The sequence below is a fragment of the Rubripirellula amarantea genome (assembly GCF_007859865.1).
GTDB lineage: Bacteria > Planctomycetota > Planctomycetia > Pirellulales > Pirellulaceae > Rubripirellula > Rubripirellula amarantea.
Genome location: NZ_SJPI01000002.1, coordinates 805,077 through 1,266,449, shown reverse-complemented (window position 1 = coordinate 1,266,449; position 461,373 = coordinate 805,077). Strand labels below are relative to the sequence as shown.

The 461,373-nt window shown below is 54.3% G+C and carries 414 protein-coding genes, 26 tRNA genes, 1 other RNA gene and 3 pseudogenes (1 of these 444 cut by a window edge); 241 read left to right on the top strand and 203 right to left on the bottom strand.

Annotated features, from left to right (window positions below; all coding sequences use genetic code 11):
* The 3 genes from nagB to Pla22_RS18475 all read left to right on the top strand — a co-directional run.
* On the top strand, window positions 1-768 hold the end of the coding sequence (gene nagB, locus Pla22_RS18485; RefSeq protein ID WP_146516229.1) for a glucosamine-6-phosphate deaminase. The gene continues 1,173 nt to the left of window position 1, outside the view; 768 of the gene's 1,941 nt are visible here — the last part of the coding sequence; the start codon falls outside the window, past its left edge; the stop codon is at window positions 766-768.
* Between the two features lie 69 nt (window positions 769-837).
* Complete coding sequence (locus Pla22_RS18480) at window positions 838-2,700, top strand: sodium:solute symporter family protein (protein WP_146516228.1); 1,863 nt, start codon at window positions 838-840, stop codon at window positions 2,698-2,700.
* A gap of 72 nt (window positions 2,701-2,772) precedes the next feature.
* Window positions 2,773-4,362: a sulfatase family protein gene (locus Pla22_RS18475; protein WP_242632151.1), complete on the top strand. Its 1,590-nt coding sequence runs from the start codon at window positions 2,773-2,775 to the stop codon at window positions 4,360-4,362.
* A 2-nt stretch (window positions 4,363-4,364) separates the two neighbouring features.
* Here the strand turns inward: Pla22_RS18475 and Pla22_RS18470 are convergent, their stop codons facing one another.
* Complete coding sequence (locus tag Pla22_RS18470) at window positions 4,365-6,572, bottom strand: sialate O-acetylesterase (RefSeq protein WP_146516227.1); 2,208 nt, start codon at window positions 6,570-6,572, stop codon at window positions 4,365-4,367.
* Window positions 6,573-6,803: 231 nt separating this feature from the next.
* On the opposite strand from Pla22_RS18470, the gene Pla22_RS18465 reads away from it, so the two are divergent.
* From Pla22_RS18465 to Pla22_RS18430, 8 genes are all read left to right on the top strand, one after another.
* The gene (locus Pla22_RS18465) at window positions 6,804-7,430 is read left to right on the top strand and encodes an RNA polymerase sigma factor (RefSeq protein ID WP_146516226.1); all 627 of its coding nucleotides are present in this window, start codon (window positions 6,804-6,806) and stop codon (window positions 7,428-7,430) included.
* Window positions 7,431-8,041: 611 nt separating this feature from the next.
* Window positions 8,042-10,942: a protein kinase domain-containing protein gene (locus tag Pla22_RS18460; RefSeq protein ID WP_165440738.1), complete on the top strand. Its 2,901-nt coding sequence runs from the start codon at window positions 8,042-8,044 to the stop codon at window positions 10,940-10,942.
* A 214-nt stretch (window positions 10,943-11,156) separates the two neighbouring features.
* The gene (locus Pla22_RS18455) at window positions 11,157-13,532 is read left to right on the top strand and encodes a DUF1592 domain-containing protein (protein ID WP_146516224.1); all 2,376 of its coding nucleotides are present in this window, start codon (window positions 11,157-11,159) and stop codon (window positions 13,530-13,532) included.
* 171 nt (window positions 13,533-13,703) lie between these two features.
* Complete coding sequence (locus tag Pla22_RS18450; RefSeq protein ID WP_146516223.1) at window positions 13,704-14,957, top strand: DUF1552 domain-containing protein; 1,254 nt, start codon at window positions 13,704-13,706, stop codon at window positions 14,955-14,957.
* Window positions 14,958-15,067: 110 nt separating this feature from the next.
* A complete protein-coding gene (locus tag Pla22_RS18445) occupies window positions 15,068-16,450 on the top strand; it encodes an efflux RND transporter periplasmic adaptor subunit (RefSeq protein WP_146516222.1) in 1,383 nt (460 codons plus the stop codon).
* A gap of 17 nt (window positions 16,451-16,467) precedes the next feature.
* Window positions 16,468-17,211: an ABC transporter ATP-binding protein gene (locus Pla22_RS18440; RefSeq protein WP_146516221.1), complete on the top strand. Its 744-nt coding sequence runs from the start codon at window positions 16,468-16,470 to the stop codon at window positions 17,209-17,211.
* Window positions 17,208-18,371 (top strand): ABC transporter permease, encoded by a 1,164-nt coding sequence (locus Pla22_RS18435; protein ID WP_146516220.1) that lies wholly within the window; start codon window positions 17,208-17,210, stop codon window positions 18,369-18,371. Before Pla22_RS18440 ends, Pla22_RS18435 begins: the two co-directional genes overlap by 4 nt.
* A complete protein-coding gene (locus Pla22_RS18430; RefSeq protein ID WP_146516219.1) occupies window positions 18,371-19,534 on the top strand; it encodes an ABC transporter permease in 1,164 nt (387 codons plus the stop codon). Before Pla22_RS18435 ends, Pla22_RS18430 begins: the two co-directional genes overlap by 1 nt.
* Before the next feature lie 36 nt (window positions 19,535-19,570).
* On the opposite strand, the gene Pla22_RS18425 is transcribed toward Pla22_RS18430, so the two are convergent.
* The 5 genes from Pla22_RS18425 to Pla22_RS18405 all read right to left on the bottom strand — a co-directional run bounded on the left by Pla22_RS18425 (window position 19,571) and on the right by Pla22_RS18405 (window position 27,220).
* Window positions 19,571-21,592 carry a redoxin family protein gene (locus tag Pla22_RS18425; protein WP_207310412.1) on the bottom strand — a complete coding sequence of 674 codons (2,022 nt, stop codon included), beginning with the start codon at window positions 21,590-21,592 and terminating at the stop codon, window positions 19,571-19,573.
* A gap of 187 nt (window positions 21,593-21,779) precedes the next feature.
* Entirely contained in the window at window positions 21,780-23,831 is a 2,052-nt protein-coding gene (locus tag Pla22_RS18420; protein ID WP_146516218.1) for a TolC family protein, read from the bottom strand.
* 126 nt (window positions 23,832-23,957) lie between these two features.
* On the bottom strand, window positions 23,958-24,704 hold the full coding sequence (locus tag Pla22_RS18415) for an ABC transporter ATP-binding protein (RefSeq protein ID WP_242632150.1): 747 nt from the start codon (window positions 24,702-24,704) through the stop codon (window positions 23,958-23,960).
* A gap of 4 nt (window positions 24,705-24,708) precedes the next feature.
* Window positions 24,709-25,950, bottom strand: a complete 1,242-nt coding sequence (locus Pla22_RS18410; protein ID WP_146516217.1) for an ABC transporter permease — start codon at window positions 25,948-25,950, stop codon at window positions 24,709-24,711.
* 4 nt (window positions 25,951-25,954) lie between these two features.
* Window positions 25,955-27,220: an efflux RND transporter periplasmic adaptor subunit gene (locus Pla22_RS18405; RefSeq protein ID WP_146516216.1), complete on the bottom strand. Its 1,266-nt coding sequence runs from the start codon at window positions 27,218-27,220 to the stop codon at window positions 25,955-25,957.
* Window positions 27,221-27,589: 369 nt separating this feature from the next.
* Between Pla22_RS18405 and Pla22_RS18400 the strand changes: the two genes are divergently transcribed.
* Genes Pla22_RS18400 through Pla22_RS18390 form a run of 3 tightly spaced genes read left to right on the top strand, consistent with a single transcriptional unit; the run spans window position 27,590 to window position 31,993 of the window.
* The gene (locus Pla22_RS18400; RefSeq protein ID WP_146516215.1) at window positions 27,590-29,368 is read left to right on the top strand and encodes a hypothetical protein; all 1,779 of its coding nucleotides are present in this window, start codon (window positions 27,590-27,592) and stop codon (window positions 29,366-29,368) included.
* Window positions 29,369-29,373: 5 nt separating this feature from the next.
* Complete coding sequence (locus Pla22_RS18395; RefSeq protein WP_242632197.1) at window positions 29,374-30,732, top strand: DUF1800 domain-containing protein; 1,359 nt, start codon at window positions 29,374-29,376, stop codon at window positions 30,730-30,732.
* A 19-nt stretch (window positions 30,733-30,751) separates the two neighbouring features.
* Window positions 30,752-31,993, top strand: a complete 1,242-nt coding sequence (locus Pla22_RS18390) for a DUF1501 domain-containing protein (RefSeq protein WP_165440737.1) — start codon at window positions 30,752-30,754, stop codon at window positions 31,991-31,993.
* Window positions 31,994-32,035: 42 nt separating this feature from the next.
* Here Pla22_RS18390 and Pla22_RS18385 read toward each other — a convergent pair whose 3' ends face one another.
* The 3 genes from Pla22_RS18385 to Pla22_RS18375 are packed head-to-tail and all read right to left on the bottom strand — an operon-like array spanning window position 32,036 to window position 36,334.
* The gene (locus Pla22_RS18385; protein WP_146516212.1) at window positions 32,036-33,250 is read right to left on the bottom strand and encodes an efflux RND transporter periplasmic adaptor subunit; all 1,215 of its coding nucleotides are present in this window, start codon (window positions 33,248-33,250) and stop codon (window positions 32,036-32,038) included.
* A complete protein-coding gene (locus tag Pla22_RS18380) occupies window positions 33,247-35,610 on the bottom strand; it encodes an ABC transporter permease (RefSeq protein ID WP_146516211.1) in 2,364 nt (787 codons plus the stop codon). Before Pla22_RS18380 ends, Pla22_RS18385 begins: the two co-directional genes overlap by 4 nt.
* A 4-nt stretch (window positions 35,611-35,614) precedes the next feature.
* Entirely contained in the window at window positions 35,615-36,334 is a 720-nt protein-coding gene (locus Pla22_RS18375; RefSeq protein WP_146516210.1) for an ABC transporter ATP-binding protein, read from the bottom strand.
* Between the two features lie 295 nt (window positions 36,335-36,629).
* On the opposite strand from Pla22_RS18375, the gene thrC reads away from it, so the two are divergent.
* Complete coding sequence (gene thrC / locus Pla22_RS18370) at window positions 36,630-37,991, top strand: threonine synthase (RefSeq protein WP_146516209.1); 1,362 nt, start codon at window positions 36,630-36,632, stop codon at window positions 37,989-37,991.
* Between the two features lie 283 nt (window positions 37,992-38,274).
* Here the strand turns inward: thrC and Pla22_RS18365 are convergent, their stop codons facing one another.
* Complete coding sequence (locus Pla22_RS18365) at window positions 38,275-38,727, bottom strand: ferritin-like domain-containing protein (RefSeq protein ID WP_146516208.1); 453 nt, start codon at window positions 38,725-38,727, stop codon at window positions 38,275-38,277.
* A 268-nt stretch (window positions 38,728-38,995) separates the two neighbouring features.
* Here Pla22_RS18365 and Pla22_RS18360 point away from each other — a divergent pair, with 268 nt between their 5' ends.
* The 4 genes from Pla22_RS18360 (at window position 38,996) to Pla22_RS18345 (ending at window position 44,871) form a co-directional block, all read left to right on the top strand.
* Window positions 38,996-40,495: a TonB-dependent receptor gene (locus Pla22_RS18360; protein WP_390620285.1), complete on the top strand. Its 1,500-nt coding sequence runs from the start codon at window positions 38,996-38,998 to the stop codon at window positions 40,493-40,495.
* Between the two features lie 324 nt (window positions 40,496-40,819).
* Complete coding sequence (locus Pla22_RS18355; RefSeq protein ID WP_390620294.1) at window positions 40,820-41,959, top strand: SGNH/GDSL hydrolase family protein; 1,140 nt, start codon at window positions 40,820-40,822, stop codon at window positions 41,957-41,959.
* Window positions 41,960-42,088: 129 nt separating this feature from the next.
* On the top strand, window positions 42,089-43,183 hold the full coding sequence (locus Pla22_RS18350) for a hypothetical protein (RefSeq protein WP_146516206.1): 1,095 nt from the start codon (window positions 42,089-42,091) through the stop codon (window positions 43,181-43,183).
* A 164-nt stretch (window positions 43,184-43,347) separates the two neighbouring features.
* Window positions 43,348-44,871 carry a sulfatase gene (locus tag Pla22_RS18345; RefSeq protein ID WP_146516205.1) on the top strand — a complete coding sequence of 508 codons (1,524 nt, stop codon included), beginning with the start codon at window positions 43,348-43,350 and terminating at the stop codon, window positions 44,869-44,871.
* A 151-nt stretch (window positions 44,872-45,022) separates the two neighbouring features.
* Here Pla22_RS18345 and Pla22_RS18340 read toward each other — a convergent pair whose 3' ends face one another.
* Entirely contained in the window at window positions 45,023-46,198 is a 1,176-nt protein-coding gene (locus tag Pla22_RS18340) for a hypothetical protein (protein ID WP_207310411.1), read from the bottom strand.
* Window positions 46,199-46,506: 308 nt separating this feature from the next.
* Here Pla22_RS18340 and Pla22_RS18335 point away from each other — a divergent pair, with 308 nt between their 5' ends.
* The gene (locus tag Pla22_RS18335) at window positions 46,507-47,979 is read left to right on the top strand and encodes a tetratricopeptide repeat protein (protein ID WP_146516607.1); all 1,473 of its coding nucleotides are present in this window, start codon (window positions 46,507-46,509) and stop codon (window positions 47,977-47,979) included.
* A gap of 52 nt (window positions 47,980-48,031) precedes the next feature.
* Here the strand turns inward: Pla22_RS18335 and Pla22_RS18330 are convergent, their stop codons facing one another.
* Window positions 48,032-48,613: a nitroreductase family protein gene (locus tag Pla22_RS18330; protein WP_146516204.1), complete on the bottom strand. Its 582-nt coding sequence runs from the start codon at window positions 48,611-48,613 to the stop codon at window positions 48,032-48,034.
* Between the two features lie 307 nt (window positions 48,614-48,920).
* Here Pla22_RS18330 and Pla22_RS18325 point away from each other — a divergent pair, with 307 nt between their 5' ends.
* Complete coding sequence (locus tag Pla22_RS18325; RefSeq protein ID WP_242632148.1) at window positions 48,921-50,363, top strand: alkaline phosphatase D family protein; 1,443 nt, start codon at window positions 48,921-48,923, stop codon at window positions 50,361-50,363.
* A gap of 13 nt (window positions 50,364-50,376) precedes the next feature.
* Here Pla22_RS18325 and Pla22_RS18320 read toward each other — a convergent pair whose 3' ends face one another.
* A complete protein-coding gene (locus Pla22_RS18320) occupies window positions 50,377-51,261 on the bottom strand; it encodes a GAF domain-containing protein (protein ID WP_165440736.1) in 885 nt (294 codons plus the stop codon).
* A gap of 283 nt (window positions 51,262-51,544) precedes the next feature.
* Between Pla22_RS18320 and Pla22_RS18315 the strand changes: the two genes are divergently transcribed.
* The 3 genes from Pla22_RS18315 to Pla22_RS18305 all read left to right on the top strand — a co-directional run bounded on the left by Pla22_RS18315 (window position 51,545) and on the right by Pla22_RS18305 (window position 57,197).
* Window positions 51,545-53,374 (top strand): arylsulfatase, encoded by a 1,830-nt coding sequence (locus Pla22_RS18315; RefSeq protein WP_146516202.1) that lies wholly within the window; start codon window positions 51,545-51,547, stop codon window positions 53,372-53,374.
* Window positions 53,375-53,736: 362 nt separating this feature from the next.
* The gene (locus tag Pla22_RS18310) at window positions 53,737-54,873 is read left to right on the top strand and encodes an MraY family glycosyltransferase (protein ID WP_242632147.1); all 1,137 of its coding nucleotides are present in this window, start codon (window positions 53,737-53,739) and stop codon (window positions 54,871-54,873) included.
* Complete coding sequence (locus tag Pla22_RS18305) at window positions 54,855-57,197, top strand: O-antigen ligase family protein (RefSeq protein WP_146516201.1); 2,343 nt, start codon at window positions 54,855-54,857, stop codon at window positions 57,195-57,197. Before Pla22_RS18310 ends, Pla22_RS18305 begins: the two co-directional genes overlap by 19 nt.
* Window positions 57,198-57,203: 6 nt before the next feature.
* Here the strand turns inward: Pla22_RS18305 and Pla22_RS18300 are convergent, their stop codons facing one another.
* Window positions 57,204-58,175, bottom strand: coding sequence for a GIY-YIG nuclease family protein (locus Pla22_RS18300; RefSeq protein ID WP_146516200.1), 972 nt, complete (start codon window positions 58,173-58,175; stop codon window positions 57,204-57,206).
* A gap of 29 nt (window positions 58,176-58,204) precedes the next feature.
* Between Pla22_RS18300 and Pla22_RS18295 the strand changes: the two genes are divergently transcribed.
* From Pla22_RS18295 to Pla22_RS25990, 6 genes and pseudogenes are all read left to right on the top strand, one after another.
* On the top strand, window positions 58,205-59,188 hold the full coding sequence (locus Pla22_RS18295) for a D-2-hydroxyacid dehydrogenase (RefSeq protein WP_146516199.1): 984 nt from the start codon (window positions 58,205-58,207) through the stop codon (window positions 59,186-59,188).
* Between the two features lie 179 nt (window positions 59,189-59,367).
* Window positions 59,368-59,715, top strand: coding sequence for a 4a-hydroxytetrahydrobiopterin dehydratase (locus Pla22_RS18290; RefSeq protein WP_146516198.1), 348 nt, complete (start codon window positions 59,368-59,370; stop codon window positions 59,713-59,715).
* 157 nt (window positions 59,716-59,872) lie between these two features.
* Complete coding sequence (locus Pla22_RS18285; protein WP_146516197.1) at window positions 59,873-60,766, top strand: alpha/beta fold hydrolase; 894 nt, start codon at window positions 59,873-59,875, stop codon at window positions 60,764-60,766.
* Between the two features lie 14 nt (window positions 60,767-60,780).
* The gene (locus Pla22_RS18280; RefSeq protein ID WP_146516196.1) at window positions 60,781-61,620 is read left to right on the top strand and encodes a triphosphoribosyl-dephospho-CoA synthase; all 840 of its coding nucleotides are present in this window, start codon (window positions 60,781-60,783) and stop codon (window positions 61,618-61,620) included.
* Between the two features lie 13 nt (window positions 61,621-61,633).
* Window positions 61,634-62,137 carry a 6-pyruvoyl trahydropterin synthase family protein gene (locus Pla22_RS18275; protein WP_207310410.1) on the top strand — a complete coding sequence of 168 codons (504 nt, stop codon included), beginning with the start codon at window positions 61,634-61,636 and terminating at the stop codon, window positions 62,135-62,137.
* 36 nt (window positions 62,138-62,173) lie between these two features.
* Window positions 62,174-62,308, top strand: a pseudogene (locus Pla22_RS25990) (dockerin type I domain-containing protein); the annotation flags it as partial.
* Between the two features lie 60 nt (window positions 62,309-62,368).
* On the opposite strand, the gene Pla22_RS25735 reads toward Pla22_RS25990, so the two are convergent.
* Entirely contained in the window at window positions 62,369-63,322 is a 954-nt protein-coding gene (locus Pla22_RS25735; protein WP_242632146.1) for a hypothetical protein, read from the bottom strand.
* Between the two features lie 490 nt (window positions 63,323-63,812).
* On the opposite strand from Pla22_RS25735, the gene ppnP reads away from it, so the two are divergent.
* Complete coding sequence (gene ppnP, locus Pla22_RS18265) at window positions 63,813-64,091, top strand: pyrimidine/purine nucleoside phosphorylase (RefSeq protein ID WP_146516194.1); 279 nt, start codon at window positions 63,813-63,815, stop codon at window positions 64,089-64,091.
* Between the two features lie 110 nt (window positions 64,092-64,201).
* On the opposite strand, the gene Pla22_RS18260 is transcribed toward ppnP, so the two are convergent.
* Window positions 64,202-65,500, bottom strand: coding sequence for a DUF1559 domain-containing protein (locus Pla22_RS18260; RefSeq protein ID WP_146516193.1), 1,299 nt, complete (start codon window positions 65,498-65,500; stop codon window positions 64,202-64,204).
* Window positions 65,501-66,949: 1,449 nt separating this feature from the next.
* On the opposite strand from Pla22_RS18260, the gene Pla22_RS18255 reads away from it, so the two are divergent.
* The 14 genes from Pla22_RS18255 to Pla22_RS18195 all read left to right on the top strand — a co-directional run bounded on the left by Pla22_RS18255 (window position 66,950) and on the right by Pla22_RS18195 (window position 77,669).
* Window positions 66,950-68,422, top strand: a complete 1,473-nt coding sequence (locus tag Pla22_RS18255; RefSeq protein WP_146516192.1) for a sulfatase-like hydrolase/transferase — start codon at window positions 66,950-66,952, stop codon at window positions 68,420-68,422.
* A 79-nt stretch (window positions 68,423-68,501) separates the two neighbouring features.
* A tRNA-Met gene (locus Pla22_RS18250) sits at window positions 68,502-68,575 on the top strand.
* A 432-nt stretch (window positions 68,576-69,007) separates the two neighbouring features.
* Window positions 69,008-69,274, top strand: a complete 267-nt coding sequence (locus Pla22_RS18245) for a hypothetical protein (RefSeq protein ID WP_146516191.1) — start codon at window positions 69,008-69,010, stop codon at window positions 69,272-69,274.
* Window positions 69,271-69,444 (top strand): hypothetical protein, encoded by a 174-nt coding sequence (locus Pla22_RS25345; RefSeq protein WP_165440735.1) that lies wholly within the window; start codon window positions 69,271-69,273, stop codon window positions 69,442-69,444. The genes Pla22_RS18245 and Pla22_RS25345 overlap by 4 nt, the downstream gene beginning before the upstream one ends.
* Window positions 69,441-69,926: a DUF2924 domain-containing protein gene (locus tag Pla22_RS18240; protein WP_146516190.1), complete on the top strand. Its 486-nt coding sequence runs from the start codon at window positions 69,441-69,443 to the stop codon at window positions 69,924-69,926. Before Pla22_RS25345 ends, Pla22_RS18240 begins: the two co-directional genes overlap by 4 nt.
* Window positions 69,923-71,491 (top strand): recombinase family protein, encoded by a 1,569-nt coding sequence (locus tag Pla22_RS18235; RefSeq protein WP_146516189.1) that lies wholly within the window; start codon window positions 69,923-69,925, stop codon window positions 71,489-71,491. The genes Pla22_RS18240 and Pla22_RS18235 overlap by 4 nt, the downstream gene beginning before the upstream one ends.
* A 23-nt stretch (window positions 71,492-71,514) precedes the next feature.
* Window positions 71,515-71,925, top strand: a complete 411-nt coding sequence (locus Pla22_RS18230; RefSeq protein ID WP_242632145.1) for a hypothetical protein — start codon at window positions 71,515-71,517, stop codon at window positions 71,923-71,925.
* Window positions 71,926-72,188: 263 nt separating this feature from the next.
* Complete coding sequence (locus Pla22_RS18225) at window positions 72,189-73,382, top strand: hypothetical protein (protein ID WP_165440734.1); 1,194 nt, start codon at window positions 72,189-72,191, stop codon at window positions 73,380-73,382.
* Complete coding sequence (locus Pla22_RS18220) at window positions 73,357-74,553, top strand: hypothetical protein (RefSeq protein WP_146516187.1); 1,197 nt, start codon at window positions 73,357-73,359, stop codon at window positions 74,551-74,553. The genes Pla22_RS18225 and Pla22_RS18220 overlap by 26 nt, the downstream gene beginning before the upstream one ends.
* 205 nt (window positions 74,554-74,758) lie before the next feature.
* Window positions 74,759-75,358: a sigma factor gene (locus tag Pla22_RS18215; RefSeq protein WP_146516186.1), complete on the top strand. Its 600-nt coding sequence runs from the start codon at window positions 74,759-74,761 to the stop codon at window positions 75,356-75,358.
* 93 nt (window positions 75,359-75,451) lie between these two features.
* Window positions 75,452-75,685 carry a hypothetical protein gene (locus Pla22_RS18210; protein WP_146516185.1) on the top strand — a complete coding sequence of 78 codons (234 nt, stop codon included), beginning with the start codon at window positions 75,452-75,454 and terminating at the stop codon, window positions 75,683-75,685.
* A 44-nt stretch (window positions 75,686-75,729) separates the two neighbouring features.
* Window positions 75,730-76,488 carry an ATP-binding protein gene (locus Pla22_RS18205; protein WP_146516184.1) on the top strand — a complete coding sequence of 253 codons (759 nt, stop codon included), beginning with the start codon at window positions 75,730-75,732 and terminating at the stop codon, window positions 76,486-76,488.
* A 51-nt stretch (window positions 76,489-76,539) separates the two neighbouring features.
* On the top strand, window positions 76,540-77,034 hold the full coding sequence (locus tag Pla22_RS18200) for a DUF669 domain-containing protein (RefSeq protein ID WP_146516183.1): 495 nt from the start codon (window positions 76,540-76,542) through the stop codon (window positions 77,032-77,034).
* 113 nt (window positions 77,035-77,147) lie between these two features.
* Window positions 77,148-77,669: a RusA family crossover junction endodeoxyribonuclease gene (locus Pla22_RS18195; RefSeq protein ID WP_165440733.1), complete on the top strand. Its 522-nt coding sequence runs from the start codon at window positions 77,148-77,150 to the stop codon at window positions 77,667-77,669.
* Between the two features lie 131 nt (window positions 77,670-77,800).
* On the opposite strand, the gene Pla22_RS18190 is transcribed toward Pla22_RS18195, so the two are convergent.
* Window positions 77,801-78,019, bottom strand: coding sequence for an addiction module protein (locus tag Pla22_RS18190; protein WP_165440732.1), 219 nt, complete (start codon window positions 78,017-78,019; stop codon window positions 77,801-77,803).
* Window positions 78,020-78,068: 49 nt separating this feature from the next.
* Here Pla22_RS18190 and Pla22_RS18185 point away from each other — a divergent pair, with 49 nt between their 5' ends.
* From Pla22_RS18185 to Pla22_RS18160, 6 genes are all read left to right on the top strand, one after another.
* Window positions 78,069-79,730 (top strand): DEAD/DEAH box helicase, encoded by a 1,662-nt coding sequence (locus Pla22_RS18185; protein WP_146516181.1) that lies wholly within the window; start codon window positions 78,069-78,071, stop codon window positions 79,728-79,730.
* Window positions 79,727-80,062, top strand: a complete 336-nt coding sequence (locus Pla22_RS18180) for a hypothetical protein (RefSeq protein ID WP_146516180.1) — start codon at window positions 79,727-79,729, stop codon at window positions 80,060-80,062. Before Pla22_RS18185 ends, Pla22_RS18180 begins: the two co-directional genes overlap by 4 nt.
* Before the next feature lie 23 nt (window positions 80,063-80,085).
* Complete coding sequence (locus Pla22_RS18175; protein WP_165440731.1) at window positions 80,086-82,332, top strand: bifunctional DNA primase/polymerase; 2,247 nt, start codon at window positions 80,086-80,088, stop codon at window positions 82,330-82,332.
* 471 nt (window positions 82,333-82,803) lie between these two features.
* Window positions 82,804-83,148 carry a YciI family protein gene (locus Pla22_RS18170; protein WP_146516178.1) on the top strand — a complete coding sequence of 115 codons (345 nt, stop codon included), beginning with the start codon at window positions 82,804-82,806 and terminating at the stop codon, window positions 83,146-83,148.
* The gene (locus Pla22_RS18165) at window positions 83,145-84,392 is read left to right on the top strand and encodes an RNA polymerase sigma factor (RefSeq protein WP_207310409.1); all 1,248 of its coding nucleotides are present in this window, start codon (window positions 83,145-83,147) and stop codon (window positions 84,390-84,392) included. Before Pla22_RS18170 ends, Pla22_RS18165 begins: the two co-directional genes overlap by 4 nt.
* Before the next feature lie 96 nt (window positions 84,393-84,488).
* Window positions 84,489-85,817, top strand: a complete 1,329-nt coding sequence (locus Pla22_RS18160) for a DNA modification methylase (protein WP_207310408.1) — start codon at window positions 84,489-84,491, stop codon at window positions 85,815-85,817.
* A 9-nt stretch (window positions 85,818-85,826) separates the two neighbouring features.
* Here the strand turns inward: Pla22_RS18160 and Pla22_RS18155 are convergent, their stop codons facing one another.
* The 7 genes from Pla22_RS18155 to Pla22_RS18125 form a co-directional block, all read right to left on the bottom strand.
* The gene (locus Pla22_RS18155; RefSeq protein ID WP_146516177.1) at window positions 85,827-86,147 is read right to left on the bottom strand and encodes a response regulator; all 321 of its coding nucleotides are present in this window, start codon (window positions 86,145-86,147) and stop codon (window positions 85,827-85,829) included.
* Window positions 86,148-86,150: 3 nt separating this feature from the next.
* Entirely contained in the window at window positions 86,151-86,381 is a 231-nt protein-coding gene (locus Pla22_RS18150) for a DUF4314 domain-containing protein (RefSeq protein WP_146516176.1), read from the bottom strand.
* Between the two features lie 10 nt (window positions 86,382-86,391).
* The gene (locus Pla22_RS18145; protein WP_146516175.1) at window positions 86,392-86,631 is read right to left on the bottom strand and encodes a hypothetical protein; all 240 of its coding nucleotides are present in this window, start codon (window positions 86,629-86,631) and stop codon (window positions 86,392-86,394) included.
* A 249-nt stretch (window positions 86,632-86,880) separates the two neighbouring features.
* Window positions 86,881-87,111 (bottom strand): hypothetical protein, encoded by a 231-nt coding sequence (locus Pla22_RS18140; protein WP_146516174.1) that lies wholly within the window; start codon window positions 87,109-87,111, stop codon window positions 86,881-86,883.
* Between the two features lie 12 nt (window positions 87,112-87,123).
* Window positions 87,124-87,606, bottom strand: coding sequence for a winged helix-turn-helix domain-containing protein (locus Pla22_RS18135; protein WP_146516173.1), 483 nt, complete (start codon window positions 87,604-87,606; stop codon window positions 87,124-87,126).
* Window positions 87,607-87,634: 28 nt separating this feature from the next.
* An RNA gene (locus Pla22_RS18130) (hammerhead ribozyme type II) lies at window positions 87,635-87,720 on the bottom strand.
* Window positions 87,721-87,722: 2 nt separating this feature from the next.
* Window positions 87,723-87,989, bottom strand: a complete 267-nt coding sequence (locus tag Pla22_RS18125) for a hypothetical protein (RefSeq protein WP_145273575.1) — start codon at window positions 87,987-87,989, stop codon at window positions 87,723-87,725.
* Between the two features lie 63 nt (window positions 87,990-88,052).
* Here Pla22_RS18125 and Pla22_RS25340 point away from each other — a divergent pair, with 63 nt between their 5' ends.
* Entirely contained in the window at window positions 88,053-88,208 is a 156-nt protein-coding gene (locus Pla22_RS25340; RefSeq protein ID WP_165440730.1) for a hypothetical protein, read from the top strand.
* A 31-nt stretch (window positions 88,209-88,239) separates the two neighbouring features.
* On the opposite strand, the gene Pla22_RS18120 is transcribed toward Pla22_RS25340, so the two are convergent.
* From Pla22_RS18120 to Pla22_RS18095, 6 genes are all read right to left on the bottom strand, one after another.
* Window positions 88,240-88,494, bottom strand: coding sequence for a hypothetical protein (locus tag Pla22_RS18120; protein WP_145273578.1), 255 nt, complete (start codon window positions 88,492-88,494; stop codon window positions 88,240-88,242).
* A gap of 162 nt (window positions 88,495-88,656) precedes the next feature.
* Window positions 88,657-88,878: a hypothetical protein gene (locus Pla22_RS18115; RefSeq protein WP_146516172.1), complete on the bottom strand. Its 222-nt coding sequence runs from the start codon at window positions 88,876-88,878 to the stop codon at window positions 88,657-88,659.
* A 155-nt stretch (window positions 88,879-89,033) separates the two neighbouring features.
* The gene (locus tag Pla22_RS18110; protein WP_146516171.1) at window positions 89,034-89,312 is read right to left on the bottom strand and encodes a hypothetical protein; all 279 of its coding nucleotides are present in this window, start codon (window positions 89,310-89,312) and stop codon (window positions 89,034-89,036) included.
* 254 nt (window positions 89,313-89,566) lie between these two features.
* On the bottom strand, window positions 89,567-89,866 hold the full coding sequence (locus Pla22_RS18105) for a hypothetical protein (RefSeq protein WP_146516170.1): 300 nt from the start codon (window positions 89,864-89,866) through the stop codon (window positions 89,567-89,569).
* A gap of 169 nt (window positions 89,867-90,035) precedes the next feature.
* Window positions 90,036-90,257 (bottom strand): hypothetical protein, encoded by a 222-nt coding sequence (locus Pla22_RS18100; protein WP_146516169.1) that lies wholly within the window; start codon window positions 90,255-90,257, stop codon window positions 90,036-90,038.
* Between the two features lie 133 nt (window positions 90,258-90,390).
* The gene (locus Pla22_RS18095; protein WP_146516168.1) at window positions 90,391-90,651 is read right to left on the bottom strand and encodes a hypothetical protein; all 261 of its coding nucleotides are present in this window, start codon (window positions 90,649-90,651) and stop codon (window positions 90,391-90,393) included.
* Window positions 90,652-90,707: 56 nt separating this feature from the next.
* On the opposite strand from Pla22_RS18095, the gene Pla22_RS18090 reads away from it, so the two are divergent.
* On the top strand, window positions 90,708-90,920 hold the full coding sequence (locus Pla22_RS18090) for a hypothetical protein (RefSeq protein ID WP_146516167.1): 213 nt from the start codon (window positions 90,708-90,710) through the stop codon (window positions 90,918-90,920).
* Between the two features lie 19 nt (window positions 90,921-90,939).
* On the opposite strand, the gene Pla22_RS18085 is transcribed toward Pla22_RS18090, so the two are convergent.
* Window positions 90,940-91,800, bottom strand: a complete 861-nt coding sequence (locus Pla22_RS18085; RefSeq protein ID WP_146516166.1) for an amidoligase family protein — start codon at window positions 91,798-91,800, stop codon at window positions 90,940-90,942.
* A gap of 51 nt (window positions 91,801-91,851) precedes the next feature.
* Between Pla22_RS18085 and Pla22_RS18080 the strand changes: the two genes are divergently transcribed.
* Window positions 91,852-92,256: a hypothetical protein gene (locus Pla22_RS18080; protein ID WP_146516165.1), complete on the top strand. Its 405-nt coding sequence runs from the start codon at window positions 91,852-91,854 to the stop codon at window positions 92,254-92,256.
* Window positions 92,246-94,513 carry a terminase gpA endonuclease subunit gene (locus Pla22_RS18075; protein WP_146516164.1) on the top strand — a complete coding sequence of 756 codons (2,268 nt, stop codon included), beginning with the start codon at window positions 92,246-92,248 and terminating at the stop codon, window positions 94,511-94,513. Before Pla22_RS18080 ends, Pla22_RS18075 begins: the two co-directional genes overlap by 11 nt.
* Before the next feature lie 217 nt (window positions 94,514-94,730).
* Here the strand turns inward: Pla22_RS18075 and Pla22_RS18070 are convergent, their stop codons facing one another.
* A complete protein-coding gene (locus Pla22_RS18070; protein WP_146516163.1) occupies window positions 94,731-95,309 on the bottom strand; it encodes a hypothetical protein in 579 nt (192 codons plus the stop codon).
* Between the two features lie 172 nt (window positions 95,310-95,481).
* Here Pla22_RS18070 and Pla22_RS18065 point away from each other — a divergent pair, with 172 nt between their 5' ends.
* The 12 genes from Pla22_RS18065 (at window position 95,482) to Pla22_RS18010 (ending at window position 109,909) form a co-directional block, all read left to right on the top strand.
* Window positions 95,482-101,322 carry a GEVED domain-containing protein gene (locus Pla22_RS18065; RefSeq protein WP_165440729.1) on the top strand — a complete coding sequence of 1,947 codons (5,841 nt, stop codon included), beginning with the start codon at window positions 95,482-95,484 and terminating at the stop codon, window positions 101,320-101,322.
* 201 nt (window positions 101,323-101,523) lie between these two features.
* Window positions 101,524-101,907: a terminase gpA endonuclease subunit gene (locus tag Pla22_RS25985; protein ID WP_146516161.1), complete on the top strand. Its 384-nt coding sequence runs from the start codon at window positions 101,524-101,526 to the stop codon at window positions 101,905-101,907.
* Window positions 101,908-101,994: 87 nt separating this feature from the next.
* On the top strand, window positions 101,995-102,192 hold the full coding sequence (locus Pla22_RS18055) for a hypothetical protein (RefSeq protein WP_146516160.1): 198 nt from the start codon (window positions 101,995-101,997) through the stop codon (window positions 102,190-102,192).
* A 164-nt stretch (window positions 102,193-102,356) separates the two neighbouring features.
* Complete coding sequence (locus tag Pla22_RS18050) at window positions 102,357-103,754, top strand: phage portal protein (protein ID WP_165440728.1); 1,398 nt, start codon at window positions 102,357-102,359, stop codon at window positions 103,752-103,754.
* The gene (locus Pla22_RS18045; RefSeq protein WP_146516158.1) at window positions 103,720-105,756 is read left to right on the top strand and encodes a phage major capsid protein; all 2,037 of its coding nucleotides are present in this window, start codon (window positions 103,720-103,722) and stop codon (window positions 105,754-105,756) included. Before Pla22_RS18050 ends, Pla22_RS18045 begins: the two co-directional genes overlap by 35 nt.
* Window positions 105,757-105,805: 49 nt before the next feature.
* Complete coding sequence (locus tag Pla22_RS18040) at window positions 105,806-106,135, top strand: DUF2190 family protein (protein WP_146516157.1); 330 nt, start codon at window positions 105,806-105,808, stop codon at window positions 106,133-106,135.
* A gap of 9 nt (window positions 106,136-106,144) precedes the next feature.
* On the top strand, window positions 106,145-106,495 hold the full coding sequence (locus Pla22_RS18035) for a DUF2190 family protein (protein ID WP_146516156.1): 351 nt from the start codon (window positions 106,145-106,147) through the stop codon (window positions 106,493-106,495).
* 15 nt (window positions 106,496-106,510) lie between these two features.
* Window positions 106,511-108,085 (top strand): trypsin-like peptidase domain-containing protein, encoded by a 1,575-nt coding sequence (locus Pla22_RS18030; protein ID WP_146516155.1) that lies wholly within the window; start codon window positions 106,511-106,513, stop codon window positions 108,083-108,085.
* Window positions 108,082-108,462 (top strand): hypothetical protein, encoded by a 381-nt coding sequence (locus Pla22_RS18025; RefSeq protein WP_068258863.1) that lies wholly within the window; start codon window positions 108,082-108,084, stop codon window positions 108,460-108,462. Before Pla22_RS18030 ends, Pla22_RS18025 begins: the two co-directional genes overlap by 4 nt.
* Window positions 108,459-108,911, top strand: coding sequence for a hypothetical protein (locus Pla22_RS18020; RefSeq protein ID WP_146516154.1), 453 nt, complete (start codon window positions 108,459-108,461; stop codon window positions 108,909-108,911). The genes Pla22_RS18025 and Pla22_RS18020 overlap by 4 nt, the downstream gene beginning before the upstream one ends.
* Entirely contained in the window at window positions 108,911-109,465 is a 555-nt protein-coding gene (locus Pla22_RS18015) for a hypothetical protein (protein ID WP_146516153.1), read from the top strand. The genes Pla22_RS18020 and Pla22_RS18015 overlap by 1 nt, the downstream gene beginning before the upstream one ends.
* 30 nt (window positions 109,466-109,495) lie before the next feature.
* The gene (locus tag Pla22_RS18010; RefSeq protein WP_146516152.1) at window positions 109,496-109,909 is read left to right on the top strand and encodes a hypothetical protein; all 414 of its coding nucleotides are present in this window, start codon (window positions 109,496-109,498) and stop codon (window positions 109,907-109,909) included.
* A 25-nt stretch (window positions 109,910-109,934) separates the two neighbouring features.
* On the opposite strand, the gene Pla22_RS18005 is transcribed toward Pla22_RS18010, so the two are convergent.
* Both Pla22_RS18005 and Pla22_RS18000 read right to left on the bottom strand, forming a co-directional pair.
* On the bottom strand, window positions 109,935-110,192 hold the full coding sequence (locus tag Pla22_RS18005; RefSeq protein ID WP_146516151.1) for a hypothetical protein: 258 nt from the start codon (window positions 110,190-110,192) through the stop codon (window positions 109,935-109,937).
* The gene (locus Pla22_RS18000) at window positions 110,189-110,386 is read right to left on the bottom strand and encodes a hypothetical protein (RefSeq protein WP_207310407.1); all 198 of its coding nucleotides are present in this window, start codon (window positions 110,384-110,386) and stop codon (window positions 110,189-110,191) included. The genes Pla22_RS18005 and Pla22_RS18000 overlap by 4 nt, the downstream gene beginning before the upstream one ends.
* A gap of 132 nt (window positions 110,387-110,518) precedes the next feature.
* Here Pla22_RS18000 and Pla22_RS17995 point away from each other — a divergent pair, with 132 nt between their 5' ends.
* Together Pla22_RS17995 and Pla22_RS17990 are read left to right on the top strand one after the other, a co-directional pair.
* On the top strand, window positions 110,519-111,019 hold the full coding sequence (locus Pla22_RS17995) for a hypothetical protein (protein WP_146516149.1): 501 nt from the start codon (window positions 110,519-110,521) through the stop codon (window positions 111,017-111,019).
* Between the two features lie 11 nt (window positions 111,020-111,030).
* Entirely contained in the window at window positions 111,031-111,252 is a 222-nt protein-coding gene (locus Pla22_RS17990) for a hypothetical protein (protein WP_146516148.1), read from the top strand.
* 97 nt (window positions 111,253-111,349) lie between these two features.
* On the opposite strand, the gene Pla22_RS17985 is transcribed toward Pla22_RS17990, so the two are convergent.
* Both Pla22_RS17985 and Pla22_RS17980 read right to left on the bottom strand, forming a co-directional pair.
* A complete protein-coding gene (locus Pla22_RS17985; RefSeq protein ID WP_146516147.1) occupies window positions 111,350-111,937 on the bottom strand; it encodes a hypothetical protein in 588 nt (195 codons plus the stop codon).
* A gap of 28 nt (window positions 111,938-111,965) precedes the next feature.
* Window positions 111,966-113,708: a hypothetical protein gene (locus tag Pla22_RS17980; RefSeq protein WP_242632143.1), complete on the bottom strand. Its 1,743-nt coding sequence runs from the start codon at window positions 113,706-113,708 to the stop codon at window positions 111,966-111,968.
* A 218-nt stretch (window positions 113,709-113,926) separates the two neighbouring features.
* Between Pla22_RS17980 and Pla22_RS17975 the strand changes: the two genes are divergently transcribed.
* Both Pla22_RS17975 and Pla22_RS17970 read left to right on the top strand, forming a co-directional pair.
* The gene (locus Pla22_RS17975; protein ID WP_146516145.1) at window positions 113,927-117,853 is read left to right on the top strand and encodes a phage tail tape measure protein; all 3,927 of its coding nucleotides are present in this window, start codon (window positions 113,927-113,929) and stop codon (window positions 117,851-117,853) included.
* On the top strand, window positions 117,853-118,644 hold the full coding sequence (locus Pla22_RS17970; RefSeq protein ID WP_146516144.1) for a hypothetical protein: 792 nt from the start codon (window positions 117,853-117,855) through the stop codon (window positions 118,642-118,644). Before Pla22_RS17975 ends, Pla22_RS17970 begins: the two co-directional genes overlap by 1 nt.
* On the opposite strand, the gene Pla22_RS17965 is transcribed toward Pla22_RS17970, so the two are convergent.
* From Pla22_RS17965 to Pla22_RS17955, 3 genes are read right to left on the bottom strand one after another with little or no spacing between them, the layout of a single operon-like run.
* Window positions 118,630-119,118: a hypothetical protein gene (locus Pla22_RS17965; RefSeq protein WP_146516143.1), complete on the bottom strand. Its 489-nt coding sequence runs from the start codon at window positions 119,116-119,118 to the stop codon at window positions 118,630-118,632. The two genes, Pla22_RS17970 and Pla22_RS17965, sit on opposite strands and share 15 nt — an antisense overlap.
* Window positions 119,119-119,139: 21 nt before the next feature.
* Entirely contained in the window at window positions 119,140-119,625 is a 486-nt protein-coding gene (locus Pla22_RS17960) for a hypothetical protein (RefSeq protein ID WP_146516142.1), read from the bottom strand.
* Between the two features lie 14 nt (window positions 119,626-119,639).
* Window positions 119,640-120,143 (bottom strand): hypothetical protein, encoded by a 504-nt coding sequence (locus Pla22_RS17955; protein ID WP_146516141.1) that lies wholly within the window; start codon window positions 120,141-120,143, stop codon window positions 119,640-119,642.
* Window positions 120,144-120,765: 622 nt separating this feature from the next.
* Between Pla22_RS17955 and Pla22_RS17950 the strand changes: the two genes are divergently transcribed.
* Complete coding sequence (locus tag Pla22_RS17950) at window positions 120,766-121,365, top strand: hypothetical protein (protein ID WP_146516140.1); 600 nt, start codon at window positions 120,766-120,768, stop codon at window positions 121,363-121,365.
* 14 nt (window positions 121,366-121,379) lie between these two features.
* Here the strand turns inward: Pla22_RS17950 and Pla22_RS17945 are convergent, their stop codons facing one another.
* Entirely contained in the window at window positions 121,380-121,916 is a 537-nt protein-coding gene (locus tag Pla22_RS17945) for a DUF1697 domain-containing protein (RefSeq protein WP_146516139.1), read from the bottom strand.
* Between the two features lie 84 nt (window positions 121,917-122,000).
* Between Pla22_RS17945 and Pla22_RS17940 the strand changes: the two genes are divergently transcribed.
* The 7 genes from Pla22_RS17940 to Pla22_RS17910 all read left to right on the top strand — a co-directional run bounded on the left by Pla22_RS17940 (window position 122,001) and on the right by Pla22_RS17910 (window position 127,657).
* Window positions 122,001-122,561, top strand: a complete 561-nt coding sequence (locus tag Pla22_RS17940) for a hypothetical protein (protein ID WP_146516138.1) — start codon at window positions 122,001-122,003, stop codon at window positions 122,559-122,561.
* Complete coding sequence (locus tag Pla22_RS17935; protein ID WP_242632142.1) at window positions 122,554-123,924, top strand: glycosyltransferase family 25 protein; 1,371 nt, start codon at window positions 122,554-122,556, stop codon at window positions 123,922-123,924. The genes Pla22_RS17940 and Pla22_RS17935 overlap by 8 nt, the downstream gene beginning before the upstream one ends.
* Entirely contained in the window at window positions 123,921-124,637 is a 717-nt protein-coding gene (locus Pla22_RS17930; RefSeq protein WP_146516137.1) for a hypothetical protein, read from the top strand. Before Pla22_RS17935 ends, Pla22_RS17930 begins: the two co-directional genes overlap by 4 nt.
* Window positions 124,634-125,080 (top strand): hypothetical protein, encoded by a 447-nt coding sequence (locus tag Pla22_RS17925; protein WP_146516136.1) that lies wholly within the window; start codon window positions 124,634-124,636, stop codon window positions 125,078-125,080. Before Pla22_RS17930 ends, Pla22_RS17925 begins: the two co-directional genes overlap by 4 nt.
* Window positions 125,081-125,084: 4 nt before the next feature.
* Window positions 125,085-125,828, top strand: a complete 744-nt coding sequence (locus Pla22_RS17920) for a glycosyltransferase family 2 protein (protein ID WP_146516135.1) — start codon at window positions 125,085-125,087, stop codon at window positions 125,826-125,828.
* 102 nt (window positions 125,829-125,930) lie between these two features.
* On the top strand, window positions 125,931-126,644 hold the full coding sequence (locus Pla22_RS17915; protein WP_146516134.1) for a glycosyltransferase family 2 protein: 714 nt from the start codon (window positions 125,931-125,933) through the stop codon (window positions 126,642-126,644).
* Complete coding sequence (locus Pla22_RS17910) at window positions 126,641-127,657, top strand: glycosyltransferase family protein (RefSeq protein WP_242632141.1); 1,017 nt, start codon at window positions 126,641-126,643, stop codon at window positions 127,655-127,657. Before Pla22_RS17915 ends, Pla22_RS17910 begins: the two co-directional genes overlap by 4 nt.
* Window position 127,658: 1 nt before the next feature.
* On the opposite strand, the gene Pla22_RS17905 is transcribed toward Pla22_RS17910, so the two are convergent.
* Window positions 127,659-128,267 (bottom strand): YdeI/OmpD-associated family protein, encoded by a 609-nt coding sequence (locus Pla22_RS17905; RefSeq protein WP_146516132.1) that lies wholly within the window; start codon window positions 128,265-128,267, stop codon window positions 127,659-127,661.
* Between the two features lie 92 nt (window positions 128,268-128,359).
* Between Pla22_RS17905 and Pla22_RS17900 the strand changes: the two genes are divergently transcribed.
* From Pla22_RS17900 to Pla22_RS17865, 9 genes are all read left to right on the top strand, one after another.
* A complete protein-coding gene (locus Pla22_RS17900) occupies window positions 128,360-129,172 on the top strand; it encodes a radical SAM protein (RefSeq protein WP_146516131.1) in 813 nt (270 codons plus the stop codon).
* Window positions 129,172-129,642, top strand: a complete 471-nt coding sequence (locus Pla22_RS17895; protein ID WP_146516130.1) for a hypothetical protein — start codon at window positions 129,172-129,174, stop codon at window positions 129,640-129,642. The genes Pla22_RS17900 and Pla22_RS17895 overlap by 1 nt, the downstream gene beginning before the upstream one ends.
* Before the next feature lie 238 nt (window positions 129,643-129,880).
* On the top strand, window positions 129,881-130,102 hold the full coding sequence (locus Pla22_RS17890) for a hypothetical protein (RefSeq protein ID WP_146516129.1): 222 nt from the start codon (window positions 129,881-129,883) through the stop codon (window positions 130,100-130,102).
* Between the two features lies 1 nt (window position 130,103).
* Window positions 130,104-130,829, top strand: coding sequence for a DNA alkylation repair protein (locus Pla22_RS17885; RefSeq protein ID WP_146516128.1), 726 nt, complete (start codon window positions 130,104-130,106; stop codon window positions 130,827-130,829).
* Window positions 130,814-131,428, top strand: a complete 615-nt coding sequence (locus tag Pla22_RS17880; RefSeq protein ID WP_146516127.1) for an HD domain-containing protein — start codon at window positions 130,814-130,816, stop codon at window positions 131,426-131,428. Before Pla22_RS17885 ends, Pla22_RS17880 begins: the two co-directional genes overlap by 16 nt.
* Window positions 131,429-131,592: 164 nt before the next feature.
* Window positions 131,593-131,730 (top strand): hypothetical protein, encoded by a 138-nt coding sequence (locus Pla22_RS25335; RefSeq protein ID WP_165440727.1) that lies wholly within the window; start codon window positions 131,593-131,595, stop codon window positions 131,728-131,730.
* Window positions 131,720-132,196, top strand: a complete 477-nt coding sequence (locus Pla22_RS17875) for a DUF2924 domain-containing protein (RefSeq protein ID WP_146516126.1) — start codon at window positions 131,720-131,722, stop codon at window positions 132,194-132,196. The genes Pla22_RS25335 and Pla22_RS17875 overlap by 11 nt, the downstream gene beginning before the upstream one ends.
* Window positions 132,193-133,758, top strand: a complete 1,566-nt coding sequence (locus Pla22_RS17870) for a recombinase family protein (protein ID WP_146516125.1) — start codon at window positions 132,193-132,195, stop codon at window positions 133,756-133,758. The genes Pla22_RS17875 and Pla22_RS17870 overlap by 4 nt, the downstream gene beginning before the upstream one ends.
* On the top strand, window positions 133,755-134,141 hold the full coding sequence (locus Pla22_RS17865) for a hypothetical protein (protein WP_146516124.1): 387 nt from the start codon (window positions 133,755-133,757) through the stop codon (window positions 134,139-134,141). Before Pla22_RS17870 ends, Pla22_RS17865 begins: the two co-directional genes overlap by 4 nt.
* A gap of 5 nt (window positions 134,142-134,146) precedes the next feature.
* Here Pla22_RS17865 and Pla22_RS17860 read toward each other — a convergent pair whose 3' ends face one another.
* The 5 genes from Pla22_RS17860 to Pla22_RS17840 are packed head-to-tail and all read right to left on the bottom strand — an operon-like array spanning window position 134,147 to window position 135,874.
* Entirely contained in the window at window positions 134,147-134,338 is a 192-nt protein-coding gene (locus tag Pla22_RS17860) for a hypothetical protein (RefSeq protein WP_146516123.1), read from the bottom strand.
* Window positions 134,339-134,342: 4 nt separating this feature from the next.
* The gene (locus Pla22_RS17855) at window positions 134,343-134,621 is read right to left on the bottom strand and encodes a TIGR03643 family protein (protein WP_146516122.1); all 279 of its coding nucleotides are present in this window, start codon (window positions 134,619-134,621) and stop codon (window positions 134,343-134,345) included.
* Window positions 134,618-134,977, bottom strand: coding sequence for a hypothetical protein (locus Pla22_RS17850; RefSeq protein WP_242632140.1), 360 nt, complete (start codon window positions 134,975-134,977; stop codon window positions 134,618-134,620). The genes Pla22_RS17855 and Pla22_RS17850 overlap by 4 nt, the downstream gene beginning before the upstream one ends.
* A gap of 7 nt (window positions 134,978-134,984) precedes the next feature.
* Window positions 134,985-135,479: a DUF6653 family protein gene (locus Pla22_RS17845; RefSeq protein WP_207310406.1), complete on the bottom strand. Its 495-nt coding sequence runs from the start codon at window positions 135,477-135,479 to the stop codon at window positions 134,985-134,987.
* Window positions 135,480-135,484: 5 nt separating this feature from the next.
* Window positions 135,485-135,874, bottom strand: a complete 390-nt coding sequence (locus Pla22_RS17840) for a VOC family protein (RefSeq protein ID WP_146516120.1) — start codon at window positions 135,872-135,874, stop codon at window positions 135,485-135,487.
* 100 nt (window positions 135,875-135,974) lie between these two features.
* Here Pla22_RS17840 and Pla22_RS17835 point away from each other — a divergent pair, with 100 nt between their 5' ends.
* The 6 genes from Pla22_RS17835 to Pla22_RS17815 all read left to right on the top strand — a co-directional run bounded on the left by Pla22_RS17835 (window position 135,975) and on the right by Pla22_RS17815 (window position 138,360).
* Complete coding sequence (locus Pla22_RS17835) at window positions 135,975-136,448, top strand: YdeI/OmpD-associated family protein (RefSeq protein ID WP_146516119.1); 474 nt, start codon at window positions 135,975-135,977, stop codon at window positions 136,446-136,448.
* On the top strand, window positions 136,445-136,792 hold the full coding sequence (locus Pla22_RS17830) for a tRNA-binding protein (RefSeq protein WP_242632139.1): 348 nt from the start codon (window positions 136,445-136,447) through the stop codon (window positions 136,790-136,792). Before Pla22_RS17835 ends, Pla22_RS17830 begins: the two co-directional genes overlap by 4 nt.
* A gap of 11 nt (window positions 136,793-136,803) precedes the next feature.
* Window positions 136,804-137,124: a DUF1801 domain-containing protein gene (locus tag Pla22_RS17825; RefSeq protein ID WP_146516118.1), complete on the top strand. Its 321-nt coding sequence runs from the start codon at window positions 136,804-136,806 to the stop codon at window positions 137,122-137,124.
* Window positions 137,125-137,200: 76 nt separating this feature from the next.
* Complete coding sequence (locus tag Pla22_RS17820) at window positions 137,201-137,797, top strand: CIA30 family protein (protein ID WP_146516117.1); 597 nt, start codon at window positions 137,201-137,203, stop codon at window positions 137,795-137,797.
* Window position 137,798: 1 nt separating this feature from the next.
* Window positions 137,799-138,038, top strand: coding sequence for a maltose acetyltransferase domain-containing protein (locus Pla22_RS25910; protein ID WP_315854201.1), 240 nt, complete (start codon window positions 137,799-137,801; stop codon window positions 138,036-138,038).
* Entirely contained in the window at window positions 137,941-138,360 is a 420-nt protein-coding gene (locus tag Pla22_RS17815; protein ID WP_315854200.1) for a sugar O-acetyltransferase, read from the top strand. Before Pla22_RS25910 ends, Pla22_RS17815 begins: the two co-directional genes overlap by 98 nt.
* A gap of 101 nt (window positions 138,361-138,461) precedes the next feature.
* Here the strand turns inward: Pla22_RS17815 and Pla22_RS17810 are convergent, their stop codons facing one another.
* The 6 genes from Pla22_RS17810 to Pla22_RS17785 form a co-directional block, all read right to left on the bottom strand.
* Complete coding sequence (locus tag Pla22_RS17810) at window positions 138,462-138,869, bottom strand: ACT domain-containing protein (protein WP_146516116.1); 408 nt, start codon at window positions 138,867-138,869, stop codon at window positions 138,462-138,464.
* A 40-nt stretch (window positions 138,870-138,909) separates the two neighbouring features.
* Window positions 138,910-140,253, bottom strand: coding sequence for an alkyl/aryl-sulfatase (locus Pla22_RS17805; protein WP_146516115.1), 1,344 nt, complete (start codon window positions 140,251-140,253; stop codon window positions 138,910-138,912).
* 4 nt (window positions 140,254-140,257) lie between these two features.
* A complete protein-coding gene (locus tag Pla22_RS17800; RefSeq protein ID WP_146516114.1) occupies window positions 140,258-140,710 on the bottom strand; it encodes a MarR family winged helix-turn-helix transcriptional regulator in 453 nt (150 codons plus the stop codon).
* Entirely contained in the window at window positions 140,700-141,161 is a 462-nt protein-coding gene (locus Pla22_RS17795; protein ID WP_146516113.1) for a hypothetical protein, read from the bottom strand. The genes Pla22_RS17800 and Pla22_RS17795 overlap by 11 nt, the downstream gene beginning before the upstream one ends.
* A gap of 94 nt (window positions 141,162-141,255) precedes the next feature.
* Window positions 141,256-141,816, bottom strand: coding sequence for a GNAT family N-acetyltransferase (locus Pla22_RS17790; protein WP_146516112.1), 561 nt, complete (start codon window positions 141,814-141,816; stop codon window positions 141,256-141,258).
* Window positions 141,813-142,205 (bottom strand): CoA-binding protein, encoded by a 393-nt coding sequence (locus Pla22_RS17785; protein ID WP_146516111.1) that lies wholly within the window; start codon window positions 142,203-142,205, stop codon window positions 141,813-141,815. Before Pla22_RS17785 ends, Pla22_RS17790 begins: the two co-directional genes overlap by 4 nt.
* Before the next feature lie 86 nt (window positions 142,206-142,291).
* On the opposite strand from Pla22_RS17785, the gene Pla22_RS17780 reads away from it, so the two are divergent.
* From Pla22_RS17780 to Pla22_RS17650, 30 genes are all read left to right on the top strand, one after another.
* Entirely contained in the window at window positions 142,292-142,750 is a 459-nt protein-coding gene (locus Pla22_RS17780) for a DUF1569 domain-containing protein (RefSeq protein ID WP_146516110.1), read from the top strand.
* 403 nt (window positions 142,751-143,153) lie between these two features.
* Window positions 143,154-143,225: transfer RNA gene (locus tag Pla22_RS17775), tRNA-Phe, on the top strand.
* A gap of 58 nt (window positions 143,226-143,283) precedes the next feature.
* Window positions 143,284-143,356 (top strand) — tRNA-Pro (locus tag Pla22_RS17770).
* A gap of 165 nt (window positions 143,357-143,521) precedes the next feature.
* A tRNA-Lys gene (locus tag Pla22_RS17765) sits at window positions 143,522-143,594 on the top strand.
* Between the two features lie 11 nt (window positions 143,595-143,605).
* Window positions 143,606-143,678: transfer RNA gene (locus Pla22_RS17760), tRNA-Ile, on the top strand.
* Window positions 143,679-143,718: 40 nt separating this feature from the next.
* Window positions 143,719-143,791, top strand: a tRNA-Lys gene (locus Pla22_RS17755).
* Between the two features lie 20 nt (window positions 143,792-143,811).
* Window positions 143,812-143,882: transfer RNA gene (locus Pla22_RS17750), tRNA-Thr, on the top strand.
* A 52-nt stretch (window positions 143,883-143,934) separates the two neighbouring features.
* Window positions 143,935-144,005 (top strand) — tRNA-Gly (locus tag Pla22_RS17745).
* 8 nt (window positions 144,006-144,013) lie between these two features.
* Window positions 144,014-144,085, top strand: a tRNA-Asn gene (locus Pla22_RS17740).
* An 85-nt stretch (window positions 144,086-144,170) separates the two neighbouring features.
* A tRNA-Gly gene (locus Pla22_RS17735) sits at window positions 144,171-144,242 on the top strand.
* Window positions 144,243-144,510: 268 nt separating this feature from the next.
* Window positions 144,511-144,583, top strand: a tRNA-Asp gene (locus Pla22_RS25330).
* Between the two features lie 113 nt (window positions 144,584-144,696).
* A tRNA-Glu gene (locus Pla22_RS17725) sits at window positions 144,697-144,771 on the top strand.
* A gap of 227 nt (window positions 144,772-144,998) precedes the next feature.
* A tRNA-Trp gene (locus Pla22_RS17720) sits at window positions 144,999-145,069 on the top strand.
* A 24-nt stretch (window positions 145,070-145,093) separates the two neighbouring features.
* A tRNA-Val gene (locus Pla22_RS17715) sits at window positions 145,094-145,165 on the top strand.
* A 50-nt stretch (window positions 145,166-145,215) separates the two neighbouring features.
* Complete coding sequence (locus Pla22_RS17710; RefSeq protein WP_040770237.1) at window positions 145,216-145,485, top strand: hypothetical protein; 270 nt, start codon at window positions 145,216-145,218, stop codon at window positions 145,483-145,485.
* A gap of 64 nt (window positions 145,486-145,549) precedes the next feature.
* A tRNA-Leu gene (locus tag Pla22_RS17705) sits at window positions 145,550-145,623 on the top strand.
* Window positions 145,624-145,643: 20 nt separating this feature from the next.
* Window positions 145,644-145,714 (top strand) — tRNA-Ala (locus Pla22_RS17700).
* 13 nt (window positions 145,715-145,727) lie between these two features.
* Window positions 145,728-145,799 (top strand) — tRNA-Leu (locus tag Pla22_RS17695).
* Window positions 145,800-145,811: 12 nt separating this feature from the next.
* Window positions 145,812-145,885: transfer RNA gene (locus Pla22_RS17690), tRNA-Leu, on the top strand.
* 13 nt (window positions 145,886-145,898) lie between these two features.
* A tRNA-Leu gene (locus Pla22_RS17685) sits at window positions 145,899-145,983 on the top strand.
* A gap of 189 nt (window positions 145,984-146,172) precedes the next feature.
* Window positions 146,173-146,248: transfer RNA gene (locus tag Pla22_RS17680), tRNA-Leu, on the top strand.
* A gap of 8 nt (window positions 146,249-146,256) precedes the next feature.
* A tRNA-Val gene (locus Pla22_RS17675) sits at window positions 146,257-146,329 on the top strand.
* 104 nt (window positions 146,330-146,433) lie between these two features.
* Window positions 146,434-146,505 (top strand) — tRNA-Ala (locus Pla22_RS25325).
* Window positions 146,506-146,618: 113 nt separating this feature from the next.
* A tRNA-Arg gene (locus Pla22_RS17670) sits at window positions 146,619-146,690 on the top strand.
* Between the two features lie 17 nt (window positions 146,691-146,707).
* Window positions 146,708-146,781 (top strand) — tRNA-Thr (locus Pla22_RS17665).
* A gap of 32 nt (window positions 146,782-146,813) precedes the next feature.
* Window positions 146,814-146,885 (top strand) — tRNA-Arg (locus Pla22_RS25320).
* Window positions 146,886-147,136: 251 nt separating this feature from the next.
* The gene (locus Pla22_RS25980) at window positions 147,137-147,301 is read left to right on the top strand and encodes an SEC-C metal-binding domain-containing protein (RefSeq protein WP_011123265.1); all 165 of its coding nucleotides are present in this window, start codon (window positions 147,137-147,139) and stop codon (window positions 147,299-147,301) included.
* Window positions 147,302-147,377: 76 nt separating this feature from the next.
* Window positions 147,378-147,448: transfer RNA gene (locus Pla22_RS25315), tRNA-Cys, on the top strand.
* A gap of 506 nt (window positions 147,449-147,954) precedes the next feature.
* A complete protein-coding gene (locus tag Pla22_RS17655) occupies window positions 147,955-148,326 on the top strand; it encodes a hypothetical protein (RefSeq protein ID WP_146516109.1) in 372 nt (123 codons plus the stop codon).
* A 452-nt stretch (window positions 148,327-148,778) separates the two neighbouring features.
* Entirely contained in the window at window positions 148,779-150,437 is a 1,659-nt protein-coding gene (locus Pla22_RS17650; protein WP_146516108.1) for a TROVE domain-containing protein, read from the top strand.
* Between the two features lie 157 nt (window positions 150,438-150,594).
* On the opposite strand, the gene Pla22_RS17645 is transcribed toward Pla22_RS17650, so the two are convergent.
* Both Pla22_RS17645 and Pla22_RS17640 read right to left on the bottom strand, forming a co-directional pair.
* Complete coding sequence (locus tag Pla22_RS17645) at window positions 150,595-152,337, bottom strand: ATP-binding protein (RefSeq protein ID WP_146516107.1); 1,743 nt, start codon at window positions 152,335-152,337, stop codon at window positions 150,595-150,597.
* 102 nt (window positions 152,338-152,439) lie between these two features.
* A complete protein-coding gene (locus tag Pla22_RS17640) occupies window positions 152,440-152,964 on the bottom strand; it encodes a hypothetical protein (RefSeq protein ID WP_146516106.1) in 525 nt (174 codons plus the stop codon).
* Window positions 152,965-153,339: 375 nt separating this feature from the next.
* Between Pla22_RS17640 and Pla22_RS17635 the strand changes: the two genes are divergently transcribed.
* From Pla22_RS17635 to Pla22_RS17605, 7 genes are all read left to right on the top strand, one after another.
* The gene (locus Pla22_RS17635; protein WP_146516105.1) at window positions 153,340-153,573 is read left to right on the top strand and encodes a helix-turn-helix domain-containing protein; all 234 of its coding nucleotides are present in this window, start codon (window positions 153,340-153,342) and stop codon (window positions 153,571-153,573) included.
* A 247-nt stretch (window positions 153,574-153,820) separates the two neighbouring features.
* Entirely contained in the window at window positions 153,821-155,014 is a 1,194-nt protein-coding gene (locus Pla22_RS17630; RefSeq protein ID WP_146516104.1) for a cysteine desulfurase family protein, read from the top strand.
* Window positions 155,004-155,912 carry a DUF4007 family protein gene (locus Pla22_RS17625; RefSeq protein WP_146516103.1) on the top strand — a complete coding sequence of 303 codons (909 nt, stop codon included), beginning with the start codon at window positions 155,004-155,006 and terminating at the stop codon, window positions 155,910-155,912. The genes Pla22_RS17630 and Pla22_RS17625 overlap by 11 nt, the downstream gene beginning before the upstream one ends.
* On the top strand, window positions 155,905-159,228 hold the full coding sequence (locus tag Pla22_RS17620) for a hypothetical protein (protein ID WP_146516102.1): 3,324 nt from the start codon (window positions 155,905-155,907) through the stop codon (window positions 159,226-159,228). The genes Pla22_RS17625 and Pla22_RS17620 overlap by 8 nt, the downstream gene beginning before the upstream one ends.
* Complete coding sequence (locus tag Pla22_RS17615; RefSeq protein ID WP_146516101.1) at window positions 159,212-160,027, top strand: phosphoadenosine phosphosulfate reductase domain-containing protein; 816 nt, start codon at window positions 159,212-159,214, stop codon at window positions 160,025-160,027. Before Pla22_RS17620 ends, Pla22_RS17615 begins: the two co-directional genes overlap by 17 nt.
* A gap of 273 nt (window positions 160,028-160,300) precedes the next feature.
* Window positions 160,301-160,894 (top strand): hypothetical protein, encoded by a 594-nt coding sequence (locus Pla22_RS17610; protein ID WP_146516100.1) that lies wholly within the window; start codon window positions 160,301-160,303, stop codon window positions 160,892-160,894.
* A gap of 10 nt (window positions 160,895-160,904) precedes the next feature.
* A complete protein-coding gene (locus Pla22_RS17605; RefSeq protein WP_146516099.1) occupies window positions 160,905-162,212 on the top strand; it encodes a DNA sulfur modification protein DndB in 1,308 nt (435 codons plus the stop codon).
* Window positions 162,213-162,239: 27 nt separating this feature from the next.
* Here the strand turns inward: Pla22_RS17605 and Pla22_RS17600 are convergent, their stop codons facing one another.
* Window positions 162,240-163,700: a DNA phosphorothioation-associated putative methyltransferase gene (locus Pla22_RS17600; RefSeq protein WP_165440726.1), complete on the bottom strand. Its 1,461-nt coding sequence runs from the start codon at window positions 163,698-163,700 to the stop codon at window positions 162,240-162,242.
* A 123-nt stretch (window positions 163,701-163,823) separates the two neighbouring features.
* On the opposite strand from Pla22_RS17600, the gene Pla22_RS17595 reads away from it, so the two are divergent.
* From Pla22_RS17595 to Pla22_RS17580, 5 genes are read left to right on the top strand one after another with little or no spacing between them, the layout of a single operon-like run.
* Window positions 163,824-164,117 (top strand): hypothetical protein, encoded by a 294-nt coding sequence (locus tag Pla22_RS17595; RefSeq protein WP_146516097.1) that lies wholly within the window; start codon window positions 163,824-163,826, stop codon window positions 164,115-164,117.
* On the top strand, window positions 164,110-164,721 hold the full coding sequence (locus Pla22_RS17590; protein WP_146516096.1) for a hypothetical protein: 612 nt from the start codon (window positions 164,110-164,112) through the stop codon (window positions 164,719-164,721). Before Pla22_RS17595 ends, Pla22_RS17590 begins: the two co-directional genes overlap by 8 nt.
* Window positions 164,718-165,020 carry a hypothetical protein gene (locus Pla22_RS17585; RefSeq protein ID WP_146516095.1) on the top strand — a complete coding sequence of 101 codons (303 nt, stop codon included), beginning with the start codon at window positions 164,718-164,720 and terminating at the stop codon, window positions 165,018-165,020. Before Pla22_RS17590 ends, Pla22_RS17585 begins: the two co-directional genes overlap by 4 nt.
* Window positions 165,013-165,183: an NUDIX hydrolase gene (locus Pla22_RS25310; RefSeq protein WP_165440725.1), complete on the top strand. Its 171-nt coding sequence runs from the start codon at window positions 165,013-165,015 to the stop codon at window positions 165,181-165,183. Before Pla22_RS17585 ends, Pla22_RS25310 begins: the two co-directional genes overlap by 8 nt.
* A 3-nt stretch (window positions 165,184-165,186) precedes the next feature.
* Entirely contained in the window at window positions 165,187-165,489 is a 303-nt protein-coding gene (locus Pla22_RS17580) for a cyclic-phosphate processing receiver domain-containing protein (RefSeq protein ID WP_146516094.1), read from the top strand.
* Between the two features lie 31 nt (window positions 165,490-165,520).
* On the opposite strand, the gene Pla22_RS17575 is transcribed toward Pla22_RS17580, so the two are convergent.
* From Pla22_RS17575 to Pla22_RS17550, 6 genes are all read right to left on the bottom strand, one after another.
* Complete coding sequence (locus Pla22_RS17575) at window positions 165,521-165,910, bottom strand: GIY-YIG nuclease family protein (RefSeq protein ID WP_146516093.1); 390 nt, start codon at window positions 165,908-165,910, stop codon at window positions 165,521-165,523.
* Window positions 165,911-165,972: 62 nt separating this feature from the next.
* Window positions 165,973-166,434 (bottom strand): hypothetical protein, encoded by a 462-nt coding sequence (locus tag Pla22_RS17570; RefSeq protein WP_146516092.1) that lies wholly within the window; start codon window positions 166,432-166,434, stop codon window positions 165,973-165,975.
* Between the two features lie 54 nt (window positions 166,435-166,488).
* Window positions 166,489-167,259: a nucleotidyltransferase domain-containing protein gene (locus tag Pla22_RS17565; protein ID WP_146516091.1), complete on the bottom strand. Its 771-nt coding sequence runs from the start codon at window positions 167,257-167,259 to the stop codon at window positions 166,489-166,491.
* On the bottom strand, window positions 167,256-168,200 hold the full coding sequence (locus Pla22_RS17560) for a nucleotidyltransferase domain-containing protein (RefSeq protein ID WP_146516090.1): 945 nt from the start codon (window positions 168,198-168,200) through the stop codon (window positions 167,256-167,258). Before Pla22_RS17560 ends, Pla22_RS17565 begins: the two co-directional genes overlap by 4 nt.
* Window positions 168,201-168,303: 103 nt before the next feature.
* Window positions 168,304-168,735 carry a thiol-disulfide oxidoreductase DCC family protein gene (locus Pla22_RS17555; RefSeq protein ID WP_146516089.1) on the bottom strand — a complete coding sequence of 144 codons (432 nt, stop codon included), beginning with the start codon at window positions 168,733-168,735 and terminating at the stop codon, window positions 168,304-168,306.
* Window positions 168,732-169,355 (bottom strand): SOUL family heme-binding protein, encoded by a 624-nt coding sequence (locus Pla22_RS17550; RefSeq protein ID WP_146516088.1) that lies wholly within the window; start codon window positions 169,353-169,355, stop codon window positions 168,732-168,734. The genes Pla22_RS17555 and Pla22_RS17550 overlap by 4 nt, the downstream gene beginning before the upstream one ends.
* 319 nt (window positions 169,356-169,674) lie before the next feature.
* Here Pla22_RS17550 and Pla22_RS17545 point away from each other — a divergent pair, with 319 nt between their 5' ends.
* From Pla22_RS17545 to Pla22_RS17525, 5 genes are all read left to right on the top strand, one after another.
* Window positions 169,675-170,172 (top strand): rhodanese-like domain-containing protein, encoded by a 498-nt coding sequence (locus tag Pla22_RS17545; RefSeq protein ID WP_146516087.1) that lies wholly within the window; start codon window positions 169,675-169,677, stop codon window positions 170,170-170,172.
* 561 nt (window positions 170,173-170,733) lie between these two features.
* Window positions 170,734-171,255 (top strand): hypothetical protein, encoded by a 522-nt coding sequence (locus Pla22_RS17540; RefSeq protein WP_146516086.1) that lies wholly within the window; start codon window positions 170,734-170,736, stop codon window positions 171,253-171,255.
* A gap of 3 nt (window positions 171,256-171,258) precedes the next feature.
* The gene (locus tag Pla22_RS25870) at window positions 171,259-171,384 is read left to right on the top strand and encodes a hypothetical protein (RefSeq protein WP_261343149.1); all 126 of its coding nucleotides are present in this window, start codon (window positions 171,259-171,261) and stop codon (window positions 171,382-171,384) included.
* 86 nt (window positions 171,385-171,470) lie between these two features.
* Window positions 171,471-173,213 carry a hypothetical protein gene (locus Pla22_RS17530; RefSeq protein ID WP_242632138.1) on the top strand — a complete coding sequence of 581 codons (1,743 nt, stop codon included), beginning with the start codon at window positions 171,471-171,473 and terminating at the stop codon, window positions 173,211-173,213.
* A gap of 28 nt (window positions 173,214-173,241) precedes the next feature.
* Window positions 173,242-173,829: a hypothetical protein gene (locus Pla22_RS17525; protein ID WP_146516084.1), complete on the top strand. Its 588-nt coding sequence runs from the start codon at window positions 173,242-173,244 to the stop codon at window positions 173,827-173,829.
* Window positions 173,830-173,947: 118 nt separating this feature from the next.
* Here Pla22_RS17525 and Pla22_RS17520 read toward each other — a convergent pair whose 3' ends face one another.
* Entirely contained in the window at window positions 173,948-174,334 is a 387-nt protein-coding gene (locus Pla22_RS17520) for a hypothetical protein (protein WP_242632137.1), read from the bottom strand.
* Window positions 174,335-174,692: 358 nt separating this feature from the next.
* On the opposite strand from Pla22_RS17520, the gene Pla22_RS25305 reads away from it, so the two are divergent.
* From Pla22_RS25305 to Pla22_RS17505, 5 genes and pseudogenes are all read left to right on the top strand, one after another.
* Window positions 174,693-174,866 (top strand): hypothetical protein, encoded by a 174-nt coding sequence (locus Pla22_RS25305; protein WP_165440724.1) that lies wholly within the window; start codon window positions 174,693-174,695, stop codon window positions 174,864-174,866.
* Window positions 174,850-175,059, top strand: a pseudogene (locus Pla22_RS17515) (DUF2924 domain-containing protein); the annotation flags it as partial. The gene Pla22_RS25305 and the pseudogene Pla22_RS17515, both read left to right, overlap by 17 nt.
* A gap of 37 nt (window positions 175,060-175,096) precedes the next feature.
* Window positions 175,097-175,447 (top strand): hypothetical protein, encoded by a 351-nt coding sequence (locus Pla22_RS25300; protein WP_165440659.1) that lies wholly within the window; start codon window positions 175,097-175,099, stop codon window positions 175,445-175,447.
* A gap of 22 nt (window positions 175,448-175,469) precedes the next feature.
* Entirely contained in the window at window positions 175,470-176,261 is a 792-nt protein-coding gene (locus tag Pla22_RS17510) for a DNA methyltransferase (RefSeq protein ID WP_146516083.1), read from the top strand.
* Between the two features lie 21 nt (window positions 176,262-176,282).
* Window positions 176,283-176,432: a hypothetical protein gene (locus Pla22_RS17505; RefSeq protein ID WP_207310405.1), complete on the top strand. Its 150-nt coding sequence runs from the start codon at window positions 176,283-176,285 to the stop codon at window positions 176,430-176,432.
* 14 nt (window positions 176,433-176,446) lie between these two features.
* On the opposite strand, the gene Pla22_RS17500 is transcribed toward Pla22_RS17505, so the two are convergent.
* Together Pla22_RS17500 and Pla22_RS17495 are read right to left on the bottom strand one after the other, a co-directional pair.
* The gene (locus Pla22_RS17500) at window positions 176,447-176,704 is read right to left on the bottom strand and encodes a hypothetical protein (protein WP_146516082.1); all 258 of its coding nucleotides are present in this window, start codon (window positions 176,702-176,704) and stop codon (window positions 176,447-176,449) included.
* Window positions 176,705-176,793: 89 nt separating this feature from the next.
* On the bottom strand, window positions 176,794-177,105 hold the full coding sequence (locus tag Pla22_RS17495) for a thiol-disulfide oxidoreductase DCC family protein (protein ID WP_242632195.1): 312 nt from the start codon (window positions 177,103-177,105) through the stop codon (window positions 176,794-176,796).
* Between the two features lie 146 nt (window positions 177,106-177,251).
* On the opposite strand from Pla22_RS17495, the gene Pla22_RS17490 reads away from it, so the two are divergent.
* The gene (locus tag Pla22_RS17490; RefSeq protein ID WP_146516081.1) at window positions 177,252-177,947 is read left to right on the top strand and encodes a transposase; all 696 of its coding nucleotides are present in this window, start codon (window positions 177,252-177,254) and stop codon (window positions 177,945-177,947) included.
* Between the two features lie 215 nt (window positions 177,948-178,162).
* On the opposite strand, the gene Pla22_RS17485 is transcribed toward Pla22_RS17490, so the two are convergent.
* A complete protein-coding gene (locus tag Pla22_RS17485) occupies window positions 178,163-181,504 on the bottom strand; it encodes an efflux RND transporter permease subunit (protein ID WP_146516080.1) in 3,342 nt (1,113 codons plus the stop codon).
* The gene (locus tag Pla22_RS17480) at window positions 181,501-183,297 is read right to left on the bottom strand and encodes an HlyD family secretion protein (RefSeq protein WP_242632136.1); all 1,797 of its coding nucleotides are present in this window, start codon (window positions 183,295-183,297) and stop codon (window positions 181,501-181,503) included. The genes Pla22_RS17485 and Pla22_RS17480 overlap by 4 nt, the downstream gene beginning before the upstream one ends.
* A 168-nt stretch (window positions 183,298-183,465) precedes the next feature.
* Here Pla22_RS17480 and Pla22_RS17475 point away from each other — a divergent pair, with 168 nt between their 5' ends.
* Entirely contained in the window at window positions 183,466-184,110 is a 645-nt protein-coding gene (locus Pla22_RS17475) for a TetR/AcrR family transcriptional regulator (RefSeq protein WP_146516078.1), read from the top strand.
* Window positions 184,111-184,401: 291 nt separating this feature from the next.
* Here the strand turns inward: Pla22_RS17475 and Pla22_RS17470 are convergent, their stop codons facing one another.
* From Pla22_RS17470 to Pla22_RS17460, 3 genes are all read right to left on the bottom strand, one after another.
* The gene (locus Pla22_RS17470) at window positions 184,402-185,370 is read right to left on the bottom strand and encodes a muconolactone Delta-isomerase family protein (RefSeq protein WP_165440723.1); all 969 of its coding nucleotides are present in this window, start codon (window positions 185,368-185,370) and stop codon (window positions 184,402-184,404) included.
* Window positions 185,371-185,608: 238 nt separating this feature from the next.
* Window positions 185,609-186,595 (bottom strand): zinc-dependent alcohol dehydrogenase family protein, encoded by a 987-nt coding sequence (locus tag Pla22_RS17465; RefSeq protein ID WP_146516077.1) that lies wholly within the window; start codon window positions 186,593-186,595, stop codon window positions 185,609-185,611.
* A gap of 156 nt (window positions 186,596-186,751) precedes the next feature.
* Window positions 186,752-187,312 (bottom strand): hypothetical protein, encoded by a 561-nt coding sequence (locus Pla22_RS17460; protein ID WP_146516076.1) that lies wholly within the window; start codon window positions 187,310-187,312, stop codon window positions 186,752-186,754.
* Window positions 187,313-187,474: 162 nt separating this feature from the next.
* Here Pla22_RS17460 and Pla22_RS17455 point away from each other — a divergent pair, with 162 nt between their 5' ends.
* Window positions 187,475-187,792 (top strand): winged helix-turn-helix transcriptional regulator, encoded by a 318-nt coding sequence (locus Pla22_RS17455; protein ID WP_146516075.1) that lies wholly within the window; start codon window positions 187,475-187,477, stop codon window positions 187,790-187,792.
* Window positions 187,793-187,961: 169 nt separating this feature from the next.
* On the opposite strand, the gene Pla22_RS17450 is transcribed toward Pla22_RS17455, so the two are convergent.
* The 3 genes from Pla22_RS17450 to Pla22_RS17440 all read right to left on the bottom strand — a co-directional run bounded on the left by Pla22_RS17450 (window position 187,962) and on the right by Pla22_RS17440 (window position 190,351).
* Complete coding sequence (locus Pla22_RS17450) at window positions 187,962-188,750, bottom strand: SDR family NAD(P)-dependent oxidoreductase (protein ID WP_146516074.1); 789 nt, start codon at window positions 188,748-188,750, stop codon at window positions 187,962-187,964.
* A 186-nt stretch (window positions 188,751-188,936) separates the two neighbouring features.
* Window positions 188,937-189,764 carry a helix-turn-helix domain-containing protein gene (locus Pla22_RS17445; RefSeq protein WP_242632135.1) on the bottom strand — a complete coding sequence of 276 codons (828 nt, stop codon included), beginning with the start codon at window positions 189,762-189,764 and terminating at the stop codon, window positions 188,937-188,939.
* A gap of 173 nt (window positions 189,765-189,937) precedes the next feature.
* Entirely contained in the window at window positions 189,938-190,351 is a 414-nt protein-coding gene (locus tag Pla22_RS17440; protein ID WP_146516073.1) for an ACT domain-containing protein, read from the bottom strand.
* A 156-nt stretch (window positions 190,352-190,507) separates the two neighbouring features.
* Between Pla22_RS17440 and Pla22_RS17435 the strand changes: the two genes are divergently transcribed.
* Window positions 190,508-190,753 carry a DMT family transporter gene (locus Pla22_RS17435; protein WP_242632134.1) on the top strand — a complete coding sequence of 82 codons (246 nt, stop codon included), beginning with the start codon at window positions 190,508-190,510 and terminating at the stop codon, window positions 190,751-190,753.
* A gap of 162 nt (window positions 190,754-190,915) precedes the next feature.
* On the opposite strand, the gene Pla22_RS17430 is transcribed toward Pla22_RS17435, so the two are convergent.
* From Pla22_RS17430 to Pla22_RS25975, 14 genes and pseudogenes are all read right to left on the bottom strand, one after another.
* Complete coding sequence (locus Pla22_RS17430) at window positions 190,916-191,716, bottom strand: type 1 glutamine amidotransferase domain-containing protein (protein WP_207310404.1); 801 nt, start codon at window positions 191,714-191,716, stop codon at window positions 190,916-190,918.
* Window positions 191,717-191,825: 109 nt separating this feature from the next.
* Entirely contained in the window at window positions 191,826-192,542 is a 717-nt protein-coding gene (locus Pla22_RS17425; RefSeq protein WP_242632133.1) for a siderophore-interacting protein, read from the bottom strand.
* Window positions 192,543-192,736: 194 nt separating this feature from the next.
* Window positions 192,737-194,086, bottom strand: coding sequence for an alkyl/aryl-sulfatase (locus Pla22_RS17420; protein WP_146516071.1), 1,350 nt, complete (start codon window positions 194,084-194,086; stop codon window positions 192,737-192,739).
* Complete coding sequence (locus Pla22_RS17415) at window positions 194,083-194,544, bottom strand: MarR family winged helix-turn-helix transcriptional regulator (protein WP_146516070.1); 462 nt, start codon at window positions 194,542-194,544, stop codon at window positions 194,083-194,085. The genes Pla22_RS17420 and Pla22_RS17415 overlap by 4 nt, the downstream gene beginning before the upstream one ends.
* A complete protein-coding gene (locus Pla22_RS17410) occupies window positions 194,534-195,013 on the bottom strand; it encodes a hypothetical protein (protein ID WP_146516069.1) in 480 nt (159 codons plus the stop codon). Before Pla22_RS17410 ends, Pla22_RS17415 begins: the two co-directional genes overlap by 11 nt.
* Before the next feature lie 155 nt (window positions 195,014-195,168).
* On the bottom strand, window positions 195,169-196,533 hold the full coding sequence (locus Pla22_RS17405; RefSeq protein WP_242632132.1) for a NosD domain-containing protein: 1,365 nt from the start codon (window positions 196,531-196,533) through the stop codon (window positions 195,169-195,171).
* 160 nt (window positions 196,534-196,693) lie between these two features.
* A pseudogene (locus Pla22_RS17400) lies at window positions 196,694-197,110 on the bottom strand (hypothetical protein); the annotation flags it as partial.
* Window positions 197,111-197,203: 93 nt separating this feature from the next.
* Window positions 197,204-197,764: a GNAT family N-acetyltransferase gene (locus Pla22_RS17395; protein WP_146516068.1), complete on the bottom strand. Its 561-nt coding sequence runs from the start codon at window positions 197,762-197,764 to the stop codon at window positions 197,204-197,206.
* Window positions 197,765-197,801: 37 nt separating this feature from the next.
* Window positions 197,802-198,251, bottom strand: coding sequence for a type II toxin-antitoxin system VapC family toxin (locus tag Pla22_RS17390; protein WP_146516067.1), 450 nt, complete (start codon window positions 198,249-198,251; stop codon window positions 197,802-197,804).
* Window positions 198,252-198,253: 2 nt separating this feature from the next.
* Window positions 198,254-198,574, bottom strand: coding sequence for a hypothetical protein (locus Pla22_RS17385; protein WP_146516066.1), 321 nt, complete (start codon window positions 198,572-198,574; stop codon window positions 198,254-198,256).
* A gap of 67 nt (window positions 198,575-198,641) precedes the next feature.
* The gene (locus Pla22_RS17380; protein WP_165440722.1) at window positions 198,642-200,609 is read right to left on the bottom strand and encodes a zinc-ribbon domain-containing protein; all 1,968 of its coding nucleotides are present in this window, start codon (window positions 200,607-200,609) and stop codon (window positions 198,642-198,644) included.
* Between the two features lie 131 nt (window positions 200,610-200,740).
* Window positions 200,741-201,130 (bottom strand): CoA-binding protein, encoded by a 390-nt coding sequence (locus Pla22_RS17375; RefSeq protein WP_146516064.1) that lies wholly within the window; start codon window positions 201,128-201,130, stop codon window positions 200,741-200,743.
* A gap of 219 nt (window positions 201,131-201,349) precedes the next feature.
* Entirely contained in the window at window positions 201,350-202,102 is a 753-nt protein-coding gene (locus Pla22_RS17370; protein WP_146516063.1) for an oxidoreductase, read from the bottom strand.
* Window positions 202,103-202,296: 194 nt separating this feature from the next.
* Window positions 202,297-202,386: a tryptophan-rich sensory protein gene (locus Pla22_RS25975; RefSeq protein ID WP_390620281.1), complete on the bottom strand. Its 90-nt coding sequence runs from the start codon at window positions 202,384-202,386 to the stop codon at window positions 202,297-202,299.
* A gap of 31 nt (window positions 202,387-202,417) precedes the next feature.
* Between Pla22_RS25975 and Pla22_RS25295 the strand changes: the two genes are divergently transcribed.
* The gene (locus Pla22_RS25295) at window positions 202,418-202,594 is read left to right on the top strand and encodes a hypothetical protein (RefSeq protein WP_165440721.1); all 177 of its coding nucleotides are present in this window, start codon (window positions 202,418-202,420) and stop codon (window positions 202,592-202,594) included.
* Here Pla22_RS25295 and Pla22_RS17360 read toward each other — a convergent pair whose 3' ends face one another.
* The 6 genes from Pla22_RS17360 to Pla22_RS17335 all read right to left on the bottom strand — a co-directional run bounded on the left by Pla22_RS17360 (window position 202,595) and on the right by Pla22_RS17335 (window position 209,888).
* Entirely contained in the window at window positions 202,595-204,208 is a 1,614-nt protein-coding gene (locus Pla22_RS17360; RefSeq protein WP_146516062.1) for a permease, read from the bottom strand.
* Window positions 204,205-204,744 carry a hypothetical protein gene (locus Pla22_RS17355; RefSeq protein WP_242632130.1) on the bottom strand — a complete coding sequence of 180 codons (540 nt, stop codon included), beginning with the start codon at window positions 204,742-204,744 and terminating at the stop codon, window positions 204,205-204,207. Before Pla22_RS17355 ends, Pla22_RS17360 begins: the two co-directional genes overlap by 4 nt.
* Entirely contained in the window at window positions 204,741-205,694 is a 954-nt protein-coding gene (locus Pla22_RS17350) for an AAA family ATPase (RefSeq protein WP_146516061.1), read from the bottom strand. Before Pla22_RS17350 ends, Pla22_RS17355 begins: the two co-directional genes overlap by 4 nt.
* Window positions 205,691-207,979 carry a transglutaminase-like domain-containing protein gene (locus Pla22_RS17345; protein ID WP_146516060.1) on the bottom strand — a complete coding sequence of 763 codons (2,289 nt, stop codon included), beginning with the start codon at window positions 207,977-207,979 and terminating at the stop codon, window positions 205,691-205,693. The genes Pla22_RS17350 and Pla22_RS17345 overlap by 4 nt, the downstream gene beginning before the upstream one ends.
* Window positions 207,960-209,189, bottom strand: coding sequence for a DUF58 domain-containing protein (locus Pla22_RS17340; protein ID WP_242632129.1), 1,230 nt, complete (start codon window positions 209,187-209,189; stop codon window positions 207,960-207,962). The genes Pla22_RS17345 and Pla22_RS17340 overlap by 20 nt, the downstream gene beginning before the upstream one ends.
* A 258-nt stretch (window positions 209,190-209,447) precedes the next feature.
* Complete coding sequence (locus Pla22_RS17335) at window positions 209,448-209,888, bottom strand: hypothetical protein (protein WP_146516059.1); 441 nt, start codon at window positions 209,886-209,888, stop codon at window positions 209,448-209,450.
* A gap of 314 nt (window positions 209,889-210,202) precedes the next feature.
* Here Pla22_RS17335 and Pla22_RS17330 point away from each other — a divergent pair, with 314 nt between their 5' ends.
* The 4 genes from Pla22_RS17330 (at window position 210,203) to Pla22_RS17315 (ending at window position 213,797) form a co-directional block, all read left to right on the top strand.
* Complete coding sequence (locus tag Pla22_RS17330; RefSeq protein WP_146516058.1) at window positions 210,203-210,658, top strand: DUF2946 domain-containing protein; 456 nt, start codon at window positions 210,203-210,205, stop codon at window positions 210,656-210,658.
* A 272-nt stretch (window positions 210,659-210,930) separates the two neighbouring features.
* Window positions 210,931-211,977: a DUF1559 family PulG-like putative transporter gene (locus tag Pla22_RS17325; protein WP_146516057.1), complete on the top strand. Its 1,047-nt coding sequence runs from the start codon at window positions 210,931-210,933 to the stop codon at window positions 211,975-211,977.
* Window positions 211,974-212,426 (top strand): hypothetical protein, encoded by a 453-nt coding sequence (locus Pla22_RS17320; protein WP_146516056.1) that lies wholly within the window; start codon window positions 211,974-211,976, stop codon window positions 212,424-212,426. The genes Pla22_RS17325 and Pla22_RS17320 overlap by 4 nt, the downstream gene beginning before the upstream one ends.
* 30 nt (window positions 212,427-212,456) lie before the next feature.
* A complete protein-coding gene (locus Pla22_RS17315) occupies window positions 212,457-213,797 on the top strand; it encodes a hypothetical protein (RefSeq protein WP_146516055.1) in 1,341 nt (446 codons plus the stop codon).
* A gap of 269 nt (window positions 213,798-214,066) precedes the next feature.
* On the opposite strand, the gene Pla22_RS17310 is transcribed toward Pla22_RS17315, so the two are convergent.
* On the bottom strand, window positions 214,067-215,161 hold the full coding sequence (locus tag Pla22_RS17310; protein WP_165440720.1) for an alpha/beta hydrolase: 1,095 nt from the start codon (window positions 215,159-215,161) through the stop codon (window positions 214,067-214,069).
* A gap of 47 nt (window positions 215,162-215,208) precedes the next feature.
* On the opposite strand from Pla22_RS17310, the gene Pla22_RS25290 reads away from it, so the two are divergent.
* Window positions 215,209-215,361, top strand: coding sequence for a hypothetical protein (locus Pla22_RS25290; RefSeq protein WP_165440719.1), 153 nt, complete (start codon window positions 215,209-215,211; stop codon window positions 215,359-215,361).
* Between the two features lie 443 nt (window positions 215,362-215,804).
* Window positions 215,805-216,722 (top strand): hypothetical protein, encoded by a 918-nt coding sequence (locus Pla22_RS17305; RefSeq protein ID WP_146516053.1) that lies wholly within the window; start codon window positions 215,805-215,807, stop codon window positions 216,720-216,722.
* A 150-nt stretch (window positions 216,723-216,872) separates the two neighbouring features.
* Here Pla22_RS17305 and Pla22_RS17300 read toward each other — a convergent pair whose 3' ends face one another.
* Window positions 216,873-217,736: a DUF4437 domain-containing protein gene (locus tag Pla22_RS17300; RefSeq protein ID WP_146516052.1), complete on the bottom strand. Its 864-nt coding sequence runs from the start codon at window positions 217,734-217,736 to the stop codon at window positions 216,873-216,875.
* A gap of 182 nt (window positions 217,737-217,918) precedes the next feature.
* Here Pla22_RS17300 and Pla22_RS17295 point away from each other — a divergent pair, with 182 nt between their 5' ends.
* On the top strand, window positions 217,919-218,650 hold the full coding sequence (locus tag Pla22_RS17295; RefSeq protein ID WP_242632128.1) for a DUF4198 domain-containing protein: 732 nt from the start codon (window positions 217,919-217,921) through the stop codon (window positions 218,648-218,650).
* Between the two features lie 54 nt (window positions 218,651-218,704).
* On the opposite strand, the gene Pla22_RS17290 is transcribed toward Pla22_RS17295, so the two are convergent.
* From Pla22_RS17290 to Pla22_RS17280, 3 genes are all read right to left on the bottom strand, one after another.
* On the bottom strand, window positions 218,705-220,105 hold the full coding sequence (locus Pla22_RS17290) for an alkyl/aryl-sulfatase (RefSeq protein WP_146516051.1): 1,401 nt from the start codon (window positions 220,103-220,105) through the stop codon (window positions 218,705-218,707).
* Window positions 220,106-220,215: 110 nt separating this feature from the next.
* Window positions 220,216-220,662: a MarR family winged helix-turn-helix transcriptional regulator gene (locus tag Pla22_RS17285; protein ID WP_146516050.1), complete on the bottom strand. Its 447-nt coding sequence runs from the start codon at window positions 220,660-220,662 to the stop codon at window positions 220,216-220,218.
* A complete protein-coding gene (locus Pla22_RS17280; RefSeq protein ID WP_146516049.1) occupies window positions 220,652-221,113 on the bottom strand; it encodes a hypothetical protein in 462 nt (153 codons plus the stop codon). The genes Pla22_RS17285 and Pla22_RS17280 overlap by 11 nt, the downstream gene beginning before the upstream one ends.
* Window positions 221,114-221,456: 343 nt before the next feature.
* On the opposite strand from Pla22_RS17280, the gene Pla22_RS17275 reads away from it, so the two are divergent.
* The 4 genes from Pla22_RS17275 (at window position 221,457) to Pla22_RS17260 (ending at window position 225,059) form a co-directional block, all read left to right on the top strand.
* Entirely contained in the window at window positions 221,457-221,774 is a 318-nt protein-coding gene (locus Pla22_RS17275; RefSeq protein ID WP_146516048.1) for a cupin domain-containing protein, read from the top strand.
* A 609-nt stretch (window positions 221,775-222,383) separates the two neighbouring features.
* Window positions 222,384-222,764: a GxxExxY protein gene (locus tag Pla22_RS17270; RefSeq protein ID WP_146516047.1), complete on the top strand. Its 381-nt coding sequence runs from the start codon at window positions 222,384-222,386 to the stop codon at window positions 222,762-222,764.
* A gap of 306 nt (window positions 222,765-223,070) precedes the next feature.
* The gene (gene hmpA, locus Pla22_RS17265; RefSeq protein WP_146516589.1) at window positions 223,071-224,297 is read left to right on the top strand and encodes an NO-inducible flavohemoprotein; all 1,227 of its coding nucleotides are present in this window, start codon (window positions 223,071-223,073) and stop codon (window positions 224,295-224,297) included.
* 264 nt (window positions 224,298-224,561) lie between these two features.
* Complete coding sequence (locus Pla22_RS17260; protein WP_146516046.1) at window positions 224,562-225,059, top strand: hypothetical protein; 498 nt, start codon at window positions 224,562-224,564, stop codon at window positions 225,057-225,059.
* A gap of 220 nt (window positions 225,060-225,279) precedes the next feature.
* On the opposite strand, the gene Pla22_RS17255 is transcribed toward Pla22_RS17260, so the two are convergent.
* Window positions 225,280-225,921, bottom strand: a complete 642-nt coding sequence (locus tag Pla22_RS17255; protein WP_242632127.1) for a hypothetical protein — start codon at window positions 225,919-225,921, stop codon at window positions 225,280-225,282.
* Window positions 225,922-226,184: 263 nt separating this feature from the next.
* Here Pla22_RS17255 and Pla22_RS17250 point away from each other — a divergent pair, with 263 nt between their 5' ends.
* A complete protein-coding gene (locus Pla22_RS17250) occupies window positions 226,185-226,505 on the top strand; it encodes a methyltransferase family protein (RefSeq protein WP_146516045.1) in 321 nt (106 codons plus the stop codon).
* Between the two features lie 252 nt (window positions 226,506-226,757).
* On the opposite strand, the gene Pla22_RS17245 is transcribed toward Pla22_RS17250, so the two are convergent.
* Together Pla22_RS17245 and Pla22_RS17240 are read right to left on the bottom strand one after the other, a co-directional pair.
* The gene (locus tag Pla22_RS17245; protein ID WP_146516587.1) at window positions 226,758-227,123 is read right to left on the bottom strand and encodes a dockerin type I domain-containing protein; all 366 of its coding nucleotides are present in this window, start codon (window positions 227,121-227,123) and stop codon (window positions 226,758-226,760) included.
* Window positions 227,111-227,458, bottom strand: coding sequence for a hypothetical protein (locus tag Pla22_RS17240; RefSeq protein ID WP_146516044.1), 348 nt, complete (start codon window positions 227,456-227,458; stop codon window positions 227,111-227,113). The genes Pla22_RS17245 and Pla22_RS17240 overlap by 13 nt, the downstream gene beginning before the upstream one ends.
* A 707-nt stretch (window positions 227,459-228,165) precedes the next feature.
* Here Pla22_RS17240 and Pla22_RS17235 point away from each other — a divergent pair.
* Window positions 228,166-228,786, top strand: coding sequence for a nitroreductase family protein (locus Pla22_RS17235; RefSeq protein ID WP_242632126.1), 621 nt, complete (start codon window positions 228,166-228,168; stop codon window positions 228,784-228,786).
* 51 nt (window positions 228,787-228,837) lie between these two features.
* The gene (locus Pla22_RS17230) at window positions 228,838-230,052 is read left to right on the top strand and encodes a hypothetical protein (RefSeq protein WP_242632125.1); all 1,215 of its coding nucleotides are present in this window, start codon (window positions 228,838-228,840) and stop codon (window positions 230,050-230,052) included.
* Between the two features lie 146 nt (window positions 230,053-230,198).
* On the opposite strand, the gene Pla22_RS17225 is transcribed toward Pla22_RS17230, so the two are convergent.
* Window positions 230,199-231,326, bottom strand: a complete 1,128-nt coding sequence (locus Pla22_RS17225) for a metallophosphoesterase (RefSeq protein ID WP_146516043.1) — start codon at window positions 231,324-231,326, stop codon at window positions 230,199-230,201.
* 139 nt (window positions 231,327-231,465) lie between these two features.
* The gene (locus tag Pla22_RS17220) at window positions 231,466-231,771 is read right to left on the bottom strand and encodes a hypothetical protein (protein WP_146516042.1); all 306 of its coding nucleotides are present in this window, start codon (window positions 231,769-231,771) and stop codon (window positions 231,466-231,468) included.
* A gap of 322 nt (window positions 231,772-232,093) precedes the next feature.
* Here Pla22_RS17220 and Pla22_RS17215 point away from each other — a divergent pair, with 322 nt between their 5' ends.
* The 3 genes from Pla22_RS17215 (at window position 232,094) to Pla22_RS17205 (ending at window position 235,345) form a co-directional block, all read left to right on the top strand.
* Window positions 232,094-232,603 carry a lactoylglutathione lyase family protein gene (locus tag Pla22_RS17215; RefSeq protein ID WP_146516041.1) on the top strand — a complete coding sequence of 170 codons (510 nt, stop codon included), beginning with the start codon at window positions 232,094-232,096 and terminating at the stop codon, window positions 232,601-232,603.
* Window positions 232,604-232,903: 300 nt separating this feature from the next.
* On the top strand, window positions 232,904-233,254 hold the full coding sequence (gene arsC / locus Pla22_RS17210) for an arsenate reductase (glutaredoxin) (protein ID WP_146516040.1): 351 nt from the start codon (window positions 232,904-232,906) through the stop codon (window positions 233,252-233,254).
* A gap of 429 nt (window positions 233,255-233,683) precedes the next feature.
* A complete protein-coding gene (locus Pla22_RS17205; protein WP_242632124.1) occupies window positions 233,684-235,345 on the top strand; it encodes a Na/Pi cotransporter family protein in 1,662 nt (553 codons plus the stop codon).
* A gap of 163 nt (window positions 235,346-235,508) precedes the next feature.
* Here the strand turns inward: Pla22_RS17205 and Pla22_RS17200 are convergent, their stop codons facing one another.
* Entirely contained in the window at window positions 235,509-237,212 is a 1,704-nt protein-coding gene (locus Pla22_RS17200; protein WP_146516038.1) for an alkaline phosphatase, read from the bottom strand.
* A gap of 234 nt (window positions 237,213-237,446) precedes the next feature.
* Between Pla22_RS17200 and Pla22_RS17195 the strand changes: the two genes are divergently transcribed.
* From Pla22_RS17195 to Pla22_RS17180, 4 genes are all read left to right on the top strand, one after another.
* Entirely contained in the window at window positions 237,447-238,409 is a 963-nt protein-coding gene (locus Pla22_RS17195; RefSeq protein WP_207310403.1) for a hypothetical protein, read from the top strand.
* 51 nt (window positions 238,410-238,460) lie between these two features.
* Entirely contained in the window at window positions 238,461-240,398 is a 1,938-nt protein-coding gene (locus Pla22_RS17190; RefSeq protein ID WP_242632123.1) for a hypothetical protein, read from the top strand.
* A gap of 377 nt (window positions 240,399-240,775) precedes the next feature.
* Window positions 240,776-241,423, top strand: a complete 648-nt coding sequence (locus Pla22_RS17185) for an ECF-type sigma factor (RefSeq protein ID WP_146516037.1) — start codon at window positions 240,776-240,778, stop codon at window positions 241,421-241,423.
* Window positions 241,374-243,143 (top strand): serine/threonine-protein kinase, encoded by a 1,770-nt coding sequence (locus Pla22_RS17180; protein WP_242632122.1) that lies wholly within the window; start codon window positions 241,374-241,376, stop codon window positions 243,141-243,143. Before Pla22_RS17185 ends, Pla22_RS17180 begins: the two co-directional genes overlap by 50 nt.
* Window positions 243,144-243,257: 114 nt before the next feature.
* On the opposite strand, the gene Pla22_RS17175 is transcribed toward Pla22_RS17180, so the two are convergent.
* Window positions 243,258-244,511, bottom strand: a complete 1,254-nt coding sequence (locus Pla22_RS17175) for a glycoside hydrolase family 117 protein (RefSeq protein WP_146516036.1) — start codon at window positions 244,509-244,511, stop codon at window positions 243,258-243,260.
* Window positions 244,512-244,864: 353 nt separating this feature from the next.
* Between Pla22_RS17175 and Pla22_RS17170 the strand changes: the two genes are divergently transcribed.
* Both Pla22_RS17170 and Pla22_RS17165 read left to right on the top strand, forming a co-directional pair.
* Window positions 244,865-246,553: a cation:proton antiporter domain-containing protein gene (locus Pla22_RS17170; protein ID WP_165440718.1), complete on the top strand. Its 1,689-nt coding sequence runs from the start codon at window positions 244,865-244,867 to the stop codon at window positions 246,551-246,553.
* 919 nt (window positions 246,554-247,472) lie between these two features.
* Window positions 247,473-248,324, top strand: a complete 852-nt coding sequence (locus Pla22_RS17165; RefSeq protein ID WP_146516034.1) for an NAD(P)H-binding protein — start codon at window positions 247,473-247,475, stop codon at window positions 248,322-248,324.
* 22 nt (window positions 248,325-248,346) lie between these two features.
* Here the strand turns inward: Pla22_RS17165 and Pla22_RS17160 are convergent, their stop codons facing one another.
* The gene (locus Pla22_RS17160; RefSeq protein ID WP_146516033.1) at window positions 248,347-249,750 is read right to left on the bottom strand and encodes a DUF1552 domain-containing protein; all 1,404 of its coding nucleotides are present in this window, start codon (window positions 249,748-249,750) and stop codon (window positions 248,347-248,349) included.
* A 56-nt stretch (window positions 249,751-249,806) separates the two neighbouring features.
* Complete coding sequence (locus tag Pla22_RS17155) at window positions 249,807-252,530, bottom strand: DUF1592 domain-containing protein (RefSeq protein ID WP_146516032.1); 2,724 nt, start codon at window positions 252,528-252,530, stop codon at window positions 249,807-249,809.
* Window positions 252,531-252,822: 292 nt separating this feature from the next.
* Here Pla22_RS17155 and Pla22_RS17150 point away from each other — a divergent pair, with 292 nt between their 5' ends.
* Window positions 252,823-253,380: a sugar O-acetyltransferase gene (locus tag Pla22_RS17150; protein ID WP_261343148.1), complete on the top strand. Its 558-nt coding sequence runs from the start codon at window positions 252,823-252,825 to the stop codon at window positions 253,378-253,380.
* A 393-nt stretch (window positions 253,381-253,773) separates the two neighbouring features.
* On the opposite strand, the gene Pla22_RS17145 is transcribed toward Pla22_RS17150, so the two are convergent.
* A complete protein-coding gene (locus Pla22_RS17145; protein WP_146516031.1) occupies window positions 253,774-254,763 on the bottom strand; it encodes a zinc-dependent alcohol dehydrogenase family protein in 990 nt (329 codons plus the stop codon).
* A 258-nt stretch (window positions 254,764-255,021) separates the two neighbouring features.
* Between Pla22_RS17145 and Pla22_RS17140 the strand changes: the two genes are divergently transcribed.
* On the top strand, window positions 255,022-255,429 hold the full coding sequence (locus Pla22_RS17140; protein ID WP_146516030.1) for a winged helix-turn-helix transcriptional regulator: 408 nt from the start codon (window positions 255,022-255,024) through the stop codon (window positions 255,427-255,429).
* Window positions 255,430-255,524: 95 nt separating this feature from the next.
* Here the strand turns inward: Pla22_RS17140 and Pla22_RS17135 are convergent, their stop codons facing one another.
* A complete protein-coding gene (locus Pla22_RS17135) occupies window positions 255,525-257,135 on the bottom strand; it encodes a sigma-54-dependent Fis family transcriptional regulator (protein WP_146516029.1) in 1,611 nt (536 codons plus the stop codon).
* A gap of 223 nt (window positions 257,136-257,358) precedes the next feature.
* Between Pla22_RS17135 and Pla22_RS17130 the strand changes: the two genes are divergently transcribed.
* The 3 genes from Pla22_RS17130 (at window position 257,359) to Pla22_RS17120 (ending at window position 259,618) form a co-directional block, all read left to right on the top strand.
* Window positions 257,359-257,952 carry a carboxymuconolactone decarboxylase family protein gene (locus tag Pla22_RS17130; RefSeq protein ID WP_146516028.1) on the top strand — a complete coding sequence of 198 codons (594 nt, stop codon included), beginning with the start codon at window positions 257,359-257,361 and terminating at the stop codon, window positions 257,950-257,952.
* A gap of 51 nt (window positions 257,953-258,003) precedes the next feature.
* Entirely contained in the window at window positions 258,004-258,474 is a 471-nt protein-coding gene (locus Pla22_RS17125; protein WP_146516027.1) for a nuclear transport factor 2 family protein, read from the top strand.
* A 190-nt stretch (window positions 258,475-258,664) separates the two neighbouring features.
* A complete protein-coding gene (locus Pla22_RS17120) occupies window positions 258,665-259,618 on the top strand; it encodes an alpha/beta fold hydrolase (RefSeq protein ID WP_390620293.1) in 954 nt (317 codons plus the stop codon).
* Window positions 259,619-259,627: 9 nt separating this feature from the next.
* On the opposite strand, the gene Pla22_RS25285 is transcribed toward Pla22_RS17120, so the two are convergent.
* Both Pla22_RS25285 and Pla22_RS17115 read right to left on the bottom strand, forming a co-directional pair.
* Window positions 259,628-259,765: a hypothetical protein gene (locus tag Pla22_RS25285; protein ID WP_165440717.1), complete on the bottom strand. Its 138-nt coding sequence runs from the start codon at window positions 259,763-259,765 to the stop codon at window positions 259,628-259,630.
* Window positions 259,766-259,817: 52 nt separating this feature from the next.
* The gene (locus Pla22_RS17115; protein ID WP_146516026.1) at window positions 259,818-260,513 is read right to left on the bottom strand and encodes an NAD(P)-dependent oxidoreductase; all 696 of its coding nucleotides are present in this window, start codon (window positions 260,511-260,513) and stop codon (window positions 259,818-259,820) included.
* Between the two features lie 119 nt (window positions 260,514-260,632).
* Here Pla22_RS17115 and Pla22_RS17110 point away from each other — a divergent pair, with 119 nt between their 5' ends.
* The 6 genes from Pla22_RS17110 to Pla22_RS17085 all read left to right on the top strand — a co-directional run bounded on the left by Pla22_RS17110 (window position 260,633) and on the right by Pla22_RS17085 (window position 267,369).
* Window positions 260,633-260,875 (top strand): hypothetical protein, encoded by a 243-nt coding sequence (locus Pla22_RS17110; protein WP_146516025.1) that lies wholly within the window; start codon window positions 260,633-260,635, stop codon window positions 260,873-260,875.
* Between the two features lie 384 nt (window positions 260,876-261,259).
* Window positions 261,260-262,153 (top strand): L-histidine N(alpha)-methyltransferase, encoded by an 894-nt coding sequence (egtD, locus tag Pla22_RS17105; RefSeq protein WP_242632120.1) that lies wholly within the window; start codon window positions 261,260-261,262, stop codon window positions 262,151-262,153.
* Entirely contained in the window at window positions 262,150-263,427 is a 1,278-nt protein-coding gene (egtB, locus tag Pla22_RS17100; protein WP_146516023.1) for an ergothioneine biosynthesis protein EgtB, read from the top strand. Before egtD ends, egtB begins: the two co-directional genes overlap by 4 nt.
* Before the next feature lie 88 nt (window positions 263,428-263,515).
* Complete coding sequence (locus tag Pla22_RS17095; RefSeq protein WP_146516022.1) at window positions 263,516-264,796, top strand: putative sensor domain DACNV-containing protein; 1,281 nt, start codon at window positions 263,516-263,518, stop codon at window positions 264,794-264,796.
* Window positions 264,797-264,996: 200 nt separating this feature from the next.
* Window positions 264,997-266,637, top strand: coding sequence for an FAD-dependent oxidoreductase (locus Pla22_RS17090; RefSeq protein WP_242632119.1), 1,641 nt, complete (start codon window positions 264,997-264,999; stop codon window positions 266,635-266,637).
* 6 nt (window positions 266,638-266,643) lie between these two features.
* Window positions 266,644-267,369: a DNA alkylation repair protein gene (locus Pla22_RS17085; RefSeq protein WP_146516021.1), complete on the top strand. Its 726-nt coding sequence runs from the start codon at window positions 266,644-266,646 to the stop codon at window positions 267,367-267,369.
* Window positions 267,370-267,462: 93 nt separating this feature from the next.
* On the opposite strand, the gene Pla22_RS17080 is transcribed toward Pla22_RS17085, so the two are convergent.
* The 3 genes from Pla22_RS17080 to Pla22_RS17070 all read right to left on the bottom strand — a co-directional run bounded on the left by Pla22_RS17080 (window position 267,463) and on the right by Pla22_RS17070 (window position 272,727).
* Window positions 267,463-268,323 (bottom strand): polysaccharide biosynthesis/export family protein, encoded by an 861-nt coding sequence (locus Pla22_RS17080; protein ID WP_146516020.1) that lies wholly within the window; start codon window positions 268,321-268,323, stop codon window positions 267,463-267,465.
* Between the two features lie 27 nt (window positions 268,324-268,350).
* Window positions 268,351-272,175 carry a hypothetical protein gene (locus tag Pla22_RS17075; RefSeq protein WP_146516019.1) on the bottom strand — a complete coding sequence of 1,275 codons (3,825 nt, stop codon included), beginning with the start codon at window positions 272,173-272,175 and terminating at the stop codon, window positions 268,351-268,353.
* 321 nt (window positions 272,176-272,496) lie between these two features.
* Complete coding sequence (locus Pla22_RS17070) at window positions 272,497-272,727, bottom strand: hypothetical protein (RefSeq protein WP_146516018.1); 231 nt, start codon at window positions 272,725-272,727, stop codon at window positions 272,497-272,499.
* Between the two features lie 171 nt (window positions 272,728-272,898).
* On the opposite strand from Pla22_RS17070, the gene Pla22_RS17065 reads away from it, so the two are divergent.
* Entirely contained in the window at window positions 272,899-273,678 is a 780-nt protein-coding gene (locus Pla22_RS17065) for a class I SAM-dependent DNA methyltransferase (protein WP_146516017.1), read from the top strand.
* A gap of 37 nt (window positions 273,679-273,715) precedes the next feature.
* Here the strand turns inward: Pla22_RS17065 and Pla22_RS17060 are convergent, their stop codons facing one another.
* Complete coding sequence (locus Pla22_RS17060; RefSeq protein WP_146516016.1) at window positions 273,716-275,002, bottom strand: MFS transporter; 1,287 nt, start codon at window positions 275,000-275,002, stop codon at window positions 273,716-273,718.
* Between the two features lie 219 nt (window positions 275,003-275,221).
* On the opposite strand from Pla22_RS17060, the gene Pla22_RS17055 reads away from it, so the two are divergent.
* Window positions 275,222-275,458 (top strand): hypothetical protein, encoded by a 237-nt coding sequence (locus Pla22_RS17055; protein WP_146516015.1) that lies wholly within the window; start codon window positions 275,222-275,224, stop codon window positions 275,456-275,458.
* A 127-nt stretch (window positions 275,459-275,585) separates the two neighbouring features.
* Here Pla22_RS17055 and Pla22_RS17050 read toward each other — a convergent pair whose 3' ends face one another.
* The 3 genes from Pla22_RS17050 to Pla22_RS17040 form a co-directional block, all read right to left on the bottom strand.
* Window positions 275,586-276,209, bottom strand: a complete 624-nt coding sequence (locus tag Pla22_RS17050; protein ID WP_146516014.1) for an FMN-dependent NADH-azoreductase — start codon at window positions 276,207-276,209, stop codon at window positions 275,586-275,588.
* Between the two features lie 99 nt (window positions 276,210-276,308).
* Entirely contained in the window at window positions 276,309-277,109 is an 801-nt protein-coding gene (locus tag Pla22_RS17045) for a pirin family protein (protein WP_146516013.1), read from the bottom strand.
* A gap of 89 nt (window positions 277,110-277,198) precedes the next feature.
* Entirely contained in the window at window positions 277,199-277,672 is a 474-nt protein-coding gene (locus Pla22_RS17040) for a MarR family winged helix-turn-helix transcriptional regulator (RefSeq protein WP_146516012.1), read from the bottom strand.
* Window positions 277,673-277,958: 286 nt separating this feature from the next.
* Here Pla22_RS17040 and mscL point away from each other — a divergent pair, with 286 nt between their 5' ends.
* On the top strand, window positions 277,959-278,357 hold the full coding sequence (mscL, locus tag Pla22_RS17035) for a large conductance mechanosensitive channel protein MscL (RefSeq protein ID WP_146516011.1): 399 nt from the start codon (window positions 277,959-277,961) through the stop codon (window positions 278,355-278,357).
* Window positions 278,358-278,584: 227 nt separating this feature from the next.
* Here the strand turns inward: mscL and sugE are convergent, their stop codons facing one another.
* From sugE to Pla22_RS17020, 3 genes are all read right to left on the bottom strand, one after another.
* On the bottom strand, window positions 278,585-278,914 hold the full coding sequence (gene sugE, locus Pla22_RS17030; RefSeq protein WP_146516010.1) for a quaternary ammonium compound efflux SMR transporter SugE: 330 nt from the start codon (window positions 278,912-278,914) through the stop codon (window positions 278,585-278,587).
* Window positions 278,915-279,211: 297 nt separating this feature from the next.
* Window positions 279,212-281,731, bottom strand: coding sequence for a DUF1592 domain-containing protein (locus Pla22_RS17025; RefSeq protein ID WP_207310402.1), 2,520 nt, complete (start codon window positions 281,729-281,731; stop codon window positions 279,212-279,214).
* A gap of 11 nt (window positions 281,732-281,742) precedes the next feature.
* Window positions 281,743-283,032, bottom strand: a complete 1,290-nt coding sequence (locus tag Pla22_RS17020) for a DUF1552 domain-containing protein (RefSeq protein WP_146516009.1) — start codon at window positions 283,030-283,032, stop codon at window positions 281,743-281,745.
* A gap of 81 nt (window positions 283,033-283,113) precedes the next feature.
* Between Pla22_RS17020 and Pla22_RS25280 the strand changes: the two genes are divergently transcribed.
* Window positions 283,114-283,251, top strand: coding sequence for a hypothetical protein (locus Pla22_RS25280; protein ID WP_165440716.1), 138 nt, complete (start codon window positions 283,114-283,116; stop codon window positions 283,249-283,251).
* Window positions 283,252-283,378: 127 nt separating this feature from the next.
* Here Pla22_RS25280 and mntR read toward each other — a convergent pair whose 3' ends face one another.
* Window positions 283,379-283,801, bottom strand: coding sequence for a manganese-binding transcriptional regulator MntR (mntR, locus tag Pla22_RS17015; RefSeq protein WP_146516008.1), 423 nt, complete (start codon window positions 283,799-283,801; stop codon window positions 283,379-283,381).
* A 280-nt stretch (window positions 283,802-284,081) separates the two neighbouring features.
* Between mntR and Pla22_RS17010 the strand changes: the two genes are divergently transcribed.
* Together Pla22_RS17010 and Pla22_RS17005 are read left to right on the top strand one after the other, a co-directional pair.
* Window positions 284,082-285,185 (top strand): DUF1559 family PulG-like putative transporter, encoded by a 1,104-nt coding sequence (locus tag Pla22_RS17010; protein WP_146516007.1) that lies wholly within the window; start codon window positions 284,082-284,084, stop codon window positions 285,183-285,185.
* A gap of 56 nt (window positions 285,186-285,241) precedes the next feature.
* Complete coding sequence (locus Pla22_RS17005) at window positions 285,242-285,535, top strand: hypothetical protein (RefSeq protein WP_146516006.1); 294 nt, start codon at window positions 285,242-285,244, stop codon at window positions 285,533-285,535.
* Between the two features lie 70 nt (window positions 285,536-285,605).
* On the opposite strand, the gene Pla22_RS17000 is transcribed toward Pla22_RS17005, so the two are convergent.
* The gene (locus Pla22_RS17000) at window positions 285,606-286,460 is read right to left on the bottom strand and encodes a membrane or secreted protein (protein WP_146516005.1); all 855 of its coding nucleotides are present in this window, start codon (window positions 286,458-286,460) and stop codon (window positions 285,606-285,608) included.
* A gap of 232 nt (window positions 286,461-286,692) precedes the next feature.
* Window positions 286,693-287,484 carry a tRNA-binding protein gene (locus Pla22_RS16995; RefSeq protein WP_146516004.1) on the bottom strand — a complete coding sequence of 264 codons (792 nt, stop codon included), beginning with the start codon at window positions 287,482-287,484 and terminating at the stop codon, window positions 286,693-286,695.
* A 100-nt stretch (window positions 287,485-287,584) separates the two neighbouring features.
* Between Pla22_RS16995 and Pla22_RS16990 the strand changes: the two genes are divergently transcribed.
* Both Pla22_RS16990 and Pla22_RS16985 read left to right on the top strand, forming a co-directional pair.
* Window positions 287,585-288,082 carry a GNAT family N-acetyltransferase gene (locus Pla22_RS16990; protein WP_242632118.1) on the top strand — a complete coding sequence of 166 codons (498 nt, stop codon included), beginning with the start codon at window positions 287,585-287,587 and terminating at the stop codon, window positions 288,080-288,082.
* Between the two features lie 117 nt (window positions 288,083-288,199).
* Complete coding sequence (locus Pla22_RS16985) at window positions 288,200-289,039, top strand: hypothetical protein (protein WP_146516003.1); 840 nt, start codon at window positions 288,200-288,202, stop codon at window positions 289,037-289,039.
* A 1,046-nt stretch (window positions 289,040-290,085) separates the two neighbouring features.
* Here Pla22_RS16985 and Pla22_RS16980 read toward each other — a convergent pair.
* From Pla22_RS16980 to Pla22_RS16960, 5 genes are all read right to left on the bottom strand, one after another.
* A complete protein-coding gene (locus Pla22_RS16980) occupies window positions 290,086-290,505 on the bottom strand; it encodes a hypothetical protein (RefSeq protein WP_146516002.1) in 420 nt (139 codons plus the stop codon).
* Between the two features lie 140 nt (window positions 290,506-290,645).
* Entirely contained in the window at window positions 290,646-291,116 is a 471-nt protein-coding gene (locus tag Pla22_RS16975) for a GNAT family N-acetyltransferase (protein ID WP_146516001.1), read from the bottom strand.
* A 107-nt stretch (window positions 291,117-291,223) separates the two neighbouring features.
* Window positions 291,224-291,670 carry a hypothetical protein gene (locus tag Pla22_RS16970; protein ID WP_146516000.1) on the bottom strand — a complete coding sequence of 149 codons (447 nt, stop codon included), beginning with the start codon at window positions 291,668-291,670 and terminating at the stop codon, window positions 291,224-291,226.
* Between the two features lie 501 nt (window positions 291,671-292,171).
* Window positions 292,172-293,518: a sodium:proton antiporter NhaD gene (gene nhaD / locus Pla22_RS16965; RefSeq protein WP_146515999.1), complete on the bottom strand. Its 1,347-nt coding sequence runs from the start codon at window positions 293,516-293,518 to the stop codon at window positions 292,172-292,174.
* A gap of 97 nt (window positions 293,519-293,615) precedes the next feature.
* Window positions 293,616-295,310, bottom strand: a complete 1,695-nt coding sequence (locus Pla22_RS16960; protein WP_146515998.1) for a SulP family inorganic anion transporter — start codon at window positions 295,308-295,310, stop codon at window positions 293,616-293,618.
* A 410-nt stretch (window positions 295,311-295,720) separates the two neighbouring features.
* Here Pla22_RS16960 and Pla22_RS16955 point away from each other — a divergent pair, with 410 nt between their 5' ends.
* Window positions 295,721-295,915, top strand: coding sequence for a hypothetical protein (locus Pla22_RS16955; RefSeq protein WP_146515997.1), 195 nt, complete (start codon window positions 295,721-295,723; stop codon window positions 295,913-295,915).
* Between the two features lie 147 nt (window positions 295,916-296,062).
* Here Pla22_RS16955 and Pla22_RS16950 read toward each other — a convergent pair whose 3' ends face one another.
* The 3 genes from Pla22_RS16950 to Pla22_RS16940 all read right to left on the bottom strand — a co-directional run bounded on the left by Pla22_RS16950 (window position 296,063) and on the right by Pla22_RS16940 (window position 298,545).
* On the bottom strand, window positions 296,063-297,466 hold the full coding sequence (locus tag Pla22_RS16950; protein ID WP_146515996.1) for an OprO/OprP family phosphate-selective porin: 1,404 nt from the start codon (window positions 297,464-297,466) through the stop codon (window positions 296,063-296,065).
* 282 nt (window positions 297,467-297,748) lie between these two features.
* Window positions 297,749-297,991 (bottom strand): carbon storage regulator CsrA, encoded by a 243-nt coding sequence (csrA, locus tag Pla22_RS16945; protein ID WP_146515995.1) that lies wholly within the window; start codon window positions 297,989-297,991, stop codon window positions 297,749-297,751.
* 164 nt (window positions 297,992-298,155) lie between these two features.
* Window positions 298,156-298,545, bottom strand: a complete 390-nt coding sequence (locus Pla22_RS16940) for a hypothetical protein (protein ID WP_146515994.1) — start codon at window positions 298,543-298,545, stop codon at window positions 298,156-298,158.
* A 189-nt stretch (window positions 298,546-298,734) separates the two neighbouring features.
* On the opposite strand from Pla22_RS16940, the gene Pla22_RS16935 reads away from it, so the two are divergent.
* Window positions 298,735-301,350 (top strand): CHASE3 domain-containing protein, encoded by a 2,616-nt coding sequence (locus tag Pla22_RS16935; protein ID WP_165440715.1) that lies wholly within the window; start codon window positions 298,735-298,737, stop codon window positions 301,348-301,350.
* Complete coding sequence (locus Pla22_RS16930) at window positions 301,347-302,816, top strand: sigma-54-dependent transcriptional regulator (protein WP_146515992.1); 1,470 nt, start codon at window positions 301,347-301,349, stop codon at window positions 302,814-302,816. Before Pla22_RS16935 ends, Pla22_RS16930 begins: the two co-directional genes overlap by 4 nt.
* A 6-nt stretch (window positions 302,817-302,822) precedes the next feature.
* On the opposite strand, the gene Pla22_RS16925 is transcribed toward Pla22_RS16930, so the two are convergent.
* Window positions 302,823-303,473, bottom strand: a complete 651-nt coding sequence (locus Pla22_RS16925; protein ID WP_146515991.1) for a class I SAM-dependent methyltransferase — start codon at window positions 303,471-303,473, stop codon at window positions 302,823-302,825.
* 196 nt (window positions 303,474-303,669) lie between these two features.
* On the opposite strand from Pla22_RS16925, the gene Pla22_RS25970 reads away from it, so the two are divergent.
* Both Pla22_RS25970 and Pla22_RS16915 read left to right on the top strand, forming a co-directional pair.
* Window positions 303,670-303,741, top strand: a complete 72-nt coding sequence (locus tag Pla22_RS25970; RefSeq protein ID WP_146516577.1) for a pentapeptide repeat-containing protein — start codon at window positions 303,670-303,672, stop codon at window positions 303,739-303,741.
* 254 nt (window positions 303,742-303,995) lie between these two features.
* A complete protein-coding gene (locus Pla22_RS16915; protein ID WP_146515990.1) occupies window positions 303,996-304,196 on the top strand; it encodes a hypothetical protein in 201 nt (66 codons plus the stop codon).
* A gap of 118 nt (window positions 304,197-304,314) precedes the next feature.
* Here Pla22_RS16915 and Pla22_RS16910 read toward each other — a convergent pair whose 3' ends face one another.
* From Pla22_RS16910 to Pla22_RS16875, 8 genes are all read right to left on the bottom strand, one after another.
* Entirely contained in the window at window positions 304,315-307,557 is a 3,243-nt protein-coding gene (locus Pla22_RS16910) for an efflux RND transporter permease subunit (protein ID WP_146515989.1), read from the bottom strand.
* A gap of 17 nt (window positions 307,558-307,574) precedes the next feature.
* Window positions 307,575-309,074: an efflux RND transporter periplasmic adaptor subunit gene (locus Pla22_RS16905; RefSeq protein ID WP_242632117.1), complete on the bottom strand. Its 1,500-nt coding sequence runs from the start codon at window positions 309,072-309,074 to the stop codon at window positions 307,575-307,577.
* Between the two features lie 241 nt (window positions 309,075-309,315).
* Complete coding sequence (locus Pla22_RS16900; RefSeq protein ID WP_146515987.1) at window positions 309,316-309,825, bottom strand: hypothetical protein; 510 nt, start codon at window positions 309,823-309,825, stop codon at window positions 309,316-309,318.
* Window positions 309,826-310,041: 216 nt separating this feature from the next.
* Window positions 310,042-311,175: an ABC transporter permease gene (locus tag Pla22_RS16895; protein ID WP_146515986.1), complete on the bottom strand. Its 1,134-nt coding sequence runs from the start codon at window positions 311,173-311,175 to the stop codon at window positions 310,042-310,044.
* Entirely contained in the window at window positions 311,172-311,864 is a 693-nt protein-coding gene (locus Pla22_RS16890; protein ID WP_146515985.1) for an ABC transporter ATP-binding protein, read from the bottom strand. The genes Pla22_RS16895 and Pla22_RS16890 overlap by 4 nt, the downstream gene beginning before the upstream one ends.
* The gene (locus Pla22_RS16885; RefSeq protein ID WP_146515984.1) at window positions 311,864-313,423 is read right to left on the bottom strand and encodes an efflux RND transporter periplasmic adaptor subunit; all 1,560 of its coding nucleotides are present in this window, start codon (window positions 313,421-313,423) and stop codon (window positions 311,864-311,866) included. Before Pla22_RS16885 ends, Pla22_RS16890 begins: the two co-directional genes overlap by 1 nt.
* Window positions 313,424-313,425: 2 nt before the next feature.
* Window positions 313,426-313,983, bottom strand: coding sequence for a hypothetical protein (locus tag Pla22_RS16880; RefSeq protein WP_146515983.1), 558 nt, complete (start codon window positions 313,981-313,983; stop codon window positions 313,426-313,428).
* 22 nt (window positions 313,984-314,005) lie between these two features.
* Window positions 314,006-315,220: an ABC transporter permease gene (locus Pla22_RS16875; protein WP_146515982.1), complete on the bottom strand. Its 1,215-nt coding sequence runs from the start codon at window positions 315,218-315,220 to the stop codon at window positions 314,006-314,008.
* On the opposite strand from Pla22_RS16875, the gene Pla22_RS16870 reads away from it, so the two are divergent.
* Window positions 315,221-315,466, top strand: coding sequence for a hypothetical protein (locus Pla22_RS16870; protein ID WP_146515981.1), 246 nt, complete (start codon window positions 315,221-315,223; stop codon window positions 315,464-315,466).
* Between the two features lie 112 nt (window positions 315,467-315,578).
* Here the strand turns inward: Pla22_RS16870 and Pla22_RS16865 are convergent, their stop codons facing one another.
* From Pla22_RS16865 to Pla22_RS16855, 3 genes are all read right to left on the bottom strand, one after another.
* Window positions 315,579-315,776, bottom strand: a complete 198-nt coding sequence (locus tag Pla22_RS16865; protein ID WP_146515980.1) for a hypothetical protein — start codon at window positions 315,774-315,776, stop codon at window positions 315,579-315,581.
* 159 nt (window positions 315,777-315,935) lie between these two features.
* A complete protein-coding gene (locus Pla22_RS16860; protein ID WP_146515979.1) occupies window positions 315,936-318,437 on the bottom strand; it encodes a heavy metal translocating P-type ATPase in 2,502 nt (833 codons plus the stop codon).
* Window positions 318,434-318,886, bottom strand: a complete 453-nt coding sequence (locus tag Pla22_RS16855) for an ANTAR domain-containing protein (RefSeq protein ID WP_146515978.1) — start codon at window positions 318,884-318,886, stop codon at window positions 318,434-318,436. The genes Pla22_RS16860 and Pla22_RS16855 overlap by 4 nt, the downstream gene beginning before the upstream one ends.
* Before the next feature lie 339 nt (window positions 318,887-319,225).
* On the opposite strand from Pla22_RS16855, the gene Pla22_RS25865 reads away from it, so the two are divergent.
* Together Pla22_RS25865 and Pla22_RS16850 are read left to right on the top strand one after the other, a co-directional pair.
* Window positions 319,226-319,351: a hypothetical protein gene (locus Pla22_RS25865; protein ID WP_261343147.1), complete on the top strand. Its 126-nt coding sequence runs from the start codon at window positions 319,226-319,228 to the stop codon at window positions 319,349-319,351.
* Window positions 319,352-319,785: 434 nt separating this feature from the next.
* Window positions 319,786-320,115, top strand: coding sequence for a zinc ribbon domain-containing protein YjdM (locus Pla22_RS16850; RefSeq protein ID WP_146515977.1), 330 nt, complete (start codon window positions 319,786-319,788; stop codon window positions 320,113-320,115).
* Window positions 320,116-320,339: 224 nt separating this feature from the next.
* On the opposite strand, the gene Pla22_RS16845 is transcribed toward Pla22_RS16850, so the two are convergent.
* The 3 genes from Pla22_RS16845 to katG form a co-directional block, all read right to left on the bottom strand.
* Window positions 320,340-321,791: a DUF1501 domain-containing protein gene (locus tag Pla22_RS16845; RefSeq protein WP_207310401.1), complete on the bottom strand. Its 1,452-nt coding sequence runs from the start codon at window positions 321,789-321,791 to the stop codon at window positions 320,340-320,342.
* 31 nt (window positions 321,792-321,822) lie between these two features.
* The gene (locus tag Pla22_RS16840; RefSeq protein WP_165440714.1) at window positions 321,823-324,912 is read right to left on the bottom strand and encodes a DUF1553 domain-containing protein; all 3,090 of its coding nucleotides are present in this window, start codon (window positions 324,910-324,912) and stop codon (window positions 321,823-321,825) included.
* A gap of 252 nt (window positions 324,913-325,164) precedes the next feature.
* Window positions 325,165-327,390 (bottom strand): catalase/peroxidase HPI, encoded by a 2,226-nt coding sequence (gene katG, locus Pla22_RS16835; RefSeq protein WP_242632193.1) that lies wholly within the window; start codon window positions 327,388-327,390, stop codon window positions 325,165-325,167.
* A 307-nt stretch (window positions 327,391-327,697) separates the two neighbouring features.
* On the opposite strand from katG, the gene Pla22_RS16830 reads away from it, so the two are divergent.
* Both Pla22_RS16830 and Pla22_RS16825 read left to right on the top strand, forming a co-directional pair.
* The gene (locus Pla22_RS16830; protein WP_207310400.1) at window positions 327,698-328,588 is read left to right on the top strand and encodes a LysR family transcriptional regulator; all 891 of its coding nucleotides are present in this window, start codon (window positions 327,698-327,700) and stop codon (window positions 328,586-328,588) included.
* 102 nt (window positions 328,589-328,690) lie between these two features.
* Window positions 328,691-329,566, top strand: coding sequence for a leucine-rich repeat domain-containing protein (locus Pla22_RS16825; protein ID WP_146515974.1), 876 nt, complete (start codon window positions 328,691-328,693; stop codon window positions 329,564-329,566).
* A 73-nt stretch (window positions 329,567-329,639) separates the two neighbouring features.
* Here Pla22_RS16825 and Pla22_RS16820 read toward each other — a convergent pair whose 3' ends face one another.
* On the bottom strand, window positions 329,640-331,292 hold the full coding sequence (locus Pla22_RS16820) for an arylsulfatase (protein ID WP_146515973.1): 1,653 nt from the start codon (window positions 331,290-331,292) through the stop codon (window positions 329,640-329,642).
* A 290-nt stretch (window positions 331,293-331,582) separates the two neighbouring features.
* Between Pla22_RS16820 and Pla22_RS16815 the strand changes: the two genes are divergently transcribed.
* Window positions 331,583-332,284 (top strand): dioxygenase family protein, encoded by a 702-nt coding sequence (locus Pla22_RS16815; RefSeq protein ID WP_146515972.1) that lies wholly within the window; start codon window positions 331,583-331,585, stop codon window positions 332,282-332,284.
* Between the two features lie 25 nt (window positions 332,285-332,309).
* Here the strand turns inward: Pla22_RS16815 and msrA are convergent, their stop codons facing one another.
* The 8 genes from msrA to Pla22_RS16775 form a co-directional block, all read right to left on the bottom strand.
* On the bottom strand, window positions 332,310-332,837 hold the full coding sequence (gene msrA / locus Pla22_RS16810) for a peptide-methionine (S)-S-oxide reductase MsrA (protein ID WP_146515971.1): 528 nt from the start codon (window positions 332,835-332,837) through the stop codon (window positions 332,310-332,312).
* Window positions 332,838-332,987: 150 nt separating this feature from the next.
* Entirely contained in the window at window positions 332,988-333,941 is a 954-nt protein-coding gene (locus tag Pla22_RS16805; protein ID WP_146515970.1) for a hypothetical protein, read from the bottom strand.
* 86 nt (window positions 333,942-334,027) lie between these two features.
* Complete coding sequence (locus Pla22_RS16800) at window positions 334,028-334,735, bottom strand: hypothetical protein (RefSeq protein WP_146515969.1); 708 nt, start codon at window positions 334,733-334,735, stop codon at window positions 334,028-334,030.
* Between the two features lie 133 nt (window positions 334,736-334,868).
* On the bottom strand, window positions 334,869-337,442 hold the full coding sequence (locus tag Pla22_RS16795) for a CHASE domain-containing protein (protein ID WP_146515968.1): 2,574 nt from the start codon (window positions 337,440-337,442) through the stop codon (window positions 334,869-334,871).
* A 285-nt stretch (window positions 337,443-337,727) separates the two neighbouring features.
* Window positions 337,728-338,213, bottom strand: a complete 486-nt coding sequence (locus tag Pla22_RS16790) for a response regulator (protein WP_146515967.1) — start codon at window positions 338,211-338,213, stop codon at window positions 337,728-337,730.
* A 289-nt stretch (window positions 338,214-338,502) separates the two neighbouring features.
* Entirely contained in the window at window positions 338,503-342,177 is a 3,675-nt protein-coding gene (locus Pla22_RS16785; protein WP_146515966.1) for a serine/threonine-protein kinase, read from the bottom strand.
* Window positions 342,178-342,518: 341 nt separating this feature from the next.
* Entirely contained in the window at window positions 342,519-343,877 is a 1,359-nt protein-coding gene (locus tag Pla22_RS16780) for a hypothetical protein (protein ID WP_242632116.1), read from the bottom strand.
* Window positions 343,831-345,117 (bottom strand): hypothetical protein, encoded by a 1,287-nt coding sequence (locus Pla22_RS16775; RefSeq protein WP_146516573.1) that lies wholly within the window; start codon window positions 345,115-345,117, stop codon window positions 343,831-343,833. The genes Pla22_RS16780 and Pla22_RS16775 overlap by 47 nt, the downstream gene beginning before the upstream one ends.
* A gap of 208 nt (window positions 345,118-345,325) precedes the next feature.
* Here Pla22_RS16775 and Pla22_RS16770 point away from each other — a divergent pair, with 208 nt between their 5' ends.
* The gene (locus tag Pla22_RS16770; RefSeq protein WP_146515965.1) at window positions 345,326-345,748 is read left to right on the top strand and encodes an RrF2 family transcriptional regulator; all 423 of its coding nucleotides are present in this window, start codon (window positions 345,326-345,328) and stop codon (window positions 345,746-345,748) included.
* A gap of 13 nt (window positions 345,749-345,761) precedes the next feature.
* The gene (locus tag Pla22_RS16765) at window positions 345,762-346,307 is read left to right on the top strand and encodes a c-type heme family protein (RefSeq protein WP_242632114.1); all 546 of its coding nucleotides are present in this window, start codon (window positions 345,762-345,764) and stop codon (window positions 346,305-346,307) included.
* A gap of 8 nt (window positions 346,308-346,315) precedes the next feature.
* On the opposite strand, the gene Pla22_RS16760 is transcribed toward Pla22_RS16765, so the two are convergent.
* Both Pla22_RS16760 and nrfH read right to left on the bottom strand, forming a co-directional pair.
* Window positions 346,316-347,887 carry an ammonia-forming cytochrome c nitrite reductase subunit c552 gene (locus Pla22_RS16760; protein WP_146515963.1) on the bottom strand — a complete coding sequence of 524 codons (1,572 nt, stop codon included), beginning with the start codon at window positions 347,885-347,887 and terminating at the stop codon, window positions 346,316-346,318.
* Between the two features lie 39 nt (window positions 347,888-347,926).
* The gene (nrfH, locus tag Pla22_RS16755; protein WP_242632113.1) at window positions 347,927-348,451 is read right to left on the bottom strand and encodes a cytochrome c nitrite reductase small subunit; all 525 of its coding nucleotides are present in this window, start codon (window positions 348,449-348,451) and stop codon (window positions 347,927-347,929) included.
* Window positions 348,452-348,782: 331 nt separating this feature from the next.
* Here nrfH and Pla22_RS16750 point away from each other — a divergent pair, with 331 nt between their 5' ends.
* Complete coding sequence (locus Pla22_RS16750) at window positions 348,783-350,033, top strand: Lpg1974 family pore-forming outer membrane protein (RefSeq protein WP_165440713.1); 1,251 nt, start codon at window positions 348,783-348,785, stop codon at window positions 350,031-350,033.
* Between the two features lie 104 nt (window positions 350,034-350,137).
* Here Pla22_RS16750 and Pla22_RS16745 read toward each other — a convergent pair whose 3' ends face one another.
* From Pla22_RS16745 to Pla22_RS16725, 5 genes are read right to left on the bottom strand one after another with little or no spacing between them, the layout of a single operon-like run.
* Window positions 350,138-351,316 (bottom strand): prenyltransferase/squalene oxidase repeat-containing protein, encoded by a 1,179-nt coding sequence (locus Pla22_RS16745; protein ID WP_146515962.1) that lies wholly within the window; start codon window positions 351,314-351,316, stop codon window positions 350,138-350,140.
* Window positions 351,316-357,234 (bottom strand): hypothetical protein, encoded by a 5,919-nt coding sequence (locus Pla22_RS16740; RefSeq protein WP_146515961.1) that lies wholly within the window; start codon window positions 357,232-357,234, stop codon window positions 351,316-351,318. The genes Pla22_RS16745 and Pla22_RS16740 overlap by 1 nt, the downstream gene beginning before the upstream one ends.
* Window positions 357,235-357,241: 7 nt before the next feature.
* A complete protein-coding gene (locus tag Pla22_RS16735; protein WP_146515960.1) occupies window positions 357,242-359,644 on the bottom strand; it encodes a hypothetical protein in 2,403 nt (800 codons plus the stop codon).
* A complete protein-coding gene (locus tag Pla22_RS16730; protein WP_146515959.1) occupies window positions 359,641-362,148 on the bottom strand; it encodes a BatA domain-containing protein in 2,508 nt (835 codons plus the stop codon). The genes Pla22_RS16735 and Pla22_RS16730 overlap by 4 nt, the downstream gene beginning before the upstream one ends.
* Complete coding sequence (locus Pla22_RS16725) at window positions 362,145-363,077, bottom strand: DUF58 domain-containing protein (RefSeq protein WP_146515958.1); 933 nt, start codon at window positions 363,075-363,077, stop codon at window positions 362,145-362,147. Before Pla22_RS16725 ends, Pla22_RS16730 begins: the two co-directional genes overlap by 4 nt.
* A 231-nt stretch (window positions 363,078-363,308) precedes the next feature.
* On the opposite strand from Pla22_RS16725, the gene Pla22_RS16720 reads away from it, so the two are divergent.
* Complete coding sequence (locus Pla22_RS16720; protein WP_146515957.1) at window positions 363,309-366,464, top strand: CRTAC1 family protein; 3,156 nt, start codon at window positions 363,309-363,311, stop codon at window positions 366,462-366,464.
* Between the two features lie 136 nt (window positions 366,465-366,600).
* Entirely contained in the window at window positions 366,601-368,730 is a 2,130-nt protein-coding gene (locus Pla22_RS16715; protein WP_242632112.1) for a spermidine synthase, read from the top strand.
* 133 nt (window positions 368,731-368,863) lie between these two features.
* On the opposite strand, the gene Pla22_RS16710 is transcribed toward Pla22_RS16715, so the two are convergent.
* Window positions 368,864-369,961: a hypothetical protein gene (locus tag Pla22_RS16710; protein ID WP_146515956.1), complete on the bottom strand. Its 1,098-nt coding sequence runs from the start codon at window positions 369,959-369,961 to the stop codon at window positions 368,864-368,866.
* Window positions 369,962-370,442: 481 nt separating this feature from the next.
* Between Pla22_RS16710 and Pla22_RS16705 the strand changes: the two genes are divergently transcribed.
* Together Pla22_RS16705 and Pla22_RS16700 are read left to right on the top strand one after the other, a co-directional pair.
* On the top strand, window positions 370,443-372,800 hold the full coding sequence (locus Pla22_RS16705) for a DEAD/DEAH box helicase (protein ID WP_146515955.1): 2,358 nt from the start codon (window positions 370,443-370,445) through the stop codon (window positions 372,798-372,800).
* Between the two features lie 155 nt (window positions 372,801-372,955).
* Entirely contained in the window at window positions 372,956-373,909 is a 954-nt protein-coding gene (locus tag Pla22_RS16700; RefSeq protein ID WP_146515954.1) for an LURP-one-related/scramblase family protein, read from the top strand.
* On the opposite strand, the gene Pla22_RS16695 is transcribed toward Pla22_RS16700, so the two are convergent.
* The 3 genes from Pla22_RS16695 to Pla22_RS16685 all read right to left on the bottom strand — a co-directional run bounded on the left by Pla22_RS16695 (window position 373,833) and on the right by Pla22_RS16685 (window position 377,883).
* Complete coding sequence (locus Pla22_RS16695; RefSeq protein ID WP_146515953.1) at window positions 373,833-375,269, bottom strand: O-antigen ligase family protein; 1,437 nt, start codon at window positions 375,267-375,269, stop codon at window positions 373,833-373,835. The genes Pla22_RS16700 and Pla22_RS16695 overlap by 77 nt on opposite strands.
* Before the next feature lie 107 nt (window positions 375,270-375,376).
* On the bottom strand, window positions 375,377-377,047 hold the full coding sequence (locus Pla22_RS16690) for a hypothetical protein (protein ID WP_146515952.1): 1,671 nt from the start codon (window positions 377,045-377,047) through the stop codon (window positions 375,377-375,379).
* A 71-nt stretch (window positions 377,048-377,118) separates the two neighbouring features.
* Window positions 377,119-377,883, bottom strand: a complete 765-nt coding sequence (locus tag Pla22_RS16685) for an ABC transporter ATP-binding protein (RefSeq protein WP_146515951.1) — start codon at window positions 377,881-377,883, stop codon at window positions 377,119-377,121.
* Window positions 377,884-378,130: 247 nt separating this feature from the next.
* Here Pla22_RS16685 and Pla22_RS16680 point away from each other — a divergent pair, with 247 nt between their 5' ends.
* Window positions 378,131-379,372, top strand: a complete 1,242-nt coding sequence (locus tag Pla22_RS16680) for an MFS transporter (protein WP_146515950.1) — start codon at window positions 378,131-378,133, stop codon at window positions 379,370-379,372.
* Here the strand turns inward: Pla22_RS16680 and tpx are convergent.
* Complete coding sequence (gene tpx / locus Pla22_RS16675; protein WP_146515949.1) at window positions 379,369-379,884, bottom strand: thiol peroxidase; 516 nt, start codon at window positions 379,882-379,884, stop codon at window positions 379,369-379,371. The genes Pla22_RS16680 and tpx overlap by 4 nt on opposite strands.
* A 325-nt stretch (window positions 379,885-380,209) precedes the next feature.
* Entirely contained in the window at window positions 380,210-380,878 is a 669-nt protein-coding gene (locus tag Pla22_RS16670; protein WP_146515948.1) for a hypothetical protein, read from the bottom strand.
* On the opposite strand from Pla22_RS16670, the gene Pla22_RS16665 reads away from it, so the two are divergent.
* From Pla22_RS16665 to malQ, 3 genes are all read left to right on the top strand, one after another.
* Window positions 380,877-382,013, top strand: a complete 1,137-nt coding sequence (locus tag Pla22_RS16665; RefSeq protein WP_146515947.1) for a retropepsin-like aspartic protease family protein — start codon at window positions 380,877-380,879, stop codon at window positions 382,011-382,013. The two genes, Pla22_RS16670 and Pla22_RS16665, sit on opposite strands and share 2 nt — an antisense overlap.
* A 172-nt stretch (window positions 382,014-382,185) precedes the next feature.
* Entirely contained in the window at window positions 382,186-384,672 is a 2,487-nt protein-coding gene (locus Pla22_RS16660; protein ID WP_242632111.1) for a glycogen/starch/alpha-glucan phosphorylase, read from the top strand.
* Window positions 384,672-386,192: a 4-alpha-glucanotransferase gene (gene malQ / locus Pla22_RS16655; RefSeq protein ID WP_242632110.1), complete on the top strand. Its 1,521-nt coding sequence runs from the start codon at window positions 384,672-384,674 to the stop codon at window positions 386,190-386,192. Before Pla22_RS16660 ends, malQ begins: the two co-directional genes overlap by 1 nt.
* Before the next feature lie 252 nt (window positions 386,193-386,444).
* Here the strand turns inward: malQ and Pla22_RS16650 are convergent, their stop codons facing one another.
* Window positions 386,445-389,918, bottom strand: a complete 3,474-nt coding sequence (locus Pla22_RS16650; protein ID WP_242632109.1) for a PVC-type heme-binding CxxCH protein — start codon at window positions 389,916-389,918, stop codon at window positions 386,445-386,447.
* A 258-nt stretch (window positions 389,919-390,176) separates the two neighbouring features.
* Here Pla22_RS16650 and Pla22_RS16645 point away from each other — a divergent pair, with 258 nt between their 5' ends.
* The gene (locus Pla22_RS16645; protein WP_242632108.1) at window positions 390,177-391,085 is read left to right on the top strand and encodes an alpha/beta hydrolase; all 909 of its coding nucleotides are present in this window, start codon (window positions 390,177-390,179) and stop codon (window positions 391,083-391,085) included.
* 277 nt (window positions 391,086-391,362) lie between these two features.
* On the opposite strand, the gene Pla22_RS16640 is transcribed toward Pla22_RS16645, so the two are convergent.
* Window positions 391,363-391,602, bottom strand: a complete 240-nt coding sequence (locus tag Pla22_RS16640; RefSeq protein WP_146515946.1) for a DUF3565 domain-containing protein — start codon at window positions 391,600-391,602, stop codon at window positions 391,363-391,365.
* Between the two features lie 482 nt (window positions 391,603-392,084).
* Between Pla22_RS16640 and Pla22_RS16635 the strand changes: the two genes are divergently transcribed.
* Entirely contained in the window at window positions 392,085-392,786 is a 702-nt protein-coding gene (locus Pla22_RS16635) for a hypothetical protein (RefSeq protein WP_146515945.1), read from the top strand.
* 107 nt (window positions 392,787-392,893) lie between these two features.
* On the opposite strand, the gene Pla22_RS16630 is transcribed toward Pla22_RS16635, so the two are convergent.
* Complete coding sequence (locus Pla22_RS16630; protein WP_146515944.1) at window positions 392,894-393,853, bottom strand: nitrilase family protein; 960 nt, start codon at window positions 393,851-393,853, stop codon at window positions 392,894-392,896.
* Between the two features lie 244 nt (window positions 393,854-394,097).
* Here Pla22_RS16630 and Pla22_RS16625 point away from each other — a divergent pair, with 244 nt between their 5' ends.
* Complete coding sequence (locus Pla22_RS16625) at window positions 394,098-394,481, top strand: VOC family protein (protein ID WP_146515943.1); 384 nt, start codon at window positions 394,098-394,100, stop codon at window positions 394,479-394,481.
* Window positions 394,482-394,500: 19 nt separating this feature from the next.
* Here the strand turns inward: Pla22_RS16625 and Pla22_RS16620 are convergent, their stop codons facing one another.
* The 5 genes from Pla22_RS16620 to Pla22_RS16600 all read right to left on the bottom strand — a co-directional run bounded on the left by Pla22_RS16620 (window position 394,501) and on the right by Pla22_RS16600 (window position 398,388).
* Window positions 394,501-394,965 (bottom strand): DUF1801 domain-containing protein, encoded by a 465-nt coding sequence (locus Pla22_RS16620; RefSeq protein ID WP_146515942.1) that lies wholly within the window; start codon window positions 394,963-394,965, stop codon window positions 394,501-394,503.
* 113 nt (window positions 394,966-395,078) lie between these two features.
* Entirely contained in the window at window positions 395,079-395,477 is a 399-nt protein-coding gene (locus tag Pla22_RS16615) for a hypothetical protein (protein ID WP_146515941.1), read from the bottom strand.
* A gap of 243 nt (window positions 395,478-395,720) precedes the next feature.
* Window positions 395,721-396,146, bottom strand: coding sequence for a hypothetical protein (locus Pla22_RS16610; protein WP_146515940.1), 426 nt, complete (start codon window positions 396,144-396,146; stop codon window positions 395,721-395,723).
* Window positions 396,147-396,345: 199 nt separating this feature from the next.
* On the bottom strand, window positions 396,346-396,816 hold the full coding sequence (locus tag Pla22_RS16605; protein WP_146515939.1) for a DUF1569 domain-containing protein: 471 nt from the start codon (window positions 396,814-396,816) through the stop codon (window positions 396,346-396,348).
* Window positions 396,817-397,014: 198 nt separating this feature from the next.
* Window positions 397,015-398,388, bottom strand: a complete 1,374-nt coding sequence (locus Pla22_RS16600) for a sulfatase-like hydrolase/transferase (RefSeq protein ID WP_165440712.1) — start codon at window positions 398,386-398,388, stop codon at window positions 397,015-397,017.
* A gap of 467 nt (window positions 398,389-398,855) precedes the next feature.
* Between Pla22_RS16600 and Pla22_RS16595 the strand changes: the two genes are divergently transcribed.
* Window positions 398,856-399,533: a hypothetical protein gene (locus tag Pla22_RS16595; RefSeq protein WP_242632107.1), complete on the top strand. Its 678-nt coding sequence runs from the start codon at window positions 398,856-398,858 to the stop codon at window positions 399,531-399,533.
* A 49-nt stretch (window positions 399,534-399,582) separates the two neighbouring features.
* On the opposite strand, the gene Pla22_RS16590 is transcribed toward Pla22_RS16595, so the two are convergent.
* The 4 genes from Pla22_RS16590 to Pla22_RS16575 all read right to left on the bottom strand — a co-directional run bounded on the left by Pla22_RS16590 (window position 399,583) and on the right by Pla22_RS16575 (window position 402,343).
* Window positions 399,583-399,978, bottom strand: a complete 396-nt coding sequence (locus tag Pla22_RS16590; RefSeq protein WP_146515937.1) for a hypothetical protein — start codon at window positions 399,976-399,978, stop codon at window positions 399,583-399,585.
* 116 nt (window positions 399,979-400,094) lie between these two features.
* The gene (locus tag Pla22_RS16585; RefSeq protein WP_146515936.1) at window positions 400,095-400,478 is read right to left on the bottom strand and encodes a hypothetical protein; all 384 of its coding nucleotides are present in this window, start codon (window positions 400,476-400,478) and stop codon (window positions 400,095-400,097) included.
* 10 nt (window positions 400,479-400,488) lie between these two features.
* On the bottom strand, window positions 400,489-401,319 hold the full coding sequence (locus Pla22_RS16580) for a hypothetical protein (RefSeq protein WP_146515935.1): 831 nt from the start codon (window positions 401,317-401,319) through the stop codon (window positions 400,489-400,491).
* Between the two features lie 175 nt (window positions 401,320-401,494).
* Window positions 401,495-402,343: a hypothetical protein gene (locus Pla22_RS16575; RefSeq protein WP_146515934.1), complete on the bottom strand. Its 849-nt coding sequence runs from the start codon at window positions 402,341-402,343 to the stop codon at window positions 401,495-401,497.
* Between the two features lie 183 nt (window positions 402,344-402,526).
* On the opposite strand from Pla22_RS16575, the gene Pla22_RS16570 reads away from it, so the two are divergent.
* The gene (locus Pla22_RS16570; protein ID WP_242632106.1) at window positions 402,527-403,411 is read left to right on the top strand and encodes a DMT family transporter; all 885 of its coding nucleotides are present in this window, start codon (window positions 402,527-402,529) and stop codon (window positions 403,409-403,411) included.
* Window positions 403,412-403,503: 92 nt separating this feature from the next.
* Here the strand turns inward: Pla22_RS16570 and Pla22_RS16565 are convergent, their stop codons facing one another.
* A complete protein-coding gene (locus Pla22_RS16565; RefSeq protein ID WP_146515933.1) occupies window positions 403,504-404,733 on the bottom strand; it encodes a pyrophosphate--fructose-6-phosphate 1-phosphotransferase in 1,230 nt (409 codons plus the stop codon).
* Here Pla22_RS16565 and Pla22_RS25275 point away from each other — a divergent pair.
* The 4 genes from Pla22_RS25275 to Pla22_RS16550 all read left to right on the top strand — a co-directional run bounded on the left by Pla22_RS25275 (window position 404,732) and on the right by Pla22_RS16550 (window position 411,797).
* Complete coding sequence (locus Pla22_RS25275) at window positions 404,732-404,911, top strand: hypothetical protein (protein WP_165440711.1); 180 nt, start codon at window positions 404,732-404,734, stop codon at window positions 404,909-404,911. The two genes, Pla22_RS16565 and Pla22_RS25275, sit on opposite strands and share 2 nt — an antisense overlap.
* A 504-nt stretch (window positions 404,912-405,415) precedes the next feature.
* Window positions 405,416-406,744: a family 16 glycosylhydrolase gene (locus Pla22_RS16560; protein WP_146515932.1), complete on the top strand. Its 1,329-nt coding sequence runs from the start codon at window positions 405,416-405,418 to the stop codon at window positions 406,742-406,744.
* A 318-nt stretch (window positions 406,745-407,062) separates the two neighbouring features.
* Window positions 407,063-408,565: an efflux RND transporter periplasmic adaptor subunit gene (locus Pla22_RS16555; protein WP_146515931.1), complete on the top strand. Its 1,503-nt coding sequence runs from the start codon at window positions 407,063-407,065 to the stop codon at window positions 408,563-408,565.
* Between the two features lie 121 nt (window positions 408,566-408,686).
* The gene (locus Pla22_RS16550) at window positions 408,687-411,797 is read left to right on the top strand and encodes an efflux RND transporter permease subunit (RefSeq protein WP_146515930.1); all 3,111 of its coding nucleotides are present in this window, start codon (window positions 408,687-408,689) and stop codon (window positions 411,795-411,797) included.
* A gap of 168 nt (window positions 411,798-411,965) precedes the next feature.
* Here Pla22_RS16550 and Pla22_RS16545 read toward each other — a convergent pair whose 3' ends face one another.
* From Pla22_RS16545 to epmB, 5 genes are all read right to left on the bottom strand, one after another.
* Complete coding sequence (locus Pla22_RS16545; RefSeq protein ID WP_146515929.1) at window positions 411,966-413,378, bottom strand: sigma-54-dependent transcriptional regulator; 1,413 nt, start codon at window positions 413,376-413,378, stop codon at window positions 411,966-411,968.
* On the bottom strand, window positions 413,363-414,712 hold the full coding sequence (locus tag Pla22_RS16540) for a sensor histidine kinase (RefSeq protein WP_165440710.1): 1,350 nt from the start codon (window positions 414,710-414,712) through the stop codon (window positions 413,363-413,365). The genes Pla22_RS16545 and Pla22_RS16540 overlap by 16 nt, the downstream gene beginning before the upstream one ends.
* Window positions 414,713-415,203: 491 nt before the next feature.
* The gene (locus Pla22_RS16535) at window positions 415,204-416,820 is read right to left on the bottom strand and encodes a TolC family protein (protein WP_242632105.1); all 1,617 of its coding nucleotides are present in this window, start codon (window positions 416,818-416,820) and stop codon (window positions 415,204-415,206) included.
* A gap of 300 nt (window positions 416,821-417,120) precedes the next feature.
* Window positions 417,121-418,761, bottom strand: a complete 1,641-nt coding sequence (locus Pla22_RS16530; protein ID WP_146515926.1) for an ABC transporter permease — start codon at window positions 418,759-418,761, stop codon at window positions 417,121-417,123.
* 13 nt (window positions 418,762-418,774) lie between these two features.
* Window positions 418,775-419,956 (bottom strand): EF-P beta-lysylation protein EpmB, encoded by a 1,182-nt coding sequence (gene epmB, locus Pla22_RS16525; protein WP_242632104.1) that lies wholly within the window; start codon window positions 419,954-419,956, stop codon window positions 418,775-418,777.
* Between epmB and efp the strand changes: the two genes are divergently transcribed.
* Window positions 419,955-420,524, top strand: a complete 570-nt coding sequence (gene efp, locus Pla22_RS16520; protein WP_146515925.1) for an elongation factor P — start codon at window positions 419,955-419,957, stop codon at window positions 420,522-420,524. The two genes, epmB and efp, sit on opposite strands and share 2 nt — an antisense overlap.
* 341 nt (window positions 420,525-420,865) lie before the next feature.
* Window positions 420,866-422,212 (top strand): magnesium transporter, encoded by a 1,347-nt coding sequence (mgtE, locus tag Pla22_RS16515; RefSeq protein WP_146515924.1) that lies wholly within the window; start codon window positions 420,866-420,868, stop codon window positions 422,210-422,212.
* 42 nt (window positions 422,213-422,254) lie between these two features.
* Here mgtE and Pla22_RS16510 read toward each other — a convergent pair whose 3' ends face one another.
* Window positions 422,255-423,034, bottom strand: coding sequence for an undecaprenyl-diphosphate phosphatase (locus tag Pla22_RS16510; protein WP_242632103.1), 780 nt, complete (start codon window positions 423,032-423,034; stop codon window positions 422,255-422,257).
* 224 nt (window positions 423,035-423,258) lie between these two features.
* Here Pla22_RS16510 and Pla22_RS16505 point away from each other — a divergent pair, with 224 nt between their 5' ends.
* From Pla22_RS16505 to Pla22_RS16495, 3 genes are all read left to right on the top strand, one after another.
* Window positions 423,259-424,263 carry a DUF368 domain-containing protein gene (locus tag Pla22_RS16505; protein ID WP_146515922.1) on the top strand — a complete coding sequence of 335 codons (1,005 nt, stop codon included), beginning with the start codon at window positions 423,259-423,261 and terminating at the stop codon, window positions 424,261-424,263.
* Between the two features lie 9 nt (window positions 424,264-424,272).
* On the top strand, window positions 424,273-425,028 hold the full coding sequence (locus tag Pla22_RS16500; RefSeq protein WP_146515921.1) for an RluA family pseudouridine synthase: 756 nt from the start codon (window positions 424,273-424,275) through the stop codon (window positions 425,026-425,028).
* 62 nt (window positions 425,029-425,090) lie between these two features.
* A complete protein-coding gene (locus Pla22_RS16495) occupies window positions 425,091-425,558 on the top strand; it encodes a putative molybdenum carrier protein (RefSeq protein ID WP_146515920.1) in 468 nt (155 codons plus the stop codon).
* Between the two features lie 72 nt (window positions 425,559-425,630).
* On the opposite strand, the gene Pla22_RS16490 is transcribed toward Pla22_RS16495, so the two are convergent.
* The 10 genes from Pla22_RS16490 to Pla22_RS16445 form a co-directional block, all read right to left on the bottom strand.
* Complete coding sequence (locus tag Pla22_RS16490) at window positions 425,631-426,584, bottom strand: cytochrome c (protein WP_146515919.1); 954 nt, start codon at window positions 426,582-426,584, stop codon at window positions 425,631-425,633.
* Window positions 426,585-426,601: 17 nt separating this feature from the next.
* A complete protein-coding gene (locus tag Pla22_RS16485) occupies window positions 426,602-427,321 on the bottom strand; it encodes a pyridoxine 5'-phosphate synthase (protein WP_207310427.1) in 720 nt (239 codons plus the stop codon).
* A 164-nt stretch (window positions 427,322-427,485) separates the two neighbouring features.
* Window positions 427,486-429,090 carry an Rne/Rng family ribonuclease gene (locus Pla22_RS16480; protein WP_146515918.1) on the bottom strand — a complete coding sequence of 535 codons (1,605 nt, stop codon included), beginning with the start codon at window positions 429,088-429,090 and terminating at the stop codon, window positions 427,486-427,488.
* 150 nt (window positions 429,091-429,240) lie between these two features.
* Window positions 429,241-430,251: a TIGR03936 family radical SAM-associated protein gene (locus Pla22_RS16475; protein WP_146515917.1), complete on the bottom strand. Its 1,011-nt coding sequence runs from the start codon at window positions 430,249-430,251 to the stop codon at window positions 429,241-429,243.
* Window positions 430,248-431,993: a phosphoenolpyruvate--protein phosphotransferase gene (gene ptsP / locus Pla22_RS16470; protein WP_146515916.1), complete on the bottom strand. Its 1,746-nt coding sequence runs from the start codon at window positions 431,991-431,993 to the stop codon at window positions 430,248-430,250. Before ptsP ends, Pla22_RS16475 begins: the two co-directional genes overlap by 4 nt.
* Window positions 431,994-432,250: 257 nt before the next feature.
* Window positions 432,251-432,625: an HPr family phosphocarrier protein gene (locus Pla22_RS16465; protein WP_146515915.1), complete on the bottom strand. Its 375-nt coding sequence runs from the start codon at window positions 432,623-432,625 to the stop codon at window positions 432,251-432,253.
* Window positions 432,625-433,104, bottom strand: a complete 480-nt coding sequence (locus Pla22_RS16460; RefSeq protein ID WP_146515914.1) for a PTS sugar transporter subunit IIA — start codon at window positions 433,102-433,104, stop codon at window positions 432,625-432,627. Before Pla22_RS16460 ends, Pla22_RS16465 begins: the two co-directional genes overlap by 1 nt.
* A gap of 266 nt (window positions 433,105-433,370) precedes the next feature.
* Entirely contained in the window at window positions 433,371-433,709 is a 339-nt protein-coding gene (gene hpf / locus Pla22_RS16455) for a ribosome hibernation-promoting factor, HPF/YfiA family (RefSeq protein WP_146515913.1), read from the bottom strand.
* Between the two features lie 215 nt (window positions 433,710-433,924).
* Window positions 433,925-435,391, bottom strand: coding sequence for a hypothetical protein (locus Pla22_RS16450; RefSeq protein ID WP_146515912.1), 1,467 nt, complete (start codon window positions 435,389-435,391; stop codon window positions 433,925-433,927).
* Window positions 435,392-435,582: 191 nt separating this feature from the next.
* Entirely contained in the window at window positions 435,583-436,911 is a 1,329-nt protein-coding gene (locus tag Pla22_RS16445; RefSeq protein WP_146515911.1) for a PLP-dependent aminotransferase family protein, read from the bottom strand.
* 350 nt (window positions 436,912-437,261) lie between these two features.
* On the opposite strand from Pla22_RS16445, the gene Pla22_RS16440 reads away from it, so the two are divergent.
* The 4 genes from Pla22_RS16440 (at window position 437,262) to Pla22_RS16425 (ending at window position 443,358) form a co-directional block, all read left to right on the top strand.
* Complete coding sequence (locus tag Pla22_RS16440; RefSeq protein ID WP_146515910.1) at window positions 437,262-440,141, top strand: hypothetical protein; 2,880 nt, start codon at window positions 437,262-437,264, stop codon at window positions 440,139-440,141.
* A gap of 40 nt (window positions 440,142-440,181) precedes the next feature.
* Window positions 440,182-440,412 carry a hypothetical protein gene (locus Pla22_RS16435; RefSeq protein WP_146515909.1) on the top strand — a complete coding sequence of 77 codons (231 nt, stop codon included), beginning with the start codon at window positions 440,182-440,184 and terminating at the stop codon, window positions 440,410-440,412.
* A 119-nt stretch (window positions 440,413-440,531) separates the two neighbouring features.
* Entirely contained in the window at window positions 440,532-441,428 is an 897-nt protein-coding gene (locus Pla22_RS16430) for a DoxX family protein (RefSeq protein ID WP_242632102.1), read from the top strand.
* A 70-nt stretch (window positions 441,429-441,498) separates the two neighbouring features.
* A complete protein-coding gene (locus Pla22_RS16425) occupies window positions 441,499-443,358 on the top strand; it encodes a Gfo/Idh/MocA family oxidoreductase (RefSeq protein ID WP_146515907.1) in 1,860 nt (619 codons plus the stop codon).
* A 414-nt stretch (window positions 443,359-443,772) separates the two neighbouring features.
* Here Pla22_RS16425 and Pla22_RS16420 read toward each other — a convergent pair whose 3' ends face one another.
* Entirely contained in the window at window positions 443,773-444,036 is a 264-nt protein-coding gene (locus Pla22_RS16420) for a hypothetical protein (RefSeq protein ID WP_146515906.1), read from the bottom strand.
* 443 nt (window positions 444,037-444,479) lie between these two features.
* On the opposite strand from Pla22_RS16420, the gene Pla22_RS16415 reads away from it, so the two are divergent.
* Window positions 444,480-445,748, top strand: coding sequence for an HD-GYP domain-containing protein (locus Pla22_RS16415; protein ID WP_146515905.1), 1,269 nt, complete (start codon window positions 444,480-444,482; stop codon window positions 445,746-445,748).
* A 100-nt stretch (window positions 445,749-445,848) separates the two neighbouring features.
* On the opposite strand, the gene dcd is transcribed toward Pla22_RS16415, so the two are convergent.
* Both dcd and Pla22_RS25860 read right to left on the bottom strand, forming a co-directional pair.
* The gene (gene dcd, locus Pla22_RS16410; RefSeq protein WP_146515904.1) at window positions 445,849-446,433 is read right to left on the bottom strand and encodes a dCTP deaminase; all 585 of its coding nucleotides are present in this window, start codon (window positions 446,431-446,433) and stop codon (window positions 445,849-445,851) included.
* A gap of 100 nt (window positions 446,434-446,533) precedes the next feature.
* The gene (locus tag Pla22_RS25860) at window positions 446,534-446,668 is read right to left on the bottom strand and encodes a hypothetical protein (protein WP_261343146.1); all 135 of its coding nucleotides are present in this window, start codon (window positions 446,666-446,668) and stop codon (window positions 446,534-446,536) included.
* A 96-nt stretch (window positions 446,669-446,764) separates the two neighbouring features.
* On the opposite strand from Pla22_RS25860, the gene Pla22_RS16405 reads away from it, so the two are divergent.
* The 3 genes from Pla22_RS16405 to Pla22_RS16395 all read left to right on the top strand — a co-directional run bounded on the left by Pla22_RS16405 (window position 446,765) and on the right by Pla22_RS16395 (window position 452,373).
* Window positions 446,765-448,201: a Gfo/Idh/MocA family protein gene (locus tag Pla22_RS16405; protein ID WP_146515903.1), complete on the top strand. Its 1,437-nt coding sequence runs from the start codon at window positions 446,765-446,767 to the stop codon at window positions 448,199-448,201.
* A 120-nt stretch (window positions 448,202-448,321) separates the two neighbouring features.
* On the top strand, window positions 448,322-450,898 hold the full coding sequence (locus tag Pla22_RS16400; RefSeq protein ID WP_146515902.1) for a DUF1592 domain-containing protein: 2,577 nt from the start codon (window positions 448,322-448,324) through the stop codon (window positions 450,896-450,898).
* Between the two features lie 47 nt (window positions 450,899-450,945).
* The gene (locus Pla22_RS16395; protein WP_146515901.1) at window positions 450,946-452,373 is read left to right on the top strand and encodes a DUF1552 domain-containing protein; all 1,428 of its coding nucleotides are present in this window, start codon (window positions 450,946-450,948) and stop codon (window positions 452,371-452,373) included.
* Window positions 452,374-452,614: 241 nt separating this feature from the next.
* On the opposite strand, the gene Pla22_RS16390 is transcribed toward Pla22_RS16395, so the two are convergent.
* Together Pla22_RS16390 and Pla22_RS16385 are read right to left on the bottom strand one after the other, a co-directional pair.
* Complete coding sequence (locus Pla22_RS16390) at window positions 452,615-453,754, bottom strand: M24 family metallopeptidase (RefSeq protein ID WP_146515900.1); 1,140 nt, start codon at window positions 453,752-453,754, stop codon at window positions 452,615-452,617.
* A 38-nt stretch (window positions 453,755-453,792) separates the two neighbouring features.
* The gene (locus Pla22_RS16385) at window positions 453,793-455,253 is read right to left on the bottom strand and encodes a GntP family permease (protein WP_146515899.1); all 1,461 of its coding nucleotides are present in this window, start codon (window positions 455,251-455,253) and stop codon (window positions 453,793-453,795) included.
* A gap of 281 nt (window positions 455,254-455,534) precedes the next feature.
* Here Pla22_RS16385 and Pla22_RS16380 point away from each other — a divergent pair, with 281 nt between their 5' ends.
* The 4 genes from Pla22_RS16380 to Pla22_RS16365 all read left to right on the top strand — a co-directional run bounded on the left by Pla22_RS16380 (window position 455,535) and on the right by Pla22_RS16365 (window position 460,003).
* Window positions 455,535-456,704 (top strand): sensor histidine kinase, encoded by a 1,170-nt coding sequence (locus tag Pla22_RS16380; RefSeq protein ID WP_146515898.1) that lies wholly within the window; start codon window positions 455,535-455,537, stop codon window positions 456,702-456,704.
* Window positions 456,705-456,841: 137 nt separating this feature from the next.
* Window positions 456,842-457,924, top strand: a complete 1,083-nt coding sequence (locus Pla22_RS16375; protein WP_146515897.1) for a response regulator — start codon at window positions 456,842-456,844, stop codon at window positions 457,922-457,924.
* A gap of 119 nt (window positions 457,925-458,043) precedes the next feature.
* A complete protein-coding gene (locus Pla22_RS16370; RefSeq protein ID WP_146515896.1) occupies window positions 458,044-458,427 on the top strand; it encodes a response regulator in 384 nt (127 codons plus the stop codon).
* 37 nt (window positions 458,428-458,464) lie between these two features.
* A complete protein-coding gene (locus tag Pla22_RS16365) occupies window positions 458,465-460,003 on the top strand; it encodes an HD-GYP domain-containing protein (protein WP_165440709.1) in 1,539 nt (512 codons plus the stop codon).
* 97 nt (window positions 460,004-460,100) lie between these two features.
* On the opposite strand, the gene Pla22_RS16360 is transcribed toward Pla22_RS16365, so the two are convergent.
* On the bottom strand, window positions 460,101-461,339 hold the full coding sequence (locus Pla22_RS16360) for a HEAT repeat domain-containing protein (RefSeq protein ID WP_146515894.1): 1,239 nt from the start codon (window positions 461,337-461,339) through the stop codon (window positions 460,101-460,103).
* Window positions 461,340-461,373 lie beyond the last annotated feature (34 nt).

Genomic DNA, 461,373 nt, shown 5'->3' with positions numbered 1-461,373 from the left:
CACGATGTGCACGTTGCTTATCAGACCTCCGGCAATATCGCGGTGTTCGACGACGACGCGCTTCGGTTTGCTGACTTTATCACTCAGTACTGCGAAGAGTTCAGCATCAGTAGCCCGCGGATTGACGAGCTTGATTCGGCAATCACCCAGTCGCTTCGAAACAAAGATCCCAACCAGGTCGACAGTGACGAAGTGCGCCGAATCAAAGGGTTGATCCGCCGCGGCGAAGCCATTGCCGGAGCCCGGGTGTGTGGTATCCCCGAGGAAAAATTGCACTTCATGAATCTTCCGTTTTACGAAACCGGTCGTGTCCAGAAAGGGCATGTCACGGAGAAGGACGTCCAATTGACGGTTGATTTGATGCGAGAGATCCAACCACACCAAATTTATGCCGCCGGCGATCTGTCGGACCCGCATGGAACGCATCGAACGTGTCTCGACATCATCTTCAAAGCCTGTCGTGAATGTCAGAATGACGATTGGATGAAGTCCTGCGATGTGTGGCTGTATCGAGGTGCATGGCAAGAATGGGGACCGCACGAAATCGAGATGGCCGTTCCGTTGAGTCCTCAAGAGGTCGATAAGAAACGCGTCGCCATCTTCAAACACGAATCGCAGAAAGATCGAGCAATGTTTCCTGGATCGGACATGCGAGAATTCTGGCAGCGTGCGGAGGCTCGAAACGCTGACACCGCAAGAGTCTACGATGCCTTGGGGATGGCTCAATATCAAGCGATGGAAGGCTTCGTTCGCTGGAAACGCGACTAAGTCCGTTGAGCAAAGCCGAATGAAACTGGCCGAGGCAATCGTAATCGCAACTCAAGGAAGCTCCACTCGATGATTTTGACAACGATTGACTACGTTGTGATAGCCGCCTACTTCGTGGTCACGATCGGAATTGGTTTGTGGTTTCGATCGCGAGCCAGCAAGGACATTTCAGAATACTTCATCTCGGGACGATCGCTCCCCTGGTGGGTCGCTGGCACGTCGATGGTGGCGACCACGTTCGCCGCCGATACGCCGCTCGCGGTAACCGGGCTAACGATCCAGCACGGCTTAGCGGGTAACTGGGTTTGGTGGTCATTCGCGCTCGGCGGAATGGTAACCGTCTTTATCTACTCGAGGTTGTGGCGTCGTTCCGGAGTGATGACCGACGTCGAGCTTGTTGAGATGCGTTACTCGGGGAAGCCAGCAGCGTTGCTTCGCGGTTCACGCGCGATCTACATCTCGATGATCGTTAATCCAATCATTATCGGATGGGTCACGTCAGCGATGTACACGGTGTTGAACGAGACGATCCTATACCAGGTTCCTGCATCGAGCCTAGAAGTATCGCTTTTTGGTGAAAGCGCTCTCGCATATCGACCGTGGATCATCATCTTTGCGACGCTTGCGTTAGTGGGTGTGTACGGGATGATGTCGGGCATGTGGGGTGTTGCGGTCGCAGATGCGTTGCAGTTCTGCTTGGCCATGTTCGGTTGCGCGGCGCTAGCGTGGTTGGCGATCGGACATTTTGGCGGCGCTCGGGAACTGGAAGCACGAGTGGTCGAGAATTTTGGCGAGGGCGGCACTGCCGCTTTCGATTTGATTCCTGACTTCACGGGCGAAAACGCGTGGATGCCGGTGCACGTGTTCCTGCTCTTGTTGCTGGTGCAGTGGTGGGCCACTTGGTATCCCGGTGCCGAACCCGGCGGTGGCGGATACGTGGTCCAACGGATGGCGTCTTGCAAGGACGAGCGGCATTCGTTGTTGGCGACCCTTTGGTTTCAGATCGCTCACTATTGCGTTCGTCCATGGCCCTGGTTAATCGTGGCGCTGGCAGCCTTGGCGATGTACCCGGATTTACGGCAAGGTGAGTTAGCGGATCCTGCTTTTGACTCGGGAGTCGGCTTTCCCCGAGTGATGCGCGATTTGAGTCCGGCGGGTTTGCGGGGCTTGTTGACGGTCACGTTTTTCGCCGCATTCATGTCAACCTTAAGCACCCAAATGAACTGGGGAGCGTCGTATCTTGTTCGCGACGTCTATCAACGTTTTTTACGCCCCGAGGCCACGGAACGTCAATTAACCAAGGCCTCGCGGTTTGCGTCGCTGATTGTCTTAATCGGAGGCGGTGTCGCGTCGGTGTTGATGTTTGGCAAGTCGGTCGATGCAGCATGGCAATTACTGCTGGCGCTCGGCGCGGGCACTGGCGCTGTCTTCATGCTGCGTTGGTTTTGGTGGCGAATCAATGCTTGGAGTGAAATTGTCTCGATGTTTGGTTCGCTGGTGTTTTTCATCTCAGTAGGACCTGCCTTCAGTGCGATGGGCATGGACGCACCAGGACCGGAGGTCAAAATGTTTTTCGTTGCTTTGCTAACGATCGTGTTGTGGGTATTGGTGACATTCTTGACTCCGCCGGAAAGCGACAGCACGCTGGATGCGTTTTATCGAAAGGTGCGTCCCGGAGGCCCGTTTTGGAAACCAGTCGCCGAACGCAATCCCGGCGTGAATGTGGACCAGGACCTCGTGATGTCCTTGCTTGCGGCGATTTGCGCCACCGGAATTGTCTATTCGGTGCTACCCGGAATTGGAAACCTAATCTTCGGTCACTACGCCGCGGCATTTACCTGCGGTGCGTTTGCGTTAGTGTTCTCGATCATTGTCGCGATCCTAGTGCGTCGGCTCACGCAATCTGACGAAACGGCCGGTAGTCCTAAATAGTGTTCTTGTGGTTCAAGCAGAACGTTCGTTGTATCTGTGGCATTTCTGTATCACCCTTGGAGTTTGATTTCTGTGAGACATGTATTGATTCTCGTTGTGTTGTCGATCGTTGCCTCGCAGTTGCTTGCCGCTGAGAAACCGGACGCTCGGCCAAATATCCTGTTTGTGTTTTCTGACGATCACGCGTTAGAAGCCATCTCGGCCTACGGCGGACGGTTCAAGGACATTGCTCCGACTCCCAATCTCGATCGTATTGCTCGAGAAGGCGCTCTCTTTGAAAACTCTTTTTGTGCCAATTCGATATGTGGGCCATCGAGAGCCTGCATTTTGACGGGGAAGCATTCCCACGTGAATGGCTTTCGACAAAACAGCGACCGCTTTGACGGCGACCAATGGTGTTTCCACAAAGATCTGGGCCAGGTCGGCTATTCCACCTCGATCATCGGGAAGTGGCATTTGGGTGGAACGCCTAAAGGCTTTGACCACTGGGAGATCTTTCCGGGGCAAGGCAGCTATTACAATCCCGACTTTCTTACGATGGACGGAAAACGACATCGAGAAAATGGGTACGCAACCGATTTGGTAACCGACAAAGCGATTGATTGGTTGAACCGTCGTGACAAGTCAAAGCCGTTCTTGTTGATGTGCCAGCACAAGGCACCGCATCGTACGTTCGCACCAGCGCTGCGACACCTGTCGGCGTTAGACGGCGTTAAGTTTCCAGAACCGGCTAGCCTTTTCGACGACTATTCCACACGGTCTTCGGTATTAGGCCAGAATCAAATGTCGATCGCCAACCATCTTCGCTGGACGTACGACTTGAAGGTGCGACCGACGGAACACAAAGGTATTGTTTTGCCAGGTCCCGACAAGGGATTTGCCATTGAGTACCAACGAATGAATGATGATCAAAAACAGGCTTGGGATCAGCACTTTGCCCCACTCAATCAAAAGTTCATCGCTGACTTTCAAGATGGCAAGTACAGTGATCGGACTGATTTGACTAAGTGGCTGTACCAGCGGTACATGCAGAACTACTTATCGACAATCAAGGCGGTCGACGAGTCGGTCGGACGCTTGTTGGCCTATCTCGATGACAATGGACTAACCGAAAACACCATCGTTATCTACTCGTCAGACCAGGGCTTCTATCTTGGCGAGCACGGTTGGTACGACAAACGGTGGATGTTTGAGGAATCGTTCAAAATGCCATTGATGGTCCGTTGGCCGGGCGTAGTCAAACCCGGTATACAACCGCAAGCGCTTGTGCAGAACATTGACTATGCGCCCACGTTTTTAGACGTGGCGGGTGTTGCGATCCCCGACGAGGTGCAAGGGCGTTCGTTGTTGCCGATCTTATCTGACGCGGGACATCGTCCGAGCGACTGGCGTGAATCGCTCTATTATCATTACTACGAGAGTGGCGGTGAACACAACGTGCCCGAACACGACGGCGTGCGAACCGATCGATACAAACTGATTCACTTTATCGAGACCGATGAATGGAACCTGTTTGACCTCGAAGCAGATCCTCATGAGATGAACAATCTATATGATCATCCTGAGAGCAAGGATCTGCGGGAACAGTTGACGCGCGAGCTTCAACGCCTTCGCGACCAATATCAGGTCTCGTCGGAACCGGTGCTAGAACCAGTGCAGTAAGCTCACTTGGTTGGCCGCACGTAAATTCGCATTCGCTTGGTCTTGTAGGACGAAGCGTTCGAGTTGAAGGTCCAGTCTTTCGTCTTTCCTTCGCTGTTGCCGATACCGATGTCGGCTCCTGCGCCCGCTTTCCACTGGTTGACCGCAAAGATGGTTTGGCCTGCTTTGGTGTTGTGGACTTGCATACACCCGTAACCGTCGGTGGGAGGTGACGGTTGATCGCCAAAGTCGTAGTCGGAAGACGACGCCTTTGCGACACCCGCGGAGTTGCCCGGGCCGTAGTTGTTGGGCCAAAATTCTATATTGCCCGTTTCGATCCCCGTCCCAACGGTAACTTTGCCGGAAGTGGAAAACACGTCCATCGAAACAATCGGTTGTTGGAAGTGTGCACCCGAGCTAATCGTAGGTATGCCGATTTTTTGAACGTCGTCGGTGAAGGCATCCATCGTTACAAACAATTCATCGGCCTCGGAATCTGATGTTCCCAGTTGCAAGTAGTATCCAATCCGATCGAACGACTTTACTTCGTCGCTATTATCGATGTTGTACTCGATGTTGGCGGAGAGCTTTGAGAGGTCGAGTTCGTAGACGAGTTGGTAGTCGTCGTTGTGAGGGACTGTCTTGAAGAAGGACGGCAAGTCGCCACCTCTCATGGCGCCCACAGGAAGTCCAGTAGAACCGGTCAAGTTCGGCTCAGCCAACTTGTGCCAAGAATAACGAAAAGCGGTCGGGTTCTGAACCTTTTCGGAGTTGAGCAAAACGCTGTCGCCTTGGATCGTAACGTTTGCCGGTTGAAAACCGCCTGACGACGATCCGATCATCTCGAAATGAGTCGCGGGTTTTCCGTCGCGGGTTTTCAACCCCAACCCCGTGTTGGCAAACCGAATCCGGATGGTGTTGCCTTGTATTTCCATAGATTCCATCGTGGGGTTTTCGGCGATGACACCTTTGCCGTAGTCATTCTTAAGCGCTAGTAGAGCCAGTCGTTTGCCAACGTCTTGCTTATTCGTTGGGTGAATGTCATCAAGCATGGCAATGTCGTTGACGACCACCATCCCCGTGTTGGCAATTGCGGTCGCTTCCTGCTGAGCCTCCCAGAACTCGGGAAGGCGAGAAGGGTCGAGGTCGCCATAGCGGTAAGGAGCAATTTGAACAAAGTAGAAAGGGAAATCGCCTTGGCCCCAAAGTTGACGCCATCCGCCGATCAGTGCTTTCATTTTGTCGGTGTAGATTGCCCCGTCGCTGAGGTTTGATTCACCCTGATACCAGATCGCACCTCGCATCGCGATTCCGAGGATTGGATGAATCATTGCGTTGAAAAGCATCGTTGGGTCTTGATGCTGTTCGAATGGTTTGAGTGACTTCGGAAACTCAGGGCTCGTTTTAACGGGAACGTTTGAGGTGCGTGATTTCGCTTCACGTAGCCAAGCTTCGGTAGCATCCACGTGCTTTTTCAACGTTGATTCGTATTGTGGCGTTCCCGCGGTTCGCCCCAGCACTGAATTGAGAATTCCATGCAACGACTTCTCGGATTCGAATCCTGCTACTGGGGTCCAAGGTTCAATTCGAGTCCCGCCCCATGACGAATTGATCAGACCCACCGGTACATCGAGTTCGTTCAGCAATTCGCGAGCCATGAAGTAGCCTGCGGCCGTGAAGCTACCGACCGTCGTTGGCGAACACACTTGCCAACTTCCTTCGAAGTCGTCGAGCGGAACCATCGATTGGACATGAGGGACTTTGATATGTCGAATTAGCGGGTGCTTTGCGGATGCGATTTCATTCGCTGCATCGTCACTTGAACTTACTGTCCATTCCATGTTGGATTGACCGGAGCACAACCAGACTTCTCCCACAAGAACGTCTTGGAACTCGATGCGATTGTCGCCCTCGATGACCAACGTGGCTGCGTCATGACTAGCTTTCATCGCGGGAAGTTCAGCTTCCCACCTGCCGTTTGCATCGGGCTCGGCCGTGACCGAATTTTGCCCAAGGGAAACTTTCACGGTTTCATTCGCGTCGGCCCAACCCCAGACGTGGATGGGCTTTTGTTGTTGCAGAACCATGTGGTCGCCGAAAACCGAGGGCATTCGCACTTCAGCTTGACACGTTGAATGAAAAAGGACGCTCGACGAAAGTCCAAAGAGGGCGATGGAAAGATGCATCGCCATGCGCGATGCGGCGAGTAGATCAGTGTGAAAACGTAACATAGAGGCACCGAAGATGGTTGAAAGTGGCGAGCCCAGCGGGCTGGCGATCAAAACGGATAGCGATCTAGAATAGCCGAACCAAAGTCATCGTGGTGGCGACAGACAAAAAGCTTGCGTGAGAGCTACAATGAAGAGATGGATCAACCTTCACCAAGGCCGAACTTCTTAACCACGCAGTGGAATCTAGTTGCCCGATCAAACACGGATCATGCAAGTCAGATGACGGCTCGCATGGCTTTGGAAGAATTGTGTAAAGCTTACTGGTATCCGCTGTACGCCTTCGTGCGCAGTCGAGGCCACTCCGCAAATGATGCTCAGGATTTGACTCAGGCATTCTTTGCTAAGATTATCGAATCCAACGGACTTGCTTCGGCTGATGAATCGCGAGGTCGGTTTCGGTCGTATCTTCTCGGAGCGATGAAGCACTTTCTCTCACACCAACGCGAACGTGCTGCGTCGCTGAAACGCGGTGGTGGGACTCAGATCATCCAGTTCGATTCGCTTGATCCTGAAGCGCGATATGCGGTCGAGCCATCGGTGAATGAGGATTTGGATGCGGAGTTCAATCGCCAGTGGGCTCAAGAGATTACGTCACGGGCTCTCGATATTCTGCGGCTTGAAATGACGGAGGCCGGCAAGGCGAATCTCTTTGCGGTGTTAAAGGTGACACTAACTGGCAAGGAGTTTGATCGAAGTTTGGCAGCCGAGCAATTGGCCATCAGTGATGGAGCAGCGAAGGTTGCCATTCATCGAATGCGAGCACGTTATCGAGAAGTCTTGCGGATGATGATTGCTCAAACGGTAGCCGACGAATCGGAAGTGGACGACGAGATGCGTGACTTGGTGAAAGCTCTCTAGTGAGCGAAAAACCGGGTCAGCGTTTCGGAATCATTCGACGTAGGAAGTCCGGCATTCTACCGACGTAACATTGGCAATGTTGGCAAACCGTCGTCGATACGTTGGTCTGTCGTTGGCATCGGGGGCAAGGGCGAGTCGTAGGACGTTGGTTCAGGTTCGGTGGCGGTGGAAGCATGTCACAGCTTCCCAGAACTCGCATGATGCTGGAATCTGATACCGACCTTGGGTTTGTTGTAACGTTCAGTAACGGATGTCGAGCTGCGGCTTCGCTAGGAACCAAAACTTGCTCGCCACATTTCGGACAAGGTAGGGTTTGCCCAAACGACTGCGGGCTAGCCTTGAGCCGATGCCCGTTGGGGCAGTTTATGTACTGGTGCTTGACGCCTATCGATTGCATGTTCTTATCCTTTACTTGAAGTTACAAGCTGCTGTTGCCACTTATCCTTAACTGACGCTTTCGTCAGCATCGGTTACTGGAAATTGCAAAGAATCCGCTTCTTAAAGTCCAAATTATGACTCAACCGTGCCCAACGACTTGTCCGAAGTGCGGTCGTTCGTTGCGGGACGTTCAGTCAGACGGCCTTTGCGCTGCATGTTTGCTGACCTTAGCGATGGCGTCGCCTGATGAGACTCTCGACCAGCCATTGTTGGTGGCGATCGAGAATGACGATGAGGCGGATTCGCCAGTGCTGCCTCAAGAATTCGGTGACTATCGACTGATTCGGCTGCTCGGAAAAGGCGGCATGGGCGTCGTTTACGAAGCTGAGCGAATCTCAACGGGCCGACGCGTAGCGCTCAAAATGCTAGGCGCGAAGTTCGATTCCCCGGACATGCGACAGCGATTCTTGCGCGAGGGACGCATGGCCGCCGGGGTCAGTCACCCCAACAGCGTGTACGTTTTCGGATCAGAGGAGATCGAAGGTCTGCCGGTGATCACGATGGAAGTAGTTGGCGGTGGAACCTTGCAAGACGTGCTCAGCAGTCGCGGGCGATTGCCGGTTGTGGAGTCCGTCGATGCGATGTTGGATATCGTTGACGGATTGGAAGCCGCTTTGGCCGGCGATGTGCTCCACCGTGACATCAAGCCGTCCAACTGCTTTGTCGATCGAGATGGCCGAGTCAAGGTCGGTGACTTCGGGTTATCAGTTTCGGCAATTGCCTCCGTCGATACGTTTGCAACGCAAAGTGGAGTGGCGTTGGGCACACCGGCGTATGCTGCCCCCGAACAACTCCGCGGCGATGAATTGGATTGCCGAAGCGATATCTATTCTGTCGGCGCGACGCTGTTCACGTTGCTTGCCGGTGATCCTCCGTTTCAAGGCAACAATCCGGTGCAGATCGTTGCGGCGGTGCTGGACCAAACACCGCCCAAGTTAGACTCCCTACGCGTCGACGTTTCGCCAGAACTGGTAGCTTGCGTCGCGAAGTGTTTAGCCAAAAAGCCCGACCAACGATACGAAAGCTACGCGGCTCTTCGCGCGGCACTGCTGCCACATAGCTCGCGTTTGCCGGACCCCGAACCAGCCCCCGTGCTTCGTCGGGCGATGGCAGGAATGATTGACCTTTCGATCGCGTGGCTCATACCTCGCGCGATCGTTGCCTCCAATATTGGCGTACTCTCGTTGTTGGAGATCCGTGACCAGTTTGTTTACTGGACGGTGTTCTTGGCCATAGCATTGTGCTATCTCGGCTATTTTGCGTTGAGCGAAGGAGTGTATGGTTGCTCGGTCGGCAAATGGCTCTTAGGGATGAAGGTGACCTGTCGTCGCGGGCGTGCCATTGGCGTTCGCAAAGCGATCCTACGCGCTGCGATTGCCTTCATGTCACTACAAGGAATGTTGTTCCTGCAATTGGCGATAGAGTGGTCGATTGAGTTTGGTTGGAGTCGACCGTATTGGCCGAGGAGCGTCTACGCGGCGTTGTACGTTTTCGCCATGCTGATCGTCTTCGTTCTGCCAATGCTGACGATGCGCCGGACTAACCAGTACGCCACCTTTTGGGACTGGATCACCGATTCACGCGTCGTGCTCAACATCGGTCGTGCGATCCCGATTGAAACACCGACTAAGACGGCGTCTGAAGCCGTTAATTTGGATGTAGAGACGATTGGGCCTTACCAGTTCATTCGATACTTACGGGAACCAAGTTGGATCGAGACGTTGGATCCTGCATTGCAGCGATTGGTGTGGCTACGTCGTCGCGACCATGATGAAGATCGCTCTGATCGACAAAGGGTAGCTCGACACGAAGTGGCCCGGTCGACTCGTACCCGTTGGTTGCAAAGCGTCAGTCGATCCGATGGCGTTTGGGATGCGTTCGCTGTTGCACCAGGTCGACCGCTGCGTGAGCTCTTAGATGTCATGAAGCAGCATGATCGAGGTGGTTTTGATTGGCAGTCAACGCGTCACTGGTTGCTTGACCTAACGCTCGAAATCGCATCGGCCGTTGAGGACGGTACCCTGCCAAAGCGTCTTTCTCTTGATCATGTTTGGATCACAACGCAGGGGAGAGCAGTCTTGCTAGATCAACCGTTTCCGCCAACGAACTCAGCAAAGGTTACGGAATCAAGCTCAATTGACGTGACTGACAATTCCGGGCGACAACAATTTCTTAGTACGGTAGCCAATTGCACGCTGGCATACACGATACCGATCCACGCTCAGGGAATCCTGCGGAATCTATCCACCGGTTCGTTTGATCAGCTCACGTTTCTGGCGGGAAGCTTGAGGTCATTGTTGACCAAGCCGGCGAAGATTGATCGAGGCAGTCGCGTAACTGCTCTGCTAACGTTGCCTTTGTTTTTGATCGCAATGTCGCTCTTGTCGGTCCAAGCCACCGAACGGACCTACCGCGCTGCCGCGCTTCATTGGACAGAGCAGTACCCAGGGCTGCCTCCATTGAGCGATGTATTGCGGTTCCGCGATCAGATCAATACGACAGCGGGCACGGATGTCGTGGGAGTTCATGTCGCTGCTCACTATGCTGCGTTACGTGACCAGCTCAACAGAACCGGTGGCGTGCAGAGCGTGAAGGCGACCATCGGTGACAACGCGGCGGTGATGTATCTGCAACGTATACTTAACGAACCACAAGAAATCTCACCGCGTGAACTCGCTGTGGCAGATAGAAGTGTCGAGAGATTTGTTGGCGAACAATCAGATAGTCTGTGGTTGATTGGACCTACTGCACTCTATCAATGGCTAGTTAGTATGGTCGCTCTGATTGCAATTCTTCAGCTTCCATTCTTGATGATTGCGCGCACCACCCTTGGTCAACACGTGTTTAGCTACGCGGTCGTTGATAGCGAAGGCAGTTCTGCCGGGCGACTGCAACTGCTAGTCCGGTGGATAATCACCTGGACGCCGGTAACGGTTGCAATGCTTGCGAGTACGTATTGGCCTCTTTCTGTCCTAGCGTTGGTGCCATGGTTTGCCGGACTCGTGTTCGCCATTGCTCATCCACAACGAGGGTGGCAGGAACGGTGGAGCCGAACGTGGCTTGTTCCCCGTTAATGACGCGCTGCCAGAAAACCGGACAGATTTTTGGGATTTCACTGTAACTGGCGGCGGTGATTTGGTCAGGTAAGGGTGTGGCTACGCTTCATTCTGGTCGTAGCCAGGTAATTCAAGCGTACTTGTTTCGAGCTGATGCGGTGCCGTCGAACCGGCAACCGCTTTGAAATAGCTCTTACAAACTGGTCTCGTTTCTACTCACTTGACGGCAAATATGATTCTGCGTTCCACCTATGTTGCGCTTCTAGTAGTTACGTTCTGTGGGTTTTGTGCGCCTGCCGATGCGTTTGACGATCAAGTCAGTGCGCTGATCGAAAAGTCCTGTATCGACTGCCACGATGCAAGCACGGACACCGAACTCAATTTCGATTCGCTTGGCCATGATCTTTCTGATGCAGCGACCTTTCACGCTTGGGAGAGAGTGTTTGAACGAGTTTCCAAAGGTGAAATGCCGCCTGCCACCGCGGAAAGACCCGAGGCGAGACTCGTTGGCGTTGCTTTGGCGTCGCTCAAGAAATCACTTTTGCACGCGAGTACGGACCAGCAACGACGCGTCGGTCGAGTTCCCGCGAGGCGATTGACCAAGACCGAACTCAGCTACACTTTGCGCGACCTATTAAAGATCCAAAGCGACGTTACGAGCGACGTTCCCGATGAGGTGGAATCGGGAAGCTTTGATACCGTGGGCGCAAACCAACGGATCTCGGCCGTGCACATGGAAAGTTATCTGAAAGCAGCAAACCAAGCCTTAGATATAGCGATCAACCTCGATCGCAATCCATTCAAAGCTCGAGCAAACGATTTCGGGTACTTGGACGAATGGCACGAGAAGCCGCTTAATCTGGGTGGAAGCGTGACTCGAAAGTTGCCAAACCATGTTGGGTACGCGTTGTTTCGAGACCTCGACTATCTCACCCACTTTCAGTTTCCTGTAGCGGTGCCGGGCACTCACCGCATCTCGGCTGAGGTTGCTGCGTTTCAGACGGCATCGGATGTGACCGCAAAGCTAATCGTGAAAGATCAAAGCGGTAGTGCGAGACTTATCAAGGCGATCGACGTACCGCCGGGTGATCCCAAACCCATCGTAGTCGAGACCTTTCTGCAACCGGGGGACATACCGTATCTGACGCTCGACCTTGGCCCCAATAACTTTGGTGTCTTCGCCGCGGGCGGTGCCAAACACTATCGAGGTCCCGGGTTAGCTGTATTCTCGCAAAAAGTCGAAGGTCCCGTGTTTGCGTCCTGGCCTCCGCCGAGCACGTATGCATTGTTCCGAGATGCAGAAATACAATCCAAGGGGGATCGTTTCGAAGTGCGATCGAACGACGACGCGTTATCGACGCTTAGAAACCAGGTTGCCGATTTTGCACCGCGCGCTTTCCGGCGGCCTGTGACCGACGATGAAATTGACCGATTCGTCGAGCTGGCCAAGCCAGCGATCAATGAAGGACGCGATCTAGTCAGCGCTTCACGCATCGTGCTGTGCTCGATACTAAGTTCACCTCAGTTTCTTTTGTTCGAGGGTGAGCCCGGACGGATCAACGATTACGCATTTGCAAGTCGATTGTCGTACTTCTTGTGGAAGAGCATGCCGGATGACGAACTGTTCTCGCTGGCCGCAGAAGGGAAACTGTCCGGCAATGTTCTGACCGCTCAGATCGATCGCATGCTTGACGATGAAAAGTCTCAACGCTTCGTTCAGGACTTTCTTGGACAATGGATGCGTTTGAACAAAATTAATGCCACCACACCCGACGAGAAACTATACCCCGAGTACGACGAACTGCTCGCCAATGCGATCTCGCAAGAACCGGAACTGTTTTTCGCCCAATTAATTCGATCCAATTTGAGTATTCGCGAATTAATCGATTCTGATTTCACATTCTTGAATTCTCGCCTAGCTAAGCTCTATGGCATTGAGGGTGTCGAAGGATTGGAGTTTCGCAAAGTTCAGCTACCAGCCAACAGTCCACGTGGTGGAATCCTAACCCAAGCGGCAACGCTAAAGACGACGGCCAACGGCACAACAACGTCCCCGGTAACGCGAGGGAACTTTGTGTTAACCAATTTTCTTGGGACTCCGCCGTCACCTCCACCCGCTGGCATCGGATCAATCGAGCCGGATACTCGCGGGAAGACCACGATCCGCGAGATCTTGGCAGCCCATCGGAATATCGAAACGTGCAACCAGTGTCATCGCGAGATCGATCCACCTGGCTTTGCACTGGAAAGTTTCGATCCGATTGGTCAATTTCGAACTCACTATCGGGTCAGCGGTAGTGGCGGGTTTCTGGCCGCGTTTTCGGGTGCGACTTTCCACGATGGACCTCAGGTCGATGCCAGCGGCACAACGGCCGACGGGGAGCACTTCGACGGCATCGAGGAATTCAAGCAGCATCTAGTTCGGGAAGAAGATCAGGTGGCTCGTCATTTCGTTTCGCAATTGATCGCCTACAGCACGGGCAGCGAGATACAGTTCGCGGATCGAATGACAGTCGACGGGATCTTGGAACAAAGCAAGAACAATCAATATCGCGTCCGAGACATCATTCACGCCGTGATTCAGAGTGAAGTATTTCGAATCAAATAGGACCGTAGGTATTGGGCGACAATAGCCGGGCGAGTTTCAAGTTTTGGTCGTAGCGAGCGATTTCGGCGATGAGTTAAGGAACGTGTTGGAGTGATTTTTGAGCGAAACTTATGAACGGTTTGGCTTGGTGTGATTTGGTTTTGGTTTAGGAATTCTTACTAGGGTGTTCTGATGTTTTCTCGAGTCGATCGTCGTACTTTTTTGCGTGCATCGGGGGTGTCGTTAGCGCTGCCGATGTTGGAGTCGATGTCGCCGGCATGGGCGTCGTCGGCAAGTGAGCCTCCGAAGCGAATGGTGTTCGTCTGCACGGCGCTGGGATTGCACCCTCCGCACCTCTGGCCAACGACACCGGGTGAGAACTACGAGTCGACGCCTTACCTCGATCTATTGAGCAAACATCGCCAGGACTTCACTCTGTTTTCAGGCTTGCAGCACGAAGACCAAACCGGAAGGCAACCGCACGATAGCGAGATGACGTTTCTAACTGCGGCACGAAAGCCGGGGATGAGTGGTTTTCGAAACACAATTTCCGTTGATCAGGTGGCAGCGAATGCAATCGGTAACGTGACTCGTTTTTCATCGATCTCGCTCGGCTCGATGAAGTCGCAAAGCCAGTCCTACACCAGCGGCGGCGTGATGATTCCAGCCGAGACGAGTCCTGCGAATATGTTCGCGAAATTGTTCTTGAAAGGAAAACCGGAAGAGGTGATCCGGCAACGACAACGTTTGGTCGATGGACAAAGCATTCTTGACGGCCTTGGCAGTGAGACCAAACGACTAAAAAGCAAAGCCAGCGCGAGTGACAACCACTTGCTTGACGACTACTTCGAGTCCGTCCGCAAAGCAGAGTCGATGATTACGGATCGTCAAGGTTGGATGACTAAGCCCAAGCCCGTTGTCGATACCGAGGGGCCTAGCGATGTTCACGATCCTGCGGATCTAATTGGCCGTGCACAATTGTTGATGGATCTCGTACCGCTGATTGTGCAATCCGATTCAACTCGAGTGATCAGCGTGATGATTCAAGATCACTATGTGGTTCCCAAAGTCGAGGGTGTCACGGGCAACCATCACAACCTGTCGCATCACGGTCAAGATCCAAGCAAGATTGCCCAGCTCGAAAAGATTGAACGTGGCATTGTCGGTTGTTTCGATAGTCTTCTCAGTCAACTGAAGGCGAAGTCAGAGCAGGGATCAAGTTTGCTCGACAACACGTCGGTGCTCTTCGGTAGCAATCTGGGGAACGCAAACGCTCACCACGCCAAGAACGTGCCGGTCTTTCTCGCTGGTGGCGGATTCCAGCACGGTCGCTACGTCGCCAAGAAGGAGGGGACTCCGCTTTGTGACCTGTACGTCCGAATGCTGAACCAGAGCGGTATTGAAACCGAGTCGTTTGGACAAAGCGGTGGCGAGCTAAGTTGGTAAGGAATCGTTCTTTTGAGGGTTCAGTCACCCACGGCCGTGATGCCGCCAGTCTATAATGGTTCTCCTGAATAGTAATTTTCCATTCGCTCGACTCCCTTCATGCGGTATTGATGACCATGTCCACAACCGCCGATGGCTCTTTCCACGTTGTCGGTCACGCGTCGAGCCATCCAGTCGTGACCGACGGGCCGAAGTCCGAGAAGGCGAGGACGTCCGTGGACGCCAGCGGCAGTGGTCGTGATGCACTCGCTTCTCTTCGGATCGATCGCGATCCACCGCGTCGTCGTCGTCGCTGGCCTTGGTTGATGTTACTGCTGTTGGTGATGGCTGTTGGATTGGGTTGGGGCGTTGCCTCGAATCGAATTCCGTCGGGTCAATTGCTTCAGGAGTCGAGTTGGGTTCCTGACATCATGCAAAATCGAGTCGACGTACGTTTGACGGAGCTTGAGATTCAAAAAGGACGGTCAGCGGAGGCCGTTGTTGTTGCGACGGGATATCTGCGATCACATCGGCAAGCGGGGATCGGCGCACGTACTCCCGGACGTATCGACGTCATCAGTTTTGAAGAGGGGGATAAGGTGTCGCGTGGCGACGTTCTCGCCGAACTTGATCACAAAGATCTCGACGCTTCGCTCGCCGCAGCCGCAGCATCAGTCGCGAAGGCAGAGGCCGCGGTTGCCGAGCAAGAGATTCTTATACTGCAAGCGGACACTGACCGAGAACGAGCGCTCAAGCTACGAAAAGGACGCGGGATTTCCGAATCGGAATACGACCAAGCCCGATTTTCGCACCTGTCAGCGGTTGCGCGGCTAAAGTCATTGCGAGCCGACGTGGACTTGATGAAGGCTCAGATGAGACAGAGCGAACAATTGCTTGAGAACATGTTCATTCGAGCGCCGTTTGACGGAACGGTTATTTCAAAGGATGCGGAAGAAGGCGAGTCGATCTTGCCCGGTGGTACCGGCGGAAACTCGGGGCGTGGCAGCGTGGCAACGATTGCTGACCTGGATCATCTTGAAATTGAATGCGACGTGCAGGAAGGTTTCATCTCTCGTGTTAACGAAGGTCAAGAAGTTGACATCTCAGTCGACGCGGTTCCCGATAAGAAGTACCACGGAGTTGTGGATAAGATATTGCCGATGGGCGACCGCGCCCGCGCGACGATCAAGGTGCGCGTGAAAATCAGTGATGCGGACGATTTACTGTTCCCCGAAATGTCAGGAACGGTGTACTTCCTTCCGGATAATCAAATATCGCAGGTCAGCGAAGAGCCGCGAATGTTCTGTGATGAAGACTGTGTCACACGGGATATCGACGGTGACTCTCAAGTATGGACGGTCGATGAAAACAAACGTGCTCAGCCGGTCAGTGTAGAGATTGGCGAGACTAGGGATGGCAGAACAGAAATAATTAGCGGCGTTAGTGGGCGTCCTCGATTGATCGATGATCCATCAGAACTTAGTCCTGGAATGCCGGTACGAATTGTCGAATAGACTTATCTGGAACCTCTATGAAGTCTCCCGCTCTTAGCACCGATCCCGTCGTTCTTGTTCAAGACGTTTGCAAGGAATACCGACGCAACGACAACGTTCTGACTGTTTTGCACAACATGAACTTACAGCTCGCCGCTGGGGACTACTTGGCTTTGATGGGACCATCGGGAAGTGGCAAGTCGACGCTCTTGAATTTGATTGCTGGTCTGGATCAACCGACCTCTGGCCACATCTATGTTTGTGGGGAAGACTTGGCGACCGCATCGCAATCGAAGCTTGCCAAGTGGCGATCTCGGCACGTGGGCTTCATCTTTCAGATGTACAACTTGATCCCCGTGCTGACCGCGTACGAAAACGTGGAACTACCGCTGACGCTCACGCCTCTGAATCGCAAGCAACGGAAAGCTCAGGTGCAGACCGCTCTTGAGATTGTCGGTTTGGCGGACCGAATGGATCACTATCCAACTCAGCTTTCGGGTGGTCAGGAACAACGGGTTTCCATTGCTCGCGCTATCGCAACGGATCCGACGCTGATTGTCGCCGATGAGCCGACCGGCGACTTGGATGCTAAGTCTGGGACTGAGATTTTGGAGTTGATGGGGCGACTGAATGAGGAATTTGGCAAAACCATCGTGATGGTTACCCACGACCCTCGGGCCGCTGGATTTGCGAAACGAACGATGCACTTGGAAGATGGCCGATTGGTGGGTGATACCGATAACCCGGGTGCGGTCAGCGCGGTTCAGGAGCACAACGCATGAAACTGCTGGTCTATATCTGGCGTAACGTGACACGCAACAAGCTGCGATCGAGTTTGACGATTTTGTCGGTCGGATTTTCGTTGGCTCTGATGACGATTTTGTATGGGTACCTGACCATGCAGTCGCTAGTCGAAGCCGAGGCAGATAAGTATGACCGCGTGGTGGTGTTGAACAAACTTGGGTTTGCGTCACCGCTTCCCATCGCTCATGTGACTCGCATCCAATCGCTCGATTCCGTGGTCACGGCAATGCCGTTTGCTTGGTTTGGTGGAAACTACGAGAACAAGCAGGCGACGTTTGCACAGTTCGCGGTCGATCCCGATGTTGCGTTTGACATCTATGAGGAATACGAAATATCCGACGAGCATCTGCAGGCGTTCAAGAGCAATCGCCAAGCCGCAGTCTGCAATGAGCAATTGGCGGAAGACATGGGCTGGAAGTTGGGCGATCGTATTCCGCTGCAAGGAATGATCTTTCAGATCGACTTGGATCTTACGTTAGTCGGTACTTACAAGACGTCAGGAAATTTCAGTGCGATTTGGTTCGACTGGGAATACGCCGACGAAGAAATGAAAAAGAAGTTCTATGGCTATCCCATGGGGGCCGGCTCAATTTACGTCAAATGTGCTGACCGAGATGACGTTGAAGGAGTGTGTCAAGAGATTGACGAGATGTTCGCGAACTCGGAAAACTCAACCAAGACGCGTACAGAAGCTGCTTTCGCCCGTATGTTCGCTGACATGCTTGGCGACGTACAAACTTACATCCGGTACATATCGTTGGCGGTGGTGTTCGCGCTTGCTCTGGTGGCTGCCACCGCAATGGCAATGTCGATGCGGGAACGAACCACCGAAGTCGCGGTTTTGAAGGCCATTGGGTTTTCCAAGCAGCGAGTGCTCGCGTTAGTGCTAGGTGAATCGACGCTTATCGCGGCAATCGGTGGCCTTTTGGGAATTGCCGGGGGTTTGGGCGCACTGCACATGCTGTCTCAGGTGCCCGTTGCTGCTGCTCTTTTTCCTATTGCGGTTTCAGACCTGATAGGCGTTTGGCTTGTCGGACTAGCTGCCGTTGCTGGGGCGATTGGCTTTGTCAGCGGTGTGGTTCCCGCGATATTGGCAGCCAACTTATCTGTGATCGATGGCCTCCGCCGAGTCGTGTAATGATACCGCTAAAATATAATCTTCGATCGTTGCGTGTCCGCTGGGCTACGACGTTGCTGACTTGCGTAGCGATTGGCGTCGTCGTGTTTGCCTCGGTATTGACGTTTGGAATGATCGACGGCATCGAAAACGCCCTCACTTCGTCGGGCGATAGCGAAGATTTGATCATCATGCGTCAGGGCTCTAACGATGAGATGTCTAGCACGGTGGATCCGAACGTTGCACGCGAGCTTGTGAACCTACCGGGTATCGCGGCATCGCAGGATGGTCAACCGCTTGCGTCGCGTGAGTTCGTCACGATCTTAATCAAGCCGCGGCGAGGGGGAGACGGTACCGCAAATGTGATCGTGCGGGGTTTAGATACCATTGGTCGTTCGTTGCGGCCGAAGTTTAAGATCGTCGAAGGCCGTGATATCCAGCCCGGCGTCAATGAAGTCATCACCAGCCGAAACATTGCGGATCGTTTTGAGACTTTGGCCTTAGGTGAGTCATTCGAGATTAACAAGGTCGCGTTCAAAGTCGTGGGACTTTTTGAGGCGGACGGAAGTTCTGCGGAATCCGAAGTGTGGACGGACTTGCGAGATTTGACCTCGGCTCAACGTTACGACGGAGCGATCTCTGTGGTTAACATGCGGGTGCCTGATGCCGAGACACGACGCGAGATTGTCGAACGGGTTCGCAATGACGAGCAGTTCAAATTGAAAGTCGTTTCCGAGCAGGATTACTTCGAGGATCAAAAGTCGTCGTCGGTCGCAATCAAAGTGGTTGCCTACTTGATTGCTGGATTCCTAACGGTGGGAGCGATGTTTGCGGCGGCCAACACGATGTATTCAGCGGTTGCGAGTCGCGGCAGAGAAATCGGCACGTTGCGAGCAGTCGGGTTTCCACGTCGCGCCGTTCTGACATCGTTCCTAATGGAATCGCTCGTCCTATGCTTGATCGGGGGCGCACTTGGATGCTTAGCCACGATTCCCTTTAACGGAATCACCGGAGGCACTCAGAACCTAGCCACGTTTAGCGAGATCACCTTCTCATTCCGCTTCGGCCCTCGCGTTCTAGCACAAGGCATGGGACTCGCGGTCGCGATGGGATTGATCGGCGGAATTCTGCCCGCTGTGAGGGCAATTCGTCTTGAGATCACGGACGCCCTACGGCAACGTTAGTTGCCGTAGAGATGATGATGACATCGCTAACTGAACTTATTGATTCAGTTTTGAAAGTTCTGGTCGGGTCACTTCACCGTTTTGGTCCACGTCGATTCGATCGAAAACCGGGCCGGCGGCATGGGGGTCATCGGGCAGTGCTTGACGAACTTCTTGCTTGGTGATCACACCATCGCGATTCAAATCAAGACGACGAAAGAGAGCTTTGTTCTGCATCGAGCTTGCTGGACGAATCGAGCTTGCTGGTGCCGTAGCCTTGGCGTTCTGTAGCTTGGGCTTTTCACCGGGAACGTAGTATTCAACGTATCCAACTTGCATTTCGTCATAGGTCTGCTGGCCCCAGTAGACGGTCTTACTTGAATCTGGGTTGGCGGGATTGTTGTTGCTGTTGTCGTACCAAGACGTGAAACGAATTTTGTCGCCGAGACTAACGGCAATGGGGTCTCGGTATCGATAAAGCAATTGCCAATTGAAGTCATAGCGAGGGATGTCAAGTATAGTCGTCGAAGATCCATCGCGAATGAGTTCGTAGCGAGCCGCTTTGCCTCGCAAATGCATGTGCGGCAAAAAACCCATCACCCGCGCATCGCCGGGAACGCGAAGGGTGGCGACTTCGGCATGGTTCGATGCGCCCGGGGGAATCGCTATGTGCTCGTTAATGATTCCGGCGACTCGAACTTCATGCCGGGGTGGGGCCTTCGCATAAATCACGCCGATGCTTGTTTGATCCGTGGTAGCCGTACCGTTAAGCGTGTAGTGCATTTGGAAATGAAGCTTTGCATTCTTGGGTAATCGCTTTGCAAATCCCTCGGGGTAGATCAGCGAGCTGTTGCCCGGCACGTAAACGCCCCAAAAGCCATCTCGTTCGTCGGACGAACCGCCGGATCGGTTGGCAAACACAATCACATGGTGCACGACGCTACGATCACCAGGTCGAACTTCGATTGCCTGAACCCATTTGTCCTCATCGAGATGGGTATCAATCACAACATTCTGGTATGGCATTACGCCGGTCGCCTTGATCACCTGGGGTTCCGCAAACTGGAACACGGCGTCCGGTTCACCGATTTCCCATTCGCTCGTAAAAATCAGCGGTTGAGGAGCATCGTTAGGATCGCCCTCTGTTAGCGAGCCATCAAGCCATTCCAGCAAATCACGCTTTTCGCCTTCTTCGAGCGAGCAATCATTTGACCATGGCGACAATTGATCGGTATCCGATGCAGAGTCGGATGCGAACCAAGGCGGCATGATACCGCGACGAACCACTTGTTCGATCATGGCGGAGTGAGCTTCCACCTCGGCAAAAGTCGTCAACGCAAAAGGAGCGACACCGCCGTCGCGATGACAGTTCTGGCAACGTTGTTGCATGATCCGCGAGACGCGATTGTGATAGGTAATCTGCGTAGACGCTCGCGGAGCGTGATTCTGGGTCAAGACGCATCCGGGAGCGTCCGTTGCTTTGACTGAAACCGCTTGCCCAGTTTCGACAGCAGTCAACGCATCAGCCAGATAGCGATGGCGAGGCGAATCAATGGAATAGCCAAAGCCATATTGATCATCGATCGCGCCGTGGTAGACCACAGTACGCGAAGCGTCCAGGACGATGGTGTCGGTGGTCGTTACCGCTCCGACGGCTGACGCGAAACTTCCCTCCGGATCGTGAGCGTAGATGATGGGAGAACGAAAAGAACTTGCCGCAGCCTGCATAGCGGCCCGTTCATCAGTCGCGACCGGATTGACGAGCAACCAAGCCACGTCGTCATTGGATTGTTTGACTAGTTGTCGAAGGGTTGAAAGATACCGTTTGCTTAGCGGACAACTCGTGCTAGTCATCGCAATCACGACTGCCTGGTGGCGACTCGTAAGATCGCTAAGCGAATGCGATTTACCAGCCAGGTCGACTAGCTTTGCATTGGGCATCAGTTTTCCGATGCCACGTGTACTTCCGTTAAGCATCCGCGGCCCCTGACGTACAGGCACCTGTTCGTCTTCCGCAGTCGCGATTGTTAGAGCCGTGCAAAGAGTCAGCATCACGGCAATCGAGAAACGCATCATCATCGAATGGAATCCGTCTATCAGAATATAGGTTTTGAAGCCTCAAGGTTTCGTAACCTAAAGATAGACAAGGACAATACCCAGGAGTAGTCCGAATCCCAAGCGGGTCAGAATCTCACTATGCACCTACGGATTGATATAGCGCAAAACGGGTGACTTGCGACAAGCTACGCGGCGTTGTGGGTGATAGCTATCGACGCACAAACGGGCGTTTTAGAAAGTCGATCAGTCGATTGCTCGTCTGGCGATCTTGTAGCGCCTGGTCGATTTCCTCGTCCGACATTTCTCCGTTCTGATCATCTTCGATCTTCTCGAACTCTACGTTCTCATCAAGATCCACCTCATCGGCGTTTAAGAGTCCTGAGTCAGCTGATGATAGCTTGGTGACCGGATCTTCGAGATCAAAGTAGTCTTCCGACGGTTGATCTCCGCCTTCATACCGCGCCACGTTTGCCGATGGGGGCTGTGCCCGCGGATAACATTCCGGTTGGGCAAGTCTGCCCAACGGTCCGATCGAACGAAATCGCTCTTCGAAAAAGACCACATTGTGAGTCGAAAGAATGGTGCCGGTTTCCAATTCCAGATTGGCGAGTTCAGTGTTGTACTGGGCGAGCGCTTGAGCTTCGGAACTAACGGCGTTTCCCCAGTCGACGATCGCTTGCAAGACAACGATAAATTGCACAATGCCTTGATTGTATTGGGCAAGTTGTTGTTCGAGGTTTGTGCGAGCAGCTTGGCGAACTGCTTGGTACCGTTCGTATTGAGCAAAATACTGTTCAAGGTTGCGTAGGCGCAAAGCGAGCAAGTGCTGCATTTGATGCAATCCTTGTTCTAAGTTGGCTTGATCGCGAGTGATGATGAGCTGCCGTTGACGCAGCGAAGCTCTGCCGGCTCTCAGCCCGATCGGCACCGAGAAGTTAACGCCCAAAGTCCAGTCTTCGAAGTCTCCCGACCCGCTACGGATACGATTGCCCGCTGGAGTGGTGCCTTCCAATCCGTTCCAGCGATACAAGGCAACGCCGTCGAGTTGGGGACGCGCTAGGTTATTGGCAATCTGTAGTCGTTGTTGGTCCGCTTCGAGGATGAGCTTTAGCTCGATGATGTCGGGGCGCTCTTGCTGGGCCAGCGCATTGATGGCTTCCCAATCGACTTCTATGAGTTGGTCGAGCATGGGTGTCACAGGAACCATCCGCTCAGCTTCGAAAGGCGGTAGTCCGAGCATGTTCAGCAAAGCCGCTTGGCGTTGCAGAACGTTTGCCTGCGATTCCAGCAACACCGCTCGGAAGTTTTCGAGCGCTACTTGCGTTTGAGCGAGGTCGCCTCGGTTGGCATCGCCAATTTGTACACGACTCTCGGCTCTGCGGACTGCAAACTCGGCCTGTTCGACCTGTTGTTCACGGGCCCACAAGTCGGTCTTGGCAAACACCAACGACCAATACGCACCGATGACGCCCTGTACCGATTGTTGCACAGCGCTTTTGTATTGAAAGTACGATCGTTCAGTGTCAATTCTTGCCAGTACGATCGGCGCTTGGTTGAATGCCTTCCCGGCTCCCTGCAGCAACGGTTGTGTGTAGCGAAGTTCGGTTGCCGTACGATCAGACGGATTGAGCAAAACGTTGGACGGCGTGAGTTGCGTGGAGTTGCTAAGGATGCTTAGACTTGACGTGCCGCCGATCAGATTACGTTTGGAAAGCCCAAAGTCGAGCCCGTATCCTTCATTGGTAGTGCCGTCGATATAGACGGGCGATAGCGGGTCAAACGGATCGGTAAGCTGCCCGGTCGGAGTCTCGGTTTGATTCCAGGTGTTGTTGATCGCCAGAGTCGGATCAAAGGCGGCTCGTTCGTTGTCGATGGTTGTATTGGTGATAGCAGCGTCGTATACCGTGCGTCCGCTCGTGCTTGCCGTGACGTTGGAAAGGACTCTCACAACCTCTGAATTGGCAAGCGTGATGTTGATCGCGTCGTTCAGAGTCAGGTAGCGGGTCGGAGTTGCAGATCGAAGGTCGTTGACCGTCTCAGGTCGCGGCGTCGCGAGAACAGGGTACTGGCGCAGTGCCGCGGGGCTGCGAATATCAAGACAGCGTTGCTCGGGCAGGATCGGTTGGCAAGGCTCATCGGCGTGAGAGTTGACCTGGAAGTAAGCTGGGACGCATGAACCCATCGCCATGACCAAGCTGACTAAGACCCTTCGCGATGGGATTGCAATTGTCGATCGGAATAGAGGGATAGTAGAGGCCATGCACTTTCAAATCGGGCGGCCATAGCGACTGATCCCAATGATTTGATTCCGCCGTTACGACCGGAACTGTCGAGGGTACCAACTGATCCCGTCGTTCCGGTTGTGCGGGTTAGAACGATGGAAGTGTCAGGGTGTGAGCGGATGGTCCGAAATCGGATCGTACTCGAGGGCAGCCTTCGCCAACGCAAAATCGTCGGTGTCCTCGACGACTTCCCCGTCGCGAAGCACGATGGTTCGCTTCGCATTCTTGGCAACGTTTTGATCATGAGTTACCAGGATGACAGTAATTTGTTGTTCTTCGTTCAACTCGCGAAACAGTTCAATGACCTCGCGACTGGTTTTCGAATCAAGATTCCCCGTCGGCTCATCACCCATCAAAATGGAGGGACGGTTCACCAAAGCTCGCGCAATAGCGACACGTTGCTGTTGTCCACCGGATAGCTGGCTGGGGTGATGGTGATAGCGATCGGCTAGTCCAACCTTCCCCAGCATTTCCATTGCCCTTGCACGTCGTTCTCGCGATGGAACTTTCTTGCCATACATCAGCGGGAGTTCGACGTTTTCGAGAGCCGAAGTGCGGTTGAGTAGGTTAAAGCTTTGGAAGACAAATCCAAGTTGCTTGTTGCGGATCTTGGCTCGCTGATCACGATCCATCGTGACCACTTCTTCACCGTCGAGCAGATAGCTGCCATGCGTTGGACGATCGAGGCAGCCAAGCGTGTTCATCAACGTTGACTTGCCGCTGCCCGATGCTCCGATCAGGGCAATGTATTCGCCAAGCTCGATGTTCCGAGTGACGCTGCGCAGCGCGTGGACCTTCACTTCACCCAGGTCGTACACTCGCCGCACATCGTTCAGTTCGATCAATGCCATCGGTCTACTCATACCTTAGCGCGTCGATCGGGTCCAGCTTGCTTGCCCGCCGAGCAGGATAGTAGCCAAAGAACACGCCCACTGCCGCTGCGAATCCCATGGCCACAAAGGCGGCAGGAATCGAAACCACCATCGGCCAGTCGGTTCCTGGCTTGTAGGCATTGATCAAAACAGTAGCTGCCATGGAGGTCGCTGTGCCAAGTGCCAGGCCAATCGCACCACCGATGCACGAGAGCACTACGGATTCAATTAGGAACTGGCGAAGGATGTCTTTTCCTCTTGCCCCGATCGCCATTCGAATGCCAATTTCTCGCGTTCGCTCGGTGACGCTGACAAGCATGATGTTCATGATACCCACGCCGCCGACGAGCAACGAGATACCCGCGATGGCTGAAAGCATCAGTGTCAACGTGCCTGTGATGATGCCCAGCGTTGCAGCGATCTCGGTCGTGTCTTGGACGCTAAAGTCGGCTTCATCGGTCGGCCCCACCTCGTGACGTTCGTACATCAGAGCCTGAATTTGTTTAGTGGCCTTTCCCATTTGATCGGTGCTTCGCGCCGATACCATGATCGCGTGAACGGTATCGAGCGGCGAGCCATTGATGCGTTTGCGCACGGTAGTGTGAGGCATAAGGACGACGTCGTCTTGATCATCGCCCACCATATTGGCACCCTTCTTCTTTAGAATTCCGATCACGCGAAAAGGAACGTTATTGACGCGAACGGTTTCGTCGAGCGGATTGACAGTGCGAAAGAGCTTCGGAATCAGCGTCTGTCCAATCACACACACCTTGCCGTTCGCTTCAATATCGTCCTTCGAAAAAAAGCCGCCCGCTTCGAGTTCCCAGTTCCGGACCGTCAAAAAATCTTCACCCACACCCTGCATTTCCTTGGGGTTCCAGTTCTCGTTGCCGTAGATGATTTGACCACCAGTTCCAACGATGGGCGACGATGCCAATACCGCAGGACAATCTCGGCTGATCGCATCGGAGTCGGCTGCGGTCAGGGTGGGAGCGCCCGATTGAGTCACACCGCCTCGCCGAGTTTGTCCCGGAAAGACCAGGATGACGTTGGTTCCGAGGGCCTCGAACTCGCCGCTGACAAGTTGGCTGGCGCCTTGGCCGATGGAAACGATTGTCGTTACCGCAGCGATACCAATCACCACTCCAATGATCGTGAGTACTGCCCGCATCTTGTTCTTCAGCAACGCACGCAGCGCAATTCGAATGGTATCTAGAAACGACATGGGGTTAATCTTTCTTGCCCGTGACCACCTTGTCACCCACCTTCAAGTCACCCTTCGCCATCTCGGTAAAACGGTTTTCGGTCAGACCGATCGTGACTGCAACGGCTTTGAGGTGATCGCCGTCAACCACCCAAACGTGTCGCTCGTTCTTCTTCTTTTCGGCGGCTGCTTTCTCGGTCGCGGTTTGGTTGGCATTCTCGTCTTCTTCCGCATCGGTCTTGGGTTTGCTTTTCCATGCCGAGCCATCGATCAGATGTCGATCCGATTCTCGCACCAACATGACATCATCCGGAAAGAACCTTAACGCAGCATTGGGGATCTTGGGAACGTCAGTCGTAGAGTCCACTTCAAATGAAATGCTGGCCGTCATGCCGGGCAATAGCTTCATATCAGGGTTCTTGGTCGCAATCACGACCGGGTAAGTCACCACATTGGAAGTCGCAACGCTGCTGACGCGAATCTGTTCAATTTCACCATCGAACACTTCATCGGGGTGCGCGTCGACCGTGAACGTAACGGGGCGGTCGGCATCCTTCGCATCTTGGATCAAACCAATGTCGGCTTCGTCAACGGACGCAAAGACGTGCATCTTTTTGCGTAAGTCCGGAGCGATAATGAATAGTTCCGGAGTCTGGAATTGAGCGGCCAACGTTTGCCCAGGATTGATCTTTCGGTCAATCACAACTCCGTCGACCGGCGCGGTGACTTCGCAGTAGTTTAAGTTCGCCCGCGATGTTTCCAACGAAGCAGCGGCCTGTTGAATCGAAGCCTTGGCAAGTTTGCGTTGTGCTTGCAGCGATTTGACTTCATACGTCAACGCATCCATTTCTCGATCGGACATGAAGTCTTTATCGTCACCCCGAAGCTTCTTTCCACGCATGTAGTTGTTGAGCGACTGCCTCAGTTGGGCCTCGACGCGTTCGAGTTCAGCCTGACGAGTTGCCAGAGTGGCCTCGTCTCGATCAACGTTCGCTTTGAACAGCCTTGGGTCAACGCGCGCCAACACGTCGCCCTCTTTGACGTAATCGTTGAAGTCAACGTTTAGTTCGACGATCGGCCCCGACACAAATGATCCGATCGAAACGGATAGCACGGGCTCGATTGTACCGGTCGAATTGACGTACCGCGTGATATCACCCTTTTCGATCTCGGCGGTTTCCCACGATACCTTGTTCCGATCGGCCAGATACTGCTTCGCTGGCTTGTAGGCATACGCTGCAGCAACGCCCAGCAGGGAGAGAACAATGACGGTTTTAAGAACGGCTTTCATCCCGAGGGATCATCCACTTCGTTGATGAGTACGGCTGAGTGTATCGTCGCAAAACGCGAAGCTGCCAGATGTATCGCTTCTAATCGTTCGATCGGGCAGGTGAACAACTGTTGCCAACCATGGCGGTCGGTTCAAAGGCATTGCGATGGCAAAACAGGACCCGTCACACAGGCTACGGCTGCATGTCCTTATCGTAAGTAGCCGAGTCTCAAAAAGACACCGTGAAAACGAGGCTTTCCGGAGTCGAGAACCTACAAACGAATTGACCCTAAGATGGTACATGCCGTTACAAAGACTGGTGTCTAATGAGCGAATAGCTACGACGGTTCAGTCCTAGTCCAACTCACCTCTCACGGCATGAGAACACAAGTGGCACGTTTATTCTTCTTCGGTTGCTCGTTTCTAGTCACGTGTTGCATCGGATCGCAATTGCGAGATGCAATTGCCGAGGATCCCGGCTGCGCCGATTGCAAAGCAGCCGAAATGTTGCCTGAATCCGTCGTCGCGTACGCCAATGTGCCAGACTTTGGGGCGTTTGTGCAGACAGTGATGAACCATCCCCTTCGATCAAGAATCGAATCGCTATCTGCCTATGATGCGATTGTGAAATCCGGCCAGATGGGGCAGCTAGACATGGCAATCGACGCGTTTGAATCGAGCATGAAGTTGCCTTGGCAGGAAGCCGTGTCAAAGTTGACGGACCGAGGAGTCACCTTGGTTCTCGATTCATCAGATGGCGGCGCGGCAATCTTGGTTCACTCGTCGGATCCTGAAGCACTAGAACGATTTCGAACGTTCTTAATCGTGATTCGTGATTTGCAAGGAGCAGTGGGGAAACAGGGCGAGTACCGCGGGTTCGTTGCGGATAGCATCGGTGATAAGGTCAAGATGGTTCGCTTGAATGATTGGTTTGTGCTGACCAATAGTTCTGAACTGGGCAAGTCGATAGTGGACCAGTATCTCGATCAAGCCGACGCAAACCTCGCCAATGATGATTGGTTTCAGGAAGCTCAAAGCGATTTGGCGAACACCGATCGTCCCCCTCGTGTCGCTTCGGCAATCGTCGATGTGGAAACGCTGCGTGCTAAGGGAGTTGCACGAGAGGTATTCAACGAGAAGGTTGACAACTTCTTTGGTGAATTGGTGCTGGGCGGAGTGCTGGCAAATGTACGTCACGCTGCGTACGCGACGGCGGCGATCAGTATGACCGACGACGGGCTGGGGTTCGAATTGGCTACGCCTCACCAGCGAGATTGGGAAGCGCCGCGTGAGTATTACTTTGGTGAGCATAGTAGAGGGGCGGCTCCTCCTTTGCTCGACGTTGATCAACGTCTCTTTGCGTTATCTACTTATCGCGATCTGTCACAAATGTGGTTGCGATCCGGCGATCTGCTGTCCGATCGCGCGAATGATAAGCTTGCCGTCGCGGATACGACGCTAACGACGTTCTTTTCAGGTCGTGACTTCGGTGAAGACATACTGGGATCGTTTAGCAGCGAGGTGCAAATCGTTGGTGCGGTTCAAGACTTCACCGACGTGTTGCCACAACCCGCGATAAAGTTACCCGCATTCGCAATTCAGTTTCGCATGAAGAACCCTGAAGAGACACAGCCAGAGTTGCGCCGAGTATTCCAAAGCTTCATTGGTTTTCTAAATGTCACCGGGGCGCAGAACGGGCAACCACAGCTTGATCTTGGAATGGAAACCCTGGGCGCGGCTCAACTCGTGACCGCGACCTATGTGCCGGATCGAGATAAGCGAGAAAGCCTTGATGAGAAGATTCAGTTCAATTTTTCGCCAACCGTCGCGTTTGATGGTGAACGAATGATCGTTTCGAGTTCGACTGCGCTCGCTCGCGAACTCGTGGCCACAGAAGAATCTGAACTGACAAAAGTGCGAACGCAGTCCAATACGTTTGCAGAAGTTGATGCCGAGTCGTCAGCACTTTTACTGAAAGCCAATCGCAAGACATTGGTCGCGAACAACATGCTCGAGAAAGGCCACCCTAAGGAAGCCGCGGAAGCAGAAATTGACCTGCTGACCGATCTGGTAAGCCTGTTCGAAGGCGTGAGCGCAAAGCTAGACTTCAGCGACTCACGAATGTCCCTGGGTCTTAATGTCGATGTTCGGGCGGAGGCTCAGCCGTGAATACGATGACGCCGATTGATCCAGATTGGGCATGGTCGCCGTACGAACCATCGCCTAGTCAACCGTGGAACCATTCGCTGGCGGCACACCTCTACCGCCGAGCCGGGTTTGGGCACGATTGGCGAATGATCGAACTTGCGGTCAGCCAGGATCCCGGTGATTTGGTTGCGGACTTGGTTTCTCGCAATGTCGAGCCAGGTGAGTTTCGGGAGACCGCCGATGCGCTAGCCGAAGCGACGCTAGCGGGTGGGGATCCCGAACAATTGTCGGCGGCCTGGGTTTATCGCTTGCTCTACACACCGAGCCAGTTACTGGAAAAGACAACGCTCTTTTGGCATGGTCATTTCGCCACTGGCGCCGAGAAGGTCAACGACGCTCGCATGATGTGGGCCCAGAACCAATTGCTGCGCGACCACGCGCTTGGTGATTTTGCTGCGTTGGTGCACGAGATTTCAAAGGATCCAGCGATGCTGATCTACCTCGACTCGGCGGTCAATCGCAAGGCGCATCCTAACGAAAACTTTGCCCGCGAGTTGATGGAGCTGTTTTGCCTCGGTGAGGGGAACTACAGCGAAATGGATGTGCAAGAGTTGGCTCGATGTTTTACCGGTTGGGAAATCAAAAACAGGAAGTTTCGCAAGAATCGTTACCAACACGATGCTGCGAGCAAGACCGTCTTGGAACGCTCCGGCGATTTTGACGGCGAGGATGGCGTGCAAGTCGTATTACAGCAGCCCGGTGTGGAGCGATTCATTGTTCGAAAGTTGCTTCGGTTCTTTGTCAGCGATGAGCTGAACTTGACGGATCAGTTAGTTCAACCGCTGGCCAACTTATTTCGCGAACAAGATCTGCAGATTGCACCGCTCGTCAAACAAATTCTTGGTAGCAACCTGTTCTTCTCGAAAGTCGCTCTGGCGCAGAAGATCAAGTCACCAGCCGAGTTGGTCATCGGGATGATGCGTGTGCTCAACGCGACCACTAATACTCAACTGGTGGCTCGTGGACTTCGCGGGATTGGCCAAGGCCTCTTCTATCCGCCCAATGTGAAAGGTTGGGATGGTGGTCGTGCTTGGATCAATTCATCGACGCTACTGGGACGTTCCAATCTGATCGCGGACATCTTGGAAAGCGATGCCACGCGATTTGATGGAAAGAACTTGACGGACTACCTGACTGATCTCGACGTACGCACAACCGATCAAGCGATTAGCTTCTTTGAACGTAGCCTATTCGCCATTCAGCTTGATGATTCAGCAAAGTCCCAGGTCCGTGCAGCGGCCGATTCGTATGCGGGAGATCGCGAGCGGCAAATGCGGTCCTTATTGCACTCGCTATCTTCATTACCCGCCAGTCAACTGTCTTAACCTTGGAAACATAATCGCGATGTTGATTCATTCGGACTCCAATCGGCGTCAGTTCCTCAAGTCTTCCATTGGCGGAGCGGCTGCGATCGGTGTGGGAGCATCATTGCCTCGTTGTTTTTCTGATGCAGCCGCTGCAGGGCTCAACCAAGACGAGAAGATCTTGGTCGTTTTGCAGATGTCGGGAGGGAATGATGGACTCAATACCATTGTCCCGTTTGCGGACGAACAGTACCGGGCGGTTCGTCCGAAGCTGGCGATAGCTGAATCCGAGGTACTGAAGTATGACAACGACACGGGACTGCACCCCGCGATGATTGGGATGCACGAACTGTTGCAGGCAGGCCAGTTTGCCGCGGTTCGGAACGTGGGATATGAGAATCCCAATCGATCGCATTTTGAAGCGATGGACATTTGGCACACCTGTCGCCGCAAAGATGATCCAAGACCGGATGGTTGGTTGGGTCGGTTCCTTGACCAGCAACCGTCTGCGGATGGCGGTGACGTGCCGGCACTGCATCTCGGACGCGACCAACAACCCTTTGCGCTTTCATCGACGTCTGTGCGTGTGCCTACGGTGAAAGAACTTGCCGAGTTTCAACTTCGCGGCAAGGACAAGAAGGCGCTGAGCCTGCTTCTGCAATCAAGCAGTCCGGCCAATGGGAATGAAGAGAACGAGTTGCTCGGCTTTCTTCAGTCCAGCACGATGTCCGCGATCGCGGCAAGTGAGCGGGTGACGCAAGCGGCTCAGGATTACAAGAGTGATGTCGCGTATCCGGACACTGACTTGGGCAAGAAGTTGCGCGTGGTGGCTCAATTGATTGATGCGGGATTGTCGACTCGAATTTACTACCTGCAGCACGACGGATTTGACACACATGCTCAACAGGCCGCGACACACACCGTTTTGCTTCGCCAATGGAGTGATGCGGTCAGTGCCTTCGTTCGTGACTTAAGCGGCCAGGGGCACGGCCAACGCGTATGCGTGATGACGTTTAGCGAGTTCGGACGACGCGTTGCGGAAAATGCAAGTGAGGGAACCGATCATGGAGCCGCCGGGCCAATGTTCTTGTGTGGGGGCGGCATCAACGCCGGGATTATTGGCAAGCAGCCGGACTTGGTGGATCTACAGGACGGTGATCTCAAGCATGAGTACGATTTCCGACAAGTCTATGCGACGGTGTTGCAATCGTGGTTGGGGACGAAAGCTGCGCCGATCCTGGGCCGAAATTATGAGACGCTTCCGTTGTTCAAGCCGACTTAGATTAACGTAGACCGGCATCGCGCAGTCAAGGTGGCGATTAGCTCAGGAACCCGGGGCCGTTGCGACAGGTTTGACTGGCGTCCCGGGGTGCAGCGAATCACTGGGGTAGACAATGACACGATCGCCATCGACAAGACCGTCAATGATTTGAGTATGCGTGTCGTTCTGCATGCCAATGTTAACTTGCTGAAGCTTGGCTTCGCCGTCGACAATTGATAAGACGTGCCATTTGCGATTGTGCCGGAACAACGCGCTGTTAGGGATCAACAACGCATTGTCAATTTCGTCGACGGTGATTCGGGCTTCAACACGATATCCATCTCCGAGCGCTGCAATACGCTCGGGCGATTCGTCGAAATCGGCGATCACGTTGACCCGTTGTTCTTCGACCCCGAGTGACGAAACCTTGGTAAAAGCGGCGGGTTCGACGACTCTCACGTATCCAACCAAGGGAGCACTCCCGCCCCAGTGCTCGATCGTCATCTCACAACCAGTTTTGATCTGGACGGCGTCCGTTGATAGCACGTCAATTTCGATCTCAAGATTGCTTGGGTCGCCCAGCTCGATCAAAGGAGTTCCCACGCCAACGACCGCGGAACTTTCATGGATGACGTTGAGGACTCGTCCAGAAATCGGAGAATAGATTTCAAACGGTTCGGCAGCGGCTTCGGCATCGTCGCCACTGAATTGTCGCACTGCTGCTTTCGCCATTTCAAACTCGTAGGCGGCGATCTCTTGATCAAAACGAGCGGTCTCGATGGCTTGGACGCTGCCTAGCAATTCAGCTTTGGCAATGTCGTACTCGGTTTGCGAGACTGCTCGAGACGGCAGCATCTTCTCGGCTCGCTTGAACTTCTCTTCGTTGAGTTGGAAATTGATCTTTGCCTGCGCTGCATGCGACCTTGCCCGTTCGACGGCGGATTCTGCGGCTTTGACTCTCGCGAGTGCTTCCGCGCGAGCCCGCGCATCGAGGATGGCTGGATCACTAGGTAAAATCACCGCGAGCAGCGTTTCCTCGGTGCAGTAGTCGCCAGCGTCGAGCTCGATCCGTGACACGCGTCCTGAAACGGGAGTGGAAACCGTGTACTTTTCACGGATCCGAGTCTTGCCGTCTTCTTGGACGGTCACTTTCAATCGACCCATCGTTGCCGTCGCGAACTCCACTTCGACCGACGCCGGATGAAGCACCAAGTAGCCGACAATCGACACTGCGACCAACACCACGAATAGCAGGAGCGTTTTGATCGAAAATTTCATTCTCGGGTTTTTAAAACAGAGATGAGGTCCAGGTGATGGATGCGTCGTTGCACTACCAGCCCCGATAATACCGTAGCGACCGCGATCACCACCGCGGCCAAGGCATAGGTATCACGGCTGATGATTAGCGGAATGCGATAGTTATCCGTGTCCAATCCACTGGCCATCAATCCAGCGAGCCCATAGCCAATGATCCAGCCTAGCGGGATCGCAGCCAAGGTGAACAGCGTGATTTCCCCAAGCAACACAAATGAAACCTCACGTTTGGTGAAACCTACCACTCGCATCGTTGCCAAGTCACGACTTCGCTCGGAAAGCGATATGCGTGCGCTATTGTAGACAACACCGATCGCAATCACAGCAGCGAAGAAGATGATGAAAGATCGCATCACCAAAATATTCTCGGCAATCGTTTTGCGGAAACTATCAAGCACCGACTTCTTGATGGTAACGCTGGCAACGCCGGGACGCATTTCCAGCTCGTGAAATACTTCGTCAATGGAGTTGGAGTCGACCTTAAGGAATGCTCCCGATGCGACCGCGGATTCCTTCAGCAGTTTATGCAGTTGTGCTTTGTCCATGTACGCATTGAGACCGGCATACTCTTCCACAAGCGCGGTAACCTCGATGACCACCGTTGGCCGCTTGTCTTCGAGTACTTCGACGGTGACTTCGTCGCCAAGTTCAACACCTAGTAATTGCGCAAGCTTCGTATTGAGCATGAGTCCGAACTCAGGCACGTTAACGACACGTTCCTGCTTATCTAACAACCGGTAAAGCTGAGGCGAAGGTTCGAGACCGGTAATGCCTATTCTTCGCGATCGGTACTCGAAGCTCAGCCGAGTCGCCACACTGCGCATCGTTTCGCTGCTAAGCACTCCTTCGAGCTGTTGCATCTCGTACATCACCGTCGCCGTCGCTGGCTCGACAAAGGTCACGGTAAGATCTTGACGTTGAGCTTTGCTAAACTGAAATTCCATCATGTAGTTCATGGCATCGAGCGAGAAGTTTCCCAGCACCATCACGCTGACAGCCATCGCTATTCCCAGAACCGACAGCAAAGCTTTGACGGGTTTGCGGGCGATATTGCGAATGATCATCCGCATCTCAGGAGGCAAGGAACGGCGAGGTAAGATTCGTTCGAGCAGAGTAGGTTTGAAGCTCGGTGGCGGTTCCGGTCGCATCGCTTCGGCGGGCGGCAATCGAATAGCGTCACGAACGGATAGCCACGTTCCAAAGAATGCGACGCCGGTGGTTAGCAAAAAAGCAGATGCAATCGCGAAGCTATCGATCTGAAATTCGAGCACGGGGAAGCGATAGAAGGTGGCGTACATCGCAGTCATTCCCGATGACATCCAGAATCCAAACAGCGTGCCAACGATCGTTCCCGTCAACGAAATCAGGAGGACCAAGGATAAGTAGTGAATTCCCACTTCGACATTGGAGTAGCCAAACGCCTTGAGTGCTGCGATCTGCTCACGCTGCTGTGAAATGATGCGAGAGACCACAATGTTGAGTAGAAACGCTGCGACGGAAAGGAAGATCGCAGGAGCCATGATTGCCATGCCGCGAAGTTGTCTCAACTCGTCAGAGATGTATTGGTCCGAAAGTTGTTGATCACGTCCGTACGAACCGATTGTTCCGTAAGGTTTTAGCAACCGATCGAGCTCATCGATCACGGCGTCGACGTTGTGTTCATACGTTAGCTTTAGGGTCACGCTGTTGAACGCACTCTCCATATCGAATGCGGCTTCCAGATCTTGTTGACCAATCCAGAACACCCCAAAGCGTTGATTATCGGGGACGATGCTTCCCGGTTGAACTTGCATCACGTATTCAGGTGACAGTGCGGTGCCGACGATGGTCAGCGATTGCGTTTTTCCGTTGATGATCGCTTGGACTTGATCACCACTGACAAAGCCGTGCGCTTCCGCAAAAATCTCTGAGACGACGACTTCACCCGTTCGATTGGGTTCAGGCATCCGGCCGCGTGAAATGTAGAGTCGGTTGAGTTTGCATTCGCCCGATCGTGGTATGGAAATCAATCGAGCGACCGCTGGCTCTTTCATCTCGGGAACGTCAAGCAGCACGTCGTAGACCAATCGCGATTCGGCCGCTGCGACACCCGAAATTTCCTCGATGCGAGGCATCAGCGTATTGGGCGCGCGTCTCGTTTCGGCGAATACTTCCGCAAAGCGAAATTCGCGATAGAAGTAGTTCTTGCTCCACAACAACGATTGGTACGAACACATCGACATCACAAAGGTTGCCACTCCCGCAGCAATGACCAAGATGATCGCGAAGGCTTGGGCTTTGAGATGGATGAGGTCGCGGACGAGTTTTTGGTCGAGCTTGCGCACTGGCTCACCAACTCAATTCGTTCGCTTGGACCTTGCGATGGTTCGTCTCGACTCCTGCAATTTGACCATCGGACAACGAGATCACTCGATCGGCCATCTGCGATATGGCTGCGTTGTGCGTGATGACGGCGGTCGTGGTGCCGAGTTCTCGATTGATCCTTGCGATGGCTTCAAGCACCACGATTCCGGTGTGAACATCGAGCGCACCGGTAGGTTCATCGCACAACAACACCTTGGGTTGCTTGGCGATTGCCCTCGCGATGGCAACACGCTGTTGTTCGCCGCCGGATAGTTGGGCGGGGAAGTGATTCGCTCGCTCTTTCATCTGAACCAAGTCCAGAGCGTCCACGGCATCCATGGGGGACTGAGCGATCTCGGTGATCAACTCGACATTCTCACGCGCCGTTAGGCTGGGAATCAGGTTATAGAACTGAAAGACAAAGCCGACGTTGTCGCGACGATATCGAGTCAAATCGGCGTCGTCGCATGCCGTCAATTCCTGGTCGAGGTAGTGGACCGTGCCGGAGGTTGGCACGTCCAATCCACCCAGAATATTCAGAAGCGTTGATTTGCCGCTTCCCGATGCCCCCAGCAGCACCACGAATTCGTGTTCGTAGAGTTCCAGCGAGACCCCACGCAGTGCCCGAACCGAAACTTCGCCCATTTGATACGTCTTGGCAATTGCGACAGCGCGAAATACAGCAGTTTGCGTGGCAGTTTTCATCAACTGAGTGTAGCAAATTCACGACTGATTCTAAGACTGAGGCACCCGCACGTGATAGCCAAGCCGTCGCGAAGGAAGGTGCCTTGGGGGCACGTTGCGGGTTCAAATCGCGATCGCTTTTCACGCAATTCGCTGAGCGCGTGTCGAACGATTCGGCCCGTCGCTGGCGATCGGACAGAAATTCCGCACGAATCGTCACTCAATCAGCCGATCTTGCCTGTTCTGCCTCGCCCTTTGCCAGAGTGGTGAAGTATGAACATAATAGGTACGAAGCCCTTTCCCCCAGGAACCACTTATGTCGTCCGTCGTCGAGTCCAAGCCGGAAACTGATCAGCAAAACGTCTACTTCCGTTGCATTGCCGGATGCACGGCAAAACACTCGATTTTCGACGTGATTTACACCTGTCCGTCGTGCGGCAGTTTGCTGGAAGTTCATCACGAGCGAGAACCCCTGAAAAGGAAGAACGCCTACCAATGGCAACAGCTCTTCGATTCCCGCGCTAGCACGTCGATTTGGCCCTATGGAAGTGGCGTCTGGGGTTTGCGTGAATGGGTGATTCCTTCGCTGGCCGACGAGAATGTCGTCAGCATGTTCGAAGGAAACACGAACCTGTTCTGGGCAGAACGTCTCGGGAAGCAGCTCGGGATTCCTGATCTTTGGATCAAGTTGTGTGGAAATTCGCATACCGGAAGCTTTAAAGACTTGGGCATGACCGTGTTGGTCAGCGTGGTTAAGCAAATGATGGCTCGGGGCAGTTCCGTGCAAGCAGTCGCCTGTGCCAGCACCGGTGACACTAGCGCAGCATTAGCTGCCTACGCTGCATACGCTGGGATCCCGGCGATCATTTTCCTGCCCGCCGGGAAAGTCAGTACCGCTCAATTGATTCAGCCGGTGGCCAACGGTGCTCATGTTTTGGCCCTCGATACTGACTTCGATGGATGCATGAAGATCGTTCAAGAGGTCACCAAGGACAACTCGATTTACCTAGCGAACTCAATGAACTCGCTTCGGATCGAAGGCCAGAAAACAGTTGGCATCGAGATCGTTCGTCAGTTCGAATGGGAGGTCCCGGATTGGATCGTGATTCCGGTTGGCAACTTGGGCAACATCAGTGCTCTGCACAAAGGTTTTCAATTGATGATCGACCTCGGGTTGATCAACCGAATGCCGCGATTGGTTGCCGCTCAAGCGGCCAAAGCCAACCCGTTCTACGAATCGTTTAAGAACGGTTTCAAAGAAAAGATCACGATGACAGCGCAAGACACGCTCGCCAACGCAATTCGCATTGGCGATCCAGTCAGCTACGACAAAGCGGTCAAAGCAATCGTTGAATCCGACGGCATTGTGGAACAGGCGACCGAGAACGAATTGGCGGCCGCAGCGGCCCACGCGGACTTAACCGGCATGTTCACGTGTCCACACACCGGAGTGGCGTTGGCTGTTCTTTCCAAGCTCGTGAAGAAGGGGGTGATCAAGTCGTCGGATAAGACCGTCGTGATCAGCACCGCTCACGGTCTGAAGTTCACGGACTTCAAGGTCGGGTATCACGAATCGACGTTGGCTGACGTAACGAGCGAATATGCCAATCCTGCCGTTCACCTGCCTGCGAATGCGGACGCAGTAAAAGCGGAAATCGAAAAGCGATTGAAGCGATAACCGTTTCGTGAAGCACTAAGGCAGCTCGATGGTGGCTGCCTGGGAGCCGATGAGTTCGGCTTCGATAGAAGTGCCCCAATAGAAGTGCCCCAATAGAAATGGGGCATAAAAATGGGCCGGTGAAAATTTGCGTTTCAAATAGCCCTATGAAGAGTAGGCCCTTCACAGTGGGCCCTTAGCATCGAGCCTGGACATTCGCCGACGGCGCTAGCCGCGTGCCTCGCTGGCATCGAATCGCCAATTCGAGGACCGAGGCCAGCGCCGTTCGGCTCAGCCAGCCGAATTACGCCGTTTGGCTCACTGGGTTTGCTGCCGAAGCACCAGTGGAATTGCGGAGCAGCTTGGTGTACTCGTCCACGCCTTCTTGTTCTTGGATCAAGATGTCTTCCAAAAAGATCACCAAGGGGCGGTTGCCTTCCGCGAGTTCCAATGCCTTTTCGTACATCTCAACCGCTTTTGCTTCGAAAGCCAAGCTGAATTGAAGTACCTCATTGAGGTCGCGTGATTGCTTGATTTCGTTTCGAGTTGCCACTGGCACTCCACCGAGAGCAGCAATTTTATCACCGACGAGTTGGGCATGGCCGAACGATTCTTTGGCATCGGCGATGAACTTGGCGGCGTACACTTCACGCCACGGGCCCTCGGCGATAAAGCTGGCCTGGGAGTACTGAGCGACGCCGGTCCACTCGTGCTTAAGAATTTCGTTCAACTGTTCGATGATCGCTTGATTGTTCATTTAGTTTGATTCGGGTTGGAGTGGTTGTAGTGACTAACCCCTGCACGATAGCGATCTTGCCTTGCTTGTCAAATAGCTGTCTTTGGCCTCGCTAGGTCACGTTTAGGAAGCGGGACGGGATCATTGTTCCGGCTAGTCCGAAATTTCGGCGTAGCGGCCCGCGAGATAGGAACAATCGGAAACAATTCACCGGCCGTGCAACTTTGCGTAGGCCATATATAGAAGTTGAATTGAAGATTGCACACACTTTTGGGGCTTGAAGATAATCATGGATCGACCAAACACAGAACGAAAAGCGTTGGCGGTAAACCTGGACGCTCGCCGTTACGGTTCGTTCGCCGAAATCGGGGCCGGGCAAGAGGTCGTTCGTTGGTTCTTTCGTGTCGGTGGGGCAGCGGGCACAATCGCGAAAAGCATGTCCGCCTATGATATGTCCGTCAGCGATGCAATCTACGGCGAATGCGATCGCTATGTTTGCCGCCAACGGCTCGAACAAATGCTGCAGTACGAACAAGGTCTGAACCTGGAACGACTCAGCGGCAGCCGAGGTGACACGACGTCATTCTTCACATTCGCAGACACTGTCTCGGCTCGCAATTACCACGGCACCAATGAATGCCATGGTTGGATGGGAATTCGCTTTCAAGCTCACCCGCGAGACCAAGACAGCGAAATCATCATTCACGTTCGCATGCTCGATACCGAAAATTCGCTGCAGCAGGAAGCTCTCGGCATCGTCGGTGTGAACTTGCTTTACGGCGCGTTCTTCCTGAACCATGAGCCCGACATGCTGATCGAGTCACTGCTCGACAACTTGAGCACGCGACGTATCGAGATCGACATGATCGAATTCAAGGGCATCGCGTTCCGCCACGTCGACAATCGCGTCATGAGCTTAAGGTTGGTGCAATTGGGACTTAGCAACGCGGCAATGTTCTCGGCCGATGGTGAAGTGCTTCAGCCATCCGAGGTGTTGTACAAGAAGCCTATTTTGGTTGAACGCGGAAGCTTCCGACCGGTCACCAACGTTAACATCGACATGATCAATTCCGCCAAGGAAACGTTTGCGGAAGAAGAAGGCGTCGATGCGGACCAAGTGGTCACCCTGGCTGAGATTACGATGAAGAATCTGCAAGCCAACGGCGAGATTGATTTGCGAGACTTCTTGGCGCGGGTTGATATGTTGGCCGCTTGTGGAATGACTGTCCTGATCTCGGATTACTTCGAGTACTACCGTTTGGCAGCTTACCTGGCTCGGTATTCCAAGAAGAAAATTGGAATCACGATGGGAGCAGCCAGCTTGGTGGAGCTCTTTGACGAAAAATACTACACGGCTCTCGATGGCGGGATCCTTGAATCGTTCGGGCGTTTGTTCAAGAACGACCTGAAGCTGTTCATCTATCCGCTCCTGGATCGCGAAACGGGCAGCTTGACAACGGTCGAAAACCTGAGGGTGGCTGAAGAGCTTAAGACACTTTATCAGTACCTTGTTGACAAAGGATGCATCGAGCAACTGCAGAATCACGATCCCGATCACCTGTCGACGTTCTCCCGCGAAGTCTTGCGTCAGATTCACGCCAACGATCTGAATTGGAAATCGCATGTTCCTCAACAGGTTGCGGACCTGATCCAGCAGCGCGGCTTCTTCGGCTGTCAACGCGTCGTCTCTGTTCCCGTGGCGGAAGATCGTCGCGCACCAGTTGCCGCACCGATCCTTGCACCGGCGATCCCCAGCAACGCGATCACGCCAACGAACGTAGTTGGCTAACCGCGTCGTTGCCTCGAACGCGAAACCGTCTGCTAAAGATCCGCAAATATGACGCAAAGATGAATGAAAGCGGTCCTTCCCAAGGGACGCTCTGCAGGGTCATTGCGGATGCTGGCTTTGCAGTCGCATCCGCTCCGGGGCATGAGGCAGTCCGAGGCTTGAGGGATAGAACTTGAGTTTTGTCGAGGCTTCTCGAGGTGTTGTTGCCGCATCGAGGCGAGTTGGCTGGTGTACAATGGCTGAACTGTTCACCCTCGGTCATGCCTTCGCCCACCAAGAGACTTTCCTTCGATGCTTCTGTCCTGCCGATCTGATTTTGCTGTTTTGACACTTCGCCGATTCGTTTTTGCGAGTCTGTTTCTTTTTTGTGTCACGGTCGTCACGGCCCAGGATTCACCAGCGACGGCGAAGCTTGACCCCGCGATGGATGTCAATCGCGCAGCAGCCGACGGATTGGACTGGCATGACGTGACGCAGTGGGGAGTCGAAGGCCGAATCCTTGATGACCAAGAACGCGAGCGGTGGTTTGATCGTTTGCCTCAATCTGCTGAAAAGTCAGTGACCAGCAACGTTTGGAACCTTAGTCGTGACAGCGCGGGGATGATGACGCGTTTCAAGACGGACGCGACCGCGATTCATGTGCACTACAAACTTCGCAAGTCGAACCTCGCAATGCCCCACATGCCCGCAACCGGCGTTAGTGGCATCGACTTGTATGCTCGTGATACCGATGGAACGTGGAAATGGGTGCAAGTCACCAAGCCGGCATCTCAAGAGGTCAAGGCCGAGATCATTAGCGGTTTGGCACCGGGCGAACGAGAATATGCAGCCTACCTGCCGCTTTACAACGGCGTCGAATTCATGAGCATTGGTGTCGAGCAAGGCAGTAAGTTTGAAGGCTTGGCCGCACGCGAAAAGCCAATCGTGTTTTACGGAACGAGCATTACCCATGGTGCGTGTGCCAGTCGTCCCGGAATGGTGCACACCGCTATCCTCGGTCGGCGTCTTGATCACCCGGTCGCTAACCTCGGTTTCTCAGGCAACGGCCGCATGGACTTGGAAGTGGGTGACTACCTTGTCCAAGTCGATGCCGCAGCCTACGTGATCGATTGCTTACCCAATATGGGACCCAGTGACGTCGAAAAGAAGTGTGTTCCATTGGTCAAGCAAATCCGAGCTGCCAAACCTAATACTCCAATCATCTTGGTGGAAGATCGACGAAAGACAAACGACTGGATCATTCCCGCGATCGCTAAGTTCCACACCAAGAACCATGCAGCCCTACGAACGGCTTATGAGTCGCTGTTGAATGACGGTGTAACGGGGCTGCACTACATTCCTGGCGACCATCTGTATGGTGATGACACCGAAGGCGCGACCGATTCGTCGCACGCCAATGACTTAGGATTCATGCGACAGGCCGAAATCTTCGAGCCCGTGTTGCGAGAAGCGTTGGACCAATAGTTTTCGACACGCCATTAAATAGACAATGCCCTCGTAGGTCAGGTCTCAAAATGATGGGCGTCGGGAAGTTCAGATAGGTGCAAAACGCTAATTGACCTACGGGATTGACTTTGGCAAATGAAAGTGAGTGTGAATCCATACGAATCGCCGCGTCGACTGCTGCCAGCCGACGATCGTGAATCGCTTTCATTTTCAGGAACGATAGAAGAAGCAGACTACGCGAGCTTATTGTCGCGTCGGGATTCGGAGGCAATCCTATACGGTATCCTGTTCGGTCTGCTCATGGTGATGTCCATTTCATTCACCGGATTACTCATCTACGCATTGGTCAATCGAGGATGGAGCAATCTAGTCCTCCCCGCCATCTTGCTCGATGTGGTGCTGTCACTCGGAGCAGTATTCTCCTGGCGATTTTTCAGGCCTCTGCATCGCGCGCGTCGTAAGCTGAAACGCAATCCAGATCTGATAAGCAAAGCAAAGGGTCGACTATCTCAACAGGGCTTTGAGTTCTATGACGGCAGCACTCACTATTGGTTTGGGCCACAGCAACTTGTCCATTCTTCAGTCACCAAAACAGGTGTCCGCATTCCGGTAGCCGCTGATCCGTATCGTTTCCTGGCAATTACCGCGCGAATGATCGACAGCTACAGTGTGGATGTGGCTATGCGAATCAAGCAACACTGGATTGATCAAGCTAAGGTGAATGGAAAAGATTTCGACGAAGAGACGAGTTCATCAGTGGTGGAAACGATCTTTCCAATGCCCGTCAATGCAATCTCGTTTCGAGGTAGCATCTCGCAGCATCAACCAGCGATTGCCAAGGGGTTGCGTAATTCAGCCATCGTGGAATTGGTCGCCGCTATGGCACTAGTTGGTTTTGGTTATTTTCACAGCGACAGCCACACGTTCATGCGATACGGGTTGATCGCCTATGGCTTGCTTTGCCTCGCGAGCACTGTTCGCGCATGGTCGCGGTATCTAAGTTGCACGAGCATGGTGAGTTGGGACCAGCAAGGGTGGATTGGCGAACACGAGCTTGCATTGCTTGCTGGCAGTCGCAGTGCCAAATACTCTCTTACTAAGCTTCGTGAACAGATCGACCACGGCGAGGTCCTTGAGTTGCAGTTCGATGCCGCCGCGACCTGCCTGATCGCTCGTGATCACTTCAAGTCTGAAGATGAGTGGACGCGGGTTCGGACGTTTTGTTCGACGGGTAATTCGTAGTACTAGATCAACGGGAAGCGTTTCTATCGGACGCGGCGGCTTCATGTGAGAAAAAAACTTGCGATTCGACATGGCTGAATCGTTGCTGGTCGCGCCTTTCTGTTGAGCTGACCCGATACACTGGTGGATCATCTTATCCGCATCCGCTCCATTGGGAATGCTTCATGAGTTCTGCTCAACATTCTAGAATCTATTGCCTGATTATTGTTCTTCTCTGCACTGCATCGCTTAGTAACAGTCAGTGTTTTGCCGAGGAGTCGAGGCAACCGAATGTTCTGTTTTTGATCTCGGACGATCTCAATACACGTATCGGTTGTTACGGCGATCCCAATGTGAAGACGCCGAACATCGATCGGCTGGCGGCGCGAGGAACACGCTTTGAAAATGCGTATTGCCAATTCCCATTGTGTGGCCCCAGTCGGAACTCGATGTTGTGCGGGCTGTATCCTGACGCGACTGGAATATTGCGCAACGCGCAAATCTTTCGCGAAACGATACCCACACGTCAGTCGCTGTCGCACGCGTTTCGCATGCAGGGTTATTTCGCCGCGCGAATCGGTAAGCTTTATCACTACAACGTGCCCCGGAGTGTTGGTACCAATGGGCATGATGATCCAGCTTCCTGGGAGCTGGAAATTAGTCCTGCGGGATGCGACCGCTTGATTGAAGAGCCGGACATTTTCTCGCTGAAGAAGGGCAGCTTTGGTGGAACCTTATCGTGGTACGCGTCACCTCGTCCCGACGAGCTGCATACCGATGCGATACTGGCCGAGGAAGCCGACTGGGTGTTGGATCGTTGTGCCAAGAAGAATGATCGCCCCTTCTTTCTGGCAGTCGGTTTTTTCCGACCTCATACGCCGTACGTCGCTCCCGCAAAGTACTTCGAACCGTACGACTTAAAAGACATGCCGGTCATCGAAGGGGCTGATGTGGATGTTAGAGACGTTCCCCCACCCGCACTTTTGAGCCGAAAGAAAGAGCAGGACTTGCTGACCGATGATTTGAGTCGCCAGGCGATTCAGGCTTACTACGCGAGCACCACGTTCATGGATGCGCAGGTGGGCAAAGTCCTTGACTCGCTAGATCGTCACGGGTTAGCGGACAATACGATCGTGGTGTTCACGAGCGATCACGGCTACCACCTCGGCGAAAAGGGGCTGTGGCAAAAGCAGAGTCTCTTCGAGCAAAGCGCGCGAGTGCCATTGATCATTGCCGCACCCGGTTCCTCTGGTGGAAAGGTTGCGTCGTCACCGGTTGGATTGGTCGACCTCTATCCAACGCTCACCGACTTCTGCAACGTCGAAGTTGATGCTGAAATGCACGGCCAATCGTTGGTTCCGATGCTGGATGACGCTAGCTACCAAGGTCGAGGCTACGCGATTTCTCAAGTTCTGCGAAACGCTCGAAAGAAAGACAAGGAAATCAACGGCTATACCATTCGCACTCCGCGCTATCGGTTAACTCTCTGGGATGAGGGTAAGAAAGGACGCGAGTTATACGACCACGACCACGATCCGCTCGAACAGACAAATCTTCTGTACGGCGACGGTGCGAAAGATGCGAATACGGCGTCGGTGGAACGCGAGCTGACGAATTTGCTGCACGCCGAGATGAAGAAGGCGATGCCGGCAGATGGGCGTCCCGAAGTCAAGAATCAAAACTGGGTGATCGATCTTACGAATCCCTGATGACCTAGAGCATCAGGTCGTAGGCGTGGCGTCGGCTGCGCGTCATTGCCAGAAAGCGATGTAAGCAATGTGAACGAAAAAACCATGTGCTCGTCAACGGATGACGGAACACATGGTTCGCAATTTTTCAAATCGTAAGGCTAGCGATGGCTTAGCGGACCGTTGCGTTATTCTGCAAGTTGCTGGCCGACGACGCTTCGCTTTGCGTTGCCCCGTTGGTTGAAAACTGGCCCGAAGCACTGGCATCCAACTGAGTCCCAGCTTGAATAGCTTGGGCACGCTCGGTTGCGGTTGCGGCGGTGCTGCTAGCTTGATTCTGTCCTTGAACCATGACTTGTTGCTGTGCCGATGCGAAAGCGTCAAGTTGTGCTTCCATCGCGTCAGCTTGCGTCATCAACTGAGTGTTGGCCGAAGCAATCGCTTGGTCGCGAATCTGAGAAATTTCAGCACGACGTTGACGTGCTGCGACTTCAATCATGCTCGACAAGTCAACGTTAGCGGCCAAAACGCCGACAACTCCTACTTGTCCGCTGCTTTGACCAGACGCTTCAGCTCCGACCTGACCGTTCCAACGAGAAGATTGTGCACCTTCAGCAGATGCACTTTCAACCGCGTCGTTCGATTGGTTTTGTGCTGCTTGCGATGACGCAGCTACGGTGGCTGCGAGGTCCGCTTGAGTAGCAGCAGCGAATCCAGTTGCTGCACCAGATGTCGCATCGGCATGGGCCTGAGTCGTCGATTGAACCACGGCTGCCGTGCGGAGCGGATTGAATTGACCGAAGATGGTGTCGTAGGCGGTCACTTCGGTGGCTGTGATTTGAATCGGGCTGCTTGACGCACCAGCGGCTAGGTTAGCCGACGTTCCGAGGCGGTTTTGCCCCATTTGCGCGTTCGCATCGACATTAACATTGGCGGCCGCATTAATGTTGCTGTTCGCGGCTTGTGACGTAGCCGATGCTGCGGCTGCGTTCCCGGTGGCCTGAACACGAGCGGCGAGCCGTGCAGCTTGATTGGCGGTAGCCTGCAATTGGTTACCCAGTCGTGCTTCCAAGCCGCCGTTGATTTGAGCTTGGATGCGTTGTTGAACTTGGCCCTGCACTTGCGCCTGGACCTGGTTTTGAATCTGGGTTTGCACCTGACTCTGGACTTGCGTTTGCACGCGTTGTTGAACTTGAGCCTGGACTTGTTGCTGCACTCGTTGTTGAGTTTGAGCTTGAGCGGCAGGCAGGATCCCGCCGAGACCTTGCGCGTTGACCGAAGCGGTCATGGTGGTTGCGACAGCGACGCTAGCTACCATTCGAGCAACTCGATTAGTTGGGTTCATCATGCAACTTGACTCCATTATCAATTGGTTTGGGTTGTTCAGACGCTTGCCACTAAGCCGAGGCGATCACAGATTTTGTGAAATTCGACTGGTATTGGGGGGCGACGACTTGTTAACCATGGTTTTGAACGCGACATGCGTTCACATGAATCGGACTGTACCGAAAGTGAAATCTCGTTCGCCAGTGCGATTCTTCGCCAATATTGCAAGAGAGACCCTTGGTTTTCATTCGTCCATCGCGCCTTAATCCCCGTCCACGCCATGTTGCTGCTTGCTTCGTTGCCCTGGTGGCCGCTGTTTTATTGCCAGGAATGTTAACAATCGCATCCGAGCCTAATGGGTCTGCTGCTAGCACGGGCGAAGGTGCTTCTTTGCAAATGACGGACGCGCAGATGAAGATGCTTCAACTCCTTCAGCAACGCGTCGAAGCAAATCCTGGGCATTCCGAAGGTTGGCGCTCCTTGGGGCGACTGCAAAATGCTTTGGGGGATCATCAGGCGGCTCTCGCGTCGTCGATGCGAGCCATCGAACTCGACCCTTTCAACGCGGCAGCTCATTTTGACGTCGGTCAATTACTGAAGGCGCTGGGGCTCAGCGACGAGGCATCAGTCCACTTCAACCAAGTTCACAAGATTGCACCGGCCAGTTCTTATGCGGAAGACCTGAGGGCACAGGGTCATCCAAGTTTGGCACCCGCGACAGCTTCGTTAGGCACGCCACTGGTTCTCAAAAATGATTCCGCCACCGGCAACATGGCGGCGGACTCGCCGTATTCGGCAGTCTCCAGTGCTACCCCTATCGCGCGCGTTGAGGGCGAACAAGCAGTTACGCCGGTTGGTTATCAAATCCAATCGTTTGATGGATCAGACGACTTAGAGCAGCGCTTCTTGCAGCTCGAAAGTGAAGCCGAAAAGCCTTTGAACCGTTTGCGCGTCTTTATCGAAACGGGAGTGCTGTACAATTCCAACGTCACGTTGACGCCTGTCAGCCGCGAATTGGCTCAAAGCGATAGTGGCAGTTTCCAAGCGTTCGCAAGTCCTGACCTCGATTGGAAGTGGATTCGAACAGAGAACAGTCGTTTAGGGCCGATGTTCCGAGGCTACTTCACGGCCAACGAAAGTACGTTCCAAGAATTCAATATGGCTAGCTTTCAGCCGGGAGTCTTTGGCGAACGGGATTTCACCTGGGGATCAAGCGAAGCGATTGGACGACTTGAATACATCTTTTCCAATGATTTCTTCGATGGCGAACAGGTCGACGATCGTCATGCCGTGACGGCCTCGCTGACGGTGATTCGGCCCGATCTTGATGCGATCTATAGTTACCTGACCATCGCCCAGGCAAACTTTCGTGACGACGGGGTAATGCCAAGTCAGACGTCGCTTGACGGCACCACCATCACAGCGGGCACCAGTCGCTTTTTTCAGACCGGCGTCGATCGGCTTCCCATGTGGTCGCTCGGCGTGGATCTCGAATCCGCGGATACCGATGGCGACGACTATCGGTACAAGTCGGTGAACTTACATTCGTCGACCGGATGGAACGTCAGCGAACGTTGGAAGTTCATTCCTACCTGCGGCATCGGGTATCGCGACTACGCTGATTTCAGCGGACCGGTTTCTCGCAACGAATTCTTTTGGCGTGCTCACGGGCGACTGCAATATGCCGTGAGTGATTCGTTCGTGGTCGCGTTGGTCGCGGGACACGACCGTTTCGCGTCTGAAAACGATGACTACGACACTGAACGCACCGAGGGCGGTGTCACTTTGTCGTACACACGATAACCCGCAAGTGTTTGAGTGGGTTCGCGTTCTTGTCGTCGATAGTGAGGCCGAATCACTCGGAAATCCACTGTACCTTTTCGTCGATTGATCCGCGTTTGCTCGTCGGCCAATCGCTTTGGGGGTGTCCGACATAAAACAAGCCAAGCGCTTGGTCTTTAGGTCCTAGTCCAACAAAATCCCGCATCGCTTCGCTCGTTGCTGCGATGTTGGTCGACCAAAATCCGCCCAACCCATGCGCGGCTGCCGTTAGGTGCAAGTTCTGGACAGCGCAAGCGACGGCCATGATCTCGTCCAGTTCGGATATCTTCTCGATCTCTTGGCGTTTCATGCCCACCACGATTACAACCGGCGCAAGCGTCGCACTTTGGCGGATGCCCTCGTACTTGCTTTGCTTGAAGTTATCCGGCGTCGTCAATTCTTTGTACGTGCTCGCGAGGAAGTCGGCCAATCGCAGTCTTGCTGGACCAGTAAACACGAAGAACCGCCATGGTTCGGTCATTCCGTGAGTGGGAGCCCAGTTGGCGTTCTCGAGCATTTCGCGAAGGATCGCATCGTCGACAGCTTGGTCGGAAAACATCGCGGGTTTCACTGTGCGTCGGCAACGGATCACGGCGGTTATCGGATCTGCATTCATTGAAGCAAACTTAGCAAGGAAAAGGAAAGGCGATGAACGGAAATTGGGCGGGCGGATGACCAGGTCAGGATCACTTTGAGGCTCCAGAGTGTATGTTATTTGCTTCTTGTTTCTACCCTGCTAACACAAACGGTGCGATGCAAAGCTTGCTCGGGGGCACGATGTTTCGAAGTAGGGGTGCTTTCGAGTGTGGGTGCTTTCGAGTGAGGGTGCTTCCGAGTGAGGGTGCTTCCGAGTGAGGGTGCTTCCGAGTGAGAGGGCTTCCGAGGGAAATCGCGCAGTGCATTACGGTGATACGATGAGAGTGATGTTGGAATCAAAAGCCTGGATTGCGCTGAGTGTATTGTTTGTCTTAACGCTAGGATCGACCTGCGCTGGGAAGCCGCCCATCACTGCGGGAGAAACCTCGGCGGTGATGAAGGACCTCGATCCATATCTCATCGATGCTCTCTATGGCAGTGACCGCGATGGTCAAACCGGACGGTTCGGGGAAGAGGGTGCTATGGTGGATTTGTTGACCGAACCTGCCTTTGTTGCTTTAGTCGAACAGCACAACTTGAAGCTGTTCAATGGCCCAATGATTGGCGACATTCGACCAACGTCCGCCAAGTTCTGGATCCGCACGGCAGGCGAAGCGGATGTGCAGATACAGATTGGAGACATGACGTCCAACCAGGTCACGACTTCACCAAGCGGGGACTATACGGCGGTCATGACGGTCGATGGGCTCGAGCCTTTCACCGCGTACACTTACACCGTCATGATCGATGGAGAGAAAGTCGAACGCGAATCGTTCACGTTCAAAACTGCGCCCGCGGCGGGGCAACGCGTGTCGTTTGATGTGGCATTTGGTTCGGGTGCTCGGTACGTGCCGAGCAACGAGTACGCTTGGCGTAACATGGCCGAGTCGAATCCTCTGGCTTACTTAGGGTTAGGCGACAATGTTTACATCGACGTCATGAACCGCCGTGGAGCGCAGCGATTGTTTTACTACCGTCGCGGTTTGAGTCCGGCGTGGAGCGAACTAACCAGTAGCGTCGCTATCTACGCAGTGTGGGACGATCATGATATGGCGATAGATGACTCCGCCGGCGGTGCGGGTCTCGATGCACCATGGAAAGTCCCAAACTGGACCGTGTTCCGCCAGAATTGGAACAATCCGTACTACGGAGGAGGCGACAAGGTGCCTGGAACATGGCATTCGTTTTCACTGGGCGATGTTGAATTCTTCATGACGGACGGTCGCTTCTATCGCGAAAAGAAAGACCGAACCATGTTGGGTCCCGATCAGAAGAAGTGGCTCTTGAAGGCTCTGGCCGAATCGAAAGCCAAGTTCAAAGTTCTTGCATCGGGCACCATGTGGTCGGATGGGGCCGACAAAGATGGCAAGGACTCATGGGCTGGCCGTTGGGCTCGAGGTGAACGCAACGAGATTTTTGATTGGATCAACCAGAAGAAGATCAACGGTGTCATTCTCATCTCTGGCGACCGTCATCGTTCCGACATTTGGAAGGTGGATCGACCAGCCGGATACCCGTTGTACGAATTTGTTTCCGCGAAGGTGACCAACGAACACACGCACCAAACATTTCCCAATGCGATTTGGTCTTACAACGAAGGAAACTTTTGGGGGCAGTTGAGCTTCAATCTTCAGCTTAGCGATCCGGTGATGACTTTTCGTTGCGTCGATATCAGCGGTAAAGTGGTGAAGGAGTATCCGCTGAAGTTAAGTGAATTATCGCATCGCTAGCGAGCGTTGCTGATCAGGTGCCGGGAACGACTCGCACGGCGGACACCGTCACGATTCCTTGTTGACGAAGGGCTACGAGACGATCGATTGAAAGTTGAGTCAGCTCGGTGTCAGAAGCGAGTAGCAATCCGCGATTGCCAAAACGTACCGGTTCAGCGAGTTTCATTCCTGGCTTGAGCTGTGAGAACAGCAACGCGTCCTGCTTTCGCACGTTCGCTGGCTTCGCCGCAATCGGTTCCGGATCGCCGGCAGTCTGCGAGACCTTCGTTTCCGAGACCGTCGGTTCCGGAGGCGTCGTTTCCGATGGCGTTGTAGAAATTGACGTTGGCAAATCGTCATTGGTACATTCGACTTGCAAGAGATCGATCTGCGGAGCCGTTGGTTGAGAAGCCATCAGCAACATCGCCAAGTGCACCGAGATATCCTTCAAAATTGAAACGTGCGAATCATCGTAAGTGTCACACTCGGTGCTGCTGAAGAACAACAGTCCGATGGCTCGATCGCGAACGAACAAGGGGCATGTCATCGACGACCTTATGCCCTCTTTGACCATCAACTCAGTGGAACGTGAATTAGGCCGATGCTCTAAGTACTCGGGAAGGTTGTTGAGCACTCGCGGTTGTCGGTACTTTAAGACGACTGATAAGGACGAATGCTTGAGCGATGCGGCGTAACCGGTTCGAAGCAGAACACTGTGTCGCGAACGAGCCCATCTTGCCCGTGCCAACGTTTCGGTTTCGTCCACTTCCGCGTAGCCGATTCGATCATACGGTACGATGTGTTCAAACGCTTCGAAAACAAAGTCGAGCGATTCCTCGAGCGTTGCCCCCGCTACGATTTTCAACGACAGTTCATAGATCGGGTCGACGCATTCTTTCGTCGTGAGTGTAACGCTCATCTTTGATGCCCCAGAAGATATCATGTCCTAGATGGGCGACATCAGAATGTTCAAAATCTTAATGAACGAACGAGAACGCCTATTTATATCTACACCACTCTGTGGGGTGTGCGGTGCCTTTCTTTATTAAGTAGACAATCTTGAAGCCGTATTCGAGCGAACGTATCGCGGGGGCGGTGGCCGAGGTGGGGTCGCAACACTTGTACTGAATGGGGCGAAGTACGATGGACGATCGAAGAACGACAAACGAGGCTTCCATGTTGACGGTTGAGGCGACAAACCAATGAGATTGATATCCAACGCTCTCGCAATTCTTGCGATTGTTATTGCCTCACAAGCGGTGATCCTTGCGGATTCATTTAGCAGTGGTCTACCCAACGTGTTGCTGATCGTGACCGACGACCAGGGTTACGGGGATCTTTCGATTCACGGCAATCCTCACTTAAGCACTCCGCACATTGATGAATTGGCAAAGCAGAGCGTGCGTTTTGATCGGTTCTATGTGAACTCGTTCTGCGCGCCGACTCGAGCTGCGCTGCTGACTGGACGATGGCCACTGCGAACTGGTTGCCACGGAGTCACGCATAATCGCGAGGCAATGAAAACGAGCGAGGTGACCGTAGCTGAACTGCTAGGCGAGGCTGGGTACCGGTCCGCTTGCGTTGGGAAATGGCACAACGGTGAACAGTTTCCCTATACACCAAAAGGTCAAGGCTTTGATGAGGCGTTTGGTTTCAATCACGGGCACGTGAACAACTATTTCAATGCCGAACTGTTTAACGGCCAAACGCCTCAGCCGTCGCAGGGTTACATCAGTGATGTTCTGACGGACGAAGCGATGCGGTTCGTTGCGACCCATAGTACCAGTCCGTTCTTTTGTTACCTGAGCTATAACGCGCCGCACTCTCCTTATCAAGTTCCCGATTCGTACTTTGAAAAGTTCAAGTCATTGGGGTTCGATGATACGCTCTCGTCATACTACGGAATGTGTGAGAACATCGACGACAACGTCGGCCGGCTCTTGCATCGGATCGACGAACTCGGGTTATCCAACGACACCATTGTCTTATTCATGACCGACAATGGTGGAACGGCGGGAGTGGCGACGTACAACGCTGGTATGCGTGGCGGCAAGGCTAGCGTGCATGAAGGTGGAAGTCGTGTGCCGCTGTTCATGCGATGGCCGCGTGCGAATTGGCGGCCGCGAGTTGCGACACCGATTGTTTCACATATCGATATCCTTCCCACGTTGCTAGACCTTTGTGGCATCACGCCGGCGGATGAACTTTCTCTTGATGGCGTATCGTTGCGGCATCTACTGGAAGATCGCGGTGATCATAGCTGGCCTGAACGCACGCTCTTTACTCACAACCCGATCGACGAAACCAACAAGTTTCCGGGGGCGGTGCGTACGCAGCAATACCGTCTCGTCCATTCATCTCGAAAGCATGTCGGCCCAAGCGACGCTAAGGCCAACCGTGCAGGTAAGAACGGCTGGTTGCTCTTCGACATGCAACGTGATCCTGGTGAGACGACCAATATCGCTGATGAGAACCCCAAGGTCGTCGAGGAACTCAGTGGACGTTACGACGAGTGGTTTGCCGATATCTCGCGACACGGACTACAACGTTTTCCGTTGCCGATTGGTCATGACGAACACAATCCAGTCGAACTTCATGCCCCTCAAGCGTTCTTTGATCAGCCGATTCGTTTTTCCAATGGGCCGGGCTACGCACACGAATGGCTGACGGGATGGACAGATCCGAAGGCTCGTATTTGGTTCGACGTCGACGTCGCGGCCGCGGGCAAGTACGAGGTTGAGATCGCGTACGCATGTGATCCTGACGATGCCGGTTCATCCGTTCGGATTTCTGTCGACGATAAGGTTCTCGAGTCCAAAATTCCGGTCGGTTTGGCTCCGCAGATTCCTCTTCCACATCGTGATGAGAAGGGGCGTTCAAAGTATCGCGATCGGGATTGGTGCAAGCTGAAGGTGGGTACGCTCGAACTTTCGAAGGGGCCAACCACACTTTGGATCGAGCCTGTTAATCTAGCCGAGACTCAATTGATGGATTTCAAGCACGTGAGATTGTTCCGCTTGGATGAACCGTAGTCTTAGCTCTGTAGCCCCTGCACCCCAGTCTTCCGGACATAGCGAGATTCTGCTGAGAATTATGTGCTATTGGGGCGGGCTGTTCTATTTAGCGTCGGTCAAGCGGTCGTCCCAATGCGTTGCTCAATGAGGTATAGCGGAAGAAGAGGCTACGGATGGTTGGGCTGAAAACAAAACGGTCTTATCGTTCGTAGACGAAGGGAGGCATGAATCGCAATGAGTAGCTCGGATCGTTCGGCCTAACGTTTTGCATGGGCTAGGGCGTGGTGTTGAGCGAAAAGGAATCCGTTCTACAATCCTGATCCGTTTCCAGGTACGATTCCTCTTCGCTCGTTACTTACCCGCAACAAAGGCCTGACCGATTGGGTGATCTCTCTTCCTGGACCGGATGGCTATTGGCGGCGACGATTGTTCCGCCGCTGTTGATCAGCGCGCTATCGTTGTACCCCGTCCGAAAGTACGCCGGACGACTGGGCCTGATGGCGAAATTTGGTGGCCATAGCACTCACACCAACGTTACTCCGCTTGGCGGCGGCATCGGCATATGGCTTGGCGTGATGGTGACGTTTGCGTTGGGCACGTTAGCGGTTTGGTACCTGAAGGGTTCCAGTGAGTGGCAAGAGCGTTTGCCTGAAGCGATCTCGATCCACTTTAACGGAGTTTGGTCTCGCGTCGCGGATCTTTGGAAGTTGCTTGCCGCTGGCAGCGTTCTCGTTGCGTTGGGCTTTACGGACGATCGTCGCGGCGTGAATGAATGGCTTCGATTAGCAGTCGAGTTCGCGGTGGCAGCTTACGTGGTTTATGGACTAGGTTTGGGGTTCACGGCGTTCATCGAGGTGGCTTGGCTCACCAATTTGTTGTCCATGATTTGGATCGTCGGTCTGATCAACTCGTTCAACATGCTCGACAACATGGACGGTCTTTCCGGCGGCGTGGCGGCGATTATCGCTGCGTCAATGGCGATGGTGATGTTAACGACTCCGGACCCCGGTTCAGCGCGGCCGCAATTATTTGTTGCCGGTTTGTTGCTCGTGGTTTTAGGATCGCTGCTTGGGTTTTTGTTTCACAATCGCCCGCCGGCCAAAATTTTTATGGGTGATGCGGGAAGTTACTTCGTCGGATTCCTGATCGCGGTAAGCATGCTGATGGCAACTTACGCAGGCAATGTTGGCGAACGACCGCACGCGGTACTGGCGCCTTTATGTGTAATGGCGGTGCCGTTCTACGATATGACGACCGTGATCTGGATTCGTATTCGCGAACGTCGCAGTATCTTCAAAGGTGATCGCAGTCACTTTTCTCATCGGTTGGTCGACCTCGGGCTTTCACGCACTCAGGCCGTGCTGACGATCTACCTCGTCACCGGCACATGCGGATTGGCTGCGGTTCTGCTAACACTCGTATCAGTCACGCAAGCGATCATGGTTTTCGGAATCGTGCTTTGCATGTTGTTGTTGGTCATCATTTTGGAATCAACGGGATGGCAAAAAGACGAGTAGTCCGATCTGCCGACGTTGATTCGGTCCAAGTTAAGACCAACGTTCATCTAGATCACCGACAAAACCTGCGTGGACTTGCTAGGCATGTTGCCGCGGGTTGGTTGGGCGGGCTACTTGTATACGTGGCCTATCACACCGGCGATTCCATTGCGGTTGAACAAGGATCGGCGTTGTGGTTAAGTGTGTTTGCGTTTGCGTTTCTTGGTCTTGTAGCCATTAGCGGATGGTCGCCAAATTCGCATGTCGAGAAGGCTAACGTTTCCGGATGGCAAAGCGGTAAGCAATGGTGGTTGTTCGACATCGGTGTTGCGGCACTTGCAGCTTGGATGATGATGGCGGCTTTCGCCAGTTCGAGTGGCAACCTTCGCATGGCAACCAATGAAGCTTGGCTTTGGGTAGCCGCCGCGGCGATCATGGCAGCCGCTCGCCGAGTATTGGCGGACGGTTCGGTTCGTCGCGTCATCTTGGTTCTTGCGGTCGTCATCGCGACAGGATTGGCGGTAGAGGCGATCTATCAGGACTGGATCAGTATCCCTGCATCGCAAGCCGAGTATCGAAGTGACCCGGACCGTGTCCTCAAAGCCGCCGGTGTCGATGCACCGCCCCAATCATCACTGCGAATGGTGTTTGAGAATCGGTTGTTCGATGGTGGCCCCTCAGCGACCTTCGCGTTAGCTAATTCACTCGCAGCGGTGCTGCTGGTGGGAGCGATTGTTTCCTTTGCGGTATTGCGATCAAGCTGGAAGGACCTGACAAGGCTGCAACTTCAGGGGTGGAGTATCGCGTTACTGGGTTGTTTATCTGGTTTGTTAGCAACGCGAAGTAGGTCGGCGTTGGTTGCGATGATCCTGGGTGCTACCGTCGTCTGGGTGCTGTTCTACCGCGGCTCGCTGCGCCGCCGGGCAATCGCAAACGCCTTGCTCGTGTCTGGCGCGGTCGGCGTTGCCCTGGTTCTTGCGTTGGCCGCCTTTGGAAACCCAGAGTGGTTTGATAGTGCGCCGCTATCACTTGAGTTTCGATTGCAGTACTGGCGTTCGACTTGGCAGATGGTGCTCGATCATCCGTTGTTTGGTTGTGGGCCAGGCAACTTTCAGGCGATCTATGATCGTTATCGCGAGGCCAGCACGACGGAACAAATTGCGGATCCTCACAACTTCATTTTCGAGACCCTGGCCAGCGGCGGTCTGGTAGGGCTGGGGATTCTGACTGCGATAGCTGCTTCGGTGGTGCGATCGGTTCGGAAACGTCGTCTTGAAGGTGTGGCAAACGGGTTGGATCCGGATGTAAACTCGCTTACGTCTTCAGGGTATTCAGTGGCTTCGCCGGCCGATTTACCGAGTCAAGAAACGGCGATGTCCGCATCGGTTTGGATCGGATCAGCGATTGCGTTGTTCGGCATTTGGGCATGGGGATGGATCACTCGTCAGACTCCCGATTTCTCAGCGGCAAAGTATGCGATTCCGATTGCGGTTTGGGTGGGTTGGTCCGCAAACTCGTCATTGCGGCAAGTCACGGACGATACCGTGGATCGCATCTTCATCACGGTTCTCTTTGTTGTGCTTTTGCACTTATCCGCAGCAGGTGGTTTTACTGTTCCCGGGGTAGCCATGTTTGTCTGGGTGGGTGTGGCCGCTCTCGCTCGACCACAACAAACGAGTGTCATGTCGAACGAGTCCTCGTTGCCTGTAACGTGTGTCTCGTTGGCCTTGTTGGTTGCACTGATGGTGATGTCTCTGTCGCCGGTATCGAGTCAGCACGCTAACCTTGCAATAGCTGAAGCTGCGATACGAGATCGGATCAATCGAACGGCTAGTGATGCTTTGCAGGCAGCGGTTGATGCCGATCGTTGGGGATTCGAATTACCTCTTTATCAGAGTGAGTTTTTGCGGATGGAGTTGATCCGGACGAACGATGATGCGAATTACCGACAACAATGGGAAACAGCGATTGGTCGCGTGTTAGATCGAGCAGGCGAGAATCCGTCGGTTTATCGCCAGCTCGGGGTGCAACGATTGCACGTCTATCAAGTCTTTGGCAGGCAGGAAGACTTAAATGCGGCGTCGGAATTGATCGCAAAGGCGTACCAGTGGGCTCCCGCAAGCGTCTGGTTGGCGGCGCAATCGGCTGAAATCGCAAGAGAGCAAGGTGATTTGGAATTAGCTCTTGAGTTAGCGGATCGAGCTTCGTCGCTCGCGCAACTCGGTGAGAACCTTGAACGGCAATTGTGGCTGCAGCAAATCTACGTTGCATCGCCGCTCGGCAAGTCGGCGTCATCGCAAGCCGTCCGTGATCAAGCGTTAGCTTTGCTCGATCGATTGAAGTGATCGTCGTTAGGGACGAACGTTTAGCTTGGGATGTCGAGAACGAATCAGTTCGCTCTCGTAGGCGCGGCGAACGGTAACTCGTTTCGCGGGCGAATCTTTCGGGAAGACATGCAGCTCGACCGTAACATCGCCCTGCTCTGCGGTACGCAAATGCTCGGCCAGCGATACGCGATCACTTCCTGACGTATGTTGGGTCAACCGGTCTGACAAATCGACCGCTTCGCCAATGTACAAGTAGCCCGCCTCGGTACGAAACATATAGATCCCCGGCAAATGCGGCACTTCATCGGCTTTCAGCTTGGTGGTCAATTCAGCCAGCGACCAGGTCATCACTTCACGCTGCCAATCGGCGACCTGCAGGACCAATTCAGGTCTCAAAGCTCGTTTCTTTCGAAGCGATAAAACTGATTTGCGAATCGCGTAGGCGTCAATGCCTTTGGCGATCAACGTAACCTCATGCTGAAGTTCCTCTCTCATTTCGGCGTCTGCAAGCAAGGTGTCCATACTCACGCGGTGTCGGTCTGTGACCGCGCGAACGGCTATTTCAGCGATTGCGTCGACGTTCTCGTCTATCCGAGGACTTCGTTTTGTCGCCCGGTAGGTCAGCTTGCCTGCTTTTCTTGCGTTCAGCAAAGACAGAAATACTTCAGCTTCCTGCTCGCGAGCGATTGGCTGATTGAGTTGTTGACCAAGCTCCTTTAGAAAGCCGGCTCGTAAGTCGTCTCGTATCATGACCTCGTCGGTGCTAAACCCGTTTGCTTGATCCGCTAAGACGCGATCGAGCAGTGGACCGGTCAGCTTATCTCCAAGGTTCGACCCAAGTGTATCGGTCGCCCGAACCATAGCCATTGGCAAAGTTAGGCCAAGAATCATCGAAGCGATTACGACGAAAACGGTCGCAATGAAATTCTTGACGCTCAAAGTATTGGGTGACTTCGCGATCACAGAGGATACCGCTACATTGGGAACTAATTGCATTCGTTCCTAGTTTAGCCGAAGTTGTCATTGTGCGTATTGTTTTGTGCTATCCCGTTCTCGATCGACACATCGCGCAGATCCAAGCCGCTGCGCCAGACGCAGAGATTGTCGACGCAGGACAGGAACGTATCGATGAACTGCTGCCATCAGCAGACGTTTTCATTGGGCATGCGAAAGTTCCCGTTGACTGGGACCGAGTCTTGGCTGCTGGTAATTTGAAATGGATTCAATCATCGGCAGCGGGCCTCGACCACTGCCTAGTACCTGGCGTGATTGATTCAGACATTGTCGTTAGCAGTGCGTCAGGCTTATTCGCACCTCAGGTAGCCGAACAAACCTTTGCTCTGCTCTTCGGAGTGCTTCGACGATTACCATTATTTTTTCGTGCCGAGGCAACGCGAGATTTCACACGACTTCCAACCGACGACCTTCGAGGCAAGACAGTCGGGATCGTGGGATTAGGCGGTAACGGACGCGTGATCGCGAAGATGCTTGCTCCGTGGGAAACTCGTCTAATCGCGACGGACTATTTCCCAGTGGACAAGCCAAACGAGATCGATCAGCTCTGGTCGTCCGATCAGCTTCCCCGCTTGCTAGCCGAAAGCGACATTGTGATTTTGACCTTGCCGCTCAACTCACAAACGGAAGGTCTCTTCGATGAAGCGTGCATCGCGCAAATGAAACCCGGAAGCTACTTGATTAATGTCGCCCGCGGTGCAGTCGTCGTGGAGTCAGCCCTAACCGCAGCGCTGGCTAGCGGTCACTTGCAAGGCGTCGGTTTAGACGTGACCGAGGTAGAACCGCTATCGCCCGATAGTTTGTTGTGGGATGACGAACGAGTGATTATCACACCGCATGTGGGAGCCCAATCCTATCGCCGTGTCGACGACAGCACGGATTTGGCTTGCATCAATTTGAAACGCTATCTTAAGGGCGAGAGTCCGTATAATTTGGTCGACAAGAAGTTGGGCTTCCCGCATCCCTCGGTGGCCTATCGCGGAGAATCACAGTGAGTGATTTCCGGTTGGGTTCCAACAGCAGTTCTAACCAAACCCCTGGGCGATGCGATGCTGTCGTGTCTCATCGTGATCGCGACCGCGGACCGGTGCGCTTGCCGATGCGAAACGCGGGGTCGTTTGTCGAATCGTTTAACCGAATTTACCGCCGAGTTGGATTGGAGCTTAGATCTATCATGACTACTTCCTGCGATGTTCTTCGTCAAAAAAAATGTGTTCCCTGCGAGGGTGGTGTTCCGACGATCCAGCCCGATCAAGCCGCTGCGATGATGGAGGCGGTTCCGGAATGGACGCTCGATGATTCAGCCAAAATGATCTCGCGAAAGATCAACGCAGGCAACTTTGTTAAAGCTGTCGCCTTGATTGATCGAATTGCAGAGCTGGCTGAATCCGAAGGTCACCATCCCGATTTGCACCTGACTGGGTATCGGAACCTGCGGATCGATCTGACCACCCACGCAATCGGCGGACTTAGTGAGAACGACTTTATCGTCGCTGCTAAGGTCGATGCGCTCATCGGCTAGGCCAACACGAATACGGCTAGCCAGAAACGTTTGCGGTCGGAAGCCAGTTCTGTCGACATTGCTTGATGACTGATGAAACTACGCGAAAATCAGCAAGCCCGTGGTAGATCATTTCAGGGGGTTTTCGGATGTCTGCTGATGAGCCACACTTTGCGGCATGACTGCTACTTACTCCACGATCGCTCAACGGTTGCTGCCGTACCCTTCGAAAGAGTTCCCGGTTGCCGGTTCGGTGATGCGGTACTTGGATGAAGGCAACGCCGACGCCAACGAAACGATTCTTTGCGTTCACGGAAACCCAACGTGGAGCTTCTACTATCGCAAAGTGATTGATCGGTTTTCGCCCGATCGACGCGTGATTGCGGTGGACCACTTGGGATGTGGGCGTAGTGACAAACCCGCTCGTGATGAGTTCGCTTACACGATGGCAGCCCATCGGGACAACCTCGTCAGCTTGATCGACAATCTCGATCTGCGGAATGTGACGTTGTTGGCTCACGATTGGGGAGGAGCGATTGGACTGTCATCGCTCGTCGAACGGCGAGATCGATTCTCGCGAATCATGCTGCTTAATACGGGAGCGTTTCCACCGCCGTACGTTCCCGTTCGGATTTCCGCGTGTCGCTGGCCGCTCGTCGGGACTCCGATGGTGCGAGGTTTGAATGCGTTCGCGAAGTCCGCCGTCACGATGGCGATGTCGCGCAACCGCATGTCGAATGAGGTAGCCGAAGGCTTGTTGGCTCCTTACGACAACTGGAAAAACCGTGTGGCGATCGATGCCTTCGTTCGCGACATCCCCACCCGTGACGATCATCCAACGATGCCAACGCTGAGGAAGCTCAATGACGATCTTCCTTCATTAGCGTCGATGCCTAGTCTGTTGGTCTGGGGCATGAAAGATTGGTGCTTCCGGCCAGAATGTCTGCGTCGGTTCCAAGCCGTGTGGCCAAATGCGACCACCGTGGAGATTGCCGACGCGGGCCACTACGTTATCGAAGACGCGCCTGACGAAACTCTCGACGCGATCGATCAGTTTCTCTCATCGCACTGATCGGCAAGTTGACGATGCCAGATCCTTTGCAAACAATTCGCGACCAAGTGCATTCTGCCCAGGATGCCATTCGTTGGGCATGCGTGCTGGAAGCATCCTCACCGAAAGCGGGCAACGTTCATCCGAGTCAATCGTTTGACGACCTGAGTTTTCAAGATTTCGTTCAAGCGGCCCAAGTCACCGCCGATCGACTGCCTGGCAAAGTGGTCGGACTGAGCGATCGAATGCTCGACTGCGTTCGACAATGCCGATCTAGAACTGGGACCAACGTCAATCTCGGGATCGTTCTCTTGTTGGGGCCTCTCTGTGTCGCGGACGCCACGGACAGCGGTTCGGTGACAAGGATTCTTGCCTCTCTGGACGGCAATGATGGAGCGAACCTGTTTGCGGCCATCAGTGAAGCGGGAGCAGGCGGCCTCGATCGAGTTGATTCGTTGGACGTCAACGACACCAAAGAACCCGTCGACATCGTCGCCGCGATGAAACTGGCGGCGGATCGTGATCGCGTTGCGTTGCAGTACGCGACGAATTACCAAGACTTGCTAGACAATGTTGTGCCGTTGGTAGTTGCCTCGGTTAAAGAATGCGGCGATGTCCTAGCGGGAATCGCTCGGGCTCACGTAAGGCTACTCGCGGAAGCACCGGACTCTTTGATCGCACGAAAGAATGGCGCGGAGGTCGCCCATGCAGTACAACAAAGAGCCAGGTCGGTGAACGTCCACGATGCCACCAGTGTCGCCGAGTTTGACTGTTACCTTCGCACTGATGGCAATCGGCTTAACCCTGGCACGACCGCTGACCTCATTGCTGCAGCCTTGTTCGTGTTGTTAAATCCAGAACCTTCTTTACCTTAATGCTTGAAACCGTATGTCTCTGCAACCCACTTTCCGAGTCGATGTAACCAAAGAGCAATTCATCTTCTCGGCGGCTCACTTCATCACCTTCGCAACCGATATCTGCGAACGTCTGCACGGTCACAACTACGGAGTACGTGCCAGTGTCGAAGGCCCACTTGATGAAAACCGCTACGTCGTCGACTTCATCGCGTTGCGCGATGCCGTTCTGGAAGAGACTCAGGCTCTCGATCACCACGTGGTGTTGCCACGCGACCACGCTGAAATCAAGATCACCAGTGACGAAAAGGAAACGACTGCGACGTTTCGAGATCGTCGGTGGATCTTTCCCAACGAAGATTGTGTGATTCTGCCTGTCATCAACACCACAGCAGAAGAAATGGCTCGCGTGATCGCCGAACGAGTGATCGAGCGTACCAAAGATAAGTTTGGAAACGCGATCACATGGATCGAGATCGCTGTCGACGAAAATCAAGGCCAATGGGGCGTCTGCCGCATGCCATGGCCTCAGGTGTAAAGCCTCGAACGCAACGGAAAGCCCGCCGATGGCGAAGTGGACGCGCGTGACGCATTGTTGGTCATCAACCAACTGCAACGCGGCGAACCGTCGTTGGACAGCGCGAACGCGGAGTTTCGGTTTTACGATGTCAACGGTGATGGTCGGGTTTCTAGCCTTGACGCTTTGGTCGTGATCAATGACATGGCTAAGATTGAGGATCTCGTAGAAGCAGAGCAGGTACTTATCGAACTAGGCGTCAGCCCCCGTTCCGCGTCCGAGCTTCCGCCATACGACAACGCCAGAGAAGAAAACCACGAAAGCGAGTCCGGCGTAGAACAATGGACGCAAGTAGTTATCGCTAACGTGCTTGGCAGTGTCGGCCGCCATGACAGCGGGACGACCGAGCATCCCCGGCTTGGTGACGACCACCGGATTGCCGTCAGCGTCGAAGACAATTTCATCACCACCAAGCATCCGCTCGGACTCTTGCAAGATGATCGTGGTTCCCGCAGCAGTGAATAGAACTTTACCGGGATTGTTTTCAACGAAGCGACCTATGAATCCGAACATACGCTCAGCGTCCTTTCGGATGAGCGATAGAATACCCGATCGCTGAGTCGGCGGAAGTTTGGCGATGTCGTCTGCATGTCGAGCCAAAGCAATCGCTTGGTCGGTCGTTAACTCGGTGGCCAGTTCGCCTCCTTCACTGCCGAGTTTGCGAGCCAAGGAACCGCCAACGCCTGGGTGTTTGAGCTCTGCTTTTAAAACGACGGTGCCATGTTTAGCGACTGTTTCGCCAAGTTCTCGTCCTGTCGTTCCCGCAGCCAGTCGGGACAGAGCCTGCTTTGCTTGAGCCTCGGGCAACTCGTTGATGGCTTTCACCACAGGCGCGATCGATGGGACGTTGTCGATCGCGCTTATTGCATCGGGGCCATGAGTTTGCGTGATGCGAGCAACTTGCTCGAGTAATTCGTCACCGCCTTGGCGTGAAGCCGTCGACGTGACTCGTTCAATCACTTCTTTGCCACCCTGTTTCGTGATGTACTTCGTCGCTTGTTCGGTTCCTTCGCTCCCAAAGTACTTCATCACCGCTTTGACTACCGACGAACCCAGCATAGGAGTCAGTCGGGGTAATTCGTTCGAACGGCAAGGCAAACCAATCATCACAGCCAATCCCAGGCAGCAGAGAACGTGTTTGGTCATGCGTTTGGCTCGCGATTGCAGGTGACAGTTGTGGGGCGGTTTCAGAGCAATTTCAAGGCAACGTCACGGCAATAAGGATAAGCCGCATTGTTCGCACCATGGATCATCGCACCACATTTTATGGCGCTGCCCGTTGTCGAACGGCCCGTTGTCGAACGGCCCGATGTCGAACGGCCCGATGTCGTGACTCTCGTTGTTAAATCGCCCATCGTCGGAAACCCCTATTGTCGCAGGACAACGAGCGTCCCAACAAGAGCTTGCCGCCAAGGGATGGAGCAAACCGATTAGAAACTCGTGAACTCGAAGCTTCTGCTCCCGCGATGGACAACCGGTCCCGCGATCGACAACCGGTCCCACGATGGACAGCCAGTCCCGCGATGGACAACCGGGGAATGTCAGCCGTCAATTTATAGACCCGGGAGTGATTTAACTTTGGCAGACCCTTGATTACACTTCTCGCTTTCACCCTCAATCTTTTGCGAGAAGTTCGATGCAGGTAAACGAGTACTTCGACGGTAAGGTCAAGTCGATCGGTTTTGAGAACAATGAAGGCCGCGCGACCGCGGGCGTGATGGCCGCGGGTGACTATGAGTTCGGCACATCCGAGAACGAGCTAATGAAGATCGTTTCGGGCGAACTGTCAGCCAAGCTCCCGGGCGACGATAAGTTCGCGACATACGTTGCTGGCCAAGAGTTCAGCGTTCCTGCCAATGTGAAATTCCAAGTGAGCGTGAAGCAGCCAACCGCCTACCTTTGCTTTTACTCCTAGTAAGCATTCGCTCGTTGCAACAAAGAAAAAGCCCCGCTCGCTAAATCGCGAGCAGGGCTTCGTTGGACTAGACCGAAAGTCTAAATCGGTACTGAACTTTAGTCCTAGGACTACTGGTTCAGTTGTTCTTCGATGGTTTCACGGCTAGCACGAGTACCCAATGCACCCCAAAGACCATACGGGCTCTTCGATCCAGGCACTGGTTGAGGAGCAACGTTTCCTCTTCGGACAGGAACCGTTCCCGAATCCAGTTCGCCAGTGTCGACCGAATCCGTCATGAAGACAACGGCTCCGTCACCCATCATCACGTGAGCACCACCTTGGTGACGACTTCCGGGAGGGCAGACGCCTTCGCGGTATCCGGCGTGCCAAGACGAAGCATTTGAGCTCCAAAGCGTACAAGCTGAGTTCGGTGGACGAATCGTCTGTATTCCACTGTGGTAACAACCGCCAGCGGCCCACATGTAACCGCGGCCGTAACGATCGGTCCAGTTGCCTTGGCCGCAAAGATCTGGCACAGCCGGGTTCGGTGCAACACCGTCACTCCAGAACCTTGGACGTTCCAGATTGACTTGGTTTTTCCAAGATCCCAGGTCCGGTGTCGCACCATTAAGGTCCGTGAAGAGAGCCGCATTTGTACGGATGTCGCGATCACCGATGTCGGTGACAATCTCACCCGCAGCAATTGTGTTGGACAGACCATCGATGATGTCGCGGAACTTCGACTCGGTTCGAGCGACGAAGAAACCACGGCATGAGGCGCGAGCGTCCTGCATACGTCCGTTGTTGTCGACGTATGTATAGTAGGGGCCGGTCACGGTTCCAGCATTAAGTCGGTGAATTGCATCGCCCATGTTGGCCCCGTAATTGGTACGGCCTTGAGCAGGCAATCCCGAACCGGGATCGCTTGGGCAGCGGAACATTGGAATCTCGGTTAGCCAAGGCACATAGTTTCGCCCGCCACCGCCCGTCGTTCCGCCGGCATTGGGATCCGTGTCATGGGACGGGCCGTAAGCTGGGAATGGGTTTGGAGTTGGCGGAGCACCATTAGCACCTTGGTTGTCGGGATTCGAGATTCGCTCCCAAAGCCCCTGTTGCTCGACGAACGGAAGCAAGCCAACAAGGAAGCTGTTCTTCATGTTGTTGACGTTAACGTCGTTCGCGAACTCCCAAGACCCGATCAAAGCGGGGCCGGATTGCTGAGTCGGAATTTGCTTAAACGCTGCGTGGTAGTTGTGCAGGCCAATTCCGATCTGCTTAAAGTTGTTGCTACAGCTCATTCGGCGAGCGGCTTCGCGTGCCGCCTGAACGGCCGGCAGGAGCAACCCGACTAGGACTCCAATAATTGCGATGACCACCAGCAATTCCACCAAGGTGAAACCGGAGGTCCGTTGACGATTTCGAGACATAAACTGCTCCAAACGGAAATAAGGGAAAAGAAACCACATGTATAGGCGAGCAATGCCTACTATGGCCGCAGTGATTGTTGGGTATCGGCATCCTCCGAACAACCGATCATTTGACCGTACGGAATGACACCATGTGATTGGCACGGCAGTGTGCGGTTAACAATCAACATGCCTGATGTTCACTTGTTTGTGTCAGAAGTATCCCTATCGCCCATGTTTTGGGCATCCTAAACACCCTTGTCTCGCTACGAGATTCGGCGAAAAGGCACCAGTTTTGCGGTGCTAATTGCAATCAAGGGCGTTCCAAACCGACCGGCGACAGGCAGACAACCGCTGTCCGCACTGCTGTGGCGATCAAGCAGCCAACGCGACGTCTATTATTGCCTTCATAATGTTGCCAAAAGTTTCGCAAAAAAAACTTGGTTTTAAAAAGTTTTTTTTGGATCGAGTGGGAACAAAGCCCTTGCCAGTTCGTTCAGCGACGCAATCCAGACATCGCTTACGTCGGATTAAACCCGTAGCTCGACAGAATTGGAATGTTTAGGAGCTTCGATGGCTTGTTTGTGAGTCCGTTGAGATGCCCAGTTCGCTTCGGACTAAAGGGGCTAGCTTCAGCCGCTCAACGCGTTCTTGCTTGCCGAGTCTTCGACAGGGCCAATCAATCGTCGCAGTTCCATCACAGCGGATGTCGCACCGATCTTGCTGCACCCATCTCCCTGCACCCATCTCCCTGCACCCATCTCCCTGCAGCGATCTCGCTGCCCCCATCTCTCTGCAGCGATCTCCCCGCACCTTGTAACACTGCACCTTGTCACGCTGCTTTCGTGCATAGACCGTGCATTGACATCGACATGGGACATAAACATAGACGACGCAATTACCGCATTGCGATTCGCAATTCACGAACCAGTTGATGCTCACCACTCGCACCCTAGTTGGAAAGTGCGGCAAGTTGGATCAACGCCCGCTTATCGGTCAGCCTCTTGTGAAGTCACTGCACAAACCACATGCACGTGACGGCGAGTGCAAGTGGACTACAAACGCTGATCGTTTGCGAAATGCTCTATGCCAACTGTCGATTCACGTCCGCGGATGGCGTTGGGCGACTGACAACTTGAACGTGCTGTCCTAACACTCAATTCGTATCTCGCCACCTGCTTCGTAATATCGAGCGTCGCCAATGGGGCAAGGCAACCACCATCCTTGTTACCGCCAACGGGATCACTATCCATTAGGCCGCCGCTCATCAAGCAACCATCAATGTTGCCACCATCAACGCTGCCGCCCTCAACGTAGCCACCGAATCTCGCAGCGCCTCACCGCTTCAAGTAGAATTCAACCCCGCCACGTCACGGCTTTCGTCTCAATCGATTCGCCAGTCCTACCACACCTAATCGCTTCTCACCCATAGACCCCTCACCCGTAGACCCCCTAACCCATGGACCCCGTATGAATTCAATACTGCCTTCCTGTCGACGTTTACACTCAAAAGTTCTATGGGTGATTGGCTTGGTCACGTTCTTGGGGTTAGCTGAACTGCCAACGGTCCAGGGCCAGACTCGTCCAAACGTGTTATTGATTTTGACGGACGATCACGGTGCTTTGGATGCTGGCTGCTACGGCTCGGACGACCTTAAGACTCCTAATATCGACCGAGTTGCTCGCGAGGGCGTTCGATTTACTAACGCTTTTGCGCATACCGTTTGCTGTCCCGCTCGAGCGATGCTGATGACAGGACGGCATCCGCAACGTGGTGACGTCGGATCGTGGACGCAAGGTGGGAACTCACCGCAACCTACCGGTCGAAACTTATTGCTCAGCGAAACGACGATCGCCGAAGCGTTCCAGCGAGCTGGCTACGCGACTGCCCTGTTTGGAAAGTGGCATCTCGGCGGCGCGCAAACCCACGGTCCTTCTCGGCAAGGCTTTGATGAGTTCTTTGGCATCCGCGGCGGTTTCATTGACAATTACAACCACTACGGTTTGCACGGCAAGGGACACCACGACCTCTTCGAAAAGACGACCGAAGTATGGCGTGAAGGAGAGTACTTCATGGACATGGTCACGGATCGCTCTATCGAATTTGTGAGGTCTCACCAAGCCGAACCGTTCTTTCTCTACTATCCGATGAACCTCCCGCATTACCCCGAACAGTCGATTGAACCGTACGCGAGTGACTTTGCTGATCTGGATCCCGCCAGACAATCTTATGCGAGGATTCTTGCTTCGACTGATCACTACATCGGACGCATGCTTGACGCACTCGATGAGCTGAAGCTTGCCAACAACACGATCGTCGTTATCGCGGGTGACAATGGTTATTCTTCCGAGGACTATCAAATCACAGTCGACGGTCACGCCAGCGGACATCCTAAAGGTTTCAACTATGGACCCAATGCGGGCGGAGGCAACACGGGGAAGTGGCGTGGATCCAAAGGCAGTTTTCTTGAAGGAGGCCTGCGTGTTCCAATGCTCGTTCGCTATCCCGGAACCATTCCCGCGGGCGAAGTTCGAGATCAAACGATCACGCTGATGGATTGGTTCCCAACCGTTGCCGGTTACGCTGGCGTTGACACATCGGAAATCGAGTTTGATGGTCAAGATCTACGGCCAGTGATCGCGAAAGATGCAGCGTCGAATCATTACGAAACGATGCACTGGCACTGGCAAAACAGTTGGACCGTGCGACAAGGTGATTGGAAGTTGATTGTCAACGGAACGACGGGGCTCAATGGCGGTGGAAAGAACCGGATCGACAATACGCTTCCCGCAGTCTTTCTGGGCAACCTGAGCGACGATGCACCTGAGCAAGTCAACCATGCGGACTCGCGTCCCGAAATTGTTGCCAAGTTCACCGCGATGCACGCGCAATGGGCGAGCGACGTCGCACCACCGCCCGCCGAAGCGTGGCAGGAAAAGTAGGGGCAAAGAAATTGCAAAATCTTCACAGAACCGACCCGGCGAACCTTTCGCACGAATCCACGAGTTGCTATCCTACGCCCGCGGGATGGAGCAGCCCGGTAGCTCGCGAGGCTCATAACCTCGAGGTCGTCGGTTCAAATCCGGCTCCCGCAACTTCTCTGTTTGGTTAGGAAACTGACCGCCAGGGGTAAACTCCGAAAGCCGACGTTTTGCAAACCGCAGAACGCCGGCTTTTTTCGTGGTTTCTCGGCGTTTTGATGCTCTCTTGGGCTCTCTGGGGAGAGAGTTTTGGTCGGGTGGATCTTGGGTTTTGCGATGAATCTCGGCCGAGATCGGGTGAGAACTCTCGGTGCTCTCTGGGTGATGGGCGAGACGGGGTTTTGAGGCTGGGGTGATTCGCTGTCCGGCTCTCTCTGGATTCCTTTTGGGCACCTGTTCCGGCTCGGTCGGACGGTGGCGTTTCAGAAATTTGGAAATTCGGGTCATGCGCTGCCGTCGTCACAGATTGCATAGCTAAGAAAGGGGGACCGTCGGTGTGGCGGTCCCGTTTCGAGCTGCAATTCGAGGGGTGACGCTATCACTGATTTGGATGTTCCGGCCGCGACGCGGACCGATGCCGAGAAGGTTCGGTTTCGGGCGATCGCCGCCATCCTGGCCCGCGGTGTTGGGCGTGTGCGTCGTGCGGCGGATTTGTTGCCCAGCGACGAACCTGTTTTCGACAATCTCGCCGACTCTCTACCCGAGCGGCTTGAGATCGCCGGCGAACGACCGCTCTCTGTGTCTCACGACGTCTCCGATCGCGCCGAGCGAGACGAGACTCCGAACGACTCTGAACACGGAGAGACATTTTGAAGAACGAGATTCGATACCAAAAGATCGCCGCATTACTTGCCAATTCGCTGCAACGACGGACGCCGCGAGCGGGCGATGCGGTTTACCCGAAATCCGAGACCGAGCAGTCGGGTGATGAACGCCGAGATGAGACTGCCGAGGCAACCGCAGCGATCGGAGGTGAACGATGACACCGAAGATCGCAGCCGAGGTCGCTCGGCTTCCCGACATGACGGTCAATGATTTGGTCGGCCGATACGAACAGGTCTATCGCGAAGAATGTCGCAGCCGCAACAAGCAATATCTGATCCGGCGGATCGCTTGGAAGTTGCAAGCGAACGACGAAGGCGGCGTGACGTCGGAGATGATCGCAAAAGCGGAAGGCTTGGCCGCCGACGCTCAGACGCGAGTCACCGCGCCGCGGGACAACCGCAATGTTCAAGTCACGGTGACGCCGCCGAATGCTTTCGTTGATTGGGATCCGCGATTGCCACCGCCTGGCCAAATGTTGGAACGGCAATACAAGGGCCAGATGATCCGGGTCGCTGTTTTGCAAGAAGGTTTTGAATACGAAGGTCAGCGGTTTCGTTCGTTGACCGCGGTTGCCAAGGCGGTCACAGGATCGCACTGCAACGGGTTTCTGTTTTTTCGACTCGGGAGGCGTGAATCATGATTGCCAAGAACACAACATCGACGCCGGTGATTCGCTGTGCGATCTACACTCGCAAATCGACCGAAGAAGGACTCGACCAGGAATTCAATTCACTCGACGCCCAACGTGCCGCCGCTGAATCCTTCATTCGCAGCCAGATCGAAGAAGGATGGGTTGCGAATGAGGAACGATACGACGATGGCGGATTCTCCGGCGGCAACATCGAACGGCCCGCCTTCAAACGACTGCTGGCGGACATCGAAGACGGCAAGATCGACTGTGTGGTCGTCTACAAAGTCGATCGACTCAGCCGTTCGTTGATGGATTTTTCACGGGTGATGGAAACGTTCGACAAGTACGGCGTGTCCTTCGTTTCAGTGACGCAGCAATTCAACACCACGCATTCGATGGGGCGACTGACGCTGAATATCCTGCTCTCGTTCGCCCAATTTGAACGAGAAATCATTGGCGAACGCATCCGCGACAAGCTGGCGGCCAATTGCCGGCGTGGGCAATGGACCGGCGGCTATCCCGTCCTTGGCTACGACGTCGACCGAACCGAGCGACCGCCGAAGTTGGTCGTCAACGCGGAGGAAGCGGTTCAGGTGCGGCGGATCTTTACGCTGTATCTGGAATTGAAATCGCTGATGGCCGTCGCCACGGAACTCGAAAAGCTCGGCTGGCGGAACAAAGTCTGGACGACCAAGAAGGGTGATGCGAAAGGCGGACGCGAGTTTGACAACGGCAGCGTTCATGCTTTGTTAACCAACCCGATCTACATCGGTCGCATAAAACACAAGTCAGAAACGTTCGCCGGCCAGCATGACGCGATCGTCGACGACTTGATCTTTGAACGAGTCCAATCGCAACTGCGAGCCAATCACAACAACCGATCGAGCCGACTGCCGACGAAGAGCGGCGGGTTGCTCAAAGGCATCATCCGGTGTCCGCAATGCAACTTGGCGATGGTTCACAACATCAACCGCCGCAAGACCAAGAGTTACCGCTACTACACCTGCGTCGGAGCTATCAAACGGGGGCGCAAGTCATGCGAGCATCCGTCACTGCCGGCGGGTGAGATTGAACGTGCGGTGGTTGAACAGGTTGCCTGCATCGCACGCGACGCGGACCTTCGCGGCGAAGTGGTCCGGCAATCGCACGAAGCGGTCAAGCTGCAGCGGGCGGAGTACGAGACGCAGCGGCAACAACTGACACGGCAACTCTCACGCGACCATGCCGAGGTACGACGACTGTCGGTGGCCAGCACAATCAATTCCGTCACGACATTACGACTGGCTGAACTACACGAGCGCATCGAGCGATCCGAACGACAACTTCGCGTTGCCAACAAACGTCTGGAAGAGATTGACAGCGGGTTGCTCAACGAAGCCGATGTCGACAACGCGTTCGCGGACTTCGATGGGCTTTGGTCAACACTCTCGATCCGCGAGCAAGCGGAACTGTTGCAGTTGCTTGTCGCGAAGGTGGAGTTCGACCAGAGCGATTGCACGATTGAAATTTCGTATCACGCCAGCGGCATCGCGGCGCTGGAATCCTTGAACGCTGAATCGGAGACCGTCATTTGATTAAAGTCAAAACAAAACTGAACGTGGACCTCAAAGCCCGCGGTCGCAAAGTCATCTCGTCTGTAACCGAGGTGGACCTTGGCGACGATCGTCCAGTTCGCCCGAAGCTGCATCGGGTGACGAAGTTGATGGCGCTCGCGATTCGTTTTCAAGAGATGTTGCGAACCGGTGAGGCACACGACCTGACCGATCTGGCTCGGATGGGCAAGGTCAGCCAACCGCGGATGAGCCAAATCATGGGGCTGAATCTTTTGGCTCCCGACATTCAGCGTGAGCTGCTCGATCTGCCGCCCCAAGGTCGCGGCAAACCGTTCCTGCACGAGAAACGCATCCGTCCGATCACGGCGATCCTCGATTGGGCGGAACAGCGTCGGGCGTGGGCGGAGATGTTGACACAGCAGGCGGAGTTTGAGTCGGCAACAGAGGCATCCTGAGCCGAGATCTTGGAAATCCGGCCGCGGCGGACAGCCGTCAATCCACTTTTCAGATTCTGCCGGTAATTTTTTTCGCACCGGAATTTACGAAGGTTTTGGCGATTATTCCAAATATCCGGCCAGGGTGGTGACCAAACGTGTCCAGCTCCCTCTCTATCTATACCTCGATGCAACTGTCGCATTTGCTAGCAAGGAATGGAGCGCTGGCCGAGTCACCTGAACCCAAGGACGCTAAACCCAACGAGCGGAAAGTTAAGCCCGAAATGTCCCGTTTTCTCAAACACCTTACGGATCCCGAAGTCGTTCGCACCATCGACCCACGCCACTTGCTGGAACTGTTGTCGCCGCACCAAACGTATCTGTCATCGCGAGGGTTCAATCTGCCGGCGGTGCCGTCGGCGTCCAAACTCGATTACGAAAAACTGATCTACATCCTCGAAACACCGTTGATCGACGCGCCGCAAGATCTGCTCAACGCCCTCGGCATGATCAACGACATGGCCACGGAGCAGGGAATGGATGCCCTGCTATCCGCGGCCCAGCAAGCGAGCATTGCCTTGCGGTTGTCCGGCCAAACGTCGCCAGCCGACGTCGCCGTTCAAGTGTGGCTTGCCAACCCCGCGATGTTGGAAGCGCAACACACATGGCACACGTTCAAGATGCCACGACGAATGGAATGTTTTTCACCAGCAACCGACAACGACTCGCCGTTGTTGCAATTGACCAGCAACCGGATCGAAGCTTGCCGTGTCAATATCGGCGACTGGATGGACAACCACAATCGAAGTTCGGCCGCTCAGCTACTGTTGCGAGAGACCGGCGAAACGATTGTTGCGACCGTTCGGCGCGGCGATCCGTTTCGACGCGTCGAGACAATTGACAACCATGGCATTCGCGCAGTGCATCTGCGACCGGCTGCGAAAGACACGATGACGTTGTGTCGTCGAGAGAACATTTTTCAGATCAACTCGCAGTTGAAGAGTGCTCGAGAAGTCTATCGTCGGTGCTTCGGCGACCTGATGTACGGGTCACCAGATCACTTTATTGAATTGCCGCGATACAACTTCGACGCCTTCGTCGAACACGGCTTTGAAATGATCTCTCCGGGCGATCTAGATGCGATCGAATACATCGCGCTCACCGAAGTACGCTTCCGAAATGGCGGAAGCCAAAACCCGTACACGATCTACGGTGCCGATGATTTGATTGTCGACATGGAAGAACGCGGCTATGAAATCGCCCTGGATGACAGCATCGACAGCATCAGCTTGCTGTTCAAATTCCGCGACGTGCGATTGCAGCGAGCCATCAAGTTGTACGCTGGAAACGCGGCTTGCTACACCCGCGACGAACATGCTGTTTTGATCGAAGAGTGGATGAAGTTGAAAGGGTTCATGCTCGAGCGATCGCAAGTGCTGGGGGCGGCGAAGGATGACGGCGCTTTGGCAATCGCTTGAAGAAGTTGCCGGCCTGATGGATGTGGCCGACGGTTGGCGTCGGCGGCTTGGAACGGAGTTCGAGCCGCTTCGTCGATTCCTGCGAGTTACCGACAAGGTCACCGGTCGATATGACGTGGTCGGCCAGCGGGATCCATGGCGAGTGATTGAGGATGCGGGCCAGTTCGTCGCCGTGTGCCGTGAAACGACCGAACACCGAATCATGGAACGACGCGATGTGGCGTTGCACCGTTTCGACGTACGGCGTCTGGCAAGCGAAATTGCAGAGGCGATGTCGATCAAAGCGGACGTTGAGGTGCTGGGGACGACGCAGCACATCGTTCGCGTTGGCAAACTGCCGGCGGATTTGCAGTCCCGTCCCGTTTGGTTGTGCATTCGCAAGACGCACCAGGATGTAGCGCGTGCGATGCAAGAGATTCTGTTGCACGAAAGCGAACCATTCTTGGTTCTGCATCCCACGGGCAATCGAATCACGCCGCAAACCCGACGCCTACTTGGACAATTTGACAGCGAGATCGTGGCGCTGAAAAACCTGGTTCGGTTCGACGCTGCTCATAAGCTTATCACGACCAATCGTTGGAAGATCGTGGTGGCCGGAGCGTTGAAGATCGAGCTTGCCGCCGAAGTTCCGCTTTGCCAGTTTCGGCGTGATGACGACTTCTGGTGGGTGGCGTTCAACACCAAGCCGCGGCCGGTCAAGGATTCGACCGGAATGCCGTACATCGCTTGCTTGCTAATGCGTCCGAACGAGGTGCTCACCGCGATGCACCTCGAAGCATTGGAATCTGGACTTCACGAATTAACCCGAACCGGAACCCGCGGTGAGCAAACCGACAAAGAGACGTTGCGGGATTCCCACGAGCGTTTGAAGGCGATTGCGAATGAACTCGATGACGCAATCGAATTCAACGATGTCGCTGCGATCACCGCATTGCAGACCGAGCGCGAAGACATTCTTGGGTACGTCAACAAGGCAACCGGGTTGGCCGGCAATATCAAAGATAACGCCGATGCGAAGCGTTCAGGTGACAGTGTGTCGCGAGCGATACGGCGAGCCTTCACAGAAATCGACAAGAAGTGTCCGGAGGCAGCGGAGCACTTGCGGACGCACATTCAGACGGGAATCGACTTGCTTTATTCGCCACCTGAGGTAACTGACTGGCACCTGTAGCTGGATCAGAAAAACGAATTTGTCTCGCGGACACGCTTTGTCTTCAGCGGACAGAAGTTGTCTGGCCATGTTCTCGGCTGAGAGGACGTGAATGGTTCGCCTCGCCGTCGCCTGTGTTCAAACGTGATTCGGAATCACGACACAGTTCTTTTGCGGCGGTGATTGTGGCGGCGTTCGTGTGATCTTCCAGCCGGAGGAATACGCAATGGCTTCGACCATCGAAGAAATTCATCCGGAACTTTTCGCCTATGCCATGGACATGACCGAGCGAGTTGCCTCGCTGGTGATGTTTCGGCCCGAGTTTAAAGGCAACGTGCAGAAAGAAGATCTGCGGCAGGAGTTCTTGCTGCATGTTTTGGAACATGTTGACCAGTTCGATCCGCAACGTGGCGACCACGACGTTTTCGTGAACATGCTGATCCGCAACTGCATCGCCAAACTGATCCGGGAAACCAATCGGATGAAATCCCGTCCGCCAGCCGGCATGGGAATGGAGTCCACCGACGAGGTCGTGGAGACCGTCGATGGAACGCATGAAGAAATGTTTCGATCGCTGGGGATCGACGACAAAGATCGTCGGACGCTTGGTGAAACGAATGACGTGTTCGAGTTGATGGACATGACCGAGGGCGTCGAGCATTTGATCCGCACGTTGCCGCGGGGCTACCGCACGATCGCTCGCCGGTTGATGACTTGTTCGCGGGCTGAAGCAGGGCGCGAACTCGGCATCTCTCGTCGCCGGATGGCGGCTGCTGTCGAGGTGATTCGCGACCACTTTGGTCAAGCGGACTGGCTCGAAAACTAATTTTCTTGGGTCACCGTCGCTCTAGATCGCATAGCTAAGAAAGGGGCGAGTGGTTGTTTCACTCACCCGATTTCATCAACGATCGGAGAGCGCATGACGGGTTTGGACATCGAACGCCGAGTGGCAATTTCACTGGCGGTGGGGCGGTATCTGCGATCGGCAGATCGTTTCAACGACGCCTCGAAGGATTTCACAGGAGCGTGCAAGTCGCTCAGCAAACAACTCGGAAGCAAACAACGGTTCGTCGTCCAAGTTGATTTCAAACATTACCTCGTGACCAGCGATCGCGACGGCAATTTCGACATCGAGCCGATCACCTCGCTCTGAATCTTCAACGTCTCAATTCAACCATCCACAGAGTCAAACAACCAATGACCAATTTACTCGAAACCATCCAATCTGGCCGGCAATCGAAGCCGCCGCGTGTCTTGCTTTACGGCGTCGAAGGTATCGGCAAGTCCACCTTCGGCAGCGAAGCCCCCAAGCCGATCTTCATTCAAACCGAAGATGGGCTTGATGAGATCAACTGTGACCGCTTTCCGCTGGCGACGACGTTTGATGATGTCGTCGCGGCGTTGAAGACGCTCGCCAATGAGAAACACGATTACGAAACCGTCGTGATCGACTCGCTCGACTGGCTGGAGCGTCTTGTCTGGGACAAACTCTGTCAGCAGTATGCCGTCGAGTCGATCGAAAAGGTCGACGGCGGGTACGCACGCGGTTACATGCACGCCCTCTCTCTGTGGCGTGAAGTGCTGGACGTTCTTGGTGTGCTTCGATCACGTGGAATGGTGATCGTTCTGATCGCTCATTCCAAAGTAGAGCGTTTCGAGGATCCTGAATCCTCGCCATACGACCGCTACTCGCCGCGTCTTCACAAGCATGCCGCGGCCCTGATCAAGGAATGGTGCGACGCCGTTCTGTTCGCGACTCGCAAGATGCGAACGCAATCCGAAGACGGCGGTTTTAACCGCAAGCGCACCATCGCTCATGCGATTGGCAAAGACGGTGGCGAGCGTGTCGTGCGTGCCTATGGATCGCCGACCTGCGTCGCCAAGAACCGCTACGGCATCCGCGAAGAACTGCCGCTTTCGTGGACGGCGTTCATCAACGCCATGTCGGCCAACTGAATCAACGTTTGAACCATTTCCCTTCTTTCTTAACCAACCAAGGAACCAACCATGGCCAACCTCCAGGGCTTTGATGCCAACCAAGTCGAACCAGCCGACGACCTCGAGCCCATCCCGGTCGGCAAGTATGTCGCGGTCATCACGGACAGCGAAATGAAGCCGACGAAATCGGGAACCGGAAATTACTTGCAGTTGACGTTTCAGATCGTGGAGGGAGAGTTCGCAAACCGTCTTCTCTGGGTGCGACTCAACCTCGACAACCCCAATGCGACCGCGGTGGATATCGCTCGGCGGGAGTTGTCTTCGATCTGTCGGTCGGTCGGCGTCTTGGTGCCCACCGACTCCGCGGACCTGCACAACTTGCCGTGCTTGATCCACGTCCGCGTCAAACGCCGCAACGACACCGGCGAACTGCAAAACGAGATCAAAGGGTATTCCGCTCGCGACGCAAAGGCCGCGCTTACCGCGGCGAGCGAAACGCCGCCTGGCGTCGCAACGTCGGTGCAGGACGCACCGGCGGCGGAAACCCCTCCGTGGAAACGTTGAGGCGTGTCCTGTAACGCTGTTTCCACGGAACTGAGTCTTGGTTCGCCAAGGCTCCGCGCTCGGCTGGCAAGGATTGCCGGCCGGGCGTTTTCTTTTTACCGAAGTCCCACACCATGATTCGCCTGAAACTTCCCTTCCCGCCGTCGGTCAATCACTACTGGCGTCACGTCGGTCCGCGGGTGTTGGTCAGCAAGAAGGGTCGGCAGTACCGCGCCGATGTTTCTTCTTTGCTTCACCGCAAGCAAATCCAAACGCTCGAGGGCGACTTGATTGTCGACATTCGATTGACGCCTCCGGATCGTCGACGGCGCGATGTCGACAATTCGCTCAAAGCGTTGCTCGACTCGATGCAGTTCGGTGGCGTCTATCACGACGATAGTCAGATCGTTCGCTTGACCGTCGAAAAGGTGGCGGCTGACCCGGATGCGCCGCGTGCCGACGTGGTTGTTCAGCATGTGCCGGCGTCAATCGGCGAGGCCGGGTTTCGTATTTGTCTACGTTGCGATGTGGCTTTTGATTCCGGCGGCCCCGGCAATCGGATTTGTCCGACTTGCACGTTGGTCAACAACAGCCTGCCCGCAGTGAAGCCTATGGAACGCGGGCGAAAGTTTCGCAACGGGGAGCCACTGGTATGAAACGTCTTCATTCAAAATTGACGCAATTCAAATGCTTCCCAACCAAGACCGCCATGCTTTATCAGCGTAGTAGTCGCGTGCTTCACGAATGTCTTCTTTGGCCGCCGGCTCAACAACGACTCGCGCAGCAATCATCTGCCAAACAACTCGGCTTTGACATCTTCCCAAGGTTCGCCGCGATCTGGATTAGCAAAGAAAGCTTCTTCACGTTGCATGAATACAGCCTTTAACTCTTCGGAGATTGGCGGAGGTCCTTCGCTCGCGAGACGATCAAGCACGGAGTTCGCCAGTGCGAACTGGACGTCTTTGGGAAGCGACTCGATCCTCGTCATGATTTCTTGATGGGTCATCATTTTCTGCTTTTGTGTTGCTTTCACCTTACTCAATCGAACCATCCACGTGAAGCTCCGAAACTACCAGCAATCCGCCGTGGATGCGGTCTACGACCACCTTCGCAATCGCGACGACAATCCGGTCGCCGTACTGCCAACCGGTGCTGGCAAGTCACTTGTGCTTGCGAAGATTGCATCCGATGCCGTTGGTCAATGGAGCGGTCGTGTGCTGATCTTGGCGCATGTGAAAGAACTATTGGAACAAAACGCCGATAAGGTTCGCCGGTTGTGCCCAGACATCAAGGTCGGGTTGTATTCGGCGGGTCTGAAGAAACGAGACACGAACACACCTGTCTTGGTCGCCGGCATCCAGAGCATCTACAAGCGTGCGTGCGACATTGAACCGTTCGATCTGATCGTCGTTGACGAAGCCCATCTGATATCGAAAAAGGGTGATGGCATGTATCGGCAGTTCTTGGCCGATTGCAAAGTCATCAATCCGAACGTTCGAGTGATCGGTCTGACCGCGACGCCGTTCCGTCTCGATTCAGGAATGATCTGTTCGCCGGACCATTTCTTGAACAGCGTCTGTTACGAGATCGGTATCAAGGAACTGATCCGCGACGGCTACCTCAGCCCGCTGGTTTCCAAAGCCGGTGTCAACCGAGCCGACTTCTCTGGTGTTCACCTTCGCGGCGGCGAGTTCGTGTCCGACGAAGTTGAGCGGTTGGTCGGCGACGATGCCCTCGTGTCGGCCGCGTGTGCCGAGATGGTGGAACTGACAGCCGACCGCCGGGCTGTGTTGATATTCGCGTCGTCGGTGGCACACGGGCGGAAAGTTGTCGAGACGTTGCGAGTCAAACACGGCATCGAATGTGGTTTCGTCACCGGCGAAACACCGGCCGACGAACGCGACGAGTTACTGGCTCGCTTCCGTGGCGACGCACCAACATCATTGCTCGAAACCGAACCGCTGCGTTTTCTTTGCAACGTCAACGTTTTGACCACCGGTTTCGATGCACCCCGAGTCGACTGCGTCGTGATGCTGCGTCCAACGATGTCGCCGGGATTGCTCTATCAATGCGTCGGCCGCGGCTTTCGTTTGCACCCCGACAAACAGAACTGTCTCGTCCTGGACTTCGGCGGCAATATCGAACGCCATGGACCGATCGACCAAATCAAACCCAAGGACAAGTCCAAACGTCCCGATCAGGGGCCGCCGGCCAAAGAGTGCGAAAAGTGCCACGCCTTGGTCGCGTGTGGGTACGCCGACTGTCCCCAGTGCGGTCATCCGTTCCCACCACCAGAACGCGAACCCCATGAAGCACAGGCAAGTGAAGCCGGCGTGTTGTCCGGCGAGGTAACCGACACCGACTACGACGTCCAAGACATCATCTATCGAATCCATCGAAAACGCGACGCCGATGAAGACGCACCGCGATGTTTGCGGGTCGACTACATGATCGGGCTGGATCATTGGCAAAGCGAGTTCATCTGCATCGAACATTCAGGCTACGCGCGTCGCAAGGCGGAAGCGTGGTGGAGTGAACGCTGCCTTGATCCATGTCCAACCGAAGTCGAGGAGGCTCTCGATATCGCGGTCGCAGGATTGCTCGCAATGACCAACAGCGTGACCGTTCGCAGCGTTTCGGGCCAACGGTACGACCGCATCATCAAACAGAAATTGGCCGAGATCCCGAACTCATCATTGGAAGAGGCACCGTTTTGATCGCCATGCCGTGGGGGAAACATCGAGGATGCCTGCTCTCGGAGGTGCCGTCGGGCTATCTCGCGTTTGTGGTGGAAGATTCCAACGCAACCGAATCGTTGAAAGATGCGTGCCGGCGAGTTTTGGCAGACCGATTTGGCGACGCGTGTGATCCCGAGCCTCAACCCAAGTCTCCGCCCTGGCAGCAGGAAAGTCACTCTGCGTCAGATACCGATGGTGTCTCCCGCGAAAAGATCAAACGGTGGTATCGCCGCGCCAGCTTGCAGGCTCATCCGGATCGTGGCGGGTCGGCTGCCTTGATGAAACTACTCAACGAATTGATGGAGCTATGAGGCGGCCTGGCTCGTCGATCAATATGCAATCCACCGAATCCTTCCTCGATGCCGGCATGCGATACGTCGCCGCCGGCCTGCGAGTGCTTCCGGCGTGCCCAACAAGCAAGCGGCCGACCTTGTCGCGGTTCAAACCGTACCGCACATCGCCACCCACCGACCATCAACATCAAACATGGTTCAGCCACGCGAGCGCCATCTGCGTATTGACGGGCGAGACGTCTGGCAACCTCGAGGTGATCGACTTCGATCAACGCGGACGTGCGTTTGACGCTTGGTGTTCCTTGGTGAGCAGCCAAGACGCGGCGTTATTGGATCGCTTGGTCGTTCAGCAAACCCAATCAGGCGGCCGGCACGTTGCGTATCGGGTCGAGAAGCCTGGTCCGGGCAGCACCGTGTTGGCTCGCACGACGAATCCCGATGAACCAGGCAAAGACGTACTGATTGAAACCCGTGGTGAAGGCGGGTTGATCATGTGCGATCCGTCACCGGGTTACCGCGTCATCTGTGGCGATCTCGCGACCCTTCCAACAATCAGCGTTGCCGATCGAGAGTTGCTCATCGAAGCCGCTCGCTCATTGAACGAAGCACCCAACCACATCGACGCATCATCGTCCCAAACGAAATTCAGCGACGGCACGCAACCAGGGGATGACTTCAACGACCGCGGTGATGTTGCCGCGATCCTCGTCCGTCACGGATGGCGTTTGCTCCGCGACGGCGACAACCAACAATGGTGCCGGCCGGGCAAGACCGAAGGCTGCAGTGCGACGTTGAAAGACGGCGCATTCTTCATTTTCAGTTCCAACGCCAATCCTTTCGATCCCAATCGAGCCTACGCACCGTTTGCGGTTTATGCATTGCTGGAACACAACGGCGACTTCGCGTCGGCGACCCGAGCGTTAGCCGACGAGGGATATGGGAAACCCGCGTCATCGGACGTGGACCTTTCGCAATTCAAGGTTTCGTCCGCGTCCGGTACGCCGCCTCCATCCGAACCGCCAAACATCGACGACCCAGGCACGTTGCCGGACTCGATGTTGCATGTGCCCGGCTTTGTCGCCGAGTTGATGGAGCATTGTCTCGACACCGCACCGTACCCGAACCCCACGCTCGCGTTCTGCGGAGCGTTGGCTCTGCAAGCGATGCTGGCGGGCCGGCGTGTTCGTGATCCTGGCGATAACCGAACCAATCTCTATTTGCTCGGCTTGGCTCATTCGGCCGCCGGCAAAGATTGGCCTCGCAAACTCAACACACGGATTCTGCACCAAGTCGGTCTGTCCGATTGCATTGGCGAACGGTTTGCATCGGGCGAAGGGATCCAGGACGCGCTGCATCTGACTCCGTCGATGCTGTTTCAAACCGATGAGATCGACGGAATGTTGCAGTCGATGAACAAATCATCCGATGGCCGGCACGAAAACATCCTGTCGACGCTGTTGACGATGTATTCGTCGGCGAACAGCGTTTACCCGATGCGTCGAAAAGCCGGCAAGGAGTCGCCGGGTGCCATCGACCAACCCTCGCTGGTGATCTTTGGCACGGCGATCCCGAACCACTACTACGAGGCTCTCTCGGAGCGGATGCTGACCAACGGATTCTTCGCCCGCATGATGATTTTGGAATGTGGGCAACGTGGCCGAGGGCAAGAGCCGAAAATCGCCGACGTGCCCGATCGCATCATGGTGACGGCGAGATGGTGGGCCAAATACGAACCCGGCGGCGGCAACCTCGGTCCGTGGCATCCGCGGCCGGCGGTCGTGCCACACACCGAAGACGCCAGGCGACTCCTCGTGGATGCTCGCTACGCCGCCGAGGTGGAATACGATAAAGCCGAATCGAAGAGTGATTCAGTGGGGACGACGGTGTGGGGGCGAGTCAACGAACAGACCCGCAAACTGGCGTTGCTCTATGCGATCAGTGCCAATTGCCGTGATCCCGTCATCAACGCCGAAGCTGCTCGTTGGGCGATCGACATCGTGAACCATCTGACGCGCCGGATGTTGTTCATGGCATCGTCACACGTGGCCGAGAACCCATTCCATGCGGACTGTTTGCGTTTGATCACCAAGCTGCGTCAGGCACCCGAACACCGGATCGCCCACAGCGTGTTGCTCAAGCGGATGAAGATGGACGCACGCACGTTTCGTGAGTTGATCATCACGCTCGAACAGAGTGGCGATGTGTCGACGGTAACCTCCGTCACGCCTGGTCGGCCAAGCCGTGAGTACCAATTGCTCAACCCCGAGAGCCACGAACCGAAGGGGTGAAACGATTCACCTTGGGGAAAGAGGTTGGGTGAATTGTGATGGTCGGTGCGTGAAAGAGATTGAACGAAGGGGAAACAAGGGAGAAAGAGGTTGAGGGCTAAACGTAGTAAAAGAGAGAGATATTCTTCTTCTTTCACTCATTCACCCCTTTACCCCCACTCACGTCATTTTTGGTCTCTGAGCGGGTCGGGGCGAGACGGGGGTGAAAGATGAAAGAAGTCCAGCCACAACCGCCTGCACTCGGCCGCCGGCAACGATTAGGTACTCCCGGCGGAACGCATCGCTGGTCAGGGCCGCGGGAACAGCGGCGGTATTAGACACAGTTTGTTTCGCTTGTCCGAACGGTGCCGGGAGGCGTCGACGTAACTTTTCTGCAAAAATGTTGATCGGAGTGTCCAGACTGACGCGAGTTGCGCGTCATGACCGAAATGGGAACTCTTTCCACCCATCCCTTTTCCACGAGGACAAAAAATGACCAAGAAACTTTACCTATGCATTCAGCGGAGTGCCCCAGCCGGCGAATCCCAAACGAGCCCATCACCGTCTGAAATGGAGCAGATGTACGCAGCCTTCAACCAATGGCGAGAAAAGTTTGAAAAAAACATCATCGACATGGGAGGCAAGCTTGGGACGGGAGCCGTGGTCACCGCCGAAGGCAAAACCGATGGCCCGTTCGTCGAAGTCAAAGAAATTGCGGGTGGCTTCATGATCGTTGAAGCAGAGTCGCTCGCCGAAGCAATGCAGGTTGCTCAGGAAAGTCCGGGAACCATGATGCCCGGTTCCAGCGTGGAGGTTCGAGAGATCCATCAGGGATGACATCGACACCGCTCGGCGAAGATTCTTTCCGGCACGAACACGCAAGACTCGTTGCGATTCTCACCTGCGACCTTGGCATCCGGCATCTCGTGGATGTCGAGGACGCGGTTCAAGCTGCGATGCTTACAGCAGTGGAACAATGGCCGCTCCACGGCTCTCCCGACAACCCATCGGCCTGGCTTTATCGAGTCGCCCGAAATCAGTTGCTCGGCGATCTGCGGAAGACGAATCGACGACGACAACTACTGGCAGAAGATTACGCGAAGACAATCGACGCCAATCATTCGGGTGGCAGCACCGACGATGACGAACACAATAGGTGTCTGCTTCGCATGCTGTTTTTATGTTGCGACGACGTCGTGCCTGAGGAGTCTCGTCTGGCCTTCACGCTCAAGACCCTTTGTGGTTTCAGCGTGAAGGAGATTGCGGTCCGATTATTTGCCAATGAAGAAAGCATCTACAAGAGAATCTCGCGAGCGAAAACGAGTCTGCGTCAAACAAGACTCGCAGACGTTGACTTGACGACCGACGAATTCACGATCCGAATGCCCTCGGTCCAGCGAGTAATCTATCTGCTATTCACCGAAGGATACCTATCGGTCGATGCCGAAAGTTCGATTCGGATCGAACTATGCAACGAGGCAATTCGGCTCGCATTGGTTCTCGCGAGCCACCGCGACGGCGACCACCCTGAGACGTCGGCTTTGATTGCTCTGATGCTGTTCAATGCCGCTCGTCTGAATGGCCGTCAGGATCACACCGGCGGTTTGCTTTTGCTTGAGGAACAAGATCGAACCAAGTGGGACCGAAAGTTGATTTCGCAGGGAATGCTTTGGCTCGAGAAGTCATCCGCCGGCGAACATTTCAGTCGTTATCACTGTGAAGCCGGGATTGCTGCCGCCCACTGTTTGTCACCTTCGTTTGCGGAGACTCGTTGGGATCATATCGTCAAAAACTATTCGGTACTTGCGAGCTTCGTTGATGTTCCCGTTCATCGTTTGAATCACGCACTCGCGATCGCGGAGAACGACGGCCCCGCGTTGGGACTCGAGTTTCTAAACCGGTTTCGACCACCGAGTTGGCTAGCCGGATCATACATGTGGTCCGCGGTATCCGCTGACTTGCATTTCAGATGCGGACAGCCGCAGATTGCGATCGGGTTTTATGAAACCGCGATCGCAACCGCTCCAACGGCCGCAATCGGCAAGTTAATTCAGCGGAGGTTCGACCGCATTCGTCCGTAATTACATCCCGTCAAAATCACGACCGATTCAACGAAGCCAACCACCCAAACATCTAACCAACCACCCAGCGACCGACCCTTTTCCGTTTCTTCCCCTTTGGAAAAGGACTCTGCCATGCAGGTCGAAATGTGGACGCTTGATCGGATCAAGCCTTACGAAAACAATCCTCGCATCAACGACGACGCGGTCGCCGACGTCGTGCAAAGCATCAACGAGTTCGGTTTTCGCCAACCGATCGTTGTCGACACGGCCGGCGTCATCATCGTCGGCCACACGCGATTCAAAGCTGCCAAGGTTTTGAACCTAACCGAAGTCCCGGTTCACGTCGCGATTGACATGGAACCCGAGGCGGTTCGTGCGTACCGGATTGCCGACAACCGCACCGGCGAAAACGCGGAGTGGGATTTTGAATTGCTGCCGCTTGAGATCGGTGCGTTGCAAGACAGCGGTTTCGACTGTGAGTTGCTCGGGTTTGATTCCGACGAACTGGCGAAGTTGCTCGACCCCGGCGTCGGTCAGGGATTGACCGATCCCGACGACGTTCCCGAACCGCCCGACGAAGCGATCACGCAGCGCGGCGACATTTGGATCCTCGGTGACCACCGATTGATGTGCGGCGATTCGACCAGCGTCGAAGACCTCGACAAACTTTTGGCCGGCGCAAAGATTCAATTATGCAATACCGACCCGCCGTACAACGTGAAAGTCGAACCGCGAAGCAAAAACGCGATCGCGGCCGGCAATAGTTCGTTCGAGGCCGGCAAGGGCAAGACGAAAGAGGGCCCAAAGAAGATGCGGGCGAAGGATCGGCCACTTGAAAACGACTTTGTGTCCGACGATGAGTTTGACCGGCTGTTGAAAGCCTGGTTCGGCAACATCGCTCGCGTCCTGGAACCCGGCCGGTGCTTTTACATCTGGGGTGGGTTCTCGAACATTGCGAACTACCCGCCGGTGCTTTCATCGAACGGGCTGTATTTTTCGCAAGCGATCATTTGGGACAAGATGCATCCCGTGATGACGCGAAAGGACTTCATGGGGGCTCACGAGTGGGCGTTCTACGGTTGGCGTGAAGGGGCCGGACACAAGTACTTCGGGCCGAACAACGCAACCGATCTGTGGCATGTGAAAAAGATTCCGCCGCAACAGTTGGAACATCTCACCGGCAAGCCCGCCGAACTGGCGGTCAAGGCGATGCTGTATTCGTCACGCAAGGGCGACAACGTGCTCGATTTGTTCGGCGGTAGCGGCTCGACCTTGATCGGAGCCGAACAGATCGGGCGCAAGGCGTTCTTGATGGAACTCGATCCGCCGTACTGCGACGTGATCGTCGATCGCTTCCAACGCTTCACCGGCAAGAAAGCCGTACTCGAACGCACCGGCGAGTCGCCGATCCCGGTCGGCGCTCGCGAGGAGAATATGCGATGAGCGACGGTGTCAAGCTTTCTGATGCGTCCAACCATTTTCGTTCATCAGGTAAACATGCTCGGCGTTCAAATATCGAGCCAACGCCGGCAGTTCCGCTGCGGATTTCAGTTCGTTGGTTTGCCGGCTGGTCTCAAAATACTCCGGCAACGCCGGCCGAGGCAAAAGCGATCGAATCTCGCCGGCCTGGATCAATTCGATGGCTTCGTCGGGATCGACGTAGCCGGTTGTCAGAATCGGCATCACGTGGTCAGGGTAGCCGTCGAAGTGCAGGTAAGTTGCGACGATGGTTTCGTCCGGCAACCGGATGGCGAGGATGGCTCTTGTGGACATGGATCAATCTCCGTGGCGTTGAGTTGTCGGCGTGTCGTCGATCATGGCGACAACATCCGGTGGAATGGAAAGCATCAATGACCGGCCGCTGTCCCAATCGACATCGACTTGCATCCAACCTCGTTGTGGATACACGCCGACGACCGTGCCGGTGGTGCCGGCGGGAACCGGGTCGGGGTCGTCGGTCATCGAAACCAGGCGGACGCGGTCGCCCGCCTTGGGGATGGTTGGCATAGCAGTCGCCTTAGTTGCGAGCGTTGTTGGTTTCGTCGACCAGGGCGGCGACTTCGGAAAGCTGGGCGTTGATCAAGTTCAAAGCACGGACGTGCGTCCATCGCAGCGCTTTGTTGTCGGGTTTCAACATGCGATCGAGTTGCAATTCGATGTGTTGCAAAAGGTCGCGTGAAATTTGGTGAGCGTTGTCATAGGCCGCGGCCGGCTCGATCGGCCGCGGGGCGAGGGTTTGAATGTTGTCGTTCTTCATGTCGTTTCTCCGTTTGGGAAAGGAATCGTTTCGCGGTTTGCGTGTGACACATGGAGCCATGACGTTTCGCCGGCAGCAAGCGAAGTCCGGCAAACATTCCAAAAGTTCTCGAATGTTTTTCGCCGGCGGCAAACGGCCGCGACAAACGCCCCGTGTCGCATCGCTCCGGTGCGGCGGTTGGTTACCGCACCAACGAGAAAACGCCCGACCGTGGTCAAAGTCGGGCGAGTGTGGCGAAGCGTTCGCCGGCTAGAAAGAAAGTGGAACCAGCACGTGGCTGGCCGATCCGGTTACCGCGAACTCTTCGCCGGCGGTCGTTCGCGCGAAGATGGCGTCGCCGCGGCGAACGATCGAGGCAACCGTGCCGGTTTCAAATCGCGAACCGTCGATGGTTCGCAGTTCGTATCCCATGTCGGGTTCCGGCGTGGCCGTTTCCCCTTCGTCGAGGTCGTCAATTTGTCGGACGTCGCAAATGAACATTTTGCTGGCCTCCTACGCTCGCACCGTGAACCGGCCGCGTTCGGTTTTGACAAACCGGCTTTCGTCGCCGCGTTTGAGGTCTCGCAAAATGGCCGAGTACAGCGTCGCGTGGGGCGTCTTTCCGCCGGGGCTTTCCCAAAGGTTTTGTTCAACCATGGCGGTGATCATTTCTTGCGAGTTCATCGGTTCGCCGGCGGTCTCCAAAACCTGCAAAGCCGCTCTAACGCACGAAAGCTTTTTCTCGCCGCCGGTGGGCGTTTCGGTTTTTGCTTTCTTCTTCAACACCCGTTTCGTTTCACCGACCGCCGGCGTCGTCACCGCGCGGGCCGGCCCTTGAAGCCGGGCGGCGGTTTTGATGCGGACCTTTTTGTTGGTCGCCAAATTGGTCGCGTCCCAGCCGCCGGAGGAATTCTCCGCGTCGATCCGTACCGTGACTTTTTTGTTGGTAACCTTCGCGAAGTACTCGCCGCCGATTTTTACGTCTGCCTTTTTCATCTTCGTCTCTCCGTTTGGAATAATTCGTGGTTGGCTGCCATCGTCAGGCGGCGGGCACCAACCCGCCGCGACGCCGGCCCGAGGTTTCTGAAGAAAGGGGCCGGCGTTTCGGCTTTTCAAACCCAACGCATGATCGGGGGCACCCGTCGGCGGACCGGCCGGCGAAACATGTCGTACCAGCGGTCAAACGCTTCGCTGCAATCCGACCGTTTGATACCGATGGAGTCGTACGTGACGTGCCGGTTCGGGTCACCGTGTTCGGCGTATTTCTCTTCGGTGATCAGTTCCCATTCGCGGCCGTGGAAGGTGACGAAGTAGCCCTCGTCGCGTCCGTTGACCCAGACGGTGCCGGCGTAGCTTTCAACTTCAAAAGAAAAGTCCATGGTTTCGTTCTCCGGTGCGTGGGTGGGTTATTTCCCGCGGCGTTGCGGTGACACACATGAGCCATGGTTTTTCAAACAGCTCAAGCGAAGACCGGCAGCTTCTTGGAATGTTTTTCGATGTTTTGTTTCGCCGGCGACGTTGCCGCGTGTGGCCGGCAGTTGTTCGCCGGCATGATTTGCCGAACATGCCGGCAAGCGGGCGACACCGGCGGGCCGTGACCGCCGGTGCCGCGTCCGTGCGGCTGGCGGTTTAAACCACCCCGCCGAGGTTGCTTTGGCGAAGCAGGTCGTACATTTGGGCGAAGATGTAGTGTTCGTCCAAAAGCGGGCCGGCCTTCGCCCCCAGGTCGGCGTCGGCCATTTCAAGGGCGTCGGCGAGCGGTTTGAGGTTGTCCGCGATTCGGTAGAAGTCTTCGCGGATACGTTGGTATGCGTCCGGGTCCAGCTTTTGCATCTCGGTGCGAAGGTTGGCGATCGCGGTCTTTTGGGTTTCGTTCAAAGCCATGGTTTGGTCTCTCAGAAAGGGGTTTGAAAAAGGGTTTTGCCGTTCGGCGTTAACACACATGAGCCATGGTTTTGAAAACATCTCAAGCGAGTTCGGGCAGCTTTTCGCAGCCTTTTTCAATGTTTCTGAAATGCTGCGATAACTCGCGACACACGGGCGAGTTCAGTCTTTGAAATTCTTTTGGAACTTCGCCAGCAACCCGTCGACTTCGTCGTGCAGGTCGTCCAGTTCACCGAATGTTTCGGCCAGCCCGCGTCGCGAAACCGCGTCGGCCAGCGGCATGTTGGCGACCGCGTCGCGTAATTGTTCGATCAAAAGCAATGCCGAGGTTTGGGCGTAAAGAACGTCGGCGGTCGAAGGGCGGCTTTGGGTGGCGGTTGCCATGGGTGTGTCTCCGTTTGGAAGGGTTGGAAAGAACCGTTGCGGTGACACACATGAGCCATGCGTTTGCGAACGCATCAAGCGGAATCTGCCGGCGGTCGGCAATCATTCAAAAAGTTTTTCAAATGACCGCGACCGCCGGCGTTCGCCGCTGCCGGCTATCGCTCAATGTCGTCGCGAAATGCCGCGTTCAATTCCATCAGCCCGTTGTAGAAACGTTGCAGAGCCGGATAGACACGTTGGACATCCTCGGGGGCGTAGATGCCTTCGGGTTCAAAGTCGTTGACGTACTTGGTCAGCTCCGAAAGCATGTCAAGCGTTGCGGCTTTCAAGCAGCAGTTGGCTGTTTGCTGTTGCCGCGCCGCGTAGCGCTTTTGCAAAACTTCGAGGCGGTTGGGGCGAGGGCGGCGGCCGTTGATTTGGGTTGCGGTTCGCATGGGTGTGTCTCCGTGTGGAAAGAAATGAAAAACCGTTTCGGTGACACACATGAGCCATGGGTTTCCAAACAGCTCAAGCGAAGTTCGGCAGCAATTCGCAGGGTTTTTGAATGTTTCTTGATGTCGCCAACGTGGCCGACAAACGCGGCGTGTGGCGTCGTTTCAACTCGCCGGCGAACCATGCCCGAACAAGAAAACGCCGCGGCGTTGGGCGAACGTCGCGGCGTGTGGCGGTGCGGCGAACTCGCCGGCGGTCAGTCGTTTTCGTCGATCAAGTACTGCAGCAATTGGCGGCGTTCAAACAGCGCGGTGAGTTTTGCTTTCGCTTCGTTGGCGTGGCGGGCGTCTTGTTCGGCGAACTCGGTCCAACCCATCGAGCATGGTTCTTCGGCAATCATCGCGTGGCATTCCTTGACCGCCGCGATCCCGCGGGCGGCCAATCGTTCGGCGGCTTTGGCGAGGTCGCGTTTGGCGTCGGGAATCATCCATTCGAGTTTCGCCAACTCGGCGCGGATGGTGGTTTCGGGCGTTTGGGTTTCGTTGGTGGTTGCCATGGTGGCGTCTCCGTTCGAGGTGGTTTTGAAAAGTTGTTTCGACGACGCACATGGAGCCATGTCGTGCGGAACACATCAAGCGAAGTTCGAGAATGATTTCACATGTTTTCAAAAAGACCGACGCCCGCCGCGATTCCGTTCGCGACAGCCGCCGGCGCGGTGGTCTTGGTTAGTTGGCGTCCGCCGGCGAGAAATGATTTTTCAATTCTTGAAGTTGTTCGCAAAGATGCTTCAGCGATCCAACGTCGTCCCATCCGATCGCCGGCCCGTCGTCGGTCGGTGCCGGCGTGTCCTCGATGCGTTGGTGCAAGTCTTCGAGAAGCGTTAGCGCTCGGACGTGGGCGGCGGTGTATTCGGCTTTGATGCGTTGGCGGTTGGTTGCGTTGGCCATGTTCGGGTCTCCGTTACGGAAGGGAAATGAAATGCGTTTCGGTGACACACAGGAGCCATGCGTCGCCGGTGACAGCAAGCGAAGTTCGGAAAACATTCGAGATGTTTTCCGAACTTCTTTTCGCGGGCCGCGGCTAGCAATCGCGGCAAGTTTCCCAAGCCCGTTTGCTGCCGTAGCAGATCTGTCCGCCTTCGACGATGTAGACCATCGCGTCATCGGCAACGTCTTGGTCGTCGAAGTCTTCGTCGCCTTCGTTCATCTCCGCGCCGCTGGTCAAACCGGCGATGCGGTTTTCAAAGGGCCAGTTTTGCTGCGTCATCAACCGCACTTCGCAGTCGTCGCCGTGTTGTTCGCGGTAGTCTTCGAGAAGTTCAATCAATTGCGAAACCGTCATGTTTGTCTCTCCGTTTGGGTGAATGAAAAACCGTCTTGCGATGACACACATGAGCCATGCGTTTCGAGACGCAGCAAGCCGATCCCGGCAGTAATTTGCAGGGTTTTTCCATGTTTTTTGATGTCGCCCACGTGGCCGACAAACGCCGCGTGTCGGGCCGGCCGAAACAGTCGGCCCCTACCTATTACCTATGCCGTTTGGCCGACACGTTGCCCGCCGTCGGCCGACAAAACGAAGAAACGCCGCGTGGCAAACCGCGGCGTTGGTGATGCGGCAAGCCGCCGGCGGTTAAACCGCCCGGTCGTACTTGCGAGCCATTTCGAGAAGCTTCTTTTTGACCGGTTTCCAATCGCAGGTTTGGTCGCCGGCGGTCAGTTCGCCGAACCGTTTGTTACGAAGGTCGCCCTTGTACCAACCCTTCGTCCAACCGAGCCGGTAGAACAGCCGGTTCAATTCCGTTTCGCCTTCGCCGGCACCCGGTCGGTCCCAGCAAGATTTGGTGCCGGGCTTTTTGGCGTAGTCCCAGCCGCTGCACCGTTTGCTATTCAAAGCGAGTTCTACCAAGCCGAGTACGAGTTGCAGGTAGCCGGCGATTTTGTCTTTGTTGAGGCTGCCCGCGAAGGCCCGAATCTCAATGCGTTGTTTTCCGCGGGCAAGGTGGGTCAAGTTGAGCAAGTGGTAGCGGTCCGATTCGCATTGGCGTTTCGCGGCGTCTTTGTTGCCGTAGTCTTTGATCCGTTTGGCCCAGCGGTTTTGTTCGCGGCGTCGTGTGCCGGTCGAAGCGTAGATGGCCCGTTCGTGGTTGCCGATCAGCGAAATGAGTCGCGAAAGGGCCGCGGCGTCGTTGCCAAAGCTGACCGTTACGTGAATGCCGGTCGAATAGTTGACCCGGCCGCCGCGGGCCGCGATGGCGTCGACCGCCGTCATGACGCTTTGCAACCCTTCGTACCCCCGAAGGACCGGAGATACAAATTCGCAACCCTTCCGGCCGCGCCCGAGCGTCATGATGCTCGAATCGCGTTCGGCTTTCCAACCCGCCGGCAGCCAAGAAACCGGCAACCCGTTGTGGTAGCCGCCGATCGGTGTGGGGTCGTTTTCGGGCATGGTGGTTTCGAGTTCGATGCCGAAGGCGATGTCGTTGGCGTGCATGTTTGTGTCTCCGAAGGGGTGAAGAATTCGTTTCGTTGACACACATGAGCCATGCGTTTCGAGACACCTCAAGCGAAGCTAAGCAGCAATGTTTCAGTAATTCGCAGCTTTCTTTTCACGCCCACACGCGGCCACGTTTGGCCCTGTTTTGCCGTGCGAAACATGCGGCGAACCATGCCGGCGACGCCAATTCTTGCGACAGTCGCCGGCGTGTTGCCCGTGTCGCAATTCCTTTCGATGGAGCCCGTCATGGAAGACAAGAAACCGTCCGTCAGCCCCAACGCATTGACGGTCGAACAACTCGCCCAGGTTCTTTCCGGCGCGGCCCAACGGCGTGTTTCGATCGAGCACATCCAGGCCGATATCGAAGCCGGCGCACCGACCAACGCCGACGGAACCCTCAGCGTCCTCGACTACACCGCATGGCAATTGCAGGAGATGCACCGTGGCCAATGACATCCGACGTTTGAAGCCGAGCGAGTGCTGCCGGATGCTCAATAGCACGTCGCTCGGTGAGGTCATCAACGAACGGCAGCTCTACCGCTATCGAACGCGAGCCGGCAATCGCATCGGAGACGGTCAGCACGTCGATCTTCTCCGGTTCAGCCAATGGCTACTCGAAGAACGAAACAAACCGAAACCGCCGGCGAGCGAAGACCCGTATGCCGACGCAAAAGAGCGGGCACGATCACGCAACGCTGCGATCGCGCAGGCTGGCCGTGACATCGGCGACCTGCCCGTGGTCGAGGACGCCGAAAGAAAAACGAAGGCCGCCAGCAGCTTTCAGTTCTTCTGCGAGGCGTATTTCAAGCTGACGTTTCATCTTTCGTGGTCGCCGGACCACATCAAAGTCATTCGCAAGATCGAAGAGGCGGTCGTTCGCGGCGGTTTGTTTTCACTCGCCATGGCACGTGGATCCGGCAAAAGTTCGTTGGCCGAGGTCGCGTGCATTTGGGCGGTGCTCAACGGCTACCGCGACTTCGTTTGTCTGATTGGCAGCGACGAAGGTCACGCTTGCGATATGCTCGACTCGATCAAAACGGAACTCGACGCCAATGATCTACTATTGGCCGACTACCCCGAGGTCTGCTTTCCAATCCAAGCGTTGGATGGAATTGCGAACCGCGCCAACGGCCAGCTCTACCAGGGCAAGCGAACACAAATCGGTTGGACGGCCAAAGAGGTCGTGTTGCCAACGATCGCCGGCAGCAAAGCGAGCGGAGCGATCATCAAGGTGGCCGGCCTCACCGGTCGCATCCGCGGCATGAAGTTCAAACGGCCGGATGGCAAGACGGTGCGGCCGTCCTTGGTGGTTTTGGACGACCCGCAAACCGACGAGTCTGCTCGTTCGCTTTCGCAATGCGCGAACCGCGAAGCCATCCTCGCCGGCGCGGTGCTCGGTCTCGCCGGCCCCGGCAAAAAGATCTCGGGCATCATGCCTTGCACGGTCATTCGCCCCGGTGACATGGCCGACAACATCCTTGACCGCGACAAACACCCCGAGTGGAACGGCGAGCGAACGCGAATGGTCAACTCGTTCCCCACCAACAAAACGCTGTGGGAACGATACGCCGAGATTCGCAGCGAAGGATTAAGAGCCGGCGATGGTGGAGCGGCCGGCACCGAGTTCTATCGTCAAAACCGTGAAGCGATGGACGCCGGCGCGGAGGTCTCGTGGAAAGAACGCTGCAACCACGACGAATTGTCGGCGATCCAACATGCGATGAATCTCAAACTCCAAGACGAAGCTGCGTTCTACGCCGAGTACCAAAACGAACCGCTGCCTGCCGAGACCGTCGACGCCGACCAGCTCACACCGGAACAGGTCGCCGGCAAGATCAACAACATGCCGCGGCTAACCGTCCCCATCGCCGGCAACCATCTCACCGCCTTCATCGACGTGCAAGGCAAACTTTTATTCTACGTCGTTGCCGCGTGGGAAGACGATTTCACCGGCTACGTTGTCGATTACGGAACCTACCCCGACCAACAACGCCCGCACTTCACGCTTCGCGACGCACGACACACGTTGGCAAACGCAACCGATGGAACGGGACTCGAAGGCAGCATCTACGCCGGCCTCGATTCGCTCACCACCGACTTGCTCGGGCGCGAATGGCAACGCGACGACGGCGCGGCCATGAAGATCGGCCGGTGCTTGATCGACGCGAACTGGGGCCACTCCACCAACGTCGTCTACCAATTCTGCCGGCAAAGCCCGCACGCGTCGATCTTGCTACCGTCGCACGGTCGCTTCGTCGGTGCCTCGTCAAACCCATTCAGCGAATACAAACGCCGACCCGGCGATCGCGTGGGACTGAACTGGCGGATTCCATCCATCAACGGCAAGCGAGCGATCCGCCACATCATCTACGACACGAACTGGTGGAAGTCCTTCACGCACGCACGCCTCGCGGTCGCGATGGGCGACCACGGATGTCTTTCCATCTTCGGCGATCGCCCCGAACAACACCGCATGTTCGCTGAACAAATCATCGCCGAATACTTCGTCAAAACCGAAGGCCGCGGCCGAACGGTCGACGAATGGAAAGCCCGCCCCGAACAACCCGACAACCACTGGCTCGATTGTTTGGTTGGTTGTGCCGTCGGTGCTTCGATGCAGGGGGCGTTGTTGTTCGGGACAGATGTTGCCGCTCTTGCGAAACGCGATCGAGTCAGTTTCAGGGATCTTCAACGCAAAAAGCGAAGTTAAGTCTACCACCAGAAAATTGCTGTAAATCAAATTATCGAACATTCCGGTGTTCGCCACCCGAGCGTGTCGTGTTTGTTGGCCGACAACCACATTGAATCGAAATATCAACCCCGTCCCATTTCGACTCTCGAACGTCTCCAGTAAACATTTCACCGGCCTCCTTTTCACGCATTGGCTTTCTTCATGGCTTTTAAGTCGCAAAGGCTCGCCGAATCAGCTAGAGAAGGTTCCGCAGCAGCGGAAGACAAATGCGGCGATGACCGCCATTGGTGCGACGAACCAGTTGCTTGCCCCATTTTGGTTCGAGGGCGGCGAGCTTTCGCCGCACGGTTGCCGAACTCAGGCCCAGATCGTCGGCAACTTCCGAGACGCTATACCAATCAACGAGCAGCTCATATTCGTACTCGACAATTTCGGATGCGATCGTTTCGAGTGACTCGATGGACGCAAACGGATTGCGAAAATCCGTGGGGTCGGTTTCCGCGAAGCTGATTTGAACCCAGCGTCCGATCAAACGCTCGTTCACCCAGGACGAAAGGTTTGCAGGTTTTTGGAGATCCAACGCGTTGGCATATCGCTGGACGCCCGAGTCAAGTTTTGACCCAACGATAAGGTCTCGGCTGGCGATTTTCCCAGTTGATCGAAAGCGGTCACCCGACTCTTCGATCACAAAAATCTCAAACTCGAACCGAAGCAGTTGCAGAGACGAATCGCTGCCGTTTTCAATCGGACGCCGCGTGACGTTGAGCAAACGGCTCGGGTATGGCAGATCGGTTCTGAATTGATAACGAGTCATTGGGGCAGATTTTGGCGGAATCCTGGTTTCGCGACGATGGCCCGCAAAATTGTCACAAACTTGTCATCGGCTAGTGATCCAGTGGTGTCACAAGTAAGCTATTTCCATCTGAATTCCAGGATTCTTCGCAATGTGCGGAGCATTGCAGGTGTGTGGCGGGGACAACAACATGATGAATCGTACCAAACTTCAATTAGGTCTAGAACGATTGGAAGACCGCCGAATGCTCGCGGCCGGTCCGATGTTGTGGATGGAAGACAATAATTTGGGTCTTGCCGGAGGTATGCCTGCAGATTTCATCCAGCGATTTGAAAACACCGAAAGTTGGGCGAGATCCCTGCGAGCCATCGACACACTCATGATCCGCGAAAACTCATGGCGGAACGTAGACGGTGTCACGCGAGCTGAAGTTCAAAACAAGATTTCGCCGGTGCTCGATGCTAGCCAAGTGGACGTCGCCGTGGATACCGGAGCGGCGACATGGCTGCATCGTCGCATGCAAAACAATTCCCTGACAGCATCTCAAACTCTCCAGCCGCACTTTGATTGGCTGCAAACGCTCATAGACGATGGCTTGCGAGTGAAGACGGTCACGCTTCAAAGCGTGCTTTCTAAGACAGCACCCGGTGATGCTCAATGGCAAGATTACTCGATGGAAGCACGACTCGACGATGTGGTGACTTACAGCGAATTACTTCGCCAGCGTTTTCCTCATCTGGATGTCGGGATCATTGATGCACTGCCGACCCACGGTCGCGATTGGCGGACTCATTATCGCGAACTTGATAATCGGCTCGACGCGATCGGTATTCAGCTCGATCACGTTCACTTGGATATGCCCGTTGATTTCGTCGGACCGGCTCCCAAGAGTTATCAATGGTCGGATGTGATCGAAATCCAGCGGTTCGTAAAAGAGGATCTGTCGACAGAATTCGGATTCATGTTGACAAGCTCTGGCGGCGGCAATTCGTCAGCTCGGCAATGGCGAGAAGCATCAATCGCAGGGCTTGCCGACTATGTGACGGCATTGCAGCAATCTGCAACCGTTTCGCAGCCCGATCGAATCATTGTCGCGGCTTGGTTTCCAAACCCGGCGAGCAGTGTTCCCGAAAACCAATACGTTGAAACGAACGTGGGCGGAACGATCGTTCGCGAGCGTGTTGAATCGTTGACCGCTGCGGTGTTTGATGCCACCAGCATTTTGATCGGCCAGCCCACCGTTCCGAATCAAGTCATCGAGGAACTTCGGCAAGTCTTTCCCGACAGCATCACTGCAACGTCAGATGCCGAGGATGCCCAAGCGGTTGGTTTTGCGAGCAAGGTCGTTGATGCTTCTTCGATCCAGCGTGATGCGAGCGGCTGGAATCCTGCTTGGGAAGATTCCGATCGTTTCTTGATGCTTGCAATGCCAAATGCAGTTGAGCTTGATCGAGCTCGGGTGTGGGTCGATGGAGATGGTTTCGTTTCTCAGAATCAGATGACTACGTCGGTTTACGTAAGTCGCACCGGCGAGGGAAATCCTGCAACGAACCCTGATGGTTGGGAGAAAGTCGCTGAGGACACACGCCCGCGGCATCGCAATCAGATGATCGACCTCGAGTTTTCTCCGACATGGGCAAACCACGTCGCTGTCAGCAACAACCAAATTCATGAAGAAGCAGGCGGCACCCCCGTTGATGGAACGATGCAAGCTGTTCGCGTCTACGCAACGTCAATGGACTGGCCGTTTCTTGCCGCTCCTGACTCGAGTCAAACCACGCCAGCCCCGTTGCTATGGATGCAGGACAATTCACTCGGTCGCGAAGGTGGCCTGCCGGCTGATTTCTTGCAACGCTTTGACGAACCGGATGGCTGGGAACATGCACTGCGGGCGATCGACACGCTGTCTTTGAATGAGCACGCGATCACCAACGCGAACGGAATCACCGACGAGGTCTTGCGAGATACGATCGCCCCTGTCCTGAATCGCAATCAGGTGAACGTTTCGATCAATTCGATGGCTGCCAATTTTTTGAATCATCGCATTCGTGCGACGGGACAATCGATGGAGGAGTTGCTGAGCGAGCACTTCGCTTGGATGGATCGCTTGGTTGACTCGGGACTTCGCGTTCGCACTCTATCAATCAACGGTCCGTTAACACGTGTTCCGGCCGACCTAGGTGGCAGAAATGAGTATCCGCTCCACGATCGGATCGACGACATTGTTCAGTATGTGGACTTCCTACGCGCGCGATACCCGAACATTGATGTCGGGATTCAAGACAATCTCATTGACCTGGGTGCAGACTACCGGGCTGCCTACGGGCAACTCAACGCGGCACTGCAAGCGGTCGGTCACGAACTAGATCACGTTCACTACTACCGATTCGTTGACCTCATCGGTCCAGACCTTGCGATCGACTGGCCCGATGTAATTGAAATGCAGAACTTCGTGCAGTCCGAGCTTGGCAGCGAGTTCGGCATGATTGTCAATGGCAGCGGCGGTTCCACCTCGGCGGACCAATGGCGACATGATGTAATTTTCAACGGCATCAAACCCTATCTGGATTGGCTTTCACCTCAAGGCGGTCAAACCCCAAGGCTTCCCGATCGTTTCATCATCGCCGCTTGGAATCGCTATCCGGAACTGAGTTTCCCGGAGGATCAGGTTCTGGTGGACGGCAGTTGGCGCGGCCGCGATACGACCACGGGCGCGGTTCAACAAGCGTCTAATCTCATTCGCGGTTACGGCGACGGCCGATCATCGGCCATGGTCGACGAAATTCAGCAAGTTCAGCCGATCAATGCGTGGGGCAGCATTAATGACGAGACAGCACGACTCGTCGTGCTAGGCGATTCGTTAGTCGATGCAAATACGGTAATCGAAAGCCAACAATGGTTACCTGAAGTAACATCCGCAGACCAGCATTGGGTGAAGGCAGAATTGCCCATAGCCGCGAATCTTGATCGGATTCGAGTTTGGCTTGCCACTGATGGCGATCTACGCCACCGCGAGACTTTCATCCGCGTATTCGCAAGCGATACTGGCATCGGTGACGTTTTCAACAACGAGCATTGGGACATCGTGGGCCAAAAGTGGATTGATGGAAGAGAAGCTGAATCATTCGTTATCCCGGTCGAAATTCATCAAAAGCGATTCGTTGGTGTGCGAGTTTTCTACGGAGCAGATCGTGGACCGCATGAGGTCCGTGGCCTGGGAGCCGTTCGCTTCTATTCCCCCAATAACAACTGGAATGGAGACGACGACGGCCCCAGCGTCGGTGATCCTCCGCATGACCCGACTCGCCCTGTTTTGACTTACCAGCGTCGCGAGGTGACTTGGGGCGATCCGGGAGCGACGATCACGAAGGTGATCGCGGATGGTTTTGATGCGGCAGGTAAATATGATCTGTCGGTTGACAATGATCGTTTTGACTTTTTCCTCAGTTACTTAACGCTTAAACGAGGTTTCGAGATCGACAACGTTGAAGCTCCAGCCTTCACCGTCAACATCACTTTGACGGATCGCGAGGACCCACGCCGCGTCTTCACGTATCCTTTCACGTTCTCGGTGACTTCTCCACTTGATTCAATTGGAAATCGTAAGGACCGTTACGACTACGGCGACACGTCGTTCTACGATCTTGGCGGACCATTGGATTTGGTTGCCAGAAACCTAGTGGGCGATCTCTACCTTGGCGACCGGATTGACTCGGAGCTTAGTCCTCAGAACGATCATTTCAGTCGTGGTGACGACATGGACATGGATGGCGACGACGATGATGGTGTGGTGTTCGTCGGTGAAGTTGTGCGTTGGCATGGCAACCAAGGTGCGGGCACCATTCGTGTTCATGCATCTGGTGCAGGAATGCTGGATGGTTGGATCGACTTCAACGGCAACCGGGTTTTCGATCCCGAAGAGCATTTGTTCGGTGGTCAAAGCGTTGCGGTGGACCAGGCCAAGCGGCTGATTGATTTTGCCGTCCCCAGCACGGCGGTGGTCGATCGCAACACGTTTGCGAGGTTCCGAATCAGCCCCAACGGTGGCCTGCGTCCCTACGACGACGCGCCACGTGGGCCTGATGTGGTCGGCGAAGTCGAAGACTATATGCTTCGCATTGTCGATCGCGGTGTCATTCAAACTCCGCCACCGGTCGTGAGTTTCCAAATGTACCCGGTGCTGTCGGGGTTTGAAGGAGCTACGGTAGCCAAGGTTCTGGCCGACGGCTACGACGCCGACGGGAAGTATCGGCTGAGTGTTAATGATCCGCGATTCGAGCTTGAACGTAGTTTCTTACGGTTGAAGTCCGATCGTTTTCTATTGCGTGAAGAGTCGCCGACGGTCACCGTGCGGATTACGTTGACGGATCGAACGGATGCCTCCCGTGTCTTTCACGAAGACCTGACGATCACCGTCCGCGACAACACGCTTGACTTCTTCGATTACGGCGATGCACCTTACCGATTTGGCACCACGCGGTGGGAAGATGGGCCTCGCCACCGGGTGACAACACTCAGTCTTGGTCGGCGAATTGATGCCGAAGCGGATGGGCAAAATCAATATCAAGCACTGGGCGACGACATTGACGCTCAAGGCGATGACGAAGACGGCGTCGTGTTAGTATCGAACTTAGTTTCTAGTTCACGCAGCCAGATTGCCACGGTCGTTGTCGACTCTTCAGCCGATGCGATGCTTGATGCTTGGATCGACTTCAACGGCAACGGTCGTTTCGACCATCCAGAAGAACACCTTGGACAAAATCGTAGCGGCCAGAGTATTTTGGTCAGCAGCGGCATGAACGTGATTGACTTCGTCATTCCCGCCGGTGCAGAGCCCGGTTGGACCTTCGCCCGTTTTCGGCTCAGTTCCGCGGGCGGTCTGACACCGCTCGGACTCGCAGAAGACGGTGAGGTCGAAGACTATCGCTGGCGTATTGAAAGTGAATCCACCGCAGAATCTTTTTCGTTTGCCTGGCCTAATTTGTCGATTGCCGAACCGCCCGCAATGAACATCAGCATCCAAGCGGAAGCCCAAGAGCAAGTGATCCGAGACGGCGAGCGAGTGCTTGCAACGTTCCCCACCGCTTTAGAGGCACCGGTTCGCATCGTCGGTAGTCACGGTAACGATCGCCTGACCATGTTGTCTCTCCAGTCGATGGTTGACCGCTCGATTGAAGTTGATCTGGATGAAGGCAATGATGAAATCGAGTTGACTGGTCAGACGCAGGTTGATTTCTCTGACTTGCCTTTGGCTGTCCTTGCGGGTGTCGATCGAATCAATTTCCGACAGGCGTTTACCGATACTATCACGATTACACCTGAAGGTATTTCGGATGCCATCGGTCATTTTGAACCCGTCGAGCTAATTGTTGATTCATCCGACAGCATCACGTTTTCGGGACAATGGGAGGGAAGCAATTTGGTCATTCTCGACGGTGTTGTTATGCACAGAGTCAATGGTCTGGGCAGCACTGTCCTGCTGAGGAACGACCGCAATTGGACCAACCTGCTGACACCTACCGACGTGAATCGTGACGGAACCCCGTCTGCGCTTGATGCCCTGCTCATTATCAATCGACTCAACCGATTAGGCGGTACAAGCGAGCTTCCTGAACGGACTCAGCAGAATTTCGATTGGAACGACTTCGACGTCAGCGGAGACGGAAGCGTAACGGCACTGGACGCTCTACGGGTGATCAACCAGCTCAACCGAGTATCAACGAACGAAACAAACAACGCCAGTGGCGAATTCTTTGCCGTCGATTTGATGGATAACCCCGTGTCATTACCCGAGAATCGACGCGATCTTTTCAAAGACGCGATGTTTCCGTGCGATACGCCGGCAGGAACCGCGGCGTTTGATTCAACGAAGGCAGTCACCGCCGATGTTCTGTTCACTCGAATATCGCCGGGTCGGCCAAGCACTGCGGTCGATTCACCGCACGAAAAGTGCACGGACGCGGCCATCAACGAACTTGAATTGGATTTACGAACCGACAGAGTTGTCGGCCTTCTGGCCCCCAATCGCACCTGATGCGCAAGGCCGCCAACGCGTTGAAACCCCTCGCCCGATGCCAACTGGGGCCACTCCACCGACGTCGTTTACTAATTCTGAGGGCAAAGCCCTCACGCCTCGATCTTGCTACCCTCGCACGGCCGCTTCGTCGGAGCGTCTTCAAATCCGTTCAGCGAACACAAACGCCGTTCAGGTGATCGCGTCGGTTTGAATTGGTGAATCCCGTCCATCAACGGCAAACGCGCCATCCGCCACATCATCTACGACACGAACTGGTGGAAGTCGTTCACACACGCAAGGCTCGCCGTCGCGATGGGCGACCACGGATGTCTTTCCATCTTCGGCGATCGCCCCGACCAGCACCGTATGTTCGCCGAACAAATCACCGCCGAATACTTCGTCAAAACCGAAGGCCGCGGCCGAACGGTCGACGAATGGAAAGCCCGCCCCGAACAACCCGACAACCACTGGTTGGATTGTCTCGTTGGATGTGCTGTTGGTGCTTCGATGCAGGGAGCATTGCTGTTCGGAACGGATGCTGAGCGAGCTCCAAAGACGAAGCGAATCAGCTTCAAAGAGATGCAACAACGTCGCCGTGGATGATCTCCCAAGAATTTTTCTTGGGACACCGTCGTGATAGATCGCATAGCTAAGAAAGGGAGGGTGATCGTTTCTACGGAGTGAATTTCAATGCCAGACAACCTCGAAGACGAGATTCGCGAGAACGCGACTGGGCCGGCGAAAGCGTCAGGCGATGCCGGCAGCGTTGAACAACACAAGCTGACCGATCAGATCGCGGCCGACAAACATCTCGCCGGCAAGAAGGCCGTTGCCAAGCCGCATCGCGGACTTCGCTTCAACAAGATCGTGCCGCCGCCGGCTGGCTGATCTTTCTTTCAATTCACAACACGACCACAGGGCTGCCGGGGACGGCAACAGGAACAGCACGGATGCTGAAACGTTTGTCAGGGATAATCGAGCAATTGCGCGGGCGGAGTCACCTTCCTCCGAACGCCTCTGGACGCTCGCCCCGGCAGCCCTTTTTCTCACGATTGCGAGCGAAGTACGACGCGGCGAACACGACGCTCGACAACATGAAGCACTGGTCGCGGGCCGACGGTTTGTCGGCATCGTCCGCGAACAGTCCCGAGGTTCGACGCACGCTCCGCAACCGTTCGCGGTACGAAGTCGCCAACAACAGTTACGCTCGCGGCATAACGCTCACGCTGGCGAACGATGTGGTCGGAACCGGCCCGCGGTTGCAAATGCTGACCGCGGATGACGCAGCGAACCGGTTTGTTGAAGCTGAGTTCTTCGCTTGGTGCGAAGCGATCGGTTTGGCGGAAAAGCTGCGAACGATGCGGTTGGCCCGAGTCGCCGATGGTGAGTCGTTCGGTTTGCTGACTAGCAACGAGCGACTTGATACACCGGTCAATCTCGATCTACGTTTGATTGAAGCCGACCAGGTTGCATCACCGACGCTAGCGAACGATTCAGCACGCTACATCGACGGAATCCGCTTCGACGCCGACGGCAACCCAACCAGCTATGACGTCCTTCGTCGTCATCCCGGCGATGACTTCTTCGCGTACGAAGAAGAATACAACACGGTGCCGGCCGCCGCCGTCTTGCACTACTTCCGCTGCGATCGCCCCGGGCAGATCCGAGGTATCCCGGACATCACGCCGGCGTTGCCGCTGTTCGCACAACTTCGTCGGTTCACGTTGGCAGTCCTTGCCGCCGCTGAAACCGCCGCCGAGTTCGCCGGCATCCTGTACACCGACGCGCCCGCCAACGGCGAAGCCGACTCTGCCGAACCGTTCGAGCCGATCGAACTTGAGAAGCGAATGCTTCTCACCATGCCAGGCGGCTGGAAGATGGCTCAGATGAAGAGCGAGCAACCGGCGACCACCTACGCCGAGTTCAAGAAAGAAATCCTGAACGAGATCGCTCGTTGTTTGAACATGCCGTTCAATGTCGCCGCAGGGAATTCGAGCGGATACAACTACGCGTCAGGCCGGCTCGATCACCAAACCTATTTCAAGTCGATCCGCGTCGAGCAGACCCAACTTGCTCGCGTTGTCCTGGATCGAATCCTGACTGCTTGGCTCCGCGAAGCCATTCTCATCGAGGGCTATCTGCCCAACTCGCTTCGCACGCTCGATTCAACCTTCGAGCATCAATGGTTTTGGGACGGGCATGAACATGTCGACCCGGCCAAAGAAGCCAACGCCCAAAAGATCCGTCTCGCCAGTCATACGACAACTCTGGCCATCGAATTCGCGCGGCAGGGGCGTGACTGGGAGACGGAACTTAAACAACGTGCGAAAGAACTCGCACTGATGCGTGACCTCGGTCTGACGATCGAGTCCGACGAATCTGATTCATCCCCCGAAACCGAGGTCACGGAAGACAATGCCAAAGAGTCTCAAAGCCAACAACCCAATTGAAGCCGAAGCCGAATCGGTCCCCAGTTCGTTGCGTATCGTTTGCGATGACGCCGCGACGATTCAACTCGCCGCGGCCGAAGAAGCCGGTGAAGACAAACCGGCGCTTCGCAAGTTCAGCATGACCGCCTACACCGGCGGCGCGATGCGATTGGGCGGTTGGCCTTACCCTATCGTCGTTGACCTCGCGGGCATGCGAGTCACTCGCAAGTCGCGACCAATCCTAAAAGACCACGATCGCGGCAGCATCGTCGGACACACCGACGACATCACGATCAACGACAAATCACTCGTTGTCGCCGGCGTCATCAGTGGCGTTGGCACAACCGCTCAAGAAGTCATCGCGACCAGCGAGAACGGATTCCCTTGGCAGGCATCGCTCGGTGCCAGCGCCGACAAGGTCGTCTTCATCCCCGAAGGCAAGACCGCTCAAGCCAACGGCCGCGAACAAAAAGGCCCGGTCTACATCGCCCGGAAATCAACGCTCGGCGAAGTCTCGTTCGTTGCTCTCGGTGCCGACGACAACACCGAGGCCCGTGTCGCCGCCGGCAACTACGCCGACGTGGAAGACCCCGGCGATGAGCCCGAAGACACCACACCCGAAACCACCGACGACCTCGAACCTGTCAACGCAAGTCTGAGCATGAGCACGAAGCCAAAGACCGAAACGAAACCCGCCGAGAAGTCGCCGGTCGAGGAAATGCGTGCCCAAGCCGCTGCCGAGTCCCGACGCATCGCCGGCATTCGCAAGCTGTGTGCCGAGAACCATCCCGACATCGAAGCCGATGCGATCGAGCAAGGCTGGTCCATCACTAAAACGGAACTCGCCGTGCTGCGAAGCGAACGCCCCAAGGCTCCCGAGCAAACTCAAAACCAACCTCGTCATTCGCGTGAAGTCCTCGAAGCCGCCGCGTGCTTGTCGGTCGGCATCGAAGAAAAGGTTCTTCTTGCCAGCTACGGCGAGAAGACACTCAACGCCGCCGACCCGTTCCGCCACATCGGTCTGCGAGAACTCGTCGCCGAGTGTGCCCGCAGTGAAGGCATCGACGTCCCGCGAGTCTTCGGCGACGGAACGGCGACCATCCGAGCCGGTTTCAGTTCCATGAGCCTGCCCAGCATCATGGAAAACGTCATGAACAAGACGTTGCTGGCGGCTTACCAAAACACGCCAATCGCCGCATTCGATCTGTGCAGCGTCGGCACCGTCACCGACTTCAAAGAAGTCGCCCGCTATCGATTGCTCGGAACCGGTGGCTTTGAACAAGTCGCACCCGACGGCGAACTGAAACACGGAAAACTGTCGGAACAGAAATACAGCAACAAGGCCGACACGTACGGTCAAATCCTGACGCTGACTCGTCACGACATCATCAACGACGATTTGTCCGCGTTCATGGACATCCCACGTCAAATGGGACGATCCGGAGCGGAGTCCATCGACGACCTGTTCTTTACTCTGCTCTTGAAGAACGCTGGCTTCTTCTCGTCGTCAAATGCAAACTTGCTGCAAGGTGCCGACACCAAGTTTGGTCCCGACGCATTGACCGTCGCCAAGACCACCTTCCGCAAGCAGAAGGCTGGCCCCGGCGGCAAACCCAAGGACCAAAAGCCGATCAATATCCGACCCGAGTACTTGGTCGTGCCGGTGGAACTGGAAACGGAAGCCGAACTGTTGATGGGTTCGTCGCAGTTGATGATCGACGCTCAGGGGTCACCGACAAAGATCCCCGTCGACAACCCGCACCGCAACAAGTACCGCATCATTTCGACGCCGCACCTATCGGACAGCTACTACCCAGGTGCCAGCGCCGCCGCGTGGTACTTGTTTGCCAATCCGAACGTGCTGCCGGCGTTCGAGATCGTGTTCCTCAATGGTCGCCGCACGCCGATAATCGAACGCGTTGAAATGCCACCGAACACGCTCGGCATGGGCTTCCGGTCGTACATCGACTTCGGTGTGAACTCGCAAGACCACCGCGCCGCCGTGAAAGTCGCCGGCGAGTGATCGCCCGCTGACCTTTGACCTTCTTCCTCAACCGTAAACACCGAGACCCATGCAAGCTCAATACATTCACGACGGCAAGCAAGTCGACTTCACGCCCGACGTTGACGTGCCCGTTGGTTCGCTCGTCATCCAAGGCGACCTGGTCGGCGTCACCAAACGCGATCTCAAAGCCGACACGCTCGGTTCCATCGCGGTCGAAGGCGTCTTTGACTTTCCCAAAGACCCCGCCGACGCCGAAACCTACACCGCCGGACAGAAGGTTTACGCGACCAATGACGGCATCGTCACCGATGTTCCCGACGGCTCGGTGTTCCTCGGCAAGGTCGTCGACGATGCCGAGCCAACCGATAACGTCGTCCGCGTTCGCCTGAGCCAGTGATGAACCGCCGTGAACAATCCCATCATCGCACCCATCGGGGCGACGTTCGTCCACGAGGGCGTGGCGATCCCGATTGTTACCGAAGCTGAAATCCCGGCCGGCAACGTCGTCGTGCTGGGCAAACTGGTCGGCGTTGCCAAGTACGGCATCTGCCCCAAGTCACGCGGCAGCATCACGGTCGCCGGCGTGTTCAACCTCGTCAAAGACCCGACGACCAACATCCCGGCCGGCACGATTCTTTACTGGTCCAAGATCAGTCACCACGTCATCAAGAACGCTTACGAGCATTCGATGATCGGCATCGCCGTCGAAGACGCACCGCCGAGCACGCTGCGAGTTCTCGTTCGTCTCAAACAATAAGGAAGTGTCGCCGTCATGGAAGACAAACTCAAAACCCTCTTTGAATCGCGACGCTTCTGGGCGGCAGCCGGCGGTGTTGTTCTTGTTCTCTTGCTGCCGTTCGAGGTCAAGCTCTTGGCAACCATCCTCATCGCCGCCTGGATCATCGGCGATTCGATCCGATCCACCAAAGCGGTCTTGCTCGCGATCGCGCTGAGCATGTTCGGCACCGTCGCGACCGCTGGCGACTTGCACGACACCTGCCGCGAAGCCACCGTGCGTATCCGCAACGGCAACTCGATGGGCAGCGGCACGTTGTTCCGCGAAAGCGAAGAACATCTCTACGTTCTCACCAACGCCCACGTCGCCGGAACCGGCCTAGGCAACCGCGTCCAAGTCGAGTTTTGGAAAGAAGGACACCAGTCCCGGCCGATCGAAGCGGAAACGGTCGCGGTCGCCTACATCCCGCGAGCTTACCGCGACATCGCTGTCGTTCGCGTCGATCGTCGGGCACTTGGCAACTACCGCCCGCCGGTGATCCCGCTCGCCGATTCGCAAGACTCGTTTAACTACCAGAACATCTTTTCGGTGGGTTGCCCCAGCGGGCGATGGCCGACCGCCTTTGAAGGTTTCGCACTCCGCCGACAAGCCAACGGAGGCGACACGATCCACTTTGTGCCCATGCCGGCCGGCGGCCGATCCGGCTCCGCGATCTTCGACGTCAATGGAGGCGAGGCTCAAATCATCGGCTTGATCGCGTGGCGAAGCACCGACTCGGGCGGTCACGGACTCGATGGCCGAGGTGAAACGCACGGTTACGGCATCGCGATGACGCATCAAGAAGTCTGGGCAGGGCTCAGCGGCAAGCAAACGACCTCGTCCGTGCTACTCGTCCCGCCACCAAACGCCGTGCCACTCAGCACCAAAGTCGACGAGGACAAAACGACCAAACCCGAAGTCGCTGACGGTGAAGAGAACCAAGGCGAATCCGACGAAGTCATCTTGAAATACTCAGACCCATTCGCAATCGAACGCGATGTCGAATCCATTCGAGCTCAACGACTACCAAGTGGCATCCCCGCCACCGGTTCCGATCGCGACATCATGTTGCTCTATCAAGACTCCGTCACCGAAGGACCGCAATCCAGTCCGCCGGCACTCGCATACCAAGGAAGCTGTTGCCAAAACTGCGGCTGCTACCTGACCACGTCCGGCAATTGCCCCAACGGCCAATGCCCGCTTCCCGATCGCCGTCAGCAACAACCCCAGCAATACGGACAAGACCGTGGCGGCGGTGGACTGTTCCCGAGCCTGCCACGCAACCGCGAACAAGGTGAACTCGAAAACCATTTGCTCCGTCGTCCCGGCGAACGCTTGCGAGAACTTTGGCCGTTCCCGTCGATGCGAGACATCGTCACGTGGTCGCTCATCGCGTTCTTCGTCCTCTACTTCATCGGCAAGTTCGCCAAGGCCAAGGTCAAACGAATCGTCAACGACCTGGCCGTCAACTTGGCGAACGTCGATGACGAAGTCGAACCGGAACCGCCGGCACCAAAGCCACGAGCAAAGCCGGCGGCGACGCGAACCCGCAAACGCACCGCCGCCAAATGAGCGACATGCTTCACAAAGGTCAGTCTTGGCTCGCCGCCAAGCTGACCCGGTTCGCCTCGCGGATGGTCACGTACCAACGCGACGAAGTCTCCGTCGACTTGCCGGCGACCATCGGCAAGTCCGAATACGAGCAAGACGACGGCGAAGGCGTCATCACCCGCGCCCAAGTTCGCGACTTCCTGATCAACACCAAAGATCTGCTGGCCTCGCCCATCGGCACCTGGCCCCGCCGCGGCGATCGCATCCTCGAAACCGACGGCGACACCACGTTCGTCTACGAGCTGATGTCGATCGGCAGCGAACCGCCGTGGCGATACAGCGATCCCTTCCGAGTCAAACTTCGCATCCACACCAAACTGGTCGACACCATCACATGACTGCAACCGCCGCCACGCCCGCCACCGTCATCCAAATCGCCGACAGCGTCGTGGCCGAAATCAACGCCGCCGACCTGTCCAAGAAAAACATCACCGCGGCTCGCTTGTACGTTCCCGACTTCGACCTCGAAGACATGAAGGAACTTCGAGTCTCCGTCGTACCCCGCGAAGTCGAATACCTACCGCTCGACCGAGCCACCAACAAGTACCACGCCACCATCGACGTCGCGGTTCAAAAGAAGTTCAGCAAGGGCGACGCCAAAGAAATTGACCCGCTGGTGTACTTTGTCGAAGAGATCGCCGACTACTTCCGTCTCAAACGACTCAACTCCTACGTCGCCGCCCGCTGCATCAAGGTCGAGAATTCGGTCCTGTACTCTACCGAGCACTGGACTCAGTTCAATCAGTTCACCAGCCTTCTGACGCTCACGTTTGAACTCGCCAAGTGATGCACATCCGGACGCGAGTTCGCTTCAATGCGAACCGCGTCAAGACGAAAGTCGACAAAGCGTCGTTCAATTCGCTTGGTCACGCCGGCGGAGCGATCCGCAAGACCGCGTATCGCTCGATTCGCAAACGCAAGAACCCGTCGCGGCCCGGCACCGCCCCCAGTTCGCCGACTGGCCGGCTACGTCGTTCGTTCCGCTACGAAGTCGACCGCCGCGCACCGGGTGTCGTCATCGGCCCGGTCAACGAAATCTCCGGCCAACTGTGGCACCTCCACGAGTTCGGCGGCAAGGCAAAGAAACGTCGACGCCTCAAACGCCATCGCTTCCGAGTCGGTCAGCACGGCCCCATCCGAGCGATCCGGCCCGGCAAGTTCGCCCGCATCGAACTACGAACCTCCGCCCAAGCCAACCGCGCCCGCCGGCTGATCGACGAAGAAAACCAACGTCGCGGAGCAACCAAACCTGGCCGCTATCCCAAGCGACCGTTCATGAAACCGGCTCTCGACACCCACCGCAGCCAACTCCCCAAATTCTGGCGGGACTCCGTCAAGTAATTTCCCGACACAGGATGGAACCAAACCTCAATGTCCGCTGAAGTAAAACTCGGTCTCGACGCCGTCCTGACGATCGACGGTGCCGAAATCAAGAACGTAAAAGACTTGACCGTCACACTCGAAAAGGCGGAGGCCGATGCCTCAACCCGCGACAACAACGGTTGGCGAGCCACCGTCGGCACGCTCAAAGATGCGTCGATTGAATTCACCGTACTCAACAAATCCGGCGACACAGCTTTCGGAATGCTGCAAGGACTCTGGTCGAGCGGCTCACCCACCGATGTCGGCATCACCGACGCCGGCGGAGCACTGACATTGACCTGCGAAGTCATGAACTTCAACGTCAACCAAAACCTCGAAGAAGTCGTCTCGGCAGACGTGACACTCAAGCCGACTCAGTCCGCATCCGGCAGCGGCATGAATGTTGGCGGCGGTTCGCCATAGTGAATGCGCGAACGAAAATACGGCGTTACGATCCGATCATGCGTTCGTAGCTCGCATGGTCGCCGATCCAAAACCAAAGCAACCCCTCGTCGATCTCAACCGCCAAAACGCGATAGTTGAGTCCGACTCTTGCGGATCGAAAGCGTCCAACCTTTTTGAAGTGCAAAGATGGGTGTGCTAAGTCCTGCTTCAACAGATCGAAATTCTTGTCAGCGAGATTTCGGATGGCTTCAGGCAACTCACCGTAGAGCTGCCAAAAACCCGATGTCGTTCGATGATTCACAGCGACGAGGTTCGGCCGGCAGCGTGCTCTTTCAACGCTTCAGCGGCAAGTTGGTCCAAGCGACCACTCTTTGCATCTTGCTCAATGCGTTCGTCAAAACGCTTGGCATCGAATTCGAGAAACCACTCGCGAAACTTCGCCATCTGATCAGGCGGAAGATCAACGATCGTCTGTTCAATTTCTTCAAGTGTCATGATGTTCTCCGATGATTACTTGAACATCGTCGCGATCACACTCGACCGCTTCGACGCGAGTTTGACCTAAGTTCGGCTCTAGCAACTCGCTTGCCACCATTCTAGCCCAAACCACCTCAACCCCGAAGTCCCATGCAAAAGTTCGTTGACCGACACGGTCGCGTTTGGATCGTTGACATCGACAACACCACGCTTCGCCGCGTGAAAACGCTCACCGGCGTTCGCTTGCTCGATGCGGTCGACGGTGATTTGATCCCGCAAATGACGCAGGATTTCCTGTTGCTTGGTGAAGTCCTATTCGCGGTCTGCAAACCGCAAGCGGACAAGGACAGTGTCGACCAGGAGGTCTTCGAGTCCGGCTTGTCCGGCGATTGTTTGACCGAAGCACGCAACGCACTCGTCGAAGCGTTGTTGGACTTCCTCCCGGAGGACCAACGCCGTCTGCTGAGCAAAGCGGTGACGCATCAACGCGAGGTGACGGCACGCGGGATGGAGATGCTGCATCGGAAGCTGGACGATCCGACCCTGGCGGACAAGATGGTCGCGGAACTGGAAGCGAACCTGGAGGTGCCCGGCTTGAACGCGAAATCTGCCACCTCGCCGGCATCCTCGGCGTCGACCCCGGACCGCTAACCCTGCGGCAAATGGTCTGGATGATCGACGCCAAGCGTAAACACGATTGGCAGCTCGCCAGCACGCTGGTGTGGATCACCGCCGAAGTCAACCGCGACCGAAAACGACGCCGCAAAGCATTCAAGCCCGACGATTTCAATCCTTGTGTCACCACGCGGCCCGCCGCCGCGAAAGCGTCCGTCGAACAAGTGGCGAACCTGCTCGGTGCAAAATTCACGAAGGCGGCAACCTAGTTGTCGCCTTCCCAGTTCTGCAATCGTACCTTTTGTCGACGCGTGTAAACACCAATGCGGTCCTTCTTGCGACGCCGATGCCTAACGCGGTTCAGCCTCAAGAAGGTTTCCAATGACGACTGATTTCAGAAAAGATGGAATCGGCACTTTGATCGACGCAGTTCAGTTCGACGACAAGCAGCTTCGACCAGTGGTAGCGTCCGCCTGGTCGCGAGTGGCGATTCCATTCTTGGAGCAGACTGGAAGTCGCTCGCTTGTGGATCAAAAGACGATTTCCTGACCGGCGTACGTGCGAAACATCACACCATTTGAACGACCGTCGAAGCCATGCGTGATAGCCTTGAACGCCTTCATCAGTAATCACAATTGCCGTGGGATCGAGAGCTAGCCTGATTGTATTGAGCAACGCCTCTACCAGAGACATGCCGATCAACGCGAGCAAAATGTAGCTCATTACACTTCGTTCCCATGGTCCTGGCGTTGTGGCTCCCTTTCCGAGTGGAAAGTTGTCCCACACAGCATCGGTTTGAATGGCGATTAACGGAATTCCGAATAGCAGCAACAGGGGCGCGTGCGTGCGAAACAACACCCATCCGCTCGATACGACGGAGGCGACGAATGGATGTTCTTTGGCATGGCGATCGAAAGGATCGGTAGTGGGAAGAATCAATGGTTCGAAGAACATGGCGAGTGGTTTGTCAGAGCGATGGCGGTTAGATCTCGGCTTGAATGCGTTGCAGCCGATCGCGGATTTGAGTCTTGGTTCGGGTGATCTGCTGCTGGCTCGAGTGGGGAAAGAACGGTAAGTCATCGAGGGAAACTCCCATCCTTGCCAAAGTCAATCGCCACGCTTGCACATCATTGAAACCCGAAGTGATCGGTGACGGACGCTGCAAAATCAGAGTGCTGATCTTCGCGGCATCCTGTTTTGCGGCTGGTCCGAGTGACGCGTAAGCATCTCGAATCCCTTCCACCATCGCGCGTCGTTCGCTCCAGGTTTTCTTGGCCGAAACGTGATCGAGCGCGTCGCCCAGAATGGGCATTGCACGCCCAGCATCGAGGTCACCAAGCCTTGAAAGAAACAGCCCAGCCTGTTCGTAAATTTCGGGCCTCGTCCAAATGGCGAGGTGAGCTGGATCGGGTTTGGCGAACGTGCCCGGTGGCATCAAAGACAAGGCTTTCGCTAGCTGCGATCGTTCTTTTGCGGTCGCATCATCGGACGCAATCCGTCGTGCGTAGGCGGTGCTGAGTTCGATCGGTGTTTTGCCCTTGGAAAAGACGCTCTCGATCGGGCCGGCGATGTCTTTCACTCGCTGGTCACCGACAACGCGGGCGATCAATTTGTGGTCGTTCTCGGTCGCGTCGAAGAAAAAGAGCGAGAGCCAGCGTCTCGCTAATTCCAGCCTCGCTGGACTCGCGTCGGGATCGTCGATTGCGCGTTGGACTTCCCGGCGCAATCGTTCGCGTGTGTCATCGAGCTCAGCGAGAAGCGGCACCTCGAGGGCTTCCAACAATGTCGGTTCCAAATTGATTGACTGGTCCGACGACTTCCAATCACTTCCGCCGATGCCAAACGATGCGCTAGAGATCGTTCCGATCCCTGACTGAACATCAAAGCCGAAGTAGAAGAGGTTACTTGGAACAAAGTGTCGAACTTCACTCCTGCGAAATTGAACGTCATTGCCGGTGCGGGCAATCTCGACTCGCTCGATTCGTGGACTTTCTTTCGTGTGGGTTGAAACCAAACGCACGATCCAATCTGCTTTGTCGGCGGGTGTTGGCTTCACCTCAACAATTCGCTCCACCCCGGCAAGACGTAACGCCCAATCGGCTTCGAGCGATTTCTCAACCTTCAGCAACTCATTCCCTTTCACTTGTCGCATGAGCCCTGGATGTTTGCGAATCAAGTGACCAGGGTTCGACGGGAACACTCCTGGTTCCGCATCAGCACGAGTGCGGACCAAAGCGAACGCCGCGACGGATGGATCGCGTTTGCGGCCAGTCAGGCCGGTGCTTTCGACTGTGACAGTTTCCACGCCCGCTAAATCTAAAAGCATGGTGCATAGGTAGTCGCATTCGGGAGACCGGTAGAGATCGCCGTTCTCGACGTACACGTTTCCGCTCAAGATGACTGGTTCACCACGAAGAACGTCGGGCAAGACTTCCGCGCGGAACTCCGATATCGCTGACCAGCGAATCGGTCGCATGACCAACCAGCCCAGTCCGAATGCAAGAAAGATCGCGATCGGAAACGCGGCCCAACCGATCTTGGTTGGTAGCATTCGCTGAATACCGAGCGTCGTCGCAAGATAGACAAACACGGTGGGAGCCGAGACAAGCACCAATCCTGGAACGATGAGTGCCAAGAAGCCAAACACGACCAGCATCGGGCAACAGAGCGCCACTGCAGCGGTGACGCCTGTGAGGATTAGAACAATGTTGCGGAGTTTACGCATGCTGGATTCGATACCGTGACGGTCGGCGCATATCTACCGCGGCGACGACCGCAGGTCGATGAAGCTTAGGTCACGATTTGAACCCGCCAGTAACCTTTTCTGACGGCAACTTCACTTAAAGCGAACTTACCTGGTTCCGCTGTAGCAATGGCGACGGCCAGCATCGAATAAGTCGCATCGCTTCTTGGTGCTTCCTTCATCTCAACGGCAAAGCCTGAATGTCCCAAGTCCGTGCCGGAGCCGCTTTCGTCGAGCTGACGCTGAAGAACTCAGCGTTGGTGAAGGGTCTGCGTTCGGCACAGAAACAATTGTCTTCGTTTGCATCGTCGACGTCGATGATGGGTGCAAAGATGACGGGACTCGGACTAGCAATGGCCGCGCCCCTCGGAGCAGGCATTCAGAAGTTTGCGGAATACGACGACGCAATCCGCCAAGTGGGTGCGATCACGGGAGCGACCGGTGCCGCGTTCGATCGACTGAACGCGAAAGCGAAACAACTCGGAGCGACCACCAGCTTCTCCGCCGTTGAGGTGGCGAACCTGATGACCGAACTCGGGCGAGCCGGTTTTGACTCGCGGCAGATCGAGGACATGACCGGCAGCGTCATGAACCTCGCCCGAGCGACCGGCACCGATGCCACGCTCGCGTCAGGAATCTTCGCCGCCGCGATTCGCCAATTCAACATGGAAGCCGGTGACGCCTCGCGAGTTGCCGACGGACTGACCGCCGCCGCCAACAAGAGTTTCAACAGCGTCGAGTCTCTCGGCGAGGCATTGAAATACGCCGGCCCCGTCGCGGCCGACGCCAACATGAGCCTCGAAGAAACGCTCGCGATCCTGGGAACGCTCGGCAACGTCGGCATCCAAGGATCATCCGCCGGTAACGCACTGAAACGGTTGCTGACATTGTCGGCCGCCGAGTCCGAGAAGTTCCAAAAGGTATTCGGTGTCGCGACCAAAGACGCTGCCGGAAACGCTCGACCGCTCGTCGATGTTTTGGGTGAAGTTGCCGAAGCCACGAAAGACCTCGGATCATCCGACCGAGCCGCCAAGTTCAATGAAGTCTTCGGGATGCTCGGCATCACGGCCGCGTCCGCGATCGGCAAAACGGTCACGGACACTCGCGAGTTACTCGGTGAATTGGAAGGTGCCGGCGGCATCGCCAAGAAGACCGCCGACAAGATGGAATCCGGTCTCGGCGGAGCGTTCCGTGTTCTCGCCAGTTCCTTTGAAGCCGTCCGCATCGCGATCGGTGAGGCTCTCGAAAAGCCGATCCAGCGACTGACCGAAAACGTATCACTCGCTGCGTCATCCATCACCGACTGGATCGGCGAGAACAAACGAGTCGTCCAAGTCGCCGCAATGGTCGCGGCCGGAGTGATCGCCGCTGGTGCCGCGTTGCTCACGATCGGTTCGGCCGCCGCGGCAGCGTCGATGGCGGTTGGCGGCTTACTTGGCATCTTCTCCGCGATTGGAAGCGTCGTTGGATTGGCGGGTGCTGCCGTTGCAGCATTGCTTTCGCCCATCGGTTTGGTGGTTGCCGGCGTTGCAGGGCTTGGTCTGTACCTCGCCAAGGCATCGGGACTGCTCTCTCGAGTGTCCGCGTTCTTCAAGACCGCGTTTGCTCAAATCGCGGTTGATTCGCAAGCTGCATTCAAAGCCATCGCTGCTTCGCTTGCATCGGGTGACATCACTGGTGCCGCGAAAGTCATGTGGGCCTACCTGCGTGGCCTATGGAAACAAGGCGTCGCGGCTTTGGCCGACGCGTGGGATCAACTGTCATCAAGCCTCGATGGGTTCGCTGGCGGTTTGTTATCGGCGGTCGGCAGCTTGCTTCGCAGCACATTGGCATGGGCAAGCGAAAACCGAACTGCGATCCTGACCGCCGTCGCTGGTTTCGCCGCGATGAAGGTCGCTGCCGCCGGCGTTGGTGCCGCGATGATCGCTCTTAAAGGTATCACGATTGGTTTGTCCGTCGCCTCGAAAACACTTGCGGCGACTTGGGCGGTGTTGAAAGCCGTTGGCACAGGCATCAAAGCGGTTTTTATCGGTTTGGCCGCGCTCAAAAAGATCAACATCGCACTTGCTGGCGTCTACGCTGCGGTCACCGCCGGACTGTCCGGCGCGTTCGGCTTGCTAACCGGAGCGATCAGTGCCGCGGCCGGTGCCATGGCGTTGTTGTTCTCGCCGCTTGGCCTGGTCGTTGCGGGCGTTGTCGCTCTTGGTGCCTACTTCCTCTACACATCGGGAGCCATCGGCAGTTCGATCGACTTCCTCAAAGGTGCGTTCCAAAATCTGAAGGCCGACACCATGGTAGCGTTTGGTGCGATTGCCAACGCTCTGCGAGCCGGTGACATCAACGCGGCCGTCGATGTGCTGTGGTCCTATATCAAACTGCAATGGACCAAGGGCACGACCTGGCTCTCAGGCATGTGGTCACGGTTCACCGCATACCTTTCCGATGCTTGGGGCGACGCGGTCTACAAATTGGCCGATCAACTCATGCAGGGTTTCGGCGGCTTGCGAGCGATCTGGAATAGCACCGTCGCATACCTCGCCGACGGCTGGACGATCCTAACATCGGCCGTCCAGAAAGGTTGGAACAACACAGTCGGGTTTCTGAAGAAGGGTTTCCTGAAACTTCACGAACTGGTCGACATCGCCGGTGACGTTGCGATCCAGATCGGCGGCGTCCTGGTCAACGCACTGGCCGGTGTCGAAGGAGCGTGGGTCGAAACGATCGACTACCTTGCCGATTCATGGGCGGTGTTCGTCGGCGAAGTCCGCAAGATGTGGAACAGTACCGTCGGCTTCCTCCGCAAGGCTTGGGTGAAGTTGAAATCGCTCTTCGACGACGACATCAACGTCGAAGCCGAAGTGCGAAAGATCGACAACGAAACCAACGCCAACAACGCGGAAGAACAACGCAAACGCCAAACCGCGATCGCCGGCCGCGCCGAACGTCGCAGCAAACGCAAGTCGGAGATTGAAGCGAACCGCAAGGCGATGCAGGAGGATCTGCAACGCCAACTCGACCAGCGGAAGAAGTCCCGCGAGGGCCAAGACCTAGACGCTGACTTCGCTGCGATCGACGCCGAAACCGACCAGCAAAACGCCGCTGTCGACGCCGAACGTGATCGCCAATTCGACGCTAACGCGAAAGCCAACGAACAACGCACTGCAGACACCGAGGAATTCACCACAGGCGTCCGTGACACGCTCGACGAAATGCGCCGCCAAGCGAAAGCCGACGCCGCAGCCAAACGAGCCGAACGATCCCTCGCCGAAGCCGACCGTCAAACCAAAGTTGCCGAGGCCGAAGCGGATTTCCAAGCCGCCGTCGACAAAGCAAACGCTCTGAAACCAGAAGGCGACGAGCAAGCGACTGATAGCGATATGGAGTCGCCAAAAATCTCCGATGATCTGGCCGCAGCGATCGCCGAAGCCAAAGCGTCACTCGAAGCCGCCCAAGCCGACGCGGGCATCACCGGTGAAGATGCCGCCGGCGATGAGCGTCTCGACAAACTCAAGGCTGGCATCGCGGCGATGGAAGCCAAGGCTGCCGCAATCACCGATCGTGCCGGCAACGAAGGCAAACTGAAACTGCCGCCCGCAGAACTCGATAACGATTCAGTGGCCTTGGAACTCGACCGTGACGCTCAAGCCTCGATCGACAATTTTGCAGGCACCGACGTCGACGATCAATCGAACGAGTCGGTCACCGGCAAGTTCGACTCACGCGGCCTGAACATCGGCAGCGGTGCCCGCAAGCTGGAACCGATCGGTTTCGATGTTCCCGCTGAGAAGCTGAAACCTGAACCGCTCGACGAAGAACCTGAAGTCATCGTCGCACCCAAGCTGGCCATCGACGAACAACCCGATGATGCGACTGTTCAACAAGAACCTGATGCTGACGCCATCGCCGACTCTGGCTTGCAACAAATCAACGATCGCCTCATCGCCATCGGTCAACACTTGATGAAGTCCAACGAACTACTCGCCGGCGGAAGTGGAAACCTTAGCGAATCCGGTGAACGTTCCGGCCTCGGTCTGAGCGAAGACGTCCAACGGGCCATCGTCGAAACCGCAAACAACACTCGCAAGCTCGCCGAACGATCTACCGGCGGCGGGTTGGTGTTCAGCTAATGAGTTTTTCATACGGAGGCTACAACTTCGATGTCGCGGCTTTGTCCGAAAAAGCGTCACGCGGCAAAACCAATTCCGACTTCACCGCCTACGTCGCGACCAACGGTGGCAATGTCAGTCCGCCGGCCGCCGCGAGTGCCGCCCGCTCGTACTACGAAGACAACTTCCCCGACCTGATTCCGTTCCTGCAAGTCGATTCGGAATTCATCAACGCCAAGCACGCGTTGGTCAGCGTCACGCTGAACGAAACCAAGCTCGATCCGGTCTCGTTCAACACCACCGGAGCCACAACTCACATCAACCAGAGTTTGCTGACGCGCGGCATCTACGCCGCGCCCGGCAAGATCGCACCCGACTACCGCGGCGCGATCGGCGTCAGTGACTCCGGGGTCTCCGGCGTCGATGTCACGGTGCCGGCGTTCGAGTTCTCGGTCCGCAAAAAGTTTGAGTTCGTTTCGACGTCTTATCTGTTGGCGGTCGTTTCGATGACCGGGCGAACGAATTCGTCGGCATGGTCGATCTTCGGTCCCGGCGAAGCGTTGTTCCTCGGCGGCGAAGGAGGCGAGGACGACAACAACTGGGTCGACATCACCTACCACTTCGCCGCTCGTCCTAACCAACCGTCATTGCAGCTTGGCAACATCGGCAGCGTCAGCAAACGCGGTTGGGATTACCTGTGGGTGAAACATGACGAAGAGGTTGTCGGCGATCGCGTGCTGCAAACCCCGGCGGCGGCCTACGTCGAACAAGTCTATCCCGATGGCAATTTCGCAGCGTTAGGACTTTCGTAGGTGGCAAGACGTGTTCGACCCGGCGACAGTCTCAATATCACCGCGGTCGAATACAACCGACTGTTGGCGGCGGCCGAGGCGTCGCATCGCAACCGTCTGCCCGGCGGCGGCGGTCCGCGAACGCACTTGCGAAACGCATCGACCGTTCGCGTTCACAACACCTCCGGTGTCGTCGTCCCGATCGGCGGCATCGCCGGATTCGATTCGCCGATCACGGATCCCGAAGCCGGCCCGGTTGAACTGGCCCGCTTCGTTCGCGATGCGACGATCAAAACAGTTCGCCCAACCGAAGACGAACACACGGGCCGAGTCGGCGTCGCGATTGAACCAATCCGCGATGGCGAAGTCGGTCGAGTTGTCTTTGACGGTGTCGTCGCGGCCCAAGTCGACATCACCAAAACCTGGCACCGCTTCGCCGACGTGGCCGAGTCTGGCGGCGACTCGTTGCAGTCGAAGCCCGACGGTTCGGCACAAATCCTTTGGCGCAAAGATCCATCAAAGACTGGCCGACAATGGGCGGTCGTCCGAGTCGGCCGGCCCGCCGATCTGGTCTACCTCGTCAAAGTCCCATCCGGCGGAATCGCAGCCCGGCGTGGGATGCGAACCGGCAGCGCCGATTGCGACCTGTTCGAGTTGGACAAAGACGGTGAGATCAAACCGGTCGATGATCCTGCGGGCGGCGTGGTTCGCATCACCGCTCGCAACCATTCGGCTCAGCGCATCCGTGGCCCGATCGAAGGCAGCGGCGAAGATCAATATCTCGTCGTCAACTTTGATGGCCACCGTTCCTGGGTCATCGACCCGCCGAAGCAAACGCTGCTTTGCAAACCAACCAAGCGACTCAAGGCCAAGTCCTGGGGCACCGCCCGCGAACTGCGTTTCGACGGAGCACGCTGGCGACCGCTCGGCGTCCGAGTCTCGGTCTACAACGTCTGCGACTACGCCTTGCTCGCGTCGCAACAGATCATCTGCCACTTCCACGAGGACACCGGCAGCTATGTGACGATCGGATGCCGGTGCTGCGACGGAAGCAGTTCATCGAGCTCATCTTCATCGTCGGGAAGTTCGTCATCCAGCGTCTCGTCCTCGTCAAGCTCGTCGTATTCATCGTCGAGCAGTCCCTCTTCGTCGTCATCGAGCAGCCCGTCATCAAGTAGCAGCAGTTCATCACCAAGCAGCAGTTCGTCAAGTATCTCGTCGATCAGCAATTCCAGTTCGAGCCTCTCATCGTCCAGTTCCAGCAGCTCACCATCAAGTTCATCGACATCACCAAGCTCATCATCGCCCAGTTCTTCTTCACCTTCGAGCAGTTCGTCCCCAAGCTCGTCGTCCATCCCTTCGTCGAGCAGTTCGTCTACTTCGCCCTCGTCGTCTTCTAGCAGCCAGTCATCGTCACCGAGTTCATCCTCGGTCAGCGACTCATCGTCGAGCAAGTCATCAAGCGTATCGGACTCGTCATCTAGTAAGTCATCAAGCGTCTCGGATTCATCCAGCAGCACGCCGTCCGAATCATCCTCGTCCGCAACGCCGAGTTCCAGTTCCTACTCAACGGTCACGGATTCATCGAGCAGCAGTTCATCCAGCAACCCATCCTCGTCCGGAAGCCCAAGTTCATCATCAGTCGAGGATTCATCATCGAGCGACTCGTCCGCCCAATCATCGAGCGTTTCCGATTCATCGGCCAGCGATCCCTCGACATCGTCTGCATCAACTTCCGACGATTCCTATTCGACAGTCACCGATTCAAGCTCCAGCGGATCACCGTCGTCTGGCAGTCCATCTGACAGCAGCGGTAGTTCGGTATCGGATGGATCGCCATCAAGTGACTCTCAATCTGATTCCGGCTCCGAATCAACACCATCTGATTCTGAATCGTCCGAACCACCCAGCGGATCGGGCAGCCCGTCGTATTCAACCGTCGACGATTCATGGTCCTCATCGAGTCACCATTCATCCGATGCCAGTGACAGTTCCGTCTCAGATGGTTCGCCATCCAGCGAATCGACGCCATCCGATTCCGGCTCTGACTCAACGCAATCGGAGAGCGGATCGGATAGTGACACATCCGACCAAAGCACGTCGGATGATGGAAGCGGCTCGGTCGACGATCCGAGCTACTCGGTGTGGGACGGATCACCATCATCGCACGATTCGACTTCGGACGGATCCGATTCGGACGATTCAACGTCAGACGATTCCGTCTCAGATGCATCAACATCAGATGATTCGGGATCCGAAGACGAGTCGCAATCAGATGACGAATCGGACTCCGATGACGATTCCGGCATCGACGGATCATCCAACACGAGCGACGACTCGGGATCAGATGCCAGTGACGATTCCGTCGATTCAGACTCAGACCGCAGCGAAGACTCGGGCGACTCCGGTGGCGGATCCGACGGCGAAGATTCTGGCGGTGGCGGAAGTGGCTCCGGCAGCGGTGAAGGTTCTGAACCCGAAAGCGGTGAAGACTCCGGCGACGGAAGCAATGACACATCGGGCGGCGACAGCGGCGGAGGTTCCGAAGAACCACCATCCACCGACGGCTCCGAAGAGGAGCCGTCCGATGGGGAATCCAGCGAAGGCTCATCCGACGCATGCGAGTCGACCTGGATTTGGTCCTGCGGTTGGGAACTGCAAGGCAGCGACTGCGATGACGCGGGCGACCCGCCATCGAGCAGCGGTTCCTATGACGGCGAGATAGTTACCGTGTCGGCATAGAAAAGTAGTCGACATTAGCTGTCGGCCATCTTGTTCAGTTCGCTGACGGTGTTGAAATTCCTCGCGGTCGCCGGCACACCCAACTTCCTCTCGGCAGCTGCGGCAAGTTTCGATCGACCAATACCCGCGGGAGCGCAAAGGTAGAAGACAGAACCCACCAGAGCGTGTGACTCCGATTCGACCGCCAGCTCAGCAATCGAAGCCAAGTCGGGTGACTTCGGATCTTCATCCATGAAGAAAAAGTGCAGCGTCTTCCCCTCGGTCTCGGCAACTTGGAAAGGGCTGACTCGCATCGCTTCTTTCAGCTCGGCGTTCGTTAGAAGCATCAACGGCGGGCGAAAACCAAACTCGGATTCAACAGGATCAAGGATTCTCGTCGCGAGCGATTTCTTCGACTTCAGCGAAGACTCAAAAACAACATTGCCGCTTTGGATGTAGGTGCGAACATCTTTCAGTCCGGCGGATTCCAGCGTCGCTTTCAACTTCGTCATCGGCATCTTGTTCTTGCCGCCGACATTGATGCCACGAAAGAGAGCGATCCAAGTTGTCATGCGATGGAATTTAGGAAGGGTTGCAGTCGGGGATTGTGCTTCGAGTTTGACACCACAATGTAACAAGCCAGCTGGCGATCGTGCATGATCCATTGCCCACACCTCGGCGGCGACAACCAATGCGAGGTTGCCGCCGGCATGGCCGGTTGCACCGTGCGAACATCGCCGGCGGCCTGCAACGCGTGCCAGAACGAAACCAATCCGCGAGCGATTAACGTCGTCACGATCGGGATGGCGTTGGTCAATCGACGGCGTCGCAAACAGAACGTCGTCGAACTCGAAGCGATGCTGGCGAACTACCTGCCGGATCGCGACGAGATGCCGGCGACTTTGAAAATCGCTGACTTCCGTCCTGGCCCCGGCAATGAACTCAAGAAGATGCTCGCGTGGTTCGCAAAGCCATCCGACTCGTGCAACTGCGAGTCCCGCGTCGAAACGATGAACGACTGGGGCGTCGAAGGATGCCACCGAAACATTGACACCATCACCGATTGGCTTCTCGAAGAAGCCGAAGCCCGAGGCATGCCCCATGGAAGGTTTACCCGCGTTGTCGCCAAGTCACTCGTCCAAACCGCCATCCGAAAGTTCCAACGCAAATTCCCCGACGGGGCACCCGAGCCAGAGGACGACGACGATCGTGCGTGAAAACAAAATCGTGGAACGCTGCTTCCTGATCAATCTCGACCGCCGCGACGATCGCTTGAAAGATTGGCTCGGCCAACTCCCCGAGCCATGGCCGTTCCCGCAACCCGAACGGTTCGCCGCGATCGACGGCCGACGATGCGCGACGCCACCGCAATGGAAAGCCGGCAACGGAGCGTGGGGCTGCTACCGTTCGCATTGCTTGATCTTGGAAAAGTGTTTGCTCGAAGGCATCGACAGCTATGTCGTCTTTGAAGACGACGCGGGCTTCGTCGAAGACTTCCCCGAAGCCGTCCAAGCCTACGTCGACGAACTACCGGCCGATTGGGGACTGGCCTATCTCGGCGGGCAGCATCTCTATGCCGGCAAGCATCCGCCGCAACGAATCAGCGACCGCGTTTACCGACCTTACAACGTGAACCGCACCCATGCTTTCATGGTCCGCGGACGCGAGAACATGAAGGCGCTGTATCGGCACCTGCACTGGAACGATTGGCACACCAAGCACCACATCGACCACCACCTCGGACGCCTGACGCAACGTCGCTATCAGGCTTTGGTCCAAGGCAAAAACGTCGACAAGGAATCCATCGCTGTCTACACGCCGGATCGTTGGCTTGTCGGACAATTGCCAACGAAGTCCAACATCTGCGGACGCAAGTGGGAACAAACCCGCTTCTTCAACGACGCCCGCAACGCCGATCACAGTGACGCCCCATTCTTCGCAGTCCTCGGCCCTCACCGATCGGGCACGTCCTGTGTCGCGATGGTCATGCATCACCTCGGTGTTCACATGGGCAACCAACTTTCCGGCTACGAATCCACCGGTGGCGGGGAAGCGGTCGGCCTAGCCCAACTTTGCGAAAAGGCGATGCGTTTCCCGGCCGTCGATCCCGTCATGTCGGACGAACAGCTGACGCAGAAACTGAAATCCTGGATCGTCACCCGCAAAGCCGAAGCGAACCGCGACAAAACCGTCGCCGGAGCCAAGTACCCGCATCTCTGCCGCTTTGTTGAACACCTGCACCAGGGTCTCAGCAGTTCCCTCCGAATCGTCAGTGTCGATCGAGACATCGAAGCTTCGATTCGATCATTGCAATCGCGCAGCGAAAAACACCGAGGCCAATGGTTCGCCGCGACCGACGAGCAATGTGAACAACTCCAACGCAGCCTGCTCGATCACCGGAACGCTTTCATCGCCGCGCATCCGGACGTGCCAGTCTTCCGGATCGACTTCGCCGAACTGGTGACGTATCCCGAAGAAGTCATCAAGAACCTGATCGACTTCCTCGGCATTGAACCCACCGAAGAAGAGATCGCGTCTGCCATCGACCACGTCAATCCGGACCTACGCAAGCACGGATGAGCAACCACCCGAAGCCAACCGAGAGTCTAGGCGTGATGTACATCGCAATCGGCGGCAAGTCTCTGTGGCAACTTCGCCGGTCCATCGCATCGTTGCGGCATCATTGCCCGGACGTGCCGATTGCGTTGTTCACCAACCAGCCGGCCGATGCGTGCCCAAGGGTCGAGTACCGCTTCGACGTGTCGGCAACGGGCGGCTACCACGTCAAGCCACGGTTCATTCCTTGGTTGCCGTTTGATCGCACGGTCTACCTCGATGCTGACACGGTCGTTTTACATCCATCGGCGATCGACCCCGCTGGCTTGTTGACAGACCGTTTCGGCTACGAGGCCGCCTACGTTCATGGTATTTCGCGGCGGTGCGACAAGACTCGCATCTGCGGCGTGCCTTCGATGAACTCGGGCGTCGTCATGCTTCGCAAGTGCCAACGCGTCCTCGATGCATTGGCATTTTGGCGACGACGCTACCACGGAGGCAACGATGAAATTTTGCTAACGCGGTCGTTGCTTTTGCACGCCGTCCCCTCATTCGTCTTGCCGGCGGAATGGAACTGCCGCGATCGCTCGCAAGTCCGCAATTACTCAACCATTCGCATCACGCACCATCGGCACGTTCTGCGGTTGGTTCAGTCCGATGGATCGGTGCCGGAAGAATTACTTAAGCGTTGGTGGGAAACCGGCGTCGCTGAAAACCATGGAGACGTTGTTCGATGATCAGTTCTGACGTTCGCGGTGTGCTTGGTCGCATTCGAGCACGCTACCTGTTGTTCGGCACGTTCGCGTTGCAGGTTCACGGGTTCAGCTTTGGCAATCCAGACACCGATCTTTGGCTCGATCCGTCCTTGGGTATCGAAGGTTGGAAAGACGCGGTGCGCGAGATTGCCGGGCCGCACGAGATCTTGTTTCGCGATCATCCAGAAGCCGATCCACCGTGCCAGTCCGCTCGGATTTTTTGCACGCCGCACATGGACATCATCAGCCGACCGAGCGGCCACACCGACGCAGACTTCGATCCTCTGTATTGGTTGTCAACGCAGTCTCGCTACGGACGATTGCCGCCGGTGAAAGTGTTGCTGCGAAGCAAACTGCATGCTGGCCGACCAAAGGATTATCGACACGTAATGAGAATCGGTCGGCAAATCCTAAACATCTGGTGAAGCTATGATCAAAATCCCCGACATCACGTTTTGCATCAAGACGATCCATCGTCCCTGGTCCTGTCATCGGCTAGTTGAATCGCTTAGCAAACACATCAGCTATCCAAAGATCATCGTGGTCGACGACGGGCGGCCAGTACGTCGGTTCCTATCGAAGTATCCCGAAACGGCGTCGCAATGTACCGTGATTCATCCCGAGCAAACCGATGTCGGCGTCGGGATTGGGCGGAACATCGCCGTCGATGCGGTTAAGACTGACTACATGTTCCTTCTCGATGATGATCATGTCATTACCGAGAACCTCAACCTCGATCGACTTTGCGATCGGTTTGACAAGAACGACATCGACATCCTCGGCGTTCGCCAAGGCTCCGGCGGCCGGCCGACGATGCTCTCCAAGCTGATGAACGGCCAACGGATTTGGATCCACCGTGGCGAGACTCGCCGCAACGGTTACGTCGCTTGGTGCGATATGTCATCGAACGCTTTCCTCGCTCGCACCAAGACCATCCGTGCGCTGCGATGGGACGAAGCGATCAAGACTTTTGAGCACTGGGAGTTCTTCTATCGAGCCAAGCTCGCGGAATTGAAAGTCGCGGTCGCCGGCGATTGCTTCGTCAAACACGCTCACGTCGAATCCGAAGACTACCGGCGGCTTCGCAAGCGAGCGAAGTACCGTTCGATGGGGCTTCGCAAACACGGTTTCCATTCGATGCGATTCCCCGGCGGAGGTGTTGTTCGTGCGTGAAACAGAAGGTGAGGCGCGGCGAGCGAACCGTCGGGGCAGGACAGTGCATGCTCAAACCACGCCTCACAGCCAGATATTATCAAAAGAAACAGGAATGGCGATATGCGAAATGATGTCACCTTTTGCATCAAGACGATCCATCGCCCGCAATGTTGTGCGGCACTCATTCGCAGCATCCACCAACACTATGGCGATGACCGACCGCGAATCCATGTGATTGATGACGGCCGGCCCGAGTTGCGATTCTCGACGAATTGCCCCGATGAAGCGGCGTTGGTCGATCGGCTGATCGAGACCGACTACGACATTGGCCTGTCGGCTGGCCGAAACCAATTGCTAGACGCCGGCGACACGCCGATCGTAGTGTTTACCGATGACGATCATTTGGTGACGGCGGAGACACGACTGCCGGCATTGGTCAGCAAGCTGAATCGCCATCATGACATCGACTTGCTGGCGGCTCTGAGCAACCAACAAGAACGTCCCAAGATGATGAGCGTCGCGAACAAGACGCTTCGCATCCCGCACGGCAACTACAAGCGTCGCGGTTCGATTCGTTGGTGCCACTACGTCGGAAATTGCTTCGTTGCCTACCGCGACATCCTGCAAGCGATCCGCTGGGACGAATCGCTAAAGGTCGAAGAGCACTGGGACTTCTTTTGGCGTTGCAAACTCGCCGGGGTCAATGTCACGTGTGACATCGAACATTCATTCAAGCATGAACACGTCGACCCACCGGGCTACGTTCGCCGGCGTCCCGAGTTCCTCAAAGCCAGCCTTCGCAAACACGGATTGGAAAGAGTCGTATGGAAATGAATACGCCAACCAAAGTCATCGCAATGTTGGACCTAGCTCCACGCAAAGCGACGAACAACGTCCGGGCGAGCTACGAGTCCGCGGCGGAACGCTGGGGAGCGGAACTGGTGTGGATCGAGCATAACCTGCATCCGGTCCACCCGTTCTGGCAGAAGATGTTTGTCTGCAAACATGTGAGGCGTATGTTTGGCGATGCCCATGTTTTGCAACTCGATAACGACATGCTGATCCGGTCGGATTGCCCGTCACCGTTCGACTTGGTCGGACCCAAGCAATTTGGCTTGGTTGCCGAGCGACAATGTGCTCTCAACCGCATCGACGATGGTGGTTGGCAACGTCGCGCCCACGAGATCTGGGCGACACGTTGTGGTCTGCAGCCCGCGTTCACTTGGCTGCATCCCAACGGCGGTTTGTACCTGTACGAAACCGCGATGTACGAACCAATGTTTGACCGCATCATCCGGCACTTGATTCCAACGTGGGGAGCCAGCGATCAAGCGACCGACGAATCATTAATCATCAACCAGTTATTCAACGATCACGCCGGCTATATCAACTTCCTGCCGGGCGACTTCAACGTCAGCGTCCAGCAGAATCCAGACTGGGCCGCCAATCCGGTGATGCAGTCGTACATCTACCACTTCATCGGCAAGAGCAAGCCGTACATGAAGACGTGCCGATGGCGACGATTCGATCCGCCCGAGTTACCGTTCCCCGGCGATGCCAAAGCCAAAACTCTGATCCGCGAGTGGGTCAAGCAACCACCGGCCCAGTACGACATCGGCCCGGTGTTCACTCCGCGACACGCGGCGAACTTACTGGCGGTCTATTCAGACCTGGTCGTGACCGGCGATTGGTCGCACGAACCGCATCGCATCGAACAACGGATGATCAGTCACGCCGAGACCGCGTCTTCGCATCTCGTTCTCACGCGGTTCCTGCTTCGCCTTGGCGTGAACGCAAGACGATTCAAGCTGCGAGTCGGTCGACAAACTGAAGCTGCTGGCGTCTGACTTAGTCCTTTTTAGTCTTCTTCTTGAATCCGAAGCCGGGTTCTTCCTCTCGCAGAAGCATCTCCATGAACTTTTCAAACCGCCGCTGCCTCGTTTCTGGCTTTTTGGCGGTCGTCAGTCCGTAGGTGATTGCATATCGACTTGACTTATTGAGCGATTCGAAGAATCGTTTTGCTTTCGGCTTTCGGTTGACGGCAGAAACAAAATCCGAGGGCACTTCAGACTCGCTTGCCGGAGCGTAAGCGTTCTCCCAACGGCCGTCCGCCTTTGCCAGCTTAACTTGCTCAAGTCCCGCTTCCCGCATCCGTCCTTCACGGATCAATTGCTCAGCATGTTCACAATTCCGCTTTGACCAACTGCTTCGCTTCTTTCGCGGAGTGATCCGCTGCAAGTAAGTCTTGTCATCGACGGACTTTTTCATTCCGTCGATCCAACCCCAGCACAAAGTTTCAAAAACGATCTCCGCCCATGTCACACTTGGTTCACCTGTTTTCTTCTTGAACACCTGCACCCAAAGTTCGTCTTCGGCTTCATGGTTCTTTTCCAACCATCGCCCGAGTTTCTCTGGACTTGTGAAGCTCTTGGTTTTCTTCGGGTCAGGCGTGGGCATCAGGTTTTTTGGATAAACATGCAATTGATCGAAAACCAGAGTGTACCTGTACCGCAGACAAAACCATAGAACACAATCAAAGGACGTTGTCGATGGATCGACGCTTGCCGCTGCCGGCTCTTGAGTATCACATCGCCCACGGTTGCAACCTGTCGTGCCAACAATGCAGCCACTATTCGAACTTCCACGTCGCCGGCAAGTTGCCGACCGTGGAAGACGCCGAGGCCGATTACGCGAAGTGGTCACATCGCCTGAAGCCACGACGGTTCGCGTTGCTCGGCGGCGAACCGCTGCTGAACCCGCAAATCATCGAGCACATCAAGCTGGCGCGGAAGCACTGGTCCGACAGCAACCTAATGCTGGTCACCAACGGATTCTTTCTTCATCGCTTCCCAAAGTTGCCAGCGGTTCTAGTCGACACCAACTGCCGGCTCGAAGTCAGCCAACACGGAACGCACGACGACTACGTCAAACGATTCCGCGAGGTGAAGCGACTCGTCTGGAAATGGCGAGAAGAGCATCCCGGCATTCAGATCAAGATCCGCCAATCACATCGCGGTTGGATGCGGCAATACAACGTCGAAGACGGCAAACCGATGCCGTTCGATTCCAATCCGGATGCCGCGTTCAAGGTCTGCATGCAGAAGACTTGCACGCAACTTTATCGCGGCATGTTGTGGAAGTGCCCCGCACTGGCGTACTTCGCTCAACTCAAAGCCAAGCTTGACCTGCACGATCTCCCACAGTGGCAACTCTTCCGCGACTACAAAGCGATTGCCGCGACCGACACCGACGATGAACTTCGCACGTTCATCAAAACCAAAGCCATCCCGCAGTGCGGACTCTGCCCGAGCAACCGCACCGCCTTCGTCCACCCCAACCCGCTGCAAAGGACTGCCGAATAATGCCCGGACCCTACGAACCCGACATGCCGCCGTACCCGTTCGTCCCTCCGTTTGATCCGCCGGGCGACGATCCACCGTACGAGCCCGATGGCCCGATTATCCTGACGCCACCGCCCGAACCACCACCGCCGATTTGGCCCGACGACTATCCACCGGGCACACCCGATCCTGGCCCGCGTCCACCCTGGTGGCCGGACGACTACGACTGGCCGCCGCGACCGGAGGAACCAGTCGTGATCGAATCCCCGTTGCCACCACATATCTGGCCGCGACTCCCGCCGGACCATCCTTATCATTTGCCGCCGGGTCACTCTTACCCCGACAACCTGCCGCCCGGTCACCCCGGCAGCGCGTACCCCGGCATGCCAGACTACCCGGTCGTGCATCCCGGCGACTGGGGCGAAGACTGGCCCAGCTACCCCGGCATCCTCGACGACTGGCCACCGACGCACGAAGACGACGAAGATTAATCGTCAACAACAACTGAATTCACGCCACGGCTGCATTGGACAATCCAATGCGGCCGTTTTTCGTGGCGGGCATCGTTGGTGATGGCGAATTGCGTGATGACGGATACAGTTTGCCGATAGTATCCACCGGCGTGAGCTGAACTCCGTTCGATATTCACGCATCATTTCAACTGAGTCCTTTGGAGGTTACAAACACTGGCTCAAGGCAGTGTTCACAACTTTCACAAGGACTTTTGTTATGGCCAAGAAGAAAGCAACGAAGAAGAAAGCGGCTTCTAATCTCAACGACATCTACAACCAGGTGGCAGCCCATGCTGATACCGATGGTGTCAAGATCAACGTCGCCGAAACCAAACGCGTGTTGGCGTGCTTCTTCGACGTGCTCGAAGATCAAAAGCCCGCCGATGCCTTCGACTTTATTTCCAAAGGTCTGAAACGCGCTGCTGGTCGTCGTCGCTAAAATGACGGCAAGGCAGGTGCTTGCGACGCTTCGCGGCGTGGCTCGCGAAGACAAGGCAGCGTTCTTGCCGGGTTTCTTTCAGGCGGTTCCAGGTGGGTACGGCGAGGGCGATCAATTTCTCGGTTGTGTCGTGCCCGACCAGCGGAAGGTGGCTCGGCAGTTTCGTGATTTGTCGCGTGATGAGTTGGTGAAACTGTTCGCTTCGCCTTGGCATGAGTGTCGGCTGACTGGGATGTTTGTTCTGGTCGGTCAGTATGAGGCCGCCGCGAAGCCGAAGAACCCTCATTGCGAATTTGAATGCCGCGAGATTGTGGAGTTCTACCTGGCGAATCTGGATGCGGTGAACAATTGGGACATTGTGGATTCGACGGCTCCAAAGATTCTTGGGGCTTGGTTGGTTGAAAAAGACGATGAGCGTGACGTGCTCGATCGGCTGGCCGCGAGCGATGTGTTGTGGGAGCGACGCGTGGCGGTTTTGGCGACTTTCTCCCTGATCAAGAACGACGAGTTCGAGGAGATCATCGAGCTTTCCGAGCGATTGATGGACGACGGGCACGACCTGATGAACAAGGCGATCGGATGGATGCTTCGTGAAATGGGAAAGCGCGATCAGGCTCGCTTGGAGAAGTTCTTGAAGAAATATGCCAAAACGATGCCGCGAACCATGCTTCGCTATTCGATTGAAAAGTTGTCGAGGGAAGACCGAACGAAATGGATGAATCAGTGACGCAGCAACTTGTCAAACAAACCGAGGCGGTCGTTCGTGAGCGGATGTCGGGCCAAGCCGCGGGGCATGGGATGGACCATGTGCTGCGAGTGTTGGCGTCGGCTCGGGCGATTCAATCCGAAGTCGGCGGCGATTTGCAGATCGTGGAACTCTCGGCTTTGCTGCACGATGTGGGCGACGCAAAATTCCATGACGGTGTGGAACGGAGCGCCGAGTTCGCTCGTGAGATACTGAGCAGCATCGGTGCCGGCGATGATTTGATCGAGCATGTCGCTCACATCGTCGACAATATCTCGTTCCGCAAAGGGGACTCCGCCAAACCGCTGTCGCTGGAGGGCCAAGTCGTGCAAGACGCGGATCGGCTCGATGCACTCGGAGCGATCGGGATCGTGCGGACGATCGAGTACGGTGCAGCTTTTGATCAGCCGTTCTATCGACCTGACGCTGTCGATGCGAAGACAGGTGTTGGGCACTTCCACGAAAAGCTGTTCAAGCTGAAGTCGTTGATGAACACCGACGCGGGACGACGAATGGCGGGAGACCGCGAAGCGTTCATGCGAACGTTTTTGGATCAGTTCATGCGTGAGAACGGCCGTTAAATCGTTAGCGTTGTCTTGTTCGACTTTCTTTTTTCGTCGTTTGAATCCTTTTCTAAACTCGGAACGAAGGCTCGCTTTCAATCTGATTAGGGTACGTCGTTGGCACTTGTCTTGGATACGTTTCAGACAGGCGACGACGACAACTGAACAGATCTGGATACACCTTGGACGAAAATACTTATGAGACCGTAGCGGCAATTCTGGCGAGAGCCATCCGTCGCGACCGAGAGAAAGACCTTGCAGTCGACCTGCCCGCCAGCACCGGCGAAACGGCCCAAAAAGGATCATCGAATGAATCCTGAAGCGCGGCAGAAGTTCGATGCGATTAAAGACACGCGGATCAGCCAAGTTGCGGCTCTCTATGAAGAGCTGTTCGACGAACGCTGTCAAAGTCGGAATCGGCAGTTCCTATTGCGACGGATCGCGTGGAAGTTGCAAGCCCGAACGGAGGGCGGCTTGAGCAAGAAGGCTCGTTTGCGTGCCAAGGCGATCGCGAGCACTGCACCGATCCGAACCACTTCGTCTGACGTCAACTCCGGTGCGGATCTTCATCAACGTTCTGCGAATTCATCCGTCGATCGGTGCGATTCAACACCTGGTAGCTTGATCGAAGGAGCGTTTCAGGGACGACCCTTTCGCGTGATGGTGATGGACGACGGGTTCGAGTTTGAAAGCACTCGGTATGTTCGGCTGTCCGATGTCGCGATGCAAATTTGCGGTGACCGCGAACAGGCCGAATCGTTCTTCGCGAATTGGAAGGCATCATGAATTCCAAAGCTGACCAAGCTACTTCAAAGCCGATTCGATGTGCGATCTACACTCGCAAATCCACCGAGGAAGGACTCGATCAAGAATTCAATTCGCTGGACGCTCAACGCGAAGCCGGGGAGGCGTTCATCGCCAGCCAAGCCGCCGAAGGTTGGGTTTGCGTGAATACCAAATACGACGACGGTGGTTTCACCGGTGGCAATCTTGAGCGACCGGCCTACCGTCGATTGATCACGGACATCGAGGCCGGCAAGATTGATTGTGTCGTTGTTTACAAAGTCGACCGCCTGAGTCGATCGTTGATGGATTTCACAAGAATCATGGAAACGCTCGACAAGCACAGCGTGTCGTTCGTTTCGGTGACGCAGCAATTCAACACCACACATTCGATGGGTCGCTTGACGCTCAACATCCTGTTGTCGTTCGCACAGTTTGAACGAGAGATCATCGGCGAACGCATCCGCGATAAGATCGCCGCGACCCGGAAGAAGGGCCAATGGTGTGGCGGCTTTCCGATTCTGGGGTACGACATCGACCGCAGCGGTCCGACGCTTAAGCTTGTGATCGACGCGGACGAGGCTCGAAAGGTGCGTGAGATTTTCGATCTGTATTTGGAGCTTGGATCACTCAGTCCCGTCGTCCAAGCGATAGCGACCAAGGGCTGGAAAACAAAGTCTTGGCGAACTCGCAAAGGCAAGCTTCGCGGCGGTCGTGATTTCAGCAGGAGTGCCGTTCATGCGTTGCTGACCAACCCACTGTACATCGGCAAAGTCACCCACAAGGAGAACGTTTACGATGGTCAGCACGAAGCGATTGTCGATTCCGAGATCTTTGAACAGGTGAAGGAAAGGCTCAAGGCGAACTGCATGCCGGAGGCTCGTCAATTGGTCAACAAACATGCGGCGCTGTTACGCGGAATGATCGTTTGTCCGCTATGCGATCGTCCCATGCAGCATTCGATGACGCGAAACCGAAGCCAATTCTACCGTTACTACATCTGTCGATCACGACCGAACGAATCAGGGGACGACTGCGAAATGGGCTCCATGTCGGCACCGATGATCGAAGCCGCAGTCGTGGACGAAATCCGAGCCGTCGTTGCCGACGAGACTCTACGACGCACAGTTCATGAACACATCGAGCGGTCGTTGGCGAAGGACAAAGCCACCCTCCAAACGACTGTCACGCAGATCCGCGAGCAGAGGAATCGCGACCTCGCGGAGATGACTCGGATCAATCAACGCGAGACGTTTGAACGGTTCGCAGACGACCGACTGAGCGACTTGAGCGATCGCACCGACTTGGCGACGATTCAGCTTCCCGTGGCGATGCATCAATTGTCAACGTGGAATGACCGTCGGATCTCACGCGACGAACTGAACGCGATTCTGTCCGACTTTGACCGCGTTTGGAAAATGCTCACGCCGAAGGAATGTGTTGAAGTGATCGGTCTACTGGTCGATCGCGTCGTTTACGATCCCGACCAAGGCGAGTTAACAATCACGCATCGTTTGTCGGATGCCGCTGCGAATTCCGAAACGCTGGGCGAGGTCGCCGTATGAAGACGATCAAACGCCGAGTCGCCGTGAAAACAACTCGTCGCCGAAAAAAGGTCGACCAATGCGACCCGTTGCCGGGTAGCGTGCAGCGAGTTTCCGAAGTGATGGCTTTGGCGATCCGCTTCGATCAACTGATTCGATCGGGCGAAGTCAAAGGAATCCGACAACTCGCCGAGATCGGTCGCATTTCGCAACCGAGGGTGTCGCAGATTCTCGCATTGGTGTCGCTTGCACCGGACCTTCAAGAACGGTTGCTGTTCCTACCAAGACCAGAGAACGGTTCGGACACGGTGTTCGAGAAACAAGTGCGTCCACTCGCGATGGAAATGGACTGGAGCAAACAACGTCGGATGTGGAAAGAACTTCAGAGTGGCAAAGATGGCTGACCGTTTCAGTGACGCTTCTTGCTCTTCCAAGTGCCGCCGTATTGGTAGTGCGGGTTGCCCGGTTTGACCTTTTCGAGACAAGCCGGGCAGACGAAGATCCAATCGCCGTCTTCGTCGATGCGGACGCGGTAGAGAACGTCGTTCGTTTCGGTGCATCGCGAGCAGGGTTTGGTGCGGACGCGTTTGATCTTTGGCATCGTGTTAGCCGCGCTGCGACTTGGCTCGGAAGCGACGCGGCTCGTCGCCGGCGTCGGTCTCGGCGAACTTCGCTTCGTGCTTGGTGGTTCGACCGTGCGTTCTCTTTCGCCACATTTTGAACGAGTTCGCGGTCATCTCGGATCGCATCAGCTTGATCACGTCGCCGGGCGTTAGACCGAACTGCGTGCGGATCGCGTCGAAGCTCGTGCGATCCTCCCACGCCATCATGATGATGCGGTCGATCTCGCCTCGAGTCAGTTCGTTGTCTTTCGATTCGGTCATTTGCGTTTCTGTTTGCCTCGCCATGCAAGGCTCTCGTTGTTCCAGCGATTCAGCGTTGTTATGTCGCCGGTGAGCAGTTGCTCGCCCATCGCGATCGCTCGGGTGAGTTGTTCGTCGTTCAATTGTTTGTAGGCGACAAGGCGGCGATCGAGATGGTCGTACCAGCAGCCCTGAAAAAGCTGATCCAGAATGATGCGCATGAAGCAGTGGTCCTCGGTGACAACCCACTTGCCCAGTCTCGCCGCCGCCGGCAGTTCCGTGCGAGTCAGCTCGAGGTAGCGATCCTGAAGCTCGTAGCGGTGCGGTCGGTCGTGCCTTTGTTCATCAAACATAGGCGTCAAACCGAAAATCGGCACGATCCATTCACTCGGTCGAGGAATCTGATTGGTTTTCCCACCAAACCCAAACCATCCGGTCGATGAACCAAAGCTTGCCGAGCATCGTGATTGCCAGTCCGCTGAGTGTCGCTGCGAGGTTCAGCCAGACCAGTCCGGCGATGAAAACGACCGCTCCCAGACTTGCCAGCGTGGTGAGCACTCGGATGATCCGATGATGGTGGTTGGCGACGGTGCCCGGTTCGTCCGCGAGCCAGATGCGTTCGCCGAGGACGCCGCGTGACATCCAATTGTCGAGTGACTTTGGTCTCGGGAAGATTCTCGGGTTGATCCAAATCCACGCAACGATCGTCGCGATCGGGATGAGCGACCACCAACCGATCCAAACACGACTCCAAATCGCCAGTCCAAGCATCGGCGAGATGGCAACGCGAGTCCATCCGCTCCACGGGTTGGCATGACGTTCCCAGACAGCGTCGTCCATCCCCATCACGCGTTCGGTCGCTCGGCCGAGTTTGCTCATCCGGCTCAACCGCCCACCGGCGAGCAGATTTCAACCAGGTACCCGTTGGCGTCTCGAACGTAAGACACCGTTTGCCCCCACGGTTGCTGCGTCGGAGGTTTGGCGGAAGACGCTCCCGCCGCGATGGCTTTGTCGAATGCGGATTGCACGTCGCCCGTGACCAGCGCCAATTCGACGCTCGGGGGATCTTCGGCGGCGGTCGTCTTTCGGTAGGCAAACCCGTGCGAGTCACCGAGTTCTTCGGACGCAAACGCAAGCGCCGTTTCGCCAGTTTCCATCTCGGCATAATCGCCGCCTTCGTGGGTGAAGCGACACCTCAAACCAAACGCAGCTTCGTAAAACGCGACCGCGTCACTGACGTTGGGAACGTACAAAATGATGTATCCAAGTTTCATTCGCTCTTTTCCTCTGTGATTTAGACGCTGGGCTCGGGCAACTTCGTTCGATCATCTAGACTCTCGCCGTACAACTTACGGGCCGACGATTTGAAACACCATGAGTGACTATCCCTACCACTTCGACGCCGAGATCGTCACCTACGAATTTGGCAAGATGAAAAACTCGGTCGTCTACGTCCCCGAAACGATCACGTCGCGATTGACGTTTGGAAAGTCAAAGCGTTTGCGGATCGACGGTGAGATCGCTGGTATTCGCATCGAGGCCGCGCTGCTACCCACGCGTGGCAAGTGGCTGTTGATGGTGTCAAAGAAGCTTCAAAAGTTGATCGGCGTGACAGTGGGCGATACGGTGCCAATCGCTTTCGAGGTAGCTGACCAGGACGCAATCACGGTACCGACAGAACTGCAATACGCATTGGAAGCCAACGATGCCGCTCGTGAAGTTTGGGACAGCTGGACGGCCGGCAAGCGACGCAGTTTCTGCTACCGAGTCTGCAACGCGAAGATGATTGAGACGCGTGAGCGTCGCGTCGAAGAAGTTATCGACACCTTGATGGAGCACGCCGAGTGAACGAATCAGGCATCATCACTTGGCAAGAGTTTGAAAACGTGGACATGCGAGCGGGCACGATCACGTCGGTTGACGATTTCCCGGAGGCTCGCAAGCCGGCATACAAGGTTACCGTCAACTTCGGTTCCGAGATTGGCGTCAAACGCACGAGTGCTCAGATCACGGTGAACTACAGCAAAGCGGATCTCGTTGGCCGGCAAGTTATTGGCGTGGTGAACTTTCCGCCCAAGCAAATGGGCCCGATCATGTCCGAGTTCCTGATCGTGGGATTCTACCGCGACGATGGATCAGTCATCTTGGCGGTGCCCGACAAGACAATTCCCAACGGTGCCAAACTGGCTTAGCGAGACAGATCATGACCGACGCAGAGAAGACCAACCTGATGGATTTGCTCGATTCGCTGGTGATGGCGGCGGTACCGAAAGCGACGAAGGTCCCCAAGTACGGAGGGACGCTTTACACGCTGAAACCAGAGGAGAAGGAAGGGCAGTTTTGCGGCGTGTTTCCCTACAAAGCACACGTTCAATTATCGTTCGCGCAAGGTTCGTCCCTCGACGATCCTGATGGTTTGCTCGAAGGTGGCGGCAAGTTTCGGCGGCACCTGACGTACAAAAGCCTCGATGATGTCGATGCAAAGATCGTGAAGCGATTTTGCAAAGCCGCCATCAAGCTGTGAGATGATCGAAAGGTTTGGTTTGCTTCGTCGGTATAGTTCACTGCCCGCCCCAATCCTCTTGCCGTGATCACCAAGCATGAAACCGCTCTTTCGATTTGCCGCCGTTCTCTTGTTCGCTGTCCTCACGGTACCGGCCGCGGAAGCACAAACGATGACCAGCCTGTTCGACTTTGCCCAATCTGCTGACACACAGTCCAGTGACGCGGCCAAGTGGCAGATCGTCAACGACGGAGTCATGGGCGGGCGATCAAGCAGCCAAGCGTCGATTGTCAAATTGGACACGGGTGAAGACGCGATGCGGTTCGCCGGCAACCTGTCGCTTGAAAACAACGGCGGGTTCGCGTCAGTACGCTCGCGGCCCAGCGGTTCACTCGGTCTCGATCCCGGCGAGACGATCGTGTTGCGAGTCAAAGGCGACGGACGTCGCTACACGTTCAATCTCTACACGCCCGATCGCCGGACGGCATTCTCCTACCAGATGGAATTCGCCACGACCGCCGGCCAGTGGACGGAAGTCAAACTGCCGATCGACCAGTTCGTCGCTCACTCCTTCGGCCGCCGCATACCCGGCATGAAGCTGACGCCCAGCCAAGTGCAATCCATCGGTATTTTGCTCGGCGACAAGAAACCGGGACCGTTCGAGATCTTGATCGACTCGATCATGGTTCAGTGAGATGAGCGAGAAGCAAAAGATGCTCGCCGGCGAACCTTACGACCCGGCTGATCCAGAACTGACGGCCGATCGCCTGCACGCGCGGACGCTAATCCACACGCTGAACCACGCTGAACCACGCCGAACCGGGCGACGCCGAACGCATGAGAGATGTTTGCCGCAAACTGTTCGGCAGTGGCGGAGATACGGTTTGGCTCGAACCACCTTTTCGCTGCGATTACGGGACCAACATCTATCTTGATGAGAAGGTCTACTTCAACTTCGATTGCGTCATCCTGGACGTTTGCGAAGTCCGGATCGGGAACCATGTTTTCATTGCTCCTGGCGTTCACATCTACACGGCAACACATCCGCTCGAAGCCGAACTGCGTCGAACTCAAGAGTTCGGTAAGCCCGTCACGGTCGGCAACGATGTATGGATCGGAGGCAAGGCGGTCATCTGCCCTGGCGTGACGATCGGAGATTGCAGCGTCATCGGTGCCGGCAGCGTGGTTACGAAAGATGTGCCGCCCGAAGTCGTCGTTGCGGGCAATCCGGCCAAGGTGATTCGTAGGCTTGATTGAACAATCCGCTCGCCTGTCGATATACTCTCGCACGCGAATTCAGGCTGGCTTATTCTTTCGGTCGTTCGTTTGCAGACCGAGCGTTCGACGAATCGTTACTACTAGAGATGCGATTGCTCGACCACGTCACTCAACACACGCATCGCGTGTTCAGCTTTCTCCGTCGGAACAAAAAGGTGATCATGGAAGTAGGCTGAGATTGCATTGACGCTGATGCCGTGTTTAGCCAGCTTTTCAGTGACGACGGCAAGGAACCCAATCGCCTCAAGGCTGGAGTGCACTTTGAGAGTGATCTTCCTGCAAGGAAAAGTGAAGTCGAGGCCTTTCGCGTCCGATTCGTCCTTCGCAAGAATCAGCGTCAAACCCTCCTCTTCAAGAAACTGTCCGATGGGGGAAAGGCATAGTTCGGACGCGACTGCCGGTTCCAATGAGCAAAACACAAATTCGCCATCTTGCAGTTCGGGCCGCATGTTTTGCAGCAATGTCAGCAGATTCGCTTCGCCGTTCATCTATTTTCCCATCGTGTTTCTGCAGCGGTTGGAGCTGAATTCATTCTCGTAGCTCGCGGGCGACGGTGAGGTAGTAGTTGCGAGCGGTTGCGTTGACCATGTTGCTGGCAAGTTTTGTTAAGGCGTCAGCTTTGATTTGCTTTGCGTTTGTGTCGTCAGCGTCGATCGAAAGCAAGTGATCAGCGAGCTGCGCGGCCCATTGATTGTCGTCAGCGGCCAGCGCTTCGCGGGCGGATTCCAATAGCTTTTCCGTTCCGCCTGCCAGCTTTGCGACCCGCTCGGCTTCTGCCTGGGGCGGCAGCGGAAACAAGTTGGACGGATTTCCGTCGAACCAGCCGAGGTAGTAGTTGAAGGTCGTTCGGACGCCCCAGTCCGGATGTCCGTAGAACGGTTGCAAGTATTCTTTGCCTGCGAGTTCCTCAGGAAGCCGCACGTACTCAACTAACTCGTCCGGCGTCAGTCCTTTGTTGATCCCTTCAACTGTTTTGTCGTGGATGAATTGTACCGCGTCGCGGTAATCGATCAGAACTTGCTTGACTTGGACTGCTCCGTGAATCGGATTGGTGTGACCGCCAACCAAGGCAACCGCATCTGTGTCGGCCATCTTGCCGAGGCTTTCGGCCCACAGGCGAGTGCTACGATTGGGAGTTCCACGAATTGCGTACAAGTTAGGAAATGATCGGTAGAAGTTATCGCCAGCGAACACGACTTTGCCTGCCGGATACCAGACGAATAATTCATCGTTGGTCTCGCCCGGTGCGGCAACGAGTTCGATTTCCACTCCGCCTACGTTGATTGATTTGCGGTCGCCCTTCAGAAAATGGGTCGGCACCGTTTCTCTGCCAGATGAAAAGACGGCTCCACCGCGTTTGGGGTATCGGGCCGGTGCAACGCCGTTGTTGATCCGCTGCTCGGGCGGCAGCTTGAATCCGGCTTGCCTCGCACCGCGAACGTTTTGAAACGTCAGCCCCCCGGCTTTCCACGGACCGGCTTCGCTACCAAAATTCTCGTGCGCCCAAATCTGCGGTCGCTCGTCACCGAGAAACGCCGCCGCGCCGCCAGTGTGATCGCCGTGGGCGTGGGTGAAAATGATCGCCTTGACCGGCTTGTCACTAAGCTTACGGAATTCTTCCATGATGCGAGTGCCATCATCAATCGACATGCCCGTGTCGATGATGATCAGTCCATCATCGCCTTCGATCATAGAAACATTCGCGGGGCTGAAGCCGACGGCGACGTGGACTTTGTCAGCGACTTTGACGACTTGTTCTTGGAACTGGACGCCCTGGTTTCGCAGCCGCTGGGTTGCGTTTGTCGCTTCCTGAGCAACGCCGACGCTGACCCCGGATAGCACAAGGCAGAGAGAGAAGATGATTTTGTTCATGAGACTATTCCTTTGAAATGTGTTTGATTAAGTTCTTCTGCATCTTTTGCAGAACGTTTTGCGTTGCTTCCAGTTCCGACTTCGAGATGCCTTTAAGCGTGGTTTTTCGCAAGTCGTCTAACAGCGGCAGGACGGTTTGAAGTTTCTGCTCGCCGCGGCGAGTCAATCCGACCATCACGATGCGAGCGTCTTCACTCGATACGCTTCGCTCGACAAACTTCTGTTCGACGAGCCGATCCAACTGGCGTTTCACAGTCGTTGGATCACGAATCATCAGTGACGCCAGCTCGTTCATGCTCAGCGGCTGGTCGGCATCCAGCAAAGTGATCAATGTTTGCGTTTCCTCCGGCGAAAACGGCCAACCCGCGCTCTTCAGCACCGCAGCCATTCCCGAACGGATCAGATAGGCGACACGCCCGATCGCGAATCCAGGCGAGGATTCCGAGTCAAACTGCATGTTCGCCTCCGGAAGAATCTTGAGACGAGACGGGCGTCGGCCCAGCAAAGATCGGGCGATACCAATCGAAGTAGCAGTAAATCAGCAGTGCGCACGCTGCGAAATCGGGAAGGCCGACAACGAGGTATTGATGAGCAAAGAAGATGACATACAGCAAGATATTGAACGCATAAGGCAGCGCCATCAGGATCGCGAGTGGCGTTGTCCGCGGGAAGAACATCAGCCCGCCAGCGACCGTCTTGAGCAAGCCAACCCAAAAGATCAGGTAGCCTGTTTTCTCAAGCGCGAGCATGAATTGATCGAGCTCAGTTGGCGGATCGCCCACCGGGTACCCATTTATGCCGAAACCCATCGTCATGACCCCGGTTCCGACAAGGAACAACGCAAAGAGTATCCGCACCACGAGGGCGAGACGCGGGAGTCGAACGCTGCGTTTTTCTAAAGTGGACATATCACTCGGTTCAGTCGCGGGCAAGGCATGTAGCTGTATATTACAGGTATAGATCGGCGAGTCAATGCTTATGGAGAGAAAAACGGATGCTGGCTCACTCAAGCCAGTATTTCGGATGGTCCAAGGCTTTTGAGCAGCGAACGGTTCCCTTGCAATTCTCGATCGTTCCTGGCTTCAATTCCGTCACCATCCAAGCGTCTGCATTTTGCGGTGGGATTGGGTAGGTTGCCTGAAGACCCTGAACACCTGCGGGCTTGAACCCGAATCGCGAGTAGTAGTCGGGATAGCCCAGAACGAAGACGAGGTCGACGCCGGATTCCTCCAACAGGCGTAACCCCGTTTCGATCAAACGACCGCCAATCCCCCGACGTTGTCGATTTTGCACAATCGCCAGCGGTGCGAGAATCCTTGCACTGACTTGGCCATGGTCCGGTTCGAGTTTCGCGGACGTAAAGAGTAGGTGCCCGACGAGTTCGCCGTCCGTTTCACCGACAAGAGATAGCATTGGCTCGCCGGAAGCGTCATTGAGCATCTCATCGACGAGCTTGGCGATCACCGTACCTTCGGCCTCGCCAAAGGCATTCGTGTGGACCACAAGAATCGAATCGCGATCCTGTTCCGTGGCCTTGCGAATCTCCACTTCGGCTTGCGTCATGATTGGCGGGCCAAAAGCACGAGAATGCAACTGCCGTCGTCGATGACGTTGATGCCGGCTTCGCGTGCCGATTCACTGGCCTGCTCGTGTTCCGCCCCCGGCTGCATCCAAATGTTCTTCACGCCGGCAGCGATCGCGTCAGCGATGACTTTCCGGGTGACTTCTGGTGGCGTGATGATTGACAGTGATTCGGGGACGATGGGAAGGTCCGCCATTTTCGGATAAGCCTTGTGGCCTTCAATTTCTTCCGTGACCGGGTTCAGCGGATACGTCTCGCGGCCGGCGGCGAGGAGGGCGCGGAAGACTTTGTTGCCGTACTTGTGTTGGCGATTGGATGCGCCGGCGACTGCATAAGTTTTTGCGGCGAGAAACTTTTCGATTGAGTTCATAGGGAGTTTCGTATCGAGGGTTGGCTCTGCATCGACAATGCTTGCACTTCGGTTTCAACAATGTCCTATCGCGTTAAACTAACCGCATGGAACAACTGCGGGAACTACACTTCGACGATCTGAACGCGGCGGCCCGAGAGGCACGATCGCTACTGCAGAGCGGATACAACCAGAATGGCAATTGGTCGCTGGGGGAAATCTGCCGTCACCTAACGCTCGTGCAAGATCCGAGCGTCGATGGCTATCCGAAGTGGATGTCATTCTTCGCGTTCTTGCGTCCTGTGATGCGACGGATCCTCTTGCCGAAAGTTCTCGGCGGCGATTCACCTCGTGGAATTCGCACAGCGTCGATGTTCGTTCCGCCGGCGGAGCTGGACGACGCTCGTGAGGTTGAAGCTTTTGCTGCGAGCGTGTCTCGGTTCTACGCTCACGTTGGTGACTATGCTCCGCATCCAGCGTTTGGGCGACTGCCACGTGAGCGAATTGAGCAAATTCATTCTGCCCATGCCGCTCATCACTTGCGTTTCCTTGCACCCCGCGATTGATCTTTTTTCGCGTCCTATGAGTACTTTCGAGTCTGAGCGGTGTTTCATGTTCGTGTGAGGCAGCATCGGCCAAGAATGTTTTTCGCAGAAGCTGACATTTTTGGCGAACCATCTGGCCGCGAGAGAGTCTATCTCTCCGAACACACAAGTCACATTCACAGACGAGCGAGTATCGAGCTTTCTGATGTTAACGAATATTCAATCCAGTCGACTCGAACAGATACACGAAGGCAATCTCTTCGGCGGGACACCGTCGTTTGATAATGCCCCGGCGTATCCGCGTCTGATGTGACACTCGCTTTCATTAGCGAACGACTTCTTCATGAAGGCTCGGTGTCACGCAGACATTGAGCCTTTTTTCGTGTCCGCATCGAACGGGCAACCCCAACAACGAACCCAATTTGGGCTGGTAGCTGAGACGGTCTAGCGGCGGTCTGAAGAACCGCAGACGAGGATTCGAGCGCCTCCCGGCCCACTGACAAGGAAGATATGCGCCGACGGCAACCGCCGCGGCGATGGAAGAAACAGAACATCGGATACAGGTGCAGATGGAAGCACGTCCGCTTTGGGAGCGGAAGGCTCTCGGTTCGACTCCGAGGTGTCCGACTTTTGAAACGACAACGGTAGTCGAGGGCTGGTCGCCCAAATCCGCCTGATACGCGGGTCGCGCTGAGTTCGATCCTCGGGGCTACCACTTACGACAACGACACGAAAGGAAAACCAACATGCTGTCTGCACTGCGATTGAAACGCATAGCCGCGATCGAACATCGGGGCTGTGGTGTAACTGGCAGCATGACGGACTTTTAATCCGTTCGGTGAGGGTTCAACTCCCTTCGGCCCCATCGCTACGCATCGGCGTGTAGCTCAGGGGTGAGAGCGGCGTCCTTATAAGGCGACGGTCGCGGGTTCAATTCCCGCCACGCCGACTGAAACAAAACAACGACGACGCCGAGAACAACAACACATGGGATTGTGGCAGACAAGGTAATGCATCGGACTCTTAATCCGAGCGATGTGAGTTCGATTCTCACCGATCCCACTTGAGACATTTTGAAGCAAGCACTGATGGTCTAACGGCAAGACTCCTCCGTCGTAACGAGGTGATGCGGGTTCGATTCCGGCTCGGTGCTCTTGAACGCTTCGGCGTATTGATCTTTGACAATTTGGTAGTGATGCATTTTTGCGCCCATGATGTAGCGGTAGCCTGCTGCCTTGCCATGGCGGAAGTGTGGGTTCGACTCCCACTGGGCGCTTGCAAAATTCCGGTGTGGCCCAATGGTAAGGCGGCTCCCTGTTAAGGAGACGAGTGATGGTTCGAGTCCATCCGCCGGAGCTTCGCGAAGTTTGAAGGGTGAAGCGAGAAGTGTGGAATAGCTCGCTTCGTTTCACACCTCGCCCTTCAGACTTCCGCATATTCAGTGTCCTTGGCCGAGCGGCAAAGGTTCCGGACTTCCAATCCGGCTAGGTGGGTTCGACTCCCACAGGACACTCTTTCATTGTTGAAAACTCTCTCCGGCGCGTAGTCGCGACGTGAGCCTTTGAAGCTCGCAGGTCGGGTTCAATTCCCGGACGGAGTGCTGATGAAACGAAGACACCGAGGCGGCAACTGCTGGTCGTTGCACCTGACTCTGAATCAGGCACACACAGGTTCGATTCCTGTCCTCGGCGCTGTGGCTAGATCTGGTGCTGGTTTCCAGAGACTCACTGTGAATGAGTTTGTCGCCGGTTCAATTCCGGTTAGTCACCCTGAACCGATACGGTGGTAAGTTCCTCTGGGAAGGAAGCTTGATTGTCTATCAAGTCGCTGCGGGTTCGACTCCCGTTGCCATCGCTTTGCAAACGCCGCATTCGACTACTGGCTAGGTCGGCTGCTTCTCAGGCAGCAGGAAGGAGATCGAAACTCCTATGCGGTACTCGGCTGGCGACAAGGCTGGCCAACAAAACGGCGTGGTAGATTCTGATGGCAGAATCGTCTGGTTTTCATCCAGGAGTCCGCGGGTTCGATTCCCGCTCACGTCACTGCGTTCAATAACGCAACTACGGAAGTCACCCGGCCGGATGAGGACACTGTCTTGAAAACAGCTGCGGGTAAGACCGTTGTGGCTTCGAGTCCCACGGCTTCCGCTTGTTTGACGACAACTTGGGAGCGTTTCCACACGGGAGGTTGTAACCCTTCTGCCTTTAATTGTGTGGTAGTCGGCGAGAGGTGCGATTCCTTGCGTTCCCACTTGTTTTGAAAAGTTTCTACGTCTCTGGTGTAACGGTAGCACTACTGATTCCAAACCAGTTAGTCAGGGTTCAAATCCTTGGGGACGTGCTCTTCGGATCGACATTTTGACAAAGTCCTGTGGTCCAACGGCTACGACACCTGTTTTACACGCAGGAAACGATCGTTCGATTCCATCCGGGACTACTTCGACCTTCGCTACGACAATTTTCATTCCGCCTAACCAGGAGACGACGATGACCAGAAACGTAAAGTACGCGCAATGTGCGATGAGACGCATCGTCGCTGGTGCCAGCGTCGTGACGACTTCGTACATCCCGACGCAGTTCGCCAAAGTCGGCCGAGTGCTAAAGCTGAAAGATAGCGACGACAACTGGGTCGATGGCTGGGTGGTTGAAACGGTCGGCGACGTGATCGTCGAAGGCGAGCGTGTTCCGGACTACCGCAAGGCAATCCGAAACCACCGCAAGTCAACGGGCGATAGTACGCCGCGACTCAGGGCATGACACGTTGGCAGCCAACGGAAGGGCGTGAGCAATCGCGTCCTTCCCACGGCACCAAACACAAGACGCCTAGATACGCCAACTGGCCGAGCGGCTCGACTTAAACCCGAGTGTTTGCAGGTTCGACTCCTGCTCTGGGCACTGAAACGAAACAACAACATGGGGCGCTCGTCCAACGGGAAGACGTCTGTTTTGCACGCAGAAAATCGGGGTTCGATTCCCCGGTGCTCCACTTATTCGCAAACGCTGAGGTAGGCCAACGGCGAGCCGCTTGTCTTAGGAACAAGTGCTTGCGGGTTCGACTCCCGCCCTCAGCACTGACTCAACTTGCTGTGGTACGCAAACCGGCAAAGCGGCGAATTTCAAACGTTCGTGTTTGAGGGTTCAACTCCCTCCCGCAGTACTTCGATTCATACAGCCAACTGGTGGAACCGGTAGACACGCGACACTCAGAATGTCGTGCCCACATGCGGCGTGCGAGTTCAACTCTCGCCTTGGCTACTTTCACTTTCAGTAGTGAAACAACGATGCGGGTGAGCCAGGCTCATCCGGGCCTCATAAGCCTGGACCGTCGGGTGCGACCCCCGAACCCGCTACTTCGATGCGAGAACAATGCGGATGGGCCAGAGCTCAGCCAGGCCTCATAAGCCAGGACCGCCGGGTGCGACCCCCGGATCCGCTACTTCATTCGGCCGGGTACGCAAACTGGCAAAGCGACGAGGTCGAGAGCCTCGTGACTTTGTGGGTTCGACTCCCACCTCGGTCATGACAAACGATCGCGTGGTCCAGCGGCTAAGACGCCTGCGTGACAAGCAGGAGACCGATGGTTCGATTCCATCCGTGATCACTGACACAAACGGTCTGTAAGTGTTGCGGCAGCACGCGTCTGTGGTATGGACGAAGACCGGGTTCAATTCCCGGACGGACCTCTGAGTGACGTTTGAAACAAATGGGCTGGCATGTTCCAAGGAGGCGACTGACTTTTGCAAAGTCGGTGGAAGGGTTCGATTCCCTTCCGGTCCACTCACGATTGTTTACGGAAGGCAGCCGGATACGGTTTGCCGGGCCGCACTGCTAACGCGTGCCACCTTCGGGTGATGAGGGTTCGACTCCCTCGCCTTCCGCTTGTTTGAAACGGCTCGATGGTGAAACGGACATCATCTCTGGCTTCTAACCAGAAGTTCCGGGTTCGATTCCTGGTCGGGCTACTGATGCGACAACCCAGGCCGACGTGGCTCGATGCAGAAAGGCACCGCTCTTGTAAAGCGGCTCATGCTGGTGCGAACCCAGTCGTCGGCTCTTGTGACTATGAATGAAGAAAACAACGAAATGACTCGCGGGTGTGCTGGATAGCATGACAGTCTTCGAAACTGTCGGACCAGGTTCGATTCCTGGGCGGGTTACTCCAAATGTTCTCGGAGTGTGCTGGATTCGCACGCGACTTTGCGAAGGTCGTAGACCAGGTTCGATTCCTGGCGAGAGCACTGACTGATCGACTGCAGACTCGGATTACATCTTGAAAATGTGAACCATCTGAGTTGTACCTTCGCCGATTGGTCTTTGCACAATTAAACGTTTTCACACTCAAACCGGAGCAGAACGATGCGATACGAACACCAATGTGACGACGACAACGCCCAATGCTTTCGAGCCGATGAGCAAACGTCGTAAAGGCTACCCGTCAGAAACGAAAGTCAAACGCGGAGTCCGAATCATCCAAGGCAAGCAACTCGAGGAGAAACTCGGCCGAAACGACCTGTGCCCATGCGGCAGCGGTCAGCGGTTCAAACGTTGTTGCCTACGATCGGGGCGTCTGTGATGGCGTCAATCGCGACGACTACTTTTAGAGACGACGACTGAACAACACACGCTCGCGGCAACCCCGCGAGCAATAAAACGCTGGAGCCAGATGGCCAGGCAGCCGGTTGCAACCCGGCCAAAGTGGGTTCGACTCCCACCAGCGTTTCTGACTGATCGACTGCAGGCTTGGATTACATTGCAAATGTGAAACATCTGAGTTGTCCCTTCGTCGATCCGTCTTCAACCAAACCACGGCGACTGCCGGTTCGGACTACATGGGTAGAGCGCGTCGCAATGCGGCGAGGTCGCGGGTTCAAATCCTGCTCGGCATCCGAAAGGATCGTCGATAGCTCAGTCAACAACGTCTGACCAAAACTTCGTCGCCAACCGCACACGATTGACTGCCAGATTGGACTACATCACCTCGACGGCCGTGGGTTCGAGTCCCACCAAAGCGATCCTCGCGTTCGCTTCGTAGCTCAGTGGGTAGAGCATCGAATTTGTCTGGTCGACCCACTTCGTCAATCGCGTTTTCCCCAATCGTCTCGAGAGATCGAACTATGCGTGTTTTACATTCCTGTTTCGCCATTCCGACCGGCCGCGAGTAATCCCCACTCGCGATTCAGCAGAGAACACACATGCACCATTCAATCTTTCAACGATTACGGAAACATGAAAACCACAACCGAAAGCCGATCCAAAACCGTGACCACCGTCGCGGCCAGGATCGCTGGCGAAGATATCGCCAAAGGTGACTACGTCACCATCCTCAGCGAGATCATCGAACTTCCATCCTACTTGTGGGACTGCTCTGGCATCTCGCAACCCATCGACGAACTCGTTCGACTTCGCTACTTGCCTCGCGCAGCCGGCGAACCGCACAAAGTCGTTGCCGTTTGCTTGCCGTTCGTTTACGCGAAGCGACCCAAGGGAAACCTGATCGCTTTCGACACACGACAGCAACAACTAGTGCGACTCGACCGAGACAACGGCCGTTCCCTTTGGAAACAAATGGGAAAGACCACCAAGAAGAAAACGAAATAGAAAGCGCACACGATCGACTGCCGATTCTGAGTACATGCTTCAGGAGCCGGGTGTCGTGGGTTCGAGTCCCACCGCCCCAACTGCTTGTCAAACTCGCAGGGGCGTAGCTCAGTGGTAGAGCGCCGTAACAACCTCTGGTCACCACTTCGTCGATCGTGTTTTTCTTTTCATCAAGTGCATCACTGCCTGTGGGATAGGCATCCTGCCTGTCATTCAACAACCGACAAGCTGGAAGCTTATCCCACATTCAACCGCACACACTCGACTGCCGGCACGGAGTACATGGCTTTGCAGGTTCGACTCCCGCCCCGCTAGCTCGGAAACGATCCTGCGGGATCTCTGTCCAACAATTCGTCGAGTGCGTTTTTCACTTCGCCGCCTTGGGTCTTTTCCAAAGACTGGCGGCTGCCCGGATGTTCAAACACATCCGTTTTCAATCGAGGAGGTCAAACATGGCCAACAAGTCTCTATTCCAAAGCATCACCAGCGTCCTGCCACGAGCGACTGTCGTCAACGAAGCAGGCGGCCCAGCGTACAAGATGTCAGCGAAGCACGCGCTTGCCCAAATGGCGGCGACCGGCACGTTCGGCAACGTCTACTACGCGTCCGCACAAAACCAACTTGACGCAATGCGAAAGCTGATCGACGAGATCCACGACAACGAGTTCCTGGCAAAGCTGGCCGTCTACTCACGTGAGCGTGCTTACATGAAGGACATGCCTGCGGCGCTGCTGGTCGTACTGTCGACGCGAGACACCAAGCTGATGCACCAAGTCTTCGACCGAGTCGCCGACAACGGCCGCGTTCTGCGCACCGTTTTCCAAATGACTCGTTCAGGACAGTTCGGTCGCAAGGGCCTGTCGTCATCGCTGCAGCGTGCGTTCCAACGATGGCTGAACGACGCGTCTGTTGGCAAGTTGCTCTCAGCTTCGATCGGAAACGATCCAAGCCTGCGAGACATCTTGCGAATGGCACGTCCAACGCCAAAGGATGACGCGCGTCGAGCGTTGTTCGGATGGTTGACCGACAAGCCAGTCGAGAAGTGGGCACCAGCTACGGCTGACCACCTGCCATCGACGGTGCAGTCGTTGGTCGCTTACCGAGCAGCCGACACGGCCGAAGCCCAAACGTTGATCGCCGGCGACCTGCAAGTTCGATGGGACTTGCTGGCCGACGCAGCCAAGGGACCGTTGGTTTGGAAGGCGATTGCCCGACAAATGGGACCGCAAGCACTGCGAATGAACCTCAACACGCTTTTGCGTCACGACGCATTCAAGAAGCCTGGAATCCTCGGATTCGCAGGAACCGACAACGCGATGATCGACTACGTGGCCGGCCAACTGGCTGACCGCGACGCGATCGCTCGCAGCCGTCAGTTCCCGTACCAGTTCCTGGCGGCTTACATGAACGCATCGGACGAGGTTCCAGCCCAAATCAAGACGGCGTTGCATGACGCTGCCGAGATTGCGTGCGGAAACGTGCCAACGCTGCCTGGACCAGTCATCATCGGACTCGATACGTCAGGTTCGATGGGCTGCCCAGTCACGGGAAACCGTGGTCGCGGTGGAATGTCGAAGATGCGATGCGTCGATGTTGCGGCACTGTTCGCAGCAGCGATCCTGCGTCGTAACCCAGACAGCGTCGTGATTCCATTCGATACTCAAGCTTACAAGGTCAAGGTCGATCCAAGTGATTCAATCTTGTCACTGTCAGCACGCTTGTCGAAGTACGGAGGCGGCGGAACGGACTGCTCGTTGCCATTCGTCGAAGCCAACACACGTTACGCGAAGCAAGCCTTCGCCGGCATCGTGCTGGTCAGCGACAACGAAAGCTGGATCACCTCGGGACGACGTTACGGCTACGGCCAAAACGGTTCAACCGGAGTGATGACCCAATGGGAGAAGTTCAAGAAGACGCAGCGCGGACACGGCATTGTCGATCCAAAGCTAGTCTGCATCGACATCCAACCCTACGGAACCAGCCAGGCACCCGAGCGAGACGACATCCTGAACATCGGTGGCTTCGGTGACGCCGTGTTCAACGTCGTCTCATCGTTCCTAGAAAACGACGCATCCCGCTTCGTCCGCGAAGTCGAAGCGGTCGAACTGTAAGTCGAACGACGAACAACAATAAACGCCCGTGGAGGAGCAATCCCCCGCGGGCGTTTTCATTCATTTACCGCTGATTGCGTTGGGCTTTAACAAGTCGTTTACCGCAGCCTCGTGATCCGACAATTTGGCTACCGTTAGTACTTTCTAGCCTCTAGGCCTAAACGATGTCCTTCACCTTGCCCATCAAGGAACTCAAGAACTGCCCCCAGTAGCTTCTCAGTTCACCATATTGCTCCTGCGGATCCTCATGCATTGATTCGGCCTTACCGAATGCAATCATCATCAATGTCAACGCTTCGATTGTGCGACGCGCTGCCTTCACGGCATCGGCACCTGAGACGCTCCCGGCATCAAGAGATGCAATCTCTCGAACTGGTGCCCACATTTCTCGGTAGAAACGATGCCTGGTATTCAGGCGAATCAGAACCTTGCCAGCAACGTGTTGGATATCGACGAACTGCGTGCCAGGAAAATCCACCGACTCAACCACGAAAGGGAGTTCCTTCAAGCGTTCAATGTACTCAAGTCGTTCCTTTTCTTTATCGACGTCGGACCCCACCACATCTCGTGCGAGATCGTCCAATAGTTGGTCTTTTTCTTCTTGGCTTTCCGGGCCTTTCGCTCGCCCACTAGGAAGTGTTCGACCGGCATTCTTCGCGGCATCAAGGATGCTGGCATGTTCACCCTGCGTGCTTAGCGTATCCCTTGCAGCTGCACCCCAGACTTCGTCAATCTCTTTCCGAGCGGTCGTGACATATTTTTTTATGATCGTTCGGATTCTTTCGCGAAGTTCGCCGTGTGGCTCAACACCGCGTTTGACGTTGCGAATTCCAAAGTAGTCATCCAATTCCGGCGTGAACGAAACCTCGATTCCTATAAAGCGATCAGGCTCCTGGACGGCCCGCCCAAAAATCCGGGGAACATTCGTGTATGAAACCTCCCGATCAAGTCGAACAAATGAGATTTTGCCTTCGTTCTCGGGAAGACGAAGCTTTTTTGCGAGCTTATCACCGCCGGTCCCGCGTTTTCGCAGAACTTCGCGAGGGTACAACGTGATGCGAACCAAGGCTTCGTGCCCCTCAATTTTCACTGGCTCTTCCCAAATCAATTTTGAGCCGAAGTGCTCCTCCCGTGGTTTCTTCTTCGCACCTTTGGTCGCTTTTGCGTTGCTGTAATGATCACTCAATACCTGGTCTGCCCAACTCTGATCCATCGACATTAAAGGGTCAAAGAGAACTAGGTCAGTCTCGTTAACCGTGATCCTTCGCCCTCCGTGAAGAAAGTACCGAAAAATTCGCGACAGTTCCTTTTCGACTTCGAGCCGAAGCTCGTTGGCGTCAGGTGCTCGCCGCCCATCCTCCAAGCGGTCCACCTTGGACCAAACGACAATCGTACCGCTTGACGAAGGTAGCTTCAGTTTTAGTTCAGCGGGTACCTCCATCTCTTCCGGCTGGGCGATCCCTGGTACTTCGCCACCTTGTTCACCCTGCCGCACTTCATCGAGGTCAAAGTAGACATGCCGCCATGGACCATCGGCCGTTCGACTCCACACGTCGATTCGTCGTGCGAAGTTCAGCGCAGCAAGTTTTGCACCTACGCCGTACTTACCGATAGTCTTCTTGCTCATGTATCGCGAGGAATATCCCAGTTGCAAATAGTGCCACAGGGTATCTTCGTTCATTCCATCACCGTCATCGGCAATGACAATCTGATGAATGTGCTTCTTGCCTCGATCGTTGGTTGATTGATCGAGTCGAATTTGGACGAGATTTGCATTCGCTTCGAGACTGTTGTCGACCGGTTCGCCTAAAGCTGTCGCAAGGTCATAACCTGAATCGCGAAGTGAATTTAGGGCCTGGCCGGCAAGGACCATTGGAATGGCTTTGATTGTTGTGTTCATTGAAAGACTCCTGTTTTTGAGCCGATCGGCATTCGCTCGACCAGCACCGGGTGACTTAGCCGGCTACCGAGAGTAGCCGGCTTGGAAAAATGGTTTGTGGAACTAACTGTCGGACGTTTCATCGCGACAGGTCATGTCTTGATAGGCTTTCCGGATCAAGCCGCGCACGTGATGAACACGACGCTCGGAAACCACCATCGCGGTCGCCGTGTCTTTGACAGATTCGTTCGTCAGCATCCCATCGAGGCAACGAAGCGCACCCGGAATGTGACCGACGCGTTGACTTAACCGCGAAAGCAGTTCAAGTGCGATTGCTTCGTCTATCGGTCGACACGAAGAACGCTTCGGCGAAGCTACTTCGCAGGCAGCGTCACCGTCATCCTTTTGGGGATCCTTCAGGCTGCTGAAGGTGACCGGTTGATTGGGTTGCCGAACAAAAGTTCGGCGAGCATCACGTCGAAGGTTTCGCGAGAAGAACTCGGCGGGCTCAGTAGAGCGCCGAGGATTCAATGCGAGCCGGCAAGCAATATCCGCCTCTTCGTATTCGGGAGAACCGGGTGAGAAGTGGCCTAGCCGCTCCTGAAACTGCAGAAAGCAATCAAAGCGCAATGTTGGCGCAGAAATCATGTAAACAGCTCCTTTGGTGCCCAACCGCCCTGAAAAGATAGGTGCAGTCACGCCCAACAGTGGAATCATTGGTTTGCTCGGTTTTTGCCAAACCCGCCACGTCGGTCGAATCGGCCAGAGCACATGGATTATGGGACAGCCCAAGCATGCTCACAACAAGGGAAAGCATGAAAAAATGTATGCGCGCGTTAACGAACACGAGCGCTGGTGGTTCCAAGTCGTTTGCGGGCAATGACTTATGGTTTTTTCCGCTTAGCCGAGATTGTTGTCGCAGCCAATGTTTTTTCCGTCCGCACCCTTCGTTGACTCCCTTTCGGAGAAGGCGTAAGCTGTAGTGCAGATGATATAGCATCTGCAAAACTTGACGGAGAGCCGATGACTGCAACACGATCAAGGGATATTGGGCAATTGATCAAATCACTTCGGGGCCAGCTGGAAATCAGCCAAGAGAAGCTGGCGGCGAAACTCGGGGTGACCTTCTCAACCGTGAACCGTTGGGAAAATGGCAAGGTCCAACCGTCTCCTCTTGCCATCAAGCAGATCCAAAAACTCCTCGTCGATTTGGGTCCGGCTGGGCAAAGGCTACACGACGAGTTTTTCGGAAAATGAACGGCGAAGGAAATCGCCTAGTAAGCGACGGAGCTGCCAGAAATGGCCTCGAGCGTGTGCTGGCGCGAAGGCGACAACCTCTCGCCTCATTGCCACTGCCGGACCAAACGTGTCACAGCTTACCTGTATCCTCCAACCGGTCGGCCATAACACCGGCTTGGAGATCAAGCACGCTACGCCCGTCGCAAGTTTCTCACTCATTCCGTAAAATGCTAGCAAATCAAAGCCCGTGAGGGACGGAGTCCGAATGAAACCTGAGATTTACCTCGACAACAACGCCACAACACATCCCTCGGATGAGGTACGTGAAGCGTTGTCGACGGCAATCAATCAGGATTTCGGCAATGCATCCAGCGAACACCGTTCCGGCGAGAAGACTCGACGGGCGATTATGCAGGCTCGGGACTCGGTGGCGTTGTTGTTGGGGGCCAAGTCCGAAAGCATTGTCTTTGGCAGCGGTGTAACGGAGCTGAATTATTGGGTATTGACTAACGCCCTTCGTGGTCATCAATCGCCGCATTTAGTGACCAGCCAGGTCGAACACTCCTGCGTGATCGAAACCGCAAACATTCTAGAGGCGGAAGGGATTCGGGTGACGCGAATGCCTGTTGGTCGTGATGGTCGCCTTGATATTGACTCACTTACTGCCGCGGTTGCCGATGGTGGGACATTCGTCTCGGTTCAATGGGCAAACAACGAAACCGGTGTGATCCAACCGATTCGCGAGATCGCTGCTATCTGTCGGCGGTTTAAAGTGCCCTTTCATTGCGACGCAGCTCAAGCTACGGGCCGACTGCGCGTTAACTTCTCGGGGACCGGTATCGACTACTTGACCGCATCAGCTCACAAAATGCATGGACCGACCGGCATTGGCGCTTTGTGCGTTAAAGAGCCGCGAACGCTTCAACCATTGTTTCGTGGAGGCAATCAAGAGACTGGACTTCGTCCAGGTACCGAAAACACGCTAGGCATTATTGGGTTCGGTCGAGCCGCAAGTGAAAGGGAAGGATCATTTGACGCAGCGGTTGAGGTCATCACTAAATTGCGAGATCAATTTGAGTCTTTAGTTCTTTCCGCGATTCCGCAGATTGAAATCAACGGCAGTACGGAAGATCGGCTCTGCAATTCGACAAACATGATGTTTCCAGGACTCGACGGCGCGGCCATAGTCGCGTTGCTCGATCGCGAGGGGATTCGCTGTTCACAAAGCTCAGCTTGCACAAGCAATCGCCCTGAGCCGTCATATGTTCTTCGCGCGATGGGTTTAAGCGAGGATGAGGCGTTCGCGAGTGTGCGGTTCAGTTTTTCAAATCAAAACACAATGGTGGAAGTCGAAACCGCTGCGGCGAAGTTGGTTTCGATAGTCGCCCGTCTCTCGGGCTTTCAATCGCCGCCGTCGCAGTCGGATTATTTGCAAGGAGCAGCCAAGCATGAAGTTTAGCGGTCACGAAACATTCCCCGTTCGCGAAGGGTGGCTTCACAAAGGCATGAAGCTGGTAGCGGAAACGCCAGAACAATTCCTCGACGAAGAAGTGGCCGACTATCTCGGTGTCGGCCGCAACATGGCCAAGTCGGTTCGTCATTGGTTGATGGTCACCGGACTTGCTGAAGTCGACGGTACAGAATCCCGTGGGCGTGCGACGCTACTTCAACCGACCAAGCTCGGGCAACTCATCTGGGACTACGATCCGTTCTTCTTGAACGAAGGCACTTGGTGGATCCTGCACGCGAATCTCGTTAACAATATCAACGCAACGACAACCTGGTCTTGGTTCTTCAACAACTTCAGTCACGACCGATTTGATCGAGCTGTTTGCCTCGAGTCGCTTCGCCGCTTCATCGAGTCGTCGCAAAAACGTGTCCCCAGCACTTCGACGCTCTCCCGTGATCTTGGCTGCATGCTGCTCAGTTACGCCCGTGCAGTGCCCGCCGGAAACGACGACCCCGAAGACGGCGCTGATTGCCCGTTCCGAGAACTGGGTCTGCTCAGCTACTACCGGACGTCCGGTTACTTTCACGTTCATCAAGCAGCAAAGCGAATTCCCACCAACGTTTTTGGCTACGTCACATCGCTCGCATTCCCCGAAGCCATGCGGGAATCCAAAACCACAGACATCAAACTTCAAGAAGCCGCTCGCAAATTCGGTGGTCCCGGTCGAGTGTTTTGCTTAAGCAGCGAGACGCTCTTTGAAACCGTGTCGCAAATCGAACAACAGTCCGACCACTTTATCCAGATTGCGGGGATGGCTGGCGACCGCACCATTCGGCTGCACTGCATGCCAGCCGAAGATTGGGCGACGTTGTTTTATGAAACCAGCGAGGAGCTCGCTCATGTCTAAAACACGAAACAAGCCGTCAGCTCAAAGCGTCGATGCCGAATTGTTCTTGCGTTCGATCAACATCGCGTTCGACGCCGACTTTCCCGAACGCATCAGCCATTTCCGGCCGACCGCTAAATGCGTCCCGCTGATCCGAGCTTTGCTAGGCAGCGAAGACCAACGTGCCTTTTTCTTGGTCGCTCCGTACGGCTCCGGCAAATCGCTGACTGCTGCATACGCCGGCCACTTGGTCGAAAATAGCAAGTCTTCCGGTCCTGTGCGTCTGGAGATTAACCGGCGTCTCGAAGTCGTCAGTCCCGACTTGGCCGATTTTGCCAAACGACGACGCGCGAGCACGAAGCAGAAAGGTTTGTCACTTTGTCTTCACGGACATGTTGCCAACGTCGGCCAGCAGTTGAGGCTAGCCGCAGCAGACTCGCTTAAGCGGATCGGCGTTCGACGCTGGACTAAACTTCGCAACTCAGACGAGAACGACATTGCCGAAGTCATCAAGCTGATCCGAAGCATTTGCGACGAAATGGAATGCGATCGCGTCACGATCGTTTGGGACGAATTTGGACGCCATCTCGAAGGCCTGGTCGCCGAAGGCCGAGGCGACGAGTTGGCTGAAATCCAATTGCTCGCCGAGATCGCCTCTCGCACCAAAGCGTTCCCAATCACGTTCTGTGCGATCCTTCACCAAGGACTCTCGCACTACGCTTCCGGTCTGCCGCAGGCGATCCGATCCAACTGGAAAAAGATCGAAGGTCGTTTTGAAACGATCCAGTACGTCGACGACAGCAAAGAAATCTACCGATTGATCGGTGAAGTCATTCAGTCGCGAGCGCCGTCGAACATCGAATGCAAAGCAACACAGGCGACTGCAAAAAGTTGCCTCTCGCTCGGCCTGTTCTCCGGTTTCAGCGTCCGAGACTTGTCGGCTCTGCTCAAGACGGCGTATCCGATGGAGCCGACAGCGCTCTACTTGTTGCCGCGAGTCTCCGCCCGCGTCGCCCAAAACGAGCGAACGCTATTTAGTTTCCTTTACAACTGCGACTTGAACACGCCTGTTCGCGTCAGCGACCTGTACGATTTCTTCTCACCAGCCATGCGAGCCGACACCGCCGTCGGTGGAACTTATCGGCAATGGCTCGAAACCGAGAGCGCCATTTCAAAACTCCCCGACGACGAATCCGCCGTCAACGCTTTGAAGACCGCGTGTCTACTTGGCCTGGGTACCAGCGGCGCAAGATCGCGAACTACCGTCGATCTGATGAAGTTCGCCATCAACGGATACGAACCCAAGCAAGCTGACAAGATCCTTCGCGACCTCTTTGGTCGCAAACTCCTGTTGCACCGCGTCCACAACGATGACGTGTCGGTCTGGCACGGAACCGACCTCGATCTCCGTGGCCGACTCGATGAAGAGCGTTCCAAGCTCGGTACTGACTTCGACTTGGTCACCTTCTTGAACCGGGAAGCATCACCGCCCGTTTGGAAGCCCGTCGAATACAACGACACCCATTGCATTCGTCGTTTTCTGCCTGGGTCGTATCTCACAAAGGACCAATTCAATAGCATCGAATCCTGGGTGATCAATCACATCGCAGACGACAGCGACGGGCATATCGCCTACTTGCTGGCCGACAGCGAAGAAGACCTCGCGATGGCCGAAGAAGTCGCGTCCAAAGCCAAGACCGAAGAGCGACTCTTTTTCGCCGTCCCCAGTGACCCGCTACCGCTACGAGACGCCGCCATCGAAGTCAGCGCCCTGCAACGAATGCAACAAGATAGTGAGTTGGTCGAATCCGATCCGATCGCGTTATCCGAATTGCAACAGATGACCGACGACGCACTGGAGCATCTGCAAAAGCTGATTGATCGCCTCGTCACACCATCGGCATCGGGAGCCAAGTGGTTCCACGACGGCAATCGAATCGACGGATCAAACTCACTCGAGTTGCGACGATCGTTCTCCGCCATCATGGCCAACGTCTTTTCCAAGACGCCGATGATCAACAACGAAATGATCAACCGACGAAAGCCATCGCCCGCGTTGGTCAACGCCCGCAAGAAGTTGACGATGGCGATCCTTGAACGCCACGGCCGCGAACGTCTCGGACTCGAAGGCTTCTTCCCCGATCGCTCGATGTTCAACACCGTGCTCTTGCACACCGGCCTGTACCGCAAAGACGAGGCCTCCGATCGTTGGAGCTACGTCCACGAAAATTCACTCAAAGACCCTGGAATGAAAGCCGTCTGGGGAGCTTTCCGAAAGTTTCTGACCGAATCATCGGATCGCCCCACCACATTCCAAGCACTCTTTGCGCGACTTCAATCGCCGCCATTCGGATTGCGACTCGGCGTCATGCCGATCCTGCTCGCCGCAGCACTTCGCGCTTTCCCAAGTGCGATCTCGTTGATGCACAAGGGCAAGTATCTCAACGACGTTTTGCCATCCGATATCGAGAACATTTGCAAGTTCCCCAGCGACTATCAAATCCTCGTTCTCGACATCGACGCATCCAAACAGAAGCTGTTACGCGGCCTCTACAAACATTTCAGCAAGGTCGCCAATTACGAGATCGAAGAAAACGATCTTGTCCGCCACTGCTTCGACGCATTGGAAGCCTGGAAGCACCAACTTCCCCCCGCCGCGTTCACCACCGGCCGGCTCTCCGAAGACACCGACAGCTTTCGTGCAACCATCACACGAGTAAACGACCCAGTGCAGCTTTTCTTCACCGAGTTGCCCAAGGCGTTATCGAAGTCAGTCGATAAACCCACATCGCTAATCAACGTAATTCGTAAATGCGTCGATGAACTCGAGAATGTGGCGTCTTCTTACACCGAACAAGCCAGCGAAATTGTTCGAGCATCTCTGACCGTCGGCAATGACCCCAACTCCGACCAAAGCGTTCGAGCGATCGCCAAGCAATGGGCCAGCTTCTTCCCAGGTCAGTTCATCGAGAAGCTTAGCGATGGCGTCGCGAAGGGAATGCTGTCGCGAATGTCACTCGAGTACGAGTCCGATTCGCTGCTAATTGACTCCTTGGCGAGCTTGCTGGTCAAAAAATCGGTACGGCGATGGGACGACAGCATGGCCGCCGCGTTCGATCGCGAATTCACCGCCTACGTCAGCAAAATCGAGAACTCCGCCCGAACGTTCCCAGCTCCCACGCCGCAGCTGCAGGAAGGGCTATCTCGACTGGTCCTCGGCCGCATACAAGAGCTCTATCATCAGCTTTCCGATCTCGTCGGTGAAGATGAGGCCAAGACCATGCTGAAACAATTCAACTCAATCAAAGGAGCAAACCGCCATGGCGTCAATCACTGATGCACTCGAAAGCGTTCGCGACAAAAGCGATGAGACGCTCCATATCGTAAACATCTCCGGTGGAAAAGATTCTGCCGCGCTCGCCGTTTACGTCCGAACGAAGTATCCGGAAATCCACGCCTGCGCCGAATACGTTTTCTGCGACACCGACTGCGAGCTTGAGGAGACTTACGAATACCTCGAGACCCTCGAGGACTACCTCGGTAAAACAATTCGCCGTTTGAATGCAATCACACTGCTCGACATCCGCAACAAGCCCGATCGAAATCCGTTTGACATCATTCTAAACGAAAAGTTCGGTGGCTACCTGCCAAGCCCCCGAAGTCGATGGTGTACAAGGGCTCTCAAGATCGAACCGTTTGAGGACTTCATTGGCCAGCGGCAAGCATACAGCTACATAGGCATTCGTGCCGACGAGAATCGGGACGGCTACGTTACCAAAAAGCCCCCGTCGCTTTCCAACAAGCAAAACATCATCCCTGTCTACCCGTTTAAAGACGATGGAATGGGCTTGGCCGACATCAAAATGCTGCTTGAAAGCAACGGCGTGGGGCTCCCCAGCTACTACGAATGGCGTTCACGATCCGGCTGCTATTTCTGCTTCTATCAGCAGATCGGAGAATGGCAACGGCTCAAGAAGTATCACCCTGACCTATTCGACAAGGCGAAGGAATACGAACGACTTTCAGACGGATTCACTTGGTGCGAAGGCAGGACGCTTGACGAAATTGCCGACCTCCCCGAGCAACCCCTGCCGATTCTTGATGAATCACAGGGTTGTGCGATCTGTCATCTGTAGAACGCAATCGTGCCTGAAAAACCGACTTGTGCAAAAGCAAACTTTGGGATTTCATGATTGGAGTAGTGCAAGTCGGCGAGGACTATAGTGTGTGGATAGACAAAAGAGAATTGGCATGTCATTACCAAAGAAACACTTCAAGATGCCATCAGTTTTCGTCTCCCCTTGTCAAAGATCGTATTACGTTTGCAGGTTCATCTCGGGCACAGACGACGAACGACGACTGACAGATATCATTTTTTGTTGATCCGAAAAGCATGATCCATTTCAAATATGAACGATGAAGAATTTATCTCAGCTGTCCATCGTCATCGCGATGAGCCTGCGGCTTGCCTTGAGTTTCAGCCAAGAATTGAAAAATTGGTTGACTTTGAACACTGCCGACAAATTTGCGATTTCGTTCACGGGTTTGAAGCAAAGTGGGAGCGCCATGTTGCTACATCTTCACTTCACACCACACTTCCAAGGGAACGTGGTGTTTACATGTTTGTTTGGCGTCCCCCGTTCGAGTTTGCGTTCGATCCGAATGGCAAAGAGTGTGTGAACTATATTCTCTATGTGGGTAAAGCCGGAATTGAGAATGGTACAACGGACACAATTCGAGATCGGTACTATTCAGAGTACCGCAAATTTGTTAACTGCGATCCGAATACCCTTTGGGATCGGACAGCTGATACTACACGAGAGCAACGCCTGCGGAAATTCTTGAACCTACGCCCGTTGGAATTCTGGATGCTTCCTCTACCGTTGATAGACGCGAAAGAGATTGAGCTTGTTGAGCGTCAGCTTATCAGGGTTTTCAATCCGCCGATAAACCGAACACACGGAACGAGACTTCGCCCGAGTAAACCTGAACCTGCTTTTTAACGAGACAAACATGAGCAACAAAACTTTCATTCCCGCTTTCCAATGCTCTGTCGGCGATTGGAAGTACTACATTTGCATGATGAAGTACGGCGAAGTTGCACGGCAAGTTAACTTTGCTTTCGAGCTTGGTGCAAACGAAGAACTCGGACAGCTAATTCAGAGAGGGATTTCAAGCCGCACCAAGGGCATAACTGAGTACTTAGTGAAGTCTGAGCACCGGTTTTTGGGTTCGATGGTTGTCGCGGCTTGGGGAGGCGAGCCTGAGTACACACGGCTCTCAATGGACGATCCCGATGGAATTCTCAACGGCTTAGATCGTGAGTTCGGTGTTCTGACCTTTGATGGAACACAGCAGTACTTCGCTTTGGATGGCCAGCATCGTTTAAAGGCAATCAAAGATGCCATCAAGCAAAAGCCGGAAATTGGCAAGGAGGATATTTGCGTGTTGCTCGTTACTCATTACGACAACGATGAGGGTCGCCTCCGCACCAGAAGGCTTTTCACGAATATTAATCGGAATGCAAAACAAACCGGTGCGGCCGAGAATATCGCTCTTGATGAGGACGATGCGTTTGCTGTTCTGACGCGAAGAGTTGTGGAAGAGCATCCGTTTTTGAAGGAAGATGGCAGGGTTCGCGTTATCCTTTCGCAAGGCGCGGAGGGCGAGCTGAAACTCGCGTCAGGTAGTGTTCCAAAAACGGAGGCGAGAGCACTGACGACTTTTACGGTCCTTTATGACGTTATCAAATCTCTATCGTGGGATCAGCCAACAGTTTTACATGACCGTACACGCCGACCGAGCGACGTAATTTTGGAAGCGGCTTACGAGTTGGTAAGTGCTCGAATTGATGAATTGTTAGTTGCTTGCGGTGATGTAAAGAGCAAACTTGAAGCTTGCTCATCCGCGCGTGAACTACGTGCACCGAAGGATGCAGAGGGCACGGGGCATCCTTTCATGAGGCCCGTGATCCAGAAGGCGATTGCTCGAGTTTCAGCGAATTTGATGGTGCAAAAAGTTCTTAGTTGGGATGAGCTGCTCAAGAGGCTGTCGAAGCTTCCGTGGCAACTTTCCGAGGCTCCATGGCTTGCCGTCTTTAGCCCGGACGCTGGAAAAATGCTTACTGGCAAGGAAAACACCGTGTTGCTTGAACAGCTACTGAAGGTCCACCTTGCTCCACCTAGTATCCAAGAAATCAAAAGAGCCAGAAAGAATTTTAAGGATGTTCGTGGATCGCAGTATGAGGTAGCCGAATCGGATCTCAGTGTTTTGGTCGTTAAAGAGGCGGGTTCCCATGTCACTTCAGGTGAAGACACCTAGGTGTCGCGTGGTTTAATCAGTTCAAGGCTATGTGTTTTTTGTAATTAGCCTATGCCCCCGGAGTTGCAGCCCAGCTTGCTCAAGCTTGGCTTGCCACTTGCTAGCTGAGAGTTGGCTGTCGGCGGTGGGCAATAGACCAACGCGTTCTTCTTGTTTCGCCAATGCTTGAAAGAGTTTCGCTTTCGGGTGTTCATTGTGCAGCAGCTCATCCTTGCGGAACAGGAGCGGAGGATCTTGCCAGTGCGAGTAGTCGAACAGGTCGATCGAGAGGGTTGGCAGACTGACCTTAATTCGTTGACGAAGAGGTGGGTGAGGCAGCTTCTCGAAATCTGGGTAGGCAACGTAGCTCACTTTGCCTGAAAAGCGATGCAACTTGATTACGTTCGCCTCGTCGATTTCGCCGACGAGGGCGCGGGCACATCCTTCGTAGATTCGCAGTAGTGGCTCGAGGTAGTCGAGTGAGCTTCGATGGAGGATGAGTGCGTTGTCGACGAGTTGGCCTACCGTCGCTCGTTGGCAGGCTTGGTCGATGGCGTCAGGATCGCCAGCTCGGAAGAGTAGTGCATCCGCTCGCCCGCACGCGATCTTGTAACCACCCAGGAACGACTTAACATCGTGCTGGATCGTTACCGGTAGCTTGGAAAGCGGTGGCCGCTTCTTGAATCGAGCTAACGCAAGATAGACCAACAAGTCTTCGGTTCGCTTTTGAGCGATCTCTTCCCATGGAGATTCGTCGGTCACCTTCTGAATCAGTTTGAATGCCCGTTTAAGCGATCCAAAGCGGTCGACCAACTCGGCTGTTTGCTCACATTCTTCAGGAGCCGGGAGTCGCCCGTACTGCGTCAAACACCCCATCAGGGGTTCGAGTACGTCTTGGTTCTGCTCAAACAAAACCTCCGATATCCGCCGACGAGGAACCGTGATCCGTCGGTGGAATCGGTTCGCGATAAACTGTTGCTTCGCTTGCTCGTCTTTAAAGACATAAAAGACGCCTGGCGCGGCGGTGATCGCGTCTTCGCCCAACTCGGATTCGATGTACTCCCGAAGCTCATGCTGGTTATAGTATTTCTGAAAGGTCTGACGCGAGGTCAGCACACCATCCCCGAATTGCTCCTGTTCTTTATCGGGGGCAGCAAACTCAATTTGTGCTGCGACGGTAAGCAAACTGTCACAGAGGGACCATGCTTTGTGAAGTGCCTGAGATCGCTCGTTGATATCTTCAATCACGTTGAGGACGTAACTCAGATTGACGATCTCGGCCCGTGTGATGGCCGCATCGGGGCGGAAGCTCGGATCCCAGCCCGTGCATTCGATTTCCATGTTTTCGAGCAAGTCGAGATCACGACCGTGCCCGCATCCGTAATCGAACATGGTCTTTGACTTATCGAGCAGGCCGTCCCTGAGCATGCACTTCACGGGAAGCGAAAAGCTGGCTCGTTTGATTGCCGTCCGATGACGCTTGATTTTTACCGGCGTGTTCTCGATCACGACCGCTTTCCTGTGTTGACCATGTGATGTCGCAAACTGCTTTGCGCGAGCGTAGAATGCTCGAAAGAGGACAATTCTAGCCTGTAACAAGCACCGCGACGACATGACACGCGAGCCGTCTTCATGAATCAAAACCGCAATCAAGCACTCCCTGATGTCATCACGCGATCGCACTTACTCACCTTTGCCGGCGAGTTTGATGAACTCGGCATCCCTTTAGGCTACAGACCTTCGCATTCGCACGACGTCGAAATCGATGGAAAGCTTTACCCACCACCGGCGATCGTCGCACTCGCGGCCAAGGCGATTACGGGATCAGTTCCAGAGCCTGGTTTCTGTGCGGGGAAGGGGACGAAGTGTTTTCAGATCCTGGAAGATGCCGGTTTCTCAATCCGGCGAAAGACGAAACATGTCTAAATTGCCCAAACGCTCGAAAACGTTCAATGTCGGCAAAGACATCGGCGGCGCGGTCTACATGCATCGCTCTTACATGGATCTACTTCCGGGAGTCGTGGCAGAATGCTTCAAACTGATTGAACACAAGATGCAATTCTCTGTTGTGAAGTATGCCGAAAAAACGGAAACCGTTTCGTTTATCGAAAGCTCCGACTTCGATTTGGTAGATGAACCCACAGTCGGTGAATTTGCAACTGTGACGTTTGGTGGCAAGGTCAAACGCCGAAAACGCTTGTCAGACCCGTACATCTATCATCACAAATGGTTGTTCGTCAAAGATGACTACGTTGGTTTCGACGTCGAAGAGAGCAAGCAACGGTCACTCGCATGGCTTGCCCTTGATGGAATCGACAAGAAGCGAATTGGAAGACTCAGCTACTGGCAAGAGCACGTCCTACCGAGATTGACACCCGGCAAGGAAACCTGGCTGAACAGCGAGGAAATGGCGTCTCGCTTAGGCGTATCTTCGTGCGAGCTTTCGCACCTTCGTGAGGCAGGTAAACTCTCGTATAAGAAGAAGGGCAATGCCTTTCTCTACATCGTTGATGATGAGGTGAACGAATGAGCGAACGCGAATCGACCAGCGATCCGATCGTTGATCTTGCGAGGCAGTTGCTGTCGCTGAATAGCCAGGCAGTCTCGATCTATTCACCGATCGTTGAGCAGATTGTCACTCAGCAGTCGACTGATCGCAGTTTGATTGAATCCACGCTCGATGGTTTGCTCGGATTCGCAGGGACGGAAGATGGACTGGCACTATTCAAAAAGCTCTGCCGCTATTACTGGGATCTCGGTCCGCTCGCAACTGCGAGCTACATCAGTGCCTTCCGCGAGATGTGGGACGAGGAATCGCTGGATGCATAAGCGGGGTCGCTTCGACGCCTCGATCATCTGCAATCCGGCGGAGGTGTCGGCGAACGAGTGGCTGACGATCGACGCGGTTCGCGAACGAATGACCGCGAACTCAGATCGCAAGAGAGAACTCTTGAAGGTGTTGTTTGACCGACTCGCTCACACCGAACTTTGAACGATGAAGATCTACCTCGAGGACGAGCGAACCACGCCTGACGGTTGGCACCGTGTGTATTGGCCGGACGAGGCGGTTGAGTTGCTGAAGACTGGATCGGTCACCGAGATCAGCTTGGATCATGATCTGGGCGACGATGATCGCGGGACCGGCTACGACGTCGTGCTTTGGATCGAGGAGCAGGTCGCGTTGCACGGCTTCGTGCCGCCGGCGATGAAGGTTCACTCGGCGAACGTGTCGGCGAGGACGAAGATGGAGAATGGAATTCGGGCGATCGAAGCGATGATGCGTCGGCGAGTCGATTAGTTTGAAATTTGATACGAAGCGATCGTTGCCATCAAAACAACAGTTGTTCTTGGTGGTTTAGCTCCAATTTTTTTCCGTCGAACTCAGTGGCTGCGTCGCTTGTTTTCCGGCGTTCGATGAATGCCTCGATGTCGTTCTCATAGGGGAACCAGTGAAACATGAGTTGGGTGTCAGCCTCGTTCGCGATGGCATTGAACCACTCGCACCGCTTTCGCATGTCTTTGAACATCGCGTGCCACTGCTTCTCTTTCGCGCCGGCTTCCAACTCTGACATCGTTTCGATGTGTTCCACCTTGAGGCGGAACGGGCATCCCGACTGCAGTTGGTTTCGCCGTCGTGCGATGTTCGTGGAACGACCGATCTTCACGAATCGTTTACCAAGGAACTCGCAGGTGATGAAGTAGACGCCAGAATTCGACAAAGTTCATGAGTCCGATTTTGGTGGAGAACGGGTTGTTGGCAACGAGATCGAGCGAGGTGAGTTTAGGACGTTCGCAAGCTGACCAGATGCTGGCCGCCGGTGGTGGCGATTTCCGTACTCACATCGAGCCCCGGCGCAAGACGCGAGAGGCGGTCGACGAGCCACTCGGCAACCGCTTCGGCGTCTTGGCGGGTAGGACAACGAGCCATCGCCTCGCGGCCACCCTTTCGCTCCAATCGTTCCGCCGCAGCAATGATCGGAGCCGGGTCGACGACGATCAGATGATCGGGCCAGGGCACGACCGGGTCATTCGATCCCTTGCCGGTGTTGCAACTCTTGTGAGCCAAACGCTCGGTCGGCAAGTTGCCCTTGTCCTGTTTCTTCTTCTTCGCCCGGCCCTTACTCGTCCGAGTGTCCAAGCTCGCTCCGCGGGGATCGTTCGGCGACATGTCCGGCTCAACCGGTTCGTCACACAACCAACATCGCCAACCGTCCGCCTCGCCCACATCCTGAAGTTGTCCCATTCGTCTTACGCTCTTTGGTGAATACTCGATATCGTTCGATTCCCTTTCAATGTATCACCTGGTCTGAAGTCGCAAACGGACAAGCAAGTCATTCAGAGCTGGCCTTGCCGACGGCAGGTCGGGTAGTTTGCTTTGATCGTAAGCCGCTTCCAATTCAGCAGTCAGTCGTTCGTACTGCTTCGTGTGAAAGTCGAGATCAGCCGCGTCGAGGGTTCCCTTCTCGGGACCAGTTCGCTTTTGGGCAATCAGGTCGTCGAGGAATGGTAGCTTCGCGGTTTCGTTGAGTTTGATGAGGTTGGCTTCGACTTCGCCGGTGCGCACCAGATGGATGCCGGTCAGCAGGACGCGGTAAACGTACAGCAACGGTTTGACCCTTGGCGGCGATTCTTTGCCGAACAGTTTCCATTGGGTTGCGGCGAAGCCGAGGTAGTGATGGGCGTGATGCTTGGTGATGCAGTTGGACGCGATTGATTTCAATTCATCGAACTCGTCGCCCGCGAACACAACCAACGGCGAAAAGATCTGTTCGAGCACGTAGCCGTTGCGACGCAGCATCAGAGCGAAGAATTTGGATGCGTCGTGTGTGACCAGGTCGATTTCTAGCCCGTCGTACATGCCTTCCTTTTCGACCGTTTGGTCGCCATCATCCAGGCTGACGACTGTTTCGATCGGCAGCAGGTGAACGCCGCGAAGATCGAAGTCGGAATCGGGCGACGGGAAGCCGTACAGATGCGCACCGCTAATCGTGGCGAACAGCAGCGGGTGTGGATGCACGCTGACGTGCTGCATCATCTTGTCGTAGTCGATCGTGGTGGCGTCGGTCATGGCAGGTCGGATTGGATGGCTCGCCGGCGGGCGTCGACGAGAAACGCATTGGCGCGTTCGTAGTCGGGACGGTCGGGGAGTGTGGTGGTTTTGAACGCGGATTCAAATTCGGACTGCAGGCGTTTTCGCCATCGGTCGGCTTCGTCGAACGACATCTCGCCGCGTTTGATTGTCAGCAGTCTCTCGCGATGCTCGCCGACATCGACGATCATCGCGCCTTCGCGAAGAACATGGGTGCCGGACAACAACAATCGAATCAAATGCATGACGTGCTTCCACTTCACGCGGCCTTGGTTGCGGATGTCGGTTTGCATCTTCTTGAATTGTGATGCAACGTAGCCCGAGAACGTTTGGAAAACGAGCTTCGACAAGAACGCTTCTCGCATCGCCAGCAGTTCTTCGCCGAGCGGCGTGACGTTTTCGACGATCGGTGAATAGAGGCATTCCAGAACGTTCGGGTTCGCCTTGAGCGCGAGCACGATGAACTTCTGCAACTCCCAGTACACTTCCTGCGTTTCATCGTTTTCGAGTTGCTCGGGAACGCCGTACAACGACCAATGCAGATCGGCGGTCGGTAAATAGATGCCTCGACGATCGGTGTCGGACGCTTCATCATCCAGTCCGTAAGCCCGCGAGCCGATCACGCAGCGATAGATGACTCGTTCGTACAGCCCGGCACTGGCCAGCGATGCATCGGCGTCGCGAATCGTTTGGCTTTTGAACTCCGCAAGCCGAACGAGTTGGTCGTGATGGATCGGAGCCTCGAAGCCGTCGCTGAACTTCACTCGGTAAGCATGCGTGCGATCGACTGGGCTGCGGACGATGACGCCAACGGCACCGGCCGGATGAGCAATGCGATCGTTCGCCGCCATCACGTCTTTCTGAGCAACGACCTGCGTGCCGACGGAGTAGATCAGGTTGGATTCGTTCGACACGGACATGCATTCGCTCTTGGCCAGGATGGACAGACAGTATTCTGTCGACACAAAACCATTCTGGCTAGTTCGCCGGCAATGTCCGAGAAGCCGGAGTGCGATGCGAAAGTTAGCTCACTTTGCAGGTGTCGGTGGTGCAGCGGCCGGTGAGGCGGAGGCGGTTTTTGGCGAAGATGTGGTAGCCGAAGTTCATGGCGTGGGAGACGCCGGGCAGGCGGGTTGGCCAGACGAGTAGGCCGAAGCCGACGGCGGCGTAGAGCCGGCGGAAGACTTCGACTCCGATGATCCATTGGGCGGGCTGGCCATCTTTGGCGGGTAGCCGGCCGTGGATTTCGTCCATGAATTGGTCGGGCGTTTTGCCGTAGTTGGAGGCGTTGAATTCAGCAGCGGCGATGTCGGTGAAGCGAATGTTTTGCTTGCGGTCGAGCCAACGCAGGAGTTTGATCTCGCGGACGCAGAGTGGACATTCGCCGTCGTAGAAGACTTCGACAGAATGGTCCCGAGTAACACTGTGATCGGGATTAGTGATGTCGGTGCTCATTCTGGTTGCAACCGGATGAGGACTTCGTTGCGACGCAGCGGGCCAGGTGTGAAGGGTGGATCGTAGGAGGCGGATTCGACGTTGGTGGATTCGGGATCGTCGGAATTGGTTTGGGCGGCGGTGAGGTTTTTGGTTTTCATCCACTCACGGAGTTTGGTTTCGTTTTCTTTGGCGAGCTTTTCGCTGAGGCGACCGGAGAAGCGGATGACGGCGAAGCGTCCGCCGGCTCGTTTGCGGATCGCGACTCCTTCGCCGGTTGGTTGTGGAGTGCCGGCGACGGCGACTTCTTTGGGCATCACGAATCCCATTTGGGCTTCGGTTTCGTCTTTCTCCATGAACACGGGCGTGGTCATCGAGATCTTTTGCTCGGCTTGGTTCGCGCCGGAGATGTAGCGGAACAGTTTCATAAAGCTACCGTCGCGGCCTTGGGCGTCTATTTGAGTGGTCGTCGACGCGAGCATCAGGTCGGGGTATTCGCGGATCTCGAACTTGCCGTCTTTTTCGATCACCTTGTATTCGGCGGATTCGTAGCCAGCTCGTGCGGTCATGTTCCAGCCTAAAACGCCGATCACAGCAACGGCGGCGATCCCCAGCATGTACGTCATTCGTTTTCGTGTCACTCGTTCGGCCCTGAAATGAATTGGCTTCCGTGAATAGTCGTCCGAGTAAGGATAGCCGAGCGGCTAGGCGGGGCGTCGATACATGTAAATTCCGGTAGGATACAAGTAACGCCGTCTGTCGTCCCTCATTCGTGACTTTCACTCCTCCGAGCCATGTCCGCTGAAACAAAACCATCGCCGCAAGAGCCGTCCGATCCCGCTTGCCCGGTTTGTGGCGGGGTGATGATCGACATTCGGGGCAAGCTTCAATGCACCAAGTGCCATCGGATTTGCGAGACTTGCTGCGAAGGTGGTCGTGGGTAACGACGACGGGATTTGAATGTCACTCGGTGATCTGATCATTCGTCTTTGCGATGCCGGCTTCGGTGCCTTCGAAGCGGCGCGGCGGTTGCTTTGCCAAAGAAGGGTGAAGACGATCACGACCTCGGATCTGCAATCCGCAATGACCTCGCGCGAGACTTCGCCGGTGTTAGTCGATGTCCGCAGCGATTCGGAACATGCGGTGTCTCGAATTCCGGGTGCGATCACGCAGCAGGAATACAAAGCCGGCTCGGAGGAATTGGCGGGCAGAAGGGTGGTGGCTTATTGCACGGTTGGCGGACGCAGTTATTTGTTCGCCCGGAAGCTGGTGGCCGGCGGCGTCGATGCGGTGAACTATCGCGACAGCATCCTGGGTTGGTGCCGTGCCGGCTTGCCGTTGGAATCGCCCGACGGAAAGGCAACCAACGACGTGCATCCCTACTGGCGGATCTTCCATGTCCCGGACGAGTACGAAGTGAGAACGAACGCCTCCCAAGACGCCCAATCCGGGTTATGAAGTCGACGTGGTTCCGCTCGCTCATCACCCAGAGACCATTTCGCACCGTGATTTACCGGGTTATTCGCGCAAACGAAGGCTTTCCCATAACCCACGACGAGAGACACCTGAGAAGGTTTGAAAAGCGCCCGGTTCGCTCAACTCCAATTAGACCCTTCGGTTTACTCCGACCGTCGGGTTATCGAACAAGCCGACGTTGGTCCCATGGACTGACGCCGGCTTTTTTCGTGGTTTACCGCAGTCCTGGCAAGGACTTACGTCAACGACCGATCCGCAGAGATCTCTCTGAGTGTCTCTGGAAAAGTACTATCCGGCCACCGGCGAAACGGTCTCTGGGCCGATCTCGGCCAAAGGTCTCTCTTGTCTCTGTACTATTTGACCTCAAGGTTATGAAGTCCCAGAGTGCTATCGGAAAAAAGTGGTCAACGTTGCTGGTGGCGGTCTGAGCCGAGAAGTGCAACGCAAAACCATTTCCGATACCTTATATCGGTTCAGCGGTGCTCACACAGGGCTTCGATCAAAACCTGGCTTTGCGTCTTGGAAACTACTTGGAGATCACTTATGCGTGCATTACTGCCTATCACTTTGGTGTCGATTTTTGTTTTCGCTAGCCTCGTGAACGCGGACGACCCGTTACCACCATGGGACGTGACTCCCAGTGCTTCGGCATCGGATCAAAAGAATGGCTCAGTGATCATCAAGCGGTACTCTTTTGTCACAGGCTTTACAAGCAACGGACGTCGAGAACAGATTCCAGCTTCTGCCATTTGGTGGTGGGGTGAGCCGCAGCCAAATTCGGATGCTTTAGCCGAAAGTGGTACGATCAGCTTTCGAGACGATGATGTGCTGGACCGACCCATTGGAGAATTCAAAAAATCCGCCAAATCTGTAACTGCGACACTTCCAGCAAGTTATCGCGAGTCAGTTTTACATTGCCTGCAGTCGGGAACCCCGGTCCAAATTCAGTTTCGAACAGCAGACGCAACAGAAAAGTCAAAGCTGATTCTATTATTCATGTCCATTCGGTCACCGTCTCCAAACGACGTGGTCCCAAAACTGAAAGACTTGCCGTACCCATTTTAGCGGATGGATGTTTTCAAAACCGAATCGTCGCAATTGCTGAATGACGCCATCGGCAAAGCCATCAAAGAAGCTTGGCCAAAGCCTGGGCAACTGACGCTCGATGAAGACATCGTCAACAATGGGTTTTAGCGGGTTCAAATCGTGACCTAAGCTTCATCGACCTGCGGTCGTTGCCGCGGAAGGTGTGCGCCGATCGTCACGGTATCGAATCCATTATGCGTAAATTTGGCAACATTGTTTTAATCCTCACAGGCGTCACCGCCGCGATGGCGCTCTGTTGCCCGATGCTGGTCGTGCTTGGCTTCGTGGCACTCATCATTCCAGGATTGGTGCTGATCTCGGCTCCCACCGCGTTTGTTTATCTTGCGACGACACTCGGTATTCAGCGACTATTACCAACCAAGATCGGTTGGGCCGCGTTCCCGATCGCGATCTTACTTACGCTTGGACTGGGCTGGTTGGTCATGCAACCGATTCGCTCGTCAGCGATATCGGAGTTCCGCGCGGAAGTCTCACCCGACATTCTCCCTGGTAAACCGATCATCTTGACAGGAAACGTGTACGTCGAGAACGGCGAACTCTACCGGTCTCCCGAATGTGACTACTTATGCACAGTGCTTCTAGATTTACCGGGCGTCGAAAGTGTCACCGTCGAAAGCACCGGCCCGACTGGCCGAAAACGCGATCCTTCGGTTGCGGCGTTCGCTTTGGTCCGGACGGGTGATGATGCAGAACCAGGCGTATTCCCGTCAAATCCTGGTCAATTGATTCGCAAACATCCGGGACTCATGCGGCGAGTGAGAGGCAACGAGTTGCGACAGGTTGAGAAATCGCTCGAAGCCGATTGGGCGCTACGTCTTGCCGGTGTGGAGCGAATTGTCGAGGTTGAGCCAACACCCGCCGAAGAAGCGGATTGGGTCGTGCGTTTGGTTTCGACCCACAATAAAGAAATTCCACGAGTCGAACGAGTCGAGATTTCCCACACCGGCACGGACGTTCAATTTCGCAGGAGTGAAGTTCGACACTTTGTTCCTGGCAACGTCTTCTACTTCGGCTTTGATGTTCGATGGGGTGCCGGAACGATCTCTAACGCATCGTTTGGTATTGGCGGAAGTGATTGGAAGTCGTCGGACCAACAGATTGATTTGGAGCCGACGTTGTTGGAAGCCATCGAGGTACCGCTTCTCGCCGAGCTTGATGACACCCGCGAACGATTGCGCCGGGAAGTCCAACGCGCGATCGACGATCCCGACGCGAGTCCAGCCAGGCTGGAATTAGCGAGACGCTGGCTTTCGCTCTTTTTCTTCGACGCAGGCCCCGACGACCATCAATTGATCGCCCGCGTTGTCGGTGACCAGCGAGTGAAAGACATTGCCGGTCCGATCGAGAACGTTTTTTCCAAGGGCAAAACGCCGATCGAACTCAGAACCGCCTACGCACGACGGATTGCGTTCGATGATGCGACCGAAAAAGAACGATCGCAGTTAGCGAAAGCCTTATCTTTGATGCCACCGGGCACGTTCGCCAAACCCGATCCAGTTCACCTCGCCATTTGGACAAGACCCGAACTCTACGAACAGGCTGGGCATTTTCTTTCAAGGCTTGCTGACCTCGATGCTGAGCGTGCCATGCCCATTTTGCGCGACGCACTCGATCACGTTTCGACCAAAGACAACTGGCGCCAACGACGTGCGATGGTGGAAGGCATTCGAGACGCTTACGCGTCACTCGGGCCGGCCGCGAAGCAGGATGCCACGAGGATCAGCACTCTGGTTTTGCAGCGTCCGTCACCGATCACGTCTGGTTTCAATGATGTGCAAGCGTGGCGATTGACTCTGGCAAGGATGGGAGTCTCCCTCGATGACTTACCGTTCTTTCCCCACTCAAGCCAGCAGCAGATCAACCGGACCAAGACCCAAATCCGCGATCGGCTGCAACGCATTCAAGCCGAGATCTAAACACGATCGCTCAAAGAAACCACTCGCCATGTCTCAAGAAAAATTCGATCTTTCTGCTACCGATCCTTTCGATCGCCATGCCAAAGAACGTCCATTCGTCGCCTCGGTTGTATCGAGCGGATGGGTGCTGTTTCGCACGCATGCGCCCCTGCTACTGCTATTCGGAGTCCCGTTGATCGCCATTCAAACCGATGCTGTGTGGTTCAACTTTCCACTTGGAAAGGGAGCTACCATTCCAGGACCATGGGAGAGAAGTGTCATGAGCTACATTTTTCTCGCCTTGTTCGGCATGTGTCTGGTTGAGGCGTTGCTCAGTACAGTCAGGCTGGCTCTCGATCCCACGGCAATTGTGATCACTGAGGAAGGCGTTCAAGGCTACCACGCGTGGCTTCGCAGGTCATTCAGGTGGTGTGATGTCTCGCACGTACGCAGGTCAGGAAACCGTCTTTTGATTCATAAGCGAGCGACATCCAAGCTGCTAAGAGAATGGAATCGCCACTCGCGACCGGGCGGACGCTACCACTGGTCGAAGCTGCTTGTCGTCGAACTCAACTGCGTCGACCAAAGTGCAGACTCCATTTTCTACGAGATCAATCGCCATTGGAAACCTTCGTAATACTCAACCTCGTTCAGCCACCGGGACGGCAAGCCTAGCCATCGCACAGTCAGACACTCGAACGAGCGAAGAAGCGACCGTTTGTATGCAGACGCCTTATCCAGTGAACGTTCACACTTCAGTTTGAAACTGAATCGTCAATGACGCGGCGACGTTCCATCAATGCCAGCGGCGACAGTATCGCGGCAACGGGGACACCGAAGGCAGCGCCGTAGAGGCCGCCTTGGAAAAACCACTGCAAGCTTCCTGGCGGGAGGATCTCTACGGTCGAAATCGCGAAGAAGCACGCGACGATCGCTCCGATTCCGCTGGCGACGATCGAAATTGGCTGGCCAAGCTTCTTACGCAACAGCAATGCAAACATGGTCGATGCGATCAAGCCGATCGCGATTCCGCTCACGCCTCTAGCCAGTGGCCATGACATCAGCCCCACCAATTGCATGGCCAACAATCCAATGGTTGTCGCCAACATTGTCCCCGATGCGATTTGAACTGCTGTTTTCATTGTGCTCTTTATCATCCTCCAAAAGAGCCCGCCGGTGGCGGGTTGCTTCGCAGTTTCTGGTTAACCCTATCGAGTTCTCTCCTACATAACCCTGAGGGCGGGACCGTTTCGTTCGGTTCGCTAGGGAATGGTTTTAGGAGGAAGGGTTATATGGCGTTGGACTATATCCAGCCCGCCGTTCAGGTACGGAAAGTGGCAAAATTGCTGGAGTTGGTGACGATTCGGGTCAAACGCGGCGAGATTCCAGAGACGTTGGAAAGTTCTCGCGAGATTGAGGAAACGGGACTTGAGATCTCTCCGCCGTCAGTGATCACTGTGTCTCGCGGTGACTGTTTTGCAACGGGCAAGACGGTCCGCGATGAACTCTCAAACAGTAACGGTGATCCAATTGAGCGAACAACAACGCGAAGAGATCGCGACCATTTTGGCGCGGGCGATTCGACGAACGCAAGAAAAGAAGGCGGCAAAGAGCACGCAAGACGAACCTCAACTTCCGAGCCAACCGGAGGTAGCTGATGAGTCCCAATCCTAAAAACAGTGCAGCATTTGAAATCGCCGAGTTGGCCGACCTGACGATTGACCAATTGGTGGCGAAGTTTGAGGTCGTTCATCAAGAGAAATGTCGTTCCCGAAATCGCAACTTCATCGTCCGACGTATCGCTTGGCGAATTCAAGCGAGTGAAGAAGGCGGACTGAGCGAACGGGCGCTTCGCGACCAGCCAGCGTTCGTTTCGCCACTACATGAATCGGCACGAGAAACCGATGCCGTTTCAGTTGCCGACCACGGTCGTCATCAATGCGATGGAGAAACGCTTGTCGACGTTCAACCGCGATCGGCACCGTGGTGGTGGGACAGCGTTGTGGATGCACGACGTAGGCGACGTCCTGGCATTCGTTGTCCGACGTGGCGAGAACCTAAAACGCGGCGAATACATCGAGGGCGAAAAGAGTCGCTATCAAGTCCAACGACCGGCCGGCTACGACACCATCCTCGTTCAAAAGCAGCTTGGAGAATTGCACGTTCACGCTTCGTTGATCAGCGAGCACCGTGAGTATTGCCGTTTGATCGGAGAGTACCTTTTCGGTGACGAGGACTTCTTTCCGACATCGTAGTTGTTTGACCTGTCTCCGATTCATGAACTCGGTGAAGACATTGAATCGCCGGCTTTCATCGACGGAAGCCGACGACGTCGATCGCTTGCTCGCCGGCGCAAAGATTCACCTGGTGAATACCGATCCGCCGTACAACGTCAACGTCGAACCGCGAAGCAAGAACGCGATCGCCGCCGGCAACAGTTCCTTCCCGGCTGGCGAAGGAAAGACGAAGGCCGGCGAGAAGACGATGCGGGCCAAGGATCGCGTGCTCGCCAACGACAAAGTCAGCGACGATGAGTTCGCGTCACTACTCGCCGCTTGGTTCGGTAACATCGGCCGCGTGTTGGAACCGGGGCGCTGCTTCTACATCTGGGGCGGCTTCTCCAACATCGGGTGCTATCCGCCGGCACTGGCGGCCAGCGGGCTGTATCTTTCGCAGACCATCATTTGGGACAAGATGCACCCGGTCATCAATCGAAAAGATTTTATGTCGGGACACGAATGGGCGTTCTACGGTTGGCGTGAAGGAGCCGGCCACAAGTTCTTCGGGCCGAATATCGCCGCCGTCGATCAAGGTTTCCGCTTCTTCGGTTGTTCGGTAGTTGGCCATCAAAAGTGCTCCGGTGTGTTCTGGGTAACCGTCGTAGTGAAGGTAGACCGCTGCATACGTTCGGTCGGCGCGGCGGACGGCGATCGTCGCTCGTGTGGACATGGTGGTTGCTCCTTAGTTCGTTTTGTCGGCCGGCAGTCGCTCGACGACGTCCGGGGGAATGGAAAGCATCAGCGACCGGCCGTTGTCCCAGTCGACATCGACTTGCGTCCAATCGCTTAGCGGATACCCGGCGTCGCTAGAATGACAGCGAAGCAGGTTCTTTCGGCACTTCGCGAGGTGGCTCGCGAAGATAAGGCTGCGTTTCTGCCTGGGTTCTTTCAGGCGGTGCCCGGTGGATACGGCGAGGGCGATCGGTTTCTCGGTTGCGTGGTGAGTCGGCGTAACGGCTAATGCTCAGCCGGGCTTCAGCAATCGACGTATTCGAGTTGGTTTCCAATACGTCGAACTCGCCTCTTGAGCTTGAGGCCTCCTTCGTCCGCAATCAGGCTGAAATAGAAGTCCCTGCTTAACATCTCCAGACGAAGAGCGGATAGATAGTGTGCTCGAGTGGTAACCCAGGCGTTGACGCCAACTTGGGAGTTGAAAGCGGAAATCAGCTCGTCGTCGGTTGATTCATGGAACCGAGCAATTAACCCGTACCGATCTTCTTCTACACTGCTCATCATTTTCTCCACACCTGCTTCCACTCACAACGAGTTCAGACACGCTGCGTTCAGCTCGGTTCGCGTCATCGTCAATGAGTTGCAAAACCTCACCCGACTTCGCAAGTCTCTTTCGTGCAGCGACCGGTTAAACGGAGACGGTTCTTGGCGAAGACTTGGTAGCCGAAGTCGAGGGCGTGCGAGATGCCGGGGAGGCGGGTTGGCCAAACGAGCGGGCCGAGGCCGACGGCGGAGTAGAGTTGGCGGAAGACTTCGACGCCGATGATCCACTGGCCATCAGGAAGTCGACCGTGGATTTCATCCATGAATTGAGCGGGCGTCTTTTCGTATTCTGCCGCGTTGAAATCGTCCGCTGCGATGTCAGTGAATTGGATGCGGTTTTTGCGATCGAGCCATTTCAGCAGCTTGATTTCTCGCAGGCACAGTGGGCACTCGCCGTCGGGGAAGAAAACGGGACGGGGGAAGAAAACGGGACGGGGGTGGATTCGCCGGTTCTATCGCGATAGGTTGGGTTGGTTGCGTTCAAGATTTACCCCGGGCGGTTCCGATGCCACGTCAAAGCCGAGATGATCGAGCAGGGCAGATCTACCATGCTCTGAATCGTGGGAATCAAAGACAAGAGATCTTTCACAAGCCAGAAGACTACGAGGGCTTCATCCGTGTGCTGGCCGAGGGTTTGCAAAAGTATCCTCTTGAATTGTTCAGTTTTACTTTGATGCCGAATCATTGGCACTTGGTCCTTCGCCCGGCGAAGGACGGACAGATGGGACGATTGCTACGTTGGGTCACCGCGACACACACCCTTCGATACCGGGGTCATTATCACAACCGAGGCGACGGGCATCTTTACCAAGGAAGGTTTAAAAGTTTCCCGATCGACGACGACGAGCACTTCTATGTGGTCTGTCGCTATGTCGAACGCAATCCTCTGCGGGCCAAGCTGGTCAATTCCGCGAAGGACTGGCCTCACGGTTCGCTCTACCGCTGGAACAAGTCATTCGAGCCGGATCCAAAGCTGCTTTCCCCGTGGCCAATCCGTCGACTCCCCCGCTGGAATGAACGGGTCGATCAGGCTTTGACCGCTGGCGAGCTGAAGGAGTTGCGAACGTGTGTTGGTCGCTCTCGTCCCTATGGAAGCGAAGAGTGGGTTGAACAGGTCGCTGAACGCTACGGGCTTTGGCACACTCTGCGTCCCGCCGGTCGTCCACGCAAGCGACAAAAGTCAAAGGCAACCGCCAAGTGATCAATTCAACCCCCGTCCCGTTTTCTTCGCCGCAAGTGATCAATTCAACCCCCGTTTCGTTTTCTTCGCCAGGGAGCCGATTCGTTCTGGCGTCCAGCCCTTGGGGCCGAACTTTGTTTTGGTACTCACTGTTGAGACTCCTTTGTTGTGGTGAGTGATGGTAGTGGACGAGGTGACGAGTCCTTCGCGAGCAAGGGGACTCGTGGCCTCGTCCACTACGTTTGTTGCTCTGGCGACATGAAGGAATACAGGACGGGGATGACGAACAGCGTCAGCAGAGTGGCGAAGGACAGGCCGAAGATCAGCAACCACGCCAGCCCTTGCCAAAGCGGTCCACCGCCAAGTGCAAGAGGAACGAGTCCGCCGACGGTCGTCGCGGTTGTCAGAAAAATCGGCATCAGTCGTTGCCGTGCAGCGTCGACGATCGCAGCGTGATAAGCCTCGCGCGAAAGGGGCTGATCGGTTCCGGATGTTCGTTCCTTCATGACAATGTCAGCGAATTCGACAAACAGAATGGCCGAATTCAAAACGATTCCGAATAGCGCCAGCACGCCAAGTTGCGGCATGAATCCGAACGCGTTACCCGTCACCCACAGTCCGAACAGTGCGCCCACGAGAGCGAGCGGCAGCGTGACCATGATGATTGCGGTGCGGGCGAGGCTGTTGAATTGGAAAATTAACAACAAAATGATTGCGATGAATGACATGCCGAATGACCGGAACATTTTCCACTGAGCCTTCATCGACTCTTCAAGAGCTCCCCCGATCTCGATGCGATATCCGGCAGGCAACTCGGCTTTCAGCTTTTGCATCGGCTCGGAGTTGAAGACGCGCGTCGTGATGTCGTTGCCGGACGCCCCGTAGTTGATCTGTGATCGGACTTCGATCGTTCGATTCCCATCGCGTCGATCAATGGTCTCTAAACGCCATTGCGGTTTCACGCTCGCGATGGCTGCCAGCGAAACCTTGCCGACGCGGCTTTCGATGTGTGAACCGCTCACGGCACCAAGCGACCGGCGGCTTTCGGGATTCAACCGAAAGTAGACCGGGATTTGACGGTCGCTCTCGCGATAGGTCGTCAGCAGTTTGCCGGAATAGTAAGCATCAAGCGTTGAGGCAACTTCCGCGTTGCGAATTCCTGAAAGGCTGGCCCGATCTGAATCCACATCGACGAACAACTGCTGGCCCGACACGCCCCACGAATCATTAACGTCCCACGTGTCAGGCTCGGCGTCCACAATCGACTTGACGCGATTCGCAATGCTCCTGAGTTCGTCCGCGTCGGCGAGCCCGTTACCCATGACGCGCAGGACGACAGGATCCGCGGGCGGGCCAAGCACCAGTTCAACCGGAACGACTCGGGCGCCGGCGATCGGCGACAGCCCCAGCGATTCGTCACCTTGCCTCGCCACGACGCGCAGTTGTTCGGCGAAGTCGTGAGTGAACTCTCCCTTGGTCGTGTGAATCAGGATTTCGGCGTAGTTTGGCTTCAGGGTTTCCGGTTCCCATGCGAGATACCAGCGCGACCCGCCTCCGCCGACGATCGTGCGCATGTTGTACAAACGCTCGTGCGATTCTCCTTCCTCATCAACATGCGGGCTCAGCGCGCGGATCATTTCTTCGACCCTACGAGCCACTTTGTTGGTTTGTTCGATCGAAGCTGATTCGGGTAGATAGATTTCAACGGCAAATTGGTCACGCTCCGTGAGTGGAAAGAACTCGCTTGAAACCGGAAGCTGAGTCGCCAGCAGCAACGTGCCGATGGATGCGAAGATCGTGACAAAGCGATGACGCAGAGCCCATCCGACGGCGATGGCGTAGAGTCGGTAGAAGCCACCTTGTAGCTCAGTTGTCCCAACTGAGTGCTGGGGAACAGCTGGGGACAACTGTTCTACATTCTTTGGCATGTTTTTCTTTCGGCGAAGCCTGCGCCACACGGTTCCCAGTTTGCTCATCAACCAGGGCAGCGGCGCGGTGGGGCGACTTAAATCTTTGGGAGGTCGAATGAACCACGCGGCGAGGATGACGCAGAAAGTCATCGCCAAAACCCAACTGACGGCCAGCATCACGGACAACGTGATTGGCAGGCTATAGATAAATTCTCGATTGGCACCGTCCATCGCGATCAGCATTGGAATGAAAGCGGCAACCGTCGTTGCGGTTCCGCTTAACATCGAAATGCCAAGCATCTTTGCACCCGCAACGGATGCTTCGCGTGGACTCATGCCGGCGATCTGGTTCGTGCGACTCTGGTCGCAGACCTGAACCGCATTGTCGACCAGCAGTCCCAGCGAGATGATCATCGACGCCAGTGACATCTGTTCCAGTTGCACATCAAAGAGTGTGATGATCGCCAGCGACGAAACAACAACGAACGGGATGTTGGCGGCCATGACGGCTGCCGTGCGAAAGCCAACGACCAGATATACCAGAACGACAACGACCAGAATCGCCTGGACGATGTTCACGCCAACTTCGCGAATACGCTGCTTCACACTATCCGACTGATCGGAAATGATGGATACGGCCAGATCGGGCGGCAACACGCCCGTGCTTTGCAACTGCGCGACACTTTCTTTGGAACGGTCGCAAATGTCGATGATGTTTGCACCGGATTTCATCGAGACCGCAAGGGTGATGGCGGGTGTCTCGAACTCGGGCGTTCCGTAACGACAAATCCGCTGAGCAGGGTCGACGTAGCCACGACGAACGTTCAATCCCATGTTCTTGAGTTGCACTTGATTGAAGCCTGCGTCGCCGTTCTCCTCCGCGGTCGCCACGACACCAACGACCAATGAATCAAAAGCCTCCACCGCGCCGACATCACCACTGGGCTTGACGAAAAAACGTCCGTCTTCGGCGTCAATCTTTCCACCCGGGGCGACGATGTTTTGCGATTTTGCAAGCGATTGAATTTGTGCGGTCGTTAGATCCAGCGTTGACCAATTCCCTTCATCGGTCTCGATATAGATGGCTTCTTCTTGAACTCCGAACCGACCAACCTGCGAAACGCCCGGTAGCAGCCTCAGCGAATCACGAATGCGTTCCGAGTACAAATCGAGTTGTCGCGATGAGTAGGCGTACTTTGGATCAACGACCGAGTCCCCATCGAGCGGCCGTTGGTGGACGGCGTACAGCAGGACGCTGGTGTCAGCAAATTCATCGAATAGAAACGGCGAAATGCTTTCGTCGGGCATCGTCACATTGCGAATCCGGGCCCGAACGCGATCCCACGCGTCGTCGACTCGAGCACCCGGCACGTTGTCTTCGAGTTCGACGAAGATGACTGACTGTTCGCTGCTGGACGTCGATCGAATCAAGCGGACTTCTTCCAAACCGTCGATCGCATCTTCCAATGGATCGGTGACCAGTTTTTCCATCTGCTCCGCCGACGCACCTTGCCACCGAGTCGTCACGAGGGCGATTTTGAGTGTGAATTCAGGGTCTTCGCGACGCGGCATGGTGAAGAAACTGACGCTGCCCCAAGCGACCAGTAGCAACACCAGCGTGATCGTGATCGTCGGCCGGCGCACCGCGAAATCGGGAAGGCTTCTCATGGATGGCCTCCCACAAGCGTCGAAACGACAATTCGGTCGCCGTCGTTCAGATAGTGCGTGCCTTCGACAATGACCTGCATTCCCTCACGCAATTCGTCTGGCGAAGTCGACGTGATCCGCAGTAAGACGGTTTCACCGAGCACCGATTCACCTTCAGCAACGTCGACGAAGACTCGCCGTGCGGTGACTCGATCCGCAGTGTCATCAATCACGTGGATGAAGGTCTTACCTTGTTCTTCGCGGACGGCCTTCATCGGAACGAAGAAACCACCGGTCGGTTCGCTGGCGGTCAATGAAATCCGCGCGATGTCGCCCGACCGCAATAGCCACCGCTGATCGTCAAGCATGACTTGGCAGCCGGTCCAAGTCTCCAGATTTTGTAGTGGACGAGGCAACGAGTCCTTCGAGCTGGTTCCAATGCTGGGACTCGTAACCTCGTCCACTACGGGGGAACCGGAATTGGTTGGATTGATGCTGGGACTCGTAACCTCGTCCACTACGGGAGAATCGGAATGGGTCGGCTTGAAGTAAAGTTTGCCGGTGATTAGATCACGGTCGACATTGATCGGGACGTTCGGATCGGTGAACTCGATCGCGACGAACTTCCAACGACCGAGATAGGGAATCACATCACTGGTGATTCGCACGGGGACTTTGGTCACTGAAAGCAACCGATCGCCCGGCGGCGACGGAGTTCCCCAGCGACGATTGGTCACTTTCCAAACAAACGTCTCGCCGCCGATCATATGAACCGCTTCGCGAACGACAAGTTGTCGCCGGTCGCCGGTAATCATCGGGCCAATATTTAGCGGTGTGATCTGATCCGTCCAAGCAATCGGTTCGTCGGTGTCGGGCAACGTGTACGCGGATTCGTCGATCTCGTTTCGCACGTGCATCGTGACCGTGAACGTGCGCGCCGCCGGGTCAGCCACCGTGTCGACTCGGTAAACCATGCCGCTAAGCTGGCGAGAATTTCCGCTGCCATCAGTGACTTGAACCGGCAACATGTCACCGCGACGGTAGCGGCGAGAGTCGCGGGCAGTGACTTCAAATTCGATGGTCATCGGATCCATCATTTGCACCGTCACCACTGGATCGCCTTCTTTGACATAAGTGCCAGGAACCGCGTGGATCTGGGAAACCTGGCCGGGGAACGGGCTGAACAGCACCGCGTTTCGGAGGCTGCGTTGGGCTTCGGAAAGTTGCTGCCGGGCCTGCAGGATCTGAGCCTCAAGGGCAAGCTGGCGGGCCTTCGCCTGAGCCAACTCGGCATTGGAACTTGCCAGACGCGATTTCGTCGTCGCGGCGTTGGTCCGAGCGGCGTCGAGTTCCGAACGTGAAATTGCATTCTGTCTTGAAAGCTCCGACGCTCGAGATAGTTCAATGTCGGCAAGGTCGGCTTCGGCCTTTGCAGATTCGATTTGGGCGGGCAACTGCTGCTCAATCGTCACCAAGTTGGCATCGCGATTCAGCTTCGCAACTTCGACGCTGGCAAGTGCCGATTCGACGGCGATTCTCAATTCTTCGTCATCGAGACGGGCAAGCGGAGTCGCATCAGGTGTCCGTTCATCGGCTTCACTACCGATTTGTGGCGTCACGAGCTCGTTGGGTTCGATCACTTCAGCGACGCGCCCTGCGACCTCAAACCCGATCTGCTCGGATTTCCATGGCACAACCGAACCTGTTGTGAACTGCTGGTTTATCGGAGAAGTTTTCTGCAAGACAGCGATCGAAACCGGTTTGGGAGGTTTGTCGGGTGAAACCGATTCCTTCTCCTGCGAACACCCCGTCATTGCGAGACCGCAAAAGCACAACAGTGCCATTACGAAAAGGTTGAACCTCTGAAAACGCATAAGTTGCCCAACGCATAGATAGAACAGGCAGCCTGCCTGTTGCAAACTGCGAACGACAGGCTGGCAGTTCTACTTGAAAACAGTAAACTGTACGGTATACTTTACATCATGCCAGGAAAAAGTAAACCGCAAAGTGTACCTTCTGAGCCAGCGCTCCATGGACGCCTGACCGATCGCAAGCGAGCGTCGATCGTGCAGGCGGCCGTCGAGGCGTTTCAGCAGTACGGCTATTTTGCTGCCAGCATGAACGGCATCGCTGAGGCCGCCTCGGTCAGCAAACGCACGCTGTACAACCATTTCGACAGCAAGGAAGCTCTGTTTATTGAGATCATTGAGGAACTAAAGTTCCGCGTCGAGCAATTGCCGGAATGCAAGTTCGACGATTCGCGTGATCTCGCCGAACAGTTGACGGAGCTTGCACAGTCCGAGATTGACTTTTTCACGTCGGAAGACGTGCAGGCACTCGCCCGAGCCGGATTGTCACGCGTGCTGGGGGAACCGGATGCGGGACAGCAGGTCGATCAGCGATTCTTCATCCGGCGAGTGACCACATGGATGAAGAAAGCGCAAGCTTCCGGCTGTCTACTTGAAGCCGACGCCGAGTTCGCAGCGATGCAGTTCGTCGGGTTGCTGCGGACGTTTGCTTTCTGGCCAACCATCGTCCACGGCGAGCCTCCACCCTCACGCCGCAAACGCAATCAAATCGTCGCCCAAACGGTCGAGATGTTTCTTTCTAGGTATGCAGTGAACTGAATCCACGATTTCCATAGTGGACGAGGCGACGAAAGGTAAACTGCGAAAAGGGCTTTCCAAAGCAGCGATCAAAGAGGCGGAAGAAACCTTTCCGAATCACGGGTTCCACGAGAGCCTACTGCGTCTGGCCAATGACTACGGTGGGGCCACGATAGTGGGTTGCATCAGAGTCACTCGTGGAATTGTCAAGTTCTGAAAAACGAAGGCCGGATATACTGAGACGTAGCAATCCGCCATCAACCTTACGCGTCTTTCGTGCCAGATGCAATGTATTTCGTTTGCAACCTGTCGCTATACGGGCTTATGAAGCTTGGTGACTTCAGTCTCAAGGTAGTCTGCTAACGGCAGTTGTTCGAACCAGTCCTGGAGCTCCGCAGCGTCAGTCGCACGCAACGTCATGAAGACTCGCGGATTCGGATCGTCCATTTCCGAACGAGCAAACTCGAGCAGCCGACCATCGCGTCGCCATTCGTCGATCATTTTGTGTTCGGCGGGTACCAGTCGATGAAATTCCTCGTCGAATGGTTTGACGAATTGAACGACCACCTGAAATCGGTTTTTCGTATCGACGCTAAAGCTAGGAAAATCCGCAAGGGGCGGGAGCGTCAACAGAGCTACATCGAAAAGCGACTTCATCCTTCGATCGAGTTCCCGCAATTGCTCTCGGCGGCCTTCATCGCCGATGTGAGCGGGTGACCAGGCAACGAAGGGATTCAGCAGACGAAACCCGTTGAACCAAGAAGTGCCGTGCTGAATAGGTGTCATCATTCGATCGAGTGCTGGGTTCACTCCCCAGCCACCATACGTCGCTTCACCCCCGCCGGTCGTCATCAGGACTAGACCGCGCTTGATGCCTCCGCCAATGCCGCCTTCGAACAATTTGGGACCACCGTAAATTCGTCCAGCTGCCAAGACGCGGTCGGCCCAACCTTTCAAAATGGCAGGCATCCCAAACCACCAAAGTGGAAAGCTGAAGATGACTGAGTCGGCAGCTTCGAGCTGTTGCATCTCAGCTTCCACATCAGGAGCGAACCCATCGTTTTCGGTTGCGTGAACTTCTTTGGCCTGTTGCTTGAGATAACCGGAGTCCTTGGTCGTCGTGAAGTTGCGACGGTCCGAGACGGGATCAAACTTCAACGCGTACAGATCGCTGAAGGTGACTTCGTGACCGAGCGAAAGAAGTTTCTCCTTAGCGCGCTTTGCGAGCGACGATGAAAAACTTTTTGGCTCATGGTGAGCGTGAACAATTAGAACTTTCATAGGGAATCTCTATAGATATTGGAAAGACGGCAGCATCAAAATCAGTGAAAGAAAATGAACGGGCCAGCGTGTGGCCGTTCCTTTCCGCGGACAATTGGCTCGGGGCAAATGCTCTGCGGAAACACCCAGCCTCGCTGGTGCATGTCGATGCCGGTCAGGGTTCCCCCTTTTCGGTTACTGACTTGGTTACACGTTTTTTTTAGGACGATAAAGTTTTGGTACGAGAAAAAATTATTGGTTAAACCTCAACAACCACTTTGCCCATTGCTTTTCCGCTCTCCAAGCGGGCGTACGCTTGCCCGACTTGTTCGAGCGAAAACTGTTCTTCATCCAGTACAGGCTTGAGTCCGCCAGACTCGCAAATCTGAGCCAGGGCGCGGAGTATTTCTGCGTGTTGCTCCCGCTTAAAGTTGTGCAGCATCGGAATCAGCATGAACACGACGTGCAAAGACAAGCCTTTGAAGTGAGCCGGAGTCAAATCCAGCTCGCACATCGAGACGGTCGTGGCGACTTGACCGTTCAGTGCAGCCGCTTCAAATGAGTTCGTCAGGTTCGCACCGCCAACCGAGTCGAACACGACTTCAAACCCCGCGCCGCCGGTGTGCTTGGCTACGTACTGCTCCACCGTTTCATTTTTGTAGTTGATGCCAGTTGCACCGAGTTGTTCGATCAGAGCAAGTTGTTTCTCGCCGCCACCAGTCGAGTAGACTTCGGCGCCCCAGTGTTTTGCCAGTTGCAGCGCGACATGGCCAACTCCGCCAGAGCCACCATGCACGAGAACTTTCTGGCGTTTTTGGATGCCGGCGCGTTTCAAGCCTTCGTAGGCCGTAATCGCGACCAGCGGCAATGCGGCGGCTTCTCGCATCGACAGGTTCTTCGCCTTGTGGGCAATCAAGTTGCTGTCGGCGACGATGTATTCGGCCAACGTGCCAGGCAAGTCAGCCAACCCGCCGGCACAGCCATAGACTTCATCGCCGACTGAATAGTCTTTCACACCTTCGCCGACTGCCTCAACCGTTCCGGCGAAGTCCATCCCGAGAATGGCTGGCGTATCGGGCGACAAAGGTAAGTCCTTCCCCATGTTGCGAATCATCGTGTCGACCGTGTTCACGCTCGAAGCGGCGATCTTGACCAACACATGGTCTGATTTCACTTCGGGTTTCGCAACATCTGCAGCGTCAAAAGTCGCGTTTTCGCCATAGGCGTTAATGAGCATCGCTTTCATTTTGTTTCTCCTGTTTGGGTAGTGGATGAGGCAACGAGTCCTTCAAAAATGCCAGAATCGGTGCAAAAGGTTGTACTTGTACGCACGCTTCTTTTCGTCGGAAATTGTCTATTCTGTCGTTGGGACTCGTTGCCTCGTCCACCACGCGAACAACTTCTACGTTCGCAGCAGGCCATCCTTGCGTAGGAAGGATATGACCTTGTCGAAGTGATCCCAATAGTCCGCAGCGAATGGGCGTAGTTCGGGGTATCCAGGCACGAGGCAACCAGTGAAGCTATACGAAGCAAACTGATCGGGCTCCACCAATCCTGCACGCTCAGGATTTCTAGCGATATATTCGCAAACGTTTCTGAATTCGGTATCCCGGCGCTCTTCTTTTGTGAATACGTGGTCGTGAGCTTGGTCTTGAAGTTCAAAGCCAATCCGATTCAAGGATTCGTTGCATCTTGGACGGAAGTGTTTCATTGCATTGAGCTGATCGCTTCCATCACAAAGCCCCATCCATACCATGTGAAAATGATCAGGCATCAGGCAGAACGTCGGACATGCTAGACCGTATCGGAAAAGCGTATGCGTTAGCAATTCGCGAAAGCGATACAGGAAGGTTGGAGACAACCAACCCTGTTTTCGATCGACCGTGGTGAGCGTCCAATGAACAATCGCATCGGCCTGATATTGCTCTCTTGGGAGCCGCCGAAGGTGATCTCGCTTGTTCATATAGTCTCCCTGATATCTTGTAGTGGACGAGGCCACGAGTCCCGTCTTCGTTTAATGATGAGGACTCGTTGCCTCGTCCACTACCTTTGGCCGTCTCTAAGCACATAATACGGGTACGACTTCAACGAACAAGTACGCACATTTCGGACATGTAGGCACCAAATGGATACCGCTAACAAGCCCCGGCACACCAGTTACGTGCTGCCCGCCTGTCCCGTTGAAGCGACGTTGGAGCTGATCGGCGGGAAGTGGAAAGGGATCGTACTCTTCTACTTGCTCGACGGCCGGCTTCGTTTCAGTGAACTCAAGCGGAAGATCGGTTGTGTCACACAGCGGATGCTGACCAAGCAGCTTCGCGAACTCGAAGCCAGCGGTTTGGTGAACCGAATCGTCTACGCTGAAGTGCCGCCGCGAGTTGAATACGAACTCACCGAAGAAGGCAAGTCGCTCAAGCCCATTTTGAAGTCACTCAAGAAGTGAGGTGAAGAGCACGCAATGGATTTGATTGCCGCACGTGAACAAGTAAGCGAATGATTTGGAAGGTCGATGGCAACTCTGCGACTCTTTCAGCCTGATGATTGGCTGTCTGTTTGGCAAATCCTCGAGCCCGTCTTTCGGGCGGGCGAAACGTATCCGTATTCGCCGAACATCACGCAATCGTTGGAATGAGACCACCGTCGACTCGTATGGGCGCTCCGTTGATCGCCGATGCGAGTGGGCTGGCGACAAACGCAACCATGTTGGCAATCTCTTCTGGTTCGATCAATCTCTGAATCAACGAGGTCGGCCGATTGTCTGCCATGAATCGTTTTTCGGCCGATTCATAGGGCTCATCCGGAAACAGATTGCTGACGAATTCCTTGACGCCTGGGGTCAACGTCGAACCCGGCATCACGGTGTTCACGGTAACGGAGCTACCTTTGGTCAATTGAGCCAGACTACGTGAGACGGCCAGTTGTGCTGTCTTCGTCATCGCGTAGTGTGGCATTTCAGGAGCCGGCACGACGCCGGATTCGCTGCTGATGAAAATGATGCGTCCAGTGTTTTGCTCCAGCATTTGCTTGAGGTAGTGCCGGGCAAGACGCACGCCACTCATCACGTTGATGTCGAAAATGTGTTGCCAGGCTTCGTCCGTCAGGTCGAAGAAATCGACCGCCTCAAAAATGCCCAAGTTGTTGACGAGGATATCAAGCTGTGGATGTTCGGCGATGGTTTGAGCGACGCCTTCGATAGTCCCGTTGTCGGACACCAGTCCGATCAGGTCGGCCTTCGGATTGCTTTTGCGAATCGTTGTTATCGCTTTGTCAACGCTCGAATTGCTGCGACCGTTGATGATGGTGGTTGCCCCTTCGGCAGCCAAGCGAGTCCCGATCGCCAGGCCGATGCCACCCGTCGATGCGGTGACCAAAGCAGTTTTGTTGTTGAGTTTCAGGTCCATCGGGTAATTTTCCTATTTGTGATTTTAGATAGTGTTTTTGATGACCAGATTACGGCACCATCTTGAGTCTATGGAAATGACGACATCGCTTCTTGAACGATCTTGCGCGCAACCAAAAACGCGGATCGCTAGCTTCATTCGTTGACGCCACCCTATGCAGAGGCGAGCGACGGCTTGCGACTTGAGTCAAGAGGACCCAGCTGTGCCAATGGCCCTGGAATAGGTTCCGGGCGGAACACCAATGAGCCGTTTGAAATGCCGCGTGAAGTGCGATTGGTCCGTGAAACCGACGGCGTAGGCGACATTCGCCGGAGTCTCACCGGCCATCAGCATCTGCTGCGCGCGACGCACTCGGACTTGAGAGAGATAGACCTGGATAGGCATGCCGACCTCTTTGGAGAAGACGCGGCTTAGATACGGGGCAGAAGTCCCTGCCAATTCAGCGAGTTCGTGAAGCGAGACGTTCTCATTGAATCTCGCTTCCAAGCTGTCCTGGACTCGGCGGATGTTCGCACGCTCTTCCTTCATTGGTATGTCGGGCAATGATGCGTGTCGAACCAGGACTTCACAGATTGCATCATAGAACGCAGATTCCTGATCCAATTGCGAAGCTCCGTCGTCCATCGCCCGGTGAGCCTGCAAAACGAGTTCTGCAAGTTGAGAATCGTCGATGACCGGAGGCAGCAACAAGGGTTCGATATCACCATTGCGGTCAAACGCTTTTACGATGCTTGCGATGACGCTTGGGGCAGCATAGAGATACCGCCATGCCCCTGTCGCTGAGCACGTATGCGCCTCATTGGGGTGGATGACAAGTAGCTTTCCCGGTCCAGTGTGGTATCGCTCGCCCCGATAGAAGAACGTGCCCGTCCCGCCTTCGGAGACGCCCAGTTTGTATTCGGGGTGTGAGTGACGCGGCCAAGTGTGTTTGACCGACTCCCACTGATGGACCGTAATTTTGTCGTCAGCAGAACCGCGAACTTTGAAATGCTTCACCTTGAATTCGGAAGCCATCCTATCCTCGCTGGCGATTAAACAACTTGAAACCTGACAGGCAGTCTACGTCGCACAGTTGGCGCGAACAACCAAACGCTGGCGTAGTGGACGAGGCCACGAGTCCCTCCACTGGTTATCGAAAATCGGACTCGTTCGGCTACCGTCGTCGATGACGTTGTCGTTCATAGACGTTACTGCGAGCGAAGTGATTTTCTGACCACGTCGCCCAATACACGCATCGCGTCTTCAGCTTTCTCCGTTGGAACAAAGAGGTGGTCATGGAAGTAGGCTGAGAATGCATTGACGCTGATGCCCTGCTGAGCGAGTTTTTCAGTAACGACGGCAAGGAAACCGATAGCCTCGAGGCTGGAGTGCACTTTGAGAGTGATCTTCCTGCAAGGAAAAGTGAAGTCGAGACGGTTCGCTTCCGCTTCGTCCTTGGCAAGAATCAGCGTCAAACCCTCCTCTTCAAGAAACTGACCGACGGGGGAAAGGCAAAGTTCGGACGCAACTGCAGGTTCCAATGAGCAAAACACATATTCGCCATCTTGCAGTTCCGGTCGCATGTTTTGCAGCAACTTCAGCAGATTCGCTTCTCCGTTCATTTGTTCTACCATCCTGTTCTTGCAGCGTTTGGAGTCTGTCGCACTGTGCTCGCCTTTTGCATCATCTGCGTTGTCGGTTGGTGTTCTGATAAGGGGAAGCTGCAAAATTCACGTTGCCTTTGTATTTAGCTTACCAAAACAGTCTGACCAACTCTGGTGACTACGACCCGCGGCTTGCCGGAAGTGCCTTTCGTTGTTCGCTTCTCCGTTGCGTATGCCTGCCTGATGAAAGCGATGCGAACAGGTGACGTGTCAGCGGTGACTCCCTTCCGATATTCTCGCCTGCTGTTTGGCGTCGGCTTGGGAGTCTTCTGGTTTCAAGAAACTCTCAGCTCGCAAATGATGGCGGGTTCCGCACTGATTATTGTTTCGGGGCTGATCATTATCAGCCGCCGCTCCTGACTGCTGATTCTTTGCGACCTGAAAGGCGCTCAGATCACAAACGATCCAATTGCTGTCCGTTGACTCAAGCATCATCTGGACCGGCGAGAAGAATTTTCATTGTGTAATCCATTGTTTCAAGTTGAAATCTAATGGGTTGCCTCCGTTTCCAATTTGCAACGATTACTGGGACGCTTCCTTCAACTTTTGCAACTCCTGCAAGGTAGCCATGCCAACCTCTTTCGCCGACTGGGGGTTCTGACCTGTTACCAATCTCTGATCGACAGCAACATGCTCGGTAAAAGGAGCAGATTTTTCAAACTTCCCCCCACGCTCAATGAGTTTGTCCTCCAACATAAACGGAACAACGTCTTCGAGTCCGACCTTGACTTCTTCTTCGTCGGTGAAGCCATTTACTTTTTTCCCGTCTACAAGATACGTTCCATCGCTCAGTTTGATATTCACAAGACCAGCCGGTCCGTGACAAACGGCGCTCACGACACCATTGTTCTCATAGATCGTTTTTGCGATCTCCGCAATTTCAGCGTTGTCAGCGAAGTCCCACATGGCTCCATGTCCGCCTGCATAGTGAATCGCGACATACTCATGCGGATTTACTTCGCTTGGCTTTTTTGTGTTTTCAATTTTGGTGCGGTACACGTCATCGTCCCAAAACTTTTTGTTAATTGGATCATCCATGTCAAAGGCATCCATGGGTGCTTTTCCGCCTTGGGGACTGACGAAATCAATTTCGTATCCAGCCGAATGCAAGACTTCCCACGGGTGAGATACTTCTCCCAGGTAGTAGCCAGTCTTTTCGCCGGTGTCCCCTTTTTTGTCATGGCTAGTCACAACAAAAAGCACTTTCCCTCCTCCTCCGTTCTCGACTTCTGTCTTTTGGGTTGTGGTTGATTCACCTGATTCGTTCGTACAGCCTGAGAAAATCAAGGCGAATGTGGCGAGTAGTAGTGTTGCAGTTTTCAAATTGCTTGACCTGTTTAGTTTGGTTTCAGAATGGGTTAAAAAATTGTTGTCGTACGTGTGTACAGTTTGGTGTGTTTACAGCCTGAGGGAAAAGTTGACCGGAAACTGGTTAGCGTCGCGCGTGTTCTTGGGCATCGGCGCGTTTGGCTTCCTTGTGTTCTTCTTCGGTGATCCCGAGCTTCCAATAGCTTGATAGATAAAGCTGCTCCTTCCCAAGTCCACGCGTGCCCTTGAGGTACGTGCGAAGCCCCTGCATGGTCCCAAACTCGCTTGCGGCCCACACAAAGGGATGCCCCTCCTTCCACTCGAAGTCCTCAACTGCCTGGCGGAGCAGTTCGGGGTGCTTGCCCGGATGCGGATTGATGAGCCAATGAATTTCGATGCCTTGCGGAGCATCCAGAAGTTGTTTGTCCTCCTCGGAGAGGACTTCGATGAACGCGGCACCCCGCGCATCGCGGGGCATCGTCTTCAGGTTGACGCTCAAGGCGGGCAAAGCTGCGAGGTCTCCAGCCAGCAGGAACCAATCCGCCACTGGATCAACCAGCGTGCCGGGACCTGGGCCACCGACAAGGATGGATTCCCCAAGCGGACATTCCTGCGCCCACGTTGCAGCGAGGCCTCCGTCACCGTGGATAACAAAGTCGACGTCGATTTCCTCTTCACGCTGCTTGCGAACCGTGTAGGTCCGGAGCTTCGGGCGCTTTCCATCACTGGGAAACATGAGCTTGATGTACGAGCCTTCCGCTCCAGCAGGAAACGTCGCCATTGATTCGCCACCGAAGGTAAGACGCAAAACATGCGGGCTGATCTTCTTCTTGCAAAGCACCGTCAAAAGGCGGGGGTTGGGTCGCTTCATGTTCGTCCTTTGTGATTGAATGGCTTGATCTTCACGAGGCCCTTATCGCAGCCGAACGACGACGTCACTCCCCGCGAGTACCCGCACATCGTAGGCGGCTACTGGCGAAAGATGCATTGACTGAATTGCCCCGCAGGTCGGACGCCGCAATGGTGCCGAGCGGCTCACTTCCCTTCCCGTAGCTCGCGGGCAACGGTGAGGTAGTAGTTGCGAGCGGTTGCGTTGACCATGTTGCGAGCCAACTTCGTCAAAGCATCGGCTTTGATTTGTTTTGCATCGCGGTCGTTCCTGTCGAGGGCCAATAGATGGTCTGCAAGCTGCGCGGCCCATTGGTTGTCATCGTTAAGGAGCGCGTCTTTGGCCGCAGAGAGCAGTTTCTCTTTTCCACCCGCCAACTTGGCAAGATGCTCTGCTTCTGATTTCAGCGTTAGGCGAAACAGATTGGATGGGTTGCCGTCGAACCAGCCAAAGTATTGGCTGAAGACGGTCCGCACGCCCCATTCGGGATGCCCGTAGAACGGTTGCAAATAGTCTTTGCTGGCGAGGTGTTCAGGAAGCTGCACGTACTCAACCAACTCATCCGGCGTCATTCCCTTGTTCATTCCCTCGACGGTTTTGTCGTGGATGAACTGAACGGCATCACGGTAATCGCCGAGGACTTGTTTGACTTCGCCCGCTCCGATAATCGGCTTGGTGTGGCCACCGACCAAGGCAACCGCATTGTTGGCAGACATTTTATTGAGGCTGTCGGCCCACAGGCGAACGCTGCGGTTGGGAGTTCCTCGGATTGCGTACAAGTTTGGAAACGATCGGTAGAAATTGTCGCCAGCGAAGAGTACTTTGCCAGCCGGATACCAGACGAACAGTTCGTCGTTGGTCTCACCGGGAGCTGACACGAGTTCAAGTTCAACTCCGGCCACTTTGATCGTCTGCCGCTCTCCTTCGAGTAGATGTGACGGTTTCGACTCCGCACCTGACGCGAATGCGTGGCCGCCGCTCTTGGGGTATCGAACCGGGGCGACGCCGTTGTTGATCCGTTGCTCCGGTGGCAACTTGAATCCAGCTTGCCTTGCTGCTCGAACTGATTGAAACGTAACACCGGCATCCGTCAATGGACGGTATTCGCTTCCAAAGTTGTTGTGAGCCCAGATTTGCGGTCGCTCTGTTCCAAGAAACGAAGTCACGCCGCCGGTATGATCACCATGTGAGTGCGTAAAGATGATCGCCTTGACCGGTTTGTCGGTGATCTTGCGAAACTCCGCCACGATACGGTCGGCGTCGTCTCGGGTCATACCCGTATCGACAATGACAACGCCATCCTCACCAACGATCATTGAAACGTTGGCGGGGCTGAAGCCGACAGCGACGTGGACGTTGTCGGCGACTTTGACGACTTGCTCTTGGAATTGGACGCCCTGGTTTCGCAGCCGCTGAGTTGCGTTGGTCCCTTCCTGAGCAACGCCGACGCTGACACCGGACAGGACAAGGCAGAGAGAGAAGATGATCTTGTTCATAAGACTATTCCTTTGGAAATGTGTTTGGTTACGTTTTTCTGCATCTTTCGCAGAACGTTTTGCGTCGCTTCCAGCTCCGACTTCGAGATGCCCTTGAGCGTGGTCTTTCGCAAGTCGTCTAACAGCGGAAGGACGGTTTGAAGTTTTTGCTCGCCGCGGCGAGTCAATCCGACCATCACGATACGAGCGTCTTCATTCGATACGCTCCGCTCAACAAACTTCTGGTCGACGAGTCGATCCAACTGGCGTTTGACCGTCGTTGGATCACGAATCATCAGCGACGCCAACTCATTCATGCGCAGCGACTGGCCGGCATCCGACAAAGTGATCAGCGTCTGCGTTTCCTCGGGTGAAAACGGCCAACCAGCACTCTTCAGCACCGAAGCCATTTCCGAACGGATCAGATAGGCAACACGCCCGATCGCGAATCCGGGCGAGGATTCCGAGTCAAACTGCATGTTCGCCTCCGTGTGAATCCTGAATCGAGACGGACAGTGTTTCCGCAGAGTCTTGGGGCCCAGCAAAGATCGGGCGATACCAATCAAAGTAGCAGTAAATCAGCAGAGCACAGGCTGCGAAATCGGGAATCCCGATGACGAGGTATTGATGTGCAAAGAAGATGACGTACAGCAAGATATTGAACGCATAGGGCAGTGCCATCAGGATCGCGAGTGGCGTTGTCCGAGGGAAGAACATCAGTCCGCCAGCGACCGTCTTGAGAAAGCCAACCCAAAAAATCAGGTAGCCAGTTTTCTCAAGCGCGAGCATGAATTGATCGAGCTCAGTTGGCGGATCGCCCACCGGGTACCCATTCATGCCGAAACCCATCGTCATGATCCCGGTTCCGACAAGGAACAACGCAAAGAGTATCCGCACGACGAAGGCCAGACGCGGGAGTCGAACGCTGCGTTTTTCTAAAGAGGGCATATCACTCGATTCAGTCGCGGACGAGGCCTGTAGCTGTATAGTACAGCTATAAGTCGGTGAGTCAATGCTTACGAAGAAGAAACATTCGCCGAATCACACAATCGCGTATTTCGATTTCGCGTCAAAATTGGCGGGCAACAAACACGAGAGTGCAGCTACTCCTTGAACGAATCAAAAGGTGCTGAGTCAGCGGGGTTCAGCGGGCGATAGAAATTGCCTTCGCTTGTGCCGGTTTGAGCGACCGCGTTTCCGCCGTCTGCGAACGTGATGATGTTGTCCGTGATCACTGAATTTGACACGTTGTGAAGTTTGACAACCGTTTGGGTCTGGATGGTATCGACGGCGTTGTGGGAGAAGACCAGATTGCGAGCATTCTCGATGTTGATGAAGGCGCGGCCGTTGGGTTGCTCGTCGACGGTTCGAGTCTTCGTTCGCGAATCAAGTTCTTGCTTGATGGTGTTTCCCGTCATCACAAGGTTCTGCGACGATCCAACATGGACGAAGCCTCCGAAAGCGGCTGCGCCCGTCGAAAGCTTCCAGTTCAGCAACGTATTGTTGTTGATCGTGGTCTGCTGGGCGTCCTTGATCACGAAACACTTGCTGACATAGGCAAATCCGTTATCGTTCAATCCGGAAGAGGTCACTTCACCTAGCGTGATCCCCGTTTCCAGATCGGCAAAGCAGTTATTCTTGATCATGCAGATCGGGTTGTGCCCCTGCATTCGGATTCCATAGACCATCTGCGCAAACCAGCTATCGGTGATGAAGCACACATCGCAGTACTCGGTTTCGATTCCTGAATAGAGATCGGTGAAGACGCAACTGTTGACCCGCAGCATTTCATTCTTGCCGGGACCCTTGGGGAAGAAGAGAGCTCGCTGGCCTTCCTTCTCCGCATCCTTGTACCTTCCCTTGGAGGGATACCAGTTGAGACCGCGGAAGTTGGGTTCATCGCCCCGAAATCGGCTGTACCCATTGGCAGTGTCAACGTCTGTGTTGTTGTAGCCCACAAAAGTCATGCCCTCCACCTCGACCTTGGAATCGAAGTGATCCCACGGGGACTCGCCGGAAGGAAACGACTTCGAGTGTGAGGCTCGACGGAACGTGATGCAGTTCGGACCGGTATTCTTGCCGAAGCGAAAGATCGTGCCACTCTTCAGGTTCATCCCAAAGATATCGAGCCCGCCGTGAGCGGTTCCTTTGAGCTTCAAGCAAACCATCTTCACCGTGATCGGTGCGTCGATGGAGTAAACACCAGGCAGGAAAACGAACTCCGCCGACACATCACCCAGCGCCGCGGTCCGGTCAAAGACTTCTTGCAACGCGTTCGACACATCTCGCTCGCCAGTGTTGTCGAGGTGGTATTCAAACTCGCCCTGATCGGTCAGCACCTCTACGGTGGCAAAACGGTCTTCGGTGACTTTAAGTTCCTCAAGTGGCTGGATCGGCTTTGCCAATAGTGAGGACGGCAGTGCCGAAAAGAAGGCGACCGTCATCAGGCAGCGTAGTGTTGTGTTCATCGACAATTTTTTCCTCTAGCGAAAACGGCGAACCGGCACTCTTCAGGACCGCAGCCAGTCCCGAACGAATCAACAAGGCAACGCGCCCTATTGCAAATCCAGGCGAGGTTCTGAGTAGAAGTGGATGTTCGTCTCCATGCAAATCGTGAGACGATACGGGCGTCGGCTCCGCAAAGATCGGACGATACCACTCAAAATAGCAGCAAATTAGTAGTGCACACGCTGCGAAGTCGGGAATCCCGACGACATAGTGTTGCTGAGCAAAGAAGATCACGTACAACAAGATATTGAACGCATAGGGCAGCGCCACCAGGATCGCGAGTGGCATTGTCCGCGGGAATAACATCAGCCAGCCAGCGACCGTTTTGAGCAAGCCAACCCAAAAGATTAGGTAGCCAGTTTTCTCAAGCATGAGCATGAATTGATCGAGTTCACTCGGCGGATCGCCCACTGGATACCCAATCACGCCAAAACCCATCGTCATGATCCCGGTGCCGACAAGGAATAATGCGAAGAGTATCCGCACAACGAAGGCGAGTCGCGGGAGTCGAACGCTGCGTTTTTCTAAAGTGGGCATATCACTCGATTCAGCCACGGACGGGGATGTAGCTGTGTTTTGCAGGTATAGATCGGCGAGTCAATGCTGAGGGTGGAAAAAACAGACGCCGGATCACTCAGCCCAATATTTCGGATGGTCTAAAGCTTTGGAGCAGCGGACGGTTCCCTTGCAGTTTTCGATCATTCTGGGCGTCAGCTCCGTCACCATCCACGCGTCTGCGTTTCGAGGTGGGATTGGGTAGGTTGCCTGGAGACCCTGGACGCCTGCGGGCTGGAACCCGAATCGCGAGTAGTAGTCGGGATAGCCAAGAACAAAGACGAGGTCGACGCCACATTCTTCCAATTGGCGTAACCCGGATTCGATCAAGCGACCGCCAATCCCCTGACGTTGTCGATTTTGCACTATCGCCAGCGGTGCGAGAATCCTTGCACTGACTTGGCCAGGGTCCGGTTCGATGCTCGCGGACGTAAAAAGAAGATGCCCGACGAGTTCGCCATCCGATTCAGCGATCAGCGACAGCATTGGCTCGCCGGAAGCGTCATCGAGCATCTCATCGACGAGCTTGGCGATCACTTCCCCATCGCCTTCGCCAAATGCATCCATGTGGACCGCAAGAATCGAATCACGATCCTGCTCGTTGGCGTTGCGAATCTTCACTTCCGCTTGTGTCATGGTTGGCGGGTGCTTTACGAGTTGCGGCGAAGCAGCCCTAAGGTTCAATCGTTGTGAGCGAAACCGTCTGCGCGGCCCGCTTCATTCTCACGTCAGCCGTGACGAGCAGTGTTATTCCTGCCGAGTTCATTGCACCTAGATGCAGACCTTCCAGCGAACGTAATGGAACTGGAGACGTGATCCCCACGCATCGGTCTAGAACTTGGCAAGAAAACGTTGTCGCTTTGGCATCAATCGCAATCGAGATATAGCGTTGCTCGTCGGCATGCCGCATGAAGGACTGGAAAAGAGACTTCGCTGCACCCACCTGAATCTCATTTCGCTTTTCTTTCGCTACGAGCGCGTAATACAGTTCGACAAAATGCAGCGTGCTAACCGCGATTCGTTCTGGTCTGGAGATCAGAAGTCGGCGGTAGTCACCCGAATCCGATTCAGGCGCGTACAGCTTCAGCAGCGCTGACGTATCCCAGTAGATTGCACTGGTCATCGCTAGAACCGGTCGGCACGTGAGTCATCCCAGTACTCCTGGGGTGTTACGGCGGCATCACCGCACGCAGCAGCGTTGGCTTCAGCTTCTAGCTCAGCGGCCCACGTTGTACGATTCTCCAGCATTTCATCAAGCAGGTCACTGTTGGCCTCGTCATGCGAAAGCACCTGCCCAACGTTGGACTCAGGGGCATCAAGAACACTCTGAGACTTCGTCGAAGCACGATGTTCGCCGACACGTTGCGTCAACCAAACCAGCAACTCTCGCTGTTGCTCGGGAGGCAAAGAGGCTGCCGCAGCTTCGATTTGACTTAAGTTTTCCATGACTCTATTTTCATCTGTCGTCTGCCACATTGCAAGTCAGTATTCTTGCGTGTCTGTGCCACAGAACTTAGTTTCGCCAAGGAGCCTGTCGCATCTGCTTGTCGATACCCAAAACAAACTGCCTGACGCATTTGACCGTCGAATTGAGATCAGCGACGTCGAGTGACAGTGTGACACCTTTCTTATTTCGCCCATTTCGATGCACGATATGATGGCGTTTGTCAATTGATTTTTGCAAAACGCGAAGGTCTTCTTCACTTGGGAACTGTACTCGCAGAACGGTCTCAAACATCTTTTGCACCACGAAAAGGTTGTGATAGATTACATCCAAAAGATACTTTTTGACGTTGTTCGTGGCGTTGATGTCCCAGTCGACGATTTCCGCGATGCTGTACTTCTTTTCCTTGAAAGCCGGCGTTGTCAGCATCACCGAGTTCCGCAGTTCTTTCGAGGGAACGACAGTGTTAATGAAAGAATCTGACAGATACGTTTCCATTGAAGCAATCAATCCCGCGTGAATCAGTCGGTAGAGAGCCTGCTGTGAGTCTTCATCGGCGATTTGGACGAACACCAACTTCGACAAGCTGGCGACTGACTCTTCAAATGTTTCAAGGTAAGTCACATTGCCGGCGACTGACTCGCTCAAGGCTTCCTGAATCAGCGTGTCTCTCGCAATTCGGTTGCACTGTGGGCAAGTGCGCCGATTAACGCGATTCTGAACGGACTCTGACCAAACATGATCAGGATTGACGTCGCATTGCCACCAGAACTTCTTAGCGCTCTGTCGTCGGACATCGAAAGGAGTGTCCGGAACGTTCTTGGTCGCGTGCCAGGACTTTGCAATCTCAGGTTCAACAGTTGCAAGGCACGTTTTAGAATCCGCTAAATGTCCACTGCAATAAGGGCAACCCGATCCTTTCGTTCGTTGCCAGACGTAAGCCGACCAGACATGTTCGTGGTCTTCTCTGCATTGCCACCATACTTTCTTTCCGCTGCCAGGCCCCAAGCGCTTTGGGTCCATTGTCTCGTTCTTCGTCGGATGCCACTCCACCATTAGCTCGGGGTATCTTGCGGCAACGGATTTTTCAAACGAAATTTTGCTTGGCCTTCCAGATGTATCAGGAGCACATTCTGGGCGAGGATGTTTTCGGCGAACTTGATTCTTTACAGACGATTGCCACTCGTGCGCTGGTTCATCAGGACATTGCCACCAGACAACCAATTCTGACCCTTGAGAAATTCGATCGGGATCGAAGTCGACGTTTTTCTCTGCATGCCAAAATGCAAGTAAATCAGGATGTGATTTGCTAACCGGTAGTTTGCCTCGGCGCAGTCTAGGAGAACCAGGCTTCGATGAACTGCGTTTTCGATTTTTACTTGACTTTCCTTGGCAAAATGGGCAGTTCTTTCGGCCATCTGTTCGCGTCTTGACCATTGCGGTCCATTCATGAGCGGCATCTTTCTGACACTGCCACCAAACGGACTTCTCGCTACGGTTGGGAACACTCTCGGGTAATAAGTCTCCATTCTTGGTTGGATGCCACTCGGCGGCGACGTCGGGAGATTTAGCTGCCACGGACATTTGCAGTCGTCTGCATTCAGGGCAACCACTAGACCCAATGGCTCGACCTGCAACCGTCGCCTGCCACTCATGATGACTGTTGACTCTGCATTGCCACCATACCTTTTTATTCGATTGAGGCGCAAGTTCACTTGGCTTCAACTCTTCGTTCTTGTCCGGATGAAACTCACTAGCCACTTCAGGATGTAGCGTTTCAATCGAGTCTTCGACAACAACTCGGCGTCCTGAGCAATACGGGCAACCGTGGCCCTCATAGACTCTGGCTCGAACTTGTGCTTGCCATTCGTGACGAGAGTCTTTTTTGCAACGCCACCAAACTCGGTAGCTGCTATTGGACGGAAGCTGATCTAGGCTGAGCGACTCGTTCAGCGTTGGATGCCACTCTTCGGCCAACTCGAGGTCGTGCGAAACCAAGAGTGGTACGTGAATTCCAGCTTGTTGTAGCGTTTTCATAGACTTCCGATTCCGATTTTGTGCCATACAAGACGACAAGGCTGTTTGGCAACGCGTTCGCTTCGATCAGCAATTTTCCTAACACATTCTAAGAGGAGACCGGGGGTTCTAACACCGCAAGCACGCCTTCGCTAACTCCGCGCCAAAAGCACAAGAATGCAACTACCGTCGTCGATGACGTTGATGCCGGCTTCGCGTGCGGATTGGCTGGCCTGCTCGTGTTCCGCTCCGGGCTGCATCCAAATGTGCTTCACGCCGGCTTCGATGGCTTCGGCAATGACTTGCCGGGTGACTTCTGGTGGCGTGATGATTGACAGTGCTTCGGGGATGATGGGAAGGTCCGCGATTTTCGGATAAGCCTTGTGCCCTTCGATCTCTTCGGTGACCGGGTTCAGTGGATATGTCTCACGGCCAGCACCCAGGAGTGCTTTGAAAACCTTGTAACCGTACTTGTGCGTGCGGGCCGAGGCACCGGCGACCGCGTATGTCTGCGCGGAGAGAAAATTTTCGATCGAGTTCATGGTGGTGAGTCTCTTAGTGGTTTCTCGACACGTGCTTACGACGAAACATGGTGCGCGTGCTTGTTTGTCTCGAGAGGCAGATTCTACGCGAACCACCGCGTTACGAAAGCGTCCATCGCTCAGAACACGTAAGCAGCATCCTCTTTAGAAGCTTGTCATGAGCGTTGAACGAGTGGTGAATGGTGTTATATGGTCAGCGAGTTGGTGAAGGCGGTCCAATTAGTCGCGACATTCCATCGTCTCTTTTTTGGAGTCGTTCCCAGCTAGCGTCGGGTAGTCGATGTATCCTTGCGGTCCCGGCGTGTAGTACGTGGCGTCATCGGGATCATTGAGTGGTGCGTCGTCGCGCAGACGTACTGGCAAGTCGGGATTGGCAATGAACTTTTGCCCGAACACGATTGCGTCAGCTTCTCCGTTGCGAATCGCCGCTGCCGCCGTTGGCTTGTCGTAACCACCATTGGTCAATAGCACACCATTGAACGCTTGGCGAATATGAGGTGTTACGCGAGGGGCGTACGCATTGAAGAGACGTCCTGGACGTATGGCTTCGGCTGTATGCAAGTAGGCCAAGTTGAATTCGTTCAGCATCCGTGCAGCTTGCGTGTACAACCCAACCGCGTCGATATCACCCATCCCGTTGCCATTCATGGTCGGACTCAAACGAAGTCCAGTGCGGTCGGGTGACCATGCGCCGGTGACCGCCTGCACGACTTCTTTCAGAAAACGCAAACGATTCTCGATCGAGCCGCCATAATCGTCGTCGCGTTGATTCGATGAATCACGCAAGAACTGGTCGATTAAATATCCGTTGGCTCCGTGAATCTCCACACCATCAAAGCCAGCATCTTTCGCACGCTCGGTTGCGATGGCATAGTATTCCACGATGTGGCGAATTTCTGATGGGCTGAGCGACCTTGGAATGACGTTGAGCTTCTTTCCGTTGGGTGTGTGAGCCTCACCTGTTGCCGCGATTGGGTAGGGCCTACGGGAAGGGCACCGCCCTGGAAATCCGGGTGAGACACTCGGCCCAGATGAGAGCCGCGCTGGCTCGTTGCCGGTAGTACTCTGCCATCATCGCGCGGGGAAGTAGGCGAGTTAGCCATCGGGTTCTTTGCGTCGCCCATGATGCATAAGCTTCCCGACTTGATCCGACGTTATCGTGCCGTCTAGAGGATCTGCCAGATCGTGCCGATCGTCGAGGGCTCAGGCGTCCAAGCCGGTTTATCGAGGGCGTCGTACCAGTCTCGCCAAGTCATGTTGGGAAGTTTGAAGAGTGAGAGGTGAGGTGTGAAATGTTCGAACGTGGAGTCTGTCGCCATCCAGGACGTTTCGCATTGTACCGGATTGTCGACGTTTGGCTTCCGGGCGATTGACGAGCAGGATGCTCCGGCCGAGATGCACCGGCAGTGGACGGGATCGCAGCGGGCTACGCTTGAACGTTCGCTACGACTAGCGGTGACGTGATTAAACGCCAGAACGAAATGAGCGAACCCAGCGTGAATTGGTGCCCAGGACATCGGTCACGATCTCCCTGGTTTCCTCAATCTCAAACGGGTCGTGTTCGAGTTCGTGTTCGAGCAGCTCCAGCTTCTTGCGAATCAGATAACCCTGCATGCGTTGGTAAGGTCGGATTTGTCCGGTGCGGATGAACGTGCCGACTTCTAATCGACGACTCCAATCTTCCCACACCGGCAACCAGAACAACGCGTGATCGACTTGGCCACTGTTGGCAGCCGACAAGCACTCGGCCCGCGCCATGCTGATCTCCTCCAGACACTCGTCAGGCGAAGGGTAATAGGCGTAGCACGCCACCACGCTGAGCGCAATCAACCCGGCCAACATCGTCGCTCCGATCACGCCCGGGGGGACGATGATGTCCAACCCCCGGCGCGGTGCTGCGTCTTCGTTTTGCATCGACGATGCGAACGATCCCGCTTTGGCACCGGCGATCAGCGACGCTTCGTCGATCTTCAACAGCCGAAACAACACCCCGAACACGGCGACAATTCCCAAGACGATCAACGAAGCGATCACGCTGATGTCCATTTCTTTGGCCACCATCTCGCTGATCGTCGCGACGCTGAGATTGTGGTACGCGGATAGCGGGTTGGCGTATACGTCGAACGCGTGAGTATGACCGGCTGGTTCGACGCCCGGCGGGACAAGCGGTTTGTTGATCGCGTACGACAACCCCAGCACGATCAACAGCAACGATGCAAACCACATCGACGCGGTCTTCCAACCGTAATGACGTCCGAACCAAAGCGGCGTGGCGAAGTTCATGCCTGCGCCCAGAATCAACAACGTGAACGAAGCGCCCGGCGAATTGGCATGTTGAAACATCATTCCCATCTGACTCATCGCTAACATCGGCGTCGCGTAAACGGGCACAGCAACAAACAACATCGTTAGCGGCGCCCACCAATCGTCTCGTTCAACAGAGTGCTGCATCGCCCCGTAAGGCAATACGGCAGCCAGCACAGCGAGTCCCGAAAACGCGATAAGCGTGATCAACAGAGGCACGCCAGTGGCACCGCGTGCGAAGTGAACCATGGTGGCAAAGACGCGGCGGAGACCGATGAGGTGGTCGGTTGTGTTTGGGTCGGTTGTATTTGGAGCAGTTGGCTCGGCGGGAGCCTCGCCCTCCCTTTGTTTTGCGAATGTGTCCCAGAATAGGCCTAGGGCTGTGACGACGATCAACGACCCGAGTGCGAACAGGATGATCACCAAGGGGCGACTGAGCGTCAGTCCGTACAGCAGCGACAACGGATTGAACAACGGCGCCGACAAGGCGAACGCGGACATCGCGCCGGGTTTCACTTTCGCACGCCGCATCTCAAACAGAATCGGCAATACGCCAATCGAACAAACCGGCAACAGCATGCCGACCAGCCACGATTGCGGCAGCGAACGCCATCGGTCACCACCAAACAACCGACGTGTCCCTGCGGCACCGAGGTAATAACGCAAAACGGACGCGATTAGTAGCCCGACCAACAGTGTCGGCGCGGCTTGCGAGAATCCTTGCAGGACACGAATCAGTCCGCCCACAAACATGATCGAAACGGATTGGTTCATGAATCTGTCTTTACAAAGAGAGGCAATTGTTCAGGGATCTTCTTCGCCGTTTGGTCAATCAATTCGCAAAGCGATTCCAGCTGCTGTCGATTTCCTTCGCTCCACTCGCCATTGGCTGCACGCAAATTCGCGGACAGCGATTCGGATCGTTGATACAGCGGCAACCAGTCGGCTTCGGCCAGGTTCGTGTCCGCAGCGATCTCGGGGATCCAAGACACCAGCTCAACAATCTCGTCCCAGGGATTGGTCTCGTGCGAGTGATCGTCGCCGTAGTCGTGCTTGTGATCATGCAGTGTTAGAGTGTGTTCATTGTCCAGACGCGCGACCCGATCGCGGATCTTCGTCGCCGCGTCTGCCAAACCATTGGGCCAGTGCGACGCGACAACATGATCGTGTTCAAAATGGGACGCTTTGGGTGCTGTGTCCGTTTCGCAGCCCAACATCAGCAACAGCAGCAAGAGTGGGAAAGATTTCCAGCCACTCGTTCTGTTTTCACCGCAGGCAAGAAGCCTGTTCCACGCATAAATAGACATCATCGGTACTCCGGTGCGGGGACGGTATCGAGCAAGCAGTCGATCACGGCGTCGACATCATCGTTGGTAGTCAGCAACCGGACCGACAACAACGGGCGAGCGACGTGCAGCACATCGCTGGGCGTGACAAAGTCGCGGCCTTGCAACATCGCCCACGCTTGAGCCATTCGTTGCCACAGCAACATGCCTCGAGGACTAACGCCCAATTGAATTGCCGGGTTCTCGCGAGTCGCTTCAACCAAATCGACCAAATACTCACGCACGCGTGGATGCACACTGATCGTTCGCACTTGTTCTTGGATGTTTGCGAGTTCATTCAGCGATAACGCGACCGCCGATCCCTCATGCGAACCTTGCGCGCGAGATGCCGCTTCCAGAATGTCGATCTGTGAAGCGCGATCGGGGTATCCGATTTTCAGTTTGATCGAAAAACGATCCAGTTGAGCTTCGGGTAGCGGGTAAGCCCCGTGCGAGTCGATCGGGTTCTGTGTGGCGATCACAAAAAACGTTTTCGACAGCGTGTACGGTACCGCGTCGATCGTGACTTGCCGTTCCGCCATCGCCTCCAGCAATGCGCTCTGCGTTCGCGGCGTCGTGCGGTTCAGTTCATCAGCCAACAGCACGTCGGAGAAGACCGGACCTGCGTGAAATTCAAACTCGCGAGTCTTTTGATTGAAAAGATTGAAGCCGGTCACATCCGATGGCAACAAATCCGGCGTGCACTGGACCCTGGCAAGCTTGCCACCGACACAGGCGGCGATCGCTTTGGCCAACGTCGTTTTGCCTGTCCCCGGCAAATCGTCCATCAGCAGATGACCTTTGGCCAACAGACAGGCGACCACCAAGTCGACCGCTTCGGCCTTTCCCAGCAGCACACTGTTGAGCCGGCAACGCAGGGTCTCCAGCGTTTCACCGATGTTTTCGATCGCGATGGAATCTTCGAGCGTGTTCATGCGGTGACCTTCATCGTCAATTGTCGGAGGACTCGGATTTTCAGTTTCATCATCAATTCCTTGGAAACGGCGTGTTCGTGAAAGCGTTCTTGGTCGAGTGCGAATGCCGCGCGATCGGCGGCGTCACAGAATCGTCGAGCGGAATGCTGTAGTTGATCGTGCGCGGATGTGATTGCCAGCAACCAATCGCGTTGCGGCCGACCCGCGACGCGAGGGCAACCGGCATACTTGGCTCGTGCTTGCAGTACTCGCATCGCCAGCGACATGCGACCGCGGGGCCAAACGATTGCCCCGGCGAAATACAGAATGCTGAGTCCGATTTCGATCCAGAACAATCGCGTCGCGAAGACCAAACCCGCAGCAGCGAAAAGCCCTACGGCGTGCGGCCACTTTGCTGCTGCAAACTGTTTCGCAACCAACCAAGTCGATGGCGTGTAGATCGGTTCGCGGTATCCTGGCGTCGGTTCGATTTCAAACCAACGACCATCATCAAGTTGGATCTCTACCCAAATATGAACGTCTTCGGGCAACACGTTGGTGTGACCAGCGGCGATGTCGACGGCCGACGGTCGAACGTAGAACCCCGTCACCAATCGTGAACGCAACCCAATCTCGCGAGCCATCAAGGCCGCGGTGGTAGCAAACAAATGATCGCCACCCCGCCGCGTCCGAAGAAAGTCTTCCACCGCCGTAGTGGATCTTGCCAAAGATCCTTCGGCGATTTCTTCAGCAGATCCCCGTGCGTCGGAATCGAGAGGAAGCTCCGCGGCAGCCGAACGATCAAAAGTGAATTCATCGCGAAGGTGCGAGACAATGGACTGAAGTTTTTCGTATGGGTGGTTTGATTGAGCGGTCCACTCAGCGACATGGGCATTCAGCCTGTCGTTTGCGCCGTTGGTAATTGAACCCTTGCCGTCTGGGATTCGCTCCCACAGTTCGTCCTCCATCACTCGCGTGGCAGCGACGTTCACGACCGTTAGGTGCGGCACTTTTTCGCGACCCGGCATGAAGAACGAACCATCGGCGTCGATCGCGAAAAAGTCTTGGCGGTCGACGTCTTTGATGTGCAGAGCCGACGTCATCATCGGCACTGGCAATCGCGTCGAATTAAGTCGCAGAACCTTCAGCAAGTTCACGTCGGTTGTGAATTTGTCGAAGGCCTTCGTCATTCGATCGCAGAACCAAGCCGCACCCGCGATCTCACGCCGCGTCAACTTTTCGTTGCGGTGCTGGGCTTCGTTCGTCCAGTCCACGCCGTCGAAGGTGTCATAGCGATTCATCGCCAATCGAATTCCTGTCGGGCCAGCCCATTGGATCACCGCTCGCTCCGCTGCGTCGTCCAGATGCAAATGCTTCTGTGCCGGCATGCGGTCGGTTGAAAACGAGCTACCGCCTTTCTCGCTCTTGGCCGTCTTCGTGTGAGCTTCCAGAACTTTGTCAGCCGTCATTCCTTGACGTCGTTCCCACTTGTTCTTTTTTTTGGGTTCGCCGATCGAATCGCTGAACATGTCGAACAAAGTCGACTCGGTCGATTCCAGAAACAGGTCAGACTCCACCGCACCGAACGATTCCGCGTGATCCTGCGCAGCGATCGCGGCATCGCCACTTCCAACGCCGCTACGTGCCGCTGGGTTCGACCACTTCCATCCGCCGCTGGTCGGCATGAACCCGCCAGTCAATCGATGAGATTCACCGAAGAGATCGCGAACGACCAAGCCGCTGGCAATGCAAATCGCGATCGCGACAAAAACCGACAGCGGCCGAACGCCAACTCCGCGGCGCACTTGATGAGCTGCACACAGTTCGATTCGTTCCCAATGATTGGCAACCAAATGCCATACGCAAACGGTCATCCAAGCGATCGCGATCCACACGGAGTGGAAATTGTCCGAGATCGCAACGGCAAACAAAGTTAAGAAGCCCGACGCGACGATCGACATCGCTCTTAGTCGTCCATTGCGTGTTGACAAGACTAATGAGGCGGCACCGAAGGTGGTGAGCGCCGTCATCTCAAACGCAATCGGTGAACCAGCAAAGCGGGCGATGATCGCAAAGAGTACCGGAACTGCAATCGTAGTGGATCTTGTCAAAGATCCCTTCAGAGTGCGATTGCCGACAGGATCTTTGACAAGATCCACTACCAATAGCGTTGCCAACGTTAGCATTTCGGCGGTGAACAGGACTTTTGATTCGATTGGGAACCTCAGCACTGCTACGGCTGCGATTGACAGTAACGCCAACCCGATCGCCTCTTTGGTTCTTCGTTCAAGCGGCTGCGGCGACATCACGTACCTCCCGCCATAGATCGGCCATCGCTGCTTGCAAATCTTCACGCGGCCCAATCACGATTTGCCGTCGGTTGCCACCCGCACGACGCCCGCCGCGTGGATTCTCGATCGTGACGACCACACTTTCGCTTGAAGTGTCGTCGTTGAGTGCACCGGTGATCCGCACGCTCGCATGCGCATGGTTCGGTACGTGGTCACGACATTCTTCGCCATCCATTGGCACACTCGCCAAAGCGTCGAGCATCCGACGTCGACCACCGGAATCAGGTCTGTATTTCAAAAGTTGATCGCCCAAGCGTACACGCGTTTCGATTCGCGATTGATGAAGCGACGACAGCACGCTGGCGGCGGCTCGGATTCGCCGCGCCAAAGCGTCGCGACCAGAATCATTTCGCGTGTCAACAAAGACTTCCAAGGTGACGGACTGAGGCCCACCGCGTTCGGTGACGATCAGTGAATCCGATCGAGCCGACGCGACCCAATTGATATGCTTGGCCGAATCGCCACGACGTAGCGACCGAACCCCGACGAAGTCACCGCTTTGCCCGCCACGACTGCCATCGCCTTGGTCCGCATTGGCTAATCCCACCAGTGGTAACATTCCCGCGATGCGATGCGCGATGGGCCAAACGGTCAGCGATTGAACTTCGCGGACCGGTCGTCGGGCGGTCCAAATTCCGAACGGAAACGAACACGCGACTTGCGGAACCGAGACCGGATAATGGCCTCGCATCGTCGGTGTGACTTCAACGGCATAGTCCGCGACACACAGTGGCGGGACACACGCCAGACCGACGGTGGGCGCTGATTCACTCAGGTCGGTTGTTGAATCGCAATCCAAGTACCCTTCGATTGCCAATCCCCACACGGTCATCGGAATGCGATTGTGTACGCTCAACACCATTCGGCACGAAGCATCTTCGTGAACGGCAGCGGTTTCCGGTTGTAGTCCGCAAACGGTTACGCGAACAGCGATCCACGGCCAAGCCATTCCGATTGCCATGATCGCGGTCAGTGACGCCGCGAGCGTCCAACCAATGGGGCTGAAGTACAACCCGATCATAATGCTGATGGCAGTCGCCAATGCGAACCAGCCGATGGGTTCTTTCAACCAATAAACAAAACGATTTGCCCACGGGCAGAAATCAGTCGTCATCAAACGCGACAACCAACCTTGCTCGTCGGGCGCAGCATGGACAATGGCCATGGGAGCGGACCTTCGGTACCAGGATTCTAAGGGGTCGTGGCGTAGACAGCAGATCTATAACGGAAGTCGATTCAGTAGCCGAAGCATTTCAGACTTAGCGAAACGGCGTGGGCCGTCAGGTGCCGCGTCAGCAAAACGGTCAGCACCGTTTCACCAAATATGCCACGAAAACAATCAATGTTCCATCAAGAACCACTGCAGCTCGGATCGCGAGACCACAGGCTGGCAGCCTATGCCACAGAAGAACAACAAGCGTCCTTAAACGCTCGGCGGTCCTCGACCAGAGAGTCCGCTCAGGAAGATCGGCTCGAAAGAAACTTCATCAAGCTCGGGACGCTCACTAGGAATCGCAAGCGGTTCCCAAACCATCGTCGGGCTAGTTGTCAGAATCGCATGCCGAAACGCAAACAGGTTCTGGCAGACATGGCACGAGTCAGAATCATGCGGTACCGAGTCTTGCGGCGTCGTGGATGACTCGCCCGGGGGAGTCGTGTCAGTTGGTTGCCGCGAATGGCAATGGGAATGACAGCAGCAAGAAGCCGTCGTGGCTTCACTCTGTTCACTAGCGACCGAGCTGTCGGGACTCGCGTCACAGCAGCCCACATGCACCCAACCGGCGACGTTGCTGAGCAACAGGGTCACCAGCAAAAGGCAAGTCGTCAGAGGCCGAAGGGAAAGCACGGGTCGGTGATCACGCATAGGAGAGAGTTGCGGCGGCGTTATGCTGAACGCCTGAATCCACTCAACGGTCCGACCAAGGATTGAGCGAATTGTTATGAGGGCTTTACGCACCGTCAAGCGATTGCGTTCGAGTGATTGAAAGTTTTCGACGACTTCACACAACCTAAATGATAAGTCTTCATTGCCTTCACTACACGCCCAAGCCAGAAAGAAAGTTTTCAAACTGACTTGACGAACCCTAAGCCGCTGGTCATCGTAATGAGCAGCAATGATCTTTGGTCGGACCATTTTGCAACGTGACTGTTTCATTCTCTCTTAACGAACGTCCCCTGATGACTTCGCTGGTTCGGCCCATCCTATCGAGCATTCTTTGCTGTGTGATTGTCTTCGGACATGCACCGGCATGGTTGCACGTGGCCACCTGTGACACTTGCTGCGACGATTCAAGTGGATCGTTAAGTAGCTCAGGGATCGTTGGTTCCTACGCGTGCAGTTGCCACTCGCACCATTGCGACACATCGCACCATCACGACTCAAAGAAGACCGAGTCAGCCGAGTGTGGTGACGCATCCCCATGCGATACGCCGCAGGAAGGCGAACCGCACGATTCGGACTCCTGCCCGATCTGTCAATCGCTCGCGTCGCCGTGTGGTTTCGTCGACGCGTATTCAACGTTGCTTATCTCTGCACCTGCTTGCGAGAGTTTCGTCCTGCCCATGTGTTTGGATGAAGTTTCGAGCCTTCTTTTGTTGCCGCCATCTCGCGGACCGCCGGCGATGATGTCCTAGATCGCTGATGCATTTCCTGCAGCAGAACACCAGAGTCGCTGCCTGATGCGCTCGAAGTGAAAGTCTTTATGGCTTTTGCCGAGTCGTCTGGTTACGCGTGCGCTTTGTCGGTTTCGCTGCGTGGTGATTGTCAGTGTCTGCATCCTTTGCCCCGCGCAAGTGTGCGCGGTTGTCCGACACTCGGTCCGACCAAAGCCGTGTTGATCAACTCGTGTTTCGTGCGCGGGGCTCTTCTCTCTTTGCGCAACCACCCTTCCATTTTAAGTCGAAACATGTCTCCCACTACGAAACCTCCCAAGCACTCGTTTGGATTCACACTCATAGAACTGCTGGTCGTGATCGCCATCATTGGCGTTCTTGTCGGACTCTTATTGCCGGCCGTGCAATCCGCTCGCGAGGCCGCACGGCGTATGTCCTGCGGCAACAATCTGAAGCAGGTGGCGTTGGCCACGCATAACTACGAAAGCACGTTTAAGAAGATCCCCGCGATGACGGGCTCAAGCAGCTATTCGGTCCAAGCACGAATCCTGCCGTACATCGAGCAAGCGGGCTTAAGCGATCTTATCGAGTTCGACACTCCACTCTTGCTAGGTCCAGCCTGGATGGCTCGCTTTAACCCAGACCTGCGCGATGCTGTGCAAACCGTCGTGCCCACCTTCCTATGCCCTAGCGATATTGGTGATCCGAATTTCTCGACCTCGTTTTCTGATGGTGAAACCGGCACGTCGGGCGGCCTTAGCTATATGTTTAGCTACGGCAGTGGCACCGATACTAATTACGACGACCGCTATCGGACCGACGGCATGGTTTGGACCGATTCATGGGCCCGCTTTCGCGATTGTTTGGACGGGACTAGCAACACGGTTTTGTTGGCAGAAACCGTGTTGGGTGATCAAACCAGCGGCATGATGGAACCAACACCATCAGGACCCCATCGCCGCATTGCGAACTGGAGCGGCACGTCGGGGAATGTTGCACCCAACCCTGGTTTCTTGGACGGCGGGTCGCTGATCCTTAACCCTGATCTTGACGCAGTCTTTCCCGCACGAATTTCGTCGTACTCTGGTGACCGAGGTGCGTCGTGGATTCGCGGAGTCCCCTACGCCACGGTGATCAATGGCTACATGACACCGAATTCACGCATACCGGACATCGGCATCCACGGCCGCGGGTTCTACTCGTCGCGATCCTATCACACCGGCGGCAGCCATCATGCGATGCTCGATGGCAGCGTCCATTTCTTGACTGATTCGATTGATCGCGATCTTTATCACGCATTGTTTTCACGCGATGGTCGCGAGGTAGTAGCACTACCATGATCGGTCATTCCAGCTACCCGATGATCGGCAGAACGGCAGCGGTCAATACGCGTGCTCGGTCGTTGGCTCTGTCGCCGGCTCTGTTGCTGCTTTGCATCTTCAGCGGTTGCGGTTCGCCTGAAACCGGGACTTCAACCAGTAATGCGTCAGTGTCGGTTCGATATCAAGGGCAACCCATCGCCGACGTTGTGGTTCGTTTGCATAGCGAACTCAACGGTCCCCCGCTAACGCAAGCGATCACCGATGCCAGCGGAAATGCGAGTCAGTTTCAATTGCCATCCCCTGAACCACCTAAGTACTTCGTAACGTTGGAATCGGTCAGCGATGGGGGATGGATCTTAGACCTAAACGCAATTGAGCGTACCGGCATCGTCTTAGAGTTGTCGTCGTTCAACTTGAATCCCATACAAAACATCGAGCTTCCACCTCAGTCGGTGCAGCCTCTCTAAGCCCTCAAACATCAAGCAAAGTTACCAGTCATGAACAAAACTCTATTCACGATCGTCGCCTGTTTGGCAACTCTTTCAATTTCTTCAACCGCACAAGGACAGGGCCGGACGCTGGCTCGACTATTCTGGCAAGATGATGCCGATGCGAGACTTCGTTGGGGAGATCTTAAGAAGAACTCCGATGGCTTTCATCTGATCGCCAACGAAATCGACCAATTTCCCGATTTGGATCCTAGCGAGCAATCGTTGGTTCAAATGCAAGGCCAGGATGGCATGATCGTTCTAGGCATTCACGACCAGGACAGTGGAACGATCGGCAGCGGTTGGGTGGCAATTGAAAGCGGTGTGATCGAAGAACCACATGGCGATCACTCGCACTGGAGATATAAATCGCCTCCGTCCGTGACCCATACCATGATCGATGACGCTCAAGGAAATCCCGCACACGTGTATCGTTACGGCAAGTCCATTGTTCTGGCCAACGATAAGCACAACGGTTTCACCATCGTTTCGTCCGACTCGATTCGCCAAGCCAAGACACCTGAACAGGCAGCAAGCTTCCACGCCGGAGGAAACGGGCACATTACATTAGCAGTCGTTGACGATCGAGTTGCCTACGCCACCTGGATCGCTGGGGCTGATGAGGACGCGGGGCGAATCGACGTTGTCGGACTAGGCAATAATGCTGGAAAGCAGTACGCGATCCATTGCCCGACCGGTACTCTACATGGCGCGACCACCAATAGCGGGAAAGTTTTCTTTGCCCCGTCCGATGGGCTGTGCTGGGTGGATGCCGACCTCGACATGACTGGAAGTTCCGAGACTGTTGAGGTGAAGCATCTATCGCTAGGCGAAGACTCTGATTCAAAGCCCCTTCGCACCGGCGCTTTCGCAAACCTCGATTCCCACGTTCTTTTTACGGCGGGCAAGTCCGAACATTCAAAGCTTTGCGTTGTGAATGCAGCGGACGCGCAACCGTCGTTGACCGAGCTCAAGCTAAGTTTGTCCGAAGGTCAGTCGGCAGCAACACCGATTGCAATGAAAACCGCGACGGCTGATTTGGTGGCATGTTTGTTTGTCGAATCGGTAGAGAATCCCGAGACCGACTCATTGATCATCGTTCGTCTCGACCGCAATCGTGACGGTGACTTCCATGACCTGTTGATTCAAGCGACCGTTCCGGTCGGGCGAAATCAGATCATCGGCCATGCCGGTCACCACGACGCGGTACTGTTGCCCGGTGGTCGACGGATCGCGATCACGAACCCTGGTGACCAGAGTGTGTGGGTGTTGTCATCGTCAGACTTTTCAGTCCAAGCGAAACTGCCACTTACCGGCACGCCAACACGCTTGCTGTCGTTCGGTGGCTAATGGCAAAATCCACTTGGTGCATTCCAAGTTGGTTTGGGCCGCACTGATATCGGGACAACAACGCGATTTTCCGACGTCGTGTTGCTGAATGTGATCGTACACGCGTCTATCACGCGTTGCGATCGAACGAGCCAACCTAATCGACGACATCGCGATTGAAGAATGGGGTGAGTCGCATCACGGAGCCTTGCCAATGGCCGGCACGGTGATGCGATGCGACGCATCACCGTTACGAAACGGAGAGCCTCAGTCGTGTCATCTGGAATGGATTAGTTCGACTTGCGTTTCACGCTGCTTGCGTCGGCGGGTTGAACGTTCAATTCTCGCAGCATGAAATTGTGAGCCTTGTGGACGATTGCCGTTCCATCGTGCTTGGCTCCCCAAGCCGAGTGGCCTAATCCTTCCAGAGTATATAGTTCGACTTTGGCTTGATATCGTTTCTGGATGTCGAGTGCATTGCTGTAGGGCACTCTGACGTCATCGGTCCCGTGAATCATCAGCAAAGGGGCGTCTTCGGCGTCAAAACGACTGCGTCCATCATAGCGGTTCAGTAGATCGAGCAGTAATCCCGATCCCCAGTGGCTAATGACGACTTGAGCTCGCGACGACTGATCGCGATGGCTGTTTTCTAAAAGCGGTCGTTCGCGATCGTTGTTCATGAGTTCGTCTCGGAAATCTTCTTCGTCCGAGGATCCCAGAGCGACCGAGATGTAGGCTCCCGCCGATCCCCCGTAGGCGACGAGGTAGTCAGGATGGATTCGGTATTGTTGAGCGTTTGCTCGAACCCAACGGATTGCAGCCTTCGCATCTCGGGTTGCGGAGTATGTCGGCTTGTTGGCGGGCCATGCATCGGGAGCGATGCCACGATCTCCCTGCAAACGATAATTGATGGAAAAGCAAACCCAGCCTCGTTGAGCAAAGTATTGAGCTCCATTGACCATCGACCCCATCAATGAATCGCCGGTCCAGAAACCACCTCCATGAATCAGCACCACCACGGGCCGCTTCTGATTGTGATTGTCTTGGGGTTCGTAGATATCGAGCGTTAGGTTGCGAGGATATGATCGCGATGGGTCGGTCGGATGGTAAATCATGCCTTGCGCGTACGGCTCACCTTTGGTCACCTTCACTTTGTAGGTCGGACTGCGATAGATAGGGGCTAGTCCGTTTTCGGATAACTCGCTGCCGAAATTCGTTTGGTTGGCATTGGGTAAACCATCGTTGGTGCCTTCAGTTGCGTTTGACTTTCCTAAAGCACGCTGGGGCTCATCGGCAGTCAACGGGTTGAGAATCAAGGCATGGCACGCCGATAACAAGACAACGGATCGGAGGCAAGTCACGGAGCGAAAGCTCAATGTGGACATAAAGGATCTCATGGTAGGGAGCGAAATGACGCTTGCTGACGAAGTCGATGTCGCGACTCTTTCCGCCGATCATAACCAGCGAATGCGTTGGTGTGGGTAAGACAGAAGAAACCATTCCAGCGTGTTTGCGACACGTCTATTGCCTTGCAATTCGACCGATTCGAAAGCTCAATGGTCAGGTTGTCATCAGCACATTGTAGATGAACAAGGTGCTGAGCGTTTTGCATACCACTGAGGAAACGTTGATCATCGTCGTTCGTACCGAAAGGGAATTCAACTGATTGCTTGGCCCGCTTAGTACCGACGTGGTTTAGAAAACGCATGTTCTTGATCAATGGATTGAACCAGTTCGCATCATGATCCAAGCGGCAGTGACCATTCGTCCCCGACCACCGTATCCGTTGGTATGACGCCTGAGGTGTTCACTATGTCGCGAGACGCTCGAAAGTGTAAATACAGGTCGTATTGAGCCTGCTTTTTGACAGGCTTTACCGGGCAGTCGCCGTCCATTGACCGGGCGATCTACGGAACTCGCAGTTACGAAGAAATATTTCTCGAATGCGTGTAACAACGCCATCAGCATCACGCTTGCTAAAGAGTCACACAAGTTTCGCCTAAGGGCCAATCGAAAAAGGAGCTTCCCATGTCCACTCTTAAACTATCCCCTGCTCGACTGCTTACTCTCGGTTTCCTGTTTGCGGTAACCATCCCCCTTCAAGCACAGGACTTCCAATCGCTCTCTGACGTCTTGCCCCCGCAAACAGAGGACGTTGATGACATCGAACTTGTCGACGATTGGGGCAACGGCATGATCGCTCTCGTCGGTACTCCCGACGACGACAAAATTTTGATCGAGATCGACCGCAACTCCATTCGATTTCACGTAAACGACAAGTACGTCGGACGCATTCGCGAGAACGACCTGCCATCGGAACACGACGACGCTCCCGATTCAATGGATTCCAGTCCATCGCTTCTTCTCAAGGTGTTCGTATCCGGTGGCGGGGGCGATGATTTCATTTCGGTGTTCAATGATCCGGACGGTCCCTCGCTCAACCTGTTTGATCGCGTCAATTTTGTACTCTATGGTGCCGATGGTTTTGACGTTCTTGTTAGCGAAGGTGTCGACCAAGTCCGTTTCATTGGAGGTCCCGGCACGGACATCCTGATTGGCGACGGTTTTGGAGCCGAGTACCTAGGCAGCGAATTGCTCGTTACCGACTGGGACAACTTTGAAGCCGTCGCTGCTCCCGATGGTTGTCGCGACCGAATCTTTCCTGGTCACCCCGAAAGCACAGCCTATCGAAACTACTTTCTAGACATTGCACCGGTGTCGTACGTGAGTCCAAGTGTTCAAACACTGGACAAGAACCCTCCCAAGCTTCCTGGATTGGGGAACATCGCAAGTCGCGAAAAGGGAGACGTGGTGACTCCGCAACCCATCGTTTACGATTCGATTCTTCTTGAGCGTGATGAAGTGAACAATGAAATTGGTTGTCTCGTCTTTGACCTGCACTTTCGCGAAGACGGCACCATGTTGCCGCCAACGTTAGCCGAGTAATCGCCGCGGTTCGAGTTATCTGATGGGTGGAATATCTTGGCTCGATGTCGGAATTCAGCAACGATCTGATTGGCAGGTCGGCTCCGTCATCGAAGCCGTCGCAAGAACTGACTCTTGATCCTAATCGTATTGGTAGTTTCGATGGTCAATCTACTGTGTCACGACATCGAACTTGCCGACACTTCGCACGTAGATGATGCACTCAGTTTGGCCGTGCGTCGATATTCGATGCGAGAAGTTATCCTGGGAAGCGAAGTAACTTCCGGGTGCCAGAATCACTTCATCAGTGTCGCGATCTGACAAATATTCAGCTTGTCCCTGGATCACAACGGCTCGCAAGTGTGATCCGTTTCCGCGAATGCTTCCTTTGAATCCATCAGGCAGCTTCACAAGAGTGCCATTGGGCTGGTTGGATTGTGGGTCGCCCCACAAGAAAGCTAACTGGGGCTCGCCGGTAGGTTGAGAGTTTGGGGAGGCTTCGATCCACGTGGTGCTGTTGGCACCGAGCCAAACGATGTTGGATGCATCGACGTTTACTGAACTTTCACCGGTGTCGAAAGCTTCGTCAGTTGGCATGACAAGGTACGGTCCTTGATCAATTTCAATGTACGCCATGGTCGACCCTCGAGCAGTCGTGATGTGAGGTTCACCGGCTGGTTGGGTCCAAAATGATCCAACGGGCATCCACATCGGTTCGGCTTGGGGATCATCGTTGTGGACGCCGCCTCGGATCACCACGCCTCGGTAAGTAATATTGTGAATGTGTGGCGGTGAGGAAAAACCGTCGACGAACTTCACCACAAACCCAGTTGCTTGTTGGCCAGCGCGATCGCCCCAAAGCGTTGCGGCTTGCGGGCTGGCGTCCCCACGAGCCGGATTGAGCGGTGTCCAGTTGACATCTGTTGCTAAGACCACTTCGGAAACGGGTGAGGTAGCCGGCTCTTGCGCTACGATGTCAGTCAAATTTGTGTTGAGAGTAATCGTAATGGTGAGCAGCAAGGTAAGAATTCTCATGTTGGTCCGCTTGAGTAGGTGGCAACAGCGTTTCGCATTTGGCAATCGTATTTCATGTTATTACGAGAGCCATGTTTTATCACGACTTGAGAAGCTTCGTTAGAATGCACCCGATCGCATCCATAACTTTTGGATGCGGTTGTAAGCAACAATAGTCAATTTCGTTTCACTCGGAGGAATCTGTGAACCATTCCATCATTCGCGCTTTGGCCGCGACTGTTTTTCTATGCATCGCCCCGACCGCTAACGCTCATTACCTCTGGATTGCCGTCGATCGAGCAGGTGCCGGTAATGGCGTTGCCAACATTTACTTCGAAGAGGCTCCTGAACCAGGCGATGGCTCGTACTTGGATCACTTTCTTGGCAAGAGCGACGTCTGGGTGCGGACGATCGAGAACCCATCGCCAGACCCCATTGAAGCTGACGAGGTAAAGGATGGAAACAACCGTTGGATGCGAGTCGCTGCGTCCACGGCAGATGAGTACAGCGTCGACGCCTACGGTAAGTTCGGCGTCTATGAGTACGGCCAAACTAAAGTTCTTCTGCATTACTACGCTCGTACCCTGGCCGTCCAGTCTCATGATGCGATGCACGAGCTAGGGCGTGCCGAGCAGATGAACCTTGATCTGGTGCCGCATGACGTTGGAAGCGAGTTTGAATTCACGCTACTCTGGAAAGGCAAGCCGGTCGCCGATCGCACGGTGTTTGTCCGCGGCCCTGATAAGTTTCGCAAGAATGTTCAGACCGACTCACGCGGCAAAGTACGTCTAGAGCGACCCACATCCGGCAGGTTGACGCTGCGTAGTAGTGTCGAATTCGCGACCCCCGGTGAAGACCAGGGTGAAGCTTACGAACTCGTTCGCCACAACATTACGCTGGTGCTGCCAGCTACCACGACAGCCGAAGGGCCGTAGTATAGGGAAGCTGCATGGTGCGTCACTTGGAATCGTTGACGGTCTTCGGGTGGTCTAGAACCACAGTTCACTCAACTCGCCTGATTCAAGTTCGTTGGCGTAGCTGAGGTAGTAGTTGCGGTTGGGGGCGTTGTACTCTTTGGCGGCTAAACCTCGAAGCGCGGTGATCTTCACTTTGCGGGCGAGCTCCGCATCCGCATCGTCTAACCATTTCACGTGGTCCGAAAGTTCCAACGCCCATTGGAAATCTTCCTTCGCGAGTGCATCCTGCATCTTAGCCACAAGCGCTGATGTGCCACCCGCCAACTCAGCCATCTTCTTCGCTTTGACTTTAGGCTCAAACGGGTTTAGTGTCGTGGGGTTTCCGTCGTACCAACCCAGCAAACCCACGTAGATAGCGCGCACCGCGTGGGGAACTGATCCATAGAACTCAATCAAATACGGCTTATCGCTCAAATTCCCAGGAAGTTTGACTTCGTGTGCCAGTTGATCGGGACCTTTGCCAGCGTTGATCCCTCGTACGGTTTGGTCGTAGACACTGCGAATCGCTTCGCTGTAGTCCTTTAGCGCCGTCGTAGCGGCTTCCTGTCCTTGAATAGGCATCGTATGGCCGGGCACGACGACGTGCGGTTCCAACTCGGCCATCTTTCCAACACTTTCGGACCAACTCAACACGTCGCGGTAGGCCGTTCCTCGAATCGCGTACAAGTTGGGAAAGGAACTGTAAAAGTTATCGCCCGCGAGCAACACCTTTTGCTTCGGAAGCCAAATGAACATCGCATCGTCCGTTTCACCTGGCGCGACATGGAATTCGATTTCGACACCCGCGATCGTCGTTTTCAATCCCTCGCCGGGGACCGTGATGGTTGGTGGCAGAAAGCCTTTGCCACGGTCGCCGTCTTCGGTGCCCGCCGGTGCAACACCACGATTGGTTATCTCTGACGCCGAAAGGTTTCGACCGAACTGACGAACGTTACGTTTTGCTTTCACGGGATCAACTGCTTTGTTGACTCCTTCAGCAGAACCAAAACTTTCGGTTGCATAGATGTCCGGATGGTCATCACCCGCAAAAGCACTACCGCCGCCGATGTGATCGCCGTGACTATGACTGTAGATAATCGCCTTCACCGGCTGATCGCTGTATTCCCGAAACGCATCGGCCGCCTTGCCGGCACTGGTCGGACCAAAAAGAGTGTCGACGATGATCACTCCGTCGGTGCCGACAATCATCGTTGTGTTCGCACCATGGAAACCAACCGCGGTGAAAACGTTGTCTGCGACTTTCACGATCCCTTTTGCGAACTGTTGTTGCTGAGCGTTGAGCATTCGAAGCGCAGTTTCGGGTTCGACCTGAGTCTGCCCACTTGCAAACCCTACGGGCAAAGCAACCAGACAAAGTAAACTCAATGCGATGGAGCTGTTATAGCAGCGGCGCGAGAAGATGTTCATGTTCATAAGACAATTCCTATACTTGAGGGGAAGAGGATTGTGTCGATGCGCGAGAGTCGTTCGGTGACGCAATATCTCGAAGGTGACGCGATACCGATTGGCTTCCGCTGGCTTCGCTAAACGTTTCTCGCCAATAGATTCTTTTGCATTTGATCGAGCACCTTTTGAGTTGCGTTTAACTCCGACTTTGAGATTCCTTTCAACGTTGTTTCTCGCAAGTCGTCCAAAAGCGGGAGAACGGTTTGAAGCTTCCGCTCGCCACGGGCGGTCAACTCGACCATCACAATTCGAGCGTCTTCACTCGACACGCTCCGATCGACGAACTTGTGATCTACCAATCGGTCCAATTGGCGTTTCACCGTCGTTGGATCTCGAATCATCAGCGATGCCAACTCGTTCATGCTTAACGATCGCCCTGCATCCGAAAGAGTGATCAGTGTTTGAGTTTCTTCGGGTGAAAACGGCCAGCCTGCATTCTTGAGCACAGCAGCCATTGCCGATCGAATGAGATAGGCGACACGCCCTATTGCGAATCCAGGCGATGATTCTGAATCAAAGTGCATGTTCGCCTCCGGATGACTTTTGAATTGACAACGCGGTTGGTCCCGCAAAGATGGGGCGGTACCAATCAAAGTAGCAGTAAATTAGCAGTGCACAGGCTGCGAAATCGGGAAGTCCGATGACTAGGTACTTGTGCGCGAAGAAGATCACGTAGAGCAGAATGTTGAATGCATAGGGTAGCGCCATCAGAATCGCGAGCGGTGCCGTCCGAGGATGGAACATCAAAGCCCCGGCGATCGTTTTGAGGAAACCCACCCAAAAGATCAGGTATCCCGTGTTTTCGAGCGCAAGCATGAATTGATCGAGTTCATCAGGTGGATCACTAATCGGATATCCATTGATACCGAACCCCATCGTCATGATGCCGGTGCTTAGAAGAAAGAACGCGAAGAGCACTCGCGTGACGAATGCGAGACGTGGGAGCCGAAGGTTACGTTGTTGAGATTGAAGCATGTCACTTAAGTGCAGTGGTGCGCGATGTACTTAAACCAACTCTTAGGCCGTAGCTTTGTGTGCTGACAAATTCATTAGCTGTATTGTACAGCTATGGGTCCGTGAGTCAATAGTTGTTGATGGTTAACTGGTTCGCGATGCCGCCATTGTTGACGAGTCGCGAGCCTTTGATCCCGGGACGACAATGGTGCAATATGCCAGCCCAGGCGGCAGTGTGCCGCGATGTGACACTTCACCACAGAACGAAAGTCCTGCCAAACCTACACACCGGCATGCACATTAGGTTAGGCTGTACTGGTGCGAATGAATCAAGAAGACATTTACTTCGAAAAGGCAACTCACAATGAACAACACGATTTCAGCCGGCCAATTGATTGACCTCCATGATGTTACCGGTGACGGTCAGCCAAAACCGAAATTGTTGGTGCAAACGGGTCCCATGAACGTCATGCGATTGGTGCTACCGGCGGGTAAAGCAATTCCAGAGCACAAGGCCGCGAAGGACATCACCGTTCAGTGTGTGTCTGGCAAGGTCGAATTCACAGCCATGGGCACCACGCACACGATGACACCAGGAACAATGTTGTTCCTGCCCCCGGAAGAATTGCACAGCCTGACTGCGATCGAGGATTCCATCATGCTGGTGACGAAAGCAAACTGAGACGAACGACCAAGAACAAACTCGTCCACGAAGCGTTGACCACGCCAGAGAAAAGAAGCTGACGCAGAGTCGCAAGAGACGGAGAGACGCAAAGGAAGAAACATCAGTGACATCATATCTCTCGCTTTCTTCAAACTCTGCGTCTCTCCGCCTCCCCGTCTCTGCGTCAAACCTCTTCGCCCCTGCTCAACAGAAGCCCTATCGTCAGACAAAAGAAGCTGACGCAGAGACGCAAGAGACGGGGAGACGCAAAGGAAAATATTTGACAACCAATACATCCTTATCCCCTTCAAACTCTGCGTCTCTCCGCCTCCCCGTCTCTGCGTCAAACCTCTTCGCCCGTGCTCAACAAAAGCCCTATCGTCAGACAAAAGAAGCTGACGCAGAGTCGCAAGAGGCGGGGAGACGCAAAGGAAGAAACATCAGTGACATCATATCTCTCGCTTTCTTCAAACTCTGCGTCTCTCTGCCTCCCCGTCTCTGCGTCAAACTCCCTCCACTAACTTTCCGGAACTCCTTGCCGCCGCAAACCTCTTTCGTCTAAGCCCATCTGTGACGAAATGATGTAAGGTAGTGCTACTATTCATTCTCTCTGTCGTAGGTCATTCCATGCATGAAAATGACATCAGCAAGATTGTCCTGAATGCGTCGATTGAAGTTCATCGAACGCTCGGTGGGCCTGGTCTGCTCGAAAGCGTCTACGAGGAAGCGTTGGCGTGGGAACTAGAACGTGCTGGCCTTGATGTGAAACGACAAACGCTCGTGCCGATCATCTACAAAGGGAACCGGCTTTCGACACCATTGAAGTTGGACCTTCTGCTCAACGATCTCGTTGTGATCGAGTGCAAAGCCGCATCGAAGTACAATGACGTCTTCGCCGCGCAAGTACTCACATACTTGAGACTGATGGAGCTGAAACTTGGTTTAGTCATTAACTTCGGCGAAAGAATGTTGAAAGATGGTTTTCATCGTGTCGTGAATCGTTTGTAGGTTTGCACTCGCGGAACAGCATCAACATCGCTCTCTGCTTCCGCCTGCGAAAGCTTCGTCGCGGCGTATGCGTCAGGTGTGATCCCTCTGGATTGCACTTTCACGAAGGGTAAGTCGCGACCGGTACGCTCAACGTCCGCGTTCGCCCATCGCTGAACTGCGTTTCGACAAATGCAATGCCATCGCAAAACATGCACCTTGACATGCACGATGAATTGTATACCTTTTGGTGATTGTATTGAGGCGGCGTTTCTGACGTCCGTCTGACACTTCCCACGTAGCGTTCCCTTGAGAAGATTCATGCCCATGCTGAGCGAAAAGACGATTCGGATTGTCAAAGAGATCACTCCCTTGGTCGCTGCGAATGCAGAAACGATCACCCGTCGGTTCTACGAACGAATGTTCGAGGCTAATCCGGAAGTGAAGGCATTTTTCAACCAAGCTCACCAGCACACCGGTGGTCAGCAAAAGGCTCTTGCGGGTGCGATATGCGCCTACTTCACCCATATCGACAACCCAGCCGTGTTAATGCCGGCAGTGGAATTGATCGCTCAAAAGCATGTTTCATTAGGAATCAAGCCAGAGCACTATCCGATCGTGGGAAGCAATCTGCTCGCCGCGATCGGCGACGTCATGGGTGACGCGGCGACACCGGATATCGTTGAAGCCGTTTCCGAAGCTTACGGCTTCTTGGCCAGTATCTTTATCGGTCGTGAAGGTGCGATCTACGACGAGCAAGCTTCCGTACCAGGCGGATGGAATGGAACTCGCACGTTTGTCGTGACGAAGAAGATTCCTGAAAGCGATATTGTTACATCGTTCTACCTGAAACCTGAAGACGAAGGTCCATTGCCACCGTTCAAGCCTGGTCAGTACATCACGGTCCACATTGATCACCCGCACACGCCGACGTCGCCGCGCAACTACAGCTTGTCAGATTGTGCTAGCCAACCGCACTACCGAATTAGCGTCAAACGTGAAGAACGATTAGCTGCCGACGCGCCCGATGGATTGATTTCCAATCATCTACATGATGGCATCGAAGAAGGGCACCGCATTGAACTTGGTCCTCCGTGTGGTGAGTTCACTGTCGATCCAAATGCTGTTGAAAGATCAATCGTCTTGATTGCGGGAGGGATCGGTGTGACACCACTGTTGTCGATGGCGAAGTCGATTGTCCATGCCAATCCTGACGCTCAGGTTTACTTCCTTCAAGCCGCTCGTAATAGCGCTGTACATGCATTCGCCGACGAACTTCGTTCTCTCGCACGCATCGGAACCAACGTCCACATCAAGGTCCTATACGATTCACCGCTTCCCGGCGATCTTGACGAAGGCAAATGCGACGACACGGGCTTCGTGACGACGGAGATGATTCGAACGTGGACGCCGTATGCCGATGCAGACTTCTATTTTTGCGGCCCCAAGCCATTCATGAAGAACATCCACTCGTTTCTCCAAGAACTCGGAGTCGATGAGCACCGGGTTCGCTATGAGTTCTTTGGCCCCAAAGAAGAGTTGGTTGCGGTCTGACACGCTGAAGTTGGCCGCGTATTTTGATCGCCAGAACATGCTCGGCGTTTCCGTCAAAAAGCGATACGTATGCAGGAAAGCGAAAATGAGTGCGGCTTGAGGCCCAAACGCAATCTAGATTTCTGAATGGTACCGACTCGCGATGGTTACGGGTGTTGGTTCATCGCGATTAAAGCGATTGCGCCGATCGTTTGCAATTAACCGTCTACTGGCAGCCAAATTATCGAGACGATACCAAACGGCTGTTGCGGCAAAGAGTGATGCATGATGGGAAACTTGGTACTTCAATTGTTCAGTTACAGCTTGCCGATCGGCATTCTGTGTGTGATGTGGAAACTAAACGCTCGCCGCTGGACCCGCTTGGCTAGGGCGTATCGCACACGAGACGAATCGAACTGCTTCGCGAAGCGGACGATGCAGACAGTCATCCTGGTGGCAGGAGATATCGGCTGGAATTCCTATAAGGGCATCGCTACGGTCAGCGTGACTCAGGAAGGAATCCGTTTGCAGTTAACGCCGCCCTTCTCGCTTTTTCATCCGCCGCTGCTGTTCCCGTACCAAGATTGTCACGTCGAACCGAAGCGTTGGTACTTGATTGGTAAGACGTGTCAGTACACTCTGCGAGGTGTGAGCGATGTGAGGATGATTGTTCACAACGATCTTCAGGACTGGATCGAGTTGCAGGTAGCGAGTATTTCACAAACTCTCGAAGTGGGTTCGACAGTCGTGGATACTTGCGCCGAATGGCATACGGCTCACTGACCTGCGACCACAACGCCAGTTCGCGCAGGCCGATCCTTTGTGTCTCACGAGTCCTCAATGACGAGGGCAGGAACGGTTGGAACGAAGAGCCACAGTTCCCACATCCTTCCGCTCTGTTCTGAGCAATCCGCAGTTGTTGTTGTTGTTGTTGAGATGGTCGACCCGAATACTTGATCGTCTACCCTTGGCAGTGCCTATTGCGGTCCGCATTTGCAGAATTCTATGCGATGCACATCATGTAGAAAGCGAGTGAACTTAATGCTGATATCTGCATGACAAACAGTAGATAGGCAATTGTTCGTTTGGGACCTAGTCGCATCATCCAAATTCCTACAAAGATCTCTGCCGCTGTCAGTAAGTACGCCACCCACTGTGAATCTTGGAAATGCTGTCCGAAAAGCTGACCTATCAGAGCTGCGGGAACAAATGTCGGCATGCCCGCGAGCAAGATCGCCAGCGTAGGCAAGATGCGGTCCAACTCTTCATAGCTGACTACCCAACCGTACGGAAAAATCATGCAGGCAATCAGTGCGAATCCTGCAGTGCGATGTTGCCGGTTTCGTAGGCAGAACGCGATCAAGTAAACGTATGCAGCGGCGCATGTCAGCCCACTAAACACGATCGGGAACACCGCGATCAACGCGATTGCGATCGCTACGCCGGCGGTAACGGCCAACAGTGACCGTAACGAAAAACGTATCGCTTGCCGTGACGATGCACCTACTGTCGATGCATTGACAGGCAACCACGGCAACGCGGCGCAGAATGCGACCGAAGCAATCGCCACCCACAGTGGCACTTTCCAAAGTAGCGGAGAAGGCCGGCTTTGGTCGGAATCAGTCCAAGCGTAGAAACCGGGCATGAACCAGCCTACCAGAACACTCGCTACGACCAAAACGACCAAGCACAAGAGAACTGTTGAAAATCGCGATCGTGCGTGTAAATCGTCCATACGTCGTCAAGAGCCCGTTGCCACAAACCCACTGCGCACGAGAAAAGAAGATTTCCAATCGCGGCAGCGCGATGAAGGTTTCTGTCCCGCCGACTCTTGGCAGAACGGTACCAACTACGTTTTCACTAAATTTAGATTTGCTTTGACCGCTACTCATCGCGTCATAAGCGTCGATGGCCTTTTTTGGTGATGGGACACCGTTGCCGACTGCGACCGCACCGAAGCTAGTGATTGCTGGACCTTACCGATTTGTTCGTAATCCGATGGCATTGGCTGGCATCATACAAGGGATCGCTGTCGGCTGGTTTTTCGGAAGCTATGTCGTCGTTAGTTATGCTGTCGCCGGAGCGTTTGTCTGGCATTGGTTGGTCCGACCTGTTGAAGAGAATGATCTGCAGCAGAGATTTGGCGACAGCTACGCGGACTATCGACGCCGCGTGCGTCTGTGGATTCCAACTTTGCCTACGATCTGTGAATCAGAAACCAAGACGTGAACTGATCCAACTCACGCGAATGGATCGGGAAGTTAAGGCGCTTTTCGATTTGGTGTGCCCGTCTTGTCACAGTCTAGTTACCGTCTGGTGATACCAAATCCACGCTCCCACATCACGTCTGCCCTACACCGACAACTCACTCGTTGCGAGTTCAACGGCTACTACGCGAAACAGTCAATTCATACTTGATCGCGGCTGTCGCAGTAACCGCTCCAAGAGATAATCAAGTCGAACGCGAGATCCTGCCGCCACTCAGAACAGGTTCACTAAATCATACTCGGATTCATCATCGGCAAAAATGTGGTCGACCGCCTCGATAGGTGGCAAAATGGTTGCAGTATGCTCTGATTCCAAAGGAAGTGGGGCATTGTGTTCTCGGAACACTTGGTTGATGACTCGAAGTGCGTCGAGCGCTGTCAATCTGCCATCGCCAGTCACATCGAAATACTGATGGTCTTCTCCAGCAATTCTAGTGGCGTCAGGAAGCCGATCCGACCTAGTTCGCGCAAGTTGATTGATGATTCGCAAAGCATCGATCGCAGTTGACTTTCCGTCCCGATTCACGTCCGTGACGCGAACCGGGTTTTGCCAAGGTGTGTCTGTCGTTACTTCAAACACGCGATCAAGTCGTCGGCGCTGACGATGACGGTATCGCCTGCAATGGCAGAGAACGTGAAGTTGTCTACGTCGTCGGCACTGGTCATCGTGCCAGCAACTTGCGCGGAAAGGATTCGTGGATCAAACGCGGTTTCTAGTTGCACCGGAGTCGCTTCGGCGAGCTGATCGTTAGGCTCCATTTCGGATACGACAGCCAATAATCGTCGATCTTCGAGCAACTCTGCCCTAAGCGTCACCCGTTTGTCGCGGCGCTTACTTGGCTTGCGGACTTTCCTTTGCGGGCGGGGTAAAAGCGAAGGACTGGGGCCAAAACGACTAGCTAAGCTGTTGGACATAAGAAAGCCAGGAAAGCTAATGCCTCGCCAGCAATCTTCCACATTGAAAATCTTTGGCGCGCAAGCGAACGAACGAAAGAGGGCGGCAATCCTCACCACCCATTGAGAGTATAAAGAACTCGCCCCCGTGACCGTACGGTGGCCCGATGTACACTGCCCGCGTTATTGATACGCTTAATCAGTGTCGTGCTAATTATGGCGACCGAATATGCACCTAGCATCTTGAGTCAGCATGCATCGACGGAAACGTTGCCATGATCTTTAGCGAGAGGGACGTGAGCCAAATCGATCGAGCGATAAGTTCTTGCTCGGACACTCTTGGCTTAATCGTTTGGTCGTGGTCGTGGAGGTGAACGTTGCTTCTAAACATTTGATTTTGGATTGATGTCAGATGAATGTCCGAATCTCGACTCGCTGAGATAGCAGCCCCCAACTAAAACGCAGACGTTTGAAATTGGCGTCACAAATGCAATCAGGTTGATTGCTTTCGCCAAACTCCATGCTGTTCAGGCGGTTCTTATCGTCTATCAAACTTGGTAGCGTACGTTTGCCTAGGTCTGATGGTGCTAGGTGAGTATGCCTGTAGGGTGCTGAAGGAAGGTCTGGTATGGTCGGCAGCACTGGTTACTTTATGAGCGCGCAGTGCTCTATGAGCGCCCGGTTCTTTATGAGCGCGCAGTACTCTATGAACGCCCAATCGCTTCCCAATGAATGAGACTCCAATGCAAGTTATCGACGCTATCTACAACCGCCGAGCAATCAAGCAATTCGATGCCGAACACCGGATGACCGATGCTGAGGAAACGGAACTGCTTGAAGCGACCATTCAAGCTCCCACTAGCTTCAATATTCAACACTGGCGTTTCGTGATCCTTCGTGATCCAGAACTACGTTCGAAAATTCGCAAGGAGTTTGGCAACGACCAAGCTCAGATGACTGACGCTTCCTTGTTGGTGCTATTCACAGCCGACATGAAAGCATGGAACAAGGAGCCTTCTCGCTACTTTTCTAACGCACCGAAAGAGGTCGCCGAGATGTTGGTCAACTGGATGGGCCCCTTTCACGAAGGTCGCGAGTGGCTACAGCGCGATGAAGCTCAACGTTCCATCGGGATGGCCATGCAAACCATGATGTTGGCCGCGCAAGGAATGGGATATCAATCGTGCCCAATGATCGGCTTCGACATCGAGAAGGTTGCTCAGTTGATCAACCTTCCCGCCGACTATGTGATGGGACCAATGGTTGCCATCGGAAAAGGCACCAAGGAGGCCTGGCCTAAGCCCGGACAATTGCCGCTCGGCGACGTCGTTTTTGAGAACGGTTTTTGATCTGCCGAGTTTTGTTACTCACACTGCTTTGTCTATCGCCAGGAATCCAAGATGTCGCGTCGAGATATCGTCATCGTTCTTTGGGCAACTTGCCTTTTGTCATTCGCTCGTGTGCGCGCGGACGAAGCGCAAACACGCCGTGATGTGGTCACCAACACTCCTGGCCTGGTTGCGTTCTGGGACTTTCAGAAACGCGAGTCTGAGGGCGAACGAAGATTTACTGCTCACGTTCCACAGGGTTCCGCCACTGACTATCCGCTAGATGCGTCGAATTACGTACGGGATTATTGGGGTGAGGGACGCGAAGCAACCTATTCCGACTTCCCCCTCTTGAATGACGGGCCGTTTGGACAAGCGATACGAATCCGCGACGAAACGGATCCAAGCTTTCGGCCTTTTCTTCTTGTCCCTCGATCACGCATCCATGACACCCCACTGGATATCAAGGGGCAAGACAAGTCGGTGACAGTTGTCGTATGGGCAATTCGAGAGAGTGGTAACCACGCCCTTGCTGGAATTTGGCATGAGGGCACTGATCTGAAGAGTGCTGCGACCACAGGCAAGCTAAAAGTTGAACGAGGGCAGCGCCAGTACGCTTTGTTCGCTGGATTGAACAAACCGGGTAGCGCGTGCGGTCATGTTTCGGAAAATGGGGCGAGCTCCTTTTTGAACAAGTACGCGTTGCACAAATGCAATTCATTGCCAGTCGCCCCAGCGGTGTCCGCAGAATTACCGGCGAATGAATTGGCTACGTCGTGGCAGTGTTTCGCGATGACGTTGGATCACAACAACGATGAATTGACGGGTTGGCTCAATGGAGTCTCCGGTGACCGATGGCTGGAGCACCTCGAAGCAGATTCTCTGATTTCTTACGCTCGCAACGCATACATGCAGGGCTACTTCCATCGAGTCGATGGTAAGCAAGCGGACGAGGATGAAAGCTTCCCAGCGGACCAGTACTACAACCCGCCCGAGAAGGAACCGGTGTCCGTGGAAGTACTTCGTCAATCAAAAGGCGAGCGCGTTGAAATGCGAGAGTACCGTTACACCAAAGTCAAAGTCACGCTTCGCGAGAATGTCGACGGGGCGTACTCGGAAGTTGGTCGCGACTTGATTGCGTTGCGACTCAATCCGTGGTGGTATCCCCACGGGATCTACTCGCCCAAAGATGCCGAAAGCGGTGGACCGTTCACGATTGGTCGAGTTTATTCACAGTGCACGCAGCGTTGGTTTTACCGGGTGGATTGGCGGAGTAGCGGTGTTTGATCGAGCTCTCAACCCGATCGAAATCCAAGAGTTGGCGAACCTTCGCAATGTTGCGGCGAAGCAGGACTGACCTTGCATCGCTCCATCGGTCCACCCGCAAGTTTGAAGCATTCGATGTTTGACAGTCAACCTTCAACGTTGAACTATCAGCGATCGAAGTGCATCGAATCAATGACGGTTCCATCCAGAGTCTTGATGTTGACGGTCATCCCGCCGTGTCGCTGGACTGACAAGAGAATGTAGTTGTCTTCGCTCGCCAAAAATTCGGAGTCGGGATCAGGATACTGATCGCCTTTTCCACTCAGAGACGTGTTGTAATAAGTGAAGTCGTCAACCACAGCTCGTTCCGCGAAGTAGCCAAATCCGCTGATGCAGCACGTACCACGGCGGAATAGGTCGTGCCATTTGTTGTCGGCTTTTCTGCGTATATTCGAATTCTGCTCGTTGTACAGAGTTACCATGAACTCATCATTGGCAGTGGGTAGCGACTGATACCAACGAAATTGTTCCGAGTCGTCGCCGTAAGCATGGCAGGTTTGCCAGGTTGTTCCCGAGTCCAAAATGTGACTAAGATCCAGACCGACAAGACGCAGTCCAAAGTCGGGAAACGCGAATTGCCATTTCCATTCTTGGTCGGGAAGTTCAAAAAAGCGTCGAAACGCCTTCGCATCGACATCATAAACCGGGACGTCAGGAGCATGCGTGCCACGCGGTCGAATTTCGCGATCGTGGTTTCCCAGCACAGGCATCAAAGGCGTCGAACGAAAGAGATCCGGATAGGCGTCGATCAGTTCAAGGTAGGGAACGATACAATCGTGGTTATCATTGCCGCACTTGCTCCATAAGGACGTGATGTTGTCGCCGGCGGTCGCGATGAGATGCACGTCGTCATCACGGATTGACTTTAGGTCAGGTCGTCCCTGCCAGTCGGCAATCACTGCGATCCGCAGTTCGTTAGTGGGATACGTCTTGAAGACTGCATCGGCAGAACGCTGGTCACCCGTTTTGACACGGTAGTGGATCACCCCGTCTCGACTATCGACAGGTATCTCGACGTGATGGAGCGACGTTTCGTCATCGCTGGTAACACGCTTGCCATAGTCCGCGGTTGGTCCAAACTGAACCTCCGAAGTTCCTGGCAAATCACTTTCCCAATTGACCACGATGCTATCTGGGACATTGGTTCGATGCGTCAACCAGATCCGAGTAATCTCGGCGTAGGTTGGAAGCTGCATGCCTACAGCAAACAGTAGGACCCCAAGAATTCGTTTCATGGATGGCTGCGACCTCGTTGATCGTTGCTCGGTCATCGGCGGCTACAAATGTGTTTGGCTACGACACTACAACTTGCGAACTTTGTTGGCGATGGTCACCGTTAGCGATGGTCACCGTTGTTCTTTAAAGAGCGAAAGCTCAGGCTTTGAATTGCAGTTTAGTCAAAGGTGGATTGCTATGAATGATTTCGCCTTCATCAGAAACCTTCAAGTAGAACGAAGCCCCAATACGAACGAGCGTCGTGTAGGCGGAGTCGCCGGTTGGTTCCAGCTTTTCCCAAAGGTTAACTCGATAATTGCCGTTGTGATGCTGATTCACTTCAACATGATGCAAACGTGGGGGTGTGCCTGTTTTCTCCAAAATCTGGGACTTGATTCGTTCTGTGTGGTCTGAATCCGCCGCGGGCTTCTCTTTTTTCGGGCTTGCTTGATCGACTTTTGCCATGTTTTCCTCGGCGAATGAACTGCGATGGGACTACGAACTGTATCGTAATGCAGTTCTGCGGGATACGAGTCGAGACGCGAGAATGCGTTATCGAGCGACCATCGCTCCTCATGCGGGGCAACTTATTGGTCGCAAACAACCTAGATCCCCAACGTGAACCACTATTTACACGTGAGTTACGATGCGGACGTTTGTCTTGAAGTCGCATTTCTAAACGGTTCGCTGGCCCGTCGATCTAGTGAACCTTCAGGATTTAGTGAACCTTCAGGCGGTTTGACGACAATCGTTCTTGTCCTATTCATAATTTTCGGATGCTCTCATCATGGTTTACCCACGAACATTTTCTCACTTGGGTCTGTCGGTGACTGACCTAGACCAAGCCGTCTCGTTCTATTCTGAAGTACTAGGCTGGTACGTGATCATGCCGCCCACCGAGATCGTTGCCGACGATTCCGCCATCGGGATCATGTGCACGGATGTTTTTGGCGAAGGTTGGGAACGGTTCCGCATCGCTCACATGTCGACTGGCGATAAGATCGGAGTCGAAATCTTTGAGTTCAAGGACGCCGAGCGTCGTGAGAATAACTTCGAGTACTGGAAGACTGGAATCTTCCATTTCTGCGTGCAAGATCCCGATGTCGAAGGATTGGCGGCTAAGATCGTGAAGCATGGCGGAAAACAGCGAATGCCAGTTCGCGAATACTATCCCGGCGAAAAGCCTTATCGAATGGTCTACTGTGAAGACCCCTGTGGTAACTTGATCGAGATCTATTCGCACAGCTACGAACTGACATATTCCTCCGGTGCGTATAGCGGTGATTCCACCAAGTGAAACGTTTCGCAATGCATCTAGTGATCGCGGTTTCAGTCAGGCCAATGCTAGAAACCGCCGTAGATCGGTGAGACGCGAACGTCCAAATTTGAATGTCCAGCAGATTCCCCAAATGCGAAGTCTTCGTTGATGCCGAGTCGACTGGAAGCAGCGTGCTAGCCAACGATGTAGAATCCTGTCCGATTGAGCAATGCCCTCGAAAGTGCGTGTGCTAGTGCTACAATCTGGACTCGTACATTCGCGCGATGCGAGTGCGGTACCAATCGGTGAATCCATCTGCAAATCGTTTTCGATAAATCCATGACCACTGTCTTTCATAATCCACGTTGCTCGAAATCTCGCGCTGCAGTGGAGTTGCTTGATTCTCGAGAGATGCAGTTTGAGATAGTGAAGTATTTAGAAACGCCTCCGAGTGAAAAGGAACTCGCCAAGATCCTCGCAATGCTCGGCATCGCGCCGGAACAATTGGTTCGCAAAGGTGAGAAGGTCTTTAAAGAATTGAATCTTGATGACCAGAAATTGACGGACAAAGATTGGATGGCACTACTCGTTGCTCATCCCAAATTGATGGAGCGACCGATTGTGGTTCATAAGGGCAAAGCTGCAATCGGCCGCCCGCTCGAGAACATTGTCGAACTGCTCAAGAACTAGTTCGTTCGAATCGGAAAACCAGGGCTACTCACCCGGACGTCCAAGTCACAACTGCCGAATCTTGGCGTTTGAATCCGTGAAGCTCACACAGGGCGACTTGGCTTACCAGATTAGCCGCGACGATGGATATTTCGGATTCGCGATCGAATTGTCTGGAAATGTTTGAAATACTCGAGTGCCCGGCAAGGTGAAGTTTTCCAGGCTCTGACGCGGTTTTTACGTGATTACCTGTTCGACAAACGGTCTGCCGGACGCGACGGGAGCCACATTGCGTCTGAATTGAAGATTAAAAGTACGGGGGTTTGGGGGCCGCGGCACTTCGTTGCCAAAACCGTTCTGCGGTTTTACACTGGCTGGCCTTCACCGAATCTTAACCGTTCTTCTCCAGCATTGATTGTCAGTATCGTGGCCTTTTCCTCGTTGATTGAAATGGTTTTTACGCTCGCTGGCGGGTTGGGGATCTTCCTGTTAGGCATGAAAAACATGTCGGACGGTATGCAAGCGGTAGCCGGCGCCAGCTTGCGACGACTGATCGGTGCCGTCACGAATAATCGGATTTTGGCCGCAACTGTCGGCGTGGTGGTGACCTGCATCGTTCAGTCGAGCTCGATCACTACCGTGATGGTGGTGGGATTTGTGAACAGCGGTGTGATGGGGCTGGCTCAAGGGATTGGGGTAATCATGGGTGCCAACATTGGTACCACCATTACCGGCTGGATCTTGGTGCTTAAGGTCGGAAAGTACGGGCTGCCCCTGCTGGGTTTTTCCGCATTCGCGTATCTGTTTTCCAAAGGAGAACGCTGGCGCTATTGGGCAATGTTCCTGATGGGCGTCGGGATGGTTTTCTTTGGGTTGGAAATCATGAAGGACGCGTGCTCAGTGATCAAGGAAGTCCCGGACTTCGAAGCTTGGTTCGCAAAGTTCAATGCTGACAACTACTGGGGCGTGCTTAAGTGTGCTGCCGTTGGCTGTGTGTTGACGACGCTTGTTCAGTCTTCATCGGCGACTTTGGGAATCACAATCTCGTTGGCGACTCAGGGTGTGATTTCTTATCCCACGGCTGCGGCACTGGTGCTCGGCGAGAACATCGGAACCACGATCACGGCTTTCCTCGCGTCACTTGGCACAACGACGCATGCTCGACGCGCCGCTTACTTCCACGTGATCTTTAACCTCTTCGGTGTGCTTTGGATCACGCTCATCTTCCAATGGTACATACGGCTGATCCAATCCATCATCGGTGTTGATGTGGCCGAGGCCGTGATGGTGGACGGCAGTGCAACGTTTCCCAACGTTGTCGCGGCAATCGCAGCGACCCATAGTGTGTTCAACGTGGCCAACACGCTTCTGTTTCTTCCGTTTGCGACGCCAATGGTTCGATTTTTGGAATGGATCGTTCCCGGGCGATCATACAAGGAAAAGCCGAAGTTGACTGACCTTGATGTGTTGATCCTTGAAACACCATTGTTGGCAATCGAGCAGTCGCGGCGAGAAGTCCTGAAGATGGGCGATGGTTGTTTGAAAATGTTGGATTGGTTGCTGCAGTTGATGAATGAGGAGCAACCGGACAAGGCACTCGCCGACCGCTTGAAGCAACGTGAGCGGGTACTCGACAGTGTTCAAGACGAGGTCGCTGAGTTTATCACCGGACTGTTGTCATCGGGCAACGTTTCGCACTCGACTGCCGAAGAGGCGAGACTTCAATTGCGACTTGCCGATGAGTACGAATCGATTAGCGATTACATTGCCAATCTCGACAAGTTCGACCGCAAACTTCGCCGCGATGGGTTCCGCTTTACCGAATCTCAGCGAGAAGACTTGGGGCAACTCAATCGTCACATTGCCGAGTACGTCGCATCGGTGCACGAATGTTTGGCGAAGAACAATCGAAACGTATCCGCATCCACAGGTGCGGCCGCCAAACGCATTCGAGACGAAGTGAAATCGCTTCGACGAAAGCACTTGGAAGAACTTTCCACCGGTCCGATGCCACCGGTGGTCAGCGTTGCGTTCTTGGCTGCGCTAAATGCCTATGTTCGAGTTCGCGATCACGCGCACAATATCGCTGAGACGATCTCTCGCGAAAAATAGCAAGTTGGCAATTTGCAGTCAGCCTTGATTCCCCGTCCAGTCATTTTCCGTCGCGGCATCGCACACCTTCACGGACACAGAATCGTCGCGAACGATTGGTTGACGACGTTGTATATGTAGGCGATAGGATCACAGCAAGAAATCAACGTTGGCTTCCAACGTTTCACTTCTTTTTCACGGCTTCCAAGAACGTCTCGGGCTGATCGAGGTTGAAGTAATGACCATGATCAGCCGTCAAGATTAAGGCTGTGTCGTCCCAACCACCATGCTGTTCGATCCAGGCGACGATTGCCGCAAAGGCATCATCGCCGCTATGCACGGCGCCAATTGAGTTGTCAATGTTGTTGGAGTGGTTCGCCCAGTCGACGTCGCCACTTTCCACCATCAACCACCAACTATCTGAGCGCGAATCGAGCACCTCGACCGCGGCTAGTGCCATGTCTTTGAGCTTAACGTTTTCAACCAAATCAGCTTCGCTGTAAACTTCCGCTTTGGCCGAACTGGGATTACCGATGCTATCGACGGGGTTGTAGTTGCCATCGGCTGTTTGATAGGGCAAGTGTCCGCCTTGAACACCAAAGTAGCCAAACAATCGATTGCGATTTGTCTTGGCGAGTTCAACAGCGTTAGCGAGCACTTCAGTGCCGGCGACGCCAGCGGTTCGCTGAGCGACAACGTACTTTCCGCCATTCTCGACGTCGATCGCAGCGAGATCGTCTGCGGCGATGTACTTGTTTCCGGGGACATAGTTCTTTCCCTGGGCGGCGTCGGTGTCCTTGTCGACACCCCATCCGCCACCAATGAGCACGTCGACGCCAGACAGCCCACCGGGGTGATAGATTGACGGGCGACCGATCAAGTCACGCGTTAAGTCTTGATAGTCGTTGCGATGCACGTTGTTCGCGTAGGCGCACCCTGGTGTTGCGTGGCTGATCGGTACGCTGCTGACCACGCCAATCGCGAATCCTTCGTCCTGTAGAGTTCTTGCAATTGGCAGAGCCTCGCGCCCCATGAAATCTACGTTCATTGCATCGTTGTACGTTTTGATTCCGCATGTCAGTGAAGTCGCGGTCGCAGACGATTCGGCATAGGCATGCTTAGTCACGCTACTCTTGCCGATCGGATAGTTGGGATCCGCGATGGAAAGCCAGGGGGCTTGCCCACCCAAAGCCGGGTCGTAGCCGCCGCGAATGGTTCCCTCGGGATTAATCACGGTCTGCTTATCAACACTCACATTGGTGCCATCGACGCGAGGGCTGGTCACGCAATAGCCATAGTCCGTTTTGGTGCCTCGGTAATCCAGGAAGCTCAAACCTTCGCCGCGACCTTCGTGGTAGATCCTGCCGGTCTTTGTGATCGCAGCGACGCGAGTGGTATCCCAATCCATTCCGTCGAACACGAATAGGATCACGCGTTTCTTGCCCGACTCGATTGCCGATCTTTGCAGTCGATAGACATCGGTCTGGTCAAAGTACTCCGCATCGGGATTAACGGTTTGGTCAGGAAGGAAGCCGTACAGCTTTTCAAGTGCGCTCGAATCGCGGTACAGACTATTGCGGCCGCCCACTGATTCGAGGTCGATCCCGAAGGTGTAGACCGGAATCAATCGATTGCTGTGTGTCGTCCAACTCGAATACGTTTCGCGATCGGGGCCCCAATGACCCCAGTCGGCTTTCCGGCTAGCGACTGCGTCGGCTTGCATCTTTGCGATCGGGTCATTCACAAAAGCGGAATCGGTTGGCTGCCCCGACGCGGCTTGCAGAACACCAGCAGAGTCCTCGGCTAAAGCTGTACGATACCCCCCCAGGAATAGCACAGACGCGAGGGTAAATGAACAGAATGACCCGAATCCAAAATAGAGATGCATTACTTAAGCTTCGATCGAAAGGTGGGAAATCAAGGCGGAGAGGCCACGTTAACTCCTTGTAACGTTTATCATAATCTTCATTGGCCGTTCAGGCCCACGCCACAATGGCGGAATACGTGCGTTTGAACCCGCATTCGATGGCACTTCAATTTGCCTTAACTATTTTTAGATGGCCGGAACGACGTTGATGGCTCTCCCAGCACTTCGATCGACGAATCATCGACTGATAAATTGATGGACAACACACACGATCAATCACTCGCCATCGACGGGGTGCATCTTGGCTGGGGTGAGCCGAAAAAAGGTGGTGAGCCGAAAAACGGTAGCCCTGCGATAGCGATCGTGTGCCTTCGCATCGGAGCATTCCTGTGCTTTGCCGGATGGACTTGGGTTCATTGGTATTGGGAAAGCCCTTTGGGCGTCCTTCTATGGCAGGATTCCACGCTGGAGCTTGCGGAGCGATTTGGTCTGACGTGGGATGACTTTGTCGGAACCGGAGCTGACGACGGAGTCATCCAACAGTGCATGGGAAACCTTTGGTGGGCTTTCTTGGCTTGCTGTGTGATGACGATCACAGTGCGAAAGCGGTCATGGGTCCAAATGATCGGTTTGTTGCTCGGCAGCGGACTGCTTGGCTTGCTCGCTTACGCCGCCTACGTGCGATCACAATATCAATTGCCAATGTTCATCGAGCATGGTGGCCAGATGCTAAGCCCCATTCTTTTAGTAATTGCAATTGCCCTTGGTGCGTCACACCGGGTGACTGTCTTGACCGCAATCGCCGCGACGGTCATGACCTTTGCAGGACACGGTTGCTATGCGTTCGGATTCTGGCCAACGCCGGGGAACTTTTACGCGATGACGACGTTAATCCTTGAAGTGGATTATTCAACATCACAAACGATATTGCGAACGGCGGGGATCCTAGACTTTCTAGTTTGCATTGGAATTTGCGTTCCGAAAGTGCGTCGACCGTTTGCCCTCTATGCCGCAGCGTGGGGTTTTCTGACTGCGATCGCACGTCCGGCCGCAGGCATGTCATGGGAACTGAACTACTGGGGATCCGACCAGTACGTTCATGAGGCCGTGTTGCGGGCGCCTCACTTCTTAATCCCCCTGTTTCTGTTTTTCATTTGGCGGCGTTCACGTCCGTCTGGCGAATTCGATAGACTAGGTGCGACGCCCAACGATCAATAGGCGAACCGAATGAATCTATTCTCCAAACAACCCTCGCTTCGAAGTTTTCCGATGAAACCAGACACTGACGACACTCCTCAACAACTCTCGCAGCGCTCCCCCCAGGGTCTTGGTCAGCGACTTCGTTTGCGAAGGCATGTGCCATGGTTCGCCATCTTGGTGTGCTGCTTTGCTTCGCTATTCGCGAGCCCATTGGTTCACGCTCAACAAAACGGAAAGCGACGACCAGGGCGTATCGATTTGTCGATTCCCAAAGTGGAACGAAGCGAGGTCATCTGTTTTGCGTTGTATACGGTTCACGACAAAACGCTAAAGCTAACCGCTCAGTTGTACCCGCTTGAAGAAGGTGACGACGAGTTTGCTCGACTCGAGATAGAAAAGAATGGCAAGTGGATCGAAGTGGCGCGAACCGACGTGGAGAAAGCCGGTTGGACTGCACCGTTTCGTGTTGAAAAATGGGATGACTCTCAAGCATGGAAATACCGCGTCCTGCATGGGGCCGAAGCCAAGTACGAAGGCACCGTTCGTAAGAACCCGGTGGACAAGGACGAAATTGTGGTCGCTGGATTCACTGGTAATTCAATTGCACCGGCCCACGGCGGCGACATTTCGCGCCAGGATTTGATCGACAACGTGAAGAAGCTTGATGCTGATTTGTTGTTCTTTTCCGGTGACCAAGTTTACGACCACCATCGCCACTACGCGGCTTGGCTCAAGTTTGGAAGAGATTTTGGCGACATCATCAAAGATTGTCCGACGGTGTGTTTGCCAGATGACCACGACGTGGGGCAGCCAAATTTGTGGGGAGAGAGCGGAAAGGTTTCGACGCTAAGTGGCGCCGCTGATGGTGGCTACTCTCAACCGGGAATTTACGTTCAGGAAGTCGAGCGTGCTCAAACGAGTCACCTTCCCGACCCTGTTGATCCTCATGAAATTGGGCAGGGAATCGGCGTCTATTTCACTAACTTGAATTGGGGCAACATTGATTTCGCGGTGCTTGAGGACCGCAAGTTCAAGACAGGGCCGGCTGGCAGAGTGCCGAAGCAAGGCCCTCGACCTGATCACATCCGAAACCCGCAGTACGATCCCGCCAGCGTCGATGTCAAAGGTGCAATTTTGCTCGGTCAGCGTCAGTTAGATTTCATTGATGCTTGGGCTTTGGATTGGCACGACGCAGAGATGAAGGTCGCGCTCTCGGCAACGATTTTTTGTGGCGGCGCTCATATTCACGGGGACGCGAATGGACGCTTGCACGCCGACATGGATTCCAATGGTTGGCCACAGACGGGACGAAACCTCGCGTTGAAAGGACTTCGTAAGGCGTTTGCGTTTCACTACGCCGGCGACCAACACTTGGCCACTATCTTCCATCACGGCGTGGATGAACATCGTGACGCGATCTGGTCATTCTGCGTTCCTTCGATCGCGAATCTCTATCTTCGCTGGTGGGACCCAATCGAGCCAGGAAAGAACCGAGAACCGGGAAGTCCTGAGTACACCGGAGACCTTCTCGACGGCTTCAACAATAAGGTCACCAACTACGCAGCCGCCAACCCAGAGAAACATCCCGCTGGCAATTTGCTGAACACGCGTGCCGCTGGCTTCGGCGTCGTTCGTCTCAACAAAGCGACGCGTGACATCACGATGGAATGCTGGCCCCGAAATGTTGATATCAGCGATCCCGAGGCAGAGCAGTATCCCGGTTGGCCTCGGACGATCTCGCAGTTCGACAACTACAATCCACCTTCTTGGGGCGAATTAGGTGAGATCACCTTTGACGTCGATTCGCCCGTGGTTCAATTGGTGGATGCTAGTAGCGGCGACGTTCTCTACACCGTCCGCGTCAACGGCGCTTCGTTCGTTCCTCATGCTCCTCAAGGAAAGACGTTTCACGTCAAAGCAGGGATCGACGCACCCGATGCAATCGTCGTTAAAGACGCAAGCGTCGGCAGTGAACCGCAGGACGTAAAATTGGCCAATGGCAAATAGCGTCAGTCATCAGTCATCGGAAGTATCCAGTCGTTATTGGCAGGGCTTGCATCGTGCGAGCGTCACGATCTGGCTACTCAATAGTGGCTGATGCAAAGCTGGACATCGCGACGTTTCTTGCAGTGCAAGCCATACCGAGATTTCGACTCCTTAAGCTTGTCGAATTCGAACCGCTTGGTAGCTGCGAACGGTCATTTCAGCTCTGAGCGTGCAGCTTGACCGGCCAAACTTAGTTTCGAATTGCACGAGGAGCTCACCGATGTTTCCAATGGCTAGATGGATGTTTAGGTCGATCGAGTCTTCGCTTGTGCTAGGATTGTCAGTTGATTCTGTTCCTGTTTCCTTTAACAACGCATTGCGTCGGTCGGTATTTGCTTATGTCCAAAAGCACGAATGTCAGCCACTGGATTGACTTGGTGAAGGAAGGAGATTCCGTCGCAGCGAATCGTATTTGGCAGCACTATTTCAATCGCTTGATCCGCAGCGTCCGGGCGCGGTTGTACGGACAGAATCGGGCTGTCTCTGATGAAGAAGACATTGTGTTGAGTGTTTTCGACAGTTTCTATGTCGCAGCCGAAAATGGACGTTTTCCGGATCTGTCCGATCGTGACGATCTATGGCAATTGCTGATGAGAATGGCAGCGCGAAAAGTGATCGACAAACGCAGACGCGATCACCGACAACGACGTGGGGGAGGAGTTACGATTCATCCGTTGGGCCAAGGGCGAGAGGATCAGGACATCATCGAGGCGATTGGCGATGATCCATCCCCGGAGATGGTCCTGATGATGAAGGAGTCGGCGGAGCAGTTTTTTTCTCATTTAGGTGTCGGGCAGCTTCGAGATTTAGCGGGTGCCAAGTTAGAAGGGTACTCGAATGCTGAAATTGCCCAGCGATTTGGGTGCTCTGAGCGAACGATTGAACGTCGTTTGAACCTAATCCGAGAAAAATTTCAGCAAGAATTATTGGAATCCCATGAGCATTCGTCAAAAAAAACTACCGATCGCAGCCCTGGAACGAATTGACGATCTTTGTGCTGATTTCGAACGCCATTGGCAGTCCAACGACCCGCCATCCGTGGAAGCCTTTTTGCCCGAAGGCATGCCGTCGGACGAGCGTGACGTGTTGCTGGCTGAGCTAATCGTTCTCGATGTCGACTATCGACGACGACGTGGGGAGGTTCCAGCGAAACAGGACTACCTCGATCGTTTCCCGGACTATGCGGTCGCAATCGACGAAGCACTCGCCGAAAACGACAAGCGCGCAGGCGCGTTCGTTCCGCCGTCCGTGGGCCGAATGGCTGAACTATTCCCAAGCTTAGAAATCATCGAGTTGATTGGTGCCGGCGGCATGGGCGCCGTTTACAAAGCTCGCCAGTCCGGCCTCGACCGTTTAGTCGCGCTGAAGATCTTGCCAGAGGAATTCGGTCATGACGTCAAGTTTGCGTTACGATTCACTCGAGAAGCGAGAACGTTGGCGAAGTTGACCCACCCCAACATCGTGCCCGTTTTCGAATTCGGACACGTCGAAGACACGTACTACTTTCTGATGGAGTTCGTTGATGGGTCAACACTTCGTGATGTTGTCAAAGCAGGACAGCTAGACCCCGAGCACGCGTTGGCGATCGTTCCGCATCTTTGCGATGCACTTCAGTACGCTCACGACAAAGGAATTGTGCATCGCGATATCAAGCCCGAGAACATTCTGATTGCCGTCGACGGTTCGGTTAAGATCGCCGACTTTGGACTTTCGCGGATTTTGGGGAGCGGCGGGCAGCAAGATACTCTCACCGGCACGCATCAAATCATGGGAACCCCGCGCTACATGGCTCCCGAACAAATGGAAGGCTCACACGGCGTTGATCACCGTGCAGACATCTATTCACTCGGCGTCGTGTTTTACGAAATGTTGACCGGCGAACTTCCCATAGGACGATTCGAAGCACCGTCAAAGAAGGTTCAGATCGACGTGCGGCTTGATGAAGTGGTGCTGCGGACTCTCGAGCGGGAACCCAATCGACGCTACCAACGGGCGAGTCAGATCAAGTCGGATGTTCAGTCGATTACGTCGAGTCATAACGCGGCGTTAGCACCAACGATCTCGGGTGAGGCTAGCTCTTACGACGCAAAGGATCCGCAGGCGGCCGCGAGTTGGGAACAACAAGCGTTGGCGGGACGTCTATTGCTGACTCGTCGTCAATTGATGGATCGAATTGAAGATTCGCTACGCCCGTTGTTTCGATGGCAGCTAATTCAAGTGCTCGTTGGCATCGCGTTGATTGCGCTGGGCGCTCAGTGCTGGGCCAGAAACACTCAGATCCCACATCGAGTGGTCAACGGTGGGATTCTGCACGTGTACGGAATTTTGGTAATTGCTCAGGCGATACTCGTTTGCACACGCATTCGCAAAATCGACTACTCGAAGTCAGTAGTCGAAATTCGAAGCAAGCTTGATAGTTTGCGGTCGGGGTACCTACGAGCGAGCGTGCTCATTGGGTTCATTTGGTGGTTGATGTGGATCCCCGTTGCCGTGGCGTTAGGTTTTGACGAGGTGCTTCTTTCTGGGCCACTCTACATCTCATTGGCGGTAGGAATAATCGGATTCGTCGTCTCGGTATGGTTCTATTGGCGCGCCATTCGTCCCGCTAACGCCGATTCGGAAACCTGGAAGACGAAACTTTCAGGCGGCAGTATCTCGGCCGCCTACCTAGCGCTCGATGAGATCGAGAATGCTCGCATCCGCTGACCTGACACGCATCAGACTGGCCGCGTCGCCACGATTCAGGTTGAGTCGATTTCGTTAACTGGGCGATCGTGTCCGTGACTTCGGGGCTTCAAGTCGTTCGCGACAATTCAGCGTTCAAGGTTGTTGGATTCGCTTCGCGTTCTCGCTGCCAATTCGCTCGCGTTGTCGCTTGCTTAATCCTTGACGAAAATAAACATCGGGTTTGTGGTTCACACGATGATGTTTCATGTCTGGATCGTGAACGTCGAGACTAAGATCGCAATCGAAACGCACGAGCATCGAGTGATATTGGCCCTTGGCACCGAGTCCGATGAAGTGTGCAAGTCCCCACGTGATCCCTCGGCCATCTTGAGTGTTCGTGAATGCATCCGGCACGTAGGGAGCTGCCGCGTAAGGCATTAGTTCCGTGATCGACGCAATCTTGAAGTTGACCCAATCGTCCGCATATTGAATCGTGTTGTGTTCGGGACCGTCTTTGTAGACAAGAGCGGCGACACCTTTGCGGAACGGGAACAACGACGTTTCATGGCCTGACGTGATGACGGGATTCAACGGGCTCTTGGTAAATGGTCCCAACGGATGACTTGCCGTCGCCAAACCTTGCATACGCACTTTGTCGGGTGCCTTTCCAAAGTCGGACTTGTAGTAGATGTAGATCTTTCCGTTGTGCACCAGCGGATAGGGATCATGAATTGAGTATTGGTCCCATTCGCCTTCTGCTCCGTTGGGAATCACGATTTGATTGTGGGGAGTCCAGGGACCATCGGGCGAATCCGCGTAGGAAACCGCAACCGGGCAATCGTCGCCTCGCTTGCCGCTGGCTTCCATGAATCCTTGGTAGTAAAGATAGAACTTTCCGTCCCATTCCAGGATGTCCGTCGTTGTCACAGAACGCCAACCGACCTGTGGCTTTTCAGGTCGCTTGATCGCGATGCCTTGTTCTTCCCAAGTGAAACCATCCGTAGATGTCGCGTACCATATTTCCGATAGGTCCCAGTCGGTCGATGGAATCGTATCGGAACTCTTGTCGGCGCCTTGCGGTGGTGTTTCGGTTTTACGATGCGTGTACCAAACGTAGTACTTTCCGTCGTGCAGTAAGATTTTGGATGGATCGCGACGCGAGACTGTTCCGTCGTGATTGCTGTAGTCAAAGCCTTCCAGCGCCGTGTACTTGAATTGACTGAACAGCTCATTGTTTTGCGGCTCCGGAGCTTCATAGTCGGTATAGATGCGTTCCATCGCCGCACTGAGTTCGCGATCAGGCTTTTCGCTCGGCAAATGAAATGGAAAGGCGGTTTGGCCCAGGGCAGCCTGCTGAACAAACACGACCAGTAGACCAATGGTGGAAAACGAAACGAGATACTTCATCGAAACCAAAGTAGGAAATAGGATTGAATAGGGGCGAAACGACGCAATAGCGAACGATCTCTATCATAGTTGACACGGTTCATCGCTGGTATTCAGGCAGTTAATAACGTCAGCTTGCTGATGAGATAACTGATTCTACGGCGAGTCGTGACGCCTAACGATCGTCACGTTCGGTCCGATGGAGCGGGCACTCTTGGTCCGATGGACCGGGCACTCTTGGTCCGATGGACCGGGCACTCTTGGTCCGATGGACCGGGCACTTTTGGTCCGATGGACCGGGCACTTTTGGTCCGATGGACCGGGCACTTTTGGTCCGATGGACCGGGCGGCTAATTGCTTTACACTGTCTCGCCATGGAAGAAGCAGAGGCACTCATACCGGCGATTTTGTTATTGGCGATTGGCATCTCGTCAATTGTGTTGATGCGTCGCCTAGGGCTCAGTCCGATTGTCGGTTACATGCTCGGCGGCATGGTAATCGGAGGCCACGCGCTTGGTTGGTTCCATGAAAGCAGCACCGTTCACCTGCTGGCGGAATTGGGGGTCGTGTTCCTGCTGTTTGATATCGGGTTGCACTTTTCGGTACAGCATATCTGGGACGCGAGACGCGATATCTTTGGCCTCGGCCCCATCCAGATAACGCTGTGCAGTTTGGCGTTCATCGCAATCGCACTCTCTCTGGGCTATTCGTTTGAAATCTCGATGATCGTAGGAGGCTCCCTTGCGCTATCCTCGACCGCGGTTGTCAGCCCGACGCTGCAACAGAGACAACAGAACAATTGTCCGGTAGGGCGAACGGCTACCGCGGTACTGATTCTGCAGGACATTCTTGCAATCTTTCTCTTGGTGCTCGCGTCATCGTATGGCGGCAACGCTTCCGATTCAGTCGAGCAAAGTCTAACGATGACCATTTTCATGGCGGCGTTCAAAGGTCTGCTGGCCTTCGGATGTTCGCTGTTGTTGGGACGGTACGTTCTACGTCCACTCTTCGCTGTCATCTCGCGCACGAAGAACGAGGAAATCTTCACGGCGATCGCGTTGTTGATCGTGTTAGCGATGGCGGCTGCCAGCGGATGGCTAGGATTGTCGCTCACCCTTGGCGCGTTTTTGGGCGGAATGATGCTGTCGGAAACTCCGTTCAGGCATTTGATTCGCACCGAAGCAAAACCCTTTCGGGACCTATTGTTGGCGTTCTTCTTCATCGCGATCGGGGCTTCGCTTGATTGGCGAATTTTGTTGAGCCATGGCTGGCAAATCATCGCGTTTGCGAGCGTCGTTATCACGATCAAAGCGGTTGCTATTTCATTATCAGCGAGAATCGTGGGTTGGTCGGTTCCAGGTTCGATGCAACTCGGTTTCTTGTTGGCGCAGGGCAGCGAATTTGTGTTCGTCATTGTTTCCATGCCGAGCATCCGATCAGCTTTCGGGGAAGAAACGGTCAGCGTCGTGTTCATTGGTGTCGCGCTTTCCCTTGCACTAACGCCGACGGTAGCCGAGCTCGGTAATCGGTTGGCTCGCGAGATCCGAAAACGGTCATCAGTTTTGATTCCGAAGTCCGAGTCGATTCCGATCGAAACGGTGGCACCAGTGATCGTCTACGGTATGGACGAAGTCGGACGCACGGTGGCGGATGCTCTCGAGGCTCATCAGATCCGGTACGAGGCGGTCGAACGCGACTACGATCGATTCACGGCTGCGAGCGTCGATGGATACCAAGTTGTGTTCGGAGACTTAAGTGACTTGCGGCTGGCTCAGTCGATGGCAATGGATCAACGCAGATCGCTTGTGCTGGCGAATGTCAGACACGATCGCGTAACCGACTTGATGCCGATCGTGAACGAGCGATTTCCCAGTTTGACGAAGTTCATTTCAACGAAGAACCAGGATCAAACCTCTCATTTTGAAAAGCTGGGTATCCGCGCCGTGGCTGAACAGGATGAATCGGTGGGAATATCTTTGGCTCGTCAACTTCTGCGCTCCCACGACATCGATGAGGCTCAAATTGAAAGCTGGATTCAACGTCGTCTGGAACACGAAGAGTAGCTTTACCGACGTTGCGACCGTCGTTGCGACCATCGTTGCGAGTCGTTCAGCCGAACGCTCCGGGCGAGCTCGCCTAGAAACTCTCCCGCTATCGCTTTGCAATACTCGAGCAACAGATTGTGAACCGCGTGCTAGATACTTCGCAAACTAATTATTCGCTTCATACCGGTTTTGAACGTGAGGACGCTTGGTGGAAAGCAGAGGTGTTGTCCAAAGAGTGACAATCTGCTTGATGTGGTGGGCACATATGGGCGACTCTTCGTTTGATGCAGCCTAAGGCGATTGCGTTCACCGAGTTGAACAACACCTTAGAAGTCTCCGTCGAAACGAGGCTCACCGGTTGCGATCTTGATCGCCGCGTGAACTGATGTTGTTGCAAATTTCTAGACAGTGACGCTTAAGCAAGATTGTTGGCACACCAATTGCTTTCGATCTAGCCGCAGATGTCGCTGGACCCTGCAGGTACATCATTCTGTAGTCGTCTGCCTTTTCGCATCCACCGATTAGGCGACGTCACTCTGCGTATGGACAGTAGAGCATTGGGGGCAGTTGCTCTGCTGTCCGTTCGCAAGGGCGTGTAATCGTGCACCTAGAGCGTGAATGCCGAACTTCGTTGTGGCAGTCGGCCCGCTTGCCGATCCGCGTGTCGACCGAGCGTAGCTGTTGGGTATCTCGGCTGACGGGGCCATGACGGTAGAACGTCCAAACCATCCCATCGTCGGTCGTTTGTGGACTAGGTTGCATAACACGCTTCGAGTCTAAACCCGTATCTGAAATAGTCGCATTGTCACGAAGCCGCGTTGTCACGAAGTCCAGACAACAATCGGTGACGTTCGTTTTGACCCGTGCGGTACATTGAGCCATCAGATCCGTTTCCACGAGTCAGTTTCCTGAACTAGTTCCTGAACTAGGAGTAATCATGCCCAAAGTCGCCGTCACCGCTGCAAGTGGCCAACTCGGATCTCAAATCGTCACATCCTTGATCGGCGCGATCGGCAAGGACAATGTCGTCGGTCTGGCTCGAACTCCACGCAAAGCCGAATCGCTAGGAGTAGAGATACGCCCAGGTGACTACACGTCCTTCGATGATCTGGCTAGCTCGTTGCGAGGCATTGACGCGGTTGTCCTTGTATCAGGCATGGACGCTCCTGACCAACGAATCACGCAACACCGCAACGTTATCGAAGCAGCGAAAACGGCTGGCGCGCGGAAGTTGGTTTACACAAGTATCCAGGGTGCCGAAGAAAACACTGCGTTTTCGCCAGTCGTTCAGAGCAACCGACAAACCGAGTCGGATGTACGTGAGAGTGGTTTGGACTGGGTGATTGGGCGAAACGGAATCTACATCGAACCGGATGTGGACTATGTGGACACGTACAAACAGCGTGGCGAAGTTGCAAATTGCGCTGGCGATGGATTGTGTGGCTACACCACGCGACCCGAATTGGCATTTGCGTATTCCCAGATGGTGATCGATGACAAGCACAACGGACAAACTTACAATCTGCACGGCGTGGCGATTACTCAAACGACGTTGGCTGGGTACTTGAACGAGGCGTTCGGAACGAATTTGAAGTATCGCGAAATGACAGTGGCTGAGTTCCGCGAAGATCGCATCCGTGAACTCGGCGAATTCTTGGGCAACGTTATCGCTGGCATCTACGAGGGAATTCGAAACGGCGCGTCAGACAACGAAAGCCACTACCCGCAAGCAGCCGGTCGTCCTCATCAAAGTTGGGACGACTATTTTCGGCAAGTAAGTCAGGCGTAAAGCTCAGCCGCGTTCCCCTGAGTCACACCGCTTCGACAAGACCGGTGTTGTCAGCAAACGAGTCGGTCGGAACTCCAAGTCGCTGAAGCATGGTCGCGTAGAGATTCGACAATGGTACGTCTTCGCCCTTCGCTTCGTCTTGCCATGGCTCACCCTCGCCCATCCACGGACCGCCTTGGAAGTTCATGCCTGCATGGTTGATGTATTGTCCGTGCTTGAATCCCATGTGTTGGCCACCTGCAAGGATGAGCGGATAGTTTCTCGATAGGTGAAACGCGCTCGACGCTGAGCCGAAGAGTAACAGCGTATTGTCGAGAAGGTTCCCGGTTCCACCTGGTTCCGGCGTCGACCTTAGCTTTGCAAGGAACCGACCGTATTCCTCGTTGAGGAATCGGCAATAGATGCCAAAGTTTTTCCAACCATCCGGGTTCTTGGTCTCGTGCGACAATTGATGAGCCGTGTTGAATCCGACGGCTCTTGCCAAATGGTCGCTACGTCCCACTCCGTTTTCACGACCGATCTGATACGTGGCCACTCGCGTTGAATCGGTTCTGAATGCCAAGTAGATCAGATCAAACATTGTCTGCAGGTATTCCCGGGGTTCGTCGGTGGAAAGTTCCAGGTTGAGCTGGTTTCCGTCGACCGAAGGCAACGGTGCGCCCAGCCATCGTTTTGCTTTCTCCACTTTGATCTCAGCCTCGCGGACCGAGTCGAGGTACTCATCGAGGCCACGTTGATCGTCACTCGACAACGTTCTGCGTAACCGCTGGGCATCATCGAGCATTTCGTCGAGCGCACTTCGAGTCAGCGCTAGTCGACGCGTAGAATCGACATCGGTTTTCACAAACAATTGATCGAAGATCTGTTTCGGTCGATGCTCAGCAGGAATCGGGCGGCCTTGTTCATCGAATGAGATCGTGTGGGTTCCCCGTGCAGTTCCCGTTCCTCCGTCCGTCGACATCACTAACGACGCAAACCGCGTTTTGTCGCCCACGTGTTTGGCGTAAACCTGGTCTAACGAAATCGTATTTGTGTACTCGCGATCGCCACCACCAGTAAGCGCAGCGGTCAGAAACTGGTCGGCGTTGTTGTGTCCGTGAACACTACGTGACTTAGGGTGCGAGAATCCGGACAGTACCGTCAGGTCACTTTTGACGGCTTCGAGTGGTTCCATGCACTTCGAGAACGTGAACTCTTTGCCGTTACCATGAGGGAACCATGCCCATTCTTGATAGGCGGGGTCTTCGGGCAACGGCATCGGAACACCATCCGGGAAGTAAAAGCACCCCAGACGCTTCGGGTTCTCTACTGCATCAGCACCCCGCGCAACGTTTTGAGCGAGCGAAGCAAACATAGGTAGGGTCAATGCAACGCCACTGCCGCGAAGGAATCGTCGGCGATCGAGGGTGTTCAAGTTTCTTGCCATGGTAGTGTTCCTGGAACTAAGACTTGTGTTCGACAGTGATTATTGAAATTGGAACTTCATTGGGGCTGATACAAGTCACTGGTGACGATCGCCTCGATAAGCGTACGCAGCCCATCTCCGTTCTGGCGAACTTCGGCAGTGATCGCGTCCATCTCGGCGCGGTCCGAAAAATTGAGCTGGCGTCCCAACGCGTAGGTCGTCAACTTTGATGCCATTGCTTGGACAAACTGATCTTGGCGACTGTCGAGCAGAAAACGCTTTAATCCGTTCATTCCATCAAGAGTCTGGTGATTGAATAACTCACTTGATGCATCGACTGGTTTCCCGCCGATTTCGTCACGCCACTTCCCCAAAGCGTCATAGTTTTCGAAGGCGATGCCCCAGGGATCAATCTTCTCATGACAGGACATACATGCCGCATGGTTGCGGTGGTCTTCAATACGTTCCTTCAACGTCATCTTGGCAATTTCGGGGTCCGCCAAATCGATCTGCGGAACGGCGGGCGGGGGAGGCGGAGGAGGATCCGCTAACACGCTTTCCAGTAACCAGATCGCTCGTTTGAGCGGATGAGAATCTGGCCAATCGGAGTTCATCGCCAAAATGCCCGCCTGCGTTAAAATGCCTCCGCGACGATCGTTGCCATGAAGCGGGACTTTTTGAAAATGGTTTCCACGCACATTTGGGATCCCATAATGCCTTGCCAACCGTTCGTTGACGATTGCATAGTCGCAATGAATGAAGTCCAGAACAGTGGCGTTCGACTTAAGGAGTTCACTGAACAGGGCGACGGGTTCCCACAGCATCGCCTCCTTCAATAGAGGATCAAAGCCACGCACATTCTGGTTGAAGTTTTGGAATTCAAGAAGTTGCAGGTCTAGCCATTGATGCACAAAGTGCTCAACAAAACGCTGACTGCGGGGATCGTCCAGCATCCGCCGTACCTGACCCTTCAAAACGTCCGGATCAGAAAGCTGGCCACTGTCGGCTAGATTCAACAATTCGGTATCCGGAACGCTGCACCACAGAAACAATGCCAAACGAGTGGCCAAAGCATGGCGGCCAAGCTGTTCTTGTTGCTCTTCGGTAACAAGTTCAGGACCAGATTCGTTGGCGACGTACAAGAACTGAGGTGACGATAACACTGTCGCTAGAACTTCGAGCACCGCATCTTCCACTGACTCGCAAAGAGGACGCATTGCGTTGAACAGTTCCAACTTGCGGCTCACTTCTTCGTCACTTACCGGGCGCCGCCATGCTCGTTTCATGAACGCAGCAATCGTATCGCGGGCGTAGTCATCCTCACTTAGGCTACTGTCACGTTCCGGAAAAATGCGACGGTGTGATTCCGGAGGCCACTGGTCGTAAACAGGAGCCGCGACTTGGACGTGCGTGATCTGAATCTCGCTCGCGCGTGCGGAGCTATTCACGAGGCGAATGTACTCCGATGGACTGGGCAACGCTCCCATCGGGGATGTCTTGCGAACGTTGTTACGGGGATAGATCTCACCAAGCGGTACATGCCACTGTACGATCTGCGGATTCTTAGGGTCGGCGGTGATGGGTGTGTCACGCTTACTTACCCGAAGTAACGCTCTGCCTTCATTGCTGGCTTGCCATCCGAACATCAGCTGCAGGTTCGGTACGTAGTCGTCGTTCGAGTCCGCCCTCGCTGCTTGGACCGTCACTCGCATCGTGCCATCATCGGGCAACTGATTTCCAAGCTCGAAAATTAGCTTGGGCGAGCGACCATTGGGGAGGACCGCGACGCAGTCGTGTTGGTCCGAGATCGAAGCAAGTTGATCGGCCTCGCCAAACGCAAACTCGGCCCGTTGATAATTCCACTGTGTTTGAGCAGTACGATCACTGCTCAGATCTCGAAAGTACGCAGCTTGACGGGGCACTTCGAAGCTGACGCGAAGCTTCTCGAGTTCGGCAGTTAGTTTGTCGGGCTCGTCCTTCAAATCATTTTGCAGTTTTTGAATCTGATTGTCCTGTCTTGTCCATTCACGCTCGGCGGCTCTGCTGACCGGGATATCCCAGTAATGCGTTTGCGGCTTGGCTCCTCGGACCGTTGCTTGAGCGAGAGCGTTGCGAGCAATTCGCTGATACATTTCAAATTGCGACACCGACAAATGCAACAAGTCAGAACGATTCTGGAATCCTTCGTCCGAATTTGCCTCAGGTGGCAAGTCCTTCGCAAAGTCAAATTCGAGGCCGAGTAGGTCCTGGAGCGCATAGTTGTATTCGTACCGCGTCATGCGTCGGAATGCGGAACGCTTACCCGTTTTGCTGCGCACCAGGGACGCGGTTTGCAGTTCAATCGACAGCCAATCGACAAGTGTTTGCCGATCTCGGTCATCCAGGTCGCCATCATCAGGTGGCGGCATCTCTCCCTTCGTGACGACGGCGAAAATTTCGGACCACCAATCGGTATCCGCACCCGCGACCAAATTGGGGTCGAGCGTGTCTATCCTTAAGTTGCCCTCGCTGATTTCTGAGCCATGGCAATCGATACAATGCTGATCCAATAGAGGCTTGATCGTTGACTCAAAGGTCGACAAATTCGCTTGCGGCAATGTATATGATTTTGCGTCCTCAGTTTTGGGTACGTCTGGATGGCTAACGTCTTGATGGCCAGCGCTTATAAACCGTGACCGCTGCAGACCAGTGGCTTTAAGCTCTGCAAGTGATGAAGGCTCTTTCGCAATAACGGATGGTGCAATCGCGCTTGCGCACAGCAAGACCAACAGACGTACGGCTGTTTGCGGAATGATAGGCATAAGGTGAGGTGACCAAGAAAGTAGGTCATGGGTTGCAGGCGGGATCCGAAGCGACATCGCGTGTCGTAGCACAAGCCGAAGATTGGCTACGCGAGTATCGTCCTGGACGTTACCATCTTATCACAACCCGCAGGCTGGCAAGTGTGGTTTTCAACGTCTTGATCGAAGATCTGATCCGTAATCGGATGTAAAAAATGTCGATCTACTACCTCCGCCTCACTGAAGTCCGGATAACCAACCGTTGGACCGAGGCCGTTCCCGGCGGCGAAGGGCCCCATCCGCTGATTCAGGCATGACAATGAACGAAAAGCAAAAGATGCTGGCGGGCGAGCCCTACGATCCAAACGATTCCGAACTGGCGGCTGAACGCTTGAAAGCTCGCTTGTTGTTGCAGCAGATCAACCTGAGTGACCCTGGCGACGAATCAGGCCGACGTCGTGACTTCGTGAGACTGTTCGCTAGCGGAGGCGATTCCGTTTGGCTGGAGCCTCCGTTTCGATGCGACTACGGTTCGAATATTTATCTCGGTAGAAACGTGTACTTCAACTTTGATTGTGTCATCCTTGACGTTTGCGAAGTTCGGTTTGGTGATTGTGTGTTTGTGGGGCCAGGAGTTCACATTTACACCGCGAGTCATCCCTTAGATGCGATAGCTCGACGCACCGTTGAATTCGGTAAACCCGTGACGATTGGCAACGATGTTTGGATCGGAGGGCGAGCTGTCCTTTGTCCAGGAATCACTGTCGGCGATCGAGCTGTCATCGGCGCGGGCAGCGTGGTGACAAAGTCTGTGTTGGCCGATCAAGTTGTCGCGGGGAACCCAGCCCGAGTCCTCCGCCAACTACCGTGATTGCATCGAGCCATTCGATTGCCGTCGACATGCGAGCCGTGCATGCCGAATCATGCATGCCGAATTTTCATTCTTGGGTGAAGAGAAAAGTGTCGCTCTCACTCGCTCGTTTGACGAGACTCTAATTGCGCGACGCTGCTGACCCCTGCTGTCCAACATCGTTTGGTCTGCAGAGTTACATCCTCTGGCAAGTGGCATGATGACTCTCGGAGCCACCACGCCCGGGAACATCCCGTGGACGAAATCATCGTTGACGCCGGGCCAGTCGACACTTGGGCAAGAGTTAGGTCGAAGCGTAGTCGGGCGAAGCGTTGTCGGTCGATAGGAACTTGACGTCAAACGCCTTCAACTTCGTGCCTGGCGAAAGCTAATCTCGCACGTTTCTTCGCGTTCCTAGCGGTTCTCGACCACCACTTTACCCATCGCTTTTCCGCTTTCTAACCGAGCGTAGGCTTGGCCGACTTCTTCAAGCGAATAGGACTCTTCATCTAGAACCGGATTCAACTCGCCGGCTTCCGAGATCTTGGTAAGACGGTTCAGGATTTCCGCGTGTGATTCGCGATTGAAGTTGTGAAGCATCGGGATCAGCATAAACACAACGTGTAGCGAAAGGCCCTTGAAGTGAGCCGGTGTCAGGTCAAGTTCGCACATCGAAACCGTCGTAGCGACTTGCCCGTTCAGTGCAGATGCTTCGAACGATTTCGTAAGGTTAGCTCCACCCACTGAGTCGAAAACCACGTCGAATCCTGCGCCGTTAGTATGTTTTGCGACATACTGATCCACCGATTCCGTTTTGTAGTTGATTCCTATTGCTCCGAGCTTTTCAATCAACGCAATTTGCCGCTCTCCACCTCCGGTCGAATAGACGTCTGCTCCCATGTGTTTGGCGAGCTGAATGGCGATATGGCCGACGCCACCGGAGCCTCCATGGACGAGAACCTTCTGGCCAGATGTAACTCCCGCTCGCGTCAGCCCTTCGTAGGCAGTGATTCCCACCAACGGTAACGCCGCGGCTTCCTTCATTGACAGATTCTTGGCCTTGTGAGCAATCAGGCGGGTGTCGGCCACGATGAATTCAGCCAACGTGCCAGGCAAGTCGGCTAAACCTCCGGCACAACCATAGACTTCATCACCGACCGCGTATCCGCTGACGCCATCGCCTACCGCTTCAATCGTTCCGGCGAAGTCCATGCCGAGTATGGCGGGGGAATCCGGGGACAAAGGTAGGTCCTTGCCCATCTTGCGAATCATCGTGTCAACGGTGTTCACACTCGAAGCAGCTATCTTCACCAGCACATGCCCGGATTTGATCTCGGGCTTGGCCACATCCGTAGCCTCAAATTTTGCGTCTTCACCGTATGCGTTTAGTAGCATCGCTTTCATGGTTGATCCCTCTCCAGTTTGGTTCGTTGAGAGTGGATTTGCGTGACAACGAGACCGAAGGCCAGCGTTGAGTATCCAACGAGTTGTCACCATTGCCGCTTCGTCGCCGCGTCAATCTTTGATCGGAAAGTTCGCTTCCTACGGAGGCGAACCTCGCGGATTCAACAAATAGACGCTGGTCAACGCAGCTCGATGCTCACATACTAGGAGTAGCGGCCATTACGACAAGTACGCACATTTAAGGTAGGTAGGCACATAATGGATACTAAGACCAACGCCCGGCACGTCAACTATGAACTTCCAGCGTGTCCTGTCGAAGCAACACTTGAATTGATTGGCGGCAAATGGAAGGGGATCGTGCTGTATTACCTGCTTGAAGACCGTCTTCGTTTTAGTGAACTTAAGCGAAAGGTCGGCTGCGTGACGCAGCGGATGCTGACGAAGCAACTGCGAGAATTAGAAGCAAGCGGATTAGTCAACCGAATTGTTTACGCGGAGGTTCCTCCGCGAGTGGAGTACGAGCTGACCGCCGAAGGCAAATCACTCAAACCCGTCTTGAAGGTGCTAAAGAAATGGGGCGAGGAACACGCCATGGATCTAATCGTAGAACGCCAGCGGGCGGCCAACGAAGCAGCGGCGAATGGAAATAAGGTGCTCACACAATAGGCTATGTTGCTGAGCGACTTGGCTATTCGCATTGCATTGCGTCATCGTCATTGAAACAGCGACTTCAGAAGCATCCGCGCCGATGGCATCCAGCGTTATGAGGACGGTGGTTCAATGCCGAGACTCTTGATCCGCGACGATAACGTCGTTGGCTTTATGCCCAGCAACGTTGCCGCGCCGGATGCCCCGTAGACTTTCCCCGCTGACGCTTTGAGCGCTCTGCGAATGTTAGCCGCTTCCAATTCACGCAACTGCGACGCCGTTAGTATCGGCGTCGCTTCCTCGCTGGTCGGAGCCGATGCTCGATCCTGGGACGGGCGTGTGCGGTGGATATCGAGGCGCAGTTTGCCTGGAGGCGAAGATATGATCGCTCGCTCAAGTACGTGCTGCAGTTCGCGAATGTTTCCCGGCCAATCGTAACGTTCTAGTTCAGCCACGTTCGCTTGAGTCAGTCGTGGTGGCTGCTTTCCGAACCGTCGCGCAAGTGATTGCAGTATGTGATCGGCGAGTAAGACGATGTCTTCGGTGCGTTTACGCAGTGGTGGCAATTCGATGGGAAACACACTGAGCCGATAGTACAGGTCCAACCTGAATGCACCGGCTTCCGATTCGGCCCTCAGATCTCGGTTGGTCGCTGCGATGATCCGGACATCAACCTTTCGAGTCTTCTCTTCGCCGACACGCTCCAGTTCGCCTTCTTGCAGGACTCGCAACAACTTGCTTTGTAAGTCGAGCGGAATCTCACCGATCTCGTCTAGAAAAAGTGTGCCCCCATCGGCGAGTTCAAATCTCCCAATGCGATCTCGCAAGGCGCCCGTGAAGCTTCCTTTGGAATGGCCAAAAAACTCACTCTCATACAGCTCGCGTGGGATCGCGGCGCAGTTGACCTTAATAAGCGGCCGTTGGTGTCGAGTCGAACGGGCGTGAATCTCACGAGCCACAAGCTCTTTTCCCGTTCCACTTTCCCCCATGACCAATACGGTTGAGTCAGTCGGCGCCACCAACGAGATCTGTTGCGAAACGGTCTGCAATGCCGCACTTCGTCCGACCATCTCGCCAAACGATTCTCCACGAACTTCCTGTTGGAGATAATCGTTTTCAAGTTCGAGTCGTTCGCGAAGGGTTTCGATCTGTTCCCATGCTTGAGTGTTCGCGATCGCCAGTGCCACGTGATCGGAAATCATTCGCAACCATTCCAGACATGTATCGCCAATGGTTGTTCGGCTGAAGACGCCAAGAACCCCCAGCGTCTTGCCACGGTGTACTAGCGGTTGGCCACCAAAGCCGCGAATACCTTCTTCCTGCACCCAATCAGGACAAGCAACCCAGTCCGGTTCTCCAGCGATGTTTTGAACCTCCAGAGGAATTCCCGTCGCGGCGATGCGTCCGACCTTGCGAACGCCAAGAGGGAAACGACGGAACGCTCCGTCGATCCGGTGCAACGGCTCGCTCGGCCCAACGATTGACGTTCCCGCACTGGCCGCTAAGTGCAGGCAATTCGTCTGGTCAGGACATTCCGATCGCATAGGACAACTTTCGCATCCGGAGCCAGGTCGAATTAGCCAAATACGCGCCAATCCAACCGCTTGCGAACTGGCTATCTCATCCACCACTAGGCTCAGAACGTCAGCGACCGTGCGCTGCTGGGCCATCGCCAAGAGCAACGATTTGGGGTTGGGAATCAGTGGAGGTTGAAGCTCGATCATACGCATCTACTTACACGAAATATCGTGACACTGCAACGAAATCTCGCGAAACCACGAGTTGTCGTGCTGGACCGTCCTTGCACCTGATTGGACGTAAGGTCTTTCCCGCAAACAGCTTGGGTCAAACTTTGGGACTGTGGCACGGTGAATGCGAAAGGACCTTTATAACGCCAACGGATGTCGTTGGCGTCATTCTTCTTTACCTCCACCATGGAGCCCAACGATGTCCCGACTTGAAACCATTGATCCCGCCCAAGCCACCGGCCGCAGCAAGGAACTTCTCGACAGCGTGAAGGCCAAGCTCGGCATGACACCCAATTTGATGCGAGTGATGGCAAACTCGCCAGCCGTTTTGGACGCCTATTTGAAGTTCAGCGGCGCGTTGAGTGACGGCGAACTGCCCGCTACGACCCGCGAACAGATTGCACTGGCGATTGCTCAAGCAAATTCATGTGACTATTGCCTCAGCGCTCATGCCGCCGTCGGCAAGATGGTGGGGCTTACGGCTGATCAGGTGCGTGATGCACGGCGGGGAACTGCGACGCAAGCGAAAGAGAACGCGATCCTAGGATTCGCGACCGCAGTCATCGAAAAGCGTGGCTTCGTGTCCGACGCCGATATCGTGTCTGCTCGCGAAGCAGGCGCTAGTGACGCCGAGATTGCAGAAGTTGTTGCCAACGCGGCATTGAGCGTCTTCACCAACTATCTCAATCATGTTGCTCAAACGTCGATCGACTTTCCTCAGGTCGAGAAGCTCGATCCGCAATCGTCGCAAGACAATTGCGGATGCCACACTGACGCTTGCAGTGTGGCCTAAGTCGTGCCGACCCCACCCTTGACCATTACGACAACACGCGAGGATTCCACGATGCCAAATCCCACCTCACTACGGCCACCGTTTATCCACGAGACCGCTGTGATGAAAGTGCGCGCGGCGGAAGATGCCTGGAACTCTCGCGATCCCATACGAGTGTCGTTGGCATACTCGACCGATACGCGTTGGAGGAATCGAGATTCCTTCATCAATGGACGCGATCAAGTGGTTGCGTTCTTGGCGGACAAGTGGAATCGCGAGCTCGAGTATCGACTGGCGAAGCAACTTTGGGCGTTCTCCGACAATCGAATCGCAGTGCGATTCCAGTACGAGTACCACGACGCCTCCGGGAATTGGTTCCGTGCGTATGGCAATGAGAACTGGGAATTTGACGAGGATGGTTTGATGCGTCGCCGAGAAGCCAGCATCAATGACTACGCAATCGAACCACACGATCGTAAGTTTCATTGGCCGCTTGGACCACGTCCAGTGGATGACCCGGGATTACTCGAGTCGGTGCGTTGATCGTCCACTCGTCATTTCAAGGAATAGGCCAACACTTCGTTGGCCGTTCCTTTCTTTTGATTTCTATTCTCCAATCAAATTTGAGCATGCCTCGAGCAAACCTATGTTCCATTTCAAAACACTCTTACTCGCCCTGATCATTCCGGCTCTAGCGGCCGTTTCAGAAGTAGCAATCGCCAACCCGCCGTCGATGGTCACGGATCCATCCGGACGTACGACTCCATCCGGACGTACGACGCACCAAAATGTGATGCATCGAACGTTGGACGTCGACGGCATAGATGTGTTCTATCGTGAGGCCGGCCCCAAGGGCGCGCCGGTGGTGCTACTGCTTCACGGCTTTCCGACCTCCTCGCATATGTTTCGCAACCTGATTCCTGCCCTGTCAGACCGGTATCATGTCGTTGCACCGGACTACCCGGGGTTTGGATATAGCTCAGCACCTTCGGTTGATGACTTCGAGTACACGTTTGACAATCTGGCAAATGTGGTCGAACGCTTCACGCAGAAGTTGGGACTGACGAGCTATTCAATCTATGTAATGGATTATGGCGCTCCCGTGGGTTTCCGACTCGCAGCAATGCACCCTGAACGCGTCGACTCATTGATTGTTCAAAACGGCAATGCGTATGACGAGGGGATCGAAAACGAATTCTGGGAACCAATCAAGGAATATTGGAAGTCGCGAACCGAGAAGCAAGGTGACCTTCTGCGTTCACAACTAACGCTCGAGGCAACCAAGTGGCAATACCTCGAAGGCGTTCGCAACTCTAACGCCATCAGTCCCGACACTTGGAATCACGTGCAACCACTGCTGGAGCGTCCCGGCAACCAAGAGATTCAATTGGCGTTGTTCCATAGCTATGGAAGCAATCCACCTCTTTATCCGAAGTGGCAACAGTACTTTCGCGATCACCAGCCCCCCACGCTCATCGTCTGGGGACGCAACGACAAGATCTTCCCTGCCGCCGGAGCGATTCCCTATCTAAAAGACTTGAAGAACGCGCAACTGCACTGGTTGGACACGGGGCACTTTGCTTTGGAAGAAGACGGCGACGTGATCGCAGAGCTGATACGAAGCTTCCTTGCAACGAACGTAGCCTCGGGCAACGATAGCGATGTTGGCGAAGTCTCCAAGCGTTGATCTGAACTATCAAACGAGAAACGGCGATTCGGAAGCGAATGCGGTTCCCAATCGCCGAGTGACTCGGTCGCGTTGAGCGAATGCTAATCGATAGCTGGTTTCAGACTTCAAAAAGTAGTACCGACCATCGACGCCGTGGACACGCATTTAGGTAGTTTTAAGTAGTTTCCTGTTCGATTTGACCCTAGTCGCTCGTAGTTCAAGCGCGAGTGTGATCCGGGGCATGCTTAATGGCCGAATCAGTCCGACAGCCAACGATTGCAGGTGCTTGTTGGACAAGCTCGTCGTTAGTGATCGCTTCGACCATGAAAAGTGCAAAGTCGATCCGACGAGTGCGATTGCTTTCCAACACCGCATCGCCCACGTGCTGACTCCACACTGGCAACCCTTGGCTTTCACCTTCTTCCAGATCGCTGCCACGAACTACCGTCCATCGCGTATCACTTGCGAACACGCGGCGACAAGCTTCCACCTGATCGTCGAGTTCGACCATACGTAGTGCTCTTGCGATAGTTCCGAACACGTTCACCATGAAACGTAACTTCCATGAATAGACGTCTTTGCCATCTCTTGAGATGTGCCAACCACACGAGAAAATCAGACGAGCGTCTTTCTCGGCGTAGTCGAGCACTGCTTGCGCAGTACCACTGGCATACTGTTGCACACCCCAAGGAACCAAAACGGTCAGGACTGCATCGCAACCCTCAACCGCTTTTCTTATGACGGTTCGATCGTTTGTGGCACCCGCGACAATCGTGATTGAATCGCGAAAGCGGTCCAGCTTAGCAACACTCTTTTCACGGCAAACACCAACCACTTCATAACCACGGTCAAGCGCATGCTGCACCGTGTACTGCCCAAGTTTTCCGGACGCGCCGACAATGCAGACCTTCATCTCTCTCCAATCTCACCGTGAATCTCAAGACGAGCTGCAACCGCTCGCGTCGCTGCCTACTCTAACAAAATGCCCTCACACAAATAATGCCCTCACCCAAATAACGACCTGTACAAAACATGAACACGTCGCTGTTTCGGATCGCTCTTGTCGTGTCGGCACTTTGTAAAGATGTCAGTTGGAAATCAGTCGGTGTTTGCGAGTTGCCCATTGCGATATCGATGGCGGACATGCATCAAACCCAGATATTGGCTGCTGTTGAATGGCCGCTCAGGAAACCAATCAAGCAATTGACGCTCGAAGCTTTAGGCAAAAGCTCGTTTGTTGGCGTGGTTTGGATTGGTAGTCGAGATGCCTTATAGAAGTAACTCGAAAGGCTCTCAAACATAGCCTGTTGTCCTGATGCACTTCCATGGTTCGTAAGATAGAGGGTGATCGCCGTGTCGAAAGGAATGTAGTACTCGCCTTGCACCAAAGCGTCATCCCACATCGCTTTGGTGTCGCTTTACGGAAAGACGTCAATTAGGCAAGAAACTGCAGTTTTCCGCGCGGCATGTGATTTGCACGACCGGCATTTTCGAACGTCGCGGTCAAGCGAAGGTTAATCATTAATGACATTTATGATTGATCGCCCCCCATTTCCGCATTCATTCCCTCGCTACTTTTGAACCTGAGACAACGAAGTGATCGAGCAATTAAGAGGAACCGAGGTCTTTCGAGCTGACGTGGTGGAGGGTCTTCGCAAAGTGAATAAGACGCTGCCTTGTAAGTATTTTTACGACGAAGTTGGATCGCAGTTATTCGATCAGATATGCGAACTCGATGAGTACTATCCGACTCGGACGGAGCTCAAGATAATGATCGACCACGCTGATGAAATGGCCTCGCAGATTGATCGAGATGTCATGCTGGTCGAGCTAGGAAGCGGAAGCTCGATTAAGACGAAGATTTTACTGGATGCCTTGATTGACCCCGTCGCCTACGTTCCCGTCGACATTTCTGAAGAGCATCTGTTAAAGACGGCGGAAGGTCTGCGATCTCGTTACACCGATCTGGAAGTTCTGCCGGTGGTGGCAGATTTCACCAAACCATTTGAGCTTCCCATCCCTTCTCAATCGTACTCGCACGTCGCGTTGTACTTTCCAGGCTCAACAATCGGAAACTTCGAACCGGACACCGCCGTTGAGATCTTAGGTTCGATGGCCGAACTGCTGGGACCGCAGGGAGGGTTGTTGATCGGCATTGATCTGCAGAAAGACATTCGCACGCTTGTTTCTGCTTACGACGACGCTTCAGGCGTGACTTCGCAGTTCAATTTGAACCTGCTATCGCGAATCAACCGCGAGCTAGATGGGACATTTGATCTATCAAAGTTTTCGCATAAAGCAATCTACAACGAGGTCGCTCATCGCATCGAAATTTCCATCGTCAGTCTTGAAGATCAAAGTGTTTCGATTGGCGACGATGTATTCCACTTCTTTAAAAATGAAGAAATCTTGACGGAGTATTCCCACAAGTACAGCATCGATGGATTTGCTAAGCTAGCCGGGCAGCATGGGTTTAGCCTGCACCAACAGTGGACGGACGAGGATGGCTTGTTCGCAGTGTTGCATTTGGTTTTGGACGGAGAAAGTTCATGAGTGTGGTGGTGAGATCGAAGCCCAGTCTTCGCGAGCGTTTTGTCGACGTGCGAGATTTCTCGGATCGGATCACTCGGTCCTTGTCGCCCGAGGATTGCATGGTGCAGTCAACGGAAGACGCAAGCCCTATTCGTTGGCACCTGGCGCACACCACTTGGTTCTTTGAAACGTTCGTCTTGAAGCAGGATCCGACGTACCAAGAGTTCCATCCTGAGTTCGCGTACCTGTTCAATTCGTATTACAACGCGGTTGGGAAGCAGTTTCCTCGACCGCAAAGAGGAACGATCTCGCGTCCCGGGTTGGATGGTATTCGTGATTACCGAGCGTACGTCGACCAGCAGATGATGACCCGTATGGAGTCGGCTGAGTTCTTGGGGAACCACAGTCATACCATCGAGGTTGGGCTGAACCACGAGCAGCAGCACCAAGAGTTAATTTTGACGGACATCAAACATGCGCTCTCGGCGAACCCGATGTTGCCAATCTACGAGGATTCTGTGTTCGATGATCGCGACAGTGCATCCGGTAATTGGGATCGTTTTGACAGTGGTCAATACGAGATCGGTCATCGCACGTCGGAATTTTGTTTTGACAACGAGGAGCCGCGTCACACGGTGTACTTGCCTGAATTCTCGATAGCTGCCGACTTGGTCACATGTGGGCAATTCATCAATTTTATCGAGGACGGAGGTTACCGTCGTCCTGAGCTCTGGTTATCGCTTGGTTGGAACGCTGTGAACGACGACGATTGGGCCTCGCCACTTTACTGGGTTTGCCAAGACGGCCAATGGATGCAGTTCACGTTGGCGGGACTAGTCCCCGTGAATCGGGATTGGCCGGTTTGTCACGTCAGCTATTTCGAGGCGGACGCTTACGCTCGTTGGGCTGGATGCCGTCTTCCGACCGAATTTGAATGGGAGTTTGCTGGCAATTCGGCTGCCTCCGTTGAAGCTGACTCTAGTGAATCCATTGAGAACCATGGACAGTTCGCCGACAGGTTGTTCCGCGATGACTTGGCTATCCATCCGACACGCTCGTCTAGTGGAATGGCGGGGGCCGTGTGGCAATGGACATCCAGTAGTTATCAGGCTTACCCTGGCTACCGACCGCCGGACGGAGCGATTGGCGAGTACAACGGCAAGTTCATGTGCAACCAGTACGTACTGCGAGGTGGCAGCGTCGCGACATCGTCGTCTCACTACCGAAATACTTACCGCAATTTTTTCCCTGCGAATGCTCGTTGGCAATTTTCTGGATTGCGTTTAGCGAGATAAATCAGTGGTGCCCTCGCCGAGGTGTTGGCGGCAACGATAGACTCTGACCATAAAGTCTTCGTGAACTTTCGGCATTGAAAAGGGAATAATGCAACCACTGGAAATTTCGGCCTATCCCGTCGATATTGCTGCTGCTTTGCAGAGGCGTTGGATATCTCGTGAACTACCGTCTGACGCAATTCCCAGTCACGACGTTGTCGTCGTGCTTCTTGACACGATGTACCAAGCGAGTTTGCTACGTGAAGAGAGTTCACCAGTGCAATGTCGCGTCGTCTTGGCAAACGAGGACGACTTTGAAAAAGATTTTTCCGACGGTTCTAGTTCGCTGCATGTTCTGAGGTTCAATGAATCGCTGCCCTACACCGCTCACAATTTGCGCAAGCTAGCTGCGGCCGCTGGGTACTACCGGGCCTTGTTAGCGGTAAAGCAAGATTCGCCGGGCGAGCTGAACATTTGGGGCATGGTCGTCACGGGAACTCAATGGGTCAATCAACTCGAAGGCGGCAAACAACACGGGGTGCCGCTGCCAGACCGTCTCGTGATTCAAATTCTGGCTCCAGGGCATATCGTAGCCGCGTCTGGCTACACGCGCATTCTTGAATCCGATGGTGGAAAGCTACTTACCGAAGGCTTTGATCCGTTTCATTCAAATTGGTTGCCGCAAAGGTTCGGGACGATTCGCGCATCGCTGCTTAACGAATTCGACCCGGAAACGACACCACAATCAGGCTGTCAGATTTGTGACGAATTTGTGAAGGACATTGCTCAGCGTGTCGTGCGTCGAGTTCTTCGCTTGGTTCGGATGCGCGGACATGGCGGAATGCTGGTGTACCTTCCCGACAGTGCTATTGAGACTTCGCTACCAGATGACTGGTTTCGGTTTCGCGTTCGTTTCCAACCGGACGATTCAACGCTTCGGTTTCATCGCTTGATGATTCAGGTCATGCAACGCGTTGCGGTTCTTGGCGAAGCTCGAGGTTTGAAGGTTGTGACGCTGAACGATTATCTCCAGATGCACGATGCTGAGCTTGCTGTTCTGGACGAGGCACTGATTGAGTTCAGTCATTTGCTCGCTGACATGATGAGCGTAGACGGGTCGTTGGTTCTTGACCGTGGCTTTCGATTGATCGGGTTCGGTGGCGAAATTCTCGGTGATTCGCATGTCTCGATGATCCATCGAGCACTGGATCTTGAAGCAAAGCATACGAGACCGGAACGAAGTGACGCTTCGGGAACCAGGCACCGTTCGGCCTACCGTTTGGTGAATGGGCTCAACGAGGCAATCGCGGTTGTCGTATCGCAAGACGGAGATGTCCGATTCGTAGCTTGCTTGAACGACAAATTGACTTATTGGCCTTATCTGCCCTAATCGCGAACATTATGGCGACAAGCGAATCAGTGATTTAGGCGTTGCTACGCCAAACGGCTCTACTTCGGTATCATAACGTCTTGCCTTCGTGGGCCTTCCTGGTTGCAGTGCCTCGGCGGATCTTCCTTCATCGGAGATTGAGCACCCATTCGGTCAGCGAACTTTTCCTCGGATTGCTTGACGTTTGGAGAATCAACACCGTGCTTACCGCTAATGATCAGGACATTGCCTTCCCTTTCCTATCCGATCATGAAATGACTTGTCTTGCCGCGTTGGGCAAAGAACGTCGTTTTGCGGATGGCGAGACCATGTTCAGTTCCGGTGATCGAGACTACTCGTTGTTTGCGATCCGATCGGGGGAAGTCGTGATTCTTGATAATTCATCGGGCGGGTCAACCGAGATTGTCACTCACGTCGCAAACACCTTTACCGGCGACGTCGATCTATTGACGGGCCGTCCAGCAATCGTGTCGGCAGTTGCTCGCGGTGATTGCCAGGTGATTGAAATCACAGCCTGCAAGATCCGTCGAATGCTCGGTGAGGTTCCAACGCTTAGCGATAAGCTGCTCGAAGCGTTCCAGGCACGTCGCGCACAGCTTGAACGAAGCGGTTTCTTGGGCATTCGCGTTATTGGCGAAACGGATTCCAAGAAAACTCTAGAACTGCGTGAGTTCTTTTACAAGAACAAGGTACCCCACACGTTCTATGAATGCGATTCCGATGAAGGCCAATCGCTGCTATCGGAGCACGGCGTGCCTCGCGACGAGACTCCGGTGCTTTGGTGTGGCAAGAATCTGGTCGAACAACCCACGCTCGCAAAGGTCGCGGATTGCCTGGGCATTTCTCGATCAATTAGAGATGAACTGTACGACGCGCTAATCATCGGTGCTGGACCGGCGGGACTTGCGGCGGCGGTGTACGGCGCTTCGGAAGGACTCAAGACCTTGGTGGTCGATCGCATGGGGCCGGGTGGGCAGGCCGGTCAGAGTTCAAAGATCGAGAACTACATGGGCTTTCCATCGGGATTGCCGGGTGCTGAATTGTCGAACCGCGGCTATCTTCAAGCCTTGAAGTTTGGCGCGGAGTTCACGGCGCCGGTGTCGGTTGTATCCCTTTCGACCGATCAAAGCGGAGTGCATTGCGTTGAGTTCTGCACCGGACAAAAGGTTCGCACGAGAACAGTACTGATTGCCACCGGAGCATCGTATCGTCGCTTGCCAGTCGATGGATGTGAACGATTTGATGGAGCCGGTATCTATTATTCAGCCACCAGCGTTGAAGCAAGGTTGTGCCAGAACGCTACCGCAATCGTGGTTGGTGGTGGGAACTCGGCAGGTCAAGCGGCGATGTATTTGTCGCAGCACGCCAAGCAAGTCAAGTTAATGCTGCGAGGCAACAACTTGCGAAAAAGCATGTCCGACTATTTGGCGACTCGGATTGAAAAATCGCCTAACATCGAACTGGTATTGAACACCGAGATCGTGGACGTGTACGGCGATCGAAGGCTTGAACGCGTCGAAACGCTTTGTCGGCAACCCGAATCACGGCAAGAGATCGCTTGCGCAGCAGTATTTTCCTTCGTGGGTGCAAAACCGCATACCGAGTGGCTGCCGGAGAGCGTGGCGACGGACGACAACGGGTTTATTCTCGCAGGGTCATCGGTGCGAGATCACACGCTTTGGAAGTTGGATCGAGCACCGTGTGAATTGGAAACCACGATGCCGGGTGTGTTTGCTGCTGGCGACGTTCGACATGGCACCACCAAACGTTGCGCGTTCGCCGTGGGCGACGGGGCACTTGGAATCACCTGCGTTCATCAACACCTGGGGCGAGATAGTTGAAACAGCATGACGGCGAAACAGATTGAGTTATCACTTCGTGAACACGCACGAGAAGACAAAGCAAAGTTCTTACCTGGCTTCTTTCAAGCGGTTCCCGGCGGGTATGGCGAGGGCGACCGCTTCTTAGGTTGCGTCGTTCCGGATCAACGCAAGATTTCACGGCAGTTCCGGGATCTTCCCCGACCTGAACTGAAGAAGCTTTTTGCATCACCGTGGCATGAATGTCGCCTGACGGGAATGATGATCTTGGTCCTTCAATTCGAACTTGCGGCCAAGCCAACCAATCCACACCGCGAGTTCGAGTGCGGCGAGCTTGTTGAGTTCTATTTAGCCAACCTTGATGCGGTCAACAATTGGGACATCGTTGATTCGACGGCTCACAAGATTCTCGGTGCGTGGCTCGTCGAGAATCCTGATCAGCGAAGTGTCCTGGATCGGTTGTCACGCAGCACGGTGTTGTGGGAACGTCGCGTGGCCATTCTGTCTACCTTTGCGTTAATTAAGAACGACGAGTTCACCGAAATCACGACACTTGCTCAATCACTTTTAAACGACCAGCACGACTTGATGCATAAGGCGATCGGATGGATGCTTCGCGAGATGGGAAAACGCGATCAACCTCGCTTGGAAAGTTTCTTGAAGAGGCATGCCAAACGAATGCCGCGCACCATGCTTCGCTATTCGATCGAAAAACTGTCCAGGAAAGAACGTGACCGATGGCTTAGTCACTAGTCGATCGACAACTTTGAAGACTAAGTGCATTGCCAAGAACCACGCGGCACAAGCGGCTGCTCTCCGCTGCATGCGCGAGCTAGTTTCTTCAGCTTACTTCTTCGAGTAGTCTTCGCACTGGGGACAACTCTTTCCGTTCTTCCAGCGAATACTTTGCCTGATGTCTTCCGCTAGTGTCATGCTAGGCACATAGATCCGATCGCCCGGTTTCAATTGGTAGTTTGTCGAAACGTCGCCGAGCTGCAACACTTGTTGGTAGCAGACCGGCAGAATCACTCGCGGTTGACCACCATGTTGAGGACGAGTCAGGATGATCTTGTGATCGTTCGCTCGGTCGGAAAGACCGCCTGCAGCGATCAGCGCATCGAGCACGGTTTCGTATCCCACCAACGGGTATGAGCCCGGCGCGTTCACCTCGCCCATCACGTAGAACATGGCACTGTCTTGGTTGACCACTCGAACGGTGACCCCATAGTCAGCGGATTCGTTGGAAGGGGCACCCGAGTATGATGCCAGCCCAATTTGTGTTTGCCGTTTAGCGATCTCGTAACGCGATACCATTTCGCCCACGCGACCTTGAATGTCCTCGGCGGAAAGTCCCGCGACTTGGATACGTCCGTAACTGCCAAGTTCGATGGTTCCATCTTGCTGAACCGTTTGATCACCTGGCAATCGCACTGGCGAATTAAAGTCGTTGGGTTCGATCACCAGGACGTCGCCAGCTTCCACGCGGTGGGGCGCCAGCGTGACTTTCGAAAGTTCAGTCGCCACTCCCGAAGGATGCCCCATCGTTTGACGAATTTCGTCAGCATCCGAAAGCAGATAATTTGAGCCTGCGGAAACGGGTAGTCCCAGCGAGGCTGCGGTGCGGCACCCTGTTGGAATACCAACAAGGATGGCGAGCGTGATGCACATGCAGGCTGCATCACGAAAATGGCGTGGATTGATAATCATTCGATAGAATTCGGAAAGAGGAATGGGTTATCGTCGAATTTGAGTGTTGGGCCTGGTGGCAATGGCTGCGGGTAAATCACCGAAGCCAGCTTTGAGAAAGAATCGCACGGCGTCTTGGCTTAATTGTTTTCCGGGTTGCAGCCGCAGCGTCGGTCGAGATGCGATGCCACCGACGTGGACGTGAACGACACGATCCTTCATGAGTTCATTTGCTTTGGCGACCAGAGTGATCGGGGCGGGTGCTGCCAGCATCAACGGAGAGTTTGCGAGTTCGAGTATTTGGTCCGCAGGCCCATCGGATTGGGTGCTCGCGGTGACGTCGAAGTTCAAACGACCATCCAGCGTCGCATTGCCCGACATGAGTACCTGGACATTGCTTTGAGAAATCGCGAGCTGATCGACATGCACCAGGCCGCCCGAAATGCGTCCGTAAACTGTGCCTCCGTCTTGACCCTGTCCCGGTCGTGGCGGGGAAAGGCTCACGAGGTTGGGAAGTTGGTCCAGCACTGGCATCTCCATTGACTTCACGTTTTCCAATGTTAGGTCGAACGTGCCAGAGATCTGTTTTGGCGATTGAGCACGCTTGGCTCGCAGGGAGACGTCACCGCTGATCACACCGGCTCCGACTGACTTGCCTTGAATGAGTTTGGATGAATCCACTCGCTCGATGCGCAGCGAGGTCACCATATTGAGATTGTCGCCGAAGCTTCCCTCCGAGCTGATTCGCACGTTGCCTCCGCCCGCTGAAACTGCACCGGAACGGCACTGCCATCTCGCTAGCTTTGAAGGTTGCGAGTAGGACCAATCCACTGGCAATTTAGCTTCCGGAATGCTCACACCAGCGAACACGCCGTGGCGAAGCGAAAGGTCGGCGCGACCCGAAATTACTTTTCCAACTCGACCGCGAATTTGCACGGTGCCACTACCCGCGATGGGTTGCGCTGAAAACGGTGCAGCGATACGACGCAAGCTGACGCGGTTTGCCGCCAACTCAAACGTACCGCTGGGATGTACCCCGAGTCGGATATCGGCCTTTCCGGATAAACGACCGTCGGCGAAGCGTCCATCAATGCGTCGTAGTTCTAAGCGGTCGCGGTAAACAGTGATCTCGCTCGTGATTCGATCCGACAACCCAACACGATTGACCTGCAATTCAGACACCGAACCGCTTGCCTTGCAAAGTGAGATTCCGTCCAGCATCGACGAATCTCGCTCGAGTGTCGCAGCTAATGTTCCTCGCGTGGTCCTTAGCTCTTGAGGCACATCGATGTGTCGTGTGAGCGATTCGATCGGCAAGCGTTCGACCGCGCATTGAAAAACAATCGGAATGCGATTCAGATTTGGATCGTCAGATTGAAAATGATCTCGCAAGTTTGGCAAACTAGCGTTCGCCACTCCCTCGAAACGCCCGTCTGCGATCACGCCGCTGCCTTGCACGATCGCTTGAGCCGATGCGATGGAAATCTTTGCCGCGGACAACTCCATCGGAACTCGGTGAACCGAAAGTCCACGACTCTGAACCCACGCCTCACCCTGAAGCGTTTCCAAACTAGCAATGGAGGTCACCTTGATTCCTCCATCCAATGATCCGCTGACAGGCAGATTGCGATCAACGATAGCAGCCAAGCGTGCCGCTTGAATGTCTCGAAAACGGCCTTCCACGACTGCGGTTGTCCAGTCAAGATCCTGGATCTGGGCAATTAGGTCGTAACCGCCACCGAGAAATTGTTTGGAAGAGCTTTGGATCCGAACACCCTGCGGATCGGCGTTCCAGTCCAGTTGCGCGTGCCCAATTTTTGACCCGGCGTACATCGCATGATTCAGATCCATGCGTCCCGATGCAACGAAGTTAAAGGGACTAGTGACAAGCTCAAACTGACCACTTCCTTGTGCGGTACCAGACGCTGGCATTCTGGTGCTTGAGAACTGACTTGCCAATTCTGCGACGTCGGCAACGTCAAATGATTCGGTAAGTAGGCTTCCGCGTATGCAAAGGCGATCTTGGACCGTTCCTTCCGCCTGTACCAAGCACTCGTTCATCCGCCAACGCATTGCGAATGGCGGTACCGACACTCGGCCTTCGGTCAATTCGCACGTTGCGTCGACATCCGCGAACGATTCGCCCGCAAATGCTAAATCGCGAGAACGTAGAGACGCTTGAGCAACCCACGATTCTGGGCTGGCAACATCCGCGACCCTGCACGACGCGGCTCCCGCAATCATCAGCTCACCTCCACACTGCCGAGCATCAACGGACAACGCTTGCGCCAAGGAAGACGTGGGCAACACTGAAAGTAGCAGATTGCACGTTGCTCTTTCTTCAGACGCAAGCGGTACACGAATCACTGCGTCCGATTGAGCTAGCAGGTTTGAGTGAGAATCTAGCACTACCACGTCTTGGCAACTCGCACTCGCGATACCGTCTTTCACGGTCAAGCGAGCGTTGGTGTCTTGCAATCGCCATTCACCCATGGCTAATCCGGATGCGTTCAGCGAGGCATCAAAAGTTACGGCGGTTGGAGATTCAAGGTCGCTAAGGTCGACGTCGAATCTGGAAGCCAAGCCAATACGTCCGGAAGACGTCGGAAGCTCAAAACGCTGAGCGAGGTCTTTAAGACTCAACCCTTTGGAAACAAGAGAACCTGACAAACTGCCCGCTAACGAATCCTTATCGAAGTTTTGTAGCGATCCGACGCACTTGATTTCACCGGCGAGATCTTCGACAGGAATCGCATCGGCCCGAATGTCTGACACTCGATAGCTGATCACATGAGAGAACGATGATGTATGCGTATCAGCAGTTAGCTTGAATTGCGTTTGGAGTGCGAATTTGCCGCCGAAGTCTAGGTCGGGATCTATGCGAGACGCGATTCGCCCTAGATCCGATTGATCGACTGCGATGGATGCGGTTGCCGACAGCGGTAACGTGTGCCAGTCGCAGTTTGCTGCAATGTCGACGTTCCCGCCTGACATATCTCCGCTGCCTTCAACTGCCAAGACCGCATCTCGGTGCACTGAACGTATCGTGAACTCATTGCAAAGAGTTCCCAAAGATGACGACTCAATGTCTTTGACGGATATTAAGCACTGCAGTTCGTGCTGTCGTAAATCAGATGAGTTTGCTGGATGCTGGGTTGTCGCGTGGACCGTTAACGTTGCCGATACGCCTTCTTGATTGATCTTCGCTGGTGTTAACGGCAATCGTGCAAGTTCCTCGGAATCAAGTCGCACATTTTGGACCGTCAGTTTCGTCCATCCTTGAAGCGTCGTTGCGTCGACCAACGCCTTCACCTCAATCGTACCTCCAAGAAAGTCGGGAACGTCGCCGTGCATTCGAATCTCTTCGTCGAATCGAGCGGCAAGTCTGGCGCCACAAATGGTGAAAGTTTGCTTGCCGGATTGGTGGATGGCCAACGTTGCATTGCGTACGTCGAGTTTGCCAATGGGAATCTTGGCAGTGCCCGACTTCGATTCACCCGCCGATGGAAACTTCGACAGCAGTTTTCCATCGCTGTCAAATCGTAAATGAAGCGTTGGGTCACTTAGGGAGACGTGCTCCACCCAGACCCCGCGAACAATTCCTTGCCACGGTGTCAATGCGAATGCAAGACGACCAACGGTGGCTTGGTCTTGGTCGCTGCCCGGTTCCGCAACGCGGATATCTCGGACGTTGACGGCAAATAGCCCCCACTCGATGGAACCAACCTTCAGCTCAGTCTCTAGTAGGCGCGAACCGATCGTTGCAGTGGCATACCGGGCAATCGAGTTTCGAAATACCACGGCAACAAGCGTGACCGCTAGCACTGTGTAACAGCACCTTCTCGCTATCGCGTATCGCCAAGGATGTTTCATGATCGCGTTCCACCAAGTTTCGTCACAACGTATGACGGCTATTGCTAGGAGGTAGGCAATCACTCGCTCAAGCGTCAACGGATGAACCGAGTTTGGACGACGAATGCAGTCCTTTCCGCCAACATTTTGATGCTAGGCTGACCCCCGTCACCACGAACCGCCGTGAAACACGCATTCTGGGGCGCTATCCAGCGATTCCTTGGGCGGTGACAAGGCTCCCGTTCAATCGAACTTCATCTTGCAAGCCGCTAAGGTTCGGACGGAGCCGACCGATTGAAGCAAGGGCGACAGGGCCAGAGAACGCCGTTGCTGGGAATGATGTCAATTTGCAATCGCGTTGTCGCGATCGCTAAGGAACGCCTGCGTCCGCTCGGTAAACGCCATACATCCGACGCCAAACCCCTCGCGAGGCGATGGATTCGCAAACTTGATGTCTCGATTCTCAGGTGCATCCCCTCGCTTCTTCCCTGCTGCTTGGGGCAAAGCTATCGCAACCCTTAGGATCACAAACGCACCTATCAGCGTTTCACGCAATGTTCTAGGTAAACGCATTTGAATAGGCGTTCAGGGATTGCATTGTTTTCGTTTTGTGTCTCCGCATGTTGATGACTGCAGCCGTTGGTGCACTCGATGGCTGACTCAAACTTATGAGAGTGGATCGACCAGAGTCAGATGGTGCAGGGGCCTTGGTCTCCAATGGATATGCCGTTAGGGTACCTCGCTATGTCTAAACGCTACCGCATCCAGTTTCCGTCATCCAATTCCGAAAGCCTAGGACAAGACGAGGTATTCTTCACGCTCATTGAGGATGGCAGAGAGAAGCGTCTACGCTTCCATGACTACGATGAGATCTACAAGCGTCCCGGTTTGTATGAGCAGCTTTTCTACGAACGCCTGCGTTGCAATTCTCCCGAGAAACTTGCCGATCTCTTGAGACGCGCCCTTGATACAGTACGCGAACCGGTTTCCGAATTGCGTGTGATCGACCTCGGCGCGGGCAATGGGATGATGGGAGAGGTCCTTAAACGTGATGGAGTCGCTCGACTCGTCGGTGCCGACATCATTCCGGAAGCAAGAGACGCAGCCTTCCGTGATCGTTCAACGGTCTACGATGATTACTACATCGAAGATTTCGCCAATCTAAGCGACGATGTGAGTGAAGAGCTGCGCGATTGGCGTTTTGATTGCTTGACTTGCGTCGCAGCTCTAGGATTTGGTGACATTCCACCGCGAGCCTTCTTCAATGCAATGAAGCTGATCAGCACCAATGGGTGGCTGGCGTTCAATATCAAGGAGACATTTCTCGATCACAATGAGCAGTCTGGTTTTTCGCGTTTAGTCCGAGAGTTGATCTTTTCGAAGTACCTTGATATTTATCACCTCGAACTCTATCGACACCGACTTTCGATGGAAGGAACGCAGTTGTTCTACTATGCGTTGGTCGGACGAATGACCGCTTCGATTCCCGCAGACTTCCTTGAGCGGTTCAATATTGACAGCTAGTCGAGCGTAAATACCAGCATGAGGCACGGTTGCTCAATCAAGCCGCTTGGCGTTGCGAACGTTCCACGATTCGAAGAAACATGATCGATGCCACCAAGCCAACTAGTGCAGCTATGGTGAGTACCAGGAAGACGTATTGATGCCCTCGTTCCCCAGGCCATCGATCGAGCAGGACTCCCATGACCGGGCCCATGAAAACGTCGGGCGTGTAGCCGACGACCGATACGATGCCCACGGCAGTACCGGTGTCTCCAAACGGCACGCGTCCCTCTTCCATCATCGCGTAATAGAGACCGCGAAGAGCAAATACCGCAGCACTCGTGGCGATCAGCGTCGCGAAAAAGAATGCGGTCACGCCAGGTTGGAAAGGTCCGATCGCGATCACGCCAGTGCCGATCGCAAACATAGCCAAGCTTGCGATTGTCATTCTGGCAACGCCTACTCGATCCGCCAGCAAACCTGCCGCGATCGCCGCGAATGGACGCACCCACATAGACAAAGTACCCACGGTGGCTGATTCAACTTCGTCAAACTCAAGAACTTCGTACGCATAAAGCGAAATGTCGTCCAAGCCTTTGTAACCGACATAGGCGCAAACCACGACAACAGATTGCAACCAAACGGTCGGCATGCGAAGCACACGTACGATTCCCTGCGACTTCAACTCGCTGGTGGGCGCGATGTGCCGATGGCTATTGTCATTGATCGCAAACCAAACGAGGATTGCGGCGGCGAATGTGATCGTTGAAAACAGCAATACAACTTGTCGAAACGCATTCGCCTGCTGGTCAGGTGTTGCGATTTGAACGTCGTCGGGCATGAAGTACGAAAATAGTGCAACGGCGCTGCTACCAATCGCAGCGGCAACAAACCCGCGTCCGCCATCGAGAAATCCAAACGCACGACCGGGTAACTCTGCACCGCCCCATGCACGCGTTTCTCGAATCAGCGGTGCCCAGAACAGTAAAATCGTGGTTAAACCCCAAAAACCGTATAGCATTTTCAATACGGGAAACGAGGGCAATGAAGTCATGACTATTCCGCCCAACGAGGTTGCCAACAACGCAAATGCCATCAGCTTTCGCGCCGAGAATCGGTCTGCGAGGGGCCCGCCCGGAAAGTACGCCAGCAACGCGACCAGACCATAAATTGAAAACGCAACGCCCAATTCAAGATTGGTCAGTTGAAACACTTCCAACAACGTCGGTCGGAATACTCGTGGTAGAACGAACGGCAAGAAGAACACGGTCTCACCCGCCACAATCAAAACTAAGATCGTGACCAATCGACGTAGCGAAGAAGGTTCCCGGTCGTGATTTTGCATCTGGGACACCTTGCGAGTTTGAATGCCGATTTCATTCAACGATGAGGCATGGACGCTGCGTTGTCAATCAAACGCGGTTGTTCCGAAGATGGGAATTACGACTGCCACGCGAAGAAATGAATTTGTTGAATTGGCTGATCGTTGTTCTCGCGATGTTTGCTTTGCGTTACAAAGAGCCACTCGTCGACACGCCTTCCTACTCGATCAAGAGAAGTCTTCATGGCCAAGAAGAAAGCAGCTCCCAAGAAGTCCACCGCAAAACCGAAGCCGTCTTCCTTAGGCGACATCTACAATCAAGTCGCCTCTCGTGCGGACACGGCAGGCGTGAAGTTGAACGTTGCTGAAACCAAACGCGTTTTGGCCTGTTTCTTCGATGTGCTCGAAGATCATAAACCGGTCGAAGCGTTCGATTTCATCGCCAAAGGCCTCAAACGCGCTGGCACGCGGCGTCGCTAAACTGGCCAAGTGCTAACCGGGCCAAGCGTACGATCACAAACTCACTAGCCGATCGCTGTCGCCTGAAGAGGCTGCCTTGGCGAAGTTGCCTGCCGCGGGCAACTTCGCGATCAACTGATTTGAATCTCTAGAACTTCTTAGCGAGTTCTCGAGCTTTCTCTGCGGCAGCTTTTTCCGTCGAAGCAACGTCATCAGGACCGGCGAGCGTGGGCTCAACGACAACGGATTCAATATCGGTAAATCCGAAGAAACCCAGCATCTGCTCGACGTAAGGTTTCTGGTGATCCATCTTTGCGCTGTCACCGTCGTAGGTACCGCCTCGTGCGTAAACCACGACCGCTGGCTTCCCAGTAACAAGCCCCGTGTAACCCGTCTCAGGATCAAAACTGAACGTCTGGCCCGGTTGGGCGATGACATCGATGTAGTGTTTTAGCTTGTAGGGAACACTGAAATTCCACATCGGCACGCTGATCAGAAACTTGTCACCGCTCTTGAATTCATCACAAACGTCAACGACGGACTGCCAAGCTTTGGCCTGGTCGTCATCAAAACCTTGACCATGTAGCACTTGATACTTGGCATCAATGGTATAGCCATCGAAATCTGGCAGACGCTTGGTCCACAAGTCGATTGTCACGATCTCATCGTCTGGATTGTTCGATTGGTAAGTGTCGAGGAAAGTCTGAGCAGCCGCGATCGACTTAGAACGCGATTTTCGTGGCGACGATTCGATGTACAGGAGTTTGGCCATGTTAAGTTTCCTAAGTAAGAGAGTGATGCGTTCATAGCACCCATGATAAATGAGAACGGGCGATGACCGGCATCGCCCTACCGAGAGAGTCAAAATGCTTTAAGCGAGATCGAACAACAGCACGTCGGCATCTTGAGTTGCCACTACGTGCAAGGCTGTCGATCGGCTCGATGCCACCGCATCACCGGCGGCAAGCGTCGTTCCGTTGACGATTACCTCACCCGTGGCAACTTGAAGCCACGCGTGACGATTGGCTTCAAGCGTGTAATCAAGACTCGATCCACCTTGTAATTTGGTCGCGAAGATTTTGGCGTCTTGATGAATGTCAACCGCCGCGCCAGAGTCTTCTGGGCCTGCGATAAAGTTCCAGACGTTAAGTTTTTGCTCCGTCGTTACTTTGTTGTCGCTGTACCGCGGCTGCACACCACGCATCGCCGGCTCAATCCAAATTTGAAGAAAATGGTTCGGTTCGGTTTGCGATGGGTTGTACTCACTATGTGTGATTCCCGTTCCAGCCGACATCATTTGAATGTCATCGGGACTAATGATGGCACCCTTGCCCGTGCTGTCCTTATGCTGCAAAGCCCCCTGTAGCACATAGGAAATGATTTCCATGTCGCGATGCGGATGAGTTGGAAACCCTCGACCGGCGGAAATCTTGTCATCGTTGATCACACGTAGGCTACGGAAACCCATGTGCCGTTGATCGTAGTAGTCACCAAACGAAAATGAGTGAAAGCTCTTGAGCCACCCCAAATCTGTATGCCCACGTTCGGTCGCTTGACGAATCAACCATTGGTTATCCGCCGTTCCATCAGCAAGCGAATCACTCGGACTAGCGGCAACGTGAATCAGTCCGGCCGCCGTTAAGGAAAGCATATTTCGACGTGAAGCGTTCATGAGGTCCGGTCCTTAAGGTAAGTGAACAATTGCGAGCCACAACGAACGTGCAGCCTACGCTTTACATGTGAACTATTTGGGTAAGAAAACTACTCCGCGATCCCTTCCCTGGTCGCTTGCAAAATTGCGTTGAGCATTTTCAATTCTGACTTGGGCACGTGTCCCAACAGCGTCTGATGCATCGTTTGAATTGGTTCATCAAGTTTGGATAACACACGCAGTCCCGGCTTTGTGATCTCCACAAGGTACACACGGCGATCTTCGAGTGATTGTTCTTTACTGGCGAGCCCCTTGGCGACCAATTGATCGACGACGCGAGTGATCGCGGGAGCAACCTGAATCATCCGTTGCGCTACTTCCAAGCAGGGCATCGGCTTGCCCTCGCCACGCATGATGCGAAGTGCGTTGTACTGCGACGGCGTTAGGTCGTGATCACGCAACAATCTTGCGAGGCGATTTTCGAGCAGGTCACTCGTGCGAAGGATGCTAAGCATTGCCTCTTGTTCGAGCGATTCAAACGGACCGCGTTTCCCGAGTTGCTGGCGTAGCGTGATGGGGGCCATGTTATTGATCTCCGTGTGACAACACATTTACTTTACATGTTAAGTAACGGGTTGTCAAGTGTCCGTCGAGGTCCCGTTGTCGAACGGCGTAGGGCTATCGAAAGGAACGTAATTTGCCACGGTGCGGCAAACTGCGTGGAGTAGGAGGGAGCGACAACGTCAGAAAGCTGCAAATTGCGGAAGTTTGTTGCGGCCAGAGTGCGGTTCTTATGCGTGCAATTCGCTTATCACTTGTAGCAGTGGAAACACGATCTCAACCTATTTGTTCAAGTTCAGGAAATAAAGAATGAGTTTTATCCAAGACTTCAAAGACTTCGCATTCAAGGGAAACCTTATCGACATGGCCGTCGGGATTGTGATGGGCACGGCGACGGCGGCAATCGTGAAATCCTTTCTCGAGAACATTATTAGCCCACTGATCGCAGTGGTTGCTGGTGTTCCCGATATGTCGGCTCTAACCATTCCGCTTGGCAAAGAGATCACCAACGATGCTGGCGAAACTGTGACCGCAGCCATTCATTACGGTTCTTTCATCCAGAATGTGATCGACTTCACCATCCTTGCCTTCGTGATCTTTATCGCATTGAAGGTAGCGAGCAAGTGGATGAAAAAGGCAGAAGCTGATGCACCACCACCAGCCGATATCGTGCTTCTGACCGAGATTCGTGACTCACTGAAGAAGTAGTTTCTTCTCTACGATGTCGACCAGCAACACGACATCGTTCTCGTAATGCTGTTTTGCGTTACGCACCCGTGAGCAGACCTTGCCACTTACAACGCTTTTGTCAGCCTGTGACAAAAGCGTTTTTTCATGGAGTTGTCGCTCAAAACCAGCCGCAACGACGAAACATGTTGGATACCGACCACGCAGACGCGTCAAAAGGTGTTCGAGGACAACTCGCTGTTGATTCGTTAGTTTGGGTCGGCTGCGAGAGTGAACTTGAGGCCAATGATTCCCACGACGATGAGTGCGATGCAAAGCAAGCGGACGAGGTCTCTTGATTCTGAAAACAACACCATCCCCGCAATCGCAGTGCCGACAGCTCCAATCCCCGTCCACACCGCATAGCCGGTGCCAAGAGGAATGGATCGCAGAGCGAATGACAAGAGAGTAAAGCTAGCGATCATCGTGATGATGGTTACGACCGACGCGATCGGTTTGGAGAATCCATCAGAGTACTTCAGTCCCACGGCCCAACCGATTTCCAGTAGTCCGGCGAGAGCGAGATAAATCCAAGGCATATTGTCGATGAGTGAATTGGGTGAAGGTGCGAAGACGAAGGTGGGAGGGCGAAGGTGCGAAAACAAATTGCGAGTACAAAGTGCGAAGCTGCGACGTCAGTCTAGCCAGGAACTTTGGTCTGCATCAGGGCACGCCGCTGTCGCTGGATTCGCACTCGCGTGAGATTCAAAGAAATGCCCCTAGACTTCAACATCACTAGGACTAACGGCCGATCTTGATCGTTGGTTGACTTGCTACTTGTGTCTGTTTTGCGCGGCAACCGCGAAGCTCGGACTAGCGGGGCGATGTTCTTCGTACTAGCGAGAGCGAAAGATTTGGCTAGTCATGACTTCGACGACCAACGTTTGCAAACCATAGTCGTCTGCCTTGACGCGAGCAAGAATATCGTCGATCTCGTACTGGTCGGCGCGTTCCATCAATCGGCCGGATGAATACGTTAGAAGCTTTTCAATCAAATGGCGAGTGAACAAGTCTCGTCGGTGTTCCAGCAACACAAACTTGAAACTGTCAAAATCTTCAAACGTTTCGCCCGACGGTAGTTTGCCTGACGGGTCCACTAACGCGGCAGGCTTATTCTTTTCCCACTTTGGCCGAGCGTATTCGGTTCGCCAACGCCCAATCGGATCAAACGTTTCCAACGCGAATCCGAGCGGGTCCATGTTTCGATGGCACACGTAGCAAGCCTTATCCTCGCTATGAATGGCCAATTTTTCGCGAATCGTAGTTGCTCCGCTAACGTTTGCATCGATCGACGGGACCTCATCGGGTGGCGGCGGCGGTGTCACGCCCAGAACGTTTTCAAGCACCCAGACGCCACGCGTCACCGGAGATGTGTCTACGCCATTCGCGCTCACCGTAAGAACGCTTGCCATGCCCAGCACGCCGCCGCGCTGGTGGTTACCCGCCAAGCTAACTCGTTGGAAACCATCCGCTAACCGAAGCGTATCCTGCTCAGGCAGTCCGTAGAGCTTGGCGAGCTTCTTGTCGACATATGTGTAATCAGCGTCCAAAAAGTCAGTGACCGAGCCATTTTCATCAAGCAAGTTGCGAAAGAATAGACGTGTCTCTTCTTTCATCGCTTCGGGCAGGTTTTCGGCATAGTACTCATTGACGCTATCGCGAGGCGGGGGCAGGTTTCCGATGTCTCGCAAGTTCAACCAACTATCCAAAAAACCAACAACGAACTCACGCGATCTCGTGTCATCTAGCAGCCGCTCAATCTGCAGCTTAAGTTCGTCGGTGTCAGTCAGGCGTCCGGTTTCCGCGGAATTAAACAGCACATCATCGGGCGGGGCAGCCCAAAGCGTGTACGAGAGTCGCGACGCCAAATCAAATGGACGAAGTTCACTTTCATCTTCAGGAGTGATCTCGCTCAGGTACAAGAACGAAGGCGAACAAAGAATCATCTTCACCGTATCCAGCGCTGCTTGCCGTGGCTTGGCGTTTTCAGCTATCCGCCGCGTGTAGATCGCTTCGATACGATCTTGGTCGGTTTGATCAAGCGGGCGTCGGAACGCCTTCCTTGCGAACTCCTGCAACTGTTCGAGTGCAAGGTCGGGTTGAAATCCGTCGTCGCCGAAGACCGCTTTCTCTTCATTGCTGCCGCCGCGCTCTTCGATAGGTCCGTTGATCTTAATCTCGTCGATCTTGATATGAGGCAGTGCGCCTTCAAGAAGAATCTGAGTTCGATCAACGCCCTTATTGCCTTGCGACAATTCATCCTCGTAGCGTTCATTCACTTTTAGAACCGAAGCACGCGATTCATACGGACCGTTGGGAAAGATGAAACGAGGGGTTTGTCCGGCTTCAAGCCAAACTCGAAAGCGAAGCCATTCCTGTTTCTCGTCCGGCACGATCGTGCTGCCCAGAACTGGCTCAATTGCTTGAGGGTAATGGATATGGCCTTTAGTCACGTCACCGGGAACCACGGCCAATTGGAAAGGTTCAGTGAAATCAATTCGGAATATTTCTGGGTCGTAGTGAGTGTCTCGGTGCATCGCTTGAGCAAGGACTTCGATGTCATAGAGACCCGATACTGGTACGCCACGAAGGAAATCTTCGATGTGTCCGTAGCCACCTTGTCGTGTGTCAGTGTTGGGCTGTTCGTACAGACAAAGAAAGCCGTACTTGAATGCCTTTCGGTGAGGTCCGCTGAGTTCTTCGTACTGTCGAAAATTATCCGTAAAGTGCCACGACTGCGGCTTTGTCGCCGGACTGCCAAGCCGCGCTTCGACCAATCGTGAAGCAGCTTGAAAGTACTGATCCAATAGAAACCCGGACGTCACCAAACTCTCGCCGATTGTGTCGACGTGGTGGATGGTTGTTTCTTTGGGAAAGTCTGCGGTCAGGCCCAACGTATCGACACGTCGGCCGAACAGTGTCGCCAGCGTCACTTCATACTCGCGGTTGGAAAGGCGACGCATGACAGTACGCCCACCAGTGCTTGCGAACAGATCTCGCGCTTGCTGAATTTGGTCTCGCAGTTCACCTACGAATGCAAGACGTTCCTCGTCGCTCGGCTGCTCTGAATCCTCAGGCGGCATCACATTCAACGTCACCTGATCGATCATCTCATCAGCCGCGATCACGAGCTGCTCGGACGTCAGGGGTAACTCGAACGAATCAAACTCTCGGTCGCCTTCTTCGGATTCAGCGTTATGGCAGTCCAGGCAGTAGTTTGCCAAAAAATTGGCGACCGGGGTCGGTTGAGAGGGACTCGGTTCGATCGCCTCAACGGAACGCTCCGTTGCAATAGCGAAAGCAAACATCCACGCAACGAGCGTTACTCGCCGGTGGCCCATTCGAGAGAGATGCATAGCGATCGCGTTTATGAGAAAGTGCCGGTACTGGAACCGAACGAGTCCGTTTCGACTCCCATTCGCTGAGCAATATCGACAAACAAGTTGCACAGTGGGACGCTGTTCTTGCCTTTGGTGCCGACCTGCTTGAACTCACCAGCGCCATACCCACCACCGGCCAACACAATGGGAAGGTCCGTGTTCTTATGTGAATTTCCGTCGCCCATGCCGCTTCCGAACAACACTGCTGTGGAGTCGAGAAGCGTTTGTTCGCCATCCTGCATTTCAGCGAGTCGCGACAGGAACTTACCGAATTGCTTAATTTGGTAGGTTTCTAAGGTCACGAGATTTTCAATCGCTTGTTCATCGTTGCCGTGATGCGAAAGACTGTGATAAGACTTGTCGATTCCCAAGTTTTGCGGAAGGAAGCTGCCTCCGATTTCCAGCGTCGCGATTCGGGTTGAGTCCGTTTGAAGTGCCAACGCAATCAGCTCATACATCATGGGCAGATCGTCGACCGTGTTTCGGTCCGATGGCTTTTCGAAAGGAGGTTCCGGCTTAGGTTGGTCCGCCCAACGCTTTCGCACTTCTAATCGCTTCTCGACATCTCGAATCGCAGTAAAGTACTCGTCGAGTTTCGCTTTGTCTTCTTGATTGACTCGTTGGGATAGCGATCCCGCTTCATCCATGATTGAATCAAGAATTGATGACTGTAACGAGTTTGCCTCGATCGACCGAGCCCGTCGATCTTTCGATTCAGTCACAAACAACCTTTCGAACAACTCGGCGGGTCCGGTGATGGGAGGGACTCGGACGCCTGACTTTGTCCAGGACATTTGGCATCCACCGTGGATGCCGCCTTCGGATCCAACCGTTAGCGAAGCGAATCTCGTTTGATTGCCGATCTCATCAGCAAGAAACTGGTCGATCGTGACATTGCCATCGCGACGGTTCTTTGATTCGTGATGCAACACGCCTGATAAAAAGGTATGCACTGCGAAGTGACCACCGCGCAAACCATGATCGAGCCCACGGTAAACCTTGATTTGGTCACGATTGGCGGCTAGCGGTTTAAGCAGAGTCGTTTGCTCATACTCACGACCGGGCGTTTCGGGAAAAAAATGCTTCTGCTGAAAACCCAACAGATTGCCGACCGCGACAAATCGACGAGCACCAGAACCAGCTCCTCGTGCTTTTTGAACGACGGAATTTCCGCCGACTGAATCCGCCATCAAAGATGGCAAGCCGGGTAGGGCCAGGGAACCGGCAACCGATTGAAGGACGAATCGTCTGCGATGAAGATTGGTTTGCATTGACATAGGACCATTCTAGCCAACATCCGAGCGTTCATCCAATTGCGGTTCTCGATAGCGACCATGTGTCCTCCCATCGCTTCACCCATGTCGAAAGCTAACCTCGACCATCGCTTCTTCGAAGCGATCATTCATCGCCAGAGGCTTCCACGGTTGGGTTTCGCTAAGAAAACCAGCCACAAGGGATCATCCAATCGAGTTGCGATGGCACGCTTCTTAACCTGATTAGTGACTAAACTTTGTTGCGGAAGGCGATCACCCGCATCGCATGCCGCCTATTTTCAAGACGAACCAGAATTGCAGAAAGCGAACAGAGTCAACACCTAGCTTCGATTGAGTGCGTGAAGGCGAACTATTGATTCTTGTTGACGTCTGGCAATCCTTCCTCCAAAACTCGCTGCATCGCATCGAGCGTTTCCTTGCTGACGTGATGCTCCATTCCCTCGCTGTCGACCTCAGCAGTACGTTCGCTGATTCCGAGTCGCTGCAGGAATGCTTTGACAATCTCATGTCGTTGCTGTGCTCGATCAGCCAGACGCTTGCCCTTGGGGGTCAACGCGATCGGTTGGTAGGGCGCCGTCTCGACGAACCCATCACGTTGCAACCGTCCGATGGTGTTGTTGACCGTGGCATGCGTGACGTCGAACTGAGCGACCAGATCCATCGCGCGACACTGGCCGTTAAGCCGAATCGCCTCAGCAATCGCCTCGACGTAATCTTCGGCGACCTCGGTAGCGTGATCCTGACGCGTTCGATGAAAACTTTTCGGTGGCAATTCCAGGGTCTCCTACCATTCGTTCACAGCCGATGCTCGGCAATCCAGGTCAGCCAAAACGCTCGACCTTCCCATCCCACAGTGTAGCGAAGCCCCACAGTGTAGCGAAGCGGAAAATGGTTCCGTACCCCCTTGTCGCTAGTCGCCACGGAAGATAAAAACCGAGACTTAGCCTAAGCTAACTTGCGTGTTCGATCGGAATGGTCGAACACGCGTTTCTTGGCACCCTAAGTTAGCCGGTGCTAACTTACTTCCGCAGGTCATTTTCCAAGAGGCGCAGATGCAAAGCTATCCTGTTTCGTATTGTTCATCTCGCAATCCTCGCATTGGCTTTACTCTGGTCGAACTATTGGTCGTGATCTCGATCATCGGCGTTCTTGTGGGACTCTTGCTACCTTCGGTTCAAGCGACTCGCGAGGCGGCGCGGGGTGTGACGTGCAGCAGCCACCTCAGACAAATTGGGATGGCGGCCCACCACTATCACTCAGCGTTCTCTCGCTTGCCGTCCGGCTACGTTTCATACGCCACCAACGACGGTACTGCTCCCGCGAATGTTGAGATGGACGCCGTGACCTGGGACGCGAGCCCAGGATGGGGTTGGGGCTCGGGGCTATTAGCGTTCATTGAGTCCAACGCTTTGGTTGAAAGCCTGCGTGCGAACGAGCCGATTTGGTCTCCGGCGAACGAAGCGTCCGTCGCTTCTACCGTCCCCCTGTTTCTGTGCCCAAGTTCAACGGGTGGCGATGAACCGTTTGAGTTGGTCGACGACGTCGGCGATCCCTTGGTCGTTGCCAATCGCACACCGCGTCTTGGACGCAGCCACTATGTGGCCAGCCACGGACAAGAAAGTTGTTGGGGTGAATGCGGATCGGTTGCTACGGGTGAGATTTTTACGAACATCTATACGTCCGCGACTCGAATTGTGACGATCGAGGGCGATGCGGGTCGTGTCGCGGATGGACCTTTCTTTCGCAACTCAACGACTCGCTTTCGAGATGTGACGGACGGGTTGAGCCATACGATTTTCTTCGGCGAACATAGTTCTGCCCTAAGCGATAAGACGTGGGTCGGTGTTGTTACCGGGGCGTTCACCCATCCGAGGTTCCACTCCCCAGAGAATGGTCCGGATGCTGCCGCGACTCTGACGCTGGTGCATGCCGGGCCGTCTGGTGGCGAGCTCGACATTACGGGGTTTCCGATCGTTCATCCGGTCAACTTCCCGACCTATCACGTTGGCCAAATGTTTTCGCAACACCCCGGCGGTGGTTACATATGCTTGGGAGACGGCTCAGTTCGGTTCGTAAGCAACTCGGTTGATCTTTTCCTATGGGCTGAGCTTTCAAGCATGAATGAAAATGAGGTGATCGAGTGGGATCGACTTTAAGATCGAAGCACGGATCAACATCCCGATGGAATGGAATACGTATCTTTGCGGGTGCAATGTTCGCCTGCGTTACGATTATCGTTGTTTGTGTTTGGTGGATGCAATCACGAGTCGTCTTGGACGACCGCGGGTACGACGTTGCCATCGCGCTCTACCGCGTTTGCAATCAGCACAGCGAGACGGGTCTTGAACAGCTTGAGCGCACTCTGGTCGAGTCCACTGAATCGTTGACTTTGAGCCAAGAATCTAACGATGCGATCAGAGGTGTTTTCGCAACGGCCAAGAGCGGAAACTGGACGGATGCTCAACGGCAGTGCCGAAAGCTGTTAGAAGATCAAGTGACTAGATAACGTTTCGTGGTGTGTCCGAACGCTAACCAATATGCGATTTGATAATGCGATCGCGAACGTAAACGCATCGCTAACGAAGGCGAGCGTGCGAAATCGCAACCTCATCCACCCAGACTTCAGCGGCTTCATCCGTCGCAGTGATTCCAACTTCAAGAGCGTTGAGAAGCGAATCCGATGCGGCCAATGTCGCAACGTTTTCGCTAAGGACTAAGTCATCATCCTGCCAGATTTCAACGAGACCATCGCTTTCATCGAGCAGCAAATGAACGGTCAAGACAAACCAAGTGTCGATCGGTATCTCAAACTCTGTCTGACGTCGCTTTGGCTTCCATCCCGACTTCAGTTCGTACCCGAGGTACTTCTTGTCCCAGATCGTGATCCGTGGACCGGGACTGTTGTAACGTCCCCGTTCCTGGAAGTCCGCAATCGTGAACGGCACACCTTTCTTCAGCAGGTACTTACCCCGGTACCAAAGGTGGTCCCCCTTCACGAACCAGAGTCGATTGTTTTCTAACATTGATTTCGACGTCACCATTTGTGGCGTCGGGGCAACCGCAGTGAATTTGGCAACGCCGTCCCCGGCTTCGATTCGATTGTCGAGGAAGTCGCTTTCGCCGCGAAAGATCTTGTTCCGAAGCGAAACATATTCTTCTAACGATGGTGACGAAGGTGAAAGTGTATCGATGGTGGTCCACCGGTCTTCGCCAAACCAGCTTAAGAACTGAGGTTCTGAAAAATCATCAACGAACGATTTGTACATTCGTCCGGACTGCCCGTCATGACGGACCAAGGTGAACTGCTCGGTTTCTCGTAGCAATTCGATATCGCTCACCGTCGTGGTAGGCCACCTCAAGAACTCGGACGCGGCAAAGAGTAACGCTACGCACAATCCTAATCCGATACTGAACTTGGCAAGTCGGCTCATCGTTGTCGCTTGGTTAATAAATGAATGATGTCACGGCGCGTACGATCGTTTCGCACTGAATCGTCCATTCGTTCCAGACGTGGTAGCCTGTAAACGCAGGCCTTGCATGTTGTGTCTGCCATTATCGTTGTGCTCGCGAGCAATAACAACAGATCATCCCGCCAGAGCAGAGCTGCCAACGATACTTGATAGCGTAGTTTCCGATGCTTGCGTCAGGTGCTTTCACGGCGGTCTACGCGAGTTTCGCACCGTTGGGAACGCGGTCGTCGGGCACAGCTAGAACGACGGTGCCGTCTTCACGATAGAATCCGACGATGAGAAACTCTGACATGAACTTTCCAATCTGCTTCGGTGCAAAACTAAGAACGCCGATGATTTGGCGGCCGATGAGTTCGTCCACGCTATAATGGTCTGTGATCTGGGCGCTCGTGCGCTTAAGTCCGATCTTCCCGCCAAAGTCCACACTCACTTGATAGGCTGGCTTGTGAGCATCTTTGAATGGTTTGGCCGCCGTGATTGTTCCCGCACGCATGTCAAGTTTCTGGAAATCTTGCCATGTGGTCACGCCAGTCTGCATTCCTCTTTCGGCCAACAGGATCGCGATCACTTCGTCCACTCGCTTCTCTCGTGTTTCCGGGCGTTTTGCTGAATCGATACGAAGACAGTAAGCGCGTCGCTTTCCCGCGGTCCATTGTTGCCAGACGCTCATTGCCGAATTGTTGGCGTCAAGTGAATGTTGCAGTTCAACCGGAACAACGACCGATTCGGAATCCGCGATATCGAAACTGATGCTCGCCGTGTCGCCTGGCGAAATACCGCAAAGCTTTTGCAACTTCTTTGAAACTAAGAAGCCCCATTTTCCCTTGTCGGGCATCAAGCCGCATTCGATTCGAATGCCGTTGATCTCCCCGTCGATACGCAACCGCTTCGACTTGCTGAAATCTATCTTTGATACGATGTGTTTAGGCAGATAAACCAGCGTGCTGTCGATCTTCACTTCAAAGTTGTAGGGATACTCACTCATGCGGGTTTCGCACCAAACGTTTGGGATGGGTGGCAGTTCAATGATGCTGATTTAGCATCCGTCGAGTCACGCGTGCTATTGTAGTAGAGAATACCGGGGAATGAGTTTGCGCGAAGCGAAGATGGATACGGACTATCACCTACGTCACTTCGTCCCAGAGGACGGTGAAGCGTGTTGGCAATTGTTTCAGGATACGATTCGACGCATCAACACGCGCGACTATGAGCCTGAACAGATCGCCGCGTGGTTGAATGCGAGTTCCTCATTCGAACTTTGGCTACAACGGTTCGAGGGCAAGTTCGCGTTCGTTGTTGAGCGAGAAGGGAAACTTGGCGGTTTTGCCGACATGGGCCTGGACGGCTATTTGGATCGCCTATTCGTTTCGGCTGATCACCAGCGTCGAGGAATCGCGACGATGCTAACACTGGCGATCGAAACCAAGGCTATGGAAGTCGGTTTGCGGCGCATCTATACGCACGCCAGCCTTACCGCTCGACCATTCTTTCAATCACGAGGCTATCAAGTCACAAAGAAGCAGTCGGTCGACTGTAAAGGTGTCTACCTAACTAACTTCGTTATGGAAAAGCGCATGAATTGATCGTTTCGCAAAAGCGCAATGCGGTAACCGGAAAAATCAAACTAAGTTGCCTTCAGTGATCTAGCCGACGGTTCCGATATTTAACTTGGCCTCAGTTTTTCCCAGGGAGCTATCAAGTTGAAAATCAACGAGCAACAACCCGCCGTGATGACACTTGAGCAGAAGCGACGTGTTCAGGATAGAAACATCCAGAGCGTGTTCAGTGAAGTGCTAATGGAATCAGGACGCGCAGGCTACGCTTCAGCCGAGAGTTCCGATACTGCGGTGCCTCTTGCCGATCTCGTTGAACAGTCTTGGCACCAATGGTATCAGGTGGAACGCCTAGGTCGATACGCAAGTCCCGAAGCGCCTCAAGATCTCGGTCAGACGTTCGGCAACGTTCTCAACAAGGCTTACAACGAAGGCGCCTACGTTGATCCTAAAGCGTTTCTCAGCGGTCTATCAAGCGAAGAACTCGATAGTATCCAAAGTGCTCACTGGCTAGCGAATTCGATCGAGGTCAATTCGTTGAGCGAAGAAGGGGCGTTGAATCTTTTGCTACCCCCTGCGGCCCAGGTCGATGTCAATCGAGATGGACTGACCCAGTCGGGTGCCGCCTACTCCATCCGTTTTCCTAACAGCACGACGCCGCCCGAAGTGGTGGTGGCTTGGGATGCCGCGACCGCTGACCTGACCTTTCAAGAACGCATGACCTACGAACTGGAAATGATGCTCCCGGCGATTCTTTCCAACATCGTCCTTGCACCGGATGGTTCCTATTCGCATACCAGGTCACCGGGTGATCCCGATTTTTCCAATCCAATGGCCGCTGACGACTATTCCTACGTGAAAGTCACTCAGGATTGGATTGGACATCTCGACTACTTCAAAAGTCAGCTCGATCCCGTGCGATACGAGCGAGACCGAGGCTTTTGGAGTTCGTTCCAGGAACAGCTCCACAATGCGGGCGCTAAGTAGTTAGCAAGCTTCTCACACCAGCACCGTGTTGAACTCTTACCAAGCGAAACATCTTTCCGGTGAAGCAACACGAGCGAGCAGCACTTCTTTCGCTGAAACCGACGCATCAATGCCCACCGATGGGAGTACGTTCTCAGCAACACGAATAGGTAAAGGTGAACAATAGGGTGGCTGATAGAGGAACCGTCATACCGCGTTGAATTCGATTCACAGATCTGCTGCGAAGACAAATTCTAAAACGACTTGCTGGTCACCACACGAAAGAGATCGGGATTCCAGGCTTTTGTCTCAACGGACGATTCGCACGGCGAAGCCTAAGTGATGGGCGGCTCAGATGACTCAGACTGACGCAATACAAAACACTGCGAACGACATGCAATCACCCTATAGAGATTGAAGCGGAGCAATCAAAAAGTGTAATCGAGGTAAGCTTCGGCGGCATCTCGATCCGCGAACCCTCACGTTTCACCCGATCCTCCGGCCGGGGTTTCCGTTTGGCTATCTTTGCCTTTACATCCCCGACCTATTGGAAACGGCGTTAGATCCGGCTCGCAGAATCTCGTTTTCGCCTCTGGAGACATAAACCGCTCTTTCGAATAGAAAAAACGGAGTGTCTTCTGTTGCGATAGCTCTGGATGATTCTCGTAAAAGTCATCCGCGTTCGCTGATGGTCCGTACTCTGCAATTGCAAATTGGACTAGGCACAACCACGCGTGGGTCATCGTTTCGTGAAATCCACTTGTCGACGAGTCCGGCAACTGATGGGCAGCGTTATGCGCCTTGATACCGTCACGAATTCTTGAAAGTGCCTCTCCAAACGAATATCGACAGAGATAAAGATAGGCAAGTTTTATATGGTCTCGATGGTGCCATCTACTGAGAGGCCAACGACATCCTTCGAACTCGGCTAGGAATGTTTCATCGTCTGTCATAGGTTGCTTTAATCTGTCAGACAGCAGCGGAATGCGTCGAGTGCGAGCGAACGATGAGTAATGAGCGAGACTCCTCGTCAATCTTGCGGCATCCATCAACATTGCTTGGGTTTGTCATGCGGCAATCCGCGATCCACACGTCCATCGCGTGAAGGTATTCATCGGATGCGGGCGATTCATCGGATGCAGGCGATTCAACGAACGTCCTAAATCTTGTCCAAGCGCCCAGGGCCACCATGGTAACAAACTATTAAACAGGTACCGACTCAACGCAACAGCCATCGGTAGGACAATATACAGTGTCGGTAGGATTAGAATCGACCAACGACTTAAGCGAGGCGAATGATATCCAGTGATCGATGTTGAGTATCGCATCAGCAGGTACAGCGGCACGACGAACACAAATGCGAACCACAGCGAGTGATCACCGTACGCGATCGAGCCTACCAACGCGATTGCGGCTAGGAAGACCGACCAAGTGAGGAATCGCTTGTCCCAGTCGCGTCGAGTTAGAACATGCTTCGAGATTGGCATTCAGTTTAGCCTCAAGTCGCTACCCACCACCTGAAACGCTAGACCAGATCAGTCGCCGACGGTCGGGTTTTTGCGGGCGGCAGCGATTGACTTTCAAGCAGACGAAACTACCTGCCACCAACGCTGCGTAACACCCATGGTCATGCGAGGTTTGGTTGTGTCGGTACCTTCAATACCGGCAAGTTCCGCCCTTTTGGTAATGATTCGCGAAGACCAATGCGAGTGCCGCCAAAACGAAGGTAGAACCCCTCCGCGTTTGGGTCAGACACAACCGTAACAAAATCGAACCCCGCTCGAGACGCTAGCGCGAGGGTGTATTCTAGCAGTTGCCGACCAATCCCCGTGCCAATGGAAGAGGGATGAACCCAGAATTCATCCAGTTGACATTGAGTGTCCGCAATGCAGAGCGAGGAAACGGCAACAGTGTCGCCAGAAATCTGTGCCACGGACACTGTGCGAGTGGCGATATTGTCAGGAGTGAAAGTGAACCCCGGAATCCAGAGTGACATCTGCTCTTCGTCGTAGCCCCATGTGCGTTTCGATGCCGTAGCAATCCTAGTCAATTCGTTAGCCTCATCGGGCCGCGCTGGACGAAAGCGTAACGTTGTCATCACAAGTATTGGCTACAGGTAAGCGTCACCAGGCGGCGGAAGCAAGGCAACCATTTGCAATTAGTCTCCACCGCCGCTCCGTAGGCACGCGATAGTGATCCGCAGGTCTATTTGAGCAGTTCTATTCGCGAATCGCAAAACTCACAATCCGCATCAAGCGCTGGAGGTAACGTCTGGTCACGTTGGTACAGCAAGAGCATTGGAAAAACTTCAGTATGCTGCTTGAACAATGGGTGTGGCTCTATCTCCGCCAACCGTTCGATCCACGACGTCATTGCGACGGGTACGTTCGTGTTGATCGCCTGTGCAAGGCGGTCCCAGCCATCGAAGTACGGAGCGTCAACAAAGTCCTCGTGAGCTGAGTCTCCTTCGTAGACCTCAAGGCAATTCATGATTTTGCCTGAGGGTTCATACAAACGCCGAAACGCGGTAATCGCACAAATTTCGCTCCAAGCATATTCGCCGTAACGGTCTACATCGGGCGGGTCGCTAGGTGCGAAGTATCGCACACGAAAGCCGTCAGCGGTCAGTTCAATTTTCTTCGTGACAAACAAGAGTTCACTTACAAAGTCGGATAACTGTGCTTCGCACCGTTCTGGTAGGGCTGGGCATACAGGTGAGAAGATGTGCGATACAGGTTCTCAATCCTGATGGCACCTTCGGCTGGGAGCGAGCCAGACTTATTCTCACGCGGGCGAGAGGGCCACGTCAAGCGATTAGCTTTGGCTGCAGTGGTCAGCTAACGTACCGTTGAGGCGATTCGAGGTACCGTAGGGATTTATGGTGTCTTTGGTGCATGTCGTGCAACTGTTAAATGGACGTTTTATCGTTTCATAAACCTTGCCTCGATGCTCACCTGGCAAAGGCATTTCGCAAATCGGCGCTTCCGCTAGGCACCTACCGTTCCCGCGACGGCACCACGTGAACTGTTGACGAGCGATTCGTTCTATCGGTGCAGCAACAAGTTCAGCATGCAACCATTCATTCGTCTCACCCAACGCATCATCGCCCACGCCAAATTCACGTGTGCAAATCGTCGTGTGGATTTGCTCGGGTCATAACGTGACTGCTTGTTGAGCCATGACAGCAACGGCCCCGGCGATATATCCCGCCATGGCCCAAGGGGCGATTCGTTTGGCGTACCACAAGAAGTCAACATTTTCTAGGCCCATGGCGGCCACTCCTGCGGCCGAGCCGATGATCAGACAACTTCCGCCGGTCCCTGCACTGTAGGCCAACAACATCCAGAACGGATCATTGATTGGCAGGTCATACATCTCAATGCCAGCGGCGACCAGTGGCACGTTATCGACAACCGAAGAAATCAAGCCAATGGCGACGGCAACGATGTCTCGATTCGGAAGAACCTTATCTAGCCACATGGCCGCCGATTGCAGGACGCCGGTTGCGCCCAGAGCACCGACCGCCAACAGGATCCCCAGAAAGAAAAGGATGCTGGACATATCCACTCTTCGCAGCGCCGCTAGCACTCCCGTGGTCGACCGCGTTTGTTCGTCTAGCGTATGGCCAACAACTTCGGACACCACCCATAGAATCGAAAGACTTAGCATCATGCCCATGTACGGCGGCAGATGGGTGTATGTCTTGAAGAGAGGAACACTGAGCAAGCCCAGGATTCCCAACGTCAAAAAGAGCCATTGGTGCCATGGCCGTATGTCCTTCGCGAGATGATGTTCGGAAACGGTTGGTGGAACGAACTGGCCAGACATCGATCGCGAGAATCCAATCATCGGCACAATCAAGCAAACCAAGCTTCCTAGAAACAGCTCGCCCATTACTTCCATGGTCCCAAGTTTGTGCTTGATCCAGAGCATGGTCGTCGTCACGTCGCCGATCACGGTCCAGGCCCCGCCTGCGTTCGCTGCAATCACCACAAGACCAACGAATCGCAACCGGTCGTCGCGATCGCCAACCAACTTGCGTAGCAAAGACACCATGACGATCGTTGTCGTTAGGTTATCCAGGATGGCCGAAAGGAAGAACGTTAGCAGTCCCACTGTCCACAAAAGCGTTCGCTTGTTTCGAGTGCGGATTCGGTCAGTGACCAGTGCGAACCCTTCGTGCGCATCGACAAGTTCGACGATGGTCATGGCGCCCATCAAGAAGAACAGGATACTTGCGATCTCACCGGTTTGGTGTAAGTGCTGAGCGTCAATCGCGTAGTGCAACGCGACATCGGTCGCATTTTCCGCAATTGACTCTTGTTGAAACCAATATGGAATCGAGTCAGGTGGCAATAGATCCGAAAGATTGACCACATAAAGTGACCAGCAAACGACTCCGATGAACAGAGCGCTGGCAGCCTTATTGATGTGCAGTTTGTGTTCGAACGCGATGGCTAGGTAGCCGAGGACAAAAACGACGAGGATCAGGTTGAGCATGAAGGAATGAACGATGTAAATTCAGCCCGGCATGTTGGCATGGACCAAGGAGATGATCCCTTCCGACGCGTCGAGCTGGAAGCGGTGTGGGAAAGATTTAGTGAACGGGCTGGCGTTTTCGTGCAGCCATTGGATGATCAGAGAGCGGTGTGTGGTTGTCGAGTCCAACGATCGTCAGTTCGACGCCGGCTCGATGGAATTCGTCTTCCAATTCATGTAGTTTTTCCATCACGCTATGGTCCACCAAGTGAGCGTTGGAGAAGTCAATCGTGGCGCCTTTGCCATGCACCAAACTTGCACTGACGAGTTGTCGACGGAATGCAATCCAGTTGCTGAACACAGCTGATTCGGCAGCATGGACTGTGATCTCGCCGTCGACGTTTTCTTCAATGTCGAGGTAAGGAAACAGAAGCGAGCGTGGTGATACGCCATTGAGGTAGTGAATGGCAAATTTGGTGGCGATCCCGATTCCAATCCCGATCAACAAATCGGTGGAAAGCACAGCGATAATCGTTGTGACGAAGATCACGAGCTGCTCTTTGCCAACTCGGTAAACGCTCATGAACTCACTGGGTGAAGCCAGGCGAAACCCGGTAAACACCAGCATGGCTGCCAAAGCGGACAACGGAATTCGGTGAATCAATGCGGGCAGCAGGGCAACAAAGCCCAAAAGGAAAACGCCGTGCCACATGTCCGCGAAACGGGTTTTTGCTTGGTTGTCGATGTTGGCCTTGCTACGCACGATCTCCGAAATCATTGGCAATCCGCCGATGCATGAGACAGCGGTATTGGCGATGCCGACCGCGACCAAATCTCGATTCAAATTCGTTTTGCGACGGTAGGGATCGAGCATGTCCACTGCTTTGGCACTGAGCAAAGATTCAAGTGAGCCGATCAACGAAAACATCACGATCCACTTCAATGCTACTGGCAGGGTCTCGCCATTGGTGAATACACGAAAGTCCGGAAACGCCATCGCACCGACTAGATTGAAAGGAACGTTGACGAGAAACTTTTCGCCAAGTGAGTACTCATGCCCAAACATGGAATAGGTGTGTTCGTGCGCAAGGTCAAACCACACGCCCATCGGCACAGCGACTAGCAGCACGAGCAGCGGTGCTGGGACTGCTTTGACGATCGTATTCTTGGTTCGTGATTTCCAGAACGACATCCCAAACAGAATCACCAAGCTGACGATTCCGATCGCAGCGATTTCAGGATTGGCGGCCATCAACGTGTGGGGCAGTTCGCGGATGATCTCTAGCGGTTCACCGGATGCGGTTTGACCGACGGTGACAGGCAATTGCTTGGCGATAATGATCACGCCGATCGCCGCGAGCATCCCGTGAACAGCGGAGGTAGGAAAGAAGTCTCCCAACACACCAGCTCGCAGAAGCCCAAATGCAACTTGACAGAGACCAGCAACCACACCCACCGCTAATGCCATCTGATAGGCTTGCATGTCGGCCGCAGCATCGACGCCGCCTGTATATCCAAAGCTAGTGACCGCGCCCAAGACAATCACGATCATCCCCGCCGCGGGGCCTTTGATGGTCAGTTCGCTGTTGCTCAGGAACGTCGTCAGGACTGATCCGACGATGGCGGTGAAGACGCCGGCGATTGCGGGGAACCCAGATGCGATCGAGATTCCCAAACACAGCGGTAACGCAATCAGGAACACCAGTCCTCCGGCGACCAAGTCATCCTTCATGTACCTCTTGAATCCAGACAAATTTCCTCGTGGAATCTCTGCATCGTTTGAAGTGGCCGCTTGATCTAGGCTTTTTGTCATTCTGGATGGGCGTAGGCATGGAGGAATCGATGGGCTCGGAGCGAGTCGACTTCCCTATCGCACGAATCGTGCCGTATCGCGTCTGACTCAGAAAACGCCGTTGGAACCGTCAATGCAGTTTGTTTGCGGAAGAATATTGATCGGCGCGACCAGAGAATGGTCGCGTCGACGAGAGAACGTCTTCAATGACAAGCCCAAAATTGGCAGATGTACCGGGCGAGAATGTCGTTAACGGTGCCGGGCATCCAGTGTGGCACGTTCATTGCGTCAGAGATTCGGCACAAGATCATCAACGACCGAACCCAAAGGCGGATTCGGTGAGGTAGCAAGTGATGCACAATCGGGTTCTTTGACTGACGCGTTTGGCGGCTTGATGGTCTTACCGATTGTTTCAATAAAGGTTTCCAATCATGACACGTTTCGTACGCAGCTTGATCGCAGTCGCCACCTTGGTAGCGGTCTTAAGCACCTCCGGCGTCGCCTCGGCCGACCGCATCAACAATCCGATCTTGCGCCGTCAACATCCCAATGTCGGCTTTTGGCAACACGGAACCACTCACCACGTGCAAGCTCAGGCTCGTCCGTTTGTGAGTTGGCTGCGCTAGTGTCGGCTGAGCCAACGTCGAAAGCCTCGCGTCGGAATCATCCTTCGCGGGGCTTTTTCGTTTCCCAACCATATCTGGGCGTCGTCGTCACAACCTGACTGGTAAAAGCGCACGCGGTTTGACGAAGCCGTGCAAGCTAAGGCTTCGTTAGAAGTCAAACTGCACGCGGCTGGCAAACGTATTGGTGTGGCTATCCCCCAAAACCAGATCATTTAGCTGTCCGTGCACATACTCGAACTGGCACTTGCCGTTAGCCCACCAATACCAATTCAATGCCACCGACGAAGACGTCAACTCGCGACCCTTGCCAGGCACACCAGGTTTGCCAAAGAGAGGGTTTAGATCCAGGTAGCTCAGTTGTCCCGCGATTTCCCACGCCCCCCAATCACCCTTACAAATATCAAGGGGGTGATCGGGTTTGATTCGGCCGAATACCGCCGCGGCTCGGTTGTAAGGAATCACTTCACCGGTCAGGACATACCGGGCTCTCACGTAGCCGCCCTCGACGGTCACGTTTTCGCCGGTCGGCAAATCGAGGTTGGACCAACGGTATTCCGATTGGATGAGGCCTCGACCCAATGACGCTGCGGCTTCGACATTGAACAGGTTTGCCGTGTCGACTGCAAACACACCCGAATTGACAAACGGCGGAACCCCATCGATCGGAAGAACGCTGAGGCCGGTTGGACCTAGGTTGGGTTGTTGCCCCACAAAGATCTCGTCTTGGCTAACGTACTGTAGTTGCCCACGACCGGGATTAAGAAAGCTGTGATCAAGTCCGACATGCAGCAGCCCACAATCTCCACGGTCGACCAGCAAGCCCGTAATCCGTTCGGCAGTTCCATAGCCGCCGTTGTCAGCGTAGACGTTTCCAAAGTTGTCCGACAATGTCCGGAATCCAGATACCGCCCATGTGATCTGGTCATCGACGGCAGTATCCGAAAGCATGATTCCGGTTTGTCGGAAGGGAGCAAGAGCAAAGGTGGTAGGACGTTCCATGAACGTCAATTCTCGTACGCTCGTTAGTTCGCTCATGCCGAACGGTTGGCGGAAACGTCCAATACGCAGATTGCCCAGCGGCGTGTCGTTGATCTGAGCCCATACGTCGACGAATCGGGCTTGGGCCTGAGCGAAATCGAACTCCATCAAGTACGAGGCTCGCTCGGTCAAGTTCCCCGCCGCCGCAATGCGTGCACGTCGAAACCCAGTCCCATCTTGGATATCACCGAGAGTGGCAATGCTTTCGTCTGACTGATCGAAGTATGCGGTGTCGAGTTGAAAGAATCCGGTAACCTTGAAGTCCGGGTAACTCTTCTTGTCTTCGCTTTTTGTTACCGGAACACTCGCGACGTTGCTGGCCTTGAGTTCGTCGATCTGCTTTTGCAGCGCTTGAATCTGGTCGCTTGTCGCCAGTTCCACAGCTTCTTCGTCGATCAGCATCTCCGAGAACTCTTGGCTGGATGCAACCGACGCCCCCATGCTGAATGCTAGTCCCAAAGCCAATAACAGTTTCGCCGCCTTCATGATCGCTTGCTCATTCGTTATTGCCATCTGAAAGGGAGTTCAATCGGCGTTAACCCGACGCCCCTTCTTCATGTTCGTCATATCCGGGGACTTGTCCGAGCTGCATTGAAAAGACGTCGCAGTCTCTTCGCAAACTACGCATGGCCCCTATTTTCATGGGCGAAGGGCTGAACCTGCGTATTCCGGTGAGTGTTTCAGCCTCGCCGATCGTGGTGAGAATCACCAAATAGCGGCGGAGAACGTGAAACCAAGCGTTTCGATTCTACGAAGCGGTGCCCGCAACCCGTCAATGCATGCGATTTGCGATGTTTACGTTGCCGTCGCTGAAACAGCCAACAACGCACCGACTAGCGGATCTAGATCTAGCCCACTCTGTTTTACAACCACTTGGGTTTCGGACGCGAGCTTTTCGAGTTCGCCGCGGACGACTCGAATCTCCTTGGGAGCTTCGATTGCAAGTCGCACTCGGTTTCCCTGCACACGAATGACCTTGATGACAATGTCGTTACCGATTTGGATGGACTCGTCTGCTTTTCGACTCAGGACCAACATGAGAATTCCTTTTCGCTGGCGTTTGATAGGGGGGAGCGTGCCTGAAGCCGATCAGCGAAGCACACGTGCAATCATCTGCACGCTACGTGCCAATGGCTATAAATCGTCTATTTATGCCAATCATCTGAGCAAAGCGGCTAAAGATTGGTCGGCCTGATCAATTGTTATCCGCCGACGGCGTCTCGCAACAACGTCCAGACAACGGGATCGCGATACTTGGCTTCAAGCTCAACTGCCCGATCGACCATGGCAATCGCTTCGTCGGTCTTGCCGAGACACATCAAAGCCATCGCGGTTTCGGCAGACTTTCTTGCCGCTAAAGCGTCGTTCTCAATACTGGCGAGAAACTCCATCGCCAGATTCCATGCCGCAGACTCATCACCCGAGGTTGCTTCAGAAATCAGTCTCGCTTGCCTGGCCCGGACATTCTTCAGGTTAAGCCGAAGTGGCCCGACCGCGGTCTTCCAATTGCACCCGGTCCATTGATCGCATAAATGATCAAAGACTCGTTGGAGCGATTCGACGGATCCGTTTCGAGTAGCCAGGAGTTCCATGACGGCGTTTCTTAGACGGGTGTTTTGGTCGGAGGACCGAGAGATTGACTGATGCCTATCCCTTGATGCACATCGCATGCCGACGCGAGTGCGTTTGCAAACAGATTGTTTGGTCCAACGCGGTGATGCGATCGTCCATCGGTGACGCCATGCTTTCAGATCAAGTGGTCGATGATACAATCGATGCACATGAATGTTCCAAGCAATCGTAGCTACTGGTTACCCATCGCCATCGCCGCAGCATTCTTCGCGGTCGCGATCTTCGGTATTGTTACCTACGTCAACACGCTAGCGATTCGGAACAGCGAGAAGGCTGTCGCTCATTCTTACGCCATTCGCGAAGCAGCACAGCAATTGTTGTCGGCGATGAAGGACATGCAGACTGGTCAGCGAGGGTTTCTATTGACCGGCGACGAATCGTTTCTTTCGCCCTATGTGTCCGGAGTCGATAAAGCCGAAACGGAGTTCACCACACTTCACGCGTTAGCGGAATCCGACCCGAAGCTGAGTGACCGCGTGAAACGTTTGCGAGCTTCGTTCGATGAACAGCAGGCGCACTTCATCGAGACGATCGAGCTTCGCCGTGCTCAGGCGACAACAAGTGTCGACGAACAGGTTTTGCGTTTGGTCAAGAGCGGGCGCGGGAAGGCTGCAATGGAATCGGCTCGCCAAGTCGCAAAGCAGATTGTTGAAACCGAGAACGAGCAACTGCAAGAATCCGAGACCCACAATCGTTACCTCTCGGCAATGTCGCAGACGACCATCACGGCCGGTCACCTCATAGCGCTCGCGCTAATTTTAACGACGGGTTTGGCAGCCTGGCTCGATCGACGCAAACGAGATGCTGCTGAACTAGCATTGTTGAAAGAGCAAGACGAACTGGCCGCCGTGATCGATGCGGCTTTTGAGGGGATCGTTGCTTTCAACGATGATTTCTCGATCCGTTTCATGAACCCGGCCGCCGCAGATATCCTGCAAGTCAATCGGGATGACAGCTTTGTTCGCTCGATTCTTGACTTTGTCGTTTGGCCTAACCGTCGCGATGATCCATCGTTGAACCCGGCATCCACCAACGGGTCCGGCGTGCATGCTGCGAAGGGAACCGCGGGACATGAAATCAATAACCCTTTCGCCGTGGCAGCCAGCGAACCGATTCGCGAGTTTGACAACCAGTTGATGGTGCGAAACGATGGGACTGAGTTTCCTAGCAGCGGCACCGCAACTCATACCGTTACCGAAACCGAGCGATTTACTACGGTTCGATTTCGTGACTTGACGGATTTTCACACCAGCTTGATCAAGCAACGCGAGTACTCGGCGATCTTAGAACAGATTAATGACGCTGTTCTGGTTTGTGACCTCGATGGGAAGGTACGATCTTGGAACAGTTCCGCCGAGCAATTGTTTGGCCTGAATGAATCACAAATGGCTGGCTCGCATGCACGCACCCTCATTTCGGCTGAACCTGAACAATGGGATCGCGAACGCCAAGAACTATTAAGGACTGGCCGCGTTAGTTCTCAATTTGCTTGGAAGTCGTCCGGCGGTCGTGACTACGTGCTCGAACAACGCCGTTCATTGATTCGTGACGAAAGTGGCGAACCGTCCGGGAAGTTGCTTTTCTTGATCGACATCACGGATCGAGTTCGTGACGAAGAAAAGAAACGCCGCACGCAACGACTCGAAAGTATCGGCACGCTGGCCGGAGGGATCGCTCACGACCTCAACAACGTACTGACTCCTATTGTTATGAGCGCCAAGTTGCTCAAACGAGGCAGCAAGACCCCTGAACGCTTACTCGACAACATCGTCACCAGTGCTGATCGCGGCGGGCGAATGATCAAAAAGCTGCTTGCGTTCGCTGGCGGTGACGAAGGTCAACGCACACAGGTGGATCTGAGTGAATTGCTGTTGGAATTGGAGGAAATACTGAGTCATACGCTTCAGCAAACGATCGATCTTCAAGTGCGAGTACCCGAACAATTGCGAAAAGTGGACGCGGACTCGACCGAGCTTTCCCAAGTCATTATGAACCTGGCTATCAACGCTCGGGACGCGATGCCCGGCGGTGGGCGACTCGAAATAGACGTTGCGGACTTTGACGTCGATGAATCGCGGGCCGCTAGCAGTGATACCTTGTCCGCAGGTCCGCATGTGTTGCTGACCGTCACAGACAACGGTGAGGGAATTTCGAGCGATATCATCGACCGCATTTACGATCCGTTCTTTACGACCAAGGCTCAAGGCAAAGGCACCGGTCTTGGCTTGGCGACGACGTTAGGCATCATTCGTTCTTACAGCGGCGACATCACGGTTTACAGCGAACCGAGCGTTGGCACCAAGTTTTCGATTTACTTGCCGTCTTCCAAACTAACGCCAAACCCGGTTGGTGCCAGTGAAGCGACGGCGTTGCCCACCGGTAACAACGAAACCATTTTGATCGTCGATGATGAACCGATGATCCTGGATACTGCCCGCGAAACTTTAGAGTCGTTCCAGTACAACGTTGTTACCGCCACCAGTGGCGTTGAGGCCGTTGCCACTTTCAAAAGCCAGAGCGATTCATTGAACGTGATTCTGCTTGATATGATGATGCCGGGCATGGATGGTTTCGAGGTCAAAGATACGATCCGGTCCATCGCCCCCAACGCTCGCATTATCGCCACCAGCGGTCTGCGGCGTCCGGGGCACGAAGGGGGCCGACTGCTTGACGTCGATGGATTCTTAGCCAAACCTTACACCGATGAACAACTCCTGCGAATCGTCCGCAAGGTGATCGATCAACCCAACCGGATGACCCCATGACTCATTTGCTCGTCATCGACGACGAACCACTCATCCTCGAGACGATCGAGATGGCGTTTCCCGATGACAAGGTCACCACTTGTCCCACTGCCCAGGAAGGCGTCCAAGCGTTCTTAGATTCCAGTCCCGATGTGGTGCTGTGCGACATTCGCATGCCGGATATGTCGGGAATGGAAGTGTTTGAGAAATTGCATCGCATCGATGCGAAGGTACCGATCATTCTCATGACTGGTCGAGGAACCGCGCAAACGGCAATTGAGGCGATGCAGCGGGGTGCCTTCGAGTACATCTTGAAACCGCTTGACCCGGACACCTTGATTCCGTTGATCGAAGACGCCGCCGAAACAAGTCGCATGACTCGGGTTCGTGCTGTTGTTCCTGACGCATCGGTCGAGGATTCGCTGGCCGACAGTGACAACGACCTGTTGATCGGAAATTGTCCGGCCATGCAAGAAGTTTATCGCTCGATCGGCCGCGTCGCCCGTCAGAATGTAACTGCTTTGATCTTAGGTGAAAGTGGAACGGGCAAGGAAGTGATCGCTCGAGCTATTTATCAATACAGCGAACGCTCGGCCGGGCGGTTTCTGGCGATCAACTGCGCCGCCATCCCCGAGAATCTTCTTGAAAGCGAACTGTTCGGTCACGAGAAGGGTTCATTTACCGGTGCGGACCGCAAGAAGGTTGGCAAATTTGAATTGTGCAACGATGGTACACTGTTGCTTGACGAAATTGGCGACATGACACCGCTAATGCAAACCAAGATCCTACGCGTCCTACAGGATCAAACGTTCGAACGCGTGGGCGGCACAGAAACGATTCGCACCAACGCTCGTATCATCGCTGCGACCAATCGCAATCTCGAGAAGGCGATCGAAGACAAAGAGTTCCGAAGTGATCTGTACTATCGGCTAAACGTGTACACGATCAAGTTGCCGCCGCTTCGGGAAAGAGGAAACGACATCGCTCTGCTTGCCAACTACTTCCTGAAGCGTTTTGCAAAGGAACTCGGCAAAGAGATGACTGGGATAGCGTCCGAAGCCATCGAAATTCTTCGATCTTATGCCTGGCCGGGCAACGTTCGAGAACTTCAAAGTGCGATTAAGCACTCGCTTTTAGAAGCGACCGGACCGGTAATCGTTCCGGCTTATCTGCCGGAAGGGTTACGGAATCACTCGATTCAAGCGAATGCATCGCCAACGGCTAACAACGCCGCGCCAGCGGGAATCGACTTCGCAGCGATGACAAGAGATCGTCTCGCCGCGGGGAGTGAAGATATTCATCGCGAATTGGTCAGCATAGCTGAGCGAGAGATTTTTGCGGAAGTGCTGCGTGCCACAGACGGCAACCTCACCCAAGCCGCCAAACGGCTCGGCATCACTCGAACCACTCTGCGAGCTCGACTTGAATCGCTAGAAATGAGCTTAGAGCGGTCTGCGGTGATCAACGATCATCACAACGACGATTGAACGTAGTTATTGATTTGTGGCAATCACGATCGCAACCGGCATGGTGAACAATCCCATCCGTTCCTGCGTTGTGATTGTGAATCCCGCGTCCGTAATCATCGCTTCCACCGGAATCGGTTGGCAATCGACAATGTGCGGAAAGTGTGTGTGCATCCAAACGTAGGAGTGTTCCAAGATGCTCGCATGATCGTCGGGCAAGACTTCCGCCATGCTGACCACACTCAGCCGACCATTGTTCTTAAGTACGCGCTTGCACTCAGCGAGAACCGCCGGAATTTCAGCGATGGGAAACAATTCCAGAGTGAAGCTCATCACCACGGCGTCGAATTGAGCATCCTCGAACGGCAATGGCGGCGTCTCTTGGACAACCAATTCGACATTGTGAGCGTGACCGGACTTTTCGAGTCGCTTCTGCGCAACATCGCGCATCCCGCTAGAAATATCAACGCCAACAACTTTCCCCGTATCGCCGACTGCTTTGGCCAGCGACACGAGTGAGTGCCCCGTTCCGAAACCGACTTCCAGAATGGATTCACCAGGTTGCGCAGCTAGCAGTTCCAAACCGCGTTCTCTCGCAACGTGCTCTCCTCCATCCGCGATCATGTCATAGGCGTGGCTGATACGGTCGTAGAATCTTTGAGCTGGATTGCTGGTCATGTCGGCTCCTTAGAATATGCACCGGTCAGTCGTCATTGTCTCAGTTTGACCGATGTTCAAAATCGCTCCCAGTCCGCCCTCGAACTGGTGAAGTAGAATCACCGGGGGCACCCAATCAGTCCCTCCGATGACGTTGTCGGAAGGTTAGCCTATTTCCGTACACTTTCCGCCCCGCCCGTCTCGCTGAGCGACGCTAATCCATGCATCGCTAATCCGTGCATCGCTAATCCATGCATCGCTAATCCATGCATCACTGTCGAACGCATAAGAAATGCATCCAACCGACCAAGGACTGTCCGCGACGAGCAAACTTTAGTCAGCAATGATTACCCTTTGGGGGATGCTGGCATTTCGTTGTTCACGCCATTTCATTTCGTTCGGAATGATGGATGCCCTGGAAAATGGCTTGAGTTTTTGAACGGCGGCATCTCGTCTGCGTTTGCGAGAGCTAGGATTTGGCGCAGTTCGTGCACCACCGATCATGCCGTTTCAATGATCGTTACTCTTGCAAAGGATTCCACGATGCGTCGTTCACTCGCACTTTCCCTTCTCGCTGCACTTACCGGCAGCACCTATGCCGAACTCCGTACCACGTCTTCCCCAACCACCACCAAATCCAACGTCGCTCATTCCCAAACTACTGAGCAAAACGAACTGAGCGAAAAGCAGCAGATCATGCTTGATGTGCGACGCCAAGTCGGAAGTGAACTAAGCGATCAGTAGTCGCGACTTCTTGGTCAGCGTTCTTGAGTTTCGATCGGTGACTTAGGCAACCAACAGGACGTTGCGACACTCGCAGACATGATGAACATTCAACGCTTGAGCAGCGTTGAATGTTCGCTCAAACGTCAATCGCTGGTCGAGCCTCAGCCGTATGACCAACTTCGGTCAACTCAACCTCGTTGTTTGATTCATTCACGACGCGAGCGGCCGACTTCATTCCGAACAACCAGAATAGAGCCGGATGCACGAAGAAGTCCAAAGCCGTTGAACTGATCAAACCGCCTAGGATGACGGTTGCGACGGGGTAGAGGATTTCTTTACCAGCTTCACCAGCGGATAGTACCAAAGGAACCAATCCGATTCCCGATGTGAGTGCTGTCATCAACACGGGAGCGAGTCGTTCCAATCCAGCTCGAATGATCATCGTTGGCGTGAACTGCTCGCCTTCGTGTTCGACCAAGTGAAGATAGTGTTGAAGCAACAGAATGCCGTTTCGCGATGCGATACCTGCGAGAGAGATGAATCCTACCATCGCAGCGATCGTGAGCGTTTGTCCGGTCACGACTAGCGCAACTACTGATCCGATGAACGCCATTGGCAGGGCTGCCATGACCTGAAAGGCGAGGTTCACGCTACGGAAGAGTGTGAACAACACTAAGAAAACGCCCGTCATCGAAACAACAAACAAAACTAAGATCACTCGGCTAGCCGACTTCTGGCTTTGGAATTGCCCACCAAACTCGACGAAGTATCCGGGTGGCAAATCGTCAACGATCGGCTGGATCGCGGTTTGTATATCCGTCACGACATCAACCACTCCTCGATCGGCCACATTGCACTGAATGACGGTGCGTCGTTGGACGTTTTCGCGGTTGACCACATTGGGTCCTCCGGATTCGTAGATCCTTGCTAGCGCCGAAAGAGGTAACGTTCCGCCCTCGGGCAACTGAATCGACAATCGCTTCAGTTCTTCGATGTCTTCGCGATACTCGTCTTTCATCCGCACGACTAAGTCGAACGTTCGCATTCCGTCGAGAACTTCCGAGACAACTTTGCCATTCATCGCCGTTTCGATGTACTCATTCACGCTAGCGGTGGTCATGCCGTACTGCGTTAACATGTTCCGGTCGAGCTCGACTCGTAGTTGCGGAATGATCACCTGAGGTTCAAGCAAGGCGTCGGTCACGCCCGGGATTGTTTCCATCACTGCTTTGACCTGTTCAGCCCTTCGCCGCAACAAGTTCAGATCGTCGCCGTAGATCTTGATACCGACCTGAGCCTTCACACCCGAGAGCATGTGCGAGATGAGGTGAGCGATGGGTTGTTCCACCGCAGTGACCACGCCCGGAATGTGGCTCATCGATTCGCGGATCTCGGCTAACTGTTCTTCGCGTGATCTGGGTGAGTCGGGATCAAGCTCGATGATCAACTCCGACATGTTGACGCCCTCGGCATGCTCGTCAAGTTCAGCACGTCCGGTGCGTCGTGCGAATCGCTGCACATCGTCGATCTCTTGCAAAGACTTCTCAACCGTGCGTGCGATAGCATTCGAAGCACTCAACGAAGTTCCAGGCGGCAATACGACGTTTAGTTGAATGGTGCCTTCGTTAAATGGAGGCAAAAAGTCCTTTTCCAGTCGCGACACAACCACCGCCGCGATGGCAACCATGGCAAGCGTCACGCCAAGATTGAACCTTGGAAAGGCCAAGCTAAACCTTATGACTTTGTCCGCAATCCTTTTCAATCCACGAAGCAAGAATCCATCGCTTTCGTGCCCCGTGGACTTGTTCAGTCCTAACAACCAGTACGACAGCACTGGTGTCACCGTCAACGATACGACTAGCGATGAGAGAATCGAAACGATGTAGGCAACCCCCAGCGGCGCGAATAACTTGCCTTCCATTCCGCCTAACGCAAACAGCGGCAAGAAAACCAGAATCACTATCATCGTTCCGAACACGATCGATCGACGCACTTCGGTACTGGCGCGATAGACCACGACCAATGGATTGAGTGGATTGCCTTGGGAGCGGTTTTCCTTGAGACGCCGAAAGATGTTCTCGACGTCAACGATCGCATCGTCAACCAATTCCCCCATGGCAACCGCGATTCCGCCAAGGGTCATGGTGTTGATCGACAAGCCGAAGATGGCAAAAACGATCGACGTCATCACTAGCGACAGCGGAATCGCCGTGAGCGTTATGAACGTCGTTCGCAAATTCATTAGGAATAGGAACAGCACCACGACAACGAGAATTCCGCCATCCCGTAGTGCTTCGGCCACATTTGCGATCGCCCGATCAATGAATGACTTCTGAGAGTAGACAGTCGAGATCTGCATACCGGGCGGCAGACTGGGTTTGAGGTCTTCAATCGCCTGCATCACTCGATTGGTCACCGCACGAGTGTCAGCCCCGGGTTGCTTATTGATGGTCAGCACAACGGCAGGTCCACCCATCCACATCGAACTTATATTTTGGGACTGCGCATCAGTGCCAAGCGTTTCTCCTTCGTCCACTCTTACGAACGCTGAACTGTCACCGCGTTTCACCTGAGCTCCCTCGACAACGTGTGCTACCTGTGATAGCAACACAGACCGACCTGCGCGGATTTTAACCGGAACACTTTGCAAGTCGTCGATGGACTCGATTCGTCCTAACGACCGGACAAGTAGCTCATTAGGGCCTTGTCGATCGAGATAGCCCCCCGTTCCGTTTTCGTTGCTTTTCGTCACCGCCAATTCAACTTCAGCGAGCGTCACGCCGTAGCGCAGCATGGCATCCGGATCAACCAAGACTTGGAACTGTTTGCGTTCACCCCCCATGGTGAACACTTGTGAAACGCCCGGAATCGTCAACAATCGCTGCCGCACAACCCAATCGGCGGTCGTTCGGAGTTCCATGGGATCCGCGTCGGGACTTTCGTTCCACATTCCCAGCATCAAGACTTGGCCCATGATGGACGAGATCGGCGCGAGCTGAGGCGTGATGCCTTGCGGTAAACGGTCTTGGACCATTTGCATACGTTCGGCAACGATTTGCCGATCCGTGTAGACGTCGGTGCCGTATTCGAATTCGACATAGATCACGGACATCCCCACCCCAGACGAACTGCGGACGGCTTCGACACCACTGGCACCATTCATCGTCGTTTCGATTGGAAACGTGATGAGCGATTCAACCTCTTCAGGCGCCATGCCGGGCGCTTCGGTCATGATGACCACTCGCGGTCGGTTCAAATCGGGAAAGACGTCAATCGGCATCACCAAGGTTTGCCAAGTTCCATAGGCAACGAGGAACAAAGCGATGGCGATAACCAGCAGGCGCTGTTGAAGCGCGAATCGGATGACTGCGTTAAGCATAAGGTTGCGACTTCGTTTTAGTGGTTATGGCCGGCATGTGGATCGACTGCACCACCCGATTGATTCTTGATCGCCATCTGCAATTGATGAGCAGCGCGAAGAGCAATGACATCCCCGGGATGGATGGACCCATCGTTGGCGACGACCACCGAGCTTTGGTCTCGGTAACGAACATGCACGGGAACTCGAATGAACCGATTGCCGCTTTTCTCGAACACAAACCAATCGGCACCATCCTTGACCACAGCGTCGACGGGAAGAACGATTTGGTCCTGCCACTCTTCCACCGGCACCCGCAATTCGAGGCGTTGACCTAGTCGATACTGCCACGACAGAAAACGTTGATTGCTGGCGTTGGTCTCGTCACGGACAATCTCGTTGGGCAGTTCGACGAATAACGACAACGTTCGTGATTCAGGGTCAATCGAATTCGAAACAAAGACGACCTTCAAATCTGACACTATTTCCTGTCCCGACGAGCCTCTTAGGACGGCGTCTACGTTCCATCCGCGTTTGGTCGCTTCAGTGATCGCGGCCGTATCCGTTTCAAATGCTTTACCTTCGATGAAAAGCTGTGAATAGTCTGACAACGAACATAACTCCTCACCCGCCATAATGGCCTGGCCTTTATGCACCTGCAGTTCATCAATGACCAGCGCATGCTGCGAATGGTCATCGGCGTGGCTGTCTTGCGCAGCGATCAACTGCGATGCGGGCGAAAGCGTGTACGAAACAGTTTTCGTTTGCAGTTGGCTCAATTGCAGTTCTTCATGATGGTCGTGAGTATCCACATCCGGTGCGACGATCTTAAGTTCTCGCAGCAGCTTGCCGTCCTTTCCTATCGAATCGACTTGACGGTCAGACAATCCGTGCATTCGCAGTGCTTCTCGTTGTGACCTCGCAAAAGCCTCCAACTTTTCCCTCGCGTATCGACGTTCCAGAAGTACTTTGCCCGAAATAGCACCTGATTGTGTTGCCTGTTCGAGTCGAGAGATTTCACGTTCCTCGACCTGCAACTCGCTGATGGTTTTCAAGTACGCGGTTTGAGTTTCGACTAAGTCTTCGTAGGTCAACCGAACTTCGAAGAGTAAATCTCCCGGTAAGACGGCTTCGCCCGTCACCGCATGGACATGCGTGACGACACCATTGAGCGGCGATGAAACGATGATTGACGACCGTCCTGGTTTCGCGACGACGACGGCGGGAACCGTGATGGAACGTCGATAGGTGGAAAGTCGCACGGGGCGAAGGTACCGCAGCGTTAGCCCCAGGTTATTCATGGCCTGAGGAGTCAATTCCAACGAGCTGCCAACGTCCCGGCCATCGCCGGTTGTGCCATGTGAGTCATGATCGTGACTATCGTGGGCGTGTTCGTCGTGATCTGTATCACCAATGGTGACAGGGGCTTTTTGAGAGGCCAGTGTTCTATCGATGAAGTTGGACAGTTGTGGCCATCCAAAGAATGCAGCAACTATCGCCACCACAATCGCGAGCAAGCCAGCAGCCCATCGAAACATTGATGACTGTGTATGGGAAACGTTCGGTCGCATTGGTCGGACCCTGTGAAAGAGACAATAATGTCCAACGTTGAGCGTTGGTTTTGGTCTGGGGCGCAGCAGAGATCGCTATTGATAAGCCATGGGCCGCACGAAAATTTGCAGAACATCAACGCGCATGAGCCAACAACGACTCAGTTTGCGTTTCTTCGATCAGCTACCCAACTACAACGGGCATAGAAGAAGGGAAATCGAGAGCGTCTCAGATTTGCCAAGTCTGTAAGTCGGCGCAACGCCCCAATGCGGTACGCTTGCAATTACACGAGCCGTTGGATCGGCGGTACACGCCATACACCGAAGAGCGTCCCGAAAACCCCAGCCGATCAGTATCGCATTGCGCCAACGATAGGAAGCAAGGAACCAATTCCAGATCGAGCAACCGCAACTTGACGACGATATAGGTGCAATGACCTTCGTGACACGCATGCGAGTGACCAATTGGCTGTTCCAAACACAACAAATCGCTTGATGCCGTCGTTGGGTTGCGACGATCGTCGCCGGTCGGTTCACCATCATGATGGTGATGACCTTCATGTGATCGACACTCATCGACCTTGGAGTGGTGTGTGCCACTGCAACAATGGACAACGTGTGCATCATGCGTCTGACCACACTCGTCCGCAACCGCATGCGTGTGATGCCAGCAACAACCCAACACCGCGTGCGCGGTGAACGCGAAGAGCGTCAAGCGTTGAATGAAGCGAGCAATCACCGTGAAACTACTTTTAGTGGTGCGGATAACTATGCAAATTGTCCCCAACCCCTACTATCGGGTCAATGAACATAAATATTGAACGAAGTGGAGATTCAACTCCGTTTTTGGGTCTCTGCTGGTTTGCAAGCAGAGACGTCGATTGATTTGTTACTAGCAAAAGGCCTATATCGAGTGATCGCTGCAACTCCTGGACGCTGCGGTTACCTCGTCCAACTACGATTGTCGAAGTGCGTCGACAATCGGGACGGTTGCTGCCTGAATCGCGGGCGCTAAACCTGCTGCCATTCCGACGACTATTGACACACACACTCCGGAAATGGCCAGTTCGACCGACGGTCGGAATGCGATCGTCGCCCCTTCGGCCCCGATCGCAAAACCACTGATCGAAAGTAGCACCATCGCCAGTGCTGTTCCCGCGGTGCCGCCCACGACACATAAGATCGTACTTTCGGCAAGAACCAACTTCATTGCTCTCAACGGTCGCAAACCGATCGTTTGCAGTACCGCGTATTCCTTGATGCGATCCTGGACGCTCATCACCGTTGTCGTGGCCACCAAGGACAACACTAAACCAACACAGGCGTATCCCAACCAGTGAGCGAAACCGATCAAGTCGACGAGGTCAGAAAGAGTGCTCGCTTGAAACGCTCCTTTACGCCGAGTGGTTGTTGCGACTGACGCTGCACTTAAAACAGAATCGATCTCGTTCGCGACTCGGTCGGGATCCGCATCTTTGGTCAGCATAACTTCGTGTTGAGTGACCAAGCCCGCCGCATCGAGGCCCCGGGTGTACTGCAAAAACGCGAGGCTGGTGTAAATCAAATTCTCTTCCGCCGGCACACTGGATTCAAAAATTCCTGCAACCTGCACCGAGATATCACCAATCGTGAACTGCTCGCCCGTGACCAAGCCACGCCGCTGCGCGACGTTGCGGCCAACGATGGCGGCATCACGCTGCGAAGCAAATCGGGCCCAATCACCTTCGACGAGTTTGAGCGGTCGTGCTTGTTGAATTTGCTGGGGGTCCGCTCCATTGAACACGACGATATCTAGACTGGCTCGGCAATTATTGGTCCATACTTGGATCGGCATCACGTCGCGTACGCCTGGAACCTTCCTGATTTTGTCAGAGTAGTCCTCCGGTAGGCGGCTCGTCGTGGGACAGAAGCGATTCTGTTGGAAGACAATCAAGTTGCGATCAGCGTCGCTTCCAGAAGTGAGCCGATGCAGGCCTTCTTGGACCGATCCAACAAAGCAGAACACGAACATGGCAACCGCCGCACCCGTGACAGTTAGGAGCGTTCGGGTCCGGTGTCGCCAAAGCGTTTTGATTACATAGGTCGTCATTGTGCGGATCCAATCGAACGTTCCAAAAACTTTCCGCGATCGAGAACTAACTGACGAGACGCAATGCTCGCAACGTTGGCATCGTGGGTAACCATCAACATCGTGATATCGAGTTCTTCATTGAGTCGCTTCAAAAGCACCTGCACCTGATCACTGGTTTCCGTATCGAGGCTTCCGGTGGGTTCGTCTGCGACCACGACCTTGGGGTGCGCAACGATCGCGCGTGCTATGCCGACTCGTTGTTCCTGACCGCCGGAGAGTTGACGTGGATAGTGGTCGGCGCGATCACTCAAACCCACCGCTTGCAGAGCCAACTCGACACGCTCGCGACGCTGCGATGTCGACAACTTCAAAAGCAACGTGGGCAGTTCGATGTTCTCGTACGCAGTCAGCACGGGAATCAAGTTATGAGTCTGAAAGATGTACCCCAAATTCGCCGCCCGCCAATCGGCAAGCTTGCTACGAGACAGCTTCGTGACGTCAGTCCCATCAACGGTGATGGTTCCCGAGTCGGGCCGATCAATACCGCTAACCAAGTTCAGCAACGTGCTCTTGCCTGTCCCACTGGGTCCCATCAGCGATAGGAACTCTCCCGCTTCGATATCCAGATCAATGTTGTCGAGCGGTGTAATCGTTTCGTCGCCTTTTTGAAAGCTTTTGCTCACACCGCGAAGTTCTACAAGTGCCATCAGTTCATTCCTACAATCGGGTCGTCGCCAGTGATCTTCACAAAACTTCCCTCGCTCAAGCCCTCATACCCACTCGCAATCAGTTTGTCGGTCGGGTTCAAGCCTGACGCAATTTCAACCAAGTCCGCACCGGATTCACGACCGACCACCACCGATTGGCGCCTAGCCGCGTCACCTTCATCCACAATCCAAACATACGCTCCACTGTCATCTGAAAGGACCAGCCGCCGAGGTGCGAGAATGCTTTCGGCGCGGGTATCAGAATCGACTCGGATGTCTACTTCGGGTGCTAAGAAACTTGCCGTCACCAACATTTCAGGACGTATCGTCAGAGGCGGATCGATCAATTCCACTTTCACTTCCAAGGTGTTCTTTTGAATATTCGCCGAGCTGGTGACCTGCAGCACACGACCTTGGATCGCAACAGATGACGAAGCGGTTTCGATTTCCACAAGCTGACCTTGAGTGACCATCGGAACATCCTCGAGTCGGACGTCGGCGCGAATTTGCAATCGGTTTGGATCATACATCTCAATCACGGTGCTTGAACTTTGGCCAGCATTGGATTCGAGCCCCATGACACGGGTTCCCGGCGAAGCGATCAACCGCAGCACACGTCCATCGATCGGCGCACGCACGACGTTTCGATCAAGTGTTAGTTCCGCTTGTCGTAATTGAAGAGCCGCGTCGTTTCGTAAAGCCTCGGCCGATTGAACTTTTGCCTCGGCTTCCTGGACCTGTCGAGTTTCTTCAACAAGCAAAGCAAGTTGGCGATCGAGAGCCTCGACTTTGCCTTCGAGAGCACGAGCCTCGCGTTGCACGTTAGGCATCCGTTGACGCAGTTCTTGTAGCGTCGCAACCGCGACCGCATGCTCGCTTTCGGCGCGAGCTATGATGTTTCCCGAAATAGCACCTTTGGCCGATTGTTTTCCTTCCATGCTGCTGAGCGTGTAGCGGGTATTCGCTTCAGCGCCCTCGATCATGAACGGCAGCTTCGCAAGCTCCGTTTGCACGTTCGCCAGTTTGCTACGTGCATCGGCGAGTTGGACTTGCAAGTGCACGGGGTTATCAAATCGAACTCGCGCGGCACTGAGTTCCGCGTTTGCTCGAGCGAGTTCACCTTCGCGAATTGCAAGTTGGTTCTTGGCCTGCTCGACGTTTAGCTCAGCGTCAATCGAAATCAGCCTCGCGATCGGCTGATCCTTACTGACCGGCTGACCCTCCACGACCATCAATTCCTCGATCACCCCCGGCGCAAGTGCCGCGACACTAATCGCGGTCGGGCGAGGCTCGATCCATCCAGGCGATTGGAACAAAGCAGAGCCCGAGGGTTGCTGTTCCGCTCGTTTCACCACCACGGGAACAACTGTCACTGGTTGCGCAGGCATTAACCGACGTCCCGCCGCGGTTGCCAACAGGGCGATGAAACCCACTAGGATGCCAAACGGTATAAGGTACCGAACGATCCAGCGGTTGCGACGTGGTCGGGTGTGGGTTGCCTGAGAATCGGGAGTCCGATCCAGTGCCAGTTGGCTCAGGTCCAGTGGAGGATTTGTCATCGCTACTTGCCTGGACGAATGAAGACTTCATGAGAAGAGACGGTCAAGTTTCCGTGTTGATCCCGTTTCGCATTGCCCTTCACAACGACGGTCGACAATTCTTTGACGCCTAAGAGGCCACGTGCACTGTGAAGCACCGGACGACCTTCTTCGTCGACAATCTTCACTGTCGCAACGTTGTCTTTGACTTGGCCTTGGGTGCAGCAATAGTCCCAGGGAGTCGGACATCCTTCATCAGCAGCGCAATATGGAACCTTGGGGTCGACGATCGTGAACGCTGCCAAGCCATCGACAAACGGCTTGCTCGATCCACCAATCAATCCCACCAATGTCACCTCTTCGCCATCCTTGGTCGTCTCTCTCGCTTTACCGACTGGAATTGCACCTGCGGGTTCACTCGTAACGAGATACTTTGACTTAGCAGCCGAATAGGGCTGTACGACGTTCTCTTGAGTCTCCGTTGTGACATCGGCTTGAGGGTCACTAGCAACATCAGACGACCCACAGCCAATTGCAACGGCGGATAAACCAACCAATGACAAACCGTAAAGAATCTTCATTTCAAATCTCCAGTAGAGGGAATCAAATCGCTTTCAAACTCGTTGCAACTTCGGCTTGCAACGCTTTCCACGCCGGGGGCAACGCACCCACGACACCTAATAACAAACCCACACCGCAACCGATTAAGATTGCGACGCTATCGATGCGTAATGCGAATGCACCCATTGTGAATCGAACCGCCATCCCGTTCAGTAAAGCCAAGGCGATAATGCCGGATAGTAACGATCCAGCAGCCGCCAAGAGCACACCTTCTTGAATCAGACTGATCAGAATGGCGCGTCTACGGTATCCGATTGCCTGGAGCGTCGCGATCTCGCGAGTTCGCCCGGCCACCGCACCAAACATCATGTTCAAACCGGCGAAGACGCCCGCGCCCGAAACCAACAACACCACGAACCAAGCTAAGATTCGCACCGGTTTGTAGTGCTGTTGCAAGGACGCGTAGTAATCCGTCTCGCGAATCCCTCGCAACTCGAGATCCAACCGTTCTTTGCAGAACAATTGGACTTCGGCGGCAGAACTTTTCGGCGACAACAACAACGCCACAAGACTTAAGTCCTGTCGTTTGGTCGCCGTTTGGAAATCGCCCAATCGGCACCAGATTTCCGATTCATAGGCCGCGCCGCCAGCGGAGAAACGACCGCTGATTGTCCATGTACGTCCTTCGAATTCGAGTTTCTGTCCGACCGCCAACGCGGCGTCCGTGCTGCCCAGTTTTGCAGACACCAACTTGCCGACGATCACTTCGCCGTCGGACGGCCATTCGCCTTCCATTATTCGTACGGATCGGCGAACCAAAGGCGCCGCTGTTGTGACGCCTCGAACAAGTCCCAGTCCACTTCTCTGTAGTCCACTTCTCTCTAATCCACCGGTCTCTAATCCATCAGTCTCAAGTTCATCAGCGCCGGAGACAACTTTCACACGAGTGCCCAAGTACAACTCTGGTGACGAGTGTGAGACTCCAAAACGGTTGACGGTCCCGCTCAAACTTGCTGACAATAACGACGGCGTTCTCGCTGGGATGGATGAATTCTCGATGTTCTCTTCTGAATTGACGGAGTAGACCAGCACAACATTCTCGTCGCCACTGACGGATAACGAACGTTCCAATCCGCGAATGAAGCCGACGACGACGAATACGAGCATTACCACCGTTGCCAGAGCAACCAGCGTTAGCGCAGTCCGGACTGGCCGTCGAGCCAGGTTCCGAACACCGTATTCCCAAGGAAGTAGCATGTGTTTGAACGGATAGGGGGATGGGATCACGAGCGTCAAGGACTACGGCAACTCAGTTCGATGGAAACCAAAGAGCTGCCGAATGTTCACCGCGCGGCACGCAATTCAAATGCGATCAAGCGAAGTGACGAGGATCAAGTTGCAACCGTCAAGCTGCATGGATCGAAGCCAAGAGAGCAACCGAGCAAAGCAACGTTGCGGTTGGCGATCCTAGAAGTCCAAGCGAATCAAATGAGCCAAGATTGATACGCAATCCGCGCATCTCTTCCGCAGACAAGTGAACTCGTTGGACGCTGAAGAGCATGATCCGATGGAGTAGACGCGAAGTTAGCAACGCTAGTCGACTGACACGCATCTGCTAACCATTGAACAACCATCGCAGTCGAACACGATGATAGATCGGCGTCGTTCTCGACGATGGCACCGTCGCAAAGACAATCGGGGCAATCACACTGATCTTGCGGAACGTCACCCGGATTGCCGGTTGGCGTCGTTGTGCCTGACGCTTCACCAGCATGGGGACAGCACTTGCAACCGACGCTCGAAGGCGCAACATCAGAAACATCACTCGCCTGACAGGCTAAGCAGCGAATCGGACACGCCAGTAAACTGGCGATCAACAATACGGCGAGAATGGCTCGGAACATGATTCGAATACTACTCCGATCCAAGCGTCCAGCAAAGTCCAAATCTGTTTCGCGACAGCAAGTTGGGGCTAGTTTGCCGCCGGAGAGTTCGGTTTATAGGCCAGTAAACGCAGGGCATTGAAAACGACAACAAGAGTGCTGCCTTCGTGTAACACCACCGCTGGTCCAATGTTCAAACCCAAAATCGTGGCCGGGACAAGCAGAACAACCATCCCCAAACTCATCCAAAGGTTTTGTTGGATGATTCGCCGTGCCTGACGACTAACCCCGATGGCCAATGGAAGATTTTCGAGCTTATCAGCCATCAGTGCGATATCAGCAGTTTCGAGCGCCACGTCACTGCCGGCGGCTCCCATCGCGATTCCGACCGCCGCGGATGCCATTGCAGGTGCGTCGTTGACTCCGTCACCCACCATCGCGACTCCACCATTCGCTTGCAGTTTGCGAACCTCAGCGACCTTGTCTTCGGGCATCAGGTCACCAAACGCTTCTTCGATTCCTATCGCCTTGGCCACTGCATCAGCGACTTGTTGGTTGTCACCGCTAATCATGACCATCCGACGGATGCCCATCTCACGAAGCCGCAAGATGGTTCGAGTGGACGCTCTTCGTGGGGCGTCCATCAAACCAATGACACCTAGGTAGCGATTCCCACGGCGCACCACCATGGTTGTCCGCCCGCCCCGCTCAAGTGTCTCGACGATGTTCCGGATCGCTTTCGACAGTGGCTCGCCCGCGACTTCACTAAACAGGTCGTCCTTTCCGACATGCACCACTTCACCGTCAACGACCGCTTCGAGACCGCGGCCGGTAATACTTTTCAAGTCGCTTGCATGAGGGATGCCTATCGGGCTTTCTGCGTGGTCAGACGCTGATGTGTCATTCAGTGTCGCGAGCCTATTTCGACCATCGCGAACCACCGCGCGCGCTAGCGGATGTTTGCTTAGTTCTTGGACAGCAACAGCGTTTCGCAGCAACTCGGCTTCGTCGACATTATCAGCAGGATGAACATCGGTAACTTTGGGTTTGCCTTCCGTCAGTGTTCCCGTTTTGTCAAACGCGATAGCGTCGAGACTCCCGAGTGCTTCCAAGGGGCCACCTCCTTTGATAAGCACTCCGTCACGCGCCGCGCGAGCGATTCCGCTAAGGACCGCGCTAGGCGTTGCAATCGCGAGCGCGCACGGACTTGCCGCTACCAAAACGGCCATCGCTCGGTAGAACGATTCGCCAAAAGATTCCTCCAATACGAGCGGCGTGAAGATCAGCAACAGAACCCCCGCCACCACGGTTGGAACAAAGTATCGCTCAAACTTCTTTGTGAACTTCTGAGTCGGCGAAACTCTCGTTTCTGCCTCATTGACCATGGTCACGATTCGTGACAGCGTGCTCTCCGATGCGATCTTCGTCACCTGTATTTCAAGCACGCCGGCTTGATTGATGGTTCCAGCGAAGACTCGATATTCAGAGGAAAGGTCTTCCACATTCAGCGAGGCCAAGTGCACGTCACGAACCGGTTGCTTCTCGACGGGCATGCTTTCGCCAGTGATGGGAGATTGATCGACGCTGCTCTCGCCCGCGACCACAAACCCATCGGCCGCGAGTCGTTCGTCTGGTTTAACAATCACGACGTCACCCACCACAAGGTCCTCGACGGCGATTTCAGATTCCGCACCATCTCGACGAACACGAGCGATACGCGGGGCTAACTGCGACAACGACTCGATGGCGTGCTTTGCACGGCCCATCGCGTATCCCTCCATCGCGTGGCCGATACTAAATAGAAACAGCAGGAACGCCCCCTCGGCCCATGCCCCAAGCGAAGCTGCACCTGCCGCGGCGACGATCATCAAAAAGTCGATCTCAAACTTTCCAGCGCGAATCTTTTCGATTGCTTCCGTGACGGTGAAATATCCACCAAATCCGTAGGCAAGGATGTAGAACATCCAAGCGACCCAAGGGTCGAACGTTTCGAGTGTCGCTATCAGCCATCCGGAAACCAGAAAGACGCCGCACAACACTGCGAAAATCAATTCTGATCGGGGCCCGAAGATTCCACCGTGTGAATGATCGTGGCCAGCGTGGGCGTGACACGTTCCATCGTCTTTCTTGACGCTCGGACTGCCGCCCTTCAACGAAACCTCTTTCGTCCAACTTGCCAGTGTGCTCTCGATCGTCGATGCGTTGGTCAATTGTCGATCGTATTCAGCACGAACCATTCCTTCGGCCGTGACCGACGCTTCGATCACACCTGGGATTCGTCCTAATCGCGATTCGATTGCACTGGCCCGCCTCGCGTGCATGGGCGAAGCCTGACTTAGCCAGTGTCCGTACCGCTGGTGCAGTTCGACGCCGGCGCGGTGCGCGAGTTCACGAACCTCACCGATCGATACGATGCGAGGATCGTAGTGAATGCAAATGCGATCAGGTTGCTCTGCCTCGGACGCGGATATATGTGCCGCATCAACACCAGCCTTCGACTGCAGCAATTCAGATAGACGGGTGATGCAGGCATCATCGGAATGGGTAACGGTTGGCAGCAGTAAACGAAGTTCAATCTTTTCTTTGTTCATACGCGACTGTCTTCGTTATCTGAAACCGATTGCAACAGAGCGATGCGATCGAGAATCTGGCGATGCAAAAGACTTAGAATACCGCGATACGAAAGTACTTCTTCAATGCCGCAAACCGATTTTTGAATAGTAACTTGAGACGGCAATTGGCATGCGTACAACCAAACTTTTGGTGGAATTGTAAACATCTGCAATTTGCTGGCCACTAACCAGCCACTTTGGTCAGCGAAACGTTCGTTCACCAGCACTAAATTGGGGCGCAAATCGTGAACCATCGACGACACCATTCCACCGAAAGTGGCGCGAGATACGTCATATCCCAGCTTCGCAAACAGGCCCTCTAGATCAGCGAATACTTCATCCCGAAATTCGCCAACAAGCACTCGGCGTTTGGCACCGACGGGCGTGGGCGCATCGGTCTCAAACTTCCCTGCATCAATAGCATTCACGTCGACCAATCCTCTTGTACCAGCGCATGTGAAACCGACAGAACCTTGAACCATGACAAAACTCCAGATTGAGACCTTGGGGCGCAAAAACACTCACGCAATCAGGGCACAAACCATCGAACGAGACGGTCCGTGCGAAATCCAATCTCAAAGAGTAAATCGCGATAGCAGGATGCAGCGATTTAGCGCTGTCATCTGGGGCCGCTGATGGGTTCCCCTCCGAGTTAGCTGGCATTGCGACATGCCACTCAAAACGGGACTCGGCAAACCGATGTCGAAGGTTTGCAGTTCGTCGGCTTCTGGTAAACGCTGAACCCGAAATGCGATAGGTAGTCGATCATGCCGGCACTGACACGACTTTCCGTCGCATCGGTTGGCGATGTTGCCATCACTGACCTCCAACGACGCATCCGCTTGAAAACCGGCGATGTCGGCTATGTCGCCGCGATGGCTCTCACTTACTAACGCATTTGCCGCCACGTCGATTTGCAATGCATTGACTTCCAACGCAAGAATCTCTGATGCAACGCTAAAACAACAATGATTTTGACACTCAAAGTTTCCCCAACATTGAGGAAACTTCGAGAGCGAAGACGTGATAGCAATCACCAGCACGAACATCCATGTAAGCGTTCTTAGTCGACTCGGTTTGATCAAGGTTGGTGGCATGTCCCAAGTGTAGCGACGAAATGAAACGAGGCAAACAAGGTCTACGCGGACTCAATTGCTCAGTTAATTTGCTAACAATGCACAAGTGGGGTTAATGTGCGAGGCCGTGAAAATACGTTCGTAAACGACACACTCTCAAATTTCTTTCGGGTTCGTAATGCCCCGGTATACGTAAACGACGATCTAGAGATAATTGGAGCATCATTTCAATTCCTCTAAGCGATCAAACCATGAGCGACCTTCCTCCATGCCCCGAATGCAATTCTGAATACACCTACGAAGACGGTGTGCTGCTGGTCTGCCCCACCTGTGCTCATGAATGGACCGCGTCGGAACCGGAACCAGTCGAAGATGACGCGACTCGTGATTCCAACGGGAACGTGCTTGAAAACGGTGACACGATCGTGGTCATCAAAGACCTGAAGTTTAGGGGCGGCGTCGTGAAGGGTGGCACCAAGGTCAAGAACATTCGCATCGTTGATGGTGATCACGACATCGATTGCAAAATCGACGGAATTGGAGCCATGGCTTTGAAATCAGAGTTCGTGAAGAAGGCGTAACGACCTCGTAAGCTGGGCATCAAACACACGAAGAAGCCAAGCATTCAATGCCTGGGCTAGTTGTTTCATCAACAGCAAGCGTATCTCAGTGCGGCCCGTACGTCTTACAGCGACCGACTGATATCGACCTGCACAACGCCCGCAATGACTTGCACGTACGTCTCAATGCACCCGTGCTTTGCAATCAACCAACGTTCTCGTTGATTTTCGGAATACGTTTCTTGCTACGCCAAGATCTCAGTCACAATTCTTGATGGTTCGACCCCGGTCAACCGAGCGTCGAGCCCTTGAAACTTGACTGACAGCCGGTGATGGTCGATTCCCATCAAGTGCAGCAAGGTTGCGTGAAAGTCACGAACATGGACTCCATCGGATACGACGTTGTAACCAAAGGGGCACGTTTCACCGTGGCTAATTCCAGGTTTGATGCCGCCACCGGCCATCCACATCGAAAAACATCGTGGATGATGATCGCGTCCATAGTTCGTCGCGGTAATCGCACCCTGCGAATAATTCGTGCGTCCGAACTCTCCTCCCCAGATCACCAACGTGTCTTCAAGCATCCCGCGCTGCTCTAAGTCTTGCAGCAAAGCGGCGGAAGGTTGGTCGGTGTCTTTGCATTGCCCCTTCATGCCGCCGGGAATATTTCCGTGATGATCCCATCCTTGATGGTACAACTGAATGAACCGCACGCCCCGCTCGGCCAAACGACGAGCCAACAGGCAATTAGCAGCGAATGATCCCGGCTTCGCGACATCAGGACCGTAAAGGTCCAAAACACTCTGTGGCTCGTCTGCGAGATTGGCCACATCGGGAACGCTCGATTGCATCCGATAAGCCATTTCGTACTGTTCGATGCGAGTGGTCAGACCAGGGTCGCCCAGCCGATCCTGTTCGAGTTGATGCAAGTCGTTAAGTCGATCAAGCATATTCCGTCGGCTCTCTGACGAAATGCCCGGTGGATTAGCGAGGTAGAGCACGGGTTCCTTGCCCGCACGAAACTGAACACCCTGGTAGCGAGCCGGTAAGAAACCAGACCCCCACAATCGCGAGTAAAGCGGTTGGCCGCCTTTACCTTTGGTGACCAGCACGACGAAAGATGGCAAGTTGTCGTTTTCACTTCCCAGCCCATAGTGCAGCCAAGACCCGATGCTCGGCCGACCCGAGATTTGATTTCCGGTCTGCAAGAAGGTGATGGCTGGATCGTGATTGATCGCTTCGGTGTACATGGACTTGATGACGGCGATCTTGTCGACGTTCGCTGCCATATGCGGCATCAATTCGCTGACCCAGGTTCCGTTGTCACCGTGCTGATTGAACTTGAAGGTTGACCCAGCCAATGGCAAAACCGCTTGGTTCCCCGACATTCCAGTCAGACGCTGACCGTTGCGCACGGAATCCGGTAAAGGCTCACCCTGCTTTTCGTTCAGCAATGGCTTGTAATCCCACGATTCAAGCTGCGACGGACCGCCTGCTTGAAAAAGGTAGATCACTCGCTTCGCTTTGGGAGCATGGTGAGTTGGGTTAATCACTCCGCCGCTTGGAACGCCAGGTCCCAACGACCGTTTTGTCGCCGCGCTGGCAAGATCACGGTGCAACAATTGCGACGCTGCAATTCCCCCCAGACCCATGCCAAAGGTTTGCAGCCAGTGTCGACGCGATAGGGATGTATTCATGGTGTTTATTGAAATAAAAGGTAAATCGCTATTAGCGAAGCATGATCGTTTCATCGTAGGCAAAGATGGTCTGCACCACGACTGAAGTTGCCGCTAGGTCACTCGGTGAATAGGAACCCTTGGTTGGCTGAGTTCCGACTTTGGAGTAGTCGTCGGCCTGAGTTTGATTGTCGGCAAAGTAAGCGTGTTGCTCTTGGTACAGTTGGTTGAGAACACTCCGTTCGCGTTCACTCGGCAAGCGACTCACTAAGCGTCGGAACAATTCGTTCCAGCGAGCATCGAGATCGGAACCGTTGGTCTCGATCAATCGTTCGGCCAGCACTCGCGAGGCCTCGACGTACTGCGGATCGTTCAGGAACACCAAAGCTTGAAGCGGAGTGGTCGTCAATTCGCGACGCGGTGTGCAACTTTCGCGACTGGTCGCATCTAAAGTCAGCATGGTTGGTGGCGGTGACGTACGTTTCCAATACGTGTACATGCTACGTCGAAACAGCCCGTCACCGGTTGATTGGTTGTATGTCTTTCCGGTGCCAGCTTCTTTCCATAATCCAGCAGGTTGGTAGGGCATAACGCTCGGTCCGCCAATCTTCTTCACCAACAATTCCGACGCCGACAAAACGGTATCGCGTAACTGTTCCGCTGAAAGTCGATGCTTGGGACCTCGCGACAACCAAACGTTTTCGGGATCAATTTCATATTTCTTTGGATCGCTTACCTTCGAAGATTGCCGGTAGGTCGAGGAAAGCACGATTTCGCGGCACAACCACTGTAAGTCCCAATCGTTGTCCATCAATGAACGAGCCAAGTAGTCCAGCAGTTCCGGATGAGCAGGTGGCGACCCCTGCGAGCCAAAGTCTTCGAGCGAAACAACAATCCCGCGGCCGAAGAACAGGTGCCACATGCGGTTAGCGATCACCCGTGATGTCAACGGGTTCCGCTCATCAACCATCCAACGAGCCAAGTCCATGCGATCATCGCCGGCAACCGGTAGACCACCTGATAACGCCGGCGTACTCGCGGTCACGACTTCGTCCTTTTCGGTGTACTCGCCGCGAATCAGCACGTGTGTTTCAGGAGCGTCGTCGTAGTGACGCATCGTCATGATCTCACGCACCGATGCGATCAGTTCATTCTCGGCATGACGCGCCTCTGCCAACGCATTCCTCGCATCAGCGATCTCGTCGTTTGATGTCAGTGCGTGATGTTCAAACGCTAGGTACGTGCCCAAATCACTTGGCTTTGCATCTTCGCGTACGTTTGCATAGATCGCGAGAACTTCAGCGCGTGAAAGCTCCAAATCATAGACTTTCAAATCGTCCAGTTCCCCGTCGCGGAAACCGATATCACGAAAACGGGCACCTAACGAAAGCGAAATCTTTTCCAGATCCAAGTCGTGCCAATCGTCGCGGTGTCGAATGTCGCGAGTCAACTTGTCACGAATGACATCGACCTTCGCCATTTCGCCGTTGACGAAAATCCGAATGCCCGACGCTTTCCCGCTGCCGTCGTGAGTGACCGCGAGGTGAGTCCAATCGTTCACGGGAATCGACTCTATCGAACGAACCCTTACGGCATTGCCCGGCCAAAAATGGATCATTGAGAATTGAGGGTGTCCATCGTCAAGGGTAAGTTCGAGTCCGCGGAATCCAGAATCTTCAGCGGCTCGCGATTGGTGCAGCACAACCATTCGAGGCGTTTGGACGCTTGGCTTCACCCAAAGGCTATACGAGAACGCAGAGGTCCGGCCGAACTGTGGCGATTCCTTGCATTGGATTGCCTCATCGCCGTCGCAACGTGTGGCATTGCCGACGACGCCATCAACTTCGCCATCGAGCGGTAAAGCGAACGCGGGTTCGCGAGGAGTTGGCAACTCATTCGTCTTGGACTCAACGCTGACTTGCCAAAGTTTTCGTGCTTCCTCAATCACGTCCTGGTGGTTCTGCTCAGCTACCGTAATGGCCCGTTTTGCTAACTGATGCTGTTGTTCCTGGTCGCCTTCGTAAAGCAGCATTGCTGGCGTTGGCGCTGAAAACGTGAAGTGCGAATAGAGCCCGAATTCATCGATGTCAGAAAAGTACGCGGACAACGCGTAGAACTCTTTTTGCTTGATGGGATCAAACTTGTGATCATGGCACCGGCAACATTCCATCGTCAGACCGAGAAACGCGGTTGCCGCGGTGGTGGTTCGGTCCGTGATACCGGTCAATCGAAACTCCTCAGCAACGCTGCCGCCTTCGTTGGTTTGCCGGTGCAATCGGTTAAAGGTTGTGGCGAGCTTTTGGTCGCGGCTCGCACCGTCGATCAAGTCACCGGCAACTTGTTCGATCAGGAATTGGTCATAAGGCATGTTTTGATTGAATGATTTGATCACCCACTCTCGCCACGGCCACACTTCCATTTCAATGTCGTTCTGATAGCCAAACGTGTCAGCGTATCGTGCGACGTCCAACCACATTACCGCCATACGTTCGCCATACGCTGGTGATTTCAGCAACCGTTGAACCACTTTCTCGTAGGCATCCTCGGAATCATCGCTCTCAAACGAATCCAGCTCGTCAATCGTTGGAGGCAGTCCCGTGAGGTCAAACGTTACCCGTCGAAGCCACGTCGCGCGGTCGGCTTCTTCGGCAGGTTCAAACCCTTTCTCGCGATGCGTTTGGGCAACGAAAGCGTCGATGCCCCGTCGCGGCCACGATGTTGTGGTTTCAGGAATGTTGACCTTTGCCGGCAGTGATTCGAAGGACCAATGCTTTTGATATTCCGCTCCCTGGCGAATCCACTCGGCAAGCAACTCCTTCTGCTCGGCGCTCAACACCTTTCCTGAATCCGGTGGTGGCATGATCAAATCAGGATCATCGGACACGATCCGCTCAATCAGTAGACTCTCGTCGGGCTCGCCTTCGACGATTGCGCCGTAGTCAATCGCAGGCTCTCGTTCGTCAAATCGCAGATCAGCCGCCCGGTGTTCTTCGTCAGGTCCGTGGCAGGCATAACAGTATTCCGACAAGATCGGTCGGATGTCGGAGTTAAACGATAGAGGCGCACCACCGCTGGCAATAGTGGCGAACGACGCGCAAACAAAGAGGACCGCTGCACGTAAACAGGTTTTGAACGAAGACATGCGTGAGCTGCAGAAATGAAATTGTCGACAGTGAAGAAGCATTAACTCATTATCGCACAAATCTGACACGACGTCTGGTAGTACCATCTTTCGTTTTGGTACGAATTGACGCCTTCGCCGCACTCCAAACACACTGTCTGTCGGCCAAAACGGTCTTGCCAAACGCAAAACGAGCACCGAGCGAATATCACTCGGCACTCGTCTTTCCTGCGTATTAACGACGCTGTGTCCAGAACAGCTTTCCGAGTCCGCTTACTTCGACGTCAAATGGGTTGCTTCTTCGCCACGTCGCGATGAAGGATCCAAGTCGAAGCGATCGGAATTCATAACCTTGGTCCACGCAGCAACGAAGTCGTCCGCGAACTTCCGCTTCGAATCATTACTTGCGTAGACTTCCGAGATCGCTCGCAATTGCGAATTCGATCCAAACACAAGATCTACCGAAGATGCCTTCCACTTCAGGTCGCCCGTTTCTCGGTCCACTCCTTCGAAGAAGTGCTCACACACATTGGACTTTTGCCAGACCGTTCCCATGTCAAGCAAGTTGACAAAGAAGTCGTTCGTTAGCACTCCCGGCTGGTCTGTCAAAACGCCAAGGTTCAAGTCGTCGGCGTTCGCATTGAGAACTCGCAATCCGCCAACCAGCACCGTCATTTCGGGTGCGGTCAGATTCAATAGACTTGCCCGGTCAACCAGCGACTCGCTGGCGGGGCGATCGAGCTCCGTGTGACCAAAGTAGTTACGGAAGCCATCGGTTCTGGGTTCCAGTGGTTCAAATGAATCCACATCGGTTTGTGCCTGCGAAGCGTCGGTGCGACCTGGTGCAAAAGGAACTTTGATTTCATGCCCAGCGTCCTTGGCCGCCTTTTCAACCGCGGCAACCCCACCGAGCACGATCACATCGGCTAGCGAAACTTTCTTTTCACCGTTGGCAGCATTAAAATCCTTCTGCACCTTGGTCAACTTATCCAACACGTCACCGAGTTGTTCGGGTTGATTGACCGCCCAATCCTTTTGTGGTGCCAAGCGAATTCGTGCACCATTAGCACCGCCTCGTTTGTCACTACCACGGAAAGTGGACGCTGACGCCCATGCGGTACGCACGAGTTGTGAAACCGATAGCCCAGAGTCCAACAACTTGCCCTTCAGTTCCGCGACATCCTGTTCGTTGATCAATGGGTGATCGACCGCAGGCACAGGGTCTTGCCACAACTGAGGCTCGGCAACTTCAGGCCCAAGGCACCGCGAGTAGGGACCCATATCGCGATGAGTGAGCTTGTACCAAGCCTTGGCAAACGCCGCTTCAAACTCTTCGGGGTGATCGTGGAAACGTTTCGAAATCTTTCCGTAAGCTGGATCCATCTTCAACGCTAAGTCAGTCGTGAACATGATCGGAGCATGGGATTTGGAATCGTCGTGCGCATCGGGCACCGTGCCATTGGCTTTGTCGCCCTTGGGAGTCCATTGATGCGCGCCAGCGGGACTCTTGGTGAGCTCCCATTCGTGCGCGAACATGTTGCTAAAGTAATCGTGCGACCATGCCGCTGGAGTGGACGTCCAAGCGCCTTCAAGACCACTGGTGATTGTGTCGCCCGCGTTTCCAGTGCCGAAGGTGTTTTTCCATCCCAAGCCCTGTTCTTCTAGGCTGCCACCTTCCGGTGCCGGTCCCACATACTTGCTTGGGTCCGCTGCCCCGTGGGCTTTCCCAAACGTATGCCCGCCCGCAATCAGCGCGACTGTTTCTTCATCGTTCATCGCCATTCGGCCAAACGTATCCCGGACGTCCTTCGCAGCGGCAAGTGGGTCTGGCTTGCCGTTGGGACCTTCCGGGTTCACATAAATCAAACCCATCTGGACCGCAGCGAGCGGATTGGCGAGTTCTCGATCACCGCTATAACGCATGTCGCCGAGCCATTCGGTCTCAGGCCCCCAATTGATGTCTAGTTGAGGTTCCCACACGTCGGCGCGACCGCCCGCGAAGCCCATGGTTTCGAAGCCCATGTTCTCAAGTGCGCAGTTCCCGGTCAGCACCATCAAGTCTGCCCACGAGATGCTCTTTCCGTACTTTTGTTTGATCGGCCATAACAGACGACGCGCTTTGTCCAGGTTGCCATTGTCCGGCCAACTGTTCAACGGCGCGAATCGCTGGGTTCCATAACCCGCACCACCACGACCATCGGTGACACGATAGGTACCGGCACTGTGCCAAGCCATCCGTATAAAAAACGGACCGTAGTTTCCGTAGTCCGCCGGCCACCAATCTTGCGACGATGTTAGCAACGCGTTGATGTCCGCTTTGACCGCCTTCAGATCAAGCTTGCCAAACTCCGTGGCGTAATCAAAGTCGTCCCCCATCGGATTGCTCTTTCGAGAATTCTGATGAAGGATTTGAAGGTTGAGTTGGTTCGGCCACCAATCGCCATTGGAATAGGCGCCCGCGGCGGTGTTCCGAGTGCCAGGTTCCGCAATGGCTCCCATGACCGGGCATTGGCTAGTCGCTGGACTGCTGTTCTTCGCGACCGTTGATGAGGATGCTTCGTCGGCATGAACCGCACAAAGGCTCCCGATCAACGTGCTGCACGTCATCGTGACACCCGCCACGACGCGGGCAAAGGAATAAGTTTGAGACATCTGAAATCCTTAAAATCTGGACAAGTGGACGGAATCTCGTTCGACTGATGAAGTATCTCGTATTTCCAAGTAGTCTTCCAATGAATTATGGTGATACTTGCTATGCATCTGACGCATAGCCGCCTAAAGCCGCCTTACCAGGAGCTTGATCCCTTTGGACATGAGCCAACTATCGCATTTCCAGGCCCTCGCGGAATTGCGCAACTTCACTCACGCGGCGGAACGATTAAGTATTTCGCAGTCCGCACTGAGTCGCTCGATCCAACGATTGGAAGACGAGCTAGGGCAACCATTGTTTGAACGTAAACCTCGATCAGTCGACCTGACCGACGCGGGACAGTTGTTCCAATCACGGGCCGAGCAGATCTTGTTGATTCTAGAAGACTGCAAAGCGGAGATCAGCGACGACGGGCAAAGTGGACGCATTCGCGTGGCTGCGATCCCAACGATCGCACCGTTCTTCTTGCCCAACTTACTACGGACCTTTTCGGACGCCTATCCGAAGGCGACGCTGATCGTACAAGAAGATACAACCGATCATCTGATGAAGCGATGCAAACAGGGCGAACTTGACGTTGCTATCGTGGCGCTTCCGGTTCCTTCAAAGTATGTCGAAGTGGAAGAACTGTTCGAGGAAGAGTTAAGCCTCGTTGTGCCTAAGCAACATCCCCTTGCGACAAAAAAACAAGTTCGCCTCGCTGATGTCGAGCATTATCCGTTCGTGCTTCTCGACGAAGCGCATTGCTTGTCCGACAACATCACGACGTTTTGCCGACAAAGGGCGATCCAGCCTGTGGCGGTCGAGCGAGCCAGCCAACTGGTCATGGTCCAAGAACTCGTATCGTTGGGGCACGGAGTCTCGATGATCCCAGAAATGGCGAAGAAACTTGACCGAAGCAAACGACGCGTTTACCGTTCGCTTCACGGAACCAAGCCGACTCGTACCGTGGCCGCCGTTTGGAATCCTTACCGATTCCAAAGTCGATTGCTTCGCGAGTTTCGAGAACATCTCCGCGAGTACGCCGAAACCTACTTGGAATCCTAATTTCCCTCTGCTTGTTCGTGTTCATTCGCGACGTTACTTCCCTTCCACCCTGTCCTGCCTCAGCCGACCATCATGCCAACTCGCTGCTTCCTGTGCTTTGTAATGTCCATAGCTCTTGCCGTTTCGACGATGAGTTCCACCCGTGCCGAGACCGACGTGCTGCGACGCTTGGATGAATTGGGAGCCACCGTGACCATGGACCACGGCGACGCGGTAGGCCTAAAGATCGACTGCACTGACTTGACGGACGCTGACTACGGGCTGATTGCGAGTCTGAAGTCCTTAAAATCAATTTCGATCGATGGCAAACCCTTGCTCGATCATCATTTGCAAATCCTTTCCCAGCTTTCGGATCTGCAAGCCTTTCAAATTAACGGAACAATGCTGACTGACGATGGGTACCGTCACTTCGCAGCCCTCAAGAACCTGAGACGGCTTTCGCTGTTCCATCCGTCTCGTGATGTTGAAGAGTTCACCGGATCCGGGCTAGCACATTTGAAGACGTTGCCCAACCTAAAACAACTTACTTTCGCCGGTGCCACCGCGGGCGACGAGGCACTCAAAGCCGTGGGCCAACTCACTCAAATTGAAGAGTTCCGCCAATGGCACAATTGGGATTCTCCCGACGGCATCAAGCACTTAGCTGGACTCGATAACTTGCGAACTCTGAAAGTCGGTCAACGATTGCCGAACTGGAGCACGGTACGACCGGCGAGTTTGGATGATGCTACGATCCCTGTTATCGCGAGCATGAACTCACTCGAAACCGTAGACCTTCAGGAGGCACGCTTGACGTACGCGGGACTTATCAGGCTGAAATCGCTGCCCAAACTTAAGACGATCAAGTTGAAATGGGTGGATATCCCCGAATCCGATATCGTAAAGCTCAAACGCGAATTGCCTGACGTTACGATCGACTGGGTACCGTTGTCAGCCAAGGATGAACAAGACTTGCTCGTCAAAAAACTGAAGCTCTAGACATGCCTTTCGAGCTCTCGGTTGGCTTGTTCATTTCTAAACTTGGAAGCCCAACTCGCAAAACACTGTGCGGTCATTGCGTGGGCGTTGGATTTGCACTGGGTGTGTTCGATTTGCCGCGGTTCTTGCCCGCTTGCTTTCTCTTGGCTTTTGGCCGTGGCAACACCTGAGCTCTTTTTGCCCAGGTCCGCCACCGTTTGACAAGATCCGCCACCTCATCCGGATTTTCCGCCGCCAAATCGTGCTGCTCGGTTCGATCCTTGGCCAAATCGTACAGTTCCCACTTACCCTTGTTCCCCAAACGCACGAGTTTTCGGTCGCCAATACGTATCGCGGCATTCCCTTCGTGTTCCCAGAATATTGGACGATCAGCAAACGCGTCTTTGCCAGTCAAAAGCGGCATCAGACTCTGACCTTCTGCGGGAATCACCGTGTTGCCATTAAAGGTCTGCGGATAAGTCGCGTTACCGATATCCACACAAGTGGCCATGATATCGATGAGATGCGTCGGAGTCGTGATCCAATCGTTCGGGCTCGATCGAGGTTGTACAACAGCAGGCCAGTGAGCGATCAAAGGCGTCGCAATCCCACCTTCGTGATTGTAGTGCTTGTACTTTCGAAACGGTGTGTTGTTCAAGTGAGCCCAACATTGCCCGATGAAGACATTCGAGTGAGGATCGCCAAGATGATCTCCCTCACTACGGCCATTAACGCCCGATTCCGCGTTCCCACCGTTGTCCGACATGAAGAAGATTAACGTGTTCTCGAACTGCTGACGTGACTTCAATGCTGCAATCAGCTTGCCTACGTTTGTATCAATCTCCTCGATCATCGCCGCGTAGACCGCCATCATCTCGTCATACCGAGTTTGCTCTTCAAGACTCAATGAATCCCATGCGGGAATTTCATCTGGACGTTCCGGAAGTTGCCAGGACTCATCGATCAGGCCCAGTTGCAACTGTCTGGCGTATCGTTCTTCTCGCAACTTGTCCCAACCGCTCATGTACTTCCCTCGGTACTTTGCAATTGTCTGGGCGGGAGCCATGCAAGGAAAGTGAGGTGCTGTATGGGCGAGATACCAAAAGAACGGCTTCTCGGCCGCTATGGCTTCGTCAATGAAAGCGATGCCCTGCCGCGTCCACAAGTCACTTCCGTACCAAGGCGGAGCAAATCGTTGATCGTCCTTCGCAACAACTTGTCCGTTAAGGAACAGTTTAAAGTTTCCTTTCGTCCCGGTTTGGTTAGAAAAGTGAACACCGCCCGCTCGAAGATTCAAGCTGCGATCGAAACCGCGTTGCCACGGAGTGGATCCGCCGTCAAACCCAACGTGCCATTTGCCCGTCATCGCCGTGAAGTAGCCAGCTTGCCCCAACACTTCTGCAATTGTTACGCAGTTGCCACTAAGTCGCCCCGCATAACCCGGTTGACCTTGATCCTCGGTCATCCACCCCACGCCGGCTTGATGAGAATACAATCCCGTCAACAGTGATGCTCTGGTAGGGCAACATCGCCCGGTGTTATAAAACTGAGAAAAACTCACTCCGTTCTCGGCCAATTCATCAAGATTCGGTGTCGGAATCTCGCTGCCGTAACGCATGTCCGAAAATCCCATGTCGTCCACCAAGATCACGATGATGTTGGGACGTTCTATGCTATTGGGCTTGTCCGCGATCACTGCGGACACGCACAAACATCCGAAGCAAAAAAGGGCGATGCGAATGTTCATGAAATTGAGCTTTCGTTGAAATAGCGAACGATTCGGTGCGCAGGTTGATTGGGTGCGCAGGTTGATCAGGTCCGCGTCATACGAACTGGTGAGCGACTAGTCTACCGGAACGGATTGCCAGCATCAGCCAATAGGCTCGAAGCTTGCACCAAATATTTGCGGTGCATGACCGGGTGAATCCTTACCGCTTGAAGGTGCGTGAACGCTACAATTAAGGAGCCTAAGAACAAGTGTCCAATCGCGGTGAATGGGCACAACCGTCTCTCTCCGAACCTACCGAAGCACTCTTCATGAACACCGATCCTCGACTTGATTTCAACCGCGGCCGTTTTCCCGATCGTCGTCAGTTCTTGAATCGACTAGGTGGAGTTTCGCTTGCGTTAAGCGTGCCTGCCTTTTTTGAACGACCAGGTTTGTTTGCCGACGAGTTGATGCGAACGCCGCGTCAAACCGAAGGCCCGTTTTATCCTGTTGATCTTCCGCTCGACACGGACAACGATTTGCTTATTGTGAACGACGCAATCACACCGGCCGTCGGCGAGATTGTGCATCTTTCGGGGCGCGTCCTGGACACCTCCGGTGCACCCGTCCGCAACGCATTGGTCGAAATTTGGCAGGTGGACAACCAAGGCGTGTACCTTCACAAGGGCAGCAACGACTTTGAAAAGCTTGATCGCAACTTCCAAAGCTTTGGCCGTTTCCTGACCGGTTCCACGGGTGAGTACTACTTCCGCACGATCAAGCCGGTTCCCTATCCCGGTCGCACTCCACACATTCACTTTGCCGTGAAGAAGAATGGCAAAAAGATCTTGACGACGCAGTGCTACATCAAAGGCTATGAGGGCAACGAGCGCGACGGGATCTGGAACCGTGTCCCGCAAGGTGTTGCTCGCGATTCAGTCACCATTGGGTTCACCCCCATTCCAGATTCGACCATTGGGGAACTCGCCGCGAACTTCCGAATTGTGCTTGGATCAACCCCGGAAGGCTGATTTACAGTTTGCTAGGTGATTCCTATCACTTAGAAGATTGAGGCTGTTCAGACGCCTCGGCCTTTGACGGCAATACCCAATTGGGTCTAGCGAAATGGCACGTGTAGCCACCAGGATTCCTCAACAAATAATCCTGGTGTTCGGGTTCCGCTTCCCAAAAGTCACGTAACGGTTCAACTTCCGTGACAACTTTCCCAGGCCAAATCCCTGACGCATCGACATCATCGATCGTTTCTTTCGCGATTCGCTGCTGATCCGGGTTGGTGAAGTAGATAGCTGAACGGTACGAAGTCCCACGGTCATTGCCTTGGCGATTTGGTGTCGTGGGATCATGAATCTGAAAAAAGAATTCCAGGATCTTACGGAAACTCGTCGCGTCGGGATCGAATATCACTTCAATCGCTTCGGCGTGAGTACCGTGATTGCGATAGGTCGCATTGGGCACATCACCACCGCAGTAACCCACACGAGTGGAAACGACTCCGGGTTGCTTACGGAACAAATCTTCCATGCCCCAAAAACATCCTCCCGCCAAAACGGCTTGCTCAGTCATCTTAATATCCGTGCCTTTCTTTTACTCGTTCATTGAGAAATAGAAATTGTAATCGTCGTCGGTAAGCGGTCGAAGCGTCTTATCTTCACGCGTGGCGGCAACCAAGGTAACACCCACCGATGTCATTCATTCTATCGAAGCTGGAAAGCTTTAGAAAATTTGCCAAGCTTTGGCATCAAGCTGCTGTTGAATTTCCGGATCGTTCGCCCGCTCAAGCAAATCGTAATAGGCATACGGATACTTAAACACATGACCGATTCCGATGGTTTTGTCGCCTCTTTTTTGCCAGTAAGCCAAGTCTGACGGTCTTGTTTTGCTTGGAGAGTGATCCTTGATCTTTCGGTCACCATCACGGGGTCCCCTTCGCGTAACCGTAACGTACTTGCAAAACGCGACGCGGCAGCTTTCCGCCCACTCGACGTCTCCCATCGCAGCAAGCTCGATTAGCGATTGACCAAAGGTAAGCATATGCCCCGCAAACCCCTGACCAAATCCTTGGAACCGATCAATCGCCTCACTGGCTTCCTTCAAAACATAACGCGAAGCTTGCTGCGAATCGGCAAACGCGGGCGGATCCACCTCAGCATTTGGCTTCACGTCTCGCCATGGCTTAATAGCTCGAATCAAATCGCAGACGCCATCCACACGTTCGCGCGTCGCAGTTTCTGGCATCAATCGAAAGCCCTTGATCGCGTGCATTGCAAAGATGGCATCGTGACCGACCTCGCGAAGTACACCGTTCCCTTCCGCAAGGGTCTTTCCAACACGTTCCGTCGCGTCCTCCACGTGGTCGCCCACGGGGAATGGTTTGCAAAGATCCGATGCTGCCCAATTGAGGTCGAACAACTCAATGATTCGATTCGAAGTTTCGTCGCCCAGTTCGTTGTCGACGCACATCAGGTGGGCCGAAATCATGGATGCCCCGCGATGGCCGTCCGCAAAGTAACTGCGTTGTGGCGATCGCGCCAACGCATTAAGACCAAGTTCAATCAATCGCTTATTCTGAAGGCTCTGCACTTCTGCGAGCGCAACTTGGTCTAAGTGCGATAACGCGCATCCAAGCATCGCTGAACTCGCGATTGCAAATTCTCGACGGTCAAGCATTTGTTGGGCACCAGGCTAAAGAGTTCATCCGTGGAGTTGTTTCCTCTAGTATCACCGATCGCTTGGCAAACGCAAACGCTTATCACCTAGAGAGTGGGTGTCGGTTCCTTTGGCCGGAGCGACTCTTTCAATCGTTCTAGCTCGAGAATCCGTTCCTGCAATCGAACGATTTCTTCATCAATGGAGGCCATGTTGCGCTGCTCGATAGGGCTAGCTAAAGTGCCCGATCCAACTTCCATTTTGCTGATTCGATGCAGGATAGGAATCACGAGCGTGATAGCCATCACAATGATGGAAAGCGCCGCGATGAAACGCCAAATATCGGGACCGTCAATTTCACCAATGATCACGCCGCACAGCAACATCGCGTAACCGAAGATAATTTGACTACCAATCACATAGACCCAGCGGAAGCGGTTGGCAAGCCTCGCAATCGAAAGTAAGCAAACGTGCACCGTTGTGACCGCGAGGATCGAAGCGCAGATGGTTGTTTTCCAATACAGTTCCGAGTCGTTCTCGATCCACAGACCACCAAGCAGCAAAATCGCAGCCAAGCCGACCAAACTCAGTCCCGTTTTCGGCATCAAATTCATGCCCTTGGGGGTGCGAGACAAGTCACACGCCAAGCCACACAAGCTCGCCCCCGCGATTACCACGGTGGTCAACACGACTCTTAGTTCAAACCATGTCCACGTATTGCGAATCACGAAAAGGATTCCGACCGCCGCACCTATTAAGACTGAACCTATCAACCCGTAAAGCAATGGTTTCTTGAGCCTACTTGGATTGCTCATCAGAGTCTCTCTTTTCGTACACGGAATTTCATCAAGGTCCATTTGATCTTAGTGCCCGTTGCTGCGCAACTCATACGGCGAAAACATTCTCCGTGAGCTGCTTCCCACGCATTCGCCGAGCATCGCCTTCGCGTCATGCTTGTGTTGAGCTCAGATCGCCAAGCACAAAGCAAAAACGTGTGCCTCCTTCGGGTGAATCTTCGATCCAGATTCTACCTCCACTGCGTTCAACGATGCGTTTGCAGATGGAAAGTCCGATTCCTGTTCCTCGATATGCGTCTTGCCCGTGCAATCGTTTGAAAATGCCAAACACTTGTTCCCGAAATCGTGGCTCTATGCCGATTCCGTTATCGTCCACTTTGAAGAGCCACTGATCCTTTGACATCTCGCAACCAACTCGCACTCTTGGGCTAGCTTCCGTTCGATACTTGATGGCATTGCCGATTAGATTCTGAAAGAGCTGCGTCATCTGGGCTGGATCCGCGTCAATCAATGGCATGTCGTCCACGGAAACGACAGCACCAGATTCCTCGATCGCCGTTGAAAGGTCACTCAATGCAACGTCGATCACTTGATTCAAGTTCACTTGCTCGATTCGATCGCTTCCACTTTCGATCTTTGAATAAGCCAACAGATCCTGAATCAACGTCCGCATCCGATTCGCACCGTCGGTGATGTAACCCAAGTACGTTTTGCCATCGTCACTGATCTGATCCTCGCAGTCTTCTACCAGAAGTTCGCAGAACGAGGTTACCTTGCGAAGCGGCTCCTGCAAATCATGAGACGCAACGTATGCGAACTGCGCAAGTTCTTCATTGCTGCGTGCCAATTGTTCGTTCGACTTGCGAATCGCTAGATCAGCCTTCTTTCGCTCAGAAATGTCCGCTGCAACAGCTAGATATCCAGTGGTCATTCCGCCGGCGTCTCGCAAGGCCGTGACCGTCACCAAGGCAGGGAATTGGGAGCCATCTTTGCGAACGTAGGTCCACTCTCGCTGCTCGACTTCACTATGCGTAGGATTGCCTATGATTGCTTCAAAACCGCTATCAACCGGTCTTCCATGGGCTTCAGACAACTCGGCAGCACGGGATTGAATCTCGGACGTTTCATGCAAGAGTTCCAGTGATTGCACGTTCTCCAGTTCACCCTGCGAATAACCTAGCATGACCTCCACCGTGCGATTGACTGAAAGAATCGTCCCTGAAACGTTGGTCACGATCATCGAAACACCCGCCGCATCCTGAATCGCTTTTTGCATTCTTTGGGTAACGTCGAGTTGCCGATTGGCTTCGATGGTTTGCGTGTTGTCGATGTTAGCACCAAGCACGCGATTCGCAGTACCTTGAGCGTCTCGGAAGACGACCGCGCGAGATAAAAGGTGGCGAACTTCACCGCTGGGCAGTATCACCCGGGGTTCGGAATAGAAAACTTCGTCTTCGCTGATCGCTTTCTTGAAACGCTCGTCGACTGACTGACGATCCTCAGGATGAATGCAACTAAGCACCGCCTGATAGCCTAGCTCAAACGAATTTTGATCTCTGCCAAAGAGTTCATAGGCAGCGTCGTTCCAGGTCATTTGGTCGGACTTGAGGTCATAGTCAAAGATTCCAACGCGATTTACCGTAGCGGCAAGGCTGAAGCTTTCCAGTTCCTCCGTCATCGCGTCCGCGAGACCCAACGATATCCGCGCGCTGCTCGATACCGAGTAGAAAAGGACCAACAGCAACGAATCAATCAGCAATCCAGCCAACAAGATCCAAGTGGACTGACGACGACTGACCGACGCGCGAAACGACTTCGTGGACCAAATGTCAAAATCCCAAGTTCGCCCGTAAAGTTCAACGCTCTTGCGTTTGCGTAGTAACGGGTCGGGATCGAAATCAGGTTCGGTGGGTACGTTCTCGTCAAACAGGCTCTCGTCCTGATCCGAAATGCGGATCCCCACTCGTCTGCGATCCTTTTCCAGCACTCCCTTCATCAACTCACGCACAACAAACGGTGCGTAGACCAAACCATCGAGCACCAAGGATCCTGTGGGGACCTGGTCGATTTCCTGACGATAGTAAGGCACGAAAAACAGGAACCCGGGAGTTTGAGCCGAGTCTTGAACGAGAGTGATAGGACCGGTGACCTGAGCCGTACCAGTATCCCGCGCTTTACGCGCGGCGCGGATGCGGTTTTGTTCATGGGCCATGTCGAGCCCGACCGCCTCCTCATTTCCTTCCACTGGTGCAATCGCGACGATGGGCCAAAGCTCGTCTCCGTCATGTTCTGGGTGAATACGAAAGTCTGGCCGATCCTTCCGTTCCCGATCTATGAACGCGTCTTGATCGTCTCTGTTTAGAACCTCAATCAAACCAATTCCGTTGACTCCCGGATAGCGTTCCTTCAGTTTTAGATTGGTTGCGTACTCGCTCCACTTTTGCGAATCGACGTCGCTATCAGTCGAAGAAACAAATGCCACTCCCGCCCAAAGAGCCTCTTCGTACGTGGACATTCGATCGACAACGAGCGAAACGACTTGTTCAGCTTCACGATCAAATTGAAGTTGAACCTTGTTGTCTTGCTGAGCAACGGCGTAACGCCAAGCGAGGAACGTAAGGCCGAGCGACAGTCCGATGACTAGCCAATGGAACCATTGCAGTGAACCCGCTTTCTCGAGTCGCTGACGGATGGCACTGATTGTCTGGCGTCGCGTGTCAGTCATACGACCACCGCGGAAGAAAAGTATCGCTGCGTCATCAATTCAATAGAGAGTTCGAAAGCAAATGCTTTGCCATCGCTTTCCCACCCGCCACTAGACTCGTTAATCATTCTATGTTTGCTTCAATGGAAAGTTGGTAGCCAAGCCTACCGTTCGCTCTCGATTGATGACGTTCACCAATGCGGCAGGTGAGCGTTGTAGATGACGCCTTGATTGTCAATGTGACTTCGTGGACACCCCCATGCCTGAGATCAAAGCTAAGTCCATTCAGCGAACTTAGCGTGTTGGCTAGACGATTTCATCGGACCGAAAGTACTTCTTCGAGATAGTTTCGATCAACTGCAACCTCAGCGGTTTGGGCTCGGCTGCAACTAGCCGGGGCACTTTCTTCGTCAGCTCAATAGCACTTGGCTCGACGGACGTTGTCAGGATCACGATCAACGGTTTTTTCTGGCTTGGGTCCCAGAAGCCCTCGAATTCGTTTACGAATTCCAGGCCGGTCATGCGTGGCATATTGATGTCAAGGCAAATCAGATCGACCTGTTTGACCGGTGCACGCAGGTAATCGAGCGCTGCTTCGGCGTCCTCGAAAACGAGGATTTCGTCGACGATGCCAGACCGGTTAAGCAACCGGGTGTGAAGAAAGTTGTCCGTGCTGTCGTCGTCAACGAGCATGACACAGCGAATGGGCTTTTCTAAATTCGCTTGCTCGGGATGCATGGCAGCTAGTTGCAGATAGGACTTTGGCTTGAGACAGCACGGAGCGTTTTCCACCACAGAACGCCGTTTTGTAGCGTAGCATGGCGTACAGGCTCAGAAAACTGCACTGTCGAACAAGTCGCAAAAACGAGCCGTTGAGACAACCTATCGGGTTTTCCGGGAGCATAGCAACCTCGGCTTTGCAATTCGCCAAGTGATTGGCAACGACCGATATTGGCCGACTTTGCATCAAAGATGCACTCACTGCTATCCGGAAATAAGCGAAATAGAGTTCCGCTACGACAGACCGAGTACTTGGTCGCCGGCGCCATGGCTACTTGCCAATTGTTGGAATCGAGGCCGCCTAGTTTGATGCTGCAACGTCGGCTCGTTGGACGATCGGCTGCACCTTCGCACTCAACGAAGCGCCAGTTGTGTTGCCCGCCGTTGGGCTACCAGCACTAGGTTTACCCGCAGTAGATGGTGACGTAACTTCCTGAAAGACGATGCGTCCATGCCGAGCGGTGGAGACCAGCCGGTCGCCGTCCGGACTCCAGTTGATTGAATAGGGAGCACGGTTGTGTAAATCAAATTTGGCGCAGTACTTCCAGGTGTTAGCGTTCCAAAGGCTGACTTGGCCGTCTTCGGACAGTGCCGCAATTCGATCGTGAGCACTGTTCCAGGAAATCGCCAGAATCATCGCACTAGGTCCATCGCATTTTGCCACAAGCGTTTCGGATGCAAGGTCCCAAACATTGATGCTGCGGCGATCGTCGACGGCTATCATCGCCCCGTCGCCCGACCAAGCGAGTGAAGTCTTCCAACCCGGCTGTGACAACTTCGTTCGATGATCGCGGTTCTGGGGATCAAACACAAAGACACGGTTGTCGGTTCCAGCATAGGCCAACAACGATTGACTCGATTCTGACTTGGGTGACCAAGCCACGACAAGAATTTTGCCATTGGCATCTAAGTCTTTCGAGACGTCATCGCCGCTGGATAACTCCCAAACTCTTAGCTTCCCTCCGGCCCCAACACCCGCTAGGTAAGTGCCGTCGGGCGACCAAGCGACTCCCTTCTCTGTGATTTCGGGAAACTGATTCGATTGGCTGCCATTATCGTAAACCTTGATAATGTCCCCGGTCTCGACATCCATGGTCCAGATCCGTCCCTTCCCAGAAACGCAAGCGATCTGCGAACCGTTGGGATGGATACTTAACCCGAAGATAGGTTGTGCGTTTTCGTCAGCGTTGCGAATGCGCCTGATTTCGCCTAGTCGGCTTTGCAAAACAATATCGCTATGTTCGGCAACCGCGAGTTGGTCATCATCAGGATGCCAAGCCGTTGCGGGATGGTCTTGCAGTTCACGATCAAAGGCCTCGTTACCTAGGCTCGAAACATCCCACACCCGTAACGAGTCTTCAGGCAGTCCGCCCGAAACCACGCTTCTGCCATCGCGGTTCCAAGCCGCCGAGTACACACTGCCGCTATGCCCCAGCAGTCGCTTGACTTGCTTTTGAGTATCAGGGTTCCAGATTCGCACCGAACCATCGGCACTAGCACTAAGCAAATAGTTTCGTGTTGGATGCCATCGCAGCGACTCGATGAATAGCTGATGACCAAAAAAACGATGAGTCGCATTGGAAGCCACATCCGTCACCACGACCGAGTTTTCTGGCCCAATGTAAGCAAGGTATTTCCCTTCGTGACTCCAACTAGGATCGACAATCCAATCATCCTTCACAACGGTTTTTTCTTCGCTGCTATCGATCGTTAAGCTTCGAATCTCATTACCCGTGGTCCACGACAAAACCTTTCCGTCGTACGACCACGTCAGCAAACGCTTTCCCGGTTGGTTTAAGACCCCGCTGCCCCAACCTTCTTGGTCACGTTTGTACCATTGCCAAACAATCAACTCGCCGTCCGTGTCGCAGGCCGCCAAATAATCGCCCCCCACATTCCATCGCAAGTCGGTGACCGCCGATTCGAGTCCACCGAATTCAACTGGCTTCTCTTTAGAATCATTCGTATTGACCACCACGACACGTCCATCCCGATACCCCATTGCAAGCAGAGATTGGTCGTCGTTGTAGTCGATCATCGTCACGTCGCTGGCAAGTCGTTCCAACCCAACAACACTCTGCCCTTCCATATCAACCGTTATGATTTGAGATTGGCCAGCGTCGAAAATTCTCGCGCTCGGGTGATTGCGAGTGAAAAGAATGCGTCTAACCGTTGCATTAAGATCCAATTTCCACTGCTCGCGGCGTCCCATCGAGTCCAAATAGTTCCATTCCCAACCACGCAGATCATCGCTCGTATCGAGACGCCAATGATCGATCAGTTCACGCATGCGTCCGATTCCGCCTGGTTCCGATGACGCTTCGCTCGCCAGCAACATTTCGGTGTTGTAGAGCTGGCGATTAATCTGCTGCTCGCGGTATTCGCCTTCGAGCTTTAACGCTCGCTCCACCGCCGCAGAGGTTTCCAATTGATCGTTAACAAAATCAAGTTGTCTGTTCTTTACCGCTAGCGCGCCCCGTTGTCGGTTAATCATAAAGGCGACCAACAGCAACGATGCGAAGCCGACCAGGATTGTTCCCAACAATGTTGCTACGGCGGTTTGATGTCGATTGACGAAGCGGATGCTCCGATCCATCAAAGAATCCTTGTACGCCGACACTTTTTCGCCTGCGAGAAACGCATCAATATCGCGTCCTAAGTCACCCGCCGACGCGTAACGATCTTTCGGCTGCAGCGACATGGCACGGTGGCAGATTGCCACTAACGGTTTGGGAACTCGAGAACTGAGTTCATCAACACGGCGGAACTTTCCTTGCTTGACCAGATCAAGCGTCTTTCGAAAATCTGAGTCCTTGGCGAACGCCACATCACCCGTCAACAAATTCAGCAACGTTGCACCCAGGCCATAGATGTCACTGGCCGTGCCAACACGTTCATTGTCACCTGATGCTTGTTCAGGACTCATGAACTCGATCGTTCCCATGACGCTGCCGGCAACCGTAATGTCGGCTGAAGCGGATGTGCCCTTGGGGTCGTCTTCCGAATCGGGACCATCATCAGACTCGATCTCGCTAATGTCTTTGGCGCAGCCCCAATCAAGCACCAGCGTTTGCCCCTGAGAACCAACGATGATGTTGGATGGCTTCAAGTCGCGATGCAGGACGTTCTGACTGTGAGCGTAGTCGATCGCGTTACAGACGGCGATAAAGTGGGTCAACAGCGGACGAATCTTTGACATCCAAAGCGCTCGCGTGGGGCGCGGCCCGAGTTCCTGGTGCGTATGATTGATCAAGCGAGAAAGAGTAGACCCCGACACCAACGGCATGGTGTAGTGAGCCGACACGCCGTCGTTACCCAGGTTGTAAATCGGCACGATTCCTGGATGCTGCAACTTAGCGGTGATCACCGCTTCGCGAAGGAAACGTTTCACCCGTCGAACGCTCGGTGGCAGTTCGCGACGAATTCGCTTGAGAGCAACTTCGCGAGACAATTGCTCGTCGTAGGCGACGTACACTTCGCCGATAGCACCTCGCGCATGACGGCGGACAAGTTGAACGGTCGACTGAGGCGAGTCGCTTGAAGAATCGTTTGGCGAATCCTTCTTGGCGTGATTCTGGGTCGATGACCTATTAGGTTGGTCATGAAAGTCATGGCTTCCATGTGCCGATGAACTTTCGCCTACCTCCACCGTGCCTCGCGGCGGCACATGCCCCGGCGGAACGACCTGAGTAGGCATTTCCTGGATATCGAGATCCGATGCCCGTAACGATTCGTGCGAATCTCGTTGCAACGTGGCATTCGTATCAGACACGGTGGCCGGGGAACTTGACGCGACCTTCGATTGGTTGTCCTCATCAACGAGAGCATCCGCCATCGTCGGAACGCCCAGTCGCTCGATCACGCTTGTGCGCAAACTCACGGGCAACAGTTCTAGAAACCGCTTACGTGCATCCTCAGGAAGCTGTTCAGCGGTTTTGACGATCGCTCCAACGTCGAGTTCGTCATTACGTTCCATGGATTTCGACACCGATCTATCCGGATCTGATTTGACGAGCGGAATCTCTACGCGTGGTACCGACGGTGAATGAAAATAGCATCTTTCAAGCGAGCGTCCTCATTGTGGTGACGTCGCGGTAGAAGATGTCCGTTGCCGTTCTATCGAGCAACCACAGATAAAGTGGAGATCATTGCGACTGCGAGCTTTGTTGCAACCACAAAAGCACCCGAAAGTAAAGCGCATCCAAGCGATGAATCCCGCATTCACGAGCATGTTTTAACTGATTTCGATTGCGGTGTCGTCAAGCTGGTCAGTAGAGGGATGCTGGTTCGAGATCATCGCTAGATGGCATCATTGCCCTACTGACGCTCACGCCATTCCTCAGGAAGATCTGTTTTGGTCGCTCGCAGGATATCCAAGATATCAGTACGAGTGCCGGCATCCAAGTGAACGTATCGTTCAATAGGCTCTTCGCTCGCAAGAATGGCTAAGAGTTGGCGGTAAATCTCGGTCTTCAGGATGGGCTGCAAGCCGCTGAAGGCATCAGAGTAGATCAGATAGCTACATGGATACTTGAACATACGTGTTCGCATGTCGAATTCGCGTAGCGATCGGCCCTGTGAATCAACAGGTCCGCGATCGGTAAAGTTACGCGCAAAAGTGATCGATCCCGTCACCTCACTCGTTAACTTCGCTTCGTTTCGAAATAGCAAGTGATCCACAACTTCGCGGGCGACCAATTGAATTTGTGCTTCCCACTCGGCTACGTCGTGCGAACCTGTTTCATCGCGATCGTAGATCAGTTTTCGGACCGCGAAATCCGCTTTGGTCATCACATTGTGCATCTGTGTTTGATGCTCGAGAACCATCAACGCAACAATGTCGCTGTAGGGTGACAGATATCCAAAGGTGTCGAACTCTTCTCGCAGGTTCTTTCGGTTGCCGTTGTTCCTGGTATCCAGGCGTGAGCCGCGCATGTACGCGTTGCCCATATGCTGCATCTCACCATGAAGTCCAGTGACATACCAGCCACCCCATCGCTCGCCGAATGGGCTCGAGTGACTCGTCACGAAGGATTCTGTTTGAGCCTGGACTCCACCGTCGAAGTCAGGATGCACACTGCGAACAGTATGACCCGGAACGCCTTGCGTCATCGAAGTCGAATGACATCCCAGGCAATCGTAGTTGGATCGCTTCACTTTAGGCCGCCAAGGCGCCATGTCGACGGTGTAGAAGGCAGCCCCCAATTTCGGATCCGTCGTCGACATCTCAATCAACGAACTGCCGCGAATCCATGCTACATAGGTGTCGTCATTGAAGTAGACAGCTCTGGGATTACGACGCGAAATATGCTGGACCTGCATGCTCGTTTTCGAGAACACCAGCGTTTGGGATGACTCGGGAATCTCGAGCGCCTTCAACAAGTCGCGTAAGTATCCGTGGTCGTTCGTGTATTCAAGCTCAATTTCCTTAGCGGCCAACCTATCCATCAATTGAGAGACTCGATTGGAATCCTTCGTCAACACGTAGTTGATGGGAGGCTCGTCAATCTCGATATTCAAGCTCAGTTGAGCGTTTGCCAAGGACGACATACCGACGACGATCGTGAGCGCTGCGACAACGCTGGCGACGAATCGCTTTACCGGCTTAGCTTTTGATTCGGGAATCACGCTAGCGGCTTGCCAATAGAATTTGTTTGAACTCGGGCTTGGTGTCACGCAGAATTTCCAGAATATCACGACGCATCGGGGGCGTCAGATGAGCGTATTCGGGGGACTGATCTTGCCCGTCCAGAATCGCTTTCAGCTTTACCAGAACGCGTGAACGCACTTCATCAGGCATTCCGTCAAACGCGGCGGAATAGATCAGGTAGCTGCAGGGATACTTGAACAAACGAGTCTCCAAATCAAACTCACGTAGCGACCGGCCTTGAGAATCCAACTTGCCTTTGGCCGTGAAGTCATCCGCAAAGGTTGTGGAACCGGACACCGTATCGGTGAGTTGAAACTCGTCGCACATCAGCAAGTACTTAAGCACCCGTTGCGAAGCCGATTCAATACGACGCTGGGCACTCTCGCTGACATGATCTTTGGGACGGTCCAACAGCTCGTTCATCTGAAACGACTGGTGCAATGCCGACCGGGTTTCGTAGTTCGCTGCTGCGATGGCATTGTGCATTTGAGTTTGATGTTCCAGCACCATTAGAGCCACAATGTCGCTGTGCGGCGTCAGGTACGTATCGGTGCGAAATCGTTCCGATAGATCATCTTCATTAGCCCCGGACTCACGATCGAATGTGTGCTCGTCACCAGTGCATAGCGTGTTCCCCATGTGACGCATCTTGCCGTGGCTTCCCGTGACGTACCATCCACCCCAACGATCTTTGAAGTCGCTGGTGTGGTCGGTTGTGAACGTACCACTGCCTAGCTTAGGACGGCCGGCGGCATCCGAGAAAACACTGCGAACGAGGTAACCCGGAATGTTTTGGGTTCGGCTTGAAGCGTGACAAGATAAGCAGCCACCCTTGTCGCGAACGAACTCAGGTGTGCCCTTGGGAGTTTGCTTCAGGGTGTAGAACGTCGCTCCCTGCTTGGCGTCGGTTGCTGCGAATTCCAACACATCACCGCGTTGGCAATACCCAACATAGACATCGTCGTTGAAGTACAGCGACCGAGGCATGCGAGGAGAAATGCGATGCAATTGCAAACTAGTCTTGCTGAAGACAAGCGTCTGCGAACTGACGGGAACGTCGAGCTCCTTCAACACAGACTTCAAATATCCGTACGTTGGGTCGTAATCAAGTTTTACTTCGCCGGACTCCAGTTTCTTAGCCAGCACGGCGCAGGGGTCATGAACTTCGGCGTTGAGATAATCAATCGGCGGCCTTTCGTAATCGCCCTGAGCGTGAACCGCACTTGAAGATGCGGGCAACAGTACCAATAGAGCCAGCGGAATCAGGCGAAGGCAATCGACGAAAGGATGGTTCGTGAGCAGGTTCACGTTGGTTGGTCTCATGTTATTGAGGGCAAACGATCACACAACAAAGTTTGAAGTTGCCGATGTGATTCTCGACTGCTAAACTTGAGTTCTGCACCCAATGGTACAGAATCCATATCTGCACGTCAAGGTGCATGAATATAATTAGTCCTCAAATTCAACGTACACAATGCTTTCCAAGACCGCTGAATACGCTCTTCGCGCCGTCGCCTGCATGGGCAGCCAGCCAGGGATCCCCGCATCGGCGGATTTCTTAGCCGAGCAAACCAAGGTGCCAAGACGTTACCTGACGCGGGTTTTGCAAGACTTGGCTGCCGCTGGACTTGTGCAGTCGCGTCCCGGTCCAGGCGGCGGTTACGAACTAAGCCACCCTACCCACAAGCTGACAATCTTGGACGTGGTCAACACCGTTGCTCCTATTGAACGAATTCGCTCGTGTCCGTTGGGCCTTAGCACGCACACCAAACTCTGTCCTCTGCATGCTGAACTGGACAAAGCATACGCCGCGACGGAAAAGGCGTTCGCGAGTGTGAGCATCAAGGACTTGGTCGAATCGGCTAGTCCCATCATTCCACTTTGCGAAAGCGTTTGATCGCATGCCTTGGATGTTTCGAAACCACCCTCGCTGGGCTGCGATGGCGACTCTTTTGATCGTCGCCGGAACGTTCACTTTCGCTAGCGAGCCTAAGCAAGAACCAACCATTAAACCCGTTATCGCTGCGCCGGCCACCGCCAAAGAAGCTCGCGATCGTTCAAAGTTGTTGCATGAAACGATACGAGGAACGTTGCAAGTCGTTCATCGAGACTATTTCGATGAAGACGACGCGTTCGCAATTCCGTCCCGTTCGCTCGAAGACGTGTTCTATGAACTGTCCCGAAACTACCAAGTTCAGGTGAAGTGGTTGATCATCGACACAGACGTGCTGAACACCGACCATTTGCCTGAGAATGATTTCGAAAAACGCGCGGTCGAATCGTTGGCGAAAGGCGAACCGTGGATCGAGCAGTTCAGTGATACCGAGTTCCGTTACGCAGGTGCAATCATCCTGCGTTCCCAGTGTCTGAAGTGTCACGTCAAGCGGCGCAACAGCAACGAAGACCGGACGGCCGGACTTGTGATTACCATGCCAATCGCTGCTGCTGGTAATTGATCGGCGATCTAGTTCTGAGTCAGCGCCGGTTCATCCTGAACCGGTTTCGGGTTCGCCCCAAGCTTGTAGCACTCGGCGATCGCTTGTCTGGCGTAGTCCACCGATTCGGCCAAGATGCGGGCCGCTTCTTGACTGGCGTGAAACCCTTTACTGTTCTCGCTAGCGATGAAGTCCAATCGCCACATAGCCTTGCGCTGCAGTTCGCGAATGGGAGCAAGCTGTTCTTCGGTTGCCCCGGCTTCTTGCGCGGCAATGATGGCATCGAACATGTCTGTCACTCCAGCGGCAGCGCGGTCGATCAGTGATCGCGTGCGATCTTGGATCAAGTCCACGCGGTCCTTGATTTCTTGCTCGGCGATATGGTGACAGGTTTGGCATGCTTTGTTGATATTGAGCATGGGGCTGCGAACCCAGTGGCTACTGACCTTCGTCGCGCCCACCTTCTCGTAAGGCATGTGACAATCACTGCAACTCACACCACTGCGAGCATGAATGCCCTGGCTCCATAATTCGAACTCAGGGTGCTGCGCCTTGTAAACTTTAGTGCCCGTTTCTTTGTGGACGTAGTCGTAGAATTCGCCACCGGCCGTGCCATCTTCCGCGTCGGGGAACGTCGTTTCATTCCATTCCTTTTCGAGGTCCTCCATTTTCAATCCGTTGCCCCACGGGAACGTCAGCGTCATTTTGTTGGCACAGTAGTATTCAACGTGACATTGACCACACACGAACGACCGCAGTTCCTGACGAGTTGCATGCACGTTCGGGTCATAGTTGCCCTTGGCTCCCTTATCGCGCCAGGCCTGGATGCTAGGCAAGTGGGGAACCGGATCGTCGCTTTTGGCAAGCTTATCGATGCCGAGAATGAAACCGGGACGCGTGACGCGGATTGCCATCGTGTCCGGATCGTGACAATCAATGCAAGAAACCGGGTGCGCGTCACCTAGATGCGGATCGCCCGCTTCACTCTTAACGACTCCATCGGGTGTCTTTTCTAGTTCCGCGTGCACTTCTTCGTAGGTCTTTTGACTGACGGCTTTGAAACCAGCCAAGACGGCTTCCTGGTTGTACGAAGCGGACAGTGATGCTTCATTGACCTCTTGACCGAGTGTTTCCATCCCAATTCGACGGTACGTTGGAATGATTGAAGCATGACAGTGCAAGCAAGCGCCGGCCTGTTGCACCTCGGTCACACGTTTGGTGACTTCCTGGTCGGACAACATGTGAGCGTGACCGCGAGCTTCGCGGTATTCGATGCTAAACGCATAGCCGGCGAACAAACGCTTCAGCCAAGGGTGTTCTTCTAACTTACTCGGTGGCAACGCGTGGTTTCCACCGTAGTCGGTATAGTCGTCGTCGACCGTCTTCAAATAGTCTTCGTATTGCTGAGGAAAGTTGAGGCCCCACGGTTCTGGATCCGTGCTAACCTCACTAACTTCCACCACTTTGACGAACGGCGTTCGAGCTTCTTGCTTTCGTTCAAAGATGTTCACCAACAAGGAAACGACGCCAATGGTCGCCAGAGCCACCAGCGCAGTGAGCAAGGCCAGCCAACCGAATCCGCTTTTGTTTTGTTGAGTCATCGAGACTTTGTCGAAAAAAGTGAGGGTGTGAAAAAGTGATTAGCGCCCGGCGTGTCCGACGTTGGTATGGCAATGCACGCACGACTGCATGTCTTGACCATCGACCGCTGGCAATAACGGGTGAACAAACTCTTTGTGGCAGGAAATGCACGCGTTTTGAGTGACTCGCTTGTTGCGAGGCTTGATTTGAATCGGATCACTAAAGCCTCCCATCGTGAATGCGAGAGAGTGGAAAAATCCGTTGTCGGCTTTCGTAACCCACTTGCCAACAAAGTCGTGCGGGAGGTGGCAATCGTTGCACACGGCAACGTTGTGGTGACTGCTTTGTAGCCACGAATCCATGTGACCCTGCATCACGTGGCAATTCACGCACGTTTGTGGATTGTTGCTTAAGTAGCTTGCACCTTTGCCGTAGCCAAACGTGAAGACGCCAATCCCAGCCAGCATTCCCAGGCACGCTGCAAACAGGATCGCTCCGTACCCCCAACGCATTCGATTGGTCGACGCCGGTTCGATTGGTGAACCGTCATCGTTCATCGTTGGTGGAAGTGTTTTGTCTGGCATCAATGCGTCCTGCAAGGTCAGCTCATTGGCTTGCGAATAGATCGCAGATCATAGCAACTTGTTTGCGCAGCAATATTGCGAACGTACGAACAAGCTCAATTTGTTTCCGAAATCTTTGTTCGCGTCGACGGTAAGCGGGAACGACGATGTGTGCGTCGGGTGACATTGCCCCTATGCGTCACACATGTTGCGCCAGATCGCACACCGCACACGTAAGGGTTTAGCGATTGCGAGAACACAGAGCGCTAAATGCATTCACTCAATCTCCCTTCAACGATCCTGCCGATCAAGACTGCTAAGCAACAGTGCAATTCGTTGGGGGAGTGCGGTGATGAAATCGGAAACAGTAAAGCGGCTATTGTCCATTGGCCTCTTGTTGAGTTGGTCTGCTACAACGGCAACTCGCGTTTGGGCGAACCATGGTAGCAATTGCGGTTGCGAAACCTCGTCAACACAATGGAGCGCGACTCCCCCTTGCGGATCGTCCAGCTACGCTGGACCTTCGCAATGGCAGCACTTCGTCGAGAACGTTGAATCGAATGGCTATCGCAACAGCTATTCAAACGACTATTGCAGCGGCTATCCGAATGGCTATCCGAATGGCTATCCGGGAATCCACTCGGGCACCCAATTCGGCGGCTGCGAAAACGACGTTGGATGGGGAACGTCGACTGCGGATCAACCCATCGTCGTCGCACCAATGCGTCCTTTGGCGGCTGACTTGCGAGGGTTCTACGGCGGATTCGAGTTTCTTTGGATGCGAGCTGGGTTTGATCAGAACGTTGCATTGATCATCGATCCTCCCGTAGGAAACACCCTAGTACCATTTGATTATGAATACGAACTCACGCCACGCGCTTGGATCGGGTGGCAATCGTGTCGTGGCGGCGGCTTTCGAACAACCTATTTTCAGTACGACGAAGCAGCGGCTGACGAATCGGTGATGGCCGTCACCGGCGCGACTCCGGTGTTTGTTTACGTTTATGGTGCGGGTGGAAACCTATCGCGTTTCGCTCAAGCCAACGTTGGCGAAACGCTCACCTCAAGCCATTCGCTCAAACTTCAGGCTCTCGATTTTGAAGCGACTCAACAGTTTCGCTGGGAATCGCTAGTCGGCACGGTGGGCGCCGGAGTCCGGTTGGCGAAGATAGATCAACACTTGCTAGGCGAGGTTCGCGATGGAGGTGGAGCGTTACAAGAAGCGGTCTCGAATGATCTGACACTTAGTGGCGCCGGTCCTACTGTTTCGCTGCAAGCGGCCCGTGGTTTGGGTGATACGCGTTTAGGCGTCTACGCCGGCATGCGAGGATCGCTTTTGAAGTGCGAAACGGAGCAGAAGATTTACGAAATGAAGGGTGCCTTCACCACGGAACTAGAGGATGCCGCTATTCAACGCGAAATTCTAACCGTGGTGGAATTGTCGCTAGGCCTGCAATGGACTCAACCGAAGGGGCAGCGGTGGCAGTGGTTTGCTCGCGGTGGCTATGAGAGCCAGACATGGTTCGACGCAGGCGGCCCCGTCGATTCCCACAGCACCATCGGTCTCGACGCCATTTCGTTTGCGTTAGGTTTAGAAATCTAACCGGCCACGGAAAACTGAGCACCGCTACAAACTGAGCACCGCTACAGCATGCGAACTTCACCGCATGCAACGTTCACCGCGTGTAACGTTCACCGCGAAGTCCGCTAGCGCTGATAGATGGGCAAGTAGTGATAGCGCACACTCAGGCTCAGGATCGATAGCGCGGTCGCGTAGACCAGTCCCACGTTCTTTTCCTCCCCGCCGCGACCCTGCCAACTTCCGTTGTCACGTTGCGCCGCCAACAACGTGGACGGCACAATGTTGTCAGCTTCCTTGGCGTATTTTCCGCCGACTTGGTGCATGCCTTGGGCGTAGTAGTAGATGCCGTAATGAAAGAATCGCTCATTAACCTTAGGTGGATGCTCCATTAACCATTCGGCCGCTCCTTCCACCATCGGAGAATCATAGTTGCCACACACTTGCATCGCCAGCAAACCGGCTGCCGTCATCGTGAACGTGGGATGATGAGACCCCGGCGTGTAGCTAAAACCACTCACCTTGTCTCGGGGAACTCCATCGTGACCGATAGGCGAGGTGTACGAATACTTAAGGTACTCTACCGCAGCATCAATCGCTTCGCCGGGAACATCAAGGCCATCATTCTTTGCGGATCGCAATGCCATGACCTGCCAAACCGAAACCGACAAATCAGCGTCGCGGCTCGAAGGCGTGTAACGCCATCCACCTTGAAGCTTCTCGGGTTTAGATACGTTCTGTGCAGCCAAGATTAGCTTGATGGCGTTCGTGAGCCCCTCATGAATCAGTTGGTTTTGCTGTGGCGTCGCTCCCATCCCTAGCATCTCAGTCAGCATTAAGGTGATGATGCCGTGGCCATACATTCGCGATCCATCACGGTCGCCGAAGTAACCTTTGATATCTTGGTGGTTATGCTGCAGCACAAAATTCAATGCCTTAATCATGGCGTTGCCCTGGCTTGTCGTTGGCGTCGGAGTCACACCGACTGACGCCATCGCCATCACCGCCAACGCAGTCATCGCAATTTCGTGGCTTTTGTCCGCGATCGCACCATCGGGCCTTTGCGTCTGGACAAGAAACTCAATGGCTTTCTGAACCGCGCGATCAATCTCGTCGGGAATGTACAGCGTTTGCGAGAAAGGATCCTGGGCTAGCGACGAACGCGAACTAGTCGTGAACGGAGAACTCGCGACGCCCACGACGGCGGCCCCGACCGCACCACGCAGCCAACTGCGTCGTGAACAAGAAGGGTTCAACCGATGACGGCGAAGCTGCTTTCCTACGCTGGCGTTTCTACGATTAGTCATCACTTCCCCGCTCCTTCTTTCTCGCCAGCCTTGGTAGCGATCGCTTGGAAGTACGCTTGAATTTCGTTGCGATATTCGGGCGGCAGCGTCATCGCGCGGCCTTCCACTGCGTCTTCGGTGTGGCGTTGACGAAGACTTCCCCAATCACGCCCCTCTCGGTCGATCCCAGTGATTTCGACTGATCCACCGCCCGGCGGTGGTCCCGAACCGGAAACGTCCGACGGAGTTCCGGGATCGGCACCCGCCATATCGTTGGGCAAGCCACCATCTTGCGGATCGCCGGGATTTTGCGATGGGTCGTCGGGGTTCAGTGATTTCGCCCGACTGCGTGCTGCCTGCTGCACCTGAGATTCCATGGATTGAGCGAGCGTAGGAGACGCTTGGCCAGCCGTCATCGGTTTGCCGCCTTCACCGGATGCACCGCCTTGCCCCGATTGACCGTCTTGGGCTTGGCCTTCACCACCTTGCGAACCCTCTTCACTGCTTTTGTCACCAGACTCGCCATCGGCTGATTCACCGTCGCCGGATTCGCCGTCCTCCAACTCGGACTGGGCCTGCTGCTTCTCGGATTGCGCAATCGCTCGATCGAGTTCGTCGAGCGTTTGGGCGAGTTGTTTCGCTTTCTGTTGCTCAGCCTCTTCGGAAGCACTTTGACGCTGAGCGCTAGCGTCGTCGCGATTAGCGTCGCGTTCCGATTGATCAAGTAACGATTGTTCGAGCAGATCACTAAGCTCACTCGCCGACTCGATGATTTGCTGCTGAGCCTTGGCAACTTGCTGGTTCGCTTCACCGGAAACGTCAGGGGATTCAGCAGTATCTCGCAAACGCTGGGCCGCGTCTTGAGTGGTGGACTTTGGTTCGCGTTCCAGCTTGTCGGCCATTTGGTCGATCGCTTCCGGATCGGCTTCGAGTCGCCCTTGATGGCGAGCGGTTCGCCGCAATGCCTCGGCGGCATCGGCAACGTCATCGCTAATCCGTTGTTGTTGATCACTCAGTCCTTTGGCTTGATCCTGTCTTGCCCGAAGTTGTTCGTTGATATCCAGACCTTCGCTGATTTCACCGAGCTTGGATCGAACCTCGGCAAGACTTTCCAGCGCTTGCTGAGCAAGTCGATCGCCGAGTTCAGCCGATGGATTCGGCTTTTGAAGTGGTGCGAGTGGCTCTCGTTCGATCTTCTTGCGTTCTACGTCCATCTCCTTCTTGCGATCCGCAGCGAACTCTTTAGTTTCCTTCGCGGCGTCACGTTCTTGTTGCGAATCATCGAGACGCTTTTGCAGCTCAGCCGTTTGAGCTTCGATCGTCGAGCGGTTTTTGTCGTCCCGCTTCAACTGAGCTTCCAGCCGCTCCATTTGCCGTTCGATGTTCTTGGAGTTCTGGTTCGCACGGTTTTCACGATTCTTTGCATCGTTTTCCGTTCGTGACCATTCACTCTGAGCTTGCCGAAGCTGTTCCACTCGTCGACGACGCACGTCGCGATCAAGACTCTCGAATTGGTTTCTCTGGCGCTTTTGCGCATTGTCATCTTCGAGTTCCTTGTCTTGAGATTGGTTGGCTGTTTCAGCCACCTTCTCGATCGACTGCTCGGCTTCCTTAATTGCGGTCGCCATCGCCCGGGCGGTCGCCTGCATGTCGGTTAGCCGAGCATTCTCGCCACCCATCTCGGAAAGCTCTGCAACGGCGTCACGCAACTTGCTTTTGGCACGCTCAAGTTCACCTTTGGACGCTTCGAACTTGCCCGACTGCTGGGCTCGATCGACAGTGCCTAAGATGGCTTGCTCAATGGTCGCGGTCGCTCGCGAAAGGATCGACATCTTGGTAGCCGCGATCCGTTTTTGTTCCATGACCTCGGGGTCCGAACGTTCGAGCTGTTGACTAATGGCTTTTTCGTCTCGCGCCATTTGTTCCAGGTCTCGTTGCACCGACTCCGCCGTTCGTTCGGCAATCTCTTCAAGGCTTTCTTGCATTGGTTGATTGCGGCTGAGTTCCTTTTCGAGTTGCTTGAGTAGTTCGCGAGGGTCCTTTTGAGTGGCATTGGCCATAGCCTCCGCACGGTCGAATCGGTTTTCGAGGCTCTGATCGATTCCCAATTCGGCTTCCGCTTGACGCAATTTCTCTCTCGATTCGCTTACATCGTCGCCCTGTTGCGCACGCTCGAAATGCTCGGCAGTTTGACGTAGCGTGTTGGCCAGTTCTTCCAAAGCCCGATCGAGAGGGTTCTTGGGTTGATCGTCATCCTTTGTCGCCTCGCTCGCATCTTCCATGGCGTTCGGATTCGCCGCCTGTGCTTTGGCTTCGCGTGCCGCTTCTTGGATCAACGCAGCCGCAGTATCGCTATCCCGCGACAACTCACGCTGTTCTTCGTCAGTCATATCTGCGATGTTCGCAAAGTCATGCAGAGCCTCGACGGTCTCGCGAGCAGCTTCCATTGCCTCATCAACGCGTGCGGATTGATCGACGGCATCAGGATCATCGCTGGTGTTCGATTCAGCGGTATCTTGGGATTCGTCTTCATCCGCAGATTCGGGTGAAGATTCGCCGTCTTCGTCTTCCACTTTCTCAGCACCTGCTTCCGCGGCGTCATCTTTTTTCGACTGTGCTTCGTCTGCCTTGTCGGCGGCATCGCGAGCGAGTTCCGGTATGGTCGGGACATACTGCATGATCGTGTCCCGAGCCTCAACCACGATCGGTGAAATCGTTTCTAAGCCTTCATCGAGACTGGCAATGATCGTTCGCAGCGAGTCCTCGGCACTGAGCAACTCATCGTCACTCCAACGACGTTTGGAAATCCGTTCTCGTGCTTTCGCGAAACGACTGTTGTAGCGAGTTTCGTCAAAGCGACGGACGATTTGCCAATCGATACCAGCGCTCTGCATTTCTCGAGCCGCGAACTCCATGGCCGCCGAGAACCGATCAAGTCGCACCTCGTGATCAAGGCGGCCGCGAGCGTTGTCCTTCAACCCAAACTCTGCCGCCGCCAACTCAATCATTTCACGACGTAGGACTCCCGCTTCGTGCGATGATTCGATGATCCGAAACGCTTTGCCGATTTTGTCGTAAACATCTGCGGCTGATTCTTCCCCAACCGGAACGAATCCGTCACCGCCGATTGCCCGCATCGCTTGCTTGACCATATTCATGTCCGCAGCAAACTGCAAATCGACGTAGGGACGCGCACGATGAAGAGCCTCTTCATCATCGAGCCTGCCCATCAAAGTCTGGAACTGGCTGCTGAATCCGTTTTGCGAAAGAGCCGCGCGTCGCCTTCGGATGGCGATTTGGTCGCTATCTTTTTCGTTTTCTAACTGCTGGATCGCCTGATCGCCCTCCACTCCAAATTTTCGCATTTGAAAGATGGGTTCGCTTAGACCTTGCACGTCTTTTCGAATCTCACGCACCGAACCGGTCAGCTTTGATGTGATTTGACCATCAAGAACACCGTTTCGCATTTGATTCTTAAGTTCATTTTCGAACTGCGTCATCCGGTCTCGAATTTGCTTTTCGCTTAGCTCTTCCTTCGCAACGCCACGAAATTGGTCCGCCCAACGATCATTCCAGTCCTGCCATCGCTGCAAATGCTTTCGAGTTGAATCGGGCAACGTCTCGGCGTGCTGTTCAATCAAATCCACCATCGCATCGAGACGTCCAGCCGCTACCGTCAAATGACGAGGAAATCGCTTCACGGCGACCGGTTCATTCGGATCGAACAGCGGTTCCAAGCTGTGATAAAGCAACAACTGATCCGACAGCGCCGACAGCGTTAACTCATGAGCCAATTGATAGGTCGCAAAAGTATTCAAACGCGAAGCCGCTTGCGACAACCGTTTGGCTTCCGAGCCCCACTCTCGCAGCAACCTTTCCTGTTCGTCTTTCCAAGCTTGGGGTGAATCTTGCAAAAGGAAGGTCGCTCGCTCGATCCACGCTCGCATCTCTTCTCGCAGATCAATCACATCGCGACCCGTGAGCTCAAGGTTTCCGGCCGCGGACAGGTTTTGCGCTCGAGAAGTTTCATATCCCAAGTTGCCAATGATGGGATGGGATTCCTCAATCAGCACTTCAAGTTGTCCGATCGCAGTGCGAATAGCTTCGGCGTCGTTCTCCTGCGCCGGCTTTTCAGCAGCCTCAAGAGCAAGCTTGGCACGGTCGGCCCACTGGGAAACAGCCGTGAAGGTTCGGTTCAATCGGTTCAATTGATCATGGCGATTTGAGTCGAACCCTTCGTCTGCTACCAGGAATTCAATCACATCGGATTCCGCCCGGTTGCCTTTGCGGTCGATTGCAACAAGTCGCGTACGAACAATATCACCGCTTTCCAGCTTGAACTCGGGTAACGGTTCCGTCGTCGATTGGTCGATACGCAACAATGCGCCTTGATGCAGCTTCATCAAATCGCAAGGCCACGCGAGACTAACATCTCGGTCAGGTGTCTCGATCGAAAGCTCGCGATGGAACGCCTTCGAGCTGTTCACTTCGAACTCTTGTATCAGTTGATCCAAGGGAAGATCGTCCGATGCCGATCCCGCAAGTTCCACAATGTCGAGAGGCGAAACAAGTTGAGTTCGATCGATGGCTTCGCTCCACCGCACGATAGGCGGCGTATCGACTTTGGGAACAATCGAATACTGAGGACCGAATGGGTTTCCGAGTTCAGACTCTTTCCCGATCGCATCAATTTGGTAATGCCCCGACGTCGTCATGCGAATTTTTGTCTCAAATACTTGATCCGACCCATCAACGGAATCAAGCGAGTACTGAGTCCCGCGATTGCCATACTTGATCACGGCATCGGTGACCGGTTGATCAAAATTGACGGTGATGGTGGCCGTTGTTCCAACAATCGCTCGCAAGTCGCCATCTTCGGATTCTTCCAATCGCGGCGACAACTTGGCGTAATCGGGAAAGACGTACTCTTTCTTAAACGCGGTCACCTCGGGGCGCGGCAACGGTGTCAGCGTGTGCCATAACGTGATGGCATCGCCGGCGACGACGCGGTACCGAATCGGTGAGGATCCAACGGGAATGTTCGCTGAAAACTGGGACGGAGTCGATGTGATGGACGACAGCAATCCCGCGTCGTCAAAGACTTCCGCTTGAGTGTCTTCCTGGAACGCTTCCAAGCGCTGCGCCATTTGTATTTCGCTGTAGCCGGTAACGCTCCATCGACTGGTCTGCGCATCGTCGCTGGCAAATTCCAAGACCACATCGTCGCTCTTGCCGATTCCTCGCGGTCCAGAAACTTCCACGACAACGGCAATCGCATCGCCCATCGCAACGTAACGAGACGCTGGCGAGGGTTTCACGATGGCAATCTGAGTCAACGAGGCTCGCTGAATTGCGACTCCTGGTAAAAAGGCTCGTGCGAACCGTCGTCCCATTTGCAGTTGAGGCACAAAGAGCAGTCCGATCGCCAGCAACAGGATCGCGGTCGCAGCCGTCAACCACGGCTTTACAATTCTTAATGGCAACAGCTTTGCTACATCAACGCCAACGACCCGACGGGCAACCACATGTTGCAACCGCTCACGAAAACGAGCGGAACCATTGGCGGAATTTGGTTCGGATAACTCAACCGCGGATAGCAGGTCTTCGCGCAGACTCGGGTCTGCGGACTCAAGCTGACGTGCAATCTGAAGCGTGTCGTCCGACCCGAGATGCCGCAATGAAGTTCGCCAAACGGCGAAGCCCGCCAACGCGTATCCGGTCACGCTCAACGCAAATCGAACAGGCTCGGTGATCAGGAAACAATAGTCGGCTAGCGCAATCGTTCCCATTACCAACAGCAACGACACAATCGCTACCGCGATCGCTCGAATCCACAAGATGCGCCGACGCCGACGCGCGAAACGTTGCAGCACATACACCGTCGCGGGATTGAGCTCTTCGCTCGGCAATTCACTCAGGATTAAGTTTTCGGTATTCATTCGCGTCTTACACCAGCCCGCTGCGTTTTCGGAAATACCACTCCATGGCCAACAAAGCCATGATTGCCCAGAACCAATAGAACGACTGCCATACCAACACATCGGAATCAATGATCTGGCCGGAAGACAACGGTTTGAGTCGCTCAAGGATCTGTTCGGCGGACGTTTCGTGAACGTATTCGCCGCCGCCCGCCGTTGTAATCTCCCGAAGCGATTGCTCACTAAGGCTCGTGCGAATCCATTCTGCAGAATGATCGTTCCCCACCCAAATCGGCGCGGATGCCTGAAGTGCTTTGGCGTCGAATCCGCTCGCTCTCAAGCGAACCTCATACTCACCTGGACTTAGGCCCACCGTTTCAGCTCGGTAGGTGCCTCGATTGGCATCATCGATCGACATCGGCACGGTGGCGATGATTTGATTGCCAGAGACAAGCAACGCATCCACAGTCGCATCGCCGATCGGTTCGCCTGCGGTGCCTTGCAATCGTGCTCGAATCACAGCAGATTCCGACGGCGCATATTCAATCTTGTCGGTACCGATCGATGCATAATCGTCGCTCGCGGAATACGGCGGTTGCATCACCGCCAACATCAATTGGTTCCAAAACTTCGCGTGAACTTGGTCAGCGACTTTGTAACGCCAACGCCACGTTTGCCCGGCACCGAGATAGAACACTCGACCGGAACCATAAAGCCGTGTGACCAACCAGGGAAGTTCTTCTCCGGTCACGCCCATCGCAGACGCCCAAACTTCAGCGTCGGGTTGAGCCTTCACCATCGCCGTGGCATCGGGATGTGGCAAACGTTTCCAGTAGTCAACAAGCGCAGATTGATCGTTAATCAAACTTAGCATCGGTTGGTCAACTCCCATCGCCGTCGGCGCGATACTGTTGACTCGCACTAGATCCTTGGATTGATATTGAACGGGAATTAGCTCGGAAAGCCGGGACTGAGTCAGTTGTCGCAATTGATCGTAACGTCCATCAATCACAACCAGACCACCACCACGGCTGACGAAAGTTTTCAGCAGTTCCGCATCAAAGATCTCGAAGTCGTTCGCAGGAACCTCGCCCAAGATGACGGCATCATATCGAGCAAGATCCTCGGCCTTAATGGGGAACTGCCCCGGGCGTGAACCACGTGGCAGCCTCGCCGTATCGGTGCCTGGACCGTAGATAATCGTATCGATCGACCACGATGGATCACGATCAAACAAGTTGCGAAGGTATCGCGTTTCCCAGCGGCTCGATCCGTCGATCAACAACAATTGTCGGTCACGCGTTGATGCGGACACTCGAAACGACATCGCGTTGTTTTGGGGAATCGAATCATCGCTGCCGCCGCCTACCGTCGCGACAACTGCTTTCAAATCCATAACGACGGTGCTGCGATTGACGCCGCGAGGAGTGTCCTCGACCAAATTTTCAAGCACGGATTCGACGGGCAATCGAAATGGAATTGATTGCTGGCCAACCGCGTCGGCATCAATCGTTTCACGCCACAGCACGTTCCCCAAAGCGTCCTCGATACGCACTTCAATGGGTCGCCCATTCATCGAAAATTGGTTGAAATGAACTCGGCCCGCCAGGATTCCGTCGGAAGCAACATTTTCGGGCCGATCCACTCGCGTGACGCCGACGTCTGGCAAATCATCTTGGCTGCCAAACCCAACCGCGTGCACCTGAGCTCCAACCACTCGTAATCGCTCTGCGATATCAACCGGCGATACGCCTGTGTTTCCTCGGCCATCGCTTAGTAAAACCACCGCCGCCCGAGTTGCACCTTCGTCGTCCTTATCGCTTTCCGCTTCGTTGCCGCTTTGCCCCGTTGTGGCTTCGTTTTCGTCCAGACTCGCTAGCGACGACGACAATGGTGATGCGAGTGACGTTGCCTCGCCATCAGGGATTGCGACGGTGGACAAACGCAATTCACCATCCGATGCGATCGAACTTATGTTTTCGTCTCGCTGATCTGATCCGCCGTACAGGATCGTGGGCGACCCAAAGTCGAAAGCAACCACCTCGACTTGGTGTGTCGAGGACAAAGCTTCGAGCCATCCCGACTTTTCTCCATCACCGCTTAGCAACGACAACGCACGCTGCATGCGATGACCGCTCTGCTTTAGATCGGTCGTGTCCGTTAGCGACATGCTCTTGGATGAGTCCACGGCAAACACGACACGTCCAAGTGTCCCGACGGTGATGGTCCGGTGCCAAACGGGACCGGCCAAGATCAAGATCGCCAACAGTACCGCCGCCGCACGTAATCCGGGCAACGCGTAACTCAGCGGCGGATCAAGGTGTTTGGTTTCACGCAAGTAGTAGAACATTACCGCTAGCGATGCGATCACAGCGATGCTTAGAACCAACGGCGTTGGCAAGTCGCCCGCGAAGCGAAGGGAAGCCATCATGATGAAGCCCCCATCACTTGCGTGTCATTCGAATTGCTACTCGTTCCAGCAGGTTGTTTTGCTCGTTGTGGAGTGCCCAAACTTTGCTGAAGCCAAAGCTCGATCACCATCAAGGCTAATAACGCGAACAAGAGCCACCGCCAAATCTCGCGTCCAAAGCGACGAGTTTGGTCATCCTGAACAAGATCTTGGCCACCCGAATAGACACTTGCACCAATTAGTTCCGCAACGCTGGCTAGCCTTGCTTCGTCGACACTGCGGGCATCCGATTCAATCGCGGGTACCTCGACGACACGAATCGTTGACAAAACGGACTCCGACGTGTCATCGGTTGCTTGACCGCTGGGATCGGTGTTAGCGGTCAAACGATAAACCCCAGGCTGATATGTCGCCGGCAAAAGCAAACTAGCTGATGATGCTGCACTTGCGTTGAGCCATTTTGGTTTTTGCTCAGTTCCGTCTGGCAACACGACACGGAAGTCCAGTGACGATAAGGACGCATTGATGTCCGGCAAATTCTTAAACGCTCGCGAGGGATCGACCGCAATTGGTTCCCCAACATCAAACGTGACCGGGTTTCGCGATCCAGCCAGATCCAAAATCATTTGCTGTAGCATCGGAAGATACACAGCTCGCAGTGGAAAGGTCGAGTAAGTCGCGTCAGCCGGAACGGCAAACTGAACGACGCGACCAGCGCGGCTCGCGGTTGCAGTTTCGGACGATCGTTCGGACAGACTCTCGGCGGAACCTGAACTCATCACTATCAACGGATCACCATTGGCTAGCGAGAGCAAGACTTTGGCTTGGGCGGGCTGCGGTTCGGTTTGATCAAACTGGGTTGATGGTGATTGGGTTGATGGTGACTGGGTTGATGGTGACTGGGTTGATGAAGGCTGAGCCCGTGAGTTTCGGGATTGATCTGATGGTCGAGTTTGGTCCGACGATCGAAGCGTAAGTTGGCGATACCCCGTCACCGTTACGTCACGAAATAAATCCGATTGATCGTCACCCAGTAGATCCCAGGCCGAGTAGCTAGCGTTGCGTCGTCCCATCGGGAACGATTCTGTTTTGGCTTCTTTGCCAATCGTTCTAAAATCCCCCATCACGGTCGGCAGCACTAAGGATGGTTGTTGACCATCGCTCGTCGTCCACGGTTCCGCATAGGTTTTTGCATCGAGCTTGTCGTGATCGAACACCACCAAGCTTCCCCCTGACGCGATGAAATCGGCAACGTTTCGTTTAAGCGTCTGGCTGGGTTTCTTCACGCCCGCGAAAATCAAAACGTCGTAGGTTTCCTTTTCAATCGCTTTTGTTGCTTCTCGTTCGTTGACCACGCGTGTGCTGACCGCATCAGGTTGATCCTGGCCGCCGAACGCAAAGGGACTCAGTGCTACAGAGACAAAATCAGCTTCCCCTTCGAGCGGACGATTGCTGGGCTCACCATCCACGATCAAAACACGAATCTCGTCGATTACTTCTACGCCGATCGATCGCTCATTGTCGGCCGCAAGAGCATCCGCGTGCTCGATTGCGACGGTGATCCGATGAACGCCCGCGTCCTCGATCGCTTGCGTCAGACGGGTTGTCGCGGACGATCGTGGTGGAACCGTGATTGACTGGGGGCGGAGTGGTTTGCCATCGATCGACCAAACTAATCGCACGTCCCCGCGCGGCGCGTCGCCGTGATTTCGGATCCGGGCCGAGTAATACGCATCTCGACCGGCCACCACCGCGGCCGAATTGGACAGCACTTGTTCCACCGACAGGTTTCCAAGACCTGAAGCACCGCTGTCTGCACCGCCACTTAAGTCAGCCACATTCAGGAAACTGATCACCGGCGCGATCGTTTTGGCGGCGAGCGTTTCGCCGAGTTGCTGAACGGTTTGAACGGAACGGTCGTCGACCATGTGGGTTTGAAAGTCCGATACGACAACGATTCGACGCTGAGGATGCGATGCGTGGTCTGCGGCACTGGTCGCCGCTCGCATCATTCGCCCCAAATCGACTGGCCCCGCAAACGTCCCCATGCCGGCAATCTTGCTTTTCGCGGCCGCGGCTCCCATGGCACCGGGGACTTCGTCGAGCCGACTGGCCCGGACAATCATGACTTCGTCGCGTCGGGACAGCGTATCGAGTAGTTGGTCGGTCGCAGCGATCGCTCGTTGCATGGATGTAGTTGAGTCCGAACTAGCGATGGCCATGCTGCGTGAATCGTCAATAGCGATCACAACTGTCTGAGGCGCATCGCCCGGCAAAGATTGAAAACCGGTCAACACCGGGCGAGCCAGACAGAACGCCAATAGAATCGGAATCGCGCATCGCAACAGCAGCAACAACAGATTCATCAACTGAATCCGCCGACGATTTACCCTCATCACGCTATCGATCAAGTGCATCGCGCCCCACGGCACCACGCGAAACTTGCTTCGAAAGAACAAATGAATGACCAGCGGAACCGTGAATGCAAGAGCACCCAAGGCGAGCAGTCCGTTAAGCAGCGTCACCGAATTCGCCTCCGCCGCGCAAAGTACTCATGCAACACATCCACCATCGGTTGGTCGGTCGTGATCTCAATCAAGTCGACGCGGTTATTGCGACACGCCGTTCGCAGCGCTGATTGATGATCCGCAAAGCGTTGCAGATATCGATCACGAACGGATTGAGCATCAACGATTTGCTCGTTCTGGTCGTTCTCGAGATCTTTGAACTGGATACGGCCCGAGAATGGGAAATCAACTTCGTCGGGATCAAGGACCTGAAAGAACAATACTTCATGCTTGCTGGCGCGAAGCTGAGTCAACGCGCGGGCAATGGAATCGGCATCGCCCATCGCATCGGAGATAATCACGATCAGCCCGCGTCGTCCTAATTTGGGCGCGATCTTGCGAAACACACCGCCCAAATCAGTCTCACGATAGGTAGCGTCTTCCGCCAACGCTCGCATCAGTGCGGTCAAGTGCGACGCGCGGCCACGGACGGGCACCTGGATCCGTGGTTCATCATCAAAAGTGAATGCGCCCACTGAATCTTGTTGAGCGAGCATGAGATACGCCATCGAAGCCGAAAGGACTTGAGCGTAATCGTATTTGGATTGTCCGTTGCCGGACTTGGCCAACTTCATTTCCGATCCCGAACGATCACCCGCGTATCGCATCGAACCGCTGCGGTCAACCAATAGCGTGCAGCGCAGATTTGTTTCTTCTTCGTATTCGCGAATGAACAATCGATCGCTTTTGGCGAATGCCTTCCAATCAATATTCTTCAGCTCGTCGCCACGCATGTATTGGCGATGCTCTTTGAATTCGACGCTGAATCCTTTATGAGGAGACCGGTGACGACCGGAACAGAATCCTTCTACCACTTGACGGGCCAGCAATTGCAACCTCGCCACTCTTGACAGATCTTTCGGCTTGACGAGGTCTAACAAACCCATCGGTGGGCTCAGCGGTTGATTGAGGAGGGGGCGTGTGACTGGAGAGCGATGGCTGCCCCCTCTGTGTTTTCACACAGTATAGCTTTGATCTTCGACTTTGTGTTCTCGCAAATACCGTCAACAATCATTCTGCCTGCCTAGAACGCTTCACCCAAGCACCGTGTACCGGTCACGGGTTCTAGTTGACGAAGTCCCGTCCACCATTGGGATGCGTTCGGATACAATGGGTCAATGAACCGGCAAAAGCGTATCGTTCCCCATTATCTCGCAGTGATTGTTGCCGCGCACGTGTTGTTGGCCCTAACGTTAACGCCGGGATGCGGCGAACGTACTCAATCGCCAACTTCACCCAACTCAACGGGCTCAAGCCGTTCAACGGGCTCAACCAATACCCAGGCGTCGAGCGATGCCGATCCCACCGCCCCGCCGAAGGGTGCCTCGCCTAAGAACTCACAAGCTGCGGACTCACGAGCTGCGGGCTCACAAGCTGCGGGCTCACCGACGCAAAATTCAAAGCCCAACCTTTCATCGCCTGCGATCAGCAAAGCCAAAGCACTCTTCAACGAAGGAGACGTCTCGGGCGCACGGTCGGTATTGCGATCTCAGTTGATTGCCGACCCGAGCAACGCTGCGGTAATGGTGCTGCTTGCCCAAGCCGATGCCATGGAACAAAAGTGGCAGTCTGCCTTCGATACTGCACTTCCGTTAATCAAGAACCCAGCGACCTCGGCCGATGCACTTCAGGTGATTGCCAAGGCGGTCAATGCCAGCGGCGGACATGATGCCTATGGGAATCCGAACGTGGCATGGTTAGCAATGGAAAAAGCGATTGCCAAATCGCCGGGCGACACGACGTTGCGACATTCCATCGTGCGGCTGCTCAATCATATGGGCGACCGACATCGAGCTTGTTTGCACGTTGACCAATTATGCCGAAGTGGTCACGCCACCGTCAGCGAGCTTCAATCGATCGTGAATCGTCGCAATGCGTTCGAGTTTGAAGACGAACCGAGTACGCCCGCGTTTGAATGGCCGCTTGGCGAAGCGCGTCTGATGTTCACGCGGCATCAATACCACGAAGCTGCAACGCTGCTCGAATCGCAGAACGCACAATCGCGACTCAGCGGTGCTGGTTTCGCGCTGTGGGGAATATCGCTCGTTCGGTCCCAAGACCTCGAAGCAATTCCTCATTGGCTCTTGCAATGCCCCGATAAGGCAACCCAGTACGCGGAATACTGGTCCACGATCGCAAGTTGGTTGATCGAGTCCAAGCGTTACGAACCGGCCATCGGAGCGCTGCTTCGCTGTGTCGAAATCGACCCGACATCCGATGCCGACTACCGTCAATTGACAGTTTGCTTCAATGCGATTGGGTTCCCCGAGGTGGGACGCGTCGCCTCGGTGCGTGTTTCGAAGTTGCAACGAATCGCTGGCTCATCCGAAGGAATTCACTTTTATCCAGAACCGGATGACCTGAGGCTCCAAATGGCCGAACAGCTCATCGAAGTGGGACGCTTGTTCGAAGGTCTTCAATGGCAATCGACGGTCGAATCCGCGAGGGCGAAGAGTGCTCTCACGCGACAACAACTGCTAGCGCGACGCGACCTTAGTCAGCTATTGGCAGATTCGAATCGACTTGAGTTGTCTCCCCAACGTTTCCCTCAGCCTTCCCAAAAACCATTGCTGGCCTGGGCAAAAGAATTGATCGCCAAGGATGCCAAAGTGGTTCAAGATCAGTCGGACGAACCGAGCGACTCGGGTTCCTTAGATGCAGTGCCGTTTGTTGATGTAGCCGGTCAAGTTGGAATCGAGTTCGATTATCTCAACCGCAAGCCACGAGCTTTGCGTCGGATTCGCATTCACGAGTCCCTTGGCGGTGGCATCGGAGTGATCGACTTTGATCTTGATTCACACGCGGATCTTTTCTTCGCGCAAGGCAGTGGCGATCCACCCACAACCACGCCCGATGATTCCGATGAGTTCTTCCGCTGCTTGGGTGATCGGTTCGGACGCGTTACTCGCCAATCGGGCCTTGCGTCAAACGCGTACGCGACCGGCGTTGGCGTGGGCGATATTAACCAAGACGGATGGCCTGACCTGCTGGTGGCCGGACTCGGTGATGTAAGAGTATTGATCAACCAAGGCGATGGGACATTCTCGTTTCAGGAAACGCATCCGCTACGGAATCATGCCTCCCGATCAAAACCCCAGTTCGTTTGTTCGTCGGTCGCGGTTGCTGACGTCACGGGCGACAGCCTTCCTGAAATCATTGAACTTGGGTATATCGACGACCCCGATGTATTTAACAAAGTGAAGCTTGACCCCGCCGGCGAACCGCATGGCGTCGGACCACTAATGTTCGAACCGGCGGCGGATTGGTTGTTGGTCAACCAAGGCGACGGCACGTTCACCCCCGAGCCCTTGGAAACCGAAGGCGAAGGTGCCGCAACGTCACTGGGAATCGTGATTGCTGATTTTGATGGGCAACGCGGTAGCGAAATATTCATCGCCAATGACCTTCGCCCCAACCGCTATTGGGTGCGTTCGCCCGACGACGGCCAATGGAACAACTTGGCTTCCACCAACGGCCTAGCGCTCGATCAAGGCGGTACCGCAACAGCGGGGATGGGAATCGCTTCATCGGATTTTGACGGCGACGGCAACATGGATTTGCACGTGACCAACTTCTTCAATCAATCATCGAGTCTCTACCTTCAGCGTTCGCCCGGAATGTTCCGCGACTTGGCACCTCGGTTTGGCTTAACGGCACCTACCTACGACATGCTTGCCTTTGGAACTCAGGCGATTGACGTCAACAACGACGGACAAGATGAGCTGGTCATCTTGAACGGAAACATCGAGGACTTCACCAATAAAGGCAAGCCGTTGTTGATGAAGCCACAACTTTTCAAATTGCGCGGCAGCCGTTTTGAATTGATTGATCAGACCGCCGACGACTCATACTTTGCGATCCCGGCGGTCGGACGCACACTGGCGTCTTTGGATTGGAATCATGACGGTCGCATGGACCTGGTCGCCAACCATCTCGATAAACCAGCCGCGTTGCTAGAAAACCGCGGCGACGATTCCAACGGTTGGATCCAGTTGCAATTGGTCGGAACGACATCCGAACGCGAACCGGTCGGTGCATCGGTAACGATTACAGTGGGCAACCAAACTCGAACCGCGTGGCTGACCGGTGGCGACGGTTACTTCTGCACCAACGAAAACGTGCTCGCCTTTGGCTTGGGGCAACAACCCATCGTGGATCAAGTCACCGTCGCTTGGCCCGGTGGCGATGTGCAAACTTGGTCGAACCTTCAGATCAATCAGCGATATCAGTTGGCCGAAAACGAAGCCGTAGCGTTTCCGTTGACCGAGAAGTAGAAACCGATTTGGTATTACGCAAAGATCCCTAACAATCGGTATTTGCGGAAAGCGTTCCGTCATTGGTGCATTTTATGGACTACGCTTTTTCGTTGTCTGCTTCCTAACAGCAGCCGAGATCGACCAGCACGGGGAAATGATGGCCACTCAATCGTTAAATTCTGTATCACCAGTTGCCGTAAGTTCAGCCGCGACGCCGACGGACCATCGAAAACGCATTTCGATGTTCTGGTTCGCCGCGACGACATTATTGGGCGCGTTCTTAGTATTTCAAGTTCAGCCCGTCATCAGTAAATGTGTGCTGCCTTGGTTCGGCGGCACTCCGGCGGTCTGGACTACCTGTATGTTGTTCTTTCAGGTGCTGTTGTTTGGCGGTTACCTGTACGCTCACGTCTTAAGAACCTACTTTCGCCCTGCGGCTCAGGCGTTGATCCACTTGGCGTTACTAAGTTTTGCGGTGCTGTTGTTGCCGATCGAACCAGGCGATCACTGGAAACCGACTGGCAGCGAATCACCAACGCTCTACCTGCTTTGGATGCTCGCGGCGCACGTGGGCTTGCCTTACTTCATGCTCTCAAGCACGGGGCCCCTGATCCAAGCATGGTTGAGTTACCACGACAATTCGGATCGAGTCTACCGACTGTACGCGCTATCTAATGCAGGGTCTTTGGCGGCCTTGCTTAGCTATCCGTTCTTGGTCGAACCGGTCTTGTCGGTTTCTCAGCAAAGCACCGCCTGGTCGCTCATGTTGTGCCTGTTCTTGCTGATCCAAGGCATGGTTGCCATCAGCCTGTTGCGAGTGCGCTCGGACGCAGCAAACCCGCAGACCAGCGACACCAACGATGAAGATTCAATCGAAGTCACCTGGAAAATTCGTGCCGCTTGGGTTGGGTTGCCAGCGCTTGCGTCCACGATGCTGTTGGTCATCACCAATCACGTGTGCCAAGACGTCGCCGTTGTCCCGTTCCTGTGGGTATTGCCGCTAAGCCTTTACTTGCTCAGCTTCATCGTGTCGTTCGATTCACCTCAATGGTACAAGCCCAAGATGGTCGCCGTGATGACCGTGCTGGCGATCGTCGGGATCGAATCCAAGAACTTGATTCCGTATGACTTGCAACTCTTGAGTGTTGTGACAAGCTTCATGACGTTCTTGTTCGGCGTCTGCATGATGTGCCACGGCGAAGTGGCAAGACTCAAGCCACCGGCCAAATTGTTAACTCAATATTACGCGTTGCTTTCCTTTGGCGGTGCAATCGGCGGAATGATCGTTGCCGTCGTGTGCCCGCTGATTTTCAACAGCTTCATCGAACTGCCTGTTTCGATCATCCTGGTGCAAGGTTTCATCTTTGTCTTGTTTGTTTCGGTCAAGGGATGGAAATCACCGACCTATGATTGGAACCGCGCGTATCGACTGCGATACTTCGCCGCGATTTTGATGATCGCGCCTGCACTAGGGCTGTTCCGAGGCAGCGACGAAAACACGATTGCGTCCGAGCGAAACTTCTTTGGCGTGTTGCGAGTGATGGAGGACGAGCGTGGATTGCACTTGGTGCACGGCACGACGATCCATGGAATGCAGCGTCATGGGGAAGCCAAGAATCAGCCAACTAAATACTACGGACACGAAAGTGGCGTGGGACGTGCTATTCGGCAATTGCAAAGTGAAAACGAATCGCTCAACATCGGCGTCGTGGGCTTGGGTTGCGGAGTGCTCACTTGCTACGGACGTCCCGAAGACCATTTTGATTTGATCGAAATCAATCCAGCCGTTGTTGATATTGCTCAGCACTACTTCTCGTTCATGCGAGACTGCCCGTCATCGCAGACGCATCACCTCGGTGACGGTCGTCTCGTACTTGAACGCATGACCGACGCGAAGTTCGACGTGCTTGTGCTCGACGCCTTCAGCAGTGACGCAATTCCGGCTCACCTTTTAACGTACGAAGCGATCGAGTTGTTCCGCAGTCGGATGACCGAGCGTGGCGTAATGGCGATTCATGTTTCGAACACGCACCTGTCGCTTGAGCCATTAGTTCATCGGCTCTGTCACGAAGCTGGCCTGGATAGTCGCGTGATCAAGAGCGGCGCCGACAAAGAGAAGTGCACCAGTTCAGCGCTTTGGATTGTCGTTACCGAACCTGGCCACGCGATCTGGGAAACGGAAGCGTTGGCCGTCGGCGTTCCCGCGGCCGAAGCAGAACTCAAAGACGCGCCCTTCTGGACCGATCAGCACCACAACTTGGTGAGTGTGCTTCGCGCCTGGTAGCGGACAACCATCGGCGTGAACGCGTCGGTGCCAACTAAATGCGTCCCTCGACAATTGAAGACTGGTTCACTGCCCGCTTTGATCTTGCGCAAAGCAGGCGTGAATTGGAACGTCGATTCGATCGCTGATCGGTTTAGGGCGTGACGAGTTGAGCATAGAATCGTTCGCGGTAGGCATCCTTGAGTACGTGACAAACCTCGGGGAGCGTCTGGGAAAGGCCATGCGGGTGATCCGTCATGATCGCCTGTTCGACTTGATCGAGATAAGCGTTCATTTGGGTCGTGAGCTGTTGTTCGAAACGATCCGTCATCCACCAATCGATGACCAAGCCAACGGCTAGTCCGACGCCGAAACCCACCACCGCACCAACAGGACCGCCCAATGTTCCGGCTCCGGCACCGACGGTGGATCCGCCCACGGTCGCGCCACCGCTAGCGGCAGCGCCAAGCGAAGCTGAGACGGCGAATCGCGTCAACAGACCTCCGACCAACCGCACAAACACCTGACCACCCACTTCGCTGGCCACCATCACCGTGGCAAAGTTGGCAACGCTCGTGATGCCCTGGTCTTGTGAATAGGCAACAAAGTCGCTTGAAACCGCTGCAAAGAAAGGCTCATACTCGTCGATCGAAACATCTGGCAAATCCGACGTGTCGAGTGCCGCCCGAACTTCGCTTAGCAACAAGTTTTGGTTGGCATCGACGTCGATCTTGAATTGAATCAGTTCGCTGGCAATGTCGTGACTAAACGATTGCTGCGAAAACAGGTGCGATTCGAACTTGTTCCGGACATAGACTTCGATGCGGTCGTCGCTGTGCCACCATGATCCTGGCATTCGTCGGGCGATCCCTAGTCGCGTCGACAAGCTGGTCAGGTCTTCAACGAACGGCGTGATCGAGCTTCGATATCCTGCGATCACGCCACGCAGTCTCGCTAGGCACCGCTCAGCCGCTTCGCGGTTTTTCTGGTCAGTGATCTGAATCTGAGGCTCGACGGACTCGTCAAAGAACGCTGCCTTGCGAACGGCCAAAGACGCTTGCGGCGGTTCCACCGTGACGGCAACCGGTGCGGCGGGAGCAGAATCGACGGACCGGCGAGTTTGCGAAACGTCCCGGCGATCCGAAAGTAGAGTCGCTAAGCCGACGCTTGCCGCGGCAAGCAATCCGATAACCGTCGCCAATTTCCAGGTTGCGAGGTTGCCGCTTGACCGCGTTGTGTCGTTGTGAGTCATACGCTATCGCAATTATGTCTAAGACTACGCCCCCCTCTATCAACGGAAAACGCGGACTTGAAGGTTGGGCCGAGCAAAGTGTGGGTTGTCAATTTCCCCGTTAACGGAGTTTAGCATTTGGCATGGCCACATTGCTGCGCCATTCATCAGGGGCTAGGCACACTAACGATTGTACCGGGGCGCTGCTTGTCATTTGGCAGCCGTGATAATGCTTATTTTGCGTTGTGCTTCACCCAAAAACAGATACAGTGGGGGTCTGGGATGACGAGACTCTGATTTTGTGAGCCAGCGGTGATGACCGCCGGACTCTCTGGATGGTGAGCGGCACATTGCTGCCAAGCTCACCAAGCCGCACCTGCGAGACAGGCATGCGGATGGCGACGTCGGCTCAGATTACCTTCGCCGTGTGAATCAATAGACGCAGACTTCACACATCTAGGGCGAACCGACCGCGTTTGATTTCTCTCTCCTAAAGTCTTTAATGAATCTTTCTGACCTGTCTGATGTTGCGCACTCCGGTATCGAACTTGAGGACGCCCCTGACACCCAAATCAATTCCACCGAACTGGACAACTCGCCTGAGGCTGTTGCGTCTGACGATGTAGTTGTGGAAAACACCCCGTCAAATGACGCGTTGTCAAGCTCCGACGAAGTCCGAATCGCCGGATCGAATCCAGAAACCGTGCTCGCAGGAACCACTCCTGCAGAAACCGTAGTTGCGGACACGAATGCATCCGTGCAAAGTTCCGATTCTGACGTGGCAACCGAAGACGCTGCATCGGGACTAGTGGTTGTTCGCAAGGTAAAGCTGAAGCTTGCGAAGAAGAAGGCTGTTAAACCAGTCTTCAATAAGAAAGCGACACGCACCGCTGCGGACCATAAGCAACATGGTGCCGACACCCCCGTGGTTAGCGAAACGATACAGGCCCCTGTTCGTACTGAAGCCCAACCCGTCGCTCAAACGGCGGTTGCATCGGTCGACGGTGTTGTTGCTCCCAATGCTGATACTCCAGTAGCTGAAAGCCCCGTTGTTGAAACTCCCGTTGTTGAGGAAGTACTGACCGGGTTCGCTCAGTTCAAACTTCCACCGGCAATCCAAGCGGCAATCGAATCATCTGGCTACAGCGAACCATCGGCCATTCAAACGGCGATCATTCCGCCGATGTTGAAGGGACGTGACGTGATTGCTCAATCGCAAACCGGTTCTGGTAAAACCGCCGCGTTTGCGTTGCCTGTGCTGGCGAACCTAAGCAAGAAGAAGGGCGCTGGACCGCAAGCATTGGTGCTCGCGCCGACTCGTGAACTTGCGATGCAAGTTGCCAAGTCGTTCGAAACCTACGCGGGCCAACTCAAAGGTTTCGCCGTTACCGCAATCTATGGTGGTCAGGACTACGAACCACAACGTCGCGCTCTGCGTGATGGTGTTAGCGTTGTCGTCGGTACGCCAGGCCGCGTGATCGACCACATCAAACGAGGCACGTTGAAACTTGATGGATTGAAGTGCTTGGTTCTCGACGAAGCCGACGAAATGCTCAACATGGGCTTCTTGGAAGATGTCGAATTTGTGTTGGACCAGTGCCCTGACCAACGGCAAATCGCTTTGTTCAGTGCCACGATGCCTGACCCGATTCGCCGCATCGCTGACCAGTACCTGACCGACGCAGAAGTCTGCACGATCAAGAGCAAGTCGATGACGGCAGAGTCGATTCGCCAACGAGCTATCTTCACATCGGCCGGCGAAAAGCTCGAGTTGCTCAAGCGAGTTCTCGAATCCGAAGAAACCGATGGCGTGATCGTGTTTGCAAAGACCAAAGAATCCACCACCGTCATCGCTGACAAATTGGCTCGAGCCCATTACAGCGTAGCGGCACTTAACGGCGACATGCCTCAAGCGACTCGCCAGCGAACCGTGGGTTCATTGAAGAATGGCAAGATTGACATCATCGTTGCAACTGACGTTGCTGCTCGAGGATTGGATGTGCCGCGCATTTCGCACGTCATCAACTTCGACCTGCCACACGACCAAGAATCCTACGTTCACCGCATCGGGCGTACCGGTCGCGCTGGTCGAAGCGGCGAAGCGATTTTGTTTCTGACGCCTTCGTCGCGTGGTCGCTTGCGTTCAATCGAGCGCATGACCAACCAATCTATCGAGATTGTTGAATGGCCATCGACCGATGACATCAACAAACACCGCGTAGCGACGTTCAAGTCCAAGATCACCAAGACTTTGGCCGAACGAGACATCACCTTCTTCGAAAACTTGATCAACGAGTACATGGAAGAGAGTGGCAAGCCGCTTGAGAAGGTTGCTGCAGCGTTGGCTGAAATGCTTCGCGGTGGGCAGCCATTCTTGCTGCAAGAACGTGCCGAATCGTCCCGCAAAGAACGAAAAGGACGACGGGAAGATCGCGAATTTACTGGCGATTTCGACGATCGACCTGCTCGCGATGGAGCACGTGGCGGATTCCGCAAGCGTGGTCCCGTTGAAGCCGGCATGCGTCGATACCGCGTTGAAGTGGGCAAGGCAGACGGAGTGCGTCCTGGGAACCTGGTTGGCGCGATCGCGAACGAAGCAAACTTGGATAGCAAGTTCATTGGCCAGATTCACATCGACCATAACTTCACCACCGTTGATCTGCCCGACCAACTTCCCGCCGAGGCTCTTCGAGTTCTCGAAAACACTTGGGTGATGGGCAAGAAACTGCAAATTCGCCCTGACAACGGCCCACCGGAAGGTGGTGGCGGTGGAAAGCGTCCCTTTGGTGGCAAAGGCGGCGGTTTTGGCGGCAAGAAAAAGGGTGGCCCCAAAAAGGGCTTCGGCAAAGGCAAGCGATAGCTTTTAGATCCGCCGATCAATCGGCCGCGTGAAACACGGGCCGATTAATCCGGTTTGGCTGGATTTAACGATTAGGTTGTGCCGATCAATACGAAGCGTCCTCAGCAACGGGGGCGCCTTCGTAGACCGTGCCCACGTTCCTATCAGCCCCGACGATGGCCAAGAAAGATCCGCAACCCTGTCGTCGGTACATCGACATGTGGGCTATGCCCGGGATGCACCCATCGAACGTCGAACTGGTTCAGCAACTCACCACGGCTGATTCCAACGCCTTCACCACGAACATGAAAGTCGTGGGAACCGTGTCGACTCAAGACAACGAGTCCGGAAGTTGGAACAAGACCCACATGCTGGGTTTGCGGACCGATGTCTGGAACATGGACAAGGGCGAACTGGAAGACGCGCTTGACGTGATGCAGGATCAACGCCGCCAGGAATTGAAGAAGTCGATCAAGAAATCAGGTCGGCTTGATGCGAAGCAACAGGCGAAGCTGGATGAGATGATGGCCGAGGACACGGTCATGAACATGGAACCCGGCGAGATCGAGAAACGACGCTTAGTCCTAAAGTTGTTCAAGACCACCGGCGAACGGACGGCTTGGTGCGGAACGATCGAACAGATCACAATCACCGAAGTGCATACCTCGATGGCCGTGGGCAAAAACCTGCTCACGATGTGCGTGATGCTTCCTCGCACCGAATGCGTGACCACCATTCAACAATGTCATCGCACCTTCCGAATCCCGGCGATGTTTTCGTTTGCGTTCTGCCACGATGGCCAAGTGCATCACGCGGTGCTCAAACGCAAGTGGGTTTCGATCGGTGCTGACTTTGACATCGAGGTCGGTGGCGAAAACATCGGCGAGATTGACGGACGCTTGTTCTCGTTCGGCGCCGATAGTTACCTAGATATCGACGCTGGCGAATTGAGCGAAGACCGACGGTTCATGGACTTGATGACGTTGTTTACCGCAAGCGTTGGTTATCACAAAGCCATGCGAAAGAGTGTCGATCGTCGAGTCAAGGCGACGCTTAGTGGCGAAGCGCACTGTCACAAGATCGAAGACGAAGAAATTCGCCTGATGCACAACGGCCGAGCGGCTGCCTAGCATAGACGGGTTGAAGCGAGGCTTTGCGTACGACGCCCTTTTCTCGTGCGTTGATCGCCAGTCCCGCGATGAACATCATGAACATCTGGACCATCGGAATGATGATCAAGTCGTGGAACATTGCGTTGGCGGCGTAGATTACAATCGCCGACATCATCAACAATCCCAACATTCGCATCTCGGGATTGGAATCGAGCCCTCGCGCAAGCTGCCAACCGGTGGTGTAGAACAGCAGAAGCCCAGACATAAAGATCAGGATCCCGAGTGTCCCGGAATCCACGACAACGGCCAAGAACGTGTTGTGCTGTTGGTAATGCCGCACGCGTTCGAGCTGCAAACCGTACTTGCGAATTTGATGGTAAGGGCCATTGTGTTCGAAGTAGTGCCCAAAGCCGTGTCCGATGATGGGATGGTCTTTGAACATTTCCCACGCCACCACTGCCAACAACGGACGCAGTTCAACAGACTTAGCTGCTTCAGCCGCGGACAAAGCTTTGTCACGCTTGAGTTCCATCAGGCTATCCTTCAGCCCCATCGACATGGCTCCCGCCAACAACACAACACTCGCGATGGCAAGAACGCGCGTCCAACGAGGTACCTGCAGCATCGCCATCATTCCGATGGCCCCGATCGCTCCGATCCAGCAACTTCGCGTGAGTGTCGCGTAGACACCAGCAAGCAGAATCAACGATGCGAATCCGTACAGGACCTTTCCTTGGCGCCCGCTCCGGCAAAACTCAACCGCCGCTATTGCAAGTGCCAATCCCATCAGTACGCCATTGCCGATTGGATTCAACAACGGTCCTCGGGCTCGACCAAAGAACTCCCACGCCTCGGGATTGTTGATGTACTTGGGGAAGACCGCCCAATACATTGACTTTATCTCGAATAGTCCGGTGATTGCCAGGTACATGCCCAACCAGAAAACGCCAAGCGTTACCCAGCGCACATCGTTAACGGTCAATCGAACGCTGCGTGCGATCGCGTAGGTTCCCAATGGCATCGCGATGTAGAACAGCCATCGAGCGATGGGTGAACTTCCCGTCGGCACCGGACCGCCACGGCAGGCTCCGATTAGACAAAGTAGGCCGAATCCCAGCATGAGCCAATCGATTCGATTGAGTTTGGGCAGTTGCAGGTTGCCCAGTCGCCATTGAATTAGCGTCATGCACACCAATCCGGCCCAGAGCAGTCGATCAAGGCTGATCTGAATCGGCCCGTCGACCGCAAAGAAGAATGGACCAAACACGGTTCCCGTTACCAACATCACCACGGATACCGGTATCAATCGTCCACGATGAACCAGCGGTACCAAGAATGGCAACGCGGCGATCGCGAAGAGTGCAACGAGTAGTCCCATAGGAATCAGAACGGTTGGAGTGAGGATAGTTCCGGTTGCGCAGATGATTCCGATCGATAAATCCCGACCGAACCATGACACCTAAAAACATAGGTCGCCAATAATGGTCAAACCATCATTTCGCTGGACAAATCAAACCGCCGCCAACACCAGGTTGTGACCGCGAAAGCGCCCGCTGCCGCACCCCAGGTCACCACGAGGGCTCCAGATATCACGGCAACGCCGACCAGCGATTCAGGCAACATGCCCTTGCAAAATGTTGCCCATACCGCTAGCAAAATGAAGGCTCCCAAGACGATGCTAGTTTTGCCAAGAAACGTTAGTTTCGTTCGGATCAGCATTCCAATGCCTTCGTTACGCTCGCGATGCGGATACGCCAAGAACAACGCATTCTCTGTCGCGAACGTGAACACAGACAGCGCGGCCAGCATCCCCACGTACATCAAAAATTGATACCAACCCGGGTGCAACACCAGGGCTGCGACGGACAAGACAAGCACTTGAAACACGCAGGTAATCAAAATGGGAAACCAAAGTTGTCCCAACACCATGGAAGCCGGATTGATCGGCAGCGTTCGAAGCAAGAGCATTCGTTTGAGGTCGCGCCGAAAGTCGAGTCTCAATGCCGAAGGAGCAACAAGTGAGGTGCACATTCCGACGCCGCCGACGACAAACAACCACGGATGATTGATTCGGCTACTTAGTAAAGGTGATAGACAAATAGCGCTGGGAATGGCGAAACTGAACAGGATCGTTCCTCGATAGCGTGACACGCTGACGGCCATCCGATAAGCGACTGAGGAAGCGTCAATATCGATTGCTGATAACAATCCAGTAAGTCCAAACGACGTCGGCCAAACGGACAACGAACTCACGCGGTTTTCAACGTGTCCCTTCTGCGACTCATACTCGCCAGAATGCAATCTTGCGTGTTCCCAACGAGAACTGGCCAACAAACACCGGCGGTCAATCACGACGAAGGCTAGTACCGACGTTGGCAAGGCGATCAAGGAAGCCAAGAGAAAAAGGGCCGTCATAGGATTCAACGAATCGGAAACTGCGACGTTCGCCGCACAATGCCAAGGCATCGATATCCACTGCACCATCTCACTTGCTGCGGTTTGCCCCAAGGACCTAAACGTCGCGGAAAGGTACATCGGCGGCGGTGCTCCCAAGGGAACCATCGCAATGATGCGCATCACCACTTGGAATACGATCGCTGCGGCGAGGGTTGACGTGATGGCTCGAAAAACGATGATTCCACGAGGCTCCATGCCGCCTGCCATCCGCGTTACCGTAAGTCGACATACCTCAAGCATCATTAGCGACGCAAATATCCCGACGACTAACATCGCGGGGTAGGTCACATCGACCGCCAAAACAACGGCCAACAAACACGTTTTCATGAACGTTGCCGGCACAATTTGCAGAACGTGATAGATCGCCAAGGACGAGCGACGCAGGGGCGCACCGCCGAGCATCCATTGCTCGCTCGGACTGAGATCCAGATCTAAGCTCGACGACGACCAAGCGCACTTGGTGCTGTGATAGATCGCGTACAGGACCATCCCACCAGACAGCCACAACTGCAATCTTCCGGGATCGGCGGGCTGGCGAGTGGATAAGATCATCACCCCAGCCAGAACGTACAGCACCATGAACGATGCGGCTAAGACGCTTGCGATGATTCGTCGCGGCGAAAGAAATCTGCTTACGGATCTGTGCATGCGGAAGCGACTGCGCACGACGATCAAACGCAGCAGTTCTCGATGTGTCATCCAATCGTCCCACGCTGATTCACACGCGTGAGTGTTTGAAGTCACATTCGTCACGTTCACGTCGCTTGCTTTCACAACACCGTCTCGGCGCTACACGCGTGTTCTGGAAATGACAGAATGCCCGTTGAGTTTTCGCTCGCAAAGTAGGCTGCTTCCAGCGAGGCGGCTTCCGGGTATCGACTTCGCAAATTTTCGACGCTGCCGAAGTATCGCACTCGCCCGGCGCCTAGCATTAGCACCTCGGTGCAGACTTCCTCGATCATTCCCAGCAGGTGGCTACTAAGGATCACGGTAGTTCCTCGTTGAGCCTGTTCGCGGATCGAATCGAGCAACGTTCGAATCCCCGGTGGGTCAAGTCCCGTCATTGGTTCATCAAGCAACAGAACCTGAGGATCGTGAATGTACGCGCACGCGATCGCTAGTTTCTGTCTCATTCCGCGAGACAGAGTTGTTGCGCCGGCGTTGGCTTTGCTGGTCAAGTGAAATTGATCTAGCAGGCGGTCGGCTTTGCCCGCGTAGTCATCCACTCGATAGACGCGGCCGATGAAGTGCAAGTGCTGCAGCACACTTAGGTCGTCGAACAACGGCGGATCGTCTGGCACGTAAGCCAAGCGGCGTTTCAGTTCAATCGAATCCCGAACAGCGTCGCATCCCGCGACCATCAAATCGCCTTCGGTCGCTTGAATAAGGCCAGCCAAACATCGCATCGTTGTTGTCTTGCCAGCACCATTGGGGCCAACGAGCCCACAAATGCTTCCCCGGTCAAGGGTAAACGAGACGTCATCGACCGCCAAATAGTCGTCATAAAGCTTGCGTAGTCCACGAACTTCAATCATGACGATGTGTCCCCCCTTGGCGAATCGTAACCCTATCAACGAAATTGCTTTTCCGAAGGCTAGGTTACGAATTGGAGGGGTGGCGGCTAAGGATCCTAATCCGCTATTCCAACCTGAACGGCGATTTGCCGCGGCCCTAGCGATAACGCCGGTTGTAATGATTGTTGGGCGTTAACAAGGGCGCTTGCCATCACCCCGATACTACCAAGGTCGGGTTGAATGTTCTTAACGCATTTCTAGGAAACACGTGTCGTCGGGCAACACCATCGAAGCGAAACATGCCAGCGTCTTGGCGCCTCTATCGATTCCCATCTTCCGATTGTTCTGGTTTGCGTCGATTTTTTCAAATTTGGGAACCTGGATTCATGAGGTCGGCGCGAGCTGGCTAATGACTCAACTCGACTCATCGCCGGAAATGGTTGCGGCCGTCCGTGTGTCGATGGCCATTCCGATGATGTTGATGGCCATTCCGGCGGGAGTCATCGCTGATCGAATCGACCGACGCAAGTTGATCATCGTTACGCAGTTGTTTTTGTTTTCAACCGCGTCTACGCTCGCGATGTTGACCTACTCCGGTGCGGTCACGGCCTGGTTGCTGCTTTCCCTGACCTTCTTAACGGGAATGGGAATGGTGTTGCACGTTTTGACATGGCAGTCCGCGATTCCTGAATTGGTCAGCCGGGCTCAACTTTCGCGTGCGGTGGCGCTAGGCAGCATCAGTTTCAATTTGGCTCGTTCGATTGGCCCGGCCATTGGCGGTGTCATGATCGCGATGGCCGGAACCTGGGTGACCTTCGCCGCCAATGCGTTTTCATTTGCAGGAGTCCTCGCCGTAGCGGTTCGTTGGAATCGAGAAGGCGCCGTTGCTCCCCAGCAAGTGTCCGTCAAATCGAGTCTCACCGAAGCGGTCGCGCACTTGCGTGCCACTGAATCCCTGAAGCACTCGTTGGTGCGATTAGCGATGTTCATGATTCCCGCGTCGGCAATGTGGTCGCTATTGCCGCTTCTTAGCCGACAACAACTGCTTTGGGCCGAACGTGGTTACGGATTCTTGGTCACCACCCTGGGCCTTGGTGCGGTAGTTGGCGCGACGATCATTCATAGTCTGCATCGCCGATTTGGGATGGATCGAACGATTCGCTTTGCAATGGGGCTGTTCGCGATCGCCTTGCTGATCCTTGCTCACACGACCAACGGATTAGCAGCCTCGACGGTGACGTTTGTGCTTGGTGGCGCCTGGATGATGACGCTGACAACGCTGAACTCAACCACACAATTGAGTCTGAGCAATGCGCTGCGAGCTCGAGGGATGAGCTTTTACTACGCGACGATGGCGGGGTCGATGTCGACGGGCGCTTTCGTTTGGGGACAAACCGCGGGGACATTTGGACTCGTCCACACCCTTTCCGTCGCCTCAATCCTGCTGATGATCCTAACCATCACCAGCAGGCTTTTTCCCATCTGCGTTAGCGAAGAAGTAGATGCTTAAACGAGCATTCGAACCGCTGCCATAGCGGCGGAATAATCAGGCTCGGAGGTTACTTCAGGGACGATTTCCTTGTAGGCAACCTTTCCGTCCGCGTCCAAAACAAACACGGCGCGGGCGAGCAACTTCAACTCGTCGATCGTTACGCCGTAGGCTTCACCGAACTCATGAGTTTGATAATCGCTAGCGGTTCGCATGTTGACGTTTTCAGCGCCACAGAAGCGAGCTTGGGCGAAAGGCAAATCACGCGACACGGTGACCGAGTTAATTTTGTCACCAAGCTTGCCGATCTCGTCGTTGAACTTCTTGGTCTGAGTCGCGCAAACGGGCGTATCAATGCTTGGAACAACGCTGATGATCGAAGGTTTGCCCTTCAAGTCAGCGACGGTCAACTTTTGAATGCCGTTGTCCGCGTAATGCAGAACAAAATCGGGGGCCTCGGCGCCGACGCCTAGATCGTCGCCCAACAAGGTCATTGGATTGCCCTTAAACGTAATCACTCCACTGCGTCCCATAGCTCTATTCTCCGTTGAGGATAAGAAGAACGGAATTCAACCCGTTTGTCGTTTGTACGAAATTTGCCGGTTGCACTCGTCGAATGCATCCTGCGTCGCAAACGGGATGAATTCCGTTCCGCCCTAAATGTCAGGCCGCAAATTATTGCGAAGGAAGCGACCGGCGAACAGTAGGCGTTGGCCATGGTGGCAGCCACCCGAGCATCACGGTGCCTTCGACAGCCGTGCCATCGATAGCCCTGCCTTGATCGCACAATTTATCGCAGTGTCTGTATTATCCCCCGGGCATCGTTATCCCCCGGTCGTTGTTATCCCCCGGTCGTTGTTATCGCAGTGCCTTCAACAAATCGGCAACTTGCTCGTGTACATCCGTGGTGGCGCTAACCACTAAGACTCGCCGCATGCTGTAATAGCGAATGGTTCCTGATCCGCCGCCCCTGTCCCAGTACTCGGGGTGCACAATTTGCTGGATCAATTCCACCAACTGCCATCCGGTATCAAAACCGGGTCCTGCCAAGCCGACGGGCAGCCCCACATCGGTTTGACCAGTCGACGCTTCAACTGAGCCCGAACTACCAAACGATGAATCACCCTCCGTTTGCACCGCCTGGTCGATCGCTAACCTGACACGATCATCTAAGCCTTCCGGCCGACCGATATTTTCGCGTTTGAGACGTCTGGATTCGGATTGTGAAATCTTCAGAAGTCGAGTGCGTATTTTGGAACAGTCCGCCTGCAACATTGGCAACTTGTGATAGCGATGATCACTGCGTAGTGCTACATACAAATCGCAGAGCGTGGCCGCTGCTTCCTGTTTTGCGGCCGCAGAATTAGCGCAAGCTTCATCTTTAAGCGCCAGACGAACCACCGCACGAAAACGAGTCGGCGAAACCTCGTCGTCACTGACTGCAAAAGAGCCACCGGACGCTAGAATAAACGTGAGCGTCAAATGGAATGTGACGCACCACTTTCTCAATACGAGTTGATTCAACATGATCCATCCACGCCTAAATCGGCGATTTACCTTGATCCCGATTGCCTGTGCTGGGTTTGCCTGCGTCTGGTTTGCCCTTTCGGTGCCAATGCCTGTGAAGGCCTTGATGGCGGACGAGACCTCGGTGACGCCTGAGACTCCCAAGTATTCGCCCGAAGTCGAAGAAAAGGCCGAGCGTATTTTAGCCGATCACGGACTACGGCGGTCCGGTAAATCGTTGCAGTCGACCAAGAGTGCGGATATCAGTCGTGCGGTGTCTGCTCTAGGCCGCGAAAAACGCGAATTGAAGCTTGTCAAGAAAGATTGGGAAGAAGCCGACCATCGCTTGCGATTGCACCGGAAACTGGCTCGCAGTTTGACTTTGCAAGACGGCGAACTCAATCTGCAACTCGCTCGCGTTGCGGGCGTAGACGTCTCGGCAAATAACCGAATCATCGGGCTGATCAACGCTAATCGAGCAAAGCAGCAGTTGGTCAAAGATGAGATTGCGGCCTTGAAGAAGAACGCCGATGAAAAACGTAAGACCCTCAATGAAGCGGAAGCGAAGTATGCCGAGTCGGTTTTAGCAGCTCGCGCTTCGTTGGACCAACTCACTGCAGAACTCAACAAGTCGCTTTCGGAACAGGACGTAATCACGGCGGTCAAAGTGATGCAAGTGAACTTCGACGTCGCTTCCGACGAAACGGCCGGCTCGATTTTAAATTCGGTGGAAAGACGAGTTTTGAAAATCGAGGAAGAGGTATTTCGAGAATCGATCCCGCTGCGAATCGAAGGCGGCGCGTTGATCGTTGATGTCGTGGTCGACCGCAAATCGGTGCCAATGATGGTCGACAGCGGTGCGACTTTGGTGAGTTTGCCGATGGAAACGGCTACAAAATTAGGAATTTTGGTTCCCGAAGATGCACCTCGATTGAACCTAATTATGGCCGACGGACGCCAGATTTCGGCTCGCCGGGTCACGCTAGAAAAAGTCCGAGTCGGAAATTTCGAAGCCGAGGGCGTTGAAGCTGCCGTTCTGGACGTGACGGCGACGGGCGCGGAACCGTTGTTAGGTATGAGCTATTTGGGCAACTTCAAATTTGAGATTGATACCGCAGCGAAGACGCTAAAAATGCTAAGAATAAGCACCGATTGATAGTGCATCGACAATTTGACCTCGAATCGCGACAATGCTCCAGTGTTCGCGGGCCAAGTTGATGTCTTCCGCCCAGGGACGCTGCTACCTTTGGCATCGTACCACTGAACGAAGACCGGCACTTTTCACGGACACTCGCTCAGCCACTCGATCGAGTTTTACGACCTCCACTTTGAAGACGATTTCCAAGATGCTCGACCAAACTTCCCACGACAAAGAAACCTTCGACGTCTTGGCTCCGCTCAATCAAGAGCATCGCCGCCACTTGATGTACACGTTCGGTCACGACGAAAGCGACATCGGTTCCAACTATCACTACCGTGCGCTCGCAACCGCGGTTCGCGATCGAGTGACCCACCACTGGCGTAACACGCGTCACCAGTTCGCGACGACCGACCAAAGACGCGTCCACTACTTTTCGCTCGAATTTCTTCTGGGACGTTCTCTTAACAACGCAGTCCAAAATTTGGACTTGGAAGAGTCTGCACGCAACGCTTTGCATCAGTACGGTGTTCAGCTCGAAGAGATCGCGGACGAAGAACAAGACGCGGGACTCGGCAACGGAGGCCTGGGTCGATTGGCGGCTTGCTTCTTGGATAGTTGCGCCAACTTGCAGCTTCCAGTTGCGGGATACGGAATTCGTTACGAGTTCGGCATGTTCCACCAAATGATCGAGAACGGCCGCCAAGTGGAGGCCCCCGATCACTGGCTTCGTGATGGCAACATCTGGGAAATCGAGCGTCCCGAAGACACACGAACCATTAAGTTCTATGGTCGCACCGAACGATACATGGCCGACTCGGGCAAGATGGCGAGTCGTTGGGTTGGCACCCATGACATGCTTGCCGTTCCTTACGACATGCCGATTCCCGGTTACAAGAACCAAACCGTCAATACGCTTCGATTATGGAAGGCTGCCGCGACGGATGAATTCAATTTGGAAGAATTCAACTCGGGCAACTACCCCGATGCTGTCGTTCAGAAGAACAATGCCGAACAGATCTCAATGGTCTTGTATCCTAATGACGCCAGTGAAAACGGTAAGGAACTGCGTCTGAAGCAACAGTACTTCCTTGTCTCGGCAAGTCTGCAGGATGTTTTAGCAGCCTGGGTCGAACAGCACGGCGAAGACTTCACTCACTTTGGCGAAAAGAACTGCTTCCAACTTAACGATACGCACCCTGCTTGCTCAGTTCCCGAACTGATGCGGTTGTTGATGGACGAGCACGGTCTTGAATGGGACGCAGCTTGGAAGATTACGTCAAGCTGCATGGCTTACACGAACCACACGTTGCTGCCCGAGGCTCTTGAGCGTTGGTCGGTTGCCCTGTTCAGCCGATTGCTTCCACGCTTGCTGGAAATCATCTACGAAATCAACGAACGTTTCTTGGCATTGGTCAAGGAAGCTCACCCTGGTGACACCGCTCTGCTGCGACGCGTTTCGCTTGTCGAAGAAGGCCATCAACCTCACATCCGAATGGCCTACCTTTCGATCGTCGGAAGTTTCTCCGTCAACGGTGTTGCCGCCCTGCACACTGAACTACTCAAAGAAGGCTTGTTCCTAGACTTCTATAAGATTTGGCCAGAGAAGTTCAACAACAAGACCAACGGCGTGACTCAACGTCGATGGTTGTCCCACTGCAATCCGCTTCTGCGTGATCTGTTGATCGAAACCATCGGAACCGAATGGGAATGCGATTTGATGCAGATGGAAAAGCTTGCGCCGTACGCCGACGACGCCGCTTTCCAAAAGAAGTGGGCCGATGTCAAACTTGCCAACAAGCAACGACTCGCTGCTCATGTTCTTAAGCACACCGGTGTTGAGTTCATGGAAAATGCGATCTTCGACGTGCAAGTGAAACGGATTCACGAATACAAGCGACAACTGCTTAATGTGCTGCACGTGATTCATCTTTACGATCGAATCAAGCGAGGCGAAACCAAAGACATGACGCCTCGCTGTGTTCTGATTGGTGGCAAGGCGGCTCCTGGATATCACGTCGCGAAGCTAATTGTCAAACTGATCAACAATGTGGCTTCCGTCGTCAATGCTGATCCGGCGACGAAGGGTCTGTTGCGATTAGCGTTCTTCCCGAACTATCGCGTTTCGACGATGGAAATCATTTGCCCGGGCACAGAGTTGTCCGAGCAGATTTCGACCGCGGGTAAAGAAGCTTCGGGGACCGGAAACATGAAGTTCATGATGAACGGAGCGTTGACCATTGGTACGCTTGATGGTGCGAACATTGAAATTCGCGAGAAGGCGGGTGACGAGAATTTCTTCCTCTTTGGCCTCGATGCCCAAGGCGTGGTTGAAGCTCGCAAGAGCTACGATCCCAACACGATCATCGCCGACGATCCTGAGATCCGCCGCGTGATGGAACTGCTCGAAGGAGGAACGTTCAACATGAATGAACCTGGCATCTTCGATCTGTTGACCCAGGGACTTCGCAATCCTCACGATCAATGGGTATCGATCGCTGACCTTCGCAGTTACATTGACGCCCAAACCGAAGCCGGTGCAACTTATCGTGACCAGGCAAAATGGAATCGAATGAGCATTCTTAATTCAGCCCACAGTGGTTGGTTCTCTAGCGATCGCACCATTCAGCAGTACGCTGATGAGATCTGGGGCGTCAAACCACTGCGGAACGTCTGATGCCTGAATCATCCATGTCAAACACAACTCGTCGCAGTGGTGTGCTATGTCACATCACTTCCCTGGCAACTCCACACGGTGTTGGCGACCTCGGACCGGCTGCTCGGGGCTTCGTCGATTTCTTGATCCAGTCCGGGCAAACCCTGTGGCAAGTTTTGCCGCTCGGACCACCCGCACATAATTACTCGCCCTACAGTTGCTATTCGGCAATGGCGGGGAATCGAGTGATGATCAGCCCCGATGATCTTCTGGTGGATGGCTTGGTCACCGAGGATCAGGTCAAAGCGTCTGCGGTACAACGAGCTGATATTTGTTTTGTCGATTTCCAGCAATCGTTAGGCAAGAAGGATGTCTTGCTGCGACAAGCGTTTGAGGTGTTCACTCAAACATCGCCGTGCGAACTAGTGGACGAATTCGAAGCGTTTCAACTCGCCCAGCGTGATTGGCTTGAGGACTTCGCTCGTTACGAAGCGATCATGTCGCACCTAGTCATGCTCGACTGGACCCAATGGCCCGACGGGTTGCCCCAACATGCTCCCGACGCAATCGCGAAGTGGGACGATAAACTGGCGGAGGAAATTGAGTACTCGCGATTCGTCCAGTTCTTGTTTGATCGCCAATGGTTTAAGCTAAAGAGCTACGCAAACGAGCGTGGAGTTCAGTTGTGCGGCGACATGCCTATCTTCGTTGCTCACGAGAGCAGTGATGTATGGGTGAACCAAGATCTATTTCACCTTGATGAAGTTGGCAAACCGGCTCTGGTTGCCGGAGTGCCACCGGATTACTTCAGCGAGACCGGTCAACTTTGGGGAAACCCGTTGTATAACTGGGAAGCGATCGAAGCTGATGAGTATCGTTGGTGGACTCAGCGGTTCAGCCGCGCGGTTCAACAGTTTGATTTGTTGAGAGTGGATCACTTCCGTGGTTTCGAAGCCTATTGGGAAGTGCCAGCGAGTGAAGAGACGGCGATTAACGGGAAGTGGGTCAAAGGCCCAGGCGAAAAACCATTCCGAGCGGCGGAAGCCAAGCTCGGACCACTCCCGTTTATCGCTGAGGATTTGGGAATGATCACGGAGGAAGTCTACGAACTTCGTGACGCTCTCGGCTATCCCGGCATGCGTGTCCTACAATTCGGGTTTGACAATGAAGAGGACGTTTTCCATCGTCCGATCGACTATCCCGAGAACTGCGTCGCCTACACCGGCACGCACGACAACGACACTGTCATGGGATGGTACCTAAGGCGAAAGAGTGACGAAACGTTCATGGAACTGCTAGCGCCGTATTTAGAATCGGACCTACCCGTCAATTGGCAACTGATCGACGCAGTACTGCAGTCCAAAGCATCGCTGACGATCATGCCGATTCAAGATTTGTTCGGCCAAGGCAACGAAGCTCGCATGAATGTTCCCGGCAAGGCGTTCGGTAACTGGGCGTGGCGATTCGCTCCTGAAACGCTCACGCCCGAAGTTGCCATGCAAATGCGAAAGCTAACCGTAGCGTCATCTCGAGCGGTTTAACCGACAAGCGACCATCGCTCATGGGGCAAACGATGGTCCGGGCGATGCTAGTCGGTTTGGTAACGGCTAGTCTTGTCGCTGCGATCTCGCAACAGCTAATCTTTCAACAGCTAATCTTTCAACAGCTAATCCCGCGGCGGGCACTCTTGCAGTCGGACACCCGACGCGGCCAAGCGTTTCACCGACCGCGTGCTTTGCGCCAACACTGCGTTGCCACTCGCTAGAACGCAACGACATTCGTTGCCGCATCAATCACGGAAGCGTCGCATCTCCGTTGACTTCCACCGCGAACGGGGATGTGATTTGATCGCGGTAGATTCCGAAGATGATGGTATGAGTACCAGCGTCAAGCTTCTTCGAAACAAGTCCGCTGACCGGTGTCGGTTTTCCATCGAGCCATGCATCGAGACCGGATTCTAACATCGTCGAAGGCAGCGCGACCTTCATCGTTCCCGCCTCAGGCATGACCAAATTGAAACGAACGAAGGAAGTCGGCGGAGTCGTCCGGTGCTGTTGAAAGCGATCGAGTTCACTAATCGGTAGAGTTCCATCGACTAACGACGTGATAGGCCGCCACTGCATGATTGGATCGTCGCTAGCGACCGAATCGGTGCTGGTACGATTGAACACTCGGTTCGCCTCGTTCGTGTAAACCAGCGTTTCCCATGACTGAACCAACGGCTTTGTCGAAACCGTGAACTCAGGCTCGCGTCCCAATGCGGAAAGGAACGCAGTCAAGTCAACTAATTCCGACTGAGTCAATGTGTCGACCAACCCGAGCGGCATCAGAGACTTTCCGGGCTTTTCATCTTCGATCGAATCCAACGGGATCGAGATCTCTTTGCCGTCGGCAAGTCGAAGCAGAATGGCCTCGGGAGTTTCGCCGATCGCGATGCCGGTGTGCAATTGCCCTTCGTCGGTCAACACCGACAAGGTGGTGTAGCCTTCTTTGAGCTTCGCACTGGGATCGAGCAGCGACTCGATGATATAGTCAACCTGAGCACTGCCACCGATGCTGATCAGGTTGGGACCGACCAGGCCGCCCGCAGATCCGATCGCGTGACAGGTGATGCATTGCAACCCAGAGCGACGGTAGATTTGCTCGCCTCGGTGCGGGTTGCCGCTTGATTTGACTTCCCCGACAAGCTTTTGCGATAGCTCGGGCGACAACTTCCAAGCCGCGTCCTCGAGGTTTCCGACATTCCGAATGGCAGATTCCAATCCTGCGTCGCCGCCCTTCGCTTGCACCTTCGCCAACATTGCACGGGCTTGATTAGCCGAGTACGTTCGCTTCTGAATTTCAGCGGCGACCGGAGTCGGGAGTCCTTTTCGATTGATGAGATCATCAAACAGTGCCAAACCTTGGTTCAACGTCTCGTCGCTCTGCAACATGGTTAGGACTGCCGGTATCGACATCCGCGGGCGTTGGCCCAACATCGCTTTGACGGCGGCAAACTGGATCTCAGGTTGATCGGACTTCGCTAGTTCCTGGATGGTCGTGCGAGCGGACTGGGAATCGAGACTTCCCAAAGCCGCGATCAATTGTGACTGCAGATCCGGTCCGGCTTCGTTGATCGCTGGCGTGATCACCGACTCCAACTCAACAACCTTCCAGACCTCGATCATCTTCGCGACCTTGCTAGCCCAATGCGGGTTCGAAACCAGGCTCTGCACGTCGGGCACCGCTGCCGAAAGCACATCGGCAATTCCAGCGGGTTTAGTGCCATCTGCCTGGGTCCTAGCAATCAACGAATCGAATTGGTCCTTTCCAGCGGGATGACCCACCAGTGTTTTGGCAAGCCTTCCAAGCTGGTCCGCATTCGCCGACGATGCAATGGCACGAATCATTTCGCTCATCACATCGGTTTCAATGTTCGCATCTTTCAGGGCATCCAAACCAACCTGCGCGGCTTTCGCGTCGCCAATCGCTGTGATCGCTTTCGCCAAATCACGCTCGCGTCCTTTCCATTGGGCATCAGCCAAGATCGAAGAGTTCGACGGGTGTCTTGCCGCGATCGACCGAGCGGATTGCCAGATGGCGAAGTCCAAATTGCCGTCAACGTCCTGACCCGCAGCTGCCACCACAGCGTTTAACGCTTCAATTCCGTCGAGTTGGCCCGCGATGACGACCGCCTCCAATCGGACTGCAGCGTTAGCGTGAGAAGTTTGACTAAGTGCAAAACTTTCGATTTGTTGTCGAAGATCGGCGCCGGCCGATTTTTCTCGGTTCCGATAGAGACTGCGAAGAACGGTTCGTTGATATCTCGCATCTACGGATTCGAAACGATCGATCGAGGAGGCGAGGTCGGCATCCTCGGGTGCATCGAGGGATTCGTTGATCCACAGCAGTTCTATCAGGCGGGTTCCCGGTTTCTCGTTCACCCAACTCCGCACCGACTTCATCACCTGGGCAGCATCAACCTCTAATTGTTTCCAAAGTTGTTGTCGCGCAAACTGGCGAACCGGCAAAGCTGGATCCTCCAACAAGGCGACCAGCGAATCCGTTGGCAGAGCACTAAATTCAGGCCAAGGGTCCGCTTCACGTCGCGGAAACGAAACTCGCCATATTCGACCATGCTTGCGGTCCCGACGCTCATCACGAAAGTCCACTTCACCGTGTTGGATGATCGGGTTGTACCAGTCCGCGATGTAGATCGCACCGTCGGGTCCCATGCGAGCGTCGATGGGACGGAAAGCAACGTGCGGTGTGGTGATAACCTCGGGTTGTTGACGGCTGACATAGCCACTGGCCGAAGGTCGAACGTCGAAACGGCACACGCGGTGCGATCGAAAATCGTTGGTCACCATCGTTCCCGACCAGGCAGGCGGAATGTGAGTTCCAGAAAGGATTTCCAAACCGCAATGTTTGGGGCTGCCGGGATTCAGCCCAGTCAACCATCGCGTTGCACCGGGGGATGTCGCAAACACGGAATCTGGGAACGCATAGTTAATGCCCTCGAAGTACGCCCCATCGGTTACAAATGATTCACCGTAAGCATCGAATTGGTGCCCCCACGGATTGATGAAGCCCTTGCAAATGACTTCCAATTCATTCGTTTCAGGTCGGAATCGCCAAATGCCACCCCCGTCCAAATGCCGTGTCCCATCGGGCGTGTCGATGTGCGAGTGAATGTAAATTGATTGGTTGAAATAGACACATCCGTCGGGACCATAGCGCAACGTATGCACAAGGTGATGGGTATCCTCGGTGCCAAAGCCACTGATAATCACCTTTCGTTGATCAGCCCTGCCGTCGTGATCGGTGTCAGTCAGGTACAACAGTTGCGTGCTGTCCACGACGTAGGCGGCATGCGGGCCGTCGGGCAGGACTCCGGTGGGAATTAACAATCCGTCCGCGAACACCGTTTGTGAATCAGCCTGGCCATCGCCGTTGGTGTCTCGGACCACAATGATCTTGTCATTCGCCACTTCGCCCGGCTGAATTTGCGGATAAACCTCGCTGCTGGCCACCCACAAGCCACCTTCGCAATCGAAGTTCATTTGGATCGGTTTACGAATGTCAGGATCCGCGGCAAACAGATTGACTGACGCTCCCTCGGCCAGATTCATCATTTCCATTTCGGAAACCGGATCCGGCGTCGGGATGTCTTGCAGGTCGTTCTGACCCAATATCACATTGGGCCAAGCCAACCATGAAAACGTCATTGCGAGAGTAAAGACGGCGATTCGGCGAACGGATTGGCCTGATTTCGCGATTTTGATCATGATTTGTGCAGAAGAACGCCAGGAACGAAGTGAGTTAAGTTTGACCGGATTTTGTAGCCGGTCTAATCTTACTTGATAGCGAAGCTGTACGATGGCGTCAGCAAAGCGAAATCAGGTTCGCCTTTTTTCCATCCAACCCACCCTATTGACCGAACGGATTTGTGCATGCGAGCGATGACGGCAACGATGAGCGATAATCTTTCCCACTCGAATGATCTTCAACCGACGATCATGTGTCCCCACGTACAAGCCAACCGCGTGCGACGAGCGCTCACGAGCTTGTTCGTATTTCTGATTGCTATTGCAGTCGCGAACACAGCGCTGGCGCAACGCAAACCGAAAACGGAAGAAGATGACCGATACAAGCCGCGTCCGGTGAAGTTGAAAACGAAAGACGGGGTCACTCTTCGCGCGTTCTACTTCCCCTCGGAAAAAGGAAAGAACGCCATCACCGTCTTATTCGTCCACGAATGGCAAGGTCAGTCCAGTCCCTACGTGCCGCTGATCGCGGCACTGCGTTCGGCAGGCTGTGCTGTATTGGTACCTGATTACCGCGGTCACGGCGGCAGCATGGAATACATCGACGTAACCGGCAAACCGCAGAAGTTCGACGTTTCGCGAATGAGCAAGGTTGATGTTCAAAACATCATCCGTATCGATCTGGAAAAAGCGAAGGGCTTCTTGAAGGAAGAGAACAATGCAGAGAACCTGAACCTAAACGCGTTGGTTGTCGTTGGCGTGCGAGAAGGCTGCATTCTGGCATCCCATTGGGCCAGCATCGATTGGTCGTTTCCGAGCGTGGGAAGCATCAAGCAAAGCCAAGACGTGAAAGCGTTGGTTTTGATATCGCCTGAGAAACAACTCAAAGGTTTGCCAATCGAACCGCCACTGCGCGATCCCAACATCCTTCAGTTGCCGATCATGATAGTTGCCGGACAAACCAGTCCCGAGGCGAAGGACGCCGAGCGGATTGGCCGTCGCATCGAGGGAGCGAAGAAGCGTGCTGGCGGTGGAACGGTCTCGGGCTTCGAATCACTCATGATCGATACGTCCTTAACTGGCCCATCTTTGGTGAGCAACGAACCGAAGGTCATCCCCGCGATCGTGGACTTCATCACTAAGAGTGTTCCGATCAACGACGAAGAAAACCCTTGGATCGAGCGTTGATCTCGTTCGCGAATGAAAGCGCAATCGTCGAGTGAGCAAGTGTTGCCAATTCAAGTTGCCACTCGAGTGCCAACGTTTTGAGTGCCAACCGTCTGATTGCCAACGGTTTGATTGCGAAATGCCCGGCGAAATGCTGGCGTTTTAAACAATATCACTCGTTTGCCTCAGCGATGCGTGCACCTTCTTTCGAAGCCAGGCGGTTTATCGTCTAGCGGCAGGTACTTACGCAGCAGACCTAATCACAAATCTTGCGAAGTCGTGGGACAAACGCGGATTTTTACTCGGTGTCAAAGTCAGGCGGTGCTCCTTCATCGCACTTGCGGCATCGAAGCTGGTAACCCAGCAAAGATCGACGACCGCTCTCGGTCTTAACCCAACTGCGATTCATCCATGGTGGGTCATGCCGAACATGTTGCTGATGACCACACGCCAACCGGGCAACCCAATGCGAATCATCGTCCGTGTGATAGCCGATGATTGGTTGTTTGGTTGGTTCTCTTGTTGCTGTCTCGCTCATTTGAATCTCCCCAGGAATTTGGTGCGGCGATACGGCGGGCTGACATCAATCCCGATACCTTTGCCGACTTCAATTCCGCACCTGGACGTGCATGTTTGCATTGTACAACTTGTCGCGTATCGGCAACAGACTTTCCACTAGGTTTTCCAGAACAATCGGTGACCTTTGCAGAGAGAGGCGACCTTTCCAGAGAGATACAAACGCGTTCACTTTCCAAAGTTAACCTCCGCGACCAGCGCGATGGTCGCTTGTCGTCCAAGTCGATCTGACAAAAGCTTGTAAACTTTGCGTTGTAAATGCCATCCACAACGGCTCGCGTGAAACTGAAGCTGACGGATGCTTCGCGATTTACGCGTTGATTGCACGCGTTTGCCGCTCAATCATCGCATCGCAATATTTTTGACGCTCGAGAGAACCTTTTGGCACGCCGCTCGCAATTGTGTGTCGGAATCAGGATCTTCTCTTCTATCACGGATGTCAAAATGAAAACCATCAACCATATGGTGTCGCTCTCGATGTGGACCATCGCTTGCTGCAGCTTACTTTCCATCGTTCTAGGTAGTGTTCGTGCTGGTGATGGCAATGGACAAGTTTCTCGCAACAATGCCGGGCTCGCTCAAACAAGTTTCATAAGCAGCTACCTTGCCCAAAATCAAGACGCCGAGACGCTGGCGATCCAATTGCCCAACTGGATAACCATGCATTTCGACAATGCTGTTGATGCGGCGACCCATGCCGAAACACTTCAGAAGTTTGGCTGCGAAATTAAGAAAGCCGAACACGCTACTCATATCGACGTTACATACCGACTACCTCTTTGGACCGACATTCCGATGCACAACCACGCTGCGGCGGAGCAATGGGCGGACTGGCTTAGCAAATCAGGCTTCGACGTCTCGCACGCTCATCTTGATGCGGAGTTCACTCAAGGTCCCGAGCCAGTGCAACTGCGTTTAGTTCAATGGCGTCAAATGCATGGTGACGGCTCGGCTGAAGAAAAACAGTACATCGCAATGTTGCAACGCCTGGGTGTCGAAGTGCAAGTCGATCAGCATGGCGACCATTCCGACATTGCGTTCCGGGCGCCGACTTGGCGAGCTGTTCATCTCAACGACCACGCTTCTGCTGACGAATTGGTCCAATGGCTAAGCAAGAACGGGTTTGAGACTCACCATCAACACTAGTCTGTGATATTGGGCGATGAGTACTCGCGCGACTTGATATTAAGCGACTCGACTTGGCGTGAGTCCATCTTCAACCGGCTTGCGAACAGTGATTTCCATCCACAGCTTCACGAGTGGTCGAAGCGGACTGCACGAGTCGGTTGTTCGTCGCCGCGTCGGGTGGCGATCGCTTGGTACAGCTCGGGACGTCGAGAACGCATCCAGCGTACTCCGGTCGAGCGATCGCGAAGGGAACCATCCAAATCTGCGATCACCATGTCGTCACCCGCCTTGCTGGTCTCCACGATGATCCGTCCATAGGGGTCTAGGATCATTGCATTCCCGGTTCGAACCTCGTCGTCGTCCGGCCCGACACCGTTGCTAAATACGTAGAACACTCCGTTGTCATGGGCACGCGCGGGCAACCAACGCATCAACCATCCACGTCCTTTGTCACCGGTAATCTCGGCGTGGATCTTGTCAGGCTGACTTTCGCGAGCGTCCCAAACTTCACGATCAATGGGGCTCATGGCAAACGGACTTCCCGAGTTACATCCACCAGTTTGATGGGGTGCTAGGATCAGCTCGGCCCCCGCCAGCGCACACATCCTCGCGTTTTCAGGGATGTTGTTGTCGTAACAAATGAGGATTGCCGTTCGCCAACCGCCAGGCAATTCAAAGATCGTGTAAGCATCGCCCGATTGCATATGCTCGCTGATAAAGCAGTGCAACTTGCGATGACAGTGGGTTTGTCCTTCGGGAGTCGTGACGACATACGAGTTGTACAAGTTTCCCGCGTCATCGATCTCGACTAATCCCGCACCGATGCAGATATTGAACTCCTGAGACCAGTTCAAAAGCTGCTTCGAGGTTGGACCGTTGGGAATCGGCTCTGCTAGTTCAGCCAACTCGACTGCACTCAAATGACGCAAATGCCAATAGCCCGATACGCAACATTCCGGGAAGCAAACAACTTCCGCACCTTCCCCGGCGGCCGCTTCGATATAACCTCGCATGGTGGATAAGTTGGCGTTCTTGTCGCCGGGTTGATGGTTGAACTGCACCGACGCAACACGCAGAGATTTCATTAAAGCAGACCCAAAACAGATATTTAGAACACAGGCGACCTAAGGTACTGCCTTTCTTCATTCCCGACACACGATAACATTCTTGACACGCGATCGTGTTGCCCTGACGCACGATTTTCATCGAATCAGAAGAACGTTCGACACGCAAAAGCTACACTGCGATGCAGCGATGTCACCGCGGAAACAGTTATCGCATGTGCGTCGCTCGATAGCTTTAACTCACCGTCGTATGAAGGACGTATCCATGCAGTTTCGTTACACAATCCTCTATGTTGAAGACGTTGCCCAAACCCTCGATTTCTACACCTTGGCGTTCGGCGTTGAACGCAAGATGCTTCACGAATCCGGTGACTACGGCGAATTGTCGACAGGCGATACGACTCTATCGTTTTCTTCCAAGAAGCTCATGACGCAACTGGGAAAGCATCCGGGCAACGTCGACTCCGCATCTCCGATATTCGAGATTGCCTTCGAAACCGACGATGTACCTGCCGCATTGCAGCGAGCGACCAAGGCCGGAGCGAAGCTGATTCAAGATGCCGAAACCATGCCATGGGGACAAACAATCGCCTATGTCCTGGACAACAACGGATTCCTCGTCGAAATTTGCACCGCAGTTGGACAATAACTAGAGGACTTTCCTTTTGCTATTTCGCTCCATTGAGGACTTGAGACTCGTAAATCTTGATCCATTTTGCGACGCTCATCTTGGCCGCCAATTTGCCCACTAGTTCGTACGGGATTTCATCGATCTTCTTAAAACGAATGCACGATTTCCCCATGTCTAACTTCCGAGAACAATGGCGTGGGTATTCCGCCACAAACCAATCCAACAAGTCCACGTCCGCGTACATGCCCATGTGATAAACCGCGACGTAGTTTTTCTGGGACGCTAGGTTCACAAACGGTAAGGGCAACGAAGGGTCGCAGTGATACCCCGATGGATATCGCGAGTGCGGAACCACGTAACCGATCATCCCGTAGTTAATACACTCCGTGAATCCGCGTGGGAGATTCTCTCGGACTACTTTCCGCAACTTCGCAACAACGGCCTGTCGCTCGTCGGGAAGCAATTGAAGGTATTCGGAGACCGAGTGGACGTTGGTCTTCATAGTAGGGGATAGGTAAAAGGTGTCATTGCCACTGCGATCCTCGGCGGGCGAAGCTGATTTTGATGGTTCGTCGCTTTGCCTCTAGGACTGCCGATAATTTCTGCGTGGTGATTTCACTTCACTTTTGTGCGGCGATAGATGTAGAAATGACAATCGGGATCCTGGGACGAGCAGAATGTCTCGGGGAAGGGATGACCAGGGTGCGACCAACAAAACCGCAGCTCATCGTCTCCCAGCTCGTAAATTCCTGAGGCCGAAGGCACCGCCATCGGGAGGCGTTTCATAACGCCAGACGATTCGAACCCAACTAGCTGCCACTTCATCCGACTGGGCGACAGCGTGTCATCGACCTCGTAAGAATAAACCGGCCATTCAGGCATGCGGATATCACGAATGAAGCCATCGCAAATGATGATCTTTGATCCCACATTCGATTCGTTGGCAACACCACCAACGTGACATTCGATAACTTCCCACTCACCATTGAGCTCATCAGGTAGTTCGCTTGCCATCGGAAGACACTTTGTAAAGGATGACCAAGTCCAAAAACAGTGAGTTCACTTTAGCCGAGCTTGATCGGCAGATCAAATATTCTTGAGTACGAAACGTTTCCCCGGTTCATCCGCAGGTTAACAAGCGTGAACTAGTTGCCGTATCATTCAGCTATTCGCTATCAGTACTAGGGCCCCGCGTCACTGTTGATCAGGTTGCAAACCATCACAGTGATGCAATAGAAGTCACCTTCGCGGCAAAGATCACTTCAACTGCGGTGTCACCGTCCGTACATCTAATTCGGGAAAAGCGGCTCGCAACAACTTGATATCTTCTTCGGCAACTTCTGTTAGCGTCGGCAAACGAGTAGTCGATGTCCCTAGCACAACGGACCGATAGTCAGGACCAACCGCAATCGAGCGAAGGTTTGGCAAATGACGTAAGTACCGAATCATGGTTGGATTGGCAGAACCTTCAATAAGGTAAACGCCAACCACATCGACTGGCCGAGGCTCAACGTTTGCAGAAGTCTCGTATTGAATGTTGCCGTGCAATGAAACATAGTCCATCGCATCATAGCCACGCTGATTCTCCGGCATATTGACTGCGTAGCGAGTGACGGCGTAAACCGAGAACGAGAGAACTAGTGCTGTTGATAAAAACGCTAGGCGTTTTCTATTCCATTTCATTCGTCAGCTCGCATCGCAAAAGGCCTGAGACTGCAAATAGTTCACGACAACAATGTCCTCACGCTCATCTTGCGCATCGGTCAGATCGCAGCGATCACCCTCGATTCAGTTTAGCGGCTTGATTGCACCGCGTTCTGAAATATAGCGTTGTCAGTTTTTCAACGACATCGCTCACCCCATCGCCAATTGACACGTTTGACTATTGATCTGTTTTGTCGCCAAGAAAGCTAAGATGGTGAGAAGCGTGGGCGGCGTGAAAACGGTCGAACTGATCAGGACTCAATCGACCGAATCCGGGATGCGGATGCAGCCGCTCTCGGTGGAGCTGATATCGTTCGATACTTTGCGCGAGGGCCAGCACTTCGGCAGTGTCATCCAAACCTTCAGGCGGTACAAAACGAGGCGCGGTGCGAATTCCCGCAGGTGAGTCACCTCGCAACAATCGCGGCAAAACCAATCGTTGTAGCAGCGGTCGTAGCGGAAAACCCGCGATCGTCATCCACTTGGGGTAACCATCAACATTGGCGTCGATCGTCAACCGCAAGTGTTGCCCCATTTGGCCGAGCGACCAGTTTCCATGTTGGACGTAACCCATACGAAGTAGCCGCTCAAACTCATCATTTACCTCGGACAAATCATGGAGCAAGATTTTGCGGCGAATTCTTTTCATGGTCGATCATTCGAGTCGAATTATCTGGCAAAGGCTTTCATGCGACGACAGCCTACGAAGGTGCGAGATGGCGTGAGCTTGCATTCCCGAACACGGATTCCCGAATTCGTAAGGTCGTATGGTTCGCGAGACCGTTCAAGACGACCAGCATTCAGTATCGCAATGATGGTTGCAACGCCATGCGACAATTCATTCGCATCATTTTGCGTTTATAAAACCTTGTTCAGTTGCAACCGGATCGGAGTCCTCCCAATGATTTAGCCACGACATGAGCTCTCGCTTAAGCTCACTGGCAATGTCAGCAAACTCGGGTTCATCTATCAGGTTTCTCAATTCGTTTGAATCGGCATCACGGTCGTACAATGCCCATTCAGGCCGGTGGTGTAAGCGACGAGTTAACTTGATGTGTTGCGGATGCTGAGTCATTTTCGTTTTGGCAACCCAAGAACCAGCGACATCAGCGTTCTGCATCGTCGCGTCATCGTTTTGCACCCATTCCAACGCCTGACTTAGCGTCACGTTGGATGTAATGCCGCTAGCGTGCAATGGCGACCAAATCAGCGTGAAACGCCTGTCTCGAATGCTGCGAATTGGAAAAATGCGTTCCCGATTGTCAATGATGTTGCAATTCGAGAATGCTCCAAAGGCATACTCGTGCACAGCCTGATCGCCTCCGGTGAAGTTCGCCCACTGACTGCGTCCGTCAAAGTCACTTTCAGAAGGATGCTCGCCAACGGCTTCGATCAACGTCGGAACGATATCCGATAGCCATACAATTTGATCGTTGCTTTTGCCGGCCGGGATTACGCTGGGCAGCGCCGCCACGATCCCCGTCGCTAACCCACCATCGAAACAGGTCCATTTGGAAAATGGAAACGCGTTGCCCTGCTCGCTGCAAAAAAGCACCAAGGTATTGTCCGCAAGTCCTTCCTGTTGAAGCACTAACCGCAGTTCACCGAGTAAATCATCCAAGTTAGTGACCTCGGCAAGATGTTTCGCCAAGCTATTCCGATAGATCGGTGTATCGATAGCATCGTCTGCTACATCCAGTTCGTTTGTGTTGTAACGGTCGCTTGCACCGTGCGTGTAGGGACTATGGCCATCGTGAGAGGCGACCACCAAGCAAAACGGATTTCCGGCATCACGAGCGGCGGTCATATACCGCGTTGCGAGTCGAACGGCCTTGGGGTTGGGGTTCTCCTTCATCGGAAGCTCTCCAACGTTGTCGAACGGATAAGCATCCCTGGGACCAATGTGCTTTTTGCCCAATAATCCAACGTGGTACCCGAGTGGTTGCAGGTAGTGCGGCAAACTTCGAGTACCGGCAACGGACTTGGAATGGTTTGGCATCGCACGTGTCCGCCAAGCGGTTCGGCCACTGTACAGTTCCTGGCGACACGGGGCGCACATCGCAACATTCACGTAGGCTCGGTCCAGCCGAATTCCATCTCTGGCCAATTGATCCAAGTTGGGCGTGTGAGCTTGACCGCCCCATGGGCTTAGGGAATCGCGGTCGATGTCATCTCCGATCAATATCAGAATGTTTGGACGTTGAGCCTCGGCTTTTGGCAAAGGACAAGATGTTAGGACGATCGCACTCTGAAGCGCAAGGGTGAGTACTGGTACGCGATGCATGATTCGATGATAGGACGGGAAACGGCGATGACAGGGAAACGGTAGAAGATCTTTAGTCTAGATGAATACTCAGTGCCAAAGTGTAATCGGCGCTGCCGTGTTCAATGCAATCAATCACTGAAAGCGAGAACTTGCGAACCGGCACGCAAGAATCATCTTCGTTGATTTATTGACCTCGTATCATTTGATACGACTTACGATGATTGTTCAGCAGTGCAAATTTCTCAACGGTAGGCAGCCGAAACGCGTAAGTATTCCCCTTAAATTCGAAAATGTTTGGATCGCGATGCTCATTGGCGATGGAGTGAGTTTGTTACACTGTGGACACTCAAGATCTCGGTCGCGACCTGCAGATCAACCGTTGCTGATTAGTCACATCCACTTTGACGCCTTCGCACTCGACCATGAATCAGAACCCCTACCAACCGCCAAGTGATTCCGAATCTAGCCAACCGGCCAAAAATTTGAATTCGGAAGATCACGACATACCTTCGCCGGTGCTCGCGTACACCGCCACCGGAAATTTGGCGGCGCATTCAATCGTGACATGGCTCGAATACCACGGGGTTCAAGCCTATGCCGTAGAAGATCATTCGACCGTGGGGGTGGGCATCTTCGGTACCGTCAGCCAGACCCATAAACCGCAGGTGTTTGTCGATCAGTCGGATCTTGATCAGGCCACCGTACTGCTTCGACAATATGAACAACAGCGGGTCGAACGTCAAAAGGAACTCGCAGACGCGCCACCCATCACAGCGGAGTGCGAAGAATGTGGTGAGTCCAGTGAGTTTCCTGCCATCGAAGACGGGACGACTCAAACGTGTCCGAAATGCTACAAGTTCATGGACGTCGGTGAGCTCGACTGGCCAGAAGACTTTTATTTTGATGAATCTGAATCGAAAGCCATCGTTCACAACAATGTCGAGGATGCCATCGATGCTGCTGCGAACCTTGATAGCCGAGGCGATTGGGACGAAGCGATCATTGCTTACAGCGAGGCAGCAACGCAATGGCCCGAGCATGCGACTTACATCAACAACTGCATCCTAGAAATACAAAACAAGCGCGACGCCGCCCGTTAAATCTTCTCGCTGAATCTTCTCGCTGGGCAAAGAAGCTTGGTTGGTTGATTTATGTAGCGGCGATCATCGCAGATGCATGAGCGAGGGTGGCGAAGATGAACGAGACGACCGCTGAGTACTTTCCGATTTCGTAGAACGGAATCAAACGTGGATGGTTTCCCCAAAACCATTGAAAGTGCATGAATATTCCTACGCTGATGAGTAACCAACCGAATGTCACGGCGCTGAAACCGGAAATTTCAAACCAAAAATCTTGGCCCAGGTGATAGGAACCACGTCTCGCCAAGTTGATTGTCGTGGCTCGTTGTACGATGCAGCACTTCAAACCATAGACCGTCACTACGGCAGACAACATTGCGCCGACGCACCATGTTTGGAAAGGACCGCCCGAGGGCGGCTCGGTCAACCAGTCAGTAAGATCAATAATCCAATCATTGCGTAACATCGCTGAACCTCTCGCTGGTCAAAAGCACAGAACTCTACTGACCATGGCACAAACGAAGTTTCACCAGGGCGCGCATTTTCCGCCTCTGGCAAACCATGTTGCCGACGAACGCTTGATCAAGTGTCATTGCTGGTCGAGGCAAGTCGATCGTCGTCGTGGAGCGCGAACCAGCCCCAGCACACCGCTGGCACCAAGCGACCAAAGATTCTGTCGTTAAGAATTACTGCGACAACAAAGCCGATGACCATGAAACCTACCGGCGGAGTGAAAGCGATCCAGCCCATCCCTCGGGCAAAAATCGGTACGACGAGCATTACGCACCCTGCGCACAACCATATCCAACTTTTGCGGTTCCAATTCCGAATCGTCAAGTAGTTGCCACAGGTTTGGCAATGACCAAGCGGAAACGCGTAGCGAATGAATCCAACCTGAGATCCGCAAACGGGACAGTCATGCAGAGTGTTTCGTCCTGCCGACGACGGTGGAGAGTAAGGATTCATACTCGGTCCCTTACATTGGTTTGAATTGGCGGCGATTGACACACTGCCAGTTGAAATGCTTTAAAACGCGAATAGATAGGTACAGCACAGCGAGCATCATCGCGGTGCCATAGATTGAAACCAGCAGCACGACGCCAACATTCTGCTGCAACCCGTTCCAAGAAAACATCTCAATCGCGATATAGCCATTGATCATCGTGGCGCAGAGAAAGCAAAACACAAAGGCCGCAATCCAACCCATGGTGAAACGTCGGCTGCCTCGCAGTGAAGCGATCAGAACACCGATTACTGCGGGCGTCGATAGCAATCCCCATGCGCCAAAGAATGCGATTCCGTAAACTACATCGTCCTCGTCAAGTGCCACCATCGCCGCAAACCCGATCGCGAAGAAAACGGTTAACTCAAAGAATGCGGATAACCCGATGGGGCCGAGCGGCGGTGCATTCGCAGCACGCTTTGAAGTCAACGTCCAACGACTAAAGAACTGTACCGCCAACGCCGCTACAGCCGAGAACAAGAACTGCGAGAGAAAGATCGTGGCAAACATCTTGAGCTCTCGCATCGGGATCCAATCGAGTACGATTCCGCCTACGATTGTGAATACCGCGAAGGCTGGTGTGATCATCGCCAGAGCCATTGCGACTCGCAAAAACAAAGCTCGGTGCCAAAACATAGCCATCGAGGTCGCAAAACTGATACTGATCATTGGCCCTAAGCAGACTGTCTGAAAAGTGATAGCGGTGACTGTAAAGTCGGCAGTGTTCACGAGATGTGAAAAGCGATCCATCAACGAGATTACGCTTAACGTGACCAAAACAGTACCGATTAGCAGCAGCATCATCGAAACTACCCCGCCGTAAAAACTGCACGAAGAAGTCCTCGTGCGAAAGCCTCGCCGTTTCTGATTCAATCCACGCCGTACGACGCGGTTGAATTGGCGTGAAGCCAAATAGGCGTGCACAATCGCGTGGTCTTCGTTGTGGGTGTCCGGCGTTTGCATGAATTGCTAGAGCGAGCTATTCCCACGTTGAAAAGTCAGGAAGTTCTTTCTTCACTCGCCAGCGGTGCGGCCAAAGTCGGCGACCGTACATGAAACGCTTCATCGCAACAAAACTAACGAAGGCAGGCCATGGGTAGGCCAGTTGCATATTAGGGTCTTCATCAACACGTCGCACCAAGCCGTTCTGCTCAGCCTCATCTGCGTTTACCATGCAATAGTATTGGTACTCTTTCATTGGGTCAGGCCCAAAGCGACGAGGACGGAAATCGTTCCAGCGCCGTGCGTGCAGATTCTGCAATTCGACCGCCGTTGCACCAGGGAACACCATGGTGCTTGTTCGATCCAGGAAGTCATAGCCGAAGGCAGACTCGTTGGTAATCGAAATGATGCCGTGAAGCGAATTAGGTTCGCGCTCTCCCGTCACCGATTCCCGTGGTATTCCGAGGCTTACCATGGTGACGTTGTTCGCAGGGAGCTTGATGATGGTGCCCGAAGAGATCATCACAAGGACGAAACGGTCGGGCGAGATCATGGCATCGTAACGAATGTGGTAGACACCACGTTTGATATGACGGTAGGCGCCAAGATACTCATATCCGAGTTGATTAAAGTCGGCGCCGTGCCTCATCGCCTGGGGAGAAATCGGAAAGGCATCGCTCAGGTCCGAGGCTGAACGATAGGCATGGTGTGGCTCGCCAAGGCTGCGTGACGATTCGGCTGAGCCCGTCGGCTCGGAATCCAAGAGAGGTTCGAAAGGCCAAATGGGTCGTCGCTCGCGGAAGGTAACGGCGAGTGCGATGATATCGACCGCCACCGAAAAAACGATGAAACCTAACGGGATCCAGGTCCAGATGGGAAGTGACATGGGCGGCACCGCAGTGAAACGAGGCAGAATCACTCTAGGTTAACGTTCGTCCGCGAGTGGGTGGGTACTCAGCCTAGTAGTTCACCCGTTTTTTGATCCTCGCGTTTCGCCTAAACTTCGCCAAACGTACAACCCAAAAATGTTGACCGACTGGGCTTCTCATCTTTTCCATAGCGATCGATCGTGCTTGATTACCTAAAGCTGCACTGCGTGATCTTGATGTGGGGCATGACCGCTGTCCTGGGAAAACTGATCGATCTGACCGCGACCGAGCTGGTCATTACCCGCAGCGGCTTGGCCGCTCTGGTGTTGGGGACATTGTTGCGATCTCGCATGATGATCCAACCAAAAATTGCCATGCTCATGATTGGTAACGGCATGATCCTTGGTGCCCACTGGATTACCTTTTTTGTGGCCGTCAAAATTTCGTCCGTTTCGGTGTGCATGATTGGCATGGCAACGGTTTCGTTTTGGACGGCTCTTTTGGAACCAATGATGATCCGCCGAGTTCGATTCGTGCCCGCGAATTTGATACTGGGTTTGATCGGTGGCATGGGGGTAGCGTTGATCTACGGCAGTGAAACTCAGTTCCAGTCAGGTATAGTCGTGGCGCTTGGTTCCGCGGTCCTGGCCTGTGTCTTCTCGATCTTCAACGGACAACTCTTTGATCTCGCGCCGACTCGCGTGATCGTGTCGTACCAGATGGTCGGATCGTCGATACTGTGCGCATCAGTGTTGGGGTTGTCAGAGATCAACCAGTGGGGACTCGGGTCCGAGCATTGGTTGTTGACGCCCATGCAGTGGGTATGGATCGCGATTCTTGTTTTGGTCTGCACGATCTTTGCGTACGGACTTTACATTAGCCTGCTGCAGCGACTCAGTGTGTTCACGATCAACTTCGCGAACAACCTAGAACCAATCTACGGCATCATCCTTGGTGCGTTACTTTTCCGTGACCACGAATATCTAAGCCCTAGTTTTTACACGGGGGCGTTCATCATCGTGGTTGCTGTGATGTTGCAACCATGGCTCACGCGAAGTTCGACGCCGCAACATGCGGTCGCCTGATTACACGGCATCGCCATCAAGAACGATGCCTGTAAACGGCTGGATTTAGCTTGGTCTCATTGGGATCGACTTCGCCCATCCAGCTTTCGCGATTAGGCGTGAGTTGTTTCCACGACGGCGCCCTTGGGTTGGCCAATGGCGGTCAATAAGTCGCCAAACCATGGCACGTTAATATCGAATGGTTTGCCACCCTTGATGCGTTCAAATTCGATCGCTCGCAATTCGTTGCCGCGATCTTCATCTTCACCGATCACGCCACCATCATGAGTCAAGGCACACTCCACAGCTTTGGCGGCACAGCGTCCAATCAGCTCGATGTCCGCGGCGTTCGCGCGAGCAGCACGGCTGTAGTAACCGCTCTTTTGCACGAGCGTCTTTTCGGCGCCAAGCATCTTGGCGAACTGTTGGCCAAACCATTTGCCTGGATTCACTGCGTCAAGCTTGTAGTGACCAAATGCGTCCTTGGGAACTTGCTCGCCTCGTGATTCCATCTCTTCGACGATCACGTCCACGCCGGCACCTTCGGAGATAAAGATGTTGACGCAGTCAGTTTCTTCGATGATGTCGTGAAGACGTTCCGCTTCCTTTTGCAAGTCAAAATGCATTTCCGGAACATAGACGCCATGAATTTCACGACGGGCGCGCGTTAGACCAACTTCAGGCAAGAAGTTGAGCGCATCGAGTCGCTCGCGATACTTAGCCGCTGTCGCCGCAGTCAACCATCCGCAATTGCGTCCCATGACTTCGTGGACGATCAGCATCTTGGGGTTCGCACTGTGTTCGCCGACAACGTTTTCAAAGAACTTTGCTCCCTCTTCAGCCGCAGTCCATGCTCCCAAACTTTGCCGAATTGGGATCACGTCGTTGTCGATCGTTTTGGGCAGACCGACCACCGCCAAGTCGTAGTCGTGCTTGGCTAAGTATGCGGCCAGGTCAGCAGCAGTCGTGTTGGTGTCGTCGCCACCGATCGTATGCAGTACGTCGACCTCGTCCTTCTGCAATTGCTCGGCTGCAACCTGCAGCGGATCTTGACCTTCCTTGACGAGTCCACGCTTCACACAATCGGCAACGTTGGTCAACTTCACTCGACTGTTGCCAATCGGACTGCCGCCATGTTGGTGCAAGACGGCGGCATTATCGCGAATCGTCTGAGAAACGATGAAACTGTCACCCAGCAACAACCCTTTGTAACCCGATCGGTAACAGAGAATCTCAACCTCGGGTGCCTTGGCAGTGTAGGACTCGATCAGCGCCCCAATGGCAGACGAAAGGCAGGGCGCGAGGCCCCCAGCGGTGAGAATCCCAACTCGCTTAACAGACATGAATGATTCCTCTAATGATGGGTACGGAAACGAATCCGAAAATGGACAACAGAGCCGCCTTGTGCATGCAAGTTTCCAGTTTGCGAGGCGTTTCTTCCAGGGGGCACGAAACGAACGCGAATCGCGACGCGGCATCAGCAGCATCGTTCGAATCGAACCTGGCCGCAGGTTAACGTAAAGACTAGACCACAATCTCGTAACCTCTTGATCGCTCGCAACACACTTACCCACCGCCGGAAGGGTCCCAGAAAAGTCGGTTTCGTGCGGCACGGTCATTCGCTGGCAACCAACAATCTTTCGATTTTGGATATTGAGCTCAGCGAATCAACATTAGGTCCATGTACCGGATTCTTCGACTCCCATCCGATTGCCAGCAGTGCGTTCTCGGCAATCAACTGATTTTCCAAACCTATAGAAACCTCTTCGTTGATTGGTGTGCTAAACCACGACGCAAATCGCCGATGAGGTGTGCCCAATGGAAGGCGACTTTCTCAACTATTTGTTCAGTTGAAACGCTGTAGTTCGTTCCCCTCCGCCGCAAGTTCAATCACAATCTAACTGTCTGCAATTTTCAGATCATTACAATCGGCCTGGCGCGTCGTTCTCTCTTCGCTGATCCCATTCGAGCTCAACAACGCGTAGAATTCCTTCTTCCTTCATTGAATTTGTTAAGCGAGTCCCGATGCGAAACCAATTATTGCGGATCCTTTGCGTGGTAGGATTGATCGTCACGGGATTAGATTCCTTAGCGCTCGCCCAACCACCGTTCTCGGATCCCGACAATCAAGGCGAGTGGGAGCTTCTTTCGTTAGTCAGTGACGAATTCAATGGCGCTGAGATTGATTCTGATAAGTGGTTCGTTCAAGGCACCAACGGCGAGTACGCCAATCGTTTCAAAGGACGCGCACCATCACAGTTCGTTCCGGCTAACGTTCAAGTGGCTGATGGACACTTAGTAATCACTTCGAGGTGGCAACCGGAGTATGAATTTGCAGACGAAGTGTTTGGCGGCTTCCCATATGCCAACATCACCTCGGGAGCCATCATTTCGAAACACTCATTTTTGTATGGATACTTAGAAACCCGATGCAAAGCAGCCGAAGGACCAATCTCAAGTTCGTTTTGGTCCATCGGAGAGAGTGGCGAATTGGATGTGTTCGAGCATTACGGGCATAATCCTGATAGCACGGATGCGTCCCATCGATTGCAATCTTCGTTTCATGACTGGCGAGTTCCCGGATCGCCAACCTACGGAAAACGCATTTGGACCAACGAGCATCAATTGCCATTCAAAGTCGCAAGTGACTTTCACGTCTATGGAATGGAATGGGGTCCGAACCAAGTAAAGATCTTCGTGGACGGAATTTTGGTTCGCTGTGCATCCAAGGAAGAGATCGGTGATAAGTGGGTCGTTGATCACGACCAGAAAGTTTGGTTGGATTCCGAAACATTTCCATGGGAAGTCGATCCAGCGAAACTGAAGCCGAGCGATTTTCCAAATAGCGGCCAAGAATTCTCGGTCGACTATGTCAGAGTCTGGCAAAGCAATAAGCAAACTGAGGGTTGTTGGAAGCAAGACAATCTGTTGACCAACCCGATCTTTGATCACAACCTCGATGGTTGGAACGTCTCCGGCGACGTCGTTTTAAAAGAAGAGCGAGCGGAAAGCTGGGCTGGCAGCAGCCACGTCAGTCTTGCAGCGAATAGGGAAGGCGCGATCGAACAAACCGTTGCCGTGAAACCCAACACAACTTATATCGTTTCGGCGTATGCCAAAGCTCCGGCAACAAACTACCAAGACGTCTATCATGACGCGTGGTTGGGTGTGAAAAATTACGACGGTGATTTCCAGACGGTTCGGTTCTTCCAGAATTACTGGCACCGAAAGAGCATCCAGTTCAAAACCGGTCCTAATGCCAAAACCGCCACTGTGTTCTTCACCAACCAATGGTCGGCTGAACCGGTGCTGGTGGATAGCTTTGAGCTGATCGAAGCCACGGCGAAACGTTAGCGCGTCGGTCGCCATCGACGAGTCTCGATGCGCCGGTCACTCTGCGACGAGCGTCGCCGGCGGCTTAACGTCACGGCTTTGCATAACCGCGAAACGTCGGCGTGACTCATCGGCGTGACTCATCGGCAAGCGTTGGAAGGCCGTTCATGAAGTGGACAGATTCTGTCCACTCACGTGGTGAATGTCTTTCTCTTTCTCAGCGTCTGTTACTCCTTTACCGCCAAAACGTAGCGAAAGCGAGATTTTCAGCAGTGGCACAGTTCGTGCGTAGGAAGTGGGCTAGCCCATACTCCGAACGCGCTTACCCAGCAATCTAAGATGCCCAACGTGCCCGAAACGCCTGAATCCACTTCCTCGTCGAAGAACGGTTGGCTGCACGTTCTTGCCAAGGTCGGGCCTACTTTGTTTGTGATGTTGGTCTTAGCGTCAGGTTGGCTGGCTGTTCATCAGATCAACACAGGTGGAGTATCCGAGAGCGACGAACAAGTTGCCGAAGATCCAACGATTCCGGATTCATTGACGCTGCCCCAAGGGAAGTTGGTCGCGGGCAGGTTCGAAACGGTGCCGGCACAGATGCAAGCTGTCGAGCACGTTCACACCATCCCCGGTCGCATACGGTACGACGAAACCAAACATGTCGACGTAAAGGCACCCATGGACGGGATCTTGTCAGAGGTGCTTGTCACTCCTGGTGAAGAAGTCCAAGCCGGCCAGTTGATAGCCGTGATCCGCAGTCCCGAAATCGGTCAAGCTCGAGCCGAGGTTTTGAAGCGACAGAAAGAACGCGAAATCGCTCAGCAGGTATTGGAGCGAGAACTCGCAATCTCCAAAAACCTGGAACAAATGTCATTGATGATCGAAGACCAACAGTCCGTCGAAGAGATTGAATCCGCGTTCAGCAATCGAGCCTTAGGTAGCTATCGCCAGGGAATTCTATCGTCGTATGCCCGTATGCGATTGGCGAGCGAACTTCTTGAGAAGATTCAGCCGCTGGCCGATTCGGGATCCGTTTCTGGCCGAAGTATTCGAGAACGCCAAGCCGAGCGTCAGTTAGCCGAAACCGAGTTCCGAACCGCTCGCGATCAAGCAGCCTTTCAAGCCGATCAAGCGAGGATCCATGCGGAGGCCAACCTCTCGGAAGCCGATCGTCAACTGAACTTGGCATGGCAATCGGTAGAAATGCTTCTGGGATATCGGGAAGATAAGTCGACGGTAAATCTTGGCAACGAGAAAGCACTAGCACGGCTTGAAGTTCGCGCACCGTTTTCTGGATCGGTGGAATCAAGAGCGTTTGCAAACAACGAGAGAGTATCTCGTGGAGATTCACTTCTCGTACTCGCCAATACTGATTCGCTTTACGTGGCCGCGAATATCCGTGAAGGCGATTGGTCGGCGGTGTCGCTTAGCCGGGGAACCTTGATTTCCGTCATGGTTCCCGCGTTGGACAATCGCGTGTTCGAAGCGAGGGTTCACTACTTTGGTCGCGAAGTGCAATCCAATACGAATTCTATTCCTTTGATCGCGAAAATTGAAAACGATGAAGGATTGCTTCGCCCGGGAATGTTCGTACGCGTCACCATTCCGATCGGAAAAGCTCGGCAGAGTCTTTCCATCAAACCCGAATCGGTCGTCCAGCACGAGAACCAGTCGTTCGTGTTCGTCGATGAGAGCGATGGCACCTTCAAACGAGTGGACGTGTCGACGGGGCATGCATCCGACGATTGGGTGGAAGTCACCCAAGGTTTAGAACCCGGCCAACTGGTGGTCACTCACGGTGCATTCTTGCTGAAGTCTGAACTACTGCTTCAGGGCGAGGAATAGGTTGCACCGTTGCGATCCTAAACGCAGCGGAAAGAACCAACCATTTGAACTGCCCTCACCAAGCCAATCGTCCTAGTAGTCAGAAGTCTTAGCGGCGCTAAATCTCCAATCCACTGCGAACATGCTCACCAAAGTCATTGAATTCTCGGTCATCAATCGCGGCCTCGTCATTATGTTGACGTTGCTGATGGCGGGAGCCGGTTTGTACTCGGCTTTGAAGCTTCCGATTGACGCCGTACCTGACATGACGAATGTGCAAGTGCAAGTCGTCACCGATGCGGGATCGCTGTCCCCAGTAGAAGTCGAACGCTATGTGACTTATCCAGTTGAAAACACCATGGGCGGACTGCCCGACGTTGAAGAGCTTCGCAGCGTTTCGAAGTTCGGAATCTCCGTCGTCACCATTGTGTTCGAAGAAGGCACCGACATCTATCGAGCCCGCCAATTGGTCGCCGAACGGCTTCCCGATGCCGCGGCGGTGATTCCGCAAGAATACGGAACTCCCACCGTCGGACCGTTGACGACAGCGCTTGGTGAAATCCTGCAGTTCGAAGTCCGCAGTGAGACGCATTCACCAATGGAACTTCGCACGTTGTTGGAATGGGACATCTCGCCAAGGCTGCGAGAGGTCAATGGTGTTACGGAGATCAATACGCACGGCGGCTATTACAAGACTTTCGAAGTCCAGCCGGATCCCGATCGCATGACAAGCTATGGCATTCCGATGGATCTGCTGTTCGCGCGGTTGCAAAACAATAACAACACGTCGGGCGGTGGCTATGTCATTCATCATGGCGAGCAACGCTTCATCCGCGGCGTTTCCCTGTTGGAATCGGCGGAAGACATCGAAGCGGTCGTGGTGCGGCGCGAGGCCGACGGCAATCCGATCTTGGTGGGCGACATTGCCAGGGTCAGCATCCAACCGATGACCAGGCAAGGTGCCGTAACACGCGACGGTCGCGGCGAGATTGTGACTGGGCTGGTGATGATGCTGATCGGCGAGAATTCTCGCGAGGTCGTCATGGCAGCTAAGGATCGACTTCAACAAATCGAATCGACGCTGCCTGACGGAGTCCGGCTGGAGGTTACCTACGACCGTGCAGCTTTGATCGGTCGGACGCTCAAGACGGTGCTCACCAACCTGACCGAGGGTGGGATGCTCGTGATCATTGTGTTGCTGTTGATGTTGGGCAACCTGCGAGCCGGTATCATCGTGGCGCTCGCGATTCCACTCTCGATGTTGTTCGCCACCAACGTCATGCTGGCGTCCGGTGTGACGGCCAGCTTGATGAGTCTCGGTGCGATCGACTTTGGCTTGATCGTCGACAGCAGCGTGATCATGGTCGAGAACTGTATCCGCAAGCTATCGCACGACAATGGCGACGCTAGGCACGAAGACATCATCCGTGACGCCGCGGTGGAAGTTCGAAAACCCACGATGTTCGGTGAACTGATCATCGCAGTTGTCTTCTTACCGATTCTCTTGCTCGAAGGAACGGAAGGCAAGCTGTTTCGGCCGATGGCGTTAACCGTGCTATTCGCATTGGGTGGTTCCATGATTTTGTCGCTTTCGTTCATGCCGGCCATGGCTTCGATCTTCTTGCCAAAGAAGATGAAGGAAGAGGACGTGCTGGTGGTTCGGATCGTCAAGTGGTTCTACGAACCGGTCGTCACGCGTGCGATCAAACACCCCGTTGTTACGATCGCTACCGCACTGACACTTTTTGCCATTAGCTTGCCGATGGCGGCGAACCTGGGGGCGGAGTTTATGCCTCGGTTGGAAGAGGGTGATCTGCTGGTCGAAGCCTCGCGTTTGCCCAGTGCAACGCTGGAAGGTTCGATCGAGATGTCAACGCAAATCGAAAACATCCTCAAAAAGTATCCTGAAGTGAAGACGGTGTTCTCGAAGACAGGTCGGCCAGAAATCGCGAACGATGTGATGGGCGTCCACCAAACCGACGTCTGGGTATTGCTAAAACCGATTCAAAGTTGGCCCACGCCCAAAACACGTGACGCGCTGATCGAGGAAATGTCGGATGAACTAAATGATAACGTGCCCGGAGTTGCTTTCGGTTTCACTCAACCGATCGAAATGCGTGTGGACGAGCTTGTCGCGGGAGTCAAAGCCGATGTGGCGGTGCTGTTGTATGGCGACGACATGGAAGTACTAGGATCCAAGGGTAAAGAAATTGAGGCCGCACTGCGTTTGATTCCTGGTGCGGTCGACGTGAAGGCCGACTATCAAGCCAACCTGTCAACGCTGACTATCAAAACGAAGCCTCAAGCGCTCGCCCAGTACGGTATCGACGCTCAGGTGGTCTTGGACGTCGTCTCATCGTTGGGTGGTCATCAGGTCGGACAAATCTATGAAGGACGAGCGCGTTATCCGATCATGGTTCGAGTCCCACAGCAGTGGCGAGAAAAGCTCTCGTTGTTAGAGCAAGTGCCCGTGACCGATTCCAATGGTCAAGCAGTTCCGTTGAAAGAGTTGGCGGACATTCGACTGGAGGAGACACCGCCCACGATTGAACACGAAGGCAACCGGCGTCGAACCTTCATCTCGGCAAACGTTCGCGGGCGCGATGTGGCAAGCTTTGTCACCGAAGCGCAGCGAGTGATTCCCGAGAAGGTCGATATCCCTTCTGGCTACGAGATTCGCTGGGGTGGGGACTTCGAGAACCTGCAATCCGCTAGTCGTCGGCTCGCGATCATCACACCCATCGTACTGGTGATCATCATGTTGCTGCTGCACACCAGCCTTGGATCCATGCGCTTGGCGTTTCTTATATTCTTGGCGGTGCCGATGGCGGCCTCAGGCGGAGTGATTGCTTTGTACCTTCGAGAGATGCCGTTTAGCATCTCGGCGGGCGTGGGCTTCATCGCGCTGTTCGGTGTCGCGGTGCTTAACGGCTTGGTTTGGGTGAGTGCAGCCGAACATCTTCGCGAAAGCGGCATGCCATTGGGATTGGTCGCCCATGAGACGGCGTTGGTTCGCTTGCGTCCGGTGCTGATGACGGCGTTGGTTGCCAGTCTGGGTTTTCTACCGATGGCTTTGTCGACCAGCGATGGAGCTGAAATGCAGCGACCGCTCGCAACGGTGGTGATTGGCGGACTCGTCACGTCCACGCTGCTGACGTCGTTGTTCGTGCCTTGCGTTTACCCTTGGTTTGCGCGGGGACTCAATCTCGATGACGACCGACGACCCCGCGAGACCAATTCAATGACGTTCTGACCCTACGACGACTCACGGTGGGCGGTGATCGGGAAACTTCACCTGATCAGCAGTCGTGTTGATGAATGCCTCATTGCGACGAGACTGTAGGCGAAAGCCTCCGCCCACCATCTCATTCACTATCACTTTGCATAAACGTAGATCAGCGTCGATAGAGACGAAATCGAATCAGGCGAAGTCGCTAGCGTCGATCCCAAGTGACTTCAGCTTGCTTCGCAACGTGACTCTCGAGATCCCCAAGATCGTCGCCGCTCTGAGTTGGTTTCCAGCGGTATGTTTGAGGACCTGCCGAAACAGTTGACTCTCTGCTCGGGCGATGGCTTCCGCGTGAAGGTTCTCTGAACCCTGTTCCAAGCGGTCGGCCACAAACGATTCCGTTAGAAACTCGCCATCGTTTCGATTGCCGGAGAAATAGGTGCTTTGATCCGATAGTGTGGGTACAAACTCGGGAAGCAAAACGTTTCCTCGCGCGGTCAGCAACGATTGCTTCATGACGCTTTCGAGTTCTCGAACGTTGCCGGGCCAATGGTATTGCTGCAGAAGTTCAAGCGTTTCGGGGGCGAGCGATCGAATATCCTTGCCAAACTCGTTGCTGTACTTGCGAAGGAAGTACTCCGAAAGCACTCGCAGGTCGTCGCCGCGTTCTCGAAGTGGCGGCAGGTGAATCGTGACAACACTGAGCCGAAAGTACAAATCCGATCGAAACAAGCCTTCGGAAACGAGCTGCTTCAAATCGTGATTGGTCGCGGCGATGATACGCGCGTCGACTTTGATTGACGTATTGCTTCCCACACGCTCAAACGTTTGATCCTGCAGAACGCGCAGCAACTTGGCTTGCGTGAGCGGCGACATGTCTCCCACTTCGTCCAGGAAAAGCGTTCCCTTGTCAGCTTGTTCGAGTTTACCGATGCGTTGACGTTGGGCGTCGGTGAAGGCACCTTTCTCGTGACCGAAGATCTCACTTTCGAGAAGCGTGTCGGGAATCGCAGCACAGTTGATCGCTTGGAACGGACCGGAGGCACGAGAGCTATGATGGTAGATTGCTTGAGCGACAACCTCTTTGCCGGTCCCGCTTTCACCAAGCAACAACACGGTTAGGTTTTGCGAAGCAACGCGACCAATGGCCTTGTAGACCTCCTTCATTGCATTGCAACGACCCACGATCGCATCGGCAACGGTGTCTTCCTCGTCGGCGAGCAGTGGCTGAACCCGAACCATACGACTGAGGTTAAACGCCTTGTCGAGCAGAGCACGTATCTCGCTCAATTCCAGTGGCTTGAAAAGGTAGTCGTAAGCACCCAGCTTGGTCGCTTCGATTGCGGATTCAACCGTTCCATGTCCCGTGATAAAGATCACGGGAACACGAGGATCGATCTCACGCAGACGCTTGAAACATTCCAGGCCAGATGTGTCGGGCAAACTCAAATCGATCACGACAACGTCAGGCTTCGCGTCAGCAAACACGGCTTCGCCATCGGCCGCGTTTTTCGCCGACAGTACCGTCGTCGTGTCGCTCGAAAAAGCTCGCTCAAACGCTTTTCGGATCGAAGCTTCGTCATCAATGACTAAGAGGCTTTGCATGAACTTTCCTGAGCGTGGACCGAGATATCACTTTCAGATTCGGTACTGGTATCAGAAGGGTCCTGGGCGACGATTGGCAGAGTCAACTGAAACGTCGCCCCACCGCAATCACGATTCACACCGGTAAGCGTGCCATGGTGAGCCTCAGCAATTCGCCTACAAATCCCCAAACCTAACCCCACACCACTCTCTTTGGTCGTCACAAAGGGCGAGAACAACTTATCGAGAACTTTGTCACTGATCCCCATCCCGTCGTCACAAACTGAAACGTCGACGCGATGTTGATCGCGTTTGACAGTGATGATCAAGTTGCCTCCGCTTGGCATCGCATCGAGTGCATTGAGAGCCAAATTAAGCAACAGTTGTTTGATCTGAGCCGCATCGCCTTCGATGCAAATCGCGTTGTCCGGTGCCTCGACTCGCACGTGCACGTTCTGGGTCTTACAGCGAGCTTCGACCAACTGAACGGTTCTTTGAACAGCATCTTGAATCGGGAAGCTACGAAACTCGGACTTCTCTGGCCTGGCGTAATCCAGCAAACTATTGACCGAACGTTCCATCCGACGAATCTCTTGCTCGACCAGTTCCAAGTCGTCCGTCGGCAAACCTTCGTCAGCGAATTTGGTGCGGTTGACTTGGACTAGCATCTTGATTGAGGTCAACGGATTGCGTATCTCGTGCGCCACCCCCGTCGCCAATTGGGCAAGCGTTGCCATTTGTTGAGCTCGCAAGGCTTCGGTTTCTCGAGCCATCGTGATTCGCTCTTGTTCCGCTCGCTCCGATTCGGTCAGGTCACGCACGATCGCAATCCTGGTCCGAGAAGATTCTGATGGATACTCACTGACGGAAATTTGAACCGGAAAACGGTTTCCTTCGGGCGTTGCGGCATCGACACGAAACTCCGCGGGCAATTGATCGGGGATCACGGGAAGAGACGGAAGCAAAGATTGCATTGATCGCCCTATCAAAGATTCGACATCGATCCCGAATAACTCGGTGGCCTTTCGATTGCAGGAAAGGATGCTGCCATCACGATCGAACGTCAAAATACTCTCGCTAGCGTTGGCGACAATCGTTTCACTTCGTTCGTGTTCTTGAATCGCGATTCTTCGCAGCGGACCAATGATTACCAACCATAGCACTGGTGCGCAAACGAGCGTCAGCAGGACCGCGTCGACGACGGCTTCGCCTGAGGCACTCAGCGTTCCCGGTACCATGTAAGGCAACGCGAACATGACGGCCACCTCCGCGATAAAGACCAGCATCAGCACTAAGCCCAAGATCCGCATGGGCGAACGCAGGATCGTCGAGAGAGCTGAGATACGGTTGGACATGAGCAAGCAGTGGTGAAGTCGCGGAAAGTGACGCTCCGCTTTCGGCCAGGGTCGACGAGCAGTATCGCTCGCAGAGGTAACATCCCACGCGGTCTGGATGCCATGGGGAACTCGCGGGACGGTCACGTGTTCATAGTTTAACACCGGCTCTGACATTGTGCGTCTCATCGTATCCCCCAAGTCGTCGACGTCGCCGATGCGACCTTCCCAGAGATCAAGCCGGTAGCAAGAGCCATGCCACGGGGTCGGTAAGAGTCAGATTCGCCGTTGCACAACTCGAATCCGTCGACGTTGCTCGTGCGGGAGTCCACCTAAAGCACTCTCGCGGATATCTCGCTTTGCGCGGCAGGCCGAGCGATGCCAAACGCGATTCGCACATGCTTGGACAGCATCTGTCCAAAGCGTGGACAGATTGTGCTCGAACATCACGGTCACTGATCATGGTCGAACGTCGGACCAGCGAGATGTTGTGCCAGCAATTCTAGGAAGGCCTATTGGCCGCCAAACGAGGCCCCACGGATTCCATCGCCATCGGTGTAGTCCTGCGGAGCATCCAGTCCGCCGGTCAGGAGCAACCCGTCCACCTTGGCACTCGCTTGCGCCAATTGCCCTTTCGCCTCGATAAATCGAACCGTGGATTCATAGTAGCTGCGTCGAACGATCAGCACTTGCAAGAAGTCCAACTCGCCCGCTTGGTAGGCTTCTTCGGACAACTCCAAGCTCTTCTTGGCTTGCGGAATAATTTCGTTCTCGTACGTTCGAACCGTTTCGATCGAGGCGTCGAATTCTTGAGCCGCGCGAGCCAAACGAGACTTGATGCCTTGTTCGATTCGCTTCACGTTCTCGATCGCTCGTGTGTAGTCCGCGTAAGCCGCCGAGATATTGCCTTGGTTTTTGTTCCATACAGGGATTGGTGCCGAGACTTGGACGTTGATCATTCCCGAGTCAGTTCCATTGTCATAGCCCGCACCGAGTTGGCCAGTGAGGTTGGGAACCATCTGAACTTCTTGCCTCTTGAGCAATGCCGACTTCTCACAAACTAACGCGTTGGCGACTGAGAGTTCAGGGCTTTGCGCGACAATTTCGTCGTACGTGCTGTTCCAATCCGGTGCGGACTGAGGAGTACTCAAGTCGGCGATCAATCGTGCCGGAACTTGGTCGGGAATCCCAGCGATGGCAGCGAGGTCATTCCACGCCCCCGCATAGGTCGCTTCGTAACGTTTTGCCGCGAGCGTGATTTCGCTTAGCAAGGTTTCCGATTGCAGCACTTCGATCAGCGTGCCTTCTTCTGCTTTGCGGCGATCCTCGGACACCTGAACACCGCGTCGTGCAATGGTCTCGAAATCTCGAGTCGCATCGAGTTGTTGCTGAGCGGCCACAGCTTCGAAAAAGCGAGTGCGTACATCCGTCAATACTCGATGGCGTTGAGTTTCCATCTCCCAACGTTGCGCGTTGGTGGTATGGGAGAGTACGGCTTGATTGAGTTTGAGCTTGTCGCCTCGTACGAACTCTTGTTCAACGAAGATGCCGTGCTGGTCAGTGTTCCTGTCGGCGAGTTGCTGACCGAAATAGCCAAGTGTCGGGTTGGGACGCAGCCCGACTTGATTCCATAGTCCCGTAGCTTTGCTTGACGTTGCTGCAGCAGCGGTGATGGCAGGATTGTTTGCCAAAGCCAGTTGCTCGAGTGCTTCCAACGTGTACGTCGGGCTGGCACTTGAACCGTCAACCGGTAGCTGCGCTAGGTTTGGAAGTGCATCGTTGTTTGCAGAACTCAACTCGGGAAACCCGACTGGTGCAAACGCCAGCTTTTCGGCAAGACTTTCCTGGGGTGGAGCAACCGCAGAAATAACCACGCCATCTTCGCCGCCTTCAACATCAAACGTGTAGGCAACCGTTTGAAGGGACGGAGTTTTTGCCGTAAGTTTCGCTGTCGCCGGCGCAGGGGTGACCGCGGGTGGGGTTTCGGGTTCAAGGACGACCGGGCCAGCTTCAAGAATTTCGTCCGACGATGCGTGGGGCCACATCGGCAGCGATTCCAAACCGACACTTGCGCAACCCGCAAACGAGATCGCGAGTAGACCGTTGGTGAAGATAGTCAGGCGTTTCATGGCATCCTTGCTCATCGTGATTGTTTGCATTGTTCGGACGACCCGCGAACGAGCTATTTGCTCACACGGTCGCGACCCTAGTTACGGTGAATGCCTTAATGCAACTAATCGGCGTGATCGCTGCGAACCTGAACGGTGGTACCTTCAGTACAAACAAACCGACTGGTCTTACCACGAACAACCGTTCGAACCGTCACAGATTCACAACGCGTGAAACCACAAAACCACGCTCGTGAAACCAGACCATCACGCTCAGGAAACCCAGATACGTTCGGGAAATCAGACACTTGGCTTGGATCACTAGCCTTCGGACAGGCCACGTCGTGCCTTGAGTCGGAAGATCATCGCGGCCGCGACTCCGGCGACCATCACAGCACTGAAGGCGAAGTACGACGCGACGATACGCAGGTCACCCACGTTGGCGGGCAACTCATCCGGCTCGCGCTTGAGATTCGCATCAAGAGGGATCGAGAACAACGCGGAAAACGGGCTGGAGATTCCCAACCATACGGCTTTGCCGATCTGTTCCGGTTGCAAATTGAGGATCTGCATCAGTGACAACAACGTCGGCGGTGCCACATAGAGCAACAGCAAGATGACATAGGTACTTAACAATGCGATGGAAGTTTTCTTGCTAAATAACGAACAAGCCATCGCAATGGTGGCGTTCACCAAGCAAACCATCACCACCACTGCAAAGAACAAAACAACAGCAAGCCAGTTGGACCAGAAGCTGATGTTCAATGCGGTTCCAAGAAGCAATGGCCAAAGTAAGAAACCCGTCAGAACAGCCGAGATTCTGAATCCGACAATGAACTTACCCCACAGGATCTGCCAGGGCGTCAACGTCGTCGTAAGCAACAAGTCCAGCGTTTGACGTTCTCTTTCACTGGTCATGCTACCGGCTAAAAACACAGGTCCGACGAGCATGTTGAAGACGATCACATAGACGCAAAACCATGCGCAACGATCGATTTGCCAAAACAGATAGACGCCCATCAGCGGTATCGCCAACAGCATACTGATTTGGATCACCAGACGAAGCATCAGCGTGCCTTGACTGAAAATCTCGCTGTGGATTTCTTTGTCATAAACGGGGTTCGCACCGTCTCGCATCAGCTCCTTCTTCTTAGGTGGTGCAAAAAGTCGATCGGGAAATTGGTCCGGCTGGATCACCAAACCGACCGCTTCGGCCGCCTCACGTTCCAAGTCGATAACCTCTTTGCCCTCGCTGCCAACGTCTGGCGGATACAGCATCCGTCCCGCGGCTGCAGCGCACATCAAGATGACCGCTGACAATACAAACGCTGGAACGATTAGCAGCGTAACCTTGAGTCGCAACTCTCCGTTGCCCTCCAATGCGTTCCACATCAACACCGCTCCCATCACGAGCGGCAAGATGATCAGGTAGCTGACAACCAAGGAATTGCTGGTGCGAGAAAAATAGCTGCTACACAACACACCAATCGCACCGAACAGAATGACGGATACGATAAGCCCTAGGTAAGCCGCCAGCACTTCGTAGACGCTCACACCACCCAACGGCAGACACAGCACAATGATGGGCAACGATGCCAAGATCAACATGCCCAGGTGGGTCAACGACGCGACCATTTTGCCCAGCACTATCGCACCGGGACGCAGCGGCGATGCGAGTAGCATCTCGTAAGTTCGACGTTCTTTTTCGCCCGTGATTGTGCCCGCCGCGAAACTGGGCGCCATCAACGATGCGATCACGTATTGTCCGAGGAAGAACAAATTGACAAGCTTCTTTGCCGAAGGTGGGTTCGAAGTCAGGTCGAGTCGTTCGTCGGTCGGCCACGCGACAAGAACCACCGCAGCGAGCAGTAACTGGTAAACCGCCAACAACAGAAACGCCCGCTTGGTACGCAGGTTCACCAACAATTCGCGTTGTAAGACCGGGTTCTCAAAGACGTACATGCTAGATCCGTTATTACGATGGAATGACCGTCTTGGCGAATTCACCCGCTTCTTCGATCACGTACGTCGGTACCGCGTAACCAGGCAATCGCTTGCGAAGTTCACTGATCAGTTCTCGTCCACGCTCGATGGGCACCTCAAAGTGAGCGGCGCCATGCACACGATCGAGTTGATGCAGATAGTATGGCATCATTCGATGGTCCACGAGCGTCTGGCAAAGCTTCACCAGGGTTTGGACATCATCGTTCACCCCCGCCAATAATACCGCCTGGTTCAACACCGGAATCCCACCGTCGACCAGCATTGCCAAGTGCTTCAGGACGTGAGAATCAAGTTCGCGAGCGTGGTTAGCGTGGATAACAAACCAGACCGTCAACCGCGACGTTTGCAATCGTTCCACCAAGCGGCCCGTCACTCGTTGAGGAATCACGATCGGCATCCGGGTGTGGAAGCGGACTCGCTTGATATGATCAATTTGCTCAATCTGGTCCAACAACGCGAATAGTCTCTCGTCGGTTAACGTCAACGGATCACCGCCGCTAAGCAGAACCTCTTCGATCGATGGGTCGCTTCGCAGGTAGTTCAACGAAGCCTCGAGCTGGTGGGGTTGCGAATCACTGTAGGGAAATTGGCGGCGGAAACAGTAGCGACAATGCACCCCGCAAGCGCCGGTCGTGATCAGCAGAGCTCGACCGTCATATTTGTGCAGCAGCGCAGGCGTTACCTGAGCACTTAAATCCCCGACCGGGTCAGCCGCATATCCTGGTGGGGAGGCCTGGTCCTCGTCCGCAACGGGTAGCACCTGACGCAACAAAGGGTCGTTGGGATCACCCGGACGGATGCGTGAGAGGTATTCCAAAGGAACAAACGTGGGAAATTGCTTCTCACCGGCGACTTTTGTTCCCACCGCGTCCAATCCGAGTGCGCGGCGGAGGGTATGGGAGTCGCGAATTGCCCGTTTCATCGCGGTTTTCCAATCCGGATGACTGAAATTCTGATCAAGATTACCGGTGCGGACAAAATCCGAATCGGTCGTTAGAATCTGCCCAAGACCTCTCCGAGAATGGTCGTTTTTGGAGATCAGCGACCGGTTGTCGCTGGGGATCAGCGGCGAATCGTCGTTGGGTAACGCGGTCGATGGAAGCACCATCTCATCTGTCTCTGTTTCTCTAGTTTTTTGATCAGAAAAATCCATGGCTACTTATAACACAAGTGATTTCCGAAAAGGGCTGAAGGTTGAAATCGACGGCGAACCCTACTTGATGACGGAAATGACATTCGTGAAGCCGGGCAAAGGCAATGCGATGTACAAGTGCCGGCTCCGCAACCTCGTGCGTGGGACCTCGCTCGACCGAACCTACAAGGGTGGCGATTCGCTTCAGTCGGCCGATGTCGAGTCGACCGACGTTTCGTTTCTTTACCGCCAAGGTGATGGCTTCGTATTCATGCACCAAGAAACGTTCGAGCAGTACGAAGTATCGGCCGAGGTTGCCGGCGATATCTGGAAGTACCTCAAGGATGGTATGATTTGCTCGATGACGTTGTACAACGGCAACGCCATCATCGTTGAACCACCCAATCACGTTGAGCTAGCCGTGACCGAATGTGGGCCTGGTACCAAGGGTGATACCGCGACGAACGTAACCAAACCTGCGATGGTTGAAACTGGCGCAGAGTTCAACGTTCCCGGATTCATCAAAGAAGGCAACGTGATCAAGATCGACACGCGATCTGGCGAGTACGTCGAACGGGTCAGCAACTAGCGGTCCTTCGCGTCCACGCACGGTTGATCTTTGGCGTTCGCCGTTGGTCGTTCCCTAGCGTTTACGCCTGATCATTCAGCGCTCGCGTCCCAAGTCTGATCGGCTGCGGCGCTGCGTTGTTAGTCCGCCCCGTTGCCAGTCCGCCGCGTTGTTAGTCCGCTGCGTTGCCAGTTTATTGATCAAAAGAATTGGTTCAGAGTCAAACACCGATGACTTGGTGTTGGCCTGAACCTCGCGGTTCGACCCTTTCGGTTCGGATCGGTCCCCATGCCTGAGTCCTTCGTCATTGAAGTCACTCTGTGGTCGGGGACGACAATACCTTCTACGGCAGTTCGCTTTCTATGAACACTTTGTTTCTTCCCGAATTGCGCGAGATGTTGGCCGATTCCAATCGCGCTGAGTTGGAAGAGTTCTGCGATGCGCTCAACGCAGGCCGCACCGCTGAGTTCATGGAAGGACTTACTGACGACGAAATCTGGAAAGTGCTGCAATACGCGCCCCCGCCTCGGCGTGCGGAAATCTTTGGTTACTTCGAACACGATCGAAAGGTTGCGATTTTCGAAAGCCAGCCGCCGAAGGAAGTGGCGGAGATCGTTGTAGAGACCCCGGCCGATGACCGAGTCGACTTACTGCAAGATTTGCCGACCCAGCGAGTCGACGAGATCTTGCGCTTGCTTCCGGTCGAGGATCGTCGCGACATCCGACGTCTCCAATCGTACGAAGAAGGTACCGCTGGTGCATTGATGACGACCGAAGTCGCCATGCTCGCGGAAAACATGACGGTTGGCGAAGCGCTCCAGGAACTCAGCAAGCAATCGGAAGAACTCGAAACGATCTACTACCTGTTCGTCGTTGACGACAACCAGCTTCTTCGCGGGATTGTTTCCACTCGCCAATTGGTTTCCGCCTTAAGCAAACCCAGTCTCACGCTGGGTGAGATGATGGAATCGGATGTTGTCGCGGTGTTGGTGACCGACGACCAGGAAGTGGTTGCGGAAAAGGTCGAGCGATTCAATTTGCTCGCTATCCCAGTCATTGATTCCGGTCGCCAATTGCTTGGCATTATCACGCACGATGACGTGATCGATGTCGTCCGAGAAGAGCTAGCCGAGGATGCTCAGCGGATCGCGGCGGTCGCACCGCTGGAACAAGATTTCTTGCGTGTCCCCTTGTGGACGTTGTCTTGGAAACGCGGATTGTGGTTAACGATTCTGTTTTTTGCTGCTCTCTTAACCGCCTTCGCGCTGCGACATTATGAGGAAGAACTTGCGACGTACGCTTGGTTGGTCGCGTTCATACCGCTGATCATCAGTGCCGGCGGCAATTCAGGTTCTCAGTCAGCCACCCTCGTCATCACGGCAATGACAAGCGGTCACGTGAAGTTTCGCGATTGGCCAGAGGTTCTGCGCCGCGAAGTGATCGTGTCGTTGATCCTTGGCGTCTTCCTTTCATTGATCGGGCTTAGCGTCGCCATCTTCATTGCACCGAGTCATCATGATGCGATGGTCATACCGCTGACCTTGGTTTCAGTCATCGTCTGCGGATGTCTGTGCGGAGCAACGTTGCCGATAATCTTCAAGCGACTTGGCTTGGATCCTGCGATGATGAGCAACCCTTTCGTCGCCGGGATTGTCGACATTCTGGGCATCGTGATCTACATCAACATCGCCCGAGCTTTACTCGGTTAGTTCACCGTGGAGTCGCGATGTGGGGCCGTGCGATTGGGCTTTCTACATCTGCAGTGATGCGTAGCCAACCACAGCAATCCCAGCAGGGATGCACCACCATGCGAACCAGTGCAATCGGTTGGAAGCACTCCACTTGATCAACCAATTCAATGCGACGATGCCAACGCCGAACGAGACCGCCGCTCCGATCACTAGCGTCGCAATGTCGTATTCCATCGGTAAGCCAGCGCTGTACTGTTCATAGACATCCTTCAACGTTAGCAACGTAGCGCCACAAATCGCTGGGATCGCAAGTAGAAACGAGAACGTCACTGAGTCGTCGTTCTTCAACCCCAACATGCGACCACCTAAGATCGTCGACCCGCTCCGTGATATGCCAGGAAGAATTGCAAACGCTTGAAAGCAACCCACCAGGAAAGCACCGACGTACGACATCCCTTGATAGTTGCCTTCGCGAGGTTTCAGCTTCCCCAAAACAATCAGCATGATCCCGGTGACGATCAAGCACGATCCCGCAAGCAAGGGGTTCTTGAGGATGTGTTCGAAACTCGTTTTGATCGTCAGTCCCACTACGACGGCGGGCAACGTACCAATGATCAGCAACGGAATCACTCGTCGATCGCTCGAAAGCAGATTCAAGATACGACGCCAGTACACCACCAGGATCGAACCGAGTGTGCCCGCGTGAAGAATGACCTCAAGCGTTGGCGATTCCGACGTCTGACCCATCAACGCGCCAAGAATTACCAAGTGCCCCGAGGAGCTGATTGGCAAGAATTCAGCGATGCCTTGAACAACGGCAAGAATGAGCGTTTCGAACACGAGGCAATGGGTCTGCAGTGAAGGGGATCTTAAAACTGATTCGTTCCCGTTTACTCGCATGTTGAAGTGCGGACGTCAGGGGAATAAATCGCGTTCTACTTACTATTTCCGAGACCCCAAGTATCATCAGCATCTCGGTGGGCGAAAGGTGGGACGCTGCCTCAAACCGGCAAACTCTTTCGCTCAGTCCGGCTAGACCTAACAAAACGATTATCCCGACCATCATGACGATTTCCGACGACTCATCCGAATCGACCGTTGCCATCGACCCGGCCGTCCACTCGCCAGAGGAGATCGGCTCGGTTCGGATGGACGTCATAAACGTCCTTAGAGGGTTTTGTATGGGGGCCGCTGATACCGTTCCGGGTGTTAGCGGTGGAACCGTGGCATTGATTTTGGGTCACTATCACCGACTCGTCGGCGCCATCAGTCGAGTGGATTCGACGCTGGTGAAGTTGGCGTTTTCGGGGAATGTGTCGGCTGCCGCCAAACATTTGGATTTCCGATTTCTGGCTACCCTCGGTTTTGGAATCGCTTTGGGCATCGTCACGCTTTCGGGTGCAATGCACTGGTTGCTTGACCATCGCATGCCACAAACGTTAGCGGTTTTCTTGGGGTTGATGGTCGCCAGTGTCTGGATCGTCAAAGGCTACATCAATCGATGGTCGCCTCAATGCATTGTGGGAATGCTATTGGGTGCGGTCGCAGCCGTTGCGATCACGATGATTCCCATGGGCAACGGCAACATGAGTTTGCCCTACCTGTTCCTATCAGCATCCGTTGCCATTTGCGCGATGATATTGCCTGGCATTAGTGGCGCGTTTGTGCTGTTGCTCTTTGGCGTCTATCACAACGTCACGGGGCTGATCAAGGATGCGGCCAAGGGTAACATCTCGCTCGATTCCATCACCCAGATCCTAGTGTTCTGCGGCGGCTGCCTATTTGGACTATTGGCGTTCTCGCGTCTATTGAAATGGCTGCTCGAGCATCATCGCGATGTCACCATGGCGACGCTGATTGGGCTGATGATTGGAAGCCTGCGAAAGTTGTGGCCGCTACAGATGCCGACTGCGGAAACAGCGAACGAAAAGTTGAAGTTCCGCGTGATGGAATTCGTCTCCCCATCCGACTGGGACACTGCAGCGGGCAGTTTCCCCGTCCTGATCGGCCTAGCGGTGGCGGCTGCCGTCGTTGTCTTGGTGGCTGAAAAAGTTGCGGTGAAAGAGTAGAGTCTTGGGATGACCAATCCCAACCTCGACGTGATTTTTGAAGATAACCACCTGCTTGTGGTTAACAAACCGACCGGCATCGCAACGATGGGAGCCGACGACGGTCCGACATTGCATAGCATCGCCGTGGAGTACGTGCGAAAGAAGTACAACAAACCGGGGCGAGTCTTCTTGGGAATCGTTAGCCGCCTGGATACGGTCACCAGCGGCGTGCTTGTCTTGCCGCGAACGAGTAAGTCCGCGTCGCGTTTGACACCACAATTTCAGCCGACAGCCAAAGGCAGTGGCAAATCCGCTGTGAAGGTCTACTTGGCAGTAGTTTCCGGTTACTTGGACCAGCCGAGCGGCACGTTCACCGATTTCGTTGCGAAAGACGATCGAGCGAAGCGGATGCGCATCGTTGGTCCCGGGCATCCCGAAGCTTCTGAAGCAAAGCTGGCGTACCAGGTCATTGCCGAACACGAAAATGGCTCGATCGTAGCCGTTCGCTTACTTACCGGACGCAAGCACCAAATTCGTGTGCAGTTCGCCGACCGAGGGTATCCGATCTTAGGAGATCAAAAGTACGGTAGCGCGGTGGCCTTTCCCAGCGGGATCGCACTGCATAGCTGGAAGCTGCAAATCGAACACCCAACGCTAAAGATTCCCATGGAATTCGGTTCGAAGGTTCCCTCATCATGGAACATGTTCGCAGATTTCGTGAAAGACCCGGAGGTATGGGATACAGTAAAACGAAGCTTCTCGATTGAGTCGGTGACAAAGTAAGACTCGGGTAAGTTAACTCCGCCTCGGTTTTATCTCGCAAAACCCTTTTATCCAACGTCTTCATGAGTTCATCGACCGTTCATTGTCCCAAGCGAATTGTTTCCGGCGGCCAAACGGGTGTTGATCGCGGTGGCTTGGATGCAGCGTTAGCATTGGGAATTCCGCACGGCGGATGGTGTCCCAAAGGACGAGTCGCAATAGACGGAACGATCCCCGAGATCTATGACTTAACCGAGACTGAGTCGACGGACTATCGGGAACGCACGCGCCAGAACGTGCGTGACAGTGACGCGACCTTGCTGATCTATCAAGGTACCGTAGGCAAGGGCACCGCCTTGACGCTCAACGCGTGTCGCCAGCAAAAGCGGCCATGCCTGTTGATTCAGATCTCGGAAGAGTCCGTCGATAAGGCTCGCCAATGGCTCAACGAACACAAACCCGAGGTCCTAAACATCGCCGGATCACGGGGCGATGCGCAACTCGTTTTACAAACGCGAGTGAAAGAGTTCGTGATGAGTGTTTTGCAGTGACCTACTGGATCTCTTACACCAAAGTTTTGTCCGATCGCTTGTCCACGGCAGGACGCAGGTCAGTTTAGCTTCTTAGCTTCGGTATTGTTCGTGGCAATTCGTGCACGACGTTCTAATGTCGCTGACCGCACGCCGAGCGGCTTCATAGTTCGATGAATCGAGTCCCGAGATAACAGACTTGGATGCTTCGGACATCGCACGACTGAGCGCTTCGTAGTCTTCGTCGCCCGCGTCGTCCATGCCTTCCTTAGTAAACACTTCACCCAGCATCGCCAACAATTCAGCTCGCCGCCGTATCTGGTCCTCGTTGGCCTGGACGGCTTCAACGTCCGTAGCATCCGACGCCAAGGCGTCGATCAACGACTCGGAATACTTCATCAACGGAGAGCGGTCGGCGATACTATCCCACTGGTTTTGCTGATTCGATTCTCGTTCATCGAGCCCTGATCCGGTCACTAGTTTTTGCAAATCTTCCTTCCGCAACTTGGCTTCGTTGTAGACCTGGGAATCACCAGACTTGCAGTTAGATGCAGTTCGCCCAAGTAGGTCGCGTGCGATTGGTGCCTGGTCTTTCCAACGCACATCGCCGGAGTAGTCTGAAATGATCGCAAACAAAGTTGCCAGGACGCTAAGATCCAAGCGAGCGTCCTGGTACTTACCGCTCTTAAACGCGCCCGGGGAGGTAACCACCGAATCGTAGTGCAACTTGACCTTCTTGATCTCATCTTCGAGCGACGCTGCAGAGATCAGGGTAATCCAACCTTCACTCGCTTTCCTGGAACCCGAAGGTGAGGCTTCTGCTAGCGAAGCTTTCATTTCGGACGCGGATTTGCGGACGGCTGCGACGGTCGGACGTCCGCTCGGAAGGGCGTCATCGAGACTCGGAAAGAACACGCCTTCGAGCTGATCAGCGGAGAACGTTGGTGCAGCCGCGCGACGTTCACCCTTTGGCGGCGTTTCTGCCAGTGCCAAGCGGACGACTGTTCCACCGATAAGAACGAGCGATACAAGGACAAGTGACCGCATGAGATTTCCTAGTCGTTCTACGAGCACAAATCCAAAATTCGACGCATTTCCATCACGGCTTCCTTCATTCCGACCATGACCGCTCGACTGACAATGGAGTGACCAATGTTGAGCTCAATCATGTGCGGAATCTTGGCAACCGGACGAACGTTCGTGTAGTTTAACCCGTGGCCGGCATGCAAGCGAATCTTTCGTTGGGTCGCGACCTTTCCGGATTCGATCAAACGTGAAAGTTCGTGGATTTGAGCATCGCGTTTCGCTAGCGCGTACGGTCCGGTGTGAAGTTCAACCGCATCGACCCCAAGGTCTGCAGATGCCTCGACTTGGTCGGGATCGGAGTCAATGAACAAGCTCACCAAAATATCGGCGTCTTTAAGCCGAGCGACCGCGTCTTTGATCCGCCCCTTATCGCCTAGAACGTTCAAGCCGCCTTCGGTCGTGACCTCTTCGCGACTTTCGGGAACCAACAATCCCCAATCGGGTTTCGCCTTCACGGCAATCGACAGCACGTCGTCGGCACACGCCAATTCAAAATTTGTCTTGATGTTGACCGTCTTCATCAACACCTCGACGTCGCGATCTTGAATGTGACGACGATCCTCGCGCAGGTGAAACGTGATTCCGTCCGCACCACCCTGTTCGGCAAGAGCGGCTGCAACGACTGGGTCAGGTTCAAACGTACGCCGCGCCTGACGGACAGTCGCAACGTGATCGATGTTAACGCCGAGCTCTAGCATAGGAACCAAAGTGTTGAGTAAGGGTTGAAAAAAATGACAGCTATCCGCGGTTAGCAGGTAGCTCATCAAAGGTGCTTCGTGCGACGAGGGCCGATAGCGAACAGGTTAGCTGAGAACCTGTTCGCTTATCGTTAAACTGTCGGACATCATCGCATCTTCTGGGCTCAGGAATCGACTTCGACGCGTTCACCTTGAGCGTCACGGCAATCCAATTCCAAGTGCTCAGGGTACAAGGCTTCGCTGCCGAGGATTTGCACAGTCATGCCACCCTCGTCTTCCATCGCCATCACTTCGCGACGCTTTCGGTTGTTCAGATGCGCCGCAACCTCATCATTGACTCGAATCGTGACTCGTTGAATGTGCTTATTCTGAACCGCGAGCGCGAGTGTACGAATGACTTCGATCGACATACTCTCGGCCGTTTTGACTAGCGCACGACCTTCGCAGCACGGACAATCTCGATAAATGCTGCGTTTGAGACTTGGACGTACGCGTTGGCGAGTCATCTCGATCAAACCAAAGGGACTCGTTCTAAGAATTTTGGTTCGCGCTCGATCGTTTGCCATCGCGTCACGCAGCACACGTTCGACCTTGCGACGATGACTTTCCTTACGCATGTCGATAAAGTCGTTCACGATCACGCCGCCCAAATCACGCAGGCGTAATTGACGCGCGATCTCTTTGGCCGCTGCCATGTTCAAGCGGAACGCATTCTCTTCGGCCGAATCGTTGCTGCGGAAGTTGCCGCTGTTGACGTCGATTGCCACCAAGGCCTCGGTCGGGTCGATCACAATGGAACCGCCTTCCTTGAGGTGGACTTGGCGTTGATTGATCTTCACGATCTCTTGCTCAAGTTTTCGTGAATGGAATAGCGGCGTGTCGCCATCAAACAATTTCAAACGGTCCACTACCCGCGGCATGACCATGTTCAAGAAGGTCTTCGCCTTGTCGTAGGACTCTTTTTCATCGATCAAAATTTGGTCGATATCGTCCGTATAGATGTCGCGAATCGTGCGGATGATCAGATCGCTTTCTTCGTACAAGACGCCTGGTTCAGGGGTTTCCTCGATACGCTTGACGATTGCCTTCCACAAACGCAACAAGTAATCCATGTCGCGGCCAAGTTCGGCTTCGGTGCGTCCGGCACCGGCGGTGCGAACGATGAAACCGAGGCCCTTGGGTGGATTCAAGTTACGAAGGCAACGCTTGAGTCGCTTGCGGTCATCTTCGTCTTCAATTTTGCGACTCACACCGACACGAGCGAGTGACGGCATCAGGACAAGGTATCGACCCGGAATAGAAATGTACGTGCTAAGCGTTGGCCCCTTGGTGCCGATTCCTTCTTTGATGACCTGAACGAGAACTTCGTCACCCCGTTTGAAGATTTCCTGGATGGGAGGCTTGTTGCGTGGACGTCCGCCTTTGTAGGCATGCTTATTTCCGCGACCTGAATCGCGAGCTTTCTTGGCAGCGACTTCTGCCATCTCATCCGATTCACGCATGATTTCTTCGGGGTCGTAACCGCCCTGACGAAAATATTGCGGTTCAACATCACTGATGTGCAGGAAGCCATTTCGTCCGACTCCAAAGTCGACGAAGGCCGCTTGAATACTAGGTTCAAGGTTGACGATCTTGCCTCGGTAAATGTTACCCGCGAAAGCCTCAACGCTTTTTCTTTCGACGTATAGTTCTTCAAGGCGGCCGTTTTCAAGGACTGCGATACGGCATTCCTCGGGTTGCAGCACATTGATTAGCATCTCTTTCTTCATCGTAAATCACCTCGTTGGGTGTTGGGTTGGCTTGTTACCTGTGACGGAAAGGCCGACACGAGGCATGGACGCCAACGGTTTCTATGTATGGTTAGGTGTGGCCGGTAGTTCGTTTGCGATGGTTGATCGCCCGGACACGAAAATGGTTTGTTAGGTGTGATTAGCGAACGCCGACGGTTCGGGGACATCGCCCGATTCGGCGTAGTTCTCGCTATTCGTGTCTTCAAATTCTTTCTTCAGTTGGGTCTTAACACGCGTGATCGTGGCGCCGTTTTCGATCCAGTCTTCCAGTTGCAGCGCCGCCATGACATCACTCGGCTTGAGCGATGCGCCTTCGGCGGCGACCAACGACAAGCACAGTCGCTCGTCTTCAACATTGATCTCGGGCAAGTTTTCCGCGACGCCAAATGTCAACGTCTTCTTCTTTCGCTTGATCGTAAGACTGCCAGCGTCGTTCAGCGACGCGATGGCATCTTTCACTTGGTTCCAATCAACGTTATCCGGAGGCGTGACCACGTACTTGCTAAGTGCCAGTTGCGCCTTGCCAAATCCCTCGGGCAACATCGCAACGCAGCGCATTGTTAACCCGGGTTGGTTGTCGGCGATCAATCGGTCGAGCAATTCGCGTGGTGTGAGCTGTTCGGCGAGTTCGATCTCAACGACTTCATCAAGCGATTCGACTCCTAGAGCCAGCGCCGATGGGAACGCGATGCGAGGCTTGGGATGAAAGCCCTCGGTCATGGAAAAGTTCAGTTCGGCCCTTCGACCCAGACGTTCCCAAAGCTTTGCGAGGTCGGTGTGGCCGATCCAACGAAGCAGTCCAGTCTTTCCAAACCGGACTCGGTAGCGGATTCGCAGCGGAGGTTCCGGAGTAGTTTTCGCCGGCGCTGATTCGTCTTCTTCCTGGGCTTGCGAAGAATCGGACGTCGATGCCGAAGCGTCGGCCTCGGATGCGACCGAGGAAGCCGCGTGATCCTTATCCCGATCTGGTTTGGCGTCCTCGTTCTTGGACAATGCTTGGTGGGACAATGCTTGGTGGGACAATTCTTGATGCGACAATGCTTGGGGCGACGATGCTTGATACGACGACGTATCGTCGCTTGAATTGACAGGTGAGTTGTCGGGCGAAGCCGCTTCGATGTTGGGTTGGTCTTCGCTCATGAAACCACCAGTTCGGGTACAAGATCTTCCAAGCGGTCCTGCAGGTACATGTCAATGTCGCGGGCGGCTTCGAGATTCATCACGCGAGCCGCAATCTCCTGGCACTGCGTGATCGTGACACTGCGGATCGCCTTTTTAACTCGTGGCAATGTCGACGGTGGAACACTCAGGTTCCGAACTCCCATGCCGATCAACAGAAGTGCTCGCGATGGCTTGCTGCTCATTTCGCCGCAAACCGCCAAAGGTGTGTTCGACTGGTCAGCCACCTCAACACAGCGAGCGATCAAACGAAGCACTGCGGGATCACAGGACTGATACAAGTCCGCGACATACTCGTTGCTACGGTCGACGGCTAACGTGTACTGAGCCAAGTCATTGGTACCGATGCTCAGGAAATCAACTTCACCGACAAACTTATCGAGCATGACGACTGCGGCGGGAACCTCGACCATCATTCCAACCGGAATGTCGCTTCGATACTCGATGCCCTCTTCCTTTAAGTCTTCGGCGACAAGGTTCAGCAGCATGCGAGCTTGTCGAAGCTCGGCGATGGTGGTGATTAATGGGAACATCACACGAATGTCACCGTGCGCGGCCGCTCGCAACACGGCTCGCAATTGCGGTCGAAACAAATCGAGATTGCGTAGTGACAACCGAATGCTTCGCAAACCCAGAAACGGGTTATGTTCATGCTCGGCCAAGGGCCGGTGCCCCATCTTGTCGGCACCGAGGTCAAGGGTCCGCAAGACTACGGGACGACCTTTCATTTCGCGAACGACCTGCGAATAGGCTTGGTAATGATCCTCTTCGCTGGGTTCGTCGAGGCTGGATAGATACAGAAACTCGGTTCGGTACAACCCAATGCCATCGGCACCACGTTCGATGCAAGATTCCGTTTCGTGAGGAAACTCGATGTTGGCCGACAATCGGATGCGAGTGCCATCGGCAGTTTCGCCGGGAAGGTCGCGAAGTTGTGATAGTCGCTGGGATAGCGAATTTCGTTCTTCGAGCCGTCGGGTGTAATGAGCAAGGGTTTCCTCATCCGGCGAGATGATGACGATTCCGCGATCACCGTCGATGATGACCGTATCACCGTTGTTGACATCTTCGATGAAGTTGCCGATGCCCACGACCGCTGGCAGTTCAAGACCCTTCGCAACGATCGCTGTATGCCCGCCGGGACCACCCGTTTCGGTGCAGAACCCGTGAACGAAATTGCGATCCAAGTTCGCCGTTTCACTGGGTGTCAAATTATGAGCAAGCACGACCGTTGTATGCGTTAAGTCCGATAACGGTTGAGCACTAACGGCACCAAGTTCGAACAACAGTTGCTTCTCGATATCCAAAACGTCTTGGGACCGTTCGGCGAGCAGCGGATTGTCGAGCTGCTTCAACGCGGCGGCAAAGTCATGAAGCACTCGGTTGACCGCGTAGGCGGCCGATTGATTCTGACTTCGAATTCGACGACCTAGCTCGGCATGCAGTCGGGGGTCGTGCAACATCTGAAGCTGAGCCGCAAAGATGTCGCCGGTGAGGTCGCCAGCAACGGCAGAGGTTTCGTCTCGATTGTCAGCGATGCGTTTCGCGACAAGATCAACGGCTTCACGCAGGCGCGCGTACTCTTCGTCCGCTTTTGCGGCTGCGACGAAAACACGAGGGATGCGATATCCGTCTGGATCCAGCACTAATGCTGGACCGATCGCAACTCCTGGCGATACTGGGATTCCTTGCAGTTCGACCATCGTCGGGCGATGGTTCGCACGCGTTTGCACGCAGCGATACAGCAGGCGGCTCGACCAGAAACTTGTCTGGTTGAATCAACATCCTGCAGTTGCTTGAGTGGTTGCATTGAATGTCGACCATCACGGCCAAGATTCATCGCTATGGCGCGAACCATCTGTGTGCGGTAAGTGAAAAGTGTGTGTATGGATGGAAAGTCTTTGCCAACATCGACGAATCGCATGCGTGACGAGGTCATCAACCCCGGTCACGCGAAACACTATTCCTCGAGCTTGGCTCCTGGCATAACAGCATCCGCACCCGCAGGATTTTCTCCCTGAGGGGCAACGCTATCAGGCACCGAGTTTTCAGTCCCCGTGCCTTCGTCAAAACCAGATTCAAAGAGCGCTAAGATCGTCTCGAGTGCTTCGGGGGCATCGGGGCCGACGACCGAAATCGTCAATTCGGTTCCCTGAGCCGCGCCGAGCATCAAGAGCGACAAAATGCTCTTACAGTCCATCATCTCGGCATTCTTGCCGATGGTGATGTCTGCTTGAAAGTTGTTGGCTGCTTTGACCAACAGATGAGCCGGTCGCGCGTGCAACCCCTCGAGGTTTTGCACAACGACCTTGCGGACAAGCGGTGCGTTACTCATTAGCCAGACACGAATTGGTTATCGTCGGCTTCCTGAAGCAATTGTTGAATATCCTCAGGCTTCTTGCTCTGCTTGAGGAACCGGCAAAATGCGTCGTCACGGAGTTGACGAGAAATATTTTCGAGCGCACGCAAGTGATCACCAGGCCGCTCGGGAGGGCTGATCAACAAGAAGAAAAGCTGGACGCGTTCGCCATCGAGCGAATCAAAGTCCACGCCTTGATCAGAAACACCAACGGTTCCAACCAGTTTGGAAACACTGGGGTGCTTGGTGTGCGGGACAGCGACACCCCGGCCGATGCCGGTGCTGCCGAGCTCTTCACGCTTCATGATGGAAGCGATGATGTCGTCACGTTGTTCAGCGTCGATCTCGCCAGCGTCGGCAAGGGCTTGAACCAATTCTTCGATGACGGACTCTTTGGTGATCGAGCTTAACTCAGCCTTGATCGCCTTGGTGGTGATAAAATCTGCAAACTTCATGGGAATAGGATTTCCAGGGGCTTTTGGGCTCCAACTAGATAGCTGGAGGGAATGACCGCTCCGAGTGTTGAATCACTTGAGGCCACGAGGGGCGCCAACGCTGCGGGTGAATCTACCTCGTCCATCCCGGCCGTGACGGCGACTGGTAGGTCGGAGCCGCTGACCGGATGGGGCATTGAGGTGACGCTCGCTTAGAGTTCCCAAAACATTGGAATTTCCAAGTCGGCGCGATGATTGGGTGCATCGTTGGACCGCTGCGGGATCAATTATTCGTCGGCAACGATCGGGTCAATGTGTTTGTGTCCAGTGGCTCGGTGGCCAGTTTTCTTTTCCTTGATGCGTCGGAGTTGTTGCTCCGCCTTTGGAATCGCCAAATCCAGCGCTGAAATTACCGTGGTGGAATCGGCGGTCGCGATGCAGTCGTCGGAACCTTCGATCGAAACTTTGATTTCGACAAACGGTTTATCGAGTTCCTTAAGGTCAATCGTCACTTCGATCGCATTGACGCGATCGTACAATCGGCGGAGCTTTTCGACTTTTTCGACAACCAGCTCTTGGTCGCCATTTTGTAAACTGCCGTGCCTAGCTGAAACATTGACCTGCATGGATGCCTCTCCCTCCGGTGATAGAACTGATCTGGTCTACCGCTCATCATAAGCGACAATCGCTCGACTTCATAGCGATGGTTTTGACAGTAAATGTACGACAGATCATTAGCTGTCCGCAATTGCGCCTCTAAATGCGATATAGGGTCGTGGGCATTTTGTAGGGGCTGGGCCGCTTATCCCAAATAGGCAGCCCGCAATCGCAATATCAGGCCTTAACAGCACCATTTGATGGCTCGCTGGGCGATCCATGCTGGGATCAGAATCGCGCCAGCATCAGCGAAACGGCCAAGCGGAGGCGTGGTCAGGATAACGAACCCGATCATACAGATGGCGTAGAGCATTGCGACCACAAATAGCACCCTGGAATCCCAGCCGATCGGATTGTCGGTAAACGCTCTCGATTCGATGCCCACTAAAGCGTTAGCCCCGACATTTGCAGCATTATTTTCAGCTTTGCCAGCGGCATCCCCCGAGCTGGGAGTTTCATTCGGCCCGGTCGTCGAATTAACGTGGCGCATGTTCACTGATTCTGGTGTCGAGCGAATCGACCGCTCCAGTGCGATACCAAGTGCAATCAACGTGGCAGCCAAGAAAAATGGGTTCATCAGCCAATTTGCCACCGTACCCCAGATCGCTCGTCGCGTTGCCAGCGCAATCCAACGCGCGTAACGCAGCGGATACTTCGCGACGATCGCCTTGTTGACCTTCGCAATCTCACGATGAGCTCGCACGGCGTCGTCGGGATACTGCTGGTTCGCCGCCGGTGCAATCGCTTGATAGATCAAATCATTCCAACGGGCCTCGATCGTCATGGTCGCGGACGTCATCCCGACTTGGCCACCGTCATCAGCCAAATCGAAACCGCGACGTTTGGCATCGTCGCGAGCAGCAAGAATCGCTTCGATCAATTCGCTTGAACTTGGCGATACCGCACGCAGCTCTTCGTCGCTGACTAACTGGAACGTCACGCCGGCCAAATTTTGATGGCCGAAGGGAAGAATCGCAAAGTCATCGACCACCGCACCTCGCAATCCCATCCAGCCAATCACGCAAAGACAGATTCCCAGGACCGGCGTCAAGGACGTCGTTAATCCTCGCCCGATGGTGCCGCCGGACATTCGCATGATTAATGTCCCGGCGATGCCTAAGAACGGAATCAATGCAAGGTACGCTGGCCGAATCATGATCGCTAGGAAAGACAATCCTATGATCGCAATCGCTGTCTTGAATCCTCGTTCGGTACGGTGCCACCGCAGCAACATCGTCACCACCCAAATGCCGACCGACGCGGCGATCGCATCGGTGGCGAGCGTGGATTGATGGTCCAGAGCCGTGCAACTTAGCGCAATTGCAAAACCGATAGCCCATGCAACCTTCACGGTCGATCCGTATCGCCTCATTTCGACGGCAAACGCCCAAGCTGCCAAAGCACTGATGATCCACTGAATCAACGGCACAACTGCCAAACCCAAGGTCGCCTTCATCACCCCCAAAAAGATCGGGTAGGCCGGCGTGCGTGGGCTCAGCAGCGCGTCGTGCAGCGAATCGAGTGGATAGTTCAAGTAGCTCGGCGTGTCGGCTACGTGATGTGGAGTCAGCCGCCCCGTGATTGCGGCATAGCCAAGCGTGACGACTAGGATCGCAGCCAACAGCAGAGGCATCCGATCGCTTTTCATCATCAAGGTTCCTCTAAAGAGAGCACAATCGTCGCGTCCGCCGGGTTCAATTTCAAAACCCCACATCCGAAATCACAAGTGATCGGAAATCAAAAACACCCCGAAATCCAAGTGATCGCCGGCGAAAGCGTCAAGCACCACGGGCGACCTAGCGTCGCGATGGTGCGAATTGGCCGCCTCGTCGTTGCGAGAAATTACGATGCCAATAGTTCGCCGAGCTTAGCGTCCGAGGCTGCATTTAGCCAACGCAGATCGACTTTGACGAATGTTTCGTCATGAGTGGTCAAGATGGCGGGCATGTCCTCTCGCAATGACTGTGACCACTCGGCGGCTGACTTACTTTGGTGTCGGATGCACAATTGACGCGAAGGCACGACCCAGCGTCCCTTGGGGGTTAAACGAGCATCGTCCGCGGTGACTTGGCACGACGCAATAAGATCCGATCCGCTAAGCCGCGTTGCCAAACGTTCAGCTCGGTCCTTCAAATTCGCTTCAGAGGTTTGCAACCGAGCGATCGCAGGTGAAACGTCCACCGACGAGCCGTCTATTTCAATTGCCACAGTCGTCATGGCCGTCGTCGCATCGGATGCACGTAACACTCGCCATGCAACCGACGAGGTAATAGCGTCGATCAAATCGGCTCGGCCGATCAATATTCCGCTAGCGGGGCCACCTACCAAACCATCACCCGGAAGCACGACCACGTCGATTTTATCCGCCAACAAAGCCTCGGCTGACAGAATCGCAAACGACGGATCCACCTTGTTATGAATCAATCCAACGGGAAGAACGGCGACTTGGATCGCTTCCTTGTCTTGCAGATCGAACGTCTGAAGAGGTTCGCTGCCACCATCGGCAACAACGACGCAAGCACGTTCGACCGACGAAAAATCGGCAGCATCGCGATGGTTCGAACTGCCGACCTCCATCACCGTTGAGCGCAATCCCGCAACCCGAACTCCAATCGACGAAAGGGATTCAGGAAGCGATTGGCCGTCGGGCAGCCGAACACAATCGCTCCGATGTACTGCGATGGTTCGAGAGTCCGAAAACGTTGCTACCGATGCTACGGCAGCCGCAAAACTTGAACTGATCGCGGCGCTTACTGGTTTACCCGATGGGTGGCTAATATCCGCAACGGCTTTCTGCAAACGGCGATGCAGACGCTCGGCCAAAACGTCGCCGCGAAGCGTGTCCCCGGCCATGACTTCGCGTCCAATTTCAAACACGGGGTCGGCCAACGCGAGTCCGTCACCCTGATCGGTAATCAACGTGCCCGTGGCGTTGATCATCGGAACTGCAATTTGCGTGTGTTTGCGAGCCCACTTTTCTACCGATTTTCGTCCGACTTCGGCGCTTCGCATGACGGCGTCGATCCCGCGTGCAGCGGTGCCCGGTAGTTCCTGAAGGATCTCAGTCGCCTGGGTCTTGATCTTTTCGATGGTCTCGGGCTGCCGAGCACGGTCAGCAACCTCATTCAGGCTGCGACGCAAAAGTTCAACGGTCCAACTGGGCAATGCCATATAAATTTCCGACAGACGATTCGAAGAGAATTTGAGGGGGGGCGATTCGCCGAAGGAACGAATCCCAGCAACAGCTCGGCCTCAAGTATTTGTACCTTACTATTGTACTATCCACGGTCCACGTCGTCATTGATCCCTCGTCGGTTGTGGTACGATAGTTCTCTTGAGGTCATAGTTCACTTGAGGTCATAGATTACTTAGGGTCATAGATTACTCAGGGTCCTGGGATTTCCGTTCATGTACCGCTGGTATCTTAGGTCTGATGCTTATGGATTTGGCGGATCTTCCCACTCGATTTCACAGAGCTTTCACCGGAATAGCCCGGTTTCTATCAGGACGAAAAGGCGAGCATGACGAGTAAGGGCGTCCAAACAGGGATTTTGTTTGTTGTGATGGTCATGGCCATCATGGTGGCCGCCAACTTGCCTTATGAGTTCGCTCAGCTCGACGAACAGGGCGGCGGGGTGATGTCGCAAAGCGCTCCGCGTTTCTTGCCATCGCCAGAAATGCCGGTAATGGCCGGTTGGCCCTTTCGATATTCCGTCTATTACAACGAAGACATCCAACTGTTCGGTAAGAACGAAAACTTCGCAAACGGTGCGTATCGAGTTTGGTCACTACCGAAACTGCTCGCCAACTTGTCATTGTTCGTTCTCGTCGCAGCGTTTCTGTTTGTCATCGTTCAAATTCGCGAGCGAAGGATCTTTCGGTCATCACGACCGCGAGCCACGCGTGCATTCTTTGACTTCGCGTTTGCTGCTTCAATCATCGCGGTTCCAGCTTTGGTTCTTGGCAACTTCTATTGGGTGCGTCAAACGCATGTCCAAACGATGCTGTCGTTGTCGGAAAAGTGCAGCATGGAAGAGTCCGTCTGGGTTCCTCGTGCGTTTGCCAGACATGTTCCGTCCTACATCCGCCCGATGTTCTCGCGACTGCGTCGCATCCGCGCTTATCGTTTGCCCGACGAAGAGCTCCGCATTGTTTCGCAAGTCAAGACGCTCACGGATTTCGAAAGCATCGATGGGAAGTTTGATGGCGAACTCCTCAGTCGGTTTCGCGACCATACGCACCTTAACTCTGTGCGCTTGACCCGGCATGTGCTCGACAGCGACGATTTGCAACGCATCGCATCGTTGCCCTACCTTCGAAAACTTTCGCTCAACCGATCAGGGTTCACCGACGAGGCGTTTTCGCAGCTCAATTCCTGCCAAGGGATCACTCACCTCGACGTTGCAGAAACTCCGTTGACTCTTTCGACCATCAACAACCCTGGATGGTCCCAAAGTGTTGAAACGCTTTACTTGCCACGTCCCCGATCGGGCAAAGCAGACTCATTGAAAATTTCCGGTTGGCCCAGGCTGTCCAAGATCTTTGTTTCGCGTCGGCAAAGGGTTTCCAATGAGCAAGTTCTTGAGCTTGATTTTCGTGACCTGCCGAGCTTGCAATCCATTCGACTGGACCGTTTGCAAAAACATTCGCTGACGTTGATCAACTTGCCGGTTCTGCGAGAAATCGAGGACGCTCCGGAAATGGAATCGGCAATGGCGATGTCTAGCTTTTCCGAGAATCAGTGGCTGGCCGGTTCCTTGTGGGTAGTCTCGGTCAATCTGGATGGACTTCCCAGCCTTAAGTCGTTGGATCTACATGTCAGCGACCTCGAAAAAATCTCGCTTGGCGATCTTTCCAATCTTCAAGACTTGGCACTTGGGGCGTACCAGATGTCGTCTCAGCAAGGTTTAAGGAAGGCCGACGCGGATCCTGAAGTCTGCCAAGCGATCATTACCATGTTGAGCGAAGGTACCGGTCCGACTTCGGTGTACTTCAATTCTCTTCCGCTGGGTGATCTGGATCTTAGCTCGCTTTCCCAAAACAAACGCATCCGTTCGCTGTCCATTTCCGAATCAGGGATCTCGTTCGAGCAAGTCAAATCACTCGACCAGATGGACGAACTCACGTCGCTGTTCATCGCAGGTTGCTCACTGGCCGATGACGGCGTGGCGTGGATCCTGGACCACTTCCCTAAGCTCAAGCATCTGAACGTCGAATGTGGTTTGCTGAAACGACTCGACATTGCTTCGCAAAACCGATTGACGAAGTTCAGTTCGCCAGCACTCGAAGAAATCGAACACTTTCGGATCTTGGATCAACCGCTATTGGAAGGCGAGTTTCGCATCGCCAACACACCAGAATTGATGCAGATCCTCAACGCGCCTAAATTGAAGGGGCTCGCTTTCGAGCAACCTTGGCAACCGAATTTCAAGTTGTCCGGACTTCGAGACATCGAATGGTTTGCCGCGGGGGGGCGAGCTTTCAATGACGAAATGTTGGATGTGGTCTTAGTGTGCCCTCGCTTGGAACGATTGACCGTTGCTTATCCGACCCTTTCGCCTGACGCGCTGCGAAAGGTGGGGGAAATTCCGCGAATGACGATTCTTTCCTTGCCCGGCGCGGGTGTGACGGATGAAGTGACCGCGTCGTGGAGTCGCCTTAGCACGCTGTGGGAGGTGAACCTGGATGACAACTCGATCGGTCAGGGAACATTGGCGTGGCTTGCTGGGATTCCTTCGCTGCGAACTGCATCGCTGAATCGAATCTCGTTTGATGACGAAACCCGCGCGGCCTTGCGAGAACTTCGCCAAGTCACCAATCTGTCGCTGCAAGACGCGGACCTTGATGCCGATGCCCTTCGCCCGCTGCTTCGGAATGACGCATTGGAGTTCTTGGACCTGTCGGGAGTGCAATTGAGCGATGACATGGTCACCGAACTCAACGCCAACAGGTCGCTAAAGATTCTGCGGGTCGCGGATTGCGGTCTCAGCGATGAACAATCGACGCGACTTACCGAAAGTGACCCGGGTCGATACGTGATCTTCCATAGAGAACGCCCCACCGAACGATTTCTAACGTCGAGCATGGTGGCCGATCTCGAAGACTTGGCACCCGAACGATTCGCCAAGCAATTGAGACAACTCGCATCCGCCGCCCATGCAGCCGAAAGTTCGGGACGGGATGCCGATCCCAATCAACTGACGGAAGAAGAAGACAACCTGCTTGATCCCGACGTACATGTGGGCCCCCATCGGCGTCAGCGGCCATTTCGAATCGTCGGTCGCAATTTCGTCAAATCGGTCGTCGCCCCGGATCGAGGTCGGGTCGACGTCGTCGTCTTTCGCGATGTTCCGCAAGACGAGCCTGAGAAAACGGTAACGGCCAAGACCGACCTGCCTTGATCTCAGCCCTGCCTAAAACTTACCTCGATTTACCTCTGCCATGGTCCTTAGCCGAACAACCGTTTCGGCTGACTTCACCGCTGCGGGCTACTTGATCGCGCCGACTTACGTCACCGTCCACGGTTGGCTGATGGTCGCGATTGGCACGACCGGGTTGGAGTGGATCGATGGCCTGGTTCGAATGACCGAACGGACTGGGGCGAATTTTTTTAAACCCACCGTGCTTTCAGTTGCCATAGTGGTGCAGTCTGCGGTTTCTCGTGTAAGCTAAGGGAATCAGGTCCTCCCTCCCTCCCCCTCCCATCGCCAGGTCGTTTCTTCGTGCGAAAGCTTCTGTTGTTCCCCCTCCGTCTGAGTGTTGGCTGGGGCCTTTCGCCGCGGCTTCTCGGTATGACTGCTATGGTCATGCTTGTGCTATTGCGGCTCACTATAGGTTGGCATTTCTTTAGCGAGGGCGTTGATAAGCGAGACGCGGGCAACTGGTCCGCGGCTCCTTTCTTCGCAAACGCTCAGGGTCCTTATGCGAACCACTATCGCAACCTCGTTTGGGACGCCGATGGTCAATACCGGTTGAACAAGGAGGCCATCAAATACACCTTCGCGCTTTATCGCGATCAAGTGAGCCAACATTACGGATTCACCGACGAGCAAAAGGCTAAGGCCAACCTGAATTACATCGAAGCAGTCAAACAATACGATTGGATCGTGTCAGAGAACGCAGGTGACCTAGAGGAGTTTGAACTCGGTCGCCAACGAATCGCGAAACTCGACAACGATTCTGGCGAACGAAGTTTGCGCGACGGAGTGGATAGCTTGGGCGGACAACGAGAAACGATTCGTAGAGAGTGGTTGGGTAAGGCTAAGCCAACGTTCGATCAGATCGAAACGCTCTGGAAAAATTACGAGGGTGACCAGCAAGCACTCGCGACCGACGATCAGCTCGCTGCGAATTCTAGTATTGAGATGATCAAGCCGCGGACGGGGGAAATCGACACGAGTGTCATCGATCGTATCGTCCCCTACTTCGACATGGCGGTCGGTTTGTGCCTGTTGATCGGATTCATGACTCCGCTGGCCTCGCTTGCTGCCGCTGGATTCTTGGCATCGGTGTTCCTTAGTCAGTATCCACCGACGACGGGACCTGGATCGTCAAATTACCAACTCATCGAATGCATGGCGTGTCTCGTGCTTGCTTCCACTGGAGCTGGTCGTTTTGCGGGACTTGACTATTTCCTTCATTTGTTCGTTCGACGTAGCGAAGCCGAGGTGGATAGAGACGACGAATAATCTCGTTTCCATTGACGCAGCATCAAACTATTAAACACACAACATTTCCCCACCCTTAAGGTGTCCTTTCATGGTCGATAAACTTTCCGCCGACCAGCGCGAAGTTGGCAAACATAATTACTACAGCGCCATCGGCAGTTACTACGACGTTAACCGACGCGACTTCCTACGCGGCATCGTGGCCGGTGGTGTCGCTACTGGTGCTGGTCTTGGTGCGGCGTATTTTGGTTACGGCAAGGTCGACAAGCCCGTACGCATCGCGGTCATCGGTACCGGCGATGAAGGGAACGTGTTGATCGGTGGTTGCAACCCTGACTACGTCGAAGTGAAAGCCATTTGCGACATTCGGCCTTTTGGTCAGCATCGCGCTTTTCACGGCGATTGGTCGTCCCCTTCGGCGCTTGGACGTCGTCCCGGCTTGATCAGTGTTGCTGGCTATAAAGACGAAGCAGAAGCACGACGCAACGTGAAGGTCTACGACGGATCCAACGGCGGCATCATGGCGTGCCTGGATGATCCAGATATCGAAGCGGTGATCATTGCATTGCCACTATTCTTGCACGCTCCCGTCGCGGCTCAGGCAATGAAGCGCGGCTTGCATGTGTTGACCGAAAAACTGATGGCCCACAACGTGGCTCAGTGCAAAGTGATGTCGCGAATGGCGGCTGAGCTGACTGACCCCGCAGGCAACCCTCTGCATTTGGCGACCGGTCACCAACGTCACTACAACGTCAAATACGACAACGCCATCAATCTGATCAAGTGGGGGTTGCTGGGACAACTTCACCACATTCGAGCTCAATGGCACCGTGACAACGTTCCGGGCGCTGATAGTTGGAAGATGCCGATCCCGGGCGGCGAAAAGATGGCCAACGGGAAGATGTACAACAAGATTCTCGGCGACATCAAGAACCGCCAGAGAAAGTTCGAAGAGACGAGCGATCCAGACGAACGCAACCGCTTGCTTCAAGAGATTGCGATGTTCAAAGCTTGGGACGCAGACAAAGATGTCGATCCGTCGAAGCACGGCTATAAAGACTTCAGCCTTGGTGACGATGTGTTTACCGCAATGGAAGAACTGCACCGCTGGCGATTGTTCGATCGGACCGGTGCCGGTTTGATGGCCGAGCTTGGTTCGCACCAACTTGACGCGGTGAGCATCTTCTTGAGCTCGCTTCGCGACGATGGCAAGAAGGTTCATCCTTTGTCAGTGCATGCGGTCGGTGGACGCCACATCATGCCGAAGGATCGCAGCGTGGGCGATCACGTCTACTGCATGTACGAGTTCCCTGGCCCAGAGTACGATCCGACGTTCGGAGTTGGTTACTACGATCGCGTCGCCAACTATCCGAAGTCCGAATTCAAGAATGGTGCTTGGCAGCAAGTTGAACCGGTTCCTGGATACGACGTCGACCCGAACAAGAAGGTCGTCGTCACTTACTCGTCGATTAACGGCAACGGATTTGGTGGTTGGGGCGAAGTCGTGATGGGCACCAAGGGCACTCTTGTTCTCGATAAAGAGACGGATGTTCTGCTGTATCGCAACAGTGACACCAGCAGCAAGGTCGGCGTTGCCAAACAGGCCGGCGGCTATGCACTCGACACCAGTGCATCAGGTGACCTTACCGCTCCCGTGGCACAAGCTGCCGATTCAGGCCCGGTCAGTCGCGGATATCGCGAAGAGATCGAACACTGGGCGTATTGCATCCGAAATCCTGATAAGGAAAACCGTCCGCGATGCTACCCCGAAGTCGCCATGGGCGATGCGGTTATTGCCTTGGGCACCAACGTCGCATTGAAGAACGCCGCCGAAGGTAAGAGCGGATACTTAGAGTTCGACGAAGCATGGTTCGATATCGACAACGATGCTGTGCCAGATGGTAGCGACATCGCAGCCGAAACTGAATTCATGAAGCAACCAGTGGCCTAACTGAGTTCACTGGGTTGGGTTCACTAGCTCGGGTTCACTACCTTGGGTTCACTTGCCTGGGTTCACTACCTTGGGTTCACTTGCCTGAGTTCGCCAGTTCAGTCCGTTAGATAACCTTCGCCTCATATCAGTTGGGGCGAAGGCTTTCGGATGTTCGAGGCACAATCGTCGATTCGAGCGCGACGTTCGCCGTGCAGGCCAAAACATGGACCTTTAACCGCCATGCCATCTGCAACGCTCGTAGGTGCCTGCACGGCACTGGTAGCAACGTTATTGGCGGGTGAAGTATGCCGCGTTTGATACGCGTCGCGCCGCTAATTCCGGGACGCTGATCGACGGCCTGATCGTGTCTACCAATCTTCGACGACCAAACTTACTAGGTAGATTGGCCAGCGCCGCGCTGTCGTTCGCAACCTACTTGCGTACTGGGACGGCAACCTTGTTGCGTTCGTTACGACGAAAGCGATAGGTAGTTGCGACCGCGATACCGATCAACACAAGTGATGCGATAGCGACGGGGCCGATGAAGTGAGCAGGCTCGACGAATGAATGTAGCGGATGATCACTGGAAACGATCGCTGTGTCATGTCCAGGGTGTGCCGAAACCACGTTAGCAATGCAGGAGATCGCGACGGAGGTCACGAGCAAAGAACGACTGGGCAAATCAAAAGGTCGCATGGATGTTAGCTTTTCGCGTATGAACAACAGGGACAAACTCTCCGCCTGACTCGTCACTAGTCTATCCCAACAGCCTCGATTTGGACAGAGAACACGGGGTCATGTTTCGATCAATTGGTTGCGATTGTCAAAGATTGACGGCTGGACCGTTTAGCGCACCTGTGTGCAAGACGTTACCCATGAGGGCAAATGAGAAGCCTTTGCGAGCGTGAAATAGCGGTTTTGCCGTTCAAATTCTATCTACCAACCTAAACACCTACAAAACGCCGAAGAAACCGAGCGTGGGGTACGTCGTCATAGCCACTGGCATTTTCAGATGTCAAGTCAAAGAAGTCGACACTGCCCCCGATTCGTGCAGTGGACACTTTCCGACCACGCATCCACTTCGATGAATCCACGGTAGGCAAAACGTCTAATCCAATTTCTTTGTCAGGCGCGGCGACGTGAAATGTAAACAGGTTTCAATCGACCTCTTGGTGGTGGGCACTCCACTCGTTGCGCCGGTCATGGATCCTCGCGATGACCGAGTGAAATTGCTGTCGGCCGGCATTCCGGTCACTCAAGAATTTATCAACCGACTCAAAGAGCGTCATATCGATTCGGTGTTGATGAGCGAACGCGACTTAGCGGTATGCATGGCGTTTGAATCGGAGGGTCGCCGGACGAAAGTACCACCAGCGCTCGATTACGTGCAGTCAACCATGGTCAATGAAATGTCCGAGTACATCGATGACAAGATTGACGACCAACAGGTTTCACAAGAAATTCCAGAGACCAATGATCCACTCATAGCTCAGATTGACCGACCCATTGATTTGGCCTACGGCAGCGAGCTTAAGCGACAATGGGCAATAGAAAGCGACCGCCGAATCCAAACATCTTTGGAGGTGTTCGAGGAATCCTTGCACAGCAACACTGTGTCATTAGAGCCCTTGGTTGGCACTTGTCACGAATTGATTGAGCGTCTTGTGGAAGACCCTGATGCGTTGGTAGCCCTGGCGACGAGTCCGGCGGATTGCAACTACCCGAGTCGGCACGGCGTGCACTTGGCATCATTGGCACTAGCGATCGGATTAACAATGCGTCTCGACCAAAATCATTTGATGGATCTGGCCTTGGGCTGTCTGATCCACGACGTGGGGATGTCGGCCGTGGGAACCGCGTTCTTCGATATCAAAACTCCGCTGTCACATGGATCCATCCGTCGTCTTTCGAACCATCCCGTCAAAGCGATTGATATTTCGGCGAAGTTTGGAGGTGAGCTACCCGAGTTGTCCCGCTTGGTGCTGTATCAAATTCACGAGCGATGTGACGGCAGTGGCTATCCGCGGGGTCGGATCAAATCTCAGATTCATCCTTTGGCTCGGATTGCTTCGGTGGCAGATGCGTTTATCGGCATGGTAAGTAAGCGAAGACACCGACTTGCCATTCAGGGGTACTATGCCAACGTTGCGATCTTGAACGAAATGCAGTCGGGAAAGTTCGATGCAGCCGCTGTTCGAGCATTGCTGGAAACTGTATCGCTGCATCCGATTGGCACCTTCGTGAACCTGAGCAACGAATGCATCGGCCGTGTTTTGCGAACCGGCGGCGAAGAGTACGTGAAGCCAACGATCGAAATGTGGCACCCAAACAAGCTTGACGCAAAACCGGCTATCGTCAACTTAAAGTACGACGAAACGATTCGGATCAGAAGCGCCCGCGCGGCCTAATTCGCCCCGCACCGTAACGAACGGTACGTCGGAAGTCTTAACCACCACTGATCCAATGATAGAAGTGGTTGGTGACCGAGAACGTGATCTAGGACGTGATCTAAGTTTGTTGGGCGCCCAGCAATAGCTCTTCGAATTTCAATTCGAGTTGCCGATCGCCATCCGGATTGCCAAGCTCTTGGAACAACAGGCTCGGTTGGATGTCACGACTGTTCTGATACTTCTCGCTGCAGTATTCCGTGCACTCACCCTCAATCGTCAGATAGTAGATTTGGCAGACCTGCATTCCGGCGTAGATGCGCACGGGTTGAACGCAGTGCATTTCGATTGTCCAGGTGCCTTTGTATCCCGCATCGCCGACGCTGCCGCCGGGGTTGATGAACAATCCGAGTCTTCCGAGCGAACTTCGCCCTTGAATCATCGGAACGACCCCGTGAGTTTCGGTGTATTCGACGGTCCGGCCGAGGTACAAAATCCCTGGCTGCAGGGTCAAACCTTCCTCGGGAATCGAAATTCGGCGGTAACGATTGGGGGAAGCAGCGTCCAAAACGACTTCTTCATAGATCAGTAGTTCGTCGTGAAGCGACAGGTTGTAACTGTTCGGATTCAGGCGATCTTCCTGGTAAGGTTCGATCCGGCACTGGTTTTCTTGACGTTTGCGAATTTCGTCACCGGAAAGCAACATCGGACAACCTAGATGAAGAAGTGATGAATGAGGAATTCAGAAAAGGTGAGGAAACGATTCCTTGCGTTTGCTTCATTGTCACCCTCTGACGTACCACTCGTCAATGATTTTGGAACCGAGAGTCGAGTGTTTCGCCAAAACGGTCGGCTGGATTCCCATACAATCCATCTGGCGAAACAGTACCGAATTGGTTGGGGATGTCGATGGACACATTGGTAGGAGCCAAAATGGTCATGGGCGGGAAACTTCCCCACAAATGCTGATAACTGGTGTGTCAGATGTGTTAGGATAGTACTCCATCCCACCTCCTACCTCAGACATCCCACCCGACATGAAATCTCTGAATCGACGCACCTTTTTAGCGGCCTCTGCTGCTACTGGATTGACCACTTCCTTGGCTCCACGCGTGATGGCGTCGTCAACGGCGAACGAAGTGAACCTGGGCTTCATTAGTTGTGGCGGGCGTGCTGGTGAGCTGATGAAGCAATTCACAGCCGTCGAAGGAGCGAACATCGCAGCCTTGTGCGATGTCGATGAGTCTCGGGTCGGACTTGCGAAACAGCGATTTCCCAAGGCTGAAACATTCACCGACATGCGAAAGCTGCTCGAATCGCCTTCAGTCGATGCCGTCGTGATTGCAACGTGTAACCACTGGCACTGCTTAGCGGCCATTTGGGCGATGGAAGCGGGCAAGGACGTTTATGTCGAAAAGCCTCTATCCCATTCGCAATGGGAAGGTCGCCAAACCGTCGCCGCCGCTCGTAAGTACAACAAAATTTGCCAAATCGGGACGCAACAACGAAGCGATCCGATGCAGGCTGAGATCAAGAAATTTCTGCACGAGGAAAAAGCTCTCGGCGAGATCGAGTCCGCACGGGTCAATCGTTTCGGCATTCGCCAGCCGATCGGCAAACGCGAAACTCCGCTCGATATTGACAAGAACGTGGCCTACGATTTGTGGCTAGGTCCGGCTCAGGATCAGCCGATCTACCGAAACTCGCTTCACTACGATTGGCACTGGGATTGGAACACCGGCAGTGGCGAAATGGGCAACTGGGGCGTTCACGTTCTCGATGACCTGCGAAACAACGTGTTCCAAGATTCGGTCAAGCTGCCCCAACGCATTTTGGGTGGCGGCGGTCGAGTGGCCTACAACGATGCTGGCCAAACTCCGAACGTTCATTTCGTCTTCTTTGACACCGGATCGATTCCGGTGGTAATTGGGTTGTCGAATTTGCCCGCTAAGCCCGGATCGAAAAAGGTTGCCGGTCACCCCGGTCCAGCCAGCGGTTACATCGCGTATTGCGAAGGTGGTCGTTTCGAAGGCCAACGCGGTAAGGGTGTGGCTACGGACAACGATGGCAAGGTGATTCGAACGTTCAAAGGCGCCGGTGACATCAAACATCAAGCCAACTTTATCGACGCCGTCCGTGCACAAGATCGTTCGATGTTGAATGCCGAAATCGAAGTCGGAAATGATACGACCGGTTGGTGCAACCTAGCGAACATTGCTGCTCGAACTGGCCAGCGTTTTACGAAGGAATCCGCCAACGAAGTTTCGCATGAAGGTTGGACCGAACTGCTCGGCGAAATGGATTCCCATCTAAAGGCGCACGGTCTTCAGTTGGACAACGAACAGATTTCGCTAAGCCCGATGTTGAAGCTCGATCAGAAAACCGAGCAATTCGTGGGTGAAGGTTCCGACCAAGCGAATGAGCTTCTCAAGCGGCAATATCGTAGCGGCTACGAAGTCCCGGAAATCGTTTAGTTGCCTTGTCGCCCTTGGGGGTGCAGCACGCAAACTCTCACTTGCAGTCCGTTCGGCACTGTTTTAATGACGCTGCGAGTTTGATGTCGAAGATCATTAACTCGATTCGAGGATTGATGCGTGCGTGTTGTAGCTGGCTTGATGCTGTTGATCGCCTGGGGATTTGGACAACCCGCTTCGGCTGACGATCTGACCCGCGTTCGACGTGGATTGCAGGTCTTTTATGCGTTCGACGACATTCGATCAGGTTTGGTCGAAGACACTTCGGGCCGTGAAGACGCTATTCACTTGAGTATTGAAACGCCGGCAAAGGTCAAAACGCACGATGGCGTGATCGAAATTGTGGGATCACCGAAAATCGTCGCCTCGCTGGTAGATTCGCAGCGGCTAGCAGATCTGTTTACTGCGTCCCAGGCGATTACGATCGAGATGTGGATGCAGGTGACGGACCTGAATCAATCGGGACCTGCTCGAATAGTGACCCTTTCGCGGGACTCGTCAAGAAGGAGCGTCACGCTCGGTCAGGAACGAGATGCGATTGAGGTGCGGTTACGCACTTCCATGTCTGACGCGAATGGATTGCCGGGAACGAAAGCCAAGATCAAAGGATTAGCCAAGGGGTGGAAACACATCGTTTTCACTCGCAAGCCTAACCGTGAAGCAGCCTTGCATGTGGATGGCAAGCGAGTCGCGCACACTCACCACGCGGGCGATTTATCTGGCTGGGATCGCCAATGTCGCCTCGCAATCGCAGACGAAATTGTCGGTGGACGTCCTTGGAATGGAAAGTTGTCGATGGTCGCCTTGTTTGATCAAGCACTCACTGACAGCGAAATCAAACGAAATTTTGCGTGTGGACACGACGGTATCAACGAACCCGTCGCGGTTGCGAATCCACTGGCGGATGCCGAACGACATTTCGAACAACATATCGCTCCCTTGTTGTCGCATCGTTGCCTCGAATGTCACGACAGTTCATCTAGAGAAGGCGGACTCGACCTCTCACGAAAGTCATTTGCGTTTGCGGGCGGCGATTCGGGTGACGCTATTGTTCCGAGTTCACCGGGCGAAAGTTTGGTGTTCACGTCGGTGGAATCGGACGAAATGCCTCATGATCGGCCTTCGCTATCGAATTCAGAAAAGGAACTGTTGAAACAATGGATTCAGGATGGCGCGGTTTGGTCAGTCGACTACATCGATCCCTCGATTTACCGAGGCAACGTTAATTCGCAGCATTGGGTTCGTCGCCTGACGATGAACGAGTACATCGAAACCGTCCGTGCCACACTCGGAATCGACATTGCCGACGAAGCACGCACCGCGTTGCCTCAGGACTTGCGAGCGGACGGCTTTCGAAACACAGCTTACAACTTGACGGTCGACCTCAAGCACGTCGCCGCCTATGCAGAACTTGCCGATAAGATCATCGGCCGATTGGACGTTGATGCGTTCGCGAAACCCTATGCGATGAATCGGACTCACACGGATCGCAACATGCGTCCGTTGGTGCAGAAGATGGGCAAGCGAATTCTTCGCGGTCCACTTTCTGACGATGAAATTGCGCTGTATCGAGGCGTCGCCAGCACTGCTGCTTTGTCAGGCGCGGACTACGAGGGCGCGGTGGGATACGTTTTGCGAGCCATGCTGCAATCGCCCCGTTTTCTTTACCGCATCGAAAACAGCGATGGCAGTCCCAACGCCTACGAGATCGCAAACCGACTTTCCTACACGCTGTGGGGAGGCCCTCCGGATGACGAGCTAGTGAAACTTGCCGATGAAGGAGAGTTGTTCAGTGAAACAGTCTTGCGATCGCAAATTGATCGGATGTGGAATGATCCGCGATGCGTGGATCGGTCGATTGAGTTTGTAACGCAGTGGCTGAACCTTGATCGACTCGATCATATGAACCCCGATCGCGAACGATTTCCCGACTGGGTTTCCGACCTTGCGATCGACATGCGATGGGAGACAGTCGAAACCTTCCGCGAATTGGTGTGGCAAGACCGAAAGCCCATGGTCGCGTTGCTGAATGTTCCTTACACCTATGCGACTCGCGATTTGGCCCGGCACTATGGATTCGAGCCTCAACCGGTGCCCTGGGCTAAGTATGACTTGAGCGATGTTCCCTCCCGCGGCGGAATTTTGACGCACGGCAGCGTGCTGACCATGGGAGGCGATAATGCTTCGATGGTCACGCGAGGTTTATTTGTTTTACGCGATTTGCTTTTTAGCGAAGTGGGCGATCCGCCGCCCGGACTCGATACGACGCCCGTTCCAACTGAACCGGGACTAACGCATCGAGTGATTGCGTCGCAGCGAATTGAAAACCAGTCGTGCGGCGGCTGTCATCGTCGTTTTGAACCACTCGCGTTTGGCCTGGAAAAGTTCGATGGTCTGGGCAGTTACCACGAACAAGACGAACACGGCAACAAGCTACGTGAAGACGGCGAGATTCTATTCCCCGGAGACGCAGAACCGGTGAAGTACGAAACGGCCGCCGAGATGATGGACCTATTGGCCAATAGTGATCGCGTCGCTGCTTGCTTGACTCGCAAAGTGATCCAGTTCTGTATCGGTCGACCGCTAGATGTCGTCGATGCCCGAAGCGTTCGTCAGGTCCACGAAGCGGCGGGCGGCAAGGCGGCAACCTACCAGTCAATTGTGACTGAGTTGCTTGTCAACGGTTCGTTGCGTTAGCAGCGAGGCGAATCATCATCCATTGTTGAAACATAAAGAGGTTAGCCATGACGACGACGCGAATTCATCGCCGCACTTTGTTGCGATCCATCACGGGAACCATTGTCGGACTCCCTGTGTTAGAGGAAATGTTTTCGTCAGCCGCGATTGCTTCCGAAGCCGTTGAACCGCCGGTGCGCGCGTTCAATGTGTTCTTCGGATTAGGAATTCCTTCGCCCTTGCAATCCGAAGGGTACGACGGCGTTCTCGAACCGCTGTCGGAATTGAAAGACAAGTTGTTGATCATGCGAGGTGTGGACCATGTCCGCTGTGATCAATCAGGAATCAACGCTCACTACGACGGAGCGAGTGCAGCATTCACGGCGACACCACCGAATGGCGAAGCACGAGCTGGCGGTGCCTCGATCGATCAAGTGGTGCGGCGAAGTGCCTATCCCAACGGACAACCCGCGGGCGTTACTCCCACACTTGTCGCCGGGACTTTCTTCCGTCGATCACGAGTAGGAAGATTTGTGCACAGTTACAACGCCGACGGTTCCGTTGCCGCCACCATTCAAGAGCGTCCACGAGACTTGTTCAGCCGAGTGTTTGGATCGATGAAGGGCGAATCGAGCGACGAATCCGAAACCCGAATGAAACAGAGTGTGCTTGATGCAGTCACGGATCAATACAAGTATTTTTGCGGACCCACGTCACCGTTGGGGAACGCGTCTCGACAACGAATTGCCGATCACTTGGACCGCGTTCGCGAGTACGAGCAGCGTGCGTTTGCGGACCGAGCGCTCGATCCAGACGAGAATCGCTCAGCCGTCAAGCTTCCGCCCGCATCCAAGGTTGCTCACGGAGGAAAAGCCGACCCCGGTGGCGAAGGCTTGGACATGGCTCTCGACGAACTGACGCACGAATGGCGATTGATGGCAGACCTTTACGCGTTGGCCGTTGAAATGGATCGCGTAAGATTCGGATCGCTCACCTTCCTGGCCGCGGGTGAACGCTTACGAATGACCGGTGATTATCATTACAACAACGAGCATCGCTTTACCTTCAATGATTCCCAACAACTAGGCGCCGGAGGCAGTGGAGGATGCAGTCACGAGTTCTGGCATCGCTTCACCGAGAAAAAAAAGAACGAGGCGTTGCGTGCTCATGCTCACATGAAGATGCGCGAGGTGGCTTACTTTTTGAAGAAGCTCGATGCGGTCCAGGAGCCCAACGGAAAGTCGATCCTGCAGAATTCGATGCTGACGATTTCTACGGAATCCGGCGATGGTCGCCACAGCGACGTTAAACGAGAATTGTCCGGAGTCTTTCATGCGATCACGGAGGCGAATGGTCGTTTCAAAAGCGGAAAGATCATTGACGCGGGACGCGAGGGGATCGACATCTACAACACGATGTTGCAGCGGATGGGTGCCCAAGACAAACTGGGACCGGACGACCGCGAATTACAAACGGTCGAGTCCATCCTTGCCTAGCGGATAGATCGTTTCGGCGTGAGCTAGAGCGATTGCGATCACCTGCAAAACGCTAACGACACGCTCGGTGACCAAGTCTTAACCGATGCGCCGTCAACCATCCGGATTGAGCGTACTGACAACAGTCGCGTCATCTGAGACTGTGACGCGTAGAACGCTCATGGCCGCATCCTCGTTCCCCAAACTATGTTCAAGACTAGGTCCAAGACTAGGCCCAAAATAGACCCAGGCTACACGCAGATTATGCCCAATCCAGGCCTTCGGGAAGTGTGTTCAGGTTCACTGGTTCGCCATCGGTCACGACCAACATGTCTTCGACCCGGACGCCACCATCAGTTCGACCGTACAAGCCTGGCTCTACCGTAAACACTTCACCCTCGAGGATCTCGCCGCCTTCGGCATCTAACAAAATTGGTTCGTGCAGTTCTAGCCCCACACCATGCCCAGTCCCGTGTTGAATACTTGGTTCGTCAGTGATCTTACCGCGCGATGGTTTGTACCCGTGACGTTTGAGCACCGATTCGGAAGCTCTGTGAACTCGATCGGCCGTGTTGCCGCCGACCAGTGAATCGATGGCGGCTTGCTTTGCCTCGATGACTGCAGCATGCATCTTGATCACTTCGTCAGTGGGCGTGCCATGCACCACGGTACGAGTGCAGTCTCCCCAATAACCCGACGCGTCGTCTCTCGGGAACAAATCCACGACGACGGGATGGCCGGTCACCAATGGCCCAGTGCCGGAATGATGGCAGTCAGCAACCTGTGGAACCGTAGCAACGATTCCACCGTGACTCATGCTGCAACCGAGTTGCATAAATTCAACCGCAGCGAACTTGCGCAATCCTTCACTGGTCAACACCTCGCCATCATGCACCAGTTGGCCTTGATCGTTGGTGTCCGACCGAGCGATCCGTTCGCAAACCATTCGCATCACGCTTTCCGTATGCGCTTGGGCCTGTCTAAGTGCCATGATTTCCGCGTCCGTTTTGGTACGTCGGTCGATGACACCGTAGTTAGGGTCGTACCGAATGATGATCTCAGCCTGCTGAAGGTGCCACGCAAAAATGAACGGCAACGTTCGATCCGTCGTCACCTCTTCAATTTTGGCTCCGCGAAGGATCTGAACGGCGGCCTCGGCGGTTGCGGTTTCGCGGTCAGGACTCAGACCCGCCGGCGGTGAATTTTCGGCGGGGCACGTTACCTTGTCGGCACGCGAATGAGCGCGGACTCGATCCATTTCCAAATCTCGCACCAAGGCGATGGCTCGCTCGTCGAGCTTGATCCAAGCGGCGGGATCACCCAGCGAAACACCTAACCGGCGAAACAGCGATGCGTTATGACTGGCGTAGCCAGCCATGATGTGTGCGCGGTTGATTTTCATGCGTTCAAGAGAATTGATCGGAAGTGATTCAAAATGGCTTACACGCCAGGATAAACCATCGCGAAGAACATCGTCACGGCCAAAGCGGAAAAGCCAAGGCAGATACTCATCGGCGAGATCGTGCGTAATCCCTCTGACTCGGACATTCCGCTCATTCGGGTAATCACCCAGAACGCACTGTCGGTCATCCAAGAGATCGGCTTGCTGCCTGCGCCAATCGCCATCGCTAGATAGACCGGATGAAACGTCAGAGCCTCTGGGGTCGCAAAGCCCTGCAGGATTCCCGCAGATGTGATCATCGCGACCGTCGCCGATCCTTGTAGCGTTCGAACGGTCGCCGTGACCACAAACGCCAATGGCAGCAGCAAAATCCCGCTGGTTTCACCCGCCAGTCCCGCTACCGTTTGCTCGATGCCGGCGTGGCGAAGCATGACTCCGAACGCGCCGCCGGCCGACGTGATCAGGATGATGTTGCCCGCCGATGCGAGAGAGCGTGTCACCAGCGACCCTCGTTTGGCTGGATCGACATAGCTGATCAGCTTCAACGATGCGACTAATCCTAATGCGATAGCGACGTTCTTATCTCCCAAGGTTTGCACGATAGAAACCCAGGTCGAAGATGGCAGAGTTTCAGCCTTGACCAACCAATTAACGACCGACCCCACCGCGATCAACACGACGGGCAGGAAAATAGGCGTCAGTGAAATCGCTATGCCGGGAGCGTTTTCAAGCGACACCTCATAGCGAGATGCCAGATCGTTGTTCTCGTCTCCACCGGCAAATTGCGGATCATCAGCAACCGCGCGAAGGGGAACGTCGATCGTTCGATTGATCAAACGTGCGGCAGCCATCGAAATCAAACTGCTTAGCGAACCGATCACAAGTCCTGCAATCATCATCGTTCCAATGTCCACGCCCACGATTCCCGCCACTAACAACGGTCCTGGGGTGGGCGGAACGAGCGAGTGAGCGATCGATCCACCAGCAAGGATCGCCAAGATAAACAGCACGAGATCCTTGCCGAGGCGAGCACGTAGTGAACGAGCCAGTGGCAACATCAGGTAAAAAACCGTGTCGAAGAATACGGGAATGGCGAGTACGAACGAGCTAAGGGCCATCGCTTCGGGTGCCCATCGAGGTCCGGTCCACTTCAACAACCGATCGACGATCACCGAAGCCGCTTTTGATTCAAGCAGACATTGCCCGATCACGCTCGCTAGTGCGATCAAGATTCCGATTTTGCCGACCGTTTCGCCAAACGCGGTGGTCAGGCGGGATGCGGGTGACTGAGCCAGTAACGCTTTCGCCTGCACGTCTGTCATAGATTCGCGGGCAAGTTCGAAATTAACGAATGTCTCGATTGCTCCGCGGTCACCGAGCAAGGTGGCATCGCTCAACAATGCCACGATGAATGCAGCAAGTAATAGGGTCAGGAACGCGTGAAGTCGAAAAACAAGGATGCAAACGAGGACGGTGATGACAGCGATCAGGACAATCATGGGCGGGGCGAAGATGAGGCAGGTGGGATGAGGGTTCATGTTATACCGCGCCCGCGTGGTCAATGCTTCCTGTCACGGACAATCATTAGCACCAACAACACCGTCACGATCAGCACAGATGTGTCCCCCGCTGAAGGAGCAATCACGTCAATGCTCCAAAATGTTCACCTGTCACTAACTGCGTCGTAGAGTTGCTAGGCGGAAAACCGGTCTCGTTAAAGATTTTGTAGTCCCTATCCCCTACCGGACCCGCAACCACTAATAGTTCTCGGAGCTGTTCCATGGAAATCAAACCCACACTCGCGAAGAAGGTACTCAACACCGACGTTGGGATCTTCTGCCTAGCCATCGTCTTCATCGGAGTGATGCATGCGATCGCGTTTGAAGACCGAATGGTATTGATCCTGTACTATTTGGCTGCCGTGGGTTCCGCATACGCGTTGGTAAAGCGTCGTGCTATCGGTTTGGCATCAGCGATTGTTTGCATTGTCGCCGCCACGATGTTTGCACAACTCTATTACGAAGCTCGCCCTGACCATTGGCACCCCGTTTTCGATGCCTTTCGCGACATGCTTGGGCTGGGAGCACTGATCTATCTCACCGTTCGGTTGTTGATGATGAGCTACCAGATGCAGTCCGAGGAAAAGAAGCGAGTTCTACAATCCAAAGTGCAAGAGCAGCTCATTGCCATGCGGGCCGATGCACTGCGTCAAACATCGCATGAAGTGAGGACGCCTCTTTCAACCATCACGGCGATCAGCGAAACCCTGCTCGATGGATCGACCGGCGACTTAACCGACGATCAGCGTGAGTTCATAGGAGACATCGACGAGGCCGCTCAACATTTGCTCGCCCTGGTCAATGACATCCTGGACTACGCCAAAGCAGAGGCGGGTATGATTCGCATCGCTCCGCAACCCGTCGCCCTGGTTGAACTGATCAATCAATGCGTCAGCATGGTGGGGCCAAGAGCCGACACCGCCGGCGTTAGCGTCACCGCCCAGGTTGATCCTACGCTCAATGAAGTGGTCGCTGACCCGTTGCGACTGCGTCAAATTTTGTTGAACCTGCTTTCCAACGCGATCAAATACAACTCCGAAGGCGGCAATGTGATCGTTCGCGTTCGTCCCGAGGGCAGCGATAAGTTCCGCATCAGCGTTCGAGACACCGGACGCGGCATCGCCCCCGAACATCTTGAGCATCTGTTCGAACCCTACTACCAAGCCGCCATTGCCGACCAAGGCATCGGTACTGGATTGGGCTTGGCCATCATGAAACACCTATCGGAATTACACGGCGGAACGATTGAGGTCGAAAGCGTCGTCGACACCGGAACTGTGTTCACCGTTGTCTTGCCTATGGAAGCCGTCGCGGCAGTCTCGGAAGAAAAGGTCGCCCAAGCCGCTTCGATCGTGCGTCCCGACATGTCATTGGACCTGTCGGCTGTTTAGCCAGCCACAACGACTAGTTGATTCAACTCCCCACCCTTGTGCCTAATACTACCCTCGCCCTACCCAAACGAACGTGCTGATTCGACGTGCACCCTGCACGGGGAACTGTCGAAGCAACTCGAAATACCGAGAATGAAATGAGTATCGAAAAGACCCAAGAGCAGCTCGCAAATGGAATTGCCGCAACGTTCACTCAGGCGGCTGCCGATACCGCTCAGAAAATGCGAATCCTGATCGCGGATTCCAACGCAACCATCCGCAAACTGCTGCGGCATGGATTAGCCGATGATCTTTACGAGCTTATCGAGGCTTCCGATGGGCACGAAGCACTTAAGCTCGCAATGCAACGTCCTGAACCTCACGCCATCTTGATCGACGCGGGAATCAGCGGCGTGAACGGATTGGAAGTATGTCGACGATTGAAGAGCGACATGCAGTACCGCACGATCCCGGTCATTATCATGACCACCTCCGGTGCGAACGAAGACATCAACGACGCAGTGGAAGCGGGCGCTGATGAATTCCTTTCGAAGCCGGTCAATCGTGGTGAACTCAACGTACGCATTCGCTCGATCACTCGCATGCATAAAGGCAACGCCGAGATGATCGGTGCCGAAAGCGTTGCACTGAGTCTCGCTCGTGCTGTCGCCAGCAAGGATGGCTACAGCAGCGGTCACGTGGAACAGGTCGCCAATCTTGCGGTCGATTTTGGCAAAGCGCTCGGCATGGACTCCGCCGAATTGAAAATGCTGCGTTACGGGGCGATCTTGCACAATGTTGGCAAAATCGCGATCCCTGATTCGATCTTGGAAAAGACCGGCCCACTGACCCCTCGTGAGCGAGCACTTTTTCATCAACACCCACGCGTCGGTTGCGATATTTGTGGACCGCTGCAACCCCTGCGACCCGTGTTGCCCATCATTCGCCACCACAAGGAACACTTCGACGGCACCGGTTATCCCGACGGTCTGCGTGGAAATGAAATTCCGCTCAAGGCTCAAATCGTTGGGATCGTTGACGTCTACAGTGCTCTTACCAACGACCGCCCTTTTCGACGCGCCAAGTCACAAGCCGAGGCGATCGAGATCCTTCGCGAACGAGCACGAAACGGTGTTCATGATCCAGAATTGATCGAAAGTTTCTGCGAAGCCATGTGTCCCGGCGTCGTCGGGGCCGAAGATGTCGTCGACGCAGGATCTCCGCTGGAAACGGCTTCGTAGCGGAAATTCGAACGTCCACAAGCGTCGGCCGAGTTCCTTTCCCATTCGATTCGTATTGTCCCATCGCAAAGCCTTTTTGTTCATCCACCCTTCCTAAGAACGAATGACGTTCAATAGCCATGTCTCAATCCAAGAGCGTTCTCATCGCAGAAGACAACCCGGGGCTGGCGCGTGTCCTTTCGTTTAAGTTTAAGTCGTCCGGATTCAACCCTATCGTGTGTCCCGATGGTCAGTTCGCTTGGGAAGCATTCGAGCAAGGTGGATTCAGCGCCGTGGTGAGCGACCAAGAGATGCCTCGCATGTCCGGCGTGGATCTTTGCCGTTCCATTCGAAACTCGGGATCCTTGGTTCCGTTCTTTCTTGTCACCGGTCGACAATTGGAATTGTCTTCGACCGGCGTCGCCGAGGAGCTAAGCATCAATGGAATCATCGGCAAGCCCTTCTCGCCAGCCAACGTGATCGCGGCGGTCAACGCGGCCCTAGAAGATGCCATCAAGGCATAGACGTTCAACAATCCTAGGTTCAACGAAGCTGATGAGTGTGGAAAGCATCACTGACGATCACGAAATGCTGCAAAGCGAACTGCAAACCCGATTGGGAGTGCGCGTCGCGATAGCGGATCCTGCTGCTATCGGTTGCCCGGATGTCGTGGTGGCGGCCATCGATAGCGAGGATGGATCGGCAATCACATCGTTTGATTCCACGCGAGCCAATGTCGCATTGGCGATCAGCGATAGACAGGTTGCTTATTGGTCCACCAACCGCAGCCTCGCCTATTCGTCGATCCGACACGCGCGAACCATCGTCGACCTGCACAGCCTTCGGTTTCAATATCAATCGGTCCAAAGTCAATGCGATCAACTTGCTGATGAAGCCGATGCATTGGCAGCCCAAGTCGTCAACGACTTTGAAGAACTGTCTTTGATTCGCACGCTCGCTTCGGCCATGGAATTGCCTTCCAACGGGACCGATATCAACGAACTCTGTGCCAGAACGCTTGTTCCGCTTTGCAATGGTCTTGGTGCTGTTTCCATTGCTGCGGTGTTCCTGGGCGAAGATGGCGAAACTTTGCGTCCGGTGTGGTGGTCAGGTGAAAGATTGACCAGCGATGAATCGCTCGCCAAAGTCGTTGCTCAGCATCGCGAAGAAGCAGCCTTACAGCCAGTGGTTCGGAACAAGCACAACGAATTCAATCACGAATTTCACGTTGACGAACTCAATGAGTATGTCGTGGTCCAGTGCCGCAGCGAAGGTCGGCTGCATGGTTGGCTGGTCGCTTGCAACCGCGTCGCCGAGTGCGTGGAAACCGTCGCGTGGGCTCAGCTTGGCTTCACTACTGTTCAAGCGTCGCTTCTAGAAACCGCCACTAACCAACTCGCGGCTCAATTGCACAACGGTCGCCTTTTGCGTCAAAAGGAAGAACTATTTACCGACGTGGTTCGAGCGTTAGTCAATGCCGTCGAAGCACGCGATCCCTACACTTGCGGACACAGCGAACGAGTAGCCCAGTTCGCTCGTTGTCTTGCACGGTCGATTGGCGAGACCACCGCCGGATGCGAACGGATTTATCTTACCGGCTTGCTTCATGATGTTGGCAAGATCGCGATCCCTGATGGAGTGCTGCAAAAACCAGGGAAACTCGACGACGACGAACGCGCGATCATCGAAACACATACCGACGCGGGTTGGCGAATCCTTCACGAGCTCGAAGCCCTTCGGGATGTCTTGCCGGGTGTGCTCTATCATCACGAAAAGTACAACGGCAAAGGGTATCCAGATGGCCTGGTCGGTGAAAACATACCACTTGATGGACGGATTCTGGCCGTGTGCGACGCGTTTGACGCGATGACAAGCGATCGTCCTTACCGAGATGGCATGTCGACCGAAAAAGCTGTCGCGATCCTGCGTGAAGGAGCTGGTGACTACTGGGATCCCAACTTGATCGACGCGTTTTGTGATCACATCGCCGACATCGACGAGATTCGGATCAGCCATCGACCTCGACGCCAAGCCAAACGCCCCTCACCGATCGACGGTAAACCTGCGGCATACGAATCTGGCGTCGCAACGTTTTCGTAGTAGTCAGTTCGCAATCGCAGAAGTTGATCGATCGGTATGCGAAACGAAAAGACAGCGTCTAGCGAATCGGGTGCTCTCGCTTGCTAGACTTTGCAGCTCACGGGTCGCGGCGTAAATCGCCACTGTACGCATTCTTCTTAGCAGCGATGTAAGCTTGCCACTTCTTTTCGTCGTATCCGTAGTCGACCTCATCGATGACTTTCTTCACTAGGGCAAGCACGGCTGGGTTCGTTTTGGTGGTCTTGATCACTACCTTCTTGCGCCCTGTCGTCATTCCTCCGCCACCATCGTTTCCGAATCCAAGTTGCAACTCGGGACCAGCAGGCGGAACTTCCGTGTGCGTTGTGACAAGTGCATTGATGTAGTCCATCGCCAACTCCTCTCGCGGAAACCACTGCAACGCCCGCGCTGCGCGATTGATCAATTCGTTGCTGCTTCGCGGATCCGTCAGCGTTGCCATGTAAGTTGCGATCGCCGAACTGGTACCACGCTCGGTAAGGGCATCGAGAGCACGTTCGCGAAGGTCCGGGTCCGTTTCTTGCATGCCCATCTCAACCATCGTTTGAACTGACACGGGGCTATCCAATTTGATTAGCAACGTCAACAGTTCGCGTCGTAGAGCGCGAACAGAAGGATTCACCGCTTGTCGGGGTAGCGGCCGCCGATCCATCAGTTCCCTAGAGATCGCAGGCGCCGCCAGTGGGTCATCAATCGCTCGCATTTCCGCGACTGCTTCGGCGTACTTGCGGTTGGACGTGCTGTCGCCTTTTTGGATCACTTTCAATAGTCGCGACAGGTCACGAATCCAAGTCTTCACGGACACTTCGGTGGTTTCGGAAACTTCGTTCAACGCGACCGCTTCAGGCATTTCCCAACGGCCTTTTTGCCGAACCATGCCTCGGTCACGCATCAGGTCCACCGTGCGTACCCATTTATTGCCATCTTTCTTGTACTTCAAATAGCCGCGAGCTGCTTCATGGTTGGGATCGAGTTCGATGGCACGCTGCATGTGGAAACGCGTGTAAAACTGCTTGAAGCCAGGAACGTTACCCGGAGTCGCGCACCAGATCGCCAGCTTGTAGTGAGCTTCGGGATCGTCGCCAACGGATGCCGCGAGCGACTTGTATTCCTTCAGCTCATCGGAATTGACCGATCTGAGCACGCGGGCATCCTCAACCGCGATCTGGATTTCATCATCCACCGCGACGAAGACCGACTTACCTTTGCGAACGACCTTGCCCGTCAAATGGCCACCTCCCAACAATTCCAAAGAGTCCGCTATCGCAGGGGTGGCGGCCAAGGAAAGCGTCAGCACGGCGGCGAGGTAGCGTTTCATGGCGATCTGCAGAGATGAGTCGGTCCATGCGGAA

What these genes read in the sequence shown, in the direction of transcription:
- Pla22_RS18480 (WP_146516228.1), top strand. Translation starts at nt 838, where the DNA reads ATGATTTTGACAACGATTGACTACGTTGTGATAGCCGCCTACTTCGTG.
- Pla22_RS18470 (WP_146516227.1), bottom strand. Translation starts at nt 6,572, where the DNA reads ATGTTACGTTTTCACACTGATCTACTCGCCGCATCGCGCATGGCGATG.
- Pla22_RS18465 (WP_146516226.1), top strand. Translation starts at nt 6,804, where the DNA reads ATGGCTTTGGAAGAATTGTGTAAAGCTTACTGGTATCCGCTGTACGCC.
- Pla22_RS18460 (WP_165440738.1), top strand. Translation starts at nt 8,042, where the DNA reads ATGGCGTCGCCTGATGAGACTCTCGACCAGCCATTGTTGGTGGCGATC.
- Pla22_RS18455 (WP_146516224.1), top strand. Translation starts at nt 11,157, where the DNA reads ATGATTCTGCGTTCCACCTATGTTGCGCTTCTAGTAGTTACGTTCTGT.
- Pla22_RS18450 (WP_146516223.1), top strand. Translation starts at nt 13,704, where the DNA reads ATGTTTTCTCGAGTCGATCGTCGTACTTTTTTGCGTGCATCGGGGGTG.
- Pla22_RS18445 (WP_146516222.1), top strand. Translation starts at nt 15,068, where the DNA reads ATGACCATGTCCACAACCGCCGATGGCTCTTTCCACGTTGTCGGTCAC.
- Pla22_RS18440 (WP_146516221.1), top strand. Translation starts at nt 16,468, where the DNA reads ATGAAGTCTCCCGCTCTTAGCACCGATCCCGTCGTTCTTGTTCAAGAC.
- Pla22_RS18435 (WP_146516220.1), top strand. Translation starts at nt 17,208, where the DNA reads ATGAAACTGCTGGTCTATATCTGGCGTAACGTGACACGCAACAAGCTG.
- Pla22_RS18430 (WP_146516219.1), top strand. Translation starts at nt 18,371, where the DNA reads ATGATACCGCTAAAATATAATCTTCGATCGTTGCGTGTCCGCTGGGCT.
- Pla22_RS18425 (WP_207310412.1), bottom strand. Translation starts at nt 21,592, where the DNA reads ATGATGATGCGTTTCTCGATTGCCGTGATGCTGACTCTTTGCACGGCT.
- Pla22_RS18420 (WP_146516218.1), bottom strand. Translation starts at nt 23,831, where the DNA reads ATGGCCTCTACTATCCCTCTATTCCGATCGACAATTGCAATCCCATCG.
- Pla22_RS18415 (WP_242632150.1), bottom strand. Translation starts at nt 24,704, where the DNA reads ATGGCATTGATCGAACTGAACGATGTGCGGCGAGTGTACGACCTGGGT.
- Pla22_RS18410 (WP_146516217.1), bottom strand. Translation starts at nt 25,950, where the DNA reads ATGTCGTTTCTAGATACCATTCGAATTGCGCTGCGTGCGTTGCTGAAG.
- Pla22_RS18405 (WP_146516216.1), bottom strand. Translation starts at nt 27,220, where the DNA reads ATGAAAGCCGTTCTTAAAACCGTCATTGTTCTCTCCCTGCTGGGCGTT.
- Pla22_RS18395 (WP_242632197.1), top strand. Translation starts at nt 29,374, where the DNA reads ATGACGCCGATTGATCCAGATTGGGCATGGTCGCCGTACGAACCATCG.
- Pla22_RS18390 (WP_165440737.1), top strand. Translation starts at nt 30,752, where the DNA reads ATGTTGATTCATTCGGACTCCAATCGGCGTCAGTTCCTCAAGTCTTCC.
- Pla22_RS18385 (WP_146516212.1), bottom strand. Translation starts at nt 33,250, where the DNA reads ATGAAATTTTCGATCAAAACGCTCCTGCTATTCGTGGTGTTGGTCGCA.
- Pla22_RS18375 (WP_146516210.1), bottom strand. Translation starts at nt 36,334, where the DNA reads ATGAAAACTGCCACGCAAACTGCTGTATTTCGCGCTGTCGCAATTGCC.
- thrC (WP_146516209.1), top strand. Translation starts at nt 36,630, where the DNA reads ATGTCGTCCGTCGTCGAGTCCAAGCCGGAAACTGATCAGCAAAACGTC.
- Pla22_RS18365 (WP_146516208.1), bottom strand. Translation starts at nt 38,727, where the DNA reads ATGAACAATCAAGCGATCATCGAACAGTTGAACGAAATTCTTAAGCAC.
- Pla22_RS18360 (WP_390620285.1), top strand. Translation starts at nt 38,996, where the DNA reads ATGGATCGACCAAACACAGAACGAAAAGCGTTGGCGGTAAACCTGGAC.
- Pla22_RS18345 (WP_146516205.1), top strand. Translation starts at nt 43,348, where the DNA reads ATGAGTTCTGCTCAACATTCTAGAATCTATTGCCTGATTATTGTTCTT.
- Pla22_RS18340 (WP_207310411.1), bottom strand. Translation starts at nt 46,198, where the DNA reads ATGATGAACCCAACTAATCGAGTTGCTCGAATGGTAGCTAGCGTCGCT.
- Pla22_RS18335 (WP_146516607.1), top strand. Translation starts at nt 46,507, where the DNA reads ATGTTAACAATCGCATCCGAGCCTAATGGGTCTGCTGCTAGCACGGGC.
- Pla22_RS18330 (WP_146516204.1), bottom strand. Translation starts at nt 48,613, where the DNA reads ATGAATGCAGATCCGATAACCGCCGTGATCCGTTGCCGACGCACAGTG.
- Pla22_RS18325 (WP_242632148.1), top strand. Translation starts at nt 48,921, where the DNA reads ATGTTGGAATCAAAAGCCTGGATTGCGCTGAGTGTATTGTTTGTCTTA.
- Pla22_RS18320 (WP_165440736.1), bottom strand. Translation starts at nt 51,261, where the DNA reads ATGAGCGTTACACTCACGACGAAAGAATGCGTCGACCCGATCTATGAA.
- Pla22_RS18315 (WP_146516202.1), top strand. Translation starts at nt 51,545, where the DNA reads ATGAGATTGATATCCAACGCTCTCGCAATTCTTGCGATTGTTATTGCC.
- Pla22_RS18305 (WP_146516201.1), top strand. Translation starts at nt 54,855, where the DNA reads ATGGCAAAAAGACGAGTAGTCCGATCTGCCGACGTTGATTCGGTCCAA.
- Pla22_RS18300 (WP_146516200.1), bottom strand. Translation starts at nt 58,175, where the DNA reads ATGCAATTAGTTCCCAATGTAGCGGTATCCTCTGTGATCGCGAAGTCA.
- Pla22_RS18290 (WP_146516198.1), top strand. Translation starts at nt 59,368, where the DNA reads ATGACTACTTCCTGCGATGTTCTTCGTCAAAAAAAATGTGTTCCCTGC.
- Pla22_RS18285 (WP_146516197.1), top strand. Translation starts at nt 59,873, where the DNA reads ATGACTGCTACTTACTCCACGATCGCTCAACGGTTGCTGCCGTACCCT.
- Pla22_RS18280 (WP_146516196.1), top strand. Translation starts at nt 60,781, where the DNA reads ATGCCAGATCCTTTGCAAACAATTCGCGACCAAGTGCATTCTGCCCAG.
- Pla22_RS18275 (WP_207310410.1), top strand. Translation starts at nt 61,634, where the DNA reads ATGTCTCTGCAACCCACTTTCCGAGTCGATGTAACCAAAGAGCAATTC.
- Pla22_RS25735 (WP_242632146.1), bottom strand. Translation starts at nt 63,322, where the DNA reads ATGACCAAACACGTTCTCTGCTGCCTGGGATTGGCTGTGATGATTGGT.
- ppnP (WP_146516194.1), top strand. Translation starts at nt 63,813, where the DNA reads ATGCAGGTAAACGAGTACTTCGACGGTAAGGTCAAGTCGATCGGTTTT.
- Pla22_RS18260 (WP_146516193.1), bottom strand. Translation starts at nt 65,500, where the DNA reads ATGTCTCGAAATCGTCAACGGACCTCCGGTTTCACCTTGGTGGAATTG.
- Pla22_RS18255 (WP_146516192.1), top strand. Translation starts at nt 66,950, where the DNA reads ATGAATTCAATACTGCCTTCCTGTCGACGTTTACACTCAAAAGTTCTA.
- Pla22_RS18240 (WP_146516190.1), top strand. Translation starts at nt 69,441, where the DNA reads ATGACACCGAAGATCGCAGCCGAGGTCGCTCGGCTTCCCGACATGACG.
- Pla22_RS18235 (WP_146516189.1), top strand. Translation starts at nt 69,923, where the DNA reads ATGATTGCCAAGAACACAACATCGACGCCGGTGATTCGCTGTGCGATC.
- Pla22_RS18225 (WP_165440734.1), top strand. Translation starts at nt 72,189, where the DNA reads ATGTCCCGTTTTCTCAAACACCTTACGGATCCCGAAGTCGTTCGCACC.
- Pla22_RS18220 (WP_146516187.1), top strand. Translation starts at nt 73,357, where the DNA reads ATGACGGCGCTTTGGCAATCGCTTGAAGAAGTTGCCGGCCTGATGGAT.
- Pla22_RS18215 (WP_146516186.1), top strand. Translation starts at nt 74,759, where the DNA reads ATGGCTTCGACCATCGAAGAAATTCATCCGGAACTTTTCGCCTATGCC.
- Pla22_RS18210 (WP_146516185.1), top strand. Translation starts at nt 75,452, where the DNA reads ATGACGGGTTTGGACATCGAACGCCGAGTGGCAATTTCACTGGCGGTG.
- Pla22_RS18205 (WP_146516184.1), top strand. Translation starts at nt 75,730, where the DNA reads ATGACCAATTTACTCGAAACCATCCAATCTGGCCGGCAATCGAAGCCG.
- Pla22_RS18200 (WP_146516183.1), top strand. Translation starts at nt 76,540, where the DNA reads ATGGCCAACCTCCAGGGCTTTGATGCCAACCAAGTCGAACCAGCCGAC.
- Pla22_RS18195 (WP_165440733.1), top strand. Translation starts at nt 77,148, where the DNA reads ATGATTCGCCTGAAACTTCCCTTCCCGCCGTCGGTCAATCACTACTGG.
- Pla22_RS18190 (WP_165440732.1), bottom strand. Translation starts at nt 78,019, where the DNA reads ATGACCCATCAAGAAATCATGACGAGGATCGAGTCGCTTCCCAAAGAC.
- Pla22_RS18175 (WP_165440731.1), top strand. Translation starts at nt 80,086, where the DNA reads ATGCAATCCACCGAATCCTTCCTCGATGCCGGCATGCGATACGTCGCC.
- Pla22_RS18170 (WP_146516178.1), top strand. Translation starts at nt 82,804, where the DNA reads ATGACCAAGAAACTTTACCTATGCATTCAGCGGAGTGCCCCAGCCGGC.
- Pla22_RS18165 (WP_207310409.1), top strand. Translation starts at nt 83,145, where the DNA reads ATGACATCGACACCGCTCGGCGAAGATTCTTTCCGGCACGAACACGCA.
- Pla22_RS18155 (WP_146516177.1), bottom strand. Translation starts at nt 86,147, where the DNA reads ATGTCCACAAGAGCCATCCTCGCCATCCGGTTGCCGGACGAAACCATC.
- Pla22_RS18150 (WP_146516176.1), bottom strand. Translation starts at nt 86,381, where the DNA reads ATGCCAACCATCCCCAAGGCGGGCGACCGCGTCCGCCTGGTTTCGATG.
- Pla22_RS18145 (WP_146516175.1), bottom strand. Translation starts at nt 86,631, where the DNA reads ATGAAGAACGACAACATTCAAACCCTCGCCCCGCGGCCGATCGAGCCG.
- Pla22_RS18140 (WP_146516174.1), bottom strand. Translation starts at nt 87,111, where the DNA reads ATGTTCATTTGCGACGTCCGACAAATTGACGACCTCGACGAAGGGGAA.
- Pla22_RS18135 (WP_146516173.1), bottom strand. Translation starts at nt 87,606, where the DNA reads ATGAAAAAGGCAGACGTAAAAATCGGCGGCGAGTACTTCGCGAAGGTT.
- Pla22_RS18125 (WP_145273575.1), bottom strand. Translation starts at nt 87,989, where the DNA reads ATGGACTTTTCTTTTGAAGTTGAAAGCTACGCCGGCACCGTCTGGGTC.
- Pla22_RS25340 (WP_165440730.1), top strand. Translation starts at nt 88,053, where the DNA reads ATGGTTTTTCAAACAGCTCAAGCGAAGACCGGCAGCTTCTTGGAATGT.
- Pla22_RS18120 (WP_145273578.1), bottom strand. Translation starts at nt 88,494, where the DNA reads ATGGCTTTGAACGAAACCCAAAAGACCGCGATCGCCAACCTTCGCACC.
- Pla22_RS18115 (WP_146516172.1), bottom strand. Translation starts at nt 88,878, where the DNA reads ATGGCAACCGCCACCCAAAGCCGCCCTTCGACCGCCGACGTTCTTTAC.
- Pla22_RS18110 (WP_146516171.1), bottom strand. Translation starts at nt 89,312, where the DNA reads ATGCGAACCGCAACCCAAATCAACGGCCGCCGCCCTCGCCCCAACCGC.
- Pla22_RS18105 (WP_146516170.1), bottom strand. Translation starts at nt 89,866, where the DNA reads ATGGCAACCACCAACGAAACCCAAACGCCCGAAACCACCATCCGCGCC.
- Pla22_RS18100 (WP_146516169.1), bottom strand. Translation starts at nt 90,257, where the DNA reads ATGGCCAACGCAACCAACCGCCAACGCATCAAAGCCGAATACACCGCC.
- Pla22_RS18095 (WP_146516168.1), bottom strand. Translation starts at nt 90,651, where the DNA reads ATGACGGTTTCGCAATTGATTGAACTTCTCGAAGACTACCGCGAACAA.
- Pla22_RS18090 (WP_146516167.1), top strand. Translation starts at nt 90,708, where the DNA reads ATGCGTTTCGAGACGCAGCAAGCCGATCCCGGCAGTAATTTGCAGGGT.
- Pla22_RS18085 (WP_146516166.1), bottom strand. Translation starts at nt 91,800, where the DNA reads ATGCACGCCAACGACATCGCCTTCGGCATCGAACTCGAAACCACCATG.
- Pla22_RS18080 (WP_146516165.1), top strand. Translation starts at nt 91,852, where the DNA reads ATGCGTTTCGAGACACCTCAAGCGAAGCTAAGCAGCAATGTTTCAGTA.
- Pla22_RS18070 (WP_146516163.1), bottom strand. Translation starts at nt 95,309, where the DNA reads ATGACTCGTTATCAATTCAGAACCGATCTGCCATACCCGAGCCGTTTG.
- Pla22_RS18065 (WP_165440729.1), top strand. Translation starts at nt 95,482, where the DNA reads ATGAATCGTACCAAACTTCAATTAGGTCTAGAACGATTGGAAGACCGC.
- Pla22_RS18055 (WP_146516160.1), top strand. Translation starts at nt 101,995, where the DNA reads ATGCCAGACAACCTCGAAGACGAGATTCGCGAGAACGCGACTGGGCCG.
- Pla22_RS18045 (WP_146516158.1), top strand. Translation starts at nt 103,720, where the DNA reads ATGCCAAAGAGTCTCAAAGCCAACAACCCAATTGAAGCCGAAGCCGAA.
- Pla22_RS18040 (WP_146516157.1), top strand. Translation starts at nt 105,806, where the DNA reads ATGCAAGCTCAATACATTCACGACGGCAAGCAAGTCGACTTCACGCCC.
- Pla22_RS18030 (WP_146516155.1), top strand. Translation starts at nt 106,511, where the DNA reads ATGGAAGACAAACTCAAAACCCTCTTTGAATCGCGACGCTTCTGGGCG.
- Pla22_RS18025 (WP_068258863.1), top strand. Translation starts at nt 108,082, where the DNA reads ATGAGCGACATGCTTCACAAAGGTCAGTCTTGGCTCGCCGCCAAGCTG.
- Pla22_RS18020 (WP_146516154.1), top strand. Translation starts at nt 108,459, where the DNA reads ATGACTGCAACCGCCGCCACGCCCGCCACCGTCATCCAAATCGCCGAC.
- Pla22_RS18015 (WP_146516153.1), top strand. Translation starts at nt 108,911, where the DNA reads ATGCACATCCGGACGCGAGTTCGCTTCAATGCGAACCGCGTCAAGACG.
- Pla22_RS18010 (WP_146516152.1), top strand. Translation starts at nt 109,496, where the DNA reads ATGTCCGCTGAAGTAAAACTCGGTCTCGACGCCGTCCTGACGATCGAC.
- Pla22_RS18000 (WP_207310407.1), bottom strand. Translation starts at nt 110,386, where the DNA reads ATGACACTTGAAGAAATTGAACAGACGATCGTTGATCTTCCGCCTGAT.
- Pla22_RS17995 (WP_146516149.1), top strand. Translation starts at nt 110,519, where the DNA reads ATGCAAAAGTTCGTTGACCGACACGGTCGCGTTTGGATCGTTGACATC.
- Pla22_RS17990 (WP_146516148.1), top strand. Translation starts at nt 111,031, where the DNA reads ATGGTCTGGATGATCGACGCCAAGCGTAAACACGATTGGCAGCTCGCC.
- Pla22_RS17985 (WP_146516147.1), bottom strand. Translation starts at nt 111,937, where the DNA reads ATGTTCTTCGAACCATTGATTCTTCCCACTACCGATCCTTTCGATCGC.
- Pla22_RS17980 (WP_242632143.1), bottom strand. Translation starts at nt 113,708, where the DNA reads ATGCGTAAACTCCGCAACATTGTTCTAATCCTCACAGGCGTCACCGCT.
- Pla22_RS17975 (WP_146516145.1), top strand. Translation starts at nt 113,927, where the DNA reads ATGTCCCAAGTCCGTGCCGGAGCCGCTTTCGTCGAGCTGACGCTGAAG.
- Pla22_RS17970 (WP_146516144.1), top strand. Translation starts at nt 117,853, where the DNA reads ATGAGTTTTTCATACGGAGGCTACAACTTCGATGTCGCGGCTTTGTCC.
- Pla22_RS17945 (WP_146516139.1), bottom strand. Translation starts at nt 121,916, where the DNA reads ATGACAACTTGGATCGCTCTCTTTCGTGGCATCAATGTCGGCGGCAAG.
- Pla22_RS17940 (WP_146516138.1), top strand. Translation starts at nt 122,001, where the DNA reads ATGATCCATTGCCCACACCTCGGCGGCGACAACCAATGCGAGGTTGCC.
- Pla22_RS17930 (WP_146516137.1), top strand. Translation starts at nt 123,921, where the DNA reads ATGAGCAACCACCCGAAGCCAACCGAGAGTCTAGGCGTGATGTACATC.
- Pla22_RS17925 (WP_146516136.1), top strand. Translation starts at nt 124,634, where the DNA reads ATGATCAGTTCTGACGTTCGCGGTGTGCTTGGTCGCATTCGAGCACGC.
- Pla22_RS17920 (WP_146516135.1), top strand. Translation starts at nt 125,085, where the DNA reads ATGATCAAAATCCCCGACATCACGTTTTGCATCAAGACGATCCATCGT.
- Pla22_RS17915 (WP_146516134.1), top strand. Translation starts at nt 125,931, where the DNA reads ATGCGAAATGATGTCACCTTTTGCATCAAGACGATCCATCGCCCGCAA.
- Pla22_RS17910 (WP_242632141.1), top strand. Translation starts at nt 126,641, where the DNA reads ATGAATACGCCAACCAAAGTCATCGCAATGTTGGACCTAGCTCCACGC.
- Pla22_RS17905 (WP_146516132.1), bottom strand. Translation starts at nt 128,267, where the DNA reads ATGCCCACGCCTGACCCGAAGAAAACCAAGAGCTTCACAAGTCCAGAG.
- Pla22_RS17900 (WP_146516131.1), top strand. Translation starts at nt 128,360, where the DNA reads ATGGATCGACGCTTGCCGCTGCCGGCTCTTGAGTATCACATCGCCCAC.
- Pla22_RS17895 (WP_146516130.1), top strand. Translation starts at nt 129,172, where the DNA reads ATGCCCGGACCCTACGAACCCGACATGCCGCCGTACCCGTTCGTCCCT.
- Pla22_RS17890 (WP_146516129.1), top strand. Translation starts at nt 129,881, where the DNA reads ATGGCCAAGAAGAAAGCAACGAAGAAGAAAGCGGCTTCTAATCTCAAC.
- Pla22_RS17885 (WP_146516128.1), top strand. Translation starts at nt 130,104, where the DNA reads ATGACGGCAAGGCAGGTGCTTGCGACGCTTCGCGGCGTGGCTCGCGAA.
- Pla22_RS17880 (WP_146516127.1), top strand. Translation starts at nt 130,814, where the DNA reads ATGGATGAATCAGTGACGCAGCAACTTGTCAAACAAACCGAGGCGGTC.
- Pla22_RS17875 (WP_146516126.1), top strand. Translation starts at nt 131,720, where the DNA reads ATGAATCCTGAAGCGCGGCAGAAGTTCGATGCGATTAAAGACACGCGG.
- Pla22_RS17870 (WP_146516125.1), top strand. Translation starts at nt 132,193, where the DNA reads ATGAATTCCAAAGCTGACCAAGCTACTTCAAAGCCGATTCGATGTGCG.
- Pla22_RS17865 (WP_146516124.1), top strand. Translation starts at nt 133,755, where the DNA reads ATGAAGACGATCAAACGCCGAGTCGCCGTGAAAACAACTCGTCGCCGA.
- Pla22_RS17860 (WP_146516123.1), bottom strand. Translation starts at nt 134,338, where the DNA reads ATGCCAAAGATCAAACGCGTCCGCACCAAACCCTGCTCGCGATGCACC.
- Pla22_RS17855 (WP_146516122.1), bottom strand. Translation starts at nt 134,621, where the DNA reads ATGACCGAATCGAAAGACAACGAACTGACTCGAGGCGAGATCGACCGC.
- Pla22_RS17845 (WP_207310406.1), bottom strand. Translation starts at nt 135,479, where the DNA reads ATGAGCAAACTCGGCCGAGCGACCGAACGCGTGATGGGGATGGACGAC.
- Pla22_RS17840 (WP_146516120.1), bottom strand. Translation starts at nt 135,874, where the DNA reads ATGAAACTTGGATACATCATTTTGTACGTTCCCAACGTCAGTGACGCG.
- Pla22_RS17835 (WP_146516119.1), top strand. Translation starts at nt 135,975, where the DNA reads ATGAGTGACTATCCCTACCACTTCGACGCCGAGATCGTCACCTACGAA.
- Pla22_RS17825 (WP_146516118.1), top strand. Translation starts at nt 136,804, where the DNA reads ATGACCGACGCAGAGAAGACCAACCTGATGGATTTGCTCGATTCGCTG.
- Pla22_RS17820 (WP_146516117.1), top strand. Translation starts at nt 137,201, where the DNA reads ATGAAACCGCTCTTTCGATTTGCCGCCGTTCTCTTGTTCGCTGTCCTC.
- Pla22_RS25910 (WP_315854201.1), top strand. Translation starts at nt 137,799, where the DNA reads ATGAGCGAGAAGCAAAAGATGCTCGCCGGCGAACCTTACGACCCGGCT.
- Pla22_RS17815 (WP_315854200.1), top strand. Translation starts at nt 137,941, where the DNA reads ATGAGAGATGTTTGCCGCAAACTGTTCGGCAGTGGCGGAGATACGGTT.
- Pla22_RS17810 (WP_146516116.1), bottom strand. Translation starts at nt 138,869, where the DNA reads ATGAACGGCGAAGCGAATCTGCTGACATTGCTGCAAAACATGCGGCCC.
- Pla22_RS17805 (WP_146516115.1), bottom strand. Translation starts at nt 140,253, where the DNA reads ATGAACAAAATCATCTTCTCTCTCTGCCTTGTGCTATCCGGGGTCAGC.
- Pla22_RS17800 (WP_146516114.1), bottom strand. Translation starts at nt 140,710, where the DNA reads ATGCAGTTTGACTCGGAATCCTCGCCTGGATTCGCGATCGGGCGTGTC.
- Pla22_RS17795 (WP_146516113.1), bottom strand. Translation starts at nt 141,161, where the DNA reads ATGTCCACTTTAGAAAAACGCAGCGTTCGACTCCCGCGTCTCGCCCTC.
- Pla22_RS17790 (WP_146516112.1), bottom strand. Translation starts at nt 141,816, where the DNA reads ATGACGCAAGCCGAAGTGGAGATTCGCAAGGCCACGGAACAGGATCGC.
- Pla22_RS17785 (WP_146516111.1), bottom strand. Translation starts at nt 142,205, where the DNA reads ATGAACTCAATCGAAAAGTTTCTCGCCGCAAAAACTTATGCAGTCGCC.
- Pla22_RS17780 (WP_146516110.1), top strand. Translation starts at nt 142,292, where the DNA reads ATGGAACAACTGCGGGAACTACACTTCGACGATCTGAACGCGGCGGCC.
- Pla22_RS17710 (WP_040770237.1), top strand. Translation starts at nt 145,216, where the DNA reads ATGACCAGAAACGTAAAGTACGCGCAATGTGCGATGAGACGCATCGTC.
- Pla22_RS25980 (WP_011123265.1), top strand. Translation starts at nt 147,137, where the DNA reads ATGAGCAAACGTCGTAAAGGCTACCCGTCAGAAACGAAAGTCAAACGC.
- Pla22_RS17655 (WP_146516109.1), top strand. Translation starts at nt 147,955, where the DNA reads ATGAAAACCACAACCGAAAGCCGATCCAAAACCGTGACCACCGTCGCG.
- Pla22_RS17650 (WP_146516108.1), top strand. Translation starts at nt 148,779, where the DNA reads ATGGCCAACAAGTCTCTATTCCAAAGCATCACCAGCGTCCTGCCACGA.
- Pla22_RS17645 (WP_146516107.1), bottom strand. Translation starts at nt 152,337, where the DNA reads ATGAACACAACAATCAAAGCCATTCCAATGGTCCTTGCCGGCCAGGCC.
- Pla22_RS17640 (WP_146516106.1), bottom strand. Translation starts at nt 152,964, where the DNA reads ATGATTTCTGCGCCAACATTGCGCTTTGATTGCTTTCTGCAGTTTCAG.
- Pla22_RS17635 (WP_146516105.1), top strand. Translation starts at nt 153,340, where the DNA reads ATGACTGCAACACGATCAAGGGATATTGGGCAATTGATCAAATCACTT.
- Pla22_RS17630 (WP_146516104.1), top strand. Translation starts at nt 153,821, where the DNA reads ATGAAACCTGAGATTTACCTCGACAACAACGCCACAACACATCCCTCG.
- Pla22_RS17625 (WP_146516103.1), top strand. Translation starts at nt 155,004, where the DNA reads ATGAAGTTTAGCGGTCACGAAACATTCCCCGTTCGCGAAGGGTGGCTT.
- Pla22_RS17620 (WP_146516102.1), top strand. Translation starts at nt 155,905, where the DNA reads ATGTCTAAAACACGAAACAAGCCGTCAGCTCAAAGCGTCGATGCCGAA.
- Pla22_RS17615 (WP_146516101.1), top strand. Translation starts at nt 159,212, where the DNA reads ATGGCGTCAATCACTGATGCACTCGAAAGCGTTCGCGACAAAAGCGAT.
- Pla22_RS17610 (WP_146516100.1), top strand. Translation starts at nt 160,301, where the DNA reads ATGAACGATGAAGAATTTATCTCAGCTGTCCATCGTCATCGCGATGAG.
- Pla22_RS17605 (WP_146516099.1), top strand. Translation starts at nt 160,905, where the DNA reads ATGAGCAACAAAACTTTCATTCCCGCTTTCCAATGCTCTGTCGGCGAT.
- Pla22_RS17595 (WP_146516097.1), top strand. Translation starts at nt 163,824, where the DNA reads ATGAATCAAAACCGCAATCAAGCACTCCCTGATGTCATCACGCGATCG.
- Pla22_RS17590 (WP_146516096.1), top strand. Translation starts at nt 164,110, where the DNA reads ATGTCTAAATTGCCCAAACGCTCGAAAACGTTCAATGTCGGCAAAGAC.
- Pla22_RS17585 (WP_146516095.1), top strand. Translation starts at nt 164,718, where the DNA reads ATGAGCGAACGCGAATCGACCAGCGATCCGATCGTTGATCTTGCGAGG.
- Pla22_RS25310 (WP_165440725.1), top strand. Translation starts at nt 165,013, where the DNA reads ATGCATAAGCGGGGTCGCTTCGACGCCTCGATCATCTGCAATCCGGCG.
- Pla22_RS17580 (WP_146516094.1), top strand. Translation starts at nt 165,187, where the DNA reads ATGAAGATCTACCTCGAGGACGAGCGAACCACGCCTGACGGTTGGCAC.
- Pla22_RS17570 (WP_146516092.1), bottom strand. Translation starts at nt 166,434, where the DNA reads ATGGGACAACTTCAGGATGTGGGCGAGGCGGACGGTTGGCGATGTTGG.
- Pla22_RS17565 (WP_146516091.1), bottom strand. Translation starts at nt 167,259, where the DNA reads ATGACCGACGCCACCACGATCGACTACGACAAGATGATGCAGCACGTC.
- Pla22_RS17560 (WP_146516090.1), bottom strand. Translation starts at nt 168,200, where the DNA reads ATGTCCGTGTCGAACGAATCCAACCTGATCTACTCCGTCGGCACGCAG.
- Pla22_RS17555 (WP_146516089.1), bottom strand. Translation starts at nt 168,735, where the DNA reads ATGAGCACCGACATCACTAATCCCGATCACAGTGTTACTCGGGACCAT.
- Pla22_RS17545 (WP_146516087.1), top strand. Translation starts at nt 169,675, where the DNA reads ATGTCACTCGGTGATCTGATCATTCGTCTTTGCGATGCCGGCTTCGGT.
- Pla22_RS17540 (WP_146516086.1), top strand. Translation starts at nt 170,734, where the DNA reads ATGCGTGCATTACTGCCTATCACTTTGGTGTCGATTTTTGTTTTCGCT.
- Pla22_RS25870 (WP_261343149.1), top strand. Translation starts at nt 171,259, where the DNA reads ATGGATGTTTTCAAAACCGAATCGTCGCAATTGCTGAATGACGCCATC.
- Pla22_RS17530 (WP_242632138.1), top strand. Translation starts at nt 171,471, where the DNA reads ATGCGTAAATTTGGCAACATTGTTTTAATCCTCACAGGCGTCACCGCC.
- Pla22_RS17525 (WP_146516084.1), top strand. Translation starts at nt 173,242, where the DNA reads ATGTCTCAAGAAAAATTCGATCTTTCTGCTACCGATCCTTTCGATCGC.
- Pla22_RS17520 (WP_242632137.1), bottom strand. Translation starts at nt 174,334, where the DNA reads ATGAAAACAGCAGTTCAAATCGCATCGGGGACAATGTTGGCGACAACC.
- Pla22_RS25305 (WP_165440724.1), top strand. Translation starts at nt 174,693, where the DNA reads ATGAACTCTCAAACAGTAACGGTGATCCAATTGAGCGAACAACAACGC.
- Pla22_RS25300 (WP_165440659.1), top strand. Translation starts at nt 175,097, where the DNA reads ATGCCGTTTCAGTTGCCGACCACGGTCGTCATCAATGCGATGGAGAAA.
- Pla22_RS17510 (WP_146516083.1), top strand. Translation starts at nt 175,470, where the DNA reads ATGAACTCGGTGAAGACATTGAATCGCCGGCTTTCATCGACGGAAGCC.
- Pla22_RS17505 (WP_207310405.1), top strand. Translation starts at nt 176,283, where the DNA reads ATGACAGCGAAGCAGGTTCTTTCGGCACTTCGCGAGGTGGCTCGCGAA.
- Pla22_RS17500 (WP_146516082.1), bottom strand. Translation starts at nt 176,704, where the DNA reads ATGAGCAGTGTAGAAGAAGATCGGTACGGGTTAATTGCTCGGTTCCAT.
- Pla22_RS17490 (WP_146516081.1), top strand. Translation starts at nt 177,252, where the DNA reads ATGCCACGTCAAAGCCGAGATGATCGAGCAGGGCAGATCTACCATGCT.
- Pla22_RS17485 (WP_146516080.1), bottom strand. Translation starts at nt 181,504, where the DNA reads ATGAGAAGCCTTCCCGATTTCGCGGTGCGCCGGCCGACGATCACGATC.
- Pla22_RS17480 (WP_242632136.1), bottom strand. Translation starts at nt 183,297, where the DNA reads ATGACGGGGTGTTCGCAGGAGAAGGAATCGGTTTCACCCGACAAACCT.
- Pla22_RS17475 (WP_146516078.1), top strand. Translation starts at nt 183,466, where the DNA reads ATGCCAGGAAAAAGTAAACCGCAAAGTGTACCTTCTGAGCCAGCGCTC.
- Pla22_RS17470 (WP_165440723.1), bottom strand. Translation starts at nt 185,370, where the DNA reads ATGAAAGTTCTAATTGTTCACGCTCACCATGAGCCAAAAAGTTTTTCA.
- Pla22_RS17465 (WP_146516077.1), bottom strand. Translation starts at nt 186,595, where the DNA reads ATGAAAGCGATGCTCATTAACGCCTATGGCGAAAACGCGACTTTTGAC.
- Pla22_RS17460 (WP_146516076.1), bottom strand. Translation starts at nt 187,312, where the DNA reads ATGAACAAGCGAGATCACCTTCGGCGGCTCCCAAGAGAGCAATATCAG.
- Pla22_RS17455 (WP_146516075.1), top strand. Translation starts at nt 187,475, where the DNA reads ATGGATACCGCTAACAAGCCCCGGCACACCAGTTACGTGCTGCCCGCC.
- Pla22_RS17450 (WP_146516074.1), bottom strand. Translation starts at nt 188,750, where the DNA reads ATGGACCTGAAACTCAACAACAAAACTGCTTTGGTCACCGCATCGACG.
- Pla22_RS17445 (WP_242632135.1), bottom strand. Translation starts at nt 189,764, where the DNA reads ATGGCTTCCGAATTCAAGGTGAAGCATTTCAAAGTTCGCGGTTCTGCT.
- Pla22_RS17440 (WP_146516073.1), bottom strand. Translation starts at nt 190,351, where the DNA reads ATGAACGGAGAAGCGAATCTGCTGAAGTTGCTGCAAAACATGCGACCG.
- Pla22_RS17420 (WP_146516071.1), bottom strand. Translation starts at nt 194,086, where the DNA reads ATGAACAAGATCATCTTCTCTCTCTGCCTTGTCCTGTCCGGTGTCAGC.
- Pla22_RS17415 (WP_146516070.1), bottom strand. Translation starts at nt 194,544, where the DNA reads ATGCAGTTTGACTCGGAATCCTCGCCCGGATTCGCGATCGGGCGTGTT.
- Pla22_RS17410 (WP_146516069.1), bottom strand. Translation starts at nt 195,013, where the DNA reads ATGCCCTCTTTAGAAAAACGCAGCGTTCGACTCCCGCGTCTGGCCTTC.
- Pla22_RS17405 (WP_242632132.1), bottom strand. Translation starts at nt 196,533, where the DNA reads ATGAACACAACACTACGCTGCCTGATGACGGTCGCCTTCTTTTCGGCA.
- Pla22_RS17395 (WP_146516068.1), bottom strand. Translation starts at nt 197,764, where the DNA reads ATGACACAAGCGGAAGTGAAGATTCGCAACGCCAACGAGCAGGATCGT.
- Pla22_RS17390 (WP_146516067.1), bottom strand. Translation starts at nt 198,251, where the DNA reads ATGACCAGTGCAATCTACTGGGATACGTCAGCGCTGCTGAAGCTGTAC.
- Pla22_RS17385 (WP_146516066.1), bottom strand. Translation starts at nt 198,574, where the DNA reads ATGGAAAACTTAAGTCAAATCGAAGCTGCGGCAGCCTCTTTGCCTCCC.
- Pla22_RS17380 (WP_165440722.1), bottom strand. Translation starts at nt 200,609, where the DNA reads ATGAAAACGCTACAACAAGCTGGAATTCACGTACCACTCTTGGTTTCG.
- Pla22_RS17375 (WP_146516064.1), bottom strand. Translation starts at nt 201,130, where the DNA reads ATGAACTCGATCGAAAATTTTCTCTCCGCGCAGACATACGCGGTCGCC.
- Pla22_RS25975 (WP_390620281.1), bottom strand. Translation starts at nt 202,386, where the DNA reads ATGACTTGGCGAGACTGGTACGACGCCCTCGATAAACCGGCTTGGACG.
- Pla22_RS17360 (WP_146516062.1), bottom strand. Translation starts at nt 204,208, where the DNA reads ATGAACCAATCCGTTTCGATCATGTTTGTGGGCGGACTGATTCGTGTC.
- Pla22_RS17355 (WP_242632130.1), bottom strand. Translation starts at nt 204,744, where the DNA reads ATGATGTCTATTTATGCGTGGAACAGGCTTCTTGCCTGCGGTGAAAAC.
- Pla22_RS17350 (WP_146516061.1), bottom strand. Translation starts at nt 205,694, where the DNA reads ATGAACACGCTCGAAGATTCCATCGCGATCGAAAACATCGGTGAAACG.
- Pla22_RS17345 (WP_146516060.1), bottom strand. Translation starts at nt 207,979, where the DNA reads ATGTCGCCGCAGCCGCTTGAACGAAGAACCAAAGAGGCGATCGGGTTG.
- Pla22_RS17340 (WP_242632129.1), bottom strand. Translation starts at nt 209,189, where the DNA reads ATGGCCATTGTCCATGCTGCGCCCGACGAGCAAGGTTGGTTGTCGCGT.
- Pla22_RS17335 (WP_146516059.1), bottom strand. Translation starts at nt 209,888, where the DNA reads ATGCGTGATCACCGACCCGTGCTTTCCCTTCGGCCTCTGACGACTTGC.
- Pla22_RS17330 (WP_146516058.1), top strand. Translation starts at nt 210,203, where the DNA reads ATGACTTCGCTGGTTCGGCCCATCCTATCGAGCATTCTTTGCTGTGTG.
- Pla22_RS17325 (WP_146516057.1), top strand. Translation starts at nt 210,931, where the DNA reads ATGTCTCCCACTACGAAACCTCCCAAGCACTCGTTTGGATTCACACTC.
- Pla22_RS17320 (WP_146516056.1), top strand. Translation starts at nt 211,974, where the DNA reads ATGATCGGTCATTCCAGCTACCCGATGATCGGCAGAACGGCAGCGGTC.
- Pla22_RS17315 (WP_146516055.1), top strand. Translation starts at nt 212,457, where the DNA reads ATGAACAAAACTCTATTCACGATCGTCGCCTGTTTGGCAACTCTTTCA.
- Pla22_RS17310 (WP_165440720.1), bottom strand. Translation starts at nt 215,161, where the DNA reads ATGTCCACATTGAGCTTTCGCTCCGTGACTTGCCTCCGATCCGTTGTC.
- Pla22_RS25290 (WP_165440719.1), top strand. Translation starts at nt 215,209, where the DNA reads ATGTCGCGACTCTTTCCGCCGATCATAACCAGCGAATGCGTTGGTGTG.
- Pla22_RS17305 (WP_146516053.1), top strand. Translation starts at nt 215,805, where the DNA reads ATGTCCACTCTTAAACTATCCCCTGCTCGACTGCTTACTCTCGGTTTC.
- Pla22_RS17300 (WP_146516052.1), bottom strand. Translation starts at nt 217,736, where the DNA reads ATGAGAATTCTTACCTTGCTGCTCACCATTACGATTACTCTCAACACA.
- Pla22_RS17290 (WP_146516051.1), bottom strand. Translation starts at nt 220,105, where the DNA reads ATGAACATGAACATCTTCTCGCGCCGCTGCTATAACAGCTCCATCGCA.
- Pla22_RS17285 (WP_146516050.1), bottom strand. Translation starts at nt 220,662, where the DNA reads ATGCACTTTGATTCAGAATCATCGCCTGGATTCGCAATAGGGCGTGTC.
- Pla22_RS17280 (WP_146516049.1), bottom strand. Translation starts at nt 221,113, where the DNA reads ATGCTTCAATCTCAACAACGTAACCTTCGGCTCCCACGTCTCGCATTC.
- Pla22_RS17275 (WP_146516048.1), top strand. Translation starts at nt 221,457, where the DNA reads ATGAACAACACGATTTCAGCCGGCCAATTGATTGACCTCCATGATGTT.
- Pla22_RS17270 (WP_146516047.1), top strand. Translation starts at nt 222,384, where the DNA reads ATGCATGAAAATGACATCAGCAAGATTGTCCTGAATGCGTCGATTGAA.
- hmpA (WP_146516589.1), top strand. Translation starts at nt 223,071, where the DNA reads ATGCTGAGCGAAAAGACGATTCGGATTGTCAAAGAGATCACTCCCTTG.
- Pla22_RS17260 (WP_146516046.1), top strand. Translation starts at nt 224,562, where the DNA reads ATGATGGGAAACTTGGTACTTCAATTGTTCAGTTACAGCTTGCCGATC.
- Pla22_RS17255 (WP_242632127.1), bottom strand. Translation starts at nt 225,921, where the DNA reads ATGCCCGGTTTCTACGCTTGGACTGATTCCGACCAAAGCCGGCCTTCT.
- Pla22_RS17250 (WP_146516045.1), top strand. Translation starts at nt 226,185, where the DNA reads ATGGCCTTTTTTGGTGATGGGACACCGTTGCCGACTGCGACCGCACCG.
- Pla22_RS17240 (WP_146516044.1), bottom strand. Translation starts at nt 227,458, where the DNA reads ATGTCCAACAGCTTAGCTAGTCGTTTTGGCCCCAGTCCTTCGCTTTTA.
- Pla22_RS17235 (WP_242632126.1), top strand. Translation starts at nt 228,166, where the DNA reads ATGAATGAGACTCCAATGCAAGTTATCGACGCTATCTACAACCGCCGA.
- Pla22_RS17230 (WP_242632125.1), top strand. Translation starts at nt 228,838, where the DNA reads ATGTCGCGTCGAGATATCGTCATCGTTCTTTGGGCAACTTGCCTTTTG.
- Pla22_RS17225 (WP_146516043.1), bottom strand. Translation starts at nt 231,326, where the DNA reads ATGAAACGAATTCTTGGGGTCCTACTGTTTGCTGTAGGCATGCAGCTT.
- Pla22_RS17220 (WP_146516042.1), bottom strand. Translation starts at nt 231,771, where the DNA reads ATGGCAAAAGTCGATCAAGCAAGCCCGAAAAAAGAGAAGCCCGCGGCG.
- Pla22_RS17215 (WP_146516041.1), top strand. Translation starts at nt 232,094, where the DNA reads ATGGTTTACCCACGAACATTTTCTCACTTGGGTCTGTCGGTGACTGAC.
- arsC (WP_146516040.1), top strand. Translation starts at nt 232,904, where the DNA reads ATGACCACTGTCTTTCATAATCCACGTTGCTCGAAATCTCGCGCTGCA.
- Pla22_RS17205 (WP_242632124.1), top strand. Translation starts at nt 233,684, where the DNA reads ATGGTTTTTACGCTCGCTGGCGGGTTGGGGATCTTCCTGTTAGGCATG.
- Pla22_RS17200 (WP_146516038.1), bottom strand. Translation starts at nt 237,212, where the DNA reads ATGCATCTCTATTTTGGATTCGGGTCATTCTGTTCATTTACCCTCGCG.
- Pla22_RS17195 (WP_207310403.1), top strand. Translation starts at nt 237,447, where the DNA reads ATGGACAACACACACGATCAATCACTCGCCATCGACGGGGTGCATCTT.
- Pla22_RS17190 (WP_242632123.1), top strand. Translation starts at nt 238,461, where the DNA reads ATGAAACCAGACACTGACGACACTCCTCAACAACTCTCGCAGCGCTCC.
- Pla22_RS17185 (WP_146516037.1), top strand. Translation starts at nt 240,776, where the DNA reads ATGTCCAAAAGCACGAATGTCAGCCACTGGATTGACTTGGTGAAGGAA.
- Pla22_RS17180 (WP_242632122.1), top strand. Translation starts at nt 241,374, where the DNA reads ATGAGCATTCGTCAAAAAAAACTACCGATCGCAGCCCTGGAACGAATT.
- Pla22_RS17175 (WP_146516036.1), bottom strand. Translation starts at nt 244,511, where the DNA reads ATGAAGTATCTCGTTTCGTTTTCCACCATTGGTCTACTGGTCGTGTTT.
- Pla22_RS17170 (WP_165440718.1), top strand. Translation starts at nt 244,865, where the DNA reads ATGGAAGAAGCAGAGGCACTCATACCGGCGATTTTGTTATTGGCGATT.
- Pla22_RS17165 (WP_146516034.1), top strand. Translation starts at nt 247,473, where the DNA reads ATGCCCAAAGTCGCCGTCACCGCTGCAAGTGGCCAACTCGGATCTCAA.
- Pla22_RS17160 (WP_146516033.1), bottom strand. Translation starts at nt 249,750, where the DNA reads ATGGCAAGAAACTTGAACACCCTCGATCGCCGACGATTCCTTCGCGGC.
- Pla22_RS17155 (WP_146516032.1), bottom strand. Translation starts at nt 252,530, where the DNA reads ATGCCTATCATTCCGCAAACAGCCGTACGTCTGTTGGTCTTGCTGTGC.
- Pla22_RS17150 (WP_261343148.1), top strand. Translation starts at nt 252,823, where the DNA reads ATGACAATGAACGAAAAGCAAAAGATGCTGGCGGGCGAGCCCTACGAT.
- Pla22_RS17145 (WP_146516031.1), bottom strand. Translation starts at nt 254,763, where the DNA reads ATGAAAGCGATGCTACTAAACGCATACGGTGAAGACGCAAAATTTGAG.
- Pla22_RS17140 (WP_146516030.1), top strand. Translation starts at nt 255,022, where the DNA reads ATGGATACTAAGACCAACGCCCGGCACGTCAACTATGAACTTCCAGCG.
- Pla22_RS17135 (WP_146516029.1), bottom strand. Translation starts at nt 257,135, where the DNA reads ATGATCGAGCTTCAACCTCCACTGATTCCCAACCCCAAATCGTTGCTC.
- Pla22_RS17130 (WP_146516028.1), top strand. Translation starts at nt 257,359, where the DNA reads ATGTCCCGACTTGAAACCATTGATCCCGCCCAAGCCACCGGCCGCAGC.
- Pla22_RS17125 (WP_146516027.1), top strand. Translation starts at nt 258,004, where the DNA reads ATGCCAAATCCCACCTCACTACGGCCACCGTTTATCCACGAGACCGCT.
- Pla22_RS17120 (WP_390620293.1), top strand. Translation starts at nt 258,665, where the DNA reads ATGGTCACGGATCCATCCGGACGTACGACTCCATCCGGACGTACGACG.
- Pla22_RS25285 (WP_165440717.1), bottom strand. Translation starts at nt 259,765, where the DNA reads ATGCGTGTCCACGGCGTCGATGGTCGGTACTACTTTTTGAAGTCTGAA.
- Pla22_RS17115 (WP_146516026.1), bottom strand. Translation starts at nt 260,513, where the DNA reads ATGAAGGTCTGCATTGTCGGCGCGTCCGGAAAACTTGGGCAGTACACG.
- Pla22_RS17110 (WP_146516025.1), top strand. Translation starts at nt 260,633, where the DNA reads ATGAACACGTCGCTGTTTCGGATCGCTCTTGTCGTGTCGGCACTTTGT.
- egtB (WP_146516023.1), top strand. Translation starts at nt 262,150, where the DNA reads ATGAGTGTGGTGGTGAGATCGAAGCCCAGTCTTCGCGAGCGTTTTGTC.
- Pla22_RS17095 (WP_146516022.1), top strand. Translation starts at nt 263,516, where the DNA reads ATGCAACCACTGGAAATTTCGGCCTATCCCGTCGATATTGCTGCTGCT.
- Pla22_RS17085 (WP_146516021.1), top strand. Translation starts at nt 266,644, where the DNA reads ATGACGGCGAAACAGATTGAGTTATCACTTCGTGAACACGCACGAGAA.
- Pla22_RS17080 (WP_146516020.1), bottom strand. Translation starts at nt 268,323, where the DNA reads ATGATTATCAATCCACGCCATTTTCGTGATGCAGCCTGCATGTGCATC.
- Pla22_RS17075 (WP_146516019.1), bottom strand. Translation starts at nt 272,175, where the DNA reads ATGAAACATCCTTGGCGATACGCGATAGCGAGAAGGTGCTGTTACACA.
- Pla22_RS17070 (WP_146516018.1), bottom strand. Translation starts at nt 272,727, where the DNA reads ATGCGTTTACCTAGAACATTGCGTGAAACGCTGATAGGTGCGTTTGTG.
- Pla22_RS17065 (WP_146516017.1), top strand. Translation starts at nt 272,899, where the DNA reads ATGTCTAAACGCTACCGCATCCAGTTTCCGTCATCCAATTCCGAAAGC.
- Pla22_RS17060 (WP_146516016.1), bottom strand. Translation starts at nt 275,002, where the DNA reads ATGCAAAATCACGACCGGGAACCTTCTTCGCTACGTCGATTGGTCACG.
- Pla22_RS17055 (WP_146516015.1), top strand. Translation starts at nt 275,222, where the DNA reads ATGGCCAAGAAGAAAGCAGCTCCCAAGAAGTCCACCGCAAAACCGAAG.
- Pla22_RS17050 (WP_146516014.1), bottom strand. Translation starts at nt 276,209, where the DNA reads ATGGCCAAACTCCTGTACATCGAATCGTCGCCACGAAAATCGCGTTCT.
- Pla22_RS17045 (WP_146516013.1), bottom strand. Translation starts at nt 277,109, where the DNA reads ATGAACGCTTCACGTCGAAATATGCTTTCCTTAACGGCGGCCGGACTG.
- Pla22_RS17040 (WP_146516012.1), bottom strand. Translation starts at nt 277,672, where the DNA reads ATGGCCCCCATCACGCTACGCCAGCAACTCGGGAAACGCGGTCCGTTT.
- mscL (WP_146516011.1), top strand. Translation starts at nt 277,959, where the DNA reads ATGAGTTTTATCCAAGACTTCAAAGACTTCGCATTCAAGGGAAACCTT.
- sugE (WP_146516010.1), bottom strand. Translation starts at nt 278,914, where the DNA reads ATGCCTTGGATTTATCTCGCTCTCGCCGGACTACTGGAAATCGGTTGG.
- Pla22_RS17025 (WP_207310402.1), bottom strand. Translation starts at nt 281,731, where the DNA reads ATGCATCTCTCTCGAATGGGCCACCGGCGAGTAACGCTCGTTGCGTGG.
- Pla22_RS17020 (WP_146516009.1), bottom strand. Translation starts at nt 283,032, where the DNA reads ATGTCAATGCAAACCAATCTTCATCGCAGACGATTCGTCCTTCAATCG.
- Pla22_RS25280 (WP_165440716.1), top strand. Translation starts at nt 283,114, where the DNA reads ATGTCGAAAGCTAACCTCGACCATCGCTTCTTCGAAGCGATCATTCAT.
- Pla22_RS17010 (WP_146516007.1), top strand. Translation starts at nt 284,082, where the DNA reads ATGCAAAGCTATCCTGTTTCGTATTGTTCATCTCGCAATCCTCGCATT.
- Pla22_RS17005 (WP_146516006.1), top strand. Translation starts at nt 285,242, where the DNA reads ATGTTCGCCTGCGTTACGATTATCGTTGTTTGTGTTTGGTGGATGCAA.
- Pla22_RS17000 (WP_146516005.1), bottom strand. Translation starts at nt 286,460, where the DNA reads ATGAGCCGACTTGCCAAGTTCAGTATCGGATTAGGATTGTGCGTAGCG.
- Pla22_RS16995 (WP_146516004.1), bottom strand. Translation starts at nt 287,484, where the DNA reads ATGAGTGAGTATCCCTACAACTTTGAAGTGAAGATCGACAGCACGCTG.
- Pla22_RS16990 (WP_242632118.1), top strand. Translation starts at nt 287,585, where the DNA reads ATGAGTTTGCGCGAAGCGAAGATGGATACGGACTATCACCTACGTCAC.
- Pla22_RS16980 (WP_146516002.1), bottom strand. Translation starts at nt 290,505, where the DNA reads ATGCCAATCTCGAAGCATGTTCTAACTCGACGCGACTGGGACAAGCGA.
- Pla22_RS16975 (WP_146516001.1), bottom strand. Translation starts at nt 291,116, where the DNA reads ATGACAACGTTACGCTTTCGTCCAGCGCGGCCCGATGAGGCTAACGAA.
- nhaD (WP_146515999.1), bottom strand. Translation starts at nt 293,518, where the DNA reads ATGCTCAACCTGATCCTCGTCGTTTTTGTCCTCGGCTACCTAGCCATC.
- Pla22_RS16960 (WP_146515998.1), bottom strand. Translation starts at nt 295,310, where the DNA reads ATGACAAAAAGCCTAGATCAAGCGGCCACTTCAAACGATGCAGAGATT.
- Pla22_RS16955 (WP_146515997.1), top strand. Translation starts at nt 295,721, where the DNA reads ATGACACGTTTCGTACGCAGCTTGATCGCAGTCGCCACCTTGGTAGCG.
- Pla22_RS16950 (WP_146515996.1), bottom strand. Translation starts at nt 297,466, where the DNA reads ATGGCAATAACGAATGAGCAAGCGATCATGAAGGCGGCGAAACTGTTA.
- csrA (WP_146515995.1), bottom strand. Translation starts at nt 297,991, where the DNA reads ATGTTGGTCCTGAGTCGAAAAGCAGACGAGTCCATCCAAATCGGTAAC.
- Pla22_RS16940 (WP_146515994.1), bottom strand. Translation starts at nt 298,545, where the DNA reads ATGGAACTCCTGGCTACTCGAAACGGATCCGTCGAATCGCTCCAACGA.
- Pla22_RS16935 (WP_165440715.1), top strand. Translation starts at nt 298,735, where the DNA reads ATGAATGTTCCAAGCAATCGTAGCTACTGGTTACCCATCGCCATCGCC.
- Pla22_RS16930 (WP_146515992.1), top strand. Translation starts at nt 301,347, where the DNA reads ATGACTCATTTGCTCGTCATCGACGACGAACCACTCATCCTCGAGACG.
- Pla22_RS16925 (WP_146515991.1), bottom strand. Translation starts at nt 303,473, where the DNA reads ATGACCAGCAATCCAGCTCAAAGATTCTACGACCGTATCAGCCACGCC.
- Pla22_RS16915 (WP_146515990.1), top strand. Translation starts at nt 303,996, where the DNA reads ATGCGTCGTTCACTCGCACTTTCCCTTCTCGCTGCACTTACCGGCAGC.
- Pla22_RS16910 (WP_146515989.1), bottom strand. Translation starts at nt 307,557, where the DNA reads ATGCTTAACGCAGTCATCCGATTCGCGCTTCAACAGCGCCTGCTGGTT.
- Pla22_RS16905 (WP_242632117.1), bottom strand. Translation starts at nt 309,074, where the DNA reads ATGTTTCGATGGGCTGCTGGCTTGCTCGCGATTGTGGTGGCGATAGTT.
- Pla22_RS16895 (WP_146515986.1), bottom strand. Translation starts at nt 311,175, where the DNA reads ATGACGACCTATGTAATCAAAACGCTTTGGCGACACCGGACCCGAACG.
- Pla22_RS16890 (WP_146515985.1), bottom strand. Translation starts at nt 311,864, where the DNA reads ATGGCACTTGTAGAACTTCGCGGTGTGAGCAAAAGCTTTCAAAAAGGC.
- Pla22_RS16885 (WP_146515984.1), bottom strand. Translation starts at nt 313,423, where the DNA reads ATGACAAATCCTCCACTGGACCTGAGCCAACTGGCACTGGATCGGACT.
- Pla22_RS16880 (WP_146515983.1), bottom strand. Translation starts at nt 313,983, where the DNA reads ATGAAGATTCTTTACGGTTTGTCATTGGTTGGTTTATCCGCCGTTGCA.
- Pla22_RS16875 (WP_146515982.1), bottom strand. Translation starts at nt 315,220, where the DNA reads ATGCTACTTCCTTGGGAATACGGTGTTCGGAACCTGGCTCGACGGCCA.
- Pla22_RS16865 (WP_146515980.1), bottom strand. Translation starts at nt 315,776, where the DNA reads ATGTTGCGCCTTCGAGCGTCGGTTGCAAGTGCTGTCCCCATGCTGGTG.
- Pla22_RS16860 (WP_146515979.1), bottom strand. Translation starts at nt 318,437, where the DNA reads ATGAACAAAGAAAAGATTGAACTTCGTTTACTGCTGCCAACCGTTACC.
- Pla22_RS25865 (WP_261343147.1), top strand. Translation starts at nt 319,226, where the DNA reads ATGCCGGCACTGACACGACTTTCCGTCGCATCGGTTGGCGATGTTGCC.
- Pla22_RS16850 (WP_146515977.1), top strand. Translation starts at nt 319,786, where the DNA reads ATGAGCGACCTTCCTCCATGCCCCGAATGCAATTCTGAATACACCTAC.
- Pla22_RS16845 (WP_207310401.1), bottom strand. Translation starts at nt 321,791, where the DNA reads ATGAATACATCCCTATCGCGTCGACACTGGCTGCAAACCTTTGGCATG.
- Pla22_RS16840 (WP_165440714.1), bottom strand. Translation starts at nt 324,912, where the DNA reads ATGTCTTCGTTCAAAACCTGTTTACGTGCAGCGGTCCTCTTTGTTTGC.
- katG (WP_242632193.1), bottom strand. Translation starts at nt 327,390, where the DNA reads ATGGGAGCCATTGCGGAACCTGGCACTCGGAACACCGCCGCGGGCGCC.
- Pla22_RS16825 (WP_146515974.1), top strand. Translation starts at nt 328,691, where the DNA reads ATGTCCATAGCTCTTGCCGTTTCGACGATGAGTTCCACCCGTGCCGAG.
- Pla22_RS16820 (WP_146515973.1), bottom strand. Translation starts at nt 331,292, where the DNA reads ATGAACATTCGCATCGCCCTTTTTTGCTTCGGATGTTTGTGCGTGTCC.
- Pla22_RS16815 (WP_146515972.1), top strand. Translation starts at nt 331,583, where the DNA reads ATGAACACCGATCCTCGACTTGATTTCAACCGCGGCCGTTTTCCCGAT.
- msrA (WP_146515971.1), bottom strand. Translation starts at nt 332,837, where the DNA reads ATGACTGAGCAAGCCGTTTTGGCGGGAGGATGTTTTTGGGGCATGGAA.
- Pla22_RS16805 (WP_146515970.1), bottom strand. Translation starts at nt 333,941, where the DNA reads ATGCTTGACCGTCGAGAATTTGCAATCGCGAGTTCAGCGATGCTTGGA.
- Pla22_RS16800 (WP_146515969.1), bottom strand. Translation starts at nt 334,735, where the DNA reads ATGAGCAATCCAAGTAGGCTCAAGAAACCATTGCTTTACGGGTTGATA.
- Pla22_RS16795 (WP_146515968.1), bottom strand. Translation starts at nt 337,442, where the DNA reads ATGACTGACACGCGACGCCAGACAATCAGTGCCATCCGTCAGCGACTC.
- Pla22_RS16785 (WP_146515966.1), bottom strand. Translation starts at nt 342,177, where the DNA reads ATGGAACGTAATGACGAACTCGACGTTGGAGCGATCGTCAAAACCGCT.
- Pla22_RS16770 (WP_146515965.1), top strand. Translation starts at nt 345,326, where the DNA reads ATGCTTTCCAAGACCGCTGAATACGCTCTTCGCGCCGTCGCCTGCATG.
- Pla22_RS16765 (WP_242632114.1), top strand. Translation starts at nt 345,762, where the DNA reads ATGTTTCGAAACCACCCTCGCTGGGCTGCGATGGCGACTCTTTTGATC.
- Pla22_RS16760 (WP_146515963.1), bottom strand. Translation starts at nt 347,887, where the DNA reads ATGACTCAACAAAACAAAAGCGGATTCGGTTGGCTGGCCTTGCTCACT.
- nrfH (WP_242632113.1), bottom strand. Translation starts at nt 348,451, where the DNA reads ATGCCAGACAAAACACTTCCACCAACGATGAACGATGACGGTTCACCA.
- Pla22_RS16750 (WP_165440713.1), top strand. Translation starts at nt 348,783, where the DNA reads ATGAAATCGGAAACAGTAAAGCGGCTATTGTCCATTGGCCTCTTGTTG.
- Pla22_RS16745 (WP_146515962.1), bottom strand. Translation starts at nt 351,316, where the DNA reads ATGACTAATCGTAGAAACGCCAGCGTAGGAAAGCAGCTTCGCCGTCAT.
- Pla22_RS16740 (WP_146515961.1), bottom strand. Translation starts at nt 357,234, where the DNA reads ATGAATACCGAAAACTTAATCCTGAGTGAATTGCCGAGCGAAGAGCTC.
- Pla22_RS16735 (WP_146515960.1), bottom strand. Translation starts at nt 359,644, where the DNA reads ATGATGGCTTCCCTTCGCTTCGCGGGCGACTTGCCAACGCCGTTGGTT.
- Pla22_RS16725 (WP_146515958.1), bottom strand. Translation starts at nt 363,077, where the DNA reads ATGGGTTTGTTAGACCTCGTCAAGCCGAAAGATCTGTCAAGAGTGGCG.
- Pla22_RS16720 (WP_146515957.1), top strand. Translation starts at nt 363,309, where the DNA reads ATGAACCGGCAAAAGCGTATCGTTCCCCATTATCTCGCAGTGATTGTT.
- Pla22_RS16715 (WP_242632112.1), top strand. Translation starts at nt 366,601, where the DNA reads ATGATGGCCACTCAATCGTTAAATTCTGTATCACCAGTTGCCGTAAGT.
- Pla22_RS16710 (WP_146515956.1), bottom strand. Translation starts at nt 369,961, where the DNA reads ATGACTCACAACGACACAACGCGGTCAAGCGGCAACCTCGCAACCTGG.
- Pla22_RS16705 (WP_146515955.1), top strand. Translation starts at nt 370,443, where the DNA reads ATGAATCTTTCTGACCTGTCTGATGTTGCGCACTCCGGTATCGAACTT.
- Pla22_RS16700 (WP_146515954.1), top strand. Translation starts at nt 372,956, where the DNA reads ATGGCCAAGAAAGATCCGCAACCCTGTCGTCGGTACATCGACATGTGG.
- Pla22_RS16695 (WP_146515953.1), bottom strand. Translation starts at nt 375,269, where the DNA reads ATGGGACTACTCGTTGCACTCTTCGCGATCGCCGCGTTGCCATTCTTG.
- Pla22_RS16690 (WP_146515952.1), bottom strand. Translation starts at nt 377,047, where the DNA reads ATGACACATCGAGAACTGCTGCGTTTGATCGTCGTGCGCAGTCGCTTC.
- Pla22_RS16685 (WP_146515951.1), bottom strand. Translation starts at nt 377,883, where the DNA reads ATGATTGAAGTTCGTGGACTACGCAAGCTTTATGACGACTATTTGGCG.
- tpx (WP_146515949.1), bottom strand. Translation starts at nt 379,884, where the DNA reads ATGGGACGCAGTGGAGTGATTACGTTTAAGGGCAATCCAATGACCTTG.
- Pla22_RS16665 (WP_146515947.1), top strand. Translation starts at nt 380,877, where the DNA reads ATGATCCATCCACGCCTAAATCGGCGATTTACCTTGATCCCGATTGCC.
- Pla22_RS16670 (WP_146515948.1), bottom strand. Translation starts at nt 380,878, where the DNA reads ATGTTGAATCAACTCGTATTGAGAAAGTGGTGCGTCACATTCCATTTG.
- malQ (WP_242632110.1), top strand. Translation starts at nt 384,672, where the DNA reads ATGCCTGAATCATCCATGTCAAACACAACTCGTCGCAGTGGTGTGCTA.
- Pla22_RS16650 (WP_242632109.1), bottom strand. Translation starts at nt 389,918, where the DNA reads ATGATCAAAATCGCGAAATCAGGCCAATCCGTTCGCCGAATCGCCGTC.
- Pla22_RS16640 (WP_146515946.1), bottom strand. Translation starts at nt 391,602, where the DNA reads ATGAGCGAGACAGCAACAAGAGAACCAACCAAACAACCAATCATCGGC.
- Pla22_RS16635 (WP_146515945.1), top strand. Translation starts at nt 392,085, where the DNA reads ATGAAAACCATCAACCATATGGTGTCGCTCTCGATGTGGACCATCGCT.
- Pla22_RS16630 (WP_146515944.1), bottom strand. Translation starts at nt 393,853, where the DNA reads ATGAAATCTCTGCGTGTTGCGTCGGTGCAGTTCAACCATCAACCCGGC.
- Pla22_RS16625 (WP_146515943.1), top strand. Translation starts at nt 394,098, where the DNA reads ATGCAGTTTCGTTACACAATCCTCTATGTTGAAGACGTTGCCCAAACC.
- Pla22_RS16620 (WP_146515942.1), bottom strand. Translation starts at nt 394,965, where the DNA reads ATGAAGACCAACGTCCACTCGGTCTCCGAATACCTTCAATTGCTTCCC.
- Pla22_RS16615 (WP_146515941.1), bottom strand. Translation starts at nt 395,477, where the DNA reads ATGGCAAGCGAACTACCTGATGAGCTCAATGGTGAGTGGGAAGTTATC.
- Pla22_RS16610 (WP_146515940.1), bottom strand. Translation starts at nt 396,146, where the DNA reads ATGAAATGGAATAGAAAACGCCTAGCGTTTTTATCAACAGCACTAGTT.
- Pla22_RS16605 (WP_146515939.1), bottom strand. Translation starts at nt 396,816, where the DNA reads ATGAAAAGAATTCGCCGCAAAATCTTGCTCCATGATTTGTCCGAGGTA.
- Pla22_RS16595 (WP_242632107.1), top strand. Translation starts at nt 398,856, where the DNA reads ATGAATCAGAACCCCTACCAACCGCCAAGTGATTCCGAATCTAGCCAA.
- Pla22_RS16590 (WP_146515937.1), bottom strand. Translation starts at nt 399,978, where the DNA reads ATGTTACGCAATGATTGGATTATTGATCTTACTGACTGGTTGACCGAG.
- Pla22_RS16585 (WP_146515936.1), bottom strand. Translation starts at nt 400,478, where the DNA reads ATGAATCCTTACTCTCCACCGTCGTCGGCAGGACGAAACACTCTGCAT.
- Pla22_RS16580 (WP_146515935.1), bottom strand. Translation starts at nt 401,319, where the DNA reads ATGATGCTGCTGCTAATCGGTACTGTTTTGGTCACGTTAAGCGTAATC.
- Pla22_RS16575 (WP_146515934.1), bottom strand. Translation starts at nt 402,343, where the DNA reads ATGTCACTTCCCATCTGGACCTGGATCCCGTTAGGTTTCATCGTTTTT.
- Pla22_RS25275 (WP_165440711.1), top strand. Translation starts at nt 404,732, where the DNA reads ATGAATGATTCCTCTAATGATGGGTACGGAAACGAATCCGAAAATGGA.
- Pla22_RS16565 (WP_146515933.1), bottom strand. Translation starts at nt 404,733, where the DNA reads ATGTCTGTTAAGCGAGTTGGGATTCTCACCGCTGGGGGCCTCGCGCCC.
- Pla22_RS16560 (WP_146515932.1), top strand. Translation starts at nt 405,416, where the DNA reads ATGCGAAACCAATTATTGCGGATCCTTTGCGTGGTAGGATTGATCGTC.
- Pla22_RS16555 (WP_146515931.1), top strand. Translation starts at nt 407,063, where the DNA reads ATGCCCAACGTGCCCGAAACGCCTGAATCCACTTCCTCGTCGAAGAAC.
- Pla22_RS16550 (WP_146515930.1), top strand. Translation starts at nt 408,687, where the DNA reads ATGCTCACCAAAGTCATTGAATTCTCGGTCATCAATCGCGGCCTCGTC.
- Pla22_RS16545 (WP_146515929.1), bottom strand. Translation starts at nt 413,378, where the DNA reads ATGCAAAGCCTCTTAGTCATTGATGACGAAGCTTCGATCCGAAAAGCG.
- Pla22_RS16540 (WP_165440710.1), bottom strand. Translation starts at nt 414,712, where the DNA reads ATGTCCAACCGTATCTCAGCTCTCTCGACGATCCTGCGTTCGCCCATG.
- Pla22_RS16535 (WP_242632105.1), bottom strand. Translation starts at nt 416,820, where the DNA reads ATGAAACGCCTGACTATCTTCACCAACGGTCTACTCGCGATCTCGTTT.
- Pla22_RS16530 (WP_146515926.1), bottom strand. Translation starts at nt 418,761, where the DNA reads ATGTACGTCTTTGAGAACCCGGTCTTACAACGCGAATTGTTGGTGAAC.
- efp (WP_146515925.1), top strand. Translation starts at nt 419,955, where the DNA reads ATGGCTACTTATAACACAAGTGATTTCCGAAAAGGGCTGAAGGTTGAA.
- epmB (WP_242632104.1), bottom strand. Translation starts at nt 419,956, where the DNA reads ATGGATTTTTCTGATCAAAAAACTAGAGAAACAGAGACAGATGAGATG.
- mgtE (WP_146515924.1), top strand. Translation starts at nt 420,866, where the DNA reads ATGAACACTTTGTTTCTTCCCGAATTGCGCGAGATGTTGGCCGATTCC.
- Pla22_RS16505 (WP_146515922.1), top strand. Translation starts at nt 423,259, where the DNA reads ATGACGATTTCCGACGACTCATCCGAATCGACCGTTGCCATCGACCCG.
- Pla22_RS16500 (WP_146515921.1), top strand. Translation starts at nt 424,273, where the DNA reads ATGACCAATCCCAACCTCGACGTGATTTTTGAAGATAACCACCTGCTT.
- Pla22_RS16495 (WP_146515920.1), top strand. Translation starts at nt 425,091, where the DNA reads ATGAGTTCATCGACCGTTCATTGTCCCAAGCGAATTGTTTCCGGCGGC.
- Pla22_RS16490 (WP_146515919.1), bottom strand. Translation starts at nt 426,584, where the DNA reads ATGCGGTCACTTGTCCTTGTATCGCTCGTTCTTATCGGTGGAACAGTC.
- Pla22_RS16485 (WP_207310427.1), bottom strand. Translation starts at nt 427,321, where the DNA reads ATGCTAGAGCTCGGCGTTAACATCGATCACGTTGCGACTGTCCGTCAG.
- Pla22_RS16480 (WP_146515918.1), bottom strand. Translation starts at nt 429,090, where the DNA reads ATGAAGAAAGAGATGCTAATCAATGTGCTGCAACCCGAGGAATGCCGT.
- Pla22_RS16475 (WP_146515917.1), bottom strand. Translation starts at nt 430,251, where the DNA reads ATGAGCGAAGACCAACCCAACATCGAAGCGGCTTCGCCCGACAACTCA.
- ptsP (WP_146515916.1), bottom strand. Translation starts at nt 431,993, where the DNA reads ATGGTCGAACTGCAAGGAATCCCAGTATCGCCAGGAGTTGCGATCGGT.
- Pla22_RS16465 (WP_146515915.1), bottom strand. Translation starts at nt 432,625, where the DNA reads ATGAGTAACGCACCGCTTGTCCGCAAGGTCGTTGTGCAAAACCTCGAG.
- Pla22_RS16460 (WP_146515914.1), bottom strand. Translation starts at nt 433,104, where the DNA reads ATGAAGTTTGCAGATTTTATCACCACCAAGGCGATCAAGGCTGAGTTA.
- hpf (WP_146515913.1), bottom strand. Translation starts at nt 433,709, where the DNA reads ATGCAGGTCAATGTTTCAGCTAGGCACGGCAGTTTACAAAATGGCGAC.
- Pla22_RS16450 (WP_146515912.1), bottom strand. Translation starts at nt 435,391, where the DNA reads ATGATGAAAAGCGATCGGATGCCTCTGCTGTTGGCTGCGATCCTAGTC.
- Pla22_RS16445 (WP_146515911.1), bottom strand. Translation starts at nt 436,911, where the DNA reads ATGGCATTGCCCAGTTGGACCGTTGAACTTTTGCGTCGCAGCCTGAAT.
- Pla22_RS16440 (WP_146515910.1), top strand. Translation starts at nt 437,262, where the DNA reads ATGACGAGTAAGGGCGTCCAAACAGGGATTTTGTTTGTTGTGATGGTC.
- Pla22_RS16435 (WP_146515909.1), top strand. Translation starts at nt 440,182, where the DNA reads ATGGTCCTTAGCCGAACAACCGTTTCGGCTGACTTCACCGCTGCGGGC.
- Pla22_RS16430 (WP_242632102.1), top strand. Translation starts at nt 440,532, where the DNA reads ATGACTGCTATGGTCATGCTTGTGCTATTGCGGCTCACTATAGGTTGG.
- Pla22_RS16425 (WP_146515907.1), top strand. Translation starts at nt 441,499, where the DNA reads ATGGTCGATAAACTTTCCGCCGACCAGCGCGAAGTTGGCAAACATAAT.
- Pla22_RS16420 (WP_146515906.1), bottom strand. Translation starts at nt 444,036, where the DNA reads ATGCGACCTTTTGATTTGCCCAGTCGTTCTTTGCTCGTGACCTCCGTC.
- dcd (WP_146515904.1), bottom strand. Translation starts at nt 446,433, where the DNA reads ATGTTGCTTTCCGGTGACGAAATTCGCAAACGTCAAGAAAACCAGTGC.
- Pla22_RS25860 (WP_261343146.1), bottom strand. Translation starts at nt 446,668, where the DNA reads ATGACCATTTTGGCTCCTACCAATGTGTCCATCGACATCCCCAACCAA.
- Pla22_RS16405 (WP_146515903.1), top strand. Translation starts at nt 446,765, where the DNA reads ATGAAATCTCTGAATCGACGCACCTTTTTAGCGGCCTCTGCTGCTACT.
- Pla22_RS16395 (WP_146515901.1), top strand. Translation starts at nt 450,946, where the DNA reads ATGACGACGACGCGAATTCATCGCCGCACTTTGTTGCGATCCATCACG.
- Pla22_RS16390 (WP_146515900.1), bottom strand. Translation starts at nt 453,754, where the DNA reads ATGAAAATCAACCGCGCACACATCATGGCTGGCTACGCCAGTCATAAC.
- Pla22_RS16385 (WP_146515899.1), bottom strand. Translation starts at nt 455,253, where the DNA reads ATGATTGTCCTGATCGCTGTCATCACCGTCCTCGTTTGCATCCTTGTT.
- Pla22_RS16380 (WP_146515898.1), top strand. Translation starts at nt 455,535, where the DNA reads ATGGAAATCAAACCCACACTCGCGAAGAAGGTACTCAACACCGACGTT.
- Pla22_RS16375 (WP_146515897.1), top strand. Translation starts at nt 456,842, where the DNA reads ATGAGTATCGAAAAGACCCAAGAGCAGCTCGCAAATGGAATTGCCGCA.
- Pla22_RS16370 (WP_146515896.1), top strand. Translation starts at nt 458,044, where the DNA reads ATGTCTCAATCCAAGAGCGTTCTCATCGCAGAAGACAACCCGGGGCTG.
- Pla22_RS16360 (WP_146515894.1), bottom strand. Translation starts at nt 461,339, where the DNA reads ATGAAACGCTACCTCGCCGCCGTGCTGACGCTTTCCTTGGCCGCCACC.